This window comes from Nonomuraea endophytica, assembly GCF_014203235.1.
GTDB classification, from domain to species: Bacteria; Actinomycetota; Actinomycetes; order Streptosporangiales; family Streptosporangiaceae; genus Nonomuraea; species Nonomuraea endophytica.
In genome coordinates this window covers 114625-530718 of the sequence record NZ_JACHIN010000004.1, presented here as the reverse complement: position 1 = coordinate 530718, position 416094 = coordinate 114625, and the positions used below count along the sequence as shown (strand labels likewise).

Genomic DNA, 416094 nt, shown 5'->3' with positions numbered 1-416094 from the left:
CTCCGGGCTTGGTCCCTCCGGGCTTGGTCCCTCCGGGCTTGGTCCCTCCGGGCTTGGTCCCTCCGGGCTTGGTCCCTCCGGGCTTGGTCCCTCCGTGGTGGCCGTTCCGAGCTGGCGCCTCCGAGGGGTGGCTCCCGGGCGGTCGTCGAGGGGGTGGGGTCTGGGAGAATTTTGGGGTGCGAAGTGTTGAAGCGCAGCTGATTCACCGGCCGGGCGGGCGGGGTGCCGGGGAGATGGTGCGGCATCTGCTGGCCGTACAGGCGCAGGATGTGGGGGCTGCTCAGCTGGCTCTGCGGGCGCGGTCCGCCACCGTCACCCGGGCTGAGATCGACGCGGCCGTGGAGCGGCGCGAGATCGTGCGGGCGTGGGGGCCGCGCGGGACGCTCCACTACGTTCATCGTGACGACCTGGCGTGGCTGCTCGCGCTGACCAGCCGCCGGACGGGGTCGCTGCTGCGGCTGTCCCAGGAGGGCGTGCATGGCGACGATCTCTTGCCGCTGATCGAGGGGGCGCTCCTCGGGCAGGGGCCGTTGACCAAGGCCGAGCTGGAAGCGCGGCTGGGTGGGCGGGCGGCTGGGCAGGGGATCGTTCACCTTGTCGGGCTGGCCGCTGCACATGGGCTTGCGGTGCTCGGGCCGTTGCGTGGTGGCAAGCCAACGTATGTTCATGCTGCTGACTGGCTGGGCGGGCCGGTCGTGTTCGAGGCTGATCGGGGCAAGGCGCTGGGGGAACTGGCTGTTCGGTATCGGCGCTCGCACATCCCGGCCGAGCCTGAGGATCTGGCAGCCTGGTCGGGGTTGTCGCTGGGTGAGGCTCGTGAGGGGTGGAAGGCCGCGTCGGCACCCGCCCCGGAGGAGACGGCCGGGCTGATGGTGAGGCTGCTTCCGGCGTTCGATGAGTTGCTGATGGGGTGGAAGTCCCGCGATCCGATCCTGGCGCCGGAGCACGCCCGCAAGGTCTTTCCCGGCGGCGGCATCCTGCGCCCGTCGGTGCTGGTGGACGGTCAGATCCGGGGGACCTGGGCGCGTAGGGGCAGCGCCGTCACGGTTGAGCCGTTCGGCGAGCTGCCGTCGCTGGATGACGAGATCGCGGATGTCCGTCGGTTCCTGGCTTAGGTGGAAATATCGGGATAACCATGCACGGCGGCCGCCTGCCGAAACCGCTCGACCAGCTCAGGTCGTGAAATTTCCGGCACCCACACCGCTTCCGTGAAACTCCACAACAAGTAGGGATGGGCGCCCATCCCATACAGCGCCCCGTAGTCCCGCTCGGCCAGCGCCGCACGCTCCTGCTCGGTCAGCGGGCCACCTGCCCAGTCCCGCGCGTACGCCGCCGGGTCACCCGTATACGCCGCCAAACAGGCAGGCGACATGTTGACCTCACGCATGAACGCGTTGACCCCGTAACGGCTCATGGCGCCCACTCGAAGAACGGCGAGGTGGCGAACCGCGAGACGGCCCCCTCGGCGGACAACGCCGGCTTCCCTCCGGCCACCCCCATCGCGACCAGGAAGTTCAGGAACTGGTGCGACACGTTCCCCGCCTCCGTCAGCCGCTTGTAGGTCAGCTCGCCCAGCGCCCCGTCCACGTCGCCCGAGGCCACCCACTCCACCGCCCGCTCGTCGAACGCCCGCGACGGCGAGCCCGCGAAGTGCCGGGGCCCGCCTACCTCCGTGGCCAGGTGCCCGCTGGCGATCACCGCCACCCGCCGCTCGACCGGCGAGTCCTCAAGCGCCTCCCGCAGCACCTCGCCCACCCGGAAGAACCGGGCCGCGGACGGCAGCGGCGGCGCCATGCAGTTGGTGAACACCGGCACCACAGGCACCTCCAGCTCCGGCGTCAGGTAAAGCAGCGGCAGCAGCACGCTGTGGTCGGCGCGGAAGGCGTCGGAGGCGGCGAAGTCCACCCCGCGCTCGATCCCGCCGCCCAGCAGCTCCCGTCCCAGCTCCGCGTCCCCCCGCAGTTCCCGGTACGGCAGGCCGAACTCCCGCTCCTCGTTCCAGAACGTCGCAGGCACCAGAGGCGCCTTGCCCACCAGGAAGGCGGGCATCGTGTCGTAGAACCACTGCGTCAGGTGGTCGGTCGCCACCACGACCACGGCATCCGGCCGGGCGGCCGCCAGCCGTACCCGCAAACGCTCGAAACCCGCGCGCGTGGCGGCCAGGTCGTCGCCCCGCGCCCGCCACAGCAGCGGGTTGTGCGTGGTGCCGTAGACGCCGACGATCTCAGCCAAGGCCGAACAGCTCCCTCGCGTTGTCCAGCATGATCCGCTGCCGCGAGGCGGGCTTGAAGTCGAGCGACTCGAACTCCGCCGCCCAGCGCTCGGGGCCCAGCACCGGCCAGTCGGTGCCGAACAGCACGCGCTTGGTGATCACGCTGTCGGCGTAGTGGACCACCTCGGCAGGCCAGTAGCGCGGCGCCCAGCCCGACAGGTCGATGTAGTAGTTGGCCTTGTGCCAGCAGGCGGCCAGGTTGTCCAGGTGCCACGGCCAGCCGGGATGTGCGGCGATCACGGTCAGCTCGGGGAAGTCGGCGGCCACGTCGTCAAGGTAGGGGATCGGCCGGGTGTACTCCAGCTTGTAGCCCATGCCGCCGCGGGTGCCGGCGCCCGCGCCGAGGAAGCCGCCGTGGAACATGACCGGCAGCCCCAGCTCCGCGCAGACCTCCCAGATCGGGTAGAAGCGCTCGTCGTTGGGGAAGAAGCGCTGGCGGCCGGGGTTGAGCTCGCCGACGCCCCTGATGCCGTACTCGCCGTGGCAGCGCCGGATCTCCTCCGCCGCGTCCGGCGCGTGGGGATCGATGCCGCAGAACGCGATGAAGGTGTCGGCATGCTCGCGCTGCGCCCGGCCGAGCGCGTCGTTGAGCTCCGGCAGCCCGGCCGAGTTGACGATCACGGCCATCATGTCGCGCTCGCGGTAGAGGTCGGCCTGGGCGGCGAACGAGATCGGGGCGCGCTCCTTGCCGAAGTGGGCGCCCATCTGGCCGCGGCGCCGCCCCATCGCGGCCAGGAACTCCTCGGTCTGCGGGTGGGTGTGCACGTCGATGGCTTTCACTGCAGCTCCGGTGCGGGTCTGGTGGCGGGACGCGGCAGCCGCCGCTCGTGCGTGGAGAAACGGGTGCCCGGCCGGGTGGTCTCGTCGTCGATCAGGCCCAGGTGCAGCGCCTGCGGGTCCTGGACCAGGTCGGCGACGGTGTTCAGCGGCCCGTGCGGGATGTCGGCGGCGGTCAGGCGCTCGAACCACTCATCGCGCGGCCGCTTGACGGTCTCGGCCCGCAACGTCTCCTCCAGCTCCGCGTAGTGGCGGAAGCGCAGCTCACGGGTGGCGAAGCGGGGATCCTCCGCCAGATCGGGACGCTCCAGCACGTTGAGCAGCCCGAGCCAGAACTTCTCCGGCACCGACAGATGGATCACGAACGGCAGCCCCTCCGAGCTCACGCACCCGTAGGCCTGCGCCCGCGCCGCCCTGGTCGACGGCCCGGCGACCGTGCCCGTCTCCAGGTAGGTGGCGATCGGCTCGGTCAGGAAGTCGGTCAGCGCCCCGAGCATGGACACCTCCACCCGGCGGCCGGCGCCGGAGGACGAGCGCGCGTGCAGCGCCGCCAGGATGCCCTGGACCGCCGACATGCCGGACAGCAGATCCGAGAACGCCGGCCCGGCCGGGCGCGGATCATCCAGCGGCACCAGATGTCCGTACATGCCGCCGATCGCCGAGATGATCGTGTCGTACGCCGGCCGCTTAGCGTACGGCCCGCTCGGCCCGAACCCGGTGATCGAGCAATACACCAGCCGAGGCTCGCGCACCTTCATGACCGGCCAGCCGAAGCCCAGCCGGTCGGCCACCCCGGGCCGGAAGTTCTCGATCAGCACGTCCGCGCCGGACACCAGCTCCAGCAGCGCCGCCAGCCCGTCCGGGTCCTTCAGATCGAGCGTCACCGAGCGCTTGCCCCGGTTGTAGGCGGCGAACTGCGGACTGTACGGCCGGCCGCCGCCCCCCTGCCAGCGCCGCATCGGATCGCCGCCCGGCGGCTCCACCTTCGTCACCTCCGCGCCGAGGTCGGCCAGCAGCTTCCCCGCGTACGGCGCGGAGATGTACTGGCCCGCCTCGATCACACGCAGCCCGCTCAGGGGCATGTCGGCTCCTCCTTGGTTACGAGCATCACCTTGCCGAGATGGTCGCGCCGGCCCGCCATCTCGAAGGCCGCGCCGACCTCCTCCAGCGGCAGCTCAGCCGCCACCGGCGGCCTGACCAGGCCGCGGGCCACCAGGTCCAGGCCGTCGCGGACGTCGGCGTAGTCCGCGGCGGCGCAGCCGTACAGGGTGATCCGGCGGGTGTAGAAGGCGCGGGTGTCGAGCTCGACGGCCGAGTCCGGCAGTGCCGCCGCCACGACCACCGCGCCCGCCCACGCCACGCAGCGCAACGCGGCCGAGATCAGCTCGCCGCTGCCCGTCGCGTCCAGCACCAGGGCGGGCGAGCTGCCGTCGAGCGCCTTCTCCAGCGCCGCGCCGGCGCCTTCGCGCGGGTAGGTGACCACCTCGCTCGCGCCCAGGCCGGGCAGGTCGCCGATCGGCTCGCCCTCCAGGGCGCCCGCGGTCACCTCGGCGCCGAGCGCGGCAGCTACCTGCACCGCCGCGCAGCCGAGCGCCCCGGTGGCCCCGGTCACCAGCACCTTCCGCGGCACGCCCCGGCCGGAGCGGCGGATCATGTGCAGCGCGATGGGCACGCTGTGCACCGCCGCCGCGGCCTGCGCGAACGGCAGCCGCCCCACGTCGAAGGCCACCCGGGACGGGACCACGACGTACTCGGCGGCGCCGCCGTCGCGGTGGATGCCGACGACCGTCTGGGCGGGGCAGTCGGCCTCGCGGCCGGCCGTACACGCGCCGCATCCGCCGCACGGGACGTTCGGCTTGACCGCGACGCGCGCCCCCACGCGGTCGGGCACGCCCGGCCCGCAGGCCACGACGACGCCCGCCGGGTCGAGCCCGATCGTGCGGGGGAGCAGCACGCCGGGGCCGAGCGGCGCGCCCGCCATGACCTGGCGTTCGAGCTGGTTCACGCCGACCGCGCGCACCTCGATCAGCACCTCGCCCGGCCCCGGCTCGGGCACCGGTGCGTCGGCGACGCGCAGCCGCGAGCCGTCCCAGCGTGCCGCCCTCATGGGCGCTTGGCCACGCCGAGCGCGTCCTGCGCGCGGGTGAGCTGGCCGAGATGCGTGAACGACTCGAACGGCGCCGGCGGCAGCTTCAGCACCGCGAGCAGTTCCTCGAAGCCCTTCGCGTTCAGCCCCATGTCGTCGTCGTAGAGCAGTGGGCCGTTGGCGTAGACCTCGGGCTCCTCCTCCAGCGGCGTGACGGTGAAGCCCTTGGCGCGCATCAGCTTCTGCACGTACGCCTGCTGGGCGGGGTCCTTGAAGACCTTGATGCCCTTGATCGTCGCCCGGATGAAGCGGGCGGTGGTGTTCGGGTTGCGGTCCACGAAGTCCTGGAGCGCGGTCAGGCTGTCGTTGGGCCACTCCTTCATCACGTCCAGCACCAGGCGGCCCTGCACCAGCTTCTTGTGCCTGGGGAAGATCACGGTCATCGCCAGCTTGCCCTGCTTGAACTGCTCCACCCAGGCGTTCGAGCCGCCGGGCAGGTTCACCGGCTTCACCGCCACGCCGGTCAGGTCGAAGCCGGCCTCCTTGAGCAGTTGCATCCGCACGTCGTACTCGATCGTGCCGGGGTTGGCGCCCAGCAGCACCGGCTTGCCCGCCAGGTCCTGCGGCTTGGCGATCTCCGGCCGCACCACCACGACGAACGGCTCGCGGTTGCGATATCCGGCCACGATCCGCAGCCCGGTGCCCGCCGTCGCCGCAGCGACCACGTCGGGCGAGGCCTCGGCGCCGAAGTCGAGGCTCCCGCCGACCAGGCCCTCCCTGATCGACTGCACCTCCACCCGCTCGACCGTCAGCCCCTCTTCCTTGTAGAAGCCCTTGTCGAGGGCGATCTCGACGGGGGCGTTGGTGTCCAGGTTCGGCAGCCGCATGCCGATCTTCAGGGCGGTCTTCTCCGGCGCCCCGATGGGTCCGGTCGCGGCGGGCGCGGGCGTCTGCGGCGCGGTGCCGCCACATCCGGCGATCAGGAGTACGGCCAGCGGCACGATCAGACGTTTCATGACACTCCTTCGGCATACCAGGGAGCGGCGATCCGGCGAGCGAGGCTCACCAGCGCCATCAACACGTTGGCGATGACGACCAGCAGAAGCGTGAGCGCCAGCGCGGATGCCAGGTCGAAGTCGGCCGACCTGCGGAAGATCAGGTAACCGAGCCCCTGGCTGCCCCCGATGAACTCGCCGACCACGATGCCGACCATGGCCCTGGCCACGCCCATGCGGATCCCGGTGAGGATCAGCGGGAGCGCCGCCCAGAGCTGCACCTTGAGGAACACCTGGATACGGCCGGCGCCGTACACCCGGGCCGCCCGCACCAGCGAGGGGTCCACGCCTCTGATGCCGTCCATGGTGTTGATCGCGATCGGGAAGACCGCCATGAGAAAGATGATGAGGATCTTGGGCGCCGCCCCGAATCCGAGCCACAGCACGAGCAGCGGCTGGAAGGCGATCCTCGGCATCGCGTAGGCCGTCCAGAACGGCGGCCCGGCCACATCGCTGACCAGCCGCGACGACCCGAGCGCCAGCCCGCACGGCACGCCGACGACCACCGCGAGCAGGAACCCGGCCACCGCGTTCTGCGTGCTGAACCAGGCGTGCTCCGGCAGCGAACCGTCGGCCAGCATCCCGGTGAACGCCGTCCAGATCGCGCTGGGCGGCGGCACGAACGACGGGTTGGCCAGCTTGAGCCCGCTGATCGCCAGCTCCCACAGCGCGAACAGCGCCGCCACCTCCAGGGCGACCGCCCACCTCTTGAGGTCACGCATGGTTCCTCCACCCGCCGGCCCGGCGTTCCGCCAGGTCGAGCAGCCGTACCAGCACCACGGACAGCACGACGTAGACGCCGATCGCGGCGAACGCCTCCCCGGTCCTGAACCGCGCGGTGGCGTTGACGATGATCGACCCGACGCCGCTGGGCGAGCCCACCATCTCGCCGACCAGCAGGCCGATCATCGACGTGGGCACCGCCAGACGCAGCCCCCCGATCACGTACGGCACCGCCCACGGCAGCCGGATCTTCAGGTAGACCGCCATCCGGCCCGCCCCGAACACCCGGGCCGCCCTGATCAGCGACGGGCTGGTTTGCGCCGCGCCGGTCGCGGTGTTGAGCGCCACCGGGATCATCGTGCTGAGGAAGACCAGGACGACGATCGGCCCGTCGCCGTAGTCGAGCCAGGCGGTGAGCGTGGGCTGGAGCGCGATGAGCGGCGTCGCCCACAGGGACCAGAGCAGCGGCATGAGCAGCCGGTTGGCCCACGGCAGGCTCCCGGTCGCGAGTCCGGTGACGACTCCGGCCGCCGCGCCGAGACCGTATCCAATCAGCCAGCTTCTGGCGCTGGTGCCGAGGTGGCCGGCGAGTTCGCCGCTGGATATGAGCGTGGCCAGCGAGCCGGCCACGTCGCCGGGGGAGGGGAAGAAGACGCGGTTGACCAGTTCGAGCTCGACCACGGCCACGTGCCAGAGGGCCACGAAGACCACCAGGTCGGCCAGGGCGATGAGCGGGGTGCGGTACTTCCAGGGGCGGCGGGCCGTACCTGATGGGCGGACTCGCAGGGGTTTGGCGGGGGCGGTGCGCGCGGTCATTCCGCGGCCCCGCGGGCCGCGGCCACGGCGTCGGACTCCAGCGACTTCCACAGCTGGTCGCGCAGCCCGTCGCGGTTGCCCGGCGTGACGGAGACGATCTCCTTGATGGTCCCCGGGTGCGAGCTGAACACCGCGATCCGGTCCCCGAGCTGGACCGCCTCGTCGATGCTGTGGGTGATGAAGACGACGGTCTTGCCGGTGGCGTCGATGATGCGCTTCAGCTCGGCCCGCATGACCTCGCGGGTCAGCGCGTCGACCGCGCCGAGCGGTTCGTCCATGAGCAGGATGCGCGGATCGGCGACCAGCGACCTGGCCAGCCCGGCGCGCTGCTGCATGCCGCCGGACAGTTCGCGCGGGTAGGAGTTCTCGAATCCGGACAGGCCCACGAGGCGGATGGCCTCGGCGATCCGGTCGGCGGCGCCCTCCTTCAGCCGGGGCTGCATCTCCAGCCCGAATCGGACGTTGTCGGCGACGGTACGCCAGGGCAGCAGCGCGTAGTCCTGGAAGACCACGGCGCGGTCGGGACCCGGTGCGGTGACCGGGCGGCCGCCGGCGAGGATCGTGCCGGTTGTCGGGGTGAGCAGGCCCGCCACGCAGTTGAGGACCGTGGTCTTGCCGCAGCCGCTGGGCCCGAGGACGGTCAGGAACTCGCCTTCCATGACGTCGAGGTCGACGTCCTGCACGGCGATCAGCCGGTTGCCCGTCCTGGCGACGTGGTACCGGACGGACAGGTCGCGGATCTGGATGATCGGATCGGTCGCCATAAACGGCTCCGTACTCCCAGGGGAACGAGATGGCTACATTATTCATGGCGTTAAAACACGGTCAACCCCCCTCTCTCGGACGTTTCCAAGAGAGTGTTGACAAGATTGGATACGAAATCCAGGCTGTGGGCATGCGCACAGAAGAAGTGAGCTGGTACAGCGACGGCGACCGGATCAGCGCCCTGTGGCGTACCCCCGACGAGGGGGCGGGGCCGTACCGCGCCATCGTCCAGGGCCCCGGCTGGCTGGGGCTCAAGGACGCGAAACTCTACGTCCGCTACCACGAGGCACTGACCGCGGCGGGCTTCGCCGTGCTGGTCTTCGACTACCGGGGCTTCGGCGGCTCCGAGGGCGACCGGTCGATCCTGTCGCCGGTTCGGCAGCTGCAGGACCTGCGCTCCGCCGTCACGTACCTGACCGGCCGCGACGACGTGGTCCCCGACGGCATCGGCGTCTTCGGCAGCGGCGGCACCGGCGGCGGCAACGCCGTGCTGCTGGCCGCCGCCGACCGGCGGGTCCGGGCCGCGGTCAGCCAGTTGCCCGTCGCCGACGGGGCCGACTGGCTGCACCGGATGCGCAGCGAGTACGAGTGGCTGGAGTTCCTGGCCGACGTCGAGGCCGACCGCCTCGACCGGGTACGCACCGCCAAGGGCCGCCTCGTCCATCCCCGCGAGGAGATCATGGTCCCGACCAAGGAACGCCGGGCCACGACCGTCAAGGCCGACGTGGACGAGCGCATCCCGACGCAGGTGGCGTTCGCCCCCGCGGTGGAGGAGATCCTCGCCTACCGGCCCGCGGCGGCCGCGATCCACACCCCGCTGCTGGTCATCGGCATCGAGAACGACGCCACCACACCCACCGACCACGCCGAGAAGATCTACGCCGCCGCCCGCGGCCCCCGCGAGCTGATCATGCAGCGGCACACCACCCACTACGCCGCCTACGACCGCTACTGGACCGAGGTGACCCCGCGGGTCGTCGCCTGGTTCGAGCGCCATCTCGGACCCGCCCACCTGGTGGTCTCCACCCCCGAGGGCGACGCGCGGATCGAGGCGCCCGCATGATGAGGATCGCCGGAGGAACCGTCGTCACCCCCGCCGGCCGCCTCGACGCCGACGTGCTCGTGTCCGGAGGCAGGATCGCCGGGCTGGTCTCCCGGGAGGTGGAGACCGGCGACCAGGTGGTCGACGCCACCGGCAAGCTCGTCCTGCCCGGAATGGTCGACGTGCACGTCCACACCCGCGAACCCGGCTTCACCCACAAGGAGGACATCCTCACCACCACCCGCCAGGCCGCGGCCGGCGGCGTGACGACGATCTTCGGGATGCCCAACCTCGACCCGCCCACCACCACCGCCGAGACCCTGCAGGACGTCCTGTCCCGCTACGCGGCCACCTCGATCGTGGACTACAACCACAACCCCGCCGCCACCCTGACCGACCAGGTCCCCAAGATGGCCGAGATGGGCATCAGGGCCTACAAGGTGTACATGGTCGTCGACACCGGCCGCACCTACCCACACCCCGCCGGAACCGGCATGCACGACCACGGCGACCTGCTGCGCATGATGGACACCATCGCCGCCACCGGCAAACGCTTCATCGTCCACCCGCACGACCAGGCGCTCATGGACTACATCGAGGGCCGTTACCTGGAAAGCGGCGAGAACACCCCGCAGGCCTACGCCCAGGCCTATGCCGAACGCGAAGGCGTCATCTGGGACACCGCCATCGACGTCGTCCTCCGCCTGGCCGAGGCCAGCGGCTGCCCCGTCCACCTGGCCCACATGCAGACCCGCCGCTCCGTCGACGCCGTCCGCCGGGCCAAGGCCCGGGGTGTGGACGTGACGTGCGAGGTCAACCACTGGATGCCGTTCCTGTCCCGGTGGGAACACGTCGAGCGGCTAGGGCCTTATGCGCTGTCGTACTGGGTGCCCGACGACGCCCGCGAGGCCGTGTGGGACGGCATGCGCGACGGCACCATCGACATCGCCGCCTCCGACCACGCGCCGCACACGCGGGAGGAGAAGGAGATCGGCTGGACCCGCATGTGGAGCTCCCACACCGGCACCCCCGGCATCCAGTACTTCTACCCCCTCCTCCTGAACGCCGCCCTGTCCGGACAGATCACCCTGGAACGCGTCGTCGAAATGGCCGCCGAGGTCCCCGCCCGCAAGTTCGGCCTCCCCCAGAAGGGCGCCCTGCTCCCCGGCCGCGACGCCGACATCGTGATCGCCGACCCTGACGCGCCGTGGACCATCACCGACGCGGACGTCCTGTCCAGGGTCGGCTGGACCCCCTACGCGGGCGTGACGTGCGGGGTCCGCGTCGACCGCACGTTCGTCCGCGGAGTCGAGGTGTACGGCGAAGGCCAAGTCGTCGGCCACCCCGGCCACGGCCAACAAGCCTGACCCCCTCCCATCTCCCTACTCTCCCCACCACCACCTCCACCACCACGCCCTCACCCTCCTCCCCTCTCCCCGCCCAACCTGCGCCGCCTCCACCCCGTTGCCCGGTACCTCCCTCGCGGCCGGTCCCTTCGGTTCGCCCGGGCAGGGTCCCGGTCGCTCACCCGCCAGACCTGCCCGACCTGCCGCAGACCCGCAGACCCGCAGACCCGCAGACCCGCAGACCCGCAGACCCGCAGACCCGCAGACCCGCAGACCCGCAGACCCAGGAACCCCGGAGACGCAGACCTGGAAGCCCGGAGACCCGGAACGCTCAAGTGCCGAGGCCCAGAGGTTTTGAGGGGCCTACCGGCCCTTGAGGGCCATGGGGTCTTGAGGGGTTGGGGGATCGGGGTCTCGGCGGGGTGGTGGGGCGGTAGCCGTACCTCATGGATTTAAGGAGATTTGTCGTGAAATTCGGCCTCTTGCTTCCCCATTTCGGTGAGTTCGCCTCCCGTGACCGGTTGCTCCGTGGCTCGCAACGTGCGGAGGAACTGGGGTTCGACTCCGTCTGGGTGCGTGACCACCTGGTCTTCGAGCCGCACGGTGAGATGGAGTCGCCCAACCGGGAGTTCTACGACGCGCTCACCACGTTGACCGCCATCGGGGCGGTGACCTCGCGCATCCAGCTCGGCACCGGCTCGCTGATCCCCTTCCGCCACCCGCTGACCACCGCGCTGCAGCTCGGCACCATGACCCAGCTCGTCGGCGACCGCCTCATCCTGGGGTTCGGCGCGGGGACGTTCCAGCACGAGTTCGACGCGATCGGCTGGGGCGACAGGGACCGGGTCTCGCTGGTCCGCTCCAACGCGGAGATCCTGCGCAAGGTCGCCGTCGAGAACGACGTCAGCTACTCCGACGACAACTTCACCTTCTCCGGCGTCAGCATCGAACCCAAGCCGGTGGGCGGCCCCGTCCCCTTCTGGTACTGCGGCGCCACCCCCCGCAGCGCCCGCCTGGCCGCCGAGTGGGCCGACGGCTGGATGCCCGGCCGCATCTCGCTGGCCACGATCCGCCGCCGCGTCGAGAGCATGCGCGAGATCTGCGAGGAGAACGGCAGGAAGCTGCCGACGGTGGCCGTCATCCCGCCCACCTCCGTCGCCGCGACCAGGGAGGAGGCGCTGCGCGACGTCAACGTCCCGGGCCTGCTGGCCTGGGCGAACAAGGCCAAGTTCGCGGTCAGGCCGCCGTCGGGCCGGTTCGAGACGGTCGAGGACCTCGAAGGCCAGCTCATCGTCGGCGATCCGGGCGAGATCGTGGACGAGGTGAAGAAGTTCGAGGCGGCCGGGGTCGAGCACCTCGTCTTCGACTTCCGCTTCTCCTTCCCGCGCTGGTTCGAGGTGATCGACCTGCTCGGGACCGAGGTGCTGCCCAGACTCCGGTAGTGTCCCGCATGGCGGGACACCTGTGCTTGGATTGGATCCGATAACCGGATCCCCGGGAGAGGCGTGAGCGTGGAGACCGCGACCAAGCCCTCGTTCGACGATGTCGTCGGCCGTATGTCCGCTGGATACAAAACGGTCGGACAGATGGCCTACGACGTCATCCGCGAGTGCATCATCACCGGCGTGCTGGCACCCGGCGAGCACCTGCGCCAGGAGGAGCTCGCCGAGCGCCTCGGCGTCTCGCGCATCCCGGTGCGCACCGCGCTCATGCAGCTGGAGTCCGAGGGGCTGGTGTCCTTCCACCCTCATCGCGGCGCCGTGGTGCGCACCCTCACCGTCGAGCAGGTCCGCGAGATCTACGAGCTGCGCGTCCTGCTGGAGTCGCACGCCCTGCGCAAGTCCATCGCCAGGATGACCTCGGCCAGGGCGGCCCGGCTGCGGGAGCTCGGCACCGCCCTCGACGAGCCGCACGTCAGCAGCTCGCTGGCGGAGGAACGGGCCGCCTTCTACCGGGAGCTTTACGACGCGGGCGAGAACCCCGTCGCCGTCGGCATCATCGAGGACCTGCGCAACTCCGTCGGCCGCTACCTCCTCGGCCTGCGCGTCGGCCACGACCAGGGCGGCCACCGCCACCTCGCCACCCTGGCCGCCCGCGGCGACGTCGACGCCGCCGTCGCGCACCTGCACGAGCACCTCGAGATCGTCTCCCGCCGCATCGTCGAGGTGCTGTCGGAGGAGGCGGAGACCGCGCCCGTCGCCAAACCCCGCCGCCGCCAGGCCAAATGAGGCCGGTGCGGTGAAGGGCCGGGCGGCGGTCTCGGCCGGGCTCATGCTGGCCATGGCGCTGGCAGCCGTGGACGGCACGATCGTCGCCACCGCGGTGCCGTCGATCGTCCGCGACCTGGGGTCGTTCTCGCTGTTCCCGTGGGTGATCTCGGGCTACATGCTCTCCCAGGCCGTGTGCACGCCCATCTACGGCCGCCTGTCCGACCTGTACGGCCGCAAGCCCATGCTGGCCGGCGGCATGGCCATCTTCCTGCTCGGCTCCCTGCTGGCCGGAGTCGCCACCAGCATGCCGATGCTCATCGCCGCCCGCGTCGTGCAGGGCGTGGGCGCCGGCGCCATCCAGTCGATCGTCCAGGTGGTGGCCGCCGACCTTTACCCGCTGGAGGAACGCGGACGCATCAGCGGCCTGTTGTCCTCGGTCTGGGGCGTGTCGGCGCTCATCGGACCGGCCGTCGGCGGGCTGCTGTCCGAGCTGGTGTCCTGGCGCGCGATCTTCCTGCTCAACCTGCCCCTGGGCGCCGCCGCGATCATCACCATCGCCGTCTTCCTCCGCGAACACGTCGAACGCCGCGAAGTCCGCCTCGACCTGCTCGGCAGCCTGCTCCTGGCCGTGGGCGTCGTGTCCCTCATGCTCGGCCTGCAGGAGACGACCTGGTGGCTGCTGCTCCTGGGCGTGGCCGTACTGACCGCCTTCGCCTGGTGGGAACGCCGCGCCGCGGAGCCCCTCATCCCGCCGTGGGTGTGGCGCGAACGCGCCCTGCTCGGCTCCTTCCTGGGCAGCGCCGTGGTCGGCATGGTCCTGGCCGGCCCCACCGTCTACCTGCCCACCTTCGCCCAGGGCGTGCTCGGCGCGGGCGCCGTCGCCGCCGGCTTCGCGCTGGCCGTGCAGTCGATCGGCTGGCCCCTGTCGGTCACCTTCTCCGCCCGCCTCTACATGCGGTACGGCTTCCGCGACACCGCCCTGATCGGCCTCTTCCTGATCGCCGTGTCGGCCGTCCTGTTCAGCCTGATGACCGGATCGTCCTCGCTCCTCTACGCCGGGGCCTGCGCCTTCGTCAACGGCGCCGGCCTGGGCCTCGTCTCGGTCTCCATGCTCGTCGGCGCCCAGAACCAGGTCGGCTGGGACCGCCGCGGCGTCGTCACCGGAGGCGTCGTCTTCTTCCGCGTGGCCGGAGGCGCGCTGGGCACCGCCGTCCTGGCCACCGTCGCCAACGCCACCCTCGCCGGCCGCCTGAACGGCCACGCCTCCGTGGACTCGGCCGCCAGAGCCCTGCGATCCGGCGGCCCCGACGCCGAACCCGTCCGCCAGGCCCTGTCCGCCGCCGTCCACAACGTCTTCCTGGGCATGCTCGCCATCGCGGCCCTGGGCCTCCTGGCCATCCTGCTCGTCCCCCGCCGCCCCCGGCCCACGCCCCCTTGATCCGGGGCTCTAGGTTCCGTGTCGCGGGACCTGGGGTTGATCGGGACGGGTGGTGGTGGGCAGGGTGGGCCATGTCCCACGTTCAGTCGGTCTCGAAGGCCGCGTGTGTCCTGCGCACGCTGGCCGGCACCCAGCGCCCGTTGTCGGTGCGCGAACTCGCCGGCCGTACCGGAATCCCGCGCAGCACGGTGCACGCGCTGTGCACCACGATGTGCCACGAAGGCCTGGTGGAGGCCGAGCCGGGAGAGGGCTACCGGCTGGGAACGCTGGGCCGGCGGCTCACTCCGAGATAGACGCGGCGTTGGGGGCGGCGGCGTCGTTGGGCTGGACGCCGCCCGGCCGGGCGCCGCGGATGCAGGTCGGCTTGGACCAGGCGACGCTGGTCTTCTCCGAGAACTGCAGGGGCACGCCGACGAGGAAGCAGTAGCCGCCGTCCTTGGTGAGGCCGGTCAGGCGGGTGGAGGTCGTGCCGGCGGGCAGCGGGACGAGGGGCTCGCCGTCGGAAGGCTCGCGCTGGACCACGAGCGGGTACTCGCGCGCGCCGCTGGGCAGCCGCCAGGTCAGCGTGACCGACACGCCCTGGTCCCTGCTCACCTTGAGCAGGCGCGGCCGGAGCGCGTCGATGGACTTGCGGTCGACGGTGGGGGTGGTCGGCTTCTTCAGCTCCGTACGGCCCGCCGTGGGCACCGTGCCGGACGGGCGCTGCGACAGATAGACGGCCACCCCGGTACCGGCCAGAGCCACCGCCGCCACCGCCACCCCGATCACGATCTTGCCGCGCCCCGAGGAGCCGCCGCCCTTCCTCCGCCGCCCGCCAGGCACGGCAGGACCGCCGCCCCCCGGCTGCCCCGCCGCAGCGGCCTGAGCCAGGGGAGCCTGCGCGCCTTGAGGCTGGGGAGCCTGGGCGGCAAGGGGCACACCGCTCTGAGGCGCCCATGGACTTGTGGCCTGCCCACCCAAGGGAGCAGTCGGAGGGCGGTGCGGGGCCCACGGGCTGACCGGGTCGGCATGGGCGCCCGTCACCGGATACGTCGAGCCCGGCGCCCAAGGACTCGGACTGGCGGGCGGGTACGCGGGCGCCTGGGCGGGGCCGTTCGGGTCGGCCGGGGCGGTCGCCGGGTAGGTGGCCGGGTGGGTCTGCGGGCCGGACGGCGCGTCGGGCCGGGGCGCGGGGGAAGGGCCGGGGTCGGCGCCGAGCAGGTCGGTGACGGGCAGCCCGAGCTCCGCCTGGATCCGCTGCAGCCGCTCGGCGAACTCGCGGGCGGTGCCGTACCGCTGCTGAGGGTCCTTGGCCATCGCGCGCATGACCGTGGAGAAGACCACGGCGGGCACGTCGGCGCGGTCGATGGGCGGCGGGTCGCTGCTCAGTACGCGATACATCAGCGGCGCGATCGACGGGTCGGTCGGGCTGTGGAAGGCGGGCTGGCCGGCCAGCAGGTGGTAGAGGGTGGAGCCGAGCGAGTAGATGTCGGTGGCGGCGGTGTGCTGGTGGCCGCTCAGGACCTCGGGCGCGGCGTGCAGCGGGGTGAACGCGTGGGTCGAGGCGGACACCTCGGCGGTGTCGATGACGCGGGCGACCCCGAAGTCGGCGATGGCGGGCTCGCCGTACCGGGAGATGAGGATGTTCTGCGGCTTGATGTCGCCGTGCAGGACCCCGGCCTCGTGGACGGCGGCCAGCGCCCCGGCGAGCTTGACGCCCGAGCGCAGCACCTCCTGCAGGGGGAGCGGCCCGTTGTTGCGGATGCGGTCGCGCAGCGAGCCGTTCTCGAAGAAGTCCATCGCGATGTACGGCTTGCCGGACCGCGTGGTGCCGGTGTCGAAGACCGTCACCACGTTGGGGTGGCCGGTGAGGCGGCCGGTGAGCTGGAGTTCGCGCTGGAACCTGCGCATCGTCCTGCTGTCGACCCGGTCCACGGACAGCACTTTGAGCGCCACGACCCGGTCGAGACGCTCCTGGTAGGCCCGGTAGACGATGGCGAATCCGCCCTGGCCGGCCTGATCGAGCACTCGATAGCCGGGGGCGTCCTCGACGTGCTGCACAGTGCTTCCCCCCTGTCAGGGGCGAGTTTAGCGATTTGCCCGGGTGTGGGCGTCAGAAGGGCGACATCAGGTACGCGCCGCCGAACATCGACGCACCCGCGACCAGCAGGAAGAAGAAGACGTAGAAGCCGCCGGGCAGCACCGTGAGCCGGGCGAGCTGGTCGGCGTCGGAGTTGCCCGCCTGCCTGCGGCGACGTTTGCGCTGCAGCTCCATGATCGGGCGGACGCCGCCGAACAGCAGGAACCACACCGCCACGTAGGCCACGACCTGCTGGATGTCGTCCGGCGCGTACATGGACAGGGCGAAGAGCGCGCCGCCGGTCGCCAGCAGGATGAGCGCGCCGTAAAGGTTGCGGATCAGCAGCAGCATGCAGACCAGGAACAACAGCACGACCCAGATCAGCATCGTGATGCGCCCCTGGTCGGTCAGCCACGCCCCGGCCAGCCCGAGCAGCGACGGCGCGACGTACCCCGCCAGCGCGGTCAGCACCATGCCGGGCCCGGTGGGCTTGCCCCTGGTCAGGGTCACGCCGGAGGTGTCGGAGTGCAGCCGGATGCCCTCCAGCTTGCGCCGCGTGAGCAGGGCCATCAGCGCGTGCCCGCCCTCGTGCGCGATCGTGACGAGCCCTCGGGTGAGATGCCAGGAGGTGGTGTAGGAGACCACCGCGAAGGCGAACACCGCCGACACCACGATCACCCATGGCTCGGGGGCGGGCTGGACCTCCACGAGCTGTGCCAGGAACTTGTCCATCGAGTAGAGACCCTATCCGGGTAAAGTCACCGCCGTGGTCACAGAACTTCATTCTGATTCCGAGGTTCCCGCCTGGCGGGCCGCGCGCGGGCTGCCCGGCCTGATCGACCTGCACGTGCACTTCCTGCCCGAACGGATGGAGCGGCGCGTCTGGCACCACTTCAACCACGGCGGCCCGCTGCTCGGCGACGGCTGGAAGGTCTCCTACCAGTGGCCCGTGGAGCAGCGCCTGGCCCGGCTGCGCGAGATGGGCGTCACCCGCTTCACCGCCCTGGCCTACGCCCACAAGCCGGACATGGCGCAGGATCTCAACGCCTGGACGCTCGACTTCGCCCGCCGTACCCCGGAGTGCGTCCCCTCCGCGACCTTCTACCCCGAGCCGGGCGCCCTTTCCTATGTACGGCAGGCCGTCGACGCCGGCGCCCGCATCTTCAAGATCCACCTCCAGGTGAGCGACTTCGACCCCCGCCTGCCCGAGCTGGACGGCATCTGGGGCCTGCTGGCCGACGCCGGGCTCCCGGTCGTCGTCCACGCCAGCTCCGTCCCGGTGCCCGGCGGCCGCATCGGCCCCGAACCCATCGCCGGCCTCCTGAGAAGGCACCCCCGCCTGCGCCTGGTCATCGCCCACCTGGGCATGCCGGAGTACGAGCCGTTCTTCGACCTGGCGGAGCGCTACCAGCGGGTCGCGCTCGACACCACGATGGCTTTCACCGACTTCGCCGAGCTCGGCATGCCTTTCCCCGCCGCGCTCCGGCCCGCGCTGCGTGAACTCGGCCAGGCGGGGAAGGTGGTGCTCGGCAGCGACTTTCCGAACATTCCACACTCGTACGCGCACCAGCTGCACGCGCTCGACCGGCTCGGCCTCGGGGACGAATGGGTCAGGGCCGTGTGCTGGCACAACGGGTCCGACATGATCTGATAGAGGGGTGAACGATCGGCACGAGGCGCTGGTCCGCGCCTTCTACGAAGCGCTGGGACGCGGCAACCTCGAGGTCATGGAGCGTTGCTACCATCCGGACGTCAGCTTCGGCGATCCGGTCTTCCAGGAGGTGGAGGGACGCGACCGCGTGATGGCGATGTGGCGGCTTCAGCTCGGCGTACGCGACGGGCTGCGCTCGGACTTCCGCGACGTGCGGGCCGACGCCCACGCCGGCAGCGCCACCTGGACGGCCCGCTACACGTTCAGCAGAACGGGGCGCGAGGTCGTCAACGAGGTCACCGCGCTCTTCCGCTTCGAGGACGGGCTCATCGTGCGGCACCACGACGAGTTCGACTTCAAGCGGTGGTCGAGGATGGCTCTCGGCCGGCCGGCCGGTTTGCTGTTCGGCTGGACGCCGATGTTCCGCAAGACGATCAGGGACCGGGCCCACCAGGCGCTCGACGAGGTGTCGTAGAGGAGTGAGCGCATGGCACGCATGAAGGGCTTCCTGCAGAGCAGTCGCATCCGCGAGCAGGCGCCGGAGCACTCCATGGACCCCCGGGCCGTGGAGGAGGAGGCCCCCTACCGCCCGACCGTGATCGACAACGCGATCTACCAGTACGGCGAGCGCATCGACAACCCCGGCTCGCTGGCCGACGCCTTCGAACGGCTCAAGGAGATGCCGGGCACCATGGCCTGGATCGGCCTGTACCGCCCGAAGGAGTGGGAGCTGGTCAAGCTGGGCGAGGAGTTCCAGCTCCACGAGCTGGCGCTCGAGGACGCCATCGTCGGCTCCCAGCGCCCCAAGGCCGACCGCTACGGCGACACGCTCTTCGTCGTGCTGCGCGCCGCACGCTACCTCGACGACGTGGAAGAGGTCGCGTTCGGCGAGCTGCACGTCTTCGTCGGCCCCAACTTCGTGATCACGGTACGGCACGCCGAGGCCCCCGACCTCCAGGCCGTGCGCAAACGCATGGAATCCGACCCCGACCTCCTGCGCCAGGGCCCCCAGGCGGTGCTCTACGCCATCCTCGACGCCGTCGTGGACGGCTACGCCCCGGTCGTGGCCGGGCTGCAGAAGGACCTGGAGGAGATCGAGGGCCAGGTGTTCAGCGGCGACCCGGCGGTCTCACGCCGCGTCTACGAGCTGAGCGGCGAGGTCATCGAGTTCCAGCGGGCCACCGCGCCGCTGCTGAAGATGATCGACGGCTTCATCGCCGGCGCCACGAAGTACGGCGTCAACGAGGAGCTCCAGAGCTACCTGCGCGACGTCGCCGACCACGCGATCACGGTCACGGAGCGCGTGTCCGCCTTCCGGCAGATGCTCCAGGACATCCTGGTGATCAACTCGACCCTGGTCACCCAGGCCCAGAACGCCGAGATGGCCAAGATGACCGAGGCCAGCATCCGGCAGGGTGAGGAGGTCAAGAAGATCTCCGCCTGGGCCGCCATTCTTTTCGCCCCGACACTGGTCGGCACGATCTACGGCATGAACTTCGACTTCATGCCGGAAACCCACTGGACACTGGGCTATCCGTTCGCCGTCGTGCTGATGGGCGGGGTGTGCCTGATCCTCTACATCGTCTTCAAGAGACGCGACTGGCTGTAGGGTCTGCCGGACCGCACGGGGCGCGCGGTCCTAGCGTGGTGTCCATGAGTGAGTTCGGGTGGATGGAGGCGGGCGGCCAGTACCTCGCCCGCAAGGTGGACGCGGCCGTCGAGGCGGGACTGGACGGGGCCTCGCAGCTGCCGGGATGGCGGCGCCGCCATGTGGTGGCGCACGTGGCCTGCAACGCGCGGGCGCTGTCTCGCCTGGTCCACTGGGCCAGGACCGGCGAGGAGCGGGCGATGTACCCGAGCAGGGAGGCCCGCGACGCGGAGATCGAGGAGACGGCCCGCATCCCCGCGCCGGAGCTGGCGGCCCTGTCGGCCGAGTGCGACCGGGAGCTGCGCGAGGACCTGGCGGGCCTGTCGGACCTGCAGTGGAACACGAAGGTCCGCACCGCGCAGGGCAAGATCGTGCCGGCCTCCGAGATCCCCTGGATGCGGGCGCGCGAGTCGTGGATCCACGCCGTGGACCTCGGCGCCGGCGGGTCCTTCGACGACTTCCCCGACGGCCTGGTCGACATGCTGCTCAGCGACGTCACCGCGGCCATGGAGAACCGCCCCCAGGGCCCGGCGCTGCTGCTGGTCCCGCTCGACCGGGCGCGCACCTGGCGCGTCCACCCAGGCGGCCGGCCGGACGACGCTGACCTGGTCGAACGGGTCGCGCTGGTGCGCGGGAGCGCGGCGCGGCTGGCCGCGTGGCTGACCGGCCGCGGCCCCGCGCCGGAGCCCGGCGCGCCGTCGATCGGGCCGTGGTTGTGAGCGCTGTCCGGATCTGGACAGGACGTCAGAACGCACTTACCGTCCGAGAATGCGGTTCGGAATCTTCTACGAGCACCAGCTGCCTCGGCCCTGGAAACCGGACAGCGAGCAGCGGCTCTACACCGACGCCCTGGACCAGATCGAGCTCGCCGACCGGGTCGGCTTCGACTACGTCTGGGAGGTCGAGCACCACTTCCTGGAGGAATACTCCCACTCGGCGGCGCCGGAGGTGTTCCTGGCCGCCGCCTCCCAGCGCACCACGAACATCCGCCTGGGCCACGGCATCATCCAGCTCCCGCAGCAGGTGAACCACCCCGCCCGGGTGGCCGAGCGGGTGGCCACCCTGGACCTCGTCTCCGGCGGGCGCGTGGACTTCGGCACCGGCGAGGCCAGCTCCGCCGCGGAGCTCGGCGGGTTCGGGGTGGCGCGCGAGCGCAAACGCGAGATGTGGCAGGACGCGCTCGACTGCGTCACCCGCATGTTCGCCGAGGAGCCGTTCGCCGGATGGAACTCGCCCCACCTCCGCATGCCGCCACGCAACGTGATCCCCAAACCGGTGCAGAAGCCGCACCCGCCGCTCTGGGTGGCCTGTTCGCGGCGCGAGACGATCCGGCTGGCCGCGCGCAACGGGATCGGCGCGCTGTCGTTCGCGTTCGTGCACCCCGAGGACGCGGCCACCTGGTCGCGCGACTACTACCGGCTGCTGGCCTCCGAGGAGTGCGTGCCCGCCGGGTTCGCCGTCAACGCCAACCTCGCCGTCGTGCTGCCGATGATGTGCCACGAGGACCCGGAGGAGGCCAGGCGGCGCGGCGCGTCCGGCGCCGGGTTCTTCGCCTACGCGCTCGCCCACTACTACGGGCCGTCCAGGCACGAGCCGGGCCGGGGCTCCATCTGGGCCGACTTCGCCGCCCGGCGCCCCTCGCTCGGGGCGCGCGGCGACGATCCGCTGGCCGGGGCGCTCGGCAGCCCGCAGCAACTCGTCGAGCTGGTCCGCCGCTACGAGGAGGCGGGCGTCGATCAGATGATCTTCGTACTGCAGGCCGGGCCGAACCGGCACGAGCACATCTGCGAGAGCCTGGAGCTGTTCGGCAAGAAGGTCCTGCCGGTCTTCGCCGACGGGCGCGAGGAGCGGGAGCGGGCCAAGGCCGAACGGCTGGCGCCGGCGATCGGGGCGGCGCTGGCCAGGAGGGCCCCGGTCAGGGTGATGGCGCGGCCGTACCAGATGGACGAGGACGCCGAGGTCGCGCGGATCGGGCGGCGGGCGCCGGCGGCCGGGCCGGGGGAGCGGCTGCGGGCGGCGCGCAAGGCGGCGCGGCGCGGCGGGCAGGGGCTGCTGGCGCGCTTCGTCGGCGGGCGCGAGGACCGGGACCTGGAGCGGTGGTTCGGACCGGGGCAGCAGCGGCTGCTGTTCGGGCTGATGGCGCGCTCGTTCGACCCGGCCAAGGCCGGCGGGTTCCAGGGGACGCTGGAGTTCCGGCTCGAACCGGCGGCCACCTGGACGATCAGCGTGCGCGGCGAGCGGGCCAGGATGGCGCAGGGCCGCGCCGCCGACCCGGCGCTGGTGCTGGCGATGCCCGCCGCCGACCTGCTGCGCGTGCTCGCCGGCACGGTCAACCCGGCCGACCTGCTGATGTCCGGGAAGCTGCGGGTGGAGGGCGACGTCACGCTGGCCTCGCGGGTGGCCGAGATGTTCGGCGGGCCGTCGCCGTATTGACCTCAACTCCGGTCGAGGTTGCAGGATCGGGCTCATGAGACGAGCTCTGGTACTGGGCCCCGGTGGAGTCGCGGCGACGGCATGGCTGGCCGGGCTGATCACCGGACTGCGCCGCGAAGGCGTGGATCTGTCGGCCGCCGACCTCGTCGTGGGCACCTCCGCCGGCGCGGTCGCCGCCGCCCTGCTCGCCACCGGCGCCCCGCTCGACACCCCGCCGGAAGGCCACGCCGACCTGCTGCGGGACGCGGAATGGCCGGCGCGCCGCCTGCTCATCGCGGCCGTGGACGCATCGAGTGGCGAGCGTGCCGTCTTCGACATCTTCGGCGGCGTCCCCCTGCCCGCCGCCGTCGCCGCGAGCCGCGCCGACCCTGCCATCACGATCGCCGGCCGCCGCTACACCGACGCCGGGTCCGCCACCAACGCCGACCTGGCCAAGAGCGCCGACCGCGTCCTGGTCCTGGAGCCACTGGCCCCGCCCACCGCGCCGCGCTTTTTGGCAGTGCCGAGCACTCCGGCGACGCTGAGCCTTTCGGTGGCGCTGTGTCCACCATCGCGCCCGACGCGCCCTTGACCGCCGGGGCCTGGGCGCCGTCCTTCCACTCAGGAGTACGGCAGGCCGCCGAGAGCGCGGCACAGGCCGCGGAGGTCTGGCACGGTCCCAGGCGGCGCCGGGCTAGCTGAGCAGCTTGCGGGCGGCCGCCTCGATCTCCTCCTCCGACAGCAGCACGTGACCGGCCGCCTCGCCGAGCGGGATGAAGCTGTCGGAGGACGTCACCCGCGCGATCTGCCCGGTGAACCCGGCGTCGACCAGCTCGGCCACGACCCCCTCCGAGACGCTGCCCGAGCGGCGCGTCTCGTCGGCGATCAGCACCTTGCCGGTCAGCTCAGCCGCCCGCACCAGGTCCTCGACCGGCAGCGGCGACAACCACCGCAGATCCAGCACACGGCAGCTGTAGCCCTCCTGGGTGAGGCGGACCGCGGCCCGCAGGCTCATCCGCAGGCCGTTGCCGTAGGTGACGATGGTCAGGTCGCGGCCGTCGCCGTAGGAGCGGGCCCGCCCGATCGGCACGTGCGTGTCGGCCCAGCGGGTCGGCGGCGCGTATGTGGCCAGCCAGCCGCCGTCGCCCTCGTCGAACAGGTCGCGCGTGTGGTAGAGCGCGATCGGCTCCAGGAAGACGCAGACCGTGCCTTGGGTACGGGCCGCCGCCAGGCACGTGCGCAGCATCGCCGAGGCGTCGTCGGGCCGCGAGGGCGAGGCGATCACCAGGCCGGGGATGTCGCGCAGCGCGCCGATGGCGTTGTCGTTGTGGAAGTGGCCGCCGAAGCCCTTCTGGTAGGCGTAACCGGCCACGCGTACCACCATCGGGTTGGTGAAGGCGCCGCGGGAGAAGAAGGAGAGCGTGGCGGCCTCGCCGCGGATCTGGTCGAGCGCGTTGTGGAGGTAGGCCAGGTACTGGATCTCGGGCACCGGCAGCAGCTTGGCGACGCCGGAGCCGAGCGCGAGGCCGAGGATGGCCTGCTCGTCGAGGAGGGTGTCGAAGACGCGGGCGGGGCCGAAGCGCTTCTGCAGGCCGCGGGTGACGCCGTAGACGCCGCCCTTCTTGGCGACGTCCTCGCCGAAGACCATCATCTCGGGGTAGACGGCCAGCGCGTCGGAGAGCGTCCTGTTGATCGCCTGCGACAGCGTCATCGCCTTGTCGTTCTCGGGCAGCGCGCCGGCGAAGGCCTTCTCGCGCACCGACGGCTCGGCAGCCACCGGGCTGATCTTGGCGATCACGTCCTCGTCGCGCGGGGCGATGGTCGCCATGACCTCCTCGGCCGTGGACAGCCGAGGGCTGCGCGTGGTCTCCAGCGCCATGCGCAGCACGTGCTCGCGCGTGGACTCGTACGACTTGAGCAGCTCTTCGGGGGTGACGAGGCCCGCCTCGACGAGCATCGCGGCGCTGCGCAGCAGCGGGTCGCGCTCCATGTCGGCGCGGATCTCGCGCTGGGTGCGGTAGGCGACCTCGACGTCGGAGCCGGCGTGGCCCATCAGCCGCACCGTCGACAGGTGCAGGAAGGCGGGGGAGCGGTTGGCCCGCACGTGCGCCACCGCCTGCGCGGCCGCGTCGTAGGCGGCGGCCAGATCGCAGCCGTCGGCGGCGAAGTACTCGATGCCCGGCCGGTTGGCCGCCGCCTCGACCCAGCCTCTGGGCGTGCGGACGCTGATGCCGATGCCGTTGTCCTCGCAGACGAACAGGATCGGCACCGCCTGGCCCTGATAGGTGGCGTAGGCGGCGGTGTTGAAGCCGGACTGCGCGGTGGCGTGGTTGATGGAGGCGTCGCCGAAGCTGCACACCGCGATCGCGTCTCTGGCCCAAGCGGCGGGCACGTCGAGCGCACGGGCCCGCTCGATGGCGAAGGCCACGCCCACGGCCCTGGGCAGATGGCTGGCGATGGTCGAGGTCTGCGGGATGATCGCGAGCTCGGGGTGCCCGAACACCTTGTGCCTGCCGCCCGCGATCGGCTCCTCGGCGGCGGCGGTCAGGCCCATGAGCACGTCGCGGATGCCCTGCTCGGGCAGCCGCCCGGCCAGGGTGGAGCGCGTGAGGTAGAACGCGCCGGAGCGGTAGTGCAGCAGGGCGGGGTCGTCGACGCGCAGCGCGGCGGCCAGCGCGGCGTTGCCCTCGTGCCCGGCCGAGCCGATCGTGTAGAAGCCCTGGTCCTGCTCGCGCAGCCAGCGGGCGGCGATGTCGAGCAGCCGGCTGTCGAGCTGGAGGCGATAGAGGTCGAGACAGAGCCGGCCGCTGAGCGTGCTGCCTTCGCGGACCGGTCTTGACGGGTCCCGAGGAGTGCCCATCTTGAGGTCGGCTACGGCTTCGAGGAAGTGAGTCTCAACTGTGTCGCGCGCCACAAGCCCGATTATGCCCCCCAGAGGCCTCGTCGGGAGGTGACATGTTCTGGACCGGTGTTATTGACTCAGTTTCGTTACGGCATGTCAGCTTTACGAACCTTTTGCCCATCCTAAACGTCTACTAGGGAGAAACACGTGGCACCCTCAATGCCGCGTTGACCACTTGCGGACTCCAGAAGGGACGGAAACCCGCATGTCGCAACGCATCCGCGCCGTAGCCGTCGCGCTGGCGATGGGAGCCGGAGCGATCGCTCTGGCCTCGCCGGCGTCGGCCTCGGCCGGGGCGCAGGCCCCCAGCATTTCCGACGTGGACGTCAGTCCGTCGCCGGTCGTCGTGTTCGACGACTCGGTCACGGCGACGTTCAGCTTCACCACGAAGGGCGCGGGCAAGGCAGAACTCCAGCTTCGCGCGCCCGGTGACGTCAGCGTTCCCACACCGGTCGACCTCAAGTCCGCGCCGCACGGCGAATGGACGAAGTGGACCGGCACCAAGTCCTTCGACGCCAAGAGCGCCGGACGCTGGAACATCCTCGCCATCGCCCACGGCGACGGCGAGAGCTCCTCGCGCGGCTCGTTCGAGGTCAAGAAGGCCCTCGACACCAAGATCGTGGACTTCGACGCCAGCCCCGACCAGGTGGCCAAGGGCTCGACGATCAAGGTCTCCGGCCGTCTCCTCGCCGACGGCAAGGGGTACGGCGGGCAGCAGGTCACGATCACCTTCCGCGAGAAGGGGACCGACGCCTACCGCCACATCACCAAGACCGGCACCAGCCGCTCCGGCTGGTTCTCCACCGGCGTCAAGGCCGAGGCCACCGGCTGGTGGCGGGCCGAGTTCGACAAGACCGGCGCCGCGAGGGGCTCGGTCAGCGACACCGACCGCGTGGACGTCAACGCCGCCGACCGGTCCAGCCGGATCATCGGCTTCGACGCCTCGCCCGAGCCCGTGGACAAGGGCGACCGGCTCGCGCTCAGTGGCAACCTGCAGGTCGAGGGCTGGGAAGGCCTGCCCGGCCAGCGGGTGGCCATCCAGTTCAAGGCCCACGGATCCTCGCGCTGGGAGCACGTGACCAGCGACGTGACCGGCCGCAACGGCCGCTTCTGGGCCGACGCCAGGGCCTACACCTCCGGTTGGTGGCGGGCCGTGTACGGCGGCTCCGCCGGCATCAAGGGCTCGGCCAGCGACGCCGACTGGGTCCGCGTGGAGCGGAACACTCCGCCTCCGCCGCCGGAGAAGGCCGACAGCAGGCTGATCAAGTTCAACGCCTACCCTGAGCCCGTCAAGCGCGGCAAGTACCTGAAGTTCAAGGGCAAGCTGCAGATCCTCGACGACGGCTGGGACGGCCACCGGGCCAAGATCCGCCTGTACTTCAAGCCCAAGGGCTCGAGCAAGTGGTACTACTACAAGGCCACCTGGTCCAACAGCAGTGGCAACATCTACACCAAGGTGAAGGCCTCGAAGTCGGGCACCTGGAGATTCGTCTTCCAGGGCGACTCGGACGCCTACGGCGACACCAGCGGTAGCGACTACGTGCGCGTGAAGCGGTAACCGCCGGCAGTACTCGGGCGCGGGCCTCCGATCCAGGAGGCCCGCGCCTTCTGTTGTGCAGGGCGGTCTTCTGCTTTTCGCTGGACGAGGCCGCTAAAGGAGGCCGCGTTCGATCGCGGCGACCACCGCCGCCGCCCGGGTCTCCACGCCGAGCTTGGCGAAGACGTGCTTGAGGTGCGTCTTCACCGTCGTCTCGCTGATCAGCAGCGTCCTGGCGACCTCCTTGTTGCCCGCGCCCTTGGCGATCAGGCGCAGCACCTCCAGCTCGCGCGGGCTCGGGTCCTTCTGCCGCTGGTTCTTGCCGGCCATCAGGTGCCCGGCGATCGCCGGTGACAGCACCCTGCCGCCCGCGGCGGCCGTTCGTACCGCACGATGCAGTTCCTCGCGCGGCGTGTCCTTCAGCAGGTAGCCCGCCACGCCCTCGGCCAGCGCGCGGCTGACGTCGCCGTCGGTGTCGTAGGTGGTCAGCACGATCACCTTCGTGGCGGGATGCGCTGCGTGCAGGCGGCGGATCGCGCCGACGCCGTCCAGGTTCGGCATCCGCAGGTCCATGAGCACGACGTCCGGCTCGGTGCTCCTGGCCAGTGCGAGCGCCTCACGGCCGTCGGCCGCCGCGGCCACCACCGTGATGTCGGGCAGGCCGTCGAACATGCCGCGCAGGCCGTCCCGCACCACCGGATGGTCGTCGACGATCATCAGGCGCACGGGATGCTCACGCACAGCGCCGTCCCCTCTCCCGGCGCCGACTCCACCGTCACCGTGCCGCCGACCGCGCTCGCGCGCTCGCGCATCGCCGCCAGCCCGTACCCGCCGCCCGGCGCCGCGTCCGCGTCGAAGCCGGCGCCGTCGTCGAGCACGTCCAGCGTCACTTCGTCCTCCATGTACGACAACGTGATGGCCACCCGCCGCGCCCCCGCGTGCTTGGCGGCGTTGGCCAGCCCTTCCTGCGCCGCGCGCAGCAACGTCGCCTCCACCTCCGGCTCCAGCGGGCGGCGCGGCCCGTCCACCGCCACCGTGGCCTGCACCCCGCTCGCCGACGACCAGCGCGCCGCCACGTCACCGAGGGCGAGGTCGATCCTGGCCCGGTTCAGCGGCTCGGGCCGCAGCGCGTCCACCGAGCGCCGCGCCTCGCCGAGGTTCTCACGAGCCAGCCGCTTGGCGACGGCGATGCGCTGCCGTACGGCCGGCTGATCGTCGATCGCCTGCTCCGCAGCCTCCAGCTGAGTGATGATCCCGCTGAGCCCCTGTGCCAGCGTGTCGTGGATCTCCCTGGCCAGGCGGGCCCGTTCTCGCAGCACCCCGACCTCGCCGGCCTTGACCAGGTGGTGGGCGAACAGGCCCATGATCGTGACCAGCCCGGCGTTGGCGAGCAGGCCGCCCAGCGCGCCGGGGTTCACCGCCAGCTCGGTCACCCGGCCGCTCGCCACGAAGGTGGTCAGCACCAGAGTGATCGCGCCGGCGTAGCCCCACCGGCCGGGCAGCATCACGTACGGCATCGGGCACATACCGAACTGGACCAGCTCGAACACGGACTCGCGGCGTAGCAGAAGGAAGAGCAGGCAGAGCAGGACCAGGAAGTGCCAGGCCATGGGGTGGAGGCGTTCCAGGTCCTCGCTCCTGCGGACCACGAAGAGCCAGTAGTAGACGCCCATGGCCGCGGCCAGCCCCAGCGTGAGCGGGCGGCCGCCGCCGGTCCCCATGAGCGCGACCACGGCCATGGGGAACGCCAGGCAGGCGTAGAAGAGAAGGTGGAAAGCGTAGAGCCAGCGGCTCATTCCCACCTGAACGTGAACGCGGCTATCGCCGTACATACGATGATTATCCCCGTGAGCAGCAGCAACGGCAGCGCGGCCGGAGTGCCGAACCAGCCCTCGCGCATCGCCGTCACCGCCTGGGTGAGCGGCAGATAGTCCCCGACCGACCGCAATGTCCCCGGCAGGCCCTCGCGCGGGATCGCCGCCCCGGCCAGGAAGATCATCGGGAACATGACCGTGAGCCCGAGCAGATCAGCCGTCCGCGCCCGGGGCGCCACCGCCGCGATCACGAACCCGATCGCGCACGTCATCAGCGCGCTCAGCGTGAACGCCAGCACCAGCGGCAGCGGGTGCGCCGGCGCCGCCACCCCGAACACCGCCATGCCCGCCACGATCACCACCAGCGACCCGACCAGACCCATCACCAGCTGGGCCGCGACCTGCGCCCCCAGCAGCATGACCGGCGAGATGGGCGTGACCGCCAGCCGCCGCAGCACCTTGCGCTCCCGGTAGGTGGCCACGATCCCCGGCAACGCCGCGATGCCGCCGATCGCCAGGATCATCGCCATATAGCTGGGCAGGAAGATCTCCAGCCGCTCGTTGCCGCTGTTGAGCACCAGCAGCATGAGCGGGAAGGCGACCATGAAGAACAGGCTGCCCGGATCGCGAGCCAGCAGCCGCAGCTCATTGAGCGACAACTGGACGAACGCCCTCACAGCACACCCTCCAGCGACGCCGTGCCCGCCTCGGCCATGAGCTCGGCCGGGCTCCCGACCGCCGCGATCCGCCCGTCGCGGAAGACCGCCACCCGGTCGCAGAGCTCCTCCGCCTCGTCCATGAAATGGCTGACCAGCACGATCGTCGTGCCCGCCGCCTTGAGCCCCCTGACCAGATCCCACGTCTCGCGCCTGGCCACCGGGTCCAGGGCCGTGGTCAGCTCGTCCAGCACCACCAGCTCGGGATCACCCACCAGAGCCAGCGCGAGCAGCAGCCGCTGCCGCTGACCGCCGGAAAGGTCGCTGAAGGCGCGGTTCTTGAGCTTCTCCAGCCCCCAGGTGCCCATGATCTTCTTAGGATCCGCCGGCCGCGAATAGAACGAGGCGAACAACCTGAGCGCCTCACCCACCTTGATCCGATCGGGCAGCGCGCTGTCCTGCAGCTGCACCCCGACCTTCCTGGCCAGCTCCCGCCGCCGCGCCGGATCGATCCCGAGCACCCGGATGCTGCCCGCGTCCTGCTTGCGCAGCCCGGCCAGACACTCGACCGTGGTCGTCTTCCCGGCCCCGTTGCGCCCGATCACGCCGAACGTCTCACCCCGCGCGACCTCGAACGACACCCCGTCCACGGCCACCACACCGCCGTAGGCCTTGCGCAGATCGCGCACCGTTATCGCTGTCATACGCCGATGCTCGCGCCCAGGCGAGCCCCCCGACATCCTCCACCCCGTCACCAGGCATCCCCCAAACGGAGGATCCCCAGCGCCCCGGGCTCACCATCGAACCCGGGGCTCAGGGAACCGGGGCTAGTTCGGGTTCTTGGCACCCAAACTGATCAGCATGGCCTTGATGTCAACCAGCTGACCCTCTACTCGCGTCAGCCGGTCTTCCACCTGCTCGAACCGCTCGTCGATCTTCTCGAAACGTTCGTCGATCTTCTGGAACCGTTCGTCAACCTTCTCGAACCGCTCGTTGATGCTTGTCTCTAGTGCGTCGAACCGCTGATCGATGGCGTCGAACCTGAGGTCCATCGCGTCGAGCCGTCGGTCGATGCCATCGAACCGGAGGTCCATGCCATCGAGTCGCTGGTCGATGGCGTCGAACCGGAGGTCCATGCCATCGAGTCGCTGGTCGATGCCATCGAACCTGTGGTCCATGGCGTCCAGTCGTTGATCGATGCCGTCGAACCGTTGATCGATGCCGTCGAAGCGCTGGTCGATGCCGTCGAACCTGAGGTCGACCGCGTCGAACCGCGTTTCCATCTTCTCGATGACGTTGCGGCTGGTCTCGTCGATGCGCGTGTGCAGCGCGTCGAACCGGTCGGCGATGCTCAGCATAGGCACGCCGCTGAATATAGCTCCTTCCAGTAGACTGACACGCCGCTCGAGAAGCGGAAGGTCGATCTCGCTGACATGCACAGGCGTCTCCTTCGAAACGGAGGGGGGCGAAGATGCCATCGGGAAAGATACCCTCCGTCACCGACAGAACGCGGTGCGAAATGTAGAACCGGCATGGAAAGTCAGTCGGCCCGCCGGAACTGGATGATCCCCACCCCCAGCAACGCCGCCCCCAGCCCGGCGACGACGCCGATCTCCAGGATGACCGGCACCTGCCACCCGAACCACTGCACGCCCGGGTTCAGCATCGCGTTCACCTGCGGCGGCACGGAAAGGTGGGAGAAGACGGCCTGCCGCATCGGGTCGACCGCGTACGTCATCGGGTTGACCACGGTCAGGACGTGCAGCCACGACGGCAGGTTGGCCAGGGGGAACATCGCCCCGGACAGGAACATCATCGGCATGATGGCCATCTGCATCAGCCCGAAGAACGTCTGCATGTTCTTCATCCGCGCGGCCAGCATCACCCCGAAGGCGGTGATGGTGAACGCCGCCAGGAACATCTCGGCCAGCAGCGTCAACATCAGCGTCCCGGAGTACGGCACGCCCACCAGCCCCGCCATCGCGAGGATCACGACGCCCTGCCCGGTGGCCACGATGGCGCCGCCCAGGCACTTCCCGAGCACGATGGCGCCCCGGGAGACCGGCGCGACGAGCATCTCGCGCAGAAACCCGAACTCGCGGTCCCACACGATCGACCCGGCCGAGAACATCCCGGTCATGATGACCGTCATCGAGATCATCCCGGGGTACATGAAGGTGCGGTAGTCCACGCCGGGGATGCTGCCCTGCACCAGCGACCCGAGCCCGGTGCCCATGATGAACAACCACAGCACCGGCTGGAAGAGCATGGACAGCATCCGCGTGCGGTCGCTGAGGAAGCGCAGCATCTCCCGATGGAGCACCACTTTGACCGCGCGCAGGTCGTGCCCGGCGCTGCGGGCCGGCACCACGACCGAGATGGTTTCGGTGGTCATCGGCGCACCATCGCTCTCATCCAGGCGTTCTTGTCGTCGGCTTCGGCGTCCCTGATCGTGGAGCCGGTGTAGGACATGAAGACGTCGTCGAGCGAGGGCCGTGACACGCTCACCGACCTGATCGGCTGGCCGAGTTCGGCGAAGAGCCGGGGCACGAACTCCTCGCCCGCGGCGACGGCGAACGTCACCGCGCCCTCATTCACCGTCGCCTCGATCCCGAACCGTTGGCGCAGCGCGGTGATCGCGCGTTCGTCGTCGCCGGTGTGGATCTGCACGCGGTCCTTGCCGACGCTGGCCTTGAGCGCCTCGGGGGAGTCCACGACGACGATCTCGCCGTGGTCGATGATCGCGATGCGGTCGCAGTATTCGGCTTCCTCCATGTAGTGCGTCGTCATGAAGATCGTGATGTCCTCACTGAGGCGCAGCTTGTTGATGTAGCCCCAGATGGCGGCCCTGGTCTGCGGGTCGAGGCCGACCGTGGGCTCGTCCAGGAACAGCACCCTGGGCGAGTGGAGCAGGCCGCGGGCGATCTCCAGGCGTCGTTTCATGCCGCCGGAGAACGTCATGACCTTGGCGTCCTTGCGGTCCCAGAGCGCCACCATCTCCATGACCTGCCGGATCCGGTCGCCGACGATGTGGCGCGGCACGCCGTACAACTCCGCGTGGAAGCGGAGGTTCTGCTCGGCGGACAGGTACCCGTCGAGGGTCGGGTCCTGGAACACCAGCCCGATGTTGCGCCGCACCTCGTCGCGGGCGCCGACCACGTCGTGGCCGGCCACGCTCGCGCTGCCGCCGGTGGGGTTGACCAGCGTGCAGAGCATGCTGATGGTGGTGGTCTTGCCGGCGCCGTTCGGGCCGAGGAAGCCGAACACCTCTCCCGGCTGGACCTCGAAGCTGACGCCTTTGACCGCGTCGACCTTTCCGTAGGTCTTTTTCAGATCTTGTACGGCTACCGCCGGAGTTAACGTCATCTAATCCTCCGCCAGGATTTGGAACACTGACTTGCGCGTCTGCCGGAGCAGTTTCTTGGCCTCGGCGACCTGCCGGTCGTTGGCCGTGTGGGTCAGGTGGACGAACGCCTCGCCCAGCGCCCCCCACAGCAGCCGCAGTTCGTGCCGGTCCTCGGGGACCGTGCGGGCGACCTCGTCCCACGGCGCACTGCCCGTCGCCAGCCGTTCCGCCTGCTCACGCCCCTGCTCGGTGAGCTGGAAGGTACGGCTGCCGCCGGTCTCGCCACCGCTGACCAGGCCCTCGTCCTCAAGCTGCTGGAGCGCCGGGTAGACCGAGCCGGGACTCGGCCGCCAGACGCCGCGGCTGCGCTCGGCGATGTCCTGGATCATCTGGTAGCCGTTGCGCGGCCCCTCGTGGATCAGCGCCAGCAACGCCGCCCGCACGTCGCCCCGCCGTACTCGCGGGGCCGTCGCGGGGATCGGCGGCCCTGTCGTGTGGAACGGGGTGCCCAAGGGGGTGAACGCCTCGGACCAGTCATCGGATTCATGCACGATGATCACCCTTCTACTATCTAGATGCTTCAAAGATATATCTAGATAATTGGCAGTCGCAAGCAATTAACCGGACCGCCGGTGGCTCAGGGCAAGGGGAACACGGCAACCGTGTGTAGGCGGCCAGAAGTGCCATGTGGCGGCCGGAACCCGGGGAGGGGGATGCCCGGCGCAGGACGGGCAGGGGAGCTGCGGCAAAGCGCGCGGAGGAGCCGGGGATGAACGGCCGGGCGTGGTGGTGTCTGGTTAGGGGATGTTAACCAGGGCGGTGTGCGCCAGCTCGTACAACAGGGTGGCGGTGTCGTCGGCGGGGAGGTCGCCAGCGCTGTGCGGGGTGGAGTTGAGCAGGCCGAAAACGGCGTGCGTGGCCGCGCGCAGCCGGGCGGCGGGGCGGCCGGGCCGCAGTTCGGTCAGGACGGTGACCCATTCCTCCACGTACAGGCGCTGTAGGCGGCGGATCTGCCGCCGCTGCGGCTCGGGAACGTTGCCCAGCTCCCGGTCGTGCACGGTGATCAGGTACGGCTCCCGCAACGCGAACGCGATGTGCCCGCGCAGCAGCGCCGACAGCGCCTCCTCCGGCGTCCCGGCGGCGGTGACCAGGTCGCCGGCCCCGCTGTGCAGCCGGGAGCTGATGCCGAGCAGCATCTCGGCCAGCAACGCGTCCTTGCCGCTGAAGTGCTTGTAGAGGGCGGGACCGGACACTCCCACGGCGGCCCCGAGCTCCTCGATCGAGACCCCGTGGAAGCCGCGTTCGGCGAAGAGCCGGGCGGCGGCGTCGAGGATCTCGGCGCGTCTGGCCCCTCGGCTACGAGTCGGAGTGCTCATGTCTCACATTCTAGACATAGACGTTAATGATGACTAACCTTTCCAGCATGACTCAATGGCCGGTGCTGAAAACGGTCGCCGACCTCGGGGGCGAGGCCTTCAAGGCCAACGCCGACCTCAACGAGCGGCTCGCCGCCGAGTTGCGCGACCGGCTCGCCCGCGCCGCGCTCGGCGGGCCGGAGCGCTCGCGGCAACGCCATGTGGAGCGCGGCAAGCTGCTGCCGCGCGACCGCGTGGACGGGCTGCTCGACCCGGGTTCGCGCTTCCTGGAGCTGTCGCCGCTGGCGGCCAACGGGCTCTACGACGATCAGGCGCCCGCCGCGGGCATCATCACCGGCATCGGCCGGGTATCGGGCCGCGAATGTGTGATCGTCGCCAACGACGCGACGGTCAAGGGCGGCACGTACTACCCGATGACGGTCAAGAAGCACCTGCGCGCCCAGGAGGTGGCGCTCCACAACAACCTCCCCTGCGTCTACCTCGTCGACTCCGGCGGCGCGTTCCTCCCCAAACAGGACGAGGTCTTCCCCGACCGCGAGCATTTCGGCCGCATCTTCTACAACCAGGCCACGATGTCCGCGCGGGGCATCCCGCAGATCGCCGCGGTCCTCGGATCCTGTACGGCCGGCGGCGCCTACGTCCCTGCCATGAGCGACGAGGCGGTCATCGTCCGCAACCAGGGCACGATCTTCCTGGGCGGCCCGCCGCTGGTCAAGGCGGCCACCGGCGAGGAGGTCACGGCGGAGGAACTGGGCGGCGGCGACCTGCACGCGCGCATCAGCGGCGTCACCGACCACCTGGCCGAGGACGACGCGCACGCGCTGGCCATCGTCAGGGACATCGTCGCCACGCTGGCCCCCCGGCAGCCCCGCCCCTGGGCGAGCGCCGAACCGGAGGAGCCGCAGCTCGACCCGCGCGACCTCTACGGCATCGTGCCGGCGGACACGCGGCAGCCGTACGACGTGCGTGAGGTCATCGGGCGGGTCGTGGACGGCTCGCGCTTCCAGGAGTTCAAGGCCGAGTACGGGCACACGCTGGTCACCGGCTTCGCCCACATCCACGGCCATCCGGTCGGGATCATCGCCAACAACGGCATCCTGTTCAGCGAGTCGGCGCTCAAGGGCGCCCACTTCATCGAGTTGTGCGACCGGCGCCAGGTGCCGCTGGTGTTCCTGCAGAACATCAGCGGGTTCATGGTCGGCAAGGCCTACGAGGCGGGCGGCATCGCCAAGCACGGGGCCAAGATGGTCACCGCGGTCTCGTGCGCGCGGGTGCCGAAGCTGACGGTGATCATCGGCGGCTCGTTCGGCGCGGGGAACTACGCGATGGCCGGGCGGGCGTACTCGCCGAGGTTCCTGTGGATGTGGCCGAACGCCCGCATCTCGGTCATGGGCGGCGAGCAGGCGGCCAACGTGCTCACGACCGTGGGCAACGCGGACGCCGACGCCATCCGCGCGCAGTACGAGGACCAGGGCAACCCCTACTACTCCACCGCCAGGCTCTGGGACGACGGCGTGATCGACCCGGCCGACACCCGCACCGTGCTCGGGCTGGCACTGTCGGCGGCGGCCAACGCGCCGCTGGAACCCATCGGCTACGGCGTCTTCAGGATGTGACGATGTTCTCCACCGTTCTGATCGCCAACCGCGGCGAGATCGCCGTCCGGATCATCCGGACCTTGCGCACCATGGGCGTCACGAGCGTCGCCGTCTACACCGAGGCCGACGCCGGCGCCCTGCACGTCCGCGAAGCGGACCAAGCCCTTCAGGTCCCGAAATATCTGGACATGGGGGCTATCACGGCCGCCGCCCGTGACTCCGGCGCGCAAGCCGTACACCCGGGCTATGGGTTTCTCGCGGAGAACGCGCAGTTCGCGAGGCTCTGCGCGAAGGAGGGGCTGGTCTTCATCGGCCCGCCCGCCGAGGCCATCGAGGCCATGGGCGACAAGATCCGCGCCAAGGCCACGGTCGCCGCGGCCGGAGTGCCCGTGGTGCCCGGCGGCGCCGAGCCCGCCGACGACCTTCTCGCCTGGAACGTCTTCCCCGCGCTGATCAAGCCCTCGGCCGGCGGCGGCGGAAAGGGCATGGTGCTCGTCCGCGCCGCCGCGGAACTGCCCGAGGCGCTGGAGTCGGCCCGCCGCACCGCGGTGAACGCCTTCGGCGACGGCACCCTGCTCATCGAGCGCTTCATCGAGAACCCGAGGCACATCGAGATCCAGGTGCTCGCCGACACCCACGGCGCCGTCGTACACCTGGGCGAGCGCGAGTGCAGCCTCCAGCGCAGGCACCAGAAGATCATCGAAGAGGCGCCCTCGCCCTTCGTCACCCCGGAGACGCGCGCCGCCATGGGCGCGGCGGCGGTCGAGGCCGCCCGCTCGGTCGGCTACACCGGCGCGGGCACGGTCGAGTTCATCGTCGACGGCACCACCGGCGACTACCACTTCATGGAGATGAACACCCGCCTCCAGGTCGAACACCCCGTCACCGAGCTGGTCACGGACGTGGACCTCGTGGAGCTCCAGCTGCGGGTGGCCGCGGGCGAGCCGCTCACGTTCACTCAGTCTGAGGTACGGCTGCGCGGCCACGCCGTCGAGGCCCGCGTGTACGCCGAGGACCCGGCCAGGGGCTTCCTGCCCACCGGCGGCCGGGTGCTCGCGCTGGCCGAGCCCTCCGACGTGCGGGTCGACTCCTCGCTGGCGGCGGGCACGGTGGTCGGCAGCGACTTCGACCCGATGCTCTCCAAGGTCGTCGCCTGGGCGCCCACGCGTGCGCAGGCGCTCAGCGCGCTCGACCGGGCGCTCGGGCGTACGACGGTGCTGGGCGTGACGACCAACATCCCGTTCCTGCGGGCACTGGTGACGCGGCCGGAGGTGGTGGCGGGCGAGCTGGACACCGGGCTGGTGGAACGTCTCCTGCCCGGCCTTGACCTGTCGGCCGCGACCCCGGCGGACGTGCTGGCCGTGGCGGCGCTGATCTTCCACGACGCTCCGGCCGGGCGCGATCCGTGGGACGTGGCCGACGGCTGGCGGGTGGGCGAACGGGCCTGGACGACGTTGCGGCTGGAGTCCCGCGAGGGCGTGCACGAGGTGGCCGTCCGCGGCCTGCCCGCCACCGCCGCGGAGCTCCGGCTGCCCGGCAACGCCACCGAGGAACCACCGGCTGAGCGTGCGGAAGCCGTACCGGCGAAGGTGCGGGTTGCGGGGGAGAGGGCCGTGCTGACGCTCGGCGGGCGGGTTTCCTCCTACACGTTCGCGCGCGACGGCGAGACCGTGTGGATCGGACGCGACGGCGGCGCGTGGGCGCTGACCAGGCACCGCATCGGCGACCCAGGCGACCGGCCGGGCGCGGCGGGCGGCGGCGACGGCGTCGTGCGCAGCCCGATGCCCGGCACGGTCCTGCTGGTCAAGGCGGCCGTCGGCGACCAGGTCAGCAAGGACCAGCCGCTGGTCGTGGTGGAGGCGATGAAGATGGAGCACACCGTCACCGCGCCCGTGGACGGCGTGGTGCGCGAGCTCCCGGTACGGGCGGGCCAGTCCGTGGACATGGACGCGGTCCTCGCCGTGGTGGAGGCGTGATGCACAAGCTCGACGGCCTGCCCGAGCGGGTCACGGTCTACGAGGTCGGTCCCCGCGACGGCCTGCAGAACGAGAAGGCGGTCATCCCGGTCGAGGTGAAGGCCGAGTTTATCGACCGCCTCGCCGCCGCCGGGCACACGGTGATCGAGACGACCAGCTTCGTCCACCCCAAGTGGGTGCCTCAGCTGGCCGACTCCGGTGAGCTGCTGGCCATGCTTCAGCGCAGGCCCGGCATCCGCTATCCGGTGCTGGTGCCCAACCTCAAGGGGCTCGACCGGGCGCTGGAGAGCGGCGTCGAGGAGATCGCCGTCTTCGCCAGCGCCACCGAGACCTTCGCCAACCGCAACCTCAACCGCGGCCTGGAGTCGCAGTTCGAGATGTTCGAGCCGGTGATCGCCGGGGCGCTGGAGCATGGGCTGAAGGTGCGGGCGTACGTCTCCATGGTCTTCGGCGACCCGTGGGAGGGCCCGACCCCGATCGAGCAGGTCGTGGGCGTCGGCGCGCGGCTGCTCGACCTCGGCTGCTTCGAGCTGTCGCTGGGCGACACCATCGGCGTCGGCACCCCGGGCCACGCCACCGCGCTCGTCGAGGCGTTCGGCTCCCCGGAACGGCTGGCCGTCCACTTCCACGACACCTACGGCCAGGCCCTGGCCAACACGATGGCCGCGCTGAAGGCGGGCGTCACCGTGGTCGACGCCTCGACCGGTGGCATCGGCGGCTGCCCGTTCGCCGGCTCGGCCACCGGCAACCTCGCCACCGAGGACCTGGTCTGGATGCTCAACGGTCTCGGCATCGAGACCGGGCTCAACCTGGACGAGCTGGTCGCCACAAGCGTCTGGCTCGCCGAGCGGCTGGGCCGGCCGAGCCCATCCCGCGTCGTCCAAGCCCTCTCCCAGAAGGCCCTCTCCCAAAAGGACTAGCCATGCTCAACGACGAGTACTCCGAGCTGCGCAAGACCGTCGAGTCGTTCGCCCGCGAGGTCGTGGCTCCGGTGATCGGCGACTACTACGAGCGCGAGGAGTTCCCCTACGACATCGTCCGGCAGATGGGCGCGATGGGCCTGTTCGGGCTGCCGCTGCCGGAGGAGCACGGCGGCATGGGCGGCGACTACTTCGCGCTGTGCCTGGCCCTGGAGGAGCTGGCCCGGGTCGACTCCAGCGTGTCCATCACGCTGGAGGCCGCGGTCTCGCTGGGCGCGATGCCGATCTACCGCTTCGGCACGGCCGAGCAGAAAGCGACCTGGCTGCCCAAGCTGGCCAGTGGGGAGGTGCTGGGCGCGTTCGGGCTGACCGAGCCCGGCGGCGGCTCCGACGTGCCGGGCGGCATGCGGACCACCGCGGTCCTGGACGGCGGCGAGTGGGTGATCAACGGGACCAAGGCGTTCATCACGAACTCGGGCACCGACATCACCGGCGTCGTCGGCGTGGCCGCGATCACGGGCGAGCGCGACGGCAAGAAGGAGATCTCCACGATCTTGGTCCCGGCGGGCACCCCCGGCTTCACCGTCTCCAAGAAGTACTCCAAGGTCGGCTGGAACGCCTCCGACACCCGCGAGCTGTCCTTCACCGACTGCCGCGTCCCGGCGGAGAACCTGCTGGGCGAGCGGGGCCGTGGTTACGCGCAGTTCCTGCAGACTCTCGACGAGGGCCGCATCGCCATCGCCGCCCTCAGCGTCGGCCTGGCCCAGGGCTGCGTGGACGAGTGCCTGCGCTACGTCCGCGAACGCCAGGCCTTCGGCCACCCGATCGGCCACTACCAGGCGATCCAGTTCAAGATCGCCGACATGGAGGCGCGGACCCACACCTCCCGCCTGGCCTACTACCACGCGGCCGAGAAGATGCTGGCCGGCCAGCCGTTCAAGAAGGAGGCGGCGATCGCCAAGCTCGTCTCCTCCAACGCCGCCATGGACAACTCCCGCGAGGCCACCCAGATCTTCGGCGGCTACGGCTTCATGAACGAGTTCCCGGTCGGCCGCTTCTACCGCGACGCCAAGATCCTGGAGATCGGCGAGGGCACCAGCGAGGTCCAGCGCATGCTGATCGCCCGCCAGCTCGGCCTGTCCGATCTATGACGCTGGGTGGTGGTGTAGAGCACCCTGCGTTCGCTATTCTCCCTGCCTTGACCACAATTCGTGATTGTCCGGTTGCAGAGCAATAAATCGGCATCGGTGAAGTAGGGTGCGCAGGGTGACATCTGACGATCTTGTAATCAGGCGGGCCGAGAAGGGCGACGCGGACGAGATCTTCGCGCTGGCCCGTGAGTTCGGGATGACGTTCCGCCCGGAGCGCGAGGCGTTCGACGTGGCCCTGCCGCAGTTGTTGCGCAACGAGGACGCGCTGCTCCTGGCGGCGGTGGCCGGCGGGCGGGTCACCGGATACCTGCTCGGCTTCGTCCATTTGACGCTCTTCGCGAACGGGCCCGTGGCCTGGGTCGAGGAGGCCATGGTGCAGACGAGCTCGCGCCGCCAGGGCGTCGGGCGCTCGCTGCTGGAGGATTTCGAGCGCTGGGCGCGCGAGCGCGAGGCGGGGTACGTGGCCATGGCGACCCGCCGGGCGCCCGAGTTCTACTCGGCTCTCGGTTACGAGGAGTCGGCGACGTTCTTCCGCAAGGTTCTTAGGTGACCGTTCTGTCCTAGTCAGATGGCATCCTATGGGGCGTGAGCATCCATACGGTGAGCCCCCGGTTCGTCGGGCGCGCGAGTGAACTCGGCGCGCTCGGTCGTGCGCTGGCCCGCGCCCGGTCCGGATCGGCCTCGACCGTGCTGGTCGGCGGCGAGGCGGGCGTCGGCAAGACCCGCCTGATCAAGGAGTTCGCCGAGCGGATCGGCGACGCCCGCCAGCTCGTCGGCCACTGCCTGGAGCTGGGCACGGACGGCCTGCCGTTCGCGCCGTTCACCGCGGTCCTGCGGCGGCTGCTGCGCGACATCGGGCACGAGGGCATGTCCGCGCTGGTGCCCGGCGGCAAGACGCGCGGCCTGGCCCGCCTGCTGCCCGACTTCGGCGAGCCGGACGGCGACGGCGCCGAGGCGCGCGCCCGGCTGTTCGAGCTGGTGCTCGGCCTGCTGGAGCACCTGGCCGAGCAGCGGCCGGTGCTCATGGTGATCGAGGACGCCCACTGGGCCGACCGCTCCACCCGCGACCTGCTCTCCTTCCTGGTGCGCTACCAGCGCACCGACGTGCCGCTGCTCATCGTCGTGACCTACCGCACCGACGAGCTGCACCGCACCCACCCGCTACGCCCCCTGCTGGCCGAGCTGGGCCGCGTCGACTGGGTGACCAGGATCGAGCTCGGCCGCCTGACCCGTAAGCAGGTGGTCGCCCAGGCCGCCAGCATCCTCGAACACGAGCCGTCGCCCGTCGCCATCGACGAGATCTACGCCCGCAGCGAGGGCAACCCGCTGTTCGTGGAGGCGTTGCTGAGCGAGGGCGGCGGCGGTGACAGCCTGCCCGAGTCGCTGCGCGACCTGCTGCTGGCCAGCGTCGAACGGCTGCCGGAGGAGACGCAGGAGCTCATGCGGGTGGCCAGCGCCGGCGGCCAGCGCATCGAGCACGACCTGCTGCTCGCGGTGACCGGGCTCGACGACGGCGAGCTCTCGCGCTCCCTGCGGCCGGCCGTCGCCGGCAACGTGCTGGTGGTGGACGGCGAGGGCTACGCCTTCCGCCACGCGCTGATCAGGGAGGCGCTCCACGACGATCTGCTGCCCGGCGAGCACTCCCGGCTGCACACCCGCTTCGCCGAGGCGCTCGAACGCGACCTGGCGATCCTGCCCGCCCCGCGCGGCGCCATCGAGCTGGCCCACCACTGGCACGCGGCGCACGACGCGCTGTGGGGCCTGGTCAGCGCCTGGAAGGCGGCGGCCGCCGCGCGCAAGTCGGCCGCCTACGACGAGCAGCTGCGGATGCTGTCCCGCGTGCTCGAACTGTGGTCGAAGGTCCCCGACGCCGCGGAACGCATCGGCGCCGACCGCGTCCAGGTGCTGCGCGCCGCCGCCGCGGTGGCCTTCAACGCCGGCGAGTTCGACCGCGGCATCTCGCTGGCCAGCGCCGCGCTGGAGGAGGTCGACCCGGTCACCGACCCGGTGCGCACCGCGCTGCTGCTCAGGCTGCGCGGCCTGCTCCGCTACGACCTGGGCCGCAAGGGCAACCTGGAGGACCTGCAGGCCGCGGCGAAGCTGGTCCCCGCCGAGCCGCCCACCAAGCTGCGCGCCCAGATCGCCGAGTCGCTGGCGCGCATGTGCAACACCCGCGAGATGTGGCCGGACAAGATCGCCTACGCCGAGGAGGCGGTCCGCATCGCGCGTGCCGTCGGCGACGGCGCCACCGAGGCGCACGGGCTGACGACCCTGGCGTGGGGCCGGTTCAGGTTCGGCGACGTGGAGGCGGGGCTGGTGAAGTTCGCCGAGGCCCGCGAGATCGCCATGGGCGACAAGGCCTACAACGCGCTGATGCGCACCGCGATCTCCGAGTCCGACCGGCTGGAGGGCGCCGGCTGGCACGAGGAGGCGGTCAAGGTGGCCCGCCGCGGCATCGCCGACGCCGAGGAGTACGGCCTGGCCCGCACCTCGGGCACGTTCCTGGCGATCAACCTGGCCGAGCCGCTGGTCTCGCTGGGCCGGTGGGACGAGGCGCTGGAAGTCATCGAGCACGCGCTGGATCTGGCGCCGCCCGCGCCGTACCGGGCGAGCCTGCAGGGGTTCGTCGGCGACATCGCGCTGTGGCGCGGCGACCTCGAGAAGGCCGAGGCGATGTTCGCGGCGCAGCAGAGCGTGATCAAGCGCACCATCTACCGCGACCAGCACATGCTGCCCGTCGCCGCCCGCGAGATCGACCTGCTGACCGCTCGCGGGCGGCTGGAGGAGGCGGCGGAGGCGGCCATGCGGGTGCTGCGCGAGCAGGACCTGGCCGCCAGTCCGCGCTATGCCTGGCCGGTGCTCATCCCGTGCGCCCTGCTGGGCGGGGCTGTGCTGGAGGAGGCCCGGCGGCAGGCGCAGTGGATGACGGCCGAAGGGGTGCTGCAGGAGGCGGAGCGGCTGACGTTCAACGCGATCGCGGGGGCGGCCGACGATCTGGTCGCCTGGGACGCGGCGGCCGAGGCTTGGGCCGGGTTGCGGCAGCCGTACCAGGAGGCGAGGGCTTTGGCTGGAGCGGCCAGGGCCGCGCAGGCGGCGGGCGCGCGCAAGGACGCGGCCGAGCGGGTGACCAGGGCGCGTGAGCTGGCCGAGCGGCTGGGCGCGCGGGCGCTGCTGGAGGAGCTCGACTCGTTCGCGCGGCGGGCGCGCATCGCGGTGGCCGACGAGCCGGAGCCGCAGGGGCCGCAGTTCGGGCTGACCGCGCGTGAGCTGGAGGTGCTGCGGCTGCTCACCGACGGCAAGAGCAACCGGGAGATCGGCGGCGAGCTGTTCATCTCGGTCAAGACCGTCAGCGTGCACGTCTCGAACATCCTGGGCAAGCTGGGCGTCTCCTCCCGCGGGGAGGCGGCCGCCACCGCGCACCGCACGGGGCTGTTCGAGGGCTCAGCCGGTTAGCTGGGCCTCCAGGCGGTAGCCGTCGACGGTCACGTAGACCTGGTCGCCGGGGCGCGCGTTGAGCCGCATGAGCACCGGCTGCAGCGAGTCGAACACCGGCTGGTGCCCCTGCCAGACCAGCACGATCGCGTTGTCGCCCGGTCCGGTGACCGACAGCAGCGTGCCCGGCCGCATGCCGAGCTGGGCCGCGTACCCCTCCGGCACCGGCACCGGGCCGCCGCGCAGGTGCTCGGGCGTGACCTCGATGCGCTGCCAGCGGCGCGGATCCGACGTCGGGCTCGGCGGCGGGGGCGGCGGTGTCGAGGGCGTGCCCGCCAGCATCGGCGAGCGTCCGCCCGACAGCGCCGACAGCGTCGCGAGCGCCGCCGACGGGTCGATGTTCCCGGCGGGCGCGGCGGGGATCGGCGTGCCGCCCCGGTGGTGGTGCCCGTTCGCTCCGGGGGTACGGCGGGGCAGCGGCTGCTGCGACGCCGGTTCCGCGGCCGGGGCGGCCGGGCGGCGGGGTGACTCCGGGGGCAGGGCGTCCAGCCAGGCCTGCGCGGAGTGGCGGCGGATGCCGAGCTGTTCGAGCAGTTCGTGGCGGTCGGCGTCGTTCGGGGCCGTGGCCAGGAGCTGGCGGGTGCGGTTCTGCAGGCCGTGCAGGTCGCCCACCACGAGCCAGCCGTCCTGCAGGCGGCGGTCGGGCATGAGCGTGACCAGCACCCGCCACAGCGGGCTGCGCAGCGAGGGAACGATCACCGGGTGGGCCGGGTCGGCGCCGATCAGCTGCTCCTGCGTGGCGGCGGCGCCGAGCCACTCGGTGAGGCGGAACATGTGGCCGGTCACCGGCGCCGACTCCGACGAGCGCAGCCAGTGCAGCACCCGTTCCTCGGCCATGCGCTGGGCCTGGGACAGGACGTCGCGCTCGACGAGCATCTTGTGGGCCAGCGTGCGCAGGCTGACCGGGTCCTCGGCGAACAGGCGGTGGGTGGCCACGGCCAGTTCGAGCCGGTCCATGCCGCGGAACAGCCCGTCCACCACGCGGACCATGGCGTGGTCGGTGTCCGACGGCTCGGGGGTGGGGCTCGGCAGCGGGGCGGGCGTTCGCTGAGGCAGCGCGCCGGGCGAACCCGGAGCACCGGGACCGCTCTGACCCGCGACGTTCTGCCCGGGAGGCGCTTGCCCGGGAGCGGCTGGTGCCCGGCCGGGCACGTTGCCTCCCGGCGCTCCTGGCACCGATGGAGCTCCGGGGGTTTGCGTGCTACCGACCGGGCGGGTCGGGCCGTCGGCGGGTGCGGGCGCGGTGGGCGCCGAGGAGGCGGCCTGCGCGGGCGCACCGGCACGAGAGGGAGCGCCGGGTACGGCACTCGGGTGGGAAGGCGCGCCACCGGGCTGAGCGCTGCCGGGTTGGGCGCCGCCTGGCTGTGCTGCCCCTGGCTGTGCGGCGCCCGGCTGCGGCTGTGCGGGCATGGAGCCCGTGTGGGCGGGCGTGGCACCCGGTTGTGCCGGGGCTCCCGGGTGGGCGGGCACAGTGCCCGGTTGTGCCGGTGCTCCGGGGCGGGAAGGCAGGGCGCTCGGCTGGGAAGGCGCGGAGGATGGCTGCGACGGCGCGGCGCCCGGCTGGGAGACGCCTGGCCGGGACGGGGCACCGGGGGCGGTCTGGGGACCGGTCTGTGTGGGGAAAGGGCCGGTTTGGACGGGCAGGGGACCCGTCTGGGTGGGGCGGGCACCGGTCTGGACGGGCAGGGGGCCGGTCTGGGTGGGGAGGGCGCCGGGTTGGACCGGGAGGGCACCGGGTTGGACCGGGAGGGGGCCGGTCTGGATGGGGATCTGGGCGAGGATCTCGCGGAAGACCGAGCCGATCACCGCGTCCCGAGGTGTGCCGGGCGCGGCCAGGTCGCCTGGACACAGGCGGCGCAGCCGGTGCCAGCCGCCCAGGCCGTTGATCGCCGAGCGGGTCGGTTCCGGCCAGCCGGGCAGTGTCGGGTCCACGTGGTGGACGGTCAGCGCGGGCAGTACGTCGGCGAGGGACAGGTGGTCCCATCGAGCCGAGGCGAGGCGGGCGAGCCGCTCGCACACCCAGTCCAGGCCCGTCGCGCCGAGTGCCCGGGACAACGCCAGCGAGCTCCACCACCCTGCCGGCAGCCGAGGATCAGCCAAGATCTCCGCTACCTGCTGAGGACGGCTCCAGCGCAGGGCAGGGACCAGGTCGCTCAGGCAGATCGATGACTCGACGTCCATCGGCGGACCGTATCCTCCCCAGAGTGATGCATGTGGCTGGTGGTGCAGCCTACGCGGAAAGCTATCAATCGGTGTGAATAGGGTAAAGATGGTTCAACTGCAAACCGTACCGTGGACGGCCCCCCACTAGGGCCACACAATCGGCACCCGCACGGCATCCTGCCCGCAACGCGGCCCCTTCTCCGGCCCCGGAAAGTCGCGCCGTGAGATACCCGGCGGCGAACGCGTCACCGGCTCCGGTCGAGTCCACCGCCTCGCTCGGCAGCGCCTCGGCCGTGGCCACGATCCGCCCGTCCCGGGCCGCGATCGCGCCGCCGGGGCCGAGTTTCACGACCGCGGTGCCGTACCTCTGGCTGAGCTGTTCGGCGGCGCGTTCGGGCGCGGCGGCGCCCGAGAGGAGCAGCGCCTCGTCGCGGTTGGGGATGACGAGGCCGGCGGGGGCGCTCTCGCGCAGGAACCGTTCGACGCCGAAGGCGCGCAGCGGTCCGGTGGAGGCGGGGTCGATGCTGATCGAGACACCGCGGGCGGTCGCCTCCGCCATCACGTTTCGGGCAAGTTGGAGCCCCTGGTTGGCGAAAAAGGTGTATCCGGACAGATGGAGATGGCGGATGCCGTCCAGCATCGACGGCGACCAGTCGGCGGGCGAGATCCGGCCGCCGGCGCCGCGGTTGGTGAGCATGGACCGCTCGCCCGTACGGTCGACCATCGCGATCACCACCGCGGTCGGATGGTCGGAGTCGACCGAAAGCAGCGGGCGCACACCCGCCTTGACCAGCTCGTTCGTGTGCCACTCGCTGCTGTCGTAGCCGACGCGGGACAGCAGTGCCGTCGGCGCGCCCAGGTGGGCGGCCCAGGAGGCGGTGTTCGCCCCCGAGCCGCCGGGGCGCAGCACGATGTCGGCCTCGGTGTCGGTGCCGGTGGCGACCGGCGTGCCGTGCACGGCCACCACGTCGGTGACGACGTCGCCGATGACGAGCAGGCCCCCGGCAGTCCCGCCGTCCATTACTGGGCCCAGGCGAGGGCGATGCGAGAGGCGAGGGCGACGTTGCCGCGGACGGCGGCGAGGTTGGCCTCCAGGGAGGCGCCGCCGGTGCCGCGCACGAGGTAGTCGAGCAGGAACGGGGTGATCGCCTGGCCGGTGACGTTCTCGCGGTCGGCGGCGGCCAGCGCCTCGCCCAGCACGCGGTCGTGCAGGGCCGGATCGAGCTGCTGGTCCTCGGGCACCGGGTTGGCCACGATCAGCGCGGTCTCGGGGCCGCCGAAGGCGTCCTGGCCGCGCATGATGGCGGCGGCCTGCTCGGGGGCGTCGATGCGCCAGTCGATCGGCTCACCGGAGGTGTGGAGGTAGAAGCCGGGGAAGGTGTCGGTGCGGTAGCCGGCGACGGTGACGCCGCGCGTCTCCAGCCGCTGCAGCGTCGAGGGCACGTCGAGGATGGACTTCACGCCCGCGCACACGATCGTGATCCGGGTGCGGGCCAGCGTGTCGAGGTCGGCCGACTCGTCCTGCTCCACGGTCCAGCCGCGGTGGACGCCGCCCAGGCCGCCCGTGGCGAAGATCCGGATGCCCGCGCGCGCGGCCAGGAACGAGGTGGCCGAGACGGTGGTGGCGCCGCTGGCCTTGAGCGCGGCGGCCACCGGCAGGTCGCGCTGGCCGAGCTTGCGCAGCCCGGATTCGGTGGCGATGCGCTCCAGCTCGACCTCGTTCAGGCCGATCTTGGCAATGCCGTCGAGCACCGCGATCGTGGCGGGCACCGCGCCCGCGTCCCTGACGACCGCCTCAAGCTCTCTGGCCACCTCCAGGTTGCGGGGCTGGGGCAGGCCGTGCGAGATGATCGTGGACTCCAGCGCGACCACGGGCGAACCGTCGGCCAGGGCCGCGGACACCTCGTCAGAGGGCTGAAGGATGGGGTCGGCGGTGGTGCGCATGATCGGGTACGTGCTCCTTGTGGGACCTTTTGCGTGGCACTCTTTGGAACGGTCTATTTCCTGATGTTGTTCCAAAGTGAGCACGTTACGGGGCGATCCCGGACGCGTCCACCCGAGATCACACCAGGAGTGCCACCCCTGCGAGCGAGATGCCGGTGATCAGCGCGGTGGAGATCCCGCCGAGCAGGACGGCCCGCCCGCCCTTGGCCAGTTTCCGCAGGTCGATGTTGGTGCCGAGGCCGAAGAGCGCGGCGGCCAGCAGCACGCTCGTCACCGGCGGCACCGCCGAGGTCAGCGTCTCGGGCAGCACGCCGAGGCTGCGCACCACCACCATCGCCAGGAACCCGGCCACGAACAACGGCATGATCGGCGGCCGCCGGGCGCCGGTCCGCGCCCGCAGAGCGGCCTCGGTCTCGGTGCGCACGGAGGCCCCGGCAGGGGTACGGCAGGCGGCTCCGGCCTGGGCGCGCAGGGTGGTGATGGCGACCATGGGCGCGAGCAGGACCACGCGGGCCAGCTTGGCCGTGATCGCCACCCCGAGCACCGCCGCGCCGGAGGCGGCGCCGACCGCCGCCACCTGGGCCACCTCGTGCACCGCGGCCCCGGCCCACACGCCGAGCTGACGCCCCGTCAGGCCCAGCCAGCCGGCCAGCAGCGGGAGGGCCACGATGGCGGCGGTGCCGTACACGGTGATGACGCCCAGGGCGGAGGCGACGTCGTCGTCGTCGGAGTCGGCGCTCTCGTGCATGGCGGCGATGGCGGAGGCGCCGCAGATGCTCACCCCCGCGGCGATGAGCAGCGCGGTGCCGGGCGCGACCCGCAGCCACCGTCCGAGCAGCGGCGTGACCGCGAACGTGACGCCGGTCGCCGCCGCCACGATCAGCAGCGTCGGCGCGCCCAGCGTGAGCACCTGGGGCAGCGCGATCTGCAGGCCGAGCAGCACGATCGCCACCCGCAGCACCCGCTTCGCGACGAACTGCAGTCCCGGCCGCAGCCGCTCGTGCAGCCAGCCGAGGTTGTGGAAGGTCGCCCCCGCCGTCACGGCGATGATCGCCGGGCTGAGCGCGGGCAGGAACCGGCTCACGACCAGCGCCATCGCGACCGCCGCCGCGGCCAGGGCGATGCCGGGCAGATGCAGGCGGGGCCAGGCGCGCGTGACGGTGAGGGAGACCATGATCCGAGTCTCCGGCCGTCCGGGACCTCCCAGTAGACATGCATTGCCTGGCAGGTCATAGCCTTAGGCTATGAGTGCGTTGCCGGATCTCGACTCGCTGAAGCTCCTCGTCGACGTGGGCGAGCTCGGCAGCCTGGGCCGGGCCGCGCGCGCCGCGGGGATCGCCCAGCCGTCGGCGAGCAAGCGCATCGCCCAGCTCGAACGCCGTCTGGGGCTGCCGCTGCTGGAGCGTACGCCGCGTGGGTCGGCGCTGACCGCCGAGGGGAAGATGGTCGCCGGGTGGGCGTCGCAGGTGCTGTCGGCGGCGCAGGAGCTCATGCGCGCGGCGGCGGCCGTGCGGCTCAGCGAGGCGGCGCACCTGCGGGTGGCCTCGTCGATGACGGTGGCGGAGTATCTGGTGCCGCGGTGGCTGGGCGAGTTCCAGAACCGCGAGCCGGACGTGCAGGTGGGGCTGGACGTGGTGAACTCAGCCGAGGTGGCCGCGCTGGTGCTGGCCGGCGCCGACGGGACGCCGAGGTCGGTCGAGCTGGGCTTCGTGGAGGGGCCGAACGTCCCCGACGGGCTGGACTCGCGCGTGGTCGGGACCGACCGGCTGGTGGTCGTGGTGGCGCCGGGGCATCCGTGGGCGCGCCGCCGTACCGTGCTGCGGGGGGCGGAACTGGCCGCGACGCCGCTGGTGGTGCGCGAGCCGGGCTCGGGCACCCGCGAGACGCTGGACCTGGCCTTCCGCGGCCTGCACCAGGCCAGCCCCCGGCTGGAGCTCGGCTCGAACTCGGCGGTGAAGGGCGCGGCCTCCGCGGGCGCGGCGCCCGCGGTGCTGAGCGGCTACGCGGTGGAGGCCGACCTCGCGACCGGGCGGCTGGTCGAGGTGCCTCTCGCCGGCCTCAACCTGGTCCGCAGCCTGCGCGCGGTCTGGCGCCGCGGCCGCACGCTCCCCTCTCCCGCCGCCACGCTCCTCTCCATCGCCAGCCGGCCGTAACTTTCAAGCCGTCCATCCCGTACGGCAAGCCGCCCCCACGCCACCCGCCGACCCGTGCCGGCGCCGATCGTGGGGGTCGCTTCTCACGTCGGACAAATGCCCCGCCGTCACGGCCCCCGCCAGCCGGCCAACTGGTTCATAAATCCCGCTAAATGGTGAATTGATAAACGAGTAAGGTGATTATCTCCTGGCTGGCCGGATTTCCGGGTGACATATTGAAGAACCCAGGCGTCCGATGAAAGGCCCTCCAAAATGCCTGCGTTGCACGGTGAGACCTCGCGCCCCGGCGAAGCCGCGGTTAAAGGCACCAGTAAGAGCGGCCCCGGAATTCACGGCATCAGCCAGGAATTCGACGGGGTGCACGCGACCACCAATTCTCCGCAGAACGCGGCCATAGCCGGATACAACCTCAACACGGAAGGGACCGGGGCGACCCTGTTCGCGGAGAACCGGGGGCGCGGGCCCGGTTTGTTCGCCAGGACCGGGCCCGGCGCCGCTGTGGATGCCAAGAGCGAGGGGTTCGAGGCCGTCCACGCCGAGACCAATGCCACGGGTGCCGCCGCCGTCGCCGTCTACAGCCTCAACACCGAGGGCGCCGGTGCCCTGGTGTTCGGGGAGAACCGGGGGCGCGGGCCCGGCGTGTTCGTCAGGACCGGGCAGGGGGCGGCGCTCGACGCCAGGAGCGAGACGTTCGAGGCGCTGCACGCCGAGACCAACGCCAGCGAAGTCGCCGCCATCGCCGCCTACAACGTCAATCCGACCGGCACCGGCGCTTCGCTGTTCGCCGACAATCGCGGGCGCGGGCCCGGCGTGTTCGTCAGGACCGGGATCGGCGCTGCTGTTGACGCCAGAAGCGAGGCTTACGAAGCCGTTCACGCCGAGACCAATTCCCCTAATACCGCGGCTATCGCCGCCTATAATCTCAATGCGGACAGTACCGGTGCCGCGCTCTACGCCGACCATCGCGGCGTCGGACCCGCCGGATTCTTCAAGGGAAATGTCATCGTCACCGGCGACGTGCTTCTCACCGGAGCCGATCTGGCCGAGAATTTCTCGCTCGCCGAAACCGAGACCGACGAGGTCGTGCCCGGCACGGTCGTCGTGCTCGACGGGATCGACCGGGTGCGGATGAGCACCAGCGCCTACGACTCCAAGGTCGCCGGGGTGGTCTCCGGAGCGGGCGACTACCGGCCCGGCGTCATCCTCGACCACCGCGACCAGCGCGCGGGACGCTACCCGCTCGCGCTCGTCGGCAAGGTCTACTGCCGGGTCGACGCCTCCTACGCCCCCGTCGGGGTCGGCGACCTGCTCACCACCTCCGACACGCCCGGCCACGCGATGAAGGCGCTCGACCCCGGCCGGTCCTTCGGCGCCGTCATCGGCAAGGCCATGTCCGCGCTCGACGGAGGCATCGGGCTGATCCCGATCCTCGTCCTGCTCCGCTGACCCCGCTGGAGGAATGCCATGCTCTCCGTACGACTGAGCAAGGCGGTCCGGTCGCTTCCGATCAGCGTCCGCACGCTGGGGCGCGAGGCGGGGCTGCCCGGCCAGGTGTCGGTGCGCGAACTGCTGCGCCGTACCGGAACGCACACGCGGCCACTCAACGTGAAGGTGCTGCGCTACACCTGGGCGACCAACGCCCCCGACGCCAACGTCCACCCTGTCTGGCCCGACGCGGCGCTGGGCGAGGTCCTCCACGCGGCGAACGGCTGGAGCATGCTCGACTTCTGGTCGGCCTCGACCCTGCGGCTGCGCGAACTGCGCTTCAGCGTGGAGCCGTGGCGCGTGCTGACCGGCATCTCGCAGGTCGGCAACCGCGACGACCGGGGCGGCATGGTCAACCAGACCCGCGCGCAGGCCGAGCGCGACGGCGTCAGCTTCGACGGCGTTGACCGCGTCGTCGTGTTCATGCACCCGCCGCCGTGCAACTCCGGGGCCATCGGCGGCGCCGCCGTCCTCGACCAGGGCGGCTTCCTGTCCTTCTACGACCACGAGATCGGCCACGTGATCGGCTTCGAGCACGCCTTCGGCCCGTGCGGCGACTACGTCTACCACGACGACTACTCGGTCATGGGCTTCACCGGCGTGCAGGACCGAGCGGTTCCCACGCCGCCCGCGTTCGTCGGCGTCACCGTGATCTCGCCCGGCTTCTTCCGCAGCGACCGCAACCTGTCACCGGCCGCCCTCTACCGGTACGTGCCGGAGTTCGCCGAATCCAGCAGCGTGCTCCGCCCGGACCTGTCCACCTCCCCGCGCGTCCGGCTGGCCGCCTTCGGCCAGGCGAACCTGCACGACCCCGTGCTCGCGGTGGTCCCGACCAGCCAGGGCGAGATCACCGTCGAGTACCGCGCCCGCTTCGGCCAGGACGCCGCCATCCAGCCGGCGGTGGTCGTGCACTCCATCGGCCGCCGCCCCATGCTGGCCTGGCACGGCGAGCAGAACCCGGTCTGGTACGAGGGCACGGCCTCGGTGGGCACGAGCCTGCCCACCGAGTATGCGGTGGACACCGTGCTGAAGGTTCAGGTGGTCGCGGTCACGCCGGACCGGAGATACGTGGAGGTGGTATTGACGGATCCGTGACGGGTAAGGTCCCGGGCATGGTGTCCAGGGAGGAACTGCTGCGGCCGGAGCCGCACTGGCAGACGGGGCTGTAGCGGGGCGCCGGTCGTGCCGTCCCTTCCCTTTCCTGCCTCCTGCTTAAGGACCTTTCAATGCGTTATGACGCCGTCATCGTGGGCGCCGGGCACAACGGGCTCGTCGCCGCCGCCTATCTCGCCCGTGCCGGTCGCCGGGTGCTCGTCCTCGAACGGCTCGCTTACGTCGGCGGGCTGGCCATCTCGGCCCAGGCCTTTCCCGGGGTCGAGGCGCGGCTGTCGCGCTACTCCTACCTGGTCAGCCTGCTGCCGACGAAGATCGTCACGGATCTGGGGCTGCGGATCGAGCTCCGGCGGCGGCGTTACGCCTCCTACACGCCGGTCGGGCAGACCGGGCTGCTGGTGGACAACGAGGACGCCGGCCGTACCGAGGAGTCCTTCCGCGCCGTCACCGGCGGCGCGCAGGACTACCGGGCCTGGCGGGAGTTCTACGGGATGACCGCCGAGGTGGCCCAGGCACTGGCGCCCACGTTGCTCGGGCCGCTGCCTTCCGCGCGTGAGGTCGAGCGGCTGGTCGGGGCGCGGGCCTGGGGGGAGATGTTCGCCGAGCCGATCGGGCGGGCGGTGGAGGCGCGCTTCCGCGACGACACCGTGCGCGGCGTGGTGCTGACCGACGCGCTCATCGGCACGTTCGCCGACCCGGCCGCCGACCTGCTGGCCAACCGGTGCTTCCTCTACCACGTGGTCGGGGACGGGACCGGCGAGTGGAACGTCCCCGTCGGCGGCATGGGCGCGGTGTCCGGCGCGCTGGCCACCGCGGCCCGCGAGGCCGGGGCGGGGATCAGGACCGGGGCCGAGGTGATCGGGATCGATCCTGAGGCCGGGGAGGTGACGTTCCGGCTGGGGGAGGCCGAGCACGTGGTGTCGGCGGAGCGGGTGCTGGCCAACGTGCCGCCGGCCGTACTGGATCGGCTGCTCGGACGTGAGCCGGAGACGCCCGAGGGAGCGCAGCTCAAGGTCAACATGGTGCTGCGGCGGCTGCCGCGGCTCAAGGACACCGGCGTGGAGCCTCATGCGGCCTTCAGCGGCACCTTCCACATCAACGAGAGCCAGGAGCAGCTCGCGCGGGCCTTCGCCCAGGCGGCGCGGGGCGAGATCCCGGCGCTGCCGCCCGCCGAGGTCTACTGCCACTCGCTGACCGACCGGTCCATCCTCGGCCAGGACGGGGAGACGATGACGTTGTTCGGGCTGCACATGCCCGCCCGTCTCTTCCGCGACGACCCGGAGAAGTCGCGGCGCGAGGCGCTGGACGCCACGCTCCGCTCGATCGACTCCGTGCTGGCGGAGCCCATCGAGGACTGCCTGGCCACCACCCCCGATGGCGAGCCCTGCCTGGAGGCCAAGACGCCCGTCGACCTGGAGAACGAGGCCGGGCTGCCCGGCGGGCACATCTTCCACCGCGACCTGAGCTGGCCCTACGCCGACGAGGGCGGCTGGGGCGTCGAGACCGGGCACCCGAGGCTGCTGCTGTGCGGGGCCGGGGCGCGGCGCGGCGGCGGGGTCAGCGGCATCCCCGGCCACAACGCCGCCATGTCGCTGCTGACCTGACCTTCAGCGAGTTCTCATGATGGCGACGTAGCGTTGACGCATGAGTGAGCCCATGAGACTCCTGGTGGTGGACGACGAGCCGGCGCTGCGCGAGGCGCTGCAGTCGAGCCTGGAGTTCGAGGGCTACCAGGTGGCCACGGCCGTGGACGGGCAGGCCGCGCTGGAGCAGCTGGCCCGCGAGGCGTACGACGCGGTGCTGCTGGACGTCATGATGCCCAAGCTCGACGGGCTGACCGCGTGCCGGCGGCTGCGGCAGGGCGGCAACCACGTGCCGGTGCTGATGCTGACCGCCCGTGACGCCGTCGGCGACCGCGTCTCCGGCCTGGACGCGGGCGCTGACGACTACCTGGTCAAGCCGTTCGAGCTGGACGAGCTGCTGGCGAGGGTACGGGCGCTGCTGCGGCGCAGCGCGCTCGGCGCCGTGCCGCAGGACGGCCTGCTCTCCTACGCCGACCTGCGCATGGACCCGGCCACCCGCGAGGTCACCCGCGGCGCCCGCAGGCTCGATCTGACCAGGACCGAGTACCAGCTTCTCGAACTCCTGCTCAGCCACCCGCGCCAGGTGCTGACCCGCGACCAGATCCTCGGCGAGGTGTGGGGCTTCGACTTCGAGCCGACCTCCAACTCCCTCGACGTCTACGTGATGTACCTGCGGCGCAAGACCGAGGCGGGCGGCGAGCCCCGGCTCATCCACACCGTGCGCGGCGTCGGTTACGTGCTGCGGAACGCACCGTGAAATGGAGCAGCCTGCGTGCCCGGATGACGTTGCTGGTGACGGCTGCGGTGGCGCTGGCGGTCGCGCTCTCGGCGGTCCTGTGCTTCTCCATCGTGCGCATGGAACTGCTCAGCCAGCTCGACCACGAACTGGAGGGCCCGCCGGGCAAGCGGCCCGACATCGTCAAGCTCCAGCTCAGGTGCTCGACCGAGCCGCCGGCCGAGGACGCCTACGCGCCGCCGTACTCCGAGCAGATCATCTACGCCGACCAGAGCCCGACCTGCTCGTTCGGCACGCCGATCCGGGTGACCGAGGCCGACCTGCGGGTGGCCCGCTCCGGCGGCCAGTGCCTGCACACGAGCGCCACCATCGACGGCGCGCAGGTCCGCGTCGTCACCAAGTGGGTCGCCCCGGGCGTGGCCGTCATGAGCGCCCGCCGCCTGGACCGCCTGCAGACCTCCCTCAGCACGCTGGCCGCCCTGCTCGCGGGCGTGGCCGGCCTCGGCGTGCTCGGCGCCGCCTCGGCCGGCCTGCTCGTCTCCCGTACGGCCCTGCGCCCGGTGGGCGAGCTGACCAGGGCGGTCGAGCACATCGCCACCACCGAGGACCTCGACACCTCCATCCCGGTCAAGGGCGAGGACGAGATCGCCCGCCTGAGCGCCTCCTTCAACGCGATGACGGCCGCCCTGGCCGGTTCCCGCGACCGCCAGCGCCAGCTCGTCGCCGACGCCGGCCACGAGCTGCGCACCCCGCTGACCACGCTGCGCACCAACATCGACCTGCTGCTGCGCAGCGAGCAGACCGGCAGGCAGCTCGACCCGGCCGCCAAGGAGCGGCTGCTGGTCAACGTGAAGGCCCAGTTCGCCGAGTTGTCGGCGCTGGTGGGTGACCTGCTCATGCTGGCCAGGGGCGACACCGACCACGAGCCGCACGTGGAGCTGGCCGTGCACGAGGTGGTGAAGGCCGCCGCCGAGCGGGCCAGGCTGCGCGGCGCCGAGCTGAGCACCGACCTGGGCCAGTGGTTCACCGTCGGCAACGCCGCCTCGCTGGAACGCGCGGTGCTCAACCTCATCGACAACGCCCGCAAGTTCAGCGAGAACGGCATCGAGGTGGTGCTGCGCGGCGGCGTGCTGACCGTGCGCGACCACGGGCCCGGCATCCCGCGCGAGGAGCTGCCGCACGTCTTCGAGCGGTTCTGGCGCTCCCCGTCGGCACGCGCGCTGCCCGGCTCGGGTCTGGGCCTGGCGATCGTGGCGCAGGCGGTGGCCGAGGCCGGCGGAAGCGTCCGGCTGGACAACGCGCCGGGCGGCGGAGTGATCGCCACGGTACGCCTGCCGGGAAGTCTCACCCCGCTCTCATCATCGGCTAAGTCCGGCTAAAGACCGGCCCGGTGACCTGGGAGACATGCGAACATCCATCAAGACGCGGCTGGTCGAGGTGGTCGTCCCGGTCCACGACGAGCAGCGCGCCCTGCGCGCCAGCGTGACCCGGCTGCACGACTATCTGACGGCCACCTTCCCTTACGGCTTCCGCATCACGATCGCCGACAACGCCAGCACGGACAACACCTGGCTGCTGGCCAGGGAGCTGGCGGCCGAGCTGCCGCACGTGCGGGTCGTACACCTGGAGGAGAAGGGGCGCGGCAGGGCGCTGCGCAAGGTGTGGTCGCAGAGCGACGCGGACGTCGTCAGCTACATGGACGTGGATCTGTCCACGGACCTGGACGCCTTCCTGCCCCTGGTCGCGCCGCTGCTGTCGGGCCACAGCGACCTGGCCATCGGCACCCGGCTGGCGCCCGCGGCGCGAGTGGAGCGCGGGCCCAAGCGCGAGGTCATCTCCCGCTGCTACAACCTGCTCCTGCACGCCCTGCTCGGCGCCCGCTTCACCGACGCCCAGTGCGGCTTCAAGGCGGTGCGCACCGAGGTGGCGCAGGCGCTGCTGCCCGCGGTCGAGGACGAGCAGTGGTTCTTCGACACCGAGCTGCTCCTGCTGGCCCAGCGGCACGGGCTGCGCATCCACGAGGTGCCGGTCGACTGGGTGGACGATCCGGACAGCCGGGTCGACGTCGTGCGCACCGCGCTGGACGACCTGCGCGGCATGGCCAGGCTGGCCCGCGCGCACGCGCTGCGCGCGCCGATCCCGTCGCGGCAGGTGCCGCGCGGGCTGGCCAGGCAGCTGCCCCGCTTCGCGATCGTGGGCGTCTTCAGCACGCTGGCCTACCTCGGGCTGTACACGCTGCTGCGCGGGGCGCTCGCGCCGATGCCGGCCAACGCGATCGCGCTGCTGGTGACCGCCGTGGCCAACACCGCGGCCAACCGGCGCTTCACGTTCGGGATCAGCGGGCCGGCGGGCGTCGTACGGCACCAGTTCGAGGGTCTGATCGCCTTCCTCGTGGGGCTGGCGCTCACCACCGGCGGGCTCGCGCTGCTGCCCGGCGGGGTCTCGCACGGAGTGGAGCTGGCCGCGGTCGTGCTGGCGAACGCGCTGGCCACCCTGGTGCGCTTCCTGCTGCTGCGCGTCTGGGTGTTCAACCCGCGCAGGGTGAGCCGATGACGCGGGCGCGCTGGGCGCTGGCCGGGGTGCTCGCCGTCGCCCTGGTCCTGTACACGTGGGCGCTGAGCGGGATGGCCAACACCTACTACTCGGCCGCCGTCCTGTCGGCCACCCAGAGCTGGAAGGCGTTCTTCTTCGGCGCGCTGGACGCCGGGTCGTTCATCACCGTGGACAAGCCGCCGCTGGCGCTGTGGGTGATGGCGCTGTCGGCGCGGATCTTCGGGTTCTCGACGTGGAGCATGCTGGTGCCGCAGGCGCTGGCGGGCGTGGCGGCGATCGCGGTGGTCTATTCGGCGGTACGCCGCAACATGTCCCCCTATTTCGGGGAACGGCGGGCGGAGGCGGCCGGGCTCGTCGCCGCCCTCGCGATGACGCTCACCCCGATCACCGTGGCCATCAACCGCGACAACAACCCGGACACCCTCCTGGTGCTGCTGCTCACCGTGGCCGCCTGGTTCTGCCTGGAGGCGCTGCGCACCGGGCGGCCGCGCTGGCTGCTGCTCTGCGCGCTCTTCGTCGGCCTCGGGTTCAACGCCAAGATGCTCCAGGCGTACCTGGTGCTGCCCGCCTTCGCGCTCGCCTACCTGTTCTGCGCCCGCGCCAGCGTCGTCAGGCGGCTCGGCCACCTGCTGGCCGCCGGGGCGGTGCTCGTGGTGTCGAGCGCCTGGTGGATGGCGATCGTCGACCTGTGGCCCGCCGACTCGCGGCCCTACGTCGGCGGATCCACCGACAACTCCGTCTGGGACCTGGTCATCGGCTACAACGGCCTCGGCCGGATCTTCGGCCAGGGCGGTGGCGGGCGGGCCGGCGGGCCCTCCTTCGGCGGGGAGTCCGGGGCCGGGCGGCTGTTCAACGAGGTGATGGCCGGGCAGATCTCGTGGCTGCTGCCGTTCTGCGCGATCGCCCTGCTGCTGGCGACCGCGGCCGGGCTTCGGGCCAGGAGGTCAGGGCAGGCGTGGAGCTGGGGGCCGTGGCTGGTGTGGGGCGGCTGGCTGGCCGTGCACGTCGTGGTCTTCAGCTTCTCCAGCGGCACCTTCCACCCCTACTACAGCACGGCCATGGCTCCGGCGGTGGCGGCGCTGAGCGGGATGGGCGGGGTGCTCATGTGGCAGGCCTATCGGGAGGCGCGGGTGCTGGGCTGGGTGCTGCCGGTGGCCGTCGTGGTGACCGGGGGGTGGGCGTTCGCGGTGCTGCGCCGTACGCCGGAGTGGACGCCGTGGCTGGCCTGGGCGGTGCTCGGGATCACCGCTCTGGCCGGGCTCGCGCTCATTCTGGCCCGGGTACGGCGCGGCGCCGCGATCACCGTCGCCGGGCTGGTCCTTGCCCTGGTCGCAGGGCTGGCCGGACCGGCGGCGTACGCGGTCACTCCGCTCCAGTCCCCGATCAACGGCACCAACCCGACCGCCGGACCCGACGCGGGCCGCCGTGGCTTCGGCGGCTTCGGCGGTTTCGGCGGCGGTCCGACGGGCATGCCGGGCGGCCGTCAGCCCGTCGGAGACCGTCCACCCGCCGGATCCACCCCGCCCGCCGGATCCACCCCGCCCGCAGGAGACGGTGCGCCCGCTGGAGATCGCGCGCCCGCCGAGGACCGGTCGCCCGGCGGTGGGAACCCGGGCCTTTCCGGCGGACCGGGCGGGCGGGAGGTCAGCGCCGAGCTGGCCACGTTCCTGGAGGCCAACCGGGGGAACGCCGACTGGCTGGTCGCGGTGGGCAGCGCCCAGCAGGCATCCTCGCTGATCCTGTCCACCGGTGAGCCGGTCATCGCCATGGGCGGCTTCACCGGCTCCGACCCGGCCATGACCACCGCGCGCCTGGAGGAGCTGACCTCCTCCGGCCGCCTGCGCTACGTGATGACCGGCGGCGGCAGGGGCGGCGGCCAGGCCACCTCGTGGGTCCAGGAGAACTGCTCGGCCGTGGAGGGCCAGGACGGCCTCTACGACTGTTCTTGATCGGGGGTTGACAACGATGTCAACCCCGCTCTTGATAGATCTATGGCCGGACCGCTGCTCGAAGCCCGCGGCATCGTCAAGAGCTACGGCCACGTCGAGGCGCTGCGCGGAGCCGACCTCGCGCTGCCGCCCGGCGAGGTCGTCGCGCTGATCGGGGACAACGGCGCGGGCAAGTCCACCCTCGCCAAGATCCTGTCCGGCGTCGAACCGCCCGACGACGGCGAGATCCTGCTCGACGGCAGGCCCATGGCCTTCTCCTCCGCCGAGGACGCCAGGGCCGCCGGGATCGAGACCGTCTACCAGGACCTCGCCCTCTGCGCCGACCTCACCCCGGCGGCCAACTTCTTCCTCGGCCGCGAACTGCTCAAGCCCGGCCTGCTCGGTCGCCTCGGCCTGCTCGACGACGCCGCCATGCGCGAGCGCGCCCGGCAGGCCTGCGAGCGCCTCGGGGTCGAGCTGAAGTCGCAGGACGCGCCGGTCTCCACGCTCTCCGGCGGTCAGCGGCAGGGCGTCGCCGTGGCCAGGGCGGTCACCTGGGCGCGCCGCGTGGTGTTCATGGACGAGCCGACCGCCGCGCTCGGCGTCGTGCAGACCCGCCGCGTGCTCGACCTCATCCGCGGCGTGCGCGACTCCGGCGTGAGCGTGCTGCTCATCAGCCACAACATGCAGGACGTCAAGGCCGTCTCCGACCGGGTCGAGGTGCTCAGGCTCGGCCGCCGGGTGGCCCGCTTCGACACCGCGCAGGTCTCCATGGAAGAACTGGTCGGCGCGATGACCGGAGCGCGCGGATGAGCGGGCGGCTGCTGTCGGCGCAGGTGTTCTGGATCGGGCTCGTGCTCGTGGGCCTGCTCGCCGCCTTCGCCCTCCTGCGGCCCGCCAGCTTCGCCACCCCGTTCAACCTCCTGAACTTGGTCAGCGACGCCGCCATCCTCCTGCTCCTGGCCACCGGCATGACCTACGTGATCATCACCGCCGGGATCGACCTGTCGGTCGGCGGCGTGCTCGTCTTCTCGGCCGTGGCCGCCGCCTTGACGGCCGAGGCCACCGGCTCGCTGCTGTTGGGGGCGGCGGCGGCCGTACTGTCCGGGCTGGGGTGGGGTCTGCTCAACGGCGTGCTCGTCGCGCACGGGCGGATCCCCGCGCTGATCGTCACCCTCGGCACGCTCGGCATGTCGCTCGGCGCCGCGCTGCTGCTGACCGGCGGCGTCGACCTGCGCGCGCCCGGCGAGCTGAACCTCGGCCTCGGCCTGGCCCGCTGGCTCGGCGTGCCGCACCTCGTGTGGATCTGCGGCGCCATCACCGCCGTGCTCGGCTTCGCCCTCGCCCGCACCCGCTTCGGCCGCCACACCTACGCGATCGGCTCCAACGCCGAGGCCGCCCGCCGTGCCGGCGTGCGCGTCGGAAGACACCTGGTCACCGTGTACGGCCTGGCCGGACTGCTGGCCGGGCTGGCCGGATACCTGTCGCTGGCGAAATACGGCATCACCGGCGTGTCCGCTCATTCCACCGACAACCTGCAGGCGATCGCCGCCGTCGTGATCGGCGGCACGTCGCTGTTCGGCGGCGTCGGCACCGTGGCCGGCACCGTCATCGGCGTGTTCATCCCGGCGGTGCTGCAGAACGGCTTCCAGATCCTCGGCGTGCGGCCCTTCTGGCAGCAGGTGGTGGTCGGCGCCGTGCTGATCGCCGCCGTCTACGCCGACCAGCGCCAGCGCGCCCGCCGCGACCAGTGAGGAGACTTCCCCATGCGCAAGGCATTCGCCGCCGCCCTCCTGCTCGCCCTCGCCGCCTGCGGCCAGCCCAGCGCCGGCGGCGCCGTCAGGGTGACGCTCGTGCAGGGGCTGGCGGGGGAGGAGTTCTACGAGACGATGGCCTGCGGCGCACGGGCCAAGGCCAAGGAGCTCGGGGTCGAGCTGGAGGTGCAGGGGCCGCAGAAGTTCGACCCGACCCTGCAGACGCCGATCGTGAACTCGGTCGTGGCCGCCCAGCCCGACGCCCTGCTCATCGCGCCCACCGACGTCAAGGCGATGATCGCCCCGCTCACCCAGGCCAAGCAGCGCAACATCAAGATCATCCTGGTGGACACCGTAGTGGAGGACGCCTCGATCGGCCTGTCCAGGATCAGCACCGACAACGTCAAGGGCGGCGCGGCGGCGGCCAAGGCGCTGTCGGAGCAGATCGGCGGCAAGGGCAAGGTGCTCGTCATCTCCACCGACCCCGGCGTGAGCACGGTGGACGCCCGGATCAAGGGCTTCGAGGAGGAGATCAAGGCGGCCCACCCCGGCGTGAGCTCGCTCGGCGTGCAGTACTCGCACAACGACGTCGGCGAGGCCTCCAAGATCGTCAACGCCGCGCTGGCGAAGGACCCCGACCTGGCCGGAGTCTTCGCCACCAACCTCAACTCCGCGACCGGCGCCGGCACGGCGCTGCAGCAGGCGGGCAAGCTCGGACAGGTCAAGATGGTCGGCTTCGACGCGGGCCCGGCCCAGGTGAAGCAGCTCAAGGACGGCGTCGTGCAGGCGCTCATCGCCCAGCTGCCCGGCGAGATCGGCGCGAAGGGCGTGGAGCAGGCGTTCGCCGCGGTCAAGGGACAGCAGGTGACCGCCGCCATCCCGACCGACGCCACCATCGTGACCCGCGAGAACGTCGACACCCCAGAGGTGCGGAAGGTCCTTTACAAGGCCGGATGCTGACGGATACCGGCGTACGGCCCGGCGATAGGATTTCGTGGTGCGAAGTGCTTCCTCCCGAGCCGAACAGGCCGACCAGCGCCGGGCCGAGCTGCTGGCCGCCACCCGGCGCGTCGTCCTCGAAAAAGGGCTGGCCAACACCCGGATCGCCGACATCGCCAAGGCGGTCAACGTCAGCGGCGGCCTCATCCACTACCACTTCGCCACCAAGGACGAGCTCATCACCGCGATGCTCAGGGCCACGCTCGACGTGGAGAGCGCCCGGCTGGAGGAGATCGTCCGCGGGCCCGGCACCGCCGTGCGGCGCTTCGACCGGGTCCTCGACTACTACATCCCGCAGTCGCGCGCCGACCAGAGCTGGCTGCTGTGGCTGGACGCCTGGAACACCGCCCTGCGCGAGCCCGCGGTCAACGAGATCGTCCTGGAGCTGGAGGCGACGTGGCTGCGGGCGATCGAGCGGGTGATCACCGAAGGGGTGGCCGCCGGCGAGTTCACCTGTGACGACCCGGCCGGAGCGGCAGAACGCCTCGACGCCATGCTCGACGGGCTGGCCATCCGCTACACGCTCCACCCCGACGTGCTGACCCAGGAGCGCCTGCTCGCCCATGCCCGCACCGCCGCGGCCCGCGAGGTCGGGCTGTCTCCCGAGGCGTTCTCCGCATGACGGCCATGCGCGCGCGTGATCACGGTCTGGCGGCCGGGCCGTACCCGACGGGGGAGCACAACGCGATCACCGACGTGACCGGCGTGCGCGTCGGCCACACCACGCTGCGCCGCGAGCCCGCGATCCACACCGGCGTGACCGCGGTCGTCCCCGACCGGCTGCCGCTCAGCGCCGGCGTCTACGCGGGCAACGGCTACGGCAAGCTCGTCGGCACCACCCAGGTCGCCGAGCTCGGCGTGATCGAGACGCCGATCCTGCTGACCGCGACCATGTCCACCTTCCGCGTGGCCGACGCGCTGATCAGCTGGATGCTGGCCCGCGACCCCGGCCTGCCCTCGGTCAACCCGGTCGTCGGCGAGTGCAACGACGGCTGGCTGTCCGACATGCCGGCGCGCCCGATCACCGCCGAGCACGTCTTCGCCGCGCTCGACGGCGCCCGCCCCGGACCGGTCGAGGAGGGCTGCGTGGGCGCGGGCACCGGCACCGTCGCCCTGGGATTCAAGGCCGGCATCGGCACCGCCTCGCGCACCCTCGACCTGGCCGGGGCCGGCCGGGTGACCGTGGGCGCGCTGGTCCAGGCCAACTTCGGCGGCACCCTGCGCACCGGGGCGCGTACCCACGAGGCCGAAGCCGCCTCCGAGCTGGAGCTCCTCGGCCTGGAGACGCCGCCGGACGACGGCTCCTGCATGATCGTCGTGGCCACCGACGCCCGCCTCGACGGGCGTCAGCTGACCAGGCTCGCCAAGCGCGGCGTCTACGCGCTCGGCCGGGTCGGCGCCTCCTACTCCCACGGCAGCGGTGACTACGGCCTCGCCTTCTCCACCGCCGCCTCCGGCGAGCACGTCGCCGACCGGCGCCTCAGCCCGTTGTTCGAGGCCACCCTCGACGCGGTCGAGGAGTCGGTGCTCAACAGCCTCCTGGCCGCGGTGACCACCCGGGGCCGCGACGGCCACACCGCGGCCGCCTGGCGGCCCGCCTAGCGCCACCACGGCCGGTTGGCGGGGGCGGTGCGCAGCACGTTCGTGCCGCAGTGGATCGAGCCCAGGCGGACGTGGTAATACCACGCCTCGATCCACTGCACGCGGTAGCCGAGCTTGTCGGCGACCGCCTCGGTCCAGGCCTCGAACAGGTCCACCTTGTTCTCCGGGATCACCACCTGCCGCCAGCCGCCGCCCTTCAGCTGGCCGGCGGCGTCGAACGCGCTCGCGTTGGCCCGCCGGATGTGCCCGCGGACCTGGGCCTCCGGCATGCCGCGGGGAAAGCCGTCGGCGAAGGCGGCCGCCAGGTTGGCGAGGTCGGTGGCCGTCGACTTGCCCACCGACTGGTGGCGGGCCCAGAACGTGGTCCGGTGCAGGCCGCGGGCGCGCAGCCACTGCGGCGTGAGCCGCGCGGCGCGCGCCGCCTCGGGGAAGCGCGTGGCCACGGCACGGAGCACGCGGGCGGCCGACTCCGGCGACATGCGCGGGCCGTGCGGGCGGGGGATGAGCAGGCGGTCTCCGGCCACCTGGAGGTTGGCGAGGTTCGGGGTGAAGGCGGTGCTGCGGCCGCTCGCCGGGGAGCGGCGGTCGAAGAAGACCGGCAGGCCGAGGATCGGCATCCGGCCGTCGTACTCGGTGGTGATCCGCCGCACCGCCTCGGTGAGCTGGCCCACCGCGGGGAACTCCGTCCCGTCCGGGTCGCTCCTGGCGGGCGCCGGCTCCGCCTCCAGGTCCTCGTTGAGGCTGTCGCTGAAGTAGTACATCTCATAGACCGAGATGCCCGCCGGATAGACCGGCGCGGGCTGGGTGCTCCAGGGCGAGATGGGCAGCGGGATGTCGTGCGCGGTCGGGCCGGAGGCGTTCTGGCGGGCGAGGCGCTGGTAGATCTCCGGCGGTTCGGTGGGCAGCGTCTGGCCCGGCTCGTGATGCTGCAGCCAGCGCAGGCCCCGCAGCAGGTGGGTCATCGGCTTGGTGCCCTGGATCGTGTGACGGCTCCTGGAGCTGATGTACTGCCAGTTCGTGTACTCGGCCTGGTCGCGGGCGTTCAGGCCGCTCAGGAACTCCCGCTTGGCCTCCGTGATGATCAGCAGCGCCATGGACGGGGCGGCCCGCAGCACCGTGCCCAGGCCGCGCGGGTCGCGCAGGTCCGGCACGAACGCCAGCATCTCGTCCACGTGGCCCACGTCCAGCCAGCTCGTGTCCACCTCCACCACGCTCTGGTGGCCGTGCGCCTGCCCGCGCAGGAAGGCCAGCAGGTCCGGATCCATGTCGGTGAGCGTGGAGCCGTCGTCGGCCTGCTGGGTGGTGTTGCCGACGACGACCACTCCGGCGGGGCCGTTCTTGGAGGGCGGGCCGACCTCGATGTTGCCGCCGTAGTTGTGCCCGGAGTGCCAGTTGCCGAGCTGCTGGTCGAGCTTGACCAGTTCGCCGGCGCTCAGCACGAACTCCCTCGCCGGGCGCGGCCCGTTGGCGGGCAGCCGCAGCCGGGCCCGTCCGGCCGTGATCGGCATCTCGGTCGTCACGGCGGTGACCTGCCGGCCCGCGTCGTCGAGCAGTGGGTCGATCAGGTCCTTCTTCCACGGCGTGTCCGGGCGGGTCAGGGCCGCGCGTGCCGTACCGCGCAACAGGCTCAGCAGCAGCTCCAGCTCCACGCGGGACTTCCACACGTCAGCCCGCGCCGGGCCGATCGCCTTGCGCATCCGGGCGAGATCTTCGGCGGTGCCGATCCTGGAGACCATCTCCACCATGTGCCGGCGCAACACCAGCACCCTCGTCAGCACCGTCAGCAGGCGGTCGCTCTCGGCGAAGCCCATCCGCGCGGGCGCGCCGCCCGCTCCCGGGACGGTCAGCTCGCGGTCCCAGAACGCCTGGCAGACCCCGATGTCCCTGCTCAGGAAGTGCCCGGCCAGCACGCCGCCCAGGTTCGGGCCGCCGGTCCTGGAGGCGTCCGAGCGGGTGCGCGGCGTGTGCAGGAGCACCCGCTGCACCCCGTCGGGCGTCTGCGTGTAGCCGAGCTGGTACTGGTCCTGGATCCAGCTGTCGCCGCCGTGCACCTCCTGCGGGATGAGCACCAGCGGCACGCGCAGCGGGGCGAGCGCGGCACGCACGTCGGCGACGGCCGGCCCGTTGTCGTCCAGCGACTTCGCCGGGTCGTCCTCCCGCACCGTGCACATGTAGAGCCGCTCCAGCCGCCCCGCGTTGCCGATCAGCACGAACGGCGCCAGCGTCACCACCGCCTCGTCCTCGACCACGGTGCCGCCCGCGCCGTCGCGCTCCAGCCGCACCACGATCCTGGCGCCGGTCGGCGGCCCGGCTCCGGGGACCAGCAGCCTGTTGGTCGCGGGACTGGCCGCCAGGTCCACCGCCTCCAGCGCCAGCTTCTTCGGGAACGGCCCCGCCGGCAGCGGATAGCGGGCCAGGTTCCGCTTCGGCACCGGCCGGATCCGCACCCCGGTCGAGTCCACGACCGCGATCCGCCGCGGATCGGCCCCCTGCAGCACCACGAACAGCGGGCCGGGCTCGTGGCTCACCTCCTGCACCTGCATCCTGATCGGCTCGTCGTCCCCGGCCGTCTTGGCCTGGCGCTCCCGGTCGGGGGTGGCCGGGCCCGACCGGGCGACCGACGCGGGCAGCCGCCTGGCGTCGGCGTCCAGGTTGGCGCGCACCAAAGCGCCCGGCTCGAGTTTCCTGCCGGCCCACTCCGCCGCGTCCCCGCTCAGCCGCCCGGTGCGGTCGTAGTCGGCGTGCAGGCGGTAGGCGCACACCTCAGCCTTCGCCGGCGTCGAGGATGACGGGCGCGCCGGGGCGCAGCGCGTCCCGCATCGGCGGCACCTCCGACAGGTCCTGGACCAGCACCAGGTCCGTCGGCACCACCACCTCCCACGGCCTGGACCCGGCCGGATACGGGACGCCGCCGTCGATCCTGCCGAGGTTGGTGGTGATCTCGTCGATGATCGGCACGTAAAGCTCGTCCTCGACCGTCGGCACGTCGTTGCCGTCCCACACGTTGCCGGTGTGCACGAAGTAGGCCACCGCGCGCTCGAACCCCGGCCGCACCGGCACCTGCACCCGCGCCGCCCCGGCCCGCAGGAACGCGGCGAAGTCCGCGTCGGGATCGGTGACGTTCAGCGCCGACACCCAGCGCGCCCGCCGCCCCCACAGGTGCGGGTAGAAGACGTAGAGCATGTTCTGCCACTCGAAGGCGTTCTCCAGGAACCGGATGTAGCGGCCGTTGGCATTGGCCTTGTCGAGGTCCAGGACGGGCGCGCCGGTCGGGCTCTTGAAGGAGTCGAGGTTGAGCTCCGGCTGCTTGGCCAGCATCATGATGACCCACTTCTTCAGCTCGTCACGCTCCACTCGCCGGTTGGCCAGCGGGTTGCGGCCGAACTGCTGGCTGCTGCTGCGTTCGAGCTCACGCTGCGCCTTGCGCTCGTTGTACTCGGCGAGCTGCTGCTGGTAGGCGGTGATGATGGCGTCGAAGGCGGCGTGCTGCCAGCCCGCGTACGCCTCGGGGGAGAGCTTGCAGTCGAGGTCGATCGCCACCGCCCACGCGTTGGCCGCCACGGAGATCGAGACCGACGCGTCCTTCTCCAGCCAGCTCGTCGAATTGCCCTGCGAACCCCAGCTGTTGTGGAAGTCGTACATCTTGCCGTCGAAGACGATCTGGAACGGGTGCAGCTGGACGTCCTCGGCCCAGATGTGGGTGGCCTGCACGGTCGCCCGGTAGGCGCGGTAGCCCTCCGGGATCTCGACCTTGCCCGCGGCGCCGGTGGAGATGTAGTTGCCGCCGTCGTACTTGGCGAAGAAGCTCGCCGTGCGCAGCTCCGGCGGCTGCGCGGGCGCGTTGGTCACCCGGTAGCGGGACAGCAGCGGGCCGTAGGTCAGGGCGTTGATCTGCCCGGGGGTCAGCGGGTTGCCCGCGACGGTCGGCGGAGCCGGCTTGACCAGCTCGCTGTCCTGTGGCGGGTTCTCCACCAGGCCATACAGATAGAACGCCGCCGGCTCCGGCACCACGAAGTCGAACATCATGCGCTGGCCGTAGTTGAAGACCTGGGCGTCGTAGACCTTGTTGAGCCAGCGGTAGATGCCCCGGAGGTGGCGGTTCAGGTTGTTGCTGAAGCCGTGCCGGTTGTTCTCCTCGAACTCCTCCAGCGTGCGCTTGCGCACCAGCGTGCGTACCTTCTCGCGGACCTTCTCCACCGTGCGCTGGGTGACCTCTTGCGAGAACGAGGACGCCTTGCGCTGCGACTCCTCGGTGGTCGTGGAGAAGCCCGCCTTCAGACTGGAGGTGAACGAGACCGCGGGGCCGTAACTGCCGCTGACCTGAAGACCCGCCTCGATGTCGAGCTGGCTCTTGACGTGCTTCTCCGCCTCGTTCTGCAGCTCGTTGCGGGTCGTGGACTGGAGGTCCTTCTCCTTTTCCGTCTCCGTCTCGGTCTCCCGCTCGATGATCTCCTCGACCTGGGTCAGGCGGCGGGTGGAGCGCTCGCGGGACTCGCCGGCCATGACGTTCTCGATGTGGGCGTACTCGCCCAGCTCGTAGGCCTTGATCTTCTGCCTGACCACCAGCAGGTCGGCGACGCCCGCCTGCGAGTGCTGGGGGACCGGCGGCGGGTCGGTGACGGCCGGGGAGTCGCTGAGGGCGCGGTGGTAGCGGCCGAGATCGATCTCCCCGCCGTCAAAGGCCAGCACCCCATCCGGTACGGCCGGCGTCCCCACCTGCGCGCCGGCCCGCCGCATCTCCTCCTCGATGACCGGAACCGCCCGCAACGGCAGCACCTCGCCGTCGAGCTGCCCCAGCTGTGCCAGGACGCCGGTGGTCGTGTCGCTCAGCCGCGCGGAGGCCGACAACCGCGGCCGCCCCGCATTCGCCGCCCGCAGCTCGGCCAGCTGCCGCTCGACGTCGCCCTCTGGCACGACGGGGGCCAGGACGTCCGGATACTCGACGTGCCGTCCGTCGGTGACCAACCGCACCAGCTCCCGCCGCGCCTCCTCCAGCCGAGCCAGCCAGTCACGAGCCTCCTGGTCGGCGGTGTCGGTGGGTATGGACGGGGGCACCGGAAGGGGTTCCTGCCGGGCCCGCCCCAAAAACCCGGGCAACACCACGACAACCCCACCCACCACATCCCCCAACGTCCTCCGCCCACCCCCGCGTTGGGCCGCCACATCCCCACCGTGGGCCGCCACACCCGCACGTTGGCCCGTCACATCCCCGGGTTGGCCCGCTACATCCCCGCCCGTACCGGAATCCGCCTCCCCGGGTGTGCCCTGCCCCTGACCCGGCTGCCCCTGACCCGGCTGCCCCTGACCCGGCTGCCCCTGACCCGGCTGGCCGTGATCCGCCTGGCTTCGGGCGGCATCCCAGGGAGCCACATCCTCGTCACTCAGGTTCCCGTGGACGGCATCCCCCTGACCTGCGTCGCCGTGGGCCGTCTGGCGGGGTATCGCCTGCTCCGGGATCGCATGTCCCGAGGCGGCCGAGTCCGAGATGGCCTGATCCAGGGCGCTTTGGTCCGGCGTGGGCCCGTGGCTGCTTGCCGGGGCGGTGGGGTCGGGCGGGGTGGCGGAGAGGGTGACGGCGAGGGCGAGGAGCTTGGCGTCGAGCAGGTGGCGCTGGCCGTCGCCCGCCGGGTCGCCGAGCAGCGCGGTGGTCAGCACCTGGTCGGTGACCCGGGCCCGCGTGGCGGCGAACTGGTCCCCGGCCACCAGCTCCGGCAGCGCCCTCCCGTAGGCGTGGCGGACCAGCCCGTCCAGGTCGGCGTCTTCGAGGGGACGGTCCTGGTTGGCGTAGAACCACTCGCGCAGGGCGGCGGGGTCGAGCGGCTCGGGCTGGTCGGCGGCGGTGGTGTACCCGCGGGCGATCTCCCGCAGCCTGGCCCGGTCCGCGCCGCCCGCCACGGCCGCGGCGAGCTGCTGGAAGAGCCCGGCCGCCGGGATCAGCACACTCGGCGGGGGCTGGACACGCGCCTTGGCCGGCCGGACGGTGATGAACCGGAGAATGCCTTCGCTAGCCAATGGGCACCTCACCCTCGCTGGAACCGCTCGACAGCACTCTTGGTGTTGACATGACCACTTAGCGTGCTGAGCTTGACGGGCCAACGTTACGTCCGTCAGGCCGGGTTGTCACGGGGTTTCCCGCTCAGCGGGCCGACATCCGGGCCGTCACGGCGGCCGGCCCCGCACACCCGACGACCGTCCCCCTGGACAGACCCCAGCCATGTGCGGCGGGTGGGGTGCGGGCGGCTTGCCGTAACCCCGAAAGACCGGTCACAAGAGGAAAGGCCCACGCGCCCGCAAGATGCCCGCACAACGGGAGACCCTGCGCGCCCAGCCATCTCCGCACGACGCGGGAAACCCTCGCGCGCTACGCGCCGCGATGCCCGCGGCGTGCTACCCGTCGCGCGATGCGTGAGGCGCGATGCGTGTGGCGGGAGGGGGCTCGCGCGCTGCGCGCTGTGATCCTCGTCCGGGCCAAGGCTTGCGCGGGGAGAGAGGCCTGTGTACCGCGCATGAGAGGGCAAAAGCGGCCAGCGCGAGCGTGTGCGGGAGAAAGTCTGTGCGGCGCACGGGAGGCCGAAAAGGGCGGGCGTGTGGTGAGAAATGCTTGTGGGGGAGAAAGTCCTCGGGGGGAAAATTGCGCGGTTAGGCGGGGAGCGCGGCGAGGAGGAAGGCGAGGCGGGCGGCGGCGGCTTCTACGTCGTCGGTGCTGCCGAGGCGGTAGCCCCAGGAGGTGACGAAGGCGCCCTCGTCGGAGCAGGTGACGGTCTCGGTGAGGGTGGTGGAGAAGCGGTTGCGCACCGACACATAGGCGGGATCGCAGGCCAGGGCCACACTTTGGACCGAGAGGTCGGCGTGGCGACCCGCGTACCAGGCGAAGCGCTCCAGGCAGAGCGTGGTGTCCAGCATCAGGCGTCACCTCCGCAACGTCTCGCGACAGAATTGCACGATCTTCACTCGCGGGGCAAGCAATTGCTGGGATTAAAGTGAGGATTGTTTCCCGTATTCGTGAAGTATCCGGATGATGAGGGCCCTGCCGGATTCGTCGAAATGGGCGACCTTGCAGTACTCGTCGAACGCGCTCACGTAGAAGGCGATGTCATCGGGATCGCGGAGGACCAGGTCCTTTGTCATCGTGGCGACTCCGACCATGGCCTCGTTGTAGATCCAGAAGCCGTTGATCGGCGAGGACGGCAGCTCGCTGGTGTAGGGGATCACGCCGAACTCGACGTTCGGCAGCGTGCTGACGGCCAGCAGGCGGTCGAGCTGGCCGCGCATCACGTCGATCGGGGCGAGCCTGGTGTGGAGCACCGCCTCGGGGACCACGAAGCGGAAGGTGCGGGTCGGGTCGTAGAGGATCTCCTGGCGCTGCATCCGCACGCGCACCGCCGCGTCGATCTGGTCGGGGGCGCTGTAGAGGCGTTTGACCTTGCGGAAGACGTGGCGGGCGTATTCGGTGGTCTGGAGCAGGCCCACCACGATGCCCGGCTCGAACACGCGGAACAGGCGGGTGCGCGCCTCCAGGTCGCGGATGTCCTCCTGGATGGCGGCCAGCCCGCTGCGGTGGCGCTGCTTCCAGTCGTCGTGCCGTTCGAGCAGCGAGATCGCCTGGCCTATCAACTGGTCCGTCACCTCCGGAGCAGCATGTACGGCACTCGCCCACACGACCACGTCGTCCTCCGTCGCGGTCTGGCGGGCGTTCTCCAGCCGGGAGACCTTGGACGGTTGCCAGCCCAATCGCTCGGCAAGATCCTTGCCGGACAGGTGCACCGCCTCGCGCAGCTGGCGTAGCTGGGCGCCGAGGTCGATGCGCGCCTGCTGAAAGGACGTCACGCCGCTAGAGGCTAGACCTGTCTGCATGGATCATGCCAGGCCCGGTTTCGCAATTGTGATCAATCGGTCGCGGCGCGTGGCTTTCCGACGGCCGGAATGCGGAATGCCCGCGCCGAGGGGTGACGCGGGCAGGGTGGGCGCTCGGGGGCGGGCGAGCGTCCGCGATGGGTCAGAGGACTCTGCGGGCGATGTCTACGAGCAGTTCGCGTGGTACTTCGACCGCCGTCTCACCGTCGAGGACGTCGCGCAGATCGGCGAGCGCCTCGGGGTCGGTGAGCTGGAGGCCCTGCACCACGATGGTGCCGCGGTCGGTCTCGTAGAGGGTGGGACAGGCCCCGGCTTCCGAAGTGGAGCCGAGAAACCGCATACGCATGACGATCCTTCCCCGATCAATCCTGCAATTGCGAGCAATTGTAGGAGCTCCAGGGATTTATGTGATCGTTTTAGTCAAAATCGGTATGAGTCGGTCACCGGGGGCCGGTCAGGCGGACGTCCCCCTTCGTCGACAGCACGAAGACCTGCCAGTTGTAGTACGCGTAGAAGCTGCGCGGGTCGCGCTTGATCTGGGCGGCGTGGGACAGCACCGCGTCCACGTAACGCACGTCGTGGTTGTAGGCGAAGACGGCGCGCCGGTAGTTCCTGGGAGCGCCGGTGGCCTTCAGGTAGTTGGCGGCGGCCATGATCGAGTCCTTGGACTTGTGGACGTCGCCGCCCATGCCGTACATCTTCCAGGTGCCCGGCATGAACTGCATCGGCCCCTGCGCGCCCGTGGAACTGGCCGAGCGCACGCGGCCGAACTTCGTCTCCACCAGCATGATCGCCGCCAGCACCTCCCACTCGACGCCGAAGCGCTTCTCCGCCTTGACCATGTGGCCGCGCAGCGTCCCGGCCGGTTCGGCCTGCGCGAGGCGCATCTTCGCGCGACGGGCGGCGGTGATCGGGCGGGCCATCGACAGCAGCTTGCCGACCGCCTTGGCGTTGTCGCGGGCCTCGGCCGCCACCGGCTTGGGCAGCTTGGCGATGACGGCGCCGGCCAGCTTGGCGTTCCTGGCCAGCTTGCGGTAGACGCGCTGGTGGTGGAGGGCGTAGAGGACGACCTCCTGTGGCGGCTGGGCGGCCTTGCTCTTGGTCCAGGCGTCGATGCCGGAGTAGAGGGCGGTGGTGGTGGCCTTCAGGTCGGCGGCCAGCTTGGCGGGGTCCGCCGGGATGGGCGTGTCAGGGGCGGGGGCGTCGCCGGGCGCGCTCTGGGAGGTGCCCTGGGGCTCGGTGGTGGCCGGAGACTCGGCAGCGGGCTTGAGCTGCTCCCGGGTGGCGGTGCCGCCGGCCGTACCGCCGCATCCGGACAGGACGACGGCCAGGGACGCTGCGAGGACGAGTCTCATGACGTCCCACCGTAGTGGCTGGATCAGCTATATATCGGCGTATTTCGCCCGAGCGGCCGCAATCTTGTCCGGCAAGTACTCCGTGGGCCACAAACCCGGCGCCGGCGAGTAGTCCTTCAGCACGCGGCGGGCGATCGAGGCCTGGTGCACCTCCGTCGGCCCGTCCATGATGCCCATCAGCGGCGCCGCCTGCCACAGCCGCGCCAGCGGCGTGTCGTTGGAGACGCCCAGCGCGCCGTGCAGGTGCATCGCCCGGTAGACCACGTCGTGGAAGACCCGGGCCGCCGCCACCTTGCAGGCCGCGATCTGCGTGCGCGCCTCCCGCGTCGAGGACTGGTCGATCAGCCACGCCGTGTGCAGCACGAGCAGCCTGAACTGCTGGATCTGCAGGTAGGAGTCGGCGATCGCCGCCTGCACGAGCTGCTTGCCGGCCAGTACCCCGTCGTGGGTGGCCCGCGACAGCGCCCGCTCGCACATCATGTCGAAGGCCTTCTTGACCGCCGCGACCGTGCGCATCGCGTGGTGCACCCGGCCGCCGCCCAGCCGCGCCTGCGCCACCGCGAACGCCCCGCCCTCCTCGCCGAGCAGCGCGTCCACGCCGACCCGCACACCGGTGTAGCGCAGGTGCGCGTGGTGGCCGGAGCGGTCGCCCATCGTGCCGATGTTGCGCACGATCTCCACGCCCGGCGTGTCCGACGGCACCAGGAACATCGACATCCGCTTGTACGGATGCGCCTCGGGGTCGGTCACCGCCATCACGATGAAGAAGGCGGCGTTATGGGCGTTGGAGGTGAAGTACTTCTCGCCGTCCAGAACCCACTCCTCGCCGTCCCTGGCCGCGCTCATCGTGAACAGCCTCGGGTCCGATCCGCCCTGCGGCTCGGTCATCGAGTACGCGGAGAACACCTCGCCGTCCAGCAGGGGACGCAGGTAGCGCTCCTTCTGGGCGGCGGTGCCGTACATGGCGATGATCTCGGCGTTGCCGGTGTCGGGCGCCTGGCAGCCGAAGATGACCGGGGCCCAGGTGGAGCGGCCGATCAGCTCGTTCATCAGGGCCAGCCTGAGCTGGCCGAAGCCCTGGCCGCCGAGTTCGGAGCCGAGGTGGCAGGCCCACAGGCCCTGCGCCCTGACCTGCTCCTTGAGCGGGTCCACGATCTTGCGCAGCCGCTCGTCCGGCGTGCCGTACGCCTGGCCGGGGAAGACCAGGTCGAGCGGCTCCACCTCCTCGCGGATGAACGTGTCCATCCAGTCGAGCTTGGCCTGGAACTCCGGCTCTACCGAGAAATCCATGTCTGTGCCCTCGCAAACAGGTCCAGGGTGGTCTGGTGGAGGAGGTCCCCGATGTCCTTGGGCGCCTTCCCGGCGCAGGCTCGGGCGTGGGTGCCTTCGAGCACGATGCCGAGCTTGAAGCAGGCCAAGACCGCGTACCAGTCGACGGCCGACATGTCCCGATCGGTCAGCGCGGCGTAGCAGGCGACGATCTCGTCCTCGGACGGCAGGCCGGGCACGTGCCCGGCGTTCGACGGCCAGGTGGCCAGCAGCCAGCCGAGGTCCAGCAGCGGGTCGCCGACCGTGCACATCTCCCAGTCCACGATGGCCGCCACGCGCGGGCCGTCGTGGGCGAACATCAGGTTCGCGAAGTGGTAGTCGCCGTGCATCACCCCGGGCGTGAACGACTTCGGCCGGTGGCGCTCCAGCCACGCGGCGGTCTCGCGCAGCAGCGGGATCTCGGGGCCCGGGTAGCCGTCGAGCTTGCCGTAGGACTCCAGCTCGGCCGTCCAGCGCGGCACCTGCCGTTCCAGGAAGCCGTCCGGCCTGCCGAACCCCGGCAGCCGCTCCGGATCCACCCGCCCGAGCTCGGCCAGCGCGACCGCGGCCTCCAGCCCCATCCGGTGCCGGATCGCCGGGTCCGAGGCGTGCGGCTCCGGCAGCCCGGTCGAGGGGTTGAAGCCGTCGACCGGCTCCATCAGGTAGTAGACCGGCTCGTCCGAGGTCTGCGCGGCGATCAGCCGCGGCGCGGGCACCGCGGTGTCGCGCAGCACCGCGAGCACCCTCGCCTCACGCCGCAGCACCTCGTTGCTCTTGCGCCGCGGCCGCAGCGGCGGCCTTCTCAGGATGTACGGCCGGCCGCCCCGCGAGAAGCGCACCATCACGTTCTGCGTGCCGCCGAGCACCGGCGCGACGTCCCCGATGGGCCCGCCGGGCAGGCCCTGCCCGTCCATCCAGGCCCCGAGCGCGTCGAAGTCGATCGTGCTGACGTCGATGTGCGTGGAGGTCATGGCACCCTTCGGACCCGGATCAGAATCAAATTCTAGTCGTGAATCTACGGCCGCCCTTCGCCGAAGGTCAACCCAGCGAGACCATCAGCGGCAGGAAGCGGCGCGCGTGGTCGCCCTGCAGCTCGCCGCCCCGCACCATCACCGTGTTCGGGAACGGCGAGCCGAGCCCCCGCTCGACCGCCCACGCGACCAGGTCGGGGCGGCTCGTGTCGAGGTCGAGCCGGACCGGCAGGTCCCAGCCCGCGGCCAGGTCGGCGATGAGCGCCGTGGCCTGCCCGGTGTCCTGGGCGATGAGGGGGCCGATGACGATCTGGGTGTCGTTGCGCCACGCGCCGCCGTACCCCTCGATCCTGCCGCCCGTCTCCAGCACCCTGACCCGCTCGTGGAAGGCGGGCATGCGGCGCAGCAGGTCCGAGCGGTCGGCGCCGAAGACCTTCGCGTCCAGCGCGAGGATGTCGTCCAGGTCGCGCTCGGTGGCGGGGCGGGTCGCGCCGGACGGCGCGCCCGTGAACGGGCCGCGGTGGGATTCGACGCGGCCCACGCTGCGGAAGCCGAGGCGCTCGTAGACGGGGCGGCCGTTGTCGGTGGAGTAGAGCCAGACGGTGCGCTCGCCCGCCGTGTCGAGGATGTGGCGGATGATACGGCTGGCCAGGCCCTGGCGCTCGTGGCCTGCCGCGGTCAGGACCATGCTGACCGCCGCCGCGTCCGGCCCGTAGGGGACCAGGAGCGCGGTGGAGGCCAGGCCGCCGCCGGGGGCGTCGATGCCGTAGACCTCGCCGACGTCGAACAGGAAACGCCACTTGTGCTCCTCCGCGCCCCAGTGGCGGGAGACGGCCAGGCGGGAGCAGGCGGGCAGGTCGTCGTGGCTGAGGCGGCGAACGTGCATGCCGGACATGATGCCTGACCGGGTGGTCAGGGCAGGTACTCGGCCGGGATGTCGGCCTGTTGGGCCCTGAGCTCCTCGCCCAGCGCCTTGGCCTGCGGGTCGAGTCGCGGGCTGGCCGCCACACCCCGTCCCAGCAGCCCGTGGACGACGAAGTTGACCGCGTGCAGGTTGGGTAGCTCGTACCGGTCGAGGCGGTATCCGGCCAGCTGGGGGAGCAGCTCCCGGAGCCGGTCGGCCGTCAGGTACGCCGCCAGCCAGCCGTACTGACCGGCGGAGCGTACCCACACACCCAGGTTCGCGTTGCCGCCCTTGTCACCTGATCGTGCCCCGGCCACCCTGCCCAGCGGCGCCCGCACGGTCGCGCCGCCGGAGTGCGCGGGCGCCTCGGCCACGACCCCGTCGTACCCGTTCGCGGAATGCTCGGCGACGGGGACCTCCACCGGCGTCCCGTCCACCGTCACCCGCGCCGTGACCGAGCCGGCGGGCACCAGAACGGGCCAGTACACCCCGTACGGCGAGGCGTTCCCCGGCGGGGTAAGCCCGTAGAAGCCCGGATAACTGGCCAGCCCCGTCTCCACCACCGCCGAGGAGAACCTGCGCCCGGCCACCTGGGCATCGGCCGACTTGACGGTGACCCGCAGCAGCGGCGGATCGTAGCTCACGTCCACCTCGTCGAACGCCTCGCGCGGCACCCGGGCCCAGATCGCCTCCTGCGCCACCCGCGCCTTCTCCTCCAGGTCCAGGCCGGTGAGCATCAGCGTCATCGTGTTGCGGTAGCCGCCCAGGTAGTTGACGGCCACCTTCAGCGTGTCCGGCGGCGGCGAGCCGCGCACCCCGCTGACGCGGACCCGGTCGGGCGCCTCCTGCTCCAGCGTGACGGTGTCGAAGTGGGCGGTGACGTCGGGGCCGAGGTAGTGGGGGCCGCCGATCTCGTAAAGGAGCTGGGCGGTGACGGTGCCTACCGTGACCGCGCCGCCGGTGCCCGGGTGCTTGGTGATCACCGAGGAGCCGTCGGACTCCAGCTCGGCGATCGGGAAGCCGCAGTGCGCCAGGTCGGGGATCTCGGTGAAGAACGCGTAGTTGCCGCCGGTGGCCTGGCAGCCGCACTCGATGATGTGCCCGGCGGCCACCGAACCGGCCAGCGCGTCGTAGTCGGTGGGGCGCCAGCCGTACCGCCAGATGCCGGGGCCCGTGACCAGGGCGGCGTCGGTGACGCGGCCGGTCACCACCACGTCGGCGCCGGCCCTGAGGGCGGCGGCGATGGGGAGTGCGCCGAGGTAGGCGTTGGCGGTCAGCGGGGTGGCGTCGAGCCTCTCGCCGGTGTCGGCGTTCGTGAGGTCGAGGTCGCGGCCGGTCAGGTCGTCGCCGCTGACGGCCGCCACGGATGCGCGCAGCCCCAGGCGGGCGGCCAGGTCGGTGACGGCGGCGGCGCAGCCCTCCGGGTCGAGTCCGCCGGCGTTCGAGACGATCTTGATGCCTCGGTCCAGGCAGGTGCCCAGCACCTGCTCCACCTGCTTGAGGAAGGTGGGGGCGTAGCCGGGGCGGCCCTTCAGGCGGTTGCCCGCCAGGATGAGCATGGTCAGCTCGGCCAGCCAGTCGCCGGTCAGTACGTCGATCGGGCCGCCCTCGACCATCTCGCGGGCCGCGGACAGGCGGTCGCCGTAGAAGCCGCTGCAGTTGGCCACGCGCAGGGTCACGGCACCCACTTCGGCGGGCGCTTGTCCACGAAGGCGGCGATGCCCTCCTGGCCCTCCTCCGAGGTGAAGCGCTGCGCGGACAACGCCGTCATCTGCCGCAGACCCTCCTCGAACGACACCTGCGGGATGTCGCGTACCATCCGCTTGGTGATCGCGAGCGCCTCGGGCCCGCCCTTGAGGAGCATCTCGGCGTAGCGCGCCACCTCCGCGTCCAGCCTGTCCCCTGGTACGGCCCGCGTCAGCAGCCCGATCTCCGCGGCACGGGCGGCGTCGAAGACCTCGCCGGTCAGGAAGTACTCGGCGGCGGCGCGGGGCTCCAGCCTGCGCAGCACCGGCACCGAGATCATCGCGGGTACGACGCCGAGCCGTACCTCCGTGAAGGCGAACGAGGCGGTGTCCGGCGCGATCGCGAAGTCGCAGGCGGCCACCAGCCCGAGCCCGCCCGCCCGCGCGGTGCCGTTGAGGCGGCAGATGACCGGTTTGGGACTCTCCCAGATCAGCCCCAGGATCTCCGGGAACGACGCCGTCACCGGCGCGTCACCCGCCCCGGTGGCCGGTTCGATGCGCTGCTCCTTCAGGTCGGCGCCCGAGCAGAACACCGGGCCGGTGCCGGTCAGCACGATCAGGCGGACCTCCGGCTCGGCCAGCGCCCAGTTGAGCCTGGCCTCAAGGTCGCCGAGCAGGCGCACCGACAGCGCGTTGCGGTTCGGCGGAGAGTCCAGCGTGATCGTGGCGATGCCGCCGTCGAGCTCCTTGTGGACCAGACTGCTCACTCGTCCCCCTCCTGGATGATCGCCAGCACGCTGCCCGCCTCCACCTGCTGCCCCTTTTCCACGCGCAGGCCGGCGACGACGCCGTCGGCGGGCGCGGCGATCTGATGCTCCATCTTCATGGCCTCCAGCACCAGCACCACCTGACCCTTGGCCACGCGGTCGCCGGGCTCGACCTCCACGCGCAGCACGCTACCGGGCATGGGCGCGAGCAGTGATCCCGGGGCCACGTGCTCGACCGGCTCGGGCAGCCGCGGCAGCGGCGTCAGGCGGGTGGAGCCGACGTAGACGGCGTCGCCGTAGCGGGCGACGTCGTGCGCGTGCCTGATCCCCTCCCGTTCCAGCACCACACGGTACGGCGTCGCCGTCACGACCGTGATCCCCTCCGGCAAGGGGCGGTAGACCACCTCGATCTCGGCGAACCTCGCGCGTTCCTCCTGCGAACGGACATTGCGCCACCCGGCGGGCAGCGTGGCCAGGACCTTGGCCCCGGCCCGGTGGGCGGCGGCGAGGGCGAGGGCGGCGGCCAGGGCTTCCAGCTCGGTGGGTTCCGGGGTGGCGGTGAGATCGTGCTGGTCGAGGAAGCCGGTGTGGGTGGCGCCTGCCAGGTAGTCCGGATTTTTCAGGATATTGAGGAGGAGATCGCGATTGGTGGTGAGGCCGTGGAGTGTGGCGTGTCTCAGGGCGCCGGTCAGTTTCCTGATCGCCTGGATTCGGGTGTCTCCGTGGGCGATCACCTTGGCCAGCATGGCGTCGTAGTGGGTGGAGACCTCGGAGCCCGACTCGACCCCCGAATCCACCCTGACGGGGCCGTCGATCTCGAACCTGTGCAGGGTGCCGGATTGGGGGACGTAGCGGGCGTCCTCCGCGTACAGGCGGACCTCGATCGCGTGGCCCGACGGCTCCGGGGGTGCTTCCGGCAGGGCGGCGCCCTCCGCGACCTCCAACTGAAGCCTGACCAGGTCGACGCCGTAGACCAGTTCGGTGACCGGGTGCTCCACCTGCAGGCGGGTGTTCATCTCCAGGAACGCCACGGTGTCGTCCTTGACCAGGAACTCCACGGTTCCGGCGCCGGTGTAGCCGATGGCGCGGGCGGCGCTGACGGCGGCCCGCTGGAGCCTGTCGCGCATCTCGCCGGAGATCGCGGGGGACGGGCATTCCTCCAGCACCTTCTGATGGCGGCGCTGGACGCTGCACTCGCGCTCACCCAGGGCCCAGATCGTGCCGTGGGTGTCGGCCAGGATCTGTACCTCGATGTGCCGGGCGGCTTCGAGCAGCGGCTCCACGAACACGGTGCCGTCGCCGAAGGCCGACTCGGCCTCCCGTCTCGCCGAGGCGACCTCCCGGTCGAGGTCGTCGGCCGAGCGCACGACCCGCATCCCGCGTCCGCCGCCTCCGGCCGACGCCTTGACCAGCAGGGGATAGGGCAGCTCGTGCGGCGGATCGATGGGCAGTGACGGCAGGACGGGGACGCCCGCCTCGGTCATCAGGCGTTTCGCCTCGACCTTGGAGCCCATGGCGGCGATGGCATCGGGGGAGGGGCCCACCCAGGTCAGGCCCGCGTCCAGGACGGCTTGGGCGAAGGCGGCGTTCTCCGACAGGAAGCCGTAGCCAGGGTGGACCGCGTCGGCGCCGGATGCTCGGGCCGCCTGGATGATTCGGGAAATGTCGAGATAGGTGGCGCTGGGGGTGACGCCGCTGAGCCGTACCGCGTGATCGGCTTCCGCCACGTGCGGCGCGGCCGCGTCGGCGTCGGAGAAGACCGCGACGGTCTCGATGCCGAGCTCGCGGCAGGTGCGGAAGACGCGGCGGGCGATCTCCCCGCGGTTGGCGACGAGCAGGCGCGTGATCACGGTCATGGACGGAACACCCCATATCTCTGCGGTTCCGGCTCCGGCGCGCTGTTGATCGCCGACAGGCACAGTCCCAGCACGGTCCTGGTGTCGCGGGGGTCGATGACGCCGTCGTCGTAGAGGCGGCCCGACAGGAAGAACGGCAGCGACTCCGCCTCGATCTGCGCCTCGACCATCGCGCGCATGGCCGCGTCCTGCTCCTCATCGTACGGCAGGCCGCGTGCCTGCGCCGAGGCCCGGCCCACGATGGACAGCACCCCGGCGAGCTGGGCCGGTCCCATGACCGCCGACTTGGCGCTCGGCCAGGTGAACAGGAAGCGCGGGTCGTAGGCGCGGCCGCACATGCCGTAGTTGCCCGCGCCGTAGGAGGCGCCCATGGTCACGGTCAGGTGCGGCACGCTGGAGTTGGACACCGCGTTGATCATCATGGCGCCGTGTTTGATGATGCCGCCCTGCTCGTACTCCTTGCCGACCATGTAGCCCGTCGTGTTCTGCAGGAAGAGGAGCGGGGTGCGCGACTGGTCGGCGAGCTGGATGAACTGCGTCGCCTTCTGCGACTCCTCGCTGAACAGCACGCCGCGGGCGTTGGCGAGGATGCCGATCGGGTATCCGTGGAGGGTGGCCCAGCCGGTGACGAGGGAGGGGCCGTAGAGGGGCTTGAACTCCTCGAAGGCGCTGCCGTCCACGATCCTGGCGATGACCTCGCGGGGGTCGAACGGGATCTTGAGATCCTCGGGGACGATGCCGAGAAGCTCCTCCGCTGGATATTTCGGGTCATGGGGGGTTGTGGGGGTGGCGCCGAGCTTGCGCCAGCGCAGCGATTTCACGATATTTCGGCCTATGCGGAGGGCGTCATGCTCGTCCACCGCGAGGTAGTCGGCCAGCCCGCTCGTCCGCGCGTGCATCTCCGCCCCGCCCAGCGACTCGTCGTCGGACTCCTCGCCGGTCGCCATCTTGACCAGCGGCGGACCACCCAGGAAGACCTTCGCGCGCTCCTTCACCATCACCACGTAGTCGCTCATCCCGGGCACGTACGCGCCGCCCGCCGTGGAGTTGCCGAACACCAGCGCGATCGTCGGGATGCCCGCCGCACTCAGCCGCGTCAGCTCCCGGAAGATCCGCCCGCCCGGGATGAAGATCTCCTTCTGCGTCGGTAGGTCCGCGCCGCCCGACTCCACCAGATTCACGTACGGCAGGCGGTTCCGGAGGGCGATCTCCGACGCGCGCAACGTCTTCTTCAGCGTCCACGGATTCGACGCCCCGCCCCGGACCGTCGGATCGCTGGCCGTGATCACGCACTCGACGCCCTCGATCACCCCGATCCCCGTCACCACGCTCGCGCCCACCGGGAAGTCACTGCCCCAGGCGGCCAGCGGCGACAGCTCCAGGAAAGGGGAGTCGGGATCGATGAGGAGCTCGATGCGCCCCCTGGCGAGGAGTTTGCCGCGTTTGCGGTGCCGGTCGACGTACTTCTCACCCCCGCCCGCGACGGCCTTGGCGTGCTCGGCGTCCAGATCGGCCAGCTTGGCGAGCATCGCCACGCGCCGCTCCAGATACTCCGCGCCGCCCGTGTCCAGCCTGCTCGTGATCATCGCGGCGGCTCCAGGGGATCTGTGTCGTCCGGTGGTGAAGTTGACGTTCGCGTCAAGCCGATGGCGCGGGCCCAGAGCTTGGTCAGCAGGTCCACGGCGGCGGCCTCGTCGGCGTGCTCGCCCAAGTCCAGCCATACGTGGGCGAAGTGCTCCACCATGCCGCCCAGCATGATCGCGGTCAGCCTGGGGTCGAGCGTGGGGTCGGCCAGGCCCTGGTCCTGGAGGCGGCGCAGGCCCTCGGCGCCCCTGCGGACGAACACCTCGCGCAGCTCCAGCAGCAGACCGGCGAAGCTCTCGTCGGTGGTGGCGGCCTGTTCGAGCATCCTGACCAGGCGGGAGTTGGCCGCCCAGGCGCGCAGGTAGAGGCGGTTGGCCGCCTCTATGCGCTCATACGGCCCGCCGGAGACCGCGGGGCCGACGACGCTGGCGGTGAACATCTCGCCCACCACCACCCCGGCGACCTCCCTGAACAACGCTTCCTTGGAGTCGAAGTACGTGTAGAAGGTGCCGTGGGAGACGCCCGCGCGGGCGCACACGTCGTCGATGCGGACGGCGTCGAGCGGCTGCACCGCGAACGCCTCCCGGCCGGCGTCGACCAGAGCGGCCCTGGTCCTCCGGCCGCGAGCGGTCAGCACCTCAGACTTGACGATCACGTCAACTACCCTACGACTGCCGCCCCGGCCAACGGAAGACCCAACCACCACAAACAAGACACCCCATCGGCAACCACCCCACGCTTGCTGGTCGCGCGGTGCCGTCTCATTCCGGTGCCGGACGCCTCTCCGGGCCACCGCACCGTTCGTCGCCCTTCGGGCGCACGGGTCTAAGCGCGCACGGGTCTATGCACGCACGGGTCTATGCACGCACAGGTCCTATGCGCGCACCGTTCCTGTGCACGGGTCGTCCGCCGGGTGCGCCTGGGCCGGACTGCCGTGTTCTTTCGCCCGCGCGGGGAGCGGGCGGCAAGGCCGTACCTCATGGCGCGTGCCTTTCGCCCGAGCGTGGCAGATGGGCGGCAGGCCTACCTCATCGTGCGGGTCCTTCACGCTCGTGCGGCGGGCCGTACCTCATGGGGCGAAATGACGGCGGCGCCGCGCCCCTGGGAGGGGTGCGGCGCCGCCGGGAGGGGGTCTAACCGCAGTGGCTCCAGCCGGACTTCCAGGACAGGTTGCCCCAGGAACCGCCCCAGATGACGCACTTCTTGAGCGCGGCCAGGCGGACCGGTCCGGCGTAGGCGGTGAACGAGCCCGGGTTCGCGCCGGAGCCGCCGCCCTTCACCTGGAGGATGGCGTTCATCGACACCTTGCCCGGGTACAGCAGGCGCGACATCGTGACGACGCAGTTCTTGCCCTGGGCCGAGTTGTACATCAGGTAGATGGTCGCCTTGTCGCCCAGCGCGTGGGAGTTGACCGTCTTGAAGCCGGAGCCGCAGACCTGGCCGACCGTGTACGGGTTCGGCTTGGTGCTGGGCTTCGGGGTCGGCTTGGGGGTTGGCTTGACCGTCGGCTTCGGGGTCGGCTTGGGCTTGGCCGTCGGTTTGGTCGTCGGCTTCGTGGTGGGCTTCGAGGTCGGCTTGGGCTCCTCGGACGGCGGGTCCGTCGGGCCGGAGGTCTCGCCGCCCGGGTCCACCTGGTTCTCGGACTTGCTGGGCTTGGTGGTGGGCTTCTTCGAAGAGGGCTTGTCCGACGGGCGCGTCTCCTGCTGGGGCGGGTTCGTCGGGTTGGGCTGCTGGTTCCTGGACTGCACCGGTTCGGGCAGCGTCTCCAGCGACGGCTCCTCGAACGTCGGGTCCTCGCTCGGCAGCAGTTCGGTGGGCTCGCCCTGCGTGGGCTCATTCGTGGGTACGGCGGGCAGATCCGTCACCACGGGCGGCTGCCCCGCGTCACCGGAGCCGTCGCCCGCCGGAGTCGGCGACTCGTCCGAACCGAGGGCGTTGACCAGCGCCACTGGCGTCTGGCCGCTCTGCGCGGCGATGACGACACCGCCCACGACGAGCAGCGCCACCGCGGCGACACCGGACAGCGCGTAGGTCAGCGTCCGGCGGCCGCGGGAGGCGGGGTCGGCCTTGCCGTCGTTCCGCCCCTGCTGCCCGGCGACCGCGGCCGCCATGGGCCCACCCTGCGGAGGCACACCAGGTCCAGGCACACCCCGCTGTCCAGGCGGCCCGAACATCCCCGGTCCTTGAGGATGCGCCTGTCCGGGGCCCTGCGGTCCGGCCGGACCCTGAGGCCCAGAGGGAGCGTGGGGTCCGGACGCCGCCTGAGCGCCCGCGACGGCCCCTGGCACGGAGGGAGCGCCTGGCGCGGAAGCGGGCATACCGGCCACGGGCTGGGGGCCGGAGGGAACGTTCGACCCGGATGCGGGCATACCGGCCACGGGCTGGGGGCCGGAGGGGCCGTGCGGGCCGGATGTCGGCTGCTGGCCAGGGACGGGCTGCGGGCCGGGGGCGGCGGGCTGGGGGCCGGTGGTGGGCGGGGCGTTGTCCGGGAGGGGGCGGACGTGGGCCGTGGGGCCGGTGACGGGTTCGACTGCGGCGCGGGGGACCGGCTGGCCGGTGAGGCGGACGATGATCTGGTCCGCGGTCGGCCGGACCGCGGGGTCCTTGGAGAGGCAGGCGGCCACCAGTTCGGCCATCGTCCCGTCGAGCCCGACGATCTCGGGCTCCTGGTGGAGGATCCGGTTCATGACCACGGGGATCGAGTCGGACCCGAACGCGGGCCGCCCGGACGCGGCGAACACCATCGTGACGCCCCAGGCGAACACGTCCGCCGCCTCGGACACCGGTGCGCCGCTCAACTGCTCGGGAGCCAGGTACGACGGCGTCCCCATCGCCATCCCGGTGGCCGTGGCGCCGGGTGAGTCCAGGGCACGCGCGATGCCGAAGTCGATCACGACCGGACCCTCGGGCCCCATGAGGACGTTCGCGGGCTTGAAGTCCCGGTGCAGGATCCCGGCGCGGTGGATGGCCGCGAGCGCGGTGGCCGTGCTGATGGCGAGCCGTTCGAGCGCGGCGCCGCGGCGCGGACCCTCCTGGTCGACGAGCTGACGCAGCGACGGCCCGGCCACGAACTCACTCACGATGTACGGTCGGCTGCCCTCCAGATCGGCATGCAGCACTGGAGCGGTACAGAACCGGGCTACCCGCTGCGCGACCGCGACCTCCCGGAGGAACCGGTCACGGGCCGTCGGATCGGCGGCCAGCGCATGATGCAGCAGCTTGACCGCGACCTGCTCTCCTGAGTCAGATTTCCCCAGGTAAACAATGCCTTGACCACCCTCGCCGAGCCGGGCGACGATGTCGTACGCACCCAGCCGTCGCGGGTCGTCCGCCGCCAACGGCTGGTACTGATTCACGTCGGACCCCCATAAGTCATCAATAGATGGGGCAAAACGCTACCAGTGTGCTAGTTGGTGCGTCTGCTGACCTGAGAGATCTTTCACGTTTTAACCCGGTGCTAAGGCACGGCACCTGCCAGTCAAGAAGCCGTTTACCCGATCATTCCGGCGCGCCGAAAGGCGGCGGATCCGCGGGCCGACCAGGCGTGCCGTACCGGAAAAGAGGCCAGAAAAGGGGTCAGATGGCCTTGCCGGGGTTGAGGATGCCCAGCGGGTCGAAAACCGCCTTGATGCCGTGGTGTATCTCCTCCACGACCTCGCCCGTCTCCAGCGCCAGCCACCGCTTCTTCAGCAGCCCCACCCCGTGCTCGCCGGTCAGCGTGCCGCCGAGCGCGAGCGCGCGGGTGAACACCTCGTCGGCCGCCGCCCACACCTCGGGCGGGGGTTCCGAAGCGCCGCGGTCGAAGATGAAGACCGGGTGCAGGTTGCCGTCCCCCGCGTGAGCGACGGTGCAGATCTTCACGCCATGCCGTACTGCTGCCGCCTCGATCGCGCTGATCATGTCGGGCAGGACCGAGCGCGGCACGCACATGTCCTCCACGAGGCAGGCGCCCAGGCGCTCCTTGGCGTGGTAGGCCATGCGGCGCACGCCGATCAGCTCCTCGGCCTCGGCCGGAGACGACGAGACCGCCACGAAGGCCGCGCCGTTGGCCTCGCAGACCTCCTGCATGCGCGCGACGGCCGCCGCCGAGTCGGTGGCGTCGGACTGGCCGATCAGCATCGCCATCGTCGCCGCCTCAAGGCCGATGCTGCGCATGTCGTCGATGGCCTCCAGCGTGGCGCGGTCGAGCAGCTCCAGCAGCGACGGCTGGCAACCGGCCGCCATGATGGCCGACACCGCGGCCCCCGCCTCGCGCAGGGAGCCGAACTCGGCCGCGAACGTCGCCGGCGGTGACTCCGGCGCCCTGCGCAGGCGTACGGTCGCCGCGGTGATCACCCCGAGCGTCCCCTCGGAGCCGACGAACAGGCCGGTCAGGTCGTAGCCGGTGACGCCCTTCATGGTGCGGCGGCCGGTGTTCAGCACCCGGCCGTCGGCCAGCACGACCTCCAGGCCGAGCGCGGAGTCGCGGGTCACGCCGTACTTGACGCAGCGCAGCCCGCCCGCGTTCGTGGCCAGGTTGCCGCCGATGGTGGAGATCTCGTAGGAGGAGGGGTCGGGCGCGTACATGAGGCCGTGCTCGCGCGCCGCCCGGTCCAGATCGGCGGTGATCACCCCTGGCTCGACCACGGCGATCTCGTCGGCCGGCGACAGCTCGCGGATCGCCGTCATCCTGGCCAGGGAGAGCACGATCGAACCGTCACCCGCCGTCGCCGCCCCGGCCAGCCCCGTCCCCGCGCCGCGCGGCACCACCGGCACCCGGTGCTCACTGGCCCACCGGAGCGTGGTCACCACGTCCTCCCGAGACCCGGCGAGCACCACGCCAAGAGCCTTGCCAGGCTCGCAGAACGTCTTGTCACGGGCGTAGGAGTCGATCACATCAGGGTCGGTAAGTACGCGTCCGTCCGGAAGGCGGTCGATCAAGGTATCAATCACGCTCACAGGAGAACCTTACGGTTTGCGCTGGCCACGCCTTACGGCCAGACTGCACCAGGTGGATGTGACGTGCCCGGTGTGTTCCCAGGCTGATCAGGTGGCCTCGGTGCCGGGGGTCGTCGCCGCCGGCACGATGTACAAAATCGGCCGGGTACGTCTGCCAGGCGACAAACAGGTCCACGACCTACCCACCGCGCCCTCTCTGGGCGTCTCCAAGCGCGCGATGAGCCGAACCCAGCTCGCGGTATGGCTCTCCTTCCCCAGCCGCCACTACACGCCCTGGGCCCGCAACCAGGGCTACCTCATGCTGCTGGCCGCCGCACTGGTGCACCTGGTGGTCGCGCTGATCATCGCGATGGGCGGAAACGCGTCCTGGGGCGAGGTACTGCTGGCGCCGTTCTGCCTGACCGGCCTCTTCTGGATCTTCGGCACGTTCTTCGTGGTCGGCTCCTACGGCGCCCGCAAACGCGACGACGCCGAAACCCCGGCCAGGGAACGGGCGATCGAGGTCTGGCACGGCCTGTTCTACTGCGCCCGCGACAACGCCGCCTTCGAACCCGGCGTAGGCGTCTCCTTCCACCCCAGCGAAACCCGCGAATACATCTTCGGCTTCCGCCGCTAGCCCCCAACCCCTGCCTACCGGGGGCTCCGTGCGCCGAGGGGCTCGTGCACCGAGAGGGTCTGTGCGCAGGCGTCGCGTGCCGGGAGGTTCGCGTGCCGCGGGGGCCGTGGGGCGGAGCCGGTTTTCGCGCCGAGACGGCGGGAAGTCCGGCGGTGGTGTTCGGCGCGCCGGTACGGCGGCCCGCGCAGGGCACGGAACCCTGCCGGCGAACCGCCGTAACGGCGAGCACCACGTCAGACTGCCGGCCGACCCCGCACGGATGCGAGCCCACGACGGTGGGAGGCGCCCACTGGGCTGCGCCGTAGCGGATGAGGGCGCAGCATACTCAAAGCCGCAGAGATCGATTAGGTGGCGGCGCGGACGCAGATGACGAGGCCGTGCATGGCCTGTTCGAGTTCGTCGAGGCTCGGGTAAGTCGGGGCGATCCGGATGAACCGGTCGGACGGGTCGTCGCCATACGGGTGTGTGGCACCGGCCGGCGTAAGGGCGATGCCCGCGTTCTTGGCCAGTTCCACCACCCGCCGGGCGTTCGGCACCTCAAGGGTGATGAAGTACCCGCCCTTCGGGCTGGTCCAGGTGGCGAGCTCGCCCAGCTCCTTCGAGAGGATCTGGTCAACGACCGCGAACTTCGGCCCGATCAGCTCGGCGTGCTTGCGCATGTGCGCCGCCACCCCCGCGCCGTCGCGTAGAAACTCCACGTGCCGCAGCTGGTTGATCTTGTCGGGCCCGATGGACTGCTTGGCCGTGTTGGCCAGGAACCACGCGACGTTCGCCGGTGACGAACCGAAGAACGACACCCCGCTGCCCGCCAGCGTCACCTTCGACGTCGAGCCGTAGACGAACACCCGGTCGGCGTTGCCGTGGGAGGCGCTCAGGGCCAGCAGGTCGGCGATCTCGGCGTGGTCCTCGGTCAGATGGTGCACCGCATAGGCGTTGTCCCAAAAAATCCGGAAATCGGGGGCGGCGGTGCGCATCGACGCCAACCTCCGCACCGTCTCGTCGCCGTACACGATCCCCGAGGGGTTGCTGTACTTCGGCACGCACCACATGCCCTTGACGCTCGCGTCCTCGGCCACCAGCCGCTCGACGACGTCCATGTCCGGCCCGTCGGCGTTCATCGGCACCGCGACCATCTTGATCCCGAACCGCTCACAGATCGTGAAATGCCGGTCATATCCGGGAACAGGGCAGAGGAAGGTGATCTCTCCGGCCTCCACCCACCGCACCGGCGCGCCCGGCACCGGGCTCAGCAACGCGTGCACGACCGTGTCGTGCATCATCGTGAGGCTGGAGTTGCCGCCCACCACCAGCTGCTCCGCCGGGACCTGCAGCACCGGACCGAACAGCTCGCGCAGCTCGGCCAGCCCCTGCAGGTTGCCGTAGTTGCGGCCGTCCATGCCGTCCCTGGCGACGTAGGACGTGGGCAGCGTCAGCATCGCGTCGGCGAGATCGAGCTGGCGCGGCGACGGCTTGCCCCTGGTGAGGTCAAGCTTGAGGCCCCGGCTGACCAGGGTGTCGTAGTCGCGCTGAGCGTTCACGTGATCTCCTCCGATCGATTCGTTACGAAGGATAGAAGAAGCCGGGCCCGCGCGGGTCAGCAGCCGCCGATCGCGCACAACTTGCCCGCCATCCGCCTGGCGTCCCGCTCGTGCTGCGCCATGGACCGCAGCGGCTTGGCGGCGTTGGCCAGATCCCAGTAGAGGGCCACCGCCGCGCCCCGCCGTACCGCCACGAACTTCTGGGTCTGCGGGACCTTCGCCTTCACCTTGAGCACCCCGCCCACGGCCTCGTCGCCGATCCGCGGCGCGCTCGGCCTGATCTGCGCGCATCCCTTCATCAGCTTGCGCATCCCGGCCATCATCGCCCGCGCCTTGCTCGCCTTGCTGAACACGAACACCTGCTCGCCGCGGATCCTGTTGGTCTTCTCGCCGCCGCCGATCTCGGTGTCATAGGTCAGGTCCCGCCGCGCCGACCAGCCCTTGAGGCTCGCCGGGCGGCACTGGGCGTTCCAGACGTCCTCGTGCGCGCCGCCCTCGACGAGGATCCAGTGCGCGCCGCCCGCGTCCGCGCGCGCCTGCTTCTCATAAAGGAGGAAGTTCTTCGGGATGGACGGCTTCGCCTGCGCCGCCTGCCCCGTGAACAATCCCGCCATCACGACCCCGGCGCACACCAGCGCGACCCTCTTCATCGTCCACCCTTCCTTAAGCCGATCTTCGCAAGGGTAATTGCGCCAATGCTGCGGTTGGCGTGGAATGGGGGCATCGGGGGCACCGCGTCGGAGGGAGCTGCCGTGACGACCGTCCGCGAGACCTCTATCGAGCATGTACGGCGCCGCCGTACGGGCACCGTGATCGTCTCCTGGATGTCGACCACCGACCACAAGGTCATCGGGTACCTGTACCTGATCACCTCGTTCGTGTTCTTCCTCGTGGCCGGGCTGATGGCGATGGTGATGCGGGCCGAGCTGGCCCAGCCGGGCATGCAGCTGGTGAGCCAGCAGCAGTACAACCAGCTGTTCACCATCCACGGCACGGTGATGCTGCTGCTGTTCGCGACGCCGTTGTTCGCCGGGTTCGCCAACGTGGTGATGCCGCTGCAGATCGGGGCTCCGGACGTGGCGTTCCCGCGGCTGAACGCGGTGGCGTACTGGCTGTTCCTGTTCGGCGGGCTGATGGTGCTGGCCGGGTTCATCTCGCCGGGCGGCGCGGCCGACTTCGGCTGGTTCGCCTACACGCCGCTGTCGACCGCCACGTACTCGCCGGGGCTCGGCGGCGATCTGTGGATCATGGGCCTTGCGCTGTCGGGGCTCGGCACGATCCTCGGCTCGGTCAACTTCATCACCACGATCATCGGCATGCGGGCGCCGGGCATGACGATGTTCCGGATGCCGCTGTTCACCTGGAACACGCTGCTGACCAGCATGCTCGTGCTGATGGCCTTCCCGGTGCTGGCGGCGGCGCTGCTGGTGCTGGAGTCGGACCGCAAGCTCGGCACCCAGGTGTTCGCGCCGGAGAACGGCGGGGCGATGCTCTGGCAGCACCTGTTCTGGTTCTTCGGCCATCCCGAGGTCTACATCATCGCGCTGCCGTTCTTCGGCATCATCACCGAGGTCATCCCGGTCTTCAGCCGTAAGCCGATATTCGGCTACATGGGGCTGGTCGGGGCGACGATCGCGATCGCCGGGCTGTCGATGACCGTGTGGGCGCACCACATGTTCCCGACCGGGCAGGTGCTGCTGCCGTTCTTCGCCTTCATGACGTTCCTCATCGCGGTGCCGACCGGCGTGAAGTTCTTCAACTGGATCGGCACGATGTGGCGGGGCCATCTCAGCTTCGAGACGCCGATGCTGTTCGCCGTCGGGTTCCTGGTGACGTTCCTGCTCGGCGGGCTGACCGGCGTCATCCTGGCCGCGCCGCCGCTCGACTTCCACATCTCCGACACCTACTTCGTCGTCGCCCACTTCCACTACGTGGTCTTCGGCACCGTGGTGTTCGCGATGTTCTCCGGCTTCTACTTCTGGTGGCCGAAGATGACCGGCCGGATGCTCGACGACCGGCTCGGCAAGGTGCACTTCTGGACGCTGTTCATCGGCTTCCACACCACGTTCCTGATCCAGCACTGGCTGGGGACGCTCGGGATGCCGCGCCGCTACGCCGACTTCGGCGCCGCCGACGGCTTCACCACGCTCAACGAGATCTCCTCGGTGGGCGCGTTCCTGCTCGGCGCCTCGACGCTGCCGTTCCTCTACAACGTCTGGAAGACCGCCAGGCACGGCGCGAAGGTCACCCTCGACGACCCGTGGGGCTACTGCAACTCGCTGGAGTGGGCGACGTCCTGCCCGCCGCCGCGCCACAACTTCACCAGCATCCCGCCGATCCGCTCCGAGCGCCCCGCCTTCGACCTGCACTATCCCCGCGAGCCGGTGCAGGCACAGCCGCCGCAGGTGGAGCAGCCGCAAACCGAGAGAGACATCTGACCTTTTCAGGAGGTCCTCGTGGTGCTTGTGTGGAGATGACATTTCGCCTTTCTAGGGAGATCGGCGATGACAGGCACCAAAATCCCCTTCACCCCTGAACAGGCTCCCTGCGGGAAGCGGTCTGGCGGTGAGCGCCTCGTCGACGACGACGGCTACGGCCTGGTCATCAGGGATCAGTTCTTCGAGTGCGGCTGCCGCAGGATCCGCCACGAGTACCACGACGGCAGCATCCATCTGTCCGCCATCCGGCACGACGGCAAGCGGGTGAAGGACCCCATCGAACCCGACCACGGGAAGTGACGCCCATGATCGATGTGCTCATCGTCGGAGGGGGCGGCGCCGGGCTCCGCGCGGCCATCGCGGTCGCCGAGGCCGACCCGGAGCTGAGCGTGGCGGTCGTGTCGAAGGTCTACCCGATGCGCAGCCACACCGTCTCGGCCGAGGGCGGCGCCGCCGGGGTGATCGCGGCAGGAGACTCCCTGGACGAGCACTGCTACGACACCGTCTCCGGCGGCGACTGGCTCTGCGACCAGGACGCCGTCGAGGCCTTCGTGGCCGAGGCGCCCAGGGAGCTGATCCAGCTGGAGCACTGGGGCTGCCCGTGGAGCCGGGAGGCCGACGGGCGGGTGGCGGTGCGGCCGTTCGGCGGGATGAAGCGCGAGCGCACCTGGTACGCCGCCGACAAGACCGGCTTCCACCTGCTCCACACCCTGTTCCAGACCACGATGAAGTACGGCGAGATCCGGCGCTACGACGAGTGGTACGTCACCAAGCTGATCGTCGACGACGGCCGCGTCCACGGCGTCGTCGCCGTCGAGATCAGGACCGGGCACATCGAGACCATCGCCGCCCGCACCGTCATCCTGGCCACCGGCGGCTGCGGCCGGGTCTTCCCCTTCACCACCAACGCCGCCATCAAGACCGGCGACGGCATGGCCCTGGCCTACCGGGCCGGGGCGCCGCTGAAGGACATGGAGTTCATCCAGTACCACCCGACGGGCCTGCCGTTCACCGGCATCCTCATCACGGAGGCGGCCCGCGCCGAGGGCGGCTGGCTGATCAACAAGGACGGCTACCGCTACCTGCAGGACTACGACCTGGGAAAGCCGACGGAGAAGCCGAAGCTGCGCAGCATGGAGCTGGGCCCGCGCGACCGCCTCTCACAGGCGTTCGTGCACGAGCAGCGGCGCGGCCGCACCGTCGAGACGCCCTACGGCCCCGTCGTCTACCTCGACCTGCGCCACCTGGGCGAACGCAAGATCGACGCCAGGATCCCGTTCGTGCGCGAGCTGTGCCGCAGCTACCAGAACCTCGACCCGGCCACCGACCTCATCCCGGTCCGCCCGGTCGTGCACTACGTGATGGGCGGCGTCCACACCGACCTGGACGGCGCCACCCCGATCGCCGGCCTGTACGCCGCGGGTGAGACCGCCTGCGTCAGCATCAACGGCGCCAACCGGCTCGGCTCCAACTCGCTGCCCGAGATCCTCGTCTTCGGCCGCAGAGCCGGTACGGCCGCCGCCGCCTTCGCCCAGGCGCACCGGCAGGCGGAGCCGCCCGCCGTACACGCGCAGGGGGAGGACGAGCGGCGGCGGCTGGAGCGCGCGCGGGAGGGCAACCACGGTGGCGACCGCATCGCGGACCTGCGGGAGCGGATGCAGCACACGCTGGAGGGCGCGGCCGGGATCTACCGCACCGGCGCCGAGCTGGCCAAGGCCGTCGACACGCTGGCCGAGCTGCGCGAGCGGGCGGACGGCGCGCGGATGGACGACACCAGCGCCACCTTCAACACCGAGCTGATCAACCTGCAGGAACTGCACACGATGCTCGACGTGGCGCAGACGATCGCCGCCTGCGCGCTCAACCGGCGCGAGTCGCGCGGCGCGCACCAGCGCACCGACTACGAGGCGCGCGACGACAGGGAGTTCCTGGCCCACTCGCTCGTCTACCGCGCCCCCGACGGCGCGCCGTCCGTCGGGCTGCTGCCCGTGACGATCACCCGCTGGCCTCCCGGCGAAAGGGTTTACGGCCGTGACTGAACCCGACGCAGTGAGCGGAGTGGACGGCGCCGCGAAGCAAGCCGGCCGCGGAGCGAATGAGGAGGGTGAAGGAACCATCAGACGCGTGACTGAACCCGACGCAGTGAGCGGAGTGGACGGCGCCGCGAAGCAAGCCGGCCGCGGAGCGAATGAGGAGGGTGAAGGAACCATCAGACGCGTCACTGAGGCGAAACACCACGAGGTACGCCAGACGACCACGCGCACCATCACCCTCGAAGTCACCCGATACCGGCCGGGGCAGGACAGCGCGCCCGTGCTGGAGAGCTTCGACGTGCCGCTCATGGACGACTGGGCGGTGCTCGACGGGCTCAACTACATCAAGGACCAGCTCGACGGGACGCTGTCGTTCCGGTGGTCGTGCCGGATGGGCATCTGCGGCTCCTGCGGCATGAACGTCAACGGCGAGCCCCGGCTGACCTGCGGCACGTTCTTCACCGAGTTCGGCGACGGGCCGATCAGGATCGAGCCGCTCAAGGGCTTCCCGATCATCCGCGACCTGGTGGTGGAGGTCGACGACTTCCTCGACAAGCTGCGGCACGTGAAGCCGTGGCTGATCAGGGAAGGCGAGGAACTGCCGCTGACGACCGAGCACGCGCAGACCCCGGCGCAGCTGGAGGCGTACAAGCAGTACTCGATGTGCATCAACTGCATGCTCTGCTACTCGGCCTGCCCGGTCTACGTGCTCGACCCCGACTTCCTCGGCCCGGCGGCGATCGCGCTGGCCCAGCGCTACGAGCTCGACTCGCGCGACATGGGCGACCGCTTCGACATGCTCAACCTGGACGAGGCGGTGTGGGGGTGCACGTTCGTCGGTGAATGCACCAAGGTCTGCCCCAAGCACGTCGATCCGGCCGAGGCGATCCAGCGCTACAAGGTCACCGCCGCGATGCGGTCCATCCTTCCTTGGAGCAGGCGATGACGACGGCGTACCGGCCGCCGCGCGACCACGCGTGGTTCCTGCGCAACCGGAACTACACGGTGTTCGTCGCGCGCGAGCTGACCAGCGTGTTCGTGGCGTGGGCGATCGTCTTCCTGATGATCGTCATCGACGCCGTGCTGAACGGCGGCGACCCGGCCGCCTTCGCCGGGCAGCCGTGGGTGATCGCGCTCAACGTGGTCGCGCTGGCCGCCACGACCTTCCACGCGGTGACGTTCCTGAACCTGGCCCCCACCGCCACCGTCATCAGGCTGGACGGCTACCGCCTGCCCGCCTGGATGATCCAGGGCGGCAACCACTCCGCCTGGCTGCTGATCTCGGCGGTCATCGCCTACTTCGTGCTGAGGACGCCATGAGCCGGCGGCGTACGGCCGAGCCTTATCTGTGGCTGCTGTTCAGCGGCGGGGGAGTGGTGGCCGCGCTCCTGCTGCCGGTGCTGGTGCTGCTGTTCGGGGTGCTCATGCCGCTCGGCGTGCTCGACTGGCCGTCCACCACGCATCTGACCGCGCTCCTTGACCCCCTTCCGGTACGGCTGGCCCTGGTGGCCGTCATCGTGCTGTGCCTGTTTCACGCGGCGCACCGGATCCGGCACACCAGTGAGGAACTTCTGGGCGTGGCCAGATTCGACCTGTTCATCGCGCTGCTCTGTTATGGCGGCGCTATTGCGGGCGGCACTCTAGCCGTGCTTCTGCTGTTCTGAAATTCCCCACTGATACATCACATTTCCCGAAAGGGCTTTACGATCACTTGACCTTGGGCTTAGCGTCCGCTTTGTGCCAAGCAGACGCTACTTAGCCACAGTCCCCGCGCTCACCCTCATCGCCACGGGACTCGCCGTCGCACCAGTGGACGCCTCTATCGCGAGGTATGTCCCCAGCGCGGCTGACGCCTACATCAACTACGCCCCGCCCCGGGTGGAGAAGACCCTCGAGGAACCGCCGACGCCGGGCTCGCCCGCCGCCCGCAGCCTCTCCCCGGCGCAGAAGTTCGACCAGAAGTTCACCAGCGGCAACCCGGTCGCCGGCCGCGTCCTGGCCGCCCGGGAGAACGAGGCCATCAGAACCGGCCGCAACCCCGCCGACTGGATCTTCAAGAAGTCGAAGCAGACCAAGACGGCCAAGCTGCTGACGTTGCTCGTGGAGTTCAACGAGAACGCCAACGACGACTTCTCCGGCTTCAACCGCCTGCGCACCCCCGACAGCGGCCCCGAGGACTGCGTCGTGGAGCCGCCGGGCACCAAGATGAACGGACCGCTCCACAACAACATCCCCGACCCGGCGAGCCTGCCGCAGAAGGACAACAACTCTTTCTGGGTTCCCGACTTCAGCCCCGCGCACTTCAACAAGATGCTCTACACCGACAAGGGCATCACCGAGCGCGTGCGCAAGGACCTCAAGGACCCGCGCGACGGCCGGGCCGGCATCGACATCTCCGGCCACACCATGAAGAAGATGTACGAGGAGATGTCCAAGGGCGCCTACTCCGTCACCGGCTCCGCCGTCGGCTGGATCAAGGCCCCGCACTCCGAGGCGTGGTACGGCGCGGCCGCCTGCGGTGGCGCTCCCCAGGACATGTCCGGCCACCCGGACAACCCGCTGGGCGCCGGCCAGCTCGCCATCGACGCGGTCAACGTCCTGGCGCAGACGCAGCCCGGCTTCAACTGGGCCGAGTACGACCAGGAGGACACCTCCGACGCGGACGGCGACGGCAACTTCGCCGAGCCCGACGGCGTGATCGACCACCTGGTGCTCGTCCACGCCGGCAAGGACAAGTCCTCCGACGGCGGCAAGGAGGGCACCTACGCGATCTGGGCGCACTCCAGCGCGGTCGCGGGCGGCTACCAGGTGCCCGGCACCGACAAGAAGATCTCGAACTACATCGTGCAGCCCGAGGACTCCGGCGTCGGCGTCTTCGCCCACGAGTACGGCCACGACCTCGGCCTGCCCGACCTGTACGACACCAGCGGCGCGGGCAGCTCCGCCGTCGACTTCTGGGACCTGATGTCCAGCGGCTCGCACTCCGGCCCGATCTTCCAGTCGATGCCGACGCACATGGGCCTGTGGGACAAGTGGGTCCTCGGCTGGGCCAACCCGAAGACGCTCAACCCCGGTGACGCCAGCAAGATCGTCACCGTCGGCCAGTCCTCGCGCACGCCCAAGCTCACCGCCGACGGCATCCGCGTCAACCTGGCCAGCCAGCCGCTGAAGATGATCGACGCCCACAGCGGCACCAACGCCTGGTGGTCCGGCATGGACCAGGAGTGGGCCAACGTCAAGGTCACCCGCGACGTGCAGGTGCCCGCCGGAAGCGACCTGCGCTTCTGGATGTGGAACAACTACGAGATCGAGGCCGACTGGGACTACGGCTTCGTCGAGGTCTCCGCCGACGGCGGCAACACCTGGACCCAGCAGAAGGTCTTCAACGAGGCCGGCCAGGAAGTCACCACCCCGGACGACTACCCGGACCCGAACAAGAACCTCAAGACCTTCGGCAACAAGAAGTACGGCCTCACCGGCAACACCGACGGCTGGCGGCACGACTACGTCAACCTGACCCCGTTCGCCGGCCAGACCGTCAAGCTGCGCCTGGCCTACAACACCGACGCGGCCTCCACCCCGCGCGGCTGGCACGCCGACGACTTCCAGCTCACCAACGGCGGCACCGCCGTGTGGAGCGACGACGTCGAGGGCGGCGAGAACGGCTGGAAGGCCACCGGCGGCACGTTCACCAACACCAGCGGCCAGGGCTGGACCGTGAACAACGGCTCGCGCGAGATCTCCCGCTTCTACCTCGCCGAGTGGCGTAACTTCGACGGCTTCGACAAGGGCCTGCAGTACGCCTACGACACCACCTACTCGCGCGACGGCGCCTGGAAGGTGCAGAAGGTCAAGTACAACGCGCCCGGCCTGCTGGTCTGGCTCCGCGACTCGACCTACACCAACAATGTGATCATCCCGAGCCTGGAGCAGCTGCCCAGCATCGGAGCCAAGGGCAGCCTGCTGGTCGTGGACTCCCACTACGAGCCGCTGCGCCGTACCGGGACCGCGGCTACCAAGGACCCGAGCCGCAACAAGAACCTGGAAGGCCGCTCCCAGACCTCCAACGCCGCGTTCTCCTTCAACAAGACCTACCCGTTCAAGGAGTGCCTGGAGGCGCCGAACGAGCCGTTCAGCGAGTACTGCTCGGACATCGCCGCGCTGAAGGGTGTGCCGAACTTCACCGACGCGAAGACCTGGTACCCGGGCTTCGAGCTGCAGAACGGCTCGTTGTTCTACCGCGACTTCGACGCCTCGGCGGTCGTTCCGGCCAAGGGCGACCAGCAGTACAGCACCCGCGTCGTCAACTTCGACGGCACTCCCGCCCCCGACCTGTACGGGACCGACATGGGCCACGGCCACAAGCTCGGCACCGGCAACCCGGGCGACGAGGGCAAGGCGCTGGGCGTCCAGTTCAAGCTGGTCAGCCCCCTGCCGGGCAACCTCGGAGCCATCGTCCAGGTCATCGCGCCCAAGAAGTGATCGTAGGGGCCGCTCCGGCGGCCCTACGATGAGGGACCATGACGGACCTTAGGACCAAGGCGGAGCACACCGCGGCCATCCGGCGGGAGCGCCGGGTGGCCGTGGTGATCAACACACGCTCGCGCCGCGGTCGCCGCCACTACTTCGAGGCGCTCGACCTCATCCACGGTCTGGGCTTCGAACCGCTCGCCGAGTTCTCGGTGCTCAAGCCCAAGCGGTTGCGTGAGCATCTCGACAGGGCGCTGGCCACCAAGCCCGACCTGCTGATCGTCGGGGGCGGTGACGGCACCCTGTCGTCGGCCGTGCGCCACATCGCCCACCGCGACGTGGCGCTCGGCGTGCTCCCGCTCGGCACCACCAACAACTTCGCCCGCAGCCTCGGCCTCCCGCTCGACCTGGCCGGCGCGATCAACGTCTTCGCCACCGGCAAGGTCGCCGACATCGACCTCGGCATGGCCGACGACCGGCCGTTCGCGAACCTGGCCAGCTTCGGCGTCTCCGTCGAGGTGGCCGGCAAGGTCAAGCCGTGGCTCAAGCGCATCATCGGCCGCCCGGCCTACCCGCTGACCGCGCTGACGATCCTGCCGGGCCACCGGCCGTTCCGCGCGTTCATCACCGTCGACGGTCAGCGCCACGAGCTCCTGACCCACCAGCTCAACATCGCCAACGGCCGCTTCCACGGCGGCTGGCAGGTGGCCAAGGACATCAGCATCGACAACGGCCAGCTCGTCGCCTACCAGCTCGGCTCCGGCAAGAAGCTGCGGCTGCTCGGCGAGACGCTCGTGCGGGCGGCGACCGGCCGCTGGCGCAGCATGGGCGGCGGGCCGTTCGTGACCGGCCGCGAGATGCTGCTGGAGACCGACCCGCCGATGGCCGCCGACGTCGACGGCGAGGTACGCCTACGCACACCCATCAGGCTGCGCGTGGTGCCCAACGGAGTGCGCGTGATGGTCCCGGAGACCTTCGAGGACCGCTGAGATCCGCTCCAGCGTGAGCGGGCGCGTCAGCATCTCGCCCAGGCGGGCGCGCGAGCGCGCCCGGTTCTCCTCGGTTTCCGTGGGATCGGTCGCCCGCCGCGCGTAGAACTCCAGCAGATGCCCCTGTACGGCCACGCGCATCGAGAAGTCCTCCGGCCGGGTCACCCGGGCCGGCCCGCCCGCCGCCACGTAGGCGCGGTAGACCTCGGGGTCGCGGGCCACGATCGCGGCCAGCTCCCAGGCGGGCACGGCCGGGCCGCAGTTCTCCCAGTCCAGGACGGTGAGCACGCCTGCCGTGGACATGCGCAGGTTCTCCTCGTTGAGGTCGCGATGGCAGGTCGTCACCCGCGCCGGATCCGGCGCGACCACGATCGCGTCCACCGCGACGAGGTCGTCCAGCCAGGCGTGCAGCGCGTCCTCCCACTCCTGGCGGCGCGAGATCCCGGCGATCCCCGCCCACCCGTCCGCGCCCAGCGGGGCGGCGAACCACTCGGACACCGGCCCGCGGGCGGCGTGCCGTACGCGATGGACGCTCGCGGTCGCCACGCCCAGCTGGGCCGCGGTGATCTCGCCGGCGGCGAGATCGGCCCACTCATAAACCCGCAGGTCGTACGGCCGCGCCCGCAGGATAACCCGCCCGCCGCGGTCCACGACCGGAGCGGGGAGCACCACGCCGGACGCGGCGGCGGCGCGCTGGAAGGCCACGTCGGCGGCGGCGTCGTGCTCGGCCACCTCGATGAGCGACTCCTTGACCGCCCACGAACCCCGATCGGTGTCCACCCGCCAGATCAGGCCCAGCTCGCCGCGGGCCGCGTAGACCGGCTCCGCCGCCACCTCGCCCAGCTCGAACTCGCGCGCCACCCGCTCGGCCGTTTCGATCAGCATGCGCCGACGCTACGGCACCCCGCGGATCTTCCACACCAGAAGGGCGCCCGCGATGCCCACCGCGGCCGTGACCGTGTAGAGGGCCGGATAGCCGCCGAGCTGCGTGACCAGCGGCGCGGCAAGCACCGGGGCGAGCACCTGCGGCCCGGCCGAGGCCAGGTTGAGCACGCCGAGGTCCTTGCCCCGGTCGAGATCGGTGGGCAGCACCTGGGTCAGCAGCGCCTGGTCCACGGCCAGGAACGCGCCGCTGCCCGCCCCGAGGATCACCGCCGCCACGATCACCGTCGGCCAGGACGTGGTGAACGCCAGCAGCACCCCCGCCGAGGCGGTCAGCAGCGCCGCCACGCTGACGATCGGCCGCCGCTTGCCCAGTTTGTCCGACAGCCAGCCGGACAGCAGCGTGGGCGCGATGCCGGCCACCGTGGAGACGGCCAGCAGGATGAGCACGCCCTCGTCCACGCCGTGCCCGGGGAACAGCCGCTCGTAGCCGATCGCGTCACGCAGGTAGTAGAGCAGGTAGCCGGTGCCCATCGAGATCGACAGGTTCAGCAGGAATCGTGTCACCCACGCCCACGCGAAGTCGGGGTGGCGTCGCGGGCTCACCCACAGCGTGCGCCAGTCGAAGCGGGTCTTCTCCGCCTCCGCCACCGGCCCCTCGCCGGTCGCCAGCGCGAACGGCAGCACGGTCGCCAGCAGCAGCAGCGCCATCGCCAGATAGGACGGCAGCACGCCGGTGACGACCAGCGCCACCACCAGCCCGCCCAGCAGCGGCCCCGCCGCCTGCGCCGCGCCCGCCACCGCCAGCACCCGGCCGCGCTGCCACTCCGGCACCCGGTCGGGCACCACCGCGACCGTCGAGGCGTACGCCGCGTTGAACGTCAGCTGCACCAGGCTCCAGCCGATCGTCATGCCCAGCACCGTCTGCTGGGTGCCGAGCAGCGCCAGGGCCGCGGCGCCGGTCAGCGCGCCGAACACGATCCACGGGCGGCGCTTGCCGAAGCGGCCCCGGGTGCGGTCCGACAGCGCGCCGAACGCCACGTTCGACACCATCGACACCGCCGCCCCCACGGCGAACACCACCGCCAGCGACGCCTCCTTGCCGGCGTTGTCCACCACCACCATGTGCTGGGGGAGCACGATCTGGATCAGCGTGAACCAGCCCATCATCAGCCCGAGCTGGGCCAGGGAGAGCCGTGCCGTCCAGCCGCCGGAGACCTTTGCCGTTAACGCGGGTGAGCTCACGAGGAGTCCTCTCCGGTTCGGGGCGAGAGGGCCCTCATATTAGGTCTCGTCGGCGGGCGCCTCAAGATCTGCGGCCATGCCGATGTAGGCCGGTCCGAGCTGGTGCGCCAGCCCCTCCGGCGGCGGGAAAAGCCGCAGCAGCAGATCGGGCGCGCCCGCCGCCCGCCGCTCGGGCCGCCGCACGCTCGCGCCCGCCGCGTAGAAGTCGGCCAGCCGGTCGGCGAACGGCACGTCCGCCACCGCCAGCGGGTCGCCGCGCGCCCCGCCGTCATCGGCCAGCGACCCCAGCAACCGCTCTTTGGTACGGCCCCGCCACGCCAGCACCAGGAACGGGTCGTCGTCGAACGACTCGGCCAGCAGGTAGAGCACCGCCGACAGGTGCTTGCACGGAAACCCCCAGTCCGGGCAGGAGCACTCCATGTCCAGATCGCGCGGGAACAGGTCGACGCCCATCGCGGCGAAGACCTCCTCGATCTCCGTCGGCATCTCCCCGGCCAGCAGCTTGGCCCGGTGCACCGCCTGCCCGGCGATCGCCGCCTCCAGCTCGGCCCACAGCGCCTCGGCGTACACCTCGACCCTGACCGCCACCTCGTACGGGTCCGGGCGCGAGCCCTGCACCCTGGCGCTCACCAGGCCCGCGGCCAGCTCCAGCGAGAGCACCTGGCCCTTGCGCGCGTAGGTGCGCCCGCGGGCCAGCCGCCCCTTGTCGCACACCCGCTCCAGGATGTCGATGAACCTGCGCGACCACCACGAGGCGCCGATCGTGCCGCGCTGGGTGCGTGCTTTGAGGCCGCCCTCGACCGCGATCGGCCGCCCGCCGTCGTACCACCCGTCTTTGCCGACCGGCATGCTCAGCTCACCGCCTCGGCGCCCAGGCGGAAGACCTCGCGCAGCTCCTGGGAGGACAGGTCGGTGAGCCAGTCCTCGCCGGTGCCGACCACCCGCTCCGCCAGCGCCTTCTTGCGCTCGATCATCTCGTCCACACGCTCTTCGAGGGTGCCCGCGCAGATCAGCTTTCGTACCTGGACGTTCTTGCGCTGCCCGATCCGGAACGCCCGGTCGGTGGCCTGGTCCTCGACGGCCGGGTTCCACCAGCGGTCCACGTGGATGACGTGGTTGGCGGCGGTCAGGTTGAGCCCCACGCCCGCGGCCTTCAGCGAGAGCAGGAACACCATCGGCTCCGGGTCGTTCTGGAACCGGTCGACGAGCCGGTCACGCGCCTTCTTCGCCAGGCCGCCGTGCAGCCAGAGCACCGGGCGGTCCAGCCGGGCGGACAGGTACGGCTGCAGCATCGTGCCGAACTCCGCGTACTGCGTGAACACCAGGGCCTTCTCGCCCTCCGCCACGATCTCCTCGGTCAGCTCCTCCAGCCGGGCCAGCTTGCCCGAGCGGCCCGGCAGCCGCGAACCGTCCTTCAGCAGGTGGGCCGGGTGGTTGCAGACCTGCTTGAGCTTGGCCATCGCCGCCAGCACCAGCCCGCGCCGCTCGATGCCCTCGCTGCCGTCGATCTTGCCCATCATGTCGTCGACCACCGCCTGGTAGAGCGAGGCCTGCTCGGGGGTGAGCGAGCACCACTCCTTGACCTCCAGCTTCTCCGGCAGGTCGGTGATGATGGACCGGTCGGTCTTCAGGCGGCGCAGCACGAACGGGCCGGTGGCGCGCTTGAGGGCGAGCGTGGCCTGCTCGTCCTGGCGGGCCTCGATCGGCTCCTGGTAGCGGGACCTGAACGTGGTGCGCGAGCCGAGCATCCCGGGGTTGCAGAACTCCATGATCGACCAGAGCTCGGCCAGGTGGTTCTCCACCGGGGTGCCGGTCAGGGCGAGGCGGGTGCGGGTGGGGATCGACCGCACGGCGCGGGCCTGGAGGGTGCCGCTGTTCTTGATCGCCTGGGCTTCGTCGCAGACGACGCGTTGCCAGGTGAAGCCTTTCAGGGTCTCCAGGTCGCGCTGGGCGGTGCCGTACGTGGTGATCACCAGATCGGCGCCCTCGGCCAGGGTGGCGTCCCGTCCGCTGCCGTGGTGCACGTAGACCTTCAGCCCCGGCGCGAACCTGGCCGCCTCCCGCTGCCAGTTGCCGACCAGCGACATCGGGCATACGAGCAACGTCGGCGACGTCTGCCTGGCCTGAGCCTTCTCGTGGGCCAGCAGGGCCAGCGTGGTGATCGTCTTGCCCAGGCCCATGTCGTCGGCCAGGACGCCGCCCAGCCCCAGCTCCGACAGGAAGCTCAGCCAGGCCAGCCCGCGCTCCTGGTAGGGCCGCAGGGTGGCGTCGATCCCGGCCGGAGTGGCCAGCGGGGTCAGCCGCCGCTCGGCCTGCCCCGACAGCAGGTCGCCGAGAACGCCGTCGGCGTCGATCTCCAGCAGGGGCAGCTCGTCGTCCTCGCCCCGCACGACGTTCCGCAGGATCTCGGCCGCGCTCAGCTCGCCGTCCCTGCGCCCCTCGACCGCCCGCAGCGCCGCTTTGAGCTGGCGTTCGTCCAGCTCCACCCACTGCCCGCGTACACGCACCAGCGGCACCTTGAGCCTGGCCAGCTCCGCCAGCTCGGCCTCGCTGATGCTCTCGTCACCCACAGCCAGATCGATGCGGAAGTCGACCAGCTCCCGCAGCCCGAACCCCTGCCCGGTCGCCGCCTGCTGGCTCTTGGTGCGCGTGGTCAGCTTGAGCCCCAGCTTGGCCCGCCCGGCCCAGCGCGGCAGCTGCACCCCGAACCCGGCCGCCTGCAGCAGCGGCGCCGCCTGCCGCAGGAAGGTGAACGCGCCAGCGGTGTCGAGAACCAGCTCCCTCGGCTCGGCCACCCTGAGCGCGGGGTCGAGGTCGGGATAGAGGCGTACCGCCCGGCCCAGCCCGGTCAGGAACTCCCGCTCGGGCCGCGTAGGCAACCCCGGCAGCGGCTCACCCTGCCAGATCTGGTCGGCCGGGACATACAGGCTCGGATCCTCCACAGCCTGCAACGCCAGCTCCACCCGCCACCCGGACCGCTCAGCCTTGTCCCCGGCGTCCGCGGAGGGCTCGACCAGCCGGAAACTGACCCGCGCCGAGCCGTCGGCCCCGGCCACCGCGTCATGCCACTCGGTGAGCGCCTCCCGCAGCTCCGGCACGTCCGGGCAGGCGGCGTCCGGCCCGGTGAGCGCGGCCAGCCACCGGTCCCTGAGCGTCCGTGGCCGCCCCACCAGCGGCTCCTGGACCTTGGCCCTGACGTGGGCGTCCGCGAAGTGGTCGAGCGCCGCCCGCAGCACCTCCGCCGACCCCCGCTCCACAGCTCCGGTACGGCAAGCCGGCGGCATCGCCAAGCCCAGCTCCCGGAACCGCACCGCGTCCTGCCCGGTCAGCACCACCCGCCACCGAGCCCGCGCCGTGTCCTCCGGTATGGCCCACATGGCCAGTCCGTCGTCCACCGCGGTACCGCCCGTGGACCCGCCCTGGTCACCAGCCTTGGCCTCGCCCGCCGCGTGGTCACCGCCCGTTGATGCCGATTCGGTCTGGGTGGGGAGCAGGAGCTGGGGGAGGACCCGGCCGCGCCGTACGAGATCAAGGGCGAGCTCGGCCACGACGCTCCAGAACCGCACGGTCGCCCCACCGGAGTCGAGCAGGTCGAGGCAGTGTCCGGCCGATGGCACCACGACCGGCACCCGCCAGCCGCGCAACCTCGGTCGTGTCCCGTCGCCCAGCAGCCCGGTCTCCGGCGACGGCACGGGGGCGGCGGCCGAGCCCGGCAGCACCAGCTCCATCACCCCGTGCCCGCCGTCGGCGAGCCCGAGGTGCGCGGCCAGCTCCTCGTGCCCGGCGGCGAACGGATGAGGCCGTGGCCAGGCGCCACGCGACACGGCTCCGACCGCCTCGGTGTCCTCCGCCCAGAAGGCGAGCCCGCCACCCGCCCACACCCCATGCACCACCAGCACCCCGGCAGGCTACCGCCGCCCACCGACAGCACGCCGCCCCAAAGAGCCCGGAGGGACGCTTACCGGATCGAGGCTCGCGGCGGCGGTGGGGGCGGACGTAGGCTGAAGGCATGAGCGGATCCTGGTGCGAACGCCCCAAACCGCCGACGCCGCCGTGCGAGCTGCCCTCGCCGTTCGCCGCGCCGGACAAGCCGGGCGGCTGGTGTGAGGTGCCCAAGTCGTCCGACGCCGCGGCGGTGGTCGGGTTCCTGCTGAGGCTCGCCCGGCGCTGACCACATCGTGGCCGGGGCTTTGCCGTTGATCTCGACCCGTGCGGTTAGAACCACGGGTGAGAGCACCACGGGAAGGCAGGGCCGATGGAGGAGCACGAGGAGTACGTCGAGGGAGTGACCGCGGGGTACGTCGGCGCGCACGAGGCCGTCGTCGGCACGCCCGTGGACCCGACCTCGATCAACGTGCCGCAGACCCGGGCGGGTGCGGCGGAGAACGCCGAGGCCGCCGAGGCGGCGCGGAAGGCGCGCGGGGTGTTCGTCGCGGCCGACAACACGCACGGGGACGTCACGGACGTGAGCGGGGAGGAAGAGCTCGCCGCGGTCCGTGAGCACGCCGAGGAGGAGGACCCGCTCCTCGCCGCCCGCGACGCCATGCGCGAGGACCTGCGCGGGGGACAGCCGTGATAGAGCGCCTCCTGGCTGGGTAGGCGCCTTTCTCGTCGGAGGAGGCGGCGGCGGCACTGCGGCCGGCGCGGAGTCCGATGAGATGACCGGAACGAGAGACAAGGCAGGCGACGCGATGGCGACGGCTAAGGATAAAGCGGGCGACATGGCCGACACGGCCAAGGACAAGGCGGGCGAGGTCGCCGCGGCGGCGAAGGACACCGCTTCGGCGGCCAAGGACAAGGCAGGCGAACTGGCCGCCACGGCCAAGGACAAGGCGGGCGAGATGGCGGTGGCGGCCAAGGACACGGCAGCCGCGGCGACGGACAAGGCCGGGGAGGTGGCCGACGCCGCCGCCACGGAGGCGAAGAAGCGCCCCATCCTGGTGATGGCCGCCGTCGGCACCATCGTCGCGCTGGTCGTGCGCCGCCTGCTCAAGCGCAAGCGCTGAACGCGCCCCGGCACACCCGAACGCGCCGCCGTACCCCAGAGGAGGGAGCGGTACGCTGCGGCAGGTGAAGAGGACATGGGCCGCGGCGGTCCTGCTGGCCGTCGGGGCTGCCGGGTGTGGCGCGGGTTCGGCGGTCAGCGACTACGGCACCGTCGTGAAGGGTGCGAAGGGGCGGACGACCCAGGTCGAGGTGGGCCAGGGCGATCGGTTCTCGCTGGTCGTGCCCGACAACCCGTCGGTCGGTGACAACTGGTCACTGGTCGAGGTGCCGGACGCGACGGTGGCCTCGTTCATCAGCGAGGAGCACGAGAGCGAGGGCGACGCCCCGGGCAGCGGCGGCGCCGGCTATTTCGTCTTCAACGCCAAGCGGCCGGGCACGACGGAGGTCAAGCTGTTCAACTGCTGGCGCTGCGGGGCCGAGAAGACGCCGTCGGCCCCGGACAGCGTCCGGGAGTCCGGCACCGCGATCTTCACAATAACGGTCAAGTGATCACGACAATGTGTCTTGAAACCTGGCGCGTGGTCATAGAGGCTTCAGCCCATGGATTTCCTTCGGGTGCGCGCCTCGACTGACGGCGCCGAGACGATCTCGTGGTGGACCGGCGACGTGTACGGCTGGCAGGACGACGACGGGCCGCACCACCTGTTCGGGTTCGAGGGCCTCAACGTGGCACGCGTGGTCGAGGCCGACGGCGCCTGGCAACTCCTGACCCGCGAGGCCGCCGCCTACCTCGACCCGAAGTCCCGCGAGATCCTCCAGACCTGGGACAACCCGTTCACCGGCCAGGAGGTCGAGGTCCAGCACGTCTTCAACGACCCGGTCAACCAGCGCCTGGGCGCGTACCCGGTCCCGGTCACGCGGCTCGGCGACCAGGTCGTCTTCAACGTCGACATCCGCCTGGCCTACCCCTCGCCCCTCAAAGTCGCGGAATTTCCGGAAAATTCGGCAAATGACACCTATCGCGCCCTGGAGCTGTTCCAGTTCTTCGCCAAGGCCGAGGACGTCGACTCCGGCGCCGCGAACGTGCCCAGCTTCTTCTCCTGGAGCCGCGTCTCGCCGTGGCTGCCCTGGATGGCGATGGGCCAGCGCCCCGGCGGCCTCGTCTACCACGTCAGGGGCGGCAAGGTCGCCGAGGCCCCCGAGCGGCTGGCCGCGCACGTCGGCGAGCACTTCCTGCACGCGCCCCAGGAGTGGGGCGGCCCCAACGTGAGCAGCTGGTCGGCGTTCGCGGCTAAAGTCGGCAGGTGAGCACCGACCTGTTCTGCGAGATCATCGCGGGGGAACGGCCCGCCTTCACGGTCTTCTCCGACGAGGTGGCCGTCGGCTTCCTCGACACGAGGCCGGTCTTCAAGGGCCATGTCCTGCTGGTGCCGCGCCGCCACGTGGAGACGCTGGCCGACCTCACCGAGGTCGGCCCGTTCTTCGAACGCGTCCAGGCCGGCGCCCGCGCGGTCGAGGACGGCCTGCAGGCGGCGGGCACGTTCGTCGCGATGAACAACCGGATCAGCCAGAGCGTCCCCCACCTGCACGTGCACATCGTGCCCCGCCAGAAGAAGGACGGGCTGCGCGGCTTCTTCTGGCCGCGCACCAAGTACTCCGACGACGCCGAGGCCGAGTCCTATGCCGAGCTGATCAGGAAGTCATGGAACTCGCCGTCGGCCTGATCCTGGCGGTGGTGCTGGTCGGCGTGCCCGCCGTGGTGCTGTGGCGGGTTCTGCGCGGCCGCCGCGAGCTGGGCACCGGGCCGGCCGAGCGGGCCACGTTCGAGACGCTGCACACCGCCTCGCTGGCCGCGCCGCCGCTGCGCGCCGGGCTGACCGCCGAGGGCGCGCAGAAGGCCTCGCGCCACCTGCGCGAGCTGCTCGGCTCGCCGGCGTTGGCGATCACGGACGGCGAGCGGCTGCTGGTGTACGACGGCGCCGGCGACCACCACGCCGCCGACGCCCTGGACCACGCGGCGGCGACCTTGCGCGACGGCCGTACCCAGGTGCTGTCGATCCCGTGCGAGCTGCTCGAATGCCCGATCAGGCACGCGGTCGTGGTGCCGCTGACCACCGACGACCGCATCGTCGGTTCGCTGACCGCCTACGGCCCGCACGCCTCCGCCGGGCTGGTGCGCGCGGCCCAGGAGACGGCCGGCTGGGTCGACTCCCAGCTCGAACTGGCCGAGCTGGACCGCTCCCGCACCCGCCTGATGGAGGCCGAGGTACGCGCGCTGCGCGCGCAGATCTCCCCCCACTTCATCTACAACTCGCTGACCACGATCGCCTCGTTCGTCCGCACCGACCCGGAGCGCGCCCGCGAGCTGCTGCTGGAGTTCGCCGACTTCACCCGCTACTCCTTCCGCCGCCACGGTGACTTCACCACGCTGGCCGAGGAACTGCGCTCCATCGACCGCTACCTGATCCTGGAGCGGGCCCGCTTCGGCGACCAGCTCCAGGTCACGCTCCGGATCGCGCCGGAGGTGCTGCCGGTCGCGGTGCCGTTCCTGTGCCTGCAGCCGCTCGTGGAGAACGCGGTACGGCACGGCCTGGAGAGCAAGAACGGCGTCGGCCGGATCACCATCGTCGCCGAGGACGCCGGGGCCGAGTGCCGCATCAGCGTCGAGGACGACGGTCTCGGCATGGACCCCGACCGGCTCCGGCTCATCCTGGCCGGGGAGGTGGTCAGCGCGGGCGGCGTGGGCCTGGCCAACGTCGACGAGCGCCTGCGCCAGGTCTACGGTGATGAGTACGGCCTGGTCGTGGAGACCGGCAAGGGCGCCGGGACCAAGGTCAACGTGCGCGTGCCGAAGTACCACCCGGGGGTCTCGGCCCGCTAGTGACCTGTGACCTGCGCGTGACGGGCTTGACGCCTCTTGTCGCTTTTATCACTGTCAAGGGATCGGAAGGAGTGTTGCGTGGCTGGCTTGCGCGTCCTGGCGGTCGACGATGAACTTCCGGCTCTGGAGGACCTTTCGTACCTGCTGCGCGCCGACCCCCGGATCGACGAGGTGCTGACCGCCCGCGACGGCGCCGCGGCGCTGCGGCAGCTCGACCGCGGCATCGCCGAGGGCCGCCCGGTCGACGCGGTCTTCCTCGACATCAGGATGCGCGGGCTCGACGGCGTGGTGCTGGGCCGCCTGCTGGCGCAGTTCGCCAACCCGCCCCGGGTGGTGTTCGTGACCGCCTACGAGGAGCACGCGGTCGACGCGTTCGAGATCAAGGCCGAGGACTACCTGCTCAAGCCGGTACGCCCGGAACGCCTGGCCGAGGCGATCCGCAGGGTCGCCCTCTCCTCCGACGTGGCGCCGGACGCCGAGGACGCCGACACGATCCCGGTCGAGCTGGGCGGGGTGACGCGCTTCGTCTCCTCCGCCGATGTCGTGTACGTCGAGGCGCACGGCGACTACGCTCGCCTGCACACGCAGACGGGCACCCACCTGGTCCGCATCCCCCTCAACACGCTGGAGGAGCGCTGGGCCACGGCCGGGTTCGTCCGGGTCCACCGCAGCCATCTGGTCGCGGTCAAGCACATCGAGGAGCTGCACATCGACTCGGGCCGGTGCACGGTGACGGTGGGCAGCACCGAGATCCCGGTCAGCCGCCGCCACACCCGCGAGCTGCGCGACCTCCTCGTCAGAAGAGCCAAGCGATGAGCGGTCGCCGCGTCGTCGTCACCAGCCCCCGCACCGCCGCCGCGCGCCGCCGCCGCTACCCGGCCACCCGCGAGATCGACGAGCAGACCGTGGTCGGCGAGGTCTACATGCGCTCCCTGCTGCGCACCCAGTTCCGCCTGGCGTTGTTCGTCTGCACCGTGCTGGCCTGCGTGATCGGCGGGCTGCCCCTGCTGTTCCTGCTCCTGCCGGACGTTCGCGGCCTGCACCTGCTCGGCGTGCCGCTGCCGTGGGCGGTGCTCGCCTGCCTCATCTACCCCGCCTTCGTCGTGGGAGCCTGGCTCTACGTACGGCAGGCCGAACGCAACGAACGCCACTTCGCCGACCTGATCGAGCGTAAATGAGCGAGCGAAGCGAGTGAACAACAGGCACAGTCTTGTCAGGCTCATCAGACCAGCGGAGCTGGTCTGATGAGCCTGACGGCGGTCGTGGTCGTCGTCGTGGCCGCGGTGCTCATCGGCGCTTTCGGCATCCGGTTCTCGCGCACCACCTCCGACTTCTACGTCGCCTCCCGCACGGTCAGCCCGCTCTGGAACGCCTCGGCCATCGGCGGCGAATATCTTTCGGCCGCCTCCTTCCTCGGCATCGCCGGCCTGATCCTCACCTACGGCATCGACATGCTGTGGCTGCCGGTCGGCTGGACCGGCGGCTACCTGGTGCTGCTCGTGCTCGTCTCGGCCCCGCTGCGGCGCTCCGGCGCGTACACGCTGCCCGACTTCGCCGAGGCCAGGCTGGAGTCGATGGCCGTGCGCCGGACGGCCAGCGTGCTCGTGGTGCTGATCGGCTGGCTCTACCTGATGCCGCAGTTCCAGAGCGCCGGGCTGGTGCTGCGCACGATCACCGGGGCGCCGGTCTGGGTCGGCGGGCTGCTGGTGGCGGTGGTGGTGGCGGTCAACGTGCTGTCGGGCGGGATGCGCTCGATCACGTTCGTGCAGGCCTTCCAGTACTGGCTGAAGCTGACCGCGCTGGCGGTGCCGCTGGTGTTCCTCCTGCTGGCCTGGAAGCGCGACGGCGCGCCCGGGATCAGCGCGGCCGACGCGGCCACCTGGCAGATGCCGCTGGGCAGCGGCAAGGAGTACGGGCTCTACTCCACGTACTCGCTGATCCTGGCGACGTTCCTGGGCACGATGGGGCTGCCGCACGTGCTGGTGCGCTTCTACACCAATCCGGACGGGCGGGCGGCGCGCCGTACGACGCTGGTGGTGCTGACGCTGCTCGGGGCCTTCTATCTGCTGCCGGCCGCCTACGGCTGGCTGGGCCGGCTCTACACCCCCGACCTGGCCCGTACCGACGCGGTCGTGCTCACACTGCCCGGCACGATGGTCGGCGGCACGCTCGGGGACCTGCTGACCGCGCTGGTGACGGCGGGGGCGTTCGCGGCGTTCCTGTCCACCTCGTCGGGGCTGACCGTGTCGGTGGCCGGGGTGATCGCGCAGGATCTGCTGGGCGGCGGCGTGCGCTCGTTCAGGATCGCCACGCTGATGGCCGTGGCGGTGCCGCTCGCGCTGGCGCTCTGGGCACGTTCGCTGCCCGTGGCCGACGTGGTGGGGCTGGCGTTCGCGGTGGCCGCCTCGTCGTTCTGCCCGCTGCTGGTGCTCGGCATCTGGTGGCGGCGGCTGACCACGACGGGCGCGCTGGCCGGGCTGTTCGCCGGGGGCGGGCTGGCCTGCTGCGCGGTGCTGGCCACGATCATCGGCGGGCCGTACGACGGGCTCATCAACGCGCTGCTGGCGCAGCCGGCGGCGTGGACGGTGCCGATCGCGTTCACCGTGATGGTGGCGGTGTCGTTCCTGACCCCGCACCGGGTGCCGCCGGGCGTGGCCAGGACGATGGTGCGCCTGCACACGCCCGAGGACCTCGACCTGGACCGCGGCGACTGGCGGCCCAAGGGCTAGGCGCCGCGCTCGCCGGATCCGCGCACGACCAGCTCCACCGGCACGGTCACCCGGCGCGGCCGTCCTGACGGGTCGAGCAGGAGGCCGACCGCGCTGTGGGCGATGCGGTCGATGTCGTAGCGGACCACGCTCACGCCGGGGTTGAACACCTCGGCCAGCGCGAAGTCATCGAAACCCACGTACGCGGGGCGTTCGGGGCGCTCGCGCAGGGCCTGCAGGATGCCGATCGCGGCCCGGTTGTTGGTGGCGAAGAACGCGGTGGGCGGGTCGGCCAGGTCGAGCAGCCTGGCGACCTCCTGCGAGACGCGCCACGGGTCGAAGACGCCGTGCACGACGAGGCGCTCGTCCGGCGTGCCGAGCGCCTCGCGGTAGCCGGTGGCCCGGTCGTGGACCGAGCTCAGCCGTACGTCGTCGGAGATCAGCGCGATCCTGCGGTGGCCGTGCGCGAGCAGGTGCTCGGTCGCCAGGCGGCCGCCCTTCAGGTCGTCGAGCAGGACCACGTCGCTGTCCTGGCCGGGCGGCAGCCGGTCCACGAAGACCGTGGTCAGGCCGGTGTGCCTGGCCAGCCACGCGTGGTCGCCCGACGACGGGACGACGATGAGGGAGTCGACGCCTCGGGCGTACATGGACTCGACCAGCATGCGCTCGCGCTCGGGCCGCTCCTCGTAGGAGCCGAACACGACCAGCGCCTCGTGCTCGGCGGCCGCCGCCTCGACCGCCTTGGCCAGGCGCGAGTAGAACTCGTTGGAGATGTTCTCCATGACCAGCCCGATGGTCAGCATCGTGGCGCCCCTGGCAAGCCGGGCCGCCGCCTCGTTGCGGCGGAAGCCGAGCGCGCTGATCGCGGCGCTCACCTTGAGCTGGACCTCGGCGCTGACGTGCGGCTCCCCGTTGACCACCCGGGAGACCGTCTTCAGGCTGACTCCCGCGTACCTGGCCACGTCGGCCATGGTCGGCTTGCGCGCTGTCATACTCTGCCCCCATGGATGATGAATGGATCTGCGGACGCCTCGGCGAGGACGAGCCCTGGCTGCTCGGCGCGGTCAACCCGCCGGTGTTCGAGAACTCCCTGTTCACCTTCCGCACGGCCGGTGAGCTGGGCGAGGCGATCAAGGACGAGGACGAGCGCTACGTCTACTGGCGCGGCACCAACCCGACCGTCGACCTGGCCCAGCGCAAGCTCGCCGCGCTGGAGCGGGGGGAGCGGGCCAAGTGCTTCGCCTCGGGCATGGGCGCGATCTCGGCCACGATCTCGTCGCTGGTGTCGGCGGGGGACCACGTGCTGGTGCTGGGCGCCGTCTATGGGCCGACGACCCAGTTTCTGCGCTATCTGGAGAAGTTCGGCGTCACGCATACGCACGTCAGCGATCTCGCGGGGTGTGACAGCGCTATCAGGTCGAGCACGCGCCTACTCTACTTCGAGTCGCCGTCCTACATGCGCTACGAGGTCTTCGACATCGCGGCCGTCACCGGCTGGGCCAGGGAGCACGGCCTCGTCACCGCCATGGACAACACCTGGTCCACGCCCATCTTCCAGAAGCCGCTGACGCTCGGTGTGGACCTGGTGCTGCACTCGCTGTCGAAGTACGTGGGCGGGCACAGCGACCTGGTGGGCGGCGTGGTGGTCGGCCCGTCGCGGCTGATCAGGCCGCTGGCGCTGACCGAGTATCAGCTGTACGGCGCCGCCATGTCACCCCACGACGCGGCCAAGGTGATCAAGGGCCTGCGCACGCTTCCGGTGCGGATGGCTGCGCACCAGGAGCGCGGCCTGGCCGTCGCCGCCTTCTTGGCCGAACACCCGGCCGTCCGCGTGGTCAACCACCCAGGCCTGTCCGCACACCCCGGCCATGCCCAGGCCAAGGCCCAGATGTCCGGCTTCTCCAGCCTGTTCAGCATCGAGCTGGACACCGAGTCGCGTGAGGAGGCGGCCGAGTTCCTGGACCGGCTGCGGCACTTCCGCATCGGCGTCTCGTGGGGCGGCTTCGAGTCGCTGGTCAACGTGCCGGCGCTGTCGGTCGAGGAGAGCGTGCGGGCGACCATGGGCATTCCCGTGGGCCTGGTGCGGCTGTCGGTCGGCCTGGAGGCGGCGGACACATTGATCAAGGACCTCGGTCTAGCGCTGGAGGGTGTCGGTCGCCTAGCGTGACTGACAGCGCTGTCACATCTATGGAGGCGTCGTGAAATCCTTCCTGGCCCTTGCCGCCCTCACCGTGCTGCTCGCGGGCTGCGGGTCGTCCTCCGGCTCCGGCCCCGGCGAGGTACGGCTGCGCATGGTCGAGAGCCTGACCAGCCCGGAGCGCACCAAGCTGCTCAAGTCACTGCTCGCCGACTTCGAGAAGACCAACCCGGGCGTCAAGGTGGAGCTCATCTCGCCGCCGCTGGACAGCGCCGACCAGAAGATCACCCAGATCCTGCAGACGAAGAAGGACCTGGACGTGCTGGAGGTCCGCGACCACACGGCCAAGTCCTTCTCGAACAACGGCTGGCTCGGCGAACTGCCCACGACCGAGTGGAGCGGCTGGGCCGGGCTGACCGACCTGACCCAGAAGAAGGCGGTCGAGGTGGGCGGCAAGCCGTACCTCATCCCCTATGGCTTCTACCAGCGCACGCTCTTCTACCGCACCGACTGGGGCCTGGCCGCGCCGCCGAAGACCTGGCAGGAGCTGTACGAGGCGGGCAAGAAGATGACCGGCGGCGAGCGGTTCGGCTACTCCTTCCGCGGCGGCAAGGGCGGCGCCGACTACGCCGTGATGATGATCAGCGCCTACAACGGCGAGGCGCTCAACCCCGACAAGTCCTTCTACCTGAAGGACAAGCGCACGATCTTCGCCACTGCGGAGGCGGCCCAGGCGCTCGACCTGTTCGTCAAGATCTTCAAGGAGGCGTCGCCGCCGGACTCGGTCTCGTGGGCCTACCCGGAGATGGTGCAGGGCTTCACCTCGGGCGTCACCGGCATGCTCATCCAGGACCCCGAAGTGATCAAGACGGTCGAGGAGAGCGGGGTCAAGGCGTGGTCCACGGCGCCGATCCCGAAGGGCCCGACCGGATACGCCTACCAGCCCGTCGGCTACGCCGGATGGGGCGTCACCTCCTTCACCAAGCATCGGGACCAGGCGGTCAAGCTGGTGCAGTTCCTGTCGGAGTCGCAGCAGAGCATCCGCTTCGCCAAGGGCAACTCGCTCATCCCGATCTCCAAGCAGGCGCAGAGCGACCCGCAGTTCTCCCAGGGCGCCTGGAAGGCGTACCTGGAGGCGCAGCAGGACCCCAAGCAGGTGATCACGATCCGGCCCGTGGACTACCCGGGATGGAGTCAGTTCCTCGTCGACTCCGACCGTGACGTGCAGGCGCTGCTGACCGGCAAGAAGAGCACGGCCGACGTGCTCAAGGCCTGGGACGCCTTCTGGACCGACCAGGCGAAGAAGGTCTCGTGACCAAAAGGGCGTTCACCGGGCGCAGGGCGGCGTTCATCACGCTGTGCCTGCTGCCCGGGATCGTGTTCGTCGTCCTGTTCACCTACTGGCCGATGGTGCGCGGCAGCGTCATGGCCTTCCAGCGCTACAACCTGTTCGACCTGACCCAGACGCCGTTCGTCGGCCTGGAGAACTTCGCCGCGGTGCTGGCCGAGGAGCGGTTCTGGACCTCGCTGCGCAATACCGGAACGTGGGTCGTGGTCTCGCTGTTCTTCCAGTTCGTGCTGGGCTTCGGGCTGGCGCTGCTGCTCAGGAGGCACTTCAGGGGCCGCGGGCTCTACCAGGCGTGGGTGTTCTTCCCGTGGGCCATGTCCGGGTTCCTGATCGGGCTGCTGTGGCGGTGGATGTTCAACGGGCAGTTCGGCGTGATCAACGACCTGCTGCTCAAGACCGGGATCATCGACCAGCGCATCGGCTTCCTGTCCACGCCCGGCTGGGCGATGACCTCGGTCATCGTGGCCAACGTCTGGTACGGCACGACGTTCTTCGCCATCATGATCATGGCCGCGCTGCAGTCGGTCCCCAAGGAGCTTTACGAGGCGGCCGGCGTCGACGGCGCCTCCCGGCTGCGCCAGTTCTGGCACGTCACGCTGCCGCACATCCGGCCCACGCTGGCGCTGATCGTGCTGCTGCGGATCATCTGGATTCTCAACTTCCCCGACCTGATCTACTCCATGACCGGCGGCGGGCCCGCCGGCAGCACCGACATCGTCACCACCTTCCTCATCCAGCAGGTCATGGGCGGCGACTACGGCCGGGCCGGCGCCGTCGGGCTGCTGGTCCTGGCGTTGCTGCTGGCCTTCAGCATCTTCTACCTGAACGTGACGAGGTCCGCCGATGGTGAAAAGGCTCGCTAAGGGGACGGTGCTGGGCATCTGGCTGCTCATCACCGTCTTCCCGCTCTACTGGATCGTCGTCACCTCGCTCAAGCCCAAGGCCGAGATCTTCTCGATGCCGCTGAAGTACTGGCCGGCCAACGTCACCTTCGAGCACTACGCGGAGCTGTTCGAGTTCGCCGACTTTGGCCGCTACCTCGCCAACAGCCTGATGGTCTCGCTGGTCGCGGCGGCCGCCGTCACCGTGATCGGCGTGCTCGGCGGCTACACGCTGGCCCGCTTCACCTTCCCCGGCAGGGGCGCGCTGATGCTGGCCTTCCTGGTGACCCAGATGATCCCGCTGTTCATCGCCCTGGGCCCGCTCTACCTGCTGATGTCCGACCTCGACCTGCTCAACCGGCTGGCGGGCCTCATGGTGGTCTATGTCGCGATGCTGGTGCCGTTCTCCACGATCATCATGCGCGGTTTCTACGAACGGGTGCCGGTCGCGCTGGAGGAGGCGGCCCAGGTGGACGGGGCCTCGCGGCTGTCGGCGCTGGTCCGCGTGGTCATCCCGGTGATGCTGCCGGGCATCGCGGCGACGTTCATCTTCGCGTTCGTGCAGTGCTGGAACGAGCTGTTCCTGGCCATCACCTTCATCGACAGCGAGGACGCCAAGACGGTCCCGGTCGCCATGAACTCCTTCATCACCCAGTACGACATCGACTGGGGCTCGATGGCCGCGGCCACCGTCGTCTCGGTCATCCCCACCCTCATCCTGTTCGCCGCGATCCGCCGCTACATCGTCGAGGGCCTGACCGCCGGAGCCGTCAAGGGCTGAAGGCTGTCAAGCGGCCCGCGGCGCGAAAAGCCCTCCTGCGGCGGGAGTTCGGCATGGACAACGAGATCGAGCGCGTCCGGGTGGAAGTCGGCGGCGCCCCCCTCTACATCGAGGTCGCCGGCGGGGACGACGGCCAGGAACGCGACATCGCCGCGCTCAAGCTCGACCTGGCCGAGGTCTTCAAGGCGCGGCCCGCCCGGAACCCGGTGACGAGCTGTGGGCCTACGGCCACCCCGAGGGCGACTACCGCAAGGGCGACGTCATCCGCTGCGTCTACGACGGCCCATCGACCGCCCTCGACGGCGCCGCACTCCTGCGGGTCACCGAGGGGTCGGCCGAGCCCCCGGGGGCGCTGGCCGCGCTCGCGGCCGACGTCCGGGTGGCGGGTTCGCACCGGGTGCGCGCGGCCTACGAGCTCACCGGCCTGGACCGTGCCAGGGGCAGGACCTCCTGGCCGGGCTCAGCGGCGACCCCGGCGTGGAAGACGTGCGGGCGGAGCTGCGGAAGGCGGCCAGGGTCCGGGTGAAGAAGGCCAGGGCCCGCTTCTTCCGCGATCCGGACTGCGATCCGCTGGACGGACCGGCGCCGCCGCTGGAACCCGGGCCGGTCAGTCCTTCCGGGTGCAGGCGGCGCGCCTGCTCGGCCACTTCGACGCGGCGCGGGCCGTCGAGCGGCTGACCGCGCTGGCGGGGGAAACGGATGGGGAGGTGGCCGCGCTGGCCGCCGCCGTACTGGCTGAGCTTGCTTGATTACGCAGAGTAGTTGCATGTATACAAGTCAAGCGGCCATTTTTCTCGAATGCTCAGACATATCCCGCTAAACAACGGCGGGTGCCGCTTATCGCGTCAAACGGACCTTTCACCGCAGGCCATGCCCAACTAAACGCCACGCGGCGGCGGCTCGCCGAACGACGGGACTGTGGCACTCCACGGAGGGTAGTTTGCGCTCTTACCTTGTGCGTGATCCCCATCACACTAAGCGGGAGGCATGGTGACAACACAAGAACACGACGCGTCGGTCTATGAACGGGTTCAGCAAAGCAGCGAATTCCAGGAGTTGAAGCGCAGGTTCCGCGCTTGGACCTTCCCGATGACTGTCGCGTTCCTCGTCTGGTACCTCCTGTACGTCGTGCTGTCCGGGTGGGCACGTGACTTCATGGGCATTCAGGTGCTCGGCAACATCAACATCGGTTTGATTCTGGGCCTGCTGCAGTTCGTCTCCACCTTCTTGATCGCCTTGGCCTACTCCAGGCACGCGGAGAAGAAGCTGGACCCGCTGGCCGACAAGCTCCGGCACGAAGTCGAGGAGCAGACCAAGTGAGTTCGTCCACGCTTTCCACGATCCTGTTCCTGACGTTCGTGGCCGCCACGCTCGGCATCACCTTCTGGGCCAGCCGCAACACCAAGACCGCCGCCGACTACTACGCCGGCGGGCGTTCTTTCACCGGCGTCCAGAACGGCCTGGCCATCGGCGGCGACTACATGTCGGCCGCCTCGTTCCTCGGCATCGCCGGCATGATCGCGCTGTCCGGCTACGACGGCTTCCTTTACTCCATCGGCTTCCTGGTCGCCTGGCTGGTGGCGCTGCTGCTGGTCGCCGAGCTCATGCGTAACTCGGGCAAGTTCACGATGGCCGACGTGCTGGCCTTCCGGATGAGCCCGCGCCCGGTCCGCACCGCGGCCGGCGTCTCCACCATCGTCGTCAGCATCTTCTACCTGCTGGCCCAGATGGTCGGCGCGGGCGCGCTGGTCGGGCTGCTGCTCGGCATCACCAGCGCCGAGGCCAAGAACTGGACGATCGTCGCCGTCGGCGCGCTGATGATCGTCTACGTGGTGTTCGGCGGCATGAAGGGCACCACCTGGGTCCAGATCGTCAAGGCCGTCCTGCTCATGGGCGGCGCGGCGCTGATCACCGTGCTGGTGCTGGCCAAGTACAACTTCAACCTCTCGGCGCTGCTCGGCGCCGCCACCGAGGCCAGCGGCAAGGGCGCGGCGTTCCTCGAACCCGGCCTCAAGTACGGCACCGAAGCCCAGGGCCTCATGGGCAAGATCGACCTGATCAGCCTCGGACTCGCGCTCGTCCTCGGCACCGCCGGCCTGCCGCACATCCTGATCCGCTTCTACACCGTGCCCACCGCCAAGGACGCCCGCAAGTCCGTCCTGTGGGGCATCGGCATCATCGGCACGTTCTACCTGCTGACGCTGGTGCTCGGCTTCGGTGCGGCGGCGCTGGTCAAGATCCCGGCCACCGACACCGCGGGCAACACGGCCGCACCACAACTCGCCGCCGCCATCGGCGAGAACTTCTTCGGCTCCGTCGGCGGCACCGTCCTGCTGGCGCTCATCGGCGCCGTCGCCTTCGCCACGATCCTGGCCGTGGTCGCCGGGCTCACGCTGGCCTCCTCGTCCAGCTTCGCCCACGACCTGTACGCCCACGTGTTCAAGAAGGGCACCGCCACCGAGCGCGAAGAGGTCGTCGTGGCCCGCGTCTCCGCCCTGGTCATCGGTGCCGCCGCCATCGGGCTCGGCATCCTCGCCCAGGGCCAGAACGTCGCGTTCCTCGTCGCGCTGGCCTTCGCCGTCGCCGCGTCGGGCAACCTGCCGGCGATCCTGTACAGCCTGTTCTGGAAGCGGTTCAACACCGCCGGCGCCGTCGCCTCCATCTACGGCGGCCTGATCTCCTGCCTGATCCTCGTGGTCTTCTCGCCGGTGGTCTCCGGCTCCAAGACCGCGCTGATCAAGGGCGCCGACTTCCACATCTGGAACCTGTCCAACCCCGGCATCATCTCGATCCCGCTCGGCTTCTTTTTCGGCTGGCTCGGCACCGTGCTCAGCAAGGAGTACAACGCCGCCAAGTACGCCGAGATCGAGGTCCGCTCGCTCACCGGCGTGGGCGCGGAGAAGGCCACCGAGCACTGACCGGGTGGGGCGCCCTGACCCGGGCGCCCCACCCTCGGTTCCGAGCCCGGACGATAGAGTCTTGTCATGGAAGACCAGGCCGCCGCGCTGCTCGCCACCTGTTCACCGGAGATCTGCACCCTGGCCGGAGCCGCCCGAAACTTCCTGCGCCGGCTGCTGCCGGACGCGCAGGAGGAGGTCGACGAACCGGCCCGGCTGATCGCCTACACGTACCAGCCCGGCACGTACAAGGGGCTGATCGTGGCGATCGCCCTGCATCAGGCGCACATCAACCTGATGTTCGCCCGCGGCGCCGACCTGCTCACCCAGGACCCGACCGCGCTGCTTGAAGGCACTGGCAAGAAGGCCCGCCACGTCAAAATCTCCACCGAGTCGCGCCTCTCCGACCCGGATCTCGCCGCGCTGGTTTCTGCCGCTTCCGTGCTCACTGCCTCTCGCTAAACGCCCCTACTCGGGGCTTTACGGCTTTTTTGGGGGTAGGGCTTTTTGGGGTTACGGCAAGCCCGGCTGGCGCCTCCCGCCGCCGTGTGCGACACGTCCGTGCAGGGTGGTCAGCAGTCTGACGTGGTTCTCGCCGTCACGACGCATGCTTGCCCAGCCACCGTGCCCTCCGCCGGCCGCCGCAATAGCGCGCCGAACCCCACCGCCGACCTTCCCGCCGCCTCGGCGCGCCAAAACCCCACGGGGTGCCGCCGCCCTGCGACCTCCCCGTCCCGACCCTCCGCCTCGGCTCCGCGTCCAGGGTCAGGGGGTTGAGGCTTCGGCCAGGGTGGCTTGTTCCTCGGCGCTCAGGGCCAGGCGGGCTCCGGTCATCAGCGGCTTGAGCTGCTCCGGGGTGCGGGCGCTGGCGATCGGGGCGGTGATCGTGGGCTGGGCGGCCAGCCAGGCCACGGCGATGGCGGCCGGTTCCACGTCGCGGACCGTGGCGATCTTGGCGAGGGCGTCCAGGACGCGCAGGCCGCGCTCGGTCTTGAGGTACTCGGCCGCCCTGTCCGCCCTGGGGCTGTCCACGGTGACGCCGGGGGCGTACTTGCCGGTCAGGAAGCCGCGGGCGAGCGTGTGGTACGGCGTCGTGGACAGCCCCTCGCGGGCCACGACGTCGCGCAGCGGGCCCTCGAAGCCGCGCTCCATCAGGTTGTACGCGGGCTGCAGTGCCACGTACCTGGCCAGGCCCTCGTCGTCGGAGACCTTCAGCGCCTGTGCCAGGCGTGGGGCGGTGTAGTTGGAGGCGCCGATGTAGCGGACCTTGCCCTCCCGCACCAGCGCGTCGAACGCGGCCAGCGTGTCGGCCAGCGGGGTCGCTTCGTCGTCGACGTGCGCCCAGTAGAGGTCGATCCGGTCGGTCCGCAGGCGGCGCAGGCTGTTTTCCACCGCGGTCCTGATGGTCCTGGGCGCCAGGCCCGTCCATCCGGACAGCATGCCCACCTTCGTGGCCAGGACGATGGAGTCGCGGTTGCCGCGCTCGATCATCCAGTCGCCGATGATCCGCTCGGCGGTGGACTCCCCGGTCGCCCACGCCGGGTAGACGTCGGCGGTGTCGAGGAAGTTGCCGCCGTCCTCGACGTAGGCGTCCAGGACGGCGTAGGACGCCTCCCGGTCGGCGGTCCAGCCGAAGACGTTGGTGCCGAGGCAAAGAGGGAACACGGACAGGGCCGTGGTGCCGATCGATCTCACCTCGCTATTATCCGCGCATCCAACAGCGGTTCCGCCGTCAGGGTCCTGGCGCCGCGTGAGGAGGGCCGATGCGAGCCCGGATGCGTGGCTGCCTGATCGGCGCGATCCTCGCGGGCGCGCTGTTCGTGCTGGTCGTGGTCGCCCTCAGGGCCGACTGGCAGCCCCAAGAGGTGAAAAATCCGGAAAAATCGGGAACGCAGAAAAAATCGTCTGAGCCCACGTCCGAGCCCGCGCCCTCGATCGAGGTGCTGGACGAGAAGCGGCTGGACGAGCGCCGCCTCGAACTCACCCTCCGCTCACCCGCCCTCGACGCCACCACCAAGGTCCGCCTCCTGCTCCCGAAGCGCTGGGACGAACGCGAACGCTGGCCCGCCCTGTGGCTCCTGCACGGCGGCCTGGACGACCACACCTCCTGGACCGCCAAGACGGACGTCGACGACCTCACCCGAGACGACGGCCTCATGGTCGTCATGCCCGACGGCGGCCGGTGCGGCAGCTACTCCGACTGGTGGAACGGCGGTGAAGGCGGCCCCCCGAAATGGCAGACCTATCACCTGAAGGAGCTCCTGCCGCTCCTGGAGTCCCGCTACCGCGCCGGCCCCTCCAGGGCGATCGCGGGCTACTCCATGGGCGGCCAGGGCGCCATGCTGTACGCGGCCAAGGGCGGCTTCAAGGCCGCCGCCTCCTTCAGCGGCGCCGTGCACATCCTCAGCGACGGCGTCCCCCAGGCGGTGATGGCCGGCACCACGATCGGCTGCCTCGGCACCGACTGGAAGCGCATCTGGGGCGACCCCGAACGCCAGCGCGCCACCTGGCAGGCGCACAACCCCTATGACCAGGCCGAAAAGCTCAGGGGACTGCGCCTGTACGTGGCCGCGGGCGCCGGCGACCTGGTCGAGGACCTGGCCAACCGGGCCGCCCGAGCCTTCGCCGGCCGCCTGCGGGCGCTGGACATCCCGGTCACCACCCACTTCTACCGAGGCGGGCACAACCACGCCTTCTGGCAGCGGGAGCTGCGCCGGGCGTACCCGATGTTGAAGGGCGCGCTTCAGTGATGGGCCGCGCCGATGTCGAGCGTGCGCGGCGTCAGCTTCCACACGGCCGCGGCCGCCAGCAGCATCAGCACCGCGCCGACCGCCCCCGTCATCGCGATCGAGTCGCCGAAGGCCACCTTGGCCTGCTCGGCCAGCCGCGCGCCCTGCGCGCCGAGCGTGGCGGCCACGTCGAGCGCGCCGCCGATCGACTCGCGCACGACCTCGGCCCGAGTTCCGGTGTACGGCAGCGCCGCACGGTAGACCGCCGCCGCGACGCTGCCCAGGACGGCTACCCCGAGCACCCCGCCCACCTCGTAGCTGGTCTCCTCGATGGCCGCGGCGCTGCCCGCCTTCTCCAGTGGCGCGCCCGACATGATCACGGCAGAGGCGATGGCCAGCGAGCCCATGCCCGCGCCGATGAGCAGCAGCGCGAGCGCGACCCAGCCATAGACCAGCGGCGCCGCGAACAACACCAGGAACCCGAGCCCCGCCACGACCAGCCCGCCGGCCAGCACGGTACGCGCCCCGATCCGCTCCGCCATCGCGGGCGCCAGCGGTGAGACGATCAACGCGGTGGCGGCCGTCGGCAGGAGGCGCACTCCGGTCTCCAGCGGGGTGTAGCCCTGGACGAGCTGCATCCACTGGGCCATGAGCAGCATCATCGCGGCCATGGCGATCGAGGTGGTGAGCGCGGCCAGCACCCCGGAGGTGAACGGGCCGCTGCGGAACAGCCTGACCTCCAGCAGGGGGTCGGGGCGGCGCAGGCTGCGCAGGACGAACCAGGTCAGCGCGAGCGCGCCGACGGCCAGCGACACCAGCGCGGTCGGGTCGGTCAGGCCGTCCTTGGCGAAGTGCTTGATGGAGTAGACGAGTCCGACCATGCCGACGATCGACAGGACGGTGCCGAGCGCGTCCCAGCGGCCGGGGCGCGGGTTGCGCGACTCGGGCAGCAAGAACAGGCCGGCGAGCACGGCGACGGCCATGACCGGCACGTTCACCAGGAAGGCCGCGTGCCAGCTGAAGTTCTCCACCAGGAAGCCGCCGAGGATCGGGCCGAGCGCGCCGCCGACCGCCGCCATGGCCGCCCAGACGCCCAGCGCGGTGGCGCGTTCGCGCGAGTCGGTGAACAGCGCGCGGATCATCGACAGCGTGGACGGCATGATCATGGCGCCGCCCACGCCGAGCAGGGCGCGCACCGCGATCACCGCGCCGGGGCTCTCGGCCCACATCACCAGCACGGAGGCGAGGCCGAACACGCCGAACCCGGTGAGGAGCATCCTCTTGCGCCCCCACCGGTCGCCCAGCGCGCTCACCGTGACCAGCAAGCCGGCCAGGACCAGCGAGTAGACGTCGACCATCCACAGCAGCTGGATGGCGTCCGGGCGCAGGCTGGCCGAGATCGCCGGCAGCGCCACGTTCAGGATGGTCATGTCCATGACGACCAGCAGGAGGCTGGCCGACAGGACGGCGAGTCCGGCCCATCTGCGCTTGTGCGCGACGGGCGCGGTGCTGAGCGTCATGTTGTCCCCCGGTAGAACGTGTCAAGGAAGATCCTGGGCAGGTCCCTGCGTGCGACGTCCCCTTGCCGCATGCTCTCCCTCACGGCCACGAGCAGGCCGTACACAAGATTGCTTACCCAGCGTGGCGGAAGGTCCGCACGCAGCACGCCGGCCCGTTGGGCGGCGGCGAACAGGGCGATCTCCTTCTCCTCCAGCTCGTTCGCGTGGCGCACCAGGTCCGGCTGGCCGTGCGTGGTGTGGTCGGTGAGCGCGAAGCCGTGCTCGTCGGAGTGCTCGAGCGTGACCGTCAGCAGCTCGTCGAGCACCCGTTTGATCCCGGCGGCGTCGAGGTCGGCGCTCAGGGCCTCGTCGAGGCCGACGGCGGTGTGCGTCTTCGCCCAGGCGTCCATGGCCCGCGACGCGAGCTCGTACTGCAGCTCGGCGCGGGTGCTGAAGTGCCGGTGCAGCGTGGCGCGGCTGACCCCGGCGGCCTGCGCGATCTCCGCCATCGACGCGTTCGGCGCGTGGTTGAGGTGCTGGATCGCCACGGCGACGATGTCCTCACGGCTGGCTGCCATCACACACCCTCGTCTTGTTTGCGACATTAATGTCTCAAATAGTACATCACTGTACGACGGGGGATGTACGGTGATCTCTCCTGTACGGCATGGCCAGCGTGTCAGCCGTGGCGATATCGTTCGGCTGTGGTGATCGGTGACGCGCGCACGCGCATCCTGGACGCGGCCGAGGAGTTGTTCGCGGGCGGTGGCTACGAGGCCACCCCTACCGCGGTCATCGCCAAGCTGGCGCGGGTGCCCAAAGGACTGGTCTTCCACTACTTCCCGCGCAAGATCGACGTGCTGGTGGCACTGATCGACGAGCGCACGCTCGTGGAGGAGACGAAGGAAGTCGACGCCGTGCCGGGCGATCCGGCCGGCACGCTGTCCAAGCTGGCCCGCAGGCTGCCGCTGCGCGCCTCACCGGCGATGCGGCGCATCCTGTTCCGCGAGGCCGACACCCACCGCTCGGTCAAGGAACGCCTCGGGCGGCTCAACGGCGAGCTGATCAGGCGCTCCAGGTTCGCGCTCGAACTCGCCCTGCCCGGCCGGCGCGGCGAGAGCGCGCGGCTGGAGGTGGCGGCGGCCACGTTCGCCGCCGTCCTGCTCTACCAGGAAAACCTCTGCCAGCTAACCGGACACCAGATCGACCCCGACGCCGTCGCCGAGCTCATCGCCCACTCGCTCATCTAGCAGCTCGTCCAGCGCGGCGCGCAGGTGGCGCAGCAGCGACCAGACGTCGTCCAGCCGCTCCGGGCAGGCCACGACGCCGAAGTCGAGCATGCCGTCGTAGGAGAAGCAGGTGATGTTCACCCCGCCGCTCAGGTCGGTCAGCACCGAGATCGGGTAGTACGACAGCACCCTCGCCCCGCACAGATACAGCGGGAACTGCGGGCCCGGCACGTTGCTGATGATCAGGTTGATCGGCGGGCAGGCCACCGACGCCAGCCGGAAGATCGCCGGGGAGGCCAGCCGGGTCACCGGCGGTGGCAGCAGCGAGCACAACTCGTGCAGCCAGCTCGACGAGGCCGCGGCGAAACGCCGCTTGGCCGTGCGCATCATGGAACGGGTCGCGTGCAGCCGCGCGTGCCGGTCGGCCACGTTCGTCGCCAGCGGCGTGACCATGGCCGAGATGTGGTTGCCGACCAGCTGCCGGGCGCCGGTCGTCCGCACCGCCACGGGCACCGCCGCGATCAGCGGCTCCTCGGGCAGCGCGTCCCGATCCCGCAGCCAGGTCCGCAGCGCGCCCGCGCACAGCGCCATGACCACGTCGTTCACGCTCATGCCGTGCCTCTTGGCGACGTCCTTCACGTCCTTGAGCGGCACCGAGCCGAACGACAGCCGCCGCTCGGCGCTGATCGGCCCGTTGAACGGCGTGCGCGGCACGTTCAGGCCGGGCAACTCCGGCCGCGGCCGCCGGTCGCCGGCGACGAGCCTGGCCGCCTGCGCGATCTGCCGCGCACCGGGCAGCCCCGCCGCCAGGGGGATCGCGTCGAGCTCGGCCGCCGCCCTGGCGAGTGAGCCCAGGGCGCGCACGGGGTGTGTGGCGGTGCGTACGGCGGCGCCGTACAACATGCCCGCCAGACTCGGACCCCGCTCGGCCGGTGGCGGCGTGACGTCGATCACCCGCGGCTCCGGCGAGAGGTCGAGCAGGGCGGCGAGCGTCTCCGCGCCCGAGACGCCGTCGATGGCCGCGTGGTGGACCTTCGTGTAGACCGCGACCCTGCCGCCGGCCAGGCCGCGCAGCAGGTGCATCTCCCAGAGCGGCCGGCTCCGGTCGAGCTGCCGGGCGTGGATGCGGGCGACCGCGTCCGCCAGCTGGTACTCGCCTCCGGGCGCGGCCACCTCCGTCTCGAACAGGTGGTTCGCCAGGTCGAACGCCGGGTCGGGCTCCCAGTAGGGATGATCGAGGCCGAACGGCACCTCGCTCAGCCGCAGGCCCAGCGCGGGCGACAGGTGCATGCGCTCGCGCAGCAGCGCGGCGAGCGTCTCGCGGTCCAGGACGCCGCCGAGCGGGTCGAGGATGGCCAGCCCCGCCACGTGGGCGGAGGTCGTCGCTGACTCGGCGTTGAGGAACTGCGCGTCGAGTGCGGTCAGCTGGCGCATCGGCTCTTCTCCCGGGTGTTCGATTCGAGGTCAGCTTCACATCGCGGGGTTTCCGGGACGTTTCCGCGAGAGTCTTACAGATGAATTCGGATGCTCCGCGCGGACCCGCAGCTCAGCGACTCGGTGACAATTATCTATCCATGGATGACGGAAATGGGGTGTCTTACCGCGGCGTCGAAGTGATAACCGAACGCGTGCTGCGGCCTTTTCAGCTGCTGCGTCGCGCCGCTCGCGTCGGTGGCCCTGACGAGGATCGACCGCTCGCCCAGACGCCTCGGCACCCACGTGATGTGCCAGGGCAACCAGGCGCTGACCAGGTGCGGGCCGCGATGCTCCGCCCGCCGCCAGGTCCGGCCATCGTCGAAGCTCACCTCGACTTTAACCACCCGGCCGCGGCCCGACCACGAACGGCCGCGCAGCAGTTGCGGCCTGCCGAACGGCACCCGCGCGTTCCAGCCGAGTTCCAGCGCGCTTTTCACCGGATTCACCGTGACGTCGCGGTAGAACTCCGTGTTCCACGGCGTGAACAATTCCCGCGTGGCCACTTCGATATCTCCCAGCCATTTGATGGACGCGATTCCCACCCATCCCGGCACCACCAGGCGTACCGGGAATCCGTGGTCGGGCGGGAGGGGGCGGCCGTTCATCTCGTAGGCCACCAGGACGTCGTCCATGGCCTTGTCGACGGGCAGGGGGCGGCGTACGTGGCCGTGGTGCTCGAAGGGGGCGTCGAGTCCGGTCGGCAGCACGTCCACGGCTCTGGCGGAGATGTCCGAACGCTCCAGCAGATACCGCAGGGGCACCCCGCGCCAGCGCGCCACCCCGATCGCACCGAGCCCCCACTGCGTGCCGGGGGCGGGCTCGCCCTGCTGGGTGCCATAGAAACGGCGCCCGTTGCCCGCGCACTCGATCGCCGCGTCCAGGGTCCGGGCCGGCATGGCGCGCAACTGGTCATAGGTGTACGCCCCCGGACATCGCACACCGTCTCCGTGGATGGCCAGTTGCCAGGTGGCGGGGTCGATGGACGGGGTGAAGGTGTGGTTGCGGACGAAGAAGCGGTCGGTGGGGGTGTGGAAACCCTGGCCCGCCATGGCGTCCCAGCGCATCTCCGCGCTCGCGCCGTGCGTCCTGAACAGCTCTGGGGGGAGCGGCTTGACGATGGTCGCGGTGGCGTACATAACTCCCCTATTCCCTACCAGTTAACTAGCCAATCCCATCCTACGGTGTGACCTGCATGATCGCCCACTATCCCCTTCTCTTACGTGCCCCCGTGTCTCCCTCACGAAAACGTGTGCCTGGCTCGTAACTGGGTCTGTGGACGGTGGGATCGGGCGTGCATAATCGGCCCAAACCCCTGTCAGCCGCCAGCGGAGCGAGGCCGCCATGCCCCCCACCCCAGACCCAGCGACGTCCGCCCAACCCCCGGACGCCCCACCTGCCACGGACCCACCTTTAGCGGACTCACCGATGGGCACAGCGTCATCCACGGGCCCAACACCGAAGCAACCAGAGGCCGTGGAGCAGCCCGCGAGCGTACACCCGCACCTGCCCGTCGGCGCAGTGTCTTCGGCAGGCGCGCAACCGGCGCGGGCCGACGGCGTCGCGCCGTCCGCGAGCACGCAGCCGGAGCCGCCCGGCGGCGCGGCGTCTGCCCTGGGCGGGCAATCGGAGTCATCCGCTGGCGCGGCGGCTTCCGCAGGTGGGCAGTCGCAGCCGTCCGAGGGCGTGACGGCGTCCGGGGCGGGGGTGCCGGTGGGGGCGGAGGTGCCGGGGAGGCTGGTGGTGCTTGCGGCGTTGTCGGCCGGAGCGGGGGCTATGCATTTCGCGGCGATGGGGGAGCACTTCGCGCTGGACTGGCGGCATGGGGTGTTCTTCGCGGTGGCCGGATGGGCGCAGGTGTTGTGGGCAGCCGTGGTGCTGCTTCGCCCCGCGCGGTCCGTGCTGCTGGCCGGGATCGTGGGCAATGCGGCCATTGTGGCTCTGTGGGGAGTCAGCCGCACCCTCGGCGTCCCCTTCGGTCCTGGGGCGGGGCGGCCGGAGGCTGTGGGTGCTCCGGATGTGCTGGCCACCGTCCTGGAGATCGTCCTGGTCTGCTGCGCCCTCGCCTTGCTGGACAGGACCGCGCGCCAGGCCGTTCCCAGCCGGTCGAGGCGGATCGGGGCTGGAGTGGTGGCCGGGTTGGTGGTGGTCGCGGTCGGGACGGTCTTCCTGCCCGTCTTCGGCTCCCACGGCCACGCCGTACCCGCGAACTCGGCGGACACCACCGCGGCGGCCGGACACCAGCACGGCACCGGCCAGGGCCAGAACACCAGCACGGACCCAGGCCAGAGCACCAGCACGGACCCAGGCCAGAGCACGGGCACGCAGTCCGGGACCGGCCCGAGCACGGGCACTGACCAGCAGGATGCCGGTGGGCACAAGCATGGTGACCAGGGGCCGGTGGTGCCGCCGAGTGAGGGTGAGCGGGCGGCCGCGGACCTGGCCGTGGCGGCGGCCAAGCGGGAGTTGCCCAAGCGGTGGCCCACGTTGGCGGCGGCCACGAAGGCCGGGTTCGCGGAGTCGATCGACACCGGCGGCGTCGTTCACCTCACCAAGATGGCGTGGATCATGGACGACCGGGTGCTCGACCCCACCCGCCCCGAAGCACTGGTCTACTACCGCAAGCCGAGCGGCGGCAGCATCCTGCTGGGCGCGATGTACATCATGCCTCCGGGTGCCCAGGGCCCCAGAATCGGCGGCTCCCTCACGCACTGGCACGCCCACGACGACCTCTGCGGGCTGCCCGGCGGCGGCGTGGCCGTCCTGGACCCGGACGGCACCTGCCCCAAGGGCACCGCGAAGCTCCCTTCCACCCCCGAAATGCTCCACGTCTGGGTCGTCGACTACCCCGAGGGCCCCTTCGGCGACGCCACCGCCCCAGCCCTCCGCACCGCCATCACCACCCTCCTCTCCAAAGGCGCCTAACCCTCCAGAAATCCCGGAGGATCGAGCAGGTCAAGAGCCTCACGGAGGCGTCTGGGCGTGCCTGTGCTGCGGGATCCGCGCAGATCCTCCGGTCAGCGAAGCTGCGGACGATCCGACCAGCCAGGCCACCCAACCCGGCATGCGCATGTGGAGCCACAGGCGGGGCTGATGGTCAGGTCAGGGCCGGGGTAGCGGGTCAGGGGTGAGGGTCGCGGGTGGGGGCGTCTTGGGTGGTGGTGGGGGATTGGTCGGCGAAGGTGATGATGAGGTATCTGCCGTTGGAGTAGCTGACCACGCGTTGGCCGAGCATGTCGCTCACCCGGCGGGCCACGTTCTGGAACAGCTCCACCAGGTCCGGGTTGTCGGCCGCCACCTGGAAGCGGCCGTGGGAGATGAGTTGCTGGGCGACGAAGGGGGAGAAGTTGGCCTCGCTTCTGGCCTTTTCCTCCGGGGTGAACGGGGTCTGCCGGAATGCGGGCTGGTTGCCGAAGGACTGGGTCATCGCGTGCCTTTCTTCTGGTGGGTCAGGTCAGCGGGCGGCCGTGGTGAACGGCTCGCCCGCGTTGAGCTTGGCGATCAGGCGGAGGACTCCGTCCCGGCCGTCGTGGGTCAGGAGCCAGCGGCTCACCTGGCAGGCGGCCTTCGCGTACGTCTGCCGATCGGCCGAGGCCGCCCGCAGCCAATTCTCCAGCGTCTCCGGCAGCGGCCCCGACGGCTCCACCAGGCAGCGGTCGCCGGTGGGGCCGAGGTAGCGCGGGTCGCCGGAGACCACCACGGCCAGGCCCTCGTCGAACCACTGCGGCACCTCCCCGGACAGCCGCGCGTGCAGCTCCACGTGCGCCATCTCGTGGGAGGCGATCACCGGATCGAGGCCGCCGGGTGACAGCATCACCGCGCGGTTGAGGATCGCCACGCCCTTCTCCCTGCCGCCGCCTATGCCCGCGTAGCAGGGCGCGGTGCCGCACACGAGGACTCGCGGAGTGCTCTCCCGGCCGCCGTAGAAGTCGCCGACCAGCCGTCGGGCGGTGGCCACGGTCGCCAGGACCGGCGCGGCGGGCACGCCGTCCTCCACGTAGACGCCGTCACCGGCCGAGCTCAGGCCATAGCAGCCGGGACAGGCGGTGGCGGCCACCGACGGGTAGGCCCAGGCCACCCCGCCGACGGCCAGCACCAGCACGGTGACCACCGCGATGATGGTGATTCTCATGGGGAAAGCCTGCCGGGTGGGGGGCGGGATTACATCAGCCCGGGGTATGTCATCCTCAGGTATGCGGTCACCTGCCGCTTGCCCCCGTACTCCGCCCAGTCCAGCGGCGTCGAGTCGTGGTCGTCGTCCGTCGCCGCCGGGTCGGCCCCGAGTTCGAGCAGCGCCTTGACGGTGTCCACGTCGTCGTTCCAGGCCGCCAGGTGCAGGGGAGTGCTCCGCTCCCGGTGCCCGACGTCGAAGCCGAGCCCCGCCAGCAGCCGGACCACGTCCGGCCGCCCGTGCTCGGCCGCCCGGTTCACCAGGCCGGGCGTCTCGGCCAGCGCCCGCGCGAGCACCTCGGGTCCGAACGTGGCGACCGCGCCGGCGTCGCCGCTCATGCACGCCGCCGCGAACGCCTCCAGCTCGCCGAGCTCCGGCCGCCGCGCCCCCGCCGCCGCCAGCAGTTCGGCCACCTCGCGGTGGCCGTGGAGAAGCGCCAGCTCGTACGGCGTCCGCCCGCCGAACGCCGGATGCGCCCCCGGCCGATCGACCGGCACGCCGTACTCCAGCAGGAGCCTGACCCGGCGCGGACCGCCCCGCAGCGCGGCCGTCGCCAGCTCCTCACTGAGCAGTTCGGCGGGCGAGGCAAGCTCGTGCCCGAGCCGTGCGCGCCAGGGCCCGCCGTCGCCGCGGCCGAGCCCGTACTCCAGCATCAGCTCCAGGTGCGCGGTGTCGTCGGACCAGGAGCCGCCGAGGCCGAGGTTGTAGACGGTCTGGGCGTCGTTGGCGTCGGCTCCTGCGGCCAGCAGCACGCGGGCCAGCTCCAGCCCGCTCGGGTGCGGCGGCTGGTCGCCCTCTCCGCCGCCGAACGCGCCGGTCAGGGCGGTGAACGGCGACGGCAGCCCGTCCCACAGGAACCCGGCGTCCGGGTCGGCGCCGTGGTCGAGCAGGATCCGGGCGGCCTCGGCGTACCGGCCGGGCCGCTTGAGCCGCGCGTAGGCCAGGTAGAGCAGCGGCTCCCACCCGAACGGGCCGCCCTGCGCGGCGGCGAGCGACGGGTCGGCGGCCAGCGCGGCACGCAGCGGGGTGGCGGAGCCGGTGGCGGCCATCGTGTAGACGTTCGCCGTGGCCAGGCCGGGGTCGGCGGCGAGCAGCTCGTCGGCCTCGCGCAGGCGGCCGGGGTAGTCGTCGCCGTAGGTGAGGCAGGCCACGCGCAGGAACTCGGTGGCCGGATCATCGGTGGCGGGCACCTCGTGCGGCGAGCGGGTGTAGCGGCCGACGGTCTCCAGGTGCTTCATCAGCCGTCCCCAGCTGGGGAATCCGTGGCGGCGGGCGGTCACGAGCTGGGCGTCGGCCAGCTTGGGCGCGCTGGGGCGCCGGGGATGGAACTCCTCGACCATGGCCAGCGCCTCCGGCACGCCGGCGCGTACGTAACGCAGCAGGGTCTTGGCCTGTTTGCGCAGCGCTTCCGCGCTCGGATGGTCGGGAAGACGAGAGATGGGCACGATGGCCTCCCTTCCGTATACGTCTGACGTCCGCATGATCAGACCGGAAAAGAGGTCAGGCCTAACAACACACCGTGACCAGGTGGGCTTCGCCCTTCCCGCGGACCGGATGCGCCCTGTCGCGCCACATCAGCATACATCTGGACAGTCCGGTGGCCGTGATCTGTAATGGCGAACCATGGCCACTCTCTACGAGCACGCCGGCGGCGACGAGGCACTGCACCGCGTCGAAGCCTCCTTCTACGACAAGGTCCTGGCCGACCCGGTGCTGAAGACCCTGTTCACCGAGCGTCGCCCGCACCACGTGGACCACCTGACCTGGTTCACCGCCGAGTCCTTCGGCGGCCCCGGCCATTTCACCGAAGAGCTCGGCTTCGACCACATCATCCGCGTCCACCGCGACCTCGAGATCACCGACGAGCAGCGCGAACGGTTCGTCACGCTCTACATGGAGGCCTTCGAGGAGGCCGGGCTGCTCGCCGACGAGCGCTTCCGCGCCGCCGTCCAGTCGCACGCCGACTTCGGCGCCCGCGTGGCCCAGCAGAACTCCCACGCCAAGACCGACGCCGACCTGCACCCGATCAGGGAGGTGCCGCTCTGGACGTGGGAGTAGGGTTCGCGGATGACGTCCTCCCTGTATGACCGCCTGATCGCCGACCTCGACGCCGCCGGGGCGGGCTACCGCCTGATCGACCACGCTCCGGAGGGGCGCACGGAGCTGGTCAGCGAGATGCGCGGCAACGAGGTGAGCCACGCGGCCAAGTGCCTGATCGTCATGGTGAAGATCGGCAAGAAGGAGAAGCGCTTCGTGCTGGCCGTCGTCCCGGGCGACGCCAAGCTCGATCTCCAGGCGGTCAAGGCACTGTACGGAGGCACGTACGTGGCCTTCGCCGACAAGGAACGGGCCGAGGAGCTGGCCGGGAGCGTGAGCGGCACCGTGCTGCCCTTCTCCTACCGTCCGGACCTGGAGCTGGTCGTGGATCCGGCGCTGCTGGCCGTACCGGAGATCTATTTCAACGCCGCGCGGCTGGATCGCTCGATGGCGCTGTGCACGAAGGACTATGTTCTCGTCGCCGCGCCCAGAACCGAGCGCATCACTTAATACTGGGAAACATGCGCCACTCCGACTGGGGTACGGTCAGCGCCCGCTGGGCGGGCATCCGCAGCGAGACGGTCGACGTCCACGGCGCCGCCGTCCACTATCTCCGGGCCGGATCCGAGCACGACGGCCCCGCGCACCTGCTGGTCCATCCGCTGGGCGGCAGCGCGACGCTGTGGATGGACCTCATCCCGCACCTGGCCGCCTTCGGCCCCGTCTACGTGCCCGACCTGCCCGGAACGCTGTTCGGCCATACCGAGATGCCGCATCCGCGCGCGGCCAGGCTGGCGCCGAACGTCCGCTTCCTGCGCGCCTTCACCGGCACGCTCGGCCTGGAGAAGGCGACCGTTCACGGCTGGTCGATGGGCGGGCTGGTGGCGGCGATGTTCGCCGACCTGGCGCCGGAACGGGTGGGCCGCCTGGTGCTCGCCGCCCCGGCCCTGCCCGCCCGGCTGCCGGAGGAGGAGGCGCGGTGGTGGCGCACGATCGGCCGCGCGTGCCTGTCGGCCGCGCAGCCGCTGGCCCGCACGGTGCTGCGCGCAGGCGCGCGTCCGCTCCTGGAGATGAAGATCAGGACGTACGCCGACCACGGCACGCTGACCGGCGGCGAAAAGCTGGTCGGCGGCGACCTGAGCCGCCTGTCGCCGGAGATGACCGCGCTGATCGGCGACGAACTGCGCGCGGCGGACCCGGCCAGGCTGGGCGACGCCGTCACCGCGATGACCTCGGTCATGCGGGCGATCTTCGCCGACCCCGAGCCCGTCCGCGCGGCCCTGTCCCGGGTGAGCGCCCCCACCCTGATCCTGTGGGGCGAGACGGACAACATCGTCATCGACGGCGCCCGCGAGGACATGACCGTCCGCCGCCCCGACTGGACGCAGCACACCATCCCGGACGCCGGGCACGCCTTCCCGCTGGAGGCGCCCGGCGTATACGCGGAAACCGTCGCGCGCTGGGCGGGATACACCTCGTAGTCTTTGCCGGATGCAGCACGTTCTGACGACCGACCGGCTCGAACTCCGGCCGGTCGCCGCAGCCGACCTCGCCGACCTGCTCGCGCACTGGACCGACCCGGACGTGCGGCGCTTCCTGTTCGACGGCGAGGTCCTCACCGCCGAGCGGGTGGCCGGGGCGATCGCCGACAGCGAGCGCGACCCCGTCTGTGGTCTGTGGCTGGTCCGCGAGCGCGCCACCGGCGCACTCGCCGGCACCGCGGGGCTCCGGCCGCTGGAGGACGTCGGCGTTGAGGTCACCTACAGCCTGTCACCGCCCTTCTGGGGGTACGGCTACGCCACGGAGGCGGCCCGCGCGGTGGTCGAGCACGCCCTGGGCCCGGCCGGCCTGCCGGAGGTCCTGGCCGAGGTGGACGAGGGCAACACCGCCTCCATAGCGGTGGTGGAACGCCTCGGGATGACGCCGTTCGAGACGGTTCCCGGCCTGCTGGGGCCGATGATTCGCTACCGGAGGATCGCGAATGGCTGACCGCCTCTACACCGAGCCCCGGCTGGCCGAGCTCTACGACACCCTCTGCGCGGGACGTCCCGACTTCGCCTTCTACCTCCCGCTGGTGATGGAGGCCGGATCGGTGCTGGACGTCGGCTGCGGCACCGGCGAACTGCTCATCGCCGCCAGGGACGCCGGCCACGCCGGCCGCCTGACCGGCCTCGACCCCGCCGACGCCATGCTCGGCGTCGCCAGGCGGCGCGCGGGCGTGGAATGGGTGCTCGCCCGCGACTGGGAACGCTGGACCGGCTCCGCGATCACCGACGCCTCCGGCACGCCGGTGCGCGTGGACGTGGAGGTGAAGCAGGTCACGGCCGAGCGCGTCACCTTCACCCAGACCTACACCAGCCCGGGATGGGCGGGCCCCGAGGTCAGCTGGAGCACCCTGCGCTTCCTCGGCGTGGCCGAGCTCGCCGGGTTTCTGGAGGAGGCGGGGCTGGAGGTCGAGGCCCAGTACGGCGGCTGGAACCGCGAGCCGCTGACCGAGGCCGCCCCGGAGATCATCACGTTCGCCGCCGGGTAGTCCCTCACCGGAGCGCGCCAGCGGACAGAATCGGAGTATGCGCTACCGCATCCTGGGCCCGACCGAAGTGGCCGGCGAGCAGGTCAACGGGGACGGCCTGCGGGCGCTGCTCGCGGCGCTCCTGCTGGAACCCGGGCGGCCGGTCTCCGCCGAGCGGCTGCGCGAGGTCGTCTACGGCGGCGACGGGGCCGCGCCCAACGCCCTGCAGTCGCAGATCTCCCGCCTGCGGAAGTTCGTCCCGGTCGAGCGGGTCGGGCCCGGCTACCGGGTCAGCGTGGACCCCGACGACGTGGACGTCCACCGCTTCGCCCGCCTGGCCACCGAGGGGCGGCGGGCCGGCCGTACACCTGAGGCGGTGCGGTTGCTGGGCGAGGCGCTCGCGCTGTGGCGCGGCGAGGCGCTGGCCGGGCTGCCGGGCCTGGACGGCCACCGCGAGCGGCTGGCGGGCCTGCGCGCCGAGGCGCTGGAGAACCGGATCGAGGCCGAGCTCGCGCTGAAGGCCGAGCCCGCCCGCCTGGTCGGGGAGCTGCGCGGCCTGGTCGCCGCCGGCCCGCTGCGCGAGCGCCCGCGCGAGCTGCTGATCCGCACGCTGGCCGCGACGGGCAGGCAGGTCGAGGCGCTGGAGTGCTACGAGGACTACCGCCGCCAGCTGGCCGAGGAGCTCGGCACCAGCCCGTCGCCGGAGCTCAGAGCGCTGCATGTCTCGGTGCTGCGCGGCGAGCACGCCCAGCGCCCGCTGATGGCCATGCCGGGCCCGCGCCGCCAGGTGAGCAGCTTCGTCGGCCGCGAACGCGAGCTGGCGGACCTGCGCGTCCTGCTGCGCGAGCACCGGCTGGTGACGCTCGTCGGCCCCGGCGGCTCGGGCAAGACCCGGCTGGCGGCCGAGGCGGTGAGCGGGCCGCTCGGGGAGCGCGTCTGCTTCGTCGAACTCGCCCCGGCGGCAGGGGTACGGCAGGCCGTGCTGGGCGCCCTCGGCGGCGCCTTCACACCCGGCGGCGACCCGGTCGCGATCCTGGCGGGAGAGTCGCTCCTGCTCGTGCTGGACAACTGCGAGCACCTGATCGACGAGGCCGCCGCCCTGGCCGACCGGGTGCTGGCCGGGGCGCCCGGCGTACGCGTGCTGGCCACCAGCCGCGAGCCGCTCGGCCTCGACGGCGAGGTCAGCCTGCCGCTGCGCCCGCTCGCCCTGCCCGCCGAGGGCGCCGCGCTGGCCGAGGCGCTGGACAGCCCCGCGGTGAGCCTGCTCATGGACCGCGCGCGGGCCGCCGACCCGCACTTCGCCGCCACCGGAGCGGTCGTGCGGATCTGCCGCGCCCTCGACGGCCTGCCGCTGGCGATCGAGCTGGCCGCCGCCCGGCTGCGCGCGCTGTCGGCCGACGACCTGGCCGAGCGGCTGGAGGAGCGGCTCGGCGGCCGTCTCGACCTGCTCGGCTCCGGGCTGCGCGGCGGCCAGGCGCGCCACCGCACGCTGCGGGCCGTGGTGGCGTGGAGCTGGGAGCTGCTGTCGGCCGACGAGCAGCGGCTGGCCGCGCGGCTGTCGGCGTTCCCGTCGGGGGCCACGCTCAAGGCGGCGGAGGACGTCTGCGGCGCCACGCCCGGCCTGCTAGCGGCCCTGGTGGACAAGTCGCTCGTCCAGCCCGATCACGGGCGCTACCGGATGCTGGAGACCGTACGCGCCTACTGCGCCGAGCACCTCGAAGCGGACGAGGCCCACGTCATCAGCGAGGCCCATGCCGAGTACTTCGCCGACATGGCCGTGCGGACGGAGCCGTACCTGCGCAATCACCGGCAGGCGGGCACGATGGCCGAGCTGGCGGCCGAGCACGACAACCTGCACGCGGCGCTGCGCTGGGCGATCGCGGCCGGGCGGCCCGCGACGGCGCTGCGGATCACCGCCGGGCTGTGGCTCTACTGGTGGCAGCGGGGGCTCGGGCAGGAGGCCTCCCGGCTCACCGCCGCCGCGCTCGCGCTGCCGGGAGCGGAGGAGTGCGGCGCCCACTACGTGATGTCCGTGCTGCAGGTGGCCTCGGAGTCCGGCCCGCGCGCCCGCATCCGCCCACTGTTGGAGCGGGCCGAACGCCTGGCCGAGCAGCTGGGGCCGGTGCCCGAGTACCCGCTGATCCAGATGGTGCGCCCCTACCTGGCCGTCGCCGAGAACGACTACGGCGCGATCGTGCCCTCGCTCCTGACCGCCGCCACGAGCTCGCAGCCTTGGTCGCGCGGCTTCGCCCACCTGGTCCTGGCACAGGTACGGCTGGGCGGCGGCAACCAGGTGAACCAGGCCACCGAGCACCTGAGCAGCGCGCTCACCGCCTTCCGGCTGGCCGGCGACGGCTGGGGCGCGGCGCAGGTGCTGCTGCAGATGGCCGAGATCGCCGGCTGGCGCGGCGAGCACGCCCGCGAGCTGGCCCTGACCGAGGAGGCCATGGCGCTGACCTCGGTCTTCGGGGCGGCGGAGGACACCGTGTTCGTGCTGGCCCAGCGGGGCGCGGTCAAGGCCAGGGCGGGCGACCTGGACGGCGCCAAGGCCGACCTGGAGCGTGCGGTCGTGCTGGCCCGGTCGAGGAAGGGGCCGGAGGCGATGGCCGCGGCCACGTACGTCCAGGCCGAGGTGGCCAGGCTCGAAGGCGACGGCGGGCGGGCCGCCGAGCTCTACCGGGGGGCGCTGGCCGGCTGCGGGCAGACGCTCTGGGTGGGGGAGGAGGAGCTGCGCGCCCGCGTCCTCATCGGGCTGGGGCAGGTCACCGGCGACGAGGGGCTCTTCCGCGAGGCGTTCGACATCCTCCTGCGCACGCTCGACGTGCCGGCCGCCGCCGGCGCGGTCGAGGGCATGGCCGCGCTGGCGCTGGCCGCCGGGGCAGGGGAGCGGGCCGCGACGCTGCTCGGCGCGGCCGGCACGCTGCGCGGCCTGCCGGGCACCGACGCCGCCGGCGTCGAGGCGGAGACCAGGCGCGTGCTCGGCGACGCCGCGTTCCGGCGGGCCCACCGGCGGGGCGCCGGGATGGATCGCGAGGAGATCGTCGTGCTCATGTCAGCGCCGCGTGCGGGCGCGGTCAGCCCCGCCGCCCACCGTTGAGGCATGAGACAGATTCCGATGACGCGCTCCTGCCCATTCAGCCCGCCGGACGGTGCCGCCGACGAGGCCCTCGGCAAGGTGCGGCTCAGCACCGGCGACGAGATCTGGTACGCCACCACCCACGACCTGGTCCGCAAGCTGTTCGGCGACACCCGCTTCAGCTCCGAGGTGGAGGGCGGCCAGCAGGGCATTCCGTTGTACAAGGCCCCGCCGCCGCCGGGGATGTTCGTCCAGATGGACCCGCCCGAGCACACCAGGGTGCGCCGCATGCTCACCGGCCGGTTCACCCTCCAGCGGATGAACAGGCTGCGGCCCAGGATCGAGCAGATCATCGCCGACCAGCTCGACCACGTGGAGAAGCAGCCCAGGCCGGTGGACCTGGTCGAGCACTTCGCGCTGCCGGTGCCGACGCTGGTGATCTGCGAGCTGCTCGGCGTGCCGTACTCCGAGCGCGAGACCTTCCAGATCGCCAGCGTCCGGCTGCTCGACATCAACCTCGACAGCGAGACGGCCACGGCGGCGCTGGAGGACTTCGGCGTCTTCCTCATGGAGCTCATCGCCGCGAAGCGGGCCCGGCCTGGGGAGGGGCTGCTCGACGACCTGCTCACCGGCACCGACCTGAGCGACGAGGAGGTGGCCGGGGTCGCCGTGCTGCTGCTGATCGCCGGCCACGAGACCAGCGCCAGCGTGCTGGGCCTCGGCACGCTGCTGCTGCTCCAGCGGCCCGACCAGCTCGCGCTGCTGCGCGACGAGCCCGAGGCCGCCAAGACCGCGGCGGATGAGATGCTGCGCTACCTGTCGGTCGTCGACACCCTCCTGTTCCGGCGCGCCTCGCAGGACCTCGAACTGGACGGGCGGACGATCCCGGAAGGCGACTTCCTCACCGTCTCGCTGGCCGCGGCCAACCGGGACCCGTCGCTGTGCGAGAACCCCGACGTCCTGGACCTCACCCGGCCGCGCACCCACCACCTGGCCTTCGGCTTCGGCCCGCACCAGTGCCTCGGGCAGAACCTCGCCCGGATCGAGCTGGAGATCGCCTTCCCCGCGCTGCTGCGCCGCCTGCCCGGGTTGCGGCTGGCCGTACCGCCGGAGGAGGTGCCGACGCGCGAGGGGATGCTCGTGTACGGCGTGAACCGGCTGGAGGTCACGTGGTGATCGTCGTGGACCGGGAGCGGTGCGCGGCCGCCGGCCAGTGCGCGGCGTGGGCGCCCGAGGTCTTCGACCAGGACCCCGACGACGGCCGGATCGTCCTGCTCGCTCAGTCCGACGGCCCGCAGGTGCGGCGCGCGGTCTCCGGCTGCCCGACGGGGGCGATCACGCTCATGCCGTCCAGCAGGTAGCCGAGGCCGCGGGCGAAGGTGGCCGCCCAGTCGTGGGCCAGGCCGTGCGCGGCCAGCGTGGGATACGGACGCAGGTGCTCGGTCAGGTCGGCGGCGCTGTCGTGGGCCTGGAGGGTGACCGAGCCGATCACGAACGTGGACAGGCTGTGCGCGGCCGCCCGCACGTCGGGCAGCCCGGCCTCCTCCAGCGTGCGGTAGAGGAAGTCGGTACGGCCGAGCGCGTTCGGCCCCATCATGGGCCGGTCGAGCAGCGTGATCGACCACGGGTGGCGCAGCATCGCCGCCCGCCAGGCCGAGCACAGCCCCTCGGCCCGCGCCCGCCAGTCGCCGCCCGAGGGCAGTTCGGCCTCGCCGAACACCGCGTCGAGCGCCAGGTCGAGCACGTCGTCCTTGGTCTTCACGTGCCAGTACAGCGTGGTCGACCCGGTGCCGAGCCGCTCGGCCAGCCGCCGCATGGTCAGCCGGTCGATGCCCTCCTCGTCGAGCAGGGCGAGGGCCTCGGCCACGATCCGCTCGATGGTCAGCACCTGGCGGGCGGGTTTGCGGGGGCGCAGCCACACGTTCTCGTCGCTCACCCGGCCGATAATACGGTGTACGCGAACCAGATCGATGGTCTAGTAATAGAACGGTGAGCCATATCGAGGTCGACGACCTGACCTACGTGCTGCCCGACGGGCGCCTGCTGCTCAACGAGGTGTCGTTCAAGGTCGGCGAGGGCGTCAAGGCCGCCCTGGCCGGCCCCAACGGCGGCGGGAAGACCACGCTGCTGCGGCTGATCGCCGGCGAGCTGCGGCCCTCGGCCGGGCGGGTGCGCTCTACCGGCGGGATCGGGGTGATGCGTCAGTTCCTCGACGCGGGGAGCGTCGGGGACCTGCTGCTGTCGGTCGCGCCCCCGGCTCTCCGCACCGCCGTCGCGTCGGTGCGCAGGACCGAGGCCGCCCTGGGCGACGACGAGAAGAGCCAGCTCGCCTACGCCCAGGCGCTCAGCGACCACGCCGACGCCGGAGGCTACGAGCTGGAGGTCGTCTGGGACGTGTGCACGACGGCCGCGTTCGGCCTGCCGTACCTGTCGGCGCGGGAGCGGGACGTGCGCACGCTCTCCGGCGGCGAGCAGAAGCGCCTGATGCTGCACGCGCTGCTACGCGGCCCCGACGGCGTGCTGCTCCTGGACGAACCCGACAACTACCTCGACCTGCCCGGCAAGCAGTGGCTGGAGGACGAGCTACGCGCCTCACCCAAGACCGTCCTGCTCGTCTCGCACGACCGCAGGCTGCTGGCCGAGGTCGCCGACCGGATCATCACCGTCGAGGCGCGCGGCGTGTGGGTACACGGCGGCGGCTACACCGGCTACCCCCAGGCCCGCCGCGACCGCGCCGCCCGCCTCGACGAGCGCCGCCGCCGCTGGGAGGAAGAACGCGCCAGGTTGCGCGGCGCCGTCCACACCCTGCGCCAGCGCGCCACCCACAACGACGCGCTCGCCGGCGCCTACCAGGCCGCCATGACCCGCCTCACCCGCTACGAGGAGGCCGGCCCGCCGGAACGCCCCCCGAAGGAGCAGAACATCCGCATGCGCCTGCGCGGCGGACGCACCGGCAAACGCGCGCTCACCGTGCGCGACCTCGCCCTGCCCGGCCTCGTGCGCGCCTTCAGCACCGAGATCTGGTACGGCGAGCGCATCGGCATCCTCGGCCTCAACGGCACCGGCAAGTCGCACTTCCTCCGGCTGCTGGCCGGGGAGCCGATCGCCCACACCGGGACGTTCGATTGGGGCGCCCGGGTGCGGCCAGGGTGGTTCGCCCAGACCCACCTCCGCCCCGACCTGCACGGCCGCCCGATCGCCGAGCTGATCATCGCGACCTACGGCCTGGAGCGCAACGACGCGATGGCCGCGCTGGCCCGCTACGAACTGGCCCCGGCGGGCGGCCAGCACTTCGAGACCCTCTCGGGCGGGCAGCAGGCACGGCTCCAGATCCTGCTGCTGGAGCTGTCCGGAGCGACGCTGCTGTTGCTGGACGAGCCCACGGACAACCTTGATCTGGCCAGCGCGGAGGCGTTGCAGCGCGGGCTGTCGGCCTACGAGGGGACCGTACTGGCCGTCACCCACGACCGGTGGTTCGCCGCCGACTTCGACCGCCACCTCACCTTCACCGCCACCGGCCACGTCCACGACTCCCCCAACCCCAACACCCCCTCCTAACCCCCAACGCACGCGGTGCATGCGGTGGTGGGTGGGCTGGCATGCTGGGTGGGGAACGCCGGTGGCGGCTGAGCGGTAGGTTTGCGCGGCGAACGATGTGAAGCGGAGCGGGTGGATGGAAGCGGAGCGGCCCAGCGCGATCGGGCAGGCGCTGCTGGCGATCAGCGACCAGTGGACGATGCTCATCCTGCAGCGCGCCTTCCTGCTGCGCCTGCGCCGCTTCGCCGACTGGCGGGACGAGCTCGGCATGTCGGAGTCGGTGTTGTCCAACCGGCTCAAGGAGATGGTGGCGGGCGATCTGCTCAGGCCGGTGCCCTATCGGGAGCAGGGGCGGACGCGGACCGAGTATCTGCTGACCGAGCGGGCCATCGAGCTGTGGCCGGTGCTGGTGGAGATCTGGTCGTGGGAGCGGCGGTGGGTGCCTCGGCGGCACGGCTTGCCGGAGCTGGCGCATGATGTATGCGGGAGCCGTACCGACGTCGAGCTGGGGTGTTCGGGGTGCCTGGCTGCGCCGGTGGGGGCGCGTGACACCGAGACTTCGCGGGGGGCGGCGACGTTCGCCCAGGTGACGGTGCCGCGGCACCACAGAAGGATCGTGCGCGCGGGGGAGGACGACGCGCTGTCGTATTTGCCGGAGACGTTCGAGCTGCTCGGGGATCGGTGGAGCACGGTGGTGCTGGCCGCGGCCTTTCTGGGGGTGCGGCGGTTCGCGGACTTCCAGGCTGAGCTGGGGGTGGCGCCGTCGGTGTTGTCCAGTCGGTTGCGGCGGTTCACCGAGCTGGGGGTGCTGGATGTGGAGGGGCCTGGGGCGCGGCCGCTTTATCGGCTGACCGGTAAGGGGCTTGGCTTCTTCGGGATCTTCGCGTTTCTGGTCGAGTGGGCGCAGAAGTGGTACGAGGGGCCGCCGGACACCGATCTGGCTTTCACTCATCGGGAGTGTGGGCGGGCGTTTGTGCCGTTTCTGAGGTGCGGGTCTTGTGGGGTGGCGCTGAGCCGTACCGAGGTGCACTTCGTGATCCCCGAGCGGCGGCTGCCGCTGGCCGGGACCGCCTGAGGCGGGCTGTGTCATCATGTGCGGGTGCATGTCGGCCGGCCCGTTCTGCGCGCTTTGCGCGCCACCGTGTTCGCGGTGGCCTGCGTGCTGGCCTCGCTCACGCTGCACATACTGGCCGGAGGCGCACAGGTACGGCCTGTCACGCTGGGTCTCGCTCTTGCGCTGACCTGGGCCGGTGCCTATCTGCTCGGGCGGCGTCAGCGTGGCAGGGAACTCCTGCTGGTCATTAGTTTCGCCGCGCAGTACGGCATGCACCACCTGTTCACCGCCGGTGCCGAGCCCGTGGCCGCCCAGGTGGCCGCGCACGGGCACGGCGACGGGGTCGGCAACGGCCTGGGCATGCTCCTCGTGCACGCCGTCGTTGCCCTGATCTCCGCCTGGTGGCTTGAGCGCGGTGAGTGCGCGCTGGCCCTGCTGGCCCATCTCGCGGTCGCGTCCGTCGGCGGCCTGTGGGCCCGGCTGTTCGTCCTGCTGACCGCCACGCCGGAGACCGGCTCCGCCGGGCTGGCACCGGTCGAGGACGAGGGCACGTTCGCCCCTCGTGCGCCCTTCGTCACGATCGTCTCCCGGCGCGGACCGCCGCTCACCCTCTCCGTTCACTGATCCCGGGCATCCCCGCCCGGGTGTAAGGCCGTGCGCTCTGGCAGCCGCGGCCTCCGCGCGTGTCCTCGTCGTCGATCGGGGCCGCGTCCGAACCCCCTGACCGGATCGCGCGTACCTCGCTGTGCGCGCCACCGGCCGAACGGAGATAACCACCATGAGCTCCTCCACCGACGTCATCGAGCGGACCGCGAGCGCCGATCCGCCCCCCGCGCGATCGGCGAACTGGCCCGCGCTGCGCCCGCTCGTGCTGCGCCTGCACTTCTACGCCGGGCTCCTCATCGCCCCGTTCCTCCTGGTCGCGGCCACCACCGGCCTGCTGTACGCGGCGTCGTACCAGATCGAGAAGGTCGTCTACGCGCACGAGCTGACCGCGCCGCCCGGCGGCCCGAGCCTGCCCCTGGAACGCCAGGTCGCCGCCGCCCGCGCCGCCCACCCCAAGGCCCCGGTCACCGCGGTACGGCCCGCCGCCGAGCCGGGCGCGACCACCCGCGTCCTGCTGGACGTGCCCGGCTTGCCGGAGAGCACCCAGCTCGCGGTCTTCGTGGACCCGTCCACCGCCCAGGTACGCGGCTCGCTGGAGAGCTACGGCAGCTCCGGCGCGCTGCCGGTGCGCGCCTGGATCTCCCACCTCCACCGCAACCTGCACCTGGGCGAGCCCGGCCGCCTCTACAGCGAGCTCGCGGCCAGCTGGCTCTGGGTGGTCGCGCTCGGCGGACTGCTGCTGTGGATCGGCCGCAAGCGGCGCAAGGGCACCCGCCTGCGCCGCCTGACCACACCGGAGCGCGGCGCCACCGGCCGGCGGCGGGTCCTGTCCTGGCACGGCTCGATCGGGCTGTGGGCGGTGGTGGGCCTGGTGTTCCTGGCGGCGACGGGTCTGACCTGGTCGAAGTACGCCGGTGACAACGTCGACCGGCTCCGCACCACGCTCGGCTGGACCACGCCGTCCATCGCCACCGGCGGCGAGCACGGCGCCCACGCCCCCTCCGCCGGAGGCGGGCACCGGCACGGCGGCGGCGACGTCGGTCCCGACCGGGTCACGGCGGCCGCGGCGAGCCGGGGGCTGTCCGGGCCGCTGGAGATCGTCTGGCCGGAGAAGCCCGGCGAGCCGTACCTGGTCAAGGAGTCCGACAAGACCTGGCCGCAACGGCTGGACCAGGTGGCCGTCGATCCCGCCACCGGCCAGGTGCGCGCCGAACTGCGCTTCGCCGACTTCCCCCTCGCCGCCAAGCTCACCCGGTGGGGCATCGACGGGCACCAGGGCCTGCTCTTCGGGCTGGCCAACCAGATCGTGCTGATGCTGCTCGCGGCGGGCGTCATCACCATGATCGTGCTCGGCTACCGCATGTGGTGGTCGCGCCGCCCGAACCTCGGCGGCTACCCGCGCGGCGGCTGGCGCGGCGTGCACCGGGCGGTTCTGGTGGTGGTTGCCCTGGTGGCAGCGGGCGTGGGGTACTTCCTGCCGCTGCTGGGCATCTCGCTGTGCGCGTTCCTGCTGCTCGACATCGTGCTCGGCCGGGTTCTCGCGGGCAGGCGCGGCTGACACTATGGCGGATGTGTCCCCTCGGGATCCGAGCCTGCGCCTGATCCGCGCCGCCGTGTTCGGCATGGCGTGCGTCGTGGTCTCCGCGGGAGGACACCTGCTGGCCGGAGGCGGCGCCATCGCGCCGTGGGCGCTCGCCCTCGGGGCCGCCGCCTCCCTGTCGCTCGCCCTGGTGCTCGGCGGGCGCGAGCGCGGCCGCGAAGGCGTCCTGGCCGCCACCGCGGGGACGCAGATGCTGCTGCACCTGCTGTTCGCGCAGACGTCGGCGCACGTCGTCGTGCCCGATCACGGGCATCCGCGCCCCGGCATGATCGTGGCCCACCTCACGGTCGCGCTGCTGACCGGGTGGTGGCTGTATCGCGGCGAAAGCTCCGTGTGGACCCTTTTGCGCCTGTGGTCCGCGCCGTCGCCTCGCCTGCCTCGGCTGCTGGCCGCCGCTCCGGTGCTCCTGCCTTCTCCGGTACGGCCGGCCGTACCGGAAGGCGAACCGGAACCCCGCGGGCGACGTGAGCTCGCCGCGGTGGTGCACCGGCGCGGACCGCCTGCCCCGTCGCGCGCCGGCTGAGGTGCGCCGGCGCCACAGGCGTCCATTCCGGTGTCCCCGGCCTTCGCGGGCCGGGTCGTTTCCATGGAGTCTCAGACGATGGCGAAGCTGCCGCGTTCCATCCTGACCGCGGTCATCTGCGGTCTTGTGATCATTTTTCTGCCAACCGCCGCTCTTGCCCACGACGCGCTCAAGTCCAGCTCGCCCGGCAAGAACGCCAAGGTGAAGTCGCTTGAGGAGATCGAGCTGGAGTTCACCGCCAAGGTTCGTATGCCGGTCGTGGTGCTGCGGGACAGCGATGACAAGCTCATTCCGCTGAGCAAGCCCGCCGCCGACGGCAAGACCGTCACCACCGAGGTGCCAGAGGCGCTGGCCGCCGGGCGCTACGTGATCGGCTGGCGGGTGGTCTCCTCCGACGGGCACCCGATCCTTGGAGAGATCCCCTTCACCGTGACCGCCCCACCCACCCCCGAGACGTCCCCCTCGTCCACCCCCGCCACCCCTGCTGAGGCCACGTCAGCCGCTCCGCCGCCGCCCGTGGAGAGCGCTTCCGCGCAGCCCGTCGATCCGGGGCAGGCGGCGGCCGCGACCCAGGAGGGCCAGGGGTTGCCGGGCTGGATCTGGGTGGTGGCCGCCGTGCTGGTGGCGCTGGGTGCGGGCATGTGGTTCGCCGGCTCCCGCCGCCGCACCGCACCCGACGGCCCAACACCGGACAAGCCGACGGACGACGATCCTGCGTCCGGCAAGCCGACGGACGACGGTCCTGCGTCCGGCAAGCCGACGGACGACGGCCCGGAGCAGGGTGGCCCGACCAGCTGAGGCCTTCACGAGCGGGATGGCCTCAACGGCCAAAAGGTCATGGGCCTGGGATGTGGGGGGCGAGGGTTTTGAGGGTGGTGGTGCCGGCGGGGTCGCGGTCGGTGCTGACCGGCACCAGCGCCACCTCGTCCACCCCCGCCTCCGCGTAGGCCGACAGGCGCGTGGTCACCGTGTCCGCGTCGCCCAGCAGCGACACCGAGGCGACGAGGTCGTCCGGTACCGCGGCCAGCAGGTCGCGGGGGTGCGGGCCGGTGCGTGCGTAGGCGACCACGTCCGCGAACCCGGCCTCGGCGAACATCTCGCCGTAGCCGGGCGCGGGGAGGTAGCCGACGACGGCCCGGCGGATGCGGTCCACGGCCTCGCGGTCGGGGTCCACGGCGGCGCTCACCCAGGCGGCCACCGAGATCCCGGGGTTCAGGGCGCGTACCTGGGCGGCCAGCCGTCCGGCCGACGCGGGAGTGATCAGGTTGAGCACCATCCGGTCGGCGCGGGCGGCCGTGCGTACCGCCGACGGCCCGAACGCCGCCACCGTCAGCCGCGAGCGGGGCGCGGGCAGCCGCAGCCGGTAGCCGTTGCTGGACAGCGACTCGCCGGTGAACGCCGACCGTTCGCCGTCCAGCAGGGGGCGCAGAGCCTCGACCGACTCCCGCAGCGCGACGGCCGAGCGGGCGCGGGAGCGGCCGTGCCAGCCCTCGACGACGAGCGGGCTTGAAGTGCCCAGGGCGACGTCCACCTGCCGGCCGGTGAGCGCGGCAACGGAGGCGGCGCCCATGGCGATCGTCATCGGGTCCCGTACGGTCACCGCCAGCGGCCCGACCGTCAGCCCGATCCGCCCGGTGGCCAGCCCGATCGCCGTGGCCAGTGCGAAGGCGTCGTAGGTGGCCATCTCGCCGACCCACAGCGACGGGTACCCGAGGGCGTCGGCCGCCCGCGCGGTGGCCAGCGCCTCCTCGGCCGGCCGGTCCTGCCACAACCCGAGCGAGACGCTGAGCAGACCGCTCATACCCGCTCCAGCAGCACGGCCGACCCGGACCCGGCGGCGCCGCTGACCGCGGCCACCCCGTACCGCGCGCCCCGCCGGTGCAGTTCGGCGACGCAGGCGGCCACCAGCAGCGCCCCGGTGGCGCCGAAGGCGTGGCCCATCGCGATGGTGCCGCCGTTGACGTTGAAGCGGTCGTCGCCGACCTTGAGGTCGCGCTGGAACTTCAGGCACAACGCGGCGAAGGCCTCGGCGAACTCGAAGACCTCCACGTCGTCGGCGCTCAGCCCGGCCTGGGCGAGCACCTTCTCGACCGCCGCCTGCCCGGCCGTGAGCATCGTGACGGGGTCGCCGACCGCGGTGGCGCTCCCGGCGACTCTGGCCAGCGGCTCCAGGTCCAGGCCGGTCCCGATGAGCACGAGCCCGGCGGCGTCGCACAGGCTGGGCGAGGTGCCGCGGGTGTGGAGGTGGCGGATCCGGCCGACTTCGGGCAGGTGGGCGAGGGCTATGGCGTCCTGGTCGGGGGAGGCGGCGAAGGCGGGTTCGAGCGCGGACAGGGCGGCCTGGGTGAGGCCGGGCCGTACATGCTCGTCGTGGCCGAGGTCGTTCACCGGGACCAGGAACCGGTCGTAGCGGCCGCCTGCCCACGCCTCGGCGGCCAGGGTCTGGGTACGCAGGCCGTACCGGTCGAGCTCCTCGCGCGAGAAGCCCTCCAGGGTGGCGACCACGTCGGCCGCGACGCCCATGTGCAGGGATCCGACCGGCAGCGACCACAGCGGCCCGCGGTCGGAGAACATCGGCACCCGCGAGACCGACTCCACCCCGCCCGCGACCACCACCTGGGCGCCGCCCGAGGCGACGAGGGCGGCGGCGGTGCGCACGGCGTCGATGCCGGAGGTGCAGTAGCGGTTGAGCGTCATGCCGGGCGAGTCGAAACCGGTGGTCAGGGCGGCGGTGCGGGCGAGGTTGCCGCCCTGCTCGGCGTTCTGGGTGGCGCAGCCGACGATCAGGTCGTCGGCCCTGGTGATCCCGGTACGCCCGCCGAGCGCCCCGAGCAGCCCTTCGAGCATGGCCAGCGGCGTGATGCCGGCGAGTCCGCCGCCGGGGCGGGCCTTGCCGCGCGGGGTCCTGACGCAGTCGTAGAGGTAGACGGTCATCGCAGCTGGTCCGCCCGCACCCAGGTGGCGTGGAAGCCGAGCGGCACCCGCCGCGGCAGCAGCACACGGGCCAGCGGCCCCTCGGAGATCCGCGAGGCGGCCAGGATCTGCACCTCGGAGCGGCCTTCGCGCTCGTCGGTGACGAAGGTGATCAGGTACCCGTCGTCCTCGCCGGTCGAGCCGTCGCGCGGGGCGAAGGGGGCCTCGCTGCCGTAGACGCCGGGGCCGTAGGTGTAGGTCTCCTTGGCGCCGGTGGCGTTGTCGTAGCGGACCAGGCCGTCGAACAGGTTGGTCGCGGCGTCGGCCACCGAGACGTTGTAGGCGTAGCGGCTGGGCAGGCCGGTGGCGCGCGCGTCGATCGAGGGGAACTCGGTGTTGTGGTCGGCGTCCACGTAGTGCTCGGAGGTGGCGCCGGTGCGCAGGTCGAAGCGGTAGCGGTACATGCGCGCGTCGAGCTTGAGGTAGGCGATCATCCGCGACAGCGCGGAGCCGTTCCCGGACGGCGCGGGCCGCGAGACCCGGCAGACGTCCATGACGATTTCCTCGTTTTCCTCCCACGCGTTGACGACGTGGTAGATGTAGCAGGGTTTCGCCTCGAACCACCGGATCTCATGCGCCTGCCCCCGCCGCGGGATCACCCCGAAGCGCGAGGGCAGCTCGCGGTTGAAGGTGAGCTTGTAGCGGCCCTGCCGCGCGGCGTCGAGGTCCTGGTAGAGCGGCAGGTCCATGAGGATCGCGTGGTTCTGGGTGATGGCCATGTCGTGCGGCAGCCGCGCCCCCGGCAGGTCCAGCTCCACACAGTGCTCGACCTGCCCCGACGCGCCGACGACCCCATAGCGCAGGTACGGCGGCCGCGGCCCGTAGTCGAACCAGAACAGCTCCCCGGTCCGCTCGTCCACCTTGGGATGCGCCATGAAGTCGCCGTTGAGCGTGTCGAGGAAGGTGTCGGCCCCCAGCGTCTCCAGCGACAGCGGATCCACACTGTACGGCGAGCCGCACAGATACCAGGAGGCCAGCACCCGCCCCCGGTGGAAGATCACGTCGGTGTTGGCCGTGTCCTTGAACGGCAGCCCGCGCGCGTTCCCGAACGGGTTGCCCTTCGGGTTCTCCATCACGCCGGTCCAGAGCGCCTGCCCGGCGGCGGACTCCGCCTCGAAGGCCCGGGTGCGGATCCAGCGGTTGCGGTAGCGGGCGGTGCCGTTCTCGAAATGCACGGCGTGCACCATGCCGTCCCCGTCGAACCAGTGGTAGCGGCCCTTCACGGGGAAGCGGGCGTTGGGCCCGTTGCGCAGGTAGACGCCGTTGAGGTCGGCGGGGATGCGCCCGATCACCGTCAGCTCGCCGCTGGTGAACTCTTCCTGGACCGGCGCGTACAAGCCCAGCAGGTACGGGTTCCGCTCGCCTGACTCGTCCGTGATCACGACAGTTTCGGCCATGATTGGAAGCTACGATAGACGAAGTCAGCCGTCAATATCCGACCGTTGACGACCTGACTTCTGCTTTCGTAGTGTTGCGGCCATCACACCCCTGGGGAGTCGCGATGACGCATTCCGCCGACCGGATCGCCCGCTACGTCGCCGCGGGCTGGTGGACAGAAGACACCATTGACCAGCTCCTCCGCGTCCACGTGGCGGCCCGCCCCGGCGTGCTCGCGATCGTGGACCCGCTCGACAAGACCACCCATCTCGACGGCCCGATCAAGCGCCTGACCTGGGCCGAGCTCGAGGCGGACGTCGACAGGGTCGCCGGCGTCCTGCACGCCCGCGGCGTCGGCCCCGGCGACGTGGTGGCCGTCCAGCTGCCCAACAGCGTCGAGCTGGCGGTCACCTTCCTCGCCGTCGTCCGGCTCGGCGCGAGCGTCACGCCGTTCCCCGTCCAGTACCGCGAATACGAGCTGGCCCAGCTCCTCCCGCTGTCCGGCGCGGCCCTGCTCGTCACCGGCCGGGACTCGCGCGCCCCCGCCGGCACCCCCACGCTGTCGTGGCCCGCCGACCTCGAAGGCGCCGACGCTCCCGCGCCGCCGCCGCGCACGGCCGCCCCGGCCGAACAGGTGACGATCTGCTGGACCTCCGGCACCGAGGCCACCCCCAAGGGCGTGCCGCGCTGCCACTACGACTGGCTCGCGGTCGAGTCCGTCTGTACGGCCGCGCCCGCCCTCACCGCCGGCGACGTGATACTCAACCCGTTCCCCATGGTCAACATGGCCGGCATCGGCGGCGTCTTCCTGCCCTGGCTGCGCTCCGGCGCCGTGCTGGTGCAGCACCACCCCTTCGACCTGCCCACCTACCTGGCCCAGATCGCCGCCGAACGTGTCACCTACACCCTGGCCCCGCCCGCGCTGCTCACCCTGCTGCTGCACCAGGAGGCGATCCTCGCCAGGGCCGACATCTCCTCGCTGACCAGGATCGGCTCCGGCTCCGCGCCGCTGCCGCCGCCGATGGTCCGCGGCTGGCAGGAGAAACACGGCATCGCGATCATCAACTTCTTCGGCTCCAACGAGGGCGTCGCGCTGCTGTCGGACCCCGCCCACATGCCCGACCCCGAGACCCGCGCCCGCTACTTCCCCCGCCCGGGCGCACCCGGGGCGCCCGTGCTGCTGGACCGGGTCAGCACCAAGCTCGTCACCCCCGACGGCCGGGAGATCACCGAGCCCGGAGTCCCTGGCGAGCTGCGGCTCAGCGGCCCCACCGTCTTCGCCGGCTACCTGCCCGGCACCGCGGTGGCGGAGCCGTTCGACGAGGACGGCTATCTCAGGACCGGCGACCTGTTCGAGATCGCCGGCGAGCACGGCCAGTACCTGCGCTACGTCGACCGGGCCAAGGACATCATCATCCGCGGCGGCATGAACATCGCCCCCGCCGAGCTGGAGGGGCTGCTGGCCGGGCACCCGGCGGTGGCGGAGTCCGCGGTGGCCGGTTATCCCGACGACGTGCTCGGCGAGAAGGTCTGCGCGGTCGTCGTCCCCAAGGGCGAGATCTCGCTGGAGTCCGTCGTCGCGTTCCTGCGCGACAAGGGCATCGCCTCCTACAAGCTGCCCGAACGGCTGGAGATCGTCGAGGCGCTGCCCAGAAGCCCGGTCGGCAAGATCCTCAAGAGGGAGCTGAAGCTGTGATCCGCGTGCTCGGCGGCTACCAGACCGACTTCGCCCGCTCCGGCGTCAGCCTGTACGACATGATGCGCGAGGCCTCGCTCGGCGCGCTGGAGTCGGCGGGCGTGGCCGCGCGGGAGGTCGAGGTCGCGCACGTCGGCAACCTGGCCGGCGAGCTGTTCGCCGGCCAGGCCCACCTCGGCGGCATGGTCGCCGCCATCGACCCGGCCTGGTCCATGCTGCCCACCTCCCGCCACGAGGCCGCGTGCGCCTCCGGCTCGATGGCGGTGCTGGCCGCGATGGCCGACCTGGAGGCCGGTCGCTACGACGTGGCGCTGGTCGTCGGCGTCGAGCTCATGCGCAACGTCGGCGCCAAGGAGGCCGCCCAGCACCTCGGCTGCGCGGCCTGGGCCGGCCGCGAGGGGCAGGGCGCTGACTTCCCGTGGCCGGCGCTGTTCGCCGAGATCGCCGACGAGGTTGACGTCCGCTACGGCCTCGCCCACGAGCACCTCGCCCGCATCGCCGAGATCAACCACGGCAACGCCCTGCGCAACCCGCTCGCCCAGGCGCGCTCCTGGACCTTCCCCGACGGCTGCTTCGGCGCCGACAACTTGCTCAACCCGCTGGTCGAGGGACGGCTGCGCAAGTACGACTGCGGTCGCATCACCGACGGCGCCGCCGCCGTCGTCCTGGCCTCCGACCGGTACGGCAGGCCCGGCCCGGCCATCTCCGGCTGGGGCCACAGGACGGCGCCGATGCTGCTCAAGGACAAGCTGGCCACGCGCGAGTCGTACCTCTTCCCCCATCTGCGCCGCGCCGTGCTCGACACCTACGAGCGGGCCGGGCTGCGCGGCCCGGACGACGTGGACGTGATCGAGACCCACGACTGCTTCACGATCACCGAGTACGTGGCGCTCGACCACCTCGGGCTCACGCCGCCCGGCGAGTCGTGGCGGGCCGTGGAGTCGGGGGCGATCGAGTTCGGCGGCTCGCTGCCGGTCAACCCGTCGGGCGGGCTCATCGGGCTCGGCCATCCCGTCGGCGCCACCGGGGTGCGCATGCTGCACGACGCCGCCCGGCAGGTGTCGGGCGGGGCGGGGGAGTGCCAGGTGGAGGGCGCGCGCACCGCGCTGACCCTCAACATCGGCGGCAGTTGCACCACGGTCGCGCTGTTCGCGGTCACGGCCTGAAGGCGTTAGGGCTCGCCGCCATCGGGCAGGGGCGAGCTCATGAGCAGCATCGAGTATTCAGTAGACGTCACGGTCCCCGTCAGGGTGGCCTATAACCAGTGGACGCAGTTCGAGACGTTCCCCGAGTTCATGGAAGGGGTGGAGTCGGTCAAACAGCTCACCGACACGCGCAACGCGTGGCTGGCGGAGATCGCCGGGGTCAAGCGGGAGTTCGAGACCGAGATCACCGAGCAGCACCCGGACGAGCGCATCGCCTGGCGCTCCGTCGACCGGCCGCACCAGGCCGGTGTCGTCACCTTTCACCGGCTCGACGACACCACGACCAGGGTCACGCTGCAGATGGAGTACGACCCGGAGGGCTTCGTCGAGACCGCCGGCGACTGGCTGCAGCTCGTGCGGATGCGTGTCCAGGGCGACATGCGGCGCTTCAAGGAGTACATCGAGGCACGCGGCGACGAGACCGGCGCGTGGCGCGGCGACGTGCCGTATCCGCACAGCACCGACACCCCGCAGACGCCGGGCGACCAGCAGACGCCGGGCGGACGGCAGATGCAGGGTAGCCCGCAGATGCCGGGCAATCCGCAGATGCCGGGCAACCCGCACGACCCGGGTATCCCGCCCACGCCGGGAACTCCGCACGTCCCCGGCAACCCCGGCGACCGGCCGCCGCCCGGGACGGGCTTCCCGCGTTCGCCGGAGCCGGGTCTGTAGCCCGTCCATCCGCCCTCGGCCCCCTTCCCGGTCAGGGAAGGGGGCTTTCGCGTGGGTCAGCCGCCGGGCTGGGTCACGCCGTTGATCTTGAGGGTGTAGGGCGCGTACTGCTGGACCTGCTCGCCCGGGTCGTCGACCGCCACGATGGCGGCCACCTTCGGGAACGGAGCCAGCAGCGCGAGCTGTAGCCGGTTGAGGCTGAAGGCGAACTTGTCGTCCACCTCCGTGTACAGGGCCACCGACCGCTTGCCGTCATACCCGATGAGCCGGACGTTCCAGCTGTCGATCGCGATCGGCCTGACCTCGGTGACCGAGTCGAACGGGTCGAGGCTGGAGCCGTCGCTCACCGCGGCGCCGCCCACGGCGATGTCGTCGAGCTTGAGACCGCCCTCGTTGACGCCGCCGTCGCTGATGTAGCGGAAGTTGACGAGGATCTCCTGCCCGGCGTACGCGGCCAGGTCGAAGGTGTGCGGTTCGAAGCCGGTCGTGGTGCCGTTCAGGCCGGGCCCGAGCGGCGCCTCCGTCGTCTTGTCACCGGCGATCGGGGTGTAGGTGGCCCCGCCGTCGGTGGACACCATCACGTACGCGTAGTCGTACCCGGTCTCGGCCCCGTACTTGGCCAGGAAGCGCAGCGTCGGGTCGGCGGCCGGGACGGTCACCTTGGTGACGGCCGTGGCGTCGAGGTTGTTGCGGTTGCCGGACCAGATGACCGGGTTGCCGGGGCGGTCGGCGTCGTCGCTGACGACGGTCCACTGCAGCGGCGCGGGCGGCAGCGACCGTACCCCCTCGAAGGAGAGCGAGCGCAGGTCGCGCCCGCGCAGCTCCTTGCCGGCGGCGTCGCGCAGGGCGAGGTAGTCGGCGCCGTTGGGCGCCGCGCCGGGGGTGGCGTGGGAGTCGGGGTTGGCGAAGTTGACGCTGGAGCGCAGGTTCGCCGCGGTGACCCGCTTCTTGGGCACGCCGATCACGACGCCGTGCCGGGACTCGCCCACGATGCCGTCGAGCAGCGTCATCGACTGGTAGTCGTGGATGACCTGGTAGAGGTTGTTCTGTCCCTCGGTGGCGAGCTGCGCGGTGACGCTCTCGAGGCCGCGCTTGGCGTCGTTGTGGAGCCTGGTGAGGATGTCGGCGCCGTAGCGGTCGGCCAGGTAGAGCATGAAGGCGTAGGCGTTGCCGTAGTCGGCCAGCACGTCGCCGCCGGTGTTGCCCTCGCCCCACAGCGTCAGCGAGTTCTCCGGGCCGCCGCAGTCGCGGACGTTGGGGTTGGCGGGCGTCTGCACGGTGGCCCAGCCCTGCTGGCAGATCAGGTGGCTGTCCCAGCCCTTCTCGTGCACGGTCTTGAGGCTGTCGGAGTACCCGGTCAGGTACATGGCGTAGTCCGACAGGCCCTCGTTGATCCAGTTACCTTCGAAGGAGTCCGTGTAGTACATCTGCAGGTGCTGCCACTCGTGCGCGAACGTGCCCTCGTAGGAGTTGGGGCGGGCCGGGCGGCTGGTGCAGGGGTCGGACGTGGGCTCGTCCGGCGGGTTGACCCCGGTGCGGTGGGCCCAGTCGAAGGCGTCGATCGTCATGACGTTGCGGTCGGTGGCCTCGTTGAGCGCGCCGGAGAAGAATCCCGCGGTGTAGGTGGTGTTCGCGGGGAAGTCGTAGAAGTTCGAGTCGCGCACGTTGTCGACCAGCGCGACGGTGTTGTCGCCGTCGCCGGTGAAGTCCCTGGGCACCTGGGAGGCGGTGCCGTCGCGGTCCGGCGGGGTGCTGAAGGCCGCCGTCTCCTTCGGATACATGTTGGTGTCGAACTCGCTGATCATCCGGGCCACGTTGGCGTCGGTGATCGTGACGGAGCTGGCCGGGCGGCAGTCGCCGGCGGGGAAGGCGAGGTCGTTGGCGACCCACACCTCGATCTTGTTCCCGACGCCGCGCAGCGTGAAGTCCTTCAGGTACCAGCCGGTGTTGTCGTCGCTGGCGAACCACTGCCGGACCGTTCCGACGGGCGGTGTGGGGGCGGCGGACCGCGCCGTGGCGGCCGCCTTCCGGGTGTAGGTGGCCGGCATCTCGTAGGTGGCGCCGTCCACCACCATCCGGGCGCTGGTCTTGGCGCCGGCGACCATGTCGCCCGGTGGCGCGGCCCCGGGCGTCGCCGCCGCGCCCGCGGGCGCCGCGACGATCAGGAGAGGGAGGGTGAGTACGGTGGCGGCTAAGCCGATGAGGCGGCTGCGAGCCATAAAAGGGTTCCCTTCACATACCTCGGTTGACAGTAGGTACCTAAAGGGCATTTACCGGCTGGATCAAGTGGAGTAGTTGCCAAGAAGCCTCGGCGTTATTGGCTCATTCGCCGACGTTGAATATGATCTCCACGCGCCGGTTCTTGGCCCGGTTTTCCTCGATCGCCTGGCCTCCGACCTGGTTGGGCAGCTTCGGCTTGGTCTCGCCGAAGCCCTTCGCCTGGAAGGCGACGCCCCGGCCTTTCAGCGCGGCCTCGAGCACTCGCTGTACGGCTTGCGCGCGTCGCTGCGACAGGGCCAGGTTGTAGGCGTCGGCGCCCTGGTCGTCGGTGTGGCCCTCGACGCTCACCGGACCCGAGCCGATCTTGGCGGCGACGGCCGCGACGCGCTGCCGGGCCTTGGCGCTCAGCGTGTGCTTGTCCAGGGCGAACAGCACGTCGCTGGTCAGCGCCACGGTGACGGTCTGCCCGCGTTTCGACTCGCTCTGGCTGCCGTCCAGCGACTCGACCTCGGCCAGCAGGTCCTCCACGGGCGCGACCAGGTCCTCGACCGGGGCGGGGACGGGCTCGGCCAGGGCGGGCCCGCCGTACAGGACCAGGGCGGCGGCGAGGGCCACGGCGGCCAGCCGCTCAGGAGATCGGGACATCGGTCAGCCCGCCGAGCTCGCCCAGGGTGATGTTGACCTTCCCGACCTCGGGCGGCGGCGCGGCGTAGGTCGCCTGGAACGACAGCTTGCCGCCGGTCTGCACGGTGGTGGCGTCGGTCTCGGTGCAGGCGCAGGTCCCCTCGGGGCCCTGGCTCATGGCGGCGCGGTAGCGCTTGGCGTTCTGGACGTCGATGAGCGAGACGTTGGAGACGGTGTAGTCGGTGTTGTGCCGGCCCATCTTGGTGCCGACGCTCCAGTGCTCGCCCTTCTCCACGGTCAGCGTCCAGCTCAGCGTGGCCATCTTGCCCTCGCGGCGCAGCTCGGTGACCTCGACCTTGAGCACGGCCTGGTCGTCGTTGACGCGGCGGGTGGCGATCATGCCCTCGCCCTGCGGCGCGGCCGTCTGCCCTGCGGAGGCCGACGCCGAGGCCGTCTTCGGCGGGGCCGCCACCTTCTCCTCTCCGCCGCCTCCCTGGGTCAGTCCGCAACCGGTCAGCGCCGTGGCCAGGAAGGCTACGGCGAACATGTGCTGTTTCATGAGCCAACACCCTAGAAGGCCCATGTTCAGGATCCGCATAGTGGTGCGGGTCTGCTAGAGCTCACGGGCCTTCTGCTCGGCGCCCCACCGCTCCAGCGCCTCCTGGTCGGCGAAGGCGAGCGCGCGCATCATGTTCCCGCCGTCGCTGGCCCGGATCCGCGTCACCAGCCGCCGCCGTAGCTTCGCGGGCAGCGCTGTGGTGCCCGCCTCGACCGCGTCGCCGAAGTGGGGCGCGAAGGCCACCCCGGAGAATCCGGTACGGCGCAGCAGCACCGGCAGCGTGGCCGAGGAGTAGAACATCAGGTGGTTCTTGGTGAAGCCGCTCCAGCGCGAGCCGTACGCCTTGAGCAGCAGGGAATTGGCGTTGACGGTCAGCACCAGCAGGACCCCGCCCGGCGCCAGCAGCCGGCGGAAGCGCGCGAAGTCGTCGAGCGGGCGCGGCAGGTGGGCCAGCACCGACCAGAGCGTGATGACGTCGAACCCGCCCGCGGCGATCTCCGGCACGTCCTCGGGGTCGCCCAGGTGGGCGCGGGCGGTGCGGAGCGTGGCGTTGGCCCGTTCCACGGAGTCGGGCGAGAGGTCGACGCCGACCGCGTCGAAGCCGAGCTCCTCGGCCAGGCCCAGGAAGAGCCCGGCGCCGCAGCCGAAGTCGAGCAGCCTGCGGCCCTTGCCGTCCTCGAACACGGGGGAGAACGCCTTCATCGTCAGCTCGTAGCGGCGCCGGCGCTGGGCGGCGTACTTGCCGGTCAGGAAGGAGCTGTAGGAGCCGGCGTACAGGTCGCCGAGGTGCTCGGGGCGGACGTTCGGGTTGCGGTAGAGGAAACCGCAGGCCGGGCAGCGCACCACCCGGTAACGCCAGCCCTTGCCGCCGGTCGGCTCGAACAGCGGCTGCTGGCGCTCCTCGCCGCACAGCGTGCAGGCCAGGAACTCCTCGATCTCGCCGAGCGGCACCGACCCGGAGTAGTCGGGCAGCGAGGTCACGGGCGCACGGCGCAGCCTCAGCCGCCACTGCGCCTCGCGGATCACCCGCTCACCCGGTCGTACGTAAGCACGCTGGCCGTGCGGCAACCGGTCGTAGCGGGAGCCGTAGAGAATCCGCACCAGCATTCCGCGGGGTGTCACCATTTCCGGGTCTTACCCCTGGCCCATCCGTCCTCACGTAATGCCCCGCCATAAGCTGGCTTGCATGGAATATTCGCGTCTGGGAAACACCGGTCTTCAGGTCTCGCGCATCTGCCTCGGCATGATGAGTTACGGCGATCCCGAGAAGATGGAATGGACCCTGCCGGAGGAACAGGCCGAGCCGCTCGTCCGGCGCGCCGCCGACGCGGGGATCACCTTCTTCGACACCGCGGACGTCTACAGCGCCGGCGCCAGCGAGGTCATCACCGGCAACGTGCTGCGCCGGATCTTCCCCCGCCGCGAGGACTACGTGCTGGCCACCAAGGTCTACTTCCCGATGGGCAAGGCGCGCAACGACCGCGGGCTGTCGCGCAAGCACGTCATGGCCGCGATCGACGCCTCACTCGAGCGCCTCGGCACCGACTACGTGGACCTCTACCAGATCCACCGCTGGGACGACGAGACGCCGATCGAGGAGACCATGCTGGCCCTGCACGACGTCGTCCGCTCCGGCAAGGCCCGCTACATCGGCGCCTCCAGCATGTACGCCTGGCAGTTCGCCAAGGCCCAGCACGTGGCCGAGATCAACGGGTGGACGAAGTTCGTCTCCATGCAGAACCACTACAACCTGCTCTACCGCGAGGAGGAGCGGGAGATGCTGCCGCTCTGCGCCGACCAGGGCGTGGGCGTCATCCCCTGGAGCCCGCTGGCCCGCGGCGTCCTGGCCAGGGCCGGAACGGCGCAGCAGACCGCCAGGCAGGGCACCGACGAGCGCATCGACTTCCTGTACGAGCCGGAGAACGACCAAGTGGTCCTGGACCGGGTCGCCCAGGTGGCCAGGGAGCGCGAGCTGCCGGCTGCGCAGGTGGCGCTGGCCTGGCTGCTGGGGCGTACCGGGGTGACCGCGCCGATCGTGGGCGCCACCAAGGACCGGCACGTCGACGACGCCGCGGCGGCGGTCGGCGTGGAGCTGACCGAGAAGGAAGTCGCGTTCCTGAGCGAGGCCTACACCCCTCGCGAGGTGCGCATGTGAGCGCCTGGGCCGGGCGCCATCGCGACGACCGGCCCACGCGTCATCTCACTGGGACGTGCTGTACAGGGCCCGCGCGACCTGCGCGAACAGCCCCTTCGGATGGTTGCGGAACATCGGCTCGGTGCCGAACAGCACCACCCGCGCCCCGCGCTCGTCCTGGCCGCTGACGACCGCCGCCTGACCCTTGGCGGCGTCCTGGCCGCCGGAGCCGTCCTGGTTCGGGCGCCAGTGCCCGGACACGAACGCGTCGTAGGTCTGCTCGGCCTTCACCTCCGGACCCAGCCCGGTGAACCAGCGTGGCGAGTACACGAACCCGTGCTCGCCCGAGGCCATCCTGACCACGCCGTTGGCGTCGCCGCGCCCGGCCACCGAGGTGACGGTCAGGAGTCCGGCGGCGGCGTTGAAGTTCGCGCCGGTGCCGCCTCTGGTGACGACGCCGCCCTTGGCCAGGAAGGCGTCGAGCGCCGCCTTGGCCGCCGGGTTGAGCGCGGTGTAGGACAGGCCGCTGGAGACGTACAGGACGTCCACGGTGTTCCAGTCGAACCCGGCGTTGGCCAGGGTCGTGGAGACCGGCGTGACCGTGAAGCCCATCTCGCGCAGCGTGAACAGCTCGTCGGCCGAGGCCGCCGCGGCGATCCTGACCGGGGCGAGTTTGGGGCCGCTCGCCGTACCGGCCCGGGAGAAGCGCACGCCGTAGCGCTGGGCGACCTCGCGGGCGGCGGCGCGCGCCGAGCGGGGCAGCGTGGCGGTGTCGCCCGCCCAGGTGACCTCGACGCCGCGGGCGAGCAGCGCGTTGATCGCCTGCGCGTCGCGGCCGTCGGCGACCTTGAGCGCGAGCGTGCCGTCACCGTGCGGGACGTAGCCGGTGGAAGCCGCGGAACGGACCGGCTCCGCGAACACCCGCAGGTCGCGCACGGAGGTGACGCCCGCGCCCCAGAGCAGGGCGTGGCTCCAGCCCGAGATGTCGTACATGGCGTCGACGCGCGGGCTGATGTCCGCGCCGGGCTCCAGCATCACGTTGGCCAGGCCGCGCTTGGGCTGGCGCATGTCCACCACGTACGTGCCGGACGGGTAGAAGCGGCCGCCCGCGTGGAAGGGCAGGATCGCCCGCTCCACCTCCACGTCGTTGGCGATCAGGTGGTCCACCAGCCGGGCCGCGGCCGGGGTGCCCTCGGGGATCACGTAGCCGCGCGGGTAGGTGGTGGTGTAGACGTCCTCGGGGCCGAAGCCGGGCACGATGCCCAGCGGGACCGTCCTGGCCGGCTCGCCCGCCGCACCCCGGCGGAAGACCTCGGTCTGGTCGGCGATCAGCTTGTCGTGGTTGGCCAGGACGTGGCTGTAGGTGGCGCGCACGGCCGCGGCTGCCACGTCGGTGTTGATCCTGGAACGGCGGCGCAGCTCCTCGACCGGCAGGTTGGTGTAGTCGGAGCCGTTGACGCGCAGCGGGATCTCCACCGTGTGCGCGGCGACCGCGCCGTGGAAGGGCGCGTATTGCGGGGTGAAGATCGGGGGCCAGTCGTCCCAGCCCTCCTCGGAGTCGCGGAAGGGGATCTGGACGGGGAAGACGCCGTCCTTCTCCGGCGTGTAGCCGAGGCCGTTGACGCCCGTCTCCATGCCGAGGCCGTTGGCGTAGGTGTTGGTGATGAACAGGTCGTACTCGTAGTTGGCGCCGTGGGGCGGGGTGGTCGGCTCGATCAGCGTGCCGTTGACGTAGCCGTGCAGGTCGAGCATGGCGACCGGCTGCGTGTCGATCATGATCTGCCGCATGGCCCTGGCCTCGGGCTGGGAGGCGGTGATCATGTCGCGGTTGAGGTCGAAGCCGTTGCCGTTGGGGCGCTGGCCGAGGACTCTGCCGTCGGGGTTGGCGGTGATGTTGAAGTACAGGCGGGTGCGCTTGAGCAGGGTGGCCGCCTGCGGGCTGGTGGCCAGCTCCTCGATCACCCGCAGGGAGGCGTCGGTGCCCTCCCACTCGTTGCCGTGGATGTTGCCGTTGATGAAGATCGGCGTTTTATAGCGATTTTTCGGGACTTTTCTTCCGGATTCGATCTGCTGGCGCAGGCGTTCCTGCTCGCGGACCTCGGCCGGGCTCTCCGGCGCGGTGACCGTCACGAAGTAGAGGTCGCGCCCGCCCGCCGAGCGGCCGAGCACCTCGGCGCTCACGCGGTCGCCGAGCGCCTGCAGCGCGTTCAGCTTCGCCGCGATGGCGTGGTGCGGGACCAGGCCCAGCTTGATCGAGGCGTCCGCGGGGTTCTCCGGCGGGAGGGGGAGCTGGTTCTTGCGGGGGTAGCCCCTGGTCTTGTCGTGGTGGTACGGCGCGGCCGCCTGGGCCTTCAGCGCCGTGGCCGCATCCTCGACCAGGGCGGCTTCTTCGTTGCGCTCGGGGCCGTTGCCGAAGTCCCTGACCGCCGGGGGCGGCGTGGGGACGGGGGCGGCGGCAGCCGTACCGGCTGGCAGGAGGAGGACCGATAACAGGGCTAACAGGGTGGTTCTGCGCATGGTCGAGCGTGACATGTCCGGGGGCGACATGGCGAGAGGAAATGTCGGCCCCACCTCCTAAGCTGTGCACATGGCACGGGCAAATGAGCAGGCGGCGGCCGCCCTTCAGGAATACGCAGAGCTGTTCGCGCTGACCGGGGGCGACGCCTTCCGGGTACGCAGCTACCAGAAGGCGGTCAAGGCGATCGCCGGCTTCCCCGAGGACATCGCGCAGGTCGACGTCCGCAAGGTGCCGGGTGTGGGCGAGGCGATCGCGCTGAAGATCGAGGAGTTCCTGGAGCGCGGCAGCTTCCGGCAGCTCGACGCCCTGCGCGCGAAGGTGCCCGACGGCGTGCGCCGCCTGACCAGCGTGCCGACGCTGGGGCCGAAGACGGCCATCATGCTGTTCGAGGACTTCGGCATCGACTCGCCCGCCGCGCTCGCCGAGGCGATCACCGCCGGTCGCCTCGACGGGGTCAAGGGTCTCGGGCCGAAGACGCTGGCCAACCTGGCCAAGGGCATCGAGCAGATGGAGCAGGCCGGGCGGCGGGTGCACGTCGGCGTCGCGATGTCGCTGGCCGAGCAGGTGATCGCATCGCTGTCCGACCTGGCCACGCGCATCGACTACGCGGGCTCGCTGCGCCGGATGAAGGACACGATCGGCGACATCGACATCCTCGCGGTGGCGCCGGTCGAGATCATGGAGCGCTTCCGCGCGCAGCCGTACGTGGCCGAGGTCATCGCGGCGGGCGACAAGAAGACCTCCATCCGCACCACGGCGGGCGTCCAGGTGGACCTGCGCGTGGTCCCGGAGGAGTCGTGGGGCGCCGCGATGCAATATTTCACCGGCTCCAAGGAGCACAACGTCACCATCCGCGAGATCGCGGTGAAGAAGGGCTGGAAGCTCTCCGAATATGGGCTGTTCGAGGGCGAGCGGGTCCTGGCCGCCGCCACGGAGCAGGACATCTACACCGCGCTCGGCATGCAGTTCGTGCCGCCGCCCATGCGCGAGGACGGCGGCGAGGTGAAGCTGGCCCTGAAGGGCGAGCTCCCGGCCCTGGTCGAGCTGGGCGACCTGAAGGGCGACCTGCACACCCACACCAACCTGACCGACGGCATCGCCTCGCTGGAGGAGATGGTCGCCGCCGCGCACGCACTCGGCTATTCCTACTACGCCATCACCGACCACGCCCCCGACCTGACCATGCAGCGCATGACGCTGGAGAAGGCGCTGGAGCAGCGCGAGCAGATCAGGAAGCTGCAGGAGTCCTATCCGGGGATGCGGCTGCTCCACGGCAGCGAGCTCAACATCGCGCCCGACGGCTCGGTCGACTGGCCGGAGGACGTCCTGGCCGGGTTCGACGTCTGCGTGGCCTCGGTCCACTCCCACTTCACGCAGTCGCGCGAGGAGATGACCCGCCGGTTCATCGCCGCCTGCGAAAACCCTTACGTGGACGTCATCGGGCATCCGACCACGCGTAAGATCGGCAAGCGCCAGCCGGTGGAGGCCGACTGGGACGCCGTGTTCGCCGCCGCCGCGCGCACCGGCACGGTCATGGAGATCGACGCCTACCCGGACCGCAGCGACCTTCCCTCCGATCTGGTCCGGCTGGCCAAGCACCATGGGGTGAAGTTCTCCATCGACAGCGACTCGCATGCCGTACCCCATCTGAAGAACCAGCGTTTCGGCGTCGGCATCGCCCAGCGCGCCTGGCTGACGACCGACGACGTGGTCAACACCTGGCCGGTGGAGCGTCTCCTCGCCTACATCCGTCCCTGAAAACCTCCCATCCCACGAGGGGGACGGGGTGTTTCAAGGAGTGACGTGCTTGATCTCCGGATGGCTGGGTGAGGGGCGGTCGAGGAGGGGCTGGGGCTTCTCGCGCAGGTGCAGGTCGAGGAAGGCGCCGACGTAGGTCCTGGTGAGGTCCCAGGAGCGAGGTCCCGGCACCTGGGCGCCGGTGTCGAGCCCGAGCTGCGCGGCCAGCGGCCCCAGGTCGTTGAACGACTCGTGCTGCGCGCCGGTCATCAGCAGCCAGCGCTTCCAGCCGGTCAGGCGCTTCCAGGCCTGTTCCCAGGTGGCGGTCTCGGGGCGGCCGGATCCCGGGGTGTAAGTGTCCGGCTTGCCGAGGAACATGAACGGCCGCGCGAGATCGGCGTCCGGGATGTTCGGCGGGACCGTGCCGTCGATGTCGATCCCGGCGCGGATCCTGCCGTCCTTCGCCATCGCGGCGAGGCCGCTCGCGCCGCCCAGGGAGTGGCCCGCCATCGCGACCCTGGACCGGTCGATCAGCGCGGCGCCCTTCCACGTGCCCTTGCCGGTCAGCCGGTCGATCACGAACGAGACGTCGGCCGCCCGCCCCTTGGCCGCCTTGGTGAAGGTCGATGGGTCGCGCTCGCCCTCACAGGGCACGCAGGTGGTGACCCGCCCGTCGGGGAATTGCGTGGCGACGCTCTCGTAGGTGTGGTCGATGCCGGCCACCACGTAGCCCCGGCTGGCCAGGTCCTCGGCGATGGCGGACAGCGTGGCCCGGGGCTTCTTGAACCCGGGCGAGAGCACCACGAGCGGCAGGCCGCGCTTACGTCCGCGCGGCTTCGCGTCGGTGTAGGCGTTGGTGCGTGTGGTGGCGAGGACGCCGGGCGGCACGCCGGTGATCCCGCCGTCCTTGAGCAGCAGCGCCGACTCCTTCGCCGTCATGTACGGCGCCCGCTTGCCCTTCGACGTGGCCGGATACCAGACCGAGACCATGAGCTCCCGCATCTTGACCGAGGGCACCCAGGGGTCGGGGCGGGAGGTGTCCTTGAGGTGGAGGGACGTGACGCCGACCACCCGCGAGCCGGTCGGCTTGGGCAGGTGGGGCGCCGGTTTCGACAGGTGTGGCGCGGCGGGCTTGGGCAGGTGGGGCGTCGCCTTGCTTGGGAGGTGTGGAGCAGCGGCCGGTCTGGGCAGGTGGGGCGTGGCCTTGTTGGGGAGGTGTTGTGGCGGGGTGGCGGAGGCCGGGGTGGCGGCGGGTGACAGCAGGCTTGCGACGGTCACCAAACTGCCCAGGGCCAGACGATGCATGAAGTATCCCCGTTTCTCGTATGAAGTGAGGACGACGCTAGGGGCGGGGGAGCGGCGGGCGCGTCGGCCGTGACGGGGATGTCGGCTACCTCCCGGGGATGATCCGCCGGGATGTCATCCCTGCGATGTACGTCTGCCGGACCACCGCCCCGGTCACTCCGGACGATGCGGCATAGCCGGGCAAACGCGACAATACGCAGGTGACAGCTGATGAACCGCGGCTCTGGTGGCAGCACGTGCGCGGCATGGTGCGCCCTGAGGCACCGGCCGCCCGGCCGTCCCGCGCGGCGCTCGTCACCGATCTCCTGCTCGCGATCGCCCTGACGGTCGTGGCGGTGTTCGCGACGATGAGCCTGGACGACGCCGACCGTGGTGCCGTGCCCCATCCGGTCTCGGACCTGCTCCGCCTTCGCCATGATCCATCGGCTCAGCCCGCCGTTCCGGCGGCGACACAGTCGCTTCCCATAGCGCCACCGACCCCACCGACAACCCCCAGACCACCGACCCTGCCGGAACTGCCGACGACCCCCAAGCCGCCAACCCCGCCGAGTGGGGTGCCGCCGGTGGTGCCCGCTTCTGACGGGGACGCCGGTCTGTCGGTGTTGCTGGTGGTGCTCGGCACGCTGCCGCTGGCCGCCCGGCGCCGGTTCCCGCTCGCCACCTTCTGGGCCGTGGTGCTCGCGACCCTGGCGATGGACGGGGGAGAGACCTGGATCACCGTCGTGGCCTGCGCCATCGCCGCCTACAGTGCGCTCGCGCACAGCCGCCACCGGGTCGCAGCGGCGGCGGGGCTCCTGCTGGCGGCGGTGCTGGCGGGCGCCGCCGGTGCGGACATCGTGCCGAGCCTGCCGAGCTGGCTGGGGCCGTACGTGGTGCTGCTCAGCGCGGGCGCGCTCGCGGTGTTCGTGCGGTTCTGGCAGCGCAACCGCGAGCGGCTCGACGCGCTGCGACGGGACCGGGACGAGGCCACGCGCAGGGCGGTCCAGGCCGAGCGCTCGCGGATCGCGGGAGAACTGCACGACGTGGTGACCCACAATGTGAGCGTGATGGTGATTCAGGCCGGGGCCGCGCGCAAGGTGATGGACGCGCATCCCGAGCAGTCGAAGCAGGCCCTGGTGGCGATCGAGGCCAGCGGCCGGGCCGCCATGGCCGAGCTGCGCAACGTGATGGGCCTGCTCGCCGCCTCCGAGGAGCGTCCCGGCGGGCTCGAGCCGCAGCCGGGAATCGACCAGCTCGACGGCCTCATCGAGCGGGTACGCGCCGCCGGTCTCCAGGTGGAGGCCAGGGTCGAGGCCGGGCTCCAGCCGTTGCCTCCGGGTGTGGACCTGGCGGTCTACCGGGTCGTACAGGAGGCGCTGACGAACACGATGAAGCACGCGGCGGGCGCGGCGGCCACCGTCACGGTCGGCCGCGCGGGTGACTTCCTGGAGGTCGAGGTCGGCGACACCGGCGGCGAACCGGCCGCCGGGTCGGGCACCGGCCAGGGCCGCGGCCTCATCGGGCTGCGCGAGCGGCTCGCCCTGTACGGCGGGACCCTGGAGACCACCCGCGCGCCGGACGGCTACCGGCTCAGGGCCCGCATCCCCTGGACCGCCGCGTGACCCCGGTGCCGCTGCGCGCGGTCATCGTCGACGACCAGGCGCTGGTGCGGACCGGGTTCAGGATGATCCTGACGGCCGACGGCATCGAGGTGGTGGCCGAGGCCGCGGACGGGGCCGAGGCGGTCGCCGCGGTCCGGCGCACCAGGCCGGACGTGGTGCTCATGGACATCCGCATGCCGGGGACCGACGGCATCGAGGCCACCCGGCAGATCGTGAGCGGCGGCGCCGACGACACCCGGGTGCTCATCCTGACCACCTACGACCTCGACCACTACGTCTACGCCGCGCTCACCGCCGGAGCCAGCGGCTTCCTGCTCAAGGACGTCACCCCCGAGCACCTGGTGGCCTCGGTCCGCCTGGTCCGCTCCGGCGACGCGCTGCTCGCGCCCACGATCACCCGCCGTCTGGTGGAGCGCTTCGCCCGCCGCGACGACGCCCGCGCGGTCCTGCACCGCGACCTGTCCGGCCTGACCTCGCGCGAGCTGGAGGTCCTGCGCCTGCTGGCGACCGGCCTGAGCAACGCCGAACTGGCCGACCGGCTGACGCTCAGCGCGACCACGGTGAAGACGCACGTGGCCCGCATCCTGTCCAAGCTCGGCCTGCGTGACCGCGTGCAGGCGGTCGTGCTCGCGTACGAGACCGGCCTGATCTCCCCGGGCGGCCACGACTAGCGTCACCAGCTGACGGGAGCCGGTGCAGGCCGTAGATGCTGCCGGCCGAGGCACTGGTGGACGCCGTGTCCGAAGGCCAGGTGGCCGCCGGCCTCGCGGGTGACGGTGGGCAGCACGAACATGCGCACTCCTTCTCTCGCGCCGCCGAGGCCGGGGTCGAGGTGCCGATGGTCTACTACTTCTTCGGTAGCAAGGAGAAGCTGTTCGCCGTGCCGGAACACCCGCCGCAGCAGCTCGGGCGCCTCCTCGACGACGCCGAACTGAGCCTCGAACTCGTGCTGACCCACCTCATGGGGCTGGTGATCGCCCGCTACCAGCTCGGCCTGGAGCGCATCGCCGCCGCCGACCGCGAGACCCTGGTCTCCTGGTACGCCCCCCGCCGTGCAGCGTTACCTCAGCCCCACCGGCTAGCGAGGCCGCCTGGACTGCGCCTTACGGTGTACGGGTAAAGTGCTGGGGTGCCTCTTTGGATCGACGACGAAGCCGATGAGCGGCCCCGTGTCCCGCTGAGCCGCAGACGGGTGCTGCGCGCCGCCGTCGAGCTGGCCGATCAGGCCGGGCTCGACGCGCTGACGATGCGGCGGGTGGCTCAGGAGCTCGGGGTGGAGCCGATGTCGCTCTACCACCATGTCGCCAACAAGGAGGCGATCCTCGACGGGGTCGTCGAGATGGTGATCGGGGAGATCCTCGGCGCGGTCGAGGGCGAAGAGGGTCCGGATCCGGCCGGTGACTGGCAGGCGGCGTTGCGGTGGCGGATTCTCGCCGCGCGCGAGGTGTTGCTGCGGCACAAGTGGGCGCCGGGCGTGATCCAGACGCGCTCGTCGATCAGCGAGGCGGCGATCGCCTACTACGAGGGCGTGCTCGGGATCCTGCGGGCGGGCGGGTTCACCTACGATCTGGCGCACCACGCTCTGCACGCGCTGGGCAGCCGGGCGATGGGGTTCACCCAGGAGATGTTCGAGCCGGACAATCCGGACGACGACATGGACCCGGCGATGCTGGAACAGATGGGTATGAAATATCCGCATCTGGCCGGGATGATGGCGGCGATCGCCCACGAAGCCCCCGAGACCACGCTGAGCTGGTGCGATGACAACACGGAGTTCTCGTTCGCGCTCGATCTGATCCTTGAAGGACTGGAGCGCCGCCGGCTCGGCTGAGAGCCGTCTCAGGCTGGGACTTGACAACCTTACGTCGTACGGCAACCTTATGACGTATGGCAACCTTACGACGTACGAAGGCTTGGGTCTGGGAGCGGTACGGCTCGCCGGACGTCCTGGCCCTGCGCGAGGTCGACGAGCCCGAGCCAGGGCGCCAGGAGGTACTGGTCCGGGTACGGGCCGCGTCCGTCAATCCCGCCGACTGGCGCCACCTGCGCTCGGACCCGCACCTGGTGCGGCTCTCCGCAGGGCTGCGGCGGCCCAAGCCGGGGTCGATCCTCGGCGCCGACCTGGCCGGGGTCGTCGAGCGGGTGGGGGCCGACGTGCGTGGCCTGGCCGTGGGTGACGAGGTGTTCGGTGATGTACGGCTGGGCGCGTTCGCCGAGGTGGTAGCCGTACCGCAGGAGACGCTCGTCCTGAAGCCCGAGGGGGTGAGCTTCGAGGCGGCGGCGGCCGTGCCCATGGCGGGGCAGACCGCGCTGCGGGCGCTCGACGGGCTCGTGGCCGGGCAGCGGGTGCTGGTCAACGGGGCGTCGGGGGGCATCGGCACCTTCACCGTCCAGCTCGCCAAGGCGCTCGGGGCGCACGTCACCGGCGTGTGCGGCGCCGGCAACGCCGACCTGGTCCGCTCGCTCGGCGCCGACGAGGTCGTGGACTACAACCGCGAGGACTTCACCCGGCCGCTGGAGCCGTACGACCTGCTGGTGGACATGGTCGGCAACCGTTCGCTCAAGGACTTCAGGCGCGCGCTCACGCCGAAGGGCACGCTGGCGCTGGTCGGCGGCCTGTCCTCGGGCGGCGGGCGGGTGCTCGGGCCCCTGGTGCAGGTGGTCAAGGGCATGGTCGTCGGGAAGTTCGTCGGGCAGCGGATCACCGGCGTCTCGTGGACGCCGGGCAAGCAGGCGCTCAACCACCTGGCCGAGCTGCTCGCGGCCAAGGAGATCGTGCCGGTCATCGACCGTGTGTATCCGCTGGCCGAGGTTCCGGAGGCGATCCGGTACGTCGAGAGCCTGCGGGCCCGCGGCAAGGTCGTCATCACCGTCTGACAGGGGGAAACTCGAATGAAGGTCTGTATTGTCGGCGCCTCGGGCAAGCTGGGGCAGTACATGGTGCGGCACGCGCTAGAGCGTGGTTACGAGGTCGTCGGCGTCTGCCGCGAGAAGAGCGTCGGCAAGCTCGACGCCGTCAAGGACCGCATCACCATCATCCCCGGCGACACCAACGACCGCCGGGTCATCGAACGCGCGGTCGCCGGATGCGACGGGGTGCTCACCGTCCTGGCGCCGTGGGGGGTGCGGAACTACTCCAGCGGCACCGCCCAGGCGGTCATGGACTACGCGCGGCCCGGCGCCCGCCTGGTCTTCTCCTGCGGGTGGCACATCACCCGCGACGGCAAGGACGTCTACACCTGGCAGCTGCGCACGTTCGCCGCGGTGTTCGGCGTGCTGGCCCGGTGGATCCGCTTCGCCGACCTGCGCGACCAGGTGGAGGCCTGCCGGCGCATCTTCGCCAGCGACACCCGGTGGACCGTCGTGCGGGGCAGCGACCTGGAGGAGGGCGAGAGCCAGGGGCTGCCGGTGTGGAGCCGGCACGTGGGCGACCCCGTCCTGGCCGGCAACCTCACCCGGCGGGTGGACTTCGCCCTGTTCATGGTGGACGCGCTCACCAACGACGAACTCGTGCACGAGGCGCCCGCGATCGTCGGCCGCGAGACGGCGTCGGCCCGCGCCCACGCACAGCGGCTCGGCTAGCTCACCTCCGGACCCTGACCCGCCAGCCACTCCTCGAACGTGGTCGGCATGATCCGGGCCCCCTCCGCGGGCAGCAGCACGTCGCCCGCCATGTCAGGACCGAAGAGACCCGCCCACGTCGGCACCAGCACGATCTTCTGCCCGCGCGCCGCGTACGTGCGCCGCGCCATGTCGACCAGGTCCTGCTGGTCGGGGCCCGCGATGTCGGTGTACACGCCCTTCGGCTCGCCGGTGGCCACCTCGGCCAGGACGGCGGCCACGTCCGCGGGCGCGATCGGCCGCATGAGCAGCGGGGCGACCGTGGCGACGCCGTCCCGCTCGGCCCAGACCACCGTCGTCGCGGCGAAGTCGTGGAACTGCGTGGCCGGCACGATGGTCCACGGCACGGGGCCCGCCGACACGAGGCGTTCCTGCTCGCGCTTGCCGGCGTAGTGGGCGTTGCCGCCGGTGCGGTGGAGGCCGGCGATCGAGAGCAGCACGTGGTGGCGGACGCCGGCCCGCTGCTCGGCCGCGAGCAGGTTGCCGGTGGCGCCGCCGAAGAACGCCACCGTCTCGGCCTCGTCCATCGCGGGGGCGCTGATGGCGTCGACGACCGCCTCGACGCCGGTCAGCGCCTCGTCCAGGCCCTTGCCGGTGGACAGGTCAACGCCCAGCGAGCGGCTGATGCCGACGACCTCGTGCCCGGCCTTTTCGAGGGCGGCGATGGTGAGGGCGCCGATGTTGCCGGTCGCGCCTGCTACGGCGATGCGCATGATGATCTCTCCTCGTCTCGGTACCGGGGTGACAGTATCACGGACTAAATGGGTCCGTAATATCTCCTATAGACTCGTGGGCGTGAAGTTGCCTGTGAGCACGGAATGGGTCCTGCACTGCGCCACGACGCTGGCCCAGCTCGAACCCGGAGCGAGCGCCTCCACCACCCAGCTCGCCCTGTACTTCGACCTACCCGTGCCCTATCTCGCCAAGCAGCTCAAGGCGCTCGTCAAGGCCGGGCTGCTGACGGCCAGCACGGGGCCCCGGGGCGGGTTCCGGCTGGCGCGGGCGGCTGCCGAGATCACGTTGCTGCAGGTGGTGGAGGCGGTGGACGGGACGTCTTCGCCGTACGAGTGCCGGGAGATCCGGCAGCGGGGGCGGGGGGCGCTGCCGCCGGAGGAGTGCCGGACCCCGTGCGTCCTGGCCGTCAAGATGGCCGAGGCACACCAGGCCTGGCGCCGGAACCTCGCCGCCACCACCCTGGCCGACATCCTCACCGACATCCCCGCCACCGCCCCAGCCCGCACCCGCCACCGCCTCACCACCCTCAGCTGACCTCGCGCCACCCCAGCGCACGCTGTCTTTCCGGTACGGCCCGCCGGGTGAGCCGAGCCATCAGGGCGGAAGATCCCGCAGGACGGACAGAACCCGGGCATTTCGGGCCCCGCGCTGACAGGGGCCGAAACGCGGAGTGGAGGCGTGCCGGGTTGCGCGTCCTGCACGGGAGAGAGGCCGCAGGTGTCGAGGTCCGGGGTGGAGGTGTGCCGGATTCCGGGTGCCACGGGCGGGGGTGTGGGGGCCGCGGGTGGCAAGGCGTGAGGCGGGTCGGGCGGTCAGGGGACGATCATCGTGACGCCGGGCACCGAGCCGATGGCGGCCAGCGCCTTGCCCGCGTCGGCCAGGCCGATGGTGCGGGTGACGAGCTGGTCGGGGTGCAGGATGCCGGCCCTGATCAGCTCCAGCATCCTCGGGTAGGCGTGCGCGGCCATGCCGTGGCTGCCGAGCAGCGACAGCTCGTGCGCGATCACGCGGCCCATCGGGATCGGCGTCGCCGCGCCGGGCAGCAGCCCGACCTGCACGTGCCGGCCCCGGCGGCGCAGCGACTCGACGGAGGCCGCGCAGGTGGCCGGGCTGCCGAGGGCGTCGAGTGAGACGTGCGCGCCACCCCTGGTCAGCTCCCTGACCTGGGCGGCGGCGTCACCGGCCGAGGCGTTGACGAAATGGGTGGCGCCGGCCCGCTCGGCCAGGTGGAGGGCGTCGGTGCTGATGTCCACGGCCACGACGCGGGCGCCCGCGGCGGTGGCGATCATGATCGCGGACAGGCCCACGCCGCCGCAGCCGTGCACGGCCACCCACTCGCCGGGTCGTACGTCGCCGACCTCGGTGATGGCCCGGAACGAGGTGGCGAAGCGGCAGCCGAGACCGGCGGCCGTGGTGAAGTCCATGTCCTCGGGGACCGCGATGAGGTTGACGTCGGCGTGGTCGATGGCGACGTACTCGGCGAAGGAGCCCCAGTGGGTGAATCCGGGCTGGGTCTGCCGTTCGCACACCTGCTGGTCTCCGGAGGCGCAGGCCGTACACGATCCGCAGGCGCAGATGAACGGGACGGTCACCCGCGCGCCCTCGGACCAGTCGCGCACCAGGGAGCCGGTGGCGACGACCACGCCCGCCAGCTCGTGCCCGGGTATGTGCGGGAACGCGGTGATGTCGGGGTCGTGTCCCTGCCAGCCGTGCCAGTCGCTGCGGCACAGGCCTGTCGCCTCGACCCTGATCACCGCCCCGTAGGGCGTGGGCGTGGGGTCGGGGAGCTCGCGCAGGTCCAGCTCGCCGCCGAAGATGTCAAAGGCTACCGCTCGCATCTCATGAGCTTAGGGTCACCTGCCGCAACCTGCGCAAGGCCTGGTGAGAGGGGGAGCCGGGTTCGGTGGTGTAGATGACCAGGCGCAGGTCGTCGCGGTCGGGCACTGGGAGCACCTGGCAGATCGCGTCGATGGTTCCGACGGCGCTGTGGTGGATGCATTTTCGTTGCTCCCTGCGCACCGCCACCTCGTGCTCGTCCCACAGGGCGGCGAAGTGCGGGCTGCAGGCCAGCATCTCCGCCACCAGGGCCTGGATCTCGGGGTCGCCGGGGTAGCGGCCGGCGGCCCAGCGCAGGTCGGCGACGGACGCGCGGGCGAAGCGGCCCTTCTCCTCGTCGCTGAGGTGCTCGGCCAGTTCGGGGGAGCGGAAGACCCAGCGGATGACGTTGAGGTCGTCGCGCGGGTGGGAGTCGAGGTCGCCCATGAGGGCGCTGGCCATCGGGTTCCAGGCGAGGATGTCGTACTTGGCGTCGAGGACGTAGGCGGGGACCTCCTCCAGGAACGCGATGAGGTGCAGGGTGCCCTCGGGCACGTCGCCGCGCCGCCTGGTCGCCTCCAGCGGCTGCCCGGCCAGGTGGAACAGGTGGGCGCGTTCGTCGGTGTTGAGCATGAGCGCCCTGGCCAGCGCGTTGAGCACCTGGCGCGAGGGGTGCGGGCCGCGGGCCTGCTCCAGCCGGATGTAGTAGTCGATCGACATGCCGGCGAGCTGGGCGACCTCCTGACGGCGCAGCCCGGGGGTACGGCGGCGCCCGCCCTCGGGCAGGCCGGCCTCGCGCGGGGCGAGACGGGCGCGTCTGCTGCGCAGGAACCCGGCCAGTTCTTCGCGGTTCATGTCCTTCATCCTCCGTCATCGGCCGCGAGCCAGGGTGGTACCACCGATCCCAGTTTCGGGAGGTCTCTCCCGCCCGCGCCGCGCCGGCGGAAACCTCGACGGCATGACGACAGCTCTCATCACAGGCGCGAACAAGGGAATCGGCTTCGAGATCGCCAGGCTGCTCGGCGAGCGCGGCGTCACCGCCGTCGTCGGGGCGCGCGACGAGGAGCGCGGGCGGGCCGCCGCCGGGCGGATCGGCCAGCCGTACGTGCGGCTCGACGTGACCGACGAGGCGAGCGTGCAGGCCGCGGCGAAGTGGCTGGAGGAGGAGTACGGCACGCTGGACATCCTGGTCAACAACGCCGGCATCGTCGTGGCGCAGGACGACCCGCGCCCGAGCGCCACCGGGGCCGCGGTGCTCAGGCAGGTCTACGAGACGAACGTGCTCGGCGTGGTCACGGTCACCAACGCCATGCTGCCGCTGCTGCGCCGCGCGCCCGCCGGCAGGATCGTGAACATGTCGAGCGAGCTCGGCTCGCTGTCCAGGGCCATCGACCCGGACGACCCGCTCTACCCGCACAACTACATGGCCTACAACTCCTCCAAGTCCGCGCTCAACATGGTGACGATCGCCTACGCCAAGGAGCTCATGGACACCTCGATCAAGGTCAACGCCGCCAACCCCGGCTACTGCGCCACCGATCTCAACGGCCACACCGGCTTCCGCACCGCCGAGCAGGGCGCCGCCATCGCGCTGCGCCTGGCGACGCTGGCCGGCGACGGGCCGAGCGGCGGCTACTTCGAGGACGACGGTCCGGTGCCCTGGTAGGTGTGGACGCCCGCCCCCAGGACAGAAGGGAGGGATGGGACGAGACTTGGACAAGGAGCGGTTCTCCGAGGCGGAGTACGCCCGGTTCGGAGAGCGGCTGGAAGAGCAGCTCGGCACGTTGCGCGCGCTGCTCGATAGGCCCGGCTTCGGCCAGGGCCCGACGACGCTCGGCGCCGAGCTGGAGCTCTTCCTCATCGACGAGAAGGGCCTGCCGCTGCCGCGCAACCAGGAGGTACGCGCCGCGCTCGACGACCCGCGCGTGGTGCTGGAGCTGGGCAGGTACAACCTGGAGATCAACCTGACTCCGGTGCCGCTGGCGGGCCGGCCGTTCGAGGCGATGGGCGCCGAGGTCCAGGAGACGTTGCTGAAGGTGGACGGCGCGGTCGAGGGCGGCGGAGCCCTGCCGATCGGCATCCTGCCGACGCTCGGCACCGGCGACTTCACCCGGCAGGCGATCAGCGACGAGAACCGCTATCGGGCGCTGAGCAGGGGCATCAGGCGGCTGCGGGTGGAGCCGTTCCTGGTCGTCATCGACGACCTGGAGCTGCAGGTGGAGGACGTCATCCTGGAGGCGGCCAACACCTCCTGGCAGGTGCACCTGCGCACGCCGCCCGAGCGGTTCGCCCGGTTGTTCAACGGCGCGCAGCTGGCCACCGGGCCGGTGCTGGCCGCCTGCGGGAACTCGCCGTTGTTTCTGGGCCGGACGTTGTGGGAGGAGACGCGCATCGCGCTCATGGAGGAGGCGGCCGACGACCGGGACGTGGAACGCCGGTTCCGAAGGGACGGCCGGGTCACGTTCGGCTCGGACTGGGTGCACGAGGGGGCGTATGAGCTGTTCGAGCGGTACGTCCGCGACTACGACCCCGTCATGCCGGATATGTCATCCGATGGTGAGCTGGCCGAGCTCCGGCTTCACCAGGGCACCGTCTGGCAGTGGAACCGGCCCGTCTACGACCCCGGCGACGGCGGCCACCTGCGGGTCGAGATGCGCGCCCTGCCCGCCGGGCCGAGCTGCGCGGACATGGCCGCCAACACCGCGTTCCTGGTCGGGCTCACGCTGGCCTGCGCCGAGCACGACCTGACCGGCTACCGCTTCGCCGAGGCGTACCAGAACTTCTACCGGGCCGCGCAGAACGGCCTGGACGCGCGGCTGTCCTGGCCGGGCCGCGAGGGCGAGCTGCCCGCCGCCGACCTGGTGCTCGCCCTGCTGCCCGAGGCCAGGGCCGCCCTGCTCGGGGCGGGCGTCGCGGCCGACGACGCCGACCGGGCGCTCGGGGTGATCGAGCAGCGGGTACGGCTGCGCCGTACCGGATCGGTGTGGCAGCGCGAGGCGCTGGAGCGCTACGACGGAGACGTCGAGCGGCTGGTGCTGCGCTACCGCGAGCTGGCACTGTCCGGGCTGCCGGTTCACTTGTGGCGCTGAACGCAACTTCTGGCCCGCCCCATTCGTCAAACTGAGACAAAGGAGACGACAAGCGAGGGGTACATGGCTACCACGGGAATGGTCCCGGCAGACGCGGCGCCCTTCGCGCTGCGGCAGGCGCCCGGCGAGCTGGCCGAGGGCGCGGCCAAGCTGGCCGGCGAGATCGGCAGCACCGGCGTCCAGGCGCTGCTCGCCCAGGCCAACCGGACGGCCGTGCGCAAGGGCGCGGCGGGGGCGCTGGGCACGATGAGCCCGAAGCCGCACGAGTGGTACGCCTTCGACGCCAAGGACCAGGAGACCGTCGACTGGTATCCGCAGGGGCTGACCGGCGGCGAGGACTCCGGCGAGGTGGGCGTGCCGGTGTTCGCGGTCAGCTGGTACTTCAAGCCGAAGGCGCCGGTGCCGGAGCGGGGCATCCGGGTGACGTTCCTCAGCCCGTCCACGCTCAAGTACCAGCACGTGCTGCTGGTCGAGGCGAAGCCGGACGGCTCGTACGGGCCGATCGACATCCACGCGGGCGGCATCGCCTGGTACGGCGACCTGCTCTACGTGGCCGACACCACGCGCGGCCTGCGCGTCTTCGACGTCAACAACCTGCTGGACCTGCGCACCGCGCAGAAGGACCTGGGCGACGACAAGCGCCTGGGCCGCCACGGCGGCAGGTTCCACGCCTACGGCTACCGCTACGTCCTCCCGCAGAGCGACTTCTGGCGGCTGGCGACGCCCAGCGGCGCGGTCTTCTCGTTCGCGGCGATCGACCGCAGCGCCGGCCCCGACCTGCTGATCACCGGCGAGTACGACGTGGACGGGCCCACCGGCCGGGCGGTCCGCTACGAGCTGGCCGGGAACAAGATCGGCCCGGCCCGCGACTGCTTCCAGATGGGCGCCGCCAAGATCCAGGGCGCGGTCTCCCAGGGCGGCACCTGGTACCTCAGCCAGGCCTTCGACGCCGACAGGAACGGCAGGCTCCTGGTCACCAACGGCGCCAAGCTGAGCGCCCGGCCCTTCCCGATCGGTCCCGAGGACCTGACCGTGCAGGGCGGCAGGCTCTGGAGCGTCACCGAGTTCAAGAACCGGCGCGTGGTCTTCGGGGTCAGTCTCTGAGGTGTTTCATCAGCACCTCGCGGTAGGAGCGGTCGAAGGCGTCGTAGCGTTCGCGCAGCTCGGCGCCCGGCCAGCCGGCGGGCAGCAGCGCCGGTGGCAGCAGCGGGTCCTTCAGCAGGTGGCGCAGGACGGCGGCGGAGACGATGAAGCCCTCGGCCAGCCCGTCGGCCCGCTCCAGCTCCCGCTCCAGCGCGCGCGCCTCGGCCGCCCAGCCGTCGAGATCCCACAGGAGGGGAGTGGGATCCCGGCGGGGGCGGCCGTCGACGAGCGTGCACTGGGCGGTGACGCTCTCCGGCCAGTCCCTGATGAGGTTGGCGGGGCGCATCCAGGTGCCCTCGCGCAGCTCGGCCAGGCGTAGCGCGCCCATCGTGTGGCGGAAGGCGGCCCGGTCGGCGGGGGCGCGCCGCTCGGCGGTCACCAGCGCGATCTCCCAGTCCCCGTCCCACGGCCTGGTGTGCGGGTCGCGGCTCTCGTCCTGCCTGCCCTGCCGTTCGAGCAGGCGTTCCGACAGGGTGTAGCGGCCGTCCTGCTGGACCAGGTCGCCGGCGGCGACCATCCGGGACAGGGCCACCCGGACGGTGCCCTCGGCGATGCCGAACAGTTCGCCGATGCGCACGAGGTGGCGGGCGGCCAGCCGGGGCGGGTGGCTGCCGAGCAGCGCGCTGAGGACGGCGGACCGGGCACTGAGACTATTACGCTCTTCCATCGCGTGTTGAGTATATGTAACACTCCGAGCATGGGCCGCTATCTCAACGAACCGTTCGACAACAGTGACCGCTACGCGACCGAGCGCTACCAGGGCGCCGCCGGGCGCGACTGGTGGGCCATCGACCCCACGCTGCAGTTGCTCATGCGCCACCACCTCGGCGACGGTTACGCGTGGGCGGAGCCGTACCTGCGCAGGCTGGGCGTCGTCACGGGCGGCGTCGTGGCCGAGTGCGCGGAGGAGACCGACCGCAACCCGCCGCGGCTGGAGAAGTACGACAAGTGGGGACGCGACGTCAGCCAGGTCGTCATGCCGCCCTCCTTCCACACCGCCCGCGCGGCGATGATGGCCGACAACTTCCTCGCGCCCGCCTTCGTGAAGGAGGCTCTCGACCACGGCGCCAACCCGGCCGCGCTCGGCGCCGCGTGGACCTACCTGCTCAACCAGGCCGACATCGGGATGGGCTGCGCGCTCGGCACCGGCGGCGACATGGTGGTGCAACTCGCCGAGAAGCACGCGCCCGCGGACGTGCGTGACCGGGTGCGCGAGATCTTCGCCAACGGCTTCTACTCCGGCGAGGCCGCGCAGATGTTCACCGAGCGCACCGGCGGCTCCGACCTGGCCGCGCTGGAGACCACCGCCGTCCCCGACGGCGAGGCGTGGCGGCTGGACGGCTTCAAGTGGTTCGCCTCCAACGCCAACGGCTCCGCCTTCGTCGTGCTGGCCCGGCTGCCGTCGGAGGAGGTCAAGCCGTTCCTCGTGCTGTGGGAGCGGCGCGACGGCGCGCGCAACGGCGTGCGCATCCGCCGGCTCAAGGACAAGCTCGGCACCCGCTCGGTCGCCTCGGCCGAGGTCGAGTTCACCGGCGCCGAGGCGTTCCTGCTGTCCGGCTCGGGCTCCGGCTCCGGCCTCGGCACGATGATGAAGCTCACCAACGCCTCCCGGCTCGGCGTGTCCATGATGGGCGTCGGCGTGGCCCGCCGCGCGCTGGTCGAGGCCATCTGCTACGCCCGCGCCCGCGAGGCGTTCGGCAAGCCGCTCATCGCCCAGCCGCTCATGCGCCGCAAGCTCGCCGAGCTGATCGTCGAGGTCGAGGCGGCCCAGGCCATGGTCTTCGACGGCCTGGTCAACCGGCTGCGGCTAGGGCCCGCCGTGATCAAGCTGCGCACCGCCAGGCTCGGCGTCACCGCCGCCAGCGACGCCATCGAGGTGCACGGCGGCAACGGCTACATCGAACAGTGGCCCGTCGCCCGCCTGCTGCGCGACGCCCAGGTCAACCCCATCTGGGAGGGCGGCGACAACATCCTCTGCCTGGATGTACGGCGCGCCATGCTCAATGAGCAGGCCCACCTGCCCTTCCTCGACCGCCTGCGCGGCGCCGCCACGTCACCCCTCACCCAGGAGCGCGTCGAGGACCTGGCCAAGGCCATCGAGGCCTGGCACGGCGCCCCCGACGAGGCCAGGCTCTACCCGCTGGCCCAGTTCATGGCCGACGTCTACGCCGCCGCGCTGCTGGAGGAGCAGGCCACGTGGGGCATCGACGACGAGCGCAAGGCACTGGTGGCCCGCCTCTACGCCGAGGCGCACCTGGCCGAGCGCGGCCCGCTGCGCGGCCTGGACGCCCCCTACGCCGACCACCTCGACGCGTTGCTGGCAGGGGCCATCGCGTGATCCGCACGGAGACCGCCGCCGGCGTCCGCTCGATCATCCTCAACCGCCCGAAGGAGTACAACACGATCACCCCCGGCCTGCGGGACGCGCTGGCCGGGGCGGTCGACGAGGCGGACGCCGACCCGGACGTGCGCGTCATGCTGCTGCGCGCCGACGGCCCGGCCTTCTGCGCCGGCTACGGTCTCGACTGGTCCACCGAGGCGCAGGCCGCCGAGGGCGACTGGGACTCGGCCAAGGACTTCCGGCTGATGAAGTCGTTCGTGGACGTCTACATGAAGCTCTGGTACGCCGCCAAGCCGACCGTGGCCGCGGTCAACGGATGGTGCCTGGCCGGAGGCACCGACCTGGTGTTGTGCGCCGACGTCATCGTGGCGGGCGAGGGGGCGAGCTTCGGCTATCCGCCCGCCCGGGTCTGGGGCACGCCCACCACCGCCATGTGGGTCTACCGGATGGGCTTCGAGCAGGCCAAGCGCTATCTGCTCACCGGCGACGAGATCCCCGCCCGGCGGGCCGCCGAGATCGGCATGATCGCCGAGGTGGTGCCGGACGAGCGGCTCCAGGAACACGCGATGGCGCTGGCGTCCCGGATGGCCTTGCTTCCCGGCAACCAGCTGGAGATGCTCAAGCTGCTGTGCAACCAGACCGCCGAGAACATGGGGTTCGGCGCGAGCCGTACCCTGGGCACGTTCCTCGACGGGGTGGCGCGCCACACGCGCGAGGGCCGCGACTTCGTGGCCAGGGCCGCCGACGTGGGATTCCGGCAGGCGGTGCGTGAGCGCGACGACCCGTTCGGCGACTACGGATCACGGAGGCGAGAGCCATGAGCGTCCGAGTGGAGCGCGCGGGACCGGTGACCACGGTCGTGCTGTCGCGGCCGGAGGCGCGCAACGCGGTCGACAGGAAGACCGCCGACGCGCTGGTGTCGGCGTTCACCGAGTTCGAGGAGTCCGACGCGGCCGTCGCCGTGCTGTGGGGCGAGGGCGGCACGTTCTGCGCCGGCGCCGACCTCAAGGTGCTCGACAACCACGTCGGCGAGGAGGGCGAGGGCCCGATGGGGCCGACCAGGATGCGCCTGTCGAAACCGGTGATCGCCGCCGTCGCCGGGCACGCCGTCGCGGGCGGGCTGGAGCTGGCCCTCTGGTGCGACCTGCGGGTGGCCGAGCGCGACGCGGTCTTCGGGGTGTTCTGCCGCCGCTGGGGCGTGCCGCTCATCGACGGCGGCACGGTACGGCTGCCGCGCCTGATCGGCCTGTCGCGGGCCATGGACCTGATCCTCACCGGCCGCCCCGTCGAGGCCGCCGAGGCCCTGGACATGGGCCTGGCCAACCGCGTCGTCCCCACCGGCGCCGCGCGGCAGGCGGCCGAGAAGCTGGCCGCCACCCTGGCCGCGTTCCCGCAGACGTGCCTGCGCGGCGACCGGCTCTCCGCCCTGGAGCAGGACGGCCTGCCCGAGCGCGAGGCCATGGTCAACGAGCTGCGCCACGGCATGATCTCGCTTGAGGACGGGCTGGCCGGGGCGGCCAGGTTCGCCTCGGGGGAGGGCCGGCACGGCCGCTTCTCCTAGCCGACCAGCCGACGTCGGCCAGGGGCGGGGCCACTCGGAAGGGGTCCCGGGCTTTGTCGGAGTGAGCACGTATCTTGAGTCCATGGACGTGGCTGGGCGAGAGGTTCGCATCACCAACCCCGACAAGGTCGTCTTCCCGGAGGCCGGATACACCAAGCTCGATCTGATCACCTATTACCAGGCCGTGGCCGGCGGGGCGTTGCGCGGCGTCGCCGGACGGCCGATGATCCTCAAGCGGTTCGTGCACGGCATCCAGGAGGAGGCGTTCTTCCAGAAGCGGGCGCCCGCCAAGCGGCCGGACTGGATCGAGGTGGCCGAGCTCAAATACCGCTCCGGGCTGAGCGCGGCCGAGGTCGTGGTCAGCGACCTGGCCCAGCTCGTGTGGGTGCTCAACCTGGGCTGCGTCGACCTCAACCCGCATCCGGTGCGGTCGGGGGACCTGGCCCACCCCGACGAGCTGCGCATCGACCTCGACCCGATCCCCGGCGTGCCCTTCCGCGACGTGCTGTCCACCGCGCAGGTGGCGCGGGAGGTGCTGGAGGAGCACGGGCTGACCGCCTGGCCCAAGACGTCCGGGTCGCGGGGTTTCCATGTCTACGCCAGGATCGAGCCGCGCTGGCCGTACGCGCAGGTGCGCAAGGCGGCCGAGGCCGTCGCCCGCGAGGTCGAGCGGCGCGCTCCCGACCTGGCCACCGCCCGCTGGTGGAAGGAGGAGCGCGAGGGCGTCTTCGTCGACTTCAACCAGAACGCCTACGACCGCACCGTCGCCTCCGCCTACTCGGTGCGCGCGGTCCGCGATGCCCGCGTGTCCACGCCGCTGACCTGGGACGAGGTGCCCGGCTGCCGGCCGGAGGCGTTCACGATCGAGACCGTGCCGAAGCGCTACTCCGAGATCGGCGACCCGTGGGAGGACATGGATCTGCACGCCGGCACGCTCGACGGGCTGCTGGAGCTGGCTGAGTCGCTGGGGCCCGCGCCCAAGGCGCCCAAGGGGGAGGGGCGGCGGCAGCAGACGATGCCGCTCATCGAGATCGCGCGGGCGCAGCACAAGGACGAGGCCGTGGCCGGGCTGGAGCGCTGGAAGGAGCGCCACCCCGGCGTGGCCGCCCTGCTGGAGCCCGCTGACGTGCTGGTCGACGGGATGCGCGGGCGCAGCAGCGTGTGGTATCGGATCCGGGTCAACCTGCAGCACGTGCCGGAGGAGCAGCGGCCGCCGCAGGAGGAGCTGGAGGTCGACTACGACCCGTTCGAGGGCGTCGAGTGGCCGGGGGCCGGGCGCTCCTGATCCAGCCGGACCGTCCGTCCCCGTGCGGCGGGGTCGTCGGGCCAGGTGAGCAGGCGCTCCCCGACCTGGGCCGCGTCGCCCGTGCCGCGCCGGCGCAGCAGGCCGGGACCGGCCAGTTCGCAGGTCGACCAGGCCAGCTCGCCGACGCCCTCGGGGAGCATCAGGCCCGAGCGGGCGGGCAGGTCGATCCCGCGCCCGCCGAACAGCGGCCGGCCGTCCCTGCTGAGCACGAGTGACTGGTCCACCGGGCTGACGTTCAGCAGGTGCACCAGGCGTTGCCCGCCCGGGCCCGCGGTGGAGGTCACCACGATGCCCGGGACCGGCGCGTCGTGGGTGTGCCGGGGCCGGGCGCCGAGCAGGGCGAGCAGGCCGGTCCAGAAGTCCAGGTGGCACGGGTAGTCGCAGGTCAGCACGATCGCCTGGCCGGACCCGGCGCGCACACGCACGCCGACCGGGGCGCCCGAGACCGCCTCGCGGACCAGGACCTCCGCCTCCGGCGCGCTCAGGTGCTGCAACACGCCGACGCGGACCTCGGCGCGGCCCTCCGCGCGGACCGAGGGGAAGAACTCGGCCGTGCCCTCCACCGGCGTCCCGGCCGACAGGCCCAGCGCCTCGGCCAGGATCGTGCAGGGCGCGCCGTCGGTGTCGCGTCCCGGCAGCATGCCGGCCAGCAGCAGCCGCCCGCCGTCCAGCACGTACGCGGCCAGCCGCCGCTGGACCGGCGCCGCGAGCGTGGTGGCGCTGCCCAGCACCAGCACCCGCCCTGGGCCGAAATCCTCCTGGAGATCGACGGCGGGGAAGGAGAACCCGGCCAGCAGCAGCGCCCTGGCCAGGACGTCCCTGGAGCCCATCCCGCGAAAGCGCTCCAGGTCGGCCACGACCGCCCGCCGCTCGGCGTCGCCCGGGTAGGCGTACTCGGTCAGGTAGTGGTCGGGCACGAAGCCCAGCGCCACGTCGTCGTGCTCCTCGTCCATGTCGGCCAGCAGCTCCGCCGCCCCGCGCACCGCCGACAGCACCGACCGGATCGCCGCGAACGCCGGGCCGGTGCGCCCCTCCGGGTCCACGGGCGCGGCGAAGCCGTGGCGCTCGCCGGTGAACGCGACGCGGTCGTTGCCGTCGCCCGCGGGCAGGTCGAGCGGCGGGTTCACCCCGCCGGCGAACAGGTAGTAGTTGATCAGCCGGTTCCCCTGAGCCACGCACAGCCGGGTCTTCAGCTCCAGCGCCGACGGCGGCACCATCAGCGCCAGGTCCTCGCCGTAGTCGCCGGTGCCCGCCTCGAACTCCAGCGAGGTGAGCGGCTGGTCGGCGTCGTGGACGGCGGCCATGAACGCGTTGCCGACGTACAGGTCGGCGACGTTGCCCACGGTGAGGTCGCCCAGGTAGTGGTCGGAGCCCGAGGTCAGCTGCGGCTGACCTCGGTAGGCGCGGTAGAGCTGGCTGATGCCGATCGGGTAGGTCCGGCCGCGCCCGCCGCCGGTCCCGTGGATGTTGACCAGGTACGGCACGCCGCGCACCCCGTAGGCCTCGGCCCGTTCGCGCAGGAAGGCGAAGTAGCGGGCGTACCGGTCACGGTTGTAGTCGCCCAGCGCGTGGTGGAAGGCGAGCGAGCCGGGGCCGGACGGACCGCGCGGCGACAGGCCGCCGAACGCGCCGCCGCTCCACGCGGCGAAGTCGGCCAGCACGCCGTCGGTCAGGTCGGGGGAGTTGCTCACCCACGACAACATCCCGACCTCGTTGTCGAGCTGCACCGCCGCCACCGGCCCGCCGTTCGGCGCCAGCCGTTCGGCCAGGACCGGCATGATCGCCGCGTACCAGGCGTCCACCTCCTCCAGGAACGCGGGCGCGAGGTAGTCGATGGTCCTGGTCGGGGCCGGTGCGCCGTCCCAGGTCACCGGGTGCACGTGCGGGTGCCGCTCGTAGACGCGGTAGGGGATGCCCTCGTTCTTGAGCTCGGCCATCACGAACGGCCCCGGACGGGCGATCACCGCCAGCCCGCGCCCGGCCGCCAGGTCCAGGAACCCGGTCAGGTCCCGGTGCCCGCCGGTCTTGCCGGTCAGGTCGACGGACCCGTCGGGCAGCTCGTGCACCAGCCACGGCATGTACGTCGCCACCGCCGTGCAGCCCGCCTCCACCAGTCGGTCGAGCCGGTCGCCCCAGTCGCGGACGGCCAGCCGGAAGTAGTGCACCTCCCCGCTCATGACCAGCGAAGGCACGCCGTCGATCAGGATCCTGCGCCGGCCGAGACGGATGTCGCGCATGCGGACGGGTCCTCTCTGTGGGGGTCTTGCCGTGGTGAGGTTCCTCACATATGGTCGCTGAAAGCGGTTACAGCAACACGTTACGGCGGAGGCGGGCATATGGGCAACAGACGCCCGACAGTGCGAGAAATCGCCAAGATCGCCCAGGTCTCCGTCGCCACCGTCTCCCGCGTTTCGCGGGGAACGGGCCAGGTCAGCCCCGAGATGCGCGAGCGCGTGCTGCGCGTCATCGAGGAATACGGTTACCGCCCCAGCCAGATGGGACGCGCCCTGGCCGAGCAGAAACACGGCTCGGTGGCGATGGTCTTCCCGGGGCTGGCGGGGCCGTACTTCTCCGAGCTCATCCAGGGCTTCGAGTCGGAGGCGATGGCGGTCGGGGCCTCGGTGCACATCCTGGCCACCCACCACCGCGCCGGCGCCGGCGAGCAGGTGCTCACCATGGCCGAGCGGGTGGACGGCATGGCCGTACACGGCGGCACGCTCAGTGACGACGCGCTCCGGCGGGTCGCCGAGCGGGTCCCGGTCGTGACGCTGGCCGGGCGCTCCATGGACGGCGTGCCGGCCGTTCGCGCCGACAACACCACGATCGGCGAGCTGACCAGGCACCTGCTGCTCGACCACGGTTATCGGCGGCTGGCGTTCGTCGGCAACCCCGACGGCTCGCCCGACGTGACCGAACGCTGGGAGGCGTTCAAGGCCGCCCACCGCGCGGCCAAGGTGAGCGCGCCGCGCGAGCCGCTGCGGCTCGGGCTGCAGCAGTCCGACGGCGTCATCGCCGCCGGTGAGCTGCTCGAAGGCCGCCGCCGCCCGCGCGCGGTGGTCTGCGCCAACGACGAGACCGCGCTCGGCCTGCTCATCGGCGCGCTCGGCCGAGGCCTGTCGGTGCCCGCCGACGTGGCGATCACCGGCTTCGACGACGTGCCCATGGCCTCGCTCGTGCAGCCGCGCCTGACCACGGTCCGCCAGCCCATCAGGGAACTGGGCGCGACCACCGCCCGGCTGCTCATCTCCGGACTCGGCGGCCCGGGCGCCGTCATGGACGCGGTCCTCGCCACCGAACCGGTGCTGCGCGAGAGCTGCGGCTGCACCACCACCAGAAGGAGTGAAAGCAAAGGTGAGAGGACGTAAGCGGATCCTCATCGCGTCGTTAGTGACGGCACTGGCCGTGGCCGGATGCACCGGCACGGAAGGCATGTCCGCCCCACAGGACACCGCCCAGGGCATGATCGGCTACCTGGACTACGGCGACTTCGGCGGCGGCACCGAGCCGCAGGCCAACTACAACCCCTACCTGCCCGCCACCCAGCTGGGCGCCACCGGATACCTCTTCGAGAAGCTCGTCGAGTACGACCACTTCTCCTGCACCCCGAAGCCCTGGCTGGCCGCCGCGTACTCCTGGACCGACCCCAAGACCCTCGTCCTGCAGGTACGGCAGGGCGTGAAGTGGACCGACGGCACCCCGCTGACCGCCAAGGACGTGGCCTACAGCTACTCCCTGATCAAGAAATATCCGGCCTTCGACAACGAGGGCGTGTGGCGCTATCTGTCCTCCGTCGAGGCCACCGACGCCGCGACCGTCACCATGCGCTTCAAGGACGCCGGCGCCTCCGCCTTCACCCTCGCGGTCAACGTCCTCATCGTGCCCGAGCACATCTGGTCGAAGGTCCCCGACCCGGCGACGTTCGTCAACGCCGACAACCCCGTGGGCACCGGCCCGTTCACCGTGAAGGCCTTCAACCGCCAGCAGCTCACCATCCAGCGCAACCCGAACTACTGGCAGGCCGACAAGATCAAGGTCCAGGAGATCCGCTTCCACAAGGCCGACGGCGGCGGCCCGATCGACCAGCTCAAGATGAGCCGCGGCGAGTACGACCACAACGCGATGTTCATCCCCGACGTGGACAAGGCCTACGTGGCCCGCGACCCCAAGGTCAACCACTACTGGTACCCGCCGGGCGGCACGATCAGCGTCTACCTCAACCTCACCAAGAAGCCCTTCGACGACCTGGCCTTCCGCAAGGCGCTCACCGGCGCGTTCGACCACAAGCAGATCATCGACAAGTCGCAGAACGGCTACGTCACCCAGGCCAGCCAGAGCGGCCTCATCGTCCCCGGCCACGACAAGTGGCTGCCTCCCGGCCTGACCGGCAAGGGCGTGATCCCCTACGACGCGGCCAAGGCCGACGCCGCCCTGACCGCCGCCGGCTACGCCAAGGACGCCGACGGGACCCGGCTCGGCAAGGACGGCAAGCCGCTGTCGTTCACGTTCAAGGTGCCGGGCGAGTGGACCGACTGGCTGGCCGCCGGCCAGATCATCGTCAAGAACCTCAAGGCGCTCGGCTTCGACGTGGACCTGGAGACCCCGGACTTCCCGACCTACGAGAGCGATCGGGCGATCGGCAGCTACGACGCGCTGCTCGGCGTGCACGGCGGCTCGTGCAACATGTTCAGGAACTTCGCCGAGCCGCTCGCCGGCGACCAGAGCGCGCCCATCGGCAAGAAGGCGGCCTCGAACTTCGTGCGCTGGAAGGACGCCGAGACCGACCGGCTGCTCGGCGAACTGCGCGTGGCCACCGACGAGGCCACCCAGAAGAAGGCCGTCGCGGGCCTGGCCACGATCATGATGGAGCAGGTGCCGGTCATCCCGCTGTGGTACGGGGCCAAGTGGTTCCAGTATCAGACCGACAAGGCCGTGGGCTGGCCCGACGCGAAGAACCCGTACGCGGCCCCCAGCGACAACCTGCTCATCATCACGAACCTGAAGCCGGCATGAGGTACTTCCTGCGGCGGGCCGGCTTCTTCGCGGCCACCCTCTGGGCCGCCGTCACGCTCAACTTCCTCATCCCCCGGCTGCAGCCGGGGGACCCGGCCGAGGCCATCGTCGCCCGGCTCAGCGGGCGCAGCCAGGCGATCGACCCCGCCCAGGTCGCCGCGGTGCGCACGATGCTCGGCGCCCCCGACGGCACTCTGCTCACGCAGTACGTCAACTACCTGGGCGCGGTGCTGCGGGGCGAGTTCGGGGTCTCTTACACCTACTTCCCCTACCCGGTCACGCACATGATCGGGCAGGCGCTGTGGTGGACGGTGATCCTGGTCGGGGTCACGCACGTGCTCTCGTTCGCCGTGGGCACCCTGCTCGGCGCGTGGGCGGCCCACCGCCGCAACACCCGCGCCGACTCGGTGATCACGCTGGGCTCCACGTTCGTCGGCACGCTGCCGTTCTTCTGGCTGGCGCTCATGCTCATCTACCTCTTCGCGATCACGCTCAACTGGTTCCCCGCCCGCGGCGGCTACGGGCCCGGCTCCAACCCCGGCTGGAGCTGGATCTTCTTCTCCGACGCCTTCCAGCACAGCGTGCTGCCCGCGCTGGCGCTGCTCATCGTCGGCCCGATCGGCTGGATCATCGGCATGCGCAACAACATGGTCCAGACGCTCGGCGAGGACTACGCCCGCCTGGCCCGCGCCAAGGGCCTGCCCCAGCGCAGGATCGCGCTCACCTACGGCGCCCGCATCGCCATCCTGCCCAACGTGACCGGCTTCGCCATGGCGCTGGGCGGCATCCTCGGCGGCACCGTGCTGGTCGAGTCGATCTTCAACTATCCGGGCCTCGGCCGGATGATGCTCGACTCGGTCACCAACCGCGACTACCCGCTCATGCAGGCCCTGTTCCTGTTCATCACGATCGGCGTCCTGCTCGCCAACTTCCTGGCCGACATGCTCTACGGCGTGCTGGACCCGCGCGTGCGCAGGGAGGTGGCCGCATGACGGCGGAACTGGCCGCCACCGAGGCCCGGCGAGCCACCCGGCTGCCCGGCTGGCTCGTCATCCTGTGGCGCAACCGCAAGTGCCGGATCGGGCTGGTCATGCTGGCCGGGTTCGTCCTCGTCGGGCTGCTCGCGCCGGGGCTGGCGCCGTACGAGCCGCGCGACGACTCCTTCGACGGCTCGCTGCCGCCCGGCGCCGGGCACTGGCTCGGCACCACCGCGCGCGGCGAGGACGTGCTCTCCCAGCTCATCTACGGCGCCCGGATCTCCCTGGTGGTCGGGCTGGCCGCCGGGGCGCTGTCCACGGTGATCGCACTGGTCGTCGGGCTGACCTCCGGCTATCTCGGCGGGCTGGTCGACGAGATCCTCTCCTTCTTCACCAACCTGGCGCTGGTCGTGCCCGTCCTGCCGCTGATGATCACCCTCGCCGCGTACTCGCCGGTCAAGGGCCTGTGGCTGATCGTCGCGGTCATCAGCGTCACGGGCTGGGCGTACGGCGCGCGGATCAAACGGGCGCAGATCATCTCCCTGCGCACCCGCGACTACGTGACGGCCGCCAAGTTCGCCGGGGACTCCACCGCCCGGATCATCATGAAGGAGATCATGCCGAACATGACCTCGCTCGTCGTGGTCGGCTTCATGGGCGCCTGCCTCGGCGCGATCGGCGGCGAGGCCGGGCTCGCGTTTCTCGGGCTCGGCGACCCGGCCAGCGTGAGCTGGGGCGCGATGCTCAACCAGGCCAACAACGGCGGCGCGATGCTCACCGGCCAGTGGGCCTGGCTGGTGGCGCCCGGCCTGGCCTTCGCCGGGCTGATGATCGCGCTCACGCTGGTCAACTTCGGCGTGGACGCGCTGAGCAACCCGCACCTGAGGGAGGACTGACATGGCCCTGCTGGAGGTGCGCGAGCTGTCGGTGACCTACCGGCCGCGCGACGCCGCGCACGTGCACGCGGTGGACCGGGTCGGCTTCGACGTGGACGAGGGCGAGTTCGTCGGGCTGCTGGGGGAGTCCGGGTGCGGCAAGTCGACGCTCGGCAACGCCGTACTGCGGCTGCTGGACAAGCCCGCCGCGATCAGCGGCGGGAGCGTCGTCTTCGACGGCGTGGACGTGACGCACGCGAGCGAGGAGGACCTGCGGCCGCTGCGGTGGGCCAGGATCTCCACCGTCTTCCAGAGCAGCATGAACGCCCTCAACCCGGTCATCACGGTCGGCGCGCAGTTCGACGACGCCTTCCGCGCCCACGACGCCCAGGGCGACGCGGCGGCGCTGATGGAGATGGTCGCGCTCGACCCGGACGTGCTGCGCCGCTACCCGCACGAGCTGTCCGGCGGCATGCGCCAGCGGGCCGCGCTCGCGCTGGCACTGGCGCTGCGGCCGAAGTTCGTGCTGCTGGACGAGCCCACCACCGGGCTCGACGTGGTCGTGCAGCGCACCATCCTGGACCGGCTGCGCGAGCTGCGGGCCGAGCTGGGCTTCGCCGTGCTGTTCATCAGCCACGACCTCGGCACGGTCATGGAGATGGCCGACCGGGTCATGGTGATGTACGCCGGGGAGATCGTCGAGGACCAGCCCGCCGCCGCGATGCTCACCCGCCCCCTGCACCCCTACACGCGCGGCCTGCTCGGCTCCTACGCCGATCCGCGGGCCGCCGAGGTGAGCGTGGACTACGTGCCGGGCCGCCCGCCGGACCTGTCGCGCGAGCAGACCGGCTGCCGCTTCCGCGAGCGCTGCCCGGTCGCGGTCGCCGCCTGCGCCACCACCCACCCGCCGCTGGCCCCGGCCGGGCCCGGCGCGGTCCGCTGCGTGCTCGGCGGCGACCTGCCCGAGGCGGGCCAGGCCCGCGCCTTCAGCCCCGACCGCCCTGAGCTCACGACGACCGCGCCGGGCGAGCCGGTCGTGTCGGTGCGGGAGGTGGTCAAGGACTACCGGGTACGCCGCGGCTGGCGCACCACCGTGACGCGGGCCGTGGACCGGGTCTCCTTCGACCTGCGGCCGGGCCGGGTGACCGCGCTGGTCGGGCAGAGCGGCTCCGGCAAGACCACTCTGGCCAGGCTCGTGACCGGCATCGAACGGCCCACCTCGGGCACCGTCGCCTTCGGTGACCTCGACGTGGGCGGGCTGCGCGGGCGGCGGCTCACCCGCTACCGCAGGCACGTCCAGATCGTCTTCCAGGACCCGTTCGCCGCCCTCAACCCCACCCGCACGGTCGGGTACGCGCTCGCCCGCCCGCTGCGCAACCACCTCGGGCTCGGCGAGCGGGCGGCGGTGGAGAAGGCGGCCGAACTGCTGGAGGCGGTCGGGCTGCATCCGGCGGAGCAATACCTGGACAAGCTGCCCCACCAGCTGTCCGGCGGGCAGCGCCAGCGGGTCGTCATCGCCCGCGCGCTGGCGCCGGAGCCGAGCGTGCTCGTGGCCGACGAGCCGATCTCCATGCTGGACGTCTCGATCCGGGCCGAGATCCTCCAGCTCCTCGACCGGCTGGCCCGTGACCGGGGCATCGCGATGCTCTACATCACGCACGACCTGCTCAGCGCCCGGCTGCTGGCCGACGAGGTGATCGTGCTGCGCGACGGGCGGGTGGTCGAGAGCGGCCCGGCGCTGCGGGTGATCAGGCACGCCGAGCACGCGTACACCAAGCTGCTGCTCGACTCGATCCCGACGCTCACCCGCACTCTCTAGGAGGTCTGTCTCACCATTCGGCGAACGAGCCGTCCTCGTGGCGGAAGACCGGGTTGCGCCACGTGTGCCCGCGCTCGGCGGCCTGCCGTACCGCCCGCTCGTCCACCTCCACGCCCAGGCCCGGCGCGGACGGAAGCCCGACGTGGCCCGCCGAGAAGGCGAACACCGACGGGTCGGCCAGGTAGTCGAGCAGGTCGGCGCCGGTGTTGTAGCCGACGCCCAGCGACTGCTCCTGGATGAGGAAGTTGGGCGTGGCGAAGTCCACCTGCAGGCAGGCCGCCAGCGCGATCGGGCCGAGCGGGCAGTGCGGCGCGAGCGTGACGTCGTGGGTCTCGGCCATCGCGGCGATCCTGCGCACTTCGGAGATGCCGCCCGCGTGCGACAGGTCCGGCTGGGCGACCGCGATGCCGGTGGTCAGGACGTCGCGGAAGTCCCAGCGGGAGTAGAGGCGCTCGCCGGTGGCGATCGGCACCGACGTGCTCTCCACCACCCGGCGCAGGTCGCGGGAGAACTCCGGCAGCACCGGCTCCTCGGCGAACATCGGCAGATACTCCTCCAGCAGCGGCAGCACCCGGCGGGCCGCGGCGGCGCTGAAGCGGCCGTGCAGGTCGACGCCGACGTCCACACCGTCGCCGACCGCCTCGCGGACCGCGGCCAGGCGGGCGACGACCGCCCGCACCTGCGCCGCCGACGGCACCGCGGGCAGCGGCCCGTTCCACGCGGCGAACTTGACCGCGGTGAACCCGGCCGCCGCCTTGGCCCTCGCGTCCTCGGCCAGCGCCTCGGGGGTGTCGCCGTGCGTCCAGGTGTAGACGCGGACCCGGTCCCTGACGGGGCCGCCGAGCAGTTCGTACACCGGCACGCCGAGGGCCTTGCCCTTGATGTCCCAGAGCGCCTGGTCGATGCCGGAGACGGCGCTCGACAGCACCGGGCCGCCCCGGTAGAAGCCGCCCTTGGTCATCACCTGCCAGTGGTCCTCGACCCGGCGCGGGTCGGCGCCGGACAGCACGTCCATGAGCGTGCGCACACACGCGGCGACCGTCTCGGCGCGGCCCTCGACGATCGGCTCGCCCCAGCCGCTCACGCCCTCGTCGGTGTCCACGCGCAGGAACAGCCAGCGCGGCTCGACGAAGAAGAGCTCGAACCCGCTGATCTTCACAGGGTGATCTCCAAGCTGGAGCGGATGGGGGGCGGCACCGGGGAGACCTCCTGCTTTGGAAAGCGCTTACCAAGAGCCTATGAGGACGCTACCGCCCCGGCAAGGGGCGGGAGCGGATCCAGTCGGCGTCACGGGCTGAGCCGCTCGCGCACGAGGGCTTCGACGCCGTCGAGCAGCCGTGCCAGGCCGAACTCGAAGCTCTCCTCGGGCCGGGGTGTCAGTGCCCCGGCCCTGGCCGCTCTGATCAGTGCGGGGAAGGCCTCCGCCACTCCGTCGGGCTCGTCCTCGGGCACCGGCGCCGGGTCGAGGGCCGAGCGGGCCATGCCGCGCACGTACGCGTCGAGGGTCTCCACGACGTCCACCTTCTCGGGCTCGGTCAGGCCCGTGGCCTCGAGCGAGGCCAGCGTCGAGTCGTACCAGGCCACGAGGTTCGGGCCGGGCCGCACCTGGGCGACGGCCAGTTGCAGGACCCAGGGGTGGGCGCGGTAGCCGTACCAGTCGGCGCGGGCGCCCGCCTCCAGGCGCTCGCGCCAGGTGCCCGGCAGGGTGTGCGGCAGCGGGCCGGTGCCGATGATCCAGTCGAGCATGAGCGCTTCCAGCGCGGGCTTGCCCGGCACGTACGTGTAGAGGGACGCGGCGCCGGCGCCCAGCGCCTTGGCCAGCCGGCTCATCGTGAGCGCCGCCAGGCCGTCGGCGTCGGCGATCTCGACGGCCATGGTGATCACACGTTCCAGGTCGAGGCCCTGCTTGGGGCCCCGGGTCGGGCGCCGCACGCGCCCCCACAGCAGGTCGTCGATCGTCATCTTGCGGCCATCCTACAACTCCGTATACCGTTCGGAGTCATGAAACTCCGAATGTCAATCGGAGTTGTGAAGGGGGAGTGATGGCGTCAAGCGAACGCTCGGCCGCGCCCGACCTGGCACGTGGCCTGATGCTGGCGATGATCGTGCTGTCCAACGTGGTGTTCCACCTGTGGGCCGCGCCCGCGGCCCCCTCCGGCTGGCACCCCGCTGGCGGGTCGGCCGCCGACCGGGTCACGCAGTTCCTGATGATCGTCCTGGTCGATCTGCGGATCTATCCGCTCTTCGCCTTCCTCTTCGGGTACGGCATGGCCCGCCTCATGGACCGGCAGATCGGCCGGGGCGACTCACCCGCGGCGGCGGTCCGCCTGGTCCGCCGCAGGAGCCTCTTGCTGATCGCCTTCGGCTTGGTCCACGCGGCCCTGCTGCTGGCAGGCGACATCCTCGCCGTGTACGGCCTGATCAGCCTCGTCCTCGGCACCCTGTTCCTGCGCCGCACCGACCGCACCCTGCTCGTCTGGGCCGCGATCTTCACCGGCCTGCTCCTCGTGGTGGCACTCGGCCTGAACGCGCTGATGCTCGCGACCGGCGCGTCCGACGCCCCGCCCGGCCACGTCGCCACCCCCGGCCACGCCGAGTACGCCACCGGCGAGGCAGGCTGGTTCGCCGCCGCGATGGGCAGGCTGACCACCTGGGGAACGCTCCTGCTCGGCGCGCCGGCGCAGTTCGGCATGCACGCCGTCCTGCTGCTGGGGATCTGGACCGCCCGCAACCGCGTGCTGGAGGAGCCCGCCCGCCACCGCCGGCTGCTGGTCATCACGGCCGCGGTGGGCATCCCGATCGGCTGGCTGGGCGCGCTGCCGTCCGCCCTGGCCCACCTCGGCGTCCTGACCGTGCCGAGCGGCGCGCAGACCGACCAGGGCGAGCTGTTCCTGCTGCAGGCGGCGACCGGGATCTTCGCCGGGCTCGGCTACGTCGCGCTCCTCACCCTGCTCGCGACCGGCGCGTGGGTGCGGCGCCCGCTGGCGGTCGCGGTGGCCGCTGTAGGCCGCCGGTCGCTGTCGGTCTACCTCGCGCACTCGGTGCTGCTGGCCCCGGTGCTGGCCGCGTGGGGCCTCGGGCTCGGCGCCCACCTGGGCAGCGCGGGCGCGGCACTGTACGCGCTGGGCGCGTGGCTGGTCACGCTCGCGCTCGCCTTCTTCCTGGAACGGCGGGGCCTGCCCGGCCCGGCCGAGGCGCTCATGCGCCGCCTGCTCTACCGGCGTCAGCCCGCGGCCGACGTGCGCAGGTAGTGCTCGGCGATCTCGTCGCTGGTGGTCAGCCAGATGTCCGGCTGGGCGGCCAGGTACTCCAGCGCCTGGTCCACGTACTTGGCGCGGAAGGCCTGGCCGGTCACGAACGGGTGCAGCGCCAGCGCCATCACCCGCCCGCTGTCCCGGGAGTCGGCGCGCAACTGCTCGTACTGGTCCTTGACGATCTGCAGGAACTCCGGCCCGGTCGTGCCCTTGGAGAACAGCGCCAGGTCGTTGAGCTCCAGCGTGTACGGCACGCTGATCACGCCGGGCACGTTCAGCCGGTACGGCTGGTCGTCGTTGGTCCAGTCAAGCACGTAGCTCAGCCCGAGCTCGGCCAGCAGGGCGGGGGTGTTGAACGTCTCGGTCAGCCCCGGCCCCATCCAGCCCCGCGGCCGCCGCCCGGTCGCCCCCGCGATGGTGTCCACCACGTCGGTGAGAAAGGCGCGCTCCTCCTCCAGCTCCATGTTCGTGTGCAGGATGGAGTTGGTGCGCCCGTGCGCCAGCCACGCCCAGTCGCGGCTCAGGCCCGCCTCGATGATCTGCGGGTAGTGCAGGGCCACGTCGGAGTTGAGCAGCGCGCTGGCCCGCACGCCGTGCCGGTCGAGGCTCTCGATCGTGCGCCAGATGCCCACGCGCACGCCGTAGTCGCGCCAGCCGTAGTTGAGCGCGTCGGGCACGAGGTCGGCGGTGCCCGGCCAGATGCTGGTGGACGGGCGGTCGATGAGGAAGTGCTCGATGTTGAGCCCGACGTAGGCGGCGACCTTGGCGCCGCCCGGCCAGTTGATCGGGGGCCGATCGTTGATGGGGCTGTAGTCGAAAAGCGTCTGGTTCGTCATGCGAGAACCGTAAGACCTGCCATTGATGTCAGGTTCAAGCCGGCGCGGGCAGGTAGTGAGACCTCCCGCGCGGGCACGAGGGCGGTCAGCTCTTGAGCTGGGGGAGCACCTGCTCGATCGCGTACGGGATGCTCAGCACGGTGTTGAACGACAGCGCCGCGCCGATCGGCGGGTCCTGGTAGGTCAGGAACAGGTCGCGGCCCTCCTTGGCCACCTTCAGCTCCTTGTACACGGCGTCCTTCTTGATCCGCTCCCACGGCTCCTTGCCCGTGGTCAGCCAGACCAGCCGGTCGACCTCCAGCATGTTCAGCCCCTCGGAGCCGAACTCGGCCACGTTGGACGTGCCCGCCTGCTTGGTGATCTGCTCCGGGATCGTGAAGCCCAGTTCGGCCAGGAACGCCGACTTCGGGTCGCCCTTCTGGAACGCCGAGTAGGTGCCGGCCTTGAAGCTGTCGGCGGCCACCGCCGTCTTGCCCGCCCACTGCGGGTTGTCCTTGCGCGCCTGGGCGAACCGGTCCTCGATGCCGGTGATCAGCTTCTTGGCGTCGGCCTCCTGGCCCAGGGCACGCCCGGCCAGCAGCGTCATCTCCTGCCACGGGGCGGCGTAGGGGTCGAAGCCCTTCGGCTGCGCCACCACCGGGGCGATCTTGGAAAGCTGGTCGTAAGTCGCCTTCTGGACACCGGAGTACATGGCGAAGATCAGGTCGGGCTTGAGCGCGAGCAGCTTCTCCATCTTCACGCCGTCCTCGCGCAGGCCCAGCACGGTCGGCTCGGTGCCGGCCCACTTGTCCTTCGTCCACGGCCAGTCGCTGAACGGGCTGCGCTGGAACCAGTCCACCACCCCGACCGGCTTGTGGCCGAGCGCCAGCACCGGCTCGTGGTCGCTCAGGCCGATGGTGACGATCCGCTCGGGCTTCTTCTCGATCTCCGTCGTGCCGTACAGGTGCTCGACCTTCACGGGGTACGCGCCGGTTGCCGCAGGGGCCGTGGCCTGGCCTTCCGTGTTCTTGTCTGGTGCGGGCCGCGCGCCACCGCACGCGGTCGTCAGGCTCAATGCCAGGGCGGCGAGCGACACCAGCAGGCGTCGAGGAGTGTCCATGGGACCGTGATAGTAAGGTAAGCCTTCCCTCTTCTTCAATTCGATCGGACCTCGGTGACTCGTCAGAGATCGTTGCTGATCACGGGCGCCGTGGTCGTTCTGCTCGGTCTGGTGCTGCTCTCCCTGGCCGTCGGCAGCCGGGCCATCCCGCTCGCCGACGTCGCCCGCGCGCTGACCGACCCCGCGAGCGTCGACCCGGAGACCGCGGCCATCGTCCGCGGCACCCGGCTGACCCGCACCTTCGTCGCGATCCTCGCCGCGGCCGCGCTGGGACTGGCGGGCGCCGTCATGCAGGGCCTCACCCGCAACCCGCTGGCCGACCCCGGCCTGCTCGGCGTCAGCGCCGGCGCCGCCTTCGGCATCGTGGCCTCCGCCACCCTCCTGGCCGCCACCGGGCTGCTCACCACCATCTGGTTCGCCTTCGGCGGCGCCGCGCTGGCCGCCGTCGTCGTCTACGCCCTGGGCAGCCGTGGCCGGGGCGGCGCGTCCCCGGTCAAGCTCGCGCTGGCCGGCGTCGCGCTCACGTACCTGCTCGACTCGCTGACCAGCGGCCTGGCCCTCACCGACCCCGAGGCGCTCGACCGCTACCGCTACTGGTCGGCCGGCTCGCTCACCGGCCACTCCAACGAGACCGTGCTGACCGTCCTGCCGTTCCTGGCGCTCGGGGCGATCTTGGCGTTCGGCACCGCCCCCGCGCTCAACTCCCTGGCCCTGGGCGACGACGTGGCCGTCACCCTCGGCCGCCGCCTGGGCCCGACCCGCCTGCGCGCCGCGATCGCCGTCACCGTCCTGACCGGCGCCGCCGTGGCCGTCACCGGCCCGATCGTCTTCGTCGGCCTGGTCGTCCCGCACCTGGTCCGCATGGTCACCGGCCCCGACCACCGCTGGCTGCTGCCCGGCGCCGCCCTGGTCGCGCCCTGCCTCGTGCTCGTGGCCGACATCCTCGGCCGCGTCGTGGCCCGCCCCCAGGAGATCGACGTGAGCCTGGTCGCCGCGCTGCTCGGCGCGCCGTTCTTCATCGCCCTGGTCCGCCGCCGCCGGGTGGCCGAGCTGTGACCGACCGTCCGGGCGTGCCGCCTGAGAGCATGGCGCCGAAAAGTGGCCGCACCGTGAGTGCTCCCGGCGGTTTGCGGCTTTCCCGGCGCCGGACGGCCTTCCGGCTGGTACGGCCGGCCGTCTCGGGAACCGTGCGCACCCGTGTCCTGGTGGTCTGGCTGGCCCTGGCCCTCACCGCCTTCCTGTCTTTCTGCCTGGCCGTGGGCATCGGCGCCGGGGACATCGCGGTGCCGTTCGGCGAGATTCTGCCCGCGCTGTGGGGCAGCGGCGAGCCCGCCACCCTCTTCCTGGTCCACGAACTGCGCCTGCCCAGAGCGGTGGTGGCCGTGCTGACCGGGGCGGCGTTCGGCATGGCCGGGGCGCTCTTCCAGTCCATCACCCGCAATCCGCTGGCCAGCCCCGACATGCTGGGCATCACCCAGGGCGCGGGCACCGCGGTGGTGGCCGCCATCGTCCTGGGCTTCACCGGACTCGGCTCCCAGGCCCTGGGCCTGGCGGGCGCGCTGACCGCGGGCCTGCTCATCTACGTCCTGGCCTGGAACCGCGGCACCACCGGCTATCGGATCGTCCTGGTCGGGATCGGCCTCAGCTGGATCTGCGTGAGCGTCACGTACTACCTGCTCAGCCGGGCCGAGCAATATCAGGCGGCCAGGGCGCTCGGCTGGCTGGTCGGCAACCTCAACGAGCGCGGCTGGGATCATGCCCGGCCGCCGGCGCTGGCCCTGGCCGTGCTCGTGCCGGTGGTGCTGCTGCTGACGCGCGGGCAGCGGGCCCTGCAACTCGGCGACGACGTGGCCATCGGGCTGGGCGTGCGGGTGCAGCGCGCGCGGGTGGCGCTGCTGCTGTGCGGAGCGGCGCTGGCGGCGTTCGCGACGGCCGCGGCGGGCCCGGTCCTGTTCGTGGCACTGGCCGCACCGCGCCTGGCCCAGCGCCTGGCACGGGCCCCGATGCCACCGGTCACCGCCTCGGCCTGGGCGGGCGCGACGCTCGTGGTGGTCAGCGACCTGATCAGCCAGCGCCTGCTGACCGAGACCGTCCTGCCCGTCGGCGTGGTCACCGGCGCCCTGGGCGCGCCGGTCCTGCTGTGGCACCTGGCCCGCTCGCGCACATGAACGGGTCAGGGGTGGCGGGACAGGTGGTCGGCCTGGCGAATCGGCTCCGGGATGCGGTAGGCGGGCGACAGGCGCAGGATGTGCGCGCACGCGTTGTCCAGGCCGACGCCGTGCCCCTGGGAGACGAAGACCGGCTTGACCCCCTCGCGGGTGCGCAGCGCCCGGCCGACCACCTCGCCGTCGAGCCGGATCGCCGACCAGGCGCCACGGGCGGGCGGCGGCTCGGCGTGCTCGCCGACGAACGGCGTCTTGGCCACGCCGATCGTCGGCAGCCCGGTCAGCACGCCCAGGTGGCAGGCCAGGCCGAAGCGGCGGGGGTGGGCCAGGCCGTACCCGTCGCACACCAGAAGGTCGGGACGGACTGACAGCTTGTCCAGCGCGGCCAGCAACGGCGGCAGCTCGCGGAAGGCGAACAGGCCCGGCACGTAGGGGAAGCTCGCGCGCTGCCTGACCACCGCCCGCTCCACGACTGCCAGGCTCGCGGCGTCGAGCACCACGACGGCGCCCACCACCTCGTCGTCGTCCAGGTACCCGACGTCGAGCCCGGCGACCAGGCCCACCTCGGCCGGTCCCGGGCTGTCGAGGTCGGCGAGCGGCCGCAGGCGGTCCTGTTCGGCCTCTGCTTCGGCGACGGTCGCGGGCCAGTGGGGTCCGGGGGCGTGGAAGGTCACCGGCGCCATTCTGCCACGCGCTTTCAGCATCGCTAAAGGATGGTTGAAAGACCTTTTCACTGGTTACCCGGGTGGCTCCCGGTTAGCATCGAATTCGAAATCCCTTTACTCCGTGTTCCGGGACGAAATTCGTGGGGGCCTCGATGAGTATTATCGTGCTGCATAAAAAGAATTTGAGCCGGCGCAGGCACCTGGCGCGCACGCGGAAATACGCCGAGGAGCACGGCCACCGGGTCATCATGATCATGAAGGATCCGGAATGGGAGGCCGACTACGTCGACGAGGTCGTGGTCGCCGACACCAGCAGCATCGACGACACGTTAAGCGCCGCCAAGGCCGTGGCAGCGGCCGAAAGCGCCCCGATCGACGCGGTCGTCACCTTCGCCGAGGCCGCGGTGCCCTCCGCCGCCCGCGTCGCCGCCGAGTTCGGGCTGCCGGGGGTCAGCGAGCGGACCGCCCACCTGGCCAGGGACAAGTACCTGATGCGGGCCGCGTTCGCCGAGGGCGGGGTCGCACAACCCAGGTTCGCCCTGGCCGGATCCCTGGAAGAAGCGGTGAAGGCGGCCGACGAGGTCGGCTTCCCGATGGTGCTCAAGCCGATCATCGGCACCGGCAGCATGTACGTGCGCAGCGTCGCCACCATGGCCGAACTCGAAGAGCACTTCGACGTCATCCGCGAGGGCGCGTGGGCCGGCTTCACCTACGACCCGCTGCACGACTCCGCGATGCGCTCCTACGGCGGCGGCGTGCTGGCCGAGCAGTTCGTGCCGGGACCCGAGATCTGCGTGGAATCCCTGGTCGTGGCGGGCACGACCCACGTGCTGGCCATCCACGACAAGCCGCTGCCGACCGGGCCGACCTTCGAGGAGGTCTACGCCTGCACGCCGACCCGGCTGCCGGCCAAGACGGTCGAGCGGATCGCCGCCGCCGTACGGGACGTGCACGAGGCGATGGGCATACTCACCGGACCGACCCACGTGGAGTTCCGGCTGGCCGACGGGGTGGAGCCGGTCGTGCTGGAGGCCGCGGCGCGCATGGGCGGCGGACCCATCTACCGCTCGGTCCTGCTCAGCACCGGGGTGGACCTGGTCGAGGCGGCGCTGGACCTGGCGCTGGGCCGTACCCCCGAGATCGCGCCGCGCGAGGTGGCGCGGCCCATCGGCTTCTGGAACATCTTCCCCGAGCGGGCGGGCACGCTGAGCGAGATCGTCGGCCTCGACCGGGCGGCCGCCGACCCGCGCGTGGACGAGGTGGAGATCTACCGCCACCTCGGCGACCACCTAGAGGTGCCGCCCCGCACCTTCCAGGGCCACGGCCACCTGATCTTCAAGGTGAACGACGTGGACGAACTCGACCCGGTCTTCGACGAACTGGTGAGCACGCTGCGGCTGCGCACCGACCCCGAGGGGCGATGACATGTCCGACGGATTCCCGCCCGACGACCCCGCCGACCACCGGCCGCTGATCCTGCTGGTCAACAGCGGGATGAACCCGCAATACCGCGAGTGGGGGCTGCGCGGGCTGCACCGCGAGTTCCGGCTGTGGTTGCTGGACGCCCGAGAGGCCACCTGGGACCGGCCCTACCTCGTCGGCCAGACGAAGGTGGACGCGCTCGATCTGGACGAGGCGCTGGAGGCGGCCAGGGAGCTGTTCAAGCGCATGCCGTTCGCCGGAGTGCTCTGCTACGACGAGATGCGCGTCCACCACGCCGCGATCATCGCCGAGGCGCTCGGCGTGCCCACCAGCCCCTCCGAGGCCATCCTGGCCTGCAGGGACAAGAGCCTGACCCGCGCCCTCATGACCCCGGACATCCCCGGCTCGGTCCGCTCGACCCCCGTGCCCGACGCAGCCGCGGCCCACCGCGTCGCCGCCGAGATCGGCTATCCGGTCGTGCTCAAACCGCGTGCGCTGGCCGGCAGCGAGGGCGTGGCCAAGGTGGACGGGCCCGAGCAGCTCGACGCGCAGTTCGCCTTCACCGAGCGCGCCCACTTCGCCGAGGTCGAGCGCTACGCCGAGGGCGTGCTGGTCGAGGAATATCTGGACGGCCCGGAGATCGGCGTCGACGCCGCCGTCTTCCACGGCGAGGTCGAGCCCGTGTTCATCTCGCGCAAGGAGCTCGACCGGCCGCCCACCTTCGAGGAGACCGGCCACTTCGTCAGCACCGACGACCCGCTGCTGCACGACCCGGAGATCGTCGAGGTCGTGCGCGCCGCGCACGCCGCGCTCGGCTTCGACAACGGCGTCACCCACACCGAGCTGCGGCTCACCGCGAGGGGCCCGCGCGTGGTCGAGCTCAACGGCCGCCTCAGCGGCGACCTCGTCTCCTACGTCGGCCTGCTGGCCACCGGCGTCGACCTGCTCGTGGCCGCCGCGCGGATCGCCTGCGGCGAGCGTCCCGACGTACGGCCCCGCCGCCGATCGAGCGCCGCGGTGCGCTACTTCTACCCCCCGCACGACATGGTCGTGGAGGACCTGCGCCTGGACACCGACCGGCTGCCCCCGGGCATCTGGGAGGTCACCCTGCTGGCCGAGCCGGGCAAGCGGCTGCTGCTGCCGCCGGGCTCGTTCGTGAAGGGCCGGATGGCCGCGGGCTTCGCCGTCGGCGAGGACGCGGCGGCCTGCGACCGCTCGCTGAAGGGACTCGGCGAGCTGTTCCACATCCGCGGCCGGAGCATCGATGGCTGAAGGCCGCGGGACGGAGGCGGAGACGCTGGAGGAGCGGCCGGGTTCGCTCTTCCGGGTCAACCGCTCCTTCCGGCTGCTGTTCGCCGCCGCCGCGGTCAGCATGTTCGGCACCCAGATCAGGCTGCTGGCGCTGCCCCTGGTCGCGGTGATCGTGCTCAACGCCTCGCCCGGCCAGGTCGGCGTGCTCGGCATGCTGGGCACGATCGCCTTCCTGCTGATCGGGCTGCCGGCGGGCGCGTGGATGGACCGGGTGCACGGGCGCCGCAGGGTGATGGTGGTGGCCGACCTGGTGCGCGCCGCGCTGGTCGGGTCGGTGCCGGTGGCGTACGCGCTGGGTGTGCTCGCGCTCCCGCAGCTGTACGTGGTCGTGGTCCTGAGCGGCTTCGCCACCGTGTTCTTCGACGTCTCCTCGCAGAGCTACCTGCCCGCGATCGTCTCGCGCGACCGCCTGGTGGAGGCCAACTCCCACCTGGGCGGCATGGAGGCGGTCAACAACGTGGCGGGCCCGGCCGGCGCCGGGTTCCTCATCCAGCTGATCACCGCGCCGCTGGCCGCCGCCGTGGACGCCGTGGGCTACGTGTGGTCGGCGCTGTGCCTGTCGCGCATCCGCGACCGCGAGGCGCCCCCGCCGCCGCCCGAGGGCGGAAAGCGCCACCTGGTACGGGAGATCAGGGAGGGCCTGGTCCTGGTCTTCGGCCACCCGCTGCTGCGCGCCATCGCGATCAACGGCGCGATGGTCAACATGTCGGTCTCCATGATCATCGTGATCATGCCGCTGATGTTCCAGCGCGAGCTCGGGCTGTCGGCGTTCACGCTGGGCCTGTTCTTCGCCGTGGACGGCATCGGCATGCTGCTCGGCGCCCTGACCGCGCGCCGGGTCACCGCCTGGCTCGGCCAGGGCCGCGGCCTGTGGATCATCGGGCTCGCCGTCGTGCCGGCCTGCGCGGTGTTCCCGCTGGTCGACCGGGGGATATGGCTGTGGCTCGCGGGCGCCGCCTGGCTCGTGCTCAACTACCGGATCGGCGTGAACAACGTCATCCTGATCAGCTTCCGCCAGCAGGTGACCCCCACGCACCTGCTGGGCCGGATGAACGCCACCATGCGCTTTCTCATGCACGGCGTGCTTTCACTCGGCGCCGCGCTCACCGGGTTGATCGGGCAGTTCGCCGGCGTGCGGACCGCCCTTTGGGTGGGCGCGGCCGGACTGGCCCTCGCGTGGCTGCCGCTCTATTTCTCGCCGATGAGAAAGATGCGGGAACTGCCGCGGGAGGAGCCGGAGTCCTAGGAACCGTCGAATGCGTCGAACGGCACAAAACCACCCGACCGGCAGGGCTGACGGAGGAGGAAGGCCCACGGTTAGGATCGGCACATGATTGAGTTGGCGTTAATGCAGACGTTGCACGCCGTAGCTCGGAGCGGCTCGATCAGCGCCGCTGGGGACGTGTTGCACATCACGACCTCGGCGGTCTCCCAGCGCCTGGCCAAGCTCGAACGCGAGGTGGGCCAGAGCATGCTGGAGCGCCACGGCAGGGGGGTCCGGCTCACCGACGCCGGACGGCTCCTGCTCGGATACGCCGAGCGCATCCTGTCCCTGGCCGACGAGGCGGAGGCCGAGCTCGACGGGTACCGGGGCGCGGTCGTGGGCAAGCTGTCGATCGCGGGCTTCCCGTCCACGGTACGGGGGCTGCTGCCCCGGGCCGTCACCATGTTGAAACGCGAGCATCCACAGCTGCGCGTGGAGCTGTCGGAGCAGGAGCAGGAAGGCTCGATGCCCCTCGTGTCCCGGGGGGACCTGGACGTCGCCGTGGTCCAGGACTGGTTCAACGTGCCGCTGGCCGTACCCGATCGGCTGGCTACGAAGCAGTTGCTGGAAGACGTCGTGGACGTGGCGCTGCCGGCCGGGCATCCGCTGGCCGAGCGCTCGGTGCTCGACCTTGAGGACCTGGCGCAGGAGGTGTGGATCACCTGGTCGCCGGGCACGGGCTGCCACGACTGGCTGCTGCACACCATGCGCGAGCGCGGGGTGGAGCCGAGGGTGGGACACACCGCCGGTGAGCACCCGACGCAGCTGGCGCTGGTGCAGGCGGGCTTCGGGGTGGCGGTCATGCCGAGGCTGGGCCGCGACCAGGTGCCCGACGGCGTGCGGATCGTTCCGGTACGCCCCCGCCTGAGCCGGCGCGTCTACGCGGTCTGGCGCCAGGAGGCCGGTCGGAGGCCCGCGGTCATGGCGGCCGTGGAGATGCTGGCCACGGCGGCCCGGCTGGTGACCCAGCCCGACCACCGGCTGATCGACGGGCCCCTGCCCGCCGGGACGCCGTCCGTCCTGCCCGGACCGCGCGCCCCGGCGGCCGCCATTGGCGCCTAGCCTCCCGCGACCTCGCGTGTGAGGTAGGCGAACTGCTCGTCGGTCAGCTCGACGTCGCCCGCCGCGACGTTCTCCTCCAGGTGGGGGATCGAGCAGGTGCCCGGGATCGGGACGATCACGGGGGAGCGGCGCAGCAGCCACGCCAGCGAGATCTGCGCGGTCGTGGCGTCGAGCTGCTTGGCGACCTGCGCCAGCGCGCCCCCGGCGCTGGCGTGGCCGCCCCTGGCCAGCGGCAACCACGGGATGAACGCGATGTTCTCCCGCTCGCAGTAGTCGATGACGTCGTCATAGCGGCGGTTGGTGATGTTGTAGAGGTTCTGCACGCTGACCACGTCGATCTGCTTGCGCGCCTGCTCGATCTGCGCGACCGAGACCTCCGACAGGCCGATGTGGCGGATCTTGCCCTCGTCCTGGAGCTGCTTGAGCGCCCCGAACTGCTCCTCCGCCGGGACCTTCGGGTCGATGCGGTGGAGCTGGTAGAGGTCGATGCGCTCGACACCCAGGCGGCGCAGGCTCAGGTGGGCCTGCTGCAACAGGTACTCGGGGCGGCCGAGCGGCACCCAGTCGTCGCTGCTGGGCCGGCTCTGGCCGGCCTTGGTGCCGATGACCAGGCCGTCGGGGTAGGGCCGGAGCGCCTGCGCGAGCTGCTCCTCGTTGGTGCCGGGGCCGTAGGCGTCGGCGGTGTCGATGAAGTTCACGCCGAGTTCGACCGCGCGTCTGGCCACGTCGAGCGCGTACCCGGGGTCGTCCGGCAGGCCCCAGTTGCCCTCGCCGGTCAGCCGCATCGCGCCGAAGCCCAGCCTTCGGATCGGAAGGTCGCCGCCCAGCGAGAAAAGGGAACTTGGCATCAGACGTTTCTCCATAAGCCGGAATCCGTTTCGGGCCCCATTATGGAGGGTCGGCGCGGAAAGAAGTAGTGAAAGATTCTGTGCCCTGGGTTGAAGCGCCGCTTAAAGCCTCGCGATCCCCCGAAATGCGTGCACAATGGATTTTCTGCGGAAATTGTGGGGGTGTCATGCTGACGCTCGGCTTCTCGGCGGACGACCTCGCCCGCACCCGCTTCGCGACCTCGCCGCTGCAGGAGGTGGTCGCCAGCATCCGGGTGCTGAAGGATCCGGCCGCCCACATCGTGCACGAGCCGTGGGTGGCCGAGACCCGGCCCCTGCTGGCGGCCTCCGGCCTCGACCTCGGCCCGCTGTCCGACCTGGTGCCCGTGCCGAGCTGGTACATCCCGGACTTCCTGACGCCGCCGCCGCTCACGCCGGCCCCCGAGTTCGCCGCCCAGCTGGAGACGCTGCGCGCCACGCCGCCCGACCAGCTCAGGACCGACCTCGGGCACATGGTCGACGCCCGCTCGCCCTGGGTGGACACCCTCCACGACGACCCGGTCCCCGGTCTGGCCAGGCTGGCCGAGGTGATCGAGGCGTACTGGGAGCTGGCGATCGCCCCGCACTGGCCGAGGCTGCGCGCGCTCCACCAGGGCGACGTCATCTACCGCGCCCGCCGCCTGGCCGACGGCGGCGCGGCCAGGCTCTTCGCCGACCTGGCCTCCATCGTGCGCTGGCAGGACGGCAGCCTGCACATCGCCCACCCGCGCTACTCGGGCACCCGTTCCCTGGACGGCCAGGGTCTGTTGCTGGTCCCCTCGGCGTTCGTCTGGCCGTCGGTCTTCTCCAGCACCATCCCGCCCTGGCAGCCCACGCTGACCTATCCGGCCCGCGGGGTCGCCTCGCTGTGGGAGCGCCGCGACCGCACCACGGCCGACGCCCTCGCGGCGGTCATCGGGCGCTCCAGGACGCTTCTGCTCATGGAGCTCGACACCCCCGCGTCGACCACCGAGCTCACCCATCGGACGGGTCTGGCCGCCAGCAGCGTCTCGGAACATCTCGCCGCCCTGCGTTCGGCGGGACTGGTGACCGCACATCGCGCGGGGCGATTCGTCATGTACGCGCGCACCACCGTGGCCGAGTCCCTTGTAATGGCACCCATCGCGTGATATCGCCGCTCCATTAATATGCCGAGAACATCGGATCACAATGTTGAAGCCCTGCTGAAGGGTGGCGTCCATCGGCGCTTTAAGGCCATCCTGACTTAATGCGATCCACCTGGCTAAATATGTCATGTGTTGACAGTCCGACGACCGGTCGTGTAACACTTGACCAGTGATTTGTGGGGCCCGCACATAGATCCGCGGCCAAATGGGCGCGGAGATGAGGCCAGGGGTGAAATCGGGGTGTGATCGATACGGCAAGGGCGGAGCCGGTTGATCGGCACAGATAAACAATCCGAAGGTGTATTCGGCGAGCCTGCTCGCCTGGGCGGAGACACTGTAGGATCTCCCATCGCATGGCGCTGACCAGCGCTGAAGCATGCTTCCTCTGGTACGAGTCGGATACGGCCAAGAGTGCGGAGCGACAAACATTCGCGCCGCACGTCGACACGTGTGCATGGTAAAGGGGAGAAATGAGTTCGCGGGAACTGGCAATAGCCGGCCGAGTGATCTCGGATGGTTCCGACGCGTATGTAATCGCGGAGATCGGGCACAACCACGAGGGCGACCTGGATAAGGCGGAAGAACTCGTCCTGAAGGCCGCCGCCGCCGGCGCGAGCGCGGCCAAACTCCAGAAGCGCGACAACACGTCCTTGTACACCAAGGCGATGTACGACGAGCCCTATACCGGCAGAAACAGCTACGGCGCCACCTACGGCGCGCACAGAGAGGCGCTCGAATTCGGGCACCACGAATACACGCACCTCGCGAAGGTGGCCGGTGAGGCGGGCATCGACTTCATCTCGACCGCCTTCGACTTCGCCAGCGTCGACTTCCTCGTCGGGATCGGCGTCCCGGCGATCAAGCTGGCCTCGGCCGACCTCACCAACACCCCGCTGCTCAGCTACGCCGCGAAGACCGGCCTGCCGCTGATCATGAGCAGCGGCGGCGCCGACATGACCGACGTGCGCCGCGCGCTCGACGTGGTGCTGCCGATCAACTCCAACGTGGCGATGCTGCAGTGCACCGCCATCTACCCCGTCTCGGCCGCCGACCTGAACCTGTCGGTCATCGGCACCTACCGGCGGGAGTTCCCGCACGTCGTGGTCGGCTTCTCCGGCCACGACCTGGGACCCGATCTCAGCTACGTCGCCTACGCGCTGGGCGCCCGGGTGGTCGAGAAGCACTTCACCCTCGACCGCACCCGGCCGGGCAGCGACCACCACTTCTCCCTGGAACCGGAGCAGCTGGGAGAGCTGGTCGCCGGGCTGCGCCGTACCCGGGAGTCGCTCGGCTTGGGGGAGAAGCGCCAGCTGCCGGCGGAGGCGCCGGCGCTGCGCAAGCTGGGCAAGAAACTGGTCGCCGCCCGCGACCTGGACACCGGCCACGTGCTGACCGAGGACGACATCGCGATCAAGTCACCCGGCGGCGACGGCATGCGGCCGTACCTGCTGGGACAGGTCGTGGGGCGCACGCTGCGCGCGCCCCTGGCCTTCGACGCCGACCTCAGCCCCGACCTCCTCGACTGAGGGTGACTGCGCTGAACATCGAACTCACCGGGGAGATCGCGGTCGTGACCGGCGTCCTGGGCCGGCTCGGCGCGGTCTGGACCGACGCGCTGCTCGGCGCGGGCGCCAAGGTGCTCGGCCTCGACATCCACGGCGAGCTGAGCGCGGAGCTGGCCGAGACCCTGAACCGCCACGGCGGCGAGCGCTTCGTGCTCGCCAAGGCCGACATCACCGACCGGCTCAGCCTGGGCGCGGCACTCGAGTTGTGCCTGGCCGAGCTGGGCCGGCCGGCCATCCTGGTCAACAACGCCGGGATCGACCAGCCGCCGTCGGCCACCACCGGGAGCTGGACGTTCGAGGACATCCCCGACGAGCGCTCGGCGGCCGTGCTGGATGTCAACCTGCACGGCACGCTGCGCGCCTGCCAGGTGTTCGGCGCCGAGCTGGCCAGGAACGGCCGGGGCTCGGTGGTCAACATCGGCTCCCTCTACGGGAGCATGGCCCCCGACCCCCGGCTGTACGAGCACCTGCCGCTCGACCCGCCCTTCCTCAAGCCGCCCGCGTACGGCATGTCGAAGGCCGGGGTGTCCGCGCTGACCAGATACCTGGCCGCGCTGTGGGGCCCGCGCGGCGTGCGGGTCAACACCCTCTCGCCCGGCGGGGTGCTCGGCGGCCAGGACCCCGAGTTCCGCAGGAAGTTCAGCGCCAAGGTGCCCCTGCAGCGGATGGCCCGCCACGAGGACCTGGCGGGGCCGCTGCTCTTCCTCGCCTCCAACCAGAGCAGTTACGTCACAGGAACGGAGTTGCAGGTCGATGGCGGCTACGTCTGCTGGTGAGACCCGCACGCTGGCCTGGGTGCCGGTGAGCGAGATCACGCGCGTGCTCGGCGGCATCGAGGACCCCTGCCGCCGGGCCCACGCCTTCGCCACCCTCACCAGGATCAACACCCTCTACATGATCATGCGCGCCGGATCCGGCCACATCGGGTCCAGCTTCAGCGCGGCCGATGTCATCAGCCGGCTCCTGCTCGAAGAGTTGCGCGAGGACGACCTGTTCTTCTCCTCCAAGGGCCACGACGCCCCCGGCCTGTACGCGGCCCTGATCGGCCTGGGCCGGCTGGATGAGGACCTCCTGCACCGGCTGCGCCGCCTCGGCGGCCTGCCGGGACACCCCGACGTCGGCACCCCGCACATGCCCTTCAACACCGGCTCGCTCGGCATGGGCATCTCCAAGGCCAAGGGCGTCGTGCTGGCCAACCGGCTGCTCGGCCGCGACCAGCGCGTCTACGTCCTGACCGGCGACGGCGAGCTCCAGGAGGGCCAGAACTGGGAGTCCCTGGCAGGCGCGGCCCGCTCCGCCATGGGCGAGCTGACCGTCATCGTCGACCACAACAAGATCCAGTCCGACACGTGGGTACGCGACGTCAGCGACCTCGGCGACCTGGAGGCCAAGTTCACCGCGTTCGGCTGGGCCGTCCTGCGCTGCGACGGCCACGACCAGGAACAGCTCGCCGCCGCCTTCGCCCGCCGCGCCGACGAGCACGCCGACCGGCCCGCCGTGATCATCGCCGACACGGTGAAGGGCGCGGGCTGCGCGCGCTTCGCCGCGACCTCAATGCGCGAGGACGAGTGGCGCTACCGCTTCCACAGCGGCGCGCCCGCGCGCGAGGACTACCTCGCCGCGCACGGCGAACTCCTCGAAGCCGCCCGCGCGATCTGCGGTCCGTTCGGCATGAGCACCGCCGACGACCGTCCCCCCGTCAAACTCCAGACACCCAAACTCCCCGACGTGTACGGCGAAGCCCTCGCCGACCTGGCAGCCCGAGACGCCCGGGTGATCGCCCTGGACGCCGACCTCGTGCTCGACACCGGCCTGATCCCGTTCTGGCGCCGCTTCCCCCTGCGCTTCGTCGAATGCGGCATCGCCGAACAGGACATGGTCTCGATCGCCGGCGGCCTGGCCTACCGGGGGCTGCTGCCGTTCGCGCACTCCTTCTCCTGCTTCCTGCACGCCCGGCCGAACGAGCAGATCTACACCAACGCCACCGAAGGCCGGAAGGTGATCTACGTCGGGTCGCTGGCCGGGCTGCTGCCCGCCGCGCCCGGCCACTCCCACCAGGCGGTCCGCGACGTGAGCGCGCTGGCCGCGATGCCCGGCCTGGTCATCCTGGAGCCGGCGAGCCCGGAGGAGACGCGGGCCGCGGTCGACTTCTGCGCGAACACGCCGCACAGCGTCTACCTCCGGCTGGTCAGCGTGCCCTGCCCGCCGGAGACCGCCACGCTGCCCGCCGCGCCGCTCGTGCCCGGCCGGGGCACCGTCGTGCGCGAGGGCGGCCGGACCGTGGCCATCGGCTCCGGGCCGATCGTCCTGGCCCAGCTGCTGCGCGCCGCCGAGGCGCTGGCCGCGACCGGCCTGGAGCTCACCGTGGTCAACCTGCCCTGGCTCAACCGCGTGGACGCCGGCTGGCTGGCCGACCTCGCGGGCCGCGCCGACCGGCTGTTCGTCGTGGAGAACCACTACACCAGGGGCGGCCAGGCCGACGTCGTGGCCAGGACGCTGCTGGAGCTCGGCCTGCCCGGACCGCCGGCCTTCCTCGGGATCGGCGTCGAGGACGTGCCCCGCTGCGGGCGCGACGACGAGGTGCTCGCCGCCCACGGGCTGAGCGCCGAGCACCTGGCCGACACCATCCGCAAACACCTTTCCTGACCCAGCGCCCCTCCCTGAAAGGACCACCGTGGAGACCATCTACAACGACGTCGAGCGGCCGCCGCGTGAGCTCGTCGACGCCTTCCGCGAGGTGTTGAAGGAGTACAGCCCGAGCTGCCTGGTGACCGACGCGCGCCGCCGTACCGGAGCCATCGGGGGACTGCTGCCGGTGCTGCCGCACCACAAGATCGTCGGGCCCGCGATCACCGTGAACCTGTCCATCGACGACCTCGTCGACTGCATGCCGGTGCTGAGCAGGGCGCAGCCGGGCGACGTGATCGTGCTCGCCTGCCACCGCTCCACCAGGACCGCGATGTGGGGCGGGCTGATGTCCACGCTCTCGCTGAAGGCGGGCGTCGCGGCCGGGATCGTGGACGGCGCCATCCGCGACGTGGACGAGATCCGCGATCTGAACTTCCCGGTCTGGTACCGGGGCACGGTGCCCAGGCCCTCGCCCACCGCCGTGCACAACCGCACCGAGCCGGTGCAGGTGAACGTGCCCGTCGTGGTGGACGGCCAGGTCATCCACCCCGGCGACATCATCGTGGCCGACGAGAACGGCATCGCCGTCGTCCCCTCCGCCGAGGCCCAGGACGTGCTGGAAGGCACCCGGGTGCAGATCGGCAAGGAGAAGACGATCCGCGACAAGATCAACTCGGGGGCGACCGTGTCCGAGCTGCTGGCCGAGTTCGGCCACCTGTAAAGGAGACGCGGGGGAATGCGGATCTACCTCACCGGAGCCGACGGCATGCTCGGCACCGCACTGCGCGCCGAGCTGGCCGCCGACCCGCTCACCGAGGGCTGGGGCGTGCGCGGCGTCTCCGTCGCCGACTTCGACATCGGCGACCCCGGCGCGGTGCGCGCCTCCGTCGAGGACTTCGCGCCCGACGTCGTCATCCACACCGCCGCGCACGCGATCGTCGACGAGTGCGAGGCCGACCCGCAGCTCGCGCTGCGCGTGAACGTGGCAGGCGTCCGCAACGTCGCGGACGCCTGCCGCAGAACCGGCAGCCGCCTGGTCTACGTCTCCAGCGACTACGTCTTCGACGGGGCCGACACCCCGGACGGCGGCTACCGCGAGACCGACACGCCCGGCCCGCTCAGCGTGTACGGGCTGAGCAAGCTGGCCGGCGAGCGCATCGCGGCCACCGTCGACGACCACCTCGTCATCCGGACCTCCTGGCTGTTCGGCGGCAGCGACGAACGCACCGACAACGTGCTCGCCATGATCCGCCAGACCGAGCGGGGCGAGCGCGTGCGCCTCATCCACGACCAGTTCAGCTGCCCCACCTACACCGTGGACCTGGCCCGAGCCATGGTGCTGCTGCTCAAGCGGGGCACCGCCGGGACGCTCCACGTGGCCAACACCGGCTCGGCCAGCTGGTTCGACGTCGCCAGGGTGGCGCTGGGGCGCGAGGGCCGCGCCGCCGAGCCGGTCGCGCTCGACGACTGCGGCTTCCTCGGCCGCCGCCCGCGCAACTCCACCCTGAGCACCGGCCGCCTGAAGCACCTCGGGATCACCATGCCGGACTGGTCCGACGCGGTCTCCCGCTACCGCACCCACCTCTCCGCAGGGAACGGGAGAACATGAGCAACAGACCCTCCTGGCGTACCTGGTCGGGCACGGCGCGCTGCGCCCCCGCCACGCTGCTCGCGCCGACCCGCGAGGACGAGATCGTCCACGCGGTGCGCCAAGCGGCCAAGATCGGCCGAACCGTGCGCCCGGTCGGCACCGGGCACTCCTTCAACCAGCTGGCCTGCACCGACGGCACGCTGCTCGACCTGACCCGCTTCCGCGGCGTCGTCGGCGTGGACCGCGACGCCGGTACCGTCACCGTGCGCGCCGGCACCTCCTTACGCCTGCTCAACGCCGCCCTCGACCGCGCCGGGCTGGCGCTCGGCAACCTCGGCACCATCGCCGAGCAGACCGTCGCCGGGGCGCTGGCCACCGGCAACCACGGCACCGGGCTGACCCACCCGCCGTTCTCCGGCCAGGTCACCCGCCTGCGCCTGGTCACCGCCGACGGCTCCGTACGCGACTGCGACACCCGCGAGGACCCCGAGCTGTTCCGGTGCGCGCGCACCTCGCTCGGCGCACTCGGCGTGATCACCGAGGTCACGCTGCGCGTGGTGCCGCGCTTCAACCTGCGCGCCGTGCTCGGCCGCGAGCCGCTCGACGCGCTCCTCGAACGCTTCGAGGAATGGGCCGGCAGCGCCGAGCACGTCTCGTTCTCCTGGCTGCCCTGGGCCGACAGCGCCGCCACCCGCGCGCTGGACCGCACCGCCGCGCCGCCCACCCCGCGCGCCGCGCGGCACCGCTACGACAGCACGCTGGCCGAGGTCCGCTGCGGCCTGTCCGGCCTGGCCGGACGGCTGCGCCCCGGCATCGTCCCCCGCCTCGGCCGCACACCGGCCACCGGCGAGCGCGTCACCTACGTCGACACCGCCCACCGGGTCTTCGCCTTCCCGCAGCCGATCAAGTTCCTGGCCATGGAGCACGCGCTGCCGCTGGAAAACGTCCCCGCCGTGATGGCCGGGCTGCGCGGCGCGCTGCGCCGCTTCGGCAGCTATTCGCCGTACTCGGTGCTCGTGCGCGTCGGCGCCCCCGACGACTCCCCGCTCAGTCCCGCGTACGGCCGGCGGACCGGCTACGTCAACCTGTGCGTGCCCAGGACCGCCGGCTACATCGAGATCCTGCGCGTCGCCGAGCCCGTGCTGCGCGACCTCGACGCCCGGCCCCACTGGGGCAAGGCGCACACCGCCACCGCCGAGATCCTGCGCCCGCGCTACCCGGAGTGGGACAGCTTCGCGCGCGTGCGCGCCGCGCTCGACCCCGACGGCGTGTTCGCCAACGACTACCTGGGCCGCGTCCTCGGCCCGGTCCACGCAGGGCAGCCCGCGTGATGGCCGTGCGCGGACTGTTCTTCGACTTCGACGGCCTGCTCTGCGACACCGAACGGGCGGCCAGGCAGTCCTGGCGCGACCTCTACGGCCGCTTCGGCCTGGCCTTCCCCGAGTCGGTGTGGGCGGCGATGACCGGACGCCCATCCGGCGCCGAGATCGCGGCCGGGCATCTCGGGCGCACGCTCGGCCGCGCGGTGACCGAGGAAGAGGTCGCCTGGCGGCTGGCCCGCAAACAGGAGCTGTCCGACGCCGAGCCGCTGCGGCCCGGCGTGCGGGCGCTGGCCGGGGAGGCCGCGCGGCGCGGCATCATGCTGGCGGTCGTCTCCGGCTCGCCGCGGAGCTGGGTGGCCGGACACCTCGGGCGGCTCGGGGCGCTCGAGTGGTTCGACCACCTGGTCACCGCCGACGGCGGCATCGCCGTCAAGCCCGCTCCCGACCTTTACCTGCTGGCCCTGCGCCGGTGCGGGCTGCGGGCCGAGGAGGTGCTGGCGCTGGAGGACTCCGAGGTGGGGGTCGCCGCCGCGCGGGCCGCCGGACTGCGCTGCGTCGCCGTGCCCAGCGCCGCCGGCCGCCACGCCGACCTCGGCGCGGCCAGCGCCGTCCTCGACACCCTCTACCAGATCTCGCTCGACGGCCTGGAGGTGGCGGCCGCATGACGCACGCACTCGAAACCCAGGCCCTGGACTCGCTGGCCGCCCGGGGCAGCGGGCACCCGGAGTGGATCTGGCGCGACGGCGCGCTGGTGCCGTGGGAGCAGGCCACCGTGCACGTCAACGCGGTCGGCCACGCCTCGGTCGCCGCTGTCTTCGAGGGCATCAAGGCCTACCTCGCCGCCGACGGGCACCGCCTGCTGGCCTTCCGGCTCGACGACCACCTGCGAAGGTTGTTCGACTCGGCGCGGCTGTGCCGGCTCGACCTGCCCGGCAGCGTGGACGACCTGCGGGAGGCCATCCTCACCCTGTTGCGCGCCAACGCCTGCCGTACCGACACCTACATCCGGCCGTGGGCCTTCCCGCGCGGCGTGATCCGCGAGCAGATGGTCCCGGCCGGCACCCGCTGCGAGATCGTCGTCGACAGCTGGCCCTTCCACAGCCACCTGCTCACGCCGCGCGGCTGCCGCGCCGCCGTCAGCTCGTGGATCCGGGTCAGCGACGCGTCCATGCCACCGCGCGCCAAGACGTTCTCCAACTACCACAACGGGCGGCTGGCGATGATGGAGGCCAGGGAGAACGGGCACGACTGGCCCATCCTGCTCAACGAACGGCACAAGGTCAGCGAAGGTCCCGGCGCCTGCGTCGCCCTCGTGCGCGACGGTACGGTGGTCACCCCGTCGCTGACCAGCGGCCTGCTGGCCGGGCTGACCAGGGACAGCGTCTGCGCGCTGACCCGCGACCTCGGGCTGGCGCTGGAGGAGCGGGAGGTCGACCGCAGCGAGCTCTACCTGGCCGACGAGCTGTTCTTCATGGGCACCGCCTGGGAGATCCTGCCGATCACCACCATCGACGGCCGCCGCGTCGGCGACGGGACGATGGGGCCGGTGACGACGAGGCTGGAGCGGGAGTACGCGGCTATCGTGCGCGGCCGCTCCGAACGCCACCCGGAGTGGCTGACCGAGATCCCGCTTGACCCGGGCTGAGGGGGCCCGGACCGCCGAGCCCCCTCGCCCGTTCAGATCGTGAAGGACTTCACCATGTCCACCGTCTCCCGCGCGCACCCCCACGAGAAGCTGAACCCGGCGCCGCCGTGCGCGTAGTTGTGCACGATCCGGGTCCCCGGCTCGCTCTCCAGGCAGACGTTCTGCTTGCGGAAGGGGCGCAGGCCCGCGCGTACCGGCTCGACCGGGTCGATCTCCGCCTTGCCGATCGCCGGCATGAACTGCACGCACCGGTTGTACATGTCGCGTACCGGCTGGTGGTTGTCGAGGTTGATGTCGGTGCTCCACTGGTCGGGCTCGGCGAGGCCGCCCAGCACGACGAGGTTCTCGCCGCGGGGCACGATGAACACGATGTCCTGCTCGTCCCCGTTGCGCTCGTCGTGCGAGACGCAGTGCGCCTCCTCGATCTTCGGGATCCTGGTGCCGTCGTTGAGCACCCGCACCAGCGCGCCGCGCAGCGGGTACATGGGCACCCCGTGCAGCTCCGCCGCGCCCAGGCCGGTGCAGTTGACGATCGCGTCCACGCCGTACGCCTGGTGCAGCTCGCGCTCCTGCTCACGCAGCAGGCCGGAGACCCGCGCCCGCACGACCTTGACCCCGGCCTCCTCCGCCTGCCGCAGCAGCCAGCCGGTGTAGGTGTCGGTGTCGATCATGGGGGCGAGGTGCCGGTAGGCGTCCATGATCCCGTACGTCGGGTTCACGCCGTTGGCCGAGGCGAGACCGGGGTCACGCTCGAACCCGCGCACCCTGACCGCCAGCTCGTTCATCTTGTTCTGGTCATGGACGTGCTGCTCGACGCGGTGGGTGAAGTAGAAGTTCGAGACCCGCATGAACACGCCCGTCGACGGGTCGGCTGCCAGGCCGTCGAAGATCTCGTACGACTCCATGCACCACCCCTTCGAGCGCGACAGCGAGATCTGGTCATGGTGGTAGCCGCACACCGCCGGCGGCCACTCCCACAACGCGCCCGCCACCACGGACACACACTGCGAAGCGTCCTTCTCGGCGGCGACGACGACCTCGAACCCGGCTCGCGACAACGACAAGGCCGTGGTCAGGCCGCTCACTCCGGCGCCGATCACAAGGACGCGCTCGGCCCGTTTCCTGATGATCTCGGTCATGGCTGCAACCCCTCATTCGTGCGGAAAGGTGAACACGCTGGTGGTACGCATCGGCGGCTGCGTGGACGGGCTGATGATCGGCCCCGAGCCGGCCGGGATGGCGCGGATGAACGACGAGCCCGCGTAACCGCGGTCGGTGAAGAAGAAGCTCCAGGCGGCGATCCAGTCGGCCACCTCGCCGCTGGCCGCGTCGCAGACCGGCTCGGCCTGCGGCGTCACCCGCCGCTGCACGATGTAGCCGTCGCCGGTGTGCGCCGCCACCGCCTCACGCCACTCCCGCTCGCCGACCGCCCACCCGGCGACCGCCCCGGTGCCGGCGTAGCCGACGCGCGGCTTGAGGATGAGCGAGTCGCGCTCGGCCAGCGCCCGTTCGACCACGTCCGCGCCCGACAGGGCCCGTGTCCACGGCAGCACCCGGTCGATCAGCGCGGACTCCTCGGCCGTGAACGCCTCCCGCCAGCGCGGGTCCGACAGCAGGTACATGCAGCCCTTGTTGGAGTAGAGATAACTGTCGAGCGTTGAATGGAGAACCGTCCGGCCCGATTCGTGCGCCCGCACTATCGGCTCCACGACCTCTTCTCCCGCCGGGTCGGAACATATTTCGTCGACCGAGAAATAGCGCAGGACCATGTCGACGGGAGTGCCGTCCAGAAAGAGCTTTCCGGCCTTTTCCTTGAACTGCCCCGCCTCGGCCAGCCGTACGTCCAGCCCGGCCGCGCACATTTGCTCCTGCAGCACCCGCATACGGTGCCCATAGGCGGCCAGCCCGTCCGTCCATTCGGTCATGGCCACCACCGGGCGGTCGCCTTCCGTCACCGGCGCCGCGATGTCGCGCAGCGCCGCGGCGAACTCCGCCGCCGTGTCGGAGAACCCCAGCCGGTGCTCCTCGGCGAAAGCCCGGAACTCCGGCACCTCCAGCAGCGCCCGGTTGACCGCCGCCTGGTCCAGGCCGCCGAGCGCGCTGCAGATGTTGAGCTCCAGCAGCTTGAACGCCGAGCCGTCGAAATACACGTCAGGACGCGCGTACCTGGGCGGATTGCGGGTCGCGTTCCTCGTCATGACCGCCGCGTGCCGGGGACTGACACCCAGCGTCGCGCAGTACGCGGCCAGGTCGCCGTCGAACAACCGCCACGGCAGCGACACCAGCAGATCCAGGAACGGCCGCAGATCGGCGGCGAACTCACGCAGCCGCGCCTCCCCGGCGAACCACGGCCGATCCGCCAGCCGCTGCCCGTAGGCGTTGGCGAAGGCCGGTGAGAACGGCGCCCGCCGTACCGCGTCACGCAGTCCCGAGCGCTCGTCCAGACATTGATCGATGTAATGCTTGGTCACGGAATTCGGCATGGCGGAATCCCCTTCTGAACATACGTGGGAAAACGGCGCGCCCCGTCCGGCCTGCGCCCGAAGTTCCTCCCCGATTACCCCTTGGACGCGACGTTATGGGCCCCGGCTGCGGCTGCCAATCTATTCGGGCTGAGCCGAATCGAGGGCCTTTCAGTATTCCTTAAAGATGCACCGGAGAGTTTTTCGCTGGTCGTCGGGGGTGCGGCTCGATAAACTCGGCGCGGGCGTCGGCCCTGTATCCATCGACTTTCCGACGGCTTTCCACCTACACAGACAGGGGCTCACCGCATGCTGCGCACCTTCATGAATTCCAAGATCCACCGGGCCACGGTCACCGACAGCGACCTGAACTACGTGGGCTCGCTCACGCTCTCGCCCGAACTGCTGGAGGCGGCCGGCATCGGCGTCCACGAACTGGTGCACGTCGTCAACGTCAACAACGGCGCCCGGTTCGAGACGTACACGATCCTTGGGACGCCGGGCGCCAACGAGGTCGTGGTGAACGGCGCCGCAGCCCGGCTCGTCCAGCGGGGCGACACCGTCATCATCATCACCTACGCCCAGCTGGCCGAGAACGAGATCGCCGACCACCGGCCCAACGTCATCCTGGTAGACGAGCAGAACCGCATCCTCGAACCCGCCTTGACCTGACCATCCAGGAAAACCCGGCGTCGGCCCCGCCCGCCGGCGCCGGGGACCCTATCGGCGAGCACCCCTCCCGGCGGGCACCTCTCCCGTCGGGGACACCAACAGGCGGGGACACCAACAGGCGGGGACACCAACAGGCGGGGACACCAACAGGCGGGGACACCAACCGGCGGGGACACCAACCGGCGGGGACACCAACCGGCGGGGACACCAACCGGCGGGGACGCCAACCGGCGGGGACGCCAACCGGCGGGGACGCCAACCGGCGGGGACGCCAACCGGCGGGGACGCCAACCGGCGGGGACATCTACCGTCGGGGACCCCTCCCGGGGCGGGCGGGACATCCTGTCTGGGTGACGAAGACGACGCTCACGGGGATCGCCCTGAAGTCGGCGAAGTCCCTGGGCCAGGCGGGACAACGCGTCGGCTTCAAGGACTGCGCCAGAACCGGGAACTGGGAACGCATCGCCTCCTGACCAGACCTCGGACGCCTGATGATCGTTTCAGGACACGCCAACCGGACGCGCAGGCCGCGTGCACGATCGGACGCTGGAAGGCGACGAGGATCCTGGATCAGGCAACTGTCCGGCCGCTTGGCTGGGCGCGGAGAGTGTGGCGCAGGTGGTCATCGCCGGGCGGCCGCAGCCAGCGAGATGGTTCGGCTGGAGGGATGGCCTTCAGCTCGGCCTGGGGAGACAGCCTCGCCCTCGCGCGGAGAGCTCGGCGGTGCTGGTGGACGATACTGGGATGGTCGTTTGGGGTGCAAAACCCCCTGTTTTCTAGGGTCTGCAGGGTTGTGGGTCAGCACAACGTCAGCACCCCTCACGCCGCCTGAGCTGTTGGGGTGGCCTCCCGGTAGGCGGCGTCTAGGACCTTGGCGGCCTTGGCGTACTCGTCGGGTAGTAGGTGGGCGTAGGTCTTGTAGGTCTCGTTGATGTCCTTGTGGCCGAGCCAGCGGGCCACGGCGTCGATGCGGACTCCGTCGGCCAGGGCGCGCGAGGCGAAGGTGTGGCGTAGGTCGTGGGGGGTGAAGCGGGTCTTGATACCAGCCTTCTTCACGGCGTCGGTGAAGCGTGTACGGAAGGTGTCGTCCACCACGAACCTGGACTTCTCCCCGGCGAACAAGTAGCCGCCTGAGTGGGTGGTGTGGGTGGCAATGTGATCGGTCAGGATGTCGCGCAGGTAGGCCGGGAGGGGCATGTACCGGCTCTCACCCTCCTCGCGGTGCTTTAGAGGAGTTAAGCCGTCGCGGCGGTCGTACTGCTCGTGGATGCGAAGTCGGTCGGTGCGGATGCAATCGCGATGGAAGGCGAGAGCTTCGTCTATGCGGAGCCCTGCCCCGGCCATCAGCCAGACGATGGGTCGCCACTGCTCGGGCATCGCATCGGCAATCGCCTTGACCTGGGTCCAGGTGGGGACGTTGAGTTCCTTGCGGGGTGGGGCCTTGGGGGTGGCGATGTCCTGGAACGGCGATTCGGCCATCAGGCGCTTGGTGACGGCGTGGGCGAAGATCCGCCGCAGGACGGAGATGACGCCGCGTTGCACCGATACCGAACGCTCGGCCTTGATCTGCTGCACCAGGGCTTGGAGTTCATCGGTGCGGATGCTGTTGATACGCCGGTCGCCCAGGATCGGATAGATCTGGTTGGCGAGGTAGCCCCGGTAGGTGCGGAACGTGCCGGGCTTGCCACTGAAGCGCTGCACCCATTCATCGGCGAACGTGCGGAAGAGGACGGCACCGGCTTTGGGGTCAGCGGTGACCTTGAGGTGGGTCACCTTGGCGGACTCCACCCGCCGGGCGTACTCTTCGGCGTCTTTCTTCATCTCGTGCGGGTAGGACGCCTCGGTCTGCTTGGTGCCGCGTCCTCCAGGCCGATAGCGGAGGACCCATGAGTGGCCGCACCGGGCCCACACCTTCTCAGCCGTTTTGCGGTCGTCGGCTTTGCGGAGGTTGAGCGTGCGCCCGGTCTTGGTCTCCGCGCACTCACACTTCTTGATTAAAGATGCCAATTTAGTTCCTTTCGTCAGTGTCGTTGGTGGGGTTGAGCAGGGCTACGGCCTTGTCGGTGAGTTCACCACCGGGTTTCCCTGCTCCGTAGGTGATGAGGAGCCCTAGTTGGCGGGCGCGGCGCAGGCGGGCGCTCATGGTTTCGCGGTTGATGCCTGCGGCTTCGGCCATCGCCTGGAGGGGGCGGCGTTCGCCCATGTGGGTGAGCTGCACGTAGGCCATGGCGGTCACGGCGTAGTCGTACTCGTTGGTGACGTGCGCGGGGATCGGCGGTGGGAGTAGTTCTGGGTAGAAGCGCTCACGGATGCGGTCGCCCCACTCGGTGATGACGCGGCGGGCTTCGCCCAGGGGGACGGAGCGCAGGACTTGCAACGTGATGCCGTCACTGTCGAGGGCGCGTTCCGCCGACTCGGTGTCGAAGGGCGTGATGTCGAGGGCCACGCTGAGGGGGCCGTTGGTGATCCAGCGGGGTTGCGCCGTGAAGGTGACGTCTATGCCGTCGATGACGTACCGGCCGCGCAGCTCGGTAGGGATGCCGTCGGGGGTATCGGCCCACAGGCTCCAGCCGTCAGGGAGGGTCCAGCCGTACTGTGCGGGGTCGAGTTCGTAGGGTCCGCCCCTGTGGGGCGAGTCAGTCGGCATCATGTGATCACGATAACACCTTAACCAGGTGTAAACCTAGTGCCTCGTGACATAGAATCTGGTCTAGCCGGTCAACGACCGTGCGATGACGCCGAAGGCAGGAAGCAACGGAGGAAGGAGCGATCGTTTGAGTAGTGGAGGCAGCAACAGGCTTTTGAGCGTGGAAGAGGTGGCCGCCCTCTTGGGCGTGCCGAAGAGCACCGTTTACAGCAAGTGGCGGGCCTGGGGCCTGAAGGGCATCAGGGTCGGGCGCAACGTGAAGTTCCGCGAACGCGACGTAGAGGCCTGGCTGGAGCGCCAGACCATCAATTGACCAGCAACGACATCTGAGGAGATTTGATCATGAATATGGCTTACCCCGAACGACAGTTCGGCATGGTGGTTCAGCGCTACGCCGGGAGCGTGGCCCGGCAGGGGCACACCCTCTCCCTTGACGCTCGACTTCTGTTGACGGCCATGGCTCGCGCCAACAACACCGGGCACGCGATCTTTAACAAGGGGGAGCTAAGGGAGATCCTCTCCAAGCGACTGGACGGGCGCCTGAAGCCCGCTTCGCGCTCTACCGTCTACGCCACCTTGAAGAAGCTAAGGGACGCGGGCCTGGTGCTGCCTGGGGGTGGGGAGACGTGCGTGTGGCTGCCTCGGGACCTGTGGGAGAGGAAGTTGGACCGGGGAGGAATGTGCCCGGCACACCACACCTGGGAATCACAGCGCATCGGCTGGGACGAACGAGCCGCCTGAGTCCGGCAACACCGTGACCGTAGTCCTATGGATGTGGATTGAGCGGTCCGCCGGACCTGGATTGGACTACCCCTTTGACCTGCGGTGATACGCCGCCCTCTCTATATCTCTTTATCTCGACGGAGGAGAAAGGGGTTACGGACAATAGGTAAGGCCAGCCCCCTGGGGCTGGCTCTATCTGAACTTGTCTATCAAGGGGGGCCGGAGGCCCCTATGACTACTACTGATACAAGGCAGCCCTCGGGCTGCTCTATCGATTCTTGTTACGCATGAGCAGCCATCGGCTGCCATAGATTGATCCATCGTTGCGGCCTCCCGGAGGCCTTTGACGCAAACCATGTCACCGCCGTTCCTCGGCGGAGGCTGAGAGTCATTCAACCTCCGTTGCATCCATCGGGCGTGTCACGCCCGTAAGACCACCAAGGATCGCGCCCGTAGGCGTTGACGAGACTTCTTGTGTTTCGTCTTTCCACTTCCCGGCCCTCCACTGGGGCCGGAGGTATCTTCTTGATCTTTTGTCAGATCCATCCTTCGACACAACAGCCGGCGACCTGAGCGCCGGAGCAAGGGAGAGACCATCGACTCCAGCGACATCACGCAGCGTGCCCGGCAGGGGCACGCCCAACACCCCGGCAGGACTGGTCAGAGGCATCTAGGCCGCCACAACGGCAATACAGGGTTACCGGCGCATCCAGTGGTGCGCCTGCGATGCGGGCTTGCCTCCTGTGGGAGGACGTTCGACTATCCAAAGGGCCGGGGCCGCTACCCCGGCTTTTGCTCCAAGACTCACCAGGCGGCCCACCGGGTGGCGTACCTGGCCAACCGGCAACGCACCTATGCGCGGTGCGCGCACTGTCATCTGGTCAAAGAGCTGACGTGGGCTGAGAACCGGTATTGCTCGGGCCGCTGTTTCGCCCTCGCCGCACTGGTCGCCGCTGGGCGTCCTGAGAACGCCGCTGAAGCCCGCGTAGCGGAAGTGGCATCCAGACATCCGAAGTTGTTCACCAAACGCTCTCCGGCCCTTTCAGGGCCGTCCTGGAATGAATGGGGATTAACGTATCGGAGTCGGCATCTCCTGGACGTGTGGGAGTTCACCTCCGGCGGCTACCGCGTCACCAGTCAGGAAACCTATCTCGGCGGCCATCTGGGGCCGGATGAGGGCCGTACCTGCGAGGAAACCCACACTCGGGATCTGGGCCGCCATGAGTGGTTCACAACCCATCCGCGATGGTGGGCCGACCTAGCGTCGGCACAGTAATTACGAGTGGAGGGAACACGCCGTTCTTTCTTTCGTCGAAAGGAGCACCATATGACCTACGTTATCACCACCGAGGCCGACCTTGAGAACTGGAACCTGGAGGACCTGGAAACGTTTCTCAAGGCTGACGCCTTCAACGCCGAGTGTCAGCCGCGTTTTGAGCCGATCATCAACCCGGCGCTGGGCCTAGAGCTGATTTACGCCCCTATCGGCTTCACCTGCGGCGGCTAGGTACACGAAGGAAGCTAATCACCCAGATCACTCATTCAGCTAATCGTAAGGAAGGTTACACATGGCAGTTTTCCCCGCTGCGGGAAATACGCCCGTAGATAGTTTCATTCCTGAGGTGTGGGCCTCGGAACTCATGGTGCCTCTTCAGGAGAACCTTGTTCTCGGGTCTGGGGTTTGCATCAACCGCGACTTCGAAGGCGAAATCAAGGGACCTGGGGATCAGGTTCACATTGACTCGCTGACCCGTCCTACCATCGTTGACTACAGCCGGAACGTCGATGTTGTTCCGCAGCTACTCGAAACCGAGGACCAGCTTCTCGCGATTGATCATGGCAAGGCTTTCGCTTTCATCCTGGACGACCTTGACCGTGTGCAGGCTGCTGGCGACATGATTATCACTGCCACGATGGAGAGCGTGCAGGCTCTTCGCGTTGCTGCTGACACCTACGTGGGCACAAAGATGCTTGCTGGTGCTTTGGCAGCAAATAAGAAGGTCTTCAAGACGACAGGCGCGACTCTCGGAGACCCCTTTATCGCCCTTGTTGATTATGGCGTAATCCTGGACAACGATGATGTTCCAGCAGCCCGGCGTTTCGCTGTTGTTCGTCCCGAGGTCAAGGCAATGATTCTTAAGCACGACAAGTTTATCGCCAGTAGTTACGGAAGTGGCGTGCCCATCCAGAACGGCGTTATTGGTTCCCTTGCCGGTTTCACGGTTGCGGTTACGCCGCACCTTCCCGCCAATGTGAATATGATTGTTGGTTCGCCTATCGCAACGACCTTTGGTGATCAGATTGTAAATGTCGAGAGCTTCCGCAGTCCGACCAAGTTTGGTTATGTCGTTCGTGGTCTCCATGTGGCGGGAGCCAGGGTGATTCGCCCCGGGGCACTTATCATCGCCTCGGAAAGCTAGAAAAATAGGAACGCGCACGGCGGGCCCCAAGCTTAATAGCTTGGGGCCTTTCTTATTTTTACTTTTATCGAGTATCGCTCGCTCAATATTGACCAGATTTGCGCACTGACCGAGGAAGCCCCACCGGCGGGGTCACGTTTCTTAGACTTTAGGGGTACCCCCCAACCCTCGGGGGCGATGACGAAAGTAAGAAGCTCGCTAGGGACTTTATCTTGTCTCTTGACAACGAAAGTCCGGCTGCTATAGCTTCCGGATCGCTCGGCTTCACCACGAAAGTACGAAAGGTAGGAAGTCGAGCCCCAGACATAAGCCAGCCCGTGAGTGTCACATCCGCCAAGACACGCACTCACGGGCCAACACCAGGAAGGCTATCAAGCCCATGTCCTCCAACGCTCCTGTCATCGCTCCTGAGACGTTCCATGGCCTGTTCGGTCGCATCGCTGACGCTCTCGACCCCCACACGGAGGGAAGCAAGGTCGGCGTCATGCTGACGCTCATGTCCGCCTACTCGGCGTACGTGGGCTACGGCCCCAGCGTGGAGACCGGGAAGGGCTCCACCCCTCTGGCTCTGTGGGGCGTCTGGTGGGACGCTCCGGTGTCGGTGCGAAGGGCACCGCTACTGGCATCGCGCGTCGCGTGGTGAACGCGGCATTCTCGACGTTCGCGGAAGAGTCCACGGTAGACGGGCTTCCGGCCACGGGCCTGGGGTTGATCACGGAACTGTCAGACCGTGCGGAGGGCACGCTCGCGAACCCGGTGTGGTTCGTGGAGGAGGAGGGGGATGCCCTTCTGTCCAACGCTCGCAGGGATGCGAAGTTGGGTGTCTACCTGCGGAAGGCGTTCGACGCCCAATCCCTGGCGCACAAGACGAAAGTCGATGACCTGCGGGTACGTCGTCCGCACCTGGGTTTGATCATGCACGTGCAGCCGAAGAACTGGGCGGCTGTGGCTGGGGGCAAAGATGCCACAGGCGGTACCTGGAACCGCGTTCTCCCTGTGTGGGTTGAGCAGTCCAAGGTTCTGCCCCTGTTCGAGTCCGCCGACGCTCATGAAGTCATCCGGCAGGCCGGACGCGCCCTCAGGCAGGCCGGTGAGTACGCGCGTCAGGTGGACACGGTGACCGTGCCTGCACACGTGGCACGGGTCTTTGAGACCAAGCACCGGCCAATCGTGCGGGCGATGATCGCGACCGAAGCCATGAGCCAGTACGCAGAGCGGGCGATGATCTACATGATCCGCCTCGCGGGACTGTTCGCCCTGTCGGAGCGCCGGGACGAGATCAGCGAAGCTGACTTCGATGCAGCGTTGGCGCTGGTCACCTACTCGATTCAGACGATCGCTTATGTGCTGCCCGAAGCTGAAGCGTCGGAGGAGACCGCGCTTGCGGTCAAGATCGAGAACTTCGTGAAGGAAGCCGGACACAAGGGCGTCCAGTCCACGGTTCTGTACCGGAAGTTCGGCCTGAAGAAGGCCGACCTGGAACTTCTCCTTCAGGATCTCGACACGATCGAGGCGGTCAAGATGCCGTCCACGGGAGGTCGGCCCGCCCTGGTCTACAGGTATGCGGAGCCGCTTGACGAAAGCGGCACGGTCGAGCTGTGGGGGGATGACCTTACAGAAGAAGTCCCCGAGGTCATGGAACTTCCGTCGTTGCCGGAAGTCGCCCCCGAGGTTGTCTCTCCTGAGCCTGTCGCACCGGCCACGCCGGTGGTTCGGCCGGTCACGGTCAACCCCGATCTTCCCAAGGGCGTTGACGCTCTGCGGGCGTTCTTCCAGAGCATGGAAGGGCCGGAGACGGCTCCCGAGCCTGAGGAGGAGGTCACGGAGGAGGCTGCCGTCTCTGAGGACGCGGTAAAGGCTTACCTTGCTTCCCCGGCAGGGGCGGAACTCCTTCAGGGCATCCTGGCCCAGATGCTCGCCGTACAAGCCCCTCAGGTCCCGCAGGAGGCTCCTACGGCCAAGCCCAAGACCACACGGCGCAGCCGCGCCAAGAGCGCTCCTGAGGCTCTGTTCCCCGCCGCTGAAGTAGCTGCCTAGCAACAGATAAAGGCCCCCGCTACGGCGGGGGCCTGTTCTGTTCTCACGGCTACATCGGTACTTCCCAGAGCGTGTACACGCTCCCGGCCCGTACGGGTACGTGACCCTCGAACGGCTCAGTACGTTGAATCCGACGCGTACCGGCCACCCGGCCGGGCGATCGCGGGCAACCCCGTCCTTGAGGTTCGCGTCCGTCTCGCGGATCTGTACCGCTGCGCCGTTGGCCGGGCTGGTCGGCTAGAAGTCCACGACTGCCAGCCACCAGCCGAACGCGAGAGCCAGCAGCAGGAACGGCGCGAGCATGTACAGGTGCTTGCGCAGCATCGAAATGCCTCCAAACACGCGGGTTGGCCTGGGAAGACTGAGCCGGCCGCTACTGCCCGTTGCGGGACTGAGGGCACGGATGGTTTACGTGCCTGTTCGGGCAGCAGATCATGCTGACCTTGGCGAAGCGGCCTCCTGGTAGCCACGTGGACCACTCCACATCGACCCCCCGCGGCAACAGGTCATACGCCTGATCCATACGCAGAGACAACGGGATCTGGTCGTGAGGTACGGCTGGCGCGTACTGAGACCGCATCCATGCGATGGCCTTGTCCACGTCGTCGAACGTCTCGGCGATCCGTGATGCGGGTTTGGCCAGCCATTCACCGGTCCGCATCGGTGGCAGGACAGAACTAAAGAATTCTGGTGACGTCGGGCGGCGTTCGCCTTCACGGGCCAGGTCTTGCCCGTTGCCGTGCCAGGTGTAGCCGTGCCAGTGCAACAGATCCCCCCGTACAGTCGAAGCGTGGCCCCTGCCTGTTTCAGTCGGGCAGGGGCCATCAAGGAGCGGCGTGTTAGATGGTCGTCATCCCGGCCGCGCGAAGCTCGGAACCGGTGAAGCGGAGCGTCCCGGCATCCGGGTTCTTCGAGTCACGCAGGGCGAACGCGTCGTCCACGCCCGTAAGCGAGGCGATCTCCAAGCAGCTCTCTCCTTCGCCGTCCTCGTTGTTGTTGCCTCCGCACATGCGGCGGAAGTCCATTGGGCTTAGCTCTCTCGCGTACAAGTCCACAGACATGCTGAACAGACCTCCTAGCGATGTGGTGGGTGGATTTGATGGCCCCCGTCATCTCGCAGACGGGGGCCACCTTCACGGCCAGCCCCGACACGGTGGTGTGGTGTCCTCGGGCAGGTTGGACCAGCCGTGAGCTTTGAGTGTCAGCTACCTCGATGCCCGCAGGGTGGGCGTCAGGATGCCTCGGCGGCAACAGCCGTGGGTTTGGCCCGACGCGTGTCGGCCAGGAATGCCTTCAGGAACGCTTCCAGCAGCATGTCTGCTCGTGCCTTCGCCTTCTCCAGGTCGCGGAAGTCCTCCGCTGGCAGGGTGACGCCTTTGGCGTCGGGCAGCCTCGGTGCAAGCGTGAACTGCGAGCCGTGGCGGACAATCGAGAACGCCTTGATCTCCCCGACCATCCCGTACTCGGTATCGGAGAAGTAGGGCTTCCATTGGATCTTGAGCTTCATGAGGCCGTCTCCTCCACGTCAATCAACAGCCCCCAGGGCTCAGTGTTCGGGCGCTTCTCAAGCAGCCCATGCGCTTCGGCCAGCTCCAGATATCCGCCGAACCCCGCCGCCATGGAGCGCTGGCAGTCCTGCACCCCTCGCGCCACTAGCAACGCTCGGTACTCGTTCGGCGTCCAGCTCTCCGGCAGCTCGGGTTCCGTCTCGGCCTCCGGCCCAATCTCCGCCAGCTCCTCCGGCGCAAGATCCCCCACGAAGGCCCTGCGCCTGCTCCGGACGTCAGAGGCAAGCTCGCAGGTGAACGAGGCTGCCTGTCTGCTGGATGGTCTACGTGTGGGGGCCATGCTTCGACGGTAGGAGCGGCTACGAGCCAGGCTCAACGAGTGTGGCAATGTGTGGCATGCGAGTTCATTGCATGTCGGCCAGGGCTTTGGCTATAACCGAGCGCGCCTCAGATCCAGTGACCGCCATGCTGGCTAGTAGCTCGAACTCACGGCGATATTGATCGATCTCGGAAGGCACAGTGACGTTTATGGCGGCTGTCAACAGTTCGATTCGCACTTCGGCTTGGTCATAGATGTTGAAGTTGCCGAGTGCGTGCGTCTTACGTGCCCTGCTGAACGGAATCACCATGAGTGAGACGGACGGCAAAGCCATGACCATAAGGAGGTATCCGAGCTGCCCGGCCATGACCGTAGGACCGCCGATTTGGTAGCGCAAGACGGACTCTTCCAGGATGAATGCGAAGCGATGGCCACCTTCTCGCAAGAGCCGGGCGCGCTTCATGCGCGCAGCAACGGCGGCTTCAACATCATTGGGCAGCTTGTTGCGAACAGCGACCGCCGACAAGATCGCAGTCGCGTACTCCGGCGTCTGTAGTAGACCGGGAATCACCTGGGAGGCGTAGCTCCGAAACTCCTGAGTCTGCTCGAACACCGCAGTCCGCTGCTCCTGGAGCCGACGTAGGCCCGTGCGCTGGAGTCGCTTCCATTCCTGATACATGCCGGTGACGGCGCGCAGTGCAGCCAGGAGATCATCAGTTTGATCTTCGGCTCGGCAGAGCCGACACCAGGTCCGAATGTCGGCCAAGGATGGGGACCGCGCTAGGTGCTCAATCTTGCTGATCTTGGTTCGTTCCCAACCGGCCAACCTCGCCAGCTCGATGGCGGTCAACTCTGCTTCCTCGCGCATAGCGCGTAGCCGACTGGCGAGCGCTCTACGCGCTTCTTGGACCGAAGACGAGGGCGAGGTGGGCACGATGGTGCTCTCGCGGGCTGTCGTCTACAGAGGCTTGTATTCTGCGTGGTCGATTGCCCGGAGCCAGACTGCCTCAAAGGCAGACTGACAGAGCTGGATGACAGGAGGCTCTGTGCGTAGTTCCTTGCCGGTCACGGAACCGTCTCCGGCGAAGTGGCCGAACCTGACGAGATGATCGTCAAACACCCAGAAGTCGTTTCCAGGCAGGCATAGATCAGATGCTTGACTCCGAGGGAGCCAGCGCACGCGTTCCCCTGCGACGATGTTCATGGAATCCGTTACCGAGTGCTCAAAGCGGATGTAGTCGGTGATGGGTTCAGAGACGATCCGGGCACGACGGACCGTGACGCCTCTAGACACGGCACTGTCGATGATGTCCCTCCATTCGCGTTCCCGCTGCGTGCGGTCGAAGGGCGGTCCGCCCAGAAACGCGATGAACGATGGGTCGTCGGGCGTATAGACATCACGCATCTCTAGATGCACTGCGCTGTAGGAGGCTCCTGCGATCAGCTCAGGGAAGGGTGGAACTGTCGTCGAGTTCACGCAGCGCCTCCAGGATGTGCTTTCTCATGCGGGCCGGGATGATGATCGCCGTCTCGCAGGACTTTAGTCCCGTACTCGCCTTGATGGCGGCGAGGTCGGAAGGGTCGGTGATCGTCTCGCCGATGACGGCGAGATCGCCCGTCTCCTCGTCGAGGTGCAGGGCGGGGCAGTCGTCGCCGTCAGTGTCGGGATCGATCACGAGGAAGCGTAGCCGCATGGTTTCCTCCCGGATTGGACTGTGTCGGACTGTGGCGCACCTGAAGCCTGAACGCCCGCCAGGTTGGCGTCAAGTGCCGAGGCCAGCGCCTAGCTGCCACACATCAGCACATCGTCAGCACGCGTACTGGCAACCGTCGCGAACAACCACAAACAACAAGAAGCCCCAGACTCGCGGCATAGGCCATGAGCTGGGGCTCTGTCTCCTGTTTGACCAGGTCAAGCCTGATATGCTATGGAGCGTGGTGGACGATACTGGGATTGAACCAGTGACCTCTTCCGTGTCAGGGAAGCGCTCTCCCGCTGAGCTAATCGTCCTGGGATTATTCAGTTGTTAACGAGCGGAAGACGGGATTCGAACCCGCGACCCTCACCTTGGCAAGGTGATGCTCTACCACTGAGCCACTTCCGCATGGCGCTTGACCTACTTTAGCGGATCCTGGCGGTCCGCCGTACAACCGAGGTGGAGACGGGATTTGAACCCGTGTAGACGGCTTTGCAGGCCGCTGCCTCGCCTCTCGGCCACTCCACCAGGAGATCGCACTCCGAGCGGAAGACGGGATTTGAACCCGCGACCCTCACCTTGGCAAGGTGATGCTCTACCACTGAGCCACTTCCGCGTGTGTCCGGCGGTGAGCGCCGGTCACGGGAAAACCATATCGCTTCCGTGGAGTGCCCGTGCGCAACGCGCGTCCACACGGGGACGTTCGGCTCGACGTCCTCGTGTCATCTGACGAGCCGCACGTCCTCCGCCCGTACGAACATCACCCGGTGTCCGAGCTGGATCTGGTGGTAGCGCAGCCGGCCCTTGACGGTGTCGTGGCGGGCGGGGTGGATGGAGTCGGCGCGGTGGTAGGTGCCGGTCAGGGTGAGGCCGGTGGAGTAGGACTGGCCGCGGCGGATGACGTAGTTCAGGGGGACATGGCGCTGGAAACGGCTACGCGATCCGGCATAGGCGGATTTTTCGGGGTACGCCCGGCCGTACACCCGCACCCTGTCCTTCACCGGCGTCACCAGCGGGCCCGCGGCCGGGATGGCGGTCGGCGCTGACGGCGGGTTGTGGAACCAGGCCCGCTGGCCCAGGTACCAGATCGCGGTCCACTCGCCCTCGCGCCCGGCCACGGCGAACCGCTGGCCGGTCGAGGCACGCGCGCTGTGGTCGTACACGCTGTAGGTGCTGTCCTTGCCCACGCGCTTGCCGATGTCGTCGACGAGCGGCGCGTCCTCGCGCGGGGCGGTGCGCAGCCATACCGACGCCGAGCCCTGCGACGGGCAGGCGCGGGCCGGGCGCTTGCTGGAGCAGCCGGTGTAGTGCTCCCGGTGCTCGTCGAAGTCGGGGCGGATGATGATTGATTCGCCCTTCCCGGCCGGTTTGAGCGGGGCGTCCATGAGGGCGAAGTAGCGGGCCCAGTCCCAGTACGGGCCGGGGTCCTCGTGCATGCCGGGCACGGTGCTCGGGGTGGTGCCGGGGACGTTGTCGTGGCCGATGATGTGCGCGCGGTCGAGCGGCACCTTGTACACCGACGCCAGGTGCTTCACCAGCCGCGCCGACGAGCGGTACATCGCCTCGGTGTACCAGGTGCCGCCCCGCGCCAGATAACCCTCGTGCTCGATGCCGATGGAGCGCGAGTTGATATCCCAGTTGCCCGCATGCCAGGCGATATCGCGATTTCGCACGTGCTGGGCGACATGTCCGTCGCGGGAGCGGATGGTGTAGTGCCAGCTGACATATCTGGGATTGCCCACCATGGACGGCACACCCGCGTATGAGCCCTCGGTGTCGTGGATGACGATGTAGTCGACGCGCCTCGGCCGGTTCAGGCGGTCGTGGTTGCCGTAGTCCTTCTTCTTGCCGAACTTCCTGAAGGCCGCCGGCATCCACTCGCAGTCCAGCGACGTCGGGCACTCGGCCGGGCTCGCCGCCTTCCGCATCGGGCGCGCGGGCGGCACCGCCCCGGGCGCGGCGGCCAGCCGTACGAGGGACCCGTCGTCGGTACGGCGCGCCGCACCCGCCCTCATCAGCGCGAACACCTCGTCCGCGAACCCCCGCGACCCCGCGTACCGCACGACCGCGTCATACCAGTCGGCCGGAGCCCCGCCGGGCCGCCCCCGATAGGAGGCCAGCAGCGCCGCCCCGCCCCTGATGTTCGCGGCCGGATCGCGCCGCAGCCGCCCGGCCCCGATCCCGCTCACCCGCGCCGCCTCCCCCAACGTGTCCTCCGGGACCTCGGCAGAACCAGCAGGGCTTTGGGGTGTTGTGGGGAGGTGCATGGGGCGGGCGTCGTCGCCGCGTGGGTCGCCGTCGTGATGATGGCCTTCCGGTACGGCCGCGCCCCCGTCCACCAGGTGCATCGGCCCATACCCCCCGGAAACGCTCGGTTGCCCGGCATGGTCGTCCCACCGCGACTGCAGATAGGAGACCCCGAGCAGCACGCTGACCGGAACGCCGTACTCCCGGGCCGCTTCGGCGAAGTCGCCCTGTCGGCCGGGCTGTGGGGTGGGTGCGGTCAGGAGGCCGGTGGCGAGGGTGAGGGCGATCCAGTGTGGCATGACAACTCCCACGGAAAGGCAGCATACAACTACATAGAGTAATCATGCCCTGTGAGAAGAGTGTCACCCGGGGCGTGCGATGCGTATGTGGTCCGATTTTGCGGCCTTCCGAGGCAAAGGCACGGGACGAAGTCGCCAATTCCTGCCCGATTTCGGGCAGGAAGTTGTTTGAACATGGCCCAGATGCGTAATGTCCTCGACTGTGTCCACGGCACGGCATCCCTACGAAGAGCTCATCGCGCACCTCACCAGGACCAGTCCGCTGGGCCCCGGTGAGGCGGCCCGCGTGGTCGCCGAGGTGCTGGCGTACTTCTCCGAAACGGTGGAGGAGTTCGTCCGGCGGCGGCACGCCGAGTTGAAGGCCCGCGGCCTCACCAACGACGAGATCTTCCCCAGGATCGCCGCCGAGTTGCCAGGACGCCGGGTCGCGGCACCGGAGCTGTCACTGCGCCAGCTGCGCCGCATCGTTTACGGATAAGAGAGGACGCCCCGTATGTGCGGAATTGTGGCTTACGTCGGTCCGAAGGACGCCGCCCCCATCCTGCTGGAGGGACTGCAGCGGCTGGAGTACCGCGGGTACGACTCGGCCGGGGTCGTCGTCTCCAGCAAGGGGTTCAAGGTCCGCAAGGTCAAGGGCAGGGTGGCCGACCTGGCGCAGGCCGTACCCGCGCGGTTCAAGGGCACGCTCGGCATCGGTCACACGCGGTGGGCCACCCACGGCGAGCCCAGCGACGTCAACGCCCACCCGCACCTTTCCACCGACGAGCGCGTCGCGGTCGTCCACAACGGCATCATCGAGAACGCCACGGAACTGCGCGCCAAGCTGGAGGCCGACGGCGTCGTCTTCGCCTCCGAGACCGACAGCGAGGTGCTCTCCCACCTGATCGCCCGCACCGTCGAGGAGACCTCCAGCCTGGAGGAGGCGGTCAGGAAGGCGCTCAAGAGCGTCGTCGGCACGTACGGCATCGCCGTCCTCGACGCCGAGCGGCCCGGCGAGGTCGTCGTGGCCCGCAACGGCAGCCCGATCGTGCTCGGCATCGGCGAGAAGGAGATGTTCGCCGCCTCGGACGTGGCCGCGCTGGTCCGCTACACCCGCCAGGTCGTCCACCTGGAGGACGGCGAGCTGGCCGTGCTCAGGGCCGACGGCTTCCACACCTTCGCCAGCGGCGGCCTGGAGACCGCGAAGGAGCCGCTGACCGTCGACGTCGAGGCCGGGCACTACGACACCGGCGGCTTCGAGCACTACCTGCTCAAGGAGATCTCCGAGCAGCCCGAGACCGTCGCCCGCACGCTGCGCGGCCGCCTCGACGAGCGCTTCCACATCGCCCACCTGGGCGGACTCAACATGGACGCCCGCGAGACCCGCTCCTTCCGCCGGGTGAAGATCATCGGCTGCGGCTCCGCCTATTACTCCGGCCAGATCGGCGCCCAGCTCATCGAGGAGCTCGCGCGCATTCCCGCCGACGCCGAGCCCGCCTCGGAGTTCCGCTACCGCAACCCGGTCGTCGACCCCGACACCCTGTACGTCGCGATCAGCCAGTCGGGCGAGACCTACGACACGCTCGCCGCCGTCCAGGAGCTCAAGCGCAAGGGCGGCCGCGTCATCGGCATCGTCAACGCCGTCGGCAGCGCCATCGCCCGCGAGGTGGACGGCGGCATCTACCTGCACGCGGGGCCGGAGGTCTCGGTCGCCTCCACCAAGGCGTTCACCTCGACCGCGGTGGCGTTCGCGCTGCTGGCCCTGCACTTCGGCCGCGTGCACGACCTCTCGCCCGCCGACGGCCGCCGCATCGTGGACGGCCTGGCCAAGCTGCCCGACCAGATCGAGGAGATCCTCAAGCAGGGCGACCGGATCAGGGACTTCGCCCGCAAGTACGCGGGCCGCCCGTCGATCATGTTCGTCGGCCGGGTGCGCGGCTACCCCGTGGCCAGGGAGGGCGCGCAGAAGCTCAAGGAGATCTCCTACATCCACGCCGAGGCCTACCCGGCCAGCGAGCTCAAGCACGGGCCGCTCGCGCTCATCGGCCCCGAGATGCCGACGGTGGCGATCGTCCCCGACGACGAACTGCTCGACAAGAACCTCACCACGCTCGGCGAGATCCGCGCCCGCGGCGGCAACGTCCTCATGATCGGCCACCGCGAGCCCGACGCCAAGCTGGCCGACGACGCGATCGTGGTGCCGAAGAACGAGATCGAGCTGGACCCGATCCTGCTGACGATCCCGCTGCAACTGCTGGCCTACCACGCCGCCGTGGCCCTGGAGCGGGACGTCGACAAGCCCCGCAACCTGGCCAAGAGCGTCACGGTCGAGTAGCGGCTACCTGCGCACGGGCAGGTGGAGCGGGCGGACCATGATGCTGCCCGCCGTCCACTCCACCTCCTCGGCCGGTACGGCCAGCCGCAACCCCGGCATGCGCGCGGCCAGCACGCCCAGGAACTCCTGCACCTCGGCCGTGGCCAGGTTGGCGCCCACGCAGTAGTGGGCGCCGCGGCCGAAGGACAGGTGTGACTGCCCGGCGGCGCGGTCGAAGTCCATGGTGGCGGGGGAGGGGAAGACGCCGGGGTCGAAGTTGGCCCCGGCGAAGGAGGCGATGACCCCCTCGCCCTTCCTGATCGTCCCCGACGGCAGCTCGACGTCCTCGGTGGCGACGCGGATGAGCGGGCTGTCGCCGGGCTGCTCCACGCGGAACAGCTCCTCGGCCGCCTTCGGGATCACGCCGGGGTCGGCGACCAGGCGTTCGAAGCCGTCGCGGGGAGCCAGCAGCCGCAGCGCCATCCTGGACAGGATCGAGCCGGTCGTCTCGTGCCCGGCGAGGAACAGGCCGAGCGTCATGCGGACGAGTTCTTCCTCGGTGAGCCGGTCGGCGCCGTCCCTGGCCTCGATCATGGCGGCGAGCAGGCCGTCGCCCGGGGTGTCGCGGTGCTCGGCGATCATCGTGGCGCAGTAGGCGTAGAACTCGGCGGCCGAATGGGCCTTCTCCTCCTCGGTGAGGCCGGAGGAGGAGAGCATGGCGTCCGACCAGCGCCTTACCCGCTCGCTGTCGATGCCGGGCACGCCCATGACATCGCAGATCACCTGGACGGGCAGCGGGAAGGCGAACTCGGTCACGAAGTCGAACTCGGCGGGCAGCCGGTCGGCGAGGTCGGTGGCCAGCTCGCGCAGGCGGGGGCGCCAGCCGTTCACCTGACGTGGGGTGAAGGTGCCCGACAGCAGGCGGCGCAGGCGGGTGTGGTCGGGCGGGTCCATGCTGATCAGGCCGCCGGGCGCCTCGGCGATCGTGAAGCCGCTGAACATGCGGGGCGCGCCGGGGTAGGACAGGTCGCGGCTGAAGCGCGGGTCGGTCAGCACCATGGCGGCGTCCTCGTAGCGGGTCGCCAGGTGGACGACGTCGCCGCTCGGCACCTGGATCAGGCCGAGTGGCTCCTTCTCGCGGCGGACGGCGTAAAGGTCCGATGGGGCACCCCGCGGACCGGACGGAAAGGGGAAATGCTCGAAATCGGCCATGAATCGGACGGTATCCAGTGAAGTTGTGACTGAGAAGACCTAAGATCATGATGTGGCCTTCGACCCGCAGACGCCGAATCTGGCGCGGATGTATGACTACATGCTCGGCGGCAAGAACAACTTCGGCGTCGACCGCGACGCGATCGACCAGCTGTCGAAGCACATCCCGGAGGCCATCCCCATAGCCAGGGCCAACCGCGCCTTCCTCCAGCGGGCGGTGCGCGCGCTGACCGAGGCGGGCGTCAGGCAGTTCCTCGACCTCGGCAGCGGACTGCCCACCCAGGGCAACGTGCACGAGATCGCGCCCGACGCCCGGGTCGTCTACGTCGACAACGATCCGGTCGTGGCCGCGCACGCCCGCGCGCTGCTGGAGGAGTCGGGCCGGGTCGTCTTCCTCCACGCCGACCTGCTGCGGCCCAGAGAATTACTGGCCAGTCCCGAGGTGACCGGCTTCCTCGACCGCACCGAGCCGATCGCGGTGCTGCTGGTGTCGATCCTGCACTTCGTCCAGGACGCCGACGACCCGGCGGGCATGGTCGCGGTCCTGCGCGAGGCCGTGCCGCCGGGCAGCTACCTGGTGCTCACCCACGCGGTGCCGACGCTCGGCGATCCGGAGGCGGAGGAGGAGGCCAAGAACATCTACCGGAGCTCCTCCGTCGGCGGGGCCGTGGGGCGTACCGAGGCGGAGATCCTGGGCTTCTTCGGCGACTTCGAACTGGTCGAGCCGGGGCTGGTCGAGGTGACCGAGTGGCGGCCCGACATCCCCCGGCTGGTCGGTGAGGACCGGCTGCCGCCGTACCTGCGCGCCGCGATGGGCCGCAAACCCGGCAACAGCCCCAGCCGCCCCCACTAGCCCGGTCTCACGGCATCAGCAGTCCCCAGTACAGCGCCCAGGGCAGGAAGGCGGCGGCGCCGGTCAGCAGGACGGCCAGCCGTACCCGCTCGGAACCACGCGCCCGGCGTGCGGCGGGCACCGTGAGAACGGCCGCGACCAGCGCGAGCACCGCGAGCGCCTGCAGGACCAGCCAGACGAGCGGGCGGCCGGCCACCAGCGGACCGGGGGAGCCCAGCTTGCTGCCCGACATGGTCGAGTAGAACAGGTAGGCCAGCGCGCCGAACGCCGCGACGGGCGCGGCGATCGCCACCGTCCTCGGCCAGCGCGTCCCCGTGTCCGCCGGGGTACGGCCCCGCACCCGCCTGACCAGCGCCCAGACCGGGTAGCCCAGGAAGGCCACGAGGAACAACACCAGCGCCCCCACCTGCACCACAGCCGACTCCCACCAGGCCGGCGGCGGTACCGGAACGGTCATGGACGCTTGGGTGGGCAGCTCGCCCACGCTCTCGGCGGTGGGCGGCCGCCCGGCGGCGACGCGTTTCACCCAGGTCCCGACGGCCTCGGCGTAGCCGGGCGCGAGCTCGGGGGAGCGGGTGACGCCGCGGTCGGGCGTGAGGTGGGCGGCGTGGTCGGCGCCGGCGAAGTAGCGCAGCGTGTAGTTCTCGTGCGCCAGGCCTTTGACCAGCAAGGGCGGGGTCTCCCTCGGCGGGGTGAGCAGGTCGTGGGCGCCCCAGATGCCGAGCACGGGCCGGGTGACCCGGGCGAGCACGCCCTGCGCGTCGTGCCAGGGCATCGGGAACTGCCCGGCGCCGGCCAGCAGCCGGTAGACGGCGGGCACGCCGCGGTCGGGCACCGGGCCGCTTACACCAGCGTTGCGCAGCCCGGCGGCGACCGCCCAGGTCTGCTGGCGCAGCGGCTCCATGGCGTTGCCGCCGACGATCACCACGAACGCCACGTCTTTGGAGCGGGTGGCGGCCAGCGGGGCGACCCAGCCGCCCTCGCTCAGCCCCCAGATGCCGACGTTGTCCCGGTCGACCCCCTCGAAAGCGCGCAGGACCGCGTGCGCGCCGAGCGCGTCGCCGGCCAACTGGCCGTAGTCGCGGACGGTCATCGAGTAGCCCTCTGAGCGCTTGTCGTAGACCAGCACGGCCAGGCCCTGGCGGGCGAAGGCCTCGGCCTCGGTCATCAGCTTCGTGCGCGGAGTTCCCTCGCCCGATCCGTGCACGAGCACCAGGCCGGGCAGCGGCCCGCGGGCGCCGGAGGGGATCAGCACGCTGCCGTGCAGCTGGAGCCCGCCGCTGCCGCGGAAGGTGACCTCGGTGACGGTCAGCCCGTCGGCGGCCAGCGCCGGAGCGGCCGGGATGAACGCGCAGACGAGCGCGAACAACATGATCACAAACCTCTTCATGCTGCCGACGCTACTCTGCAGAGAGGTCTCGGCAAAGAGGTGTCTGCAGAAATCATCCGGCAGGACTAAGCTTTCTCCTCATGAAGGATGAGGACGAGGCGCCGCTGTATCTTGACGACCACGAGCGCCTGAAGGCCCTGGCCCATCCGATGCGCAGGCGCATGCTGTCGCACCTCAACGTGCACGGCCCCGCCACCTCCACCACGCTGGGCGAACTGCTCGGCGCCAAGACCGGCACGACCAGCTACCACCTGCGCCAGCTGGAGAAGTACGGCTTCATCGAGGAGATCCCCGAGCGCTCGACCGGCCGTGAGCGCTGGTGGCGCAAGGCCGACATGCCGCGCGACATCCGCACGCCGAACTTCCGCGACGTGGCGCCGGAGAGCCGCGCGGTGCTGGAGGAGTTCTACCGCATCGGCATGGCAGAGGACCGTGCGCTGATGGACCGCTTCGGAGCCGCCTACCTGCGCGATCCCGACTGGGCGAAGGCCTCGCGGGGGTTCGGCCGGATGACCAAGGAGGGGTTCGACGCCTTCTTCGAGGAGTACATCGCGCTGCTGTCCAAGTACAGCTACCGGGCCGACGACGCGCCCCCGGACGCCCGCCCGCTCTACATCAGGATGTTCGCGCTGCCGGCCGATGATACGTGAAGAGTGCCCCCCGATGTGTAACACCGTGTGATCTGTCAATAACCTCATGTAATGGGAGGTCTATCGGGTTCCGGGGAGGGGCATCATGCGGCGTCGGCAGTTCTTCGCACTCGGGCTCGGCCTGGCCGCCTGTGCCTCCGGATGCGCCACCGCGGGTGGCGGCGGGCACGGACTCGGCCCCGTCGGCGTCGTCCCCGGCGGCGAGCGCTGGGCGCCCGTCGCGCAGGCGCTCTTCCGCACCCTGCGCAGGACCGGCTACCCCGCCACCGGCACGGGCGGCGCGACCACCGTCACCGTCACCGGCCTGCCCGCGCTGGCCGCCGCCGAGCTGAACGACCAGCGCCCCATGCACGTCGCCACCACGCCGCTGGCCAGGCTCACCGGCAACGTCGAGGTGCTGGTGGTGCCGGCCAACTCGCGGCTGAAGGACTTCGACGCCTTCGCCGCCCACCTGCTGGCCCAGCCGGAACGCACCTACCTGGCCGGCGGGCCCCTGGGCGAGCCCGATCACCTGCTGTTCGGCCTCATCGCGCAGGGGCTCGGCGTGGACGTCAGGAAGATCGACTACACCGGCTACCCGGGCGCCCAGGAAGTGGCGGCGGCCATGCAGGGCGGCAAGGTCGCGGCGGCCACCGGGCGGCTGCGCGACTGGCGGGCCCGGCTCGACTCCGGCCGGATCAGGCCGCTGGCCGTCTCCTCGGCCGTCCGGGTGCCCGGCGTCGAGGCCCCCACGCTCCTGGAGTGCGGGGTGCGGGTCGACTTCGCCGACTGGTGCGCGGCGGTCGGGCCCGCCGCGATGGACCGCGAACGGCGGGGCGCAGCGGTGCGCATGATGGAGGAGGCGACCCGGTCGGCGCCGTGGCACGAGGCCTGCCGCAACGGCGGCTGGGAGGCCATCCCGCTCAGCGGCGACGACTTCGCCACATGGCTGGCCACCGAGTCCGCCCGCACCCGCAGAGTACTCCGCGAACTGGGCATGCTCGACACGCCGAGCACAACATACCGGGGATAGTTGCGGGATCGGCCACTAAATGTAGGATCCTGCACTGTCGCTGGTTCGCCTCTCCCAGGAGGCGGAGCAAAAGGGAACCTGGTGCGATCCCAGGGCTGCCCCTGTATGGCGACGCCTTCGACACCGCCTACCGCGCCGCCGAGGCGGGGAGCCTGTACACGCGGCAGATGCCGGCCCGCACCCTGTACGGCCGGATGATGCGCACGCTCGCCCAGACCGGCAACGGCTGGATGACCTTCAAGGATGCCGCCAACCGCGTCTCCAACCAGACGGCCAGGCCGGAGAACGTCATCCACCTGTCCGACCTGTGCACCGAGATCCTGGAGGTGACCAGCGACGGCGAGACCGCGGTCTGCAACCTCGGCTCGGTCAACCCGGCCGCGCACCTCACCGGCGCCGGCCTGGACTGGGAGCGGCTGGCCGGCACCGTCCGCACCGCGGTGCGCTTCCTCGACCGCATCATCGACCTGGGCTTCTACCCGACGCCCGAGGCCGAGAAGGCGAACAGGCGGTGGCGGCCGATCGGGCTCGGCGTCATGGGCCCGGCCGACGTGTTCTTCGCGCTGCGGCTGCCGTTCGACTCGCCTGCGCGCCAGGATCGCCGAGACCGGGCTGCGCAACTCGCTCATGATCGCCATCGCGCCGACCGCGACGATCGCCTCCATCGCCGGGTGCTACGAGTGCATCGAGCCGCAGGTGTCCAACGTGTTCAAGCGCGAGACGCTGTCGGGTGAGTTCCTGCAGGTCAACCGATATCTGGTGCGCGACCTCCAGGGGCGCGGGCCGTGGACGCAGGACATGCGCGACGCCATCAAGCGCGCCGACGGCTCCGTCCAGGACGTTCCCGGCATTCCGGATGAGCTGAAGGTGCTCTATCGCACCGCGTGGGAGCTGCCGCAGAAGGCGCTGATCGACCTGGCCGCGGCGCGCACGCCGTACATCGACCAGTCGCGGTCGCTGAAACTGTTCATGGCCACGCCCACGATCGGCAAGCTCTCCTCGATGTACGCCTATGCCTGGAACAAGGGCATCAAGACCACCCATTACCTGCGTTCACGTCCGGCCACCCGGATCGCTCAGACCACCGTCCAGACGGCCCCCGTCCAGGAAGCGGTCGCCTGCTCCCTGGAGAACCCGAGTACTGCGAGGCGTGCCAGTGACTGAGCGAAGCGAAGGAACCATCAAACACAGCATGAAAAGCATTACTGGACCGACGAAGGAGGGCCAGTAATGTTGCTAGACCCCGGAAGGGGCCTGACGCTCCGTCCGATGCGCTACCCCGAGTTCTACGAGCGTTACCGGGCGGCCATCCGCGACACGTGGACGGTCGAGGAGGTGGACCTGCACTCCGACCTGGCCGACCTGGCCAAGATGTCGCCGCAGGAACGCCACCTGATCAACCGCCTGGTCGCCTTCTTCGCCACCGGCGACTCGATCGTGGCCAACAACCTGGTCCTCAACCTGTACCAGCACGTCAACGCCCCCGAGGCGCGCCTCTGCCTGTCGAGGCAGCTGTTCGAGGAGGCGGTGCACGTGCAGTTCTACCTGACGCTGCTCGACACCTACCTGCCCGACCCGGACGAGCGGGTCAAGGCGTTCGCCGCGGTGGACAACATCCCGTCCATCCGGGACAAGGCCGAGTTCTGCTTCCGATGGATCGACTCGCTGTCGGACCTGCAGCGGCTGGAGACGCGGGAGGACCGGCGGACTTTCCTGCTCAACCTGATCTGCTTCGCCGCCTGCATCGAGGGCCTGTCCTTCTACGGCGCGTTCGCCTACGTGTACTGGTTCCGCTCCCGCGGCCTGTTCGGCGGGCCGGCCACCGGCACCAACTGGGTCTTCCGCGACGAGTCCATGCACATGGAGTTCGCCTTCAGCGTCGTGGACACCGTGCGCGCCGAGGAGCCCGACCTGTTCGACGACAAGCTGGGCGAGCAGGTCACCCAGATGATCGAGGAGGCGGTCACCGCCGAACTGGCCTTCGCCCGGGACCTGTGCGGCGACGGCATCGGCGGCATGAACGCCGAGCACATGCGCGAATACCTGGAGTACGTGGCCGACCAGCGGCTGTCCAGGCTCGGCCTGGAGAAGAAGTACGGCACCGCCAACCCGTTCGCGTTCATGGAGCTCCAGGACGTGCAGAAGCTCGCCAACTTCTTCGAGCGCCGGGTGTCCGCCTACCAGGTCGCGGTCGAGGGCAACGTGTCCTTTGACGAGTCCTTCTGAGATCTCCGGCACCATAGGGGGAGTGTGATTTTTCGCGACAGGTGAGGAGTGACTGTGTCGACCTGGGCGATCCTGGCCCTCTCGGTGGCAGGGGCGATCATCGTCGTGGAGGTGGCCCGCAGGCTGCTGTCCAGGGCGGGCGCCAAGTGGGGCCTGGCCCGGCATCTCGTCGAGCACTGCACCTGGGCGGGCTTCGCCACGGCCGTGGTCATCGCGGCCAACGTGGCCTTCGTGCCCGCCATGTTCGGCGGGACGCCGCAGGAGCGGACCCTCGGCGAGGGCGTCGACCGGGTGCTCGGGCTGATCACGATCGCCTGCGTCACCTGGTTGATCGTCGGCGCCGCCTACGCCGTCACGGATGTCATCCTCGACCGCCTCGTGCTGGTCGAGGGCGACCGCAACCGCCGCGCCCGGCGGATCATGACGCAGATCGCGCTGGTCCGCCGGGTCGCCACCGCCGTCATCATCGTGGTGGCGCTCGGCGCGATGCTCTTCTCCTTCCCGCAGGTACGCGCGCTCGGCGCCGGTCTGCTCGCCTCGGCGGGCATAGCCGGCGCGATCGTCGGCATCGCGGCCCAGTCCACGATCGGCAACATGCTGGCCGGGCTGCAACTGGCCTTCAGCGACGCGCTGCGCCTGGACGACGTGGTCGTGGTCAACAACGAGTGGGGCCGGATCGAGGAGCTCACGCTCACCTACGTCGTCCTGCGGCTGTGGGACGAGCGGCGGCTGGTGCTGCCGGTGTCGTACTTCACCACGAACCCCTTCGAGAACTGGACCCGGCACGGCAGCCGCGTCCTGGCGGTGGTGCACCTGCGGGTGGACTGGGCGGTGCCGGTTGACGCCCTGCGCGAGGAGCTGTACCGCTTCATCCAGGAGAGCCCGCTCTGGGACCAGAAGGACTGGACCCTCCAGGTGACCGACGTGCTGCCCAACGGGCTGGTGGAGCTGCGCGCGCTGATGAGCGCCGCCGACTCGGCCTCGGCGTGGGACCTCAAGTGCGACGTGCGCGAGCACCTGGTCGGATACGTGCGCGAGAACCACCCCGAGTCGCTGCCCCGCTTCCGCGTGGACCTGCCAACCGGCCCCCAGCCCACCTCCTGGTCAGCCCAAGCCTGAGCCCGAGCTGCCCTGGTCCTGCTCGTGGCCTTGGCCTTGGTCAGCCCAAGCCTGAGCTGTCCTCGTCCTGGTCGGCCGAGGCCTGGCTGAGGCGTTCCCCGTCTGGTCGCCGGCGGGTGCGGGTCAGGCCCCAGATGGTGGCCGCGACGAGTGTCACCGCTCCGGCTCCGACCAGCGCCAGATCCGGTACGGCCGCCGCCCACGCGCCGACCCGGTCCTCGAAGCCTTCCGGCACCGGCCCGGCCAGGGCGGCGGTGCCGTCGGTTACCAGGAACACCACGCCGAGCGCCACGAAGACCAGCCCCGACAGCGTGGAGGTGGTGTGCAGGCGCCATGGGCCGATCCGCAGCCTGCCGATCAGGACCGGCCCCAGCTCGACACCGCGTCCACGCAGCCACCGGCGCCGCCCCAGGTCGTAGCGCTCCCACAGCAGGGCGAGCAGCAGCAGCGGCGCCGCCATCCCCGCCGCGTACACGGCCAGCAGCACCGCGCCCCGCACCGCGTCACCCGAGGCCGCGGCCACGGTGAGCACCGCGCCCAGGATCGGGCCCGCGCAGAACCCGGCCAGCCCGGAGACCGCGCCCAGCCCCAGCACCGCCCAGGGCGAGTCGCCGCTCAATCGGGCGCGCAGCCGTTCGACCGGCCCGAGCGTCCAGCCCTGCCCGGCGATCTGCAGCACGCCGAACACGATCAGCGCCCACCCGGCCACCGTGATCAGCAGCTCGCGGTGGCCGTAGAAGATCCGGCTGACCAGGGCCGAGCCCATGCCCAGCGGGACCAGCACCGCGCACAACCCGGCGTAGAACAGCGCCGTCCTGCCCGCCAGCGCCCGGCCGGTCGGGAAGGCGTAGCAGAAGAAGGCCGGCAGGAGCATCGCGCCGCATGGGCTGACCAGCGAGAACAGGCCGCCCAGGAACGCGGCGGCGTAGCCGATCTGGGTCAACGTGCCCGCCTGGCCTTCTCGATCGCCTTCTCGAAGGCGGCCACCGGCTGGGCGCCGAACAGCAGCTCGCCGTTGATGAGGAAGGCGGGGGTGCCGGGCAGGCCCAGTTGGAGCGCGAACTCGAGGTCGGCCTGTACGGCCTGCCGTACCGACGGATCCTTGCGGTCACGCTCGAACCGCGCGAGGTCGAGCCCGGCCCGGTCGGCGGCCTCGCGCAGACCGGAGTCGCTCAGCGGCACCTCGCCCGAGTAGAGCACGTCGTGGAACGGCCAGAAGCGGCCCTGGCGGGCGGCGGCCCGGCCGGCGTGCGCGGCGCGGGTGGAGTCGCGGCCCCTGATCGGGTAGTCGCGCCAGAAGACGCGGGCGATGCCGGTGTCCAGGTACTTCGTCTTGAGCGCCGGGGCGATCTCGCGGGCGTAGCGGCGGCAGCTCGGACACTTGAAGTCGCCGAACTCCTCGATCGCCACGAGCGCGCCCGGCTGCCCCAGCGACAGGCCGGTCTCGATGCCGGGCGCGGTCGGCCCGACCCAGGTGGGCACGTCGGAGGTACTGGGGGAAGGGGCGGGGCCGGGCGTGGTGGGCTCGGCGGGTCCCGCGGTCGGACCGGGGTCGCGGCGCAGCGCGGCCACTCCCAGAACGGTCAGCGCCGCCGCCCCCGCGAGCGCGCCTGCCAGCACCCGCCGCCGTGATCGCTCCCGTGGCAGGTCATCAGTCATCCCGTCCATCTTGGCATCCGGCGAGCGTGCCGATGACGCGATATATCTTGACTGCCCCACAAGACGCGATATATCGTCTCTCACGATACGCCGACAGAGTGGGTGATCGCGCATGACAAAGCTCGCCTCAGCGGACGGGACGCTGATCAGCTACGAGAGCATCGGAACCGGACCCGGGATCGTCGTCCTCGGCGGCGGCCGGGTGGCCGGGCGCGGATACCGGGCGCTGGCCTGGTATCTGGCCGACTCCTTCACCGTGCACCTCCTGGACCGCGACACCCGCCTCGCCGGCTACAGCATCGACCGGGTCTGCGACGACGTCATCACGGTCATGGCGGAGACCGGGTCCACGCGCCTGTTCGGGCACAGCTCCGGCGGGCTGGTCGCGCTCGAGACCGCGTTACGGCACCCGGTGGAGAAGCTGGCCGCCTACGAGCCGGCCGTGTCGGTCAACGGAGGGCTGCCCCAGGACTGGCTTCCGGCCTTTGAACAGGCGGTCGCCGACGGCCGGACGCTGGAGGCGCTGGCCCGGCAGGTCAAGGGGCTGAAGGTGGCGGGGCCGTTCAGTGAGCTGCCGCTCTGGCTGATCAAGACCATGATCGCGTTCACGCTGCGCGGGGAGCGCCGCCAGGGGTACGTGGACGTGCTGCCCAGGGTGCCCGCCGAGATGCGGGAGGTGCTGAGGCTCGACTCCGACGGCCTTCGCTACCGGGACACGGCCGCCGAGACCCTCCTGCTGACCGGCGAGCGCGGGCCCGCGTACCTGCTGAATGCCGCGGCCGTCCTGAACGACGTCATCCCGGACTCGCGGCTGGTCGAACTGCCCGGACTCACCCACGACGCGCCGAACGACAGCGCCCCGGCCCAGGTCGCCCAGGCGATGCGGGACTTCTTCGCCGCCTAGCCGTCCGGGCGGCGCGCGGGGGCCGCCGCCCGGAAACACCGGCCGCCCGGAAACACCGGCCGCCCGGAAACACCGGCCGCCCGGCAACACCGGCCGCCCGGCAACACCGGCCGCACGGCAACGTCGGTTGCCGGATCCGGGACAATAGGGGCATGGAAGACGTCATCGCCCAGGTGGGGCCCCGGCTCAAGCGGCTGCGGACCCAGCGCGGGGTCACGCTCTCCGCGCTGGCCGAGGCCACGGGGATCTCCAAGAGCACGCTGTCACGGCTGGAGTCCGGCCAGCGCCGGCCCAGCCTGGAGCTGCTGCTGCCGATCGCCCAGGCCCACCAGGTCCCGCTGGACGAACTGGTCGGCGCGCCGGAGGTGGGCGACCCCCGGGTCAGGGTGGTGGCGCGCACCGTCAACGGGCGCACCGTGCTGCCGCTGACCCGCCAGCCCGGCGGGCTGCAGGCCTACAAGATGGTGATCCCCGCCGACCAGTGCGTCCCCGAGCCGCGCACGCACGAGGGCTACGAGTGGATGTACGTGCTGTCGGGACGGCTGCGCCTCGTGCTGGCCGACCACGACATCGTGCTCGGCTCGGGGGAGGCGGCCGAGTTCGACACCCGGCTGCCGCACTGGTTCGGCAGCGCGGGCGACGGGCCGGTGGAGATCCTCAGCCTGTTCGGCCGTCAGGGCGAGCGCATGCACGTACGCGCCAAGCCCGCCGAGGTCACACCTGAACGATCCGCACCCCGGACTCCGCGAACCGGGCGGTGAGGTCGGCGGGCGCGGTCGAGTCGGTCACCAGGACGTCGATCTGCGCCAGCGGGCAGATGCGGGAGAAGGCGCGCTTGCCCAGCTTCGACCCGTCCGCGACGATGATCACCTGGCGGGCCTTGGCGGCCATGAGCTGGTTGATGGCGGCCTCGCCCTCGTTGTGCGCGCTGGCGCCGTGGTCCACATCGAGGGCGTCGACGCCGAGCACCGCCACGTCGAGTGCGATGCGTTCCAGCATGCCGGTGGCCACCGGGCCCACCAGCTCGTACGACTGGGCGCGGGCCGAGCCGCCGGTCGTGACCACGTGCAGATGGGGGCGTACCACCAGCTCGTGGGCGATGTTGAGGGCGTTGGTCACCACGGTCAGCGCCGGGCCGCGCTGGTCGCCGCCGAGGTCGCGGGTGGCCAGGGCGCGGGCCACCTCGGTCGTCGTGGTGCCGCCGTTGAGCCCGACCGTCGAGCCTTCGGGCACCAGGGCGGCGGCGGCCGAGCCGATGCGCTGCTTCTCCGGCGCGTGCTGGGCGACCTTGTAGCGCAGCGGCAGGTCGTAGGAGACGCTGTGCGCGATCGCGCCGCCGCGGGTCCTGGTGAGCAGCTGCTGCGCGGCCAGCTCGTCGAAGTCGCGCCTGATCGTCGCGGTGGAGACGTCGAGCTTCTCGGCGGTCTCGACGACGTCCAGCTGCCCGGCCTCGGCGACCATCTCCAGCAGGACGTTCCAGCGTTCGTACCGGTTCACCCGGCCAATCATGCAGTTAATGCGCGATATGTGCAAAGATATGCCGCAATGCTGAGCATCTCCTCTGTCCGGCTCCCGGTTTCGCCGCTCGGCCCGGAGAACCCGCTGCCGCCCCTCCACACGCTGACCGACCCGCGCGGCGGCCTTGAGACGACCGCGGCCGACGCCGAGATGGCCGCTCAGCTGGCCTATGGGCATGCCGGGTCGCTGCTGCCGTACACCTTTCAGGACGGCTACGGGCGTGAGCGGGCCGAGCGGGAGCTGAAGACGGCGGTGCTCGACAACGGCGTGCTGCGCGCGGAGTTCCTCCTGGAGTACGGCGGGCGGCTGCGCTCTCTGGTCCACCAGCCGACCGGCCGCGAACTGCTGCACCGGCCCCCGCACCTGCAACTGGCCAACCTCGGCCTGCGCAACGCCTGGTTCGCCGGGGGAGTGGAGTGGAACCTCGGCACGTTCGGCCACACGGCGCTGGCCTGCGCGCCGCTGCACGCGGCCCGGGTGACCAGGCCGGACGGCGTGCCGGTGCTGCGCATGTACGAATGGGAGCGGCTGCGGCGCCTGGTCTACCAGATCGACGCGTGCCTGCCGCCCGGCTCGCCGGTGCTGCTCGTGCACGTGCGCGTGCACAACCCGTTCCCCGTGGACGCACCGGTCTATTGGTGGTCGAACGCCGCCGTCCCGCAGACCCCGGGCACGCGCGTGCTCGCCCCCGCGAGCCAGGCCTACCACTTCTCCTACGATGGCCGGCTGCGCCGCGTGCCGGTGCCCCGCTGGCAGGACTCCGACCAGTCCTACCCGGGCCGCAACGAGCAGGCCGCCGACTTCTTCTACGAACTGCCCGACGGCGAGCGCCGCTGGATCGCCGCCGTCGACGAGTCCGGCGCCGGGCTGGCGCAGGTCTCCACCGACCTGCTGCGCGGACGCAAGCACTTCCGCTGGGGCGTCAGCCCCGCCGGGCGCAACTGGCAGGACTGGCTGTCCGGCCCCGACCGCCCCTACCTGGAGATCCAGGCGGGCCTGGCGCGCACCCAGCTCGAACACGTCCGCCTCGCGCCCCGCTCGGCCTTCTCCTGGACGGAGGCCTACGGGCTGGCCGAGGTCGAGGACGCGCACGGCGACTGGGAGCCCGCCGCCGTCCGCGCGGGCGAGGCGGTCGAGCGGCTGATCCCCCGTGACCGGCTGGCGGCCGAGCACGAGCAGGCGGTACGGCTGGCGGCAGCCGTACCCGATGAGACTTTGCACGTCGGCAGCGGATGGGGCGCGCTCGAACGCCGGGCGCTCGCCAAGCGGCGCAGCAGGGCGCTGAACCTGCCCGCCACGCCGTTCGCCGACGCCACGATCGGCCGCGACCAGCAGTCGTGGCTCTCGCTCGTGCGCAAGGGCTCCATCCCGACCCCGGCCCCGGCGCTGCCGCCCTCCTCCTACACCGTCGGGCCCGAGTGGCGGGCGCTGCTGGAGGCGGCGGAGCCGACCTGGTTCACCCGGTTCCACCTGGGCGTGAACCTCTACCACGACGGCGACCGCGACGGCGCGCGGGTCGCCTGGGAGCAGTCCCTGGAGTGCGCGCCCAACGCGTGGGCGCTGCGCAACCTGGCCGTCCTGGAGCCGGAGCCGGGCCCGGCGGCCGGGCTCTACCTGAAGGCGCACGCGCTCTCGCCGAGGCTGCGCCCGCTGACCATCGAGACGCTCTCCGCGCTGCTGGCCGACGGCCGCCCCGCCGACGCGCTCGCGCTGATCGACAAGCTGGGCCCGGCCGACCGCTGGCACGGGCGCATCCGGCTGCTGGAGTGCCGGGCCGCCCTGGACGGCGGGGACCGGGCCAGGGCCCGGCGCATCCTCGACACCGGCCTGGTCGTCGACGACCTGCGCGAGGGCGAGGACTCGCTCGACGCCCTGTGGTGGGACTACCACGGGCAGCCGCACACGCACGCCTCGCGCCTGCCGTGCCGCTACGACTACAGCGTCAAGCAGTACTGACCATCTCCTCGTCCTGAGGGCTTTCAACACCTCCAGTGCAGCTTTTCTCGCACTCCTTGCAGGAGTGTGCATCTTTGTGCGCAAAAATCGTCGCTTAGTGCACGATGTGATCAAAGCGTTGCATGTACTGCCTTGTTTGGCGCTTTGAGGCGGTTCTAGGGTGCCGCAACAGGTAATCGCGAAAGGTGAACCGATATGCGCGCACCCAAGGTCCTGGCGGCCGGTGTCGTGGCCGCCCTGGCGCTGACCGCCTGCGGCGGCGACAAGGGCACCACCGAGGAGAAGGGCGGCCAGTTCACCTACTGGTCGATGTGGAAGGAGAACGAGCCGCAGGCCAAGGTCATCAAGGCCGCGATCGACAAGTTCCAGGCGGAGACCGGCACCAAGGTCACGGTCGAGTGGCAGGGCCGCGACATCCGCACCAAGATCGGCCCGGCGATCGCCGCGAACAAGGCGCCCGACCTGGTCGAGAACGGCTTCGACGTGATCAGCTCGCTGCTCGCCTCGACCGGCCAGGCCAGGGACCTCACCCCCGTCTACGACAGCGAGGTGCCCGGCGAGGGCAAGAAGGTCTCTGACGTCATCCCCGCCAAGTACCTGGACGCGATGCCGAAGGACCCCGACGGCGTCACCCGCTGGATCGTCCCGTACGTCCTGAACTCGGCCATGTTCTACTACAACAAGGCCGACGCCGACCTGGCCAAGACCCCCGCCACCTGGGACGACTTCGTCAAGCTCTGCGAGACGCTCAAGGCGAAGGACAAGGCGTGCGTCGCCTCCGACGGCGACAACACCTGGACCAACTTCCTGTTCATGGACTACCTGCTGGTCCGCGACAACGGCCCCGGCACCATGGGCAAGATCGTCAACGACAAGACCGGCGCCGGCTGGGACCAGCCGGGCGTGCTGGAGACGGCCAAGCGGATCGAGGCGTTCGTCAAGGCGGGCCACATCCTCAAGGGCTACGACGCCAGCAAGTACCCCGCCCAGCAGACCAACTGGGCCACCGGCAAGGCCGCCTTCCACCTCGACGGCACCTGGGTGCCCAGCGAGGCGCAGAAGAACCTGGCCAGCGGCTTCAAGGTCGGCGAGTTCGCGGTGCCCACCACTGCCGGGGGAGCCAACACCGAACTCGACATCATCCCGCTCGGCTTCGCCATCCCCAAGCGGGCCAAGAACCCCGAGCCCGCGCAGAAGTTCATCGCCTACTTCCTGAAGAAGGACAACATCTCCGGCATCTCGACCGAGGCGAAGAACATCACCCCGCGCGCCGACGTGCCCGCCCCCGAGGAACTGCTCGACGCGCAGAAGCTGCTCACCGACAGCCCGAGCCGCCTGCCCATCGACGGCGTCTCCGGCGACTACCTCGACAAGGCGCTCTTCCCCGCCTTCAGCGAGCTGTGGCTGGGCAAGGCCACGGCCGAGCAGTTCATCACCAAGGCCAAGGAAGGCCACCTCGCCTACTGGAAGGCCAACGGCTAGTGGCGGTCACCTCCACGGCCGCACCCCGGCGGGCCCGCGCGGCCCGCGGGGGCCCGCTGGAACGGCAGGCCAGCCGCCTGTTCTGGCCGTTCGTCGGCCCGGCGCTGGCCTTCTACGCCCTGCTGTTCCTGGCCCCGATCGCCTACGCCGCCTGGACGAGCCTGTACAAGTGGGACGGCATGGGCGCCATGCAGTGGCGCGGCCTGGGCAACTACCAGACGCTGCTGGACGACCAGGCCTTCCACTACGCGGTGACCAACACCGTGAAGATCCTGGTCGTGGGCGGTGTCGCCACCTTCGCGATCAGCTTCCTGCTCACGCTGGCACTGCGTGAGATGGCCGGCAAGATGTTCGCCCGCTCGGTGCTCTTCTTCCCGTGCCTGGTCAACGCCCTTGTCTTCGGGATCGCGGCCGGGTTCCTTTTCGGGCCGACCGGGCCGGTCAACAAGATGCTGAACCTGCTCGGCATCGACGCGGTGCCCAAGTGGCTGTCGATCGACAACCTGCCCGCGATGATCATCGCCACCATCGTGTGGACGGCCACCGGCTACTACACCACGATCATCATGGCCGCCGTCGACCAGATCCCGACCTACCTCTACGAGGCCGCCGAGCTCGAGGGCGCCAACGCCTGGCAGCGCTTCCGGCACGTCACGCTGCCGCTGTCGTGGGAGGTCGTCAGCGTCTGCGCGGTGCTGTGGACGGTCAGCTCGGTGAAGGTCTTCGAGATCGTGCTGCTGTTCGGCGGCGGCGCCACCGTCAGCAGCGCGCCCATCCAGACCTGGACCACGGCCATGTACGTCTACTACTCCGCCTTCCCCGGCAGCTCCGTGCCCAAGCTGGGCCTGGCCGCCGCGGCTGCCGTCGTCAGCCTGATCATGGTCGGCGTGTTCGTGCTGATCCTGCGGCGGATGATGCGCAGGGAGCGGGTGTCGCTGTGAGACGGATCGGGCACACGATCGTCTGGCTCCTGGTCGTCGCCGACCTGGCACTGCTGGCCTGGATCTTCGTCACCTCGCTGCGCGACACCCAGTCGATCTTCAACGAGCCGTTCGGGCTGCCGGTGCCGCCGCAGGGCGGCAACTGGGCCAAGGCCTGGGCCGACGGCGGCTTCAGCGGCGCCGCGATCAACAGCGTCGGGGTCGCCGCCGTCTCGTCGCTGGTCGCCGTCGCGCTGGCCGCGCCCGCCGCTTACGCGCTCGCGCGCCGCCGTACCAGGACCTCGAACGCGCTGACCATGACCTTCGCGCTCGGCCTCGGGGTGCCGGGGCAGGTGCTGCTGGTGCCGTTGTTCGTCGGTCTGGCCGCGGTCGAGCTGACCGACAGCTTCATCGGGCTGACCGTCGTCTACATCGGGCTGGCCATGCCGTTCACCGTCTATCTGCTGACCGGGTTCTTCGCCGGCATCCCCGTGGTGCTGGAGGAGGCGGCGGCCATCGACGGGGCCTCCGGGCTGCGCGCCTTCGTCAAGGTCGTGCTGCCGGTCGCGCGGGGCGGGCTGATCACCGCGTTCCTGCTGCAGTTCATCGGCGCGTGGAACGAGACGTTGTTCGCGATCGCGCTCATGACCAGCGACGACAAGATCACCCTGCCGGTGGCCCTGGTCAACTTCGTCGGCCTCCAGCAATACGCCGGGCGCGACTGGGGGACCATGTTCGCCGGCATCTGCATCATCCTCGCCCCCATGGTCGCGCTGTTCTCGTGGCTGGGCACCCGCATCATCCAGGGCATGACCGTTGGCATCGGTAAATAGGGAGATTTTTCGCGTGAAAGCTCTGCTTGTCGGTTTTGTGCTGGTCGGCCTCACCGCCACACCCGCACTGGCCCAACCCACCCCCGGCACGTACGGGTATGACCATGGTCGTGCCGTTCACGTCGACTGTCAGTCGCGTAAGGCCCCCAAGGGCACCGTCGGCCATCCACTCAACACCCTCGCCCAGGTCAACGCCCTGGCCCTGCGCCCCGGCGACCGTGTGCTGTTCAAGCGCGGCTCCACCTGCACCGGCGCCCTCGCCCCGCAGGGCTCGGGCCGGTCCGGCGCGCCGATCCGCATCGACGCCTACGGCCGCGGCGCCAAGCCCCGCATCCAGGGCGGCGGCGTGGACGACGCGGTCAGGCTGCACAACCAGCAGCACTGGGAGATCGCCAACCTCGACGTCGCCAACACCGGCGCCACCGCGGGCAAGCGCCGCGGCGTGCGGGTCAGCGCCCGCGACGCCGGCACCCTCCGGCACATCGTGCTGCGCGGCCTCGACGTGCACGACGTCAACGGCGACGACTCCAAGGACGAGTACGGCTCGGCCGGCATCACCATGTGGGTCGAGGGCAACACCACCCCCACGCTCTTCGACGACGTCCTGATCACCGGCAACACGGTCAGGAGCGTCGACCGCTCCGGCATCTTCCTCTTCTCCACCTGGAACCTCTCCGGCTGGGGCAGGGAACCGGGCAACCGCCACGTGCCCTGGACGGGAGTGAAGGTCGAGCGCAACACCGTGACCGATGTCGGCGGCGACGGCATCGTGCTGGGCAGCGTCACCGGCGCCCTGGCCGAGCACAACCGCGTGCACGGCTTCCAGCGCCGCTCCCAGGGCTACAGCGTCGGCCTCTGGACCCACAACTCCGACAACGTGGTCATCCAGTTCAACGAGGTCAGCGGCGGCGAGACCACCCGCGACGGCATGAGCTTCGACGTGGACGAGAACGGCTTCGGCACCGTCTTCCAGTACAACCGCAGCCACGACAACCAGGGCGGCTTCCTGCTGCTGTGCAACGCCGCCGGGAAGATCAAGGACGCGGTCGTCCGCTACAACCTCAGCGTCAACGACCACTTCCGCGGCGTGGAGAACTGCAGTGGCGGCATCGAGAGCGCCGCGATCTACAACAACACGTTCGTGATCGGCGACGGCGTCACCCAGACCGTCATCAACGAGAACAACGCCAATCGGCGCAACGTGCTGTTCGCCAACAACATCGTGGTGACCAGGGGCTCCGGCAAGGCCGTGTTCAACCTGCGCTCCGGCGGATACAAGCTGGAGAACAACCTCCTGAACGGCGTCGCCGTACCGGACGGTGCGACCGGCACCGTCACCGGCGACCCGCTCCTGACCGGCGAGCACAAGCTCCAGCAGGGCTCGCCCGCACTCCAGAAGGGCCGGGAGATCGCGGCCAACGGCGGCCGCGACCACTTCGGCAACCCGGTCACCTGCACGCCCGACATCGGCATGCACCAGCTCACGACCTGCAACTGACGATCCACCCACTCGGGGACCACCACATGACCAGCACCCTGCGCGGCGGCACGCTGCGCCTGCCCGCGACCGAGCCGCCCCAGGACGGCCCGCTGCCGATCCTGCACGGAACCCGGGTCAGGCCCGGCATCACCGGCGCCGATCCCGAGATGACCGCGCAGATCGGGTACGGCCAGCCGTACTCGCTGCTGCCGTACACGCCGCAGGACGGCTACTCGCGCACCCGCCACGAGCGCGAGCTGCCCGTGGTGGTCCTCGAGAACTCCCAGCTCACCGCCACTTTCCTGCCAGGGTACGGCGGGCGGCTCTGGTCACTGGAGCACCGCCCGAGCGGCCGGGAGCTGCTGCACCGCAACCCGATCCTGCAGCCCGCCAACCTGGCCCTGCGTGATGCCTGGCTGGCCGGTGGCGTCGAGTGGAACCTCGGCGCCACCGGCCACTGGCCCCTGACCTGCTCGCCTCTGCACGCCGTCCGCCTGACCAGGGCGGACGGGACGCCGATGGTGCGGCTGTATGAGTTCGAGCGGATGCGCCGCCTGCTGCTGCAGATCGACGCGTGGCTGCCGGAGGACTCGCCGGTGCTGTTCGTCCGGGTCACCATCCGCAACCCTGCGCCCGCCGAGGCGCCGGTCTACTGGTGGTCCAACATCGCCGTCCCCGAGGGGCCCGGTGTGCGGGTGGTGGCGCCCGCGGACCGGGCCCACCACTTCGACTACACCGCCGAGCTGCGCGTGGTCGGCTTCCCGGTGCTGGACGGCATCGACCGCAGCTACACCGACGACGTGCCGCGCTCGGCCGACTACTTCTTCGAGATCCCCTCCGGGGAGCGGCGCTGGATCGCCGCGCTCGACACCGAGGGCCGTGGCCTGGTCCAGACCTCGACCGACCTGCTGCGCGGGCGCAAACTGTTCCACTGGGGCACCGGTCCCGGCGGGCGGCGCTGGCAGGAGTGGCTGAGCGGGCCGGGCTCACGCTATCTGGAGATCCAGGCGGGGCTGGCGCGTACCCAGCTTGAGCACGTGCCGATGCCGGGCAACACGTCGTGGTCCTGGGTGGAGGCGTACGGGCTCCTGGAAGCCGACCCCGACCGGGTGCACGGGACCTGGGACGAGGCGCGTTCGGCGGTGTCGGAGGCGCTGGAGCGGCTCGTTCCCCGGGAGGCGCTGGAGGAGCAGGCCGAGGGCTTCTCCGGGCAGGCGGTACGGCTGGCCCACGGGTCCGGGTGGGCCGCGCTGGAGGCCGCCGCCGGGGCGCTGCCCGAGCTGGACGGCCTGCCGTACGGGGAGATGGGGGAGGAGCAGGCTCCTTGGGCCGAGCTGCTGGCGAGCGGCAGGCTGCCGGTCGGCGATCCGCCCGCGGCGCCGGTGACCGGGCCGAGATGGCGGGCGCTGCTGGAGGCGCACCCCGCCGACTGGCACGCCCGCTACCACCTGGGCCTGGCCCGCTACGCCGACGGTGACACCGAGGGCGCCCGCACGGCGTGGAAGGAGTCCCTGTCCCTGCGCCGCACCCCATGGACCCTGCGCTGCCTGGCCGAAAGCCTCCGCCTGGAAACAGGCGAAAGCCCGCGGCATGAAGACGAAAGCCCGCGGCATGAAACAGACGGGGGCGTGCGCCTGGAAACGGACGGTGCGCGGGCTGAGGTGGCTGAACTGCTGGTCGAGGCATGTGCTCTGGCGCCGCGGGTGCCGGAGCTCGCCGTCGAGACCCTGCACGCGCTGCTCGCCGCCGGACGCCCGGCCGACGCGCTGGCGCTGATCGACGGGCTTCCCGCCGGGCAGCGTTCCCGTGGCAGGGTCCAGCTGATCGAGACGCAGGCCGCCCTGGACGCGGGTGACCTGGAACGTGCCGGGCAGGTTCTCACCAGCGGCATCGAAGTGGACAACCTTCGCGAAGGTGAGATATCCCTGGACGCCGTCTGGTTCGCCTACCACGAGCGCCGCCTGTCCGGCACCGGCCCGGTCACGCCGGAGCTCGCAGAACGGGCACGCCGGGAGAACCCGCTGCCCAGCCGTTACGACTTCAGGATGCAGGTGTCCGAATGAGATGGGGTATCGCCGCCACCGGCGGAATCGCGCGTACCGTCGGCATGGTCATCGCCGCCGAGCCGGGCATGCGCGTGTCGGCCGTGGGCTCGCGGTCGAAGGAACGCGCCGCCGTCCTGGCCCAGGAACTGGACGCCGAGCTCGCCTTCGGCTCCTACGCGGAGCTGTGCGCCGCCGACGAGGTGGACGCGGTCTTCGTCGCCACCCCGCACGCCCAGCACCTGGAGGTCGCCGCCGCGGCCATCGCCCACGGCAAGGCCGTGCTGTGCGAGAAGCCGCTCACCGCCCGCCTGGACGAGGCCGAGCGCATGGTCGCCCTCGCCCGCGAGGCCGGGGTGTTCCTGATGGAAGCCATGTGGATGCGGTTCAACCCGCTCATCCAGATGATCGCCGCCGACGAGCGCTTCGGTGAGATCCGCGGGGTGCAGGCGGCGTTCGGCTTCCCGCAGCCCTACGACCCGGCCCACCGCCTCTGGGATCCGGCCCTGGGCGGGGGCGCCCTGCTCGACCTGGGCGTCTACCCGTTCGCGCTGGCCCAGTTGTTGCTCGGCACGCCGGTGGACATGCACGTGACCGGCTCGCTCGGCCCCTCCGGCGTGGACGCGGAGGCGGGCGTGCTGCTCGCCTACGAGGGCGGCCGCCGGGCGCTGCTGGACACCTCGCTGCTCAGCCCGCACCCCAACAACGCCACGGTGATCGGCACCGAGATGCGCGCCGACATCCCGGCCGCGTTCTGGGCGCCCCGCCGGATCGTGCTGACCAGGCCGGGCGCCGAGCCGGAGGAGCACGTGCTGGACCCGGAGGAGAACGGTTACCGAGGCGAGGTCCGCGAGGTCGCCCGCGCCGTCGCCGAAGGCCGCACCGAGAGCGCGGTCATGCCGCTGGACGACAGCCTCGCCGTCATGCGTCAGCTGGAGGAGGCCCGGCGCCGCCTCGGCGCCCGATGATCCCCTCGGCCGCCCGCCGCAGCCTCGGCAGGAACGCGCGCACCTGGTCCGCGCGTTCCTCCGGCGACCCGAGCCGCAGGTCGGCGAGCATCTCGTGGAAGCCGGGGCTGTCGCCGCCCAGGACGAGCAGGCTGCGCGCGTAGGTGACGGCGATCCAGAACATCGCCTCGCGGTGCAGCCCGCGCTCGATCAGCTCCCGGCTGCCGTCGACGGCGATGTGCCTGGCCTGCGGGGAGATGTCCGAGGCGAAGGAGTACGGCGAGCCCTCCACCCGGGCCGCCTGGTCGAACACCCTGGTCATCGCCGCCAGGTGCCGCTCGACCCGTCCAGGGGCCAGGTGCTCGCTGCCCAGCAGCTCCAGCAACCGCTCGTAGAGCGCGGCGCGGCCGTACGGCATGAGCATGATGCGCACCGCCGGATAGCGCAGCCGCACCGTCGGGTTGCGCAGCCCCGCCGTGAGCAGCACGTGCGTGGTGACGCCCGTCGCGAACAACAACCGCAACACCTTCATCGGGTACGGCTGCGCCTCGTCCATGGCCGCCAGCCCCTTGAGGATGCCGCTCTCGGCGTGCTCGCAGCGTTCGCGCACCCAGCGCGGCTCGGTCCAGGCGGGCGCCACGGCGGCCTGCAGCTCGCGCAGCCGCCCGGTGGGGTCGGCCAGCACGTTGTCGTCCTTGAACGCCCCGGCCAGGTGGTAGTCGCCGAGGATCGCCGCGGCCGACGGAATCCGCTCCCACGTGAGGTAGGTGGCCTCCAGCAGGGCGCCCTCGAAACGGAACTTGCCGAGCTTGCGGCGCTCCTCACCGACGAGGACGAAGACGTCCACGTCGGAGGCAGGCGGCAGGTCGTCGTCGCGGGCGAGCCAGGTCGCCGACCCGCTGAGGAACGCTCCCTCGCACTCGATCCCCGCCACCCAGCGCGCCGCCGCCTGGCGCGCTTCTTGCACGTTCACGCGTGTTTTCCTATTCGTCCAGGGACCGGGCACTCTACCGATTCGGCGGGGTTTGGGGGAGAGTTTCGGACGCCTGGATACGCGAGGGGCCGGTGTGGCACTCCACACCGGCCCCCGGCGAAGATCAGCCCGCCTTGGCGATCGACTCCTCGAACTCCTTGCGGATCTTGTCGCCGCCGCCGCTCTTCCACTCCTCCACGACCGACTTGAAGTCCGTCAGCGGCCGGCGGCCGGTGACGGCGTCCTCGATGTACTCATAGACCTTCGAGGTGAGCGACTGGCCCTTGTCGATGTTGGTCTCGGAGTAGTGGCCGAGGATCGGGCTCGGCTGGGAGATCTCCAGCAGCTGCTGCTGGGCGGTGTGGATGGCCTTGGTGGTCTCGTCCATGCCCGGGTAGTAGAGGAACTCGGGCGACTGGGTCATGAACTTCAGCTGGTTGCTGAAGGCCAGCTGGGTCTCGCCCTCCTTGGTCTTGACCGGCGCGCCCTTCTCCATCTTGTGCTGGGTGCCGGCGACGCCGTAGTTGAGGAAGAACCACTCCTCGCTGCCGAACGGCGCCGCCAGGTAGTCCAGCACCTTGAGCAGCATCTTGGTCTTCTTCTCGTCGTTCTTGTTGCTGATGCCGGTGAAGCCGACCGAGCCCCTGGCCAGGTTGTGCACGCCCTTGCCGCCGTCGTGGCCGAAGGGGATGAACGTGGTCATTTCCCAGGCGGTGCCGTAACCCGGCTGGTTGGGGACGCCGACCCAGCCCGCGCCCGACAGGACCTGCGCGGCCACCGTGCCCTGCGCGACCTTCGAGGCGATGTCGGTGATCTTCGGGTCCGGGTAGAAGACGCCGGCCTGGAACGCCTTGATCGCCATTTCGATGGCCGAGACGTACTCCTGCGTCTCGAACATGTGGGTGAGCTTGCCGCCCTCCAGCTTCCACGTGTTGACGCCGCGGAAGATCTGGTTGAACTGGGCGACGGCGTTGACGTAGGCGGGCTCCAGCGCCCAGCGGCCCGCCTTGGCGTCGGTGAGCTGCTTGAACTTCTCGATCAGCTCGTCGGGCGTCTTGGCGGTGAAGCCGTCGACGGAGTCCCAGGACTTCTTGTTGCCGGCGTAGACCTGGCCGAAGAAGCTGTAGGGCACCGGGACGCCCCAGATCTTGCCGTTCATCACCGCGGCCTGCCAGGTCATCTCCTGGAAGTTGGCCAGGTTCGGGTACTCCTTGACGGCGTCACCCGAGACGAACGGCGTCAGGTCGACGAACTTGGCCTCGGCTAGCTGGGCGATCTTGGTGAGACCCTGGTTCGGAGCCACCCACATGAAGTCCTTGATCTCGCCGCCCGCGACGATCGTGTTGAACTTCGTGGGGTAGCCCTCGTCGTTGCCGGTGTCGAGGTTGAAGGTCACCCCGAGGCGCTTGTTGACCTCCTGCCAGAAGGCGTTGCCGCTCATCTGCGGCACGATCGGGCCGTCGTAGTAGGTCAGGCCGGTGATCGTGGAGCCGTCGCCGGGGACCGCCTTGACCGACTTCACCGGGCTCGCGGGGAACTTCAGGAAGCCCGGGTCCAGTCCCTGGGCGTTGCCGGGCAGGTCGGGGGTCGGGCCGGCGAACGGCACGTACGTGGGCATCTTCAGCGGGCCGCCCGCGGCCCCGGCCTTGGAGCCCGCAGTGCCGCCGCCCGAGGTGGAGCAGCCGGTGACCGCGACGGCCGCGGTCAGCCCGGCCAGGCCCAGGAAGGAACGCCGGTTGAGGTTCATGTGCAGGCTCCTTTTAGCCCTTGATGGCGCCCGTGAGGACGCCCTTGACGAAGTACTTCTGGAGGAAGGGGTAGACGCAGACGATGGGGGCCACGGCACAGACCAGGACCGCCATCTTGATCGCCTGGCCCGGAGGCAGGTGGGCGATGCCGAGGTCGCCGGCGTTCATCTCGCCGGCCTCGATGATGTAGGAGCGCAGGATCATCTGCAGCGGATACTTGTCCGACTGGACGTAGAGCATCGCGTTGAAGAAGGCGTTCCAGTAGCTGACGGCATAGAAGAGGCCGACGACCGCCAGCACCGCCTTCGACAGCGGGAGGATCACCTTGCGCAGGATCGTCATGTCGGTGGCGCCGTCCATGCGGGCGGCGTCGAGCAGCTCGTTGGGCACGTTCATGAAGAACTGCCTGACCACGATCACGTTGAAGGCGTTGAGCAGCACCGGAAGGACCAGCGCGGCGTAGGTGTCGAGCATGCCGAGCTGTTTGACCATGAGGAAGCTCGGGATGATTCCAGGTGCGAAAAGGAACGTTCCCAGCATCATCAACACGATCCAGCGGCTGCCGAGTGAGCCGGGGCGGCTGGTGCCATAGGCGATCATGATGGTGGCGAGCATGCTCAGCGCGGTGCCGATCACCGTGACGCCGACCGTCACCACCGCGGCCTTGGTCACCACGCCGCCCGACAGCAGGACCTGGTATGCCTCCAGCGTCGGCTCCGACGGGATGAGCACCCAGCCACCGGCGGCGCGCAGTTCGTCGGCGCTGGCCAGGCTGGTGCCGACGGCGAGCACGAACGGGTAGAGCACGAGCACACAGATGATCGTGAGTGCGATGCCCTTGGTGGCGCGGCCGAGGACCGTGGGCTTTTCCATCCACGGCGGCATCGGCGGCAGCGCGAACGGATTCCTCATCGGTTGTAGACCCCCTGCTCTCCGAGCCGGTGCGCGAGTTTGTTGGCCGCGAGCATCAGCGCGGCGCCGATGATGCCCTTCATCAGGCCGGCGGCGGTGCTGATCCCCCAGTTGCCGTCGATCACGCCGTTGTAGAAGACATAGGTGTCGATCACCTCTGAGGCGTTGGCACCGACGAATTTTCGTTGTAGCAGGATCTGCTCGAAGCCGACCGAGAGGATGTCGCCCAGCCGCAGGATGAACAGCATGATCAGCACGGGCCGGATGCCGGGCAGCGTCACGTGCCACAACCTGCGCCACTTGCCGCCACCGTCCACGGCCGCCGCCTCGTAGAGGTTCTGGTCCACGGCGACCAGGGCGGCGAGGAACATGATCGTGCCCCACCCGCAGTCCTTCCAGATGACCTGGCTGGTCATCAGCAGGGAGAACGTGTCGGGGTTGTTCATGATGTTCAAGATGCTGATGTCGTTCTGGCGTAGGAACATGTTGAGTGAGCCCGCGCCGCCGAAGACCTGCTGGAACATGGCCACGACGATGACCCACGACATGAAGTGCGGCAGGTAGACCACGGTCTGCACCAGGCGCTTGAGACGGTTGCCGAGCATGCCGTGCAGCAGCAGCGCCAGCGCGAGCGGCGCGGGGAAGTACAGGAACAGCTGGAGAAGGGTGATCTCCAGCGTGTTGCCGACCGCCTTCCAGAAGGCGTCGTCCGCCAGCATCGCGGTGAAGTTCTCGAACCCGACGAACGAGCTGCCGGTGAACCCCAGGAACGGCGCGTAGTCCTGGAACGCCACGACGTTGCCGAGCAGCGGGATGTAGAAGAACAACACGAAGTACAGCGCACCCGGCAGGGCGAGGAAGAACAGGGTCTTGTCCCTACGCCAGCGCCCGGCGCGCTTCCCGCTCGCCTCGCCCTCGGTACGGCGTTGCCCCTGTGGGGGGCGCACTGCCGACTCGACCGTCGTCACGTCTCACCTTCGTCCGGATTATTGGGGGATTGATCCGACATCGTGCGAGATGCCAACCGCCCTGGTCAATAGTGTTCGCAGTATTTATGAAAGAGACATCTTTAATCACCGTTGGGCACACGTTAGCCTGTCCGCCATGCTGCAACCCCACGAGGCCGTCTCCTTCTGGGCTCCCGCCGAGCTCGGCAACCACCGCGTGACCGTCCTGGTCGAGGCGGAAAGCCCGCTGGTTACGGTGCCCGTGCCCTGGATCCCGCCCCAGCGCCACCGGGGCTCCGGCCTCGTGCGCACGGCCGACGGCGAGGAGATCGGCCGCGCGCACGCGGTCCCCGGCGGCTACGCCTTCGCGCCCACCCGTGGCAGAGGACGCTACGTTCTCTACTACACTGCGTACGAGAACGCGGCCACCCCGCAGTACCCTCAGCACGAGTACCTCCCGCCCGCCGGTGACCTGCCGGAAGGCCCGTCGGCCAGGTGTGTGGTGGAGTCCTACGAGGCCCGCACCGAGCACGACCGCTACACCGACATGGAGCGCCCCGCCCCCGCGCGGGAGGGCTTCTTCGCGTTCGGCGAAAGCCGCGAGCACCCCATCAGGACACGCGCCCTGCCCGCCCGCTGGCTGGAGCGCGAGCCCGGCCCCGTACGGCTGCGCGCCGACCGCGGCGACCACCTCGCCTTCCAGATCGGCGTGTACGGCTCCCGCCCCCTGCGCGACGTCCGGGTGGAATGCGACCTGCCGGGCTTCACCTGCTACACCCTCGGCGGCACCGACCACCTGGGCCGCGACTTCACCCGGCGCCTCGACGTGAGCGCGCACACAGTGCAAGCGCTCTGGTGCGGAGCGCTCATTTCCGAAAGCGAGTTCACTGTCCGCGTGTTCACGGAGGGTGAGCAGCCGCTGACGGTCGACTTCGTGGTGGAGCTCAGCGATCGGACCTCCGACGACCACGGCGACGGCGACCCGGCCAAGCTGTCGCGGCTGCGCTGGCTCGACTCCCGGCGCTTCGCCGACGACACCGTGGTGCGCCCGTTCACGCCGGTCACCGTGGACGGCGCGCGGCTCGGCGTGCTCGGCCGCACGGTCACGCTCGGCTCCGACGGACTGCCCGCCGCGCTGACCTCGTACTTCACGCCCGAGGTGACGCTCGGGCAGGAGGCCGTGCAGGTGCTGTCGGGGCCGGTCGGCTTCGAGGTGCCCGGCCACGCGTGGGCGAGCGACGGGTGGCGGATCACCTCCCGGAGCGCCGCCGCCGTGACCTGGGTGTCGCGGTGGCGGGCCGGGGACCTCACGCTCGACCTCGACGGGCGGCTGGAGTTCGACGGGACGCTGGACTACCGGCTCGAACTCTCAGCGGAGGCCGACGCCGACCTGGACGACACCCGGCTGAGCGTGCCGCTGGCGGCGCTGCCGTACCAGATGGGGCTGGGGCGGCCCGGAGGGGCGCGCGCCGACCTCGACTGGCGCTGGGACGTCAGCCACAACCAGGACGCGCTGTGGGTCGGCGCGGTCAACGCCGGGGTGCAGGTCAGGCTGAGCGACGAGCACTACACGCGCCCGCTCAACACGAACTTCTACCACCAGCGGCCGCTCGTGCTGCCCGGCTCGTGGCACAACGGCGGGCGCGGCGGCGTCCGCCTCGACGACGAGCGGCTGCTCTGTTACGGCGGGCCGCGCCGCATGGCGGCGGGGGAGAGGCTCCGCTTCGACGTACGGCTGACGCTGACCCCGTTCAAGCCGATCGACACCGTAGCCCACTTCCGCGAGCGCTACTTCCACGCCTACCGGCCCGCGAGCGAGGTCCTGGAGGCCGGGGCGACCGTGGTGAACACCCACCACGCCACCGAGGTCAACCCCTACATCAACTACCCGTTCCTGGCCACCGACCGGCTCAGGGAGTACGTGGACGAACTGCACGCGGCTGGCCTGCGCAGCAAGGTCTACTACACGGTGCGTGAGCTGACCACGCGGGCGCCGGAGCTGTGGGCGCTGCTCAGCCTGGGTGACGAGGTGCTCGCCGCGGGACCCGGCGGGGGCGCCGCCTGGTCGCGTGAGCACGTCGGCGACGGGCGGCTGCCCGCCTGGTTCGCCACCGCCACCGACGACTCCTCGCTCATCACCAGCGGGCAGTCGCGCTGGCACAACTTCTACGTCGAGGGGCTGGACTGGCTGGTGCGCAACGTCGGCGTCGACGGCATCTACCTCGACGACCTCGGCTTCGACCGCGAGGTGATGAAGCGTGTCAGGCGGGTGCTGGACCAGCGCCCGGCCCCGCTGATCGACCTGCACTCGGCCAACCAGTTCAACGCCAAGGACGGCTTCGCCAGCAGCGCCAACCTCTACCTGGAGCACCTGCCGTACGTGGACCGGCTGTGGTTCGGCGAGTACTTCGACTACAGCGCGCATCCCGACCAGTGGCTGGTGGAGACGTGCGGCATCCCGTTCGGCGTGATGGGCGACATGCTGCAGGACGGCGGGCACCCCTGGCGCGGCCTCGTCTACGGCATGACCAGCCGCGTCTACGGCGGAGACGGCGACCCGCGGAGCATGTGGCGGCTGTTCGACGCCTGCGACCTGCCGTCGGCGGCGATGTACGGCTACTGGTCGCCCTCGGCGCCGGTGCGGGTCTCGTCGCAGGCCCGCGCGACCACCTACGTCGGGTCTTCCGGCTCCCTGGTCGCGATCGGCAGCTGGTTCGACGGGCCGGCCGAGGTCAAGCTGGAGATCGACTGGGACGCGCTCGGCCTGGACCCGCGCACCGCCGTGGTGCGCTCGCCCGCCGTCGAAGGACTGCAGGAGGCGGCGCTGTTCTCCGCCTACAAGCCGGTGCCCGTCGAGGGCGGACGGGTGCTGTGGATCAGCGGTCCACGATCTCGTTCTTCCCGATGATCACCACGCCGCCCCTGGTCACGGCGAACCGGGTGCGGTCGTAGTCCAGGTCGAAGCCGATCCGGGCACCGTCCGGGATCACCACGTTCTTGTCCACGATCGCCTTCCGCACGATCGCGCCCCGGCCGACCTTGACGTTGTCCATCAGCACCGAGTCCTCCACCAGCGAGTGCGAGTGGAGGACCACCTTCGGCGACAGGATCGAGCGGACCGCGGTGCCGCCGGAGACGATCACGCCGGGGGAGACCAGCGAGTCGATCGCCCGGCCCACCCGGTCGCCGTCGTTGTGCACGAACTTCGCCGGAGGCAGCGGGTCGTGGCCGGTGAAGATGGGCCAGCGGTCGTTGTACAGGTTGAAGACCGGGTGCGCGGCGATGAGGTCCATGTGGGCCTCGTAGTAGGCGTCGAGCGTGCCGACGTCGCGCCAGTAACCCCGGTCGCGCTCGCTGGAGCCCGGCACCACGTTGTTGGCGAAGTCGTAGACGTCGGCCACGCCCGACTTCACCAGCATCGGGATGATGTTCCCGCCCAGGTCGTGCTTGCTGGTCGGGTCGAGGGCGTCCTCGCGCACCGCGTCGATCATCGCCTGGGTCTTGAACACGTAGTTGCCCATCGAGGCGTAGACCTCGTCGGGGGAGTCGGTCAGTCCCACCGCGTCCTTCGGCTTCTCGCGGAAGGCCACGATCTTGCGTCCCGCCGGGTCGGTCTCGATGACCCCGAACTGGTCGGCCAGCGCCAGCGGCTGCCGGATCGCGGCCACCGTGACGTCCGCGCCCGACGCCTCGTGCTGGGCGACCATCTGGCGCGGGTCCATCCGGTAGATGTGGTCGGCGCCGAACACGATCACGTGCTCGGGCATCTCGTCGTAGATCAGGTTGAGGTTCTGGAACAGCGCGTCGGCCGAGCCCGAGAACCAGCGCGGACCCAGCCGCTGCTGCGCCGGGACCGGCGTCACGTAGTTGCCCAGCATCGCCGACAGCCGCCACGTGCGCGACACGTGCCGGTCGAGGCTGTGGTTCTTGTACTGCGTGAGAACCACGATCTTCAGATAGCCGCCGTTGGCCAGGTTGGACAGGACGAAATCCACCAGCCGGTACATCCCGCCGAAGGGGACCGCCGGTTTCGCCCTGTCCGCCGTCAGCGGCATGAGCCGCTTGCCTTCTCCACCGGCCAGCACCACCGCGAGAACCCTGGGGGACGTCATGACCAGGAAGCTACCCCGAAATCCGGCAAGTACGAACAACCTCGGCGACGGGGTGCGCACTGACCGCTTCGTCCTTCGTTAAGGTGGGCTCCGTGCGCGTCGATCTGCTCAGCCGGGAGTATCCGCCGGAGGTTTACGGCGGCGCCGGAGTCCACATGGAATACCTGGCCCGCGAGCTGCGCCGACTGGCCGACGTGCGGGTGCGCTGCTTCGGCGCGGCCCGCGAGGAGCCCGGCGTGTCGGCCTACCGGGTGCCGGGCGGGCTGGAGACGGCCAACGCGGCGCTGCAGGTGCTGGGCGTCGACCTGGAGATGGCCGCCGCCTGCGAGGGCGCGTCCGTCGTGCACTCCCACACCTGGTACGCGAACTTCGCCGGGCACATGGCCAAGATGCTCTACGGCCTGCCCCACGTCGTCACCACCCACAGCCTGGAGCCGCTGCGGCCGTGGAAGGCCGAGCAGCTCGGCGGCGGCTACACGGTCTCGTCCTGGGCCGAGCGCACCGCCCTGGCCTCGGCCGACGCGGTGATCGCGGTGTCGGAGGGCATGCGCGCCGACGTGCTCGCCGCCTATCCCGAGATCCGGCCCGAGCGGGTGAGCGTGATCCACAACGGCATCGACACCGTCGAGTACGCCCCGGACCCGGGCCACGATGTCCTGAAAAAACATGGCATCGACCCCGCGCGGCCGTACGTGATCTTCGTGGGCCGGATCACCCGCCAGAAGGGGCTGGTCCACCTCCTGCGCGCGGCGCGGTCCTTCGCGCCCGGCGCGCAGATCGTGCTGTGCGCCGGGGCGCCCGACACCCCCGAGATCGCCGCCGAGGTCACCGGCCTGGTCGAGGGCCTGTCCGCGGCCCGCGACGGCGTCGTCTGGATCTCCGAGATGCTGCCCAAGCCCGAGGTCATCCAGTTGCTCACGCACGCCCGGGTGTTCGTCTGCCCGTCGGTCTACGAGCCGATGGGCATCGTCAACCTGGAGGCCATGGCCTGCGAGACCGCCGTGGTGGCCACCGCCACCGGCGGCATCCCCGAGGTCGTGGCCGACGGCCAGACCGGCCTGCTCGTCCCCATCTCCGGCGGCCCCGACGGCGAGCCCCGCGACCCCGGCCGCTTCGCCGCCGACCTGGCCGAGCGCGTCAACGCGGTCCTCGCCGACCCCGGCCACGCCCGCGACCTCGGCCTGGCCGGCCGAGCCAGGGCCGTCGAGCACTTCTCCTGGGAGCACATCGCCACCCGCACCCTGGAGCTATACACGTCCCTGGTGTGAGCCGCCGGGGTCAGCGGGAGATGTGGTGAAGGATGACGTTGTGCACGTGGTGGGCCTTGTTGTCGCCGCGGAACTCCACCTCGTAGGTGTGCGTCCCGACGTGGACGGCGATCGCGCCCGAGGAGAAGAAACTGCCCGCGAACGACTTGTTGCTGACCACGCTCACCGCTGAGATCTTGCTGTACGGGATGCTGGTGATCGCGACCCGCTTGCCCACGAACGACTTGTCCTGGACGATCACCCGCCGGTCGGTCAGCCCGAGGAAACCGGTGCCCGCCCCGATCGCGTCATAGACGGCGATGATCTGCTCGCCGGGCAGCAGACCACTCTCGATCTGTTTGAACTGTTCTTTCCGGTCATAGGGGATGTCAGCCATGCCGGGCCAACGAACGGCCCGCCGACTCCGGTTCCATCCGGGCAAATGGGTCTTGTCCGCCTCCAGGTTCGGGATCACCCTGAAAACCAGGAGGCCTGCCATGACGCATCCCCTCGGAGTCAGCCGCCCCGACCTCACCGTCGCCGACCTGCCCACTCCGGAGGAGGTCTTCAACGTCGCCCGCATCGGGCCGAAGGAGCTGGTCAAGTACGCGGTCGGCCCGAGCCTGATCGCCCTCGGCATCTCCATCGGCAGCGGCGAATGGCTGCTCGGCCCCCTCAACGTCGGCCAGTACGGCTTCGTCGGCGTCGGCTGGGTCATCCTGGTCTCGGCGCTGCTGCAGACGTTCTACAACGTCGAGTGCTCCCGGTACGTGCTGGCCACCGGCGAGACCCCGGTCGTGGGCTGGGGCCGGGTGCCGCCGGGCTGGTTCCTCTGGGTGCCGCTGTCCGTGCTCGTGGTGATCTTCGCGTTCATCGCGGGCGGCTGGGCGGCCTCGGCGGGTCAGGGCGTCTACGCGCTCGTCCACGGCACCATCGCCCCGGCCGGCGCTGAAGAGCCGAGGTTGTGGGCGATCGCCCTGCTCGTCCTGGTCTTCGTCATCGCCGCCTCGGCCCGCCGCATCAGCCGCGCCCTTGAACTGGCCAATTGGGTGATGGTCGGCGCGATCCTGCTCGGCCTGCTGGCGATCGACCTGTTCGTGGTGCCGTTCTCGCTGTGGTGGGAGGGCATCCGCGGCTTCTTCACCCCGGCCGCGCCGCCCGCAGGCATCACCGCCACGCAACTCGGCGCGCTGGCCGGATTCACCGCGCTGGCCTCGGGCCTCAACTGGTACGTGATGGGCCACTACCGCGACAAGGGCTACGGCATGGGCTTTCGCGCCGGCTTCATCTCGGGCCTGCGCGGCGGCCGTAAGGAGATCCTGGCCAGCGGGGTCACCTTCCCCGACGACGAGCGCAACCGCGGCCTGTGGCGCCGCTGGTACCGGCTGCTGCTGACGGACATGTGGGGCGTCTTCTTCGTCGGCGCCATGCTGGGCATGCTGCTGCCCACGATCCTGATGGCCCAGGCCGTGGCCCTGTCGGGGGAGAAGCCCACCCGGGCCAACGTCCCGACGTTCGTGGCCGCCGCGCTCGGCGACGAGTACGGCCGCGCGCTCTTCTACGTCGCGCTCGCGCTCGGGGTGCTGATCCTCTTCTCGACGCAGCTCGGCATCTTCGAGGCGATGGTCCGGGTGACCACCGACGCCGCCCACGCCACCAGCCCGCGCCTGCGCGCGCTGATCGAGGGCGACCCGCGGCGCTTCTACTACCCGTTCATGCTCGTCCTGCTCGTGATCATCTCGATCGTCATCCATCTGGCGCTGCCGGTCGGCCTGGTGGAATGGTCGGCGAACCTGTCCAACCTGGGCGCGCTCATCTACCCGTTCATGCTCATCTACCTCAACAGCAAGCTGCCGCGCCCGGCCCGCCCGCGCCCGTGGCACTACGTCATCCTCATCCTGAACTTCCTGTTCTTCGGCTTCTTCTTCGTCAACTTCGTCGCCGACACCTTCGGAGCGCCGCTGGTCACGTTCTAGGCCACGATGGTGGGATGCGACCTTCGGACGACGTACTGGCCGCCTTCGGCCTCGCCGGGCCCGCCCGCCCGCTCGACGGGGGCCAGGGGGAGAGCTTCCGTGCCGGTGACGCGGTGCTGAAGCCCGCGGGTGACGTGGATGAGGCCGAGTGGGCGGCGCGCGTGCTCGGCGGCCTGCCCGGCGGCGACGGCTTCCGCGTGCCCCGGCCGCTGCGCACACGCGACGGCGGGCACGTCGCGGACGGGTGGTCCGCCGCCGAGTTCACCGAGGGGACGCCGGGTCCTGACAGCCGGTGGGCGGATCTGCTCGCGGCCGGGCGCGCCTTCCATCAGGCCCTGCGTCACGTGCCGCGGCCCGCGCTGCTGGACCGCCGCGAGCACGCCTGGGCCGTGGCCGACCGCGTCGCGTGGGAGGAGCGCGAGCCGCCGCGAGGACCCGCGGATCTTCTGGAACGGCTGCGCCGCATCCCCGGCCCCGCCGGGGCGCCCAGCCAGCTCGTCCACGGCGACCTGACCGGCAACGTGCTGTTCCACCGGGACAGGCCGCCCGCGGTGATCGACTTCTCGCCCTACTGGCGGCCGCCCGGCTACGCGGAGGCGGTGGTCGTCGCCGACGGCCTCCTCTACCACGGGGCCGATCCCGCGCTGGTCGAGGAGGTGGACGGCGGCGCCCGCATGGTGGCCAGGGCGCTCGTCTTCCGGCTGGCCACCTCGGTGCTGCTGCCCGGGGCCATCCCGCGTGAGGAGGTGGAACGCTTCGCGCGGGCCACCAAGGTGGTGGAGTCGGCCGTCAGGTGACGGGTTCGAGCACCACCACCGGGATCGGGCGGTCGGTCTTCTGCTGGTAGTTGTCGTAGTCGGGCCAGACACGGGTCATGGCGCCCCACATGCCGGGCTTCTCCTCGTCGGTGGCGGTTCTGGCCCGCGCCTTGAAGAGTTTGTCCTTGACCTGTACCTCGGCCTCCGGGTCCGCCAGCAGGTTGGCGTACCAGTCGGGGTGCTCCGTGGCGCCGCCGTTGGACGCGACGACCGTGTAGGCGTCGCCGTACCTCTGGTAGATGAGCGGGGTGGTGTAGGGGCGGCCTGACCTGCGGCCGCGCGTGGTCAGAAGCAGGACCGTGGTGCCGTTCCAGTCGTGGCCCTCGGCCCCGCCGGTCTGCTGGTATCTCTCGACGTGTTCCTTGCCGTACAGCATGTGATCGCACCTACCCGGCAGCGGTGTGACCTCACCGTTACTCGCCGGGGTCTGTACGAGAAGTTGACGCGGCTGGCACACTCCTTTTCTGTAAGCGCTTACACGAGGTTGTGTGTAACCGCTTACACAGTGAGGGAGACGGACGGTGGACGTGACGATTTACGAGGTGGCCCAGCGGGCAGGGGTGTCGATCGCGACGGTGTCGCGAACGCTGCGCGGCACCGGGCCCGTGGCGTCGAAGACGCGCGAGAAGGTGCTCAAGGCCGTGGAAGAGCTCAACTTCACGCCCAGCAGGCTCGGCGTCAGCCTGGCCGAGGGCCGCCACGCCGCCAACGGCATCGTCTTCCCCAACCTGTCCGGCCCCTACTACACCGAAGTTCTGCTCGGGTACGAGGAGGTCGCCTCCGAGCTGGGGCGTTCCGTGCTCATCCTGTCCACGACCGGGCGTACGCGGGTGCGGGACCTGGTCAAGGATCTGGCCGGGCGCGTGGACGGGCTGCTGATCTTCGGCCACACCGCGCCGGACGACGTCATCGCCGAGCTGATCCAGGTGGGGATGCCACTGGTGTTCGTCTCGCGCGAGCCGCTGGCCGGGGCCGACACCCTGCGCGCCGAGAACACCGCCTCGGCCCGACTGCTGGCCGAGCACCTGGCCCTGCACGGTTACGAGCGCTTCGCCTTCCTCGGCGCGCCGCTGGTCACCGGCGACGACGTGGACGAGCGCTGGCAGGGCGTGCGCTCGGTGCTCGGCGCCGCCATCGAGGCGGTGCCCACCGGCCACTACACCGTGGACGACGGTCATCAGGCGGCGCTGCGCCTGCTCAGGTCAGGCGACCGGCCGCGGGCCATCATCTGCTCCGACGACGAGGTGGCGCTCGGCGCGCTGCTGGCCGCCGAGGAGCTCGGCCTCGCCGTACCGGATGACGTGGCCGTCACCGGCTGGGACGACATCATGGCCGCCCGCCACGCCCGCCCGGCGCTGACCACCATCAGGCAGCCGATGCGCGAGCTCGGCGCCCGCGCGGCCCGCGCGCTCGACGAGCTGATCACCGCGGCCCGCTCCACCCCGAACCACCTCACTCTGACCACCGAGCTGGTGATTCGTGCCAGCTGCGGTCATCACCCCCAGGAGGAACCCCGATGAACACCACCACCAGGCGCTCGGCCGCCGGCCTGCTGGCGCTGGCGATCCTGGCCGCGGGATGCGGACGCGAGGCGAGCAAGGCGCCGGAACAGGCCAAGGACGTCGCGACCGGCAAGGTCGCCGGCGAGGTCACGGTCTGGGCCATCGGCGAGGAGGGCAAGGCGCTGGGCGCGTTCGCGAAGGACTTCGAGTCCGCCAACCCCGGCGTGAAGGTCAACGTGACCCCGATGGGCTGGGACGTCGCGCACGACAAGATCACCTCGGCGATCGCCGGGTCCGCCACCCCCGACGTGAGCATGATCGGCTCGACCTGGGCGGGCGAGCTGTCCAAGACCGGCGCGCTGGAGCCCACGCCCGGCAACCTCATCGACAAGGCCGCGTTCTTCCCCGGCGCCTGGCAGACGGTCGACGTCAACGGCACCGCGTACGGCGTGCCGTGGTACGTCGAGACCCGCGTCTTCTACTACCGCAAGGACCAGGCCGAGAAGGCCGGCGTCGAGCCGCCGAAGACGTGGGCGGAGTGGAAGACGTTCGTCAAGGCGCTCCAGGACAGGGGCGGCGCCAAGAAGGGCTTCAACCAGGGCTACACCGAGGGCTCCTGGCAGGAGATGGTCCCGCTCATCTGGCAGGCCGGCGGGGAGATCGTCAAGGACGGCACGTACACCTTCGACACGCCCGAGGCGATCACGGGGCTGAAGCAGTACGCCTCGTTGTTCCAGGAGAAGCTGGCGCCCAACGACACCCCGAAGGGCGGCTTCCCGCAGAACTTCATCAAGGGCGAGGTGGGCGGCTTCATCTCCGGGCCTTGGATGGCCGGCGTGCTCAACAACGACGGGGGCGCGGGCTTCAAGGACAAGTTCGACGTCGTGCCGTACCCGAAGGGGCCGGTCAGCGGCACCAGCTTCGTCGGCGGCTCCGACCTGGTGGTGTTCAAGAAGGCGCAGAACCGGGACGCGGCGTGGAAGTTCGTCCAGTGGCTGAGCGAGCCCAAGGTGCAGGCCAAGTGGTATACGACGGTGAAGGCGCTGCCTGCCGTACAGTCGGCCTGGCAGGAGCCCGAGCTGACCGCGGACCCGCAGCTGAAGGTCTTCGGCGAGCAGCTCAAGGACGCCAAGACGCCGCCGCCCTACCCGACCTGGGAGCAGCTGGCGAAGGTCATGGAGGGTGAGCTGGAGAAGCTCGCGCTCGGCAAGTCCACGCCCGAGCAGGCGGCCAAGGCCATCCAGGCGCAGGCCGACGCGATCGGCACCGGCCTGTAATCATGATCCACGCTCGGAGGACCGGGCTCGGCTGGGTGTTCGTGCTGCCGTTCCTGCTCATGTTCGTCGTGTTCTACCTCGGGCCGCTGCTGGCCGGCCTCGGGATGAGCTTCACCGACTTCCGCAGCACCGACGTGGCCGACGTGCTCGGCGTCGACCCCGTCGGCGTGCAGAACTACATCCGCCTGGCCCAGGACGAGGCCATGGTCAAGGCGGCGGTCAACACTCTCGTGTTCGTCGTGGTCTGCCTGCCGCTGACGATCGGGCTGGGCCTGGCCGCGGCGGTCGCGCTCAACTCGGGGATCGGACGGCTGCCGGCCGCCTTCTTCCGGCTCGGCTACTACCTGCCGCACATCACCAGCATCATCGGCATCGCGGTCGCCTGGAAGTTTCTGCTGGAGCCCGAGGCCGGGCTGGTCAACCGGCTGCTGGAGCTGATCGGCGTCCAGGGGCCCGCCTGGCTGCAGGATCAGCGCACGGCGCTGCCGTCCATCATCGCGATGACGGCCTGGCGCGGGTTCGGCTTCGACATGGTCGTGTTCCTGGCCGCGCTCCAGGGCATCCCGCGCGAGCTGTACGAGGCGGCGGAGGTCGACGGGGCCGGGCGGCGGCAGCGGTTCTGGTCGATCACGGTGCCGCAGCTGCGGCCGGTGATCCTGTTCTGCACCGTCTACAGCACCGTCGGCTTCCTGCAGTTCATGGAGGAGCCGCTGGTCATGACCGGCGGCGGGCCGCTCAACTCGACGCTGTCGGTGTCGCTCGCCATCTGGAAGCAGTTCGGAGTCGGCAACTACGGCTACGCCGGCGCCGCGGCCACCGTGCTGTTCACGGTGATCATCGCGCTCGCGGTGCTGCAGCTCAGGATCGGGAGGTCGCGGTGAAGCGCACCCGCGGGCAGCACGTGATCACCTACGTCGGGCTCGCGGCCGGCCTGCTGCTGGTGATCGGGCCGTTCCTCTGGGCCGGGCTGAGCTCGTTCAAGCCCGAGTCGGAGATCAGGCGCGACCCGCCGACGCTCCTGCCCGAGACCTGGACGCTGGGCAACTACGCCGAACTCCTCGAACGCGTGCACATCGGGCAGGCGTTCATGAACTCCATGATCGTGGCGCTGGCCATCGTCGCGGGCAACCTGTTGTTCGGCTCCATGGTCGGGTATGGCTTCGCCAAGCTCCAGTTTCGCGGCAAGAACGTGGTCTTCGCCCTGGTCCTGGCCCAGATGGCGGTCCCGGCGATCGTGCTCATGATGCCGCAGTTCGTACTGATCGCGAAGCTCGGCATGGTCAACACCTTCCTCGGCATCATCCTGCCGGGGCTGATCAACCCGCTGGGCGTCTTCCTGATGCGCCAGTTCATCGCCGACCTGCCCGACGAGCTGATCCACGCGGCGCGGGTGGACGGCGCGGGCGAGTTCCGGATCTTCTTCCGGATCATCCTGCCCCTGTGCAGGCCCGCGATGGCCACGCTCGGCCTGATCACCTTCCTGGGCGCGTGGAACAACTTCCTGTGGCCCGCCGTGGTCGCGCAGTCCGAGGACCTCTACACGCTCCCGGTCGCGCTCAACATCCTCAACTTCGCCGAAGGCACCCACTACAACCTGCTGGTCGCCGGATCGGTGATCGTCATCGCGCCGATCCTCATCCTGTTCGTCTTCCTGCAGCGCTTCTTCATCCAGGGAATCGCCACCTCCGGCATCAAGTAAGGAGCACCCGGAATGCTGCTCAACACCCTGTTTTCCTTAACGTCGCTGGCGGGCTTGCTGGCCGCCACGCCCATGCAGCCGACAAATCCCGATTTAACGCTCTACAAGTACGCCAAGGACACGTGGCGCTCCATGAACGCCATGGTCGAGCCCGCCACCGGCCTGCCCGCCGACAAGGTCACCGGCGACCTGCGCACCCGCGCCAAGGTCACCTCGCCCACCAACATCGCCACCTACGTCTGGAGCACGCTCACCGCCCGCGACCTCGGCATCATCGGCGCCGGCGATGCCTCCAGGCGCGTGGCCAGGGTCCTGGACGCGCTGGACAAGCTGGAGCGCAACACCCCCACCGGCCAGTTCTACAACTGGTACGACCCGGCCACGCTCAAGCTCGTACGCGTCTGGCCCGACAGCGGCAACCCCATCCAGCCCTTCGCCTCCAGCGTCGACAACGGCTGGCTGGCCACCGCGCTCATGATGATCCCCAAGGCCATGCCGCAGCACGCGAGCAAGGCCGGCCGCCTGGCCCGCTCCATGAACTTCGCCTCCTACTACGACCCGGCCGCCCGCCCCGACGCCGGCACCGGCCTGCTGCGCGGCGGCTTCTCACCCGAGAAGCCGGAAGGCTGCTCGGTCGAGAGCGACTACGCCGGCACCGGCACCGTCGTCTACTCCACCTGCCACCACTACGGCGCGCCCGCCGAGACCCGCATCGCCACCTACGTCGGCATCGCCCTCGGCCAGATCCCGCGCGAGCACTACTTCGGCATCTACCGCACGTTCCCCGACAACGCCTGCGACTGGGCCTGGCAGGACCAGAAGCCGGTCGGCTCCTGGAAGGAGCACCTGGGCGTCAAGGTCTGGGAAGGCACGTACGGCTACCGCGGCATGCGCTACGTCCCCAACTGGGGCGGCTCCATGTTCGAAGAACTGATGCCCGACCTGGTGGTGCCCGAGTCGAAGTGGGCGCCGCGCAGCTGGGGCCGCAACCACCCGGTGTTCGTCCAGGCCCAGATCGAGCACGGCCTGCGCGAGGCCAAGTACGGCTACTGGGGCTTCTCGCCCTCCAACGACCCGCACGGCGGCTACCGCGAGTACGGCGTGGACCCGCTCGGCATGGACGCCACCGGCTACACCACCGACAGGGAACGCACCACCACCGACCCCGGCTACGAGGGCTGCCGCCCGGCCCAGCCGGAACCGGCCGCCTACGGTGACGGGGTCGTCACGCCGCATGCCGGGTTCCTGGCTCTGCCGTACGCGAAGAAGGCGGCCATGGAGAACCTGGCCGGGCTGAAGAAGAACTTCGACGCCTACGGCCCCGGCGGCTTCTACGACGCCGTCGCGGTCAGGTCGGGCGTGGTGTCGAAGTGGTACCTGGCGCTGGACCAGGGGATGGTCATGGCCGCCCTGGGCAACGTGCTGGCCCGCGACAACATGCGCCGCTACTTCGGCACACCCGCCGTCGAGGCGAAGCTCCGTCCGGTGATGGGGCTCGAAGAATGGGACGTTAAGGAAAAAAACGTCGTCCCGCTTGTCTCCCAGTAGAAGAGGAACGCATTCTCGATGAGTACGGCCGATGCCGCACGCCGTGACTGGCAGGAACGTATTTACCAGGCCTCGGGGGAGGTCACACCCGTCGGCGAGATCCCGCTGCCGGCCCCGGAGGGGCTGCGGGCGGATCCCGGCGCCGGGCACGTGACGCTGACCTGGGAGCCGGTGCCGGGCGCCATCGGGTACCTGGTGCACCGGGACGGAGAGTCGGTCAAACAGCCCGACGTCGACGTGCCCGCCGTCCCGGAGTGCCGCTACGTCGACACCGGCCAGGACCCCGCCGCGTACACGGTGGCGGCGATCGCCGCCATGGAGGTGACCGGCGCCTTCACGGCGCCGGTGCGGGCGGCGCCGCTGCCCGGCCCGGCCGCCGTCACGGTCGTGGTCGAGGCCGACCGGGTCACCCGCGCGCTGCCGCGCCCCTGGACTCCCATGATCGGCTCCGAGCACCTGTCGTACATGCTGTCCGAGGACACCACCGGCGGGCGTCCCATCGGGGCCGAGCTGACGGCGGCGCTGCGGACGATGCGGGAGGAGTTCGGCGTCGAGACCGTCCGGGCGCACGCCATCTTCTGCGACGACCTGGGGGTGTACAAGGAGGTCGAGGGCGCGGCGGTCTACGACTTCACGCGGGTCGACCGGGTCTACGACACGATCATGGAGTTCGGGCTGCGGCCGGTCGTGGAGCTCGGCTACATGCCGCGCGACCTGGCCACCGACCCGTCCAAGACGGTCTTCGGCTACGAGGCGATCATCTCACCGCCCAAGGACTTCGAGGCGTGGAGCGACCTGGTCAGAGCCCTGGTGGAGCACCTGGCCGAGCGCTACGGCATCCAGGAGCTCATCGAGCGCTGGTCCTTCGAGGTCTGGAACGAGGCCAACCTGGCCGTGTTCTGGTCCGGCACGCCGGAGGAGTACTTCCTGCTCTACGACGTGACGGCGGCGGCGGTGAAGAACGTCCACCCGGACCTGCGCGTCGGCGGGCCCTCCTCGGCGGCCAACGGCTGGGTCGAGGAGCTGCTCGCGCACGTGGCCGAGTCCGGGGCCGCGCTCGACTTCGTCTCCACGCACACCTACGGCAACGCCCCCCTCGACTGGCGGCCCGCCCTGGCCAGGCACGGCCGCGAGGGCGTCCCGATCTGGTGGACCGAGTGGGGCCCGACGCCGACGCACTTCCACGGCATCGGCGACGGCCCGTTCGGCGCGACGTTCCTGCTGCACGGCATGAAGGCGGCGGCGGGCCGGATCGAGGCGCTGTCGCACTGGGTGGCCTCCGACCACTTCGAGGAGCTGGGCCGTCCGCCGCGCCTGTTCCACGGCGGTTTCGGCCTGCTGACCGTCGGCAACCTGCGCAAGCCCCGCTTCCACGCGCTCACCCTGGCCCACCGGCTGGGCGATGAGGAGCTGGCCGCGCGGGCCGAGGGCGACGCCGGCGGCGTGGAGGTCTGGGCCGCCCGCCACGACGACGGCCGCATCGGCGTCCTGATCTGGAACGGCACGCTCAACCAGGCCCAGGCCGACGGCGCCGCCGACCTGGCCCGCACGGTCACGCTGTCGATCCCGGGGCTGGCCGGCCAGCACGTGGTTACCCATCACCGCATCGACGAGCGCCACACCAACATCAGGGCGGTGTGGCAGGCGATGGGCGGCGGCGACTGGCCCGCCGGCGGCCAGTGGGAGGAACTGGCCGCCGCCGACACCCTGGACGAGCTGACCCCGCCCGCCCGGGTGGCCGGCGCGCTGACGCTGGAGTTCGACCTGCCCATGCCCGGGGTGTCGTTCGTGGAGCTCACCCCGGCGTGAGCTCGTCCTTCTCGTCATGACCGCCGAACCCCTTGCGCTGGGCCGACTGCACCTTCCCGGCGAACAGCGCGGCGCCCCGCGAGGCGAAGCGGCTGTAGAGCGCGGCGGTCAGGACGGGCGAGGGCACGCCCTCCTCGATGGCGGCGATGCTCGTCCAGCGGCCCTCGCCCGAGTCCGACACCCGGCCGGCGAAGTGCTCCAGGTCCGGGTCGGCGTACAGCGCGGTGGCGGTCAGGTCGAGCAGCCACGAGCCGATCACGCTGCCGCGCCGCCACACCTCGGCCACCTCGGCCAGGTCGATCGCGTCGTACTGGTAGTACTGCGGGTCGCGCAGCGGCGCCGTCTCGGCGTCCGCCTCACGCACGTGCCGGCCCGCCCCCGCGCCGCCGAGCACGCTCAGCCCCTCGGCGTAGGCGGCCATGATGGCGTACTCGATGCCGTTGTGGACCATCTTCACGAAGTGTCCCGCTCCGGGTGGCCCGCAGTGCAGCCAGCCCTGCTCGGCCGCCGACGGCTCGCCCGTCCGTCCGGGGGTACGGCCCGCCGCGTCCACCCCCGGCGCCAGCGCGGCGAGGACCGGCTCGACCAGCTTCACCGCCTCGTCGTCGCCGCCGACCATCAGGCAGTAGCCGCGCTCCAGGCCCCAGACGCCGCCGCTGGTGCCCACGTCCACGTAGTGGATGCCGCGTTCCCCGGCCGCCTGGGCGCGGTCCACGTCGTCGCGGTAGTAGGAGTTGCCGCCGTCGATGACGACGTCACCCGGCTCCAGCAGGCCGAACAGCGTCTGCGCCGCCTGCCCGGTGACGGCGGCGGGCAGCATCAGCCAGACGACTCTGGGGGACGGCAGCGCGCGTACCAGATCCTCGGTCGAGGCGACCCCCTGGGCGCCCTCGGCGGCCAGGGCCTGGACGGCGGCGGGGGCGCGGTCGAACACCACGCACTCGTGGCCGGCGCGCATGATCCGGCGCGTCATGTTCGCGCCCATCCGGCCCAGGCCCACCATTGCGATCTTCATGCCCGTCACCCTCCCCGCGGGCGGGTAATGGCATGTCCGTGTATGTCCCTTAAGGTGATTGACCCCAGCCCGCCGCGACCGAGCGGTGGCAGCGGTCCTGCTCGTCGCCCGCGCTGACGAACAGCGCGGTCAGCATGGGTACGGCGTGGCCCAGCACCTCCCGCGGCAGCGGCCCGGTGGCGACCAGCGAGGCCAGCCCGTGGCCGATGACCCAGCAGCGCGTGGCCAGCTCCAGGGGGTCGGTGCCGGGGCGGAAGCGGCCCTGCGCCGTGGCCCGCTCGGCCGCGCTGACGAGCATGTGCAGCGAGGCGTCGGCCGCGGCGGCGTCCTCCAGCTCGAACCCGGCGTCGAACATGACCCGGTAGAGATCGGGGTCGCCGAGCGCGGCGGCGGTGTAGGCGGCGCCGAGCGCGGCCAGGTCGCGGACCGGGTCGTCGGTCAGCACGACCGTCGACAGCCGGGCGGCCAGCCGGGTGAACCCCTCCTGCCGCGTCGCCGACCACAGGCCGTCCATACCGCCGAAATGTGTGTAGACGGCCATGGTGGAGACGCCCGTGCCCTCGACCAGGGAGCGGAGCGTGACCGGCTGCCGGGTCCGCAGCATGTGCGCCGCCCGGTCGATCAGGAGCGAGCGGACCGCCGGGTCCTTCATCCTTGGCATGCCGTCTAGCATACATAGCATAGCTATGTTATGTTACGGGGCATGGCCGTTACCTTGCACAACCCCGACGGGCTGCCCAAGCCCGATGTCTACCGTCAGCTCTCCGTCGCGACCGGCTCGCGGCTCGTCTTCCTCGCCGGGCAGGTCGCCCGCGCCGCCGACGGCTCGAAGGTGGGGGAGGGCGACCTCGCCGCCCAGGTCGAGCAGTCCTACCTCAACATCGCCACCGCGCTCGCCGGCGTCGGCGGCAGCTTCGACGACGTCGCCAAGCTCACCGTCTACGTCGTGGACTGGACGCCGGAAAAGCTGCCGCTCCTGGGCGAAGGCGTCGCGCGGGCCGCGGCGAAGCTGGGCGTCGACCCGGTCAAGCCGATCACGCTGCTGGGCGTGGCCGCGCTCGGCGAGCCCGACCTGCTGGTCGAGGTCGAGGCCACCGCCGTGCTCCCTTAGGTGCCGGCGGGCAGGCGGAGGACGCCGCCCTGGTCCCTGATGTTCTCCACCACGCGCATGTCGCCGACCGGGTTGCCCTGCGGGTCCACCGTCATCGCCACGGCCCGGTCGCCCAGGCATTTGGCCTGCTGACTCTCGCAGAACAGCACGTAACCCATGAGCCGGTCCACGCGCCCCGGCCGCAGGCGCCACAGCCCGACCACGCCGCCGACCATCGCGCCGGGACGGTTGGCGGCCAGCCACTCGGTCGCGCCTGCCCTGGCCCGCTTCTCGAACTCCTCCCGCTGCTCGAAAGGCCGCACGATCCGCGCGGACGGCTCGTTGGCCGGCGAGTAGGAGGCGACCAGATACGGCTCCCTGGACAGCGCCGCGAGCACCTTCGTCTCGGTCATCCGCAGGAACGTCGGCAGCCCCTCACCGCCCCTGGGCCGCTTGGCGGCGACGGCGGGCGTGGCGAAGTTCACCGCGAGCGCCTTGCCGGTGCCCAGGCAGCCGCGGACCGTGCCGAGGAACGACGCGATGGTCGCGTTCGTGGGCGCGGCCTCGATCCAGACCTCCGACAGCGGCGCGTTGGCGGCGATGATCGGGTGCCCGCAACTCTGGAATCCCGCCGCCAGCCGCCGCCAGTTCTCCCCGAGCTCCTTGCCCTTCTGCACCGCCGCCGCGAGCTGGCTCTCGCACGGCTTGCGGTCGCAGGTGCCCTTGTCCGCGTCGATCCTCAGGCGTACGACGGCGTCGGGGTCGCCGGCCAGCGCGAACGTGATCTCCGACCCGTTGGTCTCAGGGAACAGGTTGCGCGCGCCGACGACCTTCAACTGACCCGGGTAGAGCTTGCCCGCCAGTTCCTCGGCCCGGCCGCGGTCGTCGCCGGTGCCCAGCGAGCACCCGCCGGCCAGCACGACCATCCCCAGCAGCCCGGCCGTGAACCGCCGCCGTGTAGAACGCTCCATGACAGATCACCTTAATCCCCTCCGGGTCACCTGGGACAGAGGTCCAAGGCTGTCGGTCGGTCCCGGCGGCCAGGCTCGCCGTCCGCACCACTGAGCGCGGCCTGGCGGGAGGCGGCGGCACACCACGCGGCTGGCTTGCGCGCGCGGGGAGGCGCACACGGCGGTTGGCCTGCCCGCACCGGGCGGCACACCACGCGGTGGGCCTGCCCGCATCGGACGGCGGTTGGCTTGCGCGCGCCGGGTGGCGCACACGGCGGTTGGCCTGCCCGCGTGCGCAAGGCGGCCGGGTGAGGGGCGCGTCTCGGCGGTGCCGGGAGGGTGGCGGCAGTGTGCTGGGCGGCTGGTCTCCGCCCATGTGTGCGCGGCGTCCGGGGGAGGGGCCGGGCGGTGACGCGGGGCAGGGAAGAACCGCGTGGCGGTGGTGGGTCAGAGGTAGGCGCGGGTGGCGGTGATGAGGTCGGGGGTGGCGTCGCGGGTGTCGACGTAGAGGGCGGTGTCGGGGGTGCGTTCGCGGATGTCGCGCTCCCTGATGGCGAAGATGGCCGGGGCGGCGGCGCCGTTGCCGTAGCGGGAGGCGATGGCCGTCGTGGCGGCCCGCCGTACGTCGGCGACGACCTGGCGGGTCTCGTGCCCGGCGCCCGAGGCGGCCACGTACCCGAGCATCGCCGCGAAGCGGAGCTCGGTCTCCGAGGCGGGCCGCTGCTGGGGCAGGACGGGGCGGTCGAGCCAGAAGACCTTGCCGGCGAGGAAGGCGTCGTAGGGCAGCTCGCGCGCCGTCTCCGTCAGGAGCGCGCCGAACCCGGCCAGGTCGGCGTCCGGCGGCAGGTCCGTCGTGACGAGCAGCGGCACGATCAGAGAATCGAGCATGGCAGGCACCCTTTCGTGAGGTCGCTCATCGTAGGGGGCGGCACTGACATTCTCACGCCGGGCGGGGCGGTGTTGGGAGCGGTTTGGTCCAGGTGAGGGAGTACCTCCACAGCAGGTGCCGGCGCCACCGCGCTTCGGGCAGCAGGGTCAGGGCTTCGCGGCGGACGGCGGACCAGGTCATCGTGGGCGCGGCGACGGGGGTGTTCTGCTCGGCGCCGCCGTGGACGCGGGAGAGGATCTGGTGCTTGACCACGCTCATCCCGTCGATCACCCAGTCGAGGGGGGTGGCGTTGGCGGCGATGCCGATGACGACGAGCCTGCCGCCGGGGCGCAGCAGGCGCGTCATCCGGGTCAGGGCGGGTTCGAAGTCCATGTGGTGGATGGTGGTGACCGTGGAGACGAAGTCGTAGGACGACTCGGGCAGGTCACTGGCCAGGAAGTCGGCCTGGAGGTAGTCGGGGCGGCCGCCGGCGGACCGGGCCTCGGCGATCATCTCGGCGGCGACGTCCACGCCGGTGACCTGCCGGGAGAGGGAGGACAGCTTGCGGGCCAGCAGCCCGTCTCCGCAACCGACGTCCAGCGCTCGTTCGCAGCCTGCGGGCACGTTCGCGAGGACGAAGGGGTGGAAGGCGATGTTGTGGTTCCACATCGGTGTCACTCTAGATGTAAAGGGAGTTCCATTCGTCCACGATGGCCGAGTGGACGACGGAGTCGCGCCAGCCGTCGGGCGCCAGCACGTGGTGCCGGATCCGGCCCTCTTCGATCATCCCCGCCGTCAGCATCGCCAGCTGGGCCGGGATGTTGGCCGGTGCGCGCGCGCCCCAGATCCGGTGCAGGCCCAGCGATCGGAAGCCGAAGCCTAACAGGAGCCTGATCAGGTCGGTCCCGATCCCGCGCCCCCACTGGTCGGGCCGCAGGCCGAGGCCGATCTCCGCGCTGTGCGGGTGGTCGGCCTCGACGTGCAGGCGGGCGACGCCGATCACGCCGTGATGGTCGGGATCGGTGACGGCCAGGAGGTAGAGGCGCCGGGGTTCGGTCGCTGCTGCGGCCATCGCTTCCTCGACGATCCCGGCGACCTCGTCGAGGGAACGTGGATTGAACGGAAGATGCTCGGTGGCCGCGCGGTTGCCGTAGATGGCGTGCAGGGCGTCGATGTCGGCAGGCGTGACGTCCCGCAGCCCGAGACGCTCGCCGACGACGTTGACGCAGTGCATGCGCTGACGGTAACGCCTACATAGTGATCTTTACAAGTATTGTCAAGTCGCTAGTTGACTACCGTAAGCTCGGGCGACAAGTTCGGCGATCGCGCCGTGCGCGCCCAAGAGGTCTGCGTGGCCGGCGCCAACCTCTGTGGCTGCCTGTTCGACCAGGCCAGAGGGCGCTTCGATGGCGCACGGGGCGATGGCGAGGCGTTCGGCGCCGGCCGCCCGCAGGCGCTGTGCTGCCACGGCCACACCGGGCTGGCTGTCGAGTGAGGCGGCCACCACCGGCATCGTCAGGCGGGAGGCCAGCAGCACGGCGGTGGGCTGGGCGGCCGCGACGGCCTGCTCGCCGCCGAGCGTGCCGAGGATGACGGCGTCGACGGGGCTGCCGACGTTCAGCAGGCGCACCCGGTCGGCTCTGGCCAGGCCGCGTTCGGCGAGGCGGATGTGCAGGGCCTCGGCCAGCAGCGGGTGCGGGCCGAGCGCCTCGGTGACGGCCGCCTCGGCGCCGCTGGCGGCCACGGCCTTGCCGATCTCGCCGAGGACGGCGGGGTCGTCCCAGGTCAGCAGGGGTACGACGACGCTTGGCCGGCTGTCGGTCAAGGCCTTGGAGAGCTCGGTGACGGCGGTGAGGCGTACCTCGATCTGCGGGTTGTCGACCCGCACCACGGCCGCGATGTCGGCGGCGGGTCCGTCGGTGCCGCCGGGACAGGCGAGCACGAGCACGGGGGCGTCCGGGGGTAGCGACGCGGGGACCGGTCGGCGGTGCCGGCCGCCGCCGGGCCGGGGGGAACGTTCACGTACAGGCAGGCTCACAGGCGCGCATTTTATGCGTTTTCCCCGATTCATGTAACGAAACAGGGCTGCGATTCGATCACGGGGCAGATGTGATCGAGATCACATCGTGACGTCCGCGAACGTTGACGGATGGTGACGAAGCAGAGCAGGGTGAAGCAACTAGAAACGCGTTCTAGAGCGACAGTTCAACCCCGGAGGACTTGGGATGAAGCCGTTCTATGTCCGCGAACTGCACGTGTATCCAGTCGGCCGCAACCGCATCCGCCTGCTGGCCATCGCCGTGCTCGCCTCGCTGGTCGCCAACTTCGAGACCACGATCGCCACCATCCTTCCCCTGCTGCGCCAGGACCTCGGCATGACACTGGAGGTCTACGGGCTCATCGCGGCCGCCTCGGTGCTCGTGGGCGGCCTGTCGGCCGGGTTCGGCGGCATCCTGTCGGACCGGTGGGGGCGCGTCACGATCCTCGTGCCCACCCTGACCGTCACCGCCGCCTGCAACTTCCTGCTGGCGACCGTCGAGACGACCACGGGACTGTTCGTGGTCAGGTGCCTGATGCTCTTCATCGAGGGCGCCGGGATCACCATCACCGCCTCGCTCGTGCGCGACTTCTCGCCGCGGCTGGGGCGGGCGCAGGCGTTCGGGTTCTGGACGTGGGGGCCGGTCGGCGCCGCCTTCCTGGCCTCGCTGATCGCCAGCGTGACCCTGCCGATGTTCGGCAACGCCTGGCAGTCGCAGGCGATCATCATGGGCGTCGTCTCGCTGGTGCTGTGCGCGGTGATCATCTGGCAGATCGCCGAGCCGTCGGCCGCCCTGCGCGCCCAGGTCATGCGGGCCGAGTCGGCGGTCCGCGTCGAGGAGAAGATCGATCCAGGCCGGGTACGCGAGCTGTTCCGCCATCCGCACCTGTGGGCGCACGTGCTCGGCAACACCGCCTGGCAGGTCCTCTACTGGACCTTCGCGATCTTCGGTCCGACCATTCTCAACGAGGCCTTCGGCATGGAGACCGCCGCCGCCAACGGCGTCGTGGCCATCGGCATCCTGCTCAACGCGCTGGCCGTCATCGTGGTCGGCCGCTTCTCCGACAGGCTGCAGACGCGCAAGCCGTTCACCGCGGTGGGGACGGTCCTGACGATCGCCGCCCTCGGCTACTACGTCAGCCTCATCGGCTCCGCCGTCTCCACCACTCAGATCACCGTCGTCTACGCGCTGATGTTCCTGTTCATGGGCGTCGCGTACGTGCCCTGGATGGCCAACTTCTCCGAGGACGCCGAGGACGTGGAGTCGCGGCTGCAGGGCGCGGCGCTGGGCATCTGGGGCATGGTCGTCCGGGTCATGATCGTGGTCCTGCTGATCGTCTCGCCGCAGGTCGTGGCGGGCGGCGGCTGGCGAGCGTGGCTGCTGGTCGGGCTGGCCGGCCAGGTGATCTTCCTGGTGTCGATGGTCGCCTTCAAGGGCGGCTGGCGGCCCGCCCGCCGCGACGCGAAGACCGCGGCCTGATCCTGAACGCCGGGCGGCGTTGGCAGCCGCCGCCCGGCGACCCTTCCGCGAGGGCTCAGGCCTGCTGGGGGACCCGTACGTCCTGGTCCTGGCCGGACGGCGCGATGGCCAGGCCGACCGCGGTGATCGCCAGCGCGATGACCACGTAGACCGACACGGCCAGCGTCGACTTGTAGGTGTCGAAGAGCTTCAGCGCGATGATCGGGGCCAGGGCGCCGCCGACGATCCCGGCCACCTGATAGCCCATGGAGGCGCCGCTGTAGCGCAGCCGGGTGCTGAAGAGCTCGGCGATGAAGGCGGCCTGCGGGCCGTACATGGCGGCGTGGGTGATCAGCGCGACGATCGCGGCGAGCGCGATCAGCGGGAACGACCGGGTCTCCAGCAGCGGGAAGAAGGCGAAGACCCAGACGGCGGCCGCCACGACGCCGGCCAGGTACACCGTGCGGCGGCCGACGCGGTCCGACAGCGCGCCGAACGCCGGGATGAGGAACAACTGCAGTGCCGAGCCGATCAGCACCGCGTTGAGGCCGACCGAGCGGTCCATGCCCAGCGTGGTGGTGATGTAGACGAGGATGTAGGCGGTGAAGGTGTAGAAGGCCACGTCCACGCCGATCCGGGCGGCGAAGGCGGACAGCAGTGCCCTCGGGTGGGTGCGGATGACCTCAAGGAGGGGCATCTTGGCCTTCGCGCCCTTGGTGTCGATCTCGGCGAACTGCGGGGATTCGGAGACGCGGCGCCGTACCCAGAAGCCGACCAGCACCAGGACCCCCGACAGCAGGAACGGCACCCGCCACCCCCATGACAGGAACGCCTCGTTGGTCAGCGTCAGGGACAGGACGGTCAGCAGGGCGGTGGCCAGGACGTAACCGGCGGGCACCCCCACCTGTGGCCAGCTGGCGTTGAAGCCGCGGCGGCGCTGGTCGCCGTGCTCCATGGTCATGATGACCGCGCCGCCCCACTCGCCGCCCAGTCCGAGGCCCTGGATGAAGCGGAGCGTGACCAGCAGGACCGGGGCCAGGACGCCGACGCTGTCGAAGCCGGGCAGCACGCCGATGAGGAAGGTCGCGATGCCCATCATGAGAAGGGTGACGACGAGGACGGTCTTGCGTCCCACGCGGTCGCCGAAGTGGCCGAACACGACACCGCCGAGCGGCCGGGCGACGAAGGCGACGGCATTGGAGGCCAGCGCCGCGAGCGTGGCGTTGAACGGGTCGAGCGTCGGGAAGAACAGCTTGCCGAAGACCAGCGTCGACGCCGTCGTGTAGAGGAAGAAGTCGTACCACTCCAGCGACGTGCCGACCAGGCTGGCGAGGATCACCCGCCGCGTCTGTTGGGGGGAGCCAGACATCGCATCGCCTTTCGTTGGTTATCTCTCAACGTAAGGATCGTTGAACAATTCGACAAGAGGTTTGTGGGGTGATTGTCTGTTACATGTGGATGACGCGGTTGCGGATCTCGAGCGCGAGCGATCCAGGCTCGGGCGTACCAGCACGGCGGAGCGGGTGGCCGACATCCTGCGCGACCGCATCATCGAGGGGTTCTTCGAGCCTGGGCAGCGATTGTCGGAGGAGTCCATCTCCGAGGCGCTCGGCGTCTCGCGCAACACGCTGCGCGAGGCCTTCCGGCTGCTCGGGCACGAGCGGCTGCTGGATCATCGGCTCAACCGCGGCGTCTTCGTCCGCGTGCTGTCGGCCGAGGACGTGGCCGACCTCTACCGCGTCCGCCGCGTGCTTCAGGACGCGGCGGTGCGCCGGCGCCCCACGGGGGCGGCGCTGGCGGTGATCAGGGAGGCGGTCGCCGACGCCGAAAGGTCGGCCGCTGCCGATGACTGGCGCGGCGTCGGCACCGCCAACATCCGCTTCCACCAGGCGCTGGTCGCCATGAACGGCAGCCCCAGGCTGGATGAGACCATGCGGCAGCTCCTGGCCGAGCTGCGGCTGGTCTTCCACGTGATGAAGAACCCGCGTACCTTCCACGAGCCGTTCGTCGAGCTCAACCGCAAGCTGCTGGAGCTCATCGAGGCCGGCCGCACGGACGAGGCGGCCGGCTTTCTCGCCGACTATCTGGACCACGCCGAGCGGCTGCTCGTCCGCGCCTACGACCCCAGCCGATAGCGTGCGGTCATGGAGCGGACCTTCACCCTCGACGAGGCGCGCGCGATGCTGCCCGGAATCCTCGAAGAGGCGGAGCGGCTGGTCGCCGCCCGCGCCGACCTCGCCGAGATCGCCTTCGACCGCCAGCAGGAAGGCGTCTCCCCGCTGGGCGGCCTGGCCGAGCTGAAGGCCCTGGAGGCGCGGATCGAGGAGATCATCAGCGGCTGGCACGAGCGCGGGCTGCAGGTGAAGGGGATCGCGCCGGTGCTGCTCGACTTCCCCTCGGTGATCGGCGGGCGGCCGGTGGGCCTGTGCTGGATCGAGGGCGAGCTCGAACTGGGCTGGTACCACCGCGACGAGCTCGGCTTCGCCGGGAGGCGGCCCCTCCAGCGCGAATAGTGGCCGAGCTGTGACCAACCGTCCTCCTTCCGCACGGGTCCAACCCTGTGAGCGAAAGGAGGACGAGGATGAGACACAACTCAGCGGCCGCCACGGTCGTCGCGGCGGTGCTCGCCGCCGGATGGGCCGCGACGCCCGCCGCCGCGCACGCCGGGGCGGCGCCCGAGGCCAGGGCCGCATGGATCAAGTCCTGCACGGACAAGCAGGACGTCTCCTACCCGTGCGGACAATGGCGGCTGATCATGCGCGACGGCCGCACGGTCACCGTGCCCGGCGCCGCCGCCGCGGCCACCGACGAAAAGGGCGTCCCGCAGTACCAGGAGGCGCCGTTCGCCGTCAGCGGTGACGGCCGGTGGATCGCCTACCTGCGCGCGAGCGACCACCGCCTGGTGGTACGGCCCGCCGCCGGCGGCCGGGTCACCGCGCTGCCGAAGTCCCTGACCCCGAAGGCGTCGGGAACCATGGACCTCACGCTGCGCCTGTCGCCACGCGGCGACCGGATCGCGATCGACCACACCGACGGCAACAAGCCCGGCAAGATCGTCACCGTCAGGACGGGAGCGACGGTGAACCTTCCGGCGGACGACGTTCCGCAGGCCTTCAGCTCCGACGGGGACGAGCTGCTGGCCACGCGCAACCTCACCGACAACACCACCGCGCTGGTCGTGCACCATACCGACGGCCGGCCGCCAATCCGGCGCACGCCGCCGCAGGTCGTCGGCGCGGCCGGCGTGTACGCCCTGGCCGCCGACGGCAGGAACGTCGCCGCGCTCATCCCCGGCGACTACGACGGGGTCAGGCCGCCCAAGCTGCGCGAGTACGACATGACCAGCGGCGAGATGGGCCCGTCGCTGAAGCTGGCGGCGCCCAAGGGCTACGTGCCCGCGGTCGCCTCCTACGACCGCGTCGGCGGCCTCGGCGTGCTGTTCTACCAGGGGGAGAGCGGCGTGGGGCACGGGTGGTCGGCCGGCGTGGACACCTCGACGGGCACGCTCACCAAGCGTGACCGCTACACGATCAGCGCGGCCAGGTACGCCGCGCGGCTGGCGGGGGAGTGAAGGCCATGAAGATCAGGTTCACCGCCGCGCTGGCCGCGGGCGCCCTCGCCCTGAGCCTGTCACCGGCCGCCCCGGCGCTGGCGGGGCCGCACGACCACGACGCCGTCCGCTACGCCTCGGTGAAGGGCTGCGCCGACAAGAAGGGCGAGCGGCGGCCGTGCGGACCCTGGCGGCTGGTCACGCACGACGGCAAGCAGCGGCCGCTGCGTGACGCGCAGACCGTGGCCAGGCACGCCGACGGCACCTCCTCGGGCTATCAGGTGGCGCCGATCGCGGTCAGCGGCGACGGCAGCCACGTCGCCTACTTCACCAAACGCGGACGCCTGGCCGTCCGCACGATCGGCGGCGGGGTGAAGCTGCTGGCCGAGGGCGCGCTGCCGCGGGTCGCGCAGTACGACGTGACGCTCCTGCTCTCCGACGACGGCGCCAAGCTGGCCGCGGCGATCTCCGGGAAGCAGACGCGGATCTTCGACACCGTGAGCGGCACGCAGCTCGGCTCGGCCGGCAAGGGCGAGGCGGTCTCCGGCTTCAGCGGCGACGCCGACGAGCTGCTCACCTCGGCCGAGGGCGAGGAGCCCGTGACCGACCTGGCCGTCTACCGCGACAACGGTGAGCAGGTGCGCCGGGTGACCCCGCCGCAGGTCGTCGCCTTCAACGGCCCCTACGCGCTGGCCGCCGACGGCGCGACGATCGCCAACGTGATCCAGGGTAAGAAGCCCGCGCTGGTCCTGTACGACAGCTCTGTTGACCAGGTCACCGCGAAGATCCGGCTCACGCTGCCCAAGGGTGAGGTGCTGAAGGCCGACTGGACGGGCGAGAACCAGGTGACACTCCACCTGGCGAACGTGCCGGAGAGCGGAGCGACGCGGATGACGGTCGTGCGGGTCGAGGTGCCGTCCGGCAAGGTCACGGTCAGGGACCGCTACAGCGTCCTGGCCGACTCCTACGTCTTCGCCGCCTGCGGGGGCTGAAGCCGTACGCTGCTGGGATGGAGGTGCATTCGACCAAGGCGATGGCGGCGCGGGCGGTGGCGTTGTGCGAGGCCCTGCTGTGGGAGGAGCCGACTCCGGGGTCGATCGCCGATGTCCTGCGGGCTCACGGGGAGCCGGGCCCGCTGGAGCTGTCGCCGGGCGACGTGCGCGCGATGCGCGCGGCCGCCGGGCGCCTCATGGAGCTGTTCGCCGCCCCGTCGGCCGGTGAGGCGGCGCGGCTGCTCAACGGGCTGCTCGCCGGCGCCGCCTGCCCGCCCCGCCTGACCGACCACGGCGGCACGACGTCCTGGCACCTGCACGTGGACCGCGACGACGACGCGCCGTGGGCGGAGTGGTTCCTGGCCTCGTCGGCGATGTCGATGGCGGTGCTGCTGGCCGATCACCAGCGGGTGCCCGCGGGGCTGTGCGCCTCGGCGACCTGCGGCCGGCCGTTCCTGGACACCTCGGGCGGCAGCCCCAGGCGCTACTGCTCGCCGCGCTGCGCCACTCGGGAGCGGGTGGCCGCCCACCGCGCCGCCTCCCGGGACCTGTAACGTCTCCTTCATGTTATGGCGTTACATGCTCGGTGCGGCCTCGGCGCGTACCGGCGACGACATGTCCGGGCCCGCGCTGCTCGTGCTGGGGCTGGCCGTCAGCGGGTCGCCGGCTGTCGCGGGATGGCTGCTCGCGGGGCTGACGGTCTCGGCCTCGGTGGGCGGGCCGCTGCTCGGCGTGCTGCTCGACCGGGCCCGCCGGCCGGGCCGGCTGCTGGCCTGGTGCCTCACCGGGTACACGGGCGGGCTCCTGGTGATCCTCGCCCTCCTCGGCCGGGTGCCCGACGGGCTGGTGATCGGGCTCGCGGTGCTCACCGGGCTGCTCGGGCCCGCGCTGAGCGGCGGCTGGACGGCGCAGCTGCCCCTGGCGGTGCCCGCCGGCTCGCTCCCGCGCGCCAACGCCCTCGACTCGATCTCCTACAACGTCGCCGCCCTGCTCGGACCCGCGCTCGCCGGGCTCATGGCGGCCTTCGGCGGCGGCTCCGTGCCGGTGATCGCCGCCTGCGTCCTCATCGCCGCGTCCCTGCCCGTCGCCCTGTCCCTGCCGCAGCGCGAACACGTGGAGAAGGGAGCCTCGGTCGCGGCCGAGCTCCTGGCCGGAGCGCGGGCGATCACCGGCCACCCCTCGCTGCGCCGGGCCACCGTGACCTCGATGATCTCCATGGCCGGGGTCGCGATGCTGGTCGTGTGCACGCCGCTGCTGGGCGAGCGGCTCGTGGGCAGCGCCGGGTTCGGGGCGCTGCTCCTGGCCGTGACCGCCGCCACCGCCCTCGGCGCCAACGCGGTCCTGGCCCACCGCCTTCCCGCCGCCGGGAGCTGGTGGCCCGACGGCGCGCTCGTCGCCGCCACCGCAGTGGTTGGGGCGGGCATCGCCGTCGCGGCGCTCGCCGACTCCTTCGCGCTCGCCGTCCTGGCCGCCGCGATCGCGGGCGTGGGCGAAGGCCCGCAGCTCACCGCCCTTTTCGCGGTACGGCACCGCGACGCCCCCGACCGGCTGAGAAGCCAGATCTTCACCACCGGCGCCAGCCTGAAGATCACCTCGTTCGCCGCCGGGTCCGCGGTGGCCGGGCCGCTGGCCGTACACTCCGTGCCCCTCGCTCTTGCCGCGGGTGCGGCGCTGCAGGCGGCGGCGGTCGTGGCCTACTGGGCGCTGTCGCTCAGCGCACCCCGCGCGGACGGAACTGCACGCTGATCCTCGGCCCGCACGGCCGCGCGGTCTTCGGCACGGCGTGCTCCCAGGTGCGCTGGCAGCTGCCGCCCATCACGATGAGGTCGCCGTGGCCCAGCTCGCGGCGCACCGACGGGCCGCCGCCCCTCGGACGGAGCAGCAGACTGCGCGGCGAGCCGACCGAGACGATGGCGACCATCGTGTCCTCGGCGGCGGCGCGGCCGATCGTGTCGCCGTGCCAGGCGACGCTGTCGCGGCCGTCGCGGTAGAGGCACAGGCCCGCGGTGCGGAACGGCTCGCCCAGCTCCCCGGCGTAGTGGGCGTCGAGCGCGGCCTTGGCCTCGGTCAGGACCGGGTCGGGCAGGGGCTCGTCCTCGCCGTAGAACTTCTGCAGGCGCGGCACGTCGACCACCCGGTCATACATGACCCGGCGCTCGGCCTGCCACGGCACCTCGCGCAGCAGCCGGTCGAACAGCGCGTCGGCGCCGCCGAGCCAGCCGGGCAGCACGTCGATCCATGCTCCCCGCGACAGCCGGGTGCGCACCGGCGCGAGCGGGCCCGGACCCGGTTTCTCGTCCACGTCGAGCAGTGAGCCTTGGAAGAGCACATCCATGTGTTCGATTGTACGTGATCGCCTGAACACACATTCGAAACTCGCTAGGCTCTCCTCATCCCCGACGCCGTGTGCGACGCTGACAAGTGGCGTCGCCCTCAATCCCCTCCGCACCGTGAGGCGGCGGGCCGACCATCATCCACACGAAGGAGCACGCCATGCTCACCACGAAGAACCTTCCGGGCACCCCGGTCTGGCTCGACCTCGGGAGCCCCGACCTCCCCGCGACCGTGGCCTTCTACACCGAGCTGTTCGGGTGGAGCCACCACACGATGCCGGGCGGCGGCGACTACGGGTCGTTCCAGCAGGACGGCAAGACCGTCGCGGCGGTGGGCAAGCTCACCGAGGAGGGGGCCAGCCCCGCCTGGATCCTCTACTTCCGCAGCACCGACGCCGAGGCCACCGCCAAGGCCGTCGAGCAGGCCGGGGGCGCGGTCCGCATGGCGCCGTCCGAGGTCGGGCCCGAGGGGCGCATCGCGCAGTTCACCGACCCGGCGGGGGCGCAGTTCGCCATCTGGGAGCCGGGGCAGCTCAAGGGGCTGGAGCTGGTGACCGTGCCGGGCTCGCTGTGCTGGGCCGAGCTCTACACGCCCGACACCGGCGGCGGGCAGGGGTTCTACCGCTCGGTGTTCGACTGGAGCTTCGAGGACATGCCGATGGGCGAGATGACCTACACCGTCGTCACCCCGCCCGGCGGCGGCGCCGACGACAGCATGGCCGGGCTCGTGCCCATGCCGGGCGTGCCGCCGCACTGGCTGCCGTACATCGAGGTGGGCGACTGCGACGCGGCCGTGGCCAAGGCGCAGGCACTGGGCGGGGCGGTGGCGGTGGCCGCCGAGACGGTGGACGGGGTCGGCCGCTTCGCCATCCTGACCGACCCGCACGGCGTCCGCTTCGCCGTCATGACCAGCTCCGGCTGACCCGGTCCGCCCCCTGCCCTGTCCTGGCGGCTGGGCAGGGGGCACACCCGGCTGGGCAGGTGGCGCGCCCGGTCGGTCGGCGGCGGGTGGGTCCGTGGCTGGTGGGTCTGTGGACGGTGGGCCTATGGACGTTGGGTCAGTGGCGGGTGAGGGCCAGGCGGGCCACTCTGCCCTGCTCGCCCGCGGCCCAGCAGCTCAGGTCGGGCGTGCACGACACGGTGTCGAACGAGCCGGTGTCGAACGTGTGCCACGACCGGCCGCCGGTGAAGGAGATGTCGCTGCCGCTCGGGCCCACGGCGATCGCGGCCAGGGGGAGCAGCGCCACGCCGGAGCGGTAGGCGGGCGGCGGCACGCGAGAGGGCCGCCAGGTGGCGCCGCCGTCGGCGGAGTAGGCGCCCGCCGAGGGGGAGGCCTGGTCGGGCCGGTAGTCGCCACCGACCGCGATGCCCTGGTGCCGGCCGCGGAAGGCGAGGGCGAACACGCCTCGGGCGGGGTCGCCGGCGGGGATGGGGGTGTCGGCCACGGTCCAGGTGCGCCCTCGGTCGCGGGAGTGGAACACACGCGAACGCTCGGCGCCGCCACTGGCCAGCCACGCGTCCCGGCTGCCCGACGTCACCAGGCACTGCCCGCTGGCCGCGAACCCGGCCTCACCGGGCAGCGCCGCAGGCATCCCTTCGGAGGGCAGGACCGCCCAGCTCCGCCCGCCGTCCGACGTCGACAGGATCCGGAACCTCCCGTCCACCGGATCGCTCATCGCCAGCCCGTGGCGGCGGTCGAAGAAGGCCATGCAGTCGTAGAAGGCGCGCGGCTCGTCGTTGCGGAAGGTCTCCGTCCAGGTACGTCCGGCGTCGTCGGTGCGGTAGACCCGCGAGTCGGTGCCCTCGCCGATGGACAGCGCCACGGCGGTGTCGGGCCCGAACGCCTCGATGTCCCGAAACTGCAGCGCGGCCGCACCGGGCGGGGAGACGTTCTGCCAGGTACGCCCGGCGTTGGCCGTCCTGAGCACGGTGCCCGCGCTGCCCGAGGCCCACACGACGTCCCGGCTCACCGGAGCCAGCCCGCGCAGGCGGCTGGTGACGCCGGTCTGCTTGAGGTCCCAGCGGAGGAGGTCGCCTCCGGTGAGGCCGCCGAGGTCTGGGGTGTCGGCCTGGGCGGGCAGGGGGGTGATCAGCGCACAGGCCGCGGCTACGGCCGTGATCGCGATACGTAACTTCATGCCGAGCAAGCTAAGCCCGCCCCCAACACCCCGTCCACCACCCCTCCCCGGTCTCCGGCCCCGACGTCCTGGGTCCTGGAGCTTCCGGTCCCGGGGCCACGGTCTCGGGGGTCCCGAGGTCCCGAGGTGCCGAGGTGTCGGGGGTTCCGGGGTCCGGGGTCTCGGGTTCCGGTCTGGTTCGGTGTCCATCAGGGTGTGTGCGCGGTGGGTGGAGGCCCCCATGCGTGGTCAGGGCGCATGGGGGCTCATGGGGTGGTCAGTCGCCGGACTTCCACTGGGCGATCAGCTTGTCGTAGTCCAGGGTCTCGGGCTTGCCGCGTTCGTCGGCCAGTTTGGGCGCGGGCGCCCCCGGCTGGTCGAGCCAGGCCTGGGCGGGCTGCTCGGGGTTGAGCTTGGGGGCGCAGGCGCCGCCGTAGCCGCGCCGTTCCAGGCGGGACAGGATGTCGTCCTGCTGCTTGGCCAGGTTGTCCATCGACTGCTGGGCGGTCGTCTCGCCGGTCACCGCGGTGGCCACGTTCTGCCACCAGAGCTGGGCGAGCTTGGGGTAGTCGGGGACGTTGGTGCCGGTCGGGGTCCACTGGACGCGCGCGGGTGAGCGGTAGAACTCGATGAGCCCGCCGTACTTGGGGGCGTTCTCGGTGAAGTAGGCGCTGCGGATGTCGGAGTCGCGGATGAAGGTCAGGCCGGTGATGGACTTCTTCAGCGACACCGTCTTGGAGGTGACGAACTGGGCGTACAGCCAGGCGGCGGCGCGCCGTTCGGCGGGGGTGTTCTTGAGCAGGGTCCAGGATCCGGCGTCCTGGTAGCCGAGCTTGTTGCCGTCCTTCCAGTACGCGCCGTGCGGGCTGGGGGCGATGCGCCACTTGGGGGTGCCGTCGGCGTTCACGACGGGCAGGCCCTGTTTGGTCATGTCGGCGGTGAAGGAGGTGTACCAGAAGATCTGCTGGGCGATGTTGCCCTGCGCGGGCACGGGGCCGGACTCGCTGAAGTTCATGCCGGCGGCTTCCTTGGGCGCGAAGCGCTTGAGCCAGTCCACGTACTTGGTGAGGGCGTAGACGGAGGCGGGGCCGTTGGTGTCGCCGCCGCGGGTGACCGAGGAGCCGACGGGGCGGCAGTTCTCGACGCGGATGCCCCAGTCGTCGACGGGCAGGCCGTTGGGGATGCCGGGGTCGCCGTTCCCGGCCATGGACAGCCAGGCGTCGGTGAAGCGCCAGCCGAGCGAGGGGTCCTTGCGGCCGTAGTCCATGTGCCCGAAGACCTTCTTGCCGGCGATCTGCCCGTTTCCATTGACCTTGTTCGTGAAAAAGTCGGCTATATCCTCATAAGCCGCCCAATTCACAGGTACGCCCAGGTCATACCCGTAAGCCGCCCTGAACTGCTTCTTGATCTCCGGATCGGTGAACCAGTCGTACCGGAACCAGTACAGGTTCGCGAACTGCTGGTCGGGCAGCTGGTACACCTTCTTGTCCGGCCCGGTGGTGAAGCTGATCCCGATGAAGTCCTTGAGGTCGAGCGTCGGCGAGGTGACGTTCTTGCCCTCCCCGGCCATGTAGTCCGACAGCGGCACCACGTAGTCGCCGCGGGCGTGCGTCCCGATGAGGTCGGAGTCGTTGACGTAGGCGTCGTAGATGTTCTGGTTGCCCTGGATCTGGGTCTGCAGCTTCTCGACGACGTCGCCCTCCTGGATCAGGTCGTGCTTGATCCTGATCCCGGTGATCTCGGTGAAGGCCTTGGCGAGCTGCCGCGACTCGTACTCGTGCGTGGTGATCGTCTCCGACACCACGTTGATCTCCATCCCACGGTACGGCGCCGCCGCCTTCAGGAACCATTCCATCTCGGCCAGCTGCTGATCCCTGGCCAGCGTCGACGGCGTGAACTCGGTGTCCACCCACCTCTTGGCCGCCGCCCTGCCGTTCTCCTCACGGAAGTCGCTCGACGGCTTGCTCCCGCTGGAGCACCCCGCCAGCAACAGGGCGAGTACGCCCAGCGCGGCCGCGTGCCTCTTGAGTGTGTGCGACATGTCCGACTCCTCTCGCGAGCAAGCAAGGGGGCGCAGGTCAACCCCATATCCCGATCACGGCCACGACGACGAGCGCGCACCCGAGCGCGAGCCACATCGACAGGTCCGTGACGGCGATCCACCCGGCGAGCACCACCGCCGCGCTGATCAGTCCGATGTAGAGCCGGTCGCCCCTGTCGGTCTCGATGCGCAGGAAGCCGCGCCGGGCCAGCGGCGGCGACAGGCGCGCCCAGACGGCCATGGCGACCAGCAGCAGGGCCAGTCCGGCGAAGACCAGTGCGGTGGGCGCGGTCCAGACCATCCACTCCAGCACCTGTCACACCCTTCCCAGCGCGAAGCCCTTGGCGATGTAGTTGCGGACGAACCAGATGACGATCGCGCCCGGGATGATCGTCAGCACTCCGGCGGCGGCCAGCAGCCCCCAGTCGATCCCGGCGGCGCTGACGGTGCGGGTCATGGTGGCGGCGATCGGCTTGGCGTTGACCGAGGTGATCGTCCGGGCGATCAGCAGCTCGACCCAGCTGAACATGAAGCAGAAGAACGCGGTCACGCCGATGGCCGAGCGGATCATCGGCAGGAAGATCTTGAAGAAGAAGCGGGGCAGCGAGTAGCCGTCGATGGCCGCGGTCTCGTCGATCTCGCGCGGGATCCCGGACATGAACCCTTCCAGGATCCACACGGCCAGCGGCACGTTGAACAGCATGTGCGCGATGGCCACCCCGAGATGCGTGTCGAACAACCCCACGCTCTGATAAATCTGGAAAAAGGGGAGAAGGAAGACCGCCGGCGGCGCCATCCGGTTCGTCAGCAGCCAGAAGAACAGGTGCTTGTCCCCGGCGAAGCGGAACCGCGAGAAGGCGTAGGCCGCCGGCAGCGCCACGATCAGCGAGAACACCGTGTTCAGCGAGGTGTAGACGATCGAGTTGAGATAGCTGGAGTACCACGCGGAGTCCGTGAAGAACGTCACGTAGTTCTCCAGCGTCACGTTCTGCGGAAGCAGCGAGAAGCTCCCGAGGATCTCGTCGTTCGGTCGGATCGACATGCCGAACATCCACAGCAGCGGCAGCATGAGCGTCGCCACGTACAGCCAGAACACGGTCCGCGCCCAGGGCAGCCGTCTCATCTCCCGCTCCTCGTCAGCACGGTGAAGAACACGTAGCAGGCGATCTGCACGATGAGGAAGTAGAGCAGCGAGAACGCCCCGGCGGGCCCCAGGTCGAACTGCCCCACCGCGATCTTCGACAGCAGGATGCTCAGGAACGACGTGGCGTTGCCCGGCCCGCCCCCGGTCACCACGAACGGCTCGGTGTAGATCATGAAGCTGTCCATGAACCGCAGCAGGATCGCGATCGTCAGCACCCCGCGCAGCCGCGGCAGCTGCACGTGCCGGAACGTCGCCCAGGCCGAGGCCCCGTCGATCTGCGCCGCCTGGAAGTACGGCTCCGGGATCGAGCGCAGCCCCGCGTACGCCAGCAGCGCCACCAGCGGTGTCCAGTGCCACACGTCCATGGCCAGCACGGTGATCCACGCGTCGGTGGAGTCGAGCGTGTAGTTGAAGTTGATGCCGAGCACGTTGTTGACGACCCAGCCGCCGAGCCCGATGTCGCCGCGGGCGAAGATCTGCCAGATCGTGCCGACGACGTTCCACGGGATCAGCAGCGGCAGCGCCACCACGACCAGCGCCACCGACACCCACGCCCCGCGCCGCGGCATGCACACCGCGAGCAGCACGCCGAGCGGGATCTCGATGATCAGCACCTGCGCCGAGAACATCAGCGTGCGCAGGAACGCCGCCCGCACCTCGGGATCGCGGGTGACCGACCTGAACCAGTCCAGCCCCACGAAGATGCGGTCGGTGGGGGTGAAGACGTCCTGCACCGAGAAGTTGACCACGGTCATCAGCGGGATGACCGCGGTGAAGGCCACCGACACCACGACCGGCAGCACCAGCCACCACGCGCGGTTGTTCTTGGGCTTGACGTCCCTGGGCGCCTCCTCCTCGTTGGACGCCGACGGGGGTACGGCCGGCGCGACGACCTCACCGGCCACCTGGCTGCCGGCGACCTTGGCCGGAACGTCGCTGGTCGTCATGCGCCGCTCCCTTCGAGTGCCGCGAGCGTGCCGCACCTGATCTGGTCGCGGAACAGGTAGGCCCGCTCGAAGTGCAGGTGCTCGGCCGTGCCGTGCTCGCCGGGATCGGTCTTGGCGACCAGGTCGCCGCCGGCGGCGCGCGCGTGCACGAGGTGGTAGGAGCCCATCCGGTCCACGCCGGTGACGCCGGCCCGCAGGCCGGGGGAGCGGGGGAACGGGCTGATCCTGACGAACTCGGGTCGTACGCCGAGCCGTACCGGACCGTCGGGAAGGGCGCCGTCGTCGCCCACGGCGCGCCCGACGAGGGCGGACCCGACGCGCACGATGCCGCGCTCGACGGCGGCGTCGAGCACGTTCATGCCGGGCGAGCCGATGAAGTGGCCGACGAACTCGTGCGCGGGGGACAGGAACAGCTCGGCGGGCTCGCCGCTCTGCACGATCGCGCCGTCCTTGAGCACGACCACCTCGTCGGCGAAGGTCAGCGCCTCGGTCTGGTCGTGGGTGACGTAGATGAGCGTGTGGCCGGTGTCGCGGTGGATCTCCTTGAGCTTGCTGCGCAGGGTCCACTTCAGCGCGGGGCCGATGACGGTGAGCGGTTCGTCCAGCAGGACGGCGGCCACCTCGGATCGCACGAGGCCGCGGCCGAGGCTGACGATCTGCTGGCGGCCGGGGTCGAGGCGGCGCGAGCGGCGGCGCAGGTGCTCCTCCAGGCCGAGTAACCGCGCGACCTTGCGTACGCGCTCGTCGACCTCGGCTTTGGGGTACTTGCGGTTGCGCAGGGGGAAGGCGAGGTTGTCGTAGACCGACATCTCCTCATAGAGCACCGGGAACTGGAAGACCTGTGCGATGTTGCGGGCCACCGGCGGCAGGCCGGTGACGTCGCGGCCGCCCAGCAGCACCCGGCCCTGGGAGGGTGTGATCAGGCCGGAGATGATGTTGAGCAGCGTGGTCTTGCCGCAGCCGCTCGGGCCGAGCAGCGCGTAGGCGCGGCCGTCGGACCAGGTCCAGGTCATGGGGTTGAGCGCGTGGGTGCGGCCGCCGTCGTAGCTGTGGCCGACGCCCTCCAGCGTGATGTCAGCCATGCAGGTCGACCTCCGTGGCGGTGTCGGCCACCAGTTCCCCCGTTCCGGAGAAGATCAGGATGTGCGCGGGATCCACGTACGCCACCGCGGGCTCACCGGGCGTGAACAGCTGGGTGCCCGGCAACTGCGCGACCAGGTGGCGCCGCCCGGCCAGCAGGAGGTGCAGGAACGTGGTGCTGCCGGTGACCTCGGCCAGGCGGATCTCGGCGGGGAACTCGATCTGGCCGGGCCGGGTGCGCTCGATCGTCACCTGGTGCGGGCGGATCCCCAGCACCATGTCGTCGCCGAAGAAGTGCGTGCCGGGCGTGGACAGCGGGACGCCCAGGCATTCCAGGCGGCCCTCGTTCACCACGCCGGGCAGCAGGTTGAGCGGCGGATCGGAGAGGGTGGCCGCCACCGCCAGGGACGGCGGCCGGTCGTACATGCGCGCCACGTCGCCCACGTGCTGGACGCGGCCCTCGCCCAGCACCACGGTCGGGGCGGCGAACATCAGCGCCTCGGCCGGGTCTGAGGTGGAGTAGACGACGGTGCCCCGCGAGTCCTGGAACATCGCCTTCAGGTCGGCCCGTAACTGCTCGCGGAGTTTGTAGTCGAGGTTGGCCAGCGGCTCGTCCAGCAGGAGCACGTCGACCGGTCGGGCCAGCGCGCGGGCGATCGCGGTGCGCTGCTGCTGGCCGCCCGACAGCTCGGCCGGGCGCCGTTCCAGCAGGTCGGCGATGCCCATGAGCTCGGCCACGTCGCGCACCCTGCCGTCCACGTCCTTGCGCGGGAATCCGGCGGCCAGGCGTAAGGGGGAGGCGATGTTCTCGTAGACGGTCAGCGACGGATAGTTGATGAACCGCTGGTAGACGAAGGCCACGGAGCGTTTGCGCACCGGGACCGAGGTGACGTCCTCGCCGTTGACGACCACGCGGCCGTCGGTCGGGGTGTGCAGCCCCGCGATCACCCGCATCAGGGTGGTCTTCCCGGCCGCCAGCGGCCCGATGAGGGTCGTCATGCCGCTGGTGAGTTCTAGGTTGATGTCGTCGAGCCACACTTCACCGCGTTGCCGTACGCGGACGCCATCGAGTCTCAGCGCCACATTTCCTCCGGCGGTAGGTGCGTGGCTGTCCTGAACCAACGTGCTCTTCCATCTAACATCGCCATCAACTCTGCGCAAACAGCACATGTGATTCAGGAAAGAAGTCCTAGTTCGTAACCCACCGCCAGTGCCTCGGCCCGATTTCGGACATCCAGCTTGCTGAACAGGCGTGACTGAATGTTCTCCACGGTCTTGGTGGTTATGGCCAAAGCCTGGGCCGTCTGCCGTACCGAATGGCCCGTCGCTATGGACCGCAGGATCTGCAGCTCGCGGTCGGTGAGCGCCGAGCGCGCCGCCGCGCGCCTGCTCATCTCCGGGTGTACGGCCCGGCCCAGCTCACCGATCGGCACCACCGCGTCCGGCGCCGGAGACGTGATGACCTGGCCGAACGCGGTCTCGGTGACCACGACCACGCGGGCGCCGACCGCGTGCATGTGGTGCCAGGCCCCGGACTCGTCGATGATCACGGCCACCAGCGGGCGGCGGAGCATGAGCGTGTCGTCCTCGTGGGTCCAGCGGTCGCCGGCCACGAAGACCGGTAAGTGCTGCCGGATCAGGTTCTCCACGACGGCGTCCCGGCAGCTTCCCGGCCCGCCGAAGACGACCGCGAGCGGCACCGTCGCCGGCCGGGCCCCGGACCGGAACAACAGGCCGAGCCGGGCGGCCAGCGAGACCAGGTTGACCCGGCTGTGCACCTCGGTCTTGGCGAAGATGCGGCGCATGTGGTTCTCGACGGTGGCCGGGGCGATGCCGAGCATCCTGGCCGCCTCCTGCACGCTGTGCCCCGATGCCGCCAGGGCCAGGACGTCCAGGTCGCGCCGGGTCAGGACCGGCGGGTGGGCGGGGCGGGCGCGGGGTTCGAACGGGCAGCGCCGTACCGCGTCGAGGAGCGCGGCCAGCCCGCGTGAGTAGGGCACCAGCGTCAGTCCCGCGCCCACCGCGCGCACCACGTCGCGCACGTCCATGCTCGCGTAGGTGAGCACGAGGCCGCGGCCGCGTAATCCCGGGAGCTTGGCCATCACCTCCTCGAAGTCGTCCGCGACGTCGATCACTGCGACGTCGACGTCGCGGATGCGGCACAGTCGTTCCAGATCGGAGAGGTACTGGGTGAGCCCGGACATGCTCAGGCCGGGCTGCCCGGTGAGGGCGGTGGCGAGCGCTTCGCGGAGCAACCGGTTGGCGGAGTGCGCGGCCACGTGGATGGCCATACGCAGAATGTACTCAAAAGAAGCTTTCTTGTCTGTAAACTGCTCTTACCGGAACTTGTCAGGGTGTCACTGTCCCCGGCTGGCCGGATCGAGCTTGGCGAACCGCAGCAGATCGACCATCGTGAACGTCCCCGACGTGCGGCTCGGCAGCGTCGGCCGCCAGCTCGGGCTGGCCGCGAGATAGGAGCCGGGGTCCTTCTGCAGCAGGCCGACGAAGACCTCGCCGATCAGCCGGGCGCCGACTCCGATCAGCTGGATGCCGTCGCCGAGGTCCTGGCCCTCCTTGAGCACGTAGTACCAGAGCGGGGCGTTCGCGGCGAAGCCGAACGGGGCCAGCTCGGAGGTGTCGACGTGCGGGATGCCCATCGTCGTGGCCAGGCGCTGACCGGACGGCAGCGACCAGGTGAGGTGTCGCAGCAGGTTGCGGGTGGCCAGCGAGATCGGCGGGTCGCCACTCGGGATGGAGCGCAGCGGCAGCTGGAAGAGCGGCGTGGAGAGCTGGGTGTCCATGCGCTTGTTCGGGCGCACCTGGCCGTCGCCGAAGTTGAAGAACGTCTGCCAGCCGATGAAGCGCCGCCCGGCCCTTACGCCGCCCCGCAGGTCCACCGGGTCGGCCTGGCCCTCGGCCACCGGGTCGAAGATGAAGCCGAAGAACGGCTGGCCGCCGTCACCGGCCAGGTTGGCCCGGTAGGACGGGCGGATCATGCTGTGGCCGAAGCGGTAGGCGATCTGGAACTCCACCGGGATCGACGGCGCGCCGGGCGGCCGGTAGAACTGGCGGCCGAAGTGCAGGATGTGGTCCAGGAGCGGCCGGCCGATGATCTGCGGCAGGAACTCGTTCAGGATGATCCACTGGTAGTGCCACAGGACCGTACGGCGGGCCGTGTCGAACAGGGCAGTCTCCGGTGTGCCCTGCGCGCGCAGCCGCTCGACGACCTTGTTGTGGAACACGAGGAACGCCACGTGCAGGCCCGAGATCATCATGTTCTCGTCGTTGCGCGGGTCGCCGATGATCGCCCGCTGGTCCGGCTGCCTCGGCACGTCCTCGAACTGGCCGCCGCTCTCCACGCGCATCGTGACCCGGTCGGCGTTGAAGAGATGCGGGCTGGCGCTGGGGCCGCCGCCGTACACCGTGTCGAGGTCGAAGGCAGGAGTGCGCAGGTTCGGCGAGGACTCGGGACGGGTCGGCACGCCCAGCGGCGAGGCGTTGTCGAAAGTCATGTCGTGGTCGAGGAACTGGCCGAAGAACGTGGTGCCCGCGGTGTGGAAGGGGTTGTCGCGGTTGTTCGGGCTGAGCTCCGGGTTGGTGATCAGCCGGATCGGGCCCTCGTGCAGCGGGTCCTTGGCGTCCAGGATGCCGCCCAGCTTGCCCATCTCGGTCAGCGCCGCCCGTACCTGGGGCGTCGCCTGGGCGAACGGGGGCAGGTTGAAGACCCGGCCGAAGTTGTTGACCAGCGTGCCTTCCTGCTCGGCGCGTGCGGAGGCGGTGATGGCGGAGTCCAGGTCGAGCGCGACGATCGCCGCGCTCGCTCCGACTCCGCCGAGGAAGGTCCGCCGGGTGAGGGCGGACGGGTCCGTGATGGGCTGGGGTAACCGTCCTCGACGCATCATGCTTCCTCCTCTGTGCGGGGGGTTCGACGGGAAGCTTCGTCGCGTCGGGAGTGTGAGCTTGGCCGCGAGCGCGGCGCAATGACCCCAGGGTGCGCCGGGTTTCCCAAGGGTTTCCTGCCCTCCCAGGGGTGCGCGGGGCCCTGAGGGGTGCTTGGTCCTCCCAAGGGGTCCGTGTCCTCCCCATGGGTTGGTGACTGGTCGATCCGGATTTGTGGAGTTATGTTCGGTCTCCCCGGATCTCCCCGCAGAGGAGTGGCATGAGATCACGTCTGCTCGCCGTACTCGCCACGCTCACCGTGGTCTTAGCCGGAGGCCTGCACCAGGCCACCGGCGCGACCGCGCTCGCCCCGCCCGACATCCCCCTGGCCAACGTCAAGGCGCACCTGACGCAGCTCCAGAGCATCGCCACCAGCAACGGCGGCAACCGCGCCCACGGCCGCCCCGGCTACCTGGCCTCCGCCAACTACGTCAAGGGCCGCCTGGACGCCGCCGGATTCACCACCACGCTGCAGTCGTTCACCTACAGCGGCGCCACCGGCTACAACGTCATCGCCGACTGGCCCGGAGGCGACCCCAACGACATCCTCATGGTCGGCGCCCACCTCGACAGCGTCACCGCCGGACCCGGCATCAACGACAACGGCTCCGGCAGCGCCGCCATCCTGGAGACCGCGCTGGAGGTCTCCCGGCAGGCGCTGCAGCCGACCAAGCACCTGCGCTTCGCCTGGTGGGGCGCCGAGGAGCTGGGGCTGCGCGGGTCGCAGTTCTACGTGACGAACCTGGCCGCCACGGAACGGGCCAAGATCAAGGCGTACCTGAACTTCGACATGGTCGGCTCGCCCAACGCCGGCTACTTCGTCTACGACGGCGACGACTCCGACGGCGTCGGCTCCGGCCCCGGCCCGGCCGGGTCGGCCGCCCTAGAGCGCACGCTGCAGGACTACTTCACCTCCGTCGGCGTCCAGACCCGTGGCACCGACTTCGACGGCCGCTCCGACTACGGGCCCTTCATCTCGCGCGGCATCGCCGCCGGCGGCACCTTCACCGGAGCCGAGGGCATCAAGTCGAGCGCCCAGGCGCAACTGTGGGGCGGCACCGCCGGGCAGGCCTTCGACGTCTGCTACCACCGCGCCTGCGACACGACCTCGAACATCAACGACACCGCGCTCAACCGCCACGCCGACGCCGTGGCCTACGCCGTGTGGACCATCGCCACCGCCGTGCCGCCCGTCGTGGTCTGGGAGGACACCTTCGAGACCGACAAGGGCTGGACCCGCCTGACCGGCAGCGCCACCACCGGCCTGTGGGAGCGCGGCGACCCCGAGGCCACCACCTCCAGCGGCGCCAAGCAGCTGGGCACCACGGTCAGCGGCGTCAACGACCTGGTCACCGGCCGCCTGGCCGGCGCCGCGGCGGGCGACCACGACATCGACGGCGGCACCACCGCCATGCAGTCACCCGCGGTGACGCTGCCCAGCGGAACGGTCAGGTTGTCCTTCGCCTGGTACCTGGCCCACGGCAGCAACGCCAGCAGCGCCGACTACCTGCGGGTCAGGGTCGTCGGCACGACGACCGGCACGGTCTTCGAGCAACTGGCCGCCGTCAGCAACCGCAACGGCGCCTGGACCACCTCGACCGTGGACATCTCCGCCTTCGCCGGGCAGAGCGTCCGCATCGTGGTCGAGGCCGCCGACGCCGCCACCGCCAGCCTCGTGGAGGCCGGAGTGGACGACGTCAAGATCATCCGCTAGCCGGTACGGCGCCGCCCCACCGCTCCGGGGGCGGCGCCCACCTGGTGTTGCAGCTGAGGCATACGATGTTGCCCATGACGCAAGGTGACGGCGAGCTGGACAGCCTGGTGCGCAAGCGGATCCGCGCCCTGCGCGTGGCACAGGGCTGGTCGCTGGAGGAGCTGGCCACCCGCGCCAATGTCAGCCAGTCCACGCTCTCGCGCATCGAGACCGGCCAGCGCCGCCTCGCCCTGGACCAGCTGGTCACCCTCGCCCGCGCCCTGGACACCTCCCTGGACCAGCTCGTGGAGACCGCCTCCGACGACGTCGTCACCAGCCCGATGATCGACGGGGCTCGCGGGCTGATGCGCTGGACCGTCAAGGGTGACCCGGGCATGAGCGTCGTACGTCAGCGCATGACCGAGCCCCCGCCGGACAACCCGGCACGCATGCGCGCGCACCCCGGCCGGGAGTGGCTCGTCGTCCTGTCCGGCACCGCGATCCTCATGCTGGGCCACCGCCGCTTCCGCGTCGAAACGAACCAGGCCGCGGAGTTCCCCACGATGCTCCCGCACGCGATCGGCGCCGAGGGCGGCCCCTGCGAGATCCTGGGCATCTTCGACCGCGACGCCCGCCGCGGCCACCAGCGCGACCGCACCGGCGACGCGGAGGCCTAGGACCTCGCTGTTGCCCGCCAAGCAGCCGTCCGTCTTCGTCTGCCCCCTCTCACCTCCCGGCAACCACCTGCCGATGCGCGTGGAGGCGGGCGAACGCGCCCTCGTCTACAACTGGACTCAGAAAGCGAGCCGGAACACCGTGAGCCAGGACCTCAAGGACAAGGCCGTCACCTACCTGCGCAGCCTGGAGAAGGCCGACTGGGACACCGCCCGCGCCATGTGCGCGCGGACGGCCACCGTCTGGCACAACGACGGCAAGGGCGAGTCGCCCATCGAGGAGTACGCGAACTTCGTCCCCGCCGGCCAGGACGGCTAAAGAGCCCTCACATCCGGGCTCTCAGCACGTCCACCTCGCAGCCCGGCGAGGACGGGTCGAAGCCGTGCTCGGTGAGCCAGCGGATCGCCGACAGGCTCCGCAGCGACCACCACCCGCGGATCACGTCGAGGTCGGCGTCGGCGCCGTAGCCGGCGAGGACGTCGTCAAGCCGCTCCTCGTGTCCGAGCGTCAGGATGGCGAGGTCGTGCATGGCGTCGCCCCGGCTCGCCTCGGACCAGTCGAGCACGCCGGTGATCTCGTCACCGTCGGCGAACACGTGGGTGATCTGCAGGTCGCCGTGAGTGAACACCGGCGTCCACGGCCGGAGCGCGGCCTCGGCGACCTGACGGTTGCGCGTGACCAGGTCGGTGGGAAGAACGCCGTTCTCGATGAGCCACGCGCATTCGCCGTCGAGGCGGGCGACGATCTCGTCGAGGCTCCGGCCGGGCCAGGGCGGCAGCGGCGCGTCGTGCAGCTTCCGTACGGCGGCGCCCGCCGCCGCCCACGCCGCAGATGACGCGGTCGACGGCTCGCCGAGACGGCCGAGCGCCGTGCCGGGAAGGGCGGCGAGCGCGAGCACGGGCGGCTTGCGCCACAGGATCTCGGGGGTCGGGATCGGCGCCATGGCCATCGCCTGGACCTCGACGTCGATACGCGTCTGATCAGCGTCGATCTTCAGGAACACGTCACCGACGCGCAGGGTCGCCCGCTCGTTATGGGCGACGACGACCTCGACCTCTTCTTTCACGTCGGCCATTGTCGCGGGGACGCCCACGGATGTCGCCAGGATTTTCGCGCGACCGGACTTTCAACCAGAGCCTTGGCTGGCCGGGAGAACGGTCTTGATGGTGGACGATACTGGGATTGAACCAGTGACCTCTTCCGTGTCAGGGAAGCGCTCTCCCGCTGAGCTAATCGTCCGGGTATTCAACTAGAGGTGGAGACGGGATTTGAACCCGTGTGGACGGCTTTGCAGGCCGCTGCCTCGCCTCTCGGCCACTCCACCGAGCGAGGCCCCAACGTGCGGCCTCTCCGAGCGGAAGACGGGATTCGAACCCGCGACCCTCACCTTGGCAAGGTGATGCTCTACCACTGAGCCACTTCCGCGTCCGCCGCTGCTCGCGGCGACACAGCAACTCTAGCGGGTTTTTGGAGTGGATGCTCACTTGCGCAGCTGTCGGGCCACGCTGCGTTCGGTCGCCGGGAGGCTGAGGAAGATCTCCAGGATGCGGGTGAGGCGGTGGACCTCGATCCGGTGGAAGGCGGGGCCGTCGGTTCTGGCCAGCATCAGGGTGAGGGCCAGCGGCGGCAGCGGGGCGTGGATGATGTGCAGGCCGTCTTCCATGGTGGTCGCGACGGGGCGGGGCGGGTTCTCGGGCGGGAGGACGACCTCCTGCGGGGCCCGCCAGCTGGCGTAGACGGTCGCCTCTGAGGTGGTCGCGGCGGCCCAGTCGGCGCTGAACAGCACCGGCAGCGAGTCGATGAGCGTGGTCAGCGCGCGTTCGCCCGCGGTGGTGATGTATTTGAGGATTTCCAGCTCGGGGTAGGTGCCGGCGGCTTCGCGGGTGGCCCAGATCGCCTCGACGCGTACACCCTGGACGGTCAGCAGGCCCTTGGCCAGCGTCTCCTTGGGGGTGCCGTCCGGGCAGAAGACGGTGATGTCGTCCACGGCCCGCCCGCCGCCGCGCTCCAGAACGGTCAGCTGCGTGATGTCGGCTCCGGCCACGCCCAGCACCCGGGTGACCTGACCGAGCGAGCCCGGCCGGTCGGGCAGGGTGAGCCGTAGTCGAAGCAGCATCGTTCGCCTCCCCATCGATCGCAGCTCACAGCGTATCCGCGATGGTCGTTCGGGGTGCTGTCATCACGAATCTGCGCGAGTTTCTGGTACGGCACGCACCCCCCGGAAACCGGCCATTCGGTGACGGTCAGGCGGGTTCGGTTACGGCCAGGCGGTCGGCGGCCCAGAGGACGGCGGCGTCGTAGTCCACGGTGCCGAGGACGGTGAGGCCGCCGGGGCCAGGGTTCTCCACGAGGTCGGCCAGGGACGGGGTGGCCACCACGCTCACGTAGCCGACGCACCAGTCGGCGATCTCGGCCTCGCGCTCGGACCAGAACGTGTGGATGATCTCCAGGGCTCCCTTCTCGGGCGCCTGGCGTTCGCGCTGGTCCACGACGACGGCGAAGCGGCGGTTCTCGGCCCTGGCTCGGGCGAGCACCTCGAGCATGCCGGAGTTCAGCCGGTTGGCCTCTTCGACGGTGAGGCGGCCGTTCTGGGAGGCGGTGACCAGAGGCCACCTGCCGAGGTCGACAACGTTGCCCATGGGCATGGCTCCTTCAGTGACATATGGCTGCAAAACCGGTCGAACCTATCGCACGAAGAGGATTTGATATTAGGTGAGGCTAACCTAAATTATCAGTGGAGGAAGAGCATGACGCCACGTGTCCCCGCCCGCCCGGCCATCGGCACGGTCTACGCCGAGGCCGCCGGGGTGTGCTTCGAGCGGTGAGCAGGTGTCGCGCGGGGCCGACCTGGAGGTGTTCGCGGGGGAGGTGCTGGCGCTCGTGGGTCCGAACGGCTCCGGCAAGTCCACGCTGCTGTCCGTGCTGGCGGGGGACGTGCGGCCGGAGGTGGGAGCCGTACACCTGGATGGGGAGATTGTGGAGGCGGAGCTGGTGCGGGCCGACGTCGCGCGGTTCAGGACTCGCGCCTCTCAGGAGTTGTCGGGCGGGGAGCGGGCGCGGGACGGGGACGCCGTCGTCGTGGTGCTGCACGATCTCGCGCTCGCCGCCGCGCACGCCGACCGGGTGGCCGTGCTGTCGGAGGGGGTGGTGCTGGCGTGCGGGACGCCCGGCCAGGTGCTCTCCGAGGAACTGCTCAGCCGTGTCTACGGGCACGCGGTCGAGGTGCTGCCCCACCCGCGCACGGGGGTGCCGCTGGTCGTGGCCAGGCGGTGAGTTTCCGTCGGAGGGGCAAAGTCGGCTACAACTGAACGGGTGAAGATTGGGCCGATGGGGGTGTGGCCGCCGGTCGTGCTGGCGCCGATGGCGGGGATCACGAACGCGCCGTTCCGCGTGCTCTGCCGTGAGCAGGGCGCCGGGCTGTTCGTGTGCGAGATGATCACCACGCGGGCGCTGGTCGAGCGCAACCCCAAGACGCTCAGGATGATCAGGTTCGCCGACGGGGAGCGGCCGCGCAGCATCCAGCTCTACGGCGTCGACCCCGAGACCGTCGGCCGCGCGGTCAAGATGATCGCCGAAGAAGACCTGGCCGACCACGTCGACCTCAACTTCGGCTGCCCGGTGCCCAAGGTGACCAGGCGCGGGGGAGGTTCGGCGCTGCCGTACAAGCGCAATCTGCTGCGGCGGATCCTGCGCGAGGCGGTGCGCAACGCGGGCCCGCTGCCCGTCACCATGAAGATGCGCAAGGGCATCGACGACGACCACCTCACCTACCTCGACGCCGGGCGCATCGCGGTCGAGGAGGGCGTCGCGGCGATCGCGCTGCACGCGCGCACCGCCAAGCAGCACTACGGCGGGCAGGCCGACTGGGCGGCGATCGCGCGGCTCAAGGAGGCGGTGCCCGAGGTGCCGGTGCTCGGCAACGGCGACATCTGGAGCGCCGACGACGCGCTGCGCATGGTCGCCGAGACCGGCTGCGACGGCGTCGTGGTGGGGCGGGGCTGTCTGGGGCGGCCGTGGTTGTTCCGCGATCTGGAGAACGCCTTCAACGGCGATCCGGCGCGCGTGCGGCCGTCTCTGGGTGAGGTCGCCGATGTCATGGAACGGCATGCCGAAGGGCTGGCCGGCTGCTTCGACACCGAACGGTACGCGGTGGCCGACTTCCGCAAGCACGTCGGCTGGTACCTCAAGGGCTTCACCGTCGGCTCCGAGCTGCGCCGGGCGATGACCACGGCCGAGTCGCTGGACGAGCTGCGCACGGCCCTGGCCAAGCTCGACCGCGACCAGCCGTGGCCGCCCAACACCGACACCCCGCGCGGCAAGTCGGGCGAACGGGACCGGGTGCACCTGCCGGACGGCTGGCTGGACGACCCGTGGGACAGCCACGTGCCCGATGACGCCGAGTCGGACATCTCCGGCGGCTAGGGCAGGCAGCTGGTCATCGGTCCCTGACCAGCCGGAAGGGGGCGCGGCATCTCCTTCGGGAAGACCGTGCAGCCCGCGGGCGTCGTCACGACGTCCGCGCCCGGCTCGCTGAACCACTTCTGGACCTGCCGGATGCTCTCCCAGTACAGGCGGGGGAGTCGGTCAGGCCGTGGCCGAGCGTCTGCGGGCGGGTGGACTGCTCGGCCGAATACCCGTCCTCCCACTGCTTGGCGTGCTCCATCGCCGCCAGCGATGCCCGCTCGGCGGCGGTCAGGTCGCCGAACGTGTCCGGGTCCGGCGGGGCGAGCGGGGGCACGAGGTGGATGCCGGCGACGTGCGCCGGGTCGTGCCTGCCGAGCAGGGCCCGCCGTACGCGACCGGGTCGGTCAGCGGGCCGACGGCCTTCAGGAACTCCAGCACCGAGCCGGGCCAGCCGTGCGTCATCACCAGCGCATTGTGTTCGGGTGGGGTGAGCGGGACGCCCTGCGACCGGTCGGTGACGGTCTCGGCCTCGGGGACCTCGGCGAGGAACGGCCGCACGTCGGCGCTCACGCTGGCCTTTCCTCCTCCGGCACGGTGACCCCTACATACTCCACAGACCGGGCACCGCTCGCCAGGCGGCACGCCTAGTGCGGCCCCGACGCCTCGGTGCCGCACGGCCCGCCGCCCTCGGCGGCCGGGAGCGGGTGGGGCGCGCCGGCCATCGTGAGCGTCGGGTAGTAGGCGGCGATGCGCTCGGCCGAACGGCCCGCGTAATGGAAGATGAGGCTGCGGCGGAAGCGGTCGGCGGTGGCGTTCGGGCCGGAGCCGTGCACGAGGCTGCCGTTGAAGAACAGCACGTCGCCCGGCTCCATGTCGACCGGCACCCGCTCCAGGCCGGGCGGCGGCGGGACGTACTCGCGGGTGAAGGAGATGGACGAGTCCGCGTCCTCCGGGCAGAACAGGTCCATCTTGTGCGTACCGGGCACGACCTCCAGGCCGCCGTTGGCCCGGTCGACCCGGTCCACGGCGATCCAGGCCGCCACACAGGTGCCCGGCTCGACGCGCAGATAGAAGTTGTCCTGATGCAACGCCTGTCCCCGGGCGCCGGGCGGCTTGAAGTAGAACATGCTCTGGGCTGCTATCGGCTCCTCCTCCAGCAGCTCCCGCAGGACGGCGGCGATCCTGGCGTCCAGGAGGTAGCGCAGCGCGACGTCGTTGATCTGGTGCGGGTGCATGATGCGCGGATAAGCCCTCAGCCCGTCGTACGGCAGGCCGGGTTCCTGGGGCTTCGGCGAGAAATGACCTGGGACCGGGCCCGCGGCGTGCAGACGGGTGAACTCCTCGCGCAGCAGATCCGCCTCGTGCGGGGCCAGCATGCCGCGGGCGACGATGTAGCCGCGGTCGTGGAAATCCTTGGTGTCCATGCCTTCGAGCCTAGGAAAGCGGGCTGTGGGAAGGTATGCCGGTGAGCGCCGACGACATGTCTGTTCCTGCTGCCGAGCTCGTCATCGTGGGCCACTACGACAGAGGGTCCGGCTATGCGACGCGGCGCGCGTCGGGCTCGCCCAGCTGGCTGCTGATGTGGACGCAGGAGGGGGCGGGGCTGGTCGAACAGGGCGGTGCGACACTGACGGCGGGCCCGGGGGACCTCGTGGTGCTGGCCTCACGAGCCGCCCACCACTACCGGACGGCGGGGGAGCGCTGGCGGTTCTGGTGGGTCCACTTCCAGCCGAGACCCTCCTGGGTGACCTGGCTACGCCCCTACGCGCTCTCCCCAGGCTGCCACCTCACCCGCGGCTCCCACCTCGCCCCACCCCTCCAGCCCACCGCGGCCACCACCCTCGTGCCCAGCGCCACCCTCGCGCCCGGAAGCGCCCTCGCGCCTGACGCCACCCTCCCGCCTGGAAGCGCCCTCGCGCCCGGTACCAGCCTCCCGTCCGCCGGTCTCCGTGCCCCTGGCAGGCAGCTCTCGCCCGGCAGCTTGGGACAGCCGGGGGCTGAACCTCCGTCGTTGTCCGCTCGGATCGAGGAGGCGTTCCTGCGGGCGCATGCCTATGCCCGCTGGAGCGGCCGGGGTGTGCCGCCGGAGCCGGGGGAGACGCACCGGCCGGTGGCCGCGATGGCGGAGCGGGCCCGGGAGCTGGTCCTGGGTGCGGTGGAGGAGATCCTCCTCCTGGCGACGTCCGAAGCCCCGGACGCCTTCGGCCCGCATCCAGACGACAGGGGCGCGAGCGGGCCGGGTGTGGGCGGGTTGAGCGGGGCGCGGCCGGGTGGGGTGGGGGTGGATCGGAGGGTGGCGCGGGCGCTGGAGCTGATCGCCGCGGAACCGGGCGCCCCGCACACCGTCGCGTCGCTGGCGGCGGCCGTGGCGCTGTCGCCGTCCCGCTTCGCCCACGTGTTCGCCGAGCGCACCGGCCGCACTCCCATGCGTGCCGTACGCGCCGCAAGGCTGGCCCATGCCGCCCAGCTCCTGGAAGCCACCGACCTGGACATCGGCCAGGTGGCGGCGGCGTGCGGCTTCGTCAGCCCGTTCCACTTCAGCCGCACCTTCGCCCACGAGTACGGCCTCCCACCCCGCGCCTACCGCCGGCGCCTGGGCTCCTAGAGCTCGACCGGCCCGCCGCTGCGCCAGTAGACGTTGCCCTCCCGCGACAACAGATCCGCGTCGACCAGATACCGCCGCAAAGCCGCGTAGTCATCATGGAAGGCCCGCAACGCCACGTTCACGTCCTTCTCGGCATACCGCACACCCGGCTCGAACACCCGCACGATGTACCGCAGCACCACCAGCCGCTTCTCGTGCTTCATCGGCATCGTCTGCAGCCGCCCCTCCACCAGGAACGTCTGCAGGACCCGCTCCTCCTCGCTCAACCGCGGCGAGGGCTCGGCCAGCGCCTTCAGCAGCTCACGGAACCTCTCCGGCCGCGCCCGCCACCGCCCCTCCTCATCAGGTACGGCAAGCCCGCCGGCCCGCAACCTCTCCAGCACCTTCGGGGAAAGATCGGCGGCACCGGCGTCCAGCACCAGCGCCGACAAGGCCCGCAAGGTGTCGTCCTGGGCCAGCAACCCGAGGACCCGCTTGACGTCTTCGTCGCTCATTCCCCCTATTTTGAACCATGCTGAAGACGATCCTCGCCGCCTCCGTCATCGCCGGAGCGATCCCCCAGGGCTTCCTGCTGTATGAGAAGGACGCCGCGAAGAAGGACAAGAACCCCGAGACCAACTGGGCGGTGAGCAAGAAGAAGACCGCCAAATCGGTCGTGAACCCCTGTGACCGCGCCGCCCTCGGCCAGGCCGGCCGTACCTCCGCGAAGACGATCATCTACACCGCCGTCCCCGACTACTCCAAGTCGGAGCAGCTGATCCTCTACACCGACGCCACATCGGCCGGCGCCGCCCTGGCGGGCATCAAGAGCGCGGCGGCCTCGTGCGGCACGAAGGGCTACCGTTTCTCCGCCCGCGCGGTGAAGCTCGGCGACGCCGCCCTCGCGGTCACCGGCCAGAGCTACTACAAGGGCAAGGCCGCGGTCGGCGGCGAGCGCGCGATCGTGGTCCGCCGGGCCAACGCGCTCATCGTGTACACGCAGGCAGGGGAGTGGGGCAAACCCGCCACGGCCGACTTCACCCGCCAGACCCAGGACGCCAAGCGCATGCTGGCCAAGGTCTGTCAGATCGCCTCGTGCTGAATGTCTCGATCTTGGGACATTGTCATGACACGACGGGGAACCTCGTGACCGGACACTAGAGGAAGAGGCGTGTGCCGGGGCGCCCTTGCCAGTCCGTCCCGGCGCACGGCTTAACCATCCCCCACCGCCCGCGAAGCGTCCATCGCCCGCCTGGCGTCCCCGGATCCCGGTCCTCCTAGATCACGGCCATCCCGGATCCCAGCTCTTCCGAATCCCGAGTCTCCCGGCCCTCCCGCATCGCTCGGTCTCCCGTCCGGGTCGTGTGCCCTGGAACAGCGCCATCCTCGCGGCACTGAGCGTCTCACCGCACCTCCGACCATCCCGGCGCCCCAGGTCGAGAGGGTGCTGCGCCCGGCGGGGTCGAGCGGGGCGCCATGGGCGAGGGTGCGCCGATGGGCGGTGTCTGTTGGTGGGTGGTTAGAGGCGGTTCAGGCCCTGGATGTGGAGGACGGCGCGGCCTTCCTCGTCGGAGGCGGTCAGGTCGACCTGGGCGTCGATGCCCCAGTCGCCGTCCCCGGCCGGGTCCTTCACCGTCTGGCGGACCTTCCACAGCCCGCTCTCCTCCTCGATCCGCAGCAACGCGGGCCCCCGGGCGTCGGCGCCGGTGAGGATCTCCTCGTGGTCGTCGTAGTAGGCGTCCAGTGCCGCGGGCCAGTCGACGTCGGGAGCCAGCTCGGCCAGCTCCTCCTCCTTCTCCAGCGCGCACAGCTCCACCAGCCGGAACATCGCGTTGCGCACCAGCACCCGGAACGCGCGCACGTTGGCGGTGACGGGACGGACCTTGGTCTCCAGCTGGTTCTGCGCCTCCAGCGCCTCGGCCGGGTTGGCCAGCTTCTCCCACTCGTCGATCAGCGAGGAGTCGACCTGGCGCACGAGTTCGCCGAGCCACTCGATGAGGTCGACGAGGTCCTCGGTCTTGAGGTGCTCGGGCACGGTACGCGACAGGGTCCGGTAGGCGTCGGCCAAATAGCGCAGGACGGTGCCTTCGGATCGGGCCAGCTCGTAGACCTGGATGTACTCGCTGAACGTCATCGCCCGCTCGTACATGTCACGCACGACCGACTTGGGGCTGACGGTGTAGTCGCCCACCCACGGGTGGCCGCGGCGGTAGGTCTCGTACGCGCCGAGGAGCAGCGTCTCCAGCGGCATCGGGTACATGACCTCGGTGAGGGCGTCCATGCGCTCCTCGTATTCCATGCCGTCGGCCTTCATCTGGGCCACGGCCTCGCCGCGGGCCTTCTTGAGCTGGGCGGCGAGGATCTGGCGCGGGTCGTCGAGGATGGATTCGACGATGGAGACCATGTCGAGGGCGTAGCTGGGGGAGTCCTGGCCGAGCAGGTCGAAGGCGGCCAGGGCGAAGGTGGACAGCGCCTGGTTGAGGGCGAAGTCCTCCTGGAGTTCGATCGTCAGGCGGGCTCGGCGGCCCTGCTCGTCGGGGTCCTTGAGCTGCTCGACGATGCCGCCGGCCAGCAGGGAGCGGTAGATGGCGATGGCCTGGCTGATGTGCCGGCGCTGCCACTTGCGGTCCTCGTGGTTGTCGGTGAGCAGGTGCTTCATGGCGGCGAAGCAGTCGCCGGGGCGGTTGATGACCGCGAGCAGCATCGCGTTGCTGACCTTGAAGCGGGAGTTGAGCGGCTCGGGCTCGGCGGTCTGGAGCTTCTCGAACGTCTCCTCGCTCCAGCCGACGAAGCCCTCCGGCGGCTTCTTGCGGGCGTAGCCGCGCCGCCGCTTCGGGTCGTCGCCGATCTTGGCCAGCGCCTTGGCGTTCTCGATGTCGTGCTCGGGAGCCTGGCAGGCGACGTAGCCGATGGTGTCGAAGCCGGCCCGGCCGGCGCGGCCGGCGATCTGGTGGAACTCGCGGGCGCGCAGCCTGCGCACCTTGTTGCCGTCGTACTTGGACAGGGCGGTGAACAGCACGGTGCGGATCGGCACGTTGACGCCGACGCCGAGGGTGTCGGTGCCGCAGATGACCTTCAGCAGCCCGGCCTGGGCCAGGCGCTCGACCAGGCGCCGGTATTTGGGCAACATTCCCGCGTGGTGTACGCCGATGCCGTGGCGTACCAGGCGCGAAAGGGCACGCCCGAAGCGGGTCGTGAAGCGGAAGCCCCCGATCATCGCCGCGATGGCTTCCTTCTCCGCCTTCGTCGCCATGTTGATGGACATGAGGGACTGGGCGCGTTCCATCGCGGAGGCCTGCGTGAAGTGGACCACGTAGACCGGCGCCTGGCCGGTGGAGAGCATCTCCTCCAGCGTCTCGTGCAGGGGCGTCATCCGGTAGGAGTAGACCAGCGGGACGGGGCGTTCGGCGTGCTTGACGACCGAGGTCGGCTTGCCGGTGCGGCGGGTCAGGTCGCGCTCGAACATCGACACGTCGCCCAACGTCGCCGACATCAGGATGAACTGGACGTTGGGCAGCTCCAGCAGCGGCACCTGCCAGGCCCAGCCGCGGTCGGGCTCGGCGTAGAAGTGGAACTCGTCCATCACGACCTGGCCGACGTCGGCGGCGGCGCCGTCGCGCAGCGCGAGGTTGGCGAGGATCTCGGCGGTGCAGCAGATGATCGGGGCGCCCGGGTTGACGCTGGCGTCGCCGGTCATCATGCCGACGTTCTCGACGCCGAAGACCTCGCACAGGTCGAAGAACTTCTCCGAGACCAGCGCCTTGATCGGCGCGGTGTAGAACGTGCGGATGTCCCTGGTGAGGGCGGCGAAGTGCGCGCCCGCCGCGACCAGCGACTTGCCGGAGCCGGTCGGGGTGGCGAGGATCAGGTTGCTGCCCGAGACGACCTCGATCAGCGCCTCCTCCTGGGCTGGGTAGAGCGTGAGCCCGCGGTCGGCGTTCCAGCCGACGAACGCGTCGAAGATCTCATCGGGCTCGGCGTCGATCTCTTCCGGCAGGCGTTCTACGAGGAGGCTCACCCCCCCTATCCTGCCGAATTCCCGGACCTGCTCGAACACCCCCGCCCGGATCCGTCGCAGTTCGGAGCGGATGATTACATAGTGTTATGAGTCGATCGCTTTTGGTAGCCAGTGTCCTGGTGGTGGCGTTGTGCGCCTGCGGTACGACCAAACCGCAGCCCTCGGGGCCCGCCGAGCCGCCGGCGGCGGGGGGACAGGCGAACCCCAGCCCGTCCGCCGGCCCCACCTCGCCCAGCGCTTCGGCCAGTCCCTCCGCCAGCCCGAGCAGCACCCCCGCGTTCATCCCCTCCTACGTGGCGCCCGAGAACAAGGACCTGAATCCGGCCGAGAAGCTGATGCGCGACCACCATCTGCTCAGGGAGTGGACCGAGTCGGCCTCCGACGCGTTCATCCCGCCGCGCGACATCCCGGTGAAGGCCGAGCAGTGCGACACCGTCAACGCCTTCTACAGCCCGGAGGACCGGACGATCACCATGTGCTACGAGATGGTGGCGTACCTGCAGAGCCTCTTCGCGGCGCCGGAATCCGGCCAGAGCGCGACGCCCGACCCGCAGGACGTCGACGAGAGCGTCGTGGGCGCGATGAGCGGCATCTACTACCACGAGCTCGGCCACGCCCTCATCGACCTGTACGACCTGCCCTCCACCGGCAGGGAGGAGGACGCCGTCGACCAGCTCTCCGCGCTCGTGCTCATCAGCTCGGCCGAGGACCAGCGGGACTACTCCGAGATCATCAGCACCATCCAGGCGTGGGGCCGGATGTCGCAGCAGGAGGTCTCGCAGCCGCTGGACAAGACCGTCTTCGCCGACGAGCACTCGCTGAGCGTGCAGCGCTACTACAACATGATGTGCTACCTGTACGGCTCCAACCACAACGCCTTCCTGCCGCTGGTCGCCGACGGCGCGCTGCCGGTCACGCGGGCGGTGCGCTGCGAGGAGGAGTACGCCAAGATGGCCAAGGCCTGGGCCACCCTCCTGGCCCCGCACATGCGCACCGACCTGCCCGACGTGTCCCCCGCCCCAACCCCCAGCCCCAGCCCGAGCCCCACCGCGAGCCCAAGCCCCACCCCAAGCCCCACTCCAAGCCCCAGCCCGAGTCCCAGCTCGGGCAGGCCCAGCTAGCTCAGGTCCAGCTGCATCAGCACGGTGTCCAGCCAGCGCCCGTGCTTGAAGCCGACCGCCCGCAGCCGCCCCGCCTCCTGGAACCCCAGCGCCCGGTGCAGCTTCGCCGAGGCCGGGTCGCCGCCGTCGGCGATCACCGCGATGATCTGGCGCGCCCCGCTCTCCCGGCAGGCCGCGACCAGCGCCTCCAGCAGCGCCCTGCCCAGCCCCCTGCCGGTGAAGCCGGGCGCGAGGTACACGGTGTCCTCCAGGCTGTGCCGGTAGGCGGGCTTGGGCCGGTACTGCCCCGCGTAGGCGAACCCGCCGACCGCGCCGTCCGCCTCAGCCACCAGGAACGGCAGGCCCGTCGCCGCCTTGGCCCGCCAGAAGTCCTGTCCGGGCGGGTTCTCCTCGAAGGTGGCCACGGTGTTGAGCACGTAGTGGGCGTAGATGTCGGCGACGGCGGGCAGATCGGCCTCGGTCACCGGGCGGATGACGCTCATGCCGCCCGATTGTGCCCGAGAACGCCTCACAACCTGGCACGCGGCCCGGTGAGGAGCAGGCCACCGAGGATCGCCACCGTGCCGACGACCGGGGCGATGCCGGGGGCGAAGCCGTACACCATGAGAAGGACGAGCCCGAAGCCGACCAGCGCCGCGGCCGGGCCGGAGGTGGACCACGAAGGCTTGCCGTACGGCAGCGCCGGCGGCTCCTCGAACCGGGCGAAGCACCGCACCAGCGGCCACATCACCAGGGTCAGCAGCCCGAACCAGATCGGCCACCCCAGCAGCCAGCCGAGGCTGCCCGGAGCCGGCGTGTCGATGCCGAACGCCACCACGACCACCCCGGTCACCGCGAACAACGCCGGCATGTGCCACAGGTACACGGTCATGATCCGAGGCCCCGCCCAGGCCAGCACCTTCCCGGTACGCAACCGCACCAGCCACGGCCGCAGCAGCATCGCCAGCCCGATCTGCCCGAACGAGACCGCCAGCATGGCCAGCGTGGGCGGCGCCATGTTCGACACCGCGGCGCCCGGCATCCCGATCATGCTGCCCGGGTAGGGCCCGAAGGCCACCAGCAGCGCCGCCGCCCCGAACCCGGCGGCGGCCATCAGCGCCGGCCTGCGCAGCCGTCCCTGGGCGTAGAAGAAGCCGAGCTGGTGCACGGCCAGCCAGACGAACACGACGTTGGCGTAGCCGAGCGCCTCCACCCCCGAGGAGAACCGGACCACGTCGCTCACGACCGCCCCGGCGGCCAGCACCGCCACGACCCGCCAGCCGAACCGCTCGTGCGCCTTCATCATGTACGGCGTCAGCGTCACCGCGATCAGGTACACGGCCAGGAACCACAGGAGTTGCCCGGTCAGCCGCGCCCCTGTCTCCAGCGGCTGAGCGGGCACCCCCATCGCGGCCAGCGCCTGCGGCAGCGGGATCCACACCGCCGCCAGCGGCAGCAGCGGCCAGGCCAGGCGGCGCAGCCGTACGTTCAGCCACTGCGGCGCGCCGGCGTGGGCGCGCCCGAAGCTGATGGCGTTGGCCGCCCCACCGGCGAAGAACACCAGCGGCATCACCTGGCTGATCCACGTGATCACCCAGACCCCCGGGGTGGCCAGCGCGTTGCCGGTGGTGAGCCGGCCGCCGTCGTAGCTGAGCACCGGGATCGTCCAGTGCTGCAGCACCACGAGCCCCATGCCGAAGACCCGCAGCAGGTCGATGAAGGTGTCGCGGCGTGCGGGCGCCTGGACGACCCGCCTGGGTGGGTGGTCGAGCAGGACGGTCATGGGGGCCTCGATTCAGTGGATTTCGTGATGAACCAAGGCTTCCGGCCAGGCCGCCGCGGCACAGTGATGCCCGCCGCCCTCTTCCGGTCAAGATCCCACCACCAGGGTCGGTAGTGCTGGCCCTACCCCCAAAGGCGGGCGTACCCGGTCGTCTCAGCGGGGGCGGGGCCGTAGCGTTGACGGCATGCGCTCCCTGATGAGACGAGTCCTCCTGGACTCGCGCTACACCCTGGTCGGCTTCCCGACAGCCGCCATCACGTTCGTGCTGATGGTGGCCGGTCTCGCCGCGGGCGTGGGCACCGCGGTGGTGTGGATCGGGCTGCCGATCCTGGCCGGCACGCTGATGCTGGCCCGCGCCTTCGCGGAGGGTGAGCGCGGCTGGCTGTCGGACGTGCTGGGCCGCCCGCCGGTCCGCCCCCGCTACAAGCCGGCCCCTCCGGGCGCTGGCCGCCTGCGCCGCCTGGTCAACCCGCTGACGACCGGGCAGTCGTGGCTCGACCTGCTGCACGGCATCCTGAACTTCCCGGTCGCGATCGTGTCGTTCGTGATCACGATCGTGTTCTGGGCCATCCCGATCATGGGGCTGACGTATCCGATCTACGGGATCTTCACCTCGCGTATCCCCGGCAACCAGGAGCTGCCGCAGTTGCTGGGGTTCGGCGACGGCTACGGGGTCAACGTCGTCTTCCACGTCGGCCTGGGCCTGATCGGCGTGGTGCTGCTGCCGTTCGTCACCCGGGGCGCCGCGCTGTTGCGCGCCGCGCTCGGCCGCGTGCTGCTGACCGGCGTCGCCGAGCTGCAGGAGCGCATCTCGGACCTGTCGGAGTCCCGCTCGGCCGCCGTGTCCGCCGAGGCGAACGCGCTGCGCAAGCTGGAGCGCGACATCCACGACGGGCCGCAGCAGCGCTTGGTCTCGCTCGCGATGGAGCTGTCACGGGCGCAGCGGCAGATGCAGAAGGACCCCGAGGCGGCCCAGGTCACCATCAAGGAGGCCATCAGCGCCACCCGCGAGACCCTCGACGAGCTGCGCGCCCTCTCGCGCGGCATCGCCCCGCCCATCCTGTCCGACCGCGGCCTCGCGCCCGCGCTGGCCGCGCTGGCCGGACGGTGCACGGTCCCGGTCGACCTCGACGTGCAGACCGTCGAGCGCTACCAGGCCGCCGTCGAGAACGCGATCTACTTCGTCTGCGCGGAGACGCTCACGAACGTCGCCAAGCACAGCCGGGCCCAGAGCTGCACGATCCAGCTGGTCAAGACCGGTGACACGCTCATGCTGATCATCGGCGATGATGGTGTCGGCGGCGCACACGTCGCCAAGGGACACGGTCTCGCCGGACTGGCCGACCGGCTGCGCGCCGTGGACGGCGAGCTGACGGTGCGGTCACCTGACGGCGGGCCGACATTGATCGTGGCGGAGGTTCCGTGCGGGTAGTGGTCGCCGATGACGCGGTGCTGATCAGGGCGGGCCTGGTCAGGCTCCTGGAGGAGTTCGGCTTCGAGGTGGTGGCCACGGTGGGAGACGGCGACGCGCTCGTCGAGGCCGTCGCCGAGCACCGGCCGGACGTGTCGGTGGTGGACGTGCGGATGCCGCCGTCCTTCACCGACGAGGGGCTGCGCGCCGCCGTCGAGGCGCGGCGCCGGGTGCCGGGGGCGCCGGTGCTGATCCTCTCCCAGTACGTGGAGGTCTCCTACGCCGACGACCTGCTTGCCGACGCCAGGGGCGCGGTGGGCTATCTGCTCAAGGACCGGGTCGTCGACGTGGACGAGTTCCTGGAGGGCCTGCGGCGGGTCGCCGCGGGCGGCACGGTGTTCGACCCGCAGGTGGTGTCCCAGTTGATGGTGCGCAGGCGAAGGGACGATCCGCTCGCCCAGCTGACCCCGCGCGAGCGTGAGGTGCTCGGGCTGATGGCCGAGGGCAAGTCGAATCCGGCGATCGGGCGGCAGCTCGTGATCAGCGACGGCGCGGTGGAGAAGCACATCCGCAGCATCTTCGCCAAGCTCGGGCTCTACGCCGAGGACGGTGACCAGCATCGCCGGGTACTCGCCGTCCTGGCCTATCTGCGGTCCTGACGCGTGGCGTGGGGTTCGCCTGTGGAGGGGTGACGGGGGGTGCGGGCCGCCCGCCGTACGCGCACAGGGGATTCTGCGCGCCCGCACCAGGCGGGCGCGAGCGCCGGCCGGTCCGCGCGACAGTGCGCGCGGACCCTGGCGGCTCGGCTTTTCTAGCCGAGCGCGTCGACCAGCTTCTTGCGCTGCTGGGCGCCCAGGCCGCCGAGACGGCGCTTCTCGTCGACGCCCGCCTCCTCCATCAGCGCCGTCGCCTTGGCCGGGCCGACGCCCTTGACCGCGCGAAGGGCCTGGGAGACCTTGATCTTCTTGGCGATGTCGTCGTCGCGCTCCAGCAGCTGGGCGAACGACAGCTCACCGGCCTTGACCTTGGCGAGCAGGGCGGTGCGGGCGGCGCGAGCCTCCGCTGCCTTCTCCAGCGCTGCCTTGCGCTGCTCAGGGGTAAGGGTAGGAAGTGCCATCGGATTTCTCTCCTCGGGGATTTACGGACTGTTACCCGTAGTGCAGTGGCTAATCATGGCGGATACCAGCGGTTCGTGTTGCGGAAAGCGGCCGCTCAGCCCGTCCGCCAGACTTCGGCGGCGGCCTCGGCGCACGCCACGTCCTGCGCGACCGTCCCTCCGCTGACCCCTATCCCGCCGACCACGCGTTCTTCCTCACCGTAGTCCGCCCACAGGGGTATGCCACCTCCGAAACAGATGAATCGGTCCCCGGCCAGCCCGAAAAGCTCCCCTCCCGGCGCCGTCAGCGGGGCGAGCTCCGCGGTGGACATGCGATGGGCGACCGACGTGTACGCCTTCCCGGGCGCAAGCACGGGACCTGCGATCTCAGCGCCTTCCATACGCTGAAAGGTCACCAGGTTCCCTCCCGCGTCGACCACCGCGACCGACACCCGCGCCCCTTCCCGCCCCGCCTGCTTCAACGCCGCCTCACACATGCGCAATGCGATCTCCAGGTTCACGCGACTCTCCCCAAGTCCCGAAATCTCCAGATCCATGTGTACGGCTCGCGCCGACTCCCGCGCAAGATCATCGAGCACCTGTTCGGAAGTGCGGTTCATCCCTTGTCGGTGGTTTTCATCACATTGCGAATCTCGGGCGTGTCGCGCCAGGTGAAGCTCACTTGTGACAGTGAAATTTTTTAGTATGATCGCGACATGTCATTGCGGATGGCCCTGCTGACGCTCATCGCCGGAGCGCCACGTAGCGGATACGACATCGGCCAGGAATTCGACGGCGTCCTCACCTTCGTCTGGCATGCCAAGCCGACGCAGGTCTACCCGGAGCTGAAGCGGCTGGCCGCCGAGGGGCTCATCAGGGAGCAGGCCGAGGGGTCGCGGGGGCGGCGGCCGTACGAGATCACCGAGGAGGGGACGCGGGCGCTGCGGGAATGGCTCGTGACCACCTCGGCCGACCACGCGCAGCGCAACGAGACCGTGCTGCGCTCGTTCGCGCTGTGGGTGGTCTCGCCGGGGGAGGCGGCCGACTTCCTGCGGGAGGAACTGGAGTATCACCGGGCGAGGCTGCGCGGGCTGCGTGCCCTGCGCAACGGGCTGGACCTGCGGCTCGCCCCGGATCGGGCGGCCCTGCTGGGAGTGGAGGCGGGCGTGCGGCGGCTGGAGGCCATGGTGTCCTGGGCCGAATGGGCCATCGAGACCGTCTCCCAGTGGCCCGCGCCGGTCGCGGAGGGACGCGCGTGAGCGGGGTCGAGTGGGCGGAGTTCGGCGATCCGGCGGGCAGGCCGGTGGTGTTCGTGCACGGATACGCCTCGTCGCGATGGGCCGCGGGGTGGACGCTCTCGGGTGGCCTGCTGGTCCGGGAGGGGATCCGGGTGCTCGCGCCGGACCGGCCCGGCTACGGGGGCACGCCGCCGATGCCGCCGGAGCGCTGGACCGCGCAGGTGGCGGCCCGCGCCGAGGAGGTGGGCCCGGTGGTGGTCGCCGGGGTCTCCATGGGCGCCTCGTCCGCGCTGCGGCTGGCCGCAGCCCGGCCCGACCTGGTGACGGGCGTGGCGCTGCTGTCGGGCATGGCCCCGGTACCGGCCACCAGGTGGTCGCCCGCGGCCAAAGCCGACGCCTTCTACTGGCGGCTGGCCCGCCGCGCGCCCTGGCTGCTGCGCCGCCTGTGCGCGGTGTCCGCCCGCGCGATGGCGTCGGCCGACGCGCGCGTCATCCCGCGCGTCGAGCGCGCCCTCCCCGCCGCCGACCTGGAGGTCTTCCGAGCCCGAGCCGGTACGGCCCAGGCCGCCTTCCTGGCCGACGCCAACGAGAGCGCCAGGCAGGGCGGCGCCGCGATGGCCGATGACCTGCTCCTGCACCTGCGCCCCTGGGACATCGCCGTGGAGGAGGTGAGGACGCCTGTACGTCTGATCCACGGGGTGGACGACCCGAAAGTCCCGGTGTCACTGGCCCGAACGCTGGCCGCCCGCCTGCCACGCGTGGAGACGACGTACCTGCCCGGCGGCCACTTCGCCCCCTTCGCCGACCAGGAAGCCCTCATGGACGTTCTCGGGGGCGCCAGGTTCTGAGGCCCTCCGGGGTCAGGAAGGCGTCGAACACCGACTCCATCGCCCCCAGCAGCGCCCCGCTCCACCCCAGCTCCGACGGCGCCAGTTCGGGCAGCCGCTCGACCCGGATCCGCATCAGCCCGGCCAGGTACGCCTCCGACAGCGCCGCCCGTCCCTGCGTGAACAGGTCGACGCCCAGCCCGGACAGCGTGACGATCTCCGGGTCGTGCGCGTTGACCAGGGCGGCGATGCCGCGGCCCAGGGCACGCGCGCCCGCGTCGACCGCTTCGGCCGCCTCGGGATCGCCCTTCCCGGACCTGGCCAGGATGGCCTGCGCCTGGTCGCGCCCCCTGCCGCCGCCCGCGGCCAGGCCCAGGTGGCGCAGCAGCGCGTTGGCCCCCACCTCCATGGCCCAGCACCCCCGGGCCCCGCACAGGCACGGATCGGCACGCCCGGTCAGCGGCATGTGCCCGAACTCCGCCCCCACGCCCGTCGCCCCGCCCAGCGGCCGTCCGTCGACCACCAGCACGCCGCCGAGGTCGAAGTCCACGTGCAGGTGCAAACCCACCCGAACCCCCGCCATCCGCCCCCTGCGCGCCTCGGCCAGCGCCGCGAACGCCGTGTCGTTGCCCACGTGCAGCAGCGTGCCGGCGGGGATGCCCGACGCCAGCCCGGCGACCGCGTCCACGGCACGCCAGCCCAGGTGGGAGACGTCGACGAGGCGGTCGTCGCGTACCGGTCCCGGGACGGCCAGGCCGATGCCGACGGCGCGGGAGCCGTACCGCTGAAGATGGGTGCGCAGCGCCGCCGCGAGCGGGCCGAACGCGCCCTCGGGCGTGCCGTCGTGCGGGCGCGCGGCGAGCGGCGTGATGCGGCCGCCGAGCTCGCCCGCGGCGATCTCCCACCCGTCCTCACGCAGGTCGGCGGCGAGGGCGACGGGGCCGCACGGGTGCGGTCCCGGGATCTGGGTGGGGCGGCCGCGGCCGTGCTCGGCGGAGGGTTCCTCGTGCAGGAGCGAGTCCTCGCTCAGCCCTGTGACCAGGACCGACGCGGTGCCGCGGGCGAGGTCGAGGTCCTTGGTGAGCTGTGATCGGGTACGGCTCGCGCCGCACTCGTGCACCGCGCGCAGCAGCCGCGCCCTGTTGTGCTCACGGAGCTCGACGCTGGTTGTGGCCCCGGTCACGGTTCGCATCTCGTCATTGTGGCGGCCTCCTCGTTCTTATTATGCTCTAGCCGTGAACAAAATGGTGGCGAGGCGTGCGCGGCAGGGTGTGTTCGGACTCTTCTTTCTCAGCGGGCTCGTGGTGGGCGTGTGGGCGGCCGGGCTGCCCTCACTCAACGACCGGCTCGACCTTGGCCCGGCGAAACTGGGCACCGCGCTCCTGCTGATCTCCCTGGGCGCGCTGGTGTCGATGCTGATCGCCGGGCCCGTGGTCGACCGTTGGACGAGCCGGCGGGTGTGCTGGTTCGCGGGCCCGCTGTCGGCGCTGGCCCTGCTCGCCCCCGCCCTGGCGCCGTCCTACGGTCTGCTGGCGGCGGCCGCCGTGGTGTTCGGCATCGGGATCGGGGTGGTCGAGGTCGCCATCAACGCCCACTCCGTCGAGGTCGAGCGCGTGTACGGCCGGCCGATCATCTCCGCCTTCCACGGCACCTGGAGCCTGGGCGGCGCGGCGGCCGGCCTGATCACGTCGCTGGCGCTGAAGCTGGGGGCCAGCGGGCAGGCGCTGCTGGTGGCCACCGCCCTGATCGTGCCGTTCCTCTATTTGCCCGCCGTCACCCGGCTGCTGCCCCCCGTGCCTTCCCCCTCTCCCTCCGCCGATACGACCGCCCCCGGCAAGGCGGTCGGGCTGCGGTGGGGGCTGATCGCGCTGCTGGGGCTGGCGGCGTTCGCCGGACACCTGAGCGAGGGCGCGGCCATCGACTGGGCCGCGCTGCACGCCCGCTGGATCCTCGGCACGGATCCGGCGGCGGCGCCGCTGGCCTACACGATCTTCGCAGTGGCGATGACGACGGTGCGGCTGCTCGGCGACCCGATCCGGGCTCGGCTGGGCTCCGTGCTGACCATCCAGCTGGCCGGTGTGCTGGCCACGTGCGGGTACGTGCTCGTGCTCTGCGCGCCCCTCTTCGCGGGTGCGGGTGCAGTGGTCGTCGCGTGGACCGGGTGGGCGCTGGCCGGGGTGGGTCTGGCCACCGTGGTGCCGGTCATCTTCAGTGCGGTCGGGGCTGCCGGTGGGCCGGTGGGCAAGGCGTTGTCGCTGGTCACCGCGTTTGGGTACTCGGGGTTGCTGATCGGGCCCGCGGTGCTGGGGTTCGTGGCCGAGGCGTCTTCCTTGCCGGTGGCGCTGGTGATCCCGGCGGCGTTGGCGGCGGTGGTCGCCTTGGCGGGCAGCCCCTCCATCCGAGCCCTGACCACCCGCCCCACCCCCGACCCCGTCCCCGCCCAAGCTCAAGAGCGTGGTTAGGCGGCCCACTCCCGGCCCTGAGCCCCTGGGCGCCGGTCCCCGGTTCCCGAGTGCCCGGTCCCTGAGCCCTGGGCACCGGCCCCCGGTCTCCCCGAGTCCCCGATCCCTGAGCCCTAGGCACCGGTCCCCGGTTCCCGAGCCTCAGGGGGCGGTGGCGGTCGGGAGGTGTGGGGCGGGGTGGCCGGGTAGGGCGTGGGGGTTACGGAAAGTTGGGGTGGGCTACTGATGGGGTGACAAAGGGTCAAATAGGGGCTGACCTGGTGTTATTCTATCGTGACTTGACCTCAAGGTTACAGACGGGTTTCATGAGGCCAACTCAGTAAACGTTTACAGATGGCTTTCTGTCACCGTTTACCCCCATGGAAGGAAAGCCTTGGCCGACGGACCCACGATCAACACGATCGCCGAGCGTGCGGGCGTTTCGATCGCCTCCGTCTCGCGGGTCCTGAACGGCCTGCCGACCCGCCAGGAAACCATCCGCAAGGTGCTGGCCGCCGCCGAGGAGCTCGGGTACGTGCGCAACGCCGTCGCCCGCAGCCTCAAGTCGCGGCGCACCAACCAGGTCGCCTTCGCCATGGCCGACATCGGCAACCCGGTCTACCTGGCCATGGTCCGCCAGATCCAGCCGGTGCTCAAGGCGGCCGGATACCGGCTCGTGCTCCACTCCACCGATGCCATCGCCGCCGACGAGATCGACGTGCTGCACAGCCTCGGCGAGCGCTACGTCGACGGCCTCATCATGAGCCCGCTGAGGGTCACGGAGGCGCACCTTGAAACGCTCAAGGCCGCCCGCGCCCCCGTCGTGATCATCGGTTCGGTTCCGGACGGCACCCGGGTCGACAATGTCCGGGCGGACTCGCGCACCGGAGTCCGGCTCGCGCTCGACCACCTGCACGCGCTCGGCCGCCGCCGGATCGCGCTGGTCAACGGGCCGCTCGACACGGTTCCCGGCGCGTCCCGAGGGGCCGCCTATGCCGAGGCGCTGGAGGAGCTCGGCCTGCCGTACGACGACGGGCTGGTCGAGATCGGTGACTTCTACCGGGCGGACGGGGCACGCGCCGTGGCCGCGCTGCTGGCCCGGCGGCCCGACATCGACGCGCTCATGTGCGCCAACGACCTCATCGCCCTCGGCGCGCTCGACGTCCTGCGCGCCGCGGGGCGGCGGGTGCCCGAGGACGTGGCCGTGGTCGGCATGGACGACACCGAACTGGCCGCCGCCTCCTACCCGTCGCTGACCAGCGTCTCGCTCGGCTCGGCCGAACGTGGCAAGGCCGCCGTCGAGCTGCTGCTCGACCGGCTGCAGCGTGGCGACCGCGAGCCGCGCCTGGTGACGGTGCCGCCGCGCCTCGTGGTGCGCGCCTCGACCTCGGGTGAGGAGCCCGCGCTGCCGTACGACCTCACGACCAACACGCCGGGAGCCCTGGCGGGGGCGGCTCCCGGCCACCAGAGCTCGGCACAGGAGGGAGGCGCCGGATGACGGCGACCGCGACCAGACCGTCGCCACCCAAGCCGCGCACGCGGCGCGGCGGTGGCGGCTCGCGCCGCAACCGCGAGATGTGGGTGCTGATGTTGCCGGCGCTGGTGCCGGTCCTGCTGTTCAGCGTGGGGCCGCTGCTGTACGGCGTGGGCCTCGCCTTCACCGACGCCCGCGCGACCAGGAACCGGGACGTTAGTTTTACCGGTCTGGAAAACGTTTACGAACTGTTCGGCGACGCCGACTTCTGGTCCTCGTTCAAGATCGGCCTGATCTGGTCGGTGTCGGTGACGGTGCTGCAGTTCCTGGCCGCGCTCGGCCTGGCGCTGCTGCTCAACCAGAACCTCAGGTTCAGGGGCGTGGCCCGGGTGCTGGCCGTGGTGCCGTGGGCGATGCCGCCGGTGGTCATCGGCCTGATGTGGAAGCTCGTCTACCACCCCGACGCCGGAATCCTCAACAGCATGCTCGGCACCGACGTCAACTGGCTGGCCGACTTCTCGCTCGCGCTGCCCGCGATCATCGTGGTCGGCGTCTGGACGGGCATGCCGCAGACGACGGTGGTGCTGCTGGCGGGGTTGCAGAGCGTGCCGAAAGAGCTGTACGAGGCGGTCGAGGTCGACGGCGCGGGCCGCTGGCGGCGCTTCTGGAACATCACGCTCCCGCAACTGCGCCCGGTCATCGTGGCCATCACCTCGCTCGACTTCGTGTGGAACATCAACCAGTTCGGCCTGGTCTACGTGCTCACCGCCGGTGGACCGGGCGGTCAGACAAGGCTGCCGATGCTGTTCGCCTACGAGGAGGCGTTCCGCTACCGCTTCTTCGGCTACGCCTCCATGCTCGGCGTCGCGTTCGCGATCGTCGTGCTCGCGGTGCTCGGCCTGTACCTGTGGCGTCAGATGAAGGAGGCCAAGTGAAGCGCCTGCCGAGTTACGCGGCCCTGCTCGCCTACATCGTCTTCTTGGCCTTCCCGCTGGTCTGGCTGCTCTCGACGGCGCTGAAGACGCCGCAGGAGATGGCCCAGCTGGACCCGACGTGGATCCCGCGCGAGCCGACGCTGGCCAACTTCTCCGACGCCTTCGGCGAGCAGGACCTGACCGGCGCCGCCCTGCGCAGCCTGGTCGTGGCGATCTTCAGCAGCTTCATCACCGTGCTGATCTCGCTGCCCGCCGCGTACGCCATGGCCCGCTACCGCAGCCTGGTCAACCGGGTGGCGATCGGGTGGGTGCTGGTCAGCCAGGTCTTCCCGTTCATCCTGATCATCATCCCGCTCTTCATGGTGCTGCGTGAGCTGGAGCTGGTGAACACGCTGCCCGGCCTGGTGGTCGTGCACGTCACGTTCACGCTGCCGTTCGCGCTGTGGATGCTCCAGGGATACGTGCGGGCGGTGCCGCCGGAGCTGGAGGAGGCCGCGTCCGTGGACGGCGCCGGCCGCCTGCGCGCGCTGGTCAGCGTCGTCGCGCCGCTGCTCGCCCCCGGTGTGGTGGCGACCTTGCTCTTCTCGTTCATCTCCTCATGGAACGAGTTTCTTTTCGCGCTCGTGATCCTTCAGGACCCCGACGTGATGACCCTCCCGCTGACGCTGGTGCGCTTCACCGGCCCGGAGGGGGTGGCCAGGCTCGGCCCGCTGGCCGCGGCGTCGCTCATGGCGACGATCCCGAGCCTGATCTTCTTCGCAATCATTCAGCGGCGATTGAGGTCCGGCCTGATGGCCGGCGCCGTCAAGGGCTAGGAGGCTCATATGCGAATCAAGTCCGCATTCGCGGTAACGGCGTTGCTCGCCCTCGCCGTGACCGCCTGCGGTGGCGGCGGCGCCGGCGACAAGGGTGAGGCCGCCAAGCCCGGCGAGCCCGTCAAGCTGAACTTCCTCAGCCTCGCCTGGCAGAAGGAGTCCCTCGCGGCGAACAAGGAACTCGTCGAGGAGTGGAACAAGGCCAATCCCACCATCCAGGTCACCTACGTCCAGGGCAGCTGGGACAACGTCAACGACCAGCTCGTGACCCAGTTCGCCGGCGGCACCGCCCCCGACGTCATCCACAACGACTCCCCGGCGCTGTCCGGCTTCGCCGCCGACGGCTACCTGCTCGACCTCAAGGACAAGATCCCGGCCGAGCTGAAGAGCGACATCCCGCAGGCCGCGTGGGACACCACGACGTTCGACGACGGCAAGGGCAACCAGGGCGTGTACGGCGTGCCGTTCCTGCAGGAGTCGCAGGTCATCATCGCCAACAAGAAGCTCCTCGACGAGGCCAAGGTGCGCATCCCCACCGCGGACAGCCCGTGGACGTGGGAGGAGTTCTCCGAGGCGGCCAAGAAGATGACCAAGGACGGCCACTTCGGCGTCGCCTGGCCGATGAAGTCCCCGGTGAACAAGACGCTGAACCTGGCGCTCAACTTCGGCGGTAAGTTCTTCGAGACCGCCGCCGACGGCAAGACCACCGTCAAGGTCGGCCCCGAGGAGCGCGAGGTGCTCCAGCGCATCCACGACCAGCTCTGGAAGGACAAGTCCGCCGACCCGGCCGCGCTCGGACAGGGCACGGCCGACCCGCTGCCGGCCTTCTACAAGGGCAAGTTCGCGCTGCTGCCGGTCGGCGTCTACCTGCGCCAGCAGGTCGTCGAGCAGGCGCCGGAAGGCTTCGAGTGGGTGACGCTGCCCGGCCCGAAGGGCACCACGACCGAGCAGGGCGCCGTCTCCCAGACGCTCTCGGTCGCCCAGGACAGCAAGAACCCGGACGCGGCGCTGAAGTTCATCTCGTTCTTCCTCAACGGCAAGAACCAGGCCAAGCTCGCCAAGGGCGACTGGCTGCTGCCGACCTCGCAGGCCGCCGCCGCCGACCCGTCCATGACCACGAAGGAGAACGGCTGGGACGTGGCGACCGCGTCCGGCAAGAGCCTCGTGGTGGCGCCCTTCCTCAAGGTGAAGGGCTTCGACGAGTGGAAGAGCAAGGTGGCCACGCCGGTGCTCCAGCAGTACTTCGCCAACAAGATCAGCCTCGACGAGGCGGCGAACAAGCTGGTCACCGACGGCAACTCGGTGCTGGAGCGGTACCAGAAGTGAACCATCGCGACAGGGCCCGCGGGTGTCTGCTCGGCCTCGCGGCCGGGGACGCCCTCGGGGCCCCTGCGGAGAACATGACCCCCGAGCAGATCACCGCCCGGTGGGGCCGGCTCACGGAGATCGAGGGCGGCGGCACCGACGACACCGAGTACACCATCTTCGCCGCCTCCCTGCTGCTGCGCCACGGGCACGCGCTCACCCCGGCCGACGTGGCCGCCGCCTACCGGTCCGAGATCATCCCGCTGATGACCGGGCCGATGCGCGGGGCCGGGTTCTCCGAGCTGGGAACGGTACAGGCGCTGCGGCGCGGGCTGGAGCCGCCGCTGACCGGCCGCGTGCACGCGCACGGCTGGTCGGACGGGCTGGCCATGCGGGCGGCGCCGTACGGGATCTTCTGCCCGGGAGATCCCGCCGAGGCGGCGCGGCTGGTCGAGCAGGACGGGCTGGTGAGCGGCGACGGCGAGGGCATCCTCGGCGGCCGCGCGGTCGCCGGCGCGGTGGCGGCGGCGATGGCCGGCGCCCGGCCGGGAGAGGTCGCGGACGCCGCGCTCGCGGTGATCCCCGCCGACTCGTGGACGGCCCGCGCGATCGCCCGGGTCCGCGAGGTCCTGGGCGACATTTCCGGTACGGCAGGCCAAGGTACGACAGGCAACGGCACGACAGGCCAGGGCACGGCGGGTGACGGCATTCCCGGCGATCTCGGTCGCCGGTTGCACGACGCCGTCGTGGTCAGGCACTACCCGTGGACCGACGTCGCACCCGAGGCCGTCGCGCTGGCGCTGGCCGCGTTCCTGGCGGGCGAGGGCGATGTCGAGGCCTCGGTGACGTTCGGCGTCGGCCTGGGCAGGGACGCCGACACGATCGGCGCCATCGCCGGCGCCATGGCCGGCGCCTTCCAGGGTGAGGCGGGCGTGCCCAGGCGATGGGCCGAGCGCATCGGCCCCGCCACCGGGAAATGCCTGCCGGCCGTGAAGGGCAGACACGTGCTGGACGTCGCCGACGAACTGGCGAAAGGACGCTGAACATCGATGTCGGGGGACAGGATCAGGGGAGCCTTCATCGGGCTCGCCATCGGGGACGCCGCCGGGTGGCCCGCCGCGCGCCACAGGTCGGCGCTGCACGCCCCGTGGAGCAGGCGGTTGCACCGGGAGCTCGACCTCTTCGCCGAGGAGCACCGGATCACGACGCTGCCGGTGCCGTTCGCGCTGAACCAGCCGACCGCGCCGCTGGCGCTCGGCCCGTCGGACGACGCCGAATGGCTGGCGTGGACCGTTCTCACGCTGCGCCGCCCGAGGGCTGAGGCGTTTCGCGAGCTGGCCGGCCGGGAGGACGTCCGGGCCCGGATCTCGGTGGCGAGCGCGCTGGACAACCTGGCCAAGGGCGTCGAACCGCCCGCCAGCGGCCACGACAACCCGCACTTCTTCGACGACGCCGCCGCGATCAGAGCGGTGGCCTTCGGCGCGGCCGGGCTCGACCCCACTGACGACGCCCGGGTGACCAACGCCGGTGACGGCGTTCTCGGCGCCAGGGCGGTCGCCGCGGCCATCGCCGCCGCCGTTGGTGGCGCGCCGGTCTCGGACGCGGTCGAGGCGGCGCTGGCCGTCCTGCCGGAGGACACCGCGATCGGGCACAACGCGCGGCTGGCCGTACAGGCTGGCAGGAAGGCGGGCGAGGCGTTCGGCGCGGTGCCCGCGCTGGACGCGGCGCTGCTCGACCACGTCTACAGCTACGCGGTGGGTGCGGCGCAGACCGTGCCGATCGCGCTCGCGCTGGCCGAGGCGTCGGGCGGCGCCGTCGGACCGGCCGTGTCCGCGGCGGCGTGCCTGGCCGCCACAGCGGACTCAGCGCCCGCGCTCGCGGGCGCGATCACCGGAGCGTGCGGGGGGTACGGCGCGATCCCGGAGGGGTGGATCGCGCCGGTTCGCACGCTCGCCGGTTGCTGCTTGCCAGAGCTGGCGGGCAGGGATCTCCTGGAACTCACGGAAGGACTGACATGACGCCGCTTGAGGACAAAGCCGCTGGCTGCGTGGCGGGGGCCGCGGTGGGTGACGCTCTGGGCGGCGCCACGGAAGGCTGGACTCCCGAGCAGATCACCACCAGGTACGGCGGGCCGGTCGAGGGCATCGTGCCCCCGTACAACGAGGACTGGCGCAACGCCCGCCCGATCGCCCCGTACCACAAGGGCGACGGCCACATCACCGACGACACCCTGATGACGCACGCGCTGATCCGCGTGTACGAGAAGGCCGGCCGCCACCTGGACGCCTATGCCATGGCCGAGCACTTCGTGCCGGAGCTGATGGGCGAGCGCGTGTGGATCCCCGAGCTGGAGGCCGAGGCGCTGCCGCTGCAGCGGATCTTCCTGGCCGAGAAGTGGATCGTGGCCCGCCTGCACTACGGCCACGCCGACCCGCGCGAGGCCGGGGTGGGCAACATCGTGAACTGCGGCGCGGCCATGTACGTCGCCCCGGTCGGCGTCGTCAACGCCGGCGACCCGGACGCCGCCTACGCCGAGGCGATCGACCTGACCGGCGCCCACCAGTCCAGCTACGGCCGCGAGGCGGCCGGCGTCATGGCGGCGGCGGTCGCCGAGGCCATGCGGCCGGGCGCCACCGTGGACAGCGTGATCGCCGCCTCGATCCGCCTGGCCAAGGACGGCACCCGCGCCGCCATCGAGGCGGTGTGCGGCGCGGCGGTGGATCTCGGGCACTGGGACGGCTCGTTCGAGAAGCTGCGCGCGGCGATGCGGCCCTACGACACCGTCGCCGACACCTACCGCGAACAGGGGCTCGGGGCGCGCCGGCCGAGCCGGGTGCACAGCATCGAGGAGCTGCCGCTGGCGCTGGCCTTCCTGGTGATCGCCAAGGGCGACTTCAGGGAGACTGTGCTCGGCGGGGTGAACTACGGGCGCGACGCCGACTCGATCGCCTCCATGGGCGGGGCGATCGCGGGCGCGCTCGGCGGGCTCGACAGCGTGCCTGCCGCGTGGGTCGAGGCGGTCGGCACGGCCAGCCGTACCGACATCGTGTCGCCGGGGCGGGCGATCGCCCGGGTGGCCGGCCGCGTCCACACCGCCGACCTGGCCCGCAGGCGTGCCCACGAGGACGCCTTCGCCGAGCTGGCGGGCGAATGATCCGCCTCACCTGGGTGCAGCCGGAGGACCTGATCGGGCACGAGCTCCGTCAGGCCGAGGAGGACGGGCGGGCCGCCGCCCACCCCGCGGAGCTCGCCCGCATCACCGGCGAGTGGCACGTGGCGGGCGGGCACGACGCCCCGCCGCGCGCCGGCGCCTCGGAGCCGAGTGCGGCGCGGCTGCGCGGGCTGGCCGGCGAGCTGATGGACCGGCTCGCCGAACTCGCCTCGCCGCTGGAGGAGCCGGGCGAGCTGACCGACATCATCGCCGCCTGCCCCGCCTGGCCCGAAGCGCGGCCCGTGGAACCCGATCCGGCGCGGCTGCTGGCCGCCTGGCAGGGCCGGGCGGCCGGGTGCGTCCTCGGCAAGCCGGTGGAGAAGATCCCGCGCGCGGGCATCAGGGAGATCGCCGAGGCCACCGGGAACTGGCCGATCAGCGGCTGGTTCACCGCGAAGGGCCTGCCCGCCGAGGTGGCCGGGCGGTGGCCGTGGAACCGGCGCAGCGCGGTCAACTCGCTGGCCGAGAACATCGACGGCATCCCCGAGGACGACGACCTCAACTACCCGCTGCTCGCGCTCACCGTCCTCGAACGGCACGGCCACGAGTTCACCACCGACGACGTGGCCAAGCTGTGGCTGGACGAGCTGCCCGCCGGCCGTACCTTCACCGCCGAGCGGGTCGCCTACCGCAACCTGCTCGACGGCCTGGAGCCGCCGGACACTGCCGTCCACCGTAATCCGTTCCGCGAGTGGATCGGCGCCTTCATCAGGGCCGACGTCTACGGATGGGTGAACCCGGGCGATCCGGCCACGGCCGCGATCCACGCCTACCGCGACGCCCGCCTGACCCACACCGCCAACGGCCTCTACGGCGCGATGTTCGTCGCCGCGATGTGCGCCCGCGCCCTGGTGGGCGCGGACGCCGAGGACGTCGTGGAGACGGGCCTGTCCGTCGTGCCCGCGCGCTCCCGCCTGCATCAGGCGGTACGGCAGGCCGTCGAGTCGGCCCGCGCGGCCGGCGACTTCGAGCAGGTCGTGGACGGCCTGTACGAGCGGCACGGCGGCCTGCACTGGGTGCACACGATCAACAACGCCGCCCTGACCGCCGCCGCCCTGGTCCACAGCCGGGGCGACTTCACCCGGGCCATCGCCGGGGCCGTGGCCGGAGGCTGGGACACTGACTCGGCCGGCGCCACCGTCGGCTCGGTCGCCGGTGCGCTGGCCGGTCGGGTGCCCGAACAGTGGATCATGCGGGACCGCCTGTCCAGCAGCCTCACCGGCTTCGATGGAGTGGGGCTGGCTGAGCTGGCCCGCCGTACGCAGGAGATGATGAGGGCATGATCTCGGTCTTCGGCAGCGCGAACATGGATCTGGTCGCGTACGTCGCGCAGGCTCCCAGAACCGGGGAGACCGTCACCGGGCGCGCCTTCCGTACGATCCCCGGTGGCAAGGGGGCCAACCAGGCCATCGCCGCGGCGCGCGCGGGCGGCCGGGTGGCGTTCCTGGGCGCGGTGGGCGACGACGGGTTCGGCGCCGAGATGCGGGCCACGCTCGCCGGGGCCGGGGTGGACGTCAGGGGCCTGCGCCAGGTGTCCGGCTCCAGCGGCATCGCGCACATCGTGGTCGACGACGACGGCGGCAACTCGATCATCGTGGTGCCCGGCGCCAACGGCACGATCACCGGGCCGTCCGGGGACGACCTGGCCGCGATCGCCGGGTCGCAGGCGTTGCTGCTGCAGCTCGAACTGCCCATGGAGGCGGTGATCGGGGCCGCCCAGGCGGCGCAGGTGTCCGGCGCGCCGGTCATCCTCACCCCGGCGCCCGCCCGGCCGCTGCCGGAGGAACTGCTGGACGCCGTCACCCTGATCGTCCCGAACGAGCACGAGGCCGCCGCCATCACCGGCGCGTCCGGGGCCGAGGAGGCGCTCGACGCGCTGCTGAAGCGGGTGCCCGAGGCGGTCATCACGCTCGGGGCGGCCGGCGCGCTGTACGGCTCGCGCTCCGGTGAGCGGCTGCGGGTGGCGGCGGTGCCGGTGAAGGCGGTGGACACCACGGCGGCCGGGGACACGTTCGTGGGTGCGCTGGCGGTGGCCCGTGGGGAGGGGCTGGCTCCGGCCGAGGCGCTGCGGTTCGCGTCGGCGGCTGCCGCGCTGTCGGTGCAGCGGGAAGGGGCAAGTACCTCGATGCCGGACCGGGCCGAGATCGACGCCTTTCTGCGCGGCTGAGCGGGTCAGGGGTGGGACGACCGGGTCGCGAGGCTTGCGGCGATCCAGGTGGACACCTCCTCGACGAGGCCCTGGTCCACGGGCTTGGCGTACTGCCTGCCGTACGTGCTCTGTGAGGCGGGGCCGGGGTCGCGGCGCAGCAGGTGCGTGAGGTCGGGCAGGCGGCGGACCGCGGCCGGGCCCGGGACCACCGCGGCGAGTACGTCGAGGTCGGCGGGGCTGACCTGCACGTCCTTGGCCCCCGTGACGGCCAGCAGCGGCACGCGGACCTCGGCGAGGTCCTTCTTGGGGTCGTAGGTGAGGAACTCGCGCATCGACCGCGCCGGGATCTTGAAGCCGTAGAGCCTCGCCACGTCGCCCTTCGTGGCCTTGATCTTGGCCGTCAGCTTGGCGGCCAGGCCGCGCATCGTGCGGCGGCCGAACAGCAGCGCGATGAGCCGCATGGGCTTCGACAGGCCCTCGGCGTCCTTGAGCCCGGCCCACCACAGCAGCGTCTCCTCGCCGGTCATGGTGTGGCCGGAGATCATCACCACCGCCGCGGCGCCCTCGTGCGCGCCGAGCGCCGCGGCGTGCAGCGCGCCCTCGCTGTAGCCGATGGCGCCGGCAGTGCCGATCTCCGGAAGTCCGGCCAGCTCGCGCAGGGCCGCGGCGGCGTCGGCGCGGTGCTGATAGAAGCCGGCCGCCTGCCAGTCGCCAGGGGTCGCGCCGACGCCGCGACGGTCGTAGCGGTAGGAGGCGACGCCCTTGGCCGCCAGCGCTGCCGCGAGCGGTCCGCCCAGTTCGATGCGGCCCTTGCCGAGGTTGCCGTCGCGGTCGAGCTTGCCGGGCATGAGCAGGAGCACGGCCGGGTGCGGGCCGTCGCCGTCCGGCAGGGTCAGCGTGCCGGACAGGGGTAGTCCGTCGTCGGTGGTCAGGATCAGCTCTCGGTTCATGGGCACTCCCTGTCTTCACGATATGTCGCATTCACATTATCGCCCGGTGCGAACGTTCGCAACAGTTGAGAATGGTCGCACAACATGAAACCATAGATCCGTGGACGCCTTGGAACTCTTCGCCCATCCGGTACGGCTGCGCGTCATCCACGCCCTTGCCGGGCAGCGCACCCTGACCACCGCCCAGCTCTGCGAGGTCATCCAGGACGTGTCGAAGGCGACCGTCTACCGGCACGTCGGCGTCCTGGCCGACGCCGGGATCCTGGAGGTCGACGGGGAGGAGCGGGTCCGGGGCGCGGTGGAACGCCGCTACCGGCTGCGCCGCGACCGGGCCGCCATCGAGCCGGAGGCGATGGCCGCGCTGTCACCCGAGGAGCACCGCCGCGTCTTCGCCGCCGCCGTCGCCACGCTGCTCGCGGAGTTCGGGGCCTACGTGGAGCGGGAGAACGCCGACCCCGTCGCCGACGCGGTCGGATACCGGCAGCATGCCGTGTGGCTCGATCCGGCCGAGCTGGAGCAGCTCATCACCGGCCTGCGGGCCGCGCTGGTGCCCCACCTGGGGAACGCGCCCGCGCCCGGACGGCGCCGCTACCTCATCAGCCCGATCCAGTTTCCGCTGGAGGACTGAGGGGTCCTTCAGGAGGCCAGGTGGTGGGCGCAGTCGTCGCGGTAGCGCAGGGTGATCTCGCGGATGCGGGCCGGGTTCTCCGTCACCGCTCGGGACACCGAGGGGATGACGGCGTGCCGTACCCCGGCGAACAGGCGCGCGAGGTCGGACGGAGAGGCGCCCTGGACGCCCAGGCCCGGTGCGAGGATGGGGCCGTTCAGCCGGGAGAGGTCGTAGGCGGGGTCGGCGACCGTGGCGCCGACCACCACGCCGATCGAGCCGAGGGGGGTCGCGCCCTGGTTCAAGCTGGCCACCGCGTCGAAGATCTGGTCGGCCACCCGCGACTGCAGCTGCTCGGCCTGCGGGTTGGAGGTGCGGGCCAGGATGAACAGGCCGGCGTCGTTGGTGTGGGCCTGGCGGATCGCGGGCGCCAGGGAGGCCAGGCCCAGGTACGGGCTGACCGTCAGGGCGTCGGCGGCCAGGGGGCTGCCGGGGTCGAGGTAGGCCTCGGCGTACGCGATCATGGTGGACTCCACGTCGCCGCGCTTCGCGTCCAGGATCACCAGCGGGCCGGCGGCGCGCAGGTCGCGGACCGTGCGCTCCAGCACCGCCACGCCGCGGCTGCCCCAGCGCTCGTAGAACGCCGACTGCGGCTTGACCACCGCCGCGACGTCGGAGATCTCCTCCACGATCGTGCGGCTGAACTTCTCCAGGCCCGCGGGTGAGTCGTCCAGACCCCAGGCGAGCAGCTGCGCCGGGCTCGGGTCGATGCCGACGCACAGAGGTCCGTATTTATCCAGTCTGGAGCGCAGGCGCGCCCCGAACGTCTCTTCCATCACAGTGACCCCCCTTACGCGCCGCAGCCTAACTGGTTCGTGGCGCGCACAGAACGGAATAGACGACCACGGCATGAGTTGGGGGTACGGCCCCGGCCGGATGCGGGAGCCCGGTCGTGGGTAGGTCGCAGGCATGTACGAGATCGCCAGCCGCACCCTCACCCTGCGCACCATGCCGCCCAGGGAGGTGACGATCACGGTCGGCCTGCCGTACGAGGAGCCGACGGGGGAGTGGTCGTGCCCCTACCGGATCGACGGGCTGGACGGCTGGGAACACGAGCGCAAGGTCACCGGCGCGGACGCGGTCGAGGTCGTGGAGATGGTGCTCGGAGTGCTGCGTACGGCGGTGGCGAACTCGCCGGAGGGCCGCGAGGGCCTGCTGTCCTGGGACGAGGAACCCTCGGGCCCGCGGACCGTCTACCTGCGCATGGATCAGGAGGTCAACGCGGCCTACATCGCGATGAAGCGGGAGATCGCCCCGGGTGAGGCGGTACGGCAGGCGGTGGCCGACGACGTGGTCCTGGACTTCTCCGAGTCGGGAGAGCTGCTGGGCGTGGAACTCCTGAACGCCGACACCGCCCTGCCCTCCGAGATGCGCGCCTGACTGACGGGACCTCAGCGGAGGGCGTTGGCCATGGCCACGGCGGTGGTGCGCCAGATGGGGGTGGCGGGGTCGATGACGGCGAAGTGGTCGCCGGACATTTCCAGGTACGTGAGGTCGTCGCCCGACTCCCTGGCGGCCCTGGCATAGCGGCGGCTGAAGTCGACCAGGTCCAGATCGTCGCCCGAGCCCTGGACCACCAGCTGGCGTACCTTCAGGGGGAGTCTGGACAGGGGGCTGGCCGCGCCGTACACGTGGGCTTCCGGTCCCAGGGCCGAGGCCACCGCGCCCGAGCTCAGCCAGCGGCGCTCGCCCTCCACCAGGTCGAGTACGCCCGCCAGGGAGACGGCCAGAGCCACCCGCGCGCCGTCGGCCGCCGCGCGCAACGCCAGCTGTGCGCCAGCGGAGTGCCCGGCCACCGCGACCCGGCTCAGGTCCAGGGCCGGTTCCACGGCCGGGGCCAGGGCGTCGATGCCCGCCGCCACGTCCGCTGTCGTGGCCTGCCAGCCGTGGAGGTCGGGGCGGCGGTACTCCAGGTTCCACACCGCGAACCCGCGCCCGACCAGGTCGGCGGCGAGCGGCTCCATCAGGTCGGCGGCCCAGATCGACCGCCAGTAGCCCCCGTGCACCAGCACGATCACCGGAAACCCGCCGGAGGATGATCCGGTGGTGGGTGGTTCGGCGGTGGGTGGTTCGGCGGTGGGCGATTCGGCGGCGGGTGGCAGGTAGAGGTCGGCCCACTGGTCGGGGTGGGGGCCGTAGGTGATGCGGCGGGCGCTGTGGCGGGTGCGGTGGACGGCGTGCCTGATCGCCCAGGCCAGGCCGTCCACGCCGCGTCCGTGCAGGTGGCGGGCGTCCTTGCCGGGGCTCACCCGGTCGTCGCGGGTGAGGTCCAGCCAGACGACCGGGCCCACCGGCTCGCTCATGAGGGCCCGCGCCGCCGGGTCCGGTCCCGGGAGGATCACCGGGATGCCGCCGTCGGGGCGGAGCTCGTCGACGGTGCGGGCGTACCTGATGTGCCCCTTCACGCCCAGCGCCGCGAACTCGCGTTCGGCGACCTCCGACAGAAGGGTGGGATCGGCGACGACCCCCGGCCCCACGACCACGCGCACGTCACTCACGAGTCCGACAGTACTTGTTCACATACGCGACATGCGAGGGCTGAACGCCCATACCGCCAGCCACACGCTGAGCCCGAAAATCGCCAGCGCCAACGGCACGTGCACCGCCGTGGCCCCCGACCCGCCGGTCATCGACTGCGCGAACCCCAGCAGCAGGATCGCCACCCCCACCAGCGCCGGCCAGCCCGCGCCGCGCCCCGGCTTCCACGCGAGCACCCCGGTGATCGCCACCAGCAGCCCCGCCACGTGCACGGCCCCGGCGCCCATCCCGTGCGCGGAAGTGCCCGCGCCGGAGAGCAACTGGCCGGCCGTGACCCCCTGGGCCAGGACCGCGAGCGCGTTGAGGACGATGGCGACCTGAAAGGCGGTCCTGAGCCCGCCGCGCTCCTTGACGACCTGCTGGGTGACCACGGGGTTCTCCTTCGATCTCGGGTGAGACCACCAGGCTCGCGGGTCCGGGGCCGCCGGGCATCCACCCGGTGTCGCGATCGGCCGTACTACAGATGGGGTACGCGGGGCTCAGCCGTACAGGCGCTCCAGGACGGCGGCGACACCGTCCTCGTCGTTGGACAGCGTGCGGCGCTCGATCGACTCCAGCAGGAGAGGGTGGGCGTTGCCCATCGCGTAGCCCTGCCCGGCGTAGGCGAGCACGGCCAGGTCGTTCGGCATGTCGCCGAAGGCCACCACGTCGGCGGCGGCCACCCCGCGCGCCTGGCAGACGCGGGCCAGGCCGGCCGCCTTGTCGACGCCGGTCGCGCTGATCTCCAGCAGGCTCCGGCCGCCGGAGTGGGTGATGGTGACCTGGTTCTGCACCGCCGCGACGGCCAGGCTCGCCAGCTCGTCGACGGGGTGACCGGAAGCCCAGGCCAGCAGCTTGGCCACCGGCTCGCCCGCGTCACAGACGGAGGGGACGTCGAGGTAGAAGTCCAGCTCTTCGGGGATGCGCCGGGAGTAGCCGGGTTCGCACAGCACGTTGTGCCCCGTCTCCGCGGCGAACACGATGCCCGGCACGCTCTCCGCCAACGCGGCCATGATCTTGCGGAGGATGGCCGGGTCGAGGTCGACGCGCTCGGTGATGGTACGGCCGGCGAGGTCGTACACGATCGCGCCATTGCTGCAGACCGCCGTCCCCGCCACCCCGGCCACGGCCGCCACCCGCTCGGCCCCGCGCGGTGGGCGGGCGGTCACGAACACGATCTCGGCGCCGGCCCGCTCGGCCAGGCGCAGTGCTGCTCGGGTGCGGGGGGTGAGGGAGCCGGTGGAGTCCAGGAGGGTGCCGTCAAGGTCGGTGGCCACGAGGCGAGGAGGAGTCACCTGCCCAAGTATCACCAACCCACCCAACCACCAACCAAACCCCCCGCCACCCCCCAAGCAACCCACCCCCGGCCCCAGCCCCCGCCTTCCCGCTACCGGCCGCTCGGCTCCCGACGCCTCTCCCACCCTCGACCCCGAAAGCCTGACCGCTGGAGCTCCGGTCCTTGGGGTCGGCCCCGGAGGTCCGGCCCCGGAGGTCTGGGCCGCCCGGTCCCGGAGGTCTGGGCCGCCCGGTCCCGGAGGTCTGGGCCGCCCGGTCCCGGAGGCCGGAGGCCGACCCCGGAGGTCCAACCCCCGGAGGTCCAACCCCCGGAGGGCCAACCCCCGGGGTCCGGATCCCGAGGCCCGGAGGCCGACCGGGACGTCCGGTCCCAGGGTCCGGTCCCCAGCGGCCCAGTCCCGGGGGTGCGGCCTTAGGGTGCGGTCCTGGAGGTTTGGCGCGCTTCGGGAGGTGGGGCTGGGTGGTGGGGCTGGACAGACTGACCTTCCAGCCCTACAGCGCGGACGGCGCCCACAGCGCGGTCCGGGCGAAGCTGCAGGCGCAGCCGGGTGTGGACTTCTGGCCGCACGAGACCTTCGCCCAACTCCGCACAAAGGGAGACATCGAGGACTGCTTCGCCGAGCACTACCAGGACGCCCACCTGCCCACGCTCACGGCCGACTTCCGCGCCAACCCGGTCGGCCACCTGGTCACGATGCGCTGCGCGCCCTGGCACGCCCGTGTCGGCGACTCCACCGTGGGCCTGATCGGCGACGCCGCACACGCGATCGTCCCCTTCTACGGCCGGGGCGCCAACTGCGGCTTCGAGGACTGCGTCGAGCTGGACCGGTGCCTGGACGAGACCGGCGACGACTTCCCCGCCGCCCTGGCCAGATTCGAGCGCCGCCGGACGGATACCGACGTCATCGCCCGCCTCGCGCTGGACAACTTCGTGGAGATGCGCGACAAGGTCGGCTCGAAGACGTTCCTGGCGGGCAAGCGCCTGGAGCACGCGCTGGAACGGGCGCTGCCCGGCCGCTACGTCTCCCGGTATGAGCTGGTCTCCTTCTCCACCACGCCGTACTCGCAGGTGGAGCGCCGGGTGGCACGCCAGCGCGGCCTCGCCGCCGCCGCGGGTGTGGGCGCCGCAGCCCTGGCCGCGCTTCTGGTGCGCCGCCTGCGCTCAGGATGACGTTCCGTACCGGGTGGCGATCGCGGTGGCACGCTCGCGCAGCGAGTCGCGCAGCCACTGCGGGGTCAGGGCCTCCGCGCTCATGGTGAGCTGCCACAACGCCCACTCGGCGTGCCTCTGATCCTGGAAGGTCACCTCCATCCGCAGCCAGCCGTCCGCGTCGGTCTCTTCGGCGAGTACGGCCAGCGCGGTGCCCACCAGATCCTCCCGGCGGGCCGGGTTCACCCGGACCAGCACGGTGACCTGGTCGCCGCCGGTCCGGAAGCGCGTGCTGCGTTCCTGCCAGGCCCGGTCCAGGTCGACCCGGTCCGGTCGCTGCGCGGGTTCGTCGAGCTCCTTGGCTGCCAGGACCCGCGACATGCGGTAGGTGCGGTCCGCGCCGGACTTCGTGGCCAGCAGGTAGCCCCGGTCGCGGACGGTGACCAGGCCGATTGGGTCGACGGTGCGCCACTGCGGGGTCTGGCCGGCGGCGGCGTAATGGATCCGCAGCTTGTGGCCGGCGAACACCGCGCGCAGGACCTCGGCGGCGATGGCGTCGGGCACCTCCTCGTCGGCGAGGCGGCGCGAGAGGAGGTCGATCTCCGGGTCGATGAGCAGCCGCTCGGCGGCGCCGGCGGCGGTGTCGCGATAGCTGTCGGGCAGCGCGTCGACCACCTTGAGCATCGCCGACGCGAGCGCCGAGCCGAGGCCGAACGCCTGCGCGCCGCGCCGCGATCCGGCGACCAGCAGGGCGAGGGCCTCGTCGTGGTTCAGCCCGGTGAGCTCGGTCCGGAACCCGGGCAGCAAGGCGAAACCCCCGTGCCGGCCGCGTTCGGCGTAGACGGGGACCCCGGCCGCCGACAGCGCCTCGATGTCGCGCAGCACGGTGCGGGTGGAAACCTCCAGCTCGCGGGAGAGCGCGGCCGCGGACAGCCGGCCGTGCTGCCGCAGCAGCAGGACCAGCGAGACCAACCGGTCGGCGCGCATACGAAAAGTTAACAGGAATACGCGACACAAGATGTCGTGATTTGCCGGGAGGCTGTTGAGCACGACGGGGGCCACCGTGCCGACCGGCGTCTGTGATGTGAACGAATCGAATGGAGACGGATATGGCAATCGAGCGAACCGCGGTCAACCCGTGGGCCTGGTCGACGGAGCTGGGCTACAACCAGGGCGAGCTCGTCTCCGGGCAGACCCGGACCTTGTACTGCTCCGGGCAGACCGCGATGAGCGCCGACGGCAAGCCCCAGCACGCCGACGACATGGCGGCGCAGCTGGCACTGAGCCTGGACAACCTGGAGGCGGTGCTCGCCGAGGCAGGCATGTCCCTGGCGAACCTCGTCCGGCTCACGGTCTACACCACCGACGTCGACCGGCTCTTCCAGCACTACGGCGTGCTGGCGGCCCGGCTGGGCGCCGCCCGGGTGGCGCCGTCCACCTCGATGCTCGGGGTGACCAGGCTGGCCATCCCCGACCTGATGGTGGAGCTTGAGGGGACAGCCGTCGCGTGATGTGGTGCGCCGCTTCCGGCAGCGCTGCCGGAAGCGGCGCCAGGAACAGGAAGGCGGGTGATCTCCCGGTGCTCAGAATGGTGACAGTCGGCGTCTACGGCTTCGACGCCGAGTCCTTCCTGCGACGGCTGCGGCAGGCCGACGTCCGCCTGCTGCTCGACGTACGCCAGCGGCGCGGCGTCCGCGGACCCGAGTACGCCTGGGCCAACTCCCAGCGCCTGCAGGCGGCGCTCGCCGAAGCCCGGATCGCCTACGCGCACCACCGTGAGCTCGCGCCGACCACCGAGCTGCGCCACCTCCAGTACGCCGAGGACGACCGCCAGGGGGTCGGCAAGCGCTCGCGCCGCGAACTGGCCGCCGAGTACACCCGCCGCTACACCAGCGAGATCCTCGACCGCGCCGACCTCACGCCGATCGTGGCGGAACTGCCGGGCGACGGCACGGCGGCGCTGCTCTGCGTCGAACGCGACGCCGGGGCCTGCCACCGCTCGCTGATCGCCCGGCGGCTGACCGAAAATCACCACGTCACCGTCGACCACCTGCTCCCAGGGTCCTAGCGGGGCAGGTGGAGGCGGAAGCCGTACAGACCCGCCTGGCCCACCGCGTACAGGCGGGTGCCGCCCGGCGTCCACGCGCACCCGGTCAGCTCGGCGTCGAGGTGGATGGCGGCCACGCACCGGCCGGCGCGCACGTCCCACACCCGCACGGCCGCGTCCTCGGTCGCCGTGGCCAGCCAGGACCCGAACGGCCCCGCCGCCAGCCCCACCGCCGCGGTCTGCTCCTCCAGCTCGTCGCGCAGGCGGCCGGTGCGGTCCCAGCGCCGGATGGCGCCGTTGGTGGAGGAGGCGGCCACCCAGGCGCCGCCGGGCGCGACGGCCAGGCCGGTCACCAGGGAGCTCGGGGTCAGCACGGGCGCGATCCGCCGGCCGGACGGGTCGAGCAGCAGCACGGACTCGCCGCCCGCCGCCACCCACGCGCCGCCCGGCGCCATGGCCAGGTAACCGGGTTCCTTCATCGCGGTCTCGGCGATCAGCTGTCCGTCGGGCCGCCAGAACTGCACCGCGTCCCGCGCGGCGGTGGCCAGCCAGGAACCGTCCGGCGCCAGGGCGACGGAGCGGCCGGGGCCGCGCAGCCGTACACGATGGAGGGGGTCGCCGTGGCGGTCCAGCAGCCACAGCAGGCCCTCGTCGTCGGTCGCGGCGAGCAGGGCGCCGTCGTCGGAGCTCGCCACCGCGGTGAACGTGACCTGCTCGTGCAGCGTGTGCCGCGCGCTGCCCTCCTCGTCCCAGAGCGTCAGGCCGGGGCCGCCGCCCGCGGTGACCAGGCCGCTGCCGTCGGCCACGGCGGCGATCGCGCGCAACGGGCGGCGGCGCAGGTGCTCGTCGGGCGCGGGCAGGCTCGGGGCGGCGTCCCACAGGCGGATGCTGCCGTCCAGGCTGACGCTGGCCAGCCAGCTGCGGTCGGGGGCGAAGGCGACGCCGGTGACGCCGAGCCGGTCGAAGTGCTCGGCGGCCTTCACCTCGGCCAGCGGGTCGGGGGGCGGGGGAGTGTCGGTGGCCGAGGGCAGGCCGTCGCGGGTCCAGGCGTGCTCGCGGTGGGTGAGTGTGCCGCTGTCGGGGGTGATCACGGGCGCGGGCCCGTCCTCGGCCGCCGCCCGCCACAGCAGGCGGCCGTCCGGCGCCCACGCGATCAGGTCCTCGGCGCACGAGACCAGCCAGGAGCCGTCCGGCGCGATCACCACGTGCCTGACCGGGTCGTCGTGGCCTTCGAGCACGTGGCGCTGGGCGCCGTCCGGCGACCATAAGCGCACGGTGCCGTCGTCGCTGCCGGTGGCCAGCCACTCGCCGTCGGGGGCGACGGCCACGCAGGTGACGTCGTCCTCGTGGCCGGTCAGCACCGTGCGGACGGTGCCGTCCAGGTTCCACAGGGTCGCGGTGCAGATCTCGTCGGCGGTGACGAGCCAGTCGCCGCCGGGGCTGATCGCCACGCCGTAACGCTCCTCACCGCGCGCGCCCATGATCCGGCGCAGCGCGGGCGGCGGCAGGTCCGGGGGCGCCCACAGGCACTCCAGCCACGGCGAACCCGAGCCGCCGAGCAGCGCGGCGATCTCCCGCGCGGTCGCCGGCACCGCGAACAGCCGCCCCGCGAGGGTGGCCGCCGCCGTGGGCGCGGCGGGCGCGGCGTGCTCGGTCCTGGCCAGCACCAGCGCGCTCTGCGCCAGCGTACGGCGCAGCCGCTGCGCCAGCGGCGTGGCGGCCAGCTCCAGATCCTGTTCGACGGCGGCCACGCCGAAGCTCTGCAGCTTGGTCGCGATCCAGCCGCCGTCGCAGACCAGCTCGGCCACGTTCATGCCGGCCTGCCGGAGGTGGCCGGGCAGCCGGGCGAGCACGTAGGCGATGTCCTCGTGGGAGGCCTCGCCGTCGGCGCCCCGGTCGATGGCCTCGACCAGGGCCCGGTTGACGCGGCGCAGCCCGTCACGGCCGAGGGCGGCGCGCAGGTAGCCGCGCACCACGTCGGGCACGAGCAGCACCTCGCGGTCGGGGGCCTCGGCGAGCAGGCCGAGCGCGCTCAGCCCGGCCAGCGTCAGGTCCGACTCGATCGGGCTGAGCTCCGCGGTACGCGCCCACAGCAGGCGGGCCAGGCCGGTCGGGATGTTGCGGTCGGTGGCGAACGCCCCCAGCTCCAGCAGGCGGGCGACGCTGTCGGGCAGCTCGGCCCGCACCAGCCCGGCGTCGAGCAGTTCGTGGACCGCGCTCTCGCGGGAGGCGGGCTCGCGCAGGTCGGGTTCGCGGGCGGGGCGGGTCTTGAGCGCCGCGGCGAGCCGGTCGAGGAGCGGCCAGCGCCGCACCGGAAGCCGCACGACCGTCGCGCTGTCGGGCAGGCCGCGGGCGGTGCGCGCGGTGACCAGGACGCTCGCGCGGTGCGCGACGATCATCGCGAGCATCGACACGTGCGGCGAACGCACGCCGTCCAGCACGACCAGCCCGTCGCCCGGCGCGGCGGTCAGCTCGTCGGCGGTCAGCAGGACCTCGATCCAGTCGGCCGGGTCGGCGCCGCCGCTGACCTCCAGCGCCCGCTCCAGCAGCTGGTCGCCGAGCGACTGGCGGGGGTCGGCGCCCACGGTCAGCCAGGCGATGCCGCCGGGGAAGCGGGCGCGTACGCGGGGATCTTCGCAGGCCGTCGTGGCGGCGGTGGTGACACCGGCGCCCTCCAGGCCGTCGATCTCCGGCACGACCGCGATGAGACCGCTGTTTCCCTCGGTCAATGCCGTGATCAATTCCTCCATGCATTGAGGGTTGCATCCGATGTGGCGACTGTCACGTTGCCTTATTGGCATTGAGTCCAAAAGATAAGGACATGTCTGATCTTCCGCAGTCGGCGGTGGCCCGGACGGCGAAGCTCGCCGCCCTTCCTCTCGGATACGCGGGCCGCACCGCGCTCGGTCTCGGCAAGCGCGCGCTCGGCAGACCGGCCGAGCTCATCGCGGCTGAGGTGCAGACGCGCACCGCCGAGCAGCTGTTCAAGGTGCTCGGCGAGCTCAAGGGCGGCGCCATGAAGATCGGGCAGCTCCTGTCGGTGCTGGAGTCCGCGCTGCCGCCCGCCGTCATCGGCCCCTACCGGGCCGCGCTCACCAAGCTGCAGGACTCCGCGCCGCCCATGCCCGCGGCCACCGTGCACAAGGTCCTGGCCGAGGACTTCGGCGACGACTGGCGCGCGCACTTCGCCGCCTTCGACGACGCCCCAGCCGCCAGCGCCTCCATCGGCCAGGTGCACCGCGCCCTGTGGTCGGACGGCCGGCCCGTGGCCGTCAAGGTCCAGTACCCCGGCGCGGCCAAGGCCCTGCGCGGCGACCTCAAGCAGCTCGGCCGGGTCGCGAAGCTCTTCGGCGTGCTGCTGCCCGGCCTCGACGTGCGCTCGTTCGTCCAGGAGCTCCAGGAACGCGTGGCCGAGGAACTCGACTACGGCAAGGAGGCCGAGGCCTGGCACGCCTTCGCCACCGAGTACGCCGACGATCCCGACATCGCCGTCCCGCCCGTCGTGGCCGCCTCGGAGCACGTGATCGTCACCGAGTGGCTCGACGGCACCCCGCTCGCCCGGGTCATCGCCGACGGCCCGCAGGAGGTCCGCGACGCCGCCGCGCTGCGCCTGGTCCGCTTCTCCTTCTCCTCGCCCGTCCGCTGCGGCTACCTGCACGGCGACCCGCACCCCGGCAACTTCCGCGTCACCCCCGACGGACGCCTCGGGGTCCTCGACTTCGGCGCCGTGAAGGCCTACCCCGACGGCCACCCGCCCGCCGTGGGGCCCATGCTCAGGTACGGCGCCGCCGACGACGTCGAAGGCGTGGCCCGGGTCTTCCGCGAGGAGGGCGTCATCCGCGACGGCGTCGAGATCGACCTGGAGGCGCTGGGTTCCTTCGTCCGCCCGTACGCCGAGCCGATCGCCGCCGAGTCGTTCACCTTCACCCGCGACTGGATGCGCGAGCGCGGCCTGTACATGCTGGGCGACGGCACCAGCATCTTCCGCACGCTCAACGTGCCGCCCGACTACGTGATGAGCTTCCGCGTGCTGACCGCCGGATACGGCCTGCTGAGCCAGTTGGAGGCCACCGCGCCCTTCCGGGCGGAGGCCGAACGCTGGATCCCCGGCTTCACCGCCTGACCCCCGGCGCGGGCGGGCCGAAGGCCACCTCCTAGCATGTCGGGGGTGATCGAGGTGCTGGGACTGCTCGGGGTGGGGATCGCCGCCGGAATCGTCAGCACCGTCGTCAGCCTCGCCTCGGTCGTTTCCTACCCGGCCCTGCTCGCCTTCGGCCTGCCGCCGCTGACCGCCAACGTCACCAACACCGTGGCCCTGCTCTTCACCGGCGTCGGCGCCGCCGCCGGCTCCCGTCCGGAGCTGCGCGGCGAGGGCGCCAGGGTGCTGCGGCTGGGCTGGCTGACGGCGCTGGGCGGCGCGTCCGGGGCGGCCCTGCTGCTCGTCACCCCGGCCAGGACGTTCGAGCTGATCATGCCGTGGCTCATCGCCGGCGCCTCGCTGGTGCTGGTCCGCCCGCCCACCGCGGGCAGGCTGCACGAGCACGGCGTGATGGCGAAGCTGGCCATGTACGCCGTCGCCGTCTACGTCGGTTACTTCGGGGCGGCGGGCGGGATCCTCATGCTCGCGGTCCTCTCCGCCGTGCTCGACCATCCCGTGGCCAAGGTCAACGCGGTGAAGAACGTGCTGACCGGGCTGGCGAACGCGGTGGCGGCGCTCGGGTTCGCGGTGTTCGGGCCGGTGGACTGGGTCGCGGTGGGCCCGCTGGCCGCCGGGTTCCTGCTGGGCGGGTGGGTCGGGCCCAAGATCGCCAGGCGGCTGCCCGGCCAGAGCCTGCGCTATCTCGCCGCCGCCTGCGGGCTCGCAGTGGCCGCCAAGCTCGGCTACGACACCTACACCGCCCCGTGACCGACGCCGGACAACGGGGTAGGTTATGGCACTAACCGGAACGGGGGTCAGACATGTCTAACGGTGCGCGGCACGGACTCGGAGTATTGGCGGGGCTCCTGCTGGCGCCGTTGCTGGTCGTGGTGCTGTCGTTCGGCCTGGACGGGTTCAACTACGCCATGCGGACCTTCACGCCGCCGTGGATCGGGCTCGCGATCATGGCGGGCGCGGGCGTGCTGGTGGCCTTCATGTTCAGCTCGCGGATCTCGCCGGTCGCCACCGTCATCGGCGGGCTGATCTACACCGTCGTCGGCCTGTTCCCGATCCTGGAGATGTCGCTCAAGGTCCGGCTGCTGCCCGACTTTCTGCCCAGCACGTTCAGCCGGGGGCTGATGACGCTGATGTACACCGGCATCCTGCTGACGCTCGGCGTCGGGATGCTCGTGGCGTCGTGCTTCCCCTCGCGCTGGCGGGGGGCCCGGCGGGCCGTACCCGCGCACGCAGCCAGAGGTACGGCGGCGTACGGACCGGGCGGCTACCAGCCCGCCCCCGGACCCGAGCAGACCTACCAGCAGCCCCCGGCCTTCCAGCCGCCGGAACGCCAGCCCTCGGCCTTCCAGCCGCAGGAGCAGCAGCCGTCGGCCTTCCAGCGGCCGCCCGGACAGGAGCCGGGCTCGGTCTTCCAGCCCCAGCAGCCCACGGGCGGCGAGGACGCCACGCGTCCGATGCACCGCGAATGACCAGATGGGTCTGCCCCCGCTGCGACCGTGAGTTCGGACTTGAGCGGCAGTCGCACGTCTGCGTGCCCGGCGTCACCGTCGACCAGGTGTTCGCGCCCTGGCCCGAGGCCTACCGGGAGATCTACGACCGCCTCGTCGAGCCGCTCGGCCCCCTCGGCCCGCTGCACGAGGACGCGGTCGGGGTCGGGGTGTTCCTGAAGGCGGAGAGGAAGTTCGCCGAGATCCGGCCCAAGGCGCGCAGCCTGCAGGTGGAGATCACCCTCGCCCGGCCGATCGCGCACCCGCTGCTGGCGCGGAGCTACGCGATGGGCTCCGGGCGCTACGCGCACTTCTTCAAGTTCACCCGGCCCGAGGACGTGGACGGGCAGATTCTCGACTGGATGGCGGAGGCTTACGATGCGTGACGTCCTGATCGTGCAGAACAGCCGGAGCGGCGGCCCCGGCAGGTTCGGCGATTGGCTGGCCGAGCAGGGGGTGCGGCCGGAGGTCGTGCACGGGCACGAGGGCGCGGCGCTGCCCGAGACGCTGGAGCACGACGCGATGGTCGTGCTGGGCGGCGGCTACCTGCCCGACGACGACGCCCGCGCGCCCTGGCTGGCGCAGACCCGCAAGCTGGCGGTGCAGGCGATCGAGCGGGCGGTGCCGTACTTCGGGATCTGCCTGGGCGGGCAGCTGCTCGCGCACGTGGCGGGCGGGGTGGTGACGGCCGACGCGGGCGCGCCCGAGAACGGCAGCATCCCCGTGACGATCCGCCCGGAGGCGGCGGCCGACCCGCTCTTCCACGGCCTGCCGGAGGTGGTGCCCGCGATCGAGCACCACGTGGACGCGGTCACCGCCCTGCCGCCGGGCGCCGCGTGGCTGGCCTCCACGGAACGCTGCCCGTACCAGGCCTTCCGGGTGGGCGACCGGGCGTGGGGCGTGCAGTTCCACCCCGAGGCGCTGCCCGAGCGGATCAGGCGGTGGGAGGCGGACGGCTTCGACCCCGACGAGGTCTACGCGCGAGCGGTCGCCGACGAGCCCGTCTCCACGCCGATCTGGCACACCGTGGCCACCCGGTTCGCCACGCTGGTATCCGTACAGTAACCGGACAGGCGCATAGGGTGACCGTCACAATGGGCGGGTGCTGCTACCTCTGATCCTCGTGGCGGGCCTGGTCACGGCGCCCGCCTCCGGTGTCCGCGAGTACGTCGCGCTGGGCGACTCGTGGAGCGCCGACGTCTCCATCGTCAACCTCACGACCAAGCACGTGCCGAGCGGCTGCGTGCAGAGCTCCAGGAACTATCCCAAGCAGGTCGCCGCCGCCCTCGGCGTCACCGCGTTCCGGGACGCGACCTGCGCCGGGGCGACCACCGACCACATGACCAGGTCCCACGACGTCACCCGGATCAGGGGGCTGATCGACGGGGTGAACCGGCCGCAGTTCGACCGGCTGAGCGCCACGACCGACCTGGTGACGCTGGGGATCGGCGGCAACGACGCCGGACTGGCCGCGGCCGTCGGAGACTGCATCAGCCTGCTGCCCACGCTGACGCTGCCGGGCGGCTCGCTGCCCGCGCCGTTCGGGGCGCCGTGCAAGAAGCGGTGGGTGGTGGACGGCGTAGACCGCATGTCCGGAAATATCCGTGCAACGGAGCCCAAGGTGGTGGCGGCCGTCAACGGCATCAAGCAGCGCTCGCCCCGCGCCGAGATCCTCCTCGTCGACTACCTCGCCGGCCTGCCCGACGTCGGCGGCTGCTACCCCTACGTCCAGATCACCGACCTCGACATGGACTGGCTGTCGGCCAAGCTCCGCGAGCTCAACGCCATGCTGACCCGCGTGGCCAAGACCACCGGCGTACGCCTGGCCGACACCTACACCACCAGCCGAGGCCACGACGTCTGCCGCCGCCCCGGGGTCCGGTGGGTCGAGGGCCTGCTCCCGCTGTCCACCGACCCGCTCGGCCCGGTCATCCCCTTCCACCCCAACCAGCGGGGCGCCGACCACCAGGCGCGCGTCGTCTACAACCTGGTCAAACCCTCAGACCTCTGACCCGGTACGGCTCGCGCCGCCGTACCGGACCCGCGAACGGCGACGGGGTCAGGGCTCCCGGGTGAGGGCGGCGAGTTGCTCGGCGAAGGGCACGAGGCGCTCCTCCCGCGCCGGAGCCCGGTGGCGCATGAGGCCGGCCAGCTCCGTGGCCGCGCGCCGGACGCGGTCGGGCAGGCCGTCGTCGTTGCCCCAGTCCTCGGCCGCCGCGTAGACGGCGGTCGGGGCGACGACCGCGTGCAGGTAGGCGAACATCGGCCGCAACGCGTGCTCCAGCGCCAGCGAGTGCCGGGGCGTGCCGCCCGTGGCCGCGATCAGCGTCGGCTTGGCCTCCAGCGACTCGGGGTCCAGGACGTCGAAGAACGACTTGAAAAGCCCGCTGTAGGAGGCGGTGAAGATCGGCGTGACCGCGATCAGGCCGTCGGCCGAGGTGACCGCCTCCTGAGCGGCGCGCAACGCCCGCCCGGCGAAGCCGGTGACGAAGTTGTTGGCGATGTCGGTGGCCAGGTCGCGCAGCTCGACGACCTCGACCTCGACCTCCTCGACGTTGACCTCCCCGACGTTGACCTCCTCGACGTTGACCTCGTCGCCCACGGCGCGCACGGTGGCCTCCACCAGCCGGTCGGTCAGCAGGCGGGTCGAGGACGGCTGGGTGAGTCCGGCCGAGACGGCGACGAGCTTCATGAGTTCTTCTCTCCAAGCCGGGACAGGTGGGTGGGCGCGTCGGGCACGTTCGCGGGCCGGCCGATCGCGAACTCCTTGCGCAGCACGGGCACGACCTCCTCGCCGAGGATGTCGATCTGCTCCAGCACGGTCTTCAGCGGCAGGCCCGCGTGGTCCATGAGGAACAGCTGGCGCTGGTAGTCGCCGAACGAGTCGCGGAAGGTCAGCGTCTTGTCGATGACCTCCTGCGGGCTGCCGACGGTCAGCGGCGTCTCGGCGGTGAAGTCCTCCAGGGAGGGGCCGTGGCCGTAGACGGGGGCGTTGTCGAAGTAGGGGCGGAACTCGCGGACGGCGTCCTGTGACTTGGCCCGCATGAACACCTGCCCGCCGAGCCCGACGATCGCCTGTTCCGGCGTGCCGTGGCCGTAATGGGCGTAGCGCTCCCGGTAGAGCTCGATGAGGCGCTGGAAGTGCTCCTTCGGCCAGAAGATGTTGTTGGCGAAGAAGCCGTCGCCGTAGAACGCGGCCTGCTCGGCGATCTCCGGGGTGCGGATGGAGCCGTGCCAGACGAACGGCGGGACGCCGTCCAGCGGGCGCGGCGTGGAGGTGAAGCCCTGGAGCGGGGTGCGGAAACGGCCCTTCCAGTCCACGACGTCCTCGCGCCAGAGCTTGTGGAGCAGGGCGTAGTTCTCGATCGCGAGCGGCACGCCCTGCCGGATGTCCTGGCCGAACCACGGATAGACCGGGCCGGTGTTGCCGCGCCCCATCATGAGGTCCACCCTGCCGTCGGCCAGGTGCTGCAGCATGGCGTAGTCTTCGGCGATCTTCACCGGGTCGTTGGTGGTGATCAGCGTGGTCGCCGTCGAGAGGATCAGCCGCGAGGTCCGCGCGGCGATGTAGCCGAGCATGGTCGTGGGGGAGGAGGGCACGAACGGCGGGTTGTGGTGCTCGCCCGTCGCGAAGACGTCGAGCCCGGCCTCCTCCGCCTTCAGCGCGATCGCGACCATCGCCTTGATGCGCTCGTGCTCGGTGGGAGTCCGGCCGTCCGTCGGGTCGGTCGTCACGTCGCCCACACTGAAGATGCCGAACTGCACTTTCATCACCAACCTTGACTATTGAACATTCAACTCTACTGCCGTTGAGCGTCCATGGCCAGCCCCTTATTCCCGTCCGCCAGAATCAGGGCATGCGCATCGATCTGCACAGCCACAGTGACGCCTCCGACGGCACCTCGCCGCCCGCCGAGGTGGTACGGCGGGCGCGCGCGGCCGGAGTGGACGTGCTGGCGTTGACCGACCACGACACCACGGCCGGGCACGCGGCGGCCGGGCGGGCCGCGCTGGAGGCGGGCCTGCGGCTGGTGCCCGGCATGGAGATGTCGTGCCGCCGCGACGGGCACAGCGTGCACCTGCTGGCGTACTGGTTCGACCCCGCGGACGAGGCGCTGGTGCGCGAGTGCGCGCTGATCAGGCAGGCGCGCGACGGCCGGGCTGAGGCCATGGTCGGGCGGCTGGCCGAGCTGGGCGTGCCGATCACGATGGAGATGGTCACGGCCGTGGCGGGCGGGGGCGTGGTCGGGCGGCCGCACATCGCGCGGGTGCTGGCCGAGCTGGGCGCGGTGGCCACCCCCGCCGACGCCTTCACCGCCGAATGGATCGGCACCGGCGGCCGGGCCCACGTGACCCGCTACGCCCCCGACCCGGCCCGCGCGGTGGCCCTGGTCCGCGCCGCCGGAGGCACGGCCGTGCTGGCCCACCCGAGACGCGGCTTCCTGATGCCGGACGCCTGGATCGCCGAGCTGGCCGGGTCCGGGCTGGCCGGCGTGGAGGCCGACCACCCGGACCACGACGCCGAGGCCCGCGCACACCTGCGCGGCCTCGCCGCCGACCTCGGACTGGTGGTGACCGGCTCCAGCGACGACCACGGCAACCTTACCGGCCACCGCCTGGGCTCGGAGACCACGGCCGAAGAGGCCTACGAGACCCTCCGCGCCGGTCGTGCCTGAGCGGGGCGGGTCAGAGGGCGTGGATCTCGCCGACCGGCTTTCCGCCGCCGAAGACCGGGATCCGGGTGAAGGACTCCGCCCCTGACACGTCACAGCCCATCCGAGCCAGCACCGACACGGCGATCGCCGACGTGGCCCGCGGGCTGCCGTCGATGACCTTGACGGCCGCCGTGTGCCCCGACGCGAGCGCCGCGACCAGGACGCCCTCGGCGCCACCCTTCACCACCGCTCCGGGCAGCGCGCGCATCAGGTCGGTGTTCTGGTGCCCGGTCCCGCCCACGTACTCGGGATGGTCGCGCATCGCGTCGGCCACCTGCCGGGGCGCGGTGCCGGGCGCGGCCAGGACCAGCGCCCGCACCGCGCGGGCCAGCCCGGCCAGCGACATGCCGAACAGCGGCGCCCCGCACCCGTCCACGGCCACCGCCGTGGCCTTCTCCCCGGACAACTCCTCGACCGCGGCGCGGACCGCGAGCTGGAGCGGGTGGCCGGGGGAGAGGTAGGAGGCGGGGTCCCAGCCGTTGGCCACGGAGGCGGCCAGCATGGCGGCGTGCTTGCCCGAGCAGTTCATGCGCCCGCGGGTCTTGGCGCCGCCCTCGCGGATCAGGCGCAGCCGGGTCGCCTCGTCCTCCGGCCAGTCCTCGGGGCAGAGCAGGTCGGCGGGGCGCAGGCCGTACTCCTCAAGGAGCTCTTCGACGAGCCGTACGTGGAAGTCCTCGCCGGTGTGGCTGCCCGCGGCGATCGCCAGGCGCGCGCCCGGCAGGGCCGCGCCGGAGGTCAGGCAGGCCAGCGCCTGGAACGGCTTCGCCGACGACCGCGGCAGCACCGGCGCCTCCACCGGCCCGAGCACGACCTCGGGACGGCCGTCGGGGCCGAGGCCGACGGCGCTGCCGTAGTGGACGCTTTCCACGAAGCCGGAGCGGACGACCTTGGCGAGTGCGGGGAAATCAGGCACGTGCGGAACTCCTTCGCTCCAGGACTCTGGCGAGCTTGGACAGGGAGGCGTTGACCACGAGGTAGATGAGCGCGATCACGATGTACGTCTGGATGAGCAGCCCGTTGTAGGCCACGAGGACCTTGCCCGAGTAGAACAGCTCGCCGTAGCTGACGATGAAGCCGAGCGAGGTGTCCTTCAGCAGGCCGACGGACTGGCTGACGATCGACGGCAGGACGCGGCGGGCCGCCTGGGGCAGCACGATCATCCGCAGCGTCTGGCCGCGGGTGAGGCCGACGGCCAGGCCCGCCTCGGTCTGGCCGCGTTCGATGGACAGGATGCCGGCGCGGAAGATCTCGGCGAACGCGGCGGCGTTGGAGACCGTGAGCGGGACCACGAGCTTCCAGAACAACGGCAGGTCCAGCCCGTACTTGGGCAGCGCGAACAGCACGACGTAGACGAGGAGCAGCGCGGGGATGGTCCGCACGACCTCGATGTAGACGGTGGCGGGCCCGCGCAGCCAGCGCTTGGATGACAGCCTGCCGAGCGCGAGCAGCAGGCCCAGCGCCATCGACAGGGCCGCCGCGACGACGGCGGAGAGCGCCGTCGACCACAGGCCGTCGAGCAGGTACCGCCACATGGGCCAGGTGGCGTACGGCTGCCAGCGTTCGGCCGCGAGTTGCCCGTTGGCGGCGAACTGACGCACGGCCAGGGCGGCCAGCGCCAGCGTGGCCAGCACGCCGAGCACGGTGGCGATCCGGATCCGGCGCTTGGCGCGCGGTCCCGGCTCGTCGAACAGCACGGTGCTCATCGCATGATCACCAGCCGCCGCTCCAGCCGTCCGGTGACGTAGCCGACCGCCGCGGCGATGGCGGCGTAGGCGAGGCCGGAGCCCACGAAGATCGCGATGGGCTGGGCCTCCTGGAGGTTGACCCGCTTGGCCGCCTCGGTCAGGTCGACGACGCTGATCGCGCCGGCCAGCGCGGTGGACATGATGAGCTGGATGGTGAGGTTGCCCAGCGGCTGCACGACCGTGCGCAGCGCCTGGGGCAGGATGACCAGCCGCAGTGACTGGCCGAAGGTCAGCCCGAGTGCCCGCGCGGCCTCAGCCTGGCCCTTGGACACGGAGTTGACGCCGGAACGCAGCGCCTCGGCCATGTACGCGGCCTGGTAGACGGCGATCACCACGATCGCGGTCGCCATCGGCGGTCCCTTGATCCCGATCTCCGGCAGGCCGAAGAAGACCAGGACAAGCAACACAAGCAACGGCAGATTCTGAAATGTCTCGACGTAGGCGGTGCCCAGCGCCCGCAACACGGGAACCGGACTCACCCGCATCGCCGTGACCAGCACCCCGAGCACCGCCGCGCCGACGAACGACGCGACGGTGAGCTGGAGCGTCACGAGGAGGCCCTGCCACAACTCCGGCAGGTGGTCCAGGAGGACGGACATCAGGAACCCGGCACCGAGCCGATCGCCGGCGGCGCGGGGGCCTCACCCTTGACGACGGTGCCGAGGGAGTCCTTCCACGCCTGCTGCCAGACCCCGGCGTCCTGCATCTTCTTCAGCCAGTCGTTGACGAACTTCTTGAACTGCTCGTCGCCGTGCTTGAGCCCGATGCCGTAAGGGTCCTCGGTGAACGGGTTGCCGATCACCTGGACGGTCGGGTCCTTCTGCGCGTTGGCCGCCAGCAGGGTCTCGTCCTGGACGTAGGCGACGCCGCGGTCCTGCTTGAGCGCCTGCATGCACTCGGGGTCGGAGCCGAAGGTGATGATCTCGGCCTGCGGCGCCAGCTTCTTGATGGCCGCGATGGCCGGGGTGTTGGCGCCCGCGATGACCTTCTTGCCGTTGAGGTCCTCGGGCTTGGCGATGCCGGTGGTGCCCTTCTTGACCGCGATCGACAGCCCGGAGGTGTAGTACGGCCCGGCGAAGGCGACCTGCTTGGCCCGCTCCGGCGTGATCGTGTACGTCTGGAAGACCACGTCCACGGTGCCGTTGCCGATCAGCGCCTCACGCGTCTCCGACGCCGAGTTGACGATCTTCACCTTGGGCTCGCCGATGATGTACTTGGCCAGCGCCTTGCCCATCGAGGCGTCGAAGCCCTCGACCTCGCCGCTGACCGGGTTCTGCTGCGACAGCAGCGGCGCGTCGAGGGAACCGCCGACGAGCAGCTCGCCGCGCTGCTTGATCTTCTCCATCGTCGAGCCGGGCACGATGGCCGCGGCGTCGGCGACGGGCGCCTTCGCCAGCAGGCCGCTCGCGGCGGGCTTGGCGTCCCCGGGCACTGCTGGGTTCGAGCCGCCGCCGGTGCTGGAACACGCGGCCAGGCCGAGCAGCGACACGGCGACGACAGCGACCATCTTTCTCATGGACACCATCCCTTGCGTTAGTGAGTCAGTACTTTGGCCAGGAAGTCCCTGGCCCGGTCCGTCTGCGGGGAGTCGAAGAACGCCGCGGGAGCGCCCTGTTCGACGATCTGGCCGTCGGCCATGAAGACCACACGGTCGGCGGCCTTGCGCGCGAAGCCCATCTCGTGGGTGACCACGACCATGGTCATGCCGTCGGCCGCCAGCCCGGTCATGACGTCGAGCACCTCGCCGACCATCTCGGGGTCGAGCGCCGAGGTGGGCTCGTCGAAGAGCATGACCTTGGGCGTCATGGCCAGCGCGCGGGCGATGGCCGCGCGCTGCTGCTGGCCGCCGGACAGCTGGGCGGGCAGCTTGTCCGCCTGCGCGCCGATGCCGACGCGCTCCAGCAGCTCACGCGCGCTCTTCTCGGCGTCGGTACGGCTGGCGCCGCGCACCTTCACCGGAGCGAGCACGACGTTGTCCAGCACGCTCATATGCTGAAAGAGGTTGAAGGACTGGAACACCATCCCCACGTCGGCCCGCAGCTTCGCCAGCTCGCGGCCCTCCAGAGGCGCGGGCACGCCGTCGATGACGACCTCGCCCCGCTGGACGGTCTCCAGCCGGTTGAGGCAGCGGCACAGCGTGGACTTGCCGGACCCGGACGGGCCGACCACCACGACGACCTCGCCCCGCGCGACGTCGAGGTCGACGTCCCGCAGCACGTGGTGCTCGCCGAACCACTTGTTCAGCCCTCTTGCCCGAATCATCCAGCTCTACTTCCTTCGATATCGAAGATAGAGCGGACCGTAATAGATGATTTCATGCGAAGTCAACACGTTGTCGAACAAAGCCCAATCGTGGTATTCATCTCCACATGTCTGGCAAAGAGCGACTGCCGGTGACGGGGGCGCAGGGGGACCTGCTGCGGCTCGTCGCCACCGGGCAGGCCGAATCGCGCGCGGAACTCGCGCGCCTGTCGGGCCTCGCGGCCTCCAGCGTGTCGCTGCGCGTGGAGGAGCTGCGCGACGCCGGGCTGCTCGTAGAGGAGGGCTCGGGCACCTCGCGGGGCGGCCGCCGGCCCCGCCGGCTCAGGCTGTCGCCGAGCGCGGGCGTCCTCACCGTCGCCGACCTCGGCGCCCATCACGTACGGCTCGGCCTGCTCGACCTCAGCGGCACGCCGCTGGCCGTACAGGAGCGTGAAGCCGACATAACAGCTGGGCCGGAAGCGGTCCTCGACTGGCTGGCCGACGCCTTCGACGACCTGCTGGAGACGCACGCGCCGCCGGGAGTCCCGCTGCGCGGCGTCGGCACCGGCATCCCCGGCCCCGTCGACCCCGCCACCGGACGCGTGGTCGGCCCCTCCCGGATGCCCGGCTGGAACAACTTCCCCGTCGCCGACCACCTGCGCGCCCGCTACGACCTGCCCGTCCTGGTCGAGAACGACGCCAACCTCATGGCCGTCGGCGAGGCGCGCTCCTGGCCGGGCGCCGACAACCTCATGGTCCTCAAGGCCGGGACCGGCATCGGCTGCGGCGTCGTCGTCAACGGCCGCCTGCACCGGGGCAGGGGCGCCGCCGGCGACATCAGCCACGTCAGGGTCCGCACCGACTCCTCGATCGTCTGCGCCTGCGGCCACCGCGACTGCCTGGAGGCCTACGCCAGCGGCGCCGCGCTCCAGGCGGCCCTCGCCGAGGCGGGCATCACCATCGAACGGCCCGCCGACATCGTCGGCCTGGTGGACGACGCGGTGCCCGAGGCCACCAGCCTCGTCCGCACCGCCGGGCGCATGATCGGCGAGGTGCTCACCGTCCTGGTCAACTTCTTCAACCCCGACGTGATCGCCGTCGGCGGCAGCCTGGCCGCGGCCGAGCCGCTCATCGCCTCGATCAGGGCCGCCGTCTACGAGCGCTGCCTGCCGCTGGCCACCCGTGAACTGGAGATCGCCCCGGCCCGCGCGGGCCAGGACGCGGCGCTGCTCGGCGGTGGAGCGCTCCTGCTCGACGCCGTCCTCTAGCCGTCATCCGGCGTTCACCGGCCGTTCCCGCGCGAACGCCACACTCCGCGCATGCGTACCCTCCTGCTCAGCCTCGCGCTGGTCGCCGTCAGCGCGGCGCCCGCGCTGGCCGCCGACCTGCCGCGGGCGACCCCGGTCGCCGAGACGCCCGCCCTCTTCGACGACGCGGCCGGCGGCAACGCCAACGGCGACGACCCCGCCATCTGGGTCAACAAGAAGAACTCCGCGCGCAGCCTGGTCATCGCCACCGCCAAGGAAGGCGGCCTCTACGTCTACGACCTCGACGGCAAGCAGCTCCAGCACGTCGCCGCCCCGCCCGCGCCGGGCAAGGACGACGAGCCGGGCCGCTTCAACAACGTCGACCTCGTCTACGGCTTCCACGGCAGGGACCTGGCCGTCGTCTCCGACCGGGGCCGCGACCAGCTCCGCTTCTACGCCATCGACCCGGTCACGCTGCGCCTGACCGACGTGAGCGACCCGGCGGCGCCGTACGTCTTCAACAAGGACCAGAAAGAGGTCAACGAGGCCCGCACCGCCTACGGCCTGGCCACCTGGCAGGACGGCGGGGGCGACTACGCGCTGGTCAGCCGCCGCCACCAGACCCGGATCGGGCTGGCCAGGCTCACCGAGCGCCGCGGCAAGGTGAGCTACAAGCTGGTGCGCACCCTCGACCTGCCCCGCGCGTTCGAGCTGCCCGACGGCTCCCGCTGGCGGCCGTGCGGCGAGCCCGGCGAGCTGGCCCAGGTCGAGGGCATGGTCGTCGACCGCGGCCGGGACGTGCTCTACGCCGCGCAGGAGGACGTCGGCATCTGGCGGCTGCCCGCCGACCTGTCCGGTAAGCCCGTCCTGGTCGACAAGGTCAAGGAGTACGGCCGGCAGGACACCTACGACCCCAAGACCGAGGAGTGCCTGCCCGGCGAGGACCGCGGTTACGGCGGCGAGCACCTGGCCGCCGACGCCGAGGGCCTGACCATCTGGTACGGCACGGGCGGCGCCGGCTACCTGCTGGCCTCCAGCCAGGGCGACAACACCTTCGCCGCCTACCGCCGCGAGGGCCGCAACGCCTACCTCGGCTCGTTCCGGGTCGGAACCGGCCGGGGCATCGACGCCACCGAGCACAGCGACGGCGCGATGGTCGTCGGCGAGCCGCTCGGCCGGTTCCGCAAGGGCCTGCTGGTCGTCCACGACGGGCAGAACACCCCGGCGGACGGCGAGCGGGAGAACACCAACTTCAAGTTCGTCCCCTGGGACGCGCGGCTAGTCCGCTAGCTTCTCGAAGAAGAACTCGTGCTTGAGGAACGACGTGTCGTACTCGTGCCCGGGATAGGGCGGGATGAGCTGGGAGGCCTGGAACAGCCGCCAGCCGTCCCGCAGGGCCGCGACCCCGCTGTCGTAGGGCGGCTCGTCGCCGTCGCCCGTCGTCGGGGTCGTGCGCCCGGTGCCGTCGTAGGACGCCCAGCCGACCACGGGCGCGTCCAGGGCCGAGGTGGCCAGGTAGAGAACGAGAACCTGCTGCTTCACGCGATCCTCCGGGGACGGTTGCTGACACGGGTGGCCCAGTGGTCGACGTCGAATCCGTCGAAGCCGGTCATCGCGCGCCACATCGCGACCCGGTTGTAGACCTCCAGCCGGCCCGTCGCGGGCTCGTACCAGGGGAAGCGGGTGGACAGTTCCTCCGGCACGGCCGGGTCGTCCAGGTCGGCGGTGTCCCAGAGCCGCACCTGCCGTACGGTCGGGTTGAAGCGGATCTTGAACATGTAGCGCCGCTCGGCGCTGTCGTTGCGCCGCCCGCCGTGCCAGATGCCGTGGTGCAGCAGCAGCACGGTGCCCGCCGGGCAGGTCAGCCTGATCTGCCCGCGCAGGTTCTGGTAGCGGCCGGTGTCGCTCTCGTTGGTGCGCCGCAGGTGGCTGCCGGGCACCAGCAGCGTGCCGCCCATGGCCGGGCTCACCTCGTGCGGGAAGTACATGAGCTGCACGTCGAAGGCGTCGGTGCGGGTGTCGATGATGGCGTCGCCGTGCAATGGCTGGGCGCTGCCGCCCTGGGGCTCGCGCACGTGCACGGCGTGGTGGTCGACGGTCGGGTCGGGGCCGACCAGGCTGCGCAGCGCACCGGCCACCCGGGGGACCTCGACCAGCCGGCGGGCGAACGAACCCTCGGGGAAGGCCAGCGGCAGCGGCGTGCCGTACGGGACCGGGGGGATGCCCGCGGAGAGCACGCCGATCGCCTCCGCGTTGAGCTCCTCCGGCACCGCGGCGTCCAGCCGCAGGAACCCCTGGGCCACGAACCGCGCCACCTCCACCGAGGTGAGAAGAGTGGTTTCCATGCGTCAACCGTAGGATCGCAGGCCCTGCTCATTCGTGGGTCTGGCTCACCATTACTGGTAGATTCTCACCATGGACCGGGTGACGTTGCGACTCGGCGCGCCGCCCGAGGTGGCCAATGCCGGGGTGGGCGTGCACGGGGGCGGCCGCCGCCGCGACATCTTCCGCCTGCGCGGCCTGTGGCAGCTGCATCTCTACTCCTACTCCGCCCGGCTGACCGTCGGCGGCCGCACCCACGAGATCCGGCCGGGCCGGGTGAGCCTGATCCCGCCCGGCGAGCTCGTCCAGTACTTCTACGAGGGCCGCTCCGAGCACCTCTACGCCCACCTGCGCCTGCCCGAGCAGGGCGAGCCGGTGACGGTGCCGCTCATGCAGGACGCCGGGGCCGACACCCCGTTCCTGCGCGACCTGCTGCGCCAGGCGATCACCGCCGCGCCGGTGACGCCCGCGATGGCCGCCGCCGCGGCGTGGACGGTGCTGTGGCGGGTGGCCCGGCTCGCCGAGTCCGAGGGCCCGCACGCCGCGGTGCGGCTGGCCATCGCGCACATCGAGTCACACCTGGCCCAGCCGCTGACCGTCCCCGAGGTGGCGGGCGCGGCGGGCATCTCGCACAACCACCTGACCCGGTTGTTCCACGCCGAGACCGGCGACACCGTCGTCGCCTACATCCGGCGCCGCCGCCTGGAGCAGGCCCGCCACCTGCTGCGCGAGACCACGCTGCCGATCCCGGCGGTGGCCGCCGCCGTGGGCCTGGCCGATCTGCAGGCCTTCAACAAGGCCTGCCGCCGCGAGCTGGGCGCCGCCCCGCGCGCCATCCGCCAGTCGGGCTGACGGTCTGAGCGGCTTTGGAGCGGCGCGTACGGCCTGTTGGGCTGTCGGGCTTTAGAGCGGCGCGTACGGCTTGCGCGGGTCCGGCCCGATCGCGCGGTCGAGTTCGGCCAGCAGGTCCGCGGCCAGGCCGGGCCGCGCGGCCGCGAGGTCACGGCGCTCGCCGGGATCGTCCCGCAGGTCGTACAGCTCCACCCGCCCGCGCGGCCCCGCCCCCGCGATGCCCGGCGCGAACCTGACCGCCTTCCACCGCCCGCGCCGGATCGCCTGGACCTTGCGCGGCCGGTTCCAGATCAGGTGCCGCCGCTTCGGCGCCCCCGCCCCGGTCAGCGCGCCGCGCAGCGACACCCCGTCGAGCCCCTCGGGCACCGGCATCCCGGCGAGGTCGGCCAGCGTCGGCAGCACGTCCCAGAACGCCACCGGCCGCCGCTCTACCCGCGCCTTCACCCCCGGCGACCAGGCGATCATCGGCACCCGGATGCCGCCTTCGTACAGGTCGCGCTTGTCGCCGCGGAAGGGCCCGTTGGAGTCGAACAGTTCCGGCGTCACGCCCTTCTCGCTGTGCGGCCCGTTGTCGCTGGTGAACAGCACCACCGTGCGCTCGGCCTGCCCGCTGTCGCGCAGCGCCCGCACCAGCGCGGCCACGTCCGCGTCCAGCCGGCCGACCTGCGCCGCGTGCCGCCGGTTCGGGCCGGTCCACGGCCGGTCCTCGTACGGCCCCGCGTCGCCGCCGGGCACCACGCTCGGCGAGTGCGGCAGCGTGGTCGGGAAGTAGAGCAGGAACGGCCGCTCGCGCTCCTTCTTGATGAAGCGCACCGCCCGCCGCCGGAACAGGTCGGGCGCGTAGGAACGTCCGCGCAGCGGCACCGTGCGGTCGTTGTGCCAGAGCCGCTGCGGATAGTACCGGTGCGCGGCCCGGTGCCCGATGAAGCCGAAGAACTCGGCGAAGCCCCGCTCGTTGGGATGCGAGGGCTGGCCGGGCAGGTCGGGTCCGAAGCCCCACTTGCCGATGCACGCGGTGTCGTACCCGGCCAGTTGCATCACCCCGCCGAAGGTCAGGTCGGCGTCGGTGAGCGAGCGCTGGGGGCCGCCTTCGGGGTTCTCGCGGACCGTCCCGTGCCCGGCGTGCAGACCGGTGAGCAGCGCGCAGCGCGAGGGCGCGCACAGGGGCGCGCCCGAGTAGGCCGCCTCGAAGCGCACGCCCTCGGCCGCCAGCCGGTCCAGGTTCGGGGTCGCGATCGTCCGCTGCCCCTGGAAGCCGACCTCGCCCCAGCCCAGGTCGTCGGCGAGGACGACCACGACGTTCGGCCGCGCGGGCGGTCCGGCGCTCGCGTGAGTGGCCGGGCCGCCCAGGAAGGGGGCGGCCATGGCGCCGGTGAGCAGGGTGCGGCGAGAGGGCCCGGAGATCATGTCGGACACCTTGGAGGCCGCGGGGGAACGCCAAGCCAACGACCCGTTAACCACGGGCGAACTCACAGGTAGCGCCACCGGCGGCAGATCTCCCAGAGCTTCTCCGGCACCTCGTCCGGCGCCGGCAGCGGGCGGCCCTCCACCACACTGCCGGTGCGGATCTTGTCACGCCAGTCGCCGATGCCCTTGACGAAACCGCCGTGGTCGCGCGAGCCGTACTCCAGCATGGCCGGCTCCCACGCGACCTCCAGGAAGTCGCAGACCTTGCGCAGCACCGGGCCGGGCTCGGCGACCAGGTCCTCGTAGGTGACGGTCAGACCGGGCAGGTGCTCGCGGGCCTCCTGCAGGTAGACCATGTAGTTGAGGGTACGGCTGACCGCCTCGTCCATGGGCCGGTTGTCGGGGTCGGCCTCGTGCCAGGACTGCGCGATCGACATCGGGTGGCGCAGCAGGAACAGGAAGCGGGCGTCCGGCCAGCAGGTGGCGATGCGCCGCCAGGCGAAGACGTTGCTCGGCGTCTTCTCCACCATGATCTGCTTGCCGCTGCGGGCCAGTTCCCGGTGCAGGAGGCGGTCCCAGATCAGGTGCTCGACGTCGCTGTGGGTGTGGCCGAGGGCGGCCACGGCCTGCCGTACCGGATCGGTGGGGAAGCCGGTCGTCACGCGGCGGAAGTGCGTCTCGATCGGGGAGTGGATCAGCGAGTGGCTGTTGAGCAGGACCCGCAGCAGCGTCGAGCCCGAGCGCACCGACGAGAACAGGAAGACCGGAGCGCGCAGCAGCCGGTCGTGCACCGGATCGGCGGGGCCTCTGACCTCGTCGTCCGGCAGCCGCACCAGCGCGGGATGCGGCTTCGGCGGGGGCACCGGGCGGGGCACGCGGGTGGCCCGCGAGAGCGTGTACCCGGTGAGACCTTCGAGCGTGGCGTTCGCTCGGTACTTCCAGTTCATGCCCGGCACCGTAGAGGGAGCCGGTTAACCACGCGTTAACCCCGCCTGAGAACGTGTTCGGCTTGCCATCAGTCATCACTTTTCCTGACATGCCGCGCTTTTGCGGGAGGGGCGGGACAGACTGGGGGGCATAGCACCGTCGAGGGGGCTGGTGGACATGCGGGCCTGGGGTGGGTCCGGGCGGGGATCCGGTCATCTGTGGGTCGTGGCGATGTGGGGGCTGATCTGGTTGCTGGACACGGCGGAATTCCTGCTGCACATCTAGCGGGGCAGGAACACGAGGAGCGCGACCAGGGTGACGGCGGCCGGGATCCCCCAGGTGAGGACCTCGGGGACAGCCGCGGCCGTCCCCTGCGTGCTGCCGTCGAGCGCGCGGGTGAGCAGGGTGCCGAACGCGGCCACGCCAAGCGACAGGCCCAGTCCGCGCGCGGTCATCGTGGCCGAGGTGGTGGCGGCCAGGTCGGCGGGGGAGACGGCGTTCTGCGCGACGACCACCAGATTCTGCATCAGCAGCCCGAACCCGGCGCCGAGCACGCCGAGCGCGACGGCGAGCAGCGCGTACGGCGTGCCGGGCTCCAGCCTGCTCAGCAGCACGAACCCCACGACCACGATCGACGCCCCGGCCAGCAGGAACGGCCTGAACCGCGTCCCGATCCTGGCGCCAGCCACGAACGACACCGCCGTGAACGTCAGGACATAGGGCGTGAGCGCCAGCCCCGCCCGGGTCGCCCCCATCCCGTACGCGGCCTGCACGAACGTGGGCAGGTAGACCAGCGAACCGCCGAGCAGCGCGCCGAGCAGAGCGGTGGCCGGCAGGACCACGCGCAGCGCCGGGACGGCGAACAGCCTGGGCGGCAGCATCGGGTCTGGCGCGCGGCGCTGCCACCACACCGACAGCGTCAGCAGCACCGCGAAGGCCGCCGCCGCCACGCCCGAGGGCGACTCGGCCAGCAGCAGCAGGCTGACCGCGGTGCCCGCGATCAGCGCCGCTCCGGCGAGGTCGAGCCTGCCCGCGGCACCCGGCTTGGGCAGGCGCAGCGCGTACCCGACCAGAGCCATGCCGATCGCGGCGAGCGGCAGGTTGACGTAGAAGATCCAGCGCCAGCCGGCGGCGTCGGTGATCAGGCCGCCCGCCAGCGGGCCGCCCACGCCGGCCAGGGCGAAGACGCCGCCGGTGAAGCCCTGGACGCGGCCGCGCAGGTGTAGCGGATACAGCTCGGACAGGGCCACCGCCGGGACCACGAACAACGCGCCCGCCCCGATGCCCTGGAGCGTCCTCGCCGCTATCAGGTGGGGCATCGTCTGGGCCAGGCCGGACAGCGCGGAACCGGCGGCGAACACGGCCAGCGCGGCCAGGAACACCGTGCGCCGGCCGAAGCGGTCGCTGACGCGCCCGTAGAGGGCGCCGGTCGCGGTCGAGGCCAGGACGTAGGAGGTGACGATCCAGCCGATCGCGTCCATGCCGCCCAGGTCTTCGGCGATGGCGGGCAGCGCGATGGCCACCACGGTCTGGTCCAGGACCGAGAGCGCCATGCCCAGCAACAGGCCGGCGGTGGCCATCGTCTTCCGGGTCGGGTGTGCGGACATCGCGCTCAGCCCTTCGGGGCCGCGAACGCGGGCAGGTCGAAGTCGGCGCTCAGCAGGTCCTGGTCCAGGGCGGCCCCGGCGACGGTTCCGGCGGCAGCCGCGGCGATGACCGCAGCCAGCGGGACCGGGACGGTGGCCCGGCGGGCCAGGTCGCCCGCCGCGTAGACGCCGCGGACGCTGGTCTGGCCAAACTCGTTCACCTCCACGCAGCCGTCGGCGAACGTGGCGCAGCCCAGCCGGGCGGCCAGGTCCGTCTGGTTCCTTCGCGCCACGTTGACCACGAACACCGCCTGCCTGGGCAGCGGCGGGCCGTCCTCGAACACGATCCGCTCCAGCCGGGCGTCTGCCGCCTCCAGGCGGGCGATGCGCTCGTCCCGCACGGTGACGCCATGGGCCAGGAGCTTCGCCCGCGCGGCCGGATCGAGTGGTTCTTGATCGGTGCACAGGGCCACGTCGGCGAAGCGGCTCAGTTGCAGCGCCAGCCGTACCCGGGCGGGAGCCGCCCCGACCACCGCGACCGCCTTGCCCGAGACCTCCCACCCGTGGCAGTACGGGCAGTGGAAGGCGGATCGCCCCCACAGCGCCTCGACCCCGGGCGGGCCGGGAAGGGCGTCGGACAGCCCGGTCGCCAGCAGGAGCCGGCGCGCGCCCGCCGTAGCCCCACCGGACAGCTCCACCCGGAACCCGGGACTGACAGCGGTGACCGTCTCCTCCCGGATCTCCACGGACGGATAGGCCGACAGCTCCGCGCGGGCGAGCTCGCGCAACTCGGCGGGCGGCGTGCCGTCCCTGGTCAGAAAGTTGTGAACGGCCTCGGCCGGGGCGTTGCGGCCGTGCCCCGCGTCGAGCAGGAGCACCCGGCGGTGCGCCCGCCCGAGGATGAGGGCGGCGGCCAGCCCGGCCGGCCCGCCCCCGACGATGACGACGTCGTTGATTGACATGCCGGAAAGTCTGCAAGTTAATGTCAACATGAAGTCAATGCGCATCGGGGAACTCGCCGACCAGTTCGGACTCGGGACGCACGTCCTGCGCCACTGGGAGACGATGGGCCTGCTGACCCCCGCCACCCGGGTGAACGGCCGCCGCCAATACACCCGCGACCACGTCATCCGCGTCATGACGATCATCCGCGCCAAGGGCGGCGGCATGAGCCTCGACCAGATCGGCGACGTCCTGTCGGCCACCGGCAAAGCCGAACGCCGGGCCCTTCTCCAGCGGCACCACGCGGACCTGGAACGGCGGCTCGCGGAGATCACGACGTCCAAGCGGCTGATCGAACACCTCATGGAATGCGGCGCGGAAGACTTCACCCAGTGCCCCGACTACCGGCGCATGGTGGAAACCGCGGTCGGCCTCTCCGACTGCGTGGGCAATTCTTGAACGTGCCGGGGTGCGCGGGTGAAGCGGTGGCCAGGTCCACGGGGGCACACTCCTGGCCATGCAGACTCTCCAGCTCACCAAAGCCCCCGCCGCGTACGCATGCATGATCGTCCGCGCGCCCGCCGAGACGGCGTTCCAGGCCTTCGCCGACCCGTCCGTCACCACCCGCCTGTGGTACTCCAAGAGCAGCGGCCCCATGCTTCCGGGCGCGGAGTTGCGCTGGGAATGGGAGAGGTACGGCGCGACCGTTCAGGTCTGGGTCAAGGCGGTGCAGGAGGGACGCCTGATCCGGTTCGAGTGGGGCAACTACGAGCAGCCGACCACGGTGGAGATGCGCTTCACCCCGCAAACCGGCGACGCCACGTTCGTCGAGGTCACCGAGACCGGCTTCCAGGGCTCGGGCGATGACACGATCCAGTGGGTCAACGACACCGTCGGCGGCTTCACCACGGTGTTGTGCGCCCTGAAGGCCCTGCTGGAGCACGGCATCGAACTCAACGCCGTCTCCGACCACCACCCAGCGGCTGATTCGTTGTCACATGCGTACATGAATATATATAATTCAGGGGCCACCGAGAGGGGACGCGATGACACACCCCAACCCTCCACACCACAGCCACGCCCCATCAAAGCTGGGCCACCTCCTCAAACCCCACAGCCACGACACCGCCGACAAAACCGACGCGGCCCTGGAGTCCAGCAGCCGAGGCATGCGCGTCCTGGCCGTCTCCTTCGCCGCCCTCATGATCACGGCCCTGATCCAAGCCGTCATCGTCGCCCTGTCCGGCTCGGTGGCCCTGCTGGGCGACACGCTGCACAACTTCGCCGACGCGCTGACCGCCGTCCCGCTGGCGATCGCCTTCTCCCTGGGCCGCCGCGCCGCCACCCGCCGCTTCACCTACGGCTACGGCCGCGCCGAAGACCTGGCCGGCATCGTCATCGTCACCCTGATAGCCGCCTCGGCCGCGCTGGCCGCGTATGAGGCCATCAAACGCCTGATCACCCCCGAGGACATACAAGCCCTGGGGTTGGTGGCGGCCGCAGGAGTCGTAGGCTTCGCGGGCAACGAGTGGGTGGCCCGCTACCGCATCAAGGTGGGCCGCGAAATCGGCTCAGCCGCCCTGGTGGCCGACGGCCTGCACGCCCGCACGGATGGCTACACCTCCCTGGCCGTTCTCCTAAGTGCCGGAGGCGCGGCCCTGGGCTTCCCGTTGGCCGACCCGATAGTGGGCCTGCTCATCACGGTCGCGATCTGCTTCGTCCTGCGCGACGCCGCCCGGGAGATCTACCACCGCCTGATGGACGCCGTGGACCCCGCCCTGATCACCCAAGCCGAACAGACTCTGACCGCGGTACCAGGCGTAGAAGGCGTGGGCGCGGTCCGCATGCGCTGGATAGGCCACACGCTACGCGCCGAAGTAGACATCACGGTCAGCCACGAGCTGACCCTGATCGAAGCACACGCGGTGGCGGTAGAAGCGGAACACCGCCTGATCCACGAAATACCCCGCCTGAGGGCCGCGACCGTCCACGCCGACCCCGACGGCCCACCCGACACCGACCACCACTCGCCCTTGCAAACCCACCGGTAAGCGCTCGGTCCGCTACGCCAGGCTCCGGCCCGGACATGTCGCCATTCGACTGGCTGGAGAGTCCTTCAGAGGGCGAGCTTCGGCTCTGCCTGCCCTCACGGCTGAAGGGCTGGATGGTGGTGGACGATACTGGGATTGAACCAGTGACCTCTTCCGTGTCAGGGAAGCGCTCTCCCGCTGAGCTAATCGTCCGGGATATTCAACTTGAGGTGGAGACGGGATTTGAACCCGTGTGGACGGCTTTGCAGGCCGCTGCCTCGCCTCTCGGCCACTCCACCGAGCCGGAAGCCTCGAGCGGAAGACGGGATTTGAACCCGCGACCCTCACCTTGGCAAGGTGATGCTCTACCACTGAGCCACTTCCGCGAACACCGCGATCAGCGGCGACGAGAGAACTGTAGCGAATCTTCCCCCTCTCCCCAAACTCAGTTCTTCGCCCTGGCCCGGAACGCGGCCGTCTTCACCCGGTTCTGGCACGCGGTCGAGCAGAAGCGCTTGGTGCCGTTGCGGGAGACGTCCACGTAGACGCGGTCGCAGGCGGGCGCCGTGCACACGCCGAGCCGGTCGGCGAACTCGCTGCCCAGCACGATCGCCAGCGCCGTCGAGCAACTGGCGCCCCAGTCGCCGGCCACGGTGCCGCCGGGGCCGTGGAAGTGCAGGTGCCAGGGTTCGCCGTCGTGGCGGTCGAGGCGGGGGCGGGCGTTGTGGTCGTCGAGCAGGCGGTTGACCTGGGCGGCGGCGGTGTCGGGGTCCTCGGCGGAGACCGCTTCGAAGACGGCGCGCAGCCGTACGGCCACGCCTGCCAGCTCTTCCGCCTCCGGTGCGGTGAAAGGGCGGTGTGCCGGGTAGACCTCGCGGGCGCTGGTGGTGGCGGCTTCGTCCAGGACCTCGGGCGTGAACGGGCGTCCTCGCCGCATGCCGGGGGTCAGTGCGTTGACGAAGCTCACCGTCACCCGCGTGACACTGTCCGTGTGACTGTTGAAGTTCACTTGACCGGTTACAACCTCTCGGTTAGCTTGTGACTATCCAAAGTGTAGACGACAGTTACAAGGAGCCGGTTGTGCTTACCCATGACGCCGCCCGTGAATGGATCGACCGCTGGGACCTGCAGCAGGCCGGATACCTGCCCGACCGCGAGGAGCGCTTCACCGCGCTGATCGACGCCGTTGAGGCCCTCGGCCGTACCGACCCCCTTGTGCTGGACCTCGGCTGTGGCCCCGGATCGCTCTCGGCCCGCCTGCTCGATCGTCTGCCGAAGGCCACGGTGATCTCCATCGACGCCGACCCGCTCCTGCTGGGCCTGGGCCGCGCCGCGTACCCGCGACTCACTTTCGTCTCCCGGGACCTGAGGGCCCGGGGCTGGAGCGACGGGCTCGGCCTGGACCGGCCCGTGGACGCCGCGGTCAGCACGACCGCGCTGCACTGGATCACCGGCTCCGAGCTGGCCGGTGTCTATACCGAGGTGCATCAGGTCTTGCGTCCGGGCGGGTTGCTGCTCAATGGCGACCACCTCAACAGCGACGATGACACTCCCGCCCTGGCCGAGCTTGAGCGGGCGATCCACGAGAAGGAGACCGAGCGCCGCTTCCGCGAGGCGCGGCCCGAGGACTGGCAGGAGTGGTGGCAGGCCGTCGTCGCGGACCCCGATCTGGCCGAGCTCAACACCGCCCGCCACGACCAGGGCACCACGCACAACGGGGAGGAGTCCGAGCTGCTGTCCACGCACGCGCGTGCTCTGCGCACGGCCGGGTTCGCCGAGGTCGGCACGCTGTGGCAGCGCGGCAACAACCGTCTGCTGTGCGCGGTGAAGGACCGCGATGCTTAGACCGGGGCCGAAACGTCGGTGGGCTAGCGTCGCATCATGGCCGCAGAACATCTCACCCGCGACGCCGACATCGCACCGGTCGCCGCGCTCATCGCCGACCCGACCAGGGCCGCCATGCTCAACGCGCTGCTCGACGGCCGAGCCCTGGCGGCCGGGGAACTGGCCAGGCTGGCCGGAGTGAGCGCCGCCACCGCCAGTTCCCATCTGGCCAAGCTGCTGGAGGGCCGCCTCGTGGAGGTGGTCAGCCAGGGCCGCCACCGCTACTACCGTCTGGCCGGGCACGACGTGGCCGAGGTCCTGGAGGTACTGGCCCGGGTCAGCGCGCGGCCCGCCGTACGGTCGCTGCGGCAGTCGCGCCAGGCGCGGCTGCTGGAGGAGGCCCGCACGTGCTACGACCACCTGGCCGGACGGGCGGGCGTGGCGCTGCTGGACCGGCTGCGCGCCGACGGGCACCTGGACGGCGGCGAGCTCACCGCGGCGGGGGAGCGGGCGCTCAAGCTGATCGGCGTGGACGTGGACGCGGTGCGCAAGGCGCGCAGGAGGTTCGCGCCCGACTGCCTCGACTGGACGGAACGGCGGGCCCACCTGGGCGGAGCGCTCGGCGCCGCGCTGACCGAGGCGTTGTTCGAGCGGGGCTGGATCGCCCGCGGGAGCATCCCCCGCGCGGTGACCGTGACAGAAGAGGGCAGAAGGGAGTTGTTCCATGGTAAGGAGCTAACATCGCATACGCCGGTTACCCAACACCCCTAAACGAGAGAGTGGCAGCATGCGCGACAACGTAGTCGTGAACGTCGGTCCCGAGCCGCTGAGCTTCGAGGACGTCATCCGCGTGGCCAGGGACGGCGCCGCCGTACGCCTGACCGACGACGCGATCGCGGCGATCTCCGCGGCCCGCCAGCGCGTGGACGAGCTCGCCGAGAGCCCGACGCCCGCCTACGGTGTGTCGACCGGCTTCGGCGCGCTGGCCACACGGCACATCGACCCCGCGCTCCGCGCGCAGCTGCAGCGCTCGCTCGTGCGCTCGCACGCCGCCGGCAGCGGTCCCGAGGTCGAGACCGAGGTCGTGCGCGCGCTCATGCTGCTGCGCCTGCACACGCTGGCCACCGGCCACACCGGCATCCGCCCGATGACGGCCAAGACGCTCGCCGCGCTGCTGAGCGCGGGGATCACGCCGGTGGTGCACGAGTTCGGCTCGCTGGGGTGCTCGGGCGACCTGGCGCCGCTGGCCCACGTGGCGCTGACGCTGATGGGCGAGGGAGTGGTACGCGACGCGGCCGGCAACCTCACCCAGGCCGCCGAGGCCCTCAAGCAGGCCGGCATCGAACCGGTCGAACTCGCCGCCAAGGAGGGCCTGGCCCTCATCAACGGCACCGACGGCATGCTCGGCATGCTGATCCTGGCCATCGACGACCTGACCAGGCTGCTGAAGACCGCCGACCTGAGCGCCGCCATGAGCGTGGAGGCACTGCTCGGCACCGACCGCGTCTTTGCCCCCGAGCTGCAGGCCCTGCGCCCCCAGCCCGGCCAGGCGCTCGCCGCCGCCAACATGGTCAGGATCCTGGCCGGCTCCGGCGTCATGGCCAGCCACCGCGATCCCGAGAACTGCGCCCGCGTCCAGGACGCCTACTCCCTGCGCTGCGCCCCGCAGGTCGCCGGCGCCGCCCGCGACACCGTCGCGCACGCCGCCAACGTCGCCACGTGGGAGCTGGCCAGCGCCGTCGACAACCCCGCCGTGCTCGACGACGGCCGCGTGGAGTCCAACGGCAACTTCCACGGCGCCCCCGTCGCCTACGCGCTCGACTTCCTGGCCATCGTCGCCGCCGACGTGGCCTCCATGTCCGAGCGCCGCACCGACCGCTTCCTCGACGTGGCCCGCAACCACGGCCTGCCCGCCTTCCTCGCCGACGACCCCGGCGTGGACTCCGGCCACATGATCGCCCAGTACACGCAGGCCGCCATCGTCTCCGAGATGAAGCGCCTGGCCGTCCCCGCCAGCGTCGACTCGATTCCGAGCTCGGCCATGCAGGAGGACCACGTCTCCATGGGCTGGTCGGCCGCGCGCAAACTGCGCAAGTCGGTCGACGGCCTGACGCGGGTCCTGGCCATCGAGATCCTCACCGCCGCCCGCGCCCTCGACCTGCGCGCCCCGCTGACGCCCGCCCCCGCGACCGGCGCCGTGGTGTCCGCCCTGCGCGAGGCGGTCCCCGGCCCGGGCCCGGACCGCTTCCTCGCCCCGGAGATCGAGTCCACCGTCCGCCTCGTCGCCGACGGCGCCCTGCTCTCCGCCGCCGAGGCCGTAACGGGTTCTCTCTCTTAAGAGCCCCCGTCCGTTAGGGCTCTCTTTGAGGGCCCCCGTCCGTTAGGGCTCTCTTTGAGGGCCCCCGTCCGTCAAGGCTCTCTTTGAGAGCCCCCCATCCGTTACGGCGAAGCCGCAGCCACCCCCGCCCGCCGCACGTGGATCCCTCTGTCCAGGGAGACGGTCGTCCAGCGGGGGTGGTGGCCCGCCGTGACGAGCGCCCCGCCGGCCGCCTGAGGCTGGCTCACGAGGGCAGCGCCACGATCGCGTCCACCTCCAGCACCAGCCCCGGCATGAACAACCGGGACACCTCCACCGACGTGCTGGCCGGAGGCGTGCCCGTGATGTAGCGCTTGCGCACCTCCCGGTAGGCCGGAGCCTGCGACATGTCCGTCAGGTACGACCGGATGAACGCGATGTCCCCGAACCCCGCCCCCTGATCGGCCAGAATCCGCTCCAGGCACGCGAAGACATGCTCGGCCTGCGCCCCCATGTCCCCGGGCGCCACCACGTTCCCGTTCTCGTCGAATGCCGCCTGCCCGGAGATGTACAGCGTGTCCCCGGTTCGTACCGCGTGCGAGTACATGCCGTTGGTGGCGGGCACGGTCGGCGGGTTGATCGGCGTGACCCGGGACGGACGGCCCGCGCCGACGTGTTCCGCGATCGCGGTCACGTCACGGTCGCCGAGCCCGGCCGCCTCGGCCGCGCGCAGGCGCAGGCGGGCGGCGGTGGCCAGCGTTCCGCCCTCCCACGCGGCCAGCTCCAGGTCCTTGGCCGCGAGTCCCAGCGCGAAGCGGGTCTCGGTCCCGGGATCGCGCAGGCGTTCCGACAGGCCGCCGAGCGGGGTGCCCGCGAGCACGTCCAGCACCGCCTCACGGGAGACGCCGTGCGCCTCGCCGTACGCGAGAGACTCGGCGATGAGCACCTGCGCGGGCAGGAACGCGCTCATGACGGCGAGCTTCAGCGCCGCCCCCGACCCCAGCGGCCCGCACTCGCGCACGGTGCCGAAGACGGACAGCAACTCGCGCACCGGCTCCACCGCCCCGCCCGCCAGCACCGTCAGCGTGCCGTCGGTGGCGGGACCCACGCTGCCGAGCACGGGCGCGTCCACCAGCGACACCGAGGACGGCAGCAGCTCGCGCACCCGCGTGACGGCCGGCGGCCCGATCGTGGACATCTCGATCACGGTCGCGTCCGGCCGCAGCCCCGGCAGCGCCGACGCCAGCACCTCCAGCACGGCGGGGCCGTCGCGCAACATCGTGATGACGACCGAGGCGCCCTCGACAGCCTGCGCCACCGGTGTCCCGGTGCCGCGCCGCCACGTCGTCACTTTGTGCCCGGCCGCCTCAAGCCGGCGGGCCATGGGGACGCCCATGCGCCCCTGTCCAAGAAAAGCAATCATGTTTCCCTTTATAGAAGAGGTGCGAGCCATTCCACCACCGACTACATTGCATACCAGCCATGCTTGAGACGAATGACTTGCGACTGTTTGACGAAGTGGCCCGCTCCGGCTCGTTCACCGCCGCCGCCGAACTGCTCGGATACACCCAGTCCGCGGTCTCGCGCCGCATCGCCGCGCTGGAGCGCGAGGCGGGCGGCCCGCTGTTCGAGCGCCGCGCCAGGGGCGTACGGCTGACGCCCGCCGGCCACGCCCTGCACCGGCACGCCCTCGCCGTCCTGGAACGCCTGGACCAGGCGGGGGAGGAGCTGGCCGCCATCCACGCCGGAGGCGGCGGCAGGCTGCGCGTGGGTGCTTTCGCGACCGCCAACGTCGAACTGGTGCCCGCCGCGCTCAAGCGCTTCGCCGGCCGGAGCCCCGGCGTCGAGGTGCGCCTCGCGGAAGGGCTCAGCCCCCGCCTGGTCGAACGCCTGGAAGCCGGCGAACTCGACGTCGCGGTGATCAGCGACTACCCGGCCGGTCTGCCCGCGGGCGGTCACACGGTGCCGCTGGGCGAGGACCGGCTGCTGGTGGCGCTCCCCGACGGCCACCCCCTCGCCGCCCGCGCCGCCGTCGACCTGGCCGACCTGCGCGAGGAGACCTGGATCGAGGCCGCGCCGAGCGGCCAGCCGACGCTGCTCGTGACCGCCTGCGCCGCGGCCGGGTTCGTGCCGCGCGGCGGGCTGCGGGTGGCCGAATGGTCGGGCAAGTTCGGCTTCGTCGCCGCCGGGCTCGGCGTCACGCTCGTGCCGGAGCTGGCGGCACGGGCCGTACCCCGGGGCGTCGTGCTCCGCCCGCTCGGCGCCGCCGCCCCGACCAGGCGCTATTACGCGGCGTTGCCGGACGTCCCGCTGCCCGCCGCCCTGGCCTTCGTGGACTTGTTGTGCGAGGTGGCATCACGCACTGGGACAATGGCCGCGTGTACGACAGCTTCGCCCATGTCGGCGGGCGGCTCGCCACCGGCCTGCGCGACCTGACCACGGACCTGGCCGCCCTCGACGGCGAGGGCTGGTGGGCCGTGGTGGTCGACTACGAGGGCAAGGTCAGCTGCGCCCGCTTCGACCAGGTACGCCACGCCCCGCTGCCCCCGGCCGGACCCTGGCACGGACCCGGCGCCCGCCAGTGGCGCAGTTCCCTCGACCGGGCCGCCTACGAGCGCGGCGTCCAGGCCATCCGCGAGCACATCCGCCAGGGCGAGGTCTACCAGGCCAACCTCACCCGGATCCTCACCGCGCCGCTGCCGCCGGAGGCCGACCCGCTCGCCCTGGCCCACCGCCTGGCCGAACGCAACCCCGCCGCGTACGCCGCGGTGATCAGCCTGCCGGGCCGTACCGTGGTCTCCGCCTCGCCCGAGCTCTACCTCTCCCGCGACGGCGCCGTCGTCGAGTCCCGCCCCATCAAGGGCACCGGGGCCACCGAGGCCGACCTGCTCGACAAGGACTACTCCGAGAACGTCATGATCGTCGACCTGGTCCGCAACGACCTCGGCCGGGTGGCGGCGGTCGGCTCGGTGCAGGTTCCCGCGCTGTGCGTGCCCGAGGCCTACCCGGGCTCGGTGCACCTGGTCTCGACCGTCCGCGCCCGGCTGGAGCCCGGCAAGGGATGGCCCGAGCTGTTCTCGGCCACGTTCCCGCCCGGGTCGATCACCGGAGCGCCCAAGTCCTCGGCCCTGCGCATCATCAATGAGCTCGAACCCGAGCCCCGCGGGCCGTACTGTGGGGCCGTGGGCTGGGTCGACGCCGACCGCGGCACGGCCGCGCTGGCCGTGGGCATCCGCACCTTCTGGATCTCCGGTCAGGAGATCCGGTTCGGCACCGGCGCGGGCATCACCTGGGGCAGTGACCCCCGGCGTGAATGGCAGGAGACCGAGCTGAAAGCATCCAGGCTCATCGCACTCGCATCTCGCTTTGGAGGAGATAGATGACAGTCCCTGTCTGGGTCAACGGGGAGATCCTCGACCCCGCCCGAGCGAGCGTCTCGGTCTTCGACCACGGTCTCATGGTCGGCGACGGCGTCTTCGAGACGATCAAGATCGTCAACGGCGTGTCGTTCGCGCTCACCCGCCACCTCGACCGGCTCCGGCTCTCCGCCCGGCGCATGGACCTGCCCGAGCCCGACACCGACGCCATCGCCGACGGCATCGGACAGCTCCTGGCCGTCGCCCCCGCGTGGCCGCTCGGCCGCATCCGCGTCACCTACACCAGCGGCCCCGGCCCGCTCGGCTCCGACCGCGGCGACCAGGGCGGCACCTCCGTCGTGATCGTGGACGAGCAGAAGCCCTTCCCCGGCACCGCCGCCGTCACCGTCGTGCCCTGGCCGCGCAACGAGCGCGGCGCGCTGTCCGGCGTCAAGTCCACCTCCTACGGCGACAACGCCAAGGCCCTGGCCTTCGCCAAGGCGCGCGGCGGCGGCGAGGCGATCTTCGGCAACCTCGCCGGGAACCTGTGCGAGGGCACCGGCTCCAACATCTTCATCGTCCGCGACGGCCGCCTGATCACCCCCACCCTGGAGGCCGGGCCGCTGGCCGGAGTCACCCGGGCGCTGGTCGTCGAGTGGTGCGGCGCCGAGGAGGCCGACGTCCCGCTGCAGGCGCTCTACGAGGCCGAGGAGGCGTTCCTCACCTCGACCACGCGCGACGTGCAGCCCATCAAGCTCGTCGACCAGACCACGCTGCCGGTCGCGCCAGGACCGATCACCGCCAAGGCGATGCAGGTCTTCGCCGAGCGCTCTGCCGCCGATCTCGACCCGTGAGCTAGTCTCGTGCCCCGCATACCGATCATGTGAGGCATCGTGGACATCGGCCCGTACCGCATCCTCCGCGAACTCGGGCGAGGCGGTCAGGGCACCGTCTACCTGGGCCGGGACGACCGCGGCGAGCTCGCCGCGGTCAAGGTCGTCCACGGGTTCGACCGCGCCTTCGACCGCGAGCTCGCCGCCGCCCGGCAGGTCGCCGAGTTCTGTACGGCCCGCGTCCTGCGTGCCGACCTGGACCACAACCCGCCCTACGTGGCCAGCGAGTTCATCGACGGCCCCGCGCTGCACCAGGTGGCGCCGCTGCGCGGGGCGGCGCTGACCCGGCTGGCCATCGGCACCGCCACCGCGCTGACCGCCATCCACCGGGCCGGAGTCGTGCACCGGGACTTCAAACCGGGCAACGTCCTCATGGGCCCGGACGGGCCGCGAGTGATCGACTTCGGCATCGCGCGGCTGGTGGACCTGTCCCAGTCGCAGGGCGCCGCCGGGACGCCTCCCTACATGGCGCCGGAGCAGTTCGCGGGCGGGCAGGTCGGGCCCGCGGCGGACGTGTTCGCGTGGGGCGCGACCATGGTGTTCGCCGCCTCAGGACGGCCGCCGTTCGGCTCCGACACCCTCGCCGCCGTCGCCTACCGCATCATCCACGCCGACCCCGACCTGGGCGAACTGCCCGAGCCGCTGCGCACGATCGTCGCCCGCTGCCTGGCCAAGAACCCCATGGCCCGGCCCACGGCCCGCGACCTGCTGCTGAACCTCCTGGGCGAACACGCCCCCGCCCAACCGGACGCCGCCCTACGCCAAGGCAAGGCCGCCGCTCAACCCGCAGGCCCCGCAGACCCGAGATCCTGGCCCACACCAGGCCCGCCGCAGGGGCCGCCGGGCGCCATGCCGGGCATGCCGGGCGCTCCGGGTGCCATACCGGGCGCTCCGGGCGCTGTTCCGGGGGTGTCCACGGCGCCCGGTTCCTGGGGCGGGGCCGTACCCACTGAAGGGGTGTCAGGACGGGTGTCGCGGCGGGTGGTGCTTGTCGGCGGTGCGGCGGCACTGGCCGTGGCGGCCACCGGCGTGGTGCTGTGGCGTGGCGGGCTCGGCCAGGGCACGCGCGCGAACCCCACCCCCACCGCCGACGGCACGCCGACCACCCCGGGCAGCACCCCGAGCGGCAGCCCCGGCAGCACTCCGAGCGGCACGCCCAGCGCGGCCGCCCCGCCCGCGGCCGGGCAGCTCGCGGATGTCATGGAGAGCGCGGTCGGGCTGGCGCCGATGGCCGACTTCACCCTCGACGCCCGCATCACCCAGGGCACCTGGCACACCACCGCCACCGGCCGCCTGGCCTACGACCCGCAGGTCTCCGACGTCCGCATGGACACGCGGGTCACCGCCGAGCACGTCGAGCCGGCGCTGACCGGGCGCGTGCTGATGGCCGAGCAGGACTACGTCGGCGGCCGGCTCGTCACCGACCAGTCCAAGACCCCGATCATGCTGTACGCCCGGTTCGTGCACGCCGTCGCCTCGATCGCCAACGTGGCCGACCTGGCCAGGCTCACCCCGGGCGTGCAGTCCGAGGGCCGGACCTACACCGGCTCGCTGCCCACCACCAAGGGCCCGGAGTCGCTCTGGCGGCAGATCAGCGCCATCAACAACGACGAGATCCCCCAGGAGCAGCTCGCCAAGACCACGCTCTCCTGGGTGCTCAAGCTGGACGAGCGCAACCGGCCGCGCTCGCTGCAACTGTCGTGGCACATGCTCCTCGACGAGGGCGCCCGGCTGACCTCCCCGTTCAACGTCACCTACAAGGGGTGGCGCGACGGGGAGATCAGCGAGCCCGGCTAGTACGACTTCTGTGTCTGGACGTTGAAGTCGTCCATCTTGACCTGCTTGGCCGGGTCGGTCAGCGGGTCGTCGATCTGGATGACGTCCAGGCCCTTGAGGATGTCGCTGGAGTAGATGTAGCCGTTGTAGTAGTACGCCGACCAGGAGCCGGCGATCGAGTGGTCGCCGCCGGCCGGGCCGCGGTCGAAGAAGCCGACCTCACGCGGGCTGTGGGAGTCGGTGAAGTCCCAGACGGAGACGCCGCCCTGGTACCACGCCTGGACCATCACGTCCTTGCCCTTGATCGGCAGCAGCGAGCCGTTGTGGGCGACGCAGTTCTCGTTCGAGGTCTGCTCGCGCGGCATCTTGAAGTAGCCGCGGCGTTCGAGCTTGCCGTCCACGATGTCGTAGATGGCGTTGGCGCCCTTGGTCTTGGGCGTCTTGTTGTCGCAGGTCGCCATCCCGCCGCCGCCGAGTTCGTCGCTGAAGACGACCTTGGTGGCGTCGTTGTTGAACGTGGCCGAGTGCCAGATCTGGAAGTTCTCGGTGTCGCGTACCTGCTGCAGGACCTTGGGCTTGACCGGGTCGGCGATGTCCAGGAGGACGCCGTCGCCGAAGCAGGCCGCGGCGGCGAGGTTCTTCTCGGGGTAGGCGGTGATGTCGTGGCAGCCGGCGGCGAACATGCCTTCGCCCTGGCCATCAGGGAAGATGTTCGGCTTGGCCACGATTTTTGCGGACTTGGGGTCCTTTACTGGGATTTCTACGATCTGGATGAGTTCGTGGGGTGGCGGGCAGGTCTTCGAGTCCGGTTCGGGGCCGGGGGAGGAGACGTACACGTACAAGGTGTCGGGGTTCTTGCCCGGGACCATCGTGTGGGTGTGCGAGCCGCAGTCGGTGCGCACCGCGGAGACGTACGTGGGGTTCTTCTTGTCGCTGATGTCGAAGATGCGCAGGCCCTCCCAGCCGGCCGAGGACGGCCCGGTGCCCTGGTCAGAGTCGCACTTCTCGCCGCCGCGCGGCTCGTCGATCGACAGGATCAGCAGGTCGCCGTAGACGGAGACGTCGTTCTGCTGCGACGGGCAGGAGACCTGGCTGACCGGCTTCGGCTGCGTGGGGTCGCTGATGTCGAAGATCGAGAACCCGCCGAAGTTGCCCACGTACGCGTAGTTCCCCTGGAAGGCCAGGTCGGAGTTCCAGCTCATCGGGCCGTCCAGCGGCGCCGTCCGCGGCATGTTGGCGACCAGCTTCACGTTGTCGCTGGTCATCACGTCAGCCATGGTCTTCGCCGAGGGCGACGCGCTCGACGGCGTCTTGCTCGCCGGACTCGGGCTGGGCCCGGCGGCCGGTGTCCCGGCGCAGGCCGCCACCAGCATGACAGCCGCGCCGACCACCGCCACTCGTAGCTTCGCAGGGATCACGCGTGCACTCCTTCAATGTCGTGGCCCAGTATGGAAGCTATGTCAGTACAGTTCCGGCCGCGTCTTCTCTTCATCACAGTTCTGCTGACATTCGCCCTGGCCGCCTGCGCGACGGAGAGCGCCGGCCCCTCTCCCGTCGGCACCGACGCGCCCGTCCTGGTCCCGCACGCCCCGGGATCTCCCGCCCGTACGGCCACGCCCGGCGAGCGCCTTCCGCGGCCGGAGCAGCAGCCGTCCGCGGCCGACGTGCGATTCGCCGAAGGCATGATCCCGCATCACCGCCAGGCCCTGGAGATGGCCGGCCTGGTCGCCGAACGCACCCGCACCCCCTCCATCCGCCGCGTCGCCGACCAGATCAGGCTGACGCAGGAGCCCGAGATCCGCATCATGTCCGGCTGGTTGTCGGCGCTGGGCCGGGCCGTACCCCAGACTCACGGTCACCCCACGGGGCAGCCCGCGAACGGCATGGCCACCCTCACCGAGATGAACGCCCTGCGCGCGGCCCGCGACGGCCAGTTCGACCGCATGTTCCTGCGCCTCATGATCAGGCACCACGAGGGCGCCCTGACGATGGCCGACGCCGCCCTGCGCGAGGGCACCGACCAGCGCATGCGCATGATGGCCAGGGACGTGGCCGCGGGCCAGAGCATCGAGATCGCGCGTATGCGGGAGGCCATGAGGTCATTACCCGCTCTTTAGGTTTATGGCCTTAGGCTTCAACCATGGCAATCTGGCGCACTTCCGACGGGATGCAGGTGGAGGCGGTCGTAGTCGACGATCAGCCCGTCCTGCGCGTGTCGCGGCGCGTCGAGGACAAGCTGTACTTCCGCGGCTACGTGGACAGCGTGGACGATCTCCACAAACACGGTGTGGACCTGGCCGACCTCACCGAACACCCCGCCGCCTGACCTCTGGCGGAGCGCGCGCCCTTGCTGGTTAAGTGGTTGGCCGCGCGTCCGATCGCCAGGAGGCTCCCACGATGTCCCAGGTTCCGCGCACGCGCGTCGCCATCGCCGCCGCCGCGCTCCTGTTAGGCGTCGCCGCCGTGGTGGTTTTCCTGCGTTCCGGGACGTCCGCGAGCATCGGCCAGGCCGTGACGGACGGCGGCCTGACCATGACCGTGACCAAGGTCGAGCAGCTCGACCGGATCGGCGCCGAAAGCCTCGGCAAGGCCGCGCGGGGGCGGTTCGTCGTCGTCCACCTGTCGGTGAAGAACACCGGCACCCGGGCGCAGGCGTTCATCAGCGACTCCCAGAAGCTGCTGGCCGGCGGCGCCGAGTACCGGGCGGACGCGGGCGCCGCCGTCTACGTGGACGGAGCGGACTCGAAGCTCCTCTACGAGAAGATCAAACCCGGTGACACGATCACCGGCGCGCTCGTCTTCGACGTTCCCAAGGGCGTTCAGCCCGGCAGCATCGAACTGCACGAGCGGGCGTCGTCCGGCGGCGCCGAGGTGAACCTCCAGCCCCAGTAGCCGCTGCTACGCTGGATTGATGTCCAAAACGGACAAGGTGCGCCGTCTCTGAGAGCGACGGCGCCAAATCCCAGTTCACGCCGTCGCTCCTGACTTAGGGCCAGGAGCGCCGTTTGGGCGCTCGGATGGCTTCCGTACCGGAGCGCACGCATGTTCACCTTGTCCGTCCGTCAACGCCGGCGTGTCCTGGCCGCCGACCTCACCTCCACCGCGGTCTTCCCGCTCGCGATCACCGGCTCGACCGCGGTCGTACCCGACGTCACCGCCCAGCTCCCCGGCGCCGTCGCGCTAGGCCCATGGATCGTCCTCGCCTACGACGGGCTCTTCGCCGCCGCCCTCCTGCTGGCGGGCGCGACAGCCGACCGCAGCGCCCGCACCCGCTTCTTCGCTTTGGGCAACCTCGTCGTCGCTGCCCCCGGCGTCCTGTCTCGCCTTCGCCCCCGACCTCGCGTCCCTGGTCGTCCTGCGGGTGATCGCCGGCGCGGGGGCGGCCATGTGCGCCGCGGGCGGGTCCTCGATGATCCTCGCCGTCTACCCGCCGGAAGAGCGCCGTCGCGTGTACGGCTGTGCCGGCGCCGTCCTGGGCAGCAGCCTCGCCCTGGGCCCGGTCGTCGGCCAGGGCCTGATGGCGGTCGGCGGTTGGCCCCTGGTCTTCCTCGCCCCGGCCGCCGTCGCCGGTCTGGCCGCCCTGGCCACCGTGGGACTCCCTGCTCTTCGTGGTCCCGATACCCCCGCGACCCTTGACCTGGCCGGGGCCGTACTGTTCGGCGTCACCATCGCCGCCGCGGTGACCGCTCTCGGGCTCGGGCCTGGCTGGGTGTCTGCCGGGCTTGTCCTTGTCGCCCGGACACCCAGAGTCGCCAGCCCGAACCTTCGGGTTGACGTTCAGGCAGGCCCCAGCCTGGACCTGTAGGTGATTTCCAGCTCTTCGGGTTGGCGTTTGGGTGGACCCCGGGTTGGATAGGTGGGTCCCGGCCCGGACGCCGGGAGAGTCCCCAGCTCGGGCGCAGGGATCGGCCCCGCGAGGAGTCCCTCGCGGGGCGGTTTACGCGGATGATGTTCGCCGGCGGGCGGGCTAGTGGTGGTTGTTGTGGTGCTTGCCCTTGCACCACTGCTTGACCCAGCGGTGGTGCTTCCAGCAGTACCAGCACTTGCGGTCGTGCTTGTCCCACCGCCATTTGCACTTGGGCTTCGCCGCCGACGTCGAGAGCTGCGAGGTGGATGCCACCGAGCAGCTTGTCTTGGTCTGGGTCGACGCGCTTGCCGCCTGCGAGGTGACCGTTCCGGTGACCGCGAACACGGACGCCGCGATCGCGGCGCCGACGAGTATGCGCTTCAGCATCAGAGATCCATCCCTGATTTGAGGCCCAGCGGATGTCTGGGCAGGTGGATGGCGCCGAATTCCGGTCAACAGGACACGCGAGAACGGCGCTTACGGAACGTATCCGACGCTAACTGCCAACACCCCGCACGGTCTCCCGCTAGGAAGCAAAGCCTTATTTCCGACATTTCACTATTTATACGAAAAGGCCATCTTTGGGGGGAGTTGTGGTCGTCGTGAAGCTGTTCTGACCAGGCGCTTAGCGGTCGAACCGACTCTCGCGACCAGGTATGTAAGCACTCCGGCGCGTTCGAGTACCCCGATGTAATAAATGCAACCACCTCGAGTTCAACAAATGGTGGGAAGACGCAACGGTCATTCGGAAAAGCCGGGCGCGGCTCTTTCCGCGCTCACCCGGCCCGCCGCCGCGAGCGGCCCGATCGCAAGGGCGGCCCCACTCCCGCTCGCGCCCACTGGAAGGATGGCCGCCATGGATCGACAACTGCTGAGCGCCATCGCCCACCGTGACCACCCGATCGCCGCGCCGATCTCGGAGTCCAACCTCGACAGGTTGCTACGCCGGGCGGCGTTGCCGGAGCGGGCCAGAATCCTCGACCTCGGATGTGGCGAGGGCGAGTGGTCACTACGGGCCCTCGAAGTCGCCCCCACAGCCGTGGCCGACGGCGTGGACATCTCCCCGCATGCCATAGCCAATGCGGAGAAGGCGGCGACCCGGCGAGGCCTGTCCGACCGCATGACGCTGCACACGATGCCCGCCTCGGACTTTTCGGCCGCCGAGCCGTACGACCTGGTGCTCTGTGTGGGCTCGACGCACGCCTTCGGCGACTTGAAGCAGACGATGGAAGCCATCGGCCGGTTCGTCCGCCCCGGCGGCCTGGCCCTGGTGGGCGAAGCCTTCTGGGAACGCCCCCCGGCACCGGAAATCGTGGAGGCCATCGGCCAGTACCCCGACCTGGCAGGAACCGTGGAAACGGCCGAATCCGACGACTGGCTGACCGTCTACGCCCACATCAGCGAACTGGCCGAGTGGGACGAGTACGAGTGGTCATGGACCGGCACCCTGACCCGCTGGGCCGCGGCAGCTTCCGGCCCCGACGCCGACCAGGCCCTGGAGGCCGCGAGAGAACACCGCGACCTGTGGCTCAACGGCTACAGGAACACGCTCGGCTTCGTCTCCCTGCTCCTGCAGCGCAAGACAGCCTGACCTCCTCGCCGTAAAGGACGAGTCCGGGGCCCTCAGCCGGTGCGGGCCCCGAGCAGGTCGTCGCAAAGGGCGTCCACGAGACGGTAGGGGACACTCGACCCGGTCAGGGCGCGATAGACGATCGCCCCGACCAGCGCGTCGATGGCGTCGGCGCCGAGGCCGGGCGAGATCGCTCCGGCGTCGATCGCGCGCGCGAGCATGTCACGTTCCTGTTCACGCCGTGGCCCGAGATGGCGCTCGTGAAGGAGCTTGGCCGTGGCGGGATCGTGCTGCGCCTCGGCGATGAGGGCGAGCAGAACCTTGCCGGCCGGATCACGGGTGACGAACCGCGCGAAGGCCCGCATGTAGCCACGGATGCCTTCCGCCGTGGGCTTGTCCGTGGGGATGGGCAGGCGCTTGCCGCTGTCCTCGATGAGCGTGTCGAGAAGAATCTCGACCTTCGACGGCCACCAGCGGTAGATCGTCTGCTTGGCGACGCCGGCCCGACGCGCGATCGCCTCGACGGTCAGAGCGCCGAAGCCGTGCTCGGCGAGCAGGTCGTCCGCCGCGTGCAGGACCGCCAGGCGGGCGGCCTCGTCGCGTCGGCTACCTGAGCGCGTCCTGCGGGGCTGGGAGTTCGCGACGGACATGCGAGACACCATACCGTCCAGCCACGTCAGGCATTTGTCTGGACGCAACGTTGCGTCTATCGTAGGTGGCTCCACTACCAAGGAGGGACCATGTCCGCCACGCGTGACCGCCAAGCCCTCGTCCTCGGAGCGTCTCGAGGACTGGGACTCGTCCTGGCCAACGAGCTCACCCGACGCGGCTGGCGCGTCATCGCCACGACGCGCCAGAACGTCGCCGAACCGCATGAGAGCGCCGACGAACTGCGCGAGAGCGCCGATGCCTCGAACGGACGATTGACCGTCGAGTCGTTGGAAATGACCAGCCCCGAACAACTGGCCGCACTACGAGACCGCCTGGCCGGCCGCCGCTTGGACCTGCTTTTCGTCAACGCCGCCATCGACCGGGGCAACCTGCCGATCGACCAGGTCCCGACCGGCATGTTCACCGAAGTGATGATCACCAACGCGTTGAGCCCGTTGCGCGCCCTTGAGACCCTCCGCGAACTCGTCGCGCCCGGCGGAACCGTCGCGGTCATGTCATCCGAGCAGGGCAGCATCTCCCGCAACACCGAGCCCGGCTTCGAGCTCTACAAGGCCAGCAAGGCCGCGCTCAACCAGCTGATGCGCAGCTACGCCACCCGCCACGCCGACGACGGACAGACCAAGCTCCTCATCGACCCCGGCCACAACCAGACCCGCCTCGGCGGCCCCGACGCGCCACTCACCGCCCAGGAGAGCATCCCAGCCGTCGCCGACGTCCTCGAGGCACAGACCGGCGCTCCGGACCTTCAGTTCCTGGACCGCCACGGCAAAACCGTCCCGTGGTAGGAGAACAGTTCAGCCGGCGAGTCGTCGTTCCCGCCGGGCCTGCCGGTGACGTTCCAGCCGTCCGCCACCTTCTCGTAGGAGGCGTTGTCCTGTAGCTGAGCACGCAGGCATCTCCAGGCGTTGCTGCCGGATCGCAGCACCGCGGGCGGCGGCCGCCGGAATGCCGATCCCGTTGAGGAGGGCAGAGAGATGGTCAGCGGGCTGTCTGTTCTCTCCAGTCGTCCCCGGCCGGCAGAGCGGCCGGGGACGCGGAGAGGTGCTCACGGGGTCGTACGCCGCCGCGAGGCCTTGGCGGGGTTCGGCGGAAGAACGTTCATCCGGCACTACCATCCACAGGGGATGGTGGACACCGAGGCCCTGGAGCCGAGGGCGTCGGTGACCGTGACCAGTGTGGTGAAGGTGAGTTCCGGCCCGCCGGGGTTGTTGCAGTCGAACGCGGCCGTGGTCCTGCGGGCGGCCGCGTCGGTGTTCACGACGGGCTGGCGGCGCGCTCGCGGGCTGAACCACTCAGCGGTGACCGGGTCGACCCCGCCCGCCCACACCGCTTCGCACAGAACGTAGTTCACTCCCCGCGGTTGTGGGCCGCAGGTGAAGCTGGTGATGCTGGCAGTTCTGCTCGGGCACGTGATGGGCGTGTTCCCCACGCTGGGAATGAGGTCGTCGGCGAGGTTGATCGTCAGCCCGATCACGAGCTGCCGGCCGGGTGTGCAACTCACCAGGATCTGCCGGATGCCGTCGAACTGGGGAAGGGGGGCATTGTCCTTCGTCCATTCGATGGACTCGATCGGCCGATTGTCGAATTCCGCGGGGATGGCGCAAACGATGTCGGGTGTGTTGGTCAACGCCGGTCTGCACACGGGGTCGCCCGCGTTGGCGTGGGCGGCGCCCGCTCCGGTCAGCAGACCTCCGAGCACGGCGGCCAGCAGCACGAAGACAGCGCCCCATCGTCGTCGCATCTGATCTCCTCATCAGGTAGACACTGATCGATGCGTGGCCCGCGCGGACTACTCAGGTACTTCGCGCACCGGGACCCTGCAGATCACCGATTCCGTGACGAGGCCCGATCCAAGGGCATTCCAATCGCGGTCGCCCTTAGCTTGTGAGCTCCGGCGGTTGGTGGCCGGGATTCTGGCCGGGCGCGGAGTGCGCGGGTGCGGAACAGTGGTGCGGCCGATGGCGACCCGCGGGATCAGGGCAGGCATACGTGCTGCACGCCGCAGATCGCCGGCGGCTTTCGCTCGAACATGGCGCGATGAGTTGGGCGCGGCATGCGGTCGGCGGTGTTTGCTCAGCCCGGGGTGGTGGATAGCGACCTTAGTCAACCGCCCCCAGCCCCGCGTACCACCAGCAGCAGGGTCACCCCGGCAGCGGCTGCCAGCTCTGGATCCCCGATGAGCTGGATATCCACGTCGTGATCCATCCCTGTGCGGGGCGGCCCAATGGCGCCGCCCCGCACAGGTCGATCAGTCCTCGCAGTCGCACTCGGTCTCGGCCTCGCAGAAGTCGCTGCCGGGACCGCCGAGCGCGTGGTCGGATCCACCTTCCTTGCCGAGCAGGATGTCGGCGGCGCCGTTCCCGTTCAGAGCGTCGTTGTCGGCGATACCCGAGACGAAGTCCTGAGCCGAGCCACCGAAGAAGGTGTCACGGCCGGGCGGTGTCCGCGGAGTTCCTGACAACCAGGAACCCGCCGTCCACGTTGATGCCGATGTTCGGCTGCCTCCGCCGAGCTGACGAAGAGCTGCCCCGAGGAGGCGCCCACGTTGGAGAACGTCATCGCGGGGCCGGCCGTGAGGGCTCACCAGGGGCATGGTGAGCAGCGCCCCCGGTGAGTATCGCGTGTTTGATCTTCAGTGCCGGCTTCTTCAGGCTTCCTGTTCGCAGGAGTTCTCCGCCTCGGCGTCGCACAGGTCGATGCCCGCGCCGCCGAAGACCTGGTCGAAGCCCCCGCTGTCGCCGATGAGGATGTCGCTGCCGCCGTTGCCGTCGATGAGGTCGTTGCCTTCGTCGCCGTTGACGAAGTCCCGGGCGCTGCCGCCGGAGTACTGATCGCCCTCAGGGCCGAGGAAGGCCCGGGCGGGCAGCGCCGTGGTGTTGCGGACGACGTCGGCGCCGCCTTGCGTCTGCACCTGGATCTTGGTGATCCCGGCGCTGGGGCAGCGGACGGTGCGGCTGTCGAGCCGCTGGCAGTTGAAGCTGGGCGTGTTCATGGTGTCCTTGAAGTTCCGGACGACCAGGAATCCCCCTTCGAGGCTGATGTTGATCTCGTCGCCGACGTTCCCCGAGTTGATCGTGAGCTGGCCGCCGACGCCGCTCACGCTGGTGGCCGCCATCGCCGGGCTGGCGAACACCGCCATCAGAGGAAGGGCGAGCAGAGCCCCCGTGGTGAGTGCGCGCTTGAGTCTCATGGTTCTCCTTGATGAGTGATTGGCCCCCTGTCCGCACGGAAGTACATCCCAATCACGACGGCGAATGTACGTCCAAAGACGCACTGGCAGACGGCCTGCCGGTAAGGACGCGCGCACCCGCTGCCACCTGTGGCGTTACCGCTGGTCGGACCCTTGATCCGCGTCGCAGCAGTATCGATCACGCCAGGCCGTCAGAGCAGCAACTCATCGGCCTTGACCCTGCCCAGTACAGCGGTTGTTGCGTTCTCGATGTCCGCACGATTTGGCCATAATCGGATCGGCATCACCAAACGCAGGGGAGACGACCTCGTCCGGCCGCTCGACCGCGGCCTGGGCGACGAACGCCGGCAGGCCGGACCGGTCGTCGGCCCGAGTGCGGGCCGGTCCCCGCAGGCTGCCGCGGTGATCACCGTGCCTGTCAGCAGCAGCGCGCCGCACAGGACCTGGCGGCCCGGCGGCGAACGGCTTCCTCGTTCTCGTAGGAAGCGGCCGTGTCGAACTGCCGGTATCCGGCGCGCCAGGGCGTCGGCGGCGGCCTGCGTCTGACGTGGAGTTCCACGCTCGCCTCTCCCGCGAACTGGAGCCAGGTCACCGGGGATGGCTGGAACCGGTGAATGGTCAGTCGGAGAAGATCGCGCGGCGCAGTGGGGGAAGTGCGCCGCACACGCGGAAGAACATCCGTGCGATGGTCCGGATCGCGCGGCTGGGCAGGGTGGCCAGGCGCAGGTACATGGTCGCGGCGCGTACGGCGGCGAAGCCGTTCTTCAACATTTCACGCTCGTACGCGGCGACGGCGGGGAGCAGGTCGGCTTCACCCCGGCCGACCGGGATCAACGCGCGGCGCAGTGCGTCGGCGTCGTACAGCGCGGCGTTGCCGCCGAGACCGCCGACCGGCGGCATGGAGTGGGCGGCATCGCCCAGCACGGTCACGTTCGTGGTGGGCCAGGGCTTCACCGGCTCGGCGGTGGCGAAGTCGAACCGCTCGATGGTGTCGGCCGGTGTTTGGGTGATCATTTCGCGCAGGTCGGGATGCCAGTCGGTCAGGCGGGAGGCGACGAGCTCGCGCAGCCGTTGCCCGCCCGCCGGGGCGTCGCGCAGGTCGGCGGGCAGTACGCGCCGATGGGCGACGTAGGCCCACATGACGTAGTCGTCGTCCTTGGCGTCCTGGACGAGGAGGTCCGGGTTCAGGCCGGCGGTCCGAATCTGGTCGCCGACGTGCTCGACGGTGGTCCCATCGGTGTCCCGGCGGCGAAACACCGCCGTGAACAGGAAGTCCCGCTTCGGCAGGAACATGTTCTTGGTACTGGTCATCTCCTCGGGCAGCCACGCCGTTCCATCACCGAGCGGGAGTTTGCCGCCGATCCCGAAGCCGGGTGCGGGGAACCGGCGCGCGTGCGGCAGCAGTTGCCGTCGCACGCGGGAGTTGGCGCCATCCGCGCCGACCAGCAGGTCGCCAGTGGCCGAGGTGCCGTCGGCGAACAGGGCGGTGACGGTGCCGGCGGCGTTCTGCCGGTAGCCGGTGAACTCCTTGCCGAAGTGGACGATGTCATCCAGACCGGCGAGCAGCAGCCGCCGCAACGTGACCCGGCTGACCGCATGCGTCCTTTCGGATGCGTCGCGCTCCGCGGGCAGGGGATCTTCCCGCATCAGCAGGCGAAGCCGTTCGGTGAACACCCCCATGCCGAGCCCGGGATCACCGGCGGTGGCCACCAGGACGTGCCAAAGATACGGGGGAAGGCAGTCGTGCAGCGCACGACTGCCGGCCGGTTCGATGTTGAGCCGGTATCCCTGCAACCGGGCGTCGGGTGTGGCGTCGCGTTCGAAGACCGCGACGTCGATGCCGGCGGCGTGCAGGCCTTGGGCCAGGCACAGGCCGCCGATGCCGCCGCCGACGATGAGGACCCGGAGCGGATGTGGGGACATGAAAGGCTCCTCCTGAGAGGCAGAGTGGGGTCAGGCCCGAATCAGCAACTGGTCGAGAAGCTCGATGACGTCGCCGGCGCGGCTGGATGCCAGGCTCGCTCCCTTGACGGTGGCGATGACCAGTTCCGCTCCTGTCGCCGGATCGACGCCCGGGGCCAATGCTCCGGCAGCGGCGGCACCGGTCAACAGAGTGCGCAGTGAGCTGCGCCAGCCCTCCTCCCGGCCGGCGATGATCTCCAGCAGTTCGGGGTCGCGCCGGGCCCGCAGATCCAGCTCGCGCAGGACGATGTGGAGCTCGGGCTCGTCGACGATCTTCTGGCGGAGCGTGGCCAGGTGGTGCCGCAGGCGCTCAACGGGGCCGCCGTCGGGCGGGGTGGTCGACCAGAACTGCCGGGTGGTGTAGTCGACCACCGCCACCACCAGATCCTGCTTGGTCGGGAAGTGGTGATGGATCGACGAATGGTCGATGCCCACGCCGGCGGCCACGTCTCGCATCCGCAGCCGCTCGAACCCGCCTTCGGCCAGACATCGATACGCCGCCTGCACCAGCGCGTTCCGCCGCTCCGGACCCGCCGGAGGCCTACCTCGTCGCGTCGCCGTCATGCCCACTCCTCATTAATTCACCAACTGGTTGGTGGATTAATATCAGGCGCACCGACGCGACGTCAATCCGCCCGGTGAGGCGACAGCGGGGGGCAGTCGCCTTGTGGTGTGGCGCTCCGCGATCCTCTTCACGTTGCTGGATGAGTTTCTCGCTTGGCGGGAGCTGTCTACGATGCGCATGCAGCTTGATCCCGCCCTCACGTACTTTCGCCGGGAAGATTGCCAGTGACTTAGGGTAGTCGTTTCAGTTCCTTGGGTAATGGGATGCGAGAGTCGCACGCCGCGGCCCGCATCAACTCCCTTAGGAGAACCCCATGCGCGGTACTGCTCCCCTGTTCGGCGCCCTGTCGGTTGCCGCCTTGCTCGCCCTGGCCGTCCCCGCGTACGCGGCCTGCCCGCCCATCCCCGAACAGGCCACGCTGGATGATGTCTTCAACCCCATCCCGCAGGGCCTGATCGAGCCGGACGACACCGTCGTCATCCAGCCGAGGGGATTCACCGGCGTGCCCGATATCGGTTGCCCGCCCGGGCAGAAGAAGACCCCCGACGGTAGGTGCGCGCAGGTCCCGACGTTCTGACCCTTCCTTCGCAAACGATCAGGCGTGTCCACCAGCCGGTGGACACGCCCTCAGCATGTACGGCGCATGCCGCACGCCCTGCCTCGGAGCATCGATCCGCACTGTGGGCCATCGTGAGCCTGCACCTCTTCGAGGTCGGCCAGGTCGATGCCGGGGCGGGCCGGGTCGATAGCGAGAAAACGGACAAAACAGTCAAGAGCCAAAGGTGCGACGGAGATGCATGGTCCTGCGCCTGCTCTCTGCTGATGGAGTCCTATCGAACAGATCGCACGCCTGGTAGGGCACGTCGGCGGCTCGGCGGTAACAGAGACGATCTATCGTCGGCGGATTCGACCCGTGATGCAGGAGGGGACAGTGATCATGGATCGACTCTTTCCCGGCCAGGGCGAAGACGATCGGTAAGTCACTCAGAAGATCGAAAAGGCCACCTCCCGCGTTGGGAAGTGGCCTCTGACGTTGGTGGGCGATACTGGGATCGAACCAGTGACCTCTTCGGTGTGAAGGCAAAAGAGCAAGTCTGACAACGTCGATCGGAGTCGATCGGGGGCTTCTCACCTCACAGAACACTCTGGGGAGGTCGAGGGAAGTCCAGGGGAGCCGGAACGCATTGGCTCCCGCAACTGGCTCCCACAGACCCTCTCCGGAGCAGGAGAGGAGCCGATGTGATCGACGAAACCAACGGGTACGGCCATGGCCGAAATGATGGGGTCTTCCCTGAGGAGACGCCAGTCCTGGTCAGGTATCCCCTGCACGCCGAACAGGCCGATGATCGCAGCTCATGGCCATGGCTACCGGGTACTGTCCTGGAGCAGTGTGGCCCGGATGAGTGGTTGATCCTCGTCGAGGTGTCCGTCCTGGCCGAACCTGGCCCTGCCGTATCCGACGACGCCAATCCGGGGAGCCTGCTCTACCCGGCATGTTTCCGCGACTCGACAGAGATCCGCGCTGTCGGCACTGAGGAGTGGTTGCAAGCTCGGAGCGCAACCGTGTACTGAGATAACCCTGCCCGCCATGCGACGAAGGCACTTCCCGTCATAGCGGGTGAAGGGCCTCCGTTCTGTCTGCGTCGGTGGAGGTGCTGTCGATTCCCGCATGCGATCGGGGAGGTCAAAACTTCATTGACGTCAGGTCTTCGGACATGCGGAAGACACCTAGATCATGCGTTATCCACAACCCGTGGTGTCAAGCAGTGGCAGGATCAGGGCCATGTCGACAGTCATCGCGGTCCACTACTTCGAAGTCGACCAATTCTGGGTCGGAGCAGAAGTTCTTGGCGCACGCTACACGGCCGTCGTGGGCGGTTACCGATGCACGTTGGTAGTTCCTCGATCGTCAGAGGGCGCTGACCAAGACCTTGAATGGTTGCCGGGGCCTGACGCAATGAAGGTTCAGAACTTTCATCTGTTGCGTGGCTGGATCGAGACGCCCGAAGGTGAGAGGGCCAAATGGAGGGTTGGTTGGGTCAAGGTTGAGGTTGAGCTTCCCAGCGCTCTGCTGGCTGGCGACTTGGCAGGCGACCCTTCCGGAGAACGCCGGGAGGAGGTCATCGAACTGATCAAGGTGGCACGGGATGTGTCCATCGAATTCGTCACACGAATCATGCGCCATGCCGCCGTCACCTACCGACAGCCGTGGCTCGGGCCCAGTGCCAAACTCTTCCTCCCGGGATTTACGAGTGGCCGCCTCTACGACCGAAACGGTGAGTGGTTCCGCGCTGGCTACGGCGTTACGAAGCCTGGTGTGCTCCGCCTTGGAGTGTCGGCCCCTAACCATCAGGAGTTCGAGGCTCTCGTTAGCAACATCTCCGGTGCCGGGTATGTCGAGCCCCCCTTGGCTGAAACCCTGCTAGCCGACGCGTTGTACACATCGTCGTCAGCGGATCATCCGGATCTCCGTCTTGCCACGCTGCTGGCCGCCATGGCCTGCGAGGTGAAGATCAAGCAGGCTATGAGGATTCTCGCTACCCAAGAGCAGGCGGCGCTCGTCGATGCTCTTTTGGATAACCCTCGCGATTGGTCGATGGCTGCGTCATCGCTCTTCGATAAGGGGATCGCGGCAGTATGCGGGAGATCCATGAGGGTGGAAGATCGACCCCTGTGGAAGCGAGTTGATCGCCTCTTCTTCGTCCGGAACAAAGTCGCCCATGTAGGCGGTGAAGGACTTGAACCGACCGCGATCAGCGAGGGCCACCCAGAAGCAGCGCGGGACGCGTTCGAGTGGGTGGATCGCGTCATCGTTGATTCTGCAAGTCGGCCGCCTGATGATGAGCCTGCTTCGCAAACCTCTGCCACTCGCTGAGCGGCCGGCACGGCTGCTCGCCCACAACGTGCCGACGTCGCCCAACGGCGGCTCGCATGCCCCCGGCGCACACGATGGCGATCTGCTGGCCGGGTAGCTCGACGACGCGCCACGTCCAGACGCCTCCGCCGACCTGCGTGCAGGGACGCAGCGACTAGTTCGCTAAGGTCGCATACAGCAGGATGTGTGTGCCTTCGACTCAAGGGGAACTGAGTTGTGAAGGGTTACGTGCAGGTCGTGACGACTGTGCCTAATGCCGCAGAGGGGGCCGACCTCGCCCGCAGCATCGCCTGCGAGCGCCTAGCGGCGGGTATTCAGATCTTAGGTCCGATCAGGTCTGTGTACTGGTGGCGCGGTGCCTTACAGGATGCTACTGAGTGGCAGTTGGTTATTCTGACCACAGCCGAGCACTTTGATGATCTCGAAAGACATATTAAGGCCAATCACACCTATGAGACGCCTGAGATCATCGCTACCGATATCGTGGCGGGCAGCGCTGAGTATCTTCGCTGGATTACTGACGAGACGCGGAAAACTGACGCTTCGTCATGATGATGTCCTCCAGGAAGAGGCGTACTGGCTGTTGCACCCGCCATCTCTCCAGCGCCTTTGCGAGTATTTCGAAGCGCGGCAACCAGATGACCGACTCTGTCTCCCGAACTACCGCGAGCCCCTCTCGTGCGGCTCTCGCAGCCTCGTTCGCTGACCCGTGTGCGATATGTGCCATGGCGATATCGCCAAGGATGATGCCCGCACGCTTCCTGTCCACTTCCGGCAATCGAGAGATCACGGCTCTGGCGACTTCTTCCGCTTCGCTCAGCTGGCCGATCTGCGAGAACGTGGCTATCCGAAACGCATCGAAGCGATCCTGATCAAGGAATCGGGTCCAGACGCGATCCTCGTCCGGATCGGCGATTTCGAATGCCTCTTGTGCTTCAGCCCATGAGCGGTAGGCGTTTTCCTTATCGCCGAGCGCGGCGCTCTCCTCCGCATGTCTGGCCGCAAGCCAGGAGGTCGTCCCAGGTGACGCGGACTTTGGAAGCAAGTCGAGAGCGCTGGCCAGAAGCGCTCGGGCTCGCCCGTGGTTCGCTTTCGAGCTGGGAATGTAGCTGCGGTACCCGTAGGCGCACGCGATGATGCCCAGATCGTTTGCCTCTCTTGCCGCCTTCTCCGCAGTGTCGTAGAAGTTGCGTGCGGTTGGTGGGCTGCCCAGGTCCGACGCGATCCACCCAGCCAGGACGCTGCTTTCGCTGGCCACCACCATGAGGCGCCTACGCAGGTCATCCTTCGGATCGGATGTCGTGCCATTGAGGATGGTGCCGACTTCCCGCAGGTGGGCTGCAAGGCCTTTGAAGATGGCGTTCGCCGGAAGCATCTCTTCAAGTCGGTGGAATCCAGCGGATCTAGCCTCCATTTCACGGACGATTGCCTCGTCAAGAGCGGACGGCTTGGTCAGAGCGAATGAGATCTTCTCCCATGCTTCGCTCTGCGCGAGCGTGGTCGTCGCGCCCAACTGTGCCACCATTCGCAGTAATTCCCGGCGCTTCAATGCCTCGCCTCTTTTCCCGATCGCCTCTGCCAGGAGCTGCAAATCAAAGGTGTCCGTCGGGATTTGCAGCCCATCGCCAACACGTCGGGCATCGTCGCTGCCACCAGGCGCAAGCCCCAGAGACCTACGCAAGTGCGCAGGCATGCCCAAACCATCAGCGATGGACTCAAAGGTAGACTTTGCGGTCGCGAAGCGCTTCCCGGTCTTGTACTCGCTGATGCGACCTTGCGCGATGCCGGTAAGGCCGGCGATCTGTCCTTGCGTGATGCCGTACTTGTTCAAGATTCGGATGACGCCCCCGACATCACGACGTTTGCACACTTCCTCTAGGTCCTGACGTGCGAAAACGCCCGTAAGGACTTCTCGGATGTGCGCTTGATCCATCGTCATGGCGGGCGTTCCGTTCCCGTGGTAGCGCGCCTACAAGGAAAGGTGAAGCCTCCCTAGTCCATCACATCGTGAGATATCACGGCGAGATTCGCTGGAACCTCTTTGCTTGGGAATCTCACAGAGGCACAGAGCGCAGGTTAGGAGCGCTCGGCGATTCGTTGGGTTCTGGGGAGGTTGTGAGCGAATGAATCCGTATAGATGGATGCTTCGCCACACCGGTCCCTGCGCTTCTGATCCGCTGTCGCGGCCGGCCACCAAGGAGGCGTCGTGGCCGTGACCTTGGCTCAACTGAGCGCCGCCTACCCCGGTTGGCACATTCAGGATGTGGCCGGACCTGGAGATGGCTGGTGCGCGATTCGCATCATCCTCGTGCCTACGAACACGGGCCTCTCGAACGTGCGATGTGGAGCCGACCTCGACGAACTACGCAGGCACCTTGAGGCGGAAACTCGGGGTCAATCTCGCGGAAGATCGCCCGGGTCGCGGGGAAGGGACTGAGGCCCACCAAGCGGGTACGGCAGCGCGCGTGCTCTCCGGATAGGTGAGGGGACAGGCCTGGAGGGCTCCCCACCTAGGCGCTGCCGTACCTAACTCCCTCCAGACGCCCCCGGCAGGGCTGGCAGCGTTCCCCAGAGCGCTCGTTCCCACGGCCCTGTCGGGGGTCTTTTGCGTGTGCGCGCTCTATACCGCTTGACCTGCGGCGTATCTCACCACCAGATGGCGCGTATCTCACTGCAAGATCTAAACGATCTCATCGCACGATCTCATCTCGCGATGGGGCGGGCCCTTCCGTCAGACCTACCTTCGCAGTCGTAGGTCAACCGCACAGACGGAACGGAAGGGAAGTGATCTTCAGTGACCGGTCTTGAAGGCACTCAGCCAACACGCTTGATCACGGCCACGCGCACCCTGGCCGAACTGCTGGACAACTGTGCGGACAGCCTTGCTTCCACGTTTCTTGCCGCCACGGCGCTGCTGCTCGTGATCATCACCCTTCACGCCATTGCCGATGTGCTGGAGAACTGCCCCGACGCGCTCCGGCTCTGCACGACTCAACTCGTAAGGAAGGTGATCTCACATGACCGACGACACGATCACTGACGTCCGCCGGAATCAGGTCATCACCGATCTCCGGAGGCTGGCCGACTTCCTGGACGATCACCCCGAGATCCCGGCACCGATGCAGGTGGATGCATCGGTACTGCCTCGTCACAACGGATCAGCCCAGACCGAAGCACAGGCCATAACCGAGGTAGAACGAATCGCCGCCTGCTTGGGCACGCCTGTGGCTGTCTCCCACGGCAACTACACAACCACGATCAGCTTCGGAAGGGTCTTCTTCCGGGCGTTCGTCGTCACGGACGAGGCAATGGCTCGTCACAGGGCCTTGGTGTCCTACGAAGGTGCCGTCACCCCCTACGACGAGGCGGTGTGAGACGTGGACACCGCCGCCCTCATCGTCGTGGCCGGCTTGGTTCTCGCCGCTGCCGCGCTCGCTCTCTTCGCCCTCATGGTGATCTCGATCCGCAGCGACGACCGCCGACGCCTCAACGGCACTGTGCCAAGCCACGCCGAAGGGATGACGCGTCGCCTGATCGTCGCGTACGCCCACCGGTGCCACTACACCCCCGACGTCTGCCCGGAGAGGAGGTGACTGCCTCTTGAGGTCCCTGCCCCGATCCATCGCCGGCTCTTGCTTATGCGGCGCTGCCGTACAGCCCGGTAATCGCAGGTGCGCCAAGTGCCGCGCCCGTTGGCGCTGGCACCGCCGCAAGGCCCTGCACGACGGCATCTGAAGCCCTTGACAAGGCACGAGAGGAGGTGAGGCCCATGACCATCACGATTCCCCTGGTCGTGCTGCTGGGCATGGCCGTGTTCATCGGCCTGCGGTACCTCGGGTTGCGCCTGTGGCAGGCGGCCGTGTCCGTCGTGTTCGGCTTCCTGCTGGCCGCGACCGCGCTCGCTCCCGACATCCAGCACGTTCTGAGCGGTCTGCTCGACCTGATCACCGACCGATGACGGCAGCTAAGGAGCCCTTGCCCGACACGTAAGCACCCGTCTCAGACCACTACGCCAGCGCCCGCGCACGCTGGCACCCCATCCCCACGACCAGGAAGGAACTGCCGTTGGAACCACATCGCCGACCCGAAGGAGGGATGCCCTATGACCCACCGCCACCCCTTCCCGCCCGCCCGGCTACAGGAGGTTCTGTCCCGCAACCACACCGCCGTCCACCTCATCGCCACCCTCGCCCGATCCACCCCCGCTCACGCTCCCATCTGGGAGCACCTCGACACCGTTCTGTACGACGCTCGCGCCCTCGTAGTCGAACTCAGCCATGTGCATGCCGAGCTGGACAAGGTCCGCCGCAGCCAGGCCAACATGCTGGCCGCCGCCCAAGCGACGCTCGCAGCCGCCCAAGACGGGGAGCCCGATCCGCTCTGGTACCTGCGCGATGAGGTAGCCGCGCAACAGGCCAACGCCTTCCCGCGTAGGGCGGGAGGCGAGGCCCGATGAGCCACCGCCGTACCTCTCGGCACCAGATGCGCCGCAACGCCCGCCGCATGCGCCGCATAGGCGTCCAGCCGATCGCATCGATCACCGACGACCTAGAGCTCGCGCCCATGATCATCGCGACCATAGGCCGCGCCATGTGGCGCTACCGCTCCGAACTCGCCCCTCTCACTCTGGCCGCCCTGCTCATGGCGGCCGCGATGTTCCTGCACGCCAACTACCGGCCGTGGTGGCCGACCATCGCAGGGACTGCCGCCCTGGTCGCCGTGGCGGTGCTCGTCGGAGGGCAGTGGATCAATCTCAGCCGGCCAATAGAACGTGGCTACGCGGCTGTCGCCACGGCCTTTGTCGGGGGATGGCTAGCGGCCAGCACCGCCTACGGCCCGCTACCGCTCGTCCTCGGGGTCGGGGCCGTGCTGCTGGCCATACCGTGGTGGGCGCATCGCCGCCGACGCGCCCGGGTACGCGTCGAACGCACCTTGGCCGCATGGCCGAACATCGCAGAAGCCGTCGCTCTGGCCGGCTCACGCGTGCAATCCGCACTCGTGGACGTCTGGGGCTACCGCTTCCGGCTCGCCCTGGGACCAGGCCAGACCGTCGAGGACGCCATCGCCAAGGTGCCCGCTCTGGAGTCCGCGCTCGGTGCCAAGCGTGGAGCGGTGCGCGTACAACCGATACCGACCAGGGAAGCGAATCGAGCCGACGTGAGGGTGATCGAAACCGATCCGCACGCCGACGCGATCACGTGGCCGGGTCCGTCCATCTCCTCCATCACGCAACCGATCAAGATCGGGCTGTTCGAGGACGGCACCCCGGTCCGCGTCTCCCTGCTGCGACGGCACGCGCTGTTCGGCGGAGCCACCGGGGCAGGCAAGAGCGGCGGCATGAACGTCCTCCTCGGGGAACTCACCGCCTGCTCCGACGTGATCATATGGGGCATCGACCTCAAGGGCGGCATGGAACTCATGCCCTGGGCCGCCTGCCTCGACCGCCTGGCCACCACTCCGCAAGAGGCAGAAGCCCTGTTGGCGGATGGCGTGACCATCCTCGACGGGCGCGCGGATCACCTCGCACGTGCCGGCGAACGCGTCTGGACGCCCAGCCCCACCATGCCGGAACTGTTCATCGTCATCGACGAGTACGCCGAACTCGTCGATGAGGCCCCTAATGCCATCCGGCACGCCGACTCGATCGCCCGACGTGGACGAGCACCCGGTGTACAACTCGTGGCCGCCACCCAACGCCCCACCCAGAAGGCCATGGGTAAAGGCGTGGTCCGCTCACAGATGGACGTCCGCCTGTCCTTCCGCGTACGTGAGCAACGCGACGTCGACCTGATCCTCGGACCGGGCATGCTCAAGACCGGATGGCACGCCCACCGCCTCGACGCCCCCGGCAAGTTCCTCATCTCCGCCACCGAGCACGACTCTCCGCGGCGGGCCCGTGCCTACCTCCTGGCCGACGCCCACGTGCAAACCACCGCCGACCGACACGCAGCACACCGCCCACAGTTGGACGTCGTGTCGGCCACCGCACTGGAAAGGGCCTCACAGCCCATTCCGGACGACAACCAGCCACAACCACCACGACACGCTCGCTCTGAAGCCATCCAGGATGCGGAACAAGCCCTGGAAGACGCCCTGAAAGCGGCGCCCTCGGACGGGGTATCGGTCGGCGACCTGATCACCGCCACTGGCATGGGCCGCCGATGGGTCTACTACCGGCTCGACGAACTCGCTCGGTCCGAACGCGCCGTCCAGATCACACGTGGACGCTGGCGCGCCGAACCTCACAATCCGTAACTGAGTCCTCTTTGTGCACGTGCACGCCTCGCGCGCGTCTGCGCGTATGGGCAGACACACGTGACGTGCACGTGCACGATGCACAACTACACACCGTGACGCACGAGAGAGGAGCCGACCCGCCGGCGAACGAGGGGAGGGATGCACATTCAGGCATACACCGTCGAACAGGTAGCAGAGATGCTGAGCGTCGGGCGCGACAAGGTCTACTGCCTTCTCCGCACCGGACAGCTCAAGAGCATCAAGATCGGCAAACTTCGCCGCATCACCGACCAGCACCTGGCCGACTTCGTTTCATCGCTGGAAAGCATCGACGAGGCGTAGAACAGCGTGCTACGTTGCTCTACACGCCGGTCCGCCGGCGGCGCCTCTTGATAACTGCATGACACACCCCGAAAGGAAGCCGTCAATGACGAGCGACCGAACGACCCTGCCACCCGTGAGGGTCGATGCGGAGCTGAAGGACCGTCTCCGCAGGTACGCCGAGTCGCAGGAACGCGACGTGTCGTGGGTGATCAGGAAGGCGATCGAGGAGTATCTCAACCGTCACGAGAAGGGGTGATCCCTTGGCCAAAATCCTGATCGGCAAGTACGAAGCGACCATCTACCCCGAGGGAGGGGGCTACACAGGAGCCATCTCCCTCGGGTTCCATCCCGACGGAAGGCGCAACCGCCCCAAGCGCAAGGGCAAGACCAAGACCATCGTCAAGGACAAGCTGAAGAAGCTCGCCGAAGACCTTGAGACGGGCATCATCGCGTCAGAGAACTACACGGTTGGCGATGCAGTCAAAGACTGGCTCGCCAAAGGTCTCAAGGGGCGATCCGAAGCGACCATCGTCAAGCTGACCGGGCTCGCAGAGAAGCACGTGATACCGAAGCTGGGAGCAGGCAAACTCCAGAGCTTGATCGCGGATGACGTGGACGAGTGGCTTGACGGGCTCGCCACCCGCCTGGCCACTACAACTCTCCGCGAGGTCCACAGCATCCTGAAGCGATCGATTCGGCAGGCCCAAGCGCGCAACAAGGTCCTGAGGAACGTCGCCGAGTTGGTCACCACGCCCGAGGGCGTGGACGGACGGCAGAGCAAGGCACTTACCCGGGAGCAGGCGACGGCGGTTCTCAAGGCTGCGGCTTCGACGAATCTGCACGCCTACGTCGTGCTCAGCCTCACTACGGGTGTTCGCACCGAGGAGGCCAGGGCACTGTGCTGGGACCACATCGTGGCATGGGTCCCCAAGCTCAAATCCTGGAGGCCGGTGACGGAGGCAGGGTTCAAGCACAAGAGGTTCGCCATCTATGTATGGCGGACGGTTCGGAGAGGGGGCGACACCAAGACCCGGAAATCACGGCGGACGCTGGAACTGCCCAAGCTGGCCGTTCAGGCGCTCCAGCGACACCATGTCCGCCAGGCCGCCCAGAAACTGAAGGCCGGCGAGGCATGGCAGGCTCACCAACTGGTGTTCTGCACGAGCGTTGGAGGTCCGCTGGACGCGGCCAATGTGCGGCGCGCCTTCCGTAGGATCACCAAGAACGCGGGGATCGGAACCACCTGGACGCCTCGCGAACTACGTCACTCGTTCGTCTCCATCATGAGTGACCAAGGCGTACCCATCGAGACCATCGCCGATCTCGTCGGGCACGCGGGCACCAGCGTCACCGAAGCTGTGTACCGGCACCAGCTCAGACCGGTGATCACCCAGGGTGCCCAGACGATGAACATCATCTTCGGCGACAGCCGACACGGGTAGAGAGTCCGAGTGGGATGGCTCCCCGATTGGCTCCCATTGACTTCTCAGGCATGCGAAAAGGGGCCTCGGATGGCTCCGAAACCCCTTCTGAGCTGGTGGGCGATACTGGGATCGAACCAGTGACCTCTTCGGTGTGAACGAAGCGCTCTCCCGCTGAGCTAATCGCCCGCCCTGCCTGGCTCCTCGCGGTGCCCGACGGGGAAAACCATACCGCACTTCCGGAGCAGGTGGCGAAGCGGCGAGCGGCGCCGAGAGGATTCGGGGGGAAACGCGGTGGTTGCCCATCGTCGTGGTGGCTGGTTGGCATAGCATCGGTCATGTTCGGAAGGCGCTGGGAAAGGGGATCTTTCGCCCGAAAGGTGCCGAGGGCTCGCCGGGGTGGGCTCTACAGCTCGCAAAACCCTTGCAAACACGGCCCGATTGATGCCGTTTAGCCTGGTAGATGCCCAAATGTCCTGCTGTGATGTGCGTTACAGAAGGCCTCAGGAGCGGAATCTTTCCTACAGGTTTCTTCGTTCCGCGTCATAGCTCAGGACGAAGTCCGTCAGAGCAGTAAGCCCCGAAGAGGGGACCCTACGACGAAAAGGTTTGGCTGACGATGAACAGCACCACCGTCTCTGCCGAGCTTGGCCTTCGGCTTGTGGTCCCCGACCGTACGACCGTCCCCCTGCTCGCCGGACTGAGCTACACAGCCGACGACCCGTATGCCATACGCATGGCCTTCCACGTAGGGAACGACGAACCGGTCGAGTGGATCTTCGCCCGCGAACTACTGACTGTAGGCATCGTGCGGCGTGTCGGCGACGGCGACGTGCAGGTCTGGCCTGCCCGCGCCGACGGCGAACGCACCCTGCACATCAGCCTGACGTCACCGTTCGGGCAGGCGCTCTTCGAAGTCCCGCTGGCACCTCTCACCGAGTTCCTGCATCGCACCTACGAGAAGGTGCCCGCAGGCAGGGAGACCGACTTCATGGACCTCGACGCCGAGCTCACCAACATGCTCTGGCCGTCCTGACCCCCTCGGCCGCGCCTGCCCGGCCGTACCAGACCCCCGTGGCAGGATGAGAGGTGCCGTGAACCTCCTCAACCTCAGCGAAGATCTCAGCGACCCCACCACGTGTGAGCACGTGGTGCGTTGTCGCGCGTGTCAGCATGTTCTGCGCGCGCCCGAGTCGCGCTGGGCCAGAATCGGCCCGGAATGTGCCGAACGCCTCGGTCTGGCCAGGCGTAAACCGGTGCGGATCCGGGCCGCCGCGGCCCACTGGATGTGCGAGGGCCAGCTTGATCTCCTGGCTCAGAGGCAGGAGACCGAGTCGCGGTAGCTCGAGTTGTACGAGCACTTGTCGATGATCTTGCGGTTCGCGTCGCGGACGTAGGCGCTGTCCTTGTCGTTGTTCCACACGTACGCGCGCCGCCCCCAGTAGACCGTGCTGGTTCCCGACGTGCCCTGGCCGGTGCGCAGGGTGAGGCTCTTGCCCGCCTTGAGCACCTGTCCGGGTACGAAGGTGTACCGGTAGCCGGTCTGGTCGGCGATCGTCCACCCCTCCAGGTCGATGGCGGCCCTGGTCGTGTTCCTGACGACGGCGTACTCGCCGTTGAGTGAGGCGTTGGCGCGCCGGTCCACGCCGGGGGAGTCGTAGTAGACCTTCACGAGCTGGATCTTCGGCACGGCCGCCTGGGCCGGCGCCGCGGTCGCGATCAGGGCGGCCGCGCAGGCGAGGATCAGGGTGGTGGGACGCATCGTCGGGTCCTCCATCGATGGGTGGACCTGTGAGACGTGCGAAGATCGCCCTAGGTTGTCCTGGGCAATCAAGGGCGGAGCCGTACCACGGAAGGGTCGAGGGAGCCGCCGAGCAGCTGGATCGTGCGGGTCAGTTCGGCGCGGACGAGGTCCAGCACCCGGTCCACGCCCGGCTCGCCCGCGGCCATCAGCCCGTACAGGTAGGCGCGGCCGATGAAGCACGCGCGGGCCCCCAAGGCGAGCGCGGCGGCGACGTCGGCCCCGCCGCGCACGCCGCCGTCCAGGTACACCTCCGCCCGGTCGCCCACGGCCTCGGCCACCTGGGGCAGCAGTTCCAGGGGTGTGGCCGCGCGGTCGAGCTGGCGGCCGCCGTGGTTGGAGACGGCGATCCCGTCGATCCCGGCCTCGGCCAGGGCGACCGCGTCGTCCACGCGTTGCACGCCCTTGACCACCAGCGGACCGCCCCACGCCCCGCGGATCCACTCCAGGTCGGCGAAGGTCACGCCCGGGTCGAACATCAGGTTGGTGATCCCGGCGAGATCGCTGCCGCCCATGGTGGCGAAGGTGAGAGGTTCGCTGGTCAGGAAGTCGAACCACCAGGCCGGATGTCGCACCACCCCCAGCGCGCTGCGCCGGCGCAACCTCGGCGGCATCGTCAGGCCGTGCCGTACGTCACGCAGCCGCGCGCCGGCGACCGGCACGTCCGCGGTGACGACCAGCACGTCCATGCCCGCGTCGCGGGCGAGGTCGAGCGCGGCGCGGCTGCGTCCGCGGTCGCGCGCCATGTAGAGCTGGAACCAGTTCCACCCGCCGGGCGCGGCGCGCGTCACCTCGGGCGCGGACGTGGTCCCCATGGTCGACAGCGTGTACGGCACGCCCGCCCTGGCCGCGGCCCGCGCCACCGCCTTCTCCCCGTCGCGGTGCATCATGCGCGTGAACCCGGTCGGCCCGAGCACCAGCGGCATGCTGATCTCCCGCCCCAGCACCCGCGCCGTCAGCGGCACCTCGCCGACGTCGCGCAGGATCCTCGGCCGGAACTCCACCCGCGCGAACGCCTCGCGCGCCCGCGCCATCGAGATCTCGTCCTCCGCCGCGCCGTCCACGTAGTCGAAGACGAGCCTGGGCGCCCGCCGCCTGGCCAGCAGCCGGATGTCGGCGATGCCGGCCGCGGCCAGCAGCCGGTCCCGCCTGCCGAGGGGCGGCAGCACCGCCCGTATGTCGCGCCACCGGGGAAACCGCCGCTCATCACCCATCCGACCATTACACGAAATTTGCCGTCACTCGCGATAGCGTTGAGGCCATGATCGGGGAGCTCCTCGCCGACACGCCCGCCGCCCAGGCCCTCCACGCCGAGCTGGTGGCCCGCTGGTCGGAGCCGCACCGCCGCTACCACACGCTCACGCACCTGCGCGCGGTGCTCGCCGCCATCGACGACCTCGCCGACCTGGCCGGCGATCCCGTGGCGGTACGGCTGGCCGCCTGGTTCCACGACGCGGTCTACGACGGCCGGCCGGGCTGGGACGAGGAACGCAGCGCCCAGCTGGCCCAGCGCCGCCTGCCTGCCTGCGGCGTACCGGCGGAGCGGGTGGCCGAGGTGGCCAGGCTGGTCCGCCTGACCGCCGCCCACGACACCCTCCGGGACGGCGACGCCAACGGCGCGGTCCTGTGCGACGCCGACCTCGCGGTCCTGGGCAGGCCCGGATACGAGGTGTACGCGGCCGACATCCGCCGGGAATACGCGCATGTGCCGGACGAGCTGTTCGCCGCCGGGCGGAGTGCGGTGCTGGCGCGGCTGCTGGCCGTACCCAATCTTTACCGGACGGAACGCGCCCGCGCGTTGTGGCAGGACCGCGCCCGCCGCAACATGAGCGCCGAACTGGCCGCGCTCGGGGGCTAGGCGGCGTAGTTGCGCAGGACCGTCAGAGCCTGGGCGGCGTGCGGGCCGGTGGCCGTGAGCGTGGAGTCGGCGGGGGCCAGGCGGCGGGCGCCCACCAGGCAGAACTCGGCCGCGGGGCCGGTGATGACCGACGGCGAGCCGCGATCGCCAAAGTGCCATGAATCGCCGTCCGGGGCGGTCAGGTCGCAGTACACCGGGGCGGGCTCCAGGCCCTCCAGCGTGAAGGCGTACGGCAGGGTGCGGTGCCCGAGCCAGGCGATGTGGCGCAGCCGCGCGGTGGCCGGGTAGGCGATGCCGAACGGCGCGGTGACGTCGTGGGCGTGCGCCCAGTGCTCGGCCAGGCGGGTGGTGGCCAGGGTGCGCGGCGACAGGGTCCCGGCGACCCAGGGCAGGCGGGCCTGTCGCGGGTGCGCGGCCAGCGCGGAGGGGGTGGCCCCGGCCGCGGCGCGCCAGCGGGCCAGCAGTTCGTCCGGGGTGATGTCGCGCTGGGCGGCCACGAGGTCGGCGGCCATGCCGTCCACGTCGCTGACGGCCGGGTCGCGGGCGAACAGGCCGTCGTGGCCGTCCAGGGAGGCGGTGACCAGCTCTTCGGTCTGGGCGAGGTGGAGCACGACGTCGGAGACGGTCCATCCCTCGGCGGCCGAGGGGTGGGACCACTGCGCGGGGGTGAGGGCGGCGAGTACGGAGTCCAGCTGCCGGTACTCGGCTTCCAGGTCGCCGAAGATGTCCGTCATGGGCTCACCGTACCGAATAATGTTCTGGCTGGCGTCAGGTCACGACGAGCGTTTACGGCGCCGCAGCCCGCCCTCGGTCAGCCGCCGCAGCAGCTCCCGGCTGCTGACCGCCTCGGCGCCCAGCGACACCGCCTGGGCGTGCACGGTCTCCGGGACGTCGTAGTGGTCGCGGTCGAAGGCGCGCACCGGCACCCCGAGGCGTCCCGCGAACGTGTGCAACTCCTCCAGCGAGGTGTCGCTAACCAGGTGGGACCACATGAGGCCACGCGGCCCCGGCCAGTTCGGCGGATCAATGAGGACGGTCATCCCTCACATTCTCTACGAAACCGGCACCCGCCCGCGTACCTCCAGCTCGCTGAGATCGCGTACCACCAGGTCGGCGCCCAGTTCCCGCATCTCCGCCGCGCGGCCGTTGCGGTCCACGGCCACAACCAGCCCGAATCCGCCCTTCCTGCCCGCTTCCAGGCCCGGCAGGGCGGCTTCCACGACAGCGGCGCGGGCGGCTTGCAGGTCCAGGCGGCGGCAGGCCTCCAGGAACAAGGCTGGGTCGGGCTTGCCCGGCAGGTTCATGAGGGCCGCGTCGTTGCCGTCCACGACCAGGTCGAACAGGTGGGCCACGCCCGCTCCGGTGATCAGCTTGCGGCCGTGGGTGCTGGAGGTCACCGCCGCGGTGCGGCAGCCCCGGCGGCGCAGCTCGTGCAGCAGCGCGACGGCCGAGGGGAAGGCGGCCACGCCGTACTTGTCGACCTGGGCCTGGAACTCCAGGTCCTTGGCCCGTCCCAGACCGTGCTCGGTCGGCGCGCCCGGCTCGTCGTCGGCCGAGCCAGCGGGCAGGGTGATGCCGCGCGAGGCCAGGAAAGTACGCAGCCCGTCCAGGCGGGGCCGTCCGTCGACATGGCGCACGTAGTCGGCGCGGATGTCGAACGGCGCCGAGCGGCCGCGCAGGAATCCGTCGAAGACATGCTTCCATGCGGCCGCGTGCACACGCGCCGTGTCGGTCACGACGCCGTCGCTGTCGAACACGACGGCGCCGATGGCGCTCAGGTCGATGGCGTGTCCGTTCACATACGTGACGTTACGCTGCCGATCTGCCGTCTACCAGGCGACGGGGAGCTTCTCCACGCCGTACACGATCGCGAGCTTCCTGAAAGGCACCTCGCCGTCCACCCGCAGGTTCGGGAACCGGCGCAGCAGCGCCGGGTAGGCGATGCGCATCTCCATCTGGGCCAGCGGGGCGCCGATGCAGCGGTGGATGCCGTGCCCGAAGGCCAGGTGCGAACCGGCGCTCTCCCTGGTGGGCATGACCTTGTCCATGCTCTCGCCGAGCGCGGGGTCGCGGTTGGCGGCGGTCAGCGAGCACAGCACGAGCTGGCCCTTGGTGATGGGCGTGCCGAACAGGTCGAGGTCCTCGCGGGCGAAGCGCGGGAAGGCCACCTGCACGACCGTCATGTAGCGCAGCAGTTCCTCGACGACGTGGTTGACGTAGCCGTCGACCTCGCGGACCTTGGCGGCCTCCTCCGGGTTGTTCATCAGCCAGAGCGAGCCGAGGGCGAGCATGCTGGTGCTGGTGTCGTGGCCGCCGGTCAGCAGGCCGTCGGCCATGCTGGCGAGCGTGCGGTCGTCGAGCTCGTCGCCGTGCTCGCGCAGCAGCTGGCCCAGCAGGCCGTCGCCGGGGTTGAGGCGCTCACGGGCGACCAGGTCGGTCAGGTACGTCATCGCGTCGTTGATCGCCTGCAGCGACGCCTCGGGTCCCGCCGTGAAGTCGAAGCGGTCGGTGCTCAGCTTGAGGAAGTCCGACCTGTCCGCGTACGGCACGCCGAGCAGCTCACACACCACCAGCGAAGGGATCGGCAGCGCGAACGCCTCGACCAGATCGGCCGTGTTCCCGGCCGCCTCCATGCGGTCCAGGTGCTCCTCGACCATGGCCTCGATCCGGGGCTCCAGCCTGCGCAGACGGCGCATGGTGAACTCCGGCGTCAAGTACTTGCGCAGCCGCGTGTGCTCGGGCGGGTCGCGGAAGCCGAGGCCGCCCGGGTCGTCCTGGTTGGACCCGAGGCCGATCACACCGGCGAAATCGTTGCTGAACCGCTCGTGGTCGCTCAGCACGGCGCGGACGTCGTCGTAGCGGGTCACCAAGTACACGGTTTGGTCGCCGGGGATCTCCATCGGGAACACCGGCTGTTCTGTGCGGATCCGGGCCAGCTCGGCCACGGGGTCGAAGCCTTCGCGCATGAACTGCACGAGGGGAAACTCTGACTCAGACATCAAACCCATCCTGCCGGAGGCGTCATCGCATTTTGTCGGGATAAATCCCGTTATAGATGGTCCCACCTGCTGACGGGCCTTCGTCCACCCCCATCCACAACCCTCAGATTCGGTACGGCAGGGCGCATCCGCACGCCACGTTACGCACGCGACGCGCCCCGCGCCTCCGGGGCGCCCGCAAGCCGGGGGCATCTGGGGGGAACGGCGGCGAGAAATGAGGGTAGGACCGGGGTTTGCCCCGACCCCAGCACCCCACCAACTACCGTGACCAACCTCTCAACCCCCACAACCCACCCGAAACCCAACCCGCCCACCGCCCTCCCGGCTCCCGGCCCTCGTGCTCTGCCTCCCGCCCCCTGCTCCCGGGTCTCGGGCTGCGCTTCCCGCGCTCTCTGCTCCCGGGTCTCGGGCTGCGCTTCCCGCGCTCTCTGCTCCCGGCCCTCGGGCTCCGCCTCCCGCCCCCTGCTCCCTGCTCCCGGCTCCCTGCTCCCGGCTCCCTGCTCCCGGCTCAGAGGCTCTGCCTCCCGCGCTCTCTGCCCCCGGGCCTCGGGCTCCGCCCTCCGGCTCCTGGTCTCCGGCTCTCGCCTTGGCCCGATTCTGGACCCGGGCTTGAAGGCGCCGGGTGCCTCTTGCGAGGGCGCAGCGATGCCGAGTGGCGGTGGGGTTCCGGCTACGGGCTTGGCTTTCGGCCCCGGCTTGGCCTTCGGTTCGGGGGTTCGGAGTCGTGGGCTCAGTTCCGGTTTGGCCCCAGAGGCTCGCCCGGTGTGGCCTTCGGCCTGCGGATGTGGGCCATGGGCTTGGCTTGCGAGCTTGTGGCCGGGAAAGGTGCGGCAAGCAGTGGTGCTGCGAAGGGTGGTGGCTCGGGTCAGGGGGTGTCGAGGAGGGGTTGGATGAGGGGGGCGTACCAGGTGACGAGGTCTTCGGGGGAGGCGGTGGCGGGGCCGGGGAGGCGGAGGCCGTAGCGGGCCAGGGCGAGGCCCAGCAGTTGGGCGGTGATGAGCTGGGCGCGCAGGGCGGTGTCGGGGCCCTGGAGGTGGGAGGCCAGGCGGGTGGTGAACTCGCGTTCCACGTACTCGCGCACCATCTCGGGTGGCTGGCCGGAGCGCAGGAGGGCCAGCGGGCCCATGCCGGCTTCGTCGAAGGCGGCCAGGAAGCCGCGGACGATGCGGGCCGCGGCGCCGTCGAGGCCCTCCGCGAGCAGGTCGTCCAGGGGGCCGCGCGGGCTGACCGGACCCTCCAGCGCCGCCGCGAACAGCTTGTCCTTGCTGCCGAAGAAGTAGTGGATCATCGCCGGATCCACCCCGGCGTCGGCGGCGATGGAGCGCACGGTGACGATGTCGTAGCCGTGCGAGGTGAAGCGGGCCCGCGCCGCGTCGAGGATGCGCCGGCGGCTCTCTTCGCCGCTGCGCCACCTGCCGCGCCGCCCGGCGCCCGACTCGCTCATGGTGAGAGTGATCCTACTTTTCTCCATCGCTGTTGAAGAAGCCGGGTGAACTCTGGCAAAATTCTTCATCAACGACGAAGAAACGAGGGCCCGGCATGCCGTACCCCTTCATCGCGACCTTCGAGGAGCCGGACCGTGAACGGGTGGGCGGCAAGGGCGCCGCTCTCGGCGAGCTGACCCGTGCCGGTCTGCCGGTGCCCGGGGGCTTCTGTCTCACCACCGATGCCTTCGCGGCCTTTGTCGGCGACGGCATGGACGGCCTCCATGACGAGCTGGACGGGCTTGACCATGCCGATCTCACGGCGCTGGCCGACGTCGGCGCGCGGGTGCGCGGCCACCTGATGGGTCTGCCCATGCCGCCGGACGTCGAGACCCAGCTCCTGGCCGCCTGGGACGAAGCGGGCGCCGGGCGCGCCTACGCCGTGCGCTCGTCGGCGACCGCCGAGGACCTGGCCGGCGCCTCCTTCGCCGGACAGCAGGACACCTTCCTCAACGTCGTCGGCCGCGATCAGCTCCTCGACGCCGTACACCGCTGCTGGGCCTCGCTCTACACCGACCGCGCCATCGCCTACCGCGCCCGCGGCGGCTTTGGGCACCGGGGGGTCCGCCTGGCCGTCGTCGTGCAGCACATGGTCGAGCCCGAGGTGTCGGGCGTGATGTTCACCGCCGACCCGGTCTCCGGCGACCGCCGCGACATCGTGGTCAACGCCTCGTGGGGGCTGGGCGAGTCGATCGTGTCCGGGCTGGTCGACGCCGACCTCTATCGGGTACGGCACGGCGTCGTCACCGGCCGCGTCCTCGGCGGCAAGAAGTTGTCGATCGAACCGCTGCCCGGCGGCGGCACGCGTACCGTCGAAAGCACCGATCGCGGACAGGCGCTGCCGGACGCCGAGATCCGCGCGCTGGCCGAGCTGGGCGGGCGCGTCCAGCGTCACTTCGGCACACCCCAGGACGTCGAGTGGACCTGGGCGCGCGGCCGCTTCCACATCGTGCAGTCGCGGCCGATCACCTCGCTGTTCCCCGTTCCCGAGGGGCGGGGGCCGAGGGTGTACTTCTCCTTCGGCCACCAGCAGATGATGACCGACGCCATCAAACCGCTCGGACGTTCGGTTCTGCGCACGTTCTTCCCCTTCGGCGGCTCGGCGATCGGGCAGGAGAGCCCTTACCTGGTGCCCGCGGGCGGCCGCCTGTACATCGACGTCACCCGGGTCCTGGCCACCCGCCTCGGACGGCCGCTGCTGCTCCGCGCCCTCGCCGGCATGGACGAGCAGGCCGCCGCGGCGCTCGCCCGGGTGGCGCAGCGGCCGGAGTACCGCAGGGCCGGCCTCCGCGCCGAGCTGGAGGTCGCCGGCTTCGCCGCCTGGACCTTCGCCAGGATCGCCAGGAGCCTGCTGCGCCCCGGCGCCGCCCGCGTGGAGGCGGAGGCATTCATCGCGCACACACTGCGCGTGGCCGGGGCGGAGATCGGCGCGAGCACCGGAGCCGAACGCGTGCGCCGCATCCAGCGCACCATGCGCCACGTGCCGATCCGCATGTACGCCGAGGTGCTGCTCAAGCCCGTCGCCGGCATGCTGGCCGGGGCCGTCGCCGCCGCCCTGAGCAGGCGCTGGCTGGGCGACGACGCCGAACTGCCGGCGCTCACCAAGTCGCTGCCCGGCAACGTCACCACCGAGATGGGCCTCGCCGTCGGCGACCTCGCCGACCTGGCCCGCGACCGCCCCGCCGTGCTCGCGTTCCTGCGCGACCCGCCGCGCCCGCTGGTGTGGCCCGAGGGCGAGTTCACCCGCGCCTTCGAGAACTTCCTGCGCGGGTACGGCATGCGCGCCCCCGGCGAGATCGACCTCACCAGGACGCGGTGGCGGGAGGAGCCGGAGCAGTTGTTCGCCGGGATCCTGGCCAACGTCGAGACGACCGGGCCGGGGGAGCACCGGCGACGCTTCCGCGACGGCGAGCGGGAAGTCGCGCAGGCGGCGCGGCGGCTGCGCGGCCGCCTCCTGGCGACCAGGGGCGGGTGGGCCAAGGCGGTGGTGATGGCGCGGGTGGTGCGGGTCTACCGGGAGTTGCTGGCGCTTCGGGAGCACGACAAGTACTTCACCGTGCGGCTGTTCGACGTCTTCGGGACGGCGGTGCGCGAGGAGGCGGCTGAGCTGGTGGCGAACGGGGTGCTGGAGACCCTGGACGACGTGGACTACCTGACGCTCGGGGAACTGCTCGACCTGCTGGCCGGGGGTCGGCCCGCCGTACCCGTGAAGGAGCGGCGGGCGGCGCACGCGGCGGATGAGCTGCTGCGCCCGCCCAGGGTGCTGACCGGCGACGGCGAGGCCGTCGCCGTGGCGCGGGCGGCGGAGCGGGAGGGGGCGCTGGCCGGGCAGGGGGTGTCGGCGGGGAGCGCGGAGGGACGCGCCAGGGTCGTGCTGCGGCCGCAGGACGCGCGGCTGGAGCCGGGGGACATCCTGGTCGCGCCGTACACCGATCCGGGGTGGACGCCGTTGTTCGCGGCGGTGACCGGGCTGGTGCTGGAGGTGGGCGGGATGATGACGCACGGCGCGGTCGTGGCCCGTGAGCTGGGGCTGCCCGCCGTCGTCGGGGTGGACGGGGCGACGACGGCGATCCCGGACGGGGCGCGGATCCGGGTGGACGGCACTCTGGGTACCGTGCACCTCCTGTGACGGGAGAAAATGATGGGGCGAGACCGGTTTGGCGTACAAGAGGGCGACATTCTGCGATGATCTCGCTGTATACAGTCGGACATCCAACCTGACGGACAGTGACTGATGCCCCCATTTGAGGAAATCGCCGCTTTTGTCGCGGAAAAGCCGGTCGTGACCGTGATCATCTCTGTGCTGGGACTGATCGCGCTCGCACTGGCCTTCATGCTCATCAAGATCGGTTGGCGGGCGGGAGCGTGGCTGTTCACCCGCTACATCTCGCCACGGCCGATCGAGGACGTCCTCACCGTCGTGGCCGCGTGCATCGCCACAGGCGTGTCGGCGCAGGGCATGTGGCGCTTCTCCGGTGACGTACTCGGGCTTGACGGGCCGCTGCGGTTTCTGCTGTTCGCCTTCATCGAGGTCGCGATCATCACCTCGGCCGTCCGGGCCAGACGCAACATGCGCGAGAACTTCTCCGCCGGCATCGACGGCATCGCCGTATGGGCGCTGACCTGCCTGACCGCGGTGCTCTCCAGCATGGACGCGCGCAGCCTGCCCGAGGCCATCTTCCGCCTGGCCGCGCCGCTCGTCGCGGCCTGGCTGTGGGAGCGCGGCATGGCCATCGAACGGCACCGCATCCGCGGCACCGGCCGCATCAACTGGCGCCTCACCCCCGAGCGGCTGCTCGTCCGCATGGGCCTGGCCGAGGTCAGCGACCGCACCGCCAGCGAGGTCGACGCCCACCGCCGCCTCACCCGCGTCGCGCTGGCCGCCAAACGCGCCAAGGCGCTGCGCGAGGGCGGGGGCTCCGAGCGGAAGGTACGCGTCGCGCTGGCCAAACTCGACAAGGCCATGGACCAGGCCGTCGAGCACACCGGCCTGGCCGTCGACCCGCAGCGTCAGGAGGCGCTGCTGGCCCAGATCGCCGCCCTGTACAACACCTCCAAGCTCGTCGACGCCGACCCGCGGGTGCCGTGGGAACCCGAGCAGGACCACCAGCCGGTGCCCGCCCGCGCCCTGCCGCCCGCGCTGACCCAGCTCCACGACGACGAGGACGACGACGTGTTCGACGCGACGCCGCAGGTGCTCGACACGGCCGAGCGGGCCCGGCTGATGCGCGCCGCCCGGAGGTACTGGGACCGGCAGATCGAGAAGCGCATCGTGCCGCGCACCGTGGACATCGCGCAGGAGGTCGGCATCGCGGTCGGCACCGCCCGGGAGTGGCGTGCGCTGTGGAAGCTCGAGCCGCAGGCGCACGCCATCATCGAGGCCCTGTACCAGGAGCACGGCATCGTGGACACCGGCTCCTTCCCCGCCGTCAAGGACGACGACCGCATCCTCACCAACACCCCCTGACCCCCCGATCCAGGCGGCCCCACCACCATCGGTGTCTAAACCCTCGGGTTTCCGGGGTGGCCCCCTTCCGGGGTGGCCCCCTTCCGGGGTGGCCCCCTTCCGGGGTGGCCCCCTTCCGGGGTGGCCCCCTTCCGGGGTGGCCCCCTTCCGGGGTGGCCGCCGCGCGGGTGTTGCCGCTAAGGGGGTTTCCGCTAGGGGTTGCGTTGGGTCAGGGCGGCGGAGACTACTGCTCTGGCTTCCTCCTGGACCTCGGCCAGGTGGTCGGGGCCCTTGAAGGACTCGGCGTAGATCTTGTAGACGTCCTCGGTCCCGGAGGGGCGGGCGGCGAACCAGGCGTGGTCGGTGGACACCTTCACCCCGCCCAGCGCCGAACCATTGCCCGGCGCCTCGGTCTGGACCGCCGTGATCGGGTCGCCGGCCAGGGAACGGGCGGTGATCTGGGAGGCCGACAGCTTGCCCAGCACCGCCTTCTCCTCGCGGGTCGCGGGCGCGTCCACCCGGGCGTAGGCGGGCGCGCCGAAGCGTTCGGTCAGCTTGGCGTAGTGCTCGCTGGGCGAGGACCCGGTCACGGCCAGGATCTCGGCGGCCAGGAGCGCCAGGATGAGCCCGTCCTTGTCGGTCGTCCACACCGAGCCGTCCCGGCGCAGGAACGACGCCCCCGCGCTCTCCTCCCCGCCGAACCCGAGCGACCCGTCCAGCAGCCCCGGTACGAACCACTTGAACCCGACCGGCACCTCCATCAGCCGCCGTCCCAGCGACTCCGTCACCCGGTCGATCATGCTGCTGCTGACCATGGTCTTGCCGACCCCGGCGTCACCCGGCCAGCCGGTGCGGTGCTCGTACAGGTAGGAGATGGCGACGGCGAGGTAGTGGTTCGGATTGAGCAGCCCTCCGTCGGGCGTCACGATGCCGTGCCGGTCGGCGTCGGCGTCGTTGCCGGTGGAGATGTCGTAGCGGGAGCGGTTGTCGATCAGGGAGGCCATCGCGTAGGGGGATGAGCAGTCCATGCGGATCTTGCCGTCCCAGTCGAGGGTCATGAACCGCCAGGTCGGGTCGACGAGCGGGTTGACCACGGTCAGGTCGAGCCGGTGCCGCTCGGCGATCTCGGCCCAGTAGGCGACGCTGGCCCCGCCGAGCGGGTCGGCGCCGATGCGCACGCCAGCGCCGCGGATGGCGTCGAGGTCGAAGACGGAGGGCAGGTCGTCGACGTACGCGCCCATGAAGTCGTGCCTGCGGGTCGTCTCCGCCTCAAGAGCCCGGGTGTACGGCACCCGCCGTACCCCCTTGAGACCCTCGGCGAGCAGCGCGTTGGCGCGCTCCTGCACCCACCCGGTGGCGTCGGTGCCGGCGGGACCGCCGTTGGGCGGGTTGTACTTGAAGCCCCCGTCGGCGGGCGGGTTGTGCGACGGCGTGACCACGACCCCGTCGGAGCCCGGGTGGGTGAGGATGGCGTGGGAGACGGCCGGCGTCGGCGTGTAGCCGTCGCGGCTGTCGATGCGCACCTCGACCTCGTTGGCGGCGAAGACCTCCAGCGCCGAGACCCGGGCGGGCTCGGACAGCGCGTGCGTGTCGATGCCGAGGAACAGCGGCCCCGACACGCCCTGCGCCGCGCGGTACTCGCAGATGGCCTGGCTGGTCGCCAAGATGTGATCTTCGTTGAACGCGCTCTTCAGTGCCGACCCGCGATGCCCTGAGGTGCCGAACGCCACGCGCTGAGCGGGATCTCCGGGATCCGGATGCAGCGCGTAGTAGGCGGTAACCAGCCGGGAGACGTCGACCAGGTCGGCCGGCTGAGCGGGTTGTCCTGCGCGATCGTGGGTCATGGAAGCAAGCCTATGATGGCCGGAAAAACTAGAATGGAGTTCGGTAGCGATGCGGATCGGACTGTTCCTCAATGAGCCCAGGGGCGATGACCCCATCGCCGAACTGCGCGAGCGCCTGGCCGGCGCCGCCGCCGACGGCTTCGCCTCGGCCTGGATCTCCAACATCTTCGGCCTCGACGCGCTGACCGCCCTGACCGCCGCGGGCGGCGACGCGCCCGGCCTCGAACTCGGCACCTCCGTCGTGCCGACCTACCCGCGCCACCCGGCCGCCCTCGCCCAGCAGGCGCTGACCGCCAACGCCGCGCTCGGCGGCCGCCTGACGCTGGGCATCGGCCTGTCGCACAAGATCGTCATCGAGAACATGTACGGCTACAGCTA

The 416094-nt window shown here is 70.7% G+C and carries 402 protein-coding genes, 11 tRNA genes and 1 pseudogene (1 of these 414 only partly in view); 232 read left to right on the top strand and 182 right to left on the bottom strand.

All coding sequences use genetic code 11. From position 1 onward, the window contains the following. The first annotated feature begins 233 nt into the window (after positions 1-233). Entirely contained in the window at positions 234-1115 is an 882-nt protein-coding gene (locus HNR40_RS18040) for a winged helix DNA-binding domain-containing protein (protein WP_184962625.1), read from the top strand. On the opposite strand, the gene HNR40_RS18035 is transcribed toward HNR40_RS18040, so the two are convergent. The 9 genes from HNR40_RS18035 to HNR40_RS17995 are packed head-to-tail and all read right to left on the bottom strand — an operon-like array spanning position 1112 to position 8493. Further along, the gene (locus HNR40_RS18035; RefSeq protein ID WP_184962624.1) at positions 1112-1414 is read right to left on the bottom strand and encodes a hypothetical protein; all 303 of its coding nucleotides are present in this window, start codon (positions 1412-1414) and stop codon (positions 1112-1114) included. The two genes, HNR40_RS18040 and HNR40_RS18035, sit on opposite strands and share 4 nt — an antisense overlap. After that, positions 1411-2232 carry a DODA-type extradiol aromatic ring-opening family dioxygenase gene (locus HNR40_RS18030; protein ID WP_184962622.1) on the bottom strand — a complete coding sequence of 274 codons (822 nt, stop codon included), beginning with the start codon at positions 2230-2232 and terminating at the stop codon, positions 1411-1413. Before HNR40_RS18030 ends, HNR40_RS18035 begins: the two co-directional genes overlap by 4 nt. Next, positions 2225-3052, bottom strand: a complete 828-nt coding sequence (locus tag HNR40_RS18025) for an amidohydrolase family protein (protein WP_221340496.1) — start codon at positions 3050-3052, stop codon at positions 2225-2227. The genes HNR40_RS18030 and HNR40_RS18025 overlap by 8 nt, the downstream gene beginning before the upstream one ends. Further along, complete coding sequence (locus tag HNR40_RS18020) at positions 3049-4131, bottom strand: CaiB/BaiF CoA transferase family protein (protein WP_184962620.1); 1083 nt, start codon at positions 4129-4131, stop codon at positions 3049-3051. The genes HNR40_RS18025 and HNR40_RS18020 overlap by 4 nt, the downstream gene beginning before the upstream one ends. Next, positions 4122-5156, bottom strand: coding sequence for an alcohol dehydrogenase catalytic domain-containing protein (locus HNR40_RS18015; RefSeq protein ID WP_184962618.1), 1035 nt, complete (start codon positions 5154-5156; stop codon positions 4122-4124). The genes HNR40_RS18020 and HNR40_RS18015 overlap by 10 nt, the downstream gene beginning before the upstream one ends. Beyond that, complete coding sequence (locus HNR40_RS18010; RefSeq protein ID WP_184962616.1) at positions 5153-6151, bottom strand: ABC transporter substrate-binding protein; 999 nt, start codon at positions 6149-6151, stop codon at positions 5153-5155. The genes HNR40_RS18015 and HNR40_RS18010 overlap by 4 nt, the downstream gene beginning before the upstream one ends. Further along, positions 6148-6912: an ABC transporter permease gene (locus tag HNR40_RS18005; RefSeq protein WP_184962614.1), complete on the bottom strand. Its 765-nt coding sequence runs from the start codon at positions 6910-6912 to the stop codon at positions 6148-6150. The genes HNR40_RS18010 and HNR40_RS18005 overlap by 4 nt, the downstream gene beginning before the upstream one ends. Then, on the bottom strand, positions 6905-7729 hold the full coding sequence (locus HNR40_RS18000) for an ABC transporter permease (protein ID WP_184962612.1): 825 nt from the start codon (positions 7727-7729) through the stop codon (positions 6905-6907). The genes HNR40_RS18005 and HNR40_RS18000 overlap by 8 nt, the downstream gene beginning before the upstream one ends. Then, positions 7726-8493 (bottom strand): ABC transporter ATP-binding protein, encoded by a 768-nt coding sequence (locus HNR40_RS17995; RefSeq protein ID WP_184962610.1) that lies wholly within the window; start codon positions 8491-8493, stop codon positions 7726-7728. The genes HNR40_RS18000 and HNR40_RS17995 overlap by 4 nt, the downstream gene beginning before the upstream one ends. A 131-nt stretch (positions 8494-8624) precedes the next feature. Between HNR40_RS17995 and HNR40_RS17990 the strand changes: the two genes are divergently transcribed. The 6 genes from HNR40_RS17990 (at position 8625) to HNR40_RS17965 (ending at position 14823) form a co-directional block, all read left to right on the top strand. Further along, positions 8625-9557 carry an alpha/beta hydrolase gene (locus HNR40_RS17990; RefSeq protein ID WP_184962608.1) on the top strand — a complete coding sequence of 311 codons (933 nt, stop codon included), beginning with the start codon at positions 8625-8627 and terminating at the stop codon, positions 9555-9557. Further along, positions 9554-10903 carry a dihydroorotase gene (locus HNR40_RS17985; RefSeq protein WP_184962606.1) on the top strand — a complete coding sequence of 450 codons (1350 nt, stop codon included), beginning with the start codon at positions 9554-9556 and terminating at the stop codon, positions 10901-10903. The genes HNR40_RS17990 and HNR40_RS17985 overlap by 4 nt, the downstream gene beginning before the upstream one ends. A 446-nt stretch (positions 10904-11349) precedes the next feature. Next, complete coding sequence (locus tag HNR40_RS17980) at positions 11350-12324, top strand: LLM class flavin-dependent oxidoreductase (RefSeq protein WP_184962604.1); 975 nt, start codon at positions 11350-11352, stop codon at positions 12322-12324. 63 nt (positions 12325-12387) lie between these two features. Next, a complete protein-coding gene (locus tag HNR40_RS17975; RefSeq protein ID WP_184962602.1) occupies positions 12388-13110 on the top strand; it encodes a GntR family transcriptional regulator in 723 nt (240 codons plus the stop codon). A gap of 10 nt (positions 13111-13120) precedes the next feature. Beyond that, entirely contained in the window at positions 13121-14530 is a 1410-nt protein-coding gene (locus HNR40_RS17970; RefSeq protein WP_221340495.1) for an MFS transporter, read from the top strand. Positions 14531-14601: 71 nt separating this feature from the next. Further along, a complete protein-coding gene (locus HNR40_RS17965) occupies positions 14602-14823 on the top strand; it encodes a helix-turn-helix domain-containing protein (protein WP_184962600.1) in 222 nt (73 codons plus the stop codon). Here the strand turns inward: HNR40_RS17965 and HNR40_RS17960 are convergent. Both HNR40_RS17960 and HNR40_RS17955 read right to left on the bottom strand, forming a co-directional pair. Beyond that, a complete protein-coding gene (locus HNR40_RS17960) occupies positions 14810-16570 on the bottom strand; it encodes a serine/threonine-protein kinase (RefSeq protein WP_184962598.1) in 1761 nt (586 codons plus the stop codon). The two genes, HNR40_RS17965 and HNR40_RS17960, sit on opposite strands and share 14 nt — an antisense overlap. A 52-nt stretch (positions 16571-16622) precedes the next feature. Beyond that, positions 16623-17321 (bottom strand): M50 family metallopeptidase, encoded by a 699-nt coding sequence (locus HNR40_RS17955; RefSeq protein WP_184962596.1) that lies wholly within the window; start codon positions 17319-17321, stop codon positions 16623-16625. Positions 17322-17355: 34 nt separating this feature from the next. Between HNR40_RS17955 and HNR40_RS17950 the strand changes: the two genes are divergently transcribed. The 6 genes from HNR40_RS17950 to HNR40_RS17925 are packed head-to-tail and all read left to right on the top strand — an operon-like array spanning position 17356 to position 22892. Further along, on the top strand, positions 17356-18240 hold the full coding sequence (locus HNR40_RS17950; RefSeq protein WP_184962594.1) for an amidohydrolase family protein: 885 nt from the start codon (positions 17356-17358) through the stop codon (positions 18238-18240). 7 nt (positions 18241-18247) lie between these two features. Further along, on the top strand, positions 18248-18715 hold the full coding sequence (locus HNR40_RS17945) for a nuclear transport factor 2 family protein (protein WP_184962592.1): 468 nt from the start codon (positions 18248-18250) through the stop codon (positions 18713-18715). Between the two features lie 12 nt (positions 18716-18727). Beyond that, a complete protein-coding gene (locus tag HNR40_RS17940) occupies positions 18728-19849 on the top strand; it encodes a magnesium and cobalt transport protein CorA (RefSeq protein WP_184962590.1) in 1122 nt (373 codons plus the stop codon). A 44-nt stretch (positions 19850-19893) separates the two neighbouring features. Next, positions 19894-20607 carry a maleylpyruvate isomerase family mycothiol-dependent enzyme gene (locus HNR40_RS17935; protein WP_184962588.1) on the top strand — a complete coding sequence of 238 codons (714 nt, stop codon included), beginning with the start codon at positions 19894-19896 and terminating at the stop codon, positions 20605-20607. Positions 20608-20656: 49 nt separating this feature from the next. After that, positions 20657-22321, top strand: a complete 1665-nt coding sequence (locus HNR40_RS17930; protein ID WP_184962586.1) for an LLM class flavin-dependent oxidoreductase — start codon at positions 20657-20659, stop codon at positions 22319-22321. Between the two features lie 34 nt (positions 22322-22355). After that, positions 22356-22892: a patatin-like phospholipase family protein gene (locus tag HNR40_RS17925; RefSeq protein WP_184962584.1), complete on the top strand. Its 537-nt coding sequence runs from the start codon at positions 22356-22358 to the stop codon at positions 22890-22892. Positions 22893-22994: 102 nt separating this feature from the next. On the opposite strand, the gene HNR40_RS17920 is transcribed toward HNR40_RS17925, so the two are convergent. Then, positions 22995-25214, bottom strand: a complete 2220-nt coding sequence (locus tag HNR40_RS17920) for a thiamine pyrophosphate-dependent enzyme (RefSeq protein WP_312896401.1) — start codon at positions 25212-25214, stop codon at positions 22995-22997. Between the two features lie 193 nt (positions 25215-25407). Here HNR40_RS17920 and HNR40_RS17915 point away from each other — a divergent pair, with 193 nt between their 5' ends. Beyond that, positions 25408-26760 carry a hypothetical protein gene (locus tag HNR40_RS17915; protein ID WP_184962582.1) on the top strand — a complete coding sequence of 451 codons (1353 nt, stop codon included), beginning with the start codon at positions 25408-25410 and terminating at the stop codon, positions 26758-26760. Positions 26761-26853: 93 nt separating this feature from the next. On the opposite strand, the gene HNR40_RS17910 is transcribed toward HNR40_RS17915, so the two are convergent. The 9 genes from HNR40_RS17910 to HNR40_RS17870 all read right to left on the bottom strand — a co-directional run bounded on the left by HNR40_RS17910 (position 26854) and on the right by HNR40_RS17870 (position 33931). Next, entirely contained in the window at positions 26854-27480 is a 627-nt protein-coding gene (locus HNR40_RS17910) for a response regulator (RefSeq protein ID WP_312896400.1), read from the bottom strand. Further along, a complete protein-coding gene (locus HNR40_RS17905; RefSeq protein ID WP_246509167.1) occupies positions 27456-28535 on the bottom strand; it encodes a sensor histidine kinase in 1080 nt (359 codons plus the stop codon). Before HNR40_RS17905 ends, HNR40_RS17910 begins: the two co-directional genes overlap by 25 nt. Next, complete coding sequence (locus HNR40_RS17900; protein ID WP_184962578.1) at positions 28532-29230, bottom strand: ABC transporter permease; 699 nt, start codon at positions 29228-29230, stop codon at positions 28532-28534. Before HNR40_RS17900 ends, HNR40_RS17905 begins: the two co-directional genes overlap by 4 nt. Beyond that, complete coding sequence (locus HNR40_RS17895; protein WP_184962576.1) at positions 29227-29913, bottom strand: ABC transporter ATP-binding protein; 687 nt, start codon at positions 29911-29913, stop codon at positions 29227-29229. The genes HNR40_RS17900 and HNR40_RS17895 overlap by 4 nt, the downstream gene beginning before the upstream one ends. A gap of 123 nt (positions 29914-30036) precedes the next feature. Then, positions 30037-30648 carry a coiled-coil domain-containing protein gene (locus HNR40_RS17890; protein WP_184962574.1) on the bottom strand — a complete coding sequence of 204 codons (612 nt, stop codon included), beginning with the start codon at positions 30646-30648 and terminating at the stop codon, positions 30037-30039. Between the two features lie 101 nt (positions 30649-30749). Next, positions 30750-31604, bottom strand: coding sequence for an ABC transporter permease (locus HNR40_RS17885; protein WP_184962572.1), 855 nt, complete (start codon positions 31602-31604; stop codon positions 30750-30752). Then, positions 31601-32575, bottom strand: coding sequence for an ATP-binding cassette domain-containing protein (locus HNR40_RS17880; RefSeq protein ID WP_184962571.1), 975 nt, complete (start codon positions 32573-32575; stop codon positions 31601-31603). Before HNR40_RS17880 ends, HNR40_RS17885 begins: the two co-directional genes overlap by 4 nt. Beyond that, positions 32576-33106 (bottom strand): PadR family transcriptional regulator, encoded by a 531-nt coding sequence (locus HNR40_RS17875; RefSeq protein WP_184962569.1) that lies wholly within the window; start codon positions 33104-33106, stop codon positions 32576-32578. It lies immediately after the preceding gene. 246 nt (positions 33107-33352) lie between these two features. Then, positions 33353-33931 carry an SACE_7040 family transcriptional regulator gene (locus tag HNR40_RS17870; RefSeq protein ID WP_184962568.1) on the bottom strand — a complete coding sequence of 193 codons (579 nt, stop codon included), beginning with the start codon at positions 33929-33931 and terminating at the stop codon, positions 33353-33355. Positions 33932-33978: 47 nt separating this feature from the next. Here HNR40_RS17870 and HNR40_RS17865 point away from each other — a divergent pair, with 47 nt between their 5' ends. From HNR40_RS17865 to HNR40_RS57225, 6 genes are all read left to right on the top strand, one after another. Beyond that, on the top strand, positions 33979-35547 hold the full coding sequence (locus tag HNR40_RS17865) for a carboxyl transferase domain-containing protein (protein ID WP_184962566.1): 1569 nt from the start codon (positions 33979-33981) through the stop codon (positions 35545-35547). 2 nt (positions 35548-35549) lie between these two features. Beyond that, positions 35550-37505 (top strand): ATP-binding protein, encoded by a 1956-nt coding sequence (locus tag HNR40_RS17860; RefSeq protein WP_184962564.1) that lies wholly within the window; start codon positions 35550-35552, stop codon positions 37503-37505. Then, entirely contained in the window at positions 37505-38425 is a 921-nt protein-coding gene (locus HNR40_RS17855; RefSeq protein ID WP_184962562.1) for a hydroxymethylglutaryl-CoA lyase, read from the top strand. The genes HNR40_RS17860 and HNR40_RS17855 overlap by 1 nt, the downstream gene beginning before the upstream one ends. 2 nt (positions 38426-38427) lie before the next feature. Further along, positions 38428-39576: an acyl-CoA dehydrogenase family protein gene (locus tag HNR40_RS17850; RefSeq protein ID WP_184962561.1), complete on the top strand. Its 1149-nt coding sequence runs from the start codon at positions 38428-38430 to the stop codon at positions 39574-39576. A gap of 115 nt (positions 39577-39691) precedes the next feature. Continuing rightward, on the top strand, positions 39692-40126 hold the full coding sequence (locus HNR40_RS17845; protein WP_184962559.1) for a GNAT family N-acetyltransferase: 435 nt from the start codon (positions 39692-39694) through the stop codon (positions 40124-40126). A 35-nt stretch (positions 40127-40161) separates the two neighbouring features. Then, complete coding sequence (locus HNR40_RS57225; protein WP_184962557.1) at positions 40162-43029, top strand: helix-turn-helix transcriptional regulator; 2868 nt, start codon at positions 40162-40164, stop codon at positions 43027-43029. Here HNR40_RS57225 and HNR40_RS17835 read toward each other — a convergent pair. The 4 genes from HNR40_RS17835 to HNR40_RS17820 form a co-directional block, all read right to left on the bottom strand. Then, positions 43018-45249, bottom strand: a complete 2232-nt coding sequence (locus HNR40_RS17835) for a hypothetical protein (RefSeq protein WP_184962555.1) — start codon at positions 45247-45249, stop codon at positions 43018-43020. The two genes, HNR40_RS57225 and HNR40_RS17835, sit on opposite strands and share 12 nt — an antisense overlap. Positions 45250-45313: 64 nt before the next feature. Then, positions 45314-46252: a carbohydrate kinase family protein gene (locus HNR40_RS17830; protein WP_184962553.1), complete on the bottom strand. Its 939-nt coding sequence runs from the start codon at positions 46250-46252 to the stop codon at positions 45314-45316. Beyond that, a complete protein-coding gene (locus HNR40_RS17825; RefSeq protein WP_184962552.1) occupies positions 46252-47175 on the bottom strand; it encodes a pseudouridine-5'-phosphate glycosidase in 924 nt (307 codons plus the stop codon). The genes HNR40_RS17830 and HNR40_RS17825 overlap by 1 nt, the downstream gene beginning before the upstream one ends. A 118-nt stretch (positions 47176-47293) precedes the next feature. Next, positions 47294-48349, bottom strand: a complete 1056-nt coding sequence (locus tag HNR40_RS17820) for a YeiH family protein (protein ID WP_221340494.1) — start codon at positions 48347-48349, stop codon at positions 47294-47296. A 70-nt stretch (positions 48350-48419) separates the two neighbouring features. On the opposite strand from HNR40_RS17820, the gene HNR40_RS17815 reads away from it, so the two are divergent. The 13 genes from HNR40_RS17815 (at position 48420) to HNR40_RS17755 (ending at position 63081) form a co-directional block, all read left to right on the top strand. Then, positions 48420-49328 carry a LysR family transcriptional regulator gene (locus HNR40_RS17815; RefSeq protein WP_184962550.1) on the top strand — a complete coding sequence of 303 codons (909 nt, stop codon included), beginning with the start codon at positions 48420-48422 and terminating at the stop codon, positions 49326-49328. 261 nt (positions 49329-49589) lie between these two features. Then, the gene (locus HNR40_RS17810) at positions 49590-50774 is read left to right on the top strand and encodes a hypothetical protein (protein WP_184962549.1); all 1185 of its coding nucleotides are present in this window, start codon (positions 49590-49592) and stop codon (positions 50772-50774) included. A gap of 18 nt (positions 50775-50792) precedes the next feature. Further along, the gene (locus tag HNR40_RS17805; RefSeq protein WP_184962547.1) at positions 50793-51908 is read left to right on the top strand and encodes a hypothetical protein; all 1116 of its coding nucleotides are present in this window, start codon (positions 50793-50795) and stop codon (positions 51906-51908) included. A 131-nt stretch (positions 51909-52039) separates the two neighbouring features. Then, a complete protein-coding gene (locus HNR40_RS17800; protein WP_184962546.1) occupies positions 52040-53530 on the top strand; it encodes a phytoene desaturase family protein in 1491 nt (496 codons plus the stop codon). A 40-nt stretch (positions 53531-53570) separates the two neighbouring features. Then, positions 53571-54266 carry a response regulator transcription factor gene (locus HNR40_RS17795; protein WP_184962545.1) on the top strand — a complete coding sequence of 232 codons (696 nt, stop codon included), beginning with the start codon at positions 53571-53573 and terminating at the stop codon, positions 54264-54266. Further along, positions 54263-55624 (top strand): sensor histidine kinase, encoded by a 1362-nt coding sequence (locus HNR40_RS17790; RefSeq protein WP_312896399.1) that lies wholly within the window; start codon positions 54263-54265, stop codon positions 55622-55624. Before HNR40_RS17795 ends, HNR40_RS17790 begins: the two co-directional genes overlap by 4 nt. 25 nt (positions 55625-55649) lie before the next feature. Next, positions 55650-56798 (top strand): bifunctional glycosyltransferase family 2/GtrA family protein, encoded by a 1149-nt coding sequence (locus HNR40_RS17785; protein WP_184962543.1) that lies wholly within the window; start codon positions 55650-55652, stop codon positions 56796-56798. Continuing rightward, positions 56795-58747, top strand: a complete 1953-nt coding sequence (locus HNR40_RS17780; protein ID WP_184962542.1) for a glycosyltransferase family 39 protein — start codon at positions 56795-56797, stop codon at positions 58745-58747. The genes HNR40_RS17785 and HNR40_RS17780 overlap by 4 nt, the downstream gene beginning before the upstream one ends. 42 nt (positions 58748-58789) lie before the next feature. Beyond that, positions 58790-59539, top strand: coding sequence for an ATP-binding cassette domain-containing protein (locus HNR40_RS17775; protein ID WP_184962541.1), 750 nt, complete (start codon positions 58790-58792; stop codon positions 59537-59539). Beyond that, entirely contained in the window at positions 59536-60480 is a 945-nt protein-coding gene (locus HNR40_RS17770; protein WP_184962539.1) for an ABC transporter permease, read from the top strand. Before HNR40_RS17775 ends, HNR40_RS17770 begins: the two co-directional genes overlap by 4 nt. A 12-nt stretch (positions 60481-60492) precedes the next feature. Then, complete coding sequence (locus HNR40_RS17765; RefSeq protein ID WP_184962538.1) at positions 60493-61440, top strand: ABC transporter substrate-binding protein; 948 nt, start codon at positions 60493-60495, stop codon at positions 61438-61440. A 37-nt stretch (positions 61441-61477) separates the two neighbouring features. Then, positions 61478-62101: a TetR/AcrR family transcriptional regulator gene (locus tag HNR40_RS17760; RefSeq protein WP_184962536.1), complete on the top strand. Its 624-nt coding sequence runs from the start codon at positions 61478-61480 to the stop codon at positions 62099-62101. 5 nt (positions 62102-62106) lie between these two features. Continuing rightward, entirely contained in the window at positions 62107-63081 is a 975-nt protein-coding gene (locus HNR40_RS17755) for a P1 family peptidase (RefSeq protein ID WP_221340493.1), read from the top strand. Here the strand turns inward: HNR40_RS17755 and HNR40_RS17750 are convergent. The 16 genes from HNR40_RS17750 to HNR40_RS17675 form a co-directional block, all read right to left on the bottom strand. Next, the gene (locus HNR40_RS17750; protein WP_184962532.1) at positions 63078-65843 is read right to left on the bottom strand and encodes a protein-arginine deiminase family protein; all 2766 of its coding nucleotides are present in this window, start codon (positions 65841-65843) and stop codon (positions 63078-63080) included. The two genes, HNR40_RS17755 and HNR40_RS17750, sit on opposite strands and share 4 nt — an antisense overlap. A gap of 1 nt (position 65844) precedes the next feature. Then, positions 65845-69093 (bottom strand): hypothetical protein, encoded by a 3249-nt coding sequence (locus HNR40_RS56350; protein WP_184962530.1) that lies wholly within the window; start codon positions 69091-69093, stop codon positions 65845-65847. Between the two features lie 627 nt (positions 69094-69720). After that, positions 69721-69984 carry a hypothetical protein gene (locus HNR40_RS17740; RefSeq protein ID WP_184962528.1) on the bottom strand — a complete coding sequence of 88 codons (264 nt, stop codon included), beginning with the start codon at positions 69982-69984 and terminating at the stop codon, positions 69721-69723. A gap of 72 nt (positions 69985-70056) precedes the next feature. Next, the gene (locus HNR40_RS17735; RefSeq protein WP_184962526.1) at positions 70057-70908 is read right to left on the bottom strand and encodes a helix-turn-helix domain-containing protein; all 852 of its coding nucleotides are present in this window, start codon (positions 70906-70908) and stop codon (positions 70057-70059) included. 169 nt (positions 70909-71077) lie between these two features. Next, positions 71078-71281, bottom strand: a complete 204-nt coding sequence (locus HNR40_RS17730; protein ID WP_184962524.1) for a hypothetical protein — start codon at positions 71279-71281, stop codon at positions 71078-71080. 94 nt (positions 71282-71375) lie between these two features. Continuing rightward, positions 71376-72290, bottom strand: coding sequence for a lytic transglycosylase domain-containing protein (locus HNR40_RS17725; protein ID WP_184962523.1), 915 nt, complete (start codon positions 72288-72290; stop codon positions 71376-71378). A 27-nt stretch (positions 72291-72317) separates the two neighbouring features. Next, positions 72318-73580, bottom strand: coding sequence for an acyl-CoA dehydrogenase family protein (locus HNR40_RS17720; protein ID WP_184962521.1), 1263 nt, complete (start codon positions 73578-73580; stop codon positions 72318-72320). After that, complete coding sequence (locus HNR40_RS17715) at positions 73565-74569, bottom strand: phosphotransferase family protein (RefSeq protein ID WP_184962519.1); 1005 nt, start codon at positions 74567-74569, stop codon at positions 73565-73567. The genes HNR40_RS17720 and HNR40_RS17715 overlap by 16 nt, the downstream gene beginning before the upstream one ends. Positions 74570-74636: 67 nt before the next feature. Continuing rightward, on the bottom strand, positions 74637-75455 hold the full coding sequence (locus tag HNR40_RS17710) for a GNAT family N-acetyltransferase (RefSeq protein ID WP_221340491.1): 819 nt from the start codon (positions 75453-75455) through the stop codon (positions 74637-74639). A 26-nt stretch (positions 75456-75481) separates the two neighbouring features. Then, positions 75482-77152: an acyclic terpene utilization AtuA family protein gene (locus HNR40_RS17705; protein ID WP_184962514.1), complete on the bottom strand. Its 1671-nt coding sequence runs from the start codon at positions 77150-77152 to the stop codon at positions 75482-75484. Continuing rightward, positions 77149-77925 (bottom strand): enoyl-CoA hydratase-related protein, encoded by a 777-nt coding sequence (locus HNR40_RS17700; protein WP_184962513.1) that lies wholly within the window; start codon positions 77923-77925, stop codon positions 77149-77151. Before HNR40_RS17700 ends, HNR40_RS17705 begins: the two co-directional genes overlap by 4 nt. Continuing rightward, positions 77922-79781 (bottom strand): acetyl/propionyl/methylcrotonyl-CoA carboxylase subunit alpha, encoded by a 1860-nt coding sequence (locus tag HNR40_RS17695; protein WP_221340490.1) that lies wholly within the window; start codon positions 79779-79781, stop codon positions 77922-77924. Before HNR40_RS17695 ends, HNR40_RS17700 begins: the two co-directional genes overlap by 4 nt. Beyond that, entirely contained in the window at positions 79778-81367 is a 1590-nt protein-coding gene (locus HNR40_RS17690; protein ID WP_184962511.1) for an acyl-CoA carboxylase subunit beta, read from the bottom strand. The genes HNR40_RS17695 and HNR40_RS17690 overlap by 4 nt, the downstream gene beginning before the upstream one ends. Further along, positions 81364-82020, bottom strand: coding sequence for a TetR/AcrR family transcriptional regulator (locus HNR40_RS17685; RefSeq protein ID WP_221340489.1), 657 nt, complete (start codon positions 82018-82020; stop codon positions 81364-81366). The genes HNR40_RS17690 and HNR40_RS17685 overlap by 4 nt, the downstream gene beginning before the upstream one ends. A 478-nt stretch (positions 82021-82498) precedes the next feature. Beyond that, the gene (locus HNR40_RS53605; protein WP_312896398.1) at positions 82499-84721 is read right to left on the bottom strand and encodes a protein kinase domain-containing protein; all 2223 of its coding nucleotides are present in this window, start codon (positions 84719-84721) and stop codon (positions 82499-82501) included. A gap of 220 nt (positions 84722-84941) precedes the next feature. Further along, the gene (locus tag HNR40_RS17675; RefSeq protein ID WP_312896397.1) at positions 84942-86303 is read right to left on the bottom strand and encodes an FAD-binding oxidoreductase; all 1362 of its coding nucleotides are present in this window, start codon (positions 86301-86303) and stop codon (positions 84942-84944) included. A 91-nt stretch (positions 86304-86394) separates the two neighbouring features. Here HNR40_RS17675 and HNR40_RS17670 point away from each other — a divergent pair, with 91 nt between their 5' ends. Continuing rightward, positions 86395-86919, top strand: coding sequence for a hypothetical protein (locus HNR40_RS17670; RefSeq protein ID WP_184962508.1), 525 nt, complete (start codon positions 86395-86397; stop codon positions 86917-86919). A 344-nt stretch (positions 86920-87263) separates the two neighbouring features. On the opposite strand, the gene HNR40_RS17665 is transcribed toward HNR40_RS17670, so the two are convergent. After that, positions 87264-88457 carry an aspartate aminotransferase type Ic gene (locus tag HNR40_RS17665; RefSeq protein WP_184962506.1) on the bottom strand — a complete coding sequence of 398 codons (1194 nt, stop codon included), beginning with the start codon at positions 88455-88457 and terminating at the stop codon, positions 87264-87266. Between the two features lie 56 nt (positions 88458-88513). Beyond that, positions 88514-89107: a hypothetical protein gene (locus HNR40_RS17660; protein WP_184962504.1), complete on the bottom strand. Its 594-nt coding sequence runs from the start codon at positions 89105-89107 to the stop codon at positions 88514-88516. A gap of 102 nt (positions 89108-89209) precedes the next feature. Here HNR40_RS17660 and ctaD point away from each other — a divergent pair, with 102 nt between their 5' ends. The 8 genes from ctaD (at position 89210) to HNR40_RS17620 (ending at position 98387) form a co-directional block, all read left to right on the top strand. Continuing rightward, on the top strand, positions 89210-90895 hold the full coding sequence (gene ctaD, locus HNR40_RS17655) for an aa3-type cytochrome oxidase subunit I (protein ID WP_312896396.1): 1686 nt from the start codon (positions 89210-89212) through the stop codon (positions 90893-90895). Positions 90896-90961: 66 nt separating this feature from the next. Continuing rightward, positions 90962-91195, top strand: a complete 234-nt coding sequence (locus HNR40_RS17650; protein ID WP_184962500.1) for a hypothetical protein — start codon at positions 90962-90964, stop codon at positions 91193-91195. A 5-nt stretch (positions 91196-91200) separates the two neighbouring features. Further along, positions 91201-92934: a fumarate reductase (quinol) flavoprotein subunit gene (gene frdA, locus HNR40_RS17645; RefSeq protein ID WP_221340488.1), complete on the top strand. Its 1734-nt coding sequence runs from the start codon at positions 91201-91203 to the stop codon at positions 92932-92934. Positions 92935-93019: 85 nt separating this feature from the next. Then, positions 93020-93874, top strand: coding sequence for a succinate dehydrogenase iron-sulfur subunit (gene sdhB / locus HNR40_RS17640; RefSeq protein ID WP_376773476.1), 855 nt, complete (start codon positions 93020-93022; stop codon positions 93872-93874). Next, positions 93871-94248 carry a succinate dehydrogenase/fumarate reductase transmembrane subunit gene (locus tag HNR40_RS17635; protein WP_184962495.1) on the top strand — a complete coding sequence of 126 codons (378 nt, stop codon included), beginning with the start codon at positions 93871-93873 and terminating at the stop codon, positions 94246-94248. The genes sdhB and HNR40_RS17635 overlap by 4 nt, the downstream gene beginning before the upstream one ends. Next, positions 94245-94592 carry a fumarate reductase subunit FrdD gene (gene frdD / locus HNR40_RS17630; RefSeq protein ID WP_184962493.1) on the top strand — a complete coding sequence of 116 codons (348 nt, stop codon included), beginning with the start codon at positions 94245-94247 and terminating at the stop codon, positions 94590-94592. Before HNR40_RS17635 ends, frdD begins: the two co-directional genes overlap by 4 nt. 73 nt (positions 94593-94665) lie before the next feature. Continuing rightward, the gene (locus HNR40_RS17625; RefSeq protein WP_184962491.1) at positions 94666-97410 is read left to right on the top strand and encodes an immune inhibitor A domain-containing protein; all 2745 of its coding nucleotides are present in this window, start codon (positions 94666-94668) and stop codon (positions 97408-97410) included. A 38-nt stretch (positions 97411-97448) separates the two neighbouring features. Continuing rightward, positions 97449-98387, top strand: a complete 939-nt coding sequence (locus HNR40_RS17620) for a diacylglycerol/lipid kinase family protein (RefSeq protein ID WP_184962488.1) — start codon at positions 97449-97451, stop codon at positions 98385-98387. On the opposite strand, the gene HNR40_RS17615 is transcribed toward HNR40_RS17620, so the two are convergent. The 4 genes from HNR40_RS17615 to HNR40_RS17600 are packed head-to-tail and all read right to left on the bottom strand — an operon-like array spanning position 98310 to position 104413. Then, the gene (locus HNR40_RS17615) at positions 98310-99272 is read right to left on the bottom strand and encodes a phosphotransferase (protein WP_184962486.1); all 963 of its coding nucleotides are present in this window, start codon (positions 99270-99272) and stop codon (positions 98310-98312) included. The two genes, HNR40_RS17620 and HNR40_RS17615, sit on opposite strands and share 78 nt — an antisense overlap. Positions 99273-99281: 9 nt before the next feature. Next, positions 99282-100514 (bottom strand): MFS transporter, encoded by a 1233-nt coding sequence (locus HNR40_RS17610; protein ID WP_184962484.1) that lies wholly within the window; start codon positions 100512-100514, stop codon positions 99282-99284. 39 nt (positions 100515-100553) lie between these two features. Next, positions 100554-101363 carry an SWIM zinc finger family protein gene (locus HNR40_RS17605; RefSeq protein ID WP_184962482.1) on the bottom strand — a complete coding sequence of 270 codons (810 nt, stop codon included), beginning with the start codon at positions 101361-101363 and terminating at the stop codon, positions 100554-100556. 2 nt (positions 101364-101365) lie between these two features. Then, complete coding sequence (locus tag HNR40_RS17600) at positions 101366-104413, bottom strand: DEAD/DEAH box helicase (protein WP_184962480.1); 3048 nt, start codon at positions 104411-104413, stop codon at positions 101366-101368. Positions 104414-104523: 110 nt separating this feature from the next. On the opposite strand from HNR40_RS17600, the gene HNR40_RS17595 reads away from it, so the two are divergent. The 10 genes from HNR40_RS17595 to HNR40_RS17550 all read left to right on the top strand — a co-directional run bounded on the left by HNR40_RS17595 (position 104524) and on the right by HNR40_RS17550 (position 111071). Then, the gene (locus tag HNR40_RS17595; RefSeq protein WP_184962478.1) at positions 104524-104685 is read left to right on the top strand and encodes a hypothetical protein; all 162 of its coding nucleotides are present in this window, start codon (positions 104524-104526) and stop codon (positions 104683-104685) included. Positions 104686-104769: 84 nt separating this feature from the next. Beyond that, positions 104770-105090, top strand: coding sequence for a hypothetical protein (locus HNR40_RS17590; protein WP_184962476.1), 321 nt, complete (start codon positions 104770-104772; stop codon positions 105088-105090). 82 nt (positions 105091-105172) lie between these two features. Next, the gene (locus HNR40_RS17585) at positions 105173-105520 is read left to right on the top strand and encodes a YtxH domain-containing protein (RefSeq protein ID WP_184962474.1); all 348 of its coding nucleotides are present in this window, start codon (positions 105173-105175) and stop codon (positions 105518-105520) included. Positions 105521-105584: 64 nt separating this feature from the next. Next, positions 105585-106010 carry a protease inhibitor I42 family protein gene (locus HNR40_RS17580; protein ID WP_184962472.1) on the top strand — a complete coding sequence of 142 codons (426 nt, stop codon included), beginning with the start codon at positions 105585-105587 and terminating at the stop codon, positions 106008-106010. A gap of 51 nt (positions 106011-106061) precedes the next feature. After that, a complete protein-coding gene (locus HNR40_RS17575; protein WP_184962470.1) occupies positions 106062-106769 on the top strand; it encodes a DUF1838 family protein in 708 nt (235 codons plus the stop codon). Next, a complete protein-coding gene (locus tag HNR40_RS17570) occupies positions 106766-107185 on the top strand; it encodes an HIT family protein (protein ID WP_184962468.1) in 420 nt (139 codons plus the stop codon). Before HNR40_RS17575 ends, HNR40_RS17570 begins: the two co-directional genes overlap by 4 nt. Next, positions 107164-108342: a sensor histidine kinase gene (locus HNR40_RS17565; protein WP_184962466.1), complete on the top strand. Its 1179-nt coding sequence runs from the start codon at positions 107164-107166 to the stop codon at positions 108340-108342. The genes HNR40_RS17570 and HNR40_RS17565 overlap by 22 nt, the downstream gene beginning before the upstream one ends. Positions 108343-108420: 78 nt before the next feature. Then, on the top strand, positions 108421-109158 hold the full coding sequence (locus HNR40_RS17560) for a LytR/AlgR family response regulator transcription factor (protein WP_184962464.1): 738 nt from the start codon (positions 108421-108423) through the stop codon (positions 109156-109158). Further along, positions 109155-109520 carry a hypothetical protein gene (locus HNR40_RS17555; RefSeq protein ID WP_184962462.1) on the top strand — a complete coding sequence of 122 codons (366 nt, stop codon included), beginning with the start codon at positions 109155-109157 and terminating at the stop codon, positions 109518-109520. The genes HNR40_RS17560 and HNR40_RS17555 overlap by 4 nt, the downstream gene beginning before the upstream one ends. Before the next feature lie 66 nt (positions 109521-109586). Further along, positions 109587-111071, top strand: a complete 1485-nt coding sequence (locus HNR40_RS17550) for a sodium/solute symporter (protein ID WP_184962460.1) — start codon at positions 109587-109589, stop codon at positions 111069-111071. On the opposite strand, the gene HNR40_RS17545 is transcribed toward HNR40_RS17550, so the two are convergent. Continuing rightward, positions 111068-112042, bottom strand: a complete 975-nt coding sequence (locus HNR40_RS17545) for a LacI family DNA-binding transcriptional regulator (RefSeq protein WP_184962458.1) — start codon at positions 112040-112042, stop codon at positions 111068-111070. The two genes, HNR40_RS17550 and HNR40_RS17545, sit on opposite strands and share 4 nt — an antisense overlap. An 11-nt stretch (positions 112043-112053) precedes the next feature. Between HNR40_RS17545 and HNR40_RS17540 the strand changes: the two genes are divergently transcribed. The 8 genes from HNR40_RS17540 (at position 112054) to HNR40_RS17510 (ending at position 119556) form a co-directional block, all read left to right on the top strand. Beyond that, positions 112054-113217 carry a trans-sulfuration enzyme family protein gene (locus tag HNR40_RS17540; protein ID WP_184962456.1) on the top strand — a complete coding sequence of 388 codons (1164 nt, stop codon included), beginning with the start codon at positions 112054-112056 and terminating at the stop codon, positions 113215-113217. Positions 113218-113248: 31 nt separating this feature from the next. After that, the gene (locus HNR40_RS17535; RefSeq protein WP_221340487.1) at positions 113249-114502 is read left to right on the top strand and encodes an ABC transporter substrate-binding protein; all 1254 of its coding nucleotides are present in this window, start codon (positions 113249-113251) and stop codon (positions 114500-114502) included. Further along, positions 114499-115398 carry a carbohydrate ABC transporter permease gene (locus HNR40_RS17530; protein ID WP_221340486.1) on the top strand — a complete coding sequence of 300 codons (900 nt, stop codon included), beginning with the start codon at positions 114499-114501 and terminating at the stop codon, positions 115396-115398. Before HNR40_RS17535 ends, HNR40_RS17530 begins: the two co-directional genes overlap by 4 nt. Then, positions 115379-116197: a carbohydrate ABC transporter permease gene (locus HNR40_RS17525; RefSeq protein WP_184962454.1), complete on the top strand. Its 819-nt coding sequence runs from the start codon at positions 115379-115381 to the stop codon at positions 116195-116197. Before HNR40_RS17530 ends, HNR40_RS17525 begins: the two co-directional genes overlap by 20 nt. A 620-nt stretch (positions 116198-116817) precedes the next feature. Then, a complete protein-coding gene (locus HNR40_RS56345; protein WP_281395367.1) occupies positions 116818-116946 on the top strand; it encodes a hypothetical protein in 129 nt (42 codons plus the stop codon). 238 nt (positions 116947-117184) lie between these two features. Beyond that, a complete protein-coding gene (locus tag HNR40_RS17520; protein ID WP_184962452.1) occupies positions 117185-117517 on the top strand; it encodes a DUF485 domain-containing protein in 333 nt (110 codons plus the stop codon). Then, the gene (locus HNR40_RS17515) at positions 117514-119115 is read left to right on the top strand and encodes a monocarboxylic acid transporter (protein WP_184962450.1); all 1602 of its coding nucleotides are present in this window, start codon (positions 117514-117516) and stop codon (positions 119113-119115) included. The genes HNR40_RS17520 and HNR40_RS17515 overlap by 4 nt, the downstream gene beginning before the upstream one ends. 66 nt (positions 119116-119181) lie before the next feature. Further along, positions 119182-119556, top strand: coding sequence for a DUF1801 domain-containing protein (locus tag HNR40_RS17510; RefSeq protein WP_184962448.1), 375 nt, complete (start codon positions 119182-119184; stop codon positions 119554-119556). A gap of 303 nt (positions 119557-119859) precedes the next feature. Here the strand turns inward: HNR40_RS17510 and HNR40_RS17505 are convergent, their stop codons facing one another. Further along, positions 119860-120789, bottom strand: a complete 930-nt coding sequence (locus HNR40_RS17505; RefSeq protein WP_184962446.1) for an aldo/keto reductase — start codon at positions 120787-120789, stop codon at positions 119860-119862. Between the two features lie 68 nt (positions 120790-120857). Here HNR40_RS17505 and HNR40_RS17500 point away from each other — a divergent pair, with 68 nt between their 5' ends. After that, positions 120858-121844, top strand: a complete 987-nt coding sequence (locus HNR40_RS17500) for an alpha/beta hydrolase (RefSeq protein WP_184962444.1) — start codon at positions 120858-120860, stop codon at positions 121842-121844. Here the strand turns inward: HNR40_RS17500 and HNR40_RS17495 are convergent. Both HNR40_RS17495 and HNR40_RS17490 read right to left on the bottom strand, forming a co-directional pair. After that, positions 121838-123343, bottom strand: a complete 1506-nt coding sequence (locus HNR40_RS17495; protein ID WP_184962442.1) for an MFS transporter — start codon at positions 123341-123343, stop codon at positions 121838-121840. The genes HNR40_RS17500 and HNR40_RS17495 overlap by 7 nt on opposite strands. Further along, positions 123340-123900 carry a TetR/AcrR family transcriptional regulator gene (locus tag HNR40_RS17490; protein ID WP_184962440.1) on the bottom strand — a complete coding sequence of 187 codons (561 nt, stop codon included), beginning with the start codon at positions 123898-123900 and terminating at the stop codon, positions 123340-123342. The genes HNR40_RS17495 and HNR40_RS17490 overlap by 4 nt, the downstream gene beginning before the upstream one ends. Positions 123901-124026: 126 nt before the next feature. Between HNR40_RS17490 and HNR40_RS17485 the strand changes: the two genes are divergently transcribed. After that, positions 124027-124572, top strand: a complete 546-nt coding sequence (locus HNR40_RS17485; protein WP_312896395.1) for a TetR/AcrR family transcriptional regulator — start codon at positions 124027-124029, stop codon at positions 124570-124572. On the opposite strand, the gene HNR40_RS17480 is transcribed toward HNR40_RS17485, so the two are convergent. After that, positions 124510-125985 (bottom strand): WS/DGAT/MGAT family O-acyltransferase, encoded by a 1476-nt coding sequence (locus HNR40_RS17480; RefSeq protein WP_184962436.1) that lies wholly within the window; start codon positions 125983-125985, stop codon positions 124510-124512. The two genes, HNR40_RS17485 and HNR40_RS17480, sit on opposite strands and share 63 nt — an antisense overlap. A 134-nt stretch (positions 125986-126119) precedes the next feature. Further along, the gene (locus tag HNR40_RS17475; protein WP_184962434.1) at positions 126120-127163 is read right to left on the bottom strand and encodes a sulfite oxidase; all 1044 of its coding nucleotides are present in this window, start codon (positions 127161-127163) and stop codon (positions 126120-126122) included. Between the two features lie 637 nt (positions 127164-127800). On the opposite strand from HNR40_RS17475, the gene HNR40_RS17470 reads away from it, so the two are divergent. Further along, entirely contained in the window at positions 127801-128949 is a 1149-nt protein-coding gene (locus HNR40_RS17470) for a hypothetical protein (protein WP_184962432.1), read from the top strand. 196 nt (positions 128950-129145) lie between these two features. Here the strand turns inward: HNR40_RS17470 and HNR40_RS17465 are convergent, their stop codons facing one another. Genes HNR40_RS17465 through HNR40_RS57220 form a run of 3 tightly spaced genes read right to left on the bottom strand, consistent with a single transcriptional unit; the run spans position 129146 to position 131640 of the window. After that, positions 129146-129451 carry a hypothetical protein gene (locus HNR40_RS17465; protein ID WP_184962430.1) on the bottom strand — a complete coding sequence of 102 codons (306 nt, stop codon included), beginning with the start codon at positions 129449-129451 and terminating at the stop codon, positions 129146-129148. A 27-nt stretch (positions 129452-129478) separates the two neighbouring features. Further along, positions 129479-130156, bottom strand: a complete 678-nt coding sequence (locus HNR40_RS17460) for a hypothetical protein (RefSeq protein ID WP_184962428.1) — start codon at positions 130154-130156, stop codon at positions 129479-129481. A gap of 29 nt (positions 130157-130185) precedes the next feature. Further along, the gene (locus tag HNR40_RS57220; RefSeq protein ID WP_184962426.1) at positions 130186-131640 is read right to left on the bottom strand and encodes an ankyrin repeat domain-containing protein; all 1455 of its coding nucleotides are present in this window, start codon (positions 131638-131640) and stop codon (positions 130186-130188) included. Between the two features lie 178 nt (positions 131641-131818). Between HNR40_RS57220 and HNR40_RS17450 the strand changes: the two genes are divergently transcribed. The 8 genes from HNR40_RS17450 to HNR40_RS57215 are packed head-to-tail and all read left to right on the top strand — an operon-like array spanning position 131819 to position 139181. Then, entirely contained in the window at positions 131819-132253 is a 435-nt protein-coding gene (locus tag HNR40_RS17450; protein ID WP_184962424.1) for a globin domain-containing protein, read from the top strand. 9 nt (positions 132254-132262) lie between these two features. After that, positions 132263-132742, top strand: a complete 480-nt coding sequence (locus HNR40_RS17445) for a YbaK/EbsC family protein (protein ID WP_184962422.1) — start codon at positions 132263-132265, stop codon at positions 132740-132742. A gap of 11 nt (positions 132743-132753) precedes the next feature. Next, on the top strand, positions 132754-133713 hold the full coding sequence (locus HNR40_RS17440) for an alpha/beta fold hydrolase (RefSeq protein WP_184962420.1): 960 nt from the start codon (positions 132754-132756) through the stop codon (positions 133711-133713). A gap of 10 nt (positions 133714-133723) precedes the next feature. Next, positions 133724-134221 carry a GNAT family N-acetyltransferase gene (locus tag HNR40_RS17435; protein ID WP_184962418.1) on the top strand — a complete coding sequence of 166 codons (498 nt, stop codon included), beginning with the start codon at positions 133724-133726 and terminating at the stop codon, positions 134219-134221. Continuing rightward, complete coding sequence (locus HNR40_RS17430; protein ID WP_184962416.1) at positions 134214-134765, top strand: class I SAM-dependent methyltransferase; 552 nt, start codon at positions 134214-134216, stop codon at positions 134763-134765. Before HNR40_RS17435 ends, HNR40_RS17430 begins: the two co-directional genes overlap by 8 nt. 37 nt (positions 134766-134802) lie before the next feature. Continuing rightward, the gene (locus tag HNR40_RS17425) at positions 134803-137841 is read left to right on the top strand and encodes an AfsR/SARP family transcriptional regulator (RefSeq protein WP_184962414.1); all 3039 of its coding nucleotides are present in this window, start codon (positions 134803-134805) and stop codon (positions 137839-137841) included. A gap of 3 nt (positions 137842-137844) precedes the next feature. Further along, positions 137845-138996, top strand: a complete 1152-nt coding sequence (locus HNR40_RS17420) for a cytochrome P450 (RefSeq protein WP_184962412.1) — start codon at positions 137845-137847, stop codon at positions 138994-138996. Then, positions 138990-139181 carry a ferredoxin gene (locus HNR40_RS57215; RefSeq protein ID WP_184962410.1) on the top strand — a complete coding sequence of 64 codons (192 nt, stop codon included), beginning with the start codon at positions 138990-138992 and terminating at the stop codon, positions 139179-139181. The genes HNR40_RS17420 and HNR40_RS57215 overlap by 7 nt, the downstream gene beginning before the upstream one ends. Here the strand turns inward: HNR40_RS57215 and HNR40_RS17410 are convergent. Further along, complete coding sequence (locus HNR40_RS17410) at positions 139100-139756, bottom strand: TetR/AcrR family transcriptional regulator (protein WP_312896394.1); 657 nt, start codon at positions 139754-139756, stop codon at positions 139100-139102. The two genes, HNR40_RS57215 and HNR40_RS17410, sit on opposite strands and share 82 nt — an antisense overlap. A 53-nt stretch (positions 139757-139809) precedes the next feature. On the opposite strand from HNR40_RS17410, the gene HNR40_RS17405 reads away from it, so the two are divergent. The 6 genes from HNR40_RS17405 (at position 139810) to HNR40_RS17380 (ending at position 145938) form a co-directional block, all read left to right on the top strand. Next, positions 139810-141378 carry an ABC-F family ATP-binding cassette domain-containing protein gene (locus HNR40_RS17405; RefSeq protein WP_184962408.1) on the top strand — a complete coding sequence of 523 codons (1569 nt, stop codon included), beginning with the start codon at positions 139810-139812 and terminating at the stop codon, positions 141376-141378. 115 nt (positions 141379-141493) lie between these two features. Beyond that, entirely contained in the window at positions 141494-142432 is a 939-nt protein-coding gene (locus HNR40_RS17400) for a winged helix-turn-helix transcriptional regulator (protein WP_184962406.1), read from the top strand. A gap of 24 nt (positions 142433-142456) precedes the next feature. Further along, entirely contained in the window at positions 142457-143035 is a 579-nt protein-coding gene (locus HNR40_RS17395; protein WP_184962404.1) for a hypothetical protein, read from the top strand. Between the two features lie 154 nt (positions 143036-143189). After that, positions 143190-144575, top strand: a complete 1386-nt coding sequence (locus tag HNR40_RS17390) for a PepSY-associated TM helix domain-containing protein (protein ID WP_184962402.1) — start codon at positions 143190-143192, stop codon at positions 144573-144575. A gap of 13 nt (positions 144576-144588) precedes the next feature. Then, positions 144589-145140 (top strand): MFS transporter, encoded by a 552-nt coding sequence (locus tag HNR40_RS17385; RefSeq protein WP_184962400.1) that lies wholly within the window; start codon positions 144589-144591, stop codon positions 145138-145140. A 78-nt stretch (positions 145141-145218) separates the two neighbouring features. Continuing rightward, positions 145219-145938 carry a copper resistance CopC family protein gene (locus HNR40_RS17380; protein WP_184962398.1) on the top strand — a complete coding sequence of 240 codons (720 nt, stop codon included), beginning with the start codon at positions 145219-145221 and terminating at the stop codon, positions 145936-145938. 37 nt (positions 145939-145975) lie between these two features. On the opposite strand, the gene HNR40_RS17375 is transcribed toward HNR40_RS17380, so the two are convergent. Genes HNR40_RS17375 through HNR40_RS17365 form a run of 3 tightly spaced genes read right to left on the bottom strand, consistent with a single transcriptional unit; the run spans position 145976 to position 149510 of the window. Next, positions 145976-146941, bottom strand: coding sequence for an LLM class F420-dependent oxidoreductase (locus tag HNR40_RS17375; protein WP_184962396.1), 966 nt, complete (start codon positions 146939-146941; stop codon positions 145976-145978). Next, positions 146938-148074, bottom strand: coding sequence for an acetyl-CoA C-acyltransferase (locus tag HNR40_RS17370; protein WP_184962394.1), 1137 nt, complete (start codon positions 148072-148074; stop codon positions 146938-146940). The genes HNR40_RS17375 and HNR40_RS17370 overlap by 4 nt, the downstream gene beginning before the upstream one ends. After that, the gene (locus tag HNR40_RS17365) at positions 148071-149510 is read right to left on the bottom strand and encodes a carotenoid oxygenase family protein (protein ID WP_184962392.1); all 1440 of its coding nucleotides are present in this window, start codon (positions 149508-149510) and stop codon (positions 148071-148073) included. Before HNR40_RS17365 ends, HNR40_RS17370 begins: the two co-directional genes overlap by 4 nt. 104 nt (positions 149511-149614) lie before the next feature. Between HNR40_RS17365 and HNR40_RS17360 the strand changes: the two genes are divergently transcribed. Genes HNR40_RS17360 through HNR40_RS17350 form a run of 3 tightly spaced genes read left to right on the top strand, consistent with a single transcriptional unit; the run spans position 149615 to position 153063 of the window. Beyond that, complete coding sequence (locus HNR40_RS17360; RefSeq protein WP_184962390.1) at positions 149615-151186, top strand: class I adenylate-forming enzyme family protein; 1572 nt, start codon at positions 149615-149617, stop codon at positions 151184-151186. Continuing rightward, entirely contained in the window at positions 151183-152352 is a 1170-nt protein-coding gene (locus tag HNR40_RS17355) for an acetyl-CoA acetyltransferase (RefSeq protein ID WP_184962388.1), read from the top strand. The genes HNR40_RS17360 and HNR40_RS17355 overlap by 4 nt, the downstream gene beginning before the upstream one ends. Positions 152353-152391: 39 nt before the next feature. Then, a complete protein-coding gene (locus HNR40_RS17350; RefSeq protein WP_184962386.1) occupies positions 152392-153063 on the top strand; it encodes an SRPBCC family protein in 672 nt (223 codons plus the stop codon). Positions 153064-153119: 56 nt separating this feature from the next. Here HNR40_RS17350 and HNR40_RS17345 read toward each other — a convergent pair whose 3' ends face one another. The 4 genes from HNR40_RS17345 to HNR40_RS17330 all read right to left on the bottom strand — a co-directional run bounded on the left by HNR40_RS17345 (position 153120) and on the right by HNR40_RS17330 (position 157591). Next, on the bottom strand, positions 153120-155282 hold the full coding sequence (locus HNR40_RS17345) for a choice-of-anchor J domain-containing protein (protein ID WP_184962384.1): 2163 nt from the start codon (positions 155280-155282) through the stop codon (positions 153120-153122). A gap of 103 nt (positions 155283-155385) precedes the next feature. Continuing rightward, complete coding sequence (locus HNR40_RS17340; protein ID WP_184962382.1) at positions 155386-155928, bottom strand: OmpA family protein; 543 nt, start codon at positions 155926-155928, stop codon at positions 155386-155388. Next, positions 155912-156466: a hypothetical protein gene (locus HNR40_RS17335; protein WP_184962380.1), complete on the bottom strand. Its 555-nt coding sequence runs from the start codon at positions 156464-156466 to the stop codon at positions 155912-155914. The genes HNR40_RS17340 and HNR40_RS17335 overlap by 17 nt, the downstream gene beginning before the upstream one ends. A gap of 54 nt (positions 156467-156520) precedes the next feature. Further along, the gene (locus HNR40_RS17330; protein WP_221340485.1) at positions 156521-157591 is read right to left on the bottom strand and encodes a class I SAM-dependent methyltransferase; all 1071 of its coding nucleotides are present in this window, start codon (positions 157589-157591) and stop codon (positions 156521-156523) included. Between the two features lie 61 nt (positions 157592-157652). On the opposite strand from HNR40_RS17330, the gene HNR40_RS17325 reads away from it, so the two are divergent. Then, the gene (locus tag HNR40_RS17325) at positions 157653-158621 is read left to right on the top strand and encodes an aldo/keto reductase (protein WP_184962376.1); all 969 of its coding nucleotides are present in this window, start codon (positions 157653-157655) and stop codon (positions 158619-158621) included. Positions 158622-158666: 45 nt separating this feature from the next. Here HNR40_RS17325 and HNR40_RS17320 read toward each other — a convergent pair whose 3' ends face one another. Next, complete coding sequence (locus HNR40_RS17320) at positions 158667-161117, bottom strand: M14 family zinc carboxypeptidase (protein ID WP_221340484.1); 2451 nt, start codon at positions 161115-161117, stop codon at positions 158667-158669. 70 nt (positions 161118-161187) lie between these two features. Here HNR40_RS17320 and polX point away from each other — a divergent pair, with 70 nt between their 5' ends. Next, positions 161188-162876, top strand: coding sequence for a DNA polymerase/3'-5' exonuclease PolX (polX, locus tag HNR40_RS17315; RefSeq protein ID WP_184962372.1), 1689 nt, complete (start codon positions 161188-161190; stop codon positions 162874-162876). 33 nt (positions 162877-162909) lie between these two features. Here the strand turns inward: polX and HNR40_RS17310 are convergent, their stop codons facing one another. Then, positions 162910-164160, bottom strand: a complete 1251-nt coding sequence (locus HNR40_RS17310) for an alpha/beta hydrolase family protein (RefSeq protein WP_184962370.1) — start codon at positions 164158-164160, stop codon at positions 162910-162912. Between the two features lie 200 nt (positions 164161-164360). Here HNR40_RS17310 and HNR40_RS57210 point away from each other — a divergent pair, with 200 nt between their 5' ends. The 6 genes from HNR40_RS57210 to HNR40_RS17280 all read left to right on the top strand — a co-directional run bounded on the left by HNR40_RS57210 (position 164361) and on the right by HNR40_RS17280 (position 169343). After that, a complete protein-coding gene (locus tag HNR40_RS57210; RefSeq protein WP_312896393.1) occupies positions 164361-165761 on the top strand; it encodes a sensor histidine kinase in 1401 nt (466 codons plus the stop codon). A gap of 5 nt (positions 165762-165766) precedes the next feature. Continuing rightward, complete coding sequence (locus HNR40_RS17300; RefSeq protein ID WP_312896420.1) at positions 165767-166432, top strand: response regulator; 666 nt, start codon at positions 165767-165769, stop codon at positions 166430-166432. 65 nt (positions 166433-166497) lie between these two features. Continuing rightward, positions 166498-166881 (top strand): TetR/AcrR family transcriptional regulator, encoded by a 384-nt coding sequence (locus HNR40_RS56335; protein ID WP_221340483.1) that lies wholly within the window; start codon positions 166498-166500, stop codon positions 166879-166881. Between the two features lie 9 nt (positions 166882-166890). Then, positions 166891-167592 carry a TetR/AcrR family transcriptional regulator C-terminal domain-containing protein gene (locus HNR40_RS17290; RefSeq protein ID WP_221340482.1) on the top strand — a complete coding sequence of 234 codons (702 nt, stop codon included), beginning with the start codon at positions 166891-166893 and terminating at the stop codon, positions 167590-167592. Positions 167593-167648: 56 nt separating this feature from the next. Further along, complete coding sequence (locus HNR40_RS17285; protein WP_184962366.1) at positions 167649-168638, top strand: NAD(P)-dependent alcohol dehydrogenase; 990 nt, start codon at positions 167649-167651, stop codon at positions 168636-168638. Positions 168639-168653: 15 nt separating this feature from the next. Further along, positions 168654-169343: an NAD(P)-dependent oxidoreductase gene (locus HNR40_RS17280; RefSeq protein WP_184962364.1), complete on the top strand. Its 690-nt coding sequence runs from the start codon at positions 168654-168656 to the stop codon at positions 169341-169343. On the opposite strand, the gene HNR40_RS17275 is transcribed toward HNR40_RS17280, so the two are convergent. Beyond that, positions 169340-170095 (bottom strand): SDR family oxidoreductase, encoded by a 756-nt coding sequence (locus HNR40_RS17275; protein ID WP_184962362.1) that lies wholly within the window; start codon positions 170093-170095, stop codon positions 169340-169342. The two genes, HNR40_RS17280 and HNR40_RS17275, sit on opposite strands and share 4 nt — an antisense overlap. Positions 170096-170177: 82 nt before the next feature. On the opposite strand from HNR40_RS17275, the gene HNR40_RS17270 reads away from it, so the two are divergent. Next, the gene (locus HNR40_RS17270) at positions 170178-170651 is read left to right on the top strand and encodes an RrF2 family transcriptional regulator (protein WP_184962360.1); all 474 of its coding nucleotides are present in this window, start codon (positions 170178-170180) and stop codon (positions 170649-170651) included. Positions 170652-170929: 278 nt separating this feature from the next. Here HNR40_RS17270 and HNR40_RS17265 read toward each other — a convergent pair whose 3' ends face one another. Together HNR40_RS17265 and HNR40_RS17260 are read right to left on the bottom strand one after the other, a co-directional pair. Beyond that, positions 170930-171955, bottom strand: coding sequence for a zinc-dependent alcohol dehydrogenase family protein (locus HNR40_RS17265; protein ID WP_184962358.1), 1026 nt, complete (start codon positions 171953-171955; stop codon positions 170930-170932). A 1-nt stretch (position 171956) separates the two neighbouring features. Then, positions 171957-172787, bottom strand: a complete 831-nt coding sequence (locus HNR40_RS17260) for a helix-turn-helix transcriptional regulator (RefSeq protein ID WP_221340481.1) — start codon at positions 172785-172787, stop codon at positions 171957-171959. 103 nt (positions 172788-172890) lie between these two features. Between HNR40_RS17260 and HNR40_RS17255 the strand changes: the two genes are divergently transcribed. The 3 genes from HNR40_RS17255 to HNR40_RS17245 all read left to right on the top strand — a co-directional run bounded on the left by HNR40_RS17255 (position 172891) and on the right by HNR40_RS17245 (position 176125). Beyond that, positions 172891-173598, top strand: a complete 708-nt coding sequence (locus HNR40_RS17255; RefSeq protein WP_184962353.1) for an SDR family oxidoreductase — start codon at positions 172891-172893, stop codon at positions 173596-173598. 34 nt (positions 173599-173632) lie between these two features. After that, positions 173633-175021, top strand: a complete 1389-nt coding sequence (locus HNR40_RS17250; RefSeq protein WP_184962351.1) for a glutamate-cysteine ligase family protein — start codon at positions 173633-173635, stop codon at positions 175019-175021. Positions 175022-175084: 63 nt separating this feature from the next. Beyond that, positions 175085-176125 (top strand): hypothetical protein, encoded by a 1041-nt coding sequence (locus HNR40_RS17245; protein WP_184962349.1) that lies wholly within the window; start codon positions 175085-175087, stop codon positions 176123-176125. Here HNR40_RS17245 and HNR40_RS17240 read toward each other — a convergent pair. Beyond that, positions 176115-176831, bottom strand: a complete 717-nt coding sequence (locus tag HNR40_RS17240; RefSeq protein ID WP_184962347.1) for a PaaX family transcriptional regulator C-terminal domain-containing protein — start codon at positions 176829-176831, stop codon at positions 176115-176117. The two genes, HNR40_RS17245 and HNR40_RS17240, sit on opposite strands and share 11 nt — an antisense overlap. 30 nt (positions 176832-176861) lie before the next feature. Here HNR40_RS17240 and HNR40_RS54625 point away from each other — a divergent pair, with 30 nt between their 5' ends. From HNR40_RS54625 to ligD, 4 genes are all read left to right on the top strand, one after another. Then, positions 176862-178502 (top strand): acyl-CoA dehydrogenase family protein, encoded by a 1641-nt coding sequence (locus HNR40_RS54625; protein WP_184962345.1) that lies wholly within the window; start codon positions 176862-176864, stop codon positions 178500-178502. After that, positions 178499-179326: a crotonase/enoyl-CoA hydratase family protein gene (locus HNR40_RS17230; protein ID WP_184962343.1), complete on the top strand. Its 828-nt coding sequence runs from the start codon at positions 178499-178501 to the stop codon at positions 179324-179326. The genes HNR40_RS54625 and HNR40_RS17230 overlap by 4 nt, the downstream gene beginning before the upstream one ends. Beyond that, complete coding sequence (locus HNR40_RS17225; RefSeq protein ID WP_184962341.1) at positions 179323-180066, top strand: crotonase/enoyl-CoA hydratase family protein; 744 nt, start codon at positions 179323-179325, stop codon at positions 180064-180066. Before HNR40_RS17230 ends, HNR40_RS17225 begins: the two co-directional genes overlap by 4 nt. Positions 180067-180148: 82 nt before the next feature. Further along, positions 180149-181351 (top strand): non-homologous end-joining DNA ligase, encoded by a 1203-nt coding sequence (ligD, locus tag HNR40_RS17220; RefSeq protein ID WP_184962339.1) that lies wholly within the window; start codon positions 180149-180151, stop codon positions 181349-181351. Here ligD and HNR40_RS17215 read toward each other — a convergent pair. Next, positions 181303-183609, bottom strand: a complete 2307-nt coding sequence (locus tag HNR40_RS17215) for a beta-galactosidase (protein WP_184962337.1) — start codon at positions 183607-183609, stop codon at positions 181303-181305. The genes ligD and HNR40_RS17215 overlap by 49 nt on opposite strands. Before the next feature lie 120 nt (positions 183610-183729). On the opposite strand from HNR40_RS17215, the gene HNR40_RS17210 reads away from it, so the two are divergent. Genes HNR40_RS17210 through HNR40_RS17190 form a run of 5 tightly spaced genes read left to right on the top strand, consistent with a single transcriptional unit; the run spans position 183730 to position 190053 of the window. Then, entirely contained in the window at positions 183730-184737 is a 1008-nt protein-coding gene (locus HNR40_RS17210; RefSeq protein ID WP_221340479.1) for a LacI family DNA-binding transcriptional regulator, read from the top strand. After that, positions 184724-186382, top strand: a complete 1659-nt coding sequence (locus tag HNR40_RS17205) for an ABC transporter substrate-binding protein (protein WP_221340478.1) — start codon at positions 184724-184726, stop codon at positions 186380-186382. Before HNR40_RS17210 ends, HNR40_RS17205 begins: the two co-directional genes overlap by 14 nt. After that, positions 186379-187374: an ABC transporter permease gene (locus HNR40_RS17200; protein WP_184962333.1), complete on the top strand. Its 996-nt coding sequence runs from the start codon at positions 186379-186381 to the stop codon at positions 187372-187374. The genes HNR40_RS17205 and HNR40_RS17200 overlap by 4 nt, the downstream gene beginning before the upstream one ends. Beyond that, entirely contained in the window at positions 187371-188255 is an 885-nt protein-coding gene (locus HNR40_RS17195; RefSeq protein WP_184962331.1) for an ABC transporter permease, read from the top strand. Before HNR40_RS17200 ends, HNR40_RS17195 begins: the two co-directional genes overlap by 4 nt. A gap of 1 nt (position 188256) precedes the next feature. Continuing rightward, the gene (locus HNR40_RS17190) at positions 188257-190053 is read left to right on the top strand and encodes an ABC transporter ATP-binding protein (protein ID WP_184962329.1); all 1797 of its coding nucleotides are present in this window, start codon (positions 188257-188259) and stop codon (positions 190051-190053) included. Positions 190054-190063: 10 nt separating this feature from the next. Here HNR40_RS17190 and dgoD read toward each other — a convergent pair whose 3' ends face one another. Both dgoD and HNR40_RS17180 read right to left on the bottom strand, forming a co-directional pair. After that, positions 190064-191212 carry a galactonate dehydratase gene (gene dgoD / locus HNR40_RS17185; protein ID WP_184962326.1) on the bottom strand — a complete coding sequence of 383 codons (1149 nt, stop codon included), beginning with the start codon at positions 191210-191212 and terminating at the stop codon, positions 190064-190066. A 128-nt stretch (positions 191213-191340) separates the two neighbouring features. After that, on the bottom strand, positions 191341-192015 hold the full coding sequence (locus tag HNR40_RS17180; protein ID WP_184962324.1) for a TetR/AcrR family transcriptional regulator C-terminal domain-containing protein: 675 nt from the start codon (positions 192013-192015) through the stop codon (positions 191341-191343). Between the two features lie 80 nt (positions 192016-192095). Between HNR40_RS17180 and HNR40_RS17175 the strand changes: the two genes are divergently transcribed. Further along, positions 192096-193304 carry a DUF418 domain-containing protein gene (locus tag HNR40_RS17175; RefSeq protein ID WP_184962322.1) on the top strand — a complete coding sequence of 403 codons (1209 nt, stop codon included), beginning with the start codon at positions 192096-192098 and terminating at the stop codon, positions 193302-193304. On the opposite strand, the gene HNR40_RS17170 is transcribed toward HNR40_RS17175, so the two are convergent. Then, on the bottom strand, positions 193277-194143 hold the full coding sequence (locus HNR40_RS17170; protein WP_184962320.1) for a polysaccharide deacetylase family protein: 867 nt from the start codon (positions 194141-194143) through the stop codon (positions 193277-193279). The genes HNR40_RS17175 and HNR40_RS17170 overlap by 28 nt on opposite strands. 85 nt (positions 194144-194228) lie before the next feature. Then, positions 194229-195242, bottom strand: coding sequence for an iron-siderophore ABC transporter substrate-binding protein (locus tag HNR40_RS17165; protein WP_184962319.1), 1014 nt, complete (start codon positions 195240-195242; stop codon positions 194229-194231). A gap of 90 nt (positions 195243-195332) precedes the next feature. Here HNR40_RS17165 and HNR40_RS17160 point away from each other — a divergent pair, with 90 nt between their 5' ends. Together HNR40_RS17160 and HNR40_RS17155 are read left to right on the top strand one after the other, a co-directional pair. After that, positions 195333-196298: a FecCD family ABC transporter permease gene (locus HNR40_RS17160; protein ID WP_312896392.1), complete on the top strand. Its 966-nt coding sequence runs from the start codon at positions 195333-195335 to the stop codon at positions 196296-196298. Between the two features lie 53 nt (positions 196299-196351). Beyond that, positions 196352-197410 (top strand): FecCD family ABC transporter permease, encoded by a 1059-nt coding sequence (locus HNR40_RS17155; protein ID WP_312896391.1) that lies wholly within the window; start codon positions 196352-196354, stop codon positions 197408-197410. 5 nt (positions 197411-197415) lie between these two features. Here HNR40_RS17155 and HNR40_RS17150 read toward each other — a convergent pair whose 3' ends face one another. After that, positions 197416-198111 carry an endonuclease V gene (locus HNR40_RS17150; RefSeq protein WP_246509165.1) on the bottom strand — a complete coding sequence of 232 codons (696 nt, stop codon included), beginning with the start codon at positions 198109-198111 and terminating at the stop codon, positions 197416-197418. A 143-nt stretch (positions 198112-198254) separates the two neighbouring features. Here HNR40_RS17150 and HNR40_RS17145 point away from each other — a divergent pair, with 143 nt between their 5' ends. The 4 genes from HNR40_RS17145 to HNR40_RS17130 all read left to right on the top strand — a co-directional run bounded on the left by HNR40_RS17145 (position 198255) and on the right by HNR40_RS17130 (position 203131). Beyond that, positions 198255-199496 carry an ATP-grasp domain-containing protein gene (locus HNR40_RS17145; RefSeq protein WP_221340477.1) on the top strand — a complete coding sequence of 414 codons (1242 nt, stop codon included), beginning with the start codon at positions 198255-198257 and terminating at the stop codon, positions 199494-199496. A 1-nt stretch (position 199497) separates the two neighbouring features. Then, positions 199498-200766 carry an ATP-grasp domain-containing protein gene (locus HNR40_RS17140; RefSeq protein WP_184962311.1) on the top strand — a complete coding sequence of 423 codons (1269 nt, stop codon included), beginning with the start codon at positions 199498-199500 and terminating at the stop codon, positions 200764-200766. Continuing rightward, complete coding sequence (locus HNR40_RS17135; protein WP_184962309.1) at positions 200759-202051, top strand: MFS transporter; 1293 nt, start codon at positions 200759-200761, stop codon at positions 202049-202051. Before HNR40_RS17140 ends, HNR40_RS17135 begins: the two co-directional genes overlap by 8 nt. Positions 202052-202135: 84 nt before the next feature. Continuing rightward, positions 202136-203131: a LysR family transcriptional regulator gene (locus tag HNR40_RS17130; RefSeq protein ID WP_184962307.1), complete on the top strand. Its 996-nt coding sequence runs from the start codon at positions 202136-202138 to the stop codon at positions 203129-203131. Here the strand turns inward: HNR40_RS17130 and HNR40_RS17125 are convergent. Continuing rightward, positions 203128-203979: an aldo/keto reductase gene (locus tag HNR40_RS17125; RefSeq protein WP_246509164.1), complete on the bottom strand. Its 852-nt coding sequence runs from the start codon at positions 203977-203979 to the stop codon at positions 203128-203130. The two genes, HNR40_RS17130 and HNR40_RS17125, sit on opposite strands and share 4 nt — an antisense overlap. Positions 203980-204146: 167 nt before the next feature. On the opposite strand from HNR40_RS17125, the gene HNR40_RS17120 reads away from it, so the two are divergent. The 9 genes from HNR40_RS17120 to HNR40_RS17080 all read left to right on the top strand — a co-directional run bounded on the left by HNR40_RS17120 (position 204147) and on the right by HNR40_RS17080 (position 213875). Then, entirely contained in the window at positions 204147-205127 is a 981-nt protein-coding gene (locus HNR40_RS17120) for an ArsR/SmtB family transcription factor (protein WP_184962303.1), read from the top strand. A 467-nt stretch (positions 205128-205594) separates the two neighbouring features. After that, a complete protein-coding gene (locus HNR40_RS17115; protein ID WP_184962300.1) occupies positions 205595-206650 on the top strand; it encodes an N-acetylneuraminate synthase family protein in 1056 nt (351 codons plus the stop codon). A 2-nt stretch (positions 206651-206652) separates the two neighbouring features. After that, positions 206653-207465 (top strand): SDR family oxidoreductase, encoded by an 813-nt coding sequence (locus HNR40_RS17110; protein WP_221340476.1) that lies wholly within the window; start codon positions 206653-206655, stop codon positions 207463-207465. Beyond that, on the top strand, positions 207443-209335 hold the full coding sequence (locus tag HNR40_RS17105) for a thiamine pyrophosphate-binding protein (protein WP_184962299.1): 1893 nt from the start codon (positions 207443-207445) through the stop codon (positions 209333-209335). The genes HNR40_RS17110 and HNR40_RS17105 overlap by 23 nt, the downstream gene beginning before the upstream one ends. Positions 209336-209363: 28 nt before the next feature. Next, complete coding sequence (locus tag HNR40_RS17100) at positions 209364-210038, top strand: RraA family protein (RefSeq protein WP_184962297.1); 675 nt, start codon at positions 209364-209366, stop codon at positions 210036-210038. A gap of 15 nt (positions 210039-210053) precedes the next feature. Next, complete coding sequence (gene rfbD, locus HNR40_RS17095) at positions 210054-210926, top strand: dTDP-4-dehydrorhamnose reductase (RefSeq protein WP_184962295.1); 873 nt, start codon at positions 210054-210056, stop codon at positions 210924-210926. Further along, a complete protein-coding gene (locus HNR40_RS17090) occupies positions 210923-212239 on the top strand; it encodes a D-arabinono-1,4-lactone oxidase (protein ID WP_184962293.1) in 1317 nt (438 codons plus the stop codon). Before rfbD ends, HNR40_RS17090 begins: the two co-directional genes overlap by 4 nt. Beyond that, positions 212239-212895: an HAD family hydrolase gene (locus HNR40_RS17085; protein WP_184962978.1), complete on the top strand. Its 657-nt coding sequence runs from the start codon at positions 212239-212241 to the stop codon at positions 212893-212895. The genes HNR40_RS17090 and HNR40_RS17085 overlap by 1 nt, the downstream gene beginning before the upstream one ends. After that, a complete protein-coding gene (locus HNR40_RS17080) occupies positions 212892-213875 on the top strand; it encodes a branched-chain amino acid transaminase (protein WP_184962291.1) in 984 nt (327 codons plus the stop codon). Before HNR40_RS17085 ends, HNR40_RS17080 begins: the two co-directional genes overlap by 4 nt. Before the next feature lie 32 nt (positions 213876-213907). Here HNR40_RS17080 and HNR40_RS17075 read toward each other — a convergent pair whose 3' ends face one another. After that, positions 213908-215014, bottom strand: coding sequence for an FAD-dependent oxidoreductase (locus HNR40_RS17075; RefSeq protein WP_184962289.1), 1107 nt, complete (start codon positions 215012-215014; stop codon positions 213908-213910). A 12-nt stretch (positions 215015-215026) separates the two neighbouring features. After that, positions 215027-216346 carry a hypothetical protein gene (locus HNR40_RS17070; protein WP_221340474.1) on the bottom strand — a complete coding sequence of 440 codons (1320 nt, stop codon included), beginning with the start codon at positions 216344-216346 and terminating at the stop codon, positions 215027-215029. Positions 216347-216646: 300 nt separating this feature from the next. Between HNR40_RS17070 and panD the strand changes: the two genes are divergently transcribed. Further along, positions 216647-217009: an aspartate 1-decarboxylase gene (panD, locus tag HNR40_RS17065; protein ID WP_184962285.1), complete on the top strand. Its 363-nt coding sequence runs from the start codon at positions 216647-216649 to the stop codon at positions 217007-217009. Positions 217010-217359: 350 nt separating this feature from the next. Continuing rightward, positions 217360-217482 carry a hypothetical protein gene (locus HNR40_RS56330; protein ID WP_281395360.1) on the top strand — a complete coding sequence of 41 codons (123 nt, stop codon included), beginning with the start codon at positions 217360-217362 and terminating at the stop codon, positions 217480-217482. Between the two features lie 346 nt (positions 217483-217828). Here the strand turns inward: HNR40_RS56330 and HNR40_RS17060 are convergent, their stop codons facing one another. Together HNR40_RS17060 and HNR40_RS17055 are read right to left on the bottom strand one after the other, a co-directional pair. Beyond that, positions 217829-219016: a tyrosine-type recombinase/integrase gene (locus HNR40_RS17060; RefSeq protein ID WP_184962283.1), complete on the bottom strand. Its 1188-nt coding sequence runs from the start codon at positions 219014-219016 to the stop codon at positions 217829-217831. 1 nt (position 219017) lies between these two features. Beyond that, complete coding sequence (locus HNR40_RS17055) at positions 219018-219659, bottom strand: hypothetical protein (RefSeq protein ID WP_184962281.1); 642 nt, start codon at positions 219657-219659, stop codon at positions 219018-219020. A gap of 157 nt (positions 219660-219816) precedes the next feature. Here HNR40_RS17055 and HNR40_RS17050 point away from each other — a divergent pair, with 157 nt between their 5' ends. The 4 genes from HNR40_RS17050 to HNR40_RS17030 all read left to right on the top strand — a co-directional run bounded on the left by HNR40_RS17050 (position 219817) and on the right by HNR40_RS17030 (position 224836). Further along, entirely contained in the window at positions 219817-219969 is a 153-nt protein-coding gene (locus tag HNR40_RS17050; RefSeq protein WP_312896390.1) for a helix-turn-helix domain-containing protein, read from the top strand. Positions 219970-221706: 1737 nt separating this feature from the next. After that, positions 221707-221886 (top strand): hypothetical protein, encoded by a 180-nt coding sequence (locus tag HNR40_RS17040; RefSeq protein ID WP_184962275.1) that lies wholly within the window; start codon positions 221707-221709, stop codon positions 221884-221886. Between the two features lie 61 nt (positions 221887-221947). Continuing rightward, positions 221948-222799, top strand: coding sequence for a phage major capsid protein (locus tag HNR40_RS17035; protein ID WP_184962273.1), 852 nt, complete (start codon positions 221948-221950; stop codon positions 222797-222799). Between the two features lie 582 nt (positions 222800-223381). Beyond that, a complete protein-coding gene (locus HNR40_RS17030) occupies positions 223382-224836 on the top strand; it encodes a DUF3987 domain-containing protein (protein ID WP_184962271.1) in 1455 nt (484 codons plus the stop codon). An 839-nt stretch (positions 224837-225675) separates the two neighbouring features. On the opposite strand, the gene HNR40_RS17025 is transcribed toward HNR40_RS17030, so the two are convergent. The 11 genes from HNR40_RS17025 to HNR40_RS16975 all read right to left on the bottom strand — a co-directional run bounded on the left by HNR40_RS17025 (position 225676) and on the right by HNR40_RS16975 (position 230906). Next, on the bottom strand, positions 225676-225897 hold the full coding sequence (locus HNR40_RS17025; RefSeq protein ID WP_184962270.1) for a DUF397 domain-containing protein: 222 nt from the start codon (positions 225895-225897) through the stop codon (positions 225676-225678). Positions 225898-226067: 170 nt separating this feature from the next. Next, positions 226068-226343 (bottom strand): hypothetical protein, encoded by a 276-nt coding sequence (locus HNR40_RS17020; RefSeq protein WP_184962268.1) that lies wholly within the window; start codon positions 226341-226343, stop codon positions 226068-226070. Then, positions 226340-226684: a hypothetical protein gene (locus HNR40_RS17015; RefSeq protein ID WP_184962266.1), complete on the bottom strand. Its 345-nt coding sequence runs from the start codon at positions 226682-226684 to the stop codon at positions 226340-226342. Before HNR40_RS17015 ends, HNR40_RS17020 begins: the two co-directional genes overlap by 4 nt. Before the next feature lie 64 nt (positions 226685-226748). Further along, on the bottom strand, positions 226749-227597 hold the full coding sequence (locus tag HNR40_RS17010) for a helix-turn-helix domain-containing protein (RefSeq protein WP_184962264.1): 849 nt from the start codon (positions 227595-227597) through the stop codon (positions 226749-226751). Between the two features lie 24 nt (positions 227598-227621). Further along, positions 227622-228140 carry a DUF6879 family protein gene (locus HNR40_RS17005; RefSeq protein ID WP_184962262.1) on the bottom strand — a complete coding sequence of 173 codons (519 nt, stop codon included), beginning with the start codon at positions 228138-228140 and terminating at the stop codon, positions 227622-227624. Beyond that, entirely contained in the window at positions 228109-228357 is a 249-nt protein-coding gene (locus tag HNR40_RS17000; RefSeq protein ID WP_157245640.1) for a hypothetical protein, read from the bottom strand. The genes HNR40_RS17005 and HNR40_RS17000 overlap by 32 nt, the downstream gene beginning before the upstream one ends. 242 nt (positions 228358-228599) lie before the next feature. Beyond that, positions 228600-228674 (bottom strand) — tRNA-Val (locus HNR40_RS16995). Positions 228675-228696: 22 nt separating this feature from the next. Continuing rightward, positions 228697-228768, bottom strand: a tRNA-Gly gene (locus HNR40_RS16990). 49 nt (positions 228769-228817) lie between these two features. Beyond that, a tRNA-Cys gene (locus tag HNR40_RS16985) sits at positions 228818-228888 on the bottom strand. A 16-nt stretch (positions 228889-228904) separates the two neighbouring features. Next, positions 228905-228976, bottom strand: a tRNA-Gly gene (locus HNR40_RS16980). Between the two features lie 106 nt (positions 228977-229082). After that, entirely contained in the window at positions 229083-230906 is a 1824-nt protein-coding gene (locus HNR40_RS16975; protein WP_184962260.1) for a peptidoglycan recognition protein family protein, read from the bottom strand. Positions 230907-231108: 202 nt separating this feature from the next. Here HNR40_RS16975 and HNR40_RS16970 point away from each other — a divergent pair, with 202 nt between their 5' ends. Then, a complete protein-coding gene (locus HNR40_RS16970; RefSeq protein WP_446685776.1) occupies positions 231109-231384 on the top strand; it encodes a hypothetical protein in 276 nt (91 codons plus the stop codon). A gap of 27 nt (positions 231385-231411) precedes the next feature. Continuing rightward, positions 231412-233220 (top strand): glutamine--fructose-6-phosphate transaminase (isomerizing), encoded by a 1809-nt coding sequence (gene glmS, locus HNR40_RS16965; RefSeq protein WP_312896389.1) that lies wholly within the window; start codon positions 231412-231414, stop codon positions 233218-233220. A 3-nt stretch (positions 233221-233223) separates the two neighbouring features. Here the strand turns inward: glmS and HNR40_RS16960 are convergent, their stop codons facing one another. Further along, the gene (locus HNR40_RS16960) at positions 233224-234411 is read right to left on the bottom strand and encodes a cytochrome P450 (RefSeq protein WP_184962254.1); all 1188 of its coding nucleotides are present in this window, start codon (positions 234409-234411) and stop codon (positions 233224-233226) included. Positions 234412-234463: 52 nt separating this feature from the next. Here HNR40_RS16960 and HNR40_RS16955 point away from each other — a divergent pair, with 52 nt between their 5' ends. Further along, a complete protein-coding gene (locus tag HNR40_RS16955) occupies positions 234464-235264 on the top strand; it encodes an SAM-dependent methyltransferase (RefSeq protein ID WP_312896388.1) in 801 nt (266 codons plus the stop codon). A gap of 7 nt (positions 235265-235271) precedes the next feature. Here HNR40_RS16955 and HNR40_RS54620 read toward each other — a convergent pair whose 3' ends face one another. Continuing rightward, positions 235272-236654 (bottom strand): alpha/beta fold hydrolase, encoded by a 1383-nt coding sequence (locus tag HNR40_RS54620; RefSeq protein ID WP_184962252.1) that lies wholly within the window; start codon positions 236652-236654, stop codon positions 235272-235274. 80 nt (positions 236655-236734) lie between these two features. Between HNR40_RS54620 and HNR40_RS16945 the strand changes: the two genes are divergently transcribed. The 6 genes from HNR40_RS16945 to HNR40_RS16925 all read left to right on the top strand — a co-directional run bounded on the left by HNR40_RS16945 (position 236735) and on the right by HNR40_RS16925 (position 241661). After that, positions 236735-237304, top strand: a complete 570-nt coding sequence (locus HNR40_RS16945) for an ArsR/SmtB family transcription factor (protein ID WP_184962250.1) — start codon at positions 236735-236737, stop codon at positions 237302-237304. An 85-nt stretch (positions 237305-237389) separates the two neighbouring features. After that, positions 237390-238316 carry a Bug family tripartite tricarboxylate transporter substrate binding protein gene (locus HNR40_RS16940; protein ID WP_184962248.1) on the top strand — a complete coding sequence of 309 codons (927 nt, stop codon included), beginning with the start codon at positions 237390-237392 and terminating at the stop codon, positions 238314-238316. Beyond that, positions 238229-239050: a ribonucleotide reductase barrel domain-containing protein gene (locus tag HNR40_RS54615; protein ID WP_246509162.1), complete on the top strand. Its 822-nt coding sequence runs from the start codon at positions 238229-238231 to the stop codon at positions 239048-239050. Before HNR40_RS16940 ends, HNR40_RS54615 begins: the two co-directional genes overlap by 88 nt. Then, positions 238944-239480: a ribonucleotide reductase barrel domain-containing protein gene (locus HNR40_RS54610; RefSeq protein WP_246509161.1), complete on the top strand. Its 537-nt coding sequence runs from the start codon at positions 238944-238946 to the stop codon at positions 239478-239480. The genes HNR40_RS54615 and HNR40_RS54610 overlap by 107 nt, the downstream gene beginning before the upstream one ends. Positions 239481-239585: 105 nt before the next feature. Beyond that, positions 239586-240542, top strand: coding sequence for a ribonucleotide-diphosphate reductase subunit beta (locus HNR40_RS16930; protein ID WP_246509160.1), 957 nt, complete (start codon positions 239586-239588; stop codon positions 240540-240542). Positions 240543-240596: 54 nt separating this feature from the next. After that, positions 240597-241661: a mechanosensitive ion channel family protein gene (locus HNR40_RS16925; protein ID WP_312896387.1), complete on the top strand. Its 1065-nt coding sequence runs from the start codon at positions 240597-240599 to the stop codon at positions 241659-241661. A gap of 40 nt (positions 241662-241701) precedes the next feature. Here the strand turns inward: HNR40_RS16925 and HNR40_RS16920 are convergent, their stop codons facing one another. Next, positions 241702-242604: a cytochrome c biogenesis CcdA family protein gene (locus HNR40_RS16920; protein WP_184962242.1), complete on the bottom strand. Its 903-nt coding sequence runs from the start codon at positions 242602-242604 to the stop codon at positions 241702-241704. Next, positions 242601-243320: a DsbA family protein gene (locus HNR40_RS16915; protein WP_184962240.1), complete on the bottom strand. Its 720-nt coding sequence runs from the start codon at positions 243318-243320 to the stop codon at positions 242601-242603. Before HNR40_RS16915 ends, HNR40_RS16920 begins: the two co-directional genes overlap by 4 nt. 112 nt (positions 243321-243432) lie before the next feature. On the opposite strand from HNR40_RS16915, the gene HNR40_RS16910 reads away from it, so the two are divergent. Together HNR40_RS16910 and HNR40_RS16905 are read left to right on the top strand one after the other, a co-directional pair. Beyond that, a complete protein-coding gene (locus HNR40_RS16910) occupies positions 243433-244224 on the top strand; it encodes an alpha/beta fold hydrolase (RefSeq protein WP_184962238.1) in 792 nt (263 codons plus the stop codon). Positions 244225-244376: 152 nt separating this feature from the next. Continuing rightward, a complete protein-coding gene (locus HNR40_RS16905) occupies positions 244377-244985 on the top strand; it encodes a helix-turn-helix domain-containing protein (RefSeq protein WP_184962236.1) in 609 nt (202 codons plus the stop codon). Here HNR40_RS16905 and HNR40_RS16900 read toward each other — a convergent pair. Continuing rightward, on the bottom strand, positions 244939-245721 hold the full coding sequence (locus HNR40_RS16900) for a DeoR/GlpR family DNA-binding transcription regulator (protein WP_184962234.1): 783 nt from the start codon (positions 245719-245721) through the stop codon (positions 244939-244941). The two genes, HNR40_RS16905 and HNR40_RS16900, sit on opposite strands and share 47 nt — an antisense overlap. A 48-nt stretch (positions 245722-245769) precedes the next feature. Between HNR40_RS16900 and HNR40_RS16895 the strand changes: the two genes are divergently transcribed. From HNR40_RS16895 to HNR40_RS16865, 7 genes are all read left to right on the top strand, one after another. Further along, entirely contained in the window at positions 245770-247698 is a 1929-nt protein-coding gene (locus HNR40_RS16895; RefSeq protein ID WP_184962232.1) for a DUF5107 domain-containing protein, read from the top strand. 195 nt (positions 247699-247893) lie between these two features. Beyond that, positions 247894-249180, top strand: a complete 1287-nt coding sequence (locus tag HNR40_RS16890; RefSeq protein ID WP_184962230.1) for an ABC transporter substrate-binding protein — start codon at positions 247894-247896, stop codon at positions 249178-249180. Continuing rightward, complete coding sequence (locus HNR40_RS16885; RefSeq protein ID WP_184962228.1) at positions 249180-250121, top strand: carbohydrate ABC transporter permease; 942 nt, start codon at positions 249180-249182, stop codon at positions 250119-250121. The genes HNR40_RS16890 and HNR40_RS16885 overlap by 1 nt, the downstream gene beginning before the upstream one ends. Then, positions 250118-250933, top strand: a complete 816-nt coding sequence (locus HNR40_RS54605; RefSeq protein WP_184962226.1) for a carbohydrate ABC transporter permease — start codon at positions 250118-250120, stop codon at positions 250931-250933. The genes HNR40_RS16885 and HNR40_RS54605 overlap by 4 nt, the downstream gene beginning before the upstream one ends. 13 nt (positions 250934-250946) lie before the next feature. Next, positions 250947-252431, top strand: coding sequence for a right-handed parallel beta-helix repeat-containing protein (locus HNR40_RS16875; RefSeq protein ID WP_184962225.1), 1485 nt, complete (start codon positions 250947-250949; stop codon positions 252429-252431). Positions 252432-252457: 26 nt separating this feature from the next. Then, entirely contained in the window at positions 252458-254476 is a 2019-nt protein-coding gene (locus HNR40_RS16870) for a DUF5107 domain-containing protein (protein ID WP_184962223.1), read from the top strand. Then, positions 254473-255423 carry a Gfo/Idh/MocA family protein gene (locus tag HNR40_RS16865; protein ID WP_184962221.1) on the top strand — a complete coding sequence of 317 codons (951 nt, stop codon included), beginning with the start codon at positions 254473-254475 and terminating at the stop codon, positions 255421-255423. The genes HNR40_RS16870 and HNR40_RS16865 overlap by 4 nt, the downstream gene beginning before the upstream one ends. Here the strand turns inward: HNR40_RS16865 and HNR40_RS16860 are convergent. From HNR40_RS16860 to HNR40_RS54600, 4 genes are all read right to left on the bottom strand, one after another. Next, positions 255377-256375 carry a hypothetical protein gene (locus HNR40_RS16860; RefSeq protein WP_184962218.1) on the bottom strand — a complete coding sequence of 333 codons (999 nt, stop codon included), beginning with the start codon at positions 256373-256375 and terminating at the stop codon, positions 255377-255379. The genes HNR40_RS16865 and HNR40_RS16860 overlap by 47 nt on opposite strands. Before the next feature lie 124 nt (positions 256376-256499). Then, complete coding sequence (locus HNR40_RS16855) at positions 256500-258122, bottom strand: substrate-binding domain-containing protein (protein WP_184962216.1); 1623 nt, start codon at positions 258120-258122, stop codon at positions 256500-256502. Between the two features lie 13 nt (positions 258123-258135). Continuing rightward, positions 258136-259035 carry a carbohydrate ABC transporter permease gene (locus tag HNR40_RS16850; RefSeq protein WP_184962214.1) on the bottom strand — a complete coding sequence of 300 codons (900 nt, stop codon included), beginning with the start codon at positions 259033-259035 and terminating at the stop codon, positions 258136-258138. Next, positions 259032-260003, bottom strand: a complete 972-nt coding sequence (locus tag HNR40_RS54600; RefSeq protein ID WP_184962213.1) for an ABC transporter permease — start codon at positions 260001-260003, stop codon at positions 259032-259034. The genes HNR40_RS16850 and HNR40_RS54600 overlap by 4 nt, the downstream gene beginning before the upstream one ends. Before the next feature lie 136 nt (positions 260004-260139). On the opposite strand from HNR40_RS54600, the gene HNR40_RS16840 reads away from it, so the two are divergent. Continuing rightward, positions 260140-262890, top strand: a complete 2751-nt coding sequence (locus HNR40_RS16840) for a glycoside hydrolase domain-containing protein (RefSeq protein WP_184962211.1) — start codon at positions 260140-260142, stop codon at positions 262888-262890. On the opposite strand, the gene glgC is transcribed toward HNR40_RS16840, so the two are convergent. Beyond that, positions 262859-264094 (bottom strand): glucose-1-phosphate adenylyltransferase, encoded by a 1236-nt coding sequence (gene glgC, locus HNR40_RS16835; protein ID WP_184962209.1) that lies wholly within the window; start codon positions 264092-264094, stop codon positions 262859-262861. The two genes, HNR40_RS16840 and glgC, sit on opposite strands and share 32 nt — an antisense overlap. 92 nt (positions 264095-264186) lie before the next feature. On the opposite strand from glgC, the gene glgA reads away from it, so the two are divergent. Continuing rightward, a complete protein-coding gene (glgA, locus tag HNR40_RS16830; protein ID WP_184962207.1) occupies positions 264187-265362 on the top strand; it encodes a glycogen synthase in 1176 nt (391 codons plus the stop codon). 10 nt (positions 265363-265372) lie between these two features. Here glgA and HNR40_RS16825 read toward each other — a convergent pair whose 3' ends face one another. After that, positions 265373-265738 (bottom strand): PH domain-containing protein, encoded by a 366-nt coding sequence (locus HNR40_RS16825; protein ID WP_184962205.1) that lies wholly within the window; start codon positions 265736-265738, stop codon positions 265373-265375. Between the two features lie 100 nt (positions 265739-265838). On the opposite strand from HNR40_RS16825, the gene HNR40_RS16820 reads away from it, so the two are divergent. Both HNR40_RS16820 and HNR40_RS16815 read left to right on the top strand, forming a co-directional pair. Next, positions 265839-267317 carry an Nramp family divalent metal transporter gene (locus tag HNR40_RS16820; protein WP_184962203.1) on the top strand — a complete coding sequence of 493 codons (1479 nt, stop codon included), beginning with the start codon at positions 265839-265841 and terminating at the stop codon, positions 267315-267317. A gap of 14 nt (positions 267318-267331) precedes the next feature. Continuing rightward, positions 267332-268114 (top strand): aminoglycoside phosphotransferase, encoded by a 783-nt coding sequence (locus tag HNR40_RS16815; RefSeq protein WP_184962201.1) that lies wholly within the window; start codon positions 267332-267334, stop codon positions 268112-268114. Here HNR40_RS16815 and HNR40_RS16810 read toward each other — a convergent pair. Continuing rightward, the gene (locus tag HNR40_RS16810) at positions 268107-268511 is read right to left on the bottom strand and encodes a nitroreductase family deazaflavin-dependent oxidoreductase (protein ID WP_184962199.1); all 405 of its coding nucleotides are present in this window, start codon (positions 268509-268511) and stop codon (positions 268107-268109) included. The two genes, HNR40_RS16815 and HNR40_RS16810, sit on opposite strands and share 8 nt — an antisense overlap. 145 nt (positions 268512-268656) lie before the next feature. Here HNR40_RS16810 and HNR40_RS16805 point away from each other — a divergent pair, with 145 nt between their 5' ends. The 6 genes from HNR40_RS16805 to HNR40_RS16780 are packed head-to-tail and all read left to right on the top strand — an operon-like array spanning position 268657 to position 275970. Next, positions 268657-269655, top strand: a complete 999-nt coding sequence (locus HNR40_RS16805; RefSeq protein WP_184962197.1) for a LacI family DNA-binding transcriptional regulator — start codon at positions 268657-268659, stop codon at positions 269653-269655. Further along, on the top strand, positions 269652-270914 hold the full coding sequence (locus tag HNR40_RS16800) for a sugar ABC transporter substrate-binding protein (protein WP_184962195.1): 1263 nt from the start codon (positions 269652-269654) through the stop codon (positions 270912-270914). Before HNR40_RS16805 ends, HNR40_RS16800 begins: the two co-directional genes overlap by 4 nt. A gap of 2 nt (positions 270915-270916) precedes the next feature. Next, entirely contained in the window at positions 270917-271795 is an 879-nt protein-coding gene (locus tag HNR40_RS16795; protein WP_184962193.1) for a carbohydrate ABC transporter permease, read from the top strand. Next, the gene (locus tag HNR40_RS16790; RefSeq protein WP_221340471.1) at positions 271792-272613 is read left to right on the top strand and encodes a carbohydrate ABC transporter permease; all 822 of its coding nucleotides are present in this window, start codon (positions 271792-271794) and stop codon (positions 272611-272613) included. Before HNR40_RS16795 ends, HNR40_RS16790 begins: the two co-directional genes overlap by 4 nt. Before the next feature lie 12 nt (positions 272614-272625). Next, a complete protein-coding gene (locus HNR40_RS16785; protein ID WP_184962191.1) occupies positions 272626-274161 on the top strand; it encodes a glucoamylase family protein in 1536 nt (511 codons plus the stop codon). A gap of 18 nt (positions 274162-274179) precedes the next feature. Continuing rightward, positions 274180-275970: a GH39 family glycosyl hydrolase gene (locus tag HNR40_RS16780; protein WP_184962189.1), complete on the top strand. Its 1791-nt coding sequence runs from the start codon at positions 274180-274182 to the stop codon at positions 275968-275970. Here HNR40_RS16780 and gnd read toward each other — a convergent pair. Together gnd and HNR40_RS16770 are read right to left on the bottom strand one after the other, a co-directional pair. After that, a complete protein-coding gene (gnd, locus tag HNR40_RS16775) occupies positions 275957-276985 on the bottom strand; it encodes a phosphogluconate dehydrogenase (NAD(+)-dependent, decarboxylating) (RefSeq protein WP_184962187.1) in 1029 nt (342 codons plus the stop codon). The genes HNR40_RS16780 and gnd overlap by 14 nt on opposite strands. Before the next feature lie 49 nt (positions 276986-277034). Then, the gene (locus HNR40_RS16770; protein ID WP_184962185.1) at positions 277035-277646 is read right to left on the bottom strand and encodes a TetR/AcrR family transcriptional regulator; all 612 of its coding nucleotides are present in this window, start codon (positions 277644-277646) and stop codon (positions 277035-277037) included. A gap of 42 nt (positions 277647-277688) precedes the next feature. Here HNR40_RS16770 and HNR40_RS16765 point away from each other — a divergent pair, with 42 nt between their 5' ends. After that, positions 277689-278096, top strand: a complete 408-nt coding sequence (locus tag HNR40_RS16765; protein WP_184962183.1) for a RidA family protein — start codon at positions 277689-277691, stop codon at positions 278094-278096. Here the strand turns inward: HNR40_RS16765 and HNR40_RS16760 are convergent. The 5 genes from HNR40_RS16760 to HNR40_RS16740 form a co-directional block, all read right to left on the bottom strand. After that, the gene (locus tag HNR40_RS16760) at positions 278093-279046 is read right to left on the bottom strand and encodes an SCO7460 family lipoprotein (protein WP_184962181.1); all 954 of its coding nucleotides are present in this window, start codon (positions 279044-279046) and stop codon (positions 278093-278095) included. The genes HNR40_RS16765 and HNR40_RS16760 overlap by 4 nt on opposite strands. Before the next feature lie 426 nt (positions 279047-279472). Then, positions 279473-279913, bottom strand: a complete 441-nt coding sequence (locus HNR40_RS16755) for a hypothetical protein (RefSeq protein ID WP_184962179.1) — start codon at positions 279911-279913, stop codon at positions 279473-279475. A gap of 52 nt (positions 279914-279965) precedes the next feature. Then, entirely contained in the window at positions 279966-280562 is a 597-nt protein-coding gene (locus HNR40_RS16750; protein ID WP_184962177.1) for a class I SAM-dependent methyltransferase, read from the bottom strand. 10 nt (positions 280563-280572) lie between these two features. Further along, complete coding sequence (locus HNR40_RS16745) at positions 280573-281127, bottom strand: GNAT family N-acetyltransferase (RefSeq protein ID WP_184962175.1); 555 nt, start codon at positions 281125-281127, stop codon at positions 280573-280575. Between the two features lie 42 nt (positions 281128-281169). Beyond that, positions 281170-281931, bottom strand: coding sequence for a sirohydrochlorin chelatase (locus HNR40_RS16740; RefSeq protein WP_312896386.1), 762 nt, complete (start codon positions 281929-281931; stop codon positions 281170-281172). A 187-nt stretch (positions 281932-282118) separates the two neighbouring features. Here HNR40_RS16740 and HNR40_RS16735 point away from each other — a divergent pair, with 187 nt between their 5' ends. Next, positions 282119-283411, top strand: a complete 1293-nt coding sequence (locus HNR40_RS16735; RefSeq protein WP_184962173.1) for an MFS transporter — start codon at positions 282119-282121, stop codon at positions 283409-283411. A 55-nt stretch (positions 283412-283466) separates the two neighbouring features. On the opposite strand, the gene HNR40_RS16730 is transcribed toward HNR40_RS16735, so the two are convergent. Next, complete coding sequence (locus HNR40_RS16730; RefSeq protein WP_221340469.1) at positions 283467-284759, bottom strand: MFS transporter; 1293 nt, start codon at positions 284757-284759, stop codon at positions 283467-283469. 85 nt (positions 284760-284844) lie between these two features. Between HNR40_RS16730 and HNR40_RS16725 the strand changes: the two genes are divergently transcribed. The 6 genes from HNR40_RS16725 (at position 284845) to HNR40_RS16700 (ending at position 289678) form a co-directional block, all read left to right on the top strand. Then, entirely contained in the window at positions 284845-285525 is a 681-nt protein-coding gene (locus HNR40_RS16725) for a GntR family transcriptional regulator (RefSeq protein ID WP_312896385.1), read from the top strand. Between the two features lie 9 nt (positions 285526-285534). After that, a complete protein-coding gene (locus HNR40_RS16720) occupies positions 285535-285903 on the top strand; it encodes a DUF2203 domain-containing protein (RefSeq protein ID WP_184962171.1) in 369 nt (122 codons plus the stop codon). 68 nt (positions 285904-285971) lie between these two features. Beyond that, entirely contained in the window at positions 285972-286961 is a 990-nt protein-coding gene (locus HNR40_RS16715) for a hypothetical protein (protein WP_184962169.1), read from the top strand. A 5-nt stretch (positions 286962-286966) separates the two neighbouring features. Then, positions 286967-287932 carry a hypothetical protein gene (locus HNR40_RS16710; RefSeq protein WP_184962167.1) on the top strand — a complete coding sequence of 322 codons (966 nt, stop codon included), beginning with the start codon at positions 286967-286969 and terminating at the stop codon, positions 287930-287932. Positions 287933-287949: 17 nt separating this feature from the next. Further along, positions 287950-288486 carry a CGNR zinc finger domain-containing protein gene (locus HNR40_RS16705; RefSeq protein ID WP_184962165.1) on the top strand — a complete coding sequence of 179 codons (537 nt, stop codon included), beginning with the start codon at positions 287950-287952 and terminating at the stop codon, positions 288484-288486. 10 nt (positions 288487-288496) lie between these two features. After that, positions 288497-289678, top strand: a complete 1182-nt coding sequence (locus HNR40_RS16700; protein WP_184962163.1) for an MFS transporter — start codon at positions 288497-288499, stop codon at positions 289676-289678. On the opposite strand, the gene HNR40_RS16695 is transcribed toward HNR40_RS16700, so the two are convergent. Then, positions 289644-290267 carry an alpha-ketoglutarate-dependent dioxygenase AlkB gene (locus tag HNR40_RS16695; RefSeq protein ID WP_184962161.1) on the bottom strand — a complete coding sequence of 208 codons (624 nt, stop codon included), beginning with the start codon at positions 290265-290267 and terminating at the stop codon, positions 289644-289646. The genes HNR40_RS16700 and HNR40_RS16695 overlap by 35 nt on opposite strands. 158 nt (positions 290268-290425) lie before the next feature. On the opposite strand from HNR40_RS16695, the gene HNR40_RS16690 reads away from it, so the two are divergent. Further along, the gene (locus tag HNR40_RS16690) at positions 290426-291187 is read left to right on the top strand and encodes a VOC family protein (RefSeq protein ID WP_184962160.1); all 762 of its coding nucleotides are present in this window, start codon (positions 290426-290428) and stop codon (positions 291185-291187) included. 136 nt (positions 291188-291323) lie between these two features. Here HNR40_RS16690 and HNR40_RS16685 read toward each other — a convergent pair whose 3' ends face one another. The 9 genes from HNR40_RS16685 to HNR40_RS16645 form a co-directional block, all read right to left on the bottom strand. Continuing rightward, the gene (locus HNR40_RS16685; protein WP_184962158.1) at positions 291324-292403 is read right to left on the bottom strand and encodes a WD40/YVTN/BNR-like repeat-containing protein; all 1080 of its coding nucleotides are present in this window, start codon (positions 292401-292403) and stop codon (positions 291324-291326) included. Positions 292404-292659: 256 nt separating this feature from the next. After that, complete coding sequence (locus HNR40_RS16680; RefSeq protein WP_184962156.1) at positions 292660-294423, bottom strand: ABC transporter substrate-binding protein; 1764 nt, start codon at positions 294421-294423, stop codon at positions 292660-292662. 37 nt (positions 294424-294460) lie between these two features. Beyond that, entirely contained in the window at positions 294461-294736 is a 276-nt protein-coding gene (locus tag HNR40_RS16675) for a DUF2160 domain-containing protein (protein WP_221340468.1), read from the bottom strand. 3 nt (positions 294737-294739) lie between these two features. Continuing rightward, entirely contained in the window at positions 294740-295546 is an 807-nt protein-coding gene (locus HNR40_RS16670) for a carbohydrate ABC transporter permease (RefSeq protein WP_184962154.1), read from the bottom strand. Further along, a complete protein-coding gene (locus HNR40_RS16665) occupies positions 295543-296514 on the bottom strand; it encodes a carbohydrate ABC transporter permease (protein ID WP_184962152.1) in 972 nt (323 codons plus the stop codon). The genes HNR40_RS16670 and HNR40_RS16665 overlap by 4 nt, the downstream gene beginning before the upstream one ends. Next, a complete protein-coding gene (locus tag HNR40_RS16660) occupies positions 296511-297596 on the bottom strand; it encodes an ABC transporter ATP-binding protein (RefSeq protein ID WP_184962150.1) in 1086 nt (361 codons plus the stop codon). The genes HNR40_RS16665 and HNR40_RS16660 overlap by 4 nt, the downstream gene beginning before the upstream one ends. Next, positions 297589-298677 carry an ABC transporter ATP-binding protein gene (locus HNR40_RS16655; protein WP_221340467.1) on the bottom strand — a complete coding sequence of 363 codons (1089 nt, stop codon included), beginning with the start codon at positions 298675-298677 and terminating at the stop codon, positions 297589-297591. Before HNR40_RS16655 ends, HNR40_RS16660 begins: the two co-directional genes overlap by 8 nt. Before the next feature lie 92 nt (positions 298678-298769). Further along, the gene (locus HNR40_RS16650) at positions 298770-299885 is read right to left on the bottom strand and encodes a response regulator transcription factor (RefSeq protein ID WP_184962146.1); all 1116 of its coding nucleotides are present in this window, start codon (positions 299883-299885) and stop codon (positions 298770-298772) included. Positions 299886-299951: 66 nt separating this feature from the next. Then, positions 299952-301496, bottom strand: a complete 1545-nt coding sequence (locus HNR40_RS16645) for a peroxidase family protein (protein WP_184962144.1) — start codon at positions 301494-301496, stop codon at positions 299952-299954. Between the two features lie 257 nt (positions 301497-301753). Here HNR40_RS16645 and HNR40_RS56315 point away from each other — a divergent pair, with 257 nt between their 5' ends. The 3 genes from HNR40_RS56315 (at position 301754) to HNR40_RS16630 (ending at position 304219) form a co-directional block, all read left to right on the top strand. Further along, the gene (locus HNR40_RS56315) at positions 301754-303247 is read left to right on the top strand and encodes a M28 family peptidase (protein ID WP_184962142.1); all 1494 of its coding nucleotides are present in this window, start codon (positions 301754-301756) and stop codon (positions 303245-303247) included. A gap of 74 nt (positions 303248-303321) precedes the next feature. Next, a complete protein-coding gene (locus HNR40_RS16635; protein ID WP_221340466.1) occupies positions 303322-303903 on the top strand; it encodes a helix-turn-helix domain-containing protein in 582 nt (193 codons plus the stop codon). Positions 303904-303913: 10 nt separating this feature from the next. Continuing rightward, entirely contained in the window at positions 303914-304219 is a 306-nt protein-coding gene (locus HNR40_RS16630) for a hypothetical protein (RefSeq protein ID WP_184962138.1), read from the top strand. Positions 304220-304226: 7 nt separating this feature from the next. Here the strand turns inward: HNR40_RS16630 and HNR40_RS16625 are convergent, their stop codons facing one another. From HNR40_RS16625 to HNR40_RS16600, 6 genes are all read right to left on the bottom strand, one after another. Then, positions 304227-304967, bottom strand: coding sequence for a phosphotransferase family protein (locus HNR40_RS16625; protein WP_312896384.1), 741 nt, complete (start codon positions 304965-304967; stop codon positions 304227-304229). A gap of 98 nt (positions 304968-305065) precedes the next feature. Continuing rightward, positions 305066-305140, bottom strand: a tRNA-Val gene (locus tag HNR40_RS16620). A 14-nt stretch (positions 305141-305154) separates the two neighbouring features. After that, positions 305155-305225, bottom strand: a tRNA-Cys gene (locus tag HNR40_RS16615). A gap of 29 nt (positions 305226-305254) precedes the next feature. Further along, positions 305255-305326 (bottom strand) — tRNA-Gly (locus HNR40_RS16610). Between the two features lie 55 nt (positions 305327-305381). Next, the gene (locus tag HNR40_RS16605; protein ID WP_184962134.1) at positions 305382-306017 is read right to left on the bottom strand and encodes an ACT domain-containing protein; all 636 of its coding nucleotides are present in this window, start codon (positions 306015-306017) and stop codon (positions 305382-305384) included. 127 nt (positions 306018-306144) lie between these two features. Beyond that, on the bottom strand, positions 306145-306540 hold the full coding sequence (locus HNR40_RS16600; protein WP_184962132.1) for a hypothetical protein: 396 nt from the start codon (positions 306538-306540) through the stop codon (positions 306145-306147). Positions 306541-306730: 190 nt separating this feature from the next. Here HNR40_RS16600 and HNR40_RS16595 point away from each other — a divergent pair, with 190 nt between their 5' ends. Together HNR40_RS16595 and dusB are read left to right on the top strand one after the other, a co-directional pair. Continuing rightward, complete coding sequence (locus tag HNR40_RS16595) at positions 306731-307174, top strand: ATP-binding cassette domain-containing protein (RefSeq protein ID WP_312896383.1); 444 nt, start codon at positions 306731-306733, stop codon at positions 307172-307174. 39 nt (positions 307175-307213) lie between these two features. Continuing rightward, complete coding sequence (dusB, locus tag HNR40_RS16590; protein ID WP_312896382.1) at positions 307214-308323, top strand: tRNA dihydrouridine synthase DusB; 1110 nt, start codon at positions 307214-307216, stop codon at positions 308321-308323. 85 nt (positions 308324-308408) lie between these two features. Here the strand turns inward: dusB and HNR40_RS16585 are convergent, their stop codons facing one another. From HNR40_RS16585 to HNR40_RS16575, 3 genes are all read right to left on the bottom strand, one after another. Further along, positions 308409-308639, bottom strand: a complete 231-nt coding sequence (locus HNR40_RS16585; RefSeq protein ID WP_184962129.1) for a hypothetical protein — start codon at positions 308637-308639, stop codon at positions 308409-308411. Continuing rightward, positions 308594-308875 (bottom strand): hypothetical protein, encoded by a 282-nt coding sequence (locus HNR40_RS16580; protein WP_184963073.1) that lies wholly within the window; start codon positions 308873-308875, stop codon positions 308594-308596. The genes HNR40_RS16585 and HNR40_RS16580 overlap by 46 nt, the downstream gene beginning before the upstream one ends. A 74-nt stretch (positions 308876-308949) precedes the next feature. Continuing rightward, the gene (locus HNR40_RS16575; protein WP_184962127.1) at positions 308950-309729 is read right to left on the bottom strand and encodes a phytanoyl-CoA dioxygenase family protein; all 780 of its coding nucleotides are present in this window, start codon (positions 309727-309729) and stop codon (positions 308950-308952) included. A 41-nt stretch (positions 309730-309770) separates the two neighbouring features. Here HNR40_RS16575 and HNR40_RS16570 point away from each other — a divergent pair, with 41 nt between their 5' ends. Continuing rightward, positions 309771-310910: an AraC family transcriptional regulator gene (locus HNR40_RS16570; protein WP_184962125.1), complete on the top strand. Its 1140-nt coding sequence runs from the start codon at positions 309771-309773 to the stop codon at positions 310908-310910. On the opposite strand, the gene HNR40_RS16565 is transcribed toward HNR40_RS16570, so the two are convergent. Further along, positions 310907-311404, bottom strand: a complete 498-nt coding sequence (locus HNR40_RS16565; RefSeq protein ID WP_184962124.1) for a DUF2087 domain-containing protein — start codon at positions 311402-311404, stop codon at positions 310907-310909. The genes HNR40_RS16570 and HNR40_RS16565 overlap by 4 nt on opposite strands. A 17-nt stretch (positions 311405-311421) precedes the next feature. Here HNR40_RS16565 and HNR40_RS16560 point away from each other — a divergent pair, with 17 nt between their 5' ends. Then, positions 311422-311991: a hypothetical protein gene (locus tag HNR40_RS16560; protein WP_184962121.1), complete on the top strand. Its 570-nt coding sequence runs from the start codon at positions 311422-311424 to the stop codon at positions 311989-311991. A gap of 417 nt (positions 311992-312408) precedes the next feature. Here HNR40_RS16560 and HNR40_RS16555 read toward each other — a convergent pair whose 3' ends face one another. Continuing rightward, the gene (locus HNR40_RS16555) at positions 312409-314916 is read right to left on the bottom strand and encodes a DEAD/DEAH box helicase (RefSeq protein WP_184962965.1); all 2508 of its coding nucleotides are present in this window, start codon (positions 314914-314916) and stop codon (positions 312409-312411) included. 77 nt (positions 314917-314993) lie between these two features. Here HNR40_RS16555 and HNR40_RS16550 point away from each other — a divergent pair, with 77 nt between their 5' ends. Beyond that, positions 314994-316028 (top strand): DUF4344 domain-containing metallopeptidase, encoded by a 1035-nt coding sequence (locus HNR40_RS16550; protein WP_184962119.1) that lies wholly within the window; start codon positions 314994-314996, stop codon positions 316026-316028. On the opposite strand, the gene HNR40_RS16545 is transcribed toward HNR40_RS16550, so the two are convergent. Then, positions 316025-316510 carry a GNAT family N-acetyltransferase gene (locus HNR40_RS16545; RefSeq protein WP_184962117.1) on the bottom strand — a complete coding sequence of 162 codons (486 nt, stop codon included), beginning with the start codon at positions 316508-316510 and terminating at the stop codon, positions 316025-316027. The genes HNR40_RS16550 and HNR40_RS16545 overlap by 4 nt on opposite strands. 26 nt (positions 316511-316536) lie before the next feature. Beyond that, complete coding sequence (locus HNR40_RS16540) at positions 316537-317790, bottom strand: acyltransferase family protein (RefSeq protein WP_184962115.1); 1254 nt, start codon at positions 317788-317790, stop codon at positions 316537-316539. A 196-nt stretch (positions 317791-317986) separates the two neighbouring features. Between HNR40_RS16540 and HNR40_RS16535 the strand changes: the two genes are divergently transcribed. After that, the gene (locus tag HNR40_RS16535; protein ID WP_246509159.1) at positions 317987-319222 is read left to right on the top strand and encodes a sensor histidine kinase; all 1236 of its coding nucleotides are present in this window, start codon (positions 317987-317989) and stop codon (positions 319220-319222) included. Beyond that, a complete protein-coding gene (locus HNR40_RS16530) occupies positions 319213-319860 on the top strand; it encodes a response regulator transcription factor (protein WP_184962111.1) in 648 nt (215 codons plus the stop codon). The genes HNR40_RS16535 and HNR40_RS16530 overlap by 10 nt, the downstream gene beginning before the upstream one ends. Positions 319861-320012: 152 nt before the next feature. On the opposite strand, the gene mihF is transcribed toward HNR40_RS16530, so the two are convergent. Together mihF and HNR40_RS16520 are read right to left on the bottom strand one after the other, a co-directional pair. Then, positions 320013-320318: an integration host factor, actinobacterial type gene (mihF, locus tag HNR40_RS16525; RefSeq protein ID WP_184962109.1), complete on the bottom strand. Its 306-nt coding sequence runs from the start codon at positions 320316-320318 to the stop codon at positions 320013-320015. A 95-nt stretch (positions 320319-320413) separates the two neighbouring features. After that, positions 320414-320818, bottom strand: a complete 405-nt coding sequence (locus HNR40_RS16520) for a GlcG/HbpS family heme-binding protein (RefSeq protein ID WP_184962963.1) — start codon at positions 320816-320818, stop codon at positions 320414-320416. A gap of 195 nt (positions 320819-321013) precedes the next feature. On the opposite strand from HNR40_RS16520, the gene HNR40_RS16515 reads away from it, so the two are divergent. Both HNR40_RS16515 and HNR40_RS16510 read left to right on the top strand, forming a co-directional pair. After that, complete coding sequence (locus tag HNR40_RS16515) at positions 321014-321556, top strand: PadR family transcriptional regulator (RefSeq protein WP_184962107.1); 543 nt, start codon at positions 321014-321016, stop codon at positions 321554-321556. Beyond that, on the top strand, positions 321553-322383 hold the full coding sequence (locus tag HNR40_RS16510) for an alpha/beta fold hydrolase (protein WP_184962105.1): 831 nt from the start codon (positions 321553-321555) through the stop codon (positions 322381-322383). The genes HNR40_RS16515 and HNR40_RS16510 overlap by 4 nt, the downstream gene beginning before the upstream one ends. Here the strand turns inward: HNR40_RS16510 and HNR40_RS16505 are convergent. Continuing rightward, positions 322352-323554, bottom strand: coding sequence for an ROK family protein (locus HNR40_RS16505; protein WP_221340465.1), 1203 nt, complete (start codon positions 323552-323554; stop codon positions 322352-322354). The two genes, HNR40_RS16510 and HNR40_RS16505, sit on opposite strands and share 32 nt — an antisense overlap. 52 nt (positions 323555-323606) lie before the next feature. On the opposite strand from HNR40_RS16505, the gene HNR40_RS16500 reads away from it, so the two are divergent. The 10 genes from HNR40_RS16500 to rbsK all read left to right on the top strand — a co-directional run bounded on the left by HNR40_RS16500 (position 323607) and on the right by rbsK (position 334710). After that, positions 323607-324824: an MFS transporter gene (locus tag HNR40_RS16500; protein ID WP_221340539.1), complete on the top strand. Its 1218-nt coding sequence runs from the start codon at positions 323607-323609 to the stop codon at positions 324822-324824. Positions 324825-325197: 373 nt separating this feature from the next. Continuing rightward, the gene (locus tag HNR40_RS16495) at positions 325198-326301 is read left to right on the top strand and encodes a LacI family DNA-binding transcriptional regulator (protein WP_184962103.1); all 1104 of its coding nucleotides are present in this window, start codon (positions 325198-325200) and stop codon (positions 326299-326301) included. Beyond that, complete coding sequence (locus tag HNR40_RS16490; RefSeq protein ID WP_184962101.1) at positions 326298-327212, top strand: carbohydrate ABC transporter permease; 915 nt, start codon at positions 326298-326300, stop codon at positions 327210-327212. The genes HNR40_RS16495 and HNR40_RS16490 overlap by 4 nt, the downstream gene beginning before the upstream one ends. Continuing rightward, the gene (locus HNR40_RS16485) at positions 327209-328027 is read left to right on the top strand and encodes a carbohydrate ABC transporter permease (protein ID WP_184962099.1); all 819 of its coding nucleotides are present in this window, start codon (positions 327209-327211) and stop codon (positions 328025-328027) included. Before HNR40_RS16490 ends, HNR40_RS16485 begins: the two co-directional genes overlap by 4 nt. A gap of 9 nt (positions 328028-328036) precedes the next feature. Further along, positions 328037-329353 carry an ABC transporter substrate-binding protein gene (locus HNR40_RS16480; protein WP_184962097.1) on the top strand — a complete coding sequence of 439 codons (1317 nt, stop codon included), beginning with the start codon at positions 328037-328039 and terminating at the stop codon, positions 329351-329353. Beyond that, positions 329350-330375 (top strand): ADP-ribosylglycohydrolase family protein, encoded by a 1026-nt coding sequence (locus HNR40_RS16475; RefSeq protein ID WP_184962095.1) that lies wholly within the window; start codon positions 329350-329352, stop codon positions 330373-330375. Before HNR40_RS16480 ends, HNR40_RS16475 begins: the two co-directional genes overlap by 4 nt. Before the next feature lie 6 nt (positions 330376-330381). Next, complete coding sequence (locus HNR40_RS16470) at positions 330382-331350, top strand: ADP-ribosylglycohydrolase family protein (RefSeq protein ID WP_184962093.1); 969 nt, start codon at positions 330382-330384, stop codon at positions 331348-331350. After that, positions 331347-332486: an ADP-ribosylglycohydrolase family protein gene (locus HNR40_RS16465; RefSeq protein ID WP_184962090.1), complete on the top strand. Its 1140-nt coding sequence runs from the start codon at positions 331347-331349 to the stop codon at positions 332484-332486. Before HNR40_RS16470 ends, HNR40_RS16465 begins: the two co-directional genes overlap by 4 nt. Then, entirely contained in the window at positions 332483-333826 is a 1344-nt protein-coding gene (locus HNR40_RS16460) for an ADP-ribosylglycohydrolase family protein (RefSeq protein WP_184962088.1), read from the top strand. Before HNR40_RS16465 ends, HNR40_RS16460 begins: the two co-directional genes overlap by 4 nt. Further along, entirely contained in the window at positions 333823-334710 is an 888-nt protein-coding gene (gene rbsK / locus HNR40_RS16455) for a ribokinase (RefSeq protein WP_184962086.1), read from the top strand. Before HNR40_RS16460 ends, rbsK begins: the two co-directional genes overlap by 4 nt. Before the next feature lie 5 nt (positions 334711-334715). Here rbsK and HNR40_RS16450 read toward each other — a convergent pair whose 3' ends face one another. Beyond that, positions 334716-335642: an alpha/beta hydrolase family protein gene (locus HNR40_RS16450; RefSeq protein WP_184962084.1), complete on the bottom strand. Its 927-nt coding sequence runs from the start codon at positions 335640-335642 to the stop codon at positions 334716-334718. Between the two features lie 100 nt (positions 335643-335742). On the opposite strand from HNR40_RS16450, the gene HNR40_RS16445 reads away from it, so the two are divergent. Continuing rightward, the gene (locus HNR40_RS16445) at positions 335743-336270 is read left to right on the top strand and encodes a helix-turn-helix domain-containing protein (protein WP_184962082.1); all 528 of its coding nucleotides are present in this window, start codon (positions 335743-335745) and stop codon (positions 336268-336270) included. An 8-nt stretch (positions 336271-336278) separates the two neighbouring features. On the opposite strand, the gene pyrF is transcribed toward HNR40_RS16445, so the two are convergent. Next, complete coding sequence (pyrF, locus tag HNR40_RS16440; RefSeq protein WP_184962080.1) at positions 336279-337085, bottom strand: orotidine-5'-phosphate decarboxylase; 807 nt, start codon at positions 337083-337085, stop codon at positions 336279-336281. Between the two features lie 133 nt (positions 337086-337218). On the opposite strand from pyrF, the gene HNR40_RS16435 reads away from it, so the two are divergent. After that, on the top strand, positions 337219-337689 hold the full coding sequence (locus HNR40_RS16435) for a DUF2283 domain-containing protein (RefSeq protein ID WP_184962078.1): 471 nt from the start codon (positions 337219-337221) through the stop codon (positions 337687-337689). 11 nt (positions 337690-337700) lie between these two features. On the opposite strand, the gene HNR40_RS56310 is transcribed toward HNR40_RS16435, so the two are convergent. The 3 genes from HNR40_RS56310 to HNR40_RS16420 all read right to left on the bottom strand — a co-directional run bounded on the left by HNR40_RS56310 (position 337701) and on the right by HNR40_RS16420 (position 340121). Continuing rightward, a complete protein-coding gene (locus HNR40_RS56310) occupies positions 337701-338807 on the bottom strand; it encodes an alpha/beta hydrolase (RefSeq protein ID WP_184962076.1) in 1107 nt (368 codons plus the stop codon). Positions 338808-338825: 18 nt separating this feature from the next. Beyond that, positions 338826-339218, bottom strand: coding sequence for a hypothetical protein (locus HNR40_RS16425; RefSeq protein ID WP_184962074.1), 393 nt, complete (start codon positions 339216-339218; stop codon positions 338826-338828). 108 nt (positions 339219-339326) lie between these two features. Next, positions 339327-340121 carry a Cof-type HAD-IIB family hydrolase gene (locus tag HNR40_RS16420; RefSeq protein ID WP_184962072.1) on the bottom strand — a complete coding sequence of 265 codons (795 nt, stop codon included), beginning with the start codon at positions 340119-340121 and terminating at the stop codon, positions 339327-339329. Between the two features lie 464 nt (positions 340122-340585). Here HNR40_RS16420 and HNR40_RS16415 point away from each other — a divergent pair, with 464 nt between their 5' ends. Continuing rightward, positions 340586-341293, top strand: coding sequence for an FAD-dependent oxidoreductase (locus tag HNR40_RS16415; protein ID WP_184962070.1), 708 nt, complete (start codon positions 340586-340588; stop codon positions 341291-341293). Here the strand turns inward: HNR40_RS16415 and HNR40_RS16410 are convergent. Then, complete coding sequence (locus HNR40_RS16410; RefSeq protein WP_184962068.1) at positions 341285-342259, bottom strand: helix-turn-helix transcriptional regulator; 975 nt, start codon at positions 342257-342259, stop codon at positions 341285-341287. The genes HNR40_RS16415 and HNR40_RS16410 overlap by 9 nt on opposite strands. A gap of 128 nt (positions 342260-342387) precedes the next feature. Between HNR40_RS16410 and HNR40_RS16405 the strand changes: the two genes are divergently transcribed. After that, complete coding sequence (locus HNR40_RS16405) at positions 342388-342783, top strand: RidA family protein (protein WP_184962958.1); 396 nt, start codon at positions 342388-342390, stop codon at positions 342781-342783. A gap of 77 nt (positions 342784-342860) precedes the next feature. Continuing rightward, entirely contained in the window at positions 342861-343340 is a 480-nt protein-coding gene (locus HNR40_RS16400) for a DUF488 domain-containing protein (protein ID WP_221340462.1), read from the top strand. On the opposite strand, the gene HNR40_RS16395 is transcribed toward HNR40_RS16400, so the two are convergent. Next, a complete protein-coding gene (locus HNR40_RS16395; protein ID WP_184962064.1) occupies positions 343337-346069 on the bottom strand; it encodes a WD40 repeat domain-containing protein in 2733 nt (910 codons plus the stop codon). The genes HNR40_RS16400 and HNR40_RS16395 overlap by 4 nt on opposite strands. A gap of 71 nt (positions 346070-346140) precedes the next feature. Between HNR40_RS16395 and HNR40_RS16390 the strand changes: the two genes are divergently transcribed. The 6 genes from HNR40_RS16390 to HNR40_RS16365 are packed head-to-tail and all read left to right on the top strand — an operon-like array spanning position 346141 to position 350973. Further along, positions 346141-347442, top strand: coding sequence for an ABC1 kinase family protein (locus HNR40_RS16390; protein WP_184962061.1), 1302 nt, complete (start codon positions 346141-346143; stop codon positions 347440-347442). A 45-nt stretch (positions 347443-347487) separates the two neighbouring features. Continuing rightward, positions 347488-348225: a sulfite exporter TauE/SafE family protein gene (locus HNR40_RS16385; RefSeq protein WP_312896381.1), complete on the top strand. Its 738-nt coding sequence runs from the start codon at positions 347488-347490 to the stop codon at positions 348223-348225. Positions 348226-348278: 53 nt separating this feature from the next. Next, entirely contained in the window at positions 348279-348944 is a 666-nt protein-coding gene (locus HNR40_RS16380) for an MntP/YtaF family protein (protein ID WP_184962057.1), read from the top strand. Beyond that, complete coding sequence (locus HNR40_RS16375) at positions 348941-349348, top strand: DUF5655 domain-containing protein (RefSeq protein WP_184962055.1); 408 nt, start codon at positions 348941-348943, stop codon at positions 349346-349348. The genes HNR40_RS16380 and HNR40_RS16375 overlap by 4 nt, the downstream gene beginning before the upstream one ends. Next, positions 349341-350027 (top strand): type 1 glutamine amidotransferase, encoded by a 687-nt coding sequence (locus tag HNR40_RS16370; protein ID WP_184962053.1) that lies wholly within the window; start codon positions 349341-349343, stop codon positions 350025-350027. Before HNR40_RS16375 ends, HNR40_RS16370 begins: the two co-directional genes overlap by 8 nt. 37 nt (positions 350028-350064) lie before the next feature. Further along, on the top strand, positions 350065-350973 hold the full coding sequence (locus HNR40_RS16365) for an SGNH/GDSL hydrolase family protein (RefSeq protein WP_184962051.1): 909 nt from the start codon (positions 350065-350067) through the stop codon (positions 350971-350973). Between the two features lie 48 nt (positions 350974-351021). Here HNR40_RS16365 and HNR40_RS16360 read toward each other — a convergent pair whose 3' ends face one another. Further along, on the bottom strand, positions 351022-351654 hold the full coding sequence (locus HNR40_RS16360) for a CE1759 family FMN reductase (RefSeq protein ID WP_184962049.1): 633 nt from the start codon (positions 351652-351654) through the stop codon (positions 351022-351024). Continuing rightward, positions 351651-352727, bottom strand: a complete 1077-nt coding sequence (locus HNR40_RS16355; RefSeq protein ID WP_184962956.1) for an LLM class flavin-dependent oxidoreductase — start codon at positions 352725-352727, stop codon at positions 351651-351653. Before HNR40_RS16355 ends, HNR40_RS16360 begins: the two co-directional genes overlap by 4 nt. Before the next feature lie 92 nt (positions 352728-352819). Between HNR40_RS16355 and HNR40_RS16350 the strand changes: the two genes are divergently transcribed. After that, positions 352820-353638, top strand: a complete 819-nt coding sequence (locus tag HNR40_RS16350; RefSeq protein ID WP_184962048.1) for a PHP domain-containing protein — start codon at positions 352820-352822, stop codon at positions 353636-353638. A 10-nt stretch (positions 353639-353648) separates the two neighbouring features. Here HNR40_RS16350 and HNR40_RS16345 read toward each other — a convergent pair whose 3' ends face one another. Genes HNR40_RS16345 through HNR40_RS16325 form a run of 5 tightly spaced genes read right to left on the bottom strand, consistent with a single transcriptional unit; the run spans position 353649 to position 357684 of the window. After that, the gene (locus tag HNR40_RS16345) at positions 353649-354590 is read right to left on the bottom strand and encodes an asparaginase (RefSeq protein ID WP_184962046.1); all 942 of its coding nucleotides are present in this window, start codon (positions 354588-354590) and stop codon (positions 353649-353651) included. After that, positions 354583-355380: an amino acid ABC transporter permease gene (locus HNR40_RS16340; RefSeq protein WP_184962044.1), complete on the bottom strand. Its 798-nt coding sequence runs from the start codon at positions 355378-355380 to the stop codon at positions 354583-354585. Before HNR40_RS16340 ends, HNR40_RS16345 begins: the two co-directional genes overlap by 8 nt. Further along, positions 355377-356021 carry an amino acid ABC transporter permease gene (locus HNR40_RS16335; RefSeq protein WP_184962042.1) on the bottom strand — a complete coding sequence of 215 codons (645 nt, stop codon included), beginning with the start codon at positions 356019-356021 and terminating at the stop codon, positions 355377-355379. The genes HNR40_RS16340 and HNR40_RS16335 overlap by 4 nt, the downstream gene beginning before the upstream one ends. After that, the gene (locus HNR40_RS16330) at positions 356021-356938 is read right to left on the bottom strand and encodes a glutamate ABC transporter substrate-binding protein (protein WP_246509157.1); all 918 of its coding nucleotides are present in this window, start codon (positions 356936-356938) and stop codon (positions 356021-356023) included. The genes HNR40_RS16335 and HNR40_RS16330 overlap by 1 nt, the downstream gene beginning before the upstream one ends. Positions 356939-356955: 17 nt before the next feature. Continuing rightward, complete coding sequence (locus tag HNR40_RS16325) at positions 356956-357684, bottom strand: amino acid ABC transporter ATP-binding protein (protein WP_184962038.1); 729 nt, start codon at positions 357682-357684, stop codon at positions 356956-356958. Positions 357685-357791: 107 nt separating this feature from the next. On the opposite strand from HNR40_RS16325, the gene HNR40_RS16320 reads away from it, so the two are divergent. Next, the gene (locus HNR40_RS16320; protein ID WP_221340460.1) at positions 357792-358931 is read left to right on the top strand and encodes an ROK family transcriptional regulator; all 1140 of its coding nucleotides are present in this window, start codon (positions 357792-357794) and stop codon (positions 358929-358931) included. 51 nt (positions 358932-358982) lie between these two features. Then, entirely contained in the window at positions 358983-360200 is a 1218-nt protein-coding gene (locus HNR40_RS16315) for a phytase (RefSeq protein ID WP_184962035.1), read from the top strand. Here HNR40_RS16315 and HNR40_RS16310 read toward each other — a convergent pair. Both HNR40_RS16310 and HNR40_RS16305 read right to left on the bottom strand, forming a co-directional pair. Then, the gene (locus HNR40_RS16310; RefSeq protein WP_184962033.1) at positions 360189-360452 is read right to left on the bottom strand and encodes a hypothetical protein; all 264 of its coding nucleotides are present in this window, start codon (positions 360450-360452) and stop codon (positions 360189-360191) included. The genes HNR40_RS16315 and HNR40_RS16310 overlap by 12 nt on opposite strands. After that, a complete protein-coding gene (locus HNR40_RS16305; protein WP_184962031.1) occupies positions 360449-361255 on the bottom strand; it encodes a phytanoyl-CoA dioxygenase family protein in 807 nt (268 codons plus the stop codon). Before HNR40_RS16305 ends, HNR40_RS16310 begins: the two co-directional genes overlap by 4 nt. A gap of 79 nt (positions 361256-361334) precedes the next feature. On the opposite strand from HNR40_RS16305, the gene HNR40_RS16300 reads away from it, so the two are divergent. Further along, positions 361335-362084: a helix-turn-helix domain-containing protein gene (locus HNR40_RS16300; RefSeq protein WP_221340459.1), complete on the top strand. Its 750-nt coding sequence runs from the start codon at positions 361335-361337 to the stop codon at positions 362082-362084. 51 nt (positions 362085-362135) lie between these two features. Here the strand turns inward: HNR40_RS16300 and HNR40_RS16295 are convergent, their stop codons facing one another. From HNR40_RS16295 to HNR40_RS16280, 4 genes are all read right to left on the bottom strand, one after another. Beyond that, on the bottom strand, positions 362136-363491 hold the full coding sequence (locus HNR40_RS16295; protein WP_184962027.1) for an arylsulfatase: 1356 nt from the start codon (positions 363489-363491) through the stop codon (positions 362136-362138). A gap of 62 nt (positions 363492-363553) precedes the next feature. Next, the gene (locus tag HNR40_RS16290) at positions 363554-364438 is read right to left on the bottom strand and encodes a sulfotransferase family protein (protein WP_184962025.1); all 885 of its coding nucleotides are present in this window, start codon (positions 364436-364438) and stop codon (positions 363554-363556) included. 261 nt (positions 364439-364699) lie between these two features. Further along, complete coding sequence (locus HNR40_RS16285; RefSeq protein WP_184962023.1) at positions 364700-366025, bottom strand: MFS transporter; 1326 nt, start codon at positions 366023-366025, stop codon at positions 364700-364702. A 5-nt stretch (positions 366026-366030) separates the two neighbouring features. Next, complete coding sequence (locus HNR40_RS16280; RefSeq protein WP_221340458.1) at positions 366031-366966, bottom strand: NAD(P)/FAD-dependent oxidoreductase; 936 nt, start codon at positions 366964-366966, stop codon at positions 366031-366033. A 37-nt stretch (positions 366967-367003) separates the two neighbouring features. Between HNR40_RS16280 and HNR40_RS16275 the strand changes: the two genes are divergently transcribed. The 3 genes and pseudogenes from HNR40_RS16275 (at position 367004) to HNR40_RS16265 (ending at position 368997) form a co-directional block, all read left to right on the top strand. After that, entirely contained in the window at positions 367004-367405 is a 402-nt protein-coding gene (locus HNR40_RS16275; protein ID WP_184962021.1) for a MerR family transcriptional regulator, read from the top strand. Between the two features lie 58 nt (positions 367406-367463). Continuing rightward, positions 367464-367826, top strand: a pseudogene (locus HNR40_RS57855) (SRPBCC domain-containing protein); the annotation flags it as partial. 166 nt (positions 367827-367992) lie between these two features. Further along, positions 367993-368997, top strand: a complete 1005-nt coding sequence (locus tag HNR40_RS16265) for a cation diffusion facilitator family transporter (protein ID WP_184962019.1) — start codon at positions 367993-367995, stop codon at positions 368995-368997. Between the two features lie 117 nt (positions 368998-369114). Here HNR40_RS16265 and HNR40_RS16260 read toward each other — a convergent pair. The 4 genes from HNR40_RS16260 to HNR40_RS57205 all read right to left on the bottom strand — a co-directional run bounded on the left by HNR40_RS16260 (position 369115) and on the right by HNR40_RS57205 (position 369949). Beyond that, positions 369115-369189: transfer RNA gene (locus tag HNR40_RS16260), tRNA-Val, on the bottom strand. Between the two features lie 15 nt (positions 369190-369204). Next, positions 369205-369275, bottom strand: a tRNA-Cys gene (locus HNR40_RS16255). A 15-nt stretch (positions 369276-369290) separates the two neighbouring features. Beyond that, positions 369291-369362 (bottom strand) — tRNA-Gly (locus tag HNR40_RS16250). Between the two features lie 59 nt (positions 369363-369421). Beyond that, positions 369422-369949 carry a CGNR zinc finger domain-containing protein gene (locus tag HNR40_RS57205; RefSeq protein WP_312896380.1) on the bottom strand — a complete coding sequence of 176 codons (528 nt, stop codon included), beginning with the start codon at positions 369947-369949 and terminating at the stop codon, positions 369422-369424. A gap of 107 nt (positions 369950-370056) precedes the next feature. On the opposite strand from HNR40_RS57205, the gene HNR40_RS16240 reads away from it, so the two are divergent. From HNR40_RS16240 to hutH, 3 genes are read left to right on the top strand one after another with little or no spacing between them, the layout of a single operon-like run. Beyond that, positions 370057-370821: a class I SAM-dependent methyltransferase gene (locus HNR40_RS16240; protein WP_184962015.1), complete on the top strand. Its 765-nt coding sequence runs from the start codon at positions 370057-370059 to the stop codon at positions 370819-370821. Positions 370822-370857: 36 nt separating this feature from the next. Then, positions 370858-371571 carry an ArsR/SmtB family transcription factor gene (locus HNR40_RS16235; RefSeq protein ID WP_184962013.1) on the top strand — a complete coding sequence of 238 codons (714 nt, stop codon included), beginning with the start codon at positions 370858-370860 and terminating at the stop codon, positions 371569-371571. A 16-nt stretch (positions 371572-371587) separates the two neighbouring features. Continuing rightward, positions 371588-373138 carry a histidine ammonia-lyase gene (gene hutH, locus HNR40_RS16230; RefSeq protein ID WP_184962011.1) on the top strand — a complete coding sequence of 517 codons (1551 nt, stop codon included), beginning with the start codon at positions 371588-371590 and terminating at the stop codon, positions 373136-373138. 223 nt (positions 373139-373361) lie between these two features. Here the strand turns inward: hutH and HNR40_RS16225 are convergent, their stop codons facing one another. Next, the gene (locus HNR40_RS16225) at positions 373362-374519 is read right to left on the bottom strand and encodes a Rid family hydrolase (protein WP_184962009.1); all 1158 of its coding nucleotides are present in this window, start codon (positions 374517-374519) and stop codon (positions 373362-373364) included. 77 nt (positions 374520-374596) lie between these two features. Between HNR40_RS16225 and HNR40_RS16220 the strand changes: the two genes are divergently transcribed. From HNR40_RS16220 to HNR40_RS16205, 4 genes are read left to right on the top strand one after another with little or no spacing between them, the layout of a single operon-like run. Further along, the gene (locus tag HNR40_RS16220; RefSeq protein WP_246509156.1) at positions 374597-375532 is read left to right on the top strand and encodes a LysR family transcriptional regulator; all 936 of its coding nucleotides are present in this window, start codon (positions 374597-374599) and stop codon (positions 375530-375532) included. Beyond that, positions 375475-376479, top strand: a complete 1005-nt coding sequence (locus HNR40_RS16215; RefSeq protein WP_184962005.1) for a chorismate-binding protein — start codon at positions 375475-375477, stop codon at positions 376477-376479. The genes HNR40_RS16220 and HNR40_RS16215 overlap by 58 nt, the downstream gene beginning before the upstream one ends. Further along, positions 376476-377306, top strand: coding sequence for an aminotransferase class IV (locus tag HNR40_RS16210; protein ID WP_184962003.1), 831 nt, complete (start codon positions 376476-376478; stop codon positions 377304-377306). The genes HNR40_RS16215 and HNR40_RS16210 overlap by 4 nt, the downstream gene beginning before the upstream one ends. 39 nt (positions 377307-377345) lie before the next feature. Continuing rightward, entirely contained in the window at positions 377346-379142 is a 1797-nt protein-coding gene (locus tag HNR40_RS16205; RefSeq protein WP_184962002.1) for a serine/threonine-protein kinase, read from the top strand. Here HNR40_RS16205 and HNR40_RS16200 read toward each other — a convergent pair. Further along, positions 379139-380494: an LVIVD repeat-containing protein gene (locus HNR40_RS16200; protein WP_184962950.1), complete on the bottom strand. Its 1356-nt coding sequence runs from the start codon at positions 380492-380494 to the stop codon at positions 379139-379141. The genes HNR40_RS16205 and HNR40_RS16200 overlap by 4 nt on opposite strands. An 84-nt stretch (positions 380495-380578) precedes the next feature. Here HNR40_RS16200 and HNR40_RS16195 point away from each other — a divergent pair, with 84 nt between their 5' ends. From HNR40_RS16195 to HNR40_RS53590, 4 genes are all read left to right on the top strand, one after another. After that, on the top strand, positions 380579-381238 hold the full coding sequence (locus HNR40_RS16195) for a DUF305 domain-containing protein (RefSeq protein ID WP_184961999.1): 660 nt from the start codon (positions 380579-380581) through the stop codon (positions 381236-381238). Positions 381239-381261: 23 nt separating this feature from the next. Further along, positions 381262-381447 carry a hypothetical protein gene (locus HNR40_RS16190; protein WP_184961998.1) on the top strand — a complete coding sequence of 62 codons (186 nt, stop codon included), beginning with the start codon at positions 381262-381264 and terminating at the stop codon, positions 381445-381447. 71 nt (positions 381448-381518) lie between these two features. Further along, the gene (locus HNR40_RS16185; protein ID WP_184961996.1) at positions 381519-382013 is read left to right on the top strand and encodes a DUF4352 domain-containing protein; all 495 of its coding nucleotides are present in this window, start codon (positions 381519-381521) and stop codon (positions 382011-382013) included. 469 nt (positions 382014-382482) lie between these two features. Further along, a complete protein-coding gene (locus HNR40_RS53590; protein WP_312896378.1) occupies positions 382483-382926 on the top strand; it encodes an MFS transporter in 444 nt (147 codons plus the stop codon). Between the two features lie 162 nt (positions 382927-383088). On the opposite strand, the gene HNR40_RS16175 is transcribed toward HNR40_RS53590, so the two are convergent. Further along, the gene (locus tag HNR40_RS16175; protein ID WP_184961994.1) at positions 383089-383355 is read right to left on the bottom strand and encodes a hypothetical protein; all 267 of its coding nucleotides are present in this window, start codon (positions 383353-383355) and stop codon (positions 383089-383091) included. A gap of 469 nt (positions 383356-383824) precedes the next feature. Between HNR40_RS16175 and HNR40_RS16170 the strand changes: the two genes are divergently transcribed. Next, positions 383825-384559, top strand: coding sequence for an SAM-dependent methyltransferase (locus tag HNR40_RS16170; protein WP_184961992.1), 735 nt, complete (start codon positions 383825-383827; stop codon positions 384557-384559). Between the two features lie 32 nt (positions 384560-384591). Here HNR40_RS16170 and HNR40_RS16165 read toward each other — a convergent pair whose 3' ends face one another. Next, on the bottom strand, positions 384592-385188 hold the full coding sequence (locus HNR40_RS16165) for a TetR/AcrR family transcriptional regulator (RefSeq protein WP_184961989.1): 597 nt from the start codon (positions 385186-385188) through the stop codon (positions 384592-384594). Between the two features lie 90 nt (positions 385189-385278). On the opposite strand from HNR40_RS16165, the gene HNR40_RS16160 reads away from it, so the two are divergent. Then, positions 385279-385995 (top strand): SDR family NAD(P)-dependent oxidoreductase, encoded by a 717-nt coding sequence (locus HNR40_RS16160; RefSeq protein WP_184961988.1) that lies wholly within the window; start codon positions 385279-385281, stop codon positions 385993-385995. A gap of 323 nt (positions 385996-386318) precedes the next feature. Here the strand turns inward: HNR40_RS16160 and HNR40_RS16155 are convergent, their stop codons facing one another. The 6 genes from HNR40_RS16155 to HNR40_RS16130 all read right to left on the bottom strand — a co-directional run bounded on the left by HNR40_RS16155 (position 386319) and on the right by HNR40_RS16130 (position 390926). Beyond that, a complete protein-coding gene (locus HNR40_RS16155; RefSeq protein ID WP_184961986.1) occupies positions 386319-386951 on the bottom strand; it encodes a hypothetical protein in 633 nt (210 codons plus the stop codon). 507 nt (positions 386952-387458) lie between these two features. Further along, on the bottom strand, positions 387459-387671 hold the full coding sequence (locus tag HNR40_RS16150; RefSeq protein WP_184961984.1) for a hypothetical protein: 213 nt from the start codon (positions 387669-387671) through the stop codon (positions 387459-387461). A gap of 186 nt (positions 387672-387857) precedes the next feature. After that, positions 387858-388400 (bottom strand): hypothetical protein, encoded by a 543-nt coding sequence (locus HNR40_RS16145; protein ID WP_184961982.1) that lies wholly within the window; start codon positions 388398-388400, stop codon positions 387858-387860. A 418-nt stretch (positions 388401-388818) separates the two neighbouring features. Beyond that, entirely contained in the window at positions 388819-388992 is a 174-nt protein-coding gene (locus tag HNR40_RS16140; RefSeq protein WP_184961980.1) for a hypothetical protein, read from the bottom strand. Positions 388993-389018: 26 nt separating this feature from the next. Further along, positions 389019-390323: an FAD-dependent oxidoreductase gene (locus HNR40_RS16135; protein ID WP_184961978.1), complete on the bottom strand. Its 1305-nt coding sequence runs from the start codon at positions 390321-390323 to the stop codon at positions 389019-389021. Positions 390324-390353: 30 nt separating this feature from the next. Continuing rightward, positions 390354-390926 carry a TetR/AcrR family transcriptional regulator gene (locus tag HNR40_RS16130; RefSeq protein ID WP_184961976.1) on the bottom strand — a complete coding sequence of 191 codons (573 nt, stop codon included), beginning with the start codon at positions 390924-390926 and terminating at the stop codon, positions 390354-390356. A 314-nt stretch (positions 390927-391240) separates the two neighbouring features. Between HNR40_RS16130 and HNR40_RS16125 the strand changes: the two genes are divergently transcribed. The 4 genes from HNR40_RS16125 to cutA all read left to right on the top strand — a co-directional run bounded on the left by HNR40_RS16125 (position 391241) and on the right by cutA (position 394354). Then, positions 391241-391504, top strand: coding sequence for a hypothetical protein (locus HNR40_RS16125; RefSeq protein WP_184961974.1), 264 nt, complete (start codon positions 391241-391243; stop codon positions 391502-391504). Between the two features lie 662 nt (positions 391505-392166). Beyond that, positions 392167-392499 carry a hypothetical protein gene (locus HNR40_RS16120; RefSeq protein WP_184961972.1) on the top strand — a complete coding sequence of 111 codons (333 nt, stop codon included), beginning with the start codon at positions 392167-392169 and terminating at the stop codon, positions 392497-392499. A 211-nt stretch (positions 392500-392710) separates the two neighbouring features. After that, positions 392711-393802, top strand: coding sequence for a hypothetical protein (locus tag HNR40_RS16115; protein WP_184961970.1), 1092 nt, complete (start codon positions 392711-392713; stop codon positions 393800-393802). Between the two features lie 216 nt (positions 393803-394018). Continuing rightward, positions 394019-394354 carry a divalent-cation tolerance protein CutA gene (cutA, locus tag HNR40_RS16110; protein WP_184961968.1) on the top strand — a complete coding sequence of 112 codons (336 nt, stop codon included), beginning with the start codon at positions 394019-394021 and terminating at the stop codon, positions 394352-394354. Here the strand turns inward: cutA and HNR40_RS16105 are convergent. After that, positions 394317-395741, bottom strand: coding sequence for a helix-turn-helix domain-containing protein (locus tag HNR40_RS16105; protein ID WP_184961966.1), 1425 nt, complete (start codon positions 395739-395741; stop codon positions 394317-394319). The two genes, cutA and HNR40_RS16105, sit on opposite strands and share 38 nt — an antisense overlap. 855 nt (positions 395742-396596) lie before the next feature. Here HNR40_RS16105 and HNR40_RS16100 point away from each other — a divergent pair. The 9 genes from HNR40_RS16100 to HNR40_RS16060 all read left to right on the top strand — a co-directional run bounded on the left by HNR40_RS16100 (position 396597) and on the right by HNR40_RS16060 (position 401805). Then, positions 396597-396842: a hypothetical protein gene (locus HNR40_RS16100; RefSeq protein WP_184961964.1), complete on the top strand. Its 246-nt coding sequence runs from the start codon at positions 396597-396599 to the stop codon at positions 396840-396842. Continuing rightward, positions 396820-397176, top strand: a complete 357-nt coding sequence (locus HNR40_RS16095) for a hypothetical protein (protein ID WP_184961962.1) — start codon at positions 396820-396822, stop codon at positions 397174-397176. The genes HNR40_RS16100 and HNR40_RS16095 overlap by 23 nt, the downstream gene beginning before the upstream one ends. A gap of 3 nt (positions 397177-397179) precedes the next feature. After that, positions 397180-397395, top strand: a complete 216-nt coding sequence (locus tag HNR40_RS16090) for a hypothetical protein (protein ID WP_184961960.1) — start codon at positions 397180-397182, stop codon at positions 397393-397395. 176 nt (positions 397396-397571) lie between these two features. Beyond that, the gene (locus HNR40_RS16085) at positions 397572-397760 is read left to right on the top strand and encodes a hypothetical protein (RefSeq protein WP_184961958.1); all 189 of its coding nucleotides are present in this window, start codon (positions 397572-397574) and stop codon (positions 397758-397760) included. Positions 397761-397904: 144 nt separating this feature from the next. Further along, positions 397905-398258, top strand: a complete 354-nt coding sequence (locus HNR40_RS16080; RefSeq protein WP_184961956.1) for a hypothetical protein — start codon at positions 397905-397907, stop codon at positions 398256-398258. A 26-nt stretch (positions 398259-398284) separates the two neighbouring features. Next, on the top strand, positions 398285-400057 hold the full coding sequence (locus tag HNR40_RS16075) for a cell division protein FtsK (protein ID WP_184961954.1): 1773 nt from the start codon (positions 398285-398287) through the stop codon (positions 400055-400057). Between the two features lie 141 nt (positions 400058-400198). Further along, the gene (locus tag HNR40_RS16070; protein WP_184961952.1) at positions 400199-400381 is read left to right on the top strand and encodes a helix-turn-helix domain-containing protein; all 183 of its coding nucleotides are present in this window, start codon (positions 400199-400201) and stop codon (positions 400379-400381) included. Between the two features lie 115 nt (positions 400382-400496). After that, complete coding sequence (locus HNR40_RS16065; protein WP_184961950.1) at positions 400497-400619, top strand: CopG family ribbon-helix-helix protein; 123 nt, start codon at positions 400497-400499, stop codon at positions 400617-400619. A gap of 4 nt (positions 400620-400623) precedes the next feature. Beyond that, positions 400624-401805, top strand: a complete 1182-nt coding sequence (locus HNR40_RS16060) for a tyrosine-type recombinase/integrase (protein WP_184961948.1) — start codon at positions 400624-400626, stop codon at positions 401803-401805. 93 nt (positions 401806-401898) lie between these two features. Here the strand turns inward: HNR40_RS16060 and HNR40_RS16055 are convergent. Continuing rightward, a tRNA-Val gene (locus HNR40_RS16055) sits at positions 401899-401973 on the bottom strand. A gap of 430 nt (positions 401974-402403) precedes the next feature. Here HNR40_RS16055 and HNR40_RS16050 point away from each other — a divergent pair. Both HNR40_RS16050 and HNR40_RS57850 read left to right on the top strand, forming a co-directional pair. Further along, entirely contained in the window at positions 402404-402820 is a 417-nt protein-coding gene (locus HNR40_RS16050; protein ID WP_020547189.1) for an SsgA family sporulation/cell division regulator, read from the top strand. Between the two features lie 46 nt (positions 402821-402866). After that, positions 402867-403127, top strand: coding sequence for a DUF6011 domain-containing protein (locus HNR40_RS57850; RefSeq protein ID WP_376773475.1), 261 nt, complete (start codon positions 402867-402869; stop codon positions 403125-403127). Here HNR40_RS57850 and HNR40_RS16045 read toward each other — a convergent pair. Then, complete coding sequence (locus HNR40_RS16045; protein ID WP_184961946.1) at positions 403100-403546, bottom strand: lamin tail domain-containing protein; 447 nt, start codon at positions 403544-403546, stop codon at positions 403100-403102. The genes HNR40_RS57850 and HNR40_RS16045 overlap by 28 nt on opposite strands. A gap of 68 nt (positions 403547-403614) precedes the next feature. Beyond that, complete coding sequence (locus HNR40_RS16040) at positions 403615-404799, bottom strand: alpha-hydroxy acid oxidase (RefSeq protein WP_184961944.1); 1185 nt, start codon at positions 404797-404799, stop codon at positions 403615-403617. Positions 404800-404846: 47 nt separating this feature from the next. On the opposite strand from HNR40_RS16040, the gene HNR40_RS16035 reads away from it, so the two are divergent. Further along, positions 404847-405443 carry an HD domain-containing protein gene (locus tag HNR40_RS16035; RefSeq protein ID WP_184961942.1) on the top strand — a complete coding sequence of 199 codons (597 nt, stop codon included), beginning with the start codon at positions 404847-404849 and terminating at the stop codon, positions 405441-405443. Here the strand turns inward: HNR40_RS16035 and HNR40_RS16030 are convergent. The 5 genes from HNR40_RS16030 to HNR40_RS16010 all read right to left on the bottom strand — a co-directional run bounded on the left by HNR40_RS16030 (position 405440) and on the right by HNR40_RS16010 (position 409886). Continuing rightward, on the bottom strand, positions 405440-406177 hold the full coding sequence (locus tag HNR40_RS16030; protein WP_184961940.1) for a maleylpyruvate isomerase family mycothiol-dependent enzyme: 738 nt from the start codon (positions 406175-406177) through the stop codon (positions 405440-405442). The two genes, HNR40_RS16035 and HNR40_RS16030, sit on opposite strands and share 4 nt — an antisense overlap. Before the next feature lie 39 nt (positions 406178-406216). Beyond that, on the bottom strand, positions 406217-406483 hold the full coding sequence (locus tag HNR40_RS16025) for a DUF4031 domain-containing protein (protein ID WP_184961938.1): 267 nt from the start codon (positions 406481-406483) through the stop codon (positions 406217-406219). Positions 406484-406495: 12 nt separating this feature from the next. Next, entirely contained in the window at positions 406496-407242 is a 747-nt protein-coding gene (locus tag HNR40_RS16020) for an HAD family hydrolase (protein WP_184961936.1), read from the bottom strand. A gap of 30 nt (positions 407243-407272) precedes the next feature. Continuing rightward, positions 407273-408442: a cytochrome P450 gene (locus HNR40_RS16015; protein ID WP_184961934.1), complete on the bottom strand. Its 1170-nt coding sequence runs from the start codon at positions 408440-408442 to the stop codon at positions 407273-407275. Positions 408443-409307: 865 nt separating this feature from the next. Next, positions 409308-409886: a TetR/AcrR family transcriptional regulator gene (locus tag HNR40_RS16010; RefSeq protein WP_184961932.1), complete on the bottom strand. Its 579-nt coding sequence runs from the start codon at positions 409884-409886 to the stop codon at positions 409308-409310. Between the two features lie 95 nt (positions 409887-409981). On the opposite strand from HNR40_RS16010, the gene HNR40_RS16005 reads away from it, so the two are divergent. Both HNR40_RS16005 and HNR40_RS16000 read left to right on the top strand, forming a co-directional pair. Further along, the gene (locus tag HNR40_RS16005) at positions 409982-412555 is read left to right on the top strand and encodes a phosphoenolpyruvate synthase (RefSeq protein WP_184961930.1); all 2574 of its coding nucleotides are present in this window, start codon (positions 409982-409984) and stop codon (positions 412553-412555) included. Between the two features lie 153 nt (positions 412556-412708). After that, complete coding sequence (locus tag HNR40_RS16000; protein ID WP_312896377.1) at positions 412709-413893, top strand: hypothetical protein; 1185 nt, start codon at positions 412709-412711, stop codon at positions 413891-413893. A gap of 191 nt (positions 413894-414084) precedes the next feature. Here the strand turns inward: HNR40_RS16000 and pgm are convergent, their stop codons facing one another. Next, positions 414085-415716, bottom strand: coding sequence for a phosphoglucomutase (alpha-D-glucose-1,6-bisphosphate-dependent) (gene pgm / locus HNR40_RS15995; protein ID WP_184961925.1), 1632 nt, complete (start codon positions 415714-415716; stop codon positions 414085-414087). 49 nt (positions 415717-415765) lie between these two features. Here pgm and HNR40_RS15990 point away from each other — a divergent pair, with 49 nt between their 5' ends. Next, a protein-coding gene (locus HNR40_RS15990) for a TIGR03564 family F420-dependent LLM class oxidoreductase (protein WP_184961923.1) crosses the window boundary here: on the top strand, positions 415766-416094 show its 5' portion. Its footprint extends 568 nt past the window's final position; 329 of the gene's 897 nt are visible here — the first part of the coding sequence; the start codon lies at positions 415766-415768; its stop codon lies beyond the right edge, outside the window.

Excerpts from the sequence above, each read along its gene's own strand:
- HNR40_RS18040 (WP_184962625.1), top strand. The coding sequence starts at position 234 with ATGGTGCGGCATCTGCTGGCCGTACAGGCGCAGGATGTGGGGGCTGCT.
- HNR40_RS18035 (WP_184962624.1), bottom strand. The coding sequence starts at position 1,414 with ATGAGCCGTTACGGGGTCAACGCGTTCATGCGTGAGGTCAACATGTCG.
- HNR40_RS18020 (WP_184962620.1), bottom strand. The coding sequence starts at position 4,131 with ATGCCCCTGAGCGGGCTGCGTGTGATCGAGGCGGGCCAGTACATCTCC.
- HNR40_RS18015 (WP_184962618.1), bottom strand. The coding sequence starts at position 5,156 with ATGAGGGCGGCACGCTGGGACGGCTCGCGGCTGCGCGTCGCCGACGCA.
- HNR40_RS18010 (WP_184962616.1), bottom strand. The coding sequence starts at position 6,151 with ATGAAACGTCTGATCGTGCCGCTGGCCGTACTCCTGATCGCCGGATGT.
- HNR40_RS18005 (WP_184962614.1), bottom strand. The coding sequence starts at position 6,912 with ATGCGTGACCTCAAGAGGTGGGCGGTCGCCCTGGAGGTGGCGGCGCTG.
- HNR40_RS18000 (WP_184962612.1), bottom strand. The coding sequence starts at position 7,729 with ATGACCGCGCGCACCGCCCCCGCCAAACCCCTGCGAGTCCGCCCATCA.
- HNR40_RS17995 (WP_184962610.1), bottom strand. The coding sequence starts at position 8,493 with ATGGCGACCGATCCGATCATCCAGATCCGCGACCTGTCCGTCCGGTAC.
- HNR40_RS17990 (WP_184962608.1), top strand. The coding sequence starts at position 8,625 with ATGCGCACAGAAGAAGTGAGCTGGTACAGCGACGGCGACCGGATCAGC.
- HNR40_RS17985 (WP_184962606.1), top strand. The coding sequence starts at position 9,554 with ATGATGAGGATCGCCGGAGGAACCGTCGTCACCCCCGCCGGCCGCCTC.
- HNR40_RS17965 (WP_184962600.1), top strand. The coding sequence starts at position 14,602 with ATGTCCCACGTTCAGTCGGTCTCGAAGGCCGCGTGTGTCCTGCGCACG.
- HNR40_RS17955 (WP_184962596.1), bottom strand. The coding sequence starts at position 17,321 with ATGGACAAGTTCCTGGCACAGCTCGTGGAGGTCCAGCCCGCCCCCGAG.
- HNR40_RS17940 (WP_184962590.1), top strand. The coding sequence starts at position 18,728 with ATGGCACGCATGAAGGGCTTCCTGCAGAGCAGTCGCATCCGCGAGCAG.
- HNR40_RS17935 (WP_184962588.1), top strand. The coding sequence starts at position 19,894 with ATGAGTGAGTTCGGGTGGATGGAGGCGGGCGGCCAGTACCTCGCCCGC.
- HNR40_RS17930 (WP_184962586.1), top strand. The coding sequence starts at position 20,657 with ATGCGGTTCGGAATCTTCTACGAGCACCAGCTGCCTCGGCCCTGGAAA.
- HNR40_RS17925 (WP_184962584.1), top strand. The coding sequence starts at position 22,356 with ATGAGACGAGCTCTGGTACTGGGCCCCGGTGGAGTCGCGGCGACGGCA.
- HNR40_RS17915 (WP_184962582.1), top strand. The coding sequence starts at position 25,408 with ATGTCGCAACGCATCCGCGCCGTAGCCGTCGCGCTGGCGATGGGAGCC.
- HNR40_RS17905 (WP_246509167.1), bottom strand. The coding sequence starts at position 28,535 with ATGAGCCGCTGGCTCTACGCTTTCCACCTTCTCTTCTACGCCTGCCTG.
- HNR40_RS17895 (WP_184962576.1), bottom strand. The coding sequence starts at position 29,913 with ATGACAGCGATAACGGTGCGCGATCTGCGCAAGGCCTACGGCGGTGTG.
- HNR40_RS17885 (WP_184962572.1), bottom strand. The coding sequence starts at position 31,604 with ATGACCACCGAAACCATCTCGGTCGTGGTGCCGGCCCGCAGCGCCGGG.
- HNR40_RS17880 (WP_184962571.1), bottom strand. The coding sequence starts at position 32,575 with ATGACGTTAACTCCGGCGGTAGCCGTACAAGATCTGAAAAAGACCTAC.
- HNR40_RS17870 (WP_184962568.1), bottom strand. The coding sequence starts at position 33,931 with ATGAGCACTCCGACTCGTAGCCGAGGGGCCAGACGCGCCGAGATCCTC.
- HNR40_RS17865 (WP_184962566.1), top strand. The coding sequence starts at position 33,979 with ATGACTCAATGGCCGGTGCTGAAAACGGTCGCCGACCTCGGGGGCGAG.
- HNR40_RS17860 (WP_184962564.1), top strand. The coding sequence starts at position 35,550 with ATGTTCTCCACCGTTCTGATCGCCAACCGCGGCGAGATCGCCGTCCGG.
- HNR40_RS17855 (WP_184962562.1), top strand. The coding sequence starts at position 37,505 with ATGCACAAGCTCGACGGCCTGCCCGAGCGGGTCACGGTCTACGAGGTC.
- HNR40_RS17850 (WP_184962561.1), top strand. The coding sequence starts at position 38,428 with ATGCTCAACGACGAGTACTCCGAGCTGCGCAAGACCGTCGAGTCGTTC.
- HNR40_RS17835 (WP_184962555.1), bottom strand. The coding sequence starts at position 45,249 with ATGGACGTCGAGTCATCGATCTGCCTGAGCGACCTGGTCCCTGCCCTG.
- HNR40_RS17830 (WP_184962553.1), bottom strand. The coding sequence starts at position 46,252 with ATGGACGGCGGGACTGCCGGGGGCCTGCTCGTCATCGGCGACGTCGTC.
- HNR40_RS17825 (WP_184962552.1), bottom strand. The coding sequence starts at position 47,175 with ATGCGCACCACCGCCGACCCCATCCTTCAGCCCTCTGACGAGGTGTCC.
- HNR40_RS17820 (WP_221340494.1), bottom strand. The coding sequence starts at position 48,349 with ATGGTCTCCCTCACCGTCACGCGCGCCTGGCCCCGCCTGCATCTGCCC.
- HNR40_RS17815 (WP_184962550.1), top strand. The coding sequence starts at position 48,420 with ATGAGTGCGTTGCCGGATCTCGACTCGCTGAAGCTCCTCGTCGACGTG.
- HNR40_RS17805 (WP_184962547.1), top strand. The coding sequence starts at position 50,793 with ATGCTCTCCGTACGACTGAGCAAGGCGGTCCGGTCGCTTCCGATCAGC.
- HNR40_RS17800 (WP_184962546.1), top strand. The coding sequence starts at position 52,040 with ATGCGTTATGACGCCGTCATCGTGGGCGCCGGGCACAACGGGCTCGTC.
- HNR40_RS17795 (WP_184962545.1), top strand. The coding sequence starts at position 53,571 with ATGAGTGAGCCCATGAGACTCCTGGTGGTGGACGACGAGCCGGCGCTG.
- HNR40_RS17785 (WP_184962543.1), top strand. The coding sequence starts at position 55,650 with ATGCGAACATCCATCAAGACGCGGCTGGTCGAGGTGGTCGTCCCGGTC.
- HNR40_RS17780 (WP_184962542.1), top strand. The coding sequence starts at position 56,795 with ATGACGCGGGCGCGCTGGGCGCTGGCCGGGGTGCTCGCCGTCGCCCTG.
- HNR40_RS17775 (WP_184962541.1), top strand. The coding sequence starts at position 58,790 with ATGGCCGGACCGCTGCTCGAAGCCCGCGGCATCGTCAAGAGCTACGGC.
- HNR40_RS17770 (WP_184962539.1), top strand. The coding sequence starts at position 59,536 with ATGAGCGGGCGGCTGCTGTCGGCGCAGGTGTTCTGGATCGGGCTCGTG.
- HNR40_RS17765 (WP_184962538.1), top strand. The coding sequence starts at position 60,493 with ATGCGCAAGGCATTCGCCGCCGCCCTCCTGCTCGCCCTCGCCGCCTGC.
- HNR40_RS17755 (WP_221340493.1), top strand. The coding sequence starts at position 62,107 with ATGCGCGCGCGTGATCACGGTCTGGCGGCCGGGCCGTACCCGACGGGG.
- HNR40_RS17740 (WP_184962528.1), bottom strand. The coding sequence starts at position 69,984 with ATGCTGGACACCACGCTCTGCCTGGAGCGCTTCGCCTGGTACGCGGGT.
- HNR40_RS17730 (WP_184962524.1), bottom strand. The coding sequence starts at position 71,281 with ATGCGTATGCGGTTTCTCGGCTCCACTTCGGAAGCCGGGGCCTGTCCC.
- HNR40_RS17725 (WP_184962523.1), bottom strand. The coding sequence starts at position 72,290 with ATGAGACTCGTCCTCGCAGCGTCCCTGGCCGTCGTCCTGTCCGGATGC.
- HNR40_RS17720 (WP_184962521.1), bottom strand. The coding sequence starts at position 73,580 with ATGGATTTCTCGGTAGAGCCGGAGTTCCAGGCCAAGCTCGACTGGATG.
- HNR40_RS17715 (WP_184962519.1), bottom strand. The coding sequence starts at position 74,569 with ATGACCTCCACGCACATCGACGTCAGCACGATCGACTTCGACGCGCTC.
- HNR40_RS17710 (WP_221340491.1), bottom strand. The coding sequence starts at position 75,455 with ATGCACGTTCGCCGCCTCAGCCACGACGACCTGCCCGCCTGCTCCCGC.
- HNR40_RS17695 (WP_221340490.1), bottom strand. The coding sequence starts at position 79,781 with ATGACCGTGATCACGCGCCTGCTCGTCGCCAACCGCGGGGAGATCGCC.
- HNR40_RS17690 (WP_184962511.1), bottom strand. The coding sequence starts at position 81,367 with ATGATCACGAGCAGGCTGGACACGGGCGGCGCGGAGTATCTGGAGCGG.
- HNR40_RS17660 (WP_184962504.1), bottom strand. The coding sequence starts at position 89,107 with ATGAAGAGGGTCGCGCTGGTGTGCGCCGGGGTCGTGATGGCGGGATTG.
- HNR40_RS17650 (WP_184962500.1), top strand. The coding sequence starts at position 90,962 with ATGACAGGCACCAAAATCCCCTTCACCCCTGAACAGGCTCCCTGCGGG.
- frdA (WP_221340488.1), top strand. The coding sequence starts at position 91,201 with ATGATCGATGTGCTCATCGTCGGAGGGGGCGGCGCCGGGCTCCGCGCG.
- HNR40_RS17635 (WP_184962495.1), top strand. The coding sequence starts at position 93,871 with ATGACGACGGCGTACCGGCCGCCGCGCGACCACGCGTGGTTCCTGCGC.
- frdD (WP_184962493.1), top strand. The coding sequence starts at position 94,245 with ATGAGCCGGCGGCGTACGGCCGAGCCTTATCTGTGGCTGCTGTTCAGC.
- HNR40_RS17620 (WP_184962488.1), top strand. The coding sequence starts at position 97,449 with ATGACGGACCTTAGGACCAAGGCGGAGCACACCGCGGCCATCCGGCGG.
- HNR40_RS17615 (WP_184962486.1), bottom strand. The coding sequence starts at position 99,272 with ATGCTGATCGAAACGGCCGAGCGGGTGGCGCGCGAGTTCGAGCTGGGC.
- HNR40_RS17605 (WP_184962482.1), bottom strand. The coding sequence starts at position 101,363 with ATGCCGGTCGGCAAAGACGGGTGGTACGACGGCGGGCGGCCGATCGCG.
- HNR40_RS17595 (WP_184962478.1), top strand. The coding sequence starts at position 104,524 with ATGAGCGGATCCTGGTGCGAACGCCCCAAACCGCCGACGCCGCCGTGC.
- HNR40_RS17590 (WP_184962476.1), top strand. The coding sequence starts at position 104,770 with ATGGAGGAGCACGAGGAGTACGTCGAGGGAGTGACCGCGGGGTACGTC.
- HNR40_RS17585 (WP_184962474.1), top strand. The coding sequence starts at position 105,173 with ATGACCGGAACGAGAGACAAGGCAGGCGACGCGATGGCGACGGCTAAG.
- HNR40_RS17575 (WP_184962470.1), top strand. The coding sequence starts at position 106,062 with ATGGATTTCCTTCGGGTGCGCGCCTCGACTGACGGCGCCGAGACGATC.
- HNR40_RS17565 (WP_184962466.1), top strand. The coding sequence starts at position 107,164 with ATGGAACTCGCCGTCGGCCTGATCCTGGCGGTGGTGCTGGTCGGCGTG.
- HNR40_RS17555 (WP_184962462.1), top strand. The coding sequence starts at position 109,155 with ATGAGCGGTCGCCGCGTCGTCGTCACCAGCCCCCGCACCGCCGCCGCG.
- HNR40_RS17550 (WP_184962460.1), top strand. The coding sequence starts at position 109,587 with ATGAGCCTGACGGCGGTCGTGGTCGTCGTCGTGGCCGCGGTGCTCATC.
- HNR40_RS17545 (WP_184962458.1), bottom strand. The coding sequence starts at position 112,042 with ATGACAGCGCGCAAGCCGACCATGGCCGACGTGGCCAGGTACGCGGGA.
- HNR40_RS17540 (WP_184962456.1), top strand. The coding sequence starts at position 112,054 with ATGGATGATGAATGGATCTGCGGACGCCTCGGCGAGGACGAGCCCTGG.
- HNR40_RS17525 (WP_184962454.1), top strand. The coding sequence starts at position 115,379 with ATGGTGAAAAGGCTCGCTAAGGGGACGGTGCTGGGCATCTGGCTGCTC.
- HNR40_RS17520 (WP_184962452.1), top strand. The coding sequence starts at position 117,185 with ATGGTGACAACACAAGAACACGACGCGTCGGTCTATGAACGGGTTCAG.
- HNR40_RS17510 (WP_184962448.1), top strand. The coding sequence starts at position 119,182 with ATGGAAGACCAGGCCGCCGCGCTGCTCGCCACCTGTTCACCGGAGATC.
- HNR40_RS17500 (WP_184962444.1), top strand. The coding sequence starts at position 120,858 with ATGCGAGCCCGGATGCGTGGCTGCCTGATCGGCGCGATCCTCGCGGGC.
- HNR40_RS17495 (WP_184962442.1), bottom strand. The coding sequence starts at position 123,343 with ATGACGCTCAGCACCGCGCCCGTCGCGCACAAGCGCAGATGGGCCGGA.
- HNR40_RS17490 (WP_184962440.1), bottom strand. The coding sequence starts at position 123,900 with ATGGCAGCCAGCCGTGAGGACATCGTCGCCGTGGCGATCCAGCACCTC.
- HNR40_RS17480 (WP_184962436.1), bottom strand. The coding sequence starts at position 125,985 with ATGCGCCAGCTGACCGCACTCGACGCGCAGTTCCTCAACGCCGAGTCA.
- HNR40_RS17475 (WP_184962434.1), bottom strand. The coding sequence starts at position 127,163 with ATGTACGCCACCGCGACCATCGTCAAGCCGCTCCCCCCAGAGCTGTTC.
- HNR40_RS17470 (WP_184962432.1), top strand. The coding sequence starts at position 127,801 with ATGCATTTCGCGGCGATGGGGGAGCACTTCGCGCTGGACTGGCGGCAT.
- HNR40_RS17465 (WP_184962430.1), bottom strand. The coding sequence starts at position 129,451 with ATGACCCAGTCCTTCGGCAACCAGCCCGCATTCCGGCAGACCCCGTTC.
- HNR40_RS17460 (WP_184962428.1), bottom strand. The coding sequence starts at position 130,156 with ATGAGAATCACCATCATCGCGGTGGTCACCGTGCTGGTGCTGGCCGTC.
- HNR40_RS17450 (WP_184962424.1), top strand. The coding sequence starts at position 131,819 with ATGGCCACTCTCTACGAGCACGCCGGCGGCGACGAGGCACTGCACCGC.
- HNR40_RS17445 (WP_184962422.1), top strand. The coding sequence starts at position 132,263 with ATGACGTCCTCCCTGTATGACCGCCTGATCGCCGACCTCGACGCCGCC.
- HNR40_RS17440 (WP_184962420.1), top strand. The coding sequence starts at position 132,754 with ATGCGCCACTCCGACTGGGGTACGGTCAGCGCCCGCTGGGCGGGCATC.
- HNR40_RS17435 (WP_184962418.1), top strand. The coding sequence starts at position 133,724 with ATGCAGCACGTTCTGACGACCGACCGGCTCGAACTCCGGCCGGTCGCC.
- HNR40_RS17430 (WP_184962416.1), top strand. The coding sequence starts at position 134,214 with ATGGCTGACCGCCTCTACACCGAGCCCCGGCTGGCCGAGCTCTACGAC.
- HNR40_RS17425 (WP_184962414.1), top strand. The coding sequence starts at position 134,803 with ATGCGCTACCGCATCCTGGGCCCGACCGAAGTGGCCGGCGAGCAGGTC.
- HNR40_RS17420 (WP_184962412.1), top strand. The coding sequence starts at position 137,845 with ATGAGACAGATTCCGATGACGCGCTCCTGCCCATTCAGCCCGCCGGAC.
- HNR40_RS17400 (WP_184962406.1), top strand. The coding sequence starts at position 141,494 with ATGGAAGCGGAGCGGCCCAGCGCGATCGGGCAGGCGCTGCTGGCGATC.
- HNR40_RS17390 (WP_184962402.1), top strand. The coding sequence starts at position 143,190 with ATGAGCTCCTCCACCGACGTCATCGAGCGGACCGCGAGCGCCGATCCG.
- HNR40_RS17380 (WP_184962398.1), top strand. The coding sequence starts at position 145,219 with ATGGCGAAGCTGCCGCGTTCCATCCTGACCGCGGTCATCTGCGGTCTT.
- HNR40_RS17375 (WP_184962396.1), bottom strand. The coding sequence starts at position 146,941 with ATGAGCGGTCTGCTCAGCGTCTCGCTCGGGTTGTGGCAGGACCGGCCG.
- HNR40_RS17370 (WP_184962394.1), bottom strand. The coding sequence starts at position 148,074 with ATGACCGTCTACCTCTACGACTGCGTCAGGACCCCGCGCGGCAAGGCC.
- HNR40_RS17365 (WP_184962392.1), bottom strand. The coding sequence starts at position 149,510 with ATGGCCGAAACTGTCGTGATCACGGACGAGTCAGGCGAGCGGAACCCG.
- HNR40_RS17360 (WP_184962390.1), top strand. The coding sequence starts at position 149,615 with ATGACGCATTCCGCCGACCGGATCGCCCGCTACGTCGCCGCGGGCTGG.
- HNR40_RS17350 (WP_184962386.1), top strand. The coding sequence starts at position 152,392 with ATGAGCAGCATCGAGTATTCAGTAGACGTCACGGTCCCCGTCAGGGTG.
- HNR40_RS17345 (WP_184962384.1), bottom strand. The coding sequence starts at position 155,282 with ATGGCTCGCAGCCGCCTCATCGGCTTAGCCGCCACCGTACTCACCCTC.
- HNR40_RS17340 (WP_184962382.1), bottom strand. The coding sequence starts at position 155,928 with ATGTCCCGATCTCCTGAGCGGCTGGCCGCCGTGGCCCTCGCCGCCGCC.
- HNR40_RS17335 (WP_184962380.1), bottom strand. The coding sequence starts at position 156,466 with ATGAAACAGCACATGTTCGCCGTAGCCTTCCTGGCCACGGCGCTGACC.
- HNR40_RS17330 (WP_221340485.1), bottom strand. The coding sequence starts at position 157,591 with ATGGTGACACCCCGCGGAATGCTGGTGCGGATTCTCTACGGCTCCCGC.
- HNR40_RS17325 (WP_184962376.1), top strand. The coding sequence starts at position 157,653 with ATGGAATATTCGCGTCTGGGAAACACCGGTCTTCAGGTCTCGCGCATC.
- HNR40_RS17320 (WP_221340484.1), bottom strand. The coding sequence starts at position 161,117 with ATGCGCAGAACCACCCTGTTAGCCCTGTTATCGGTCCTCCTCCTGCCA.
- polX (WP_184962372.1), top strand. The coding sequence starts at position 161,188 with ATGGCACGGGCAAATGAGCAGGCGGCGGCCGCCCTTCAGGAATACGCA.
- HNR40_RS17310 (WP_184962370.1), bottom strand. The coding sequence starts at position 164,160 with ATGCATCGTCTGGCCCTGGGCAGTTTGGTGACCGTCGCAAGCCTGCTG.
- HNR40_RS17285 (WP_184962366.1), top strand. The coding sequence starts at position 167,649 with ATGGCAACCTTACGACGTACGAAGGCTTGGGTCTGGGAGCGGTACGGC.
- HNR40_RS17280 (WP_184962364.1), top strand. The coding sequence starts at position 168,654 with ATGAAGGTCTGTATTGTCGGCGCCTCGGGCAAGCTGGGGCAGTACATG.
- HNR40_RS17275 (WP_184962362.1), bottom strand. The coding sequence starts at position 170,095 with ATGCGCATCGCCGTAGCAGGCGCGACCGGCAACATCGGCGCCCTCACC.
- HNR40_RS17265 (WP_184962358.1), bottom strand. The coding sequence starts at position 171,955 with ATGCGAGCGGTAGCCTTTGACATCTTCGGCGGCGAGCTGGACCTGCGC.
- HNR40_RS17260 (WP_221340481.1), bottom strand. The coding sequence starts at position 172,787 with ATGAACCGCGAAGAACTGGCCGGGTTCCTGCGCAGCAGACGCGCCCGT.
- HNR40_RS17255 (WP_184962353.1), top strand. The coding sequence starts at position 172,891 with ATGACGACAGCTCTCATCACAGGCGCGAACAAGGGAATCGGCTTCGAG.
- HNR40_RS17250 (WP_184962351.1), top strand. The coding sequence starts at position 173,633 with ATGGGACGAGACTTGGACAAGGAGCGGTTCTCCGAGGCGGAGTACGCC.
- HNR40_RS17245 (WP_184962349.1), top strand. The coding sequence starts at position 175,085 with ATGGCTACCACGGGAATGGTCCCGGCAGACGCGGCGCCCTTCGCGCTG.
- HNR40_RS17240 (WP_184962347.1), bottom strand. The coding sequence starts at position 176,831 with ATGGAAGAGCGTAATAGTCTCAGTGCCCGGTCCGCCGTCCTCAGCGCG.
- HNR40_RS54625 (WP_184962345.1), top strand. The coding sequence starts at position 176,862 with ATGGGCCGCTATCTCAACGAACCGTTCGACAACAGTGACCGCTACGCG.
- HNR40_RS17225 (WP_184962341.1), top strand. The coding sequence starts at position 179,323 with ATGAGCGTCCGAGTGGAGCGCGCGGGACCGGTGACCACGGTCGTGCTG.
- ligD (WP_184962339.1), top strand. The coding sequence starts at position 180,149 with ATGGACGTGGCTGGGCGAGAGGTTCGCATCACCAACCCCGACAAGGTC.
- HNR40_RS17215 (WP_184962337.1), bottom strand. The coding sequence starts at position 183,609 with ATGCGCGACATCCGTCTCGGCCGGCGCAGGATCCTGATCGACGGCGTG.
- HNR40_RS17200 (WP_184962333.1), top strand. The coding sequence starts at position 186,379 with ATGAGGTACTTCCTGCGGCGGGCCGGCTTCTTCGCGGCCACCCTCTGG.
- HNR40_RS17195 (WP_184962331.1), top strand. The coding sequence starts at position 187,371 with ATGACGGCGGAACTGGCCGCCACCGAGGCCCGGCGAGCCACCCGGCTG.
- HNR40_RS17190 (WP_184962329.1), top strand. The coding sequence starts at position 188,257 with ATGGCCCTGCTGGAGGTGCGCGAGCTGTCGGTGACCTACCGGCCGCGC.
- HNR40_RS17180 (WP_184962324.1), bottom strand. The coding sequence starts at position 192,015 with ATGACGATCGACGACCTGCTGTGGGGGCGCGTGCGGCGCCCGACCCGG.
- HNR40_RS17175 (WP_184962322.1), top strand. The coding sequence starts at position 192,096 with ATGGCGTCAAGCGAACGCTCGGCCGCGCCCGACCTGGCACGTGGCCTG.
- HNR40_RS17170 (WP_184962320.1), bottom strand. The coding sequence starts at position 194,143 with ATGACGAACCAGACGCTTTTCGACTACAGCCCCATCAACGATCGGCCC.
- HNR40_RS17165 (WP_184962319.1), bottom strand. The coding sequence starts at position 195,242 with ATGGACACTCCTCGACGCCTGCTGGTGTCGCTCGCCGCCCTGGCATTG.
- HNR40_RS17150 (WP_246509165.1), bottom strand. The coding sequence starts at position 198,111 with ATGCTGAAAGCGCGTGGCAGAATGGCGCCGGTGACCTTCCACGCCCCC.
- HNR40_RS17140 (WP_184962311.1), top strand. The coding sequence starts at position 199,498 with ATGTCCGACGGATTCCCGCCCGACGACCCCGCCGACCACCGGCCGCTG.
- HNR40_RS17135 (WP_184962309.1), top strand. The coding sequence starts at position 200,759 with ATGGCTGAAGGCCGCGGGACGGAGGCGGAGACGCTGGAGGAGCGGCCG.
- HNR40_RS17130 (WP_184962307.1), top strand. The coding sequence starts at position 202,136 with ATGATTGAGTTGGCGTTAATGCAGACGTTGCACGCCGTAGCTCGGAGC.
- HNR40_RS17125 (WP_246509164.1), bottom strand. The coding sequence starts at position 203,979 with ATGCCAAGTTCCCTTTTCTCGCTGGGCGGCGACCTTCCGATCCGAAGG.
- HNR40_RS17120 (WP_184962303.1), top strand. The coding sequence starts at position 204,147 with ATGCTGACGCTCGGCTTCTCGGCGGACGACCTCGCCCGCACCCGCTTC.
- HNR40_RS17115 (WP_184962300.1), top strand. The coding sequence starts at position 205,595 with ATGAGTTCGCGGGAACTGGCAATAGCCGGCCGAGTGATCTCGGATGGT.
- HNR40_RS17105 (WP_184962299.1), top strand. The coding sequence starts at position 207,443 with ATGGCGGCTACGTCTGCTGGTGAGACCCGCACGCTGGCCTGGGTGCCG.
- rfbD (WP_184962295.1), top strand. The coding sequence starts at position 210,054 with ATGCGGATCTACCTCACCGGAGCCGACGGCATGCTCGGCACCGCACTG.
- HNR40_RS17090 (WP_184962293.1), top strand. The coding sequence starts at position 210,923 with ATGAGCAACAGACCCTCCTGGCGTACCTGGTCGGGCACGGCGCGCTGC.
- HNR40_RS17085 (WP_184962978.1), top strand. The coding sequence starts at position 212,239 with ATGGCCGTGCGCGGACTGTTCTTCGACTTCGACGGCCTGCTCTGCGAC.
- HNR40_RS17080 (WP_184962291.1), top strand. The coding sequence starts at position 212,892 with ATGACGCACGCACTCGAAACCCAGGCCCTGGACTCGCTGGCCGCCCGG.
- HNR40_RS17075 (WP_184962289.1), bottom strand. The coding sequence starts at position 215,014 with ATGACCGAGATCATCAGGAAACGGGCCGAGCGCGTCCTTGTGATCGGC.
- panD (WP_184962285.1), top strand. The coding sequence starts at position 216,647 with ATGCTGCGCACCTTCATGAATTCCAAGATCCACCGGGCCACGGTCACC.
- HNR40_RS17055 (WP_184962281.1), bottom strand. The coding sequence starts at position 219,659 with ATGATGCCGACTGACTCGCCCCACAGGGGCGGACCCTACGAACTCGAC.
- HNR40_RS17040 (WP_184962275.1), top strand. The coding sequence starts at position 221,707 with ATGACCTACGTTATCACCACCGAGGCCGACCTTGAGAACTGGAACCTG.
- HNR40_RS17035 (WP_184962273.1), top strand. The coding sequence starts at position 221,948 with ATGGCAGTTTTCCCCGCTGCGGGAAATACGCCCGTAGATAGTTTCATT.
- HNR40_RS17025 (WP_184962270.1), bottom strand. The coding sequence starts at position 225,897 with ATGTCTGTGGACTTGTACGCGAGAGAGCTAAGCCCAATGGACTTCCGC.
- HNR40_RS17020 (WP_184962268.1), bottom strand. The coding sequence starts at position 226,343 with ATGAAGCTCAAGATCCAATGGAAGCCCTACTTCTCCGATACCGAGTAC.
- HNR40_RS17015 (WP_184962266.1), bottom strand. The coding sequence starts at position 226,684 with ATGGCCCCCACACGTAGACCATCCAGCAGACAGGCAGCCTCGTTCACC.
- HNR40_RS17000 (WP_157245640.1), bottom strand. The coding sequence starts at position 228,357 with ATGCGGCTACGCTTCCTCGTGATCGATCCCGACACTGACGGCGACGAC.
- HNR40_RS16975 (WP_184962260.1), bottom strand. The coding sequence starts at position 230,906 with ATGCCACACTGGATCGCCCTCACCCTCGCCACCGGCCTCCTGACCGCA.
- HNR40_RS16960 (WP_184962254.1), bottom strand. The coding sequence starts at position 234,411 with ATGGCCGATTTCGAGCATTTCCCCTTTCCGTCCGGTCCGCGGGGTGCC.
- HNR40_RS54620 (WP_184962252.1), bottom strand. The coding sequence starts at position 236,654 with ATGAAGAGGTTTGTGATCATGTTGTTCGCGCTCGTCTGCGCGTTCATC.
- HNR40_RS16945 (WP_184962250.1), top strand. The coding sequence starts at position 236,735 with ATGAAGGATGAGGACGAGGCGCCGCTGTATCTTGACGACCACGAGCGC.
- HNR40_RS16940 (WP_184962248.1), top strand. The coding sequence starts at position 237,390 with ATGCGGCGTCGGCAGTTCTTCGCACTCGGGCTCGGCCTGGCCGCCTGT.
- HNR40_RS54615 (WP_246509162.1), top strand. The coding sequence starts at position 238,229 with ATGGCTGGCCACCGAGTCCGCCCGCACCCGCAGAGTACTCCGCGAACT.
- HNR40_RS54610 (WP_246509161.1), top strand. The coding sequence starts at position 238,944 with ATGATCGCCATCGCGCCGACCGCGACGATCGCCTCCATCGCCGGGTGC.
- HNR40_RS16930 (WP_246509160.1), top strand. The coding sequence starts at position 239,586 with ATGCGCTACCCCGAGTTCTACGAGCGTTACCGGGCGGCCATCCGCGAC.
- HNR40_RS16915 (WP_184962240.1), bottom strand. The coding sequence starts at position 243,320 with ATGACTGATGACCTGCCACGGGAGCGATCACGGCGGCGGGTGCTGGCA.
- HNR40_RS16910 (WP_184962238.1), top strand. The coding sequence starts at position 243,433 with ATGACAAAGCTCGCCTCAGCGGACGGGACGCTGATCAGCTACGAGAGC.
- HNR40_RS16905 (WP_184962236.1), top strand. The coding sequence starts at position 244,377 with ATGGAAGACGTCATCGCCCAGGTGGGGCCCCGGCTCAAGCGGCTGCGG.
- HNR40_RS16895 (WP_184962232.1), top strand. The coding sequence starts at position 245,770 with ATGCTGAGCATCTCCTCTGTCCGGCTCCCGGTTTCGCCGCTCGGCCCG.
- HNR40_RS16890 (WP_184962230.1), top strand. The coding sequence starts at position 247,894 with ATGCGCGCACCCAAGGTCCTGGCGGCCGGTGTCGTGGCCGCCCTGGCG.
- HNR40_RS16870 (WP_184962223.1), top strand. The coding sequence starts at position 252,458 with ATGACCAGCACCCTGCGCGGCGGCACGCTGCGCCTGCCCGCGACCGAG.
- HNR40_RS16865 (WP_184962221.1), top strand. The coding sequence starts at position 254,473 with ATGAGATGGGGTATCGCCGCCACCGGCGGAATCGCGCGTACCGTCGGC.
- HNR40_RS16855 (WP_184962216.1), bottom strand. The coding sequence starts at position 258,122 with ATGAACCTCAACCGGCGTTCCTTCCTGGGCCTGGCCGGGCTGACCGCG.
- HNR40_RS16850 (WP_184962214.1), bottom strand. The coding sequence starts at position 259,035 with ATGAGGAATCCGTTCGCGCTGCCGCCGATGCCGCCGTGGATGGAAAAG.
- HNR40_RS16840 (WP_184962211.1), top strand. The coding sequence starts at position 260,140 with ATGCTGCAACCCCACGAGGCCGTCTCCTTCTGGGCTCCCGCCGAGCTC.
- glgC (WP_184962209.1), bottom strand. The coding sequence starts at position 264,094 with ATGACGTCCCCCAGGGTTCTCGCGGTGGTGCTGGCCGGTGGAGAAGGC.
- HNR40_RS16825 (WP_184962205.1), bottom strand. The coding sequence starts at position 265,738 with ATGGCTGACATCCCCTATGACCGGAAAGAACAGTTCAAACAGATCGAG.
- HNR40_RS16820 (WP_184962203.1), top strand. The coding sequence starts at position 265,839 with ATGACGCATCCCCTCGGAGTCAGCCGCCCCGACCTCACCGTCGCCGAC.
- HNR40_RS16815 (WP_184962201.1), top strand. The coding sequence starts at position 267,332 with ATGCGACCTTCGGACGACGTACTGGCCGCCTTCGGCCTCGCCGGGCCC.
- HNR40_RS16810 (WP_184962199.1), bottom strand. The coding sequence starts at position 268,511 with ATGCTGTACGGCAAGGAACACGTCGAGAGATACCAGCAGACCGGCGGG.
- HNR40_RS16800 (WP_184962195.1), top strand. The coding sequence starts at position 269,652 with ATGAACACCACCACCAGGCGCTCGGCCGCCGGCCTGCTGGCGCTGGCG.
- HNR40_RS16795 (WP_184962193.1), top strand. The coding sequence starts at position 270,917 with ATGATCCACGCTCGGAGGACCGGGCTCGGCTGGGTGTTCGTGCTGCCG.
- HNR40_RS16785 (WP_184962191.1), top strand. The coding sequence starts at position 272,626 with ATGCTGCTCAACACCCTGTTTTCCTTAACGTCGCTGGCGGGCTTGCTG.
- HNR40_RS16780 (WP_184962189.1), top strand. The coding sequence starts at position 274,180 with ATGAGTACGGCCGATGCCGCACGCCGTGACTGGCAGGAACGTATTTAC.
- gnd (WP_184962187.1), bottom strand. The coding sequence starts at position 276,985 with ATGAAGATCGCAATGGTGGGCCTGGGCCGGATGGGCGCGAACATGACG.
- HNR40_RS16770 (WP_184962185.1), bottom strand. The coding sequence starts at position 277,646 with ATGCCAAGGATGAAGGACCCGGCGGTCCGCTCGCTCCTGATCGACCGG.
- HNR40_RS16765 (WP_184962183.1), top strand. The coding sequence starts at position 277,689 with ATGGCCGTTACCTTGCACAACCCCGACGGGCTGCCCAAGCCCGATGTC.
- HNR40_RS16760 (WP_184962181.1), bottom strand. The coding sequence starts at position 279,046 with ATGGAGCGTTCTACACGGCGGCGGTTCACGGCCGGGCTGCTGGGGATG.
- HNR40_RS16755 (WP_184962179.1), bottom strand. The coding sequence starts at position 279,913 with ATGCTCGATTCTCTGATCGTGCCGCTGCTCGTCACGACGGACCTGCCG.
- HNR40_RS16750 (WP_184962177.1), bottom strand. The coding sequence starts at position 280,562 with ATGTGGAACCACAACATCGCCTTCCACCCCTTCGTCCTCGCGAACGTG.
- HNR40_RS16745 (WP_184962175.1), bottom strand. The coding sequence starts at position 281,127 with ATGCACTGCGTCAACGTCGTCGGCGAGCGTCTCGGGCTGCGGGACGTC.
- HNR40_RS16735 (WP_184962173.1), top strand. The coding sequence starts at position 282,119 with ATGAAGCCGTTCTATGTCCGCGAACTGCACGTGTATCCAGTCGGCCGC.
- HNR40_RS16730 (WP_221340469.1), bottom strand. The coding sequence starts at position 284,759 with ATGTCTGGCTCCCCCCAACAGACGCGGCGGGTGATCCTCGCCAGCCTG.
- HNR40_RS16720 (WP_184962171.1), top strand. The coding sequence starts at position 285,535 with ATGGAGCGGACCTTCACCCTCGACGAGGCGCGCGCGATGCTGCCCGGA.
- HNR40_RS16715 (WP_184962169.1), top strand. The coding sequence starts at position 285,972 with ATGAGACACAACTCAGCGGCCGCCACGGTCGTCGCGGCGGTGCTCGCC.
- HNR40_RS16710 (WP_184962167.1), top strand. The coding sequence starts at position 286,967 with ATGAAGATCAGGTTCACCGCCGCGCTGGCCGCGGGCGCCCTCGCCCTG.
- HNR40_RS16705 (WP_184962165.1), top strand. The coding sequence starts at position 287,950 with ATGGAGGTGCATTCGACCAAGGCGATGGCGGCGCGGGCGGTGGCGTTG.
- HNR40_RS16700 (WP_184962163.1), top strand. The coding sequence starts at position 288,497 with ATGTTATGGCGTTACATGCTCGGTGCGGCCTCGGCGCGTACCGGCGAC.
- HNR40_RS16695 (WP_184962161.1), bottom strand. The coding sequence starts at position 290,267 with ATGGATGTGCTCTTCCAAGGCTCACTGCTCGACGTGGACGAGAAACCG.
- HNR40_RS16690 (WP_184962160.1), top strand. The coding sequence starts at position 290,426 with ATGCTCACCACGAAGAACCTTCCGGGCACCCCGGTCTGGCTCGACCTC.
- HNR40_RS16685 (WP_184962158.1), bottom strand. The coding sequence starts at position 292,403 with ATGAAGTTACGTATCGCGATCACGGCCGTAGCCGCGGCCTGTGCGCTG.
- HNR40_RS16680 (WP_184962156.1), bottom strand. The coding sequence starts at position 294,423 with ATGTCGCACACACTCAAGAGGCACGCGGCCGCGCTGGGCGTACTCGCC.
- HNR40_RS16670 (WP_184962154.1), bottom strand. The coding sequence starts at position 295,546 with ATGAGACGGCTGCCCTGGGCGCGGACCGTGTTCTGGCTGTACGTGGCG.
- HNR40_RS16665 (WP_184962152.1), bottom strand. The coding sequence starts at position 296,514 with ATGACGACCAGCGACGTTCCGGCCAAGGTCGCCGGCAGCCAGGTGGCC.
- HNR40_RS16660 (WP_184962150.1), bottom strand. The coding sequence starts at position 297,596 with ATGGCTGACATCACGCTGGAGGGCGTCGGCCACAGCTACGACGGCGGC.
- HNR40_RS16650 (WP_184962146.1), bottom strand. The coding sequence starts at position 299,885 with ATGGCCATCCACGTGGCCGCGCACTCCGCCAACCGGTTGCTCCGCGAA.
- HNR40_RS16645 (WP_184962144.1), bottom strand. The coding sequence starts at position 301,496 with ATGATGCGTCGAGGACGGTTACCCCAGCCCATCACGGACCCGTCCGCC.
- HNR40_RS56315 (WP_184962142.1), top strand. The coding sequence starts at position 301,754 with ATGAGATCACGTCTGCTCGCCGTACTCGCCACGCTCACCGTGGTCTTA.
- HNR40_RS16635 (WP_221340466.1), top strand. The coding sequence starts at position 303,322 with ATGACGCAAGGTGACGGCGAGCTGGACAGCCTGGTGCGCAAGCGGATC.
- HNR40_RS16605 (WP_184962134.1), bottom strand. The coding sequence starts at position 306,017 with ATGCTGCTTCGACTACGGCTCACCCTGCCCGACCGGCCGGGCTCGCTC.
- HNR40_RS16600 (WP_184962132.1), bottom strand. The coding sequence starts at position 306,540 with ATGGGCAACGTTGTCGACCTCGGCAGGTGGCCTCTGGTCACCGCCTCC.
- HNR40_RS16575 (WP_184962127.1), bottom strand. The coding sequence starts at position 309,729 with ATGGACACCAAGGATTTCCACGACCGCGGCTACATCGTCGCCCGCGGC.
- HNR40_RS16565 (WP_184962124.1), bottom strand. The coding sequence starts at position 311,404 with ATGAGCGACGAAGACGTCAAGCGGGTCCTCGGGTTGCTGGCCCAGGAC.
- HNR40_RS16560 (WP_184962121.1), top strand. The coding sequence starts at position 311,422 with ATGCTGAAGACGATCCTCGCCGCCTCCGTCATCGCCGGAGCGATCCCC.
- HNR40_RS16550 (WP_184962119.1), top strand. The coding sequence starts at position 314,994 with ATGAGTCGATCGCTTTTGGTAGCCAGTGTCCTGGTGGTGGCGTTGTGC.
- HNR40_RS16545 (WP_184962117.1), bottom strand. The coding sequence starts at position 316,510 with ATGAGCGTCATCCGCCCGGTGACCGAGGCCGATCTGCCCGCCGTCGCC.
- HNR40_RS16540 (WP_184962115.1), bottom strand. The coding sequence starts at position 317,790 with ATGACCGTCCTGCTCGACCACCCACCCAGGCGGGTCGTCCAGGCGCCC.
- HNR40_RS16535 (WP_246509159.1), top strand. The coding sequence starts at position 317,987 with ATGAGACGAGTCCTCCTGGACTCGCGCTACACCCTGGTCGGCTTCCCG.
- mihF (WP_184962109.1), bottom strand. The coding sequence starts at position 320,318 with ATGGCACTTCCTACCCTTACCCCTGAGCAGCGCAAGGCAGCGCTGGAG.
- HNR40_RS16515 (WP_184962107.1), top strand. The coding sequence starts at position 321,014 with ATGTCATTGCGGATGGCCCTGCTGACGCTCATCGCCGGAGCGCCACGT.
- HNR40_RS16505 (WP_221340465.1), bottom strand. The coding sequence starts at position 323,554 with ATGCGAACCGTGACCGGGGCCACAACCAGCGTCGAGCTCCGTGAGCAC.
- HNR40_RS16500 (WP_221340539.1), top strand. The coding sequence starts at position 323,607 with ATGGTGGCGAGGCGTGCGCGGCAGGGTGTGTTCGGACTCTTCTTTCTC.
- HNR40_RS16490 (WP_184962101.1), top strand. The coding sequence starts at position 326,298 with ATGACGGCGACCGCGACCAGACCGTCGCCACCCAAGCCGCGCACGCGG.
- HNR40_RS16480 (WP_184962097.1), top strand. The coding sequence starts at position 328,037 with ATGCGAATCAAGTCCGCATTCGCGGTAACGGCGTTGCTCGCCCTCGCC.
- HNR40_RS16470 (WP_184962093.1), top strand. The coding sequence starts at position 330,382 with ATGTCGGGGGACAGGATCAGGGGAGCCTTCATCGGGCTCGCCATCGGG.
- HNR40_RS16465 (WP_184962090.1), top strand. The coding sequence starts at position 331,347 with ATGACGCCGCTTGAGGACAAAGCCGCTGGCTGCGTGGCGGGGGCCGCG.
- HNR40_RS16460 (WP_184962088.1), top strand. The coding sequence starts at position 332,483 with ATGATCCGCCTCACCTGGGTGCAGCCGGAGGACCTGATCGGGCACGAG.
- rbsK (WP_184962086.1), top strand. The coding sequence starts at position 333,823 with ATGATCTCGGTCTTCGGCAGCGCGAACATGGATCTGGTCGCGTACGTC.
- HNR40_RS16450 (WP_184962084.1), bottom strand. The coding sequence starts at position 335,642 with ATGAACCGAGAGCTGATCCTGACCACCGACGACGGACTACCCCTGTCC.
- pyrF (WP_184962080.1), bottom strand. The coding sequence starts at position 337,085 with ATGGAAGAGACGTTCGGGGCGCGCCTGCGCTCCAGACTGGATAAATAC.
- HNR40_RS16435 (WP_184962078.1), top strand. The coding sequence starts at position 337,219 with ATGTACGAGATCGCCAGCCGCACCCTCACCCTGCGCACCATGCCGCCC.
- HNR40_RS16410 (WP_184962068.1), bottom strand. The coding sequence starts at position 342,259 with ATGCGCGCCGACCGGTTGGTCTCGCTGGTCCTGCTGCTGCGGCAGCAC.
- HNR40_RS16400 (WP_221340462.1), top strand. The coding sequence starts at position 342,861 with ATGGTGACAGTCGGCGTCTACGGCTTCGACGCCGAGTCCTTCCTGCGA.
- HNR40_RS16395 (WP_184962064.1), bottom strand. The coding sequence starts at position 346,069 with ATGGAGGAATTGATCACGGCATTGACCGAGGGAAACAGCGGTCTCATC.
- HNR40_RS16390 (WP_184962061.1), top strand. The coding sequence starts at position 346,141 with ATGTCTGATCTTCCGCAGTCGGCGGTGGCCCGGACGGCGAAGCTCGCC.
- HNR40_RS16380 (WP_184962057.1), top strand. The coding sequence starts at position 348,279 with ATGTCTAACGGTGCGCGGCACGGACTCGGAGTATTGGCGGGGCTCCTG.
- HNR40_RS16375 (WP_184962055.1), top strand. The coding sequence starts at position 348,941 with ATGACCAGATGGGTCTGCCCCCGCTGCGACCGTGAGTTCGGACTTGAG.
- HNR40_RS16370 (WP_184962053.1), top strand. The coding sequence starts at position 349,341 with ATGCGTGACGTCCTGATCGTGCAGAACAGCCGGAGCGGCGGCCCCGGC.
- HNR40_RS16360 (WP_184962049.1), bottom strand. The coding sequence starts at position 351,654 with ATGAAGCTCGTCGCCGTCTCGGCCGGACTCACCCAGCCGTCCTCGACC.
- HNR40_RS16350 (WP_184962048.1), top strand. The coding sequence starts at position 352,820 with ATGCGCATCGATCTGCACAGCCACAGTGACGCCTCCGACGGCACCTCG.
- HNR40_RS16340 (WP_184962044.1), bottom strand. The coding sequence starts at position 355,380 with ATGAGCACCGTGCTGTTCGACGAGCCGGGACCGCGCGCCAAGCGCCGG.
- HNR40_RS16335 (WP_184962042.1), bottom strand. The coding sequence starts at position 356,021 with ATGTCCGTCCTCCTGGACCACCTGCCGGAGTTGTGGCAGGGCCTCCTC.
- HNR40_RS16330 (WP_246509157.1), bottom strand. The coding sequence starts at position 356,938 with ATGAGAAAGATGGTCGCTGTCGTCGCCGTGTCGCTGCTCGGCCTGGCC.
- HNR40_RS16325 (WP_184962038.1), bottom strand. The coding sequence starts at position 357,684 with ATGATTCGGGCAAGAGGGCTGAACAAGTGGTTCGGCGAGCACCACGTG.
- HNR40_RS16320 (WP_221340460.1), top strand. The coding sequence starts at position 357,792 with ATGTCTGGCAAAGAGCGACTGCCGGTGACGGGGGCGCAGGGGGACCTG.
- HNR40_RS16315 (WP_184962035.1), top strand. The coding sequence starts at position 358,983 with ATGCGTACCCTCCTGCTCAGCCTCGCGCTGGTCGCCGTCAGCGCGGCG.
- HNR40_RS16305 (WP_184962031.1), bottom strand. The coding sequence starts at position 361,255 with ATGGAAACCACTCTTCTCACCTCGGTGGAGGTGGCGCGGTTCGTGGCC.
- HNR40_RS16295 (WP_184962027.1), bottom strand. The coding sequence starts at position 363,491 with ATGATCTCCGGGCCCTCTCGCCGCACCCTGCTCACCGGCGCCATGGCC.
- HNR40_RS16290 (WP_184962025.1), bottom strand. The coding sequence starts at position 364,438 with ATGAACTGGAAGTACCGAGCGAACGCCACGCTCGAAGGTCTCACCGGG.
- HNR40_RS16285 (WP_184962023.1), bottom strand. The coding sequence starts at position 366,025 with ATGTCCGCACACCCGACCCGGAAGACGATGGCCACCGCCGGCCTGTTG.
- HNR40_RS16280 (WP_221340458.1), bottom strand. The coding sequence starts at position 366,966 with ATGTCAATCAACGACGTCGTCATCGTCGGGGGCGGGCCGGCCGGGCTG.
- HNR40_RS16275 (WP_184962021.1), top strand. The coding sequence starts at position 367,004 with ATGCGCATCGGGGAACTCGCCGACCAGTTCGGACTCGGGACGCACGTC.
- HNR40_RS16265 (WP_184962019.1), top strand. The coding sequence starts at position 367,993 with ATGACACACCCCAACCCTCCACACCACAGCCACGCCCCATCAAAGCTG.
- HNR40_RS16235 (WP_184962013.1), top strand. The coding sequence starts at position 370,858 with ATGGCCGCAGAACATCTCACCCGCGACGCCGACATCGCACCGGTCGCC.
- hutH (WP_184962011.1), top strand. The coding sequence starts at position 371,588 with ATGCGCGACAACGTAGTCGTGAACGTCGGTCCCGAGCCGCTGAGCTTC.
- HNR40_RS16225 (WP_184962009.1), bottom strand. The coding sequence starts at position 374,519 with ATGATTGCTTTTCTTGGACAGGGGCGCATGGGCGTCCCCATGGCCCGC.
- HNR40_RS16210 (WP_184962003.1), top strand. The coding sequence starts at position 376,476 with ATGACAGTCCCTGTCTGGGTCAACGGGGAGATCCTCGACCCCGCCCGA.
- HNR40_RS16200 (WP_184962950.1), bottom strand. The coding sequence starts at position 380,494 with ATGCTGGTGGCGGCCTGCGCCGGGACACCGGCCGCCGGGCCCAGCCCG.
- HNR40_RS16195 (WP_184961999.1), top strand. The coding sequence starts at position 380,579 with ATGTCAGTACAGTTCCGGCCGCGTCTTCTCTTCATCACAGTTCTGCTG.
- HNR40_RS16190 (WP_184961998.1), top strand. The coding sequence starts at position 381,262 with ATGGCAATCTGGCGCACTTCCGACGGGATGCAGGTGGAGGCGGTCGTA.
- HNR40_RS16185 (WP_184961996.1), top strand. The coding sequence starts at position 381,519 with ATGTCCCAGGTTCCGCGCACGCGCGTCGCCATCGCCGCCGCCGCGCTC.
- HNR40_RS16175 (WP_184961994.1), bottom strand. The coding sequence starts at position 383,355 with ATGCTGAAGCGCATACTCGTCGGCGCCGCGATCGCGGCGTCCGTGTTC.
- HNR40_RS16170 (WP_184961992.1), top strand. The coding sequence starts at position 383,825 with ATGGATCGACAACTGCTGAGCGCCATCGCCCACCGTGACCACCCGATC.
- HNR40_RS16165 (WP_184961989.1), bottom strand. The coding sequence starts at position 385,188 with ATGTCCGTCGCGAACTCCCAGCCCCGCAGGACGCGCTCAGGTAGCCGA.
- HNR40_RS16160 (WP_184961988.1), top strand. The coding sequence starts at position 385,279 with ATGTCCGCCACGCGTGACCGCCAAGCCCTCGTCCTCGGAGCGTCTCGA.
- HNR40_RS16155 (WP_184961986.1), bottom strand. The coding sequence starts at position 386,951 with ATGCGACGACGATGGGGCGCTGTCTTCGTGCTGCTGGCCGCCGTGCTC.
- HNR40_RS16145 (WP_184961982.1), bottom strand. The coding sequence starts at position 388,400 with ATGAGACTCAAGCGCGCACTCACCACGGGGGCTCTGCTCGCCCTTCCT.
- HNR40_RS16135 (WP_184961978.1), bottom strand. The coding sequence starts at position 390,323 with ATGTCCCCACATCCGCTCCGGGTCCTCATCGTCGGCGGCGGCATCGGC.
- HNR40_RS16130 (WP_184961976.1), bottom strand. The coding sequence starts at position 390,926 with ATGACGGCGACGCGACGAGGTAGGCCTCCGGCGGGTCCGGAGCGGCGG.
- HNR40_RS16125 (WP_184961974.1), top strand. The coding sequence starts at position 391,241 with ATGCGCGGTACTGCTCCCCTGTTCGGCGCCCTGTCGGTTGCCGCCTTG.
- HNR40_RS16115 (WP_184961970.1), top strand. The coding sequence starts at position 392,711 with ATGTCGACAGTCATCGCGGTCCACTACTTCGAAGTCGACCAATTCTGG.
- HNR40_RS16105 (WP_184961966.1), bottom strand. The coding sequence starts at position 395,741 with ATGACGATGGATCAAGCGCACATCCGAGAAGTCCTTACGGGCGTTTTC.
- HNR40_RS16095 (WP_184961962.1), top strand. The coding sequence starts at position 396,820 with ATGACCGACGACACGATCACTGACGTCCGCCGGAATCAGGTCATCACC.
- HNR40_RS16085 (WP_184961958.1), top strand. The coding sequence starts at position 397,572 with ATGACCATCACGATTCCCCTGGTCGTGCTGCTGGGCATGGCCGTGTTC.
- HNR40_RS16080 (WP_184961956.1), top strand. The coding sequence starts at position 397,905 with ATGACCCACCGCCACCCCTTCCCGCCCGCCCGGCTACAGGAGGTTCTG.
- HNR40_RS16075 (WP_184961954.1), top strand. The coding sequence starts at position 398,285 with ATGCGCCGCAACGCCCGCCGCATGCGCCGCATAGGCGTCCAGCCGATC.
- HNR40_RS16070 (WP_184961952.1), top strand. The coding sequence starts at position 400,199 with ATGCACATTCAGGCATACACCGTCGAACAGGTAGCAGAGATGCTGAGC.
- HNR40_RS16050 (WP_020547189.1), top strand. The coding sequence starts at position 402,404 with ATGAACAGCACCACCGTCTCTGCCGAGCTTGGCCTTCGGCTTGTGGTC.
- HNR40_RS57850 (WP_376773475.1), top strand. The coding sequence starts at position 402,867 with ATGAGAGGTGCCGTGAACCTCCTCAACCTCAGCGAAGATCTCAGCGAC.
- HNR40_RS16045 (WP_184961946.1), bottom strand. The coding sequence starts at position 403,546 with ATGCGTCCCACCACCCTGATCCTCGCCTGCGCGGCCGCCCTGATCGCG.
- HNR40_RS16040 (WP_184961944.1), bottom strand. The coding sequence starts at position 404,799 with ATGGGTGATGAGCGGCGGTTTCCCCGGTGGCGCGACATACGGGCGGTG.
- HNR40_RS16035 (WP_184961942.1), top strand. The coding sequence starts at position 404,847 with ATGATCGGGGAGCTCCTCGCCGACACGCCCGCCGCCCAGGCCCTCCAC.
- HNR40_RS16030 (WP_184961940.1), bottom strand. The coding sequence starts at position 406,177 with ATGACGGACATCTTCGGCGACCTGGAAGCCGAGTACCGGCAGCTGGAC.
- HNR40_RS16025 (WP_184961938.1), bottom strand. The coding sequence starts at position 406,483 with ATGACCGTCCTCATTGATCCGCCGAACTGGCCGGGGCCGCGTGGCCTC.
- HNR40_RS16015 (WP_184961934.1), bottom strand. The coding sequence starts at position 408,442 with ATGTCTGAGTCAGAGTTTCCCCTCGTGCAGTTCATGCGCGAAGGCTTC.
- HNR40_RS16010 (WP_184961932.1), bottom strand. The coding sequence starts at position 409,886 with ATGAGCGAGTCGGGCGCCGGGCGGCGCGGCAGGTGGCGCAGCGGCGAA.
- HNR40_RS16005 (WP_184961930.1), top strand. The coding sequence starts at position 409,982 with ATGCCGTACCCCTTCATCGCGACCTTCGAGGAGCCGGACCGTGAACGG.
- pgm (WP_184961925.1), bottom strand. The coding sequence starts at position 415,716 with ATGACCCACGATCGCGCAGGACAACCCGCTCAGCCGGCCGACCTGGTC.